The 456,851-nt window shown below is 67.9% G+C and carries 422 protein-coding genes, 2 tRNA genes and 1 pseudogene (2 of these 425 cut by a window edge); 216 read left to right on the plus strand and 209 right to left on the minus strand.

The window, feature by feature from the left end:
• Positions 1–1,105: the 5' portion of a TonB-dependent receptor gene (locus HRV97_RS05355; protein ID WP_174192828.1), read on the minus strand. It extends 1,055 nt beyond the left edge of the window; only the first 1,105 of its 2,160 coding nucleotides appear in the window; its start codon is at positions 1,103–1,105; its stop codon lies off the left edge, out of view.
• A 183-nt stretch (positions 1,106–1,288) separates the two neighbouring features.
• On the opposite strand from HRV97_RS05355, the gene HRV97_RS05360 reads away from it, so the two are divergent.
• Complete coding sequence (locus HRV97_RS05360) at positions 1,289–1,762, plus strand: Fur family transcriptional regulator (protein ID WP_174192830.1); 474 nt, start codon at positions 1,289–1,291, stop codon at positions 1,760–1,762.
• Positions 1,763–2,012: 250 nt separating this feature from the next.
• On the opposite strand, the gene HRV97_RS05365 is transcribed toward HRV97_RS05360, so the two are convergent.
• Complete coding sequence (locus HRV97_RS05365; RefSeq protein ID WP_246248572.1) at positions 2,013–2,279, minus strand: response regulator transcription factor; 267 nt, start codon at positions 2,277–2,279, stop codon at positions 2,013–2,015.
• A gap of 271 nt (positions 2,280–2,550) precedes the next feature.
• On the opposite strand from HRV97_RS05365, the gene HRV97_RS05370 reads away from it, so the two are divergent.
• A complete protein-coding gene (locus HRV97_RS05370) occupies positions 2,551–3,891 on the plus strand; it encodes a GntT/GntP/DsdX family permease (protein WP_174192832.1) in 1,341 nt (446 codons plus the stop codon).
• 21 nt (positions 3,892–3,912) lie between these two features.
• Positions 3,913–4,590: a FadR/GntR family transcriptional regulator gene (locus HRV97_RS05375; protein ID WP_174192834.1), complete on the plus strand. Its 678-nt coding sequence runs from the start codon at positions 3,913–3,915 to the stop codon at positions 4,588–4,590.
• Between the two features lie 24 nt (positions 4,591–4,614).
• Here the strand turns inward: HRV97_RS05375 and HRV97_RS05380 are convergent, their stop codons facing one another.
• Positions 4,615–5,100, minus strand: a complete 486-nt coding sequence (locus HRV97_RS05380; protein WP_174193757.1) for a gluconokinase — start codon at positions 5,098–5,100, stop codon at positions 4,615–4,617.
• Positions 5,101–5,322: 222 nt separating this feature from the next.
• Between HRV97_RS05380 and HRV97_RS05385 the strand changes: the two genes are divergently transcribed.
• The 10 genes from HRV97_RS05385 to HRV97_RS05430 all read left to right on the plus strand — a co-directional run bounded on the left by HRV97_RS05385 (position 5,323) and on the right by HRV97_RS05430 (position 24,002).
• Positions 5,323–8,361 (plus strand): glycosyl hydrolase family 28-related protein, encoded by a 3,039-nt coding sequence (locus HRV97_RS05385; protein WP_174192837.1) that lies wholly within the window; start codon positions 5,323–5,325, stop codon positions 8,359–8,361.
• A gap of 35 nt (positions 8,362–8,396) precedes the next feature.
• Positions 8,397–11,414 (plus strand): TonB-dependent receptor plug domain-containing protein, encoded by a 3,018-nt coding sequence (locus HRV97_RS05390; RefSeq protein WP_174192839.1) that lies wholly within the window; start codon positions 8,397–8,399, stop codon positions 11,412–11,414.
• 102 nt (positions 11,415–11,516) lie between these two features.
• Entirely contained in the window at positions 11,517–14,573 is a 3,057-nt protein-coding gene (locus tag HRV97_RS05395) for a glycosyl hydrolase family 28-related protein (protein ID WP_174192841.1), read from the plus strand.
• Between the two features lie 353 nt (positions 14,574–14,926).
• A complete protein-coding gene (locus HRV97_RS05400) occupies positions 14,927–15,181 on the plus strand; it encodes a hypothetical protein (RefSeq protein ID WP_174192843.1) in 255 nt (84 codons plus the stop codon).
• Positions 15,182–15,385: 204 nt separating this feature from the next.
• Entirely contained in the window at positions 15,386–17,848 is a 2,463-nt protein-coding gene (locus tag HRV97_RS05405; protein WP_425505733.1) for a glycoside hydrolase family 3 protein, read from the plus strand.
• 690 nt (positions 17,849–18,538) lie between these two features.
• Positions 18,539–19,414, plus strand: coding sequence for a cytochrome c oxidase subunit II (gene coxB, locus HRV97_RS05410; RefSeq protein ID WP_246248573.1), 876 nt, complete (start codon positions 18,539–18,541; stop codon positions 19,412–19,414).
• Between the two features lie 22 nt (positions 19,415–19,436).
• Positions 19,437–21,959, plus strand: a complete 2,523-nt coding sequence (gene ctaD / locus HRV97_RS05415) for a cytochrome c oxidase subunit I (protein ID WP_174192848.1) — start codon at positions 19,437–19,439, stop codon at positions 21,957–21,959.
• On the plus strand, positions 21,956–22,348 hold the full coding sequence (locus HRV97_RS05420; RefSeq protein ID WP_174192849.1) for a hypothetical protein: 393 nt from the start codon (positions 21,956–21,958) through the stop codon (positions 22,346–22,348). Before ctaD ends, HRV97_RS05420 begins: the two co-directional genes overlap by 4 nt.
• Complete coding sequence (locus tag HRV97_RS05425; RefSeq protein WP_174192850.1) at positions 22,345–22,932, plus strand: cytochrome c oxidase assembly protein; 588 nt, start codon at positions 22,345–22,347, stop codon at positions 22,930–22,932. The genes HRV97_RS05420 and HRV97_RS05425 overlap by 4 nt, the downstream gene beginning before the upstream one ends.
• The gene (locus HRV97_RS05430) at positions 22,929–24,002 is read left to right on the plus strand and encodes a c-type cytochrome (protein ID WP_174192851.1); all 1,074 of its coding nucleotides are present in this window, start codon (positions 22,929–22,931) and stop codon (positions 24,000–24,002) included. Before HRV97_RS05425 ends, HRV97_RS05430 begins: the two co-directional genes overlap by 4 nt.
• Before the next feature lie 40 nt (positions 24,003–24,042).
• Here the strand turns inward: HRV97_RS05430 and HRV97_RS05435 are convergent, their stop codons facing one another.
• Genes HRV97_RS05435 through HRV97_RS05455 form a run of 5 tightly spaced genes read right to left on the minus strand, consistent with a single transcriptional unit; the run spans position 24,043 to position 32,604 of the window.
• The gene (locus HRV97_RS05435) at positions 24,043–25,572 is read right to left on the minus strand and encodes an MFS transporter (RefSeq protein WP_174192852.1); all 1,530 of its coding nucleotides are present in this window, start codon (positions 25,570–25,572) and stop codon (positions 24,043–24,045) included.
• 12 nt (positions 25,573–25,584) lie between these two features.
• Positions 25,585–27,087, minus strand: coding sequence for a tryptophan halogenase family protein (locus HRV97_RS05440; RefSeq protein WP_174192853.1), 1,503 nt, complete (start codon positions 27,085–27,087; stop codon positions 25,585–25,587).
• Positions 27,087–29,174 carry a glycoside hydrolase family 97 protein gene (locus tag HRV97_RS05445; RefSeq protein WP_174192854.1) on the minus strand — a complete coding sequence of 696 codons (2,088 nt, stop codon included), beginning with the start codon at positions 29,172–29,174 and terminating at the stop codon, positions 27,087–27,089. The genes HRV97_RS05440 and HRV97_RS05445 overlap by 1 nt, the downstream gene beginning before the upstream one ends.
• 5 nt (positions 29,175–29,179) lie before the next feature.
• Positions 29,180–30,781 (minus strand): alpha-glucosidase, encoded by a 1,602-nt coding sequence (locus HRV97_RS05450; RefSeq protein ID WP_425505735.1) that lies wholly within the window; start codon positions 30,779–30,781, stop codon positions 29,180–29,182.
• On the minus strand, positions 30,778–32,604 hold the full coding sequence (locus HRV97_RS05455; protein ID WP_174192855.1) for an alpha-amylase family glycosyl hydrolase: 1,827 nt from the start codon (positions 32,602–32,604) through the stop codon (positions 30,778–30,780). The genes HRV97_RS05450 and HRV97_RS05455 overlap by 4 nt, the downstream gene beginning before the upstream one ends.
• 150 nt (positions 32,605–32,754) lie before the next feature.
• Between HRV97_RS05455 and HRV97_RS05460 the strand changes: the two genes are divergently transcribed.
• Complete coding sequence (locus HRV97_RS05460; RefSeq protein WP_174192856.1) at positions 32,755–33,804, plus strand: LacI family DNA-binding transcriptional regulator; 1,050 nt, start codon at positions 32,755–32,757, stop codon at positions 33,802–33,804.
• On the opposite strand, the gene HRV97_RS05465 is transcribed toward HRV97_RS05460, so the two are convergent.
• The 6 genes from HRV97_RS05465 to HRV97_RS05490 all read right to left on the minus strand — a co-directional run bounded on the left by HRV97_RS05465 (position 33,801) and on the right by HRV97_RS05490 (position 41,091).
• Complete coding sequence (locus HRV97_RS05465; protein ID WP_174192857.1) at positions 33,801–35,303, minus strand: tryptophan halogenase family protein; 1,503 nt, start codon at positions 35,301–35,303, stop codon at positions 33,801–33,803. The genes HRV97_RS05460 and HRV97_RS05465 overlap by 4 nt on opposite strands.
• 92 nt (positions 35,304–35,395) lie before the next feature.
• Positions 35,396–38,257, minus strand: coding sequence for a TonB-dependent receptor (locus tag HRV97_RS05470; RefSeq protein ID WP_174193759.1), 2,862 nt, complete (start codon positions 38,255–38,257; stop codon positions 35,396–35,398).
• 273 nt (positions 38,258–38,530) lie between these two features.
• A complete protein-coding gene (locus HRV97_RS05475) occupies positions 38,531–39,217 on the minus strand; it encodes a DUF6445 family protein (RefSeq protein WP_174192858.1) in 687 nt (228 codons plus the stop codon).
• Between the two features lie 177 nt (positions 39,218–39,394).
• On the minus strand, positions 39,395–40,000 hold the full coding sequence (locus tag HRV97_RS05480; protein WP_174192859.1) for a DUF1190 domain-containing protein: 606 nt from the start codon (positions 39,998–40,000) through the stop codon (positions 39,395–39,397).
• Between the two features lie 11 nt (positions 40,001–40,011).
• Positions 40,012–40,443, minus strand: coding sequence for a DUF350 domain-containing protein (locus HRV97_RS05485; RefSeq protein WP_174192860.1), 432 nt, complete (start codon positions 40,441–40,443; stop codon positions 40,012–40,014).
• A 9-nt stretch (positions 40,444–40,452) separates the two neighbouring features.
• Positions 40,453–41,091 carry a DUF2491 family protein gene (locus HRV97_RS05490; protein ID WP_174192861.1) on the minus strand — a complete coding sequence of 213 codons (639 nt, stop codon included), beginning with the start codon at positions 41,089–41,091 and terminating at the stop codon, positions 40,453–40,455.
• A 72-nt stretch (positions 41,092–41,163) separates the two neighbouring features.
• Here HRV97_RS05490 and HRV97_RS05495 point away from each other — a divergent pair, with 72 nt between their 5' ends.
• The 3 genes from HRV97_RS05495 to HRV97_RS05505 are packed head-to-tail and all read left to right on the plus strand — an operon-like array spanning position 41,164 to position 43,556.
• Positions 41,164–41,610 (plus strand): YjfI family protein, encoded by a 447-nt coding sequence (locus HRV97_RS05495; RefSeq protein WP_343044446.1) that lies wholly within the window; start codon positions 41,164–41,166, stop codon positions 41,608–41,610.
• Positions 41,611–41,630: 20 nt separating this feature from the next.
• Positions 41,631–42,383 (plus strand): PspA/IM30 family protein, encoded by a 753-nt coding sequence (locus tag HRV97_RS05500; RefSeq protein WP_246248601.1) that lies wholly within the window; start codon positions 41,631–41,633, stop codon positions 42,381–42,383.
• Positions 42,384–42,392: 9 nt separating this feature from the next.
• Complete coding sequence (locus HRV97_RS05505; RefSeq protein WP_174192863.1) at positions 42,393–43,556, plus strand: glutathionylspermidine synthase family protein; 1,164 nt, start codon at positions 42,393–42,395, stop codon at positions 43,554–43,556.
• A gap of 243 nt (positions 43,557–43,799) precedes the next feature.
• Here the strand turns inward: HRV97_RS05505 and HRV97_RS05510 are convergent, their stop codons facing one another.
• The 11 genes from HRV97_RS05510 to nusB form a co-directional block, all read right to left on the minus strand.
• A complete protein-coding gene (locus HRV97_RS05510) occupies positions 43,800–44,021 on the minus strand; it encodes a type VI secretion system-associated FHA domain protein (RefSeq protein ID WP_174192865.1) in 222 nt (73 codons plus the stop codon).
• Between the two features lie 382 nt (positions 44,022–44,403).
• A tRNA-Phe gene (locus HRV97_RS05515) sits at positions 44,404–44,479 on the minus strand.
• 30 nt (positions 44,480–44,509) lie between these two features.
• Positions 44,510–44,683: a DNA gyrase inhibitor YacG gene (locus HRV97_RS05520; RefSeq protein ID WP_174192867.1), complete on the minus strand. Its 174-nt coding sequence runs from the start codon at positions 44,681–44,683 to the stop codon at positions 44,510–44,512.
• Positions 44,680–45,612: a ribonuclease E/G gene (locus HRV97_RS05525; RefSeq protein WP_174192869.1), complete on the minus strand. Its 933-nt coding sequence runs from the start codon at positions 45,610–45,612 to the stop codon at positions 44,680–44,682. Before HRV97_RS05525 ends, HRV97_RS05520 begins: the two co-directional genes overlap by 4 nt.
• Positions 45,605–46,171 carry a Maf family protein gene (locus HRV97_RS05530; protein ID WP_174192871.1) on the minus strand — a complete coding sequence of 189 codons (567 nt, stop codon included), beginning with the start codon at positions 46,169–46,171 and terminating at the stop codon, positions 45,605–45,607. The genes HRV97_RS05525 and HRV97_RS05530 overlap by 8 nt, the downstream gene beginning before the upstream one ends.
• Before the next feature lie 32 nt (positions 46,172–46,203).
• Positions 46,204–46,449 carry a translation initiation factor IF-1 gene (infA, locus tag HRV97_RS05535; protein ID WP_026325702.1) on the minus strand — a complete coding sequence of 82 codons (246 nt, stop codon included), beginning with the start codon at positions 46,447–46,449 and terminating at the stop codon, positions 46,204–46,206.
• A 682-nt stretch (positions 46,450–47,131) separates the two neighbouring features.
• Positions 47,132–49,300: a sodium-translocating pyrophosphatase gene (locus HRV97_RS05540; RefSeq protein ID WP_174192873.1), complete on the minus strand. Its 2,169-nt coding sequence runs from the start codon at positions 49,298–49,300 to the stop codon at positions 47,132–47,134.
• Positions 49,301–49,388: 88 nt separating this feature from the next.
• A complete protein-coding gene (gene thiL / locus HRV97_RS05545; RefSeq protein WP_174192875.1) occupies positions 49,389–50,276 on the minus strand; it encodes a thiamine-phosphate kinase in 888 nt (295 codons plus the stop codon).
• Between the two features lie 4 nt (positions 50,277–50,280).
• Positions 50,281–51,819 (minus strand): cation:proton antiporter domain-containing protein, encoded by a 1,539-nt coding sequence (locus HRV97_RS05550; protein WP_174192877.1) that lies wholly within the window; start codon positions 51,817–51,819, stop codon positions 50,281–50,283.
• A gap of 227 nt (positions 51,820–52,046) precedes the next feature.
• Positions 52,047–52,223, minus strand: a complete 177-nt coding sequence (locus HRV97_RS05555; RefSeq protein ID WP_174192879.1) for a DUF4169 family protein — start codon at positions 52,221–52,223, stop codon at positions 52,047–52,049.
• Positions 52,224–52,226: 3 nt separating this feature from the next.
• On the minus strand, positions 52,227–52,742 hold the full coding sequence (gene nusB / locus HRV97_RS05560; protein WP_246248574.1) for a transcription antitermination factor NusB: 516 nt from the start codon (positions 52,740–52,742) through the stop codon (positions 52,227–52,229).
• A gap of 108 nt (positions 52,743–52,850) precedes the next feature.
• Between nusB and HRV97_RS05565 the strand changes: the two genes are divergently transcribed.
• Positions 52,851–53,369 carry a YciE/YciF ferroxidase family protein gene (locus HRV97_RS05565; RefSeq protein WP_174192882.1) on the plus strand — a complete coding sequence of 173 codons (519 nt, stop codon included), beginning with the start codon at positions 52,851–52,853 and terminating at the stop codon, positions 53,367–53,369.
• 117 nt (positions 53,370–53,486) lie between these two features.
• On the opposite strand, the gene hisD is transcribed toward HRV97_RS05565, so the two are convergent.
• Positions 53,487–54,782 carry a histidinol dehydrogenase gene (gene hisD, locus HRV97_RS05570; protein ID WP_174192884.1) on the minus strand — a complete coding sequence of 432 codons (1,296 nt, stop codon included), beginning with the start codon at positions 54,780–54,782 and terminating at the stop codon, positions 53,487–53,489.
• Positions 54,779–55,456, minus strand: coding sequence for an ATP phosphoribosyltransferase (gene hisG, locus HRV97_RS05575; RefSeq protein WP_174192886.1), 678 nt, complete (start codon positions 55,454–55,456; stop codon positions 54,779–54,781). The genes hisD and hisG overlap by 4 nt, the downstream gene beginning before the upstream one ends.
• A gap of 66 nt (positions 55,457–55,522) precedes the next feature.
• Between hisG and HRV97_RS05580 the strand changes: the two genes are divergently transcribed.
• Positions 55,523–56,623 (plus strand): DUF2332 domain-containing protein, encoded by a 1,101-nt coding sequence (locus HRV97_RS05580; protein ID WP_174192888.1) that lies wholly within the window; start codon positions 55,523–55,525, stop codon positions 56,621–56,623.
• Here the strand turns inward: HRV97_RS05580 and HRV97_RS05585 are convergent.
• From HRV97_RS05585 to HRV97_RS05605, 5 genes are all read right to left on the minus strand, one after another.
• Positions 56,620–57,546: a helix-turn-helix domain-containing protein gene (locus HRV97_RS05585; protein WP_174192890.1), complete on the minus strand. Its 927-nt coding sequence runs from the start codon at positions 57,544–57,546 to the stop codon at positions 56,620–56,622. The two genes, HRV97_RS05580 and HRV97_RS05585, sit on opposite strands and share 4 nt — an antisense overlap.
• Before the next feature lie 93 nt (positions 57,547–57,639).
• Positions 57,640–58,575, minus strand: a complete 936-nt coding sequence (locus HRV97_RS05590) for a pirin family protein (protein WP_174192892.1) — start codon at positions 58,573–58,575, stop codon at positions 57,640–57,642.
• Entirely contained in the window at positions 58,553–59,020 is a 468-nt protein-coding gene (locus HRV97_RS05595; protein WP_343044447.1) for an NUDIX hydrolase, read from the minus strand. The genes HRV97_RS05590 and HRV97_RS05595 overlap by 23 nt, the downstream gene beginning before the upstream one ends.
• Complete coding sequence (locus tag HRV97_RS05600; RefSeq protein WP_174192894.1) at positions 59,017–59,727, minus strand: glutathione S-transferase family protein; 711 nt, start codon at positions 59,725–59,727, stop codon at positions 59,017–59,019. The genes HRV97_RS05595 and HRV97_RS05600 overlap by 4 nt, the downstream gene beginning before the upstream one ends.
• A complete protein-coding gene (locus HRV97_RS05605; protein ID WP_174192896.1) occupies positions 59,724–60,038 on the minus strand; it encodes a BolA family protein in 315 nt (104 codons plus the stop codon). Before HRV97_RS05605 ends, HRV97_RS05600 begins: the two co-directional genes overlap by 4 nt.
• Before the next feature lie 94 nt (positions 60,039–60,132).
• Here HRV97_RS05605 and HRV97_RS05610 point away from each other — a divergent pair, with 94 nt between their 5' ends.
• The gene (locus tag HRV97_RS05610; RefSeq protein WP_174193763.1) at positions 60,133–60,687 is read left to right on the plus strand and encodes a J domain-containing protein; all 555 of its coding nucleotides are present in this window, start codon (positions 60,133–60,135) and stop codon (positions 60,685–60,687) included.
• Positions 60,688–60,693: 6 nt separating this feature from the next.
• Here HRV97_RS05610 and HRV97_RS05615 read toward each other — a convergent pair whose 3' ends face one another.
• Positions 60,694–61,065 carry a DUF1428 domain-containing protein gene (locus tag HRV97_RS05615; protein WP_174192898.1) on the minus strand — a complete coding sequence of 124 codons (372 nt, stop codon included), beginning with the start codon at positions 61,063–61,065 and terminating at the stop codon, positions 60,694–60,696.
• 295 nt (positions 61,066–61,360) lie between these two features.
• On the opposite strand from HRV97_RS05615, the gene cobS reads away from it, so the two are divergent.
• The 13 genes from cobS to HRV97_RS05680 all read left to right on the plus strand — a co-directional run bounded on the left by cobS (position 61,361) and on the right by HRV97_RS05680 (position 73,399).
• The gene (gene cobS, locus HRV97_RS05620) at positions 61,361–62,365 is read left to right on the plus strand and encodes a cobaltochelatase subunit CobS (protein WP_174192900.1); all 1,005 of its coding nucleotides are present in this window, start codon (positions 61,361–61,363) and stop codon (positions 62,363–62,365) included.
• Positions 62,366–62,426: 61 nt separating this feature from the next.
• Positions 62,427–62,663, plus strand: a complete 237-nt coding sequence (locus HRV97_RS05625) for a nucleotidyltransferase family protein (RefSeq protein ID WP_174192902.1) — start codon at positions 62,427–62,429, stop codon at positions 62,661–62,663.
• Entirely contained in the window at positions 62,653–63,012 is a 360-nt protein-coding gene (locus HRV97_RS05630) for a HepT-like ribonuclease domain-containing protein (RefSeq protein WP_246248602.1), read from the plus strand. Before HRV97_RS05625 ends, HRV97_RS05630 begins: the two co-directional genes overlap by 11 nt.
• The gene (gene cobT, locus HRV97_RS05635) at positions 63,002–64,828 is read left to right on the plus strand and encodes a cobaltochelatase subunit CobT (RefSeq protein ID WP_174192906.1); all 1,827 of its coding nucleotides are present in this window, start codon (positions 63,002–63,004) and stop codon (positions 64,826–64,828) included. Before HRV97_RS05630 ends, cobT begins: the two co-directional genes overlap by 11 nt.
• Positions 64,825–65,109, plus strand: coding sequence for a ribbon-helix-helix domain-containing protein (locus tag HRV97_RS05640; protein WP_343044449.1), 285 nt, complete (start codon positions 64,825–64,827; stop codon positions 65,107–65,109). Before cobT ends, HRV97_RS05640 begins: the two co-directional genes overlap by 4 nt.
• A gap of 54 nt (positions 65,110–65,163) precedes the next feature.
• Positions 65,164–67,626 (plus strand): TonB-dependent receptor, encoded by a 2,463-nt coding sequence (locus HRV97_RS05645; protein WP_174192908.1) that lies wholly within the window; start codon positions 65,164–65,166, stop codon positions 67,624–67,626.
• 35 nt (positions 67,627–67,661) lie between these two features.
• Positions 67,662–68,360, plus strand: coding sequence for a Fe2+-dependent dioxygenase (locus tag HRV97_RS05650; RefSeq protein ID WP_174192910.1), 699 nt, complete (start codon positions 67,662–67,664; stop codon positions 68,358–68,360).
• Positions 68,361–68,424: 64 nt separating this feature from the next.
• Complete coding sequence (locus HRV97_RS05655; RefSeq protein WP_174192912.1) at positions 68,425–69,570, plus strand: PepSY domain-containing protein; 1,146 nt, start codon at positions 68,425–68,427, stop codon at positions 69,568–69,570.
• Between the two features lie 84 nt (positions 69,571–69,654).
• Positions 69,655–70,560: an acetylglutamate kinase gene (gene argB, locus HRV97_RS05660; RefSeq protein WP_174192914.1), complete on the plus strand. Its 906-nt coding sequence runs from the start codon at positions 69,655–69,657 to the stop codon at positions 70,558–70,560.
• Between the two features lie 157 nt (positions 70,561–70,717).
• A complete protein-coding gene (locus HRV97_RS05665) occupies positions 70,718–71,377 on the plus strand; it encodes an outer membrane protein (RefSeq protein ID WP_174192916.1) in 660 nt (219 codons plus the stop codon).
• A gap of 111 nt (positions 71,378–71,488) precedes the next feature.
• Complete coding sequence (locus HRV97_RS05670; RefSeq protein ID WP_174192918.1) at positions 71,489–71,800, plus strand: YggT family protein; 312 nt, start codon at positions 71,489–71,491, stop codon at positions 71,798–71,800.
• Between the two features lie 77 nt (positions 71,801–71,877).
• Positions 71,878–72,747 (plus strand): bifunctional methylenetetrahydrofolate dehydrogenase/methenyltetrahydrofolate cyclohydrolase FolD, encoded by an 870-nt coding sequence (gene folD, locus HRV97_RS05675; protein ID WP_174192920.1) that lies wholly within the window; start codon positions 71,878–71,880, stop codon positions 72,745–72,747.
• A 31-nt stretch (positions 72,748–72,778) separates the two neighbouring features.
• Complete coding sequence (locus HRV97_RS05680) at positions 72,779–73,399, plus strand: MarC family protein (RefSeq protein WP_174192922.1); 621 nt, start codon at positions 72,779–72,781, stop codon at positions 73,397–73,399.
• Here HRV97_RS05680 and HRV97_RS05685 read toward each other — a convergent pair.
• A complete protein-coding gene (locus HRV97_RS05685; RefSeq protein ID WP_174193765.1) occupies positions 73,396–74,034 on the minus strand; it encodes an extensin family protein in 639 nt (212 codons plus the stop codon). The genes HRV97_RS05680 and HRV97_RS05685 overlap by 4 nt on opposite strands.
• Positions 74,034–75,104: a sterol desaturase family protein gene (locus tag HRV97_RS17625; RefSeq protein WP_174192924.1), complete on the minus strand. Its 1,071-nt coding sequence runs from the start codon at positions 75,102–75,104 to the stop codon at positions 74,034–74,036. The genes HRV97_RS05685 and HRV97_RS17625 overlap by 1 nt, the downstream gene beginning before the upstream one ends.
• A gap of 242 nt (positions 75,105–75,346) precedes the next feature.
• Between HRV97_RS17625 and HRV97_RS05695 the strand changes: the two genes are divergently transcribed.
• The 8 genes from HRV97_RS05695 to HRV97_RS05730 all read left to right on the plus strand — a co-directional run bounded on the left by HRV97_RS05695 (position 75,347) and on the right by HRV97_RS05730 (position 82,742).
• Positions 75,347–76,510: a phosphoserine transaminase gene (locus HRV97_RS05695; RefSeq protein WP_174192926.1), complete on the plus strand. Its 1,164-nt coding sequence runs from the start codon at positions 75,347–75,349 to the stop codon at positions 76,508–76,510.
• Positions 76,511–76,656: 146 nt separating this feature from the next.
• Complete coding sequence (gene serA / locus HRV97_RS05700; RefSeq protein ID WP_174192927.1) at positions 76,657–78,234, plus strand: phosphoglycerate dehydrogenase; 1,578 nt, start codon at positions 76,657–76,659, stop codon at positions 78,232–78,234.
• Positions 78,235–78,371: 137 nt separating this feature from the next.
• On the plus strand, positions 78,372–78,713 hold the full coding sequence (locus HRV97_RS05705) for an endonuclease domain-containing protein (protein WP_174192928.1): 342 nt from the start codon (positions 78,372–78,374) through the stop codon (positions 78,711–78,713).
• Positions 78,710–79,807: an ATP phosphoribosyltransferase regulatory subunit gene (locus HRV97_RS05710; protein WP_174192929.1), complete on the plus strand. Its 1,098-nt coding sequence runs from the start codon at positions 78,710–78,712 to the stop codon at positions 79,805–79,807. The genes HRV97_RS05705 and HRV97_RS05710 overlap by 4 nt, the downstream gene beginning before the upstream one ends.
• 85 nt (positions 79,808–79,892) lie before the next feature.
• The gene (locus HRV97_RS05715) at positions 79,893–80,864 is read left to right on the plus strand and encodes a glutathione S-transferase family protein (RefSeq protein WP_174192930.1); all 972 of its coding nucleotides are present in this window, start codon (positions 79,893–79,895) and stop codon (positions 80,862–80,864) included.
• A gap of 110 nt (positions 80,865–80,974) precedes the next feature.
• Positions 80,975–82,264 carry an adenylosuccinate synthase gene (locus HRV97_RS05720; RefSeq protein ID WP_174192931.1) on the plus strand — a complete coding sequence of 430 codons (1,290 nt, stop codon included), beginning with the start codon at positions 80,975–80,977 and terminating at the stop codon, positions 82,262–82,264.
• Between the two features lie 94 nt (positions 82,265–82,358).
• Positions 82,359–82,550, plus strand: a complete 192-nt coding sequence (locus HRV97_RS05725; RefSeq protein WP_174192932.1) for a hypothetical protein — start codon at positions 82,359–82,361, stop codon at positions 82,548–82,550.
• 33 nt (positions 82,551–82,583) lie between these two features.
• The gene (locus HRV97_RS05730; protein WP_174192934.1) at positions 82,584–82,742 is read left to right on the plus strand and encodes a hypothetical protein; all 159 of its coding nucleotides are present in this window, start codon (positions 82,584–82,586) and stop codon (positions 82,740–82,742) included.
• Between the two features lie 206 nt (positions 82,743–82,948).
• On the opposite strand, the gene aroC is transcribed toward HRV97_RS05730, so the two are convergent.
• The 8 genes from aroC to HRV97_RS05770 all read right to left on the minus strand — a co-directional run bounded on the left by aroC (position 82,949) and on the right by HRV97_RS05770 (position 91,087).
• Positions 82,949–84,016 (minus strand): chorismate synthase, encoded by a 1,068-nt coding sequence (gene aroC, locus HRV97_RS05735; protein ID WP_174192936.1) that lies wholly within the window; start codon positions 84,014–84,016, stop codon positions 82,949–82,951.
• The gene (locus HRV97_RS05740; protein WP_174192938.1) at positions 84,013–84,534 is read right to left on the minus strand and encodes a GNAT family N-acetyltransferase; all 522 of its coding nucleotides are present in this window, start codon (positions 84,532–84,534) and stop codon (positions 84,013–84,015) included. Before HRV97_RS05740 ends, aroC begins: the two co-directional genes overlap by 4 nt.
• Entirely contained in the window at positions 84,531–84,926 is a 396-nt protein-coding gene (locus HRV97_RS05745; RefSeq protein WP_174192940.1) for a hypothetical protein, read from the minus strand. Before HRV97_RS05745 ends, HRV97_RS05740 begins: the two co-directional genes overlap by 4 nt.
• Complete coding sequence (gene fabI, locus HRV97_RS05750) at positions 84,923–85,726, minus strand: enoyl-ACP reductase FabI (RefSeq protein WP_343044450.1); 804 nt, start codon at positions 85,724–85,726, stop codon at positions 84,923–84,925. Before fabI ends, HRV97_RS05745 begins: the two co-directional genes overlap by 4 nt.
• The gene (locus HRV97_RS05755; protein WP_425505744.1) at positions 85,723–86,697 is read right to left on the minus strand and encodes a YihY/virulence factor BrkB family protein; all 975 of its coding nucleotides are present in this window, start codon (positions 86,695–86,697) and stop codon (positions 85,723–85,725) included. Before HRV97_RS05755 ends, fabI begins: the two co-directional genes overlap by 4 nt.
• Positions 86,698–86,712: 15 nt before the next feature.
• The gene (locus tag HRV97_RS05760; RefSeq protein ID WP_174192944.1) at positions 86,713–87,651 is read right to left on the minus strand and encodes a DnaJ C-terminal domain-containing protein; all 939 of its coding nucleotides are present in this window, start codon (positions 87,649–87,651) and stop codon (positions 86,713–86,715) included.
• Between the two features lie 66 nt (positions 87,652–87,717).
• Entirely contained in the window at positions 87,718–88,605 is an 888-nt protein-coding gene (locus tag HRV97_RS05765; RefSeq protein ID WP_174192946.1) for a transglutaminase family protein, read from the minus strand.
• A 10-nt stretch (positions 88,606–88,615) separates the two neighbouring features.
• Positions 88,616–91,087, minus strand: a complete 2,472-nt coding sequence (locus HRV97_RS05770) for a circularly permuted type 2 ATP-grasp protein (RefSeq protein ID WP_174192948.1) — start codon at positions 91,085–91,087, stop codon at positions 88,616–88,618.
• 182 nt (positions 91,088–91,269) lie between these two features.
• On the opposite strand from HRV97_RS05770, the gene HRV97_RS05775 reads away from it, so the two are divergent.
• Positions 91,270–91,971 carry an SEC-C domain-containing protein gene (locus HRV97_RS05775; protein WP_174192950.1) on the plus strand — a complete coding sequence of 234 codons (702 nt, stop codon included), beginning with the start codon at positions 91,270–91,272 and terminating at the stop codon, positions 91,969–91,971.
• Here the strand turns inward: HRV97_RS05775 and HRV97_RS05780 are convergent, their stop codons facing one another.
• The 5 genes from HRV97_RS05780 to HRV97_RS05800 form a co-directional block, all read right to left on the minus strand.
• Positions 91,972–93,003 (minus strand): glycosyltransferase family 2 protein, encoded by a 1,032-nt coding sequence (locus HRV97_RS05780; protein WP_174192952.1) that lies wholly within the window; start codon positions 93,001–93,003, stop codon positions 91,972–91,974.
• Positions 93,004–93,199: 196 nt separating this feature from the next.
• Entirely contained in the window at positions 93,200–94,633 is a 1,434-nt protein-coding gene (locus HRV97_RS05785) for a M48 family metalloprotease (RefSeq protein ID WP_174192953.1), read from the minus strand.
• Between the two features lie 109 nt (positions 94,634–94,742).
• Positions 94,743–96,563, minus strand: coding sequence for a DUF885 domain-containing protein (locus tag HRV97_RS05790; RefSeq protein ID WP_174192954.1), 1,821 nt, complete (start codon positions 96,561–96,563; stop codon positions 94,743–94,745).
• Between the two features lie 244 nt (positions 96,564–96,807).
• On the minus strand, positions 96,808–98,922 hold the full coding sequence (locus HRV97_RS05795; RefSeq protein WP_174192955.1) for a RelA/SpoT family protein: 2,115 nt from the start codon (positions 98,920–98,922) through the stop codon (positions 96,808–96,810).
• Positions 98,923–99,074: 152 nt separating this feature from the next.
• A complete protein-coding gene (locus HRV97_RS05800; RefSeq protein ID WP_174192956.1) occupies positions 99,075–99,413 on the minus strand; it encodes a CC_3452 family protein in 339 nt (112 codons plus the stop codon).
• Positions 99,414–99,585: 172 nt separating this feature from the next.
• Between HRV97_RS05800 and HRV97_RS05805 the strand changes: the two genes are divergently transcribed.
• Positions 99,586–100,056 carry a winged helix-turn-helix transcriptional regulator gene (locus HRV97_RS05805; RefSeq protein WP_174192957.1) on the plus strand — a complete coding sequence of 157 codons (471 nt, stop codon included), beginning with the start codon at positions 99,586–99,588 and terminating at the stop codon, positions 100,054–100,056.
• Here HRV97_RS05805 and HRV97_RS05810 read toward each other — a convergent pair.
• From HRV97_RS05810 to HRV97_RS05825, 4 genes are read right to left on the minus strand one after another with little or no spacing between them, the layout of a single operon-like run.
• Complete coding sequence (locus HRV97_RS05810; RefSeq protein WP_174192959.1) at positions 100,053–100,481, minus strand: acyl-CoA thioesterase; 429 nt, start codon at positions 100,479–100,481, stop codon at positions 100,053–100,055. The two genes, HRV97_RS05805 and HRV97_RS05810, sit on opposite strands and share 4 nt — an antisense overlap.
• Before the next feature lie 9 nt (positions 100,482–100,490).
• Entirely contained in the window at positions 100,491–101,264 is a 774-nt protein-coding gene (locus tag HRV97_RS05815; protein WP_174192961.1) for a sulfite exporter TauE/SafE family protein, read from the minus strand.
• An 11-nt stretch (positions 101,265–101,275) separates the two neighbouring features.
• Entirely contained in the window at positions 101,276–101,473 is a 198-nt protein-coding gene (locus HRV97_RS05820; RefSeq protein ID WP_223176644.1) for a hypothetical protein, read from the minus strand.
• 8 nt (positions 101,474–101,481) lie between these two features.
• Positions 101,482–102,690: an LL-diaminopimelate aminotransferase gene (locus tag HRV97_RS05825; protein WP_174193767.1), complete on the minus strand. Its 1,209-nt coding sequence runs from the start codon at positions 102,688–102,690 to the stop codon at positions 101,482–101,484.
• A 111-nt stretch (positions 102,691–102,801) separates the two neighbouring features.
• On the opposite strand from HRV97_RS05825, the gene HRV97_RS05830 reads away from it, so the two are divergent.
• The 5 genes from HRV97_RS05830 (at position 102,802) to HRV97_RS05850 (ending at position 107,397) form a co-directional block, all read left to right on the plus strand.
• Entirely contained in the window at positions 102,802–104,529 is a 1,728-nt protein-coding gene (locus HRV97_RS05830; RefSeq protein ID WP_174192965.1) for a PHA/PHB synthase family protein, read from the plus strand.
• An 89-nt stretch (positions 104,530–104,618) separates the two neighbouring features.
• Entirely contained in the window at positions 104,619–105,311 is a 693-nt protein-coding gene (locus tag HRV97_RS17760) for a TIGR01841 family phasin (protein WP_174192967.1), read from the plus strand.
• A gap of 149 nt (positions 105,312–105,460) precedes the next feature.
• Entirely contained in the window at positions 105,461–105,793 is a 333-nt protein-coding gene (gene clpS / locus HRV97_RS05840) for an ATP-dependent Clp protease adapter ClpS (RefSeq protein ID WP_174193768.1), read from the plus strand.
• Positions 105,794–105,864: 71 nt separating this feature from the next.
• Positions 105,865–106,746: a dienelactone hydrolase family protein gene (locus HRV97_RS05845; protein WP_174192969.1), complete on the plus strand. Its 882-nt coding sequence runs from the start codon at positions 105,865–105,867 to the stop codon at positions 106,744–106,746.
• Positions 106,747–106,785: 39 nt separating this feature from the next.
• Positions 106,786–107,397, plus strand: coding sequence for a glutathione S-transferase family protein (locus tag HRV97_RS05850; protein ID WP_174192970.1), 612 nt, complete (start codon positions 106,786–106,788; stop codon positions 107,395–107,397).
• Here the strand turns inward: HRV97_RS05850 and HRV97_RS05855 are convergent.
• The 4 genes from HRV97_RS05855 to HRV97_RS05870 all read right to left on the minus strand — a co-directional run bounded on the left by HRV97_RS05855 (position 107,375) and on the right by HRV97_RS05870 (position 111,708).
• Positions 107,375–107,566: a DUF1289 domain-containing protein gene (locus HRV97_RS05855; RefSeq protein WP_174192971.1), complete on the minus strand. Its 192-nt coding sequence runs from the start codon at positions 107,564–107,566 to the stop codon at positions 107,375–107,377. The genes HRV97_RS05850 and HRV97_RS05855 overlap by 23 nt on opposite strands.
• A gap of 19 nt (positions 107,567–107,585) precedes the next feature.
• Positions 107,586–108,707 carry an AI-2E family transporter gene (locus tag HRV97_RS05860; RefSeq protein ID WP_174192972.1) on the minus strand — a complete coding sequence of 374 codons (1,122 nt, stop codon included), beginning with the start codon at positions 108,705–108,707 and terminating at the stop codon, positions 107,586–107,588.
• Between the two features lie 324 nt (positions 108,708–109,031).
• Positions 109,032–110,477, minus strand: coding sequence for a DEAD/DEAH box helicase (locus tag HRV97_RS05865; RefSeq protein ID WP_174192973.1), 1,446 nt, complete (start codon positions 110,475–110,477; stop codon positions 109,032–109,034).
• A gap of 496 nt (positions 110,478–110,973) precedes the next feature.
• Entirely contained in the window at positions 110,974–111,708 is a 735-nt protein-coding gene (locus tag HRV97_RS05870; protein ID WP_174192974.1) for an SDR family NAD(P)-dependent oxidoreductase, read from the minus strand.
• An 84-nt stretch (positions 111,709–111,792) separates the two neighbouring features.
• On the opposite strand from HRV97_RS05870, the gene HRV97_RS05875 reads away from it, so the two are divergent.
• Entirely contained in the window at positions 111,793–112,170 is a 378-nt protein-coding gene (locus tag HRV97_RS05875) for a winged helix-turn-helix transcriptional regulator (RefSeq protein WP_246248575.1), read from the plus strand.
• Positions 112,171–112,240: 70 nt separating this feature from the next.
• Here the strand turns inward: HRV97_RS05875 and HRV97_RS05880 are convergent.
• Together HRV97_RS05880 and cpdR are read right to left on the minus strand one after the other, a co-directional pair.
• Positions 112,241–112,315: transfer RNA gene (locus HRV97_RS05880), tRNA-Val, on the minus strand.
• Positions 112,316–112,358: 43 nt separating this feature from the next.
• The gene (gene cpdR, locus HRV97_RS05885) at positions 112,359–112,736 is read right to left on the minus strand and encodes a cell cycle two-component system response regulator CpdR (protein ID WP_174193770.1); all 378 of its coding nucleotides are present in this window, start codon (positions 112,734–112,736) and stop codon (positions 112,359–112,361) included.
• Between the two features lie 133 nt (positions 112,737–112,869).
• Between cpdR and HRV97_RS05890 the strand changes: the two genes are divergently transcribed.
• Complete coding sequence (locus HRV97_RS05890; RefSeq protein ID WP_174192975.1) at positions 112,870–113,709, plus strand: N-formylglutamate amidohydrolase; 840 nt, start codon at positions 112,870–112,872, stop codon at positions 113,707–113,709.
• A gap of 151 nt (positions 113,710–113,860) precedes the next feature.
• Here HRV97_RS05890 and HRV97_RS05895 read toward each other — a convergent pair whose 3' ends face one another.
• The 3 genes from HRV97_RS05895 to HRV97_RS05905 form a co-directional block, all read right to left on the minus strand.
• Positions 113,861–114,439 (minus strand): cytochrome b, encoded by a 579-nt coding sequence (locus tag HRV97_RS05895; RefSeq protein WP_174192977.1) that lies wholly within the window; start codon positions 114,437–114,439, stop codon positions 113,861–113,863.
• Between the two features lie 13 nt (positions 114,440–114,452).
• Positions 114,453–115,220, minus strand: a complete 768-nt coding sequence (locus tag HRV97_RS05900; protein ID WP_174192979.1) for a SapC family protein — start codon at positions 115,218–115,220, stop codon at positions 114,453–114,455.
• A 117-nt stretch (positions 115,221–115,337) separates the two neighbouring features.
• Positions 115,338–116,780, minus strand: coding sequence for an FAD-binding oxidoreductase (locus HRV97_RS05905; RefSeq protein WP_174192981.1), 1,443 nt, complete (start codon positions 116,778–116,780; stop codon positions 115,338–115,340).
• 62 nt (positions 116,781–116,842) lie between these two features.
• On the opposite strand from HRV97_RS05905, the gene HRV97_RS05910 reads away from it, so the two are divergent.
• Positions 116,843–117,322: a hypothetical protein gene (locus tag HRV97_RS05910; RefSeq protein ID WP_174192983.1), complete on the plus strand. Its 480-nt coding sequence runs from the start codon at positions 116,843–116,845 to the stop codon at positions 117,320–117,322.
• Between the two features lie 33 nt (positions 117,323–117,355).
• Here HRV97_RS05910 and HRV97_RS05915 read toward each other — a convergent pair whose 3' ends face one another.
• A complete protein-coding gene (locus tag HRV97_RS05915) occupies positions 117,356–117,580 on the minus strand; it encodes a hypothetical protein (protein ID WP_174192985.1) in 225 nt (74 codons plus the stop codon).
• A gap of 351 nt (positions 117,581–117,931) precedes the next feature.
• Between HRV97_RS05915 and HRV97_RS05920 the strand changes: the two genes are divergently transcribed.
• Entirely contained in the window at positions 117,932–119,155 is a 1,224-nt protein-coding gene (locus HRV97_RS05920; RefSeq protein ID WP_174192987.1) for an NAD(P)/FAD-dependent oxidoreductase, read from the plus strand.
• A 29-nt stretch (positions 119,156–119,184) separates the two neighbouring features.
• Here the strand turns inward: HRV97_RS05920 and HRV97_RS05925 are convergent, their stop codons facing one another.
• From HRV97_RS05925 to HRV97_RS05945, 5 genes are all read right to left on the minus strand, one after another.
• Positions 119,185–119,604: a hypothetical protein gene (locus HRV97_RS05925; protein WP_174192989.1), complete on the minus strand. Its 420-nt coding sequence runs from the start codon at positions 119,602–119,604 to the stop codon at positions 119,185–119,187.
• A 245-nt stretch (positions 119,605–119,849) separates the two neighbouring features.
• Positions 119,850–120,503, minus strand: a complete 654-nt coding sequence (locus tag HRV97_RS05930; protein WP_174192991.1) for a TetR/AcrR family transcriptional regulator — start codon at positions 120,501–120,503, stop codon at positions 119,850–119,852.
• Between the two features lie 453 nt (positions 120,504–120,956).
• On the minus strand, positions 120,957–123,425 hold the full coding sequence (locus HRV97_RS05935; RefSeq protein WP_174192994.1) for a PAS domain S-box protein: 2,469 nt from the start codon (positions 123,423–123,425) through the stop codon (positions 120,957–120,959).
• Between the two features lie 419 nt (positions 123,426–123,844).
• Positions 123,845–125,683 carry a ribonucleoside-diphosphate reductase subunit alpha gene (locus HRV97_RS05940; protein WP_246248608.1) on the minus strand — a complete coding sequence of 613 codons (1,839 nt, stop codon included), beginning with the start codon at positions 125,681–125,683 and terminating at the stop codon, positions 123,845–123,847.
• 542 nt (positions 125,684–126,225) lie between these two features.
• Positions 126,226–128,877, minus strand: a complete 2,652-nt coding sequence (locus HRV97_RS05945; protein WP_174192996.1) for an EAL domain-containing protein — start codon at positions 128,875–128,877, stop codon at positions 126,226–126,228.
• Between the two features lie 136 nt (positions 128,878–129,013).
• Between HRV97_RS05945 and HRV97_RS05950 the strand changes: the two genes are divergently transcribed.
• On the plus strand, positions 129,014–130,537 hold the full coding sequence (locus HRV97_RS05950; protein WP_174192998.1) for a fumarate hydratase: 1,524 nt from the start codon (positions 129,014–129,016) through the stop codon (positions 130,535–130,537).
• A gap of 74 nt (positions 130,538–130,611) precedes the next feature.
• Entirely contained in the window at positions 130,612–131,169 is a 558-nt protein-coding gene (locus HRV97_RS05955) for a DUF1993 domain-containing protein (protein ID WP_174193000.1), read from the plus strand.
• 645 nt (positions 131,170–131,814) lie between these two features.
• Here the strand turns inward: HRV97_RS05955 and HRV97_RS05960 are convergent.
• Positions 131,815–132,345, minus strand: coding sequence for a hypothetical protein (locus HRV97_RS05960; protein ID WP_174193002.1), 531 nt, complete (start codon positions 132,343–132,345; stop codon positions 131,815–131,817).
• A 99-nt stretch (positions 132,346–132,444) separates the two neighbouring features.
• Here HRV97_RS05960 and HRV97_RS05965 point away from each other — a divergent pair, with 99 nt between their 5' ends.
• Genes HRV97_RS05965 through HRV97_RS05975 form a run of 3 tightly spaced genes read left to right on the plus strand, consistent with a single transcriptional unit; the run spans position 132,445 to position 133,453 of the window.
• Positions 132,445–132,834 (plus strand): PRC-barrel domain-containing protein, encoded by a 390-nt coding sequence (locus tag HRV97_RS05965; protein ID WP_174193004.1) that lies wholly within the window; start codon positions 132,445–132,447, stop codon positions 132,832–132,834.
• A gap of 18 nt (positions 132,835–132,852) precedes the next feature.
• Positions 132,853–133,311 carry a DUF3597 domain-containing protein gene (locus HRV97_RS05970; RefSeq protein ID WP_174193006.1) on the plus strand — a complete coding sequence of 153 codons (459 nt, stop codon included), beginning with the start codon at positions 132,853–132,855 and terminating at the stop codon, positions 133,309–133,311.
• Between the two features lie 4 nt (positions 133,312–133,315).
• Positions 133,316–133,453: a hypothetical protein gene (locus HRV97_RS05975; RefSeq protein WP_174193008.1), complete on the plus strand. Its 138-nt coding sequence runs from the start codon at positions 133,316–133,318 to the stop codon at positions 133,451–133,453.
• A 233-nt stretch (positions 133,454–133,686) separates the two neighbouring features.
• Here the strand turns inward: HRV97_RS05975 and HRV97_RS05980 are convergent, their stop codons facing one another.
• Both HRV97_RS05980 and uvrB read right to left on the minus strand, forming a co-directional pair.
• Complete coding sequence (locus HRV97_RS05980; protein WP_246248576.1) at positions 133,687–134,439, minus strand: energy transducer TonB; 753 nt, start codon at positions 134,437–134,439, stop codon at positions 133,687–133,689.
• A 510-nt stretch (positions 134,440–134,949) separates the two neighbouring features.
• Positions 134,950–137,139, minus strand: coding sequence for an excinuclease ABC subunit UvrB (gene uvrB / locus HRV97_RS05985; RefSeq protein WP_174193010.1), 2,190 nt, complete (start codon positions 137,137–137,139; stop codon positions 134,950–134,952).
• Between the two features lie 165 nt (positions 137,140–137,304).
• Between uvrB and HRV97_RS05990 the strand changes: the two genes are divergently transcribed.
• Positions 137,305–138,138, plus strand: a complete 834-nt coding sequence (locus tag HRV97_RS05990; RefSeq protein WP_174193012.1) for a ferredoxin--NADP reductase — start codon at positions 137,305–137,307, stop codon at positions 138,136–138,138.
• An 18-nt stretch (positions 138,139–138,156) separates the two neighbouring features.
• Here the strand turns inward: HRV97_RS05990 and HRV97_RS05995 are convergent, their stop codons facing one another.
• The gene (locus HRV97_RS05995) at positions 138,157–138,975 is read right to left on the minus strand and encodes an arylamine N-acetyltransferase family protein (protein ID WP_174193014.1); all 819 of its coding nucleotides are present in this window, start codon (positions 138,973–138,975) and stop codon (positions 138,157–138,159) included.
• A gap of 101 nt (positions 138,976–139,076) precedes the next feature.
• Here HRV97_RS05995 and HRV97_RS06000 point away from each other — a divergent pair, with 101 nt between their 5' ends.
• Both HRV97_RS06000 and HRV97_RS06005 read left to right on the plus strand, forming a co-directional pair.
• Complete coding sequence (locus HRV97_RS06000) at positions 139,077–140,423, plus strand: amidohydrolase (protein WP_174193016.1); 1,347 nt, start codon at positions 139,077–139,079, stop codon at positions 140,421–140,423.
• Positions 140,420–140,947, plus strand: coding sequence for a DUF3617 family protein (locus tag HRV97_RS06005; protein ID WP_174193018.1), 528 nt, complete (start codon positions 140,420–140,422; stop codon positions 140,945–140,947). The genes HRV97_RS06000 and HRV97_RS06005 overlap by 4 nt, the downstream gene beginning before the upstream one ends.
• Before the next feature lie 376 nt (positions 140,948–141,323).
• Here the strand turns inward: HRV97_RS06005 and HRV97_RS06010 are convergent, their stop codons facing one another.
• Positions 141,324–141,848, minus strand: coding sequence for a hypothetical protein (locus tag HRV97_RS06010; RefSeq protein WP_174193020.1), 525 nt, complete (start codon positions 141,846–141,848; stop codon positions 141,324–141,326).
• Positions 141,849–141,934: 86 nt separating this feature from the next.
• Between HRV97_RS06010 and HRV97_RS06015 the strand changes: the two genes are divergently transcribed.
• Complete coding sequence (locus HRV97_RS06015; protein ID WP_174192780.1) at positions 141,935–142,147, plus strand: hypothetical protein; 213 nt, start codon at positions 141,935–141,937, stop codon at positions 142,145–142,147.
• Positions 142,148–142,376: 229 nt separating this feature from the next.
• On the opposite strand, the gene HRV97_RS06020 is transcribed toward HRV97_RS06015, so the two are convergent.
• Positions 142,377–142,727: a DNA primase gene (locus HRV97_RS06020; protein ID WP_174193023.1), complete on the minus strand. Its 351-nt coding sequence runs from the start codon at positions 142,725–142,727 to the stop codon at positions 142,377–142,379.
• 118 nt (positions 142,728–142,845) lie between these two features.
• Between HRV97_RS06020 and HRV97_RS06025 the strand changes: the two genes are divergently transcribed.
• From HRV97_RS06025 to HRV97_RS06035, 3 genes are all read left to right on the plus strand, one after another.
• Positions 142,846–143,316 carry a hypothetical protein gene (locus HRV97_RS06025; RefSeq protein ID WP_174193025.1) on the plus strand — a complete coding sequence of 157 codons (471 nt, stop codon included), beginning with the start codon at positions 142,846–142,848 and terminating at the stop codon, positions 143,314–143,316.
• 85 nt (positions 143,317–143,401) lie between these two features.
• Positions 143,402–144,358, plus strand: coding sequence for an isopenicillin N synthase family dioxygenase (locus HRV97_RS06030; protein ID WP_174193027.1), 957 nt, complete (start codon positions 143,402–143,404; stop codon positions 144,356–144,358).
• Positions 144,355–144,591: a hypothetical protein gene (locus HRV97_RS06035; RefSeq protein ID WP_174193029.1), complete on the plus strand. Its 237-nt coding sequence runs from the start codon at positions 144,355–144,357 to the stop codon at positions 144,589–144,591. The genes HRV97_RS06030 and HRV97_RS06035 overlap by 4 nt, the downstream gene beginning before the upstream one ends.
• Positions 144,592–144,727: 136 nt before the next feature.
• Here the strand turns inward: HRV97_RS06035 and HRV97_RS06040 are convergent, their stop codons facing one another.
• From HRV97_RS06040 to hflK, 5 genes are all read right to left on the minus strand, one after another.
• Positions 144,728–145,246, minus strand: a complete 519-nt coding sequence (locus tag HRV97_RS06040) for a phosphoribosyltransferase (protein ID WP_174193031.1) — start codon at positions 145,244–145,246, stop codon at positions 144,728–144,730.
• Complete coding sequence (locus tag HRV97_RS06045; RefSeq protein WP_174193033.1) at positions 145,243–146,901, minus strand: helicase HerA-like domain-containing protein; 1,659 nt, start codon at positions 146,899–146,901, stop codon at positions 145,243–145,245. The genes HRV97_RS06040 and HRV97_RS06045 overlap by 4 nt, the downstream gene beginning before the upstream one ends.
• 532 nt (positions 146,902–147,433) lie before the next feature.
• Positions 147,434–148,972 carry a Do family serine endopeptidase gene (locus HRV97_RS06050; protein WP_174193773.1) on the minus strand — a complete coding sequence of 513 codons (1,539 nt, stop codon included), beginning with the start codon at positions 148,970–148,972 and terminating at the stop codon, positions 147,434–147,436.
• 150 nt (positions 148,973–149,122) lie between these two features.
• Positions 149,123–150,013: a protease modulator HflC gene (gene hflC / locus HRV97_RS06055; RefSeq protein WP_174193035.1), complete on the minus strand. Its 891-nt coding sequence runs from the start codon at positions 150,011–150,013 to the stop codon at positions 149,123–149,125.
• Entirely contained in the window at positions 150,013–151,164 is a 1,152-nt protein-coding gene (gene hflK / locus HRV97_RS06060) for a protease modulator HflK (protein ID WP_174193037.1), read from the minus strand. The genes hflC and hflK overlap by 1 nt, the downstream gene beginning before the upstream one ends.
• Before the next feature lie 72 nt (positions 151,165–151,236).
• Here hflK and HRV97_RS06065 point away from each other — a divergent pair, with 72 nt between their 5' ends.
• The 4 genes from HRV97_RS06065 (at position 151,237) to HRV97_RS06080 (ending at position 154,773) form a co-directional block, all read left to right on the plus strand.
• A complete protein-coding gene (locus HRV97_RS06065; protein ID WP_174193039.1) occupies positions 151,237–152,181 on the plus strand; it encodes an Mrp/NBP35 family ATP-binding protein in 945 nt (314 codons plus the stop codon).
• Positions 152,182–152,221: 40 nt separating this feature from the next.
• Entirely contained in the window at positions 152,222–152,653 is a 432-nt protein-coding gene (locus HRV97_RS06070; protein ID WP_174193041.1) for a CoA-binding protein, read from the plus strand.
• Positions 152,654–152,770: 117 nt separating this feature from the next.
• Positions 152,771–153,106, plus strand: coding sequence for a hypothetical protein (locus HRV97_RS06075; protein WP_174193043.1), 336 nt, complete (start codon positions 152,771–152,773; stop codon positions 153,104–153,106).
• 263 nt (positions 153,107–153,369) lie between these two features.
• Positions 153,370–154,773, plus strand: coding sequence for an amino acid permease (locus tag HRV97_RS06080; RefSeq protein ID WP_174193046.1), 1,404 nt, complete (start codon positions 153,370–153,372; stop codon positions 154,771–154,773).
• On the opposite strand, the gene HRV97_RS06085 is transcribed toward HRV97_RS06080, so the two are convergent.
• From HRV97_RS06085 to acnA, 3 genes are all read right to left on the minus strand, one after another.
• On the minus strand, positions 154,770–155,168 hold the full coding sequence (locus HRV97_RS06085) for a type II toxin-antitoxin system VapC family toxin (RefSeq protein ID WP_174193048.1): 399 nt from the start codon (positions 155,166–155,168) through the stop codon (positions 154,770–154,772). The genes HRV97_RS06080 and HRV97_RS06085 overlap by 4 nt on opposite strands.
• Positions 155,165–155,428, minus strand: a complete 264-nt coding sequence (locus tag HRV97_RS06090) for an AbrB/MazE/SpoVT family DNA-binding domain-containing protein (RefSeq protein ID WP_174193050.1) — start codon at positions 155,426–155,428, stop codon at positions 155,165–155,167. Before HRV97_RS06090 ends, HRV97_RS06085 begins: the two co-directional genes overlap by 4 nt.
• A gap of 156 nt (positions 155,429–155,584) precedes the next feature.
• Positions 155,585–158,272 carry an aconitate hydratase AcnA gene (gene acnA / locus HRV97_RS06095; RefSeq protein ID WP_174193052.1) on the minus strand — a complete coding sequence of 896 codons (2,688 nt, stop codon included), beginning with the start codon at positions 158,270–158,272 and terminating at the stop codon, positions 155,585–155,587.
• Positions 158,273–158,473: 201 nt separating this feature from the next.
• On the opposite strand from acnA, the gene HRV97_RS06100 reads away from it, so the two are divergent.
• The gene (locus HRV97_RS06100; protein ID WP_174193054.1) at positions 158,474–159,010 is read left to right on the plus strand and encodes a hypothetical protein; all 537 of its coding nucleotides are present in this window, start codon (positions 158,474–158,476) and stop codon (positions 159,008–159,010) included.
• A gap of 99 nt (positions 159,011–159,109) precedes the next feature.
• Here the strand turns inward: HRV97_RS06100 and HRV97_RS06105 are convergent, their stop codons facing one another.
• Positions 159,110–159,943, minus strand: a complete 834-nt coding sequence (locus tag HRV97_RS06105; RefSeq protein WP_174193055.1) for a TIGR00266 family protein — start codon at positions 159,941–159,943, stop codon at positions 159,110–159,112.
• Positions 159,944–160,122: 179 nt separating this feature from the next.
• On the opposite strand from HRV97_RS06105, the gene HRV97_RS06110 reads away from it, so the two are divergent.
• From HRV97_RS06110 to queE, 5 genes are all read left to right on the plus strand, one after another.
• On the plus strand, positions 160,123–161,304 hold the full coding sequence (locus HRV97_RS06110; protein ID WP_174193774.1) for an aspartate aminotransferase family protein: 1,182 nt from the start codon (positions 160,123–160,125) through the stop codon (positions 161,302–161,304).
• Positions 161,305–161,441: 137 nt separating this feature from the next.
• Positions 161,442–162,359, plus strand: coding sequence for an ornithine carbamoyltransferase (gene argF, locus HRV97_RS06115; protein WP_174193056.1), 918 nt, complete (start codon positions 161,442–161,444; stop codon positions 162,357–162,359).
• A 125-nt stretch (positions 162,360–162,484) separates the two neighbouring features.
• A complete protein-coding gene (hslO, locus tag HRV97_RS06120) occupies positions 162,485–163,396 on the plus strand; it encodes an Hsp33 family molecular chaperone HslO (protein ID WP_174193057.1) in 912 nt (303 codons plus the stop codon).
• A gap of 216 nt (positions 163,397–163,612) precedes the next feature.
• A complete protein-coding gene (gene queC, locus HRV97_RS06125) occupies positions 163,613–164,314 on the plus strand; it encodes a 7-cyano-7-deazaguanine synthase QueC (RefSeq protein WP_174193058.1) in 702 nt (233 codons plus the stop codon).
• Entirely contained in the window at positions 164,314–164,946 is a 633-nt protein-coding gene (gene queE / locus HRV97_RS06130) for a 7-carboxy-7-deazaguanine synthase (protein WP_174193059.1), read from the plus strand. The genes queC and queE overlap by 1 nt, the downstream gene beginning before the upstream one ends.
• 261 nt (positions 164,947–165,207) lie before the next feature.
• Here queE and pyk read toward each other — a convergent pair whose 3' ends face one another.
• Positions 165,208–166,680 carry a pyruvate kinase gene (pyk, locus tag HRV97_RS06135; protein ID WP_174193060.1) on the minus strand — a complete coding sequence of 491 codons (1,473 nt, stop codon included), beginning with the start codon at positions 166,678–166,680 and terminating at the stop codon, positions 165,208–165,210.
• A 92-nt stretch (positions 166,681–166,772) separates the two neighbouring features.
• On the opposite strand from pyk, the gene HRV97_RS06140 reads away from it, so the two are divergent.
• From HRV97_RS06140 to HRV97_RS06150, 3 genes are all read left to right on the plus strand, one after another.
• Complete coding sequence (locus HRV97_RS06140; RefSeq protein WP_174193062.1) at positions 166,773–167,063, plus strand: DUF1244 domain-containing protein; 291 nt, start codon at positions 166,773–166,775, stop codon at positions 167,061–167,063.
• A gap of 99 nt (positions 167,064–167,162) precedes the next feature.
• Complete coding sequence (locus HRV97_RS06145) at positions 167,163–168,503, plus strand: metal-dependent hydrolase family protein (RefSeq protein ID WP_281356785.1); 1,341 nt, start codon at positions 167,163–167,165, stop codon at positions 168,501–168,503.
• A 147-nt stretch (positions 168,504–168,650) separates the two neighbouring features.
• Positions 168,651–168,893, plus strand: coding sequence for a DUF2312 domain-containing protein (locus tag HRV97_RS06150; protein ID WP_223176677.1), 243 nt, complete (start codon positions 168,651–168,653; stop codon positions 168,891–168,893).
• Between the two features lie 17 nt (positions 168,894–168,910).
• Here HRV97_RS06150 and HRV97_RS06155 read toward each other — a convergent pair whose 3' ends face one another.
• Both HRV97_RS06155 and HRV97_RS06160 read right to left on the minus strand, forming a co-directional pair.
• Positions 168,911–169,582: a hypothetical protein gene (locus HRV97_RS06155; protein ID WP_174193068.1), complete on the minus strand. Its 672-nt coding sequence runs from the start codon at positions 169,580–169,582 to the stop codon at positions 168,911–168,913.
• Complete coding sequence (locus HRV97_RS06160) at positions 169,552–171,015, minus strand: ATP-binding protein (protein WP_174193070.1); 1,464 nt, start codon at positions 171,013–171,015, stop codon at positions 169,552–169,554. Before HRV97_RS06160 ends, HRV97_RS06155 begins: the two co-directional genes overlap by 31 nt.
• A gap of 118 nt (positions 171,016–171,133) precedes the next feature.
• On the opposite strand from HRV97_RS06160, the gene HRV97_RS06165 reads away from it, so the two are divergent.
• From HRV97_RS06165 to ftsH, 13 genes are all read left to right on the plus strand, one after another.
• Complete coding sequence (locus HRV97_RS06165) at positions 171,134–171,877, plus strand: YebC/PmpR family DNA-binding transcriptional regulator (protein WP_174193072.1); 744 nt, start codon at positions 171,134–171,136, stop codon at positions 171,875–171,877.
• A complete protein-coding gene (gene ruvC / locus HRV97_RS06170) occupies positions 171,877–172,407 on the plus strand; it encodes a crossover junction endodeoxyribonuclease RuvC (RefSeq protein WP_174193073.1) in 531 nt (176 codons plus the stop codon). Before HRV97_RS06165 ends, ruvC begins: the two co-directional genes overlap by 1 nt.
• A 222-nt stretch (positions 172,408–172,629) precedes the next feature.
• Complete coding sequence (gene ruvA, locus HRV97_RS06175; protein WP_174193075.1) at positions 172,630–173,226, plus strand: Holliday junction branch migration protein RuvA; 597 nt, start codon at positions 172,630–172,632, stop codon at positions 173,224–173,226.
• Positions 173,223–173,945 carry a haloacid dehalogenase type II gene (locus HRV97_RS06180; RefSeq protein ID WP_174193076.1) on the plus strand — a complete coding sequence of 241 codons (723 nt, stop codon included), beginning with the start codon at positions 173,223–173,225 and terminating at the stop codon, positions 173,943–173,945. The genes ruvA and HRV97_RS06180 overlap by 4 nt, the downstream gene beginning before the upstream one ends.
• Positions 173,942–174,970: a Holliday junction branch migration DNA helicase RuvB gene (gene ruvB / locus HRV97_RS06185; protein WP_174193077.1), complete on the plus strand. Its 1,029-nt coding sequence runs from the start codon at positions 173,942–173,944 to the stop codon at positions 174,968–174,970. The genes HRV97_RS06180 and ruvB overlap by 4 nt, the downstream gene beginning before the upstream one ends.
• A gap of 107 nt (positions 174,971–175,077) precedes the next feature.
• A complete protein-coding gene (locus tag HRV97_RS06190) occupies positions 175,078–175,461 on the plus strand; it encodes a VOC family protein (RefSeq protein WP_223176679.1) in 384 nt (127 codons plus the stop codon).
• A 369-nt stretch (positions 175,462–175,830) separates the two neighbouring features.
• Complete coding sequence (locus HRV97_RS17630) at positions 175,831–175,965, plus strand: hypothetical protein (RefSeq protein WP_281356786.1); 135 nt, start codon at positions 175,831–175,833, stop codon at positions 175,963–175,965.
• Between the two features lie 27 nt (positions 175,966–175,992).
• Complete coding sequence (locus tag HRV97_RS06195) at positions 175,993–176,319, plus strand: hypothetical protein (RefSeq protein ID WP_174193079.1); 327 nt, start codon at positions 175,993–175,995, stop codon at positions 176,317–176,319.
• Positions 176,320–176,384: 65 nt separating this feature from the next.
• On the plus strand, positions 176,385–178,655 hold the full coding sequence (gene ptsP / locus HRV97_RS06200) for a phosphoenolpyruvate--protein phosphotransferase (RefSeq protein ID WP_174193080.1): 2,271 nt from the start codon (positions 176,385–176,387) through the stop codon (positions 178,653–178,655).
• Between the two features lie 105 nt (positions 178,656–178,760).
• The gene (locus HRV97_RS06205; RefSeq protein WP_174193081.1) at positions 178,761–179,744 is read left to right on the plus strand and encodes a helix-turn-helix domain-containing protein; all 984 of its coding nucleotides are present in this window, start codon (positions 178,761–178,763) and stop codon (positions 179,742–179,744) included.
• A gap of 71 nt (positions 179,745–179,815) precedes the next feature.
• Positions 179,816–180,751, plus strand: a complete 936-nt coding sequence (locus HRV97_RS06210; protein ID WP_174193083.1) for a tetratricopeptide repeat protein — start codon at positions 179,816–179,818, stop codon at positions 180,749–180,751.
• The gene (tilS, locus tag HRV97_RS06215; protein ID WP_174193085.1) at positions 180,729–181,742 is read left to right on the plus strand and encodes a tRNA lysidine(34) synthetase TilS; all 1,014 of its coding nucleotides are present in this window, start codon (positions 180,729–180,731) and stop codon (positions 181,740–181,742) included. The genes HRV97_RS06210 and tilS overlap by 23 nt, the downstream gene beginning before the upstream one ends.
• A 64-nt stretch (positions 181,743–181,806) precedes the next feature.
• Positions 181,807–183,795 carry an ATP-dependent zinc metalloprotease FtsH gene (gene ftsH / locus HRV97_RS06220; protein WP_425505736.1) on the plus strand — a complete coding sequence of 663 codons (1,989 nt, stop codon included), beginning with the start codon at positions 181,807–181,809 and terminating at the stop codon, positions 183,793–183,795.
• A 105-nt stretch (positions 183,796–183,900) separates the two neighbouring features.
• On the opposite strand, the gene HRV97_RS06225 is transcribed toward ftsH, so the two are convergent.
• From HRV97_RS06225 to HRV97_RS06255, 7 genes are all read right to left on the minus strand, one after another.
• Positions 183,901–184,209, minus strand: coding sequence for a hypothetical protein (locus tag HRV97_RS06225; protein ID WP_174193086.1), 309 nt, complete (start codon positions 184,207–184,209; stop codon positions 183,901–183,903).
• Positions 184,210–184,275: 66 nt separating this feature from the next.
• Entirely contained in the window at positions 184,276–185,370 is a 1,095-nt protein-coding gene (locus HRV97_RS06230; RefSeq protein WP_174193087.1) for a DUF3667 domain-containing protein, read from the minus strand.
• A 58-nt stretch (positions 185,371–185,428) separates the two neighbouring features.
• Complete coding sequence (locus HRV97_RS06235) at positions 185,429–186,667, minus strand: cytochrome P450 (protein ID WP_174193088.1); 1,239 nt, start codon at positions 186,665–186,667, stop codon at positions 185,429–185,431.
• A 62-nt stretch (positions 186,668–186,729) separates the two neighbouring features.
• Entirely contained in the window at positions 186,730–187,944 is a 1,215-nt protein-coding gene (locus HRV97_RS06240) for an ABC transporter permease (RefSeq protein ID WP_174193089.1), read from the minus strand.
• Positions 187,941–188,852 (minus strand): ATP-binding cassette domain-containing protein, encoded by a 912-nt coding sequence (locus tag HRV97_RS06245; protein ID WP_174193090.1) that lies wholly within the window; start codon positions 188,850–188,852, stop codon positions 187,941–187,943. Before HRV97_RS06245 ends, HRV97_RS06240 begins: the two co-directional genes overlap by 4 nt.
• 58 nt (positions 188,853–188,910) lie before the next feature.
• Positions 188,911–189,264 (minus strand): hypothetical protein, encoded by a 354-nt coding sequence (locus tag HRV97_RS06250; protein WP_174193091.1) that lies wholly within the window; start codon positions 189,262–189,264, stop codon positions 188,911–188,913.
• Positions 189,261–189,929, minus strand: coding sequence for an EI24 domain-containing protein (locus tag HRV97_RS06255; protein WP_174193092.1), 669 nt, complete (start codon positions 189,927–189,929; stop codon positions 189,261–189,263). Before HRV97_RS06255 ends, HRV97_RS06250 begins: the two co-directional genes overlap by 4 nt.
• Before the next feature lie 282 nt (positions 189,930–190,211).
• Here HRV97_RS06255 and HRV97_RS06260 point away from each other — a divergent pair, with 282 nt between their 5' ends.
• From HRV97_RS06260 to HRV97_RS06275, 4 genes are read left to right on the plus strand one after another with little or no spacing between them, the layout of a single operon-like run.
• On the plus strand, positions 190,212–191,207 hold the full coding sequence (locus tag HRV97_RS06260) for an adenosine kinase (protein WP_174193094.1): 996 nt from the start codon (positions 190,212–190,214) through the stop codon (positions 191,205–191,207).
• A gap of 13 nt (positions 191,208–191,220) precedes the next feature.
• Positions 191,221–193,647 carry an ATP-dependent helicase HrpB gene (gene hrpB / locus HRV97_RS06265; RefSeq protein ID WP_174193097.1) on the plus strand — a complete coding sequence of 809 codons (2,427 nt, stop codon included), beginning with the start codon at positions 191,221–191,223 and terminating at the stop codon, positions 193,645–193,647.
• A gap of 39 nt (positions 193,648–193,686) precedes the next feature.
• The gene (locus HRV97_RS06270) at positions 193,687–193,968 is read left to right on the plus strand and encodes an ETC complex I subunit (RefSeq protein WP_174193099.1); all 282 of its coding nucleotides are present in this window, start codon (positions 193,687–193,689) and stop codon (positions 193,966–193,968) included.
• A complete protein-coding gene (locus tag HRV97_RS06275; RefSeq protein WP_174193101.1) occupies positions 193,968–194,507 on the plus strand; it encodes a PH domain-containing protein in 540 nt (179 codons plus the stop codon). Before HRV97_RS06270 ends, HRV97_RS06275 begins: the two co-directional genes overlap by 1 nt.
• Before the next feature lie 23 nt (positions 194,508–194,530).
• On the opposite strand, the gene HRV97_RS06280 is transcribed toward HRV97_RS06275, so the two are convergent.
• The 4 genes from HRV97_RS06280 to HRV97_RS06295 are packed head-to-tail and all read right to left on the minus strand — an operon-like array spanning position 194,531 to position 197,184.
• Positions 194,531–195,076 carry an NUDIX hydrolase gene (locus HRV97_RS06280; RefSeq protein ID WP_174193103.1) on the minus strand — a complete coding sequence of 182 codons (546 nt, stop codon included), beginning with the start codon at positions 195,074–195,076 and terminating at the stop codon, positions 194,531–194,533.
• Entirely contained in the window at positions 195,073–195,741 is a 669-nt protein-coding gene (locus HRV97_RS06285) for a TPM domain-containing protein (protein ID WP_174193105.1), read from the minus strand. Before HRV97_RS06285 ends, HRV97_RS06280 begins: the two co-directional genes overlap by 4 nt.
• The gene (locus HRV97_RS06290) at positions 195,741–196,589 is read right to left on the minus strand and encodes a TPM domain-containing protein (RefSeq protein ID WP_174193107.1); all 849 of its coding nucleotides are present in this window, start codon (positions 196,587–196,589) and stop codon (positions 195,741–195,743) included. The genes HRV97_RS06285 and HRV97_RS06290 overlap by 1 nt, the downstream gene beginning before the upstream one ends.
• A gap of 7 nt (positions 196,590–196,596) precedes the next feature.
• Positions 196,597–197,184, minus strand: a complete 588-nt coding sequence (locus HRV97_RS06295) for a LemA family protein (RefSeq protein WP_174193109.1) — start codon at positions 197,182–197,184, stop codon at positions 196,597–196,599.
• 107 nt (positions 197,185–197,291) lie between these two features.
• Between HRV97_RS06295 and mscL the strand changes: the two genes are divergently transcribed.
• Positions 197,292–197,759: a large conductance mechanosensitive channel protein MscL gene (gene mscL, locus HRV97_RS06300; RefSeq protein ID WP_174193111.1), complete on the plus strand. Its 468-nt coding sequence runs from the start codon at positions 197,292–197,294 to the stop codon at positions 197,757–197,759.
• 58 nt (positions 197,760–197,817) lie between these two features.
• On the opposite strand, the gene HRV97_RS06305 is transcribed toward mscL, so the two are convergent.
• The 9 genes from HRV97_RS06305 to hisB all read right to left on the minus strand — a co-directional run bounded on the left by HRV97_RS06305 (position 197,818) and on the right by hisB (position 203,474).
• Entirely contained in the window at positions 197,818–199,362 is a 1,545-nt protein-coding gene (locus HRV97_RS06305) for an amino acid permease (RefSeq protein WP_174193113.1), read from the minus strand.
• A gap of 78 nt (positions 199,363–199,440) precedes the next feature.
• Positions 199,441–199,833: an HIT domain-containing protein gene (locus HRV97_RS06310; protein WP_174193115.1), complete on the minus strand. Its 393-nt coding sequence runs from the start codon at positions 199,831–199,833 to the stop codon at positions 199,441–199,443.
• A 21-nt stretch (positions 199,834–199,854) separates the two neighbouring features.
• Complete coding sequence (locus HRV97_RS06315) at positions 199,855–200,202, minus strand: phosphoribosyl-ATP diphosphatase (RefSeq protein ID WP_174193117.1); 348 nt, start codon at positions 200,200–200,202, stop codon at positions 199,855–199,857.
• Positions 200,203–200,234: 32 nt separating this feature from the next.
• Positions 200,235–200,426: a hypothetical protein gene (locus HRV97_RS06320; protein ID WP_174193119.1), complete on the minus strand. Its 192-nt coding sequence runs from the start codon at positions 200,424–200,426 to the stop codon at positions 200,235–200,237.
• A 68-nt stretch (positions 200,427–200,494) separates the two neighbouring features.
• The gene (gene hisF / locus HRV97_RS06325) at positions 200,495–201,256 is read right to left on the minus strand and encodes an imidazole glycerol phosphate synthase subunit HisF (RefSeq protein WP_174193121.1); all 762 of its coding nucleotides are present in this window, start codon (positions 201,254–201,256) and stop codon (positions 200,495–200,497) included.
• Positions 201,253–201,987 carry a 1-(5-phosphoribosyl)-5-[(5-phosphoribosylamino)methylideneamino]imidazole-4-carboxamide isomerase gene (gene hisA, locus HRV97_RS06330; protein ID WP_174193123.1) on the minus strand — a complete coding sequence of 245 codons (735 nt, stop codon included), beginning with the start codon at positions 201,985–201,987 and terminating at the stop codon, positions 201,253–201,255. Before hisA ends, hisF begins: the two co-directional genes overlap by 4 nt.
• Positions 201,984–202,595 (minus strand): imidazole glycerol phosphate synthase subunit HisH, encoded by a 612-nt coding sequence (hisH, locus tag HRV97_RS06335; protein WP_174193125.1) that lies wholly within the window; start codon positions 202,593–202,595, stop codon positions 201,984–201,986. Before hisH ends, hisA begins: the two co-directional genes overlap by 4 nt.
• 10 nt (positions 202,596–202,605) lie before the next feature.
• Entirely contained in the window at positions 202,606–202,890 is a 285-nt protein-coding gene (locus HRV97_RS06340; protein ID WP_174193127.1) for a YciI family protein, read from the minus strand.
• The gene (gene hisB / locus HRV97_RS06345) at positions 202,887–203,474 is read right to left on the minus strand and encodes an imidazoleglycerol-phosphate dehydratase HisB (RefSeq protein ID WP_174193129.1); all 588 of its coding nucleotides are present in this window, start codon (positions 203,472–203,474) and stop codon (positions 202,887–202,889) included. The genes HRV97_RS06340 and hisB overlap by 4 nt, the downstream gene beginning before the upstream one ends.
• A 91-nt stretch (positions 203,475–203,565) precedes the next feature.
• Here hisB and HRV97_RS06350 point away from each other — a divergent pair, with 91 nt between their 5' ends.
• The 6 genes from HRV97_RS06350 to HRV97_RS06375 all read left to right on the plus strand — a co-directional run bounded on the left by HRV97_RS06350 (position 203,566) and on the right by HRV97_RS06375 (position 208,904).
• Complete coding sequence (locus tag HRV97_RS06350) at positions 203,566–204,048, plus strand: SspB family protein (protein WP_174193131.1); 483 nt, start codon at positions 203,566–203,568, stop codon at positions 204,046–204,048.
• A gap of 365 nt (positions 204,049–204,413) precedes the next feature.
• Positions 204,414–205,802, plus strand: coding sequence for a class II fumarate hydratase (gene fumC, locus HRV97_RS06355; RefSeq protein WP_174193133.1), 1,389 nt, complete (start codon positions 204,414–204,416; stop codon positions 205,800–205,802).
• Positions 205,803–205,886: 84 nt separating this feature from the next.
• A complete protein-coding gene (locus tag HRV97_RS06360) occupies positions 205,887–206,093 on the plus strand; it encodes a hypothetical protein (protein ID WP_174193136.1) in 207 nt (68 codons plus the stop codon).
• Positions 206,093–206,305: a hypothetical protein gene (locus HRV97_RS06365; RefSeq protein WP_174193137.1), complete on the plus strand. Its 213-nt coding sequence runs from the start codon at positions 206,093–206,095 to the stop codon at positions 206,303–206,305. The genes HRV97_RS06360 and HRV97_RS06365 overlap by 1 nt, the downstream gene beginning before the upstream one ends.
• Positions 206,306–206,364: 59 nt before the next feature.
• Complete coding sequence (locus HRV97_RS06370) at positions 206,365–207,213, plus strand: DUF5694 domain-containing protein (protein WP_174193138.1); 849 nt, start codon at positions 206,365–206,367, stop codon at positions 207,211–207,213.
• Positions 207,214–207,581: 368 nt separating this feature from the next.
• Positions 207,582–208,904, plus strand: coding sequence for an ABC1 kinase family protein (locus tag HRV97_RS06375; RefSeq protein ID WP_174193776.1), 1,323 nt, complete (start codon positions 207,582–207,584; stop codon positions 208,902–208,904).
• Positions 208,905–209,022: 118 nt separating this feature from the next.
• On the opposite strand, the gene HRV97_RS06380 is transcribed toward HRV97_RS06375, so the two are convergent.
• Positions 209,023–209,880, minus strand: coding sequence for a manganese catalase family protein (locus HRV97_RS06380; RefSeq protein WP_174193139.1), 858 nt, complete (start codon positions 209,878–209,880; stop codon positions 209,023–209,025).
• Between the two features lie 213 nt (positions 209,881–210,093).
• On the opposite strand from HRV97_RS06380, the gene HRV97_RS06385 reads away from it, so the two are divergent.
• Positions 210,094–210,951, plus strand: coding sequence for a glucose 1-dehydrogenase (locus HRV97_RS06385; RefSeq protein ID WP_174193140.1), 858 nt, complete (start codon positions 210,094–210,096; stop codon positions 210,949–210,951).
• Positions 210,952–210,971: 20 nt separating this feature from the next.
• Positions 210,972–212,276 (plus strand): nicotinate phosphoribosyltransferase, encoded by a 1,305-nt coding sequence (pncB, locus tag HRV97_RS06390; RefSeq protein ID WP_174193141.1) that lies wholly within the window; start codon positions 210,972–210,974, stop codon positions 212,274–212,276.
• A gap of 174 nt (positions 212,277–212,450) precedes the next feature.
• Here the strand turns inward: pncB and HRV97_RS06395 are convergent, their stop codons facing one another.
• From HRV97_RS06395 to HRV97_RS06405, 3 genes are read right to left on the minus strand one after another with little or no spacing between them, the layout of a single operon-like run.
• Complete coding sequence (locus tag HRV97_RS06395) at positions 212,451–212,852, minus strand: hypothetical protein (RefSeq protein ID WP_174193142.1); 402 nt, start codon at positions 212,850–212,852, stop codon at positions 212,451–212,453.
• Positions 212,806–213,786, minus strand: coding sequence for an SDR family oxidoreductase (locus tag HRV97_RS06400; protein WP_174193143.1), 981 nt, complete (start codon positions 213,784–213,786; stop codon positions 212,806–212,808). Before HRV97_RS06400 ends, HRV97_RS06395 begins: the two co-directional genes overlap by 47 nt.
• On the minus strand, positions 213,783–214,199 hold the full coding sequence (locus HRV97_RS06405) for a cupin domain-containing protein (RefSeq protein ID WP_174193145.1): 417 nt from the start codon (positions 214,197–214,199) through the stop codon (positions 213,783–213,785). The genes HRV97_RS06400 and HRV97_RS06405 overlap by 4 nt, the downstream gene beginning before the upstream one ends.
• Before the next feature lie 86 nt (positions 214,200–214,285).
• Here HRV97_RS06405 and HRV97_RS06410 point away from each other — a divergent pair, with 86 nt between their 5' ends.
• Positions 214,286–215,143, plus strand: a complete 858-nt coding sequence (locus HRV97_RS06410) for a type 1 glutamine amidotransferase (RefSeq protein ID WP_343044451.1) — start codon at positions 214,286–214,288, stop codon at positions 215,141–215,143.
• A gap of 140 nt (positions 215,144–215,283) precedes the next feature.
• Here HRV97_RS06410 and HRV97_RS06415 read toward each other — a convergent pair whose 3' ends face one another.
• Positions 215,284–215,769: a metallophosphoesterase family protein gene (locus tag HRV97_RS06415; RefSeq protein ID WP_174193147.1), complete on the minus strand. Its 486-nt coding sequence runs from the start codon at positions 215,767–215,769 to the stop codon at positions 215,284–215,286.
• Between the two features lie 121 nt (positions 215,770–215,890).
• On the opposite strand from HRV97_RS06415, the gene HRV97_RS06420 reads away from it, so the two are divergent.
• Positions 215,891–216,085, plus strand: a complete 195-nt coding sequence (locus tag HRV97_RS06420) for a hypothetical protein (protein WP_174193149.1) — start codon at positions 215,891–215,893, stop codon at positions 216,083–216,085.
• A gap of 37 nt (positions 216,086–216,122) precedes the next feature.
• Here the strand turns inward: HRV97_RS06420 and HRV97_RS06425 are convergent, their stop codons facing one another.
• The 7 genes from HRV97_RS06425 to HRV97_RS06455 form a co-directional block, all read right to left on the minus strand.
• On the minus strand, positions 216,123–216,869 hold the full coding sequence (locus tag HRV97_RS06425; RefSeq protein ID WP_174193151.1) for a glycosyltransferase family 2 protein: 747 nt from the start codon (positions 216,867–216,869) through the stop codon (positions 216,123–216,125).
• Positions 216,870–217,261: 392 nt separating this feature from the next.
• Positions 217,262–217,816: a uracil-DNA glycosylase gene (locus tag HRV97_RS06430; protein WP_174193153.1), complete on the minus strand. Its 555-nt coding sequence runs from the start codon at positions 217,814–217,816 to the stop codon at positions 217,262–217,264.
• A 65-nt stretch (positions 217,817–217,881) separates the two neighbouring features.
• On the minus strand, positions 217,882–218,478 hold the full coding sequence (locus HRV97_RS06435; RefSeq protein WP_246248577.1) for a DUF4142 domain-containing protein: 597 nt from the start codon (positions 218,476–218,478) through the stop codon (positions 217,882–217,884).
• A gap of 167 nt (positions 218,479–218,645) precedes the next feature.
• Positions 218,646–220,745, minus strand: a complete 2,100-nt coding sequence (locus HRV97_RS06440; protein ID WP_174193154.1) for a TonB-dependent receptor — start codon at positions 220,743–220,745, stop codon at positions 218,646–218,648.
• 209 nt (positions 220,746–220,954) lie between these two features.
• A complete protein-coding gene (locus HRV97_RS06445; protein ID WP_174193156.1) occupies positions 220,955–222,127 on the minus strand; it encodes a CaiB/BaiF CoA transferase family protein in 1,173 nt (390 codons plus the stop codon).
• Between the two features lie 176 nt (positions 222,128–222,303).
• The gene (locus HRV97_RS06450) at positions 222,304–222,564 is read right to left on the minus strand and encodes a hypothetical protein (protein WP_174193157.1); all 261 of its coding nucleotides are present in this window, start codon (positions 222,562–222,564) and stop codon (positions 222,304–222,306) included.
• 99 nt (positions 222,565–222,663) lie between these two features.
• Positions 222,664–224,145 carry a DEAD/DEAH box helicase gene (locus tag HRV97_RS06455; RefSeq protein ID WP_174193159.1) on the minus strand — a complete coding sequence of 494 codons (1,482 nt, stop codon included), beginning with the start codon at positions 224,143–224,145 and terminating at the stop codon, positions 222,664–222,666.
• A 281-nt stretch (positions 224,146–224,426) separates the two neighbouring features.
• Here HRV97_RS06455 and HRV97_RS06460 point away from each other — a divergent pair, with 281 nt between their 5' ends.
• Complete coding sequence (locus HRV97_RS06460) at positions 224,427–226,529, plus strand: ATP-binding protein (RefSeq protein ID WP_174193160.1); 2,103 nt, start codon at positions 224,427–224,429, stop codon at positions 226,527–226,529.
• Positions 226,530–226,532: 3 nt separating this feature from the next.
• Here the strand turns inward: HRV97_RS06460 and HRV97_RS06465 are convergent, their stop codons facing one another.
• Positions 226,533–227,003: a DUF3429 domain-containing protein gene (locus HRV97_RS06465; protein ID WP_174193162.1), complete on the minus strand. Its 471-nt coding sequence runs from the start codon at positions 227,001–227,003 to the stop codon at positions 226,533–226,535.
• 149 nt (positions 227,004–227,152) lie between these two features.
• Between HRV97_RS06465 and HRV97_RS06470 the strand changes: the two genes are divergently transcribed.
• The gene (locus HRV97_RS06470) at positions 227,153–227,449 is read left to right on the plus strand and encodes a hypothetical protein (protein ID WP_174193163.1); all 297 of its coding nucleotides are present in this window, start codon (positions 227,153–227,155) and stop codon (positions 227,447–227,449) included.
• Positions 227,446–229,029 (plus strand): methyl-accepting chemotaxis protein, encoded by a 1,584-nt coding sequence (locus tag HRV97_RS06475; protein WP_174193165.1) that lies wholly within the window; start codon positions 227,446–227,448, stop codon positions 229,027–229,029. The genes HRV97_RS06470 and HRV97_RS06475 overlap by 4 nt, the downstream gene beginning before the upstream one ends.
• Before the next feature lie 261 nt (positions 229,030–229,290).
• Here the strand turns inward: HRV97_RS06475 and HRV97_RS06480 are convergent, their stop codons facing one another.
• Positions 229,291–230,445, minus strand: a complete 1,155-nt coding sequence (locus HRV97_RS06480) for an acyl-CoA dehydrogenase family protein (protein WP_174193167.1) — start codon at positions 230,443–230,445, stop codon at positions 229,291–229,293.
• A 152-nt stretch (positions 230,446–230,597) separates the two neighbouring features.
• Here HRV97_RS06480 and HRV97_RS06485 point away from each other — a divergent pair, with 152 nt between their 5' ends.
• Complete coding sequence (locus HRV97_RS06485) at positions 230,598–231,599, plus strand: fumarylacetoacetate hydrolase family protein (protein WP_174193169.1); 1,002 nt, start codon at positions 230,598–230,600, stop codon at positions 231,597–231,599.
• Positions 231,600–231,729: 130 nt separating this feature from the next.
• Here the strand turns inward: HRV97_RS06485 and HRV97_RS06490 are convergent, their stop codons facing one another.
• Positions 231,730–233,535 carry a DUF885 domain-containing protein gene (locus HRV97_RS06490; protein ID WP_174193171.1) on the minus strand — a complete coding sequence of 602 codons (1,806 nt, stop codon included), beginning with the start codon at positions 233,533–233,535 and terminating at the stop codon, positions 231,730–231,732.
• A 101-nt stretch (positions 233,536–233,636) separates the two neighbouring features.
• Here HRV97_RS06490 and treF point away from each other — a divergent pair, with 101 nt between their 5' ends.
• Entirely contained in the window at positions 233,637–235,232 is a 1,596-nt protein-coding gene (gene treF / locus HRV97_RS06495) for an alpha,alpha-trehalase TreF (RefSeq protein ID WP_174193173.1), read from the plus strand.
• On the opposite strand, the gene HRV97_RS06500 is transcribed toward treF, so the two are convergent.
• Positions 235,233–236,129, minus strand: a complete 897-nt coding sequence (locus HRV97_RS06500) for a LysR family transcriptional regulator (RefSeq protein WP_425505745.1) — start codon at positions 236,127–236,129, stop codon at positions 235,233–235,235. It abuts the gene before it with no gap.
• Between the two features lie 85 nt (positions 236,130–236,214).
• Between HRV97_RS06500 and HRV97_RS06505 the strand changes: the two genes are divergently transcribed.
• From HRV97_RS06505 to HRV97_RS06540, 8 genes are all read left to right on the plus strand, one after another.
• Positions 236,215–237,786 (plus strand): CoA-acylating methylmalonate-semialdehyde dehydrogenase, encoded by a 1,572-nt coding sequence (locus HRV97_RS06505; protein ID WP_174193177.1) that lies wholly within the window; start codon positions 236,215–236,217, stop codon positions 237,784–237,786.
• 8 nt (positions 237,787–237,794) lie between these two features.
• Entirely contained in the window at positions 237,795–238,313 is a 519-nt protein-coding gene (locus HRV97_RS06510; protein ID WP_174193178.1) for a hypothetical protein, read from the plus strand.
• Entirely contained in the window at positions 238,313–238,753 is a 441-nt protein-coding gene (locus tag HRV97_RS06515; protein WP_174193179.1) for a hypothetical protein, read from the plus strand. Before HRV97_RS06510 ends, HRV97_RS06515 begins: the two co-directional genes overlap by 1 nt.
• Positions 238,754–238,763: 10 nt before the next feature.
• Complete coding sequence (locus tag HRV97_RS06520; RefSeq protein ID WP_174193180.1) at positions 238,764–239,915, plus strand: acyl-CoA dehydrogenase family protein; 1,152 nt, start codon at positions 238,764–238,766, stop codon at positions 239,913–239,915.
• Positions 239,915–240,961, plus strand: a complete 1,047-nt coding sequence (locus HRV97_RS06525) for an enoyl-CoA hydratase/isomerase family protein (protein WP_174193181.1) — start codon at positions 239,915–239,917, stop codon at positions 240,959–240,961. The genes HRV97_RS06520 and HRV97_RS06525 overlap by 1 nt, the downstream gene beginning before the upstream one ends.
• Positions 240,962–240,978: 17 nt before the next feature.
• The gene (locus HRV97_RS06530; protein WP_174193182.1) at positions 240,979–241,755 is read left to right on the plus strand and encodes an enoyl-CoA hydratase; all 777 of its coding nucleotides are present in this window, start codon (positions 240,979–240,981) and stop codon (positions 241,753–241,755) included.
• A gap of 270 nt (positions 241,756–242,025) precedes the next feature.
• Positions 242,026–242,922, plus strand: a complete 897-nt coding sequence (mmsB, locus tag HRV97_RS06535) for a 3-hydroxyisobutyrate dehydrogenase (RefSeq protein WP_174193183.1) — start codon at positions 242,026–242,028, stop codon at positions 242,920–242,922.
• Positions 242,923–243,010: 88 nt separating this feature from the next.
• Positions 243,011–243,703, plus strand: a complete 693-nt coding sequence (locus HRV97_RS06540) for a TetR family transcriptional regulator (RefSeq protein ID WP_174193184.1) — start codon at positions 243,011–243,013, stop codon at positions 243,701–243,703.
• Between the two features lie 4 nt (positions 243,704–243,707).
• Here the strand turns inward: HRV97_RS06540 and HRV97_RS06545 are convergent, their stop codons facing one another.
• Complete coding sequence (locus tag HRV97_RS06545) at positions 243,708–244,919, minus strand: hypothetical protein (RefSeq protein WP_174193185.1); 1,212 nt, start codon at positions 244,917–244,919, stop codon at positions 243,708–243,710.
• Positions 244,920–244,989: 70 nt separating this feature from the next.
• The gene (locus HRV97_RS06550) at positions 244,990–246,414 is read right to left on the minus strand and encodes an aldehyde dehydrogenase family protein (RefSeq protein ID WP_174193187.1); all 1,425 of its coding nucleotides are present in this window, start codon (positions 246,412–246,414) and stop codon (positions 244,990–244,992) included.
• A gap of 228 nt (positions 246,415–246,642) precedes the next feature.
• On the opposite strand from HRV97_RS06550, the gene HRV97_RS06555 reads away from it, so the two are divergent.
• Genes HRV97_RS06555 through HRV97_RS06570 form a run of 4 tightly spaced genes read left to right on the plus strand, consistent with a single transcriptional unit; the run spans position 246,643 to position 251,771 of the window.
• Entirely contained in the window at positions 246,643–247,572 is a 930-nt protein-coding gene (locus HRV97_RS06555) for a right-handed parallel beta-helix repeat-containing protein (RefSeq protein WP_174193189.1), read from the plus strand.
• Between the two features lie 54 nt (positions 247,573–247,626).
• Positions 247,627–249,159 carry a proline--tRNA ligase gene (gene proS, locus HRV97_RS06560; protein WP_174193191.1) on the plus strand — a complete coding sequence of 511 codons (1,533 nt, stop codon included), beginning with the start codon at positions 247,627–247,629 and terminating at the stop codon, positions 249,157–249,159.
• Positions 249,160–249,219: 60 nt separating this feature from the next.
• Positions 249,220–251,460, plus strand: a complete 2,241-nt coding sequence (locus tag HRV97_RS06565) for a VacB/RNase II family 3'-5' exoribonuclease (protein WP_174193779.1) — start codon at positions 249,220–249,222, stop codon at positions 251,458–251,460.
• An 8-nt stretch (positions 251,461–251,468) separates the two neighbouring features.
• Entirely contained in the window at positions 251,469–251,771 is a 303-nt protein-coding gene (locus HRV97_RS06570; protein WP_174193194.1) for a hypothetical protein, read from the plus strand.
• Positions 251,772–251,822: 51 nt separating this feature from the next.
• Here HRV97_RS06570 and HRV97_RS06575 read toward each other — a convergent pair whose 3' ends face one another.
• The 4 genes from HRV97_RS06575 to HRV97_RS06590 all read right to left on the minus strand — a co-directional run bounded on the left by HRV97_RS06575 (position 251,823) and on the right by HRV97_RS06590 (position 255,483).
• Positions 251,823–252,992, minus strand: coding sequence for a saccharopine dehydrogenase family protein (locus HRV97_RS06575; protein WP_174193196.1), 1,170 nt, complete (start codon positions 252,990–252,992; stop codon positions 251,823–251,825).
• A gap of 84 nt (positions 252,993–253,076) precedes the next feature.
• Positions 253,077–253,388, minus strand: a complete 312-nt coding sequence (locus HRV97_RS06580) for a hypothetical protein (protein ID WP_174193198.1) — start codon at positions 253,386–253,388, stop codon at positions 253,077–253,079.
• A complete protein-coding gene (locus HRV97_RS06585; RefSeq protein ID WP_174193200.1) occupies positions 253,385–253,561 on the minus strand; it encodes a hypothetical protein in 177 nt (58 codons plus the stop codon). Before HRV97_RS06585 ends, HRV97_RS06580 begins: the two co-directional genes overlap by 4 nt.
• A gap of 131 nt (positions 253,562–253,692) precedes the next feature.
• Positions 253,693–255,483: an ABC transporter transmembrane domain-containing protein gene (locus HRV97_RS06590; protein WP_174193203.1), complete on the minus strand. Its 1,791-nt coding sequence runs from the start codon at positions 255,481–255,483 to the stop codon at positions 253,693–253,695.
• A gap of 144 nt (positions 255,484–255,627) precedes the next feature.
• Between HRV97_RS06590 and HRV97_RS06595 the strand changes: the two genes are divergently transcribed.
• The gene (locus HRV97_RS06595; protein ID WP_174193205.1) at positions 255,628–256,860 is read left to right on the plus strand and encodes a polyhydroxyalkanoate depolymerase; all 1,233 of its coding nucleotides are present in this window, start codon (positions 255,628–255,630) and stop codon (positions 256,858–256,860) included.
• 58 nt (positions 256,861–256,918) lie between these two features.
• Here the strand turns inward: HRV97_RS06595 and HRV97_RS06600 are convergent, their stop codons facing one another.
• The 3 genes from HRV97_RS06600 to HRV97_RS06610 form a co-directional block, all read right to left on the minus strand.
• Positions 256,919–257,422: a pyridoxamine 5'-phosphate oxidase family protein gene (locus tag HRV97_RS06600; protein WP_174193207.1), complete on the minus strand. Its 504-nt coding sequence runs from the start codon at positions 257,420–257,422 to the stop codon at positions 256,919–256,921.
• A gap of 352 nt (positions 257,423–257,774) precedes the next feature.
• Complete coding sequence (locus HRV97_RS06605; protein ID WP_174193209.1) at positions 257,775–258,953, minus strand: acetyl-CoA C-acyltransferase; 1,179 nt, start codon at positions 258,951–258,953, stop codon at positions 257,775–257,777.
• A 52-nt stretch (positions 258,954–259,005) separates the two neighbouring features.
• Positions 259,006–259,440 carry a MaoC family dehydratase gene (locus tag HRV97_RS06610; RefSeq protein WP_174193780.1) on the minus strand — a complete coding sequence of 145 codons (435 nt, stop codon included), beginning with the start codon at positions 259,438–259,440 and terminating at the stop codon, positions 259,006–259,008.
• Positions 259,441–259,612: 172 nt separating this feature from the next.
• On the opposite strand from HRV97_RS06610, the gene HRV97_RS06615 reads away from it, so the two are divergent.
• Complete coding sequence (locus HRV97_RS06615) at positions 259,613–262,555, plus strand: L-glutamate gamma-semialdehyde dehydrogenase (RefSeq protein WP_223176647.1); 2,943 nt, start codon at positions 259,613–259,615, stop codon at positions 262,553–262,555.
• Positions 262,556–262,622: 67 nt separating this feature from the next.
• On the opposite strand, the gene HRV97_RS06620 is transcribed toward HRV97_RS06615, so the two are convergent.
• On the minus strand, positions 262,623–263,009 hold the full coding sequence (locus HRV97_RS06620; protein ID WP_174193214.1) for a glycine zipper 2TM domain-containing protein: 387 nt from the start codon (positions 263,007–263,009) through the stop codon (positions 262,623–262,625).
• 114 nt (positions 263,010–263,123) lie between these two features.
• Between HRV97_RS06620 and HRV97_RS06625 the strand changes: the two genes are divergently transcribed.
• Positions 263,124–263,645 carry a GAF domain-containing protein gene (locus tag HRV97_RS06625; protein ID WP_174193217.1) on the plus strand — a complete coding sequence of 174 codons (522 nt, stop codon included), beginning with the start codon at positions 263,124–263,126 and terminating at the stop codon, positions 263,643–263,645.
• Here the strand turns inward: HRV97_RS06625 and HRV97_RS06630 are convergent.
• The 3 genes from HRV97_RS06630 to HRV97_RS06640 all read right to left on the minus strand — a co-directional run bounded on the left by HRV97_RS06630 (position 263,629) and on the right by HRV97_RS06640 (position 266,258).
• Positions 263,629–263,922: a hypothetical protein gene (locus HRV97_RS06630; RefSeq protein ID WP_246248578.1), complete on the minus strand. Its 294-nt coding sequence runs from the start codon at positions 263,920–263,922 to the stop codon at positions 263,629–263,631. The two genes, HRV97_RS06625 and HRV97_RS06630, sit on opposite strands and share 17 nt — an antisense overlap.
• A gap of 100 nt (positions 263,923–264,022) precedes the next feature.
• Complete coding sequence (locus HRV97_RS06635) at positions 264,023–265,207, minus strand: mechanosensitive ion channel family protein (protein WP_174193219.1); 1,185 nt, start codon at positions 265,205–265,207, stop codon at positions 264,023–264,025.
• Positions 265,208–265,235: 28 nt separating this feature from the next.
• Positions 265,236–266,258, minus strand: a complete 1,023-nt coding sequence (locus HRV97_RS06640; RefSeq protein WP_343044452.1) for a DNA topoisomerase IB — start codon at positions 266,256–266,258, stop codon at positions 265,236–265,238.
• 100 nt (positions 266,259–266,358) lie between these two features.
• Here HRV97_RS06640 and HRV97_RS06645 point away from each other — a divergent pair, with 100 nt between their 5' ends.
• A complete protein-coding gene (locus HRV97_RS06645) occupies positions 266,359–266,919 on the plus strand; it encodes a type 1 glutamine amidotransferase domain-containing protein (protein WP_174193221.1) in 561 nt (186 codons plus the stop codon).
• A 41-nt stretch (positions 266,920–266,960) separates the two neighbouring features.
• Here the strand turns inward: HRV97_RS06645 and HRV97_RS06650 are convergent, their stop codons facing one another.
• Positions 266,961–268,367: a DUF5935 domain-containing protein gene (locus HRV97_RS06650; protein WP_174193224.1), complete on the minus strand. Its 1,407-nt coding sequence runs from the start codon at positions 268,365–268,367 to the stop codon at positions 266,961–266,963.
• Positions 268,360–268,494 carry a hypothetical protein gene (locus HRV97_RS17635; protein WP_281356787.1) on the minus strand — a complete coding sequence of 45 codons (135 nt, stop codon included), beginning with the start codon at positions 268,492–268,494 and terminating at the stop codon, positions 268,360–268,362. Before HRV97_RS17635 ends, HRV97_RS06650 begins: the two co-directional genes overlap by 8 nt.
• Before the next feature lie 80 nt (positions 268,495–268,574).
• On the opposite strand from HRV97_RS17635, the gene HRV97_RS06655 reads away from it, so the two are divergent.
• Positions 268,575–269,810, plus strand: a complete 1,236-nt coding sequence (locus tag HRV97_RS06655) for a TIGR04063 family PEP-CTERM/XrtA system glycosyltransferase (protein WP_174193783.1) — start codon at positions 268,575–268,577, stop codon at positions 269,808–269,810.
• On the plus strand, positions 269,780–271,045 hold the full coding sequence (locus HRV97_RS06660; protein WP_174193226.1) for a hypothetical protein: 1,266 nt from the start codon (positions 269,780–269,782) through the stop codon (positions 271,043–271,045). Before HRV97_RS06655 ends, HRV97_RS06660 begins: the two co-directional genes overlap by 31 nt.
• Here the strand turns inward: HRV97_RS06660 and HRV97_RS06665 are convergent, their stop codons facing one another.
• On the minus strand, positions 271,046–271,348 hold the full coding sequence (locus tag HRV97_RS06665) for a hypothetical protein (protein ID WP_174193228.1): 303 nt from the start codon (positions 271,346–271,348) through the stop codon (positions 271,046–271,048).
• Complete coding sequence (locus HRV97_RS06670) at positions 271,348–271,518, minus strand: hypothetical protein (RefSeq protein ID WP_174193230.1); 171 nt, start codon at positions 271,516–271,518, stop codon at positions 271,348–271,350. The genes HRV97_RS06665 and HRV97_RS06670 overlap by 1 nt, the downstream gene beginning before the upstream one ends.
• Before the next feature lie 99 nt (positions 271,519–271,617).
• On the opposite strand from HRV97_RS06670, the gene HRV97_RS06675 reads away from it, so the two are divergent.
• The gene (locus HRV97_RS06675; protein ID WP_174193232.1) at positions 271,618–272,241 is read left to right on the plus strand and encodes a S24 family peptidase; all 624 of its coding nucleotides are present in this window, start codon (positions 271,618–271,620) and stop codon (positions 272,239–272,241) included.
• 39 nt (positions 272,242–272,280) lie between these two features.
• Here HRV97_RS06675 and HRV97_RS06680 read toward each other — a convergent pair whose 3' ends face one another.
• Positions 272,281–272,532: a hypothetical protein gene (locus HRV97_RS06680; RefSeq protein ID WP_343044453.1), complete on the minus strand. Its 252-nt coding sequence runs from the start codon at positions 272,530–272,532 to the stop codon at positions 272,281–272,283.
• Between the two features lie 309 nt (positions 272,533–272,841).
• On the opposite strand from HRV97_RS06680, the gene HRV97_RS06685 reads away from it, so the two are divergent.
• Positions 272,842–274,902, plus strand: a complete 2,061-nt coding sequence (locus HRV97_RS06685) for an autotransporter assembly complex protein TamA (RefSeq protein ID WP_174193234.1) — start codon at positions 272,842–272,844, stop codon at positions 274,900–274,902.
• 65 nt (positions 274,903–274,967) lie between these two features.
• Positions 274,968–279,017: a translocation/assembly module TamB domain-containing protein gene (locus tag HRV97_RS06690; RefSeq protein ID WP_174193785.1), complete on the plus strand. Its 4,050-nt coding sequence runs from the start codon at positions 274,968–274,970 to the stop codon at positions 279,015–279,017.
• A 659-nt stretch (positions 279,018–279,676) separates the two neighbouring features.
• Here HRV97_RS06690 and HRV97_RS06695 read toward each other — a convergent pair.
• A complete protein-coding gene (locus HRV97_RS06695) occupies positions 279,677–280,783 on the minus strand; it encodes a M14 family metallopeptidase (protein WP_174193236.1) in 1,107 nt (368 codons plus the stop codon).
• A gap of 14 nt (positions 280,784–280,797) precedes the next feature.
• On the minus strand, positions 280,798–281,403 hold the full coding sequence (locus HRV97_RS06700) for a hypothetical protein (protein WP_174193238.1): 606 nt from the start codon (positions 281,401–281,403) through the stop codon (positions 280,798–280,800).
• A gap of 181 nt (positions 281,404–281,584) precedes the next feature.
• On the opposite strand from HRV97_RS06700, the gene ykgO reads away from it, so the two are divergent.
• Genes ykgO through HRV97_RS06715 form a run of 3 tightly spaced genes read left to right on the plus strand, consistent with a single transcriptional unit; the run spans position 281,585 to position 283,273 of the window.
• The gene (gene ykgO / locus HRV97_RS06705) at positions 281,585–281,710 is read left to right on the plus strand and encodes a type B 50S ribosomal protein L36 (protein ID WP_003046794.1); all 126 of its coding nucleotides are present in this window, start codon (positions 281,585–281,587) and stop codon (positions 281,708–281,710) included.
• Between the two features lie 28 nt (positions 281,711–281,738).
• A complete protein-coding gene (locus HRV97_RS06710; protein ID WP_174193240.1) occupies positions 281,739–282,350 on the plus strand; it encodes an HAD family hydrolase in 612 nt (203 codons plus the stop codon).
• Between the two features lie 32 nt (positions 282,351–282,382).
• Positions 282,383–283,273: an EamA family transporter gene (locus HRV97_RS06715; protein ID WP_174193242.1), complete on the plus strand. Its 891-nt coding sequence runs from the start codon at positions 282,383–282,385 to the stop codon at positions 283,271–283,273.
• Positions 283,274–283,356: 83 nt separating this feature from the next.
• Here the strand turns inward: HRV97_RS06715 and HRV97_RS06720 are convergent, their stop codons facing one another.
• The 3 genes from HRV97_RS06720 to purD form a co-directional block, all read right to left on the minus strand.
• A complete protein-coding gene (locus HRV97_RS06720) occupies positions 283,357–283,812 on the minus strand; it encodes a GreA/GreB family elongation factor (protein WP_174193244.1) in 456 nt (151 codons plus the stop codon).
• Positions 283,809–284,534 carry a hypothetical protein gene (locus HRV97_RS06725; RefSeq protein ID WP_174193246.1) on the minus strand — a complete coding sequence of 242 codons (726 nt, stop codon included), beginning with the start codon at positions 284,532–284,534 and terminating at the stop codon, positions 283,809–283,811. Before HRV97_RS06725 ends, HRV97_RS06720 begins: the two co-directional genes overlap by 4 nt.
• Before the next feature lie 65 nt (positions 284,535–284,599).
• Positions 284,600–285,874, minus strand: a complete 1,275-nt coding sequence (gene purD, locus HRV97_RS06730) for a phosphoribosylamine--glycine ligase (RefSeq protein WP_174193248.1) — start codon at positions 285,872–285,874, stop codon at positions 284,600–284,602.
• Here purD and xseA point away from each other — a divergent pair.
• Positions 285,873–287,327 carry an exodeoxyribonuclease VII large subunit gene (xseA, locus tag HRV97_RS06735; protein WP_174193249.1) on the plus strand — a complete coding sequence of 485 codons (1,455 nt, stop codon included), beginning with the start codon at positions 285,873–285,875 and terminating at the stop codon, positions 287,325–287,327. The genes purD and xseA overlap by 2 nt on opposite strands.
• A 14-nt stretch (positions 287,328–287,341) precedes the next feature.
• On the plus strand, positions 287,342–287,542 hold the full coding sequence (locus HRV97_RS06740; RefSeq protein ID WP_174193250.1) for a DUF2093 domain-containing protein: 201 nt from the start codon (positions 287,342–287,344) through the stop codon (positions 287,540–287,542).
• Between the two features lie 58 nt (positions 287,543–287,600).
• Here the strand turns inward: HRV97_RS06740 and HRV97_RS06745 are convergent, their stop codons facing one another.
• Positions 287,601–288,083, minus strand: a complete 483-nt coding sequence (locus tag HRV97_RS06745; protein WP_174193251.1) for a hypothetical protein — start codon at positions 288,081–288,083, stop codon at positions 287,601–287,603.
• A 268-nt stretch (positions 288,084–288,351) separates the two neighbouring features.
• Here HRV97_RS06745 and HRV97_RS06750 point away from each other — a divergent pair, with 268 nt between their 5' ends.
• Both HRV97_RS06750 and HRV97_RS06755 read left to right on the plus strand, forming a co-directional pair.
• Entirely contained in the window at positions 288,352–291,486 is a 3,135-nt protein-coding gene (locus tag HRV97_RS06750) for a TonB-dependent receptor domain-containing protein (RefSeq protein WP_174193252.1), read from the plus strand.
• A gap of 253 nt (positions 291,487–291,739) precedes the next feature.
• On the plus strand, positions 291,740–292,861 hold the full coding sequence (locus HRV97_RS06755) for an aspartyl/asparaginyl beta-hydroxylase domain-containing protein (protein ID WP_246248579.1): 1,122 nt from the start codon (positions 291,740–291,742) through the stop codon (positions 292,859–292,861).
• Here the strand turns inward: HRV97_RS06755 and HRV97_RS06760 are convergent.
• The 4 genes from HRV97_RS06760 to HRV97_RS06775 form a co-directional block, all read right to left on the minus strand.
• Positions 292,858–294,303 carry a tetratricopeptide repeat-containing sulfotransferase family protein gene (locus HRV97_RS06760; RefSeq protein WP_174193254.1) on the minus strand — a complete coding sequence of 482 codons (1,446 nt, stop codon included), beginning with the start codon at positions 294,301–294,303 and terminating at the stop codon, positions 292,858–292,860. The two genes, HRV97_RS06755 and HRV97_RS06760, sit on opposite strands and share 4 nt — an antisense overlap.
• Positions 294,304–294,352: 49 nt before the next feature.
• Positions 294,353–296,932, minus strand: a complete 2,580-nt coding sequence (gene clpB / locus HRV97_RS06765; protein WP_174193256.1) for an ATP-dependent chaperone ClpB — start codon at positions 296,930–296,932, stop codon at positions 294,353–294,355.
• A 62-nt stretch (positions 296,933–296,994) separates the two neighbouring features.
• Positions 296,995–297,786, minus strand: coding sequence for a glycosyltransferase family 2 protein (locus HRV97_RS06770; protein WP_174193258.1), 792 nt, complete (start codon positions 297,784–297,786; stop codon positions 296,995–296,997).
• Positions 297,786–298,850, minus strand: a complete 1,065-nt coding sequence (locus HRV97_RS06775; protein ID WP_174193260.1) for a glycosyltransferase — start codon at positions 298,848–298,850, stop codon at positions 297,786–297,788. The genes HRV97_RS06770 and HRV97_RS06775 overlap by 1 nt, the downstream gene beginning before the upstream one ends.
• A 51-nt stretch (positions 298,851–298,901) precedes the next feature.
• Between HRV97_RS06775 and HRV97_RS06780 the strand changes: the two genes are divergently transcribed.
• Both HRV97_RS06780 and HRV97_RS06785 read left to right on the plus strand, forming a co-directional pair.
• Positions 298,902–299,690 (plus strand): glycosyltransferase family A protein, encoded by a 789-nt coding sequence (locus HRV97_RS06780; RefSeq protein ID WP_174193262.1) that lies wholly within the window; start codon positions 298,902–298,904, stop codon positions 299,688–299,690.
• Complete coding sequence (locus HRV97_RS06785) at positions 299,690–300,673, plus strand: hypothetical protein (protein ID WP_174193264.1); 984 nt, start codon at positions 299,690–299,692, stop codon at positions 300,671–300,673. The genes HRV97_RS06780 and HRV97_RS06785 overlap by 1 nt, the downstream gene beginning before the upstream one ends.
• A gap of 133 nt (positions 300,674–300,806) precedes the next feature.
• Here HRV97_RS06785 and HRV97_RS06790 read toward each other — a convergent pair whose 3' ends face one another.
• The 3 genes from HRV97_RS06790 to HRV97_RS06800 are packed head-to-tail and all read right to left on the minus strand — an operon-like array spanning position 300,807 to position 305,034.
• Entirely contained in the window at positions 300,807–302,198 is a 1,392-nt protein-coding gene (locus tag HRV97_RS06790; RefSeq protein WP_174193266.1) for an efflux transporter outer membrane subunit, read from the minus strand.
• Positions 302,195–303,385 carry an HlyD family secretion protein gene (locus HRV97_RS06795; RefSeq protein ID WP_174193268.1) on the minus strand — a complete coding sequence of 397 codons (1,191 nt, stop codon included), beginning with the start codon at positions 303,383–303,385 and terminating at the stop codon, positions 302,195–302,197. Before HRV97_RS06795 ends, HRV97_RS06790 begins: the two co-directional genes overlap by 4 nt.
• Positions 303,382–305,034: an MFS transporter gene (locus tag HRV97_RS06800; RefSeq protein ID WP_174193270.1), complete on the minus strand. Its 1,653-nt coding sequence runs from the start codon at positions 305,032–305,034 to the stop codon at positions 303,382–303,384. Before HRV97_RS06800 ends, HRV97_RS06795 begins: the two co-directional genes overlap by 4 nt.
• 187 nt (positions 305,035–305,221) lie before the next feature.
• On the opposite strand from HRV97_RS06800, the gene HRV97_RS06805 reads away from it, so the two are divergent.
• Positions 305,222–305,998 carry a class II aldolase/adducin family protein gene (locus HRV97_RS06805; RefSeq protein ID WP_174193272.1) on the plus strand — a complete coding sequence of 259 codons (777 nt, stop codon included), beginning with the start codon at positions 305,222–305,224 and terminating at the stop codon, positions 305,996–305,998.
• A gap of 223 nt (positions 305,999–306,221) precedes the next feature.
• On the opposite strand, the gene pnp is transcribed toward HRV97_RS06805, so the two are convergent.
• From pnp to HRV97_RS06825, 4 genes are all read right to left on the minus strand, one after another.
• Complete coding sequence (gene pnp, locus HRV97_RS06810; RefSeq protein ID WP_174193273.1) at positions 306,222–308,570, minus strand: polyribonucleotide nucleotidyltransferase; 2,349 nt, start codon at positions 308,568–308,570, stop codon at positions 306,222–306,224.
• Between the two features lie 156 nt (positions 308,571–308,726).
• Positions 308,727–308,996 (minus strand): 30S ribosomal protein S15, encoded by a 270-nt coding sequence (rpsO, locus tag HRV97_RS06815; protein WP_174193274.1) that lies wholly within the window; start codon positions 308,994–308,996, stop codon positions 308,727–308,729.
• A 24-nt stretch (positions 308,997–309,020) separates the two neighbouring features.
• Positions 309,021–309,917: a tRNA pseudouridine(55) synthase TruB gene (gene truB / locus HRV97_RS06820; protein WP_174193275.1), complete on the minus strand. Its 897-nt coding sequence runs from the start codon at positions 309,915–309,917 to the stop codon at positions 309,021–309,023.
• A gap of 1 nt (position 309,918) precedes the next feature.
• Entirely contained in the window at positions 309,919–310,614 is a 696-nt protein-coding gene (locus HRV97_RS06825; protein ID WP_174193276.1) for a site-2 protease family protein, read from the minus strand.
• Between the two features lie 209 nt (positions 310,615–310,823).
• On the opposite strand from HRV97_RS06825, the gene HRV97_RS06830 reads away from it, so the two are divergent.
• From HRV97_RS06830 to queA, 9 genes are all read left to right on the plus strand, one after another.
• Positions 310,824–311,582, plus strand: a complete 759-nt coding sequence (locus HRV97_RS06830; RefSeq protein WP_174193277.1) for a hypothetical protein — start codon at positions 310,824–310,826, stop codon at positions 311,580–311,582.
• A 57-nt stretch (positions 311,583–311,639) separates the two neighbouring features.
• Complete coding sequence (locus tag HRV97_RS06835; protein ID WP_174193279.1) at positions 311,640–313,241, plus strand: amidase; 1,602 nt, start codon at positions 311,640–311,642, stop codon at positions 313,239–313,241.
• A 58-nt stretch (positions 313,242–313,299) separates the two neighbouring features.
• Entirely contained in the window at positions 313,300–313,503 is a 204-nt protein-coding gene (locus HRV97_RS06840) for a hypothetical protein (RefSeq protein ID WP_174193281.1), read from the plus strand.
• 88 nt (positions 313,504–313,591) lie between these two features.
• Complete coding sequence (locus HRV97_RS06845) at positions 313,592–315,277, plus strand: long-chain-fatty-acid--CoA ligase (protein ID WP_174193283.1); 1,686 nt, start codon at positions 313,592–313,594, stop codon at positions 315,275–315,277.
• Between the two features lie 52 nt (positions 315,278–315,329).
• Positions 315,330–315,569: an exodeoxyribonuclease VII small subunit gene (locus HRV97_RS06850; protein WP_174193285.1), complete on the plus strand. Its 240-nt coding sequence runs from the start codon at positions 315,330–315,332 to the stop codon at positions 315,567–315,569.
• Positions 315,566–316,480, plus strand: a complete 915-nt coding sequence (locus HRV97_RS06855) for a polyprenyl synthetase family protein (protein WP_174193288.1) — start codon at positions 315,566–315,568, stop codon at positions 316,478–316,480. The genes HRV97_RS06850 and HRV97_RS06855 overlap by 4 nt, the downstream gene beginning before the upstream one ends.
• Positions 316,481–316,482: 2 nt before the next feature.
• Positions 316,483–317,025: a pantetheine-phosphate adenylyltransferase gene (gene coaD, locus HRV97_RS06860; RefSeq protein WP_174193289.1), complete on the plus strand. Its 543-nt coding sequence runs from the start codon at positions 316,483–316,485 to the stop codon at positions 317,023–317,025.
• An 82-nt stretch (positions 317,026–317,107) separates the two neighbouring features.
• Positions 317,108–317,806, plus strand: coding sequence for a peptidylprolyl isomerase (locus tag HRV97_RS06865; RefSeq protein WP_174193290.1), 699 nt, complete (start codon positions 317,108–317,110; stop codon positions 317,804–317,806).
• A gap of 12 nt (positions 317,807–317,818) precedes the next feature.
• Positions 317,819–318,844: a tRNA preQ1(34) S-adenosylmethionine ribosyltransferase-isomerase QueA gene (gene queA, locus HRV97_RS06870; RefSeq protein ID WP_174193291.1), complete on the plus strand. Its 1,026-nt coding sequence runs from the start codon at positions 317,819–317,821 to the stop codon at positions 318,842–318,844.
• A 337-nt stretch (positions 318,845–319,181) separates the two neighbouring features.
• Here the strand turns inward: queA and HRV97_RS06875 are convergent, their stop codons facing one another.
• Positions 319,182–319,517, minus strand: coding sequence for a VOC family protein (locus tag HRV97_RS06875; protein ID WP_174193292.1), 336 nt, complete (start codon positions 319,515–319,517; stop codon positions 319,182–319,184).
• 555 nt (positions 319,518–320,072) lie between these two features.
• Between HRV97_RS06875 and HRV97_RS06880 the strand changes: the two genes are divergently transcribed.
• From HRV97_RS06880 to HRV97_RS06895, 4 genes are all read left to right on the plus strand, one after another.
• On the plus strand, positions 320,073–320,603 hold the full coding sequence (locus tag HRV97_RS06880; protein WP_174193293.1) for an EF-hand domain-containing protein: 531 nt from the start codon (positions 320,073–320,075) through the stop codon (positions 320,601–320,603).
• Positions 320,600–321,748, plus strand: coding sequence for a tRNA guanosine(34) transglycosylase Tgt (gene tgt, locus HRV97_RS06885; protein WP_174193294.1), 1,149 nt, complete (start codon positions 320,600–320,602; stop codon positions 321,746–321,748). The genes HRV97_RS06880 and tgt overlap by 4 nt, the downstream gene beginning before the upstream one ends.
• 2 nt (positions 321,749–321,750) lie before the next feature.
• On the plus strand, positions 321,751–321,939 hold the full coding sequence (locus HRV97_RS06890) for a hypothetical protein (protein WP_174193295.1): 189 nt from the start codon (positions 321,751–321,753) through the stop codon (positions 321,937–321,939).
• Positions 321,940–322,076: 137 nt separating this feature from the next.
• A complete protein-coding gene (locus HRV97_RS06895; protein ID WP_246248580.1) occupies positions 322,077–323,177 on the plus strand; it encodes a cell wall hydrolase in 1,101 nt (366 codons plus the stop codon).
• 6 nt (positions 323,178–323,183) lie between these two features.
• Here the strand turns inward: HRV97_RS06895 and HRV97_RS06900 are convergent, their stop codons facing one another.
• The 3 genes from HRV97_RS06900 to HRV97_RS06910 form a co-directional block, all read right to left on the minus strand.
• A complete protein-coding gene (locus HRV97_RS06900) occupies positions 323,184–323,597 on the minus strand; it encodes a hypothetical protein (RefSeq protein ID WP_174193296.1) in 414 nt (137 codons plus the stop codon).
• A gap of 101 nt (positions 323,598–323,698) precedes the next feature.
• Positions 323,699–325,981 carry an NADP-dependent malic enzyme gene (locus HRV97_RS06905; RefSeq protein ID WP_174193299.1) on the minus strand — a complete coding sequence of 761 codons (2,283 nt, stop codon included), beginning with the start codon at positions 325,979–325,981 and terminating at the stop codon, positions 323,699–323,701.
• A 39-nt stretch (positions 325,982–326,020) separates the two neighbouring features.
• The gene (locus HRV97_RS06910) at positions 326,021–326,512 is read right to left on the minus strand and encodes a methylated-DNA--[protein]-cysteine S-methyltransferase (protein ID WP_174193301.1); all 492 of its coding nucleotides are present in this window, start codon (positions 326,510–326,512) and stop codon (positions 326,021–326,023) included.
• Between the two features lie 124 nt (positions 326,513–326,636).
• On the opposite strand from HRV97_RS06910, the gene mutS reads away from it, so the two are divergent.
• A complete protein-coding gene (mutS, locus tag HRV97_RS06915) occupies positions 326,637–329,210 on the plus strand; it encodes a DNA mismatch repair protein MutS (protein ID WP_174193787.1) in 2,574 nt (857 codons plus the stop codon).
• A gap of 44 nt (positions 329,211–329,254) precedes the next feature.
• Complete coding sequence (locus HRV97_RS06920) at positions 329,255–332,002, plus strand: [protein-PII] uridylyltransferase (RefSeq protein WP_174193303.1); 2,748 nt, start codon at positions 329,255–329,257, stop codon at positions 332,000–332,002.
• 66 nt (positions 332,003–332,068) lie between these two features.
• On the opposite strand, the gene HRV97_RS06925 is transcribed toward HRV97_RS06920, so the two are convergent.
• The 4 genes from HRV97_RS06925 to thrS all read right to left on the minus strand — a co-directional run bounded on the left by HRV97_RS06925 (position 332,069) and on the right by thrS (position 340,637).
• The gene (locus HRV97_RS06925) at positions 332,069–334,855 is read right to left on the minus strand and encodes a TonB-dependent receptor (protein ID WP_174193306.1); all 2,787 of its coding nucleotides are present in this window, start codon (positions 334,853–334,855) and stop codon (positions 332,069–332,071) included.
• Positions 334,856–335,088: 233 nt separating this feature from the next.
• Complete coding sequence (infC, locus tag HRV97_RS06930; protein ID WP_174193308.1) at positions 335,089–335,622, minus strand: translation initiation factor IF-3; 534 nt, start codon at positions 335,620–335,622, stop codon at positions 335,089–335,091.
• A 136-nt stretch (positions 335,623–335,758) separates the two neighbouring features.
• Complete coding sequence (locus HRV97_RS06935; RefSeq protein WP_174193310.1) at positions 335,759–338,506, minus strand: TonB-dependent receptor; 2,748 nt, start codon at positions 338,504–338,506, stop codon at positions 335,759–335,761.
• 142 nt (positions 338,507–338,648) lie between these two features.
• Positions 338,649–340,637, minus strand: coding sequence for a threonine--tRNA ligase (thrS, locus tag HRV97_RS06940; RefSeq protein ID WP_174193788.1), 1,989 nt, complete (start codon positions 340,635–340,637; stop codon positions 338,649–338,651).
• 259 nt (positions 340,638–340,896) lie between these two features.
• Here thrS and HRV97_RS06945 point away from each other — a divergent pair, with 259 nt between their 5' ends.
• Entirely contained in the window at positions 340,897–341,520 is a 624-nt protein-coding gene (locus tag HRV97_RS06945) for a retropepsin-like aspartic protease family protein (RefSeq protein ID WP_174193312.1), read from the plus strand.
• A 3-nt stretch (positions 341,521–341,523) separates the two neighbouring features.
• Here HRV97_RS06945 and HRV97_RS06950 read toward each other — a convergent pair whose 3' ends face one another.
• The 4 genes from HRV97_RS06950 to HRV97_RS06965 all read right to left on the minus strand — a co-directional run bounded on the left by HRV97_RS06950 (position 341,524) and on the right by HRV97_RS06965 (position 344,841).
• A complete protein-coding gene (locus tag HRV97_RS06950) occupies positions 341,524–343,011 on the minus strand; it encodes a PepSY-associated TM helix domain-containing protein (RefSeq protein WP_343044454.1) in 1,488 nt (495 codons plus the stop codon).
• Positions 343,008–343,550 carry a hypothetical protein gene (locus tag HRV97_RS06955; RefSeq protein WP_174193316.1) on the minus strand — a complete coding sequence of 181 codons (543 nt, stop codon included), beginning with the start codon at positions 343,548–343,550 and terminating at the stop codon, positions 343,008–343,010. Before HRV97_RS06955 ends, HRV97_RS06950 begins: the two co-directional genes overlap by 4 nt.
• Before the next feature lie 136 nt (positions 343,551–343,686).
• A complete protein-coding gene (locus HRV97_RS06960; RefSeq protein WP_174193318.1) occupies positions 343,687–344,058 on the minus strand; it encodes a GIY-YIG nuclease family protein in 372 nt (123 codons plus the stop codon).
• A gap of 6 nt (positions 344,059–344,064) precedes the next feature.
• Entirely contained in the window at positions 344,065–344,841 is a 777-nt protein-coding gene (locus tag HRV97_RS06965; protein ID WP_174193320.1) for an exodeoxyribonuclease III, read from the minus strand.
• Positions 344,842–344,964: 123 nt separating this feature from the next.
• On the opposite strand from HRV97_RS06965, the gene HRV97_RS06970 reads away from it, so the two are divergent.
• Positions 344,965–345,774: a SirB1 family protein gene (locus HRV97_RS06970; RefSeq protein WP_174193323.1), complete on the plus strand. Its 810-nt coding sequence runs from the start codon at positions 344,965–344,967 to the stop codon at positions 345,772–345,774.
• 6 nt (positions 345,775–345,780) lie between these two features.
• On the opposite strand, the gene HRV97_RS06975 is transcribed toward HRV97_RS06970, so the two are convergent.
• The 3 genes from HRV97_RS06975 to HRV97_RS06985 are packed head-to-tail and all read right to left on the minus strand — an operon-like array spanning position 345,781 to position 349,412.
• Positions 345,781–346,224, minus strand: coding sequence for a hypothetical protein (locus HRV97_RS06975; RefSeq protein WP_246248581.1), 444 nt, complete (start codon positions 346,222–346,224; stop codon positions 345,781–345,783).
• Positions 346,225–346,236: 12 nt separating this feature from the next.
• A complete protein-coding gene (locus tag HRV97_RS06980) occupies positions 346,237–348,747 on the minus strand; it encodes an ABC transporter permease (protein WP_174193325.1) in 2,511 nt (836 codons plus the stop codon).
• A complete protein-coding gene (locus HRV97_RS06985; RefSeq protein WP_246248582.1) occupies positions 348,744–349,412 on the minus strand; it encodes an ABC transporter ATP-binding protein in 669 nt (222 codons plus the stop codon). The genes HRV97_RS06980 and HRV97_RS06985 overlap by 4 nt, the downstream gene beginning before the upstream one ends.
• A 25-nt stretch (positions 349,413–349,437) precedes the next feature.
• Here HRV97_RS06985 and HRV97_RS06990 point away from each other — a divergent pair, with 25 nt between their 5' ends.
• Both HRV97_RS06990 and HRV97_RS06995 read left to right on the plus strand, forming a co-directional pair.
• Complete coding sequence (locus tag HRV97_RS06990; protein WP_174193327.1) at positions 349,438–350,169, plus strand: arylesterase; 732 nt, start codon at positions 349,438–349,440, stop codon at positions 350,167–350,169.
• Between the two features lie 91 nt (positions 350,170–350,260).
• Positions 350,261–351,250, plus strand: coding sequence for a substrate-binding domain-containing protein (locus HRV97_RS06995; RefSeq protein ID WP_174193329.1), 990 nt, complete (start codon positions 350,261–350,263; stop codon positions 351,248–351,250).
• Between the two features lie 21 nt (positions 351,251–351,271).
• Here HRV97_RS06995 and HRV97_RS07000 read toward each other — a convergent pair whose 3' ends face one another.
• A complete protein-coding gene (locus HRV97_RS07000; RefSeq protein WP_174193791.1) occupies positions 351,272–352,288 on the minus strand; it encodes a YeiH family protein in 1,017 nt (338 codons plus the stop codon).
• Between the two features lie 129 nt (positions 352,289–352,417).
• Here HRV97_RS07000 and HRV97_RS07005 point away from each other — a divergent pair, with 129 nt between their 5' ends.
• A complete protein-coding gene (locus tag HRV97_RS07005) occupies positions 352,418–353,686 on the plus strand; it encodes an MFS transporter (RefSeq protein WP_174193331.1) in 1,269 nt (422 codons plus the stop codon).
• Positions 353,687–353,755: 69 nt separating this feature from the next.
• Here HRV97_RS07005 and HRV97_RS07010 read toward each other — a convergent pair whose 3' ends face one another.
• On the minus strand, positions 353,756–356,113 hold the full coding sequence (locus HRV97_RS07010; protein WP_174193333.1) for a TonB-dependent receptor: 2,358 nt from the start codon (positions 356,111–356,113) through the stop codon (positions 353,756–353,758).
• Between the two features lie 76 nt (positions 356,114–356,189).
• A complete protein-coding gene (locus HRV97_RS07015) occupies positions 356,190–357,266 on the minus strand; it encodes a Gfo/Idh/MocA family oxidoreductase (RefSeq protein WP_174193335.1) in 1,077 nt (358 codons plus the stop codon).
• A gap of 54 nt (positions 357,267–357,320) precedes the next feature.
• Here HRV97_RS07015 and HRV97_RS07020 point away from each other — a divergent pair, with 54 nt between their 5' ends.
• The 5 genes from HRV97_RS07020 to HRV97_RS07040 are packed head-to-tail and all read left to right on the plus strand — an operon-like array spanning position 357,321 to position 361,474.
• Positions 357,321–358,229: an aldo/keto reductase gene (locus HRV97_RS07020; protein WP_174193337.1), complete on the plus strand. Its 909-nt coding sequence runs from the start codon at positions 357,321–357,323 to the stop codon at positions 358,227–358,229.
• Positions 358,230–358,264: 35 nt separating this feature from the next.
• On the plus strand, positions 358,265–359,335 hold the full coding sequence (locus HRV97_RS07025) for an LLM class flavin-dependent oxidoreductase (protein ID WP_174193339.1): 1,071 nt from the start codon (positions 358,265–358,267) through the stop codon (positions 359,333–359,335).
• 24 nt (positions 359,336–359,359) lie between these two features.
• Positions 359,360–359,947: an NAD(P)H-dependent oxidoreductase gene (locus HRV97_RS07030; RefSeq protein WP_174193342.1), complete on the plus strand. Its 588-nt coding sequence runs from the start codon at positions 359,360–359,362 to the stop codon at positions 359,945–359,947.
• The gene (locus HRV97_RS07035) at positions 359,928–361,133 is read left to right on the plus strand and encodes a molybdopterin-dependent oxidoreductase (protein WP_174193344.1); all 1,206 of its coding nucleotides are present in this window, start codon (positions 359,928–359,930) and stop codon (positions 361,131–361,133) included. Before HRV97_RS07030 ends, HRV97_RS07035 begins: the two co-directional genes overlap by 20 nt.
• A complete protein-coding gene (locus HRV97_RS07040) occupies positions 361,130–361,474 on the plus strand; it encodes a cytochrome C nitrite reductase (protein WP_174193346.1) in 345 nt (114 codons plus the stop codon). The genes HRV97_RS07035 and HRV97_RS07040 overlap by 4 nt, the downstream gene beginning before the upstream one ends.
• 3 nt (positions 361,475–361,477) lie before the next feature.
• On the opposite strand, the gene HRV97_RS07045 is transcribed toward HRV97_RS07040, so the two are convergent.
• Positions 361,478–362,830, minus strand: coding sequence for a cation:proton antiporter (locus HRV97_RS07045; protein ID WP_174193348.1), 1,353 nt, complete (start codon positions 362,828–362,830; stop codon positions 361,478–361,480).
• A gap of 294 nt (positions 362,831–363,124) precedes the next feature.
• Between HRV97_RS07045 and HRV97_RS17900 the strand changes: the two are divergent.
• The 6 genes and pseudogenes from HRV97_RS17900 to phaR all read left to right on the plus strand — a co-directional run.
• A pseudogene (locus HRV97_RS17900) lies at positions 363,125–363,208 on the plus strand (hypothetical protein); the annotation flags it as partial.
• Positions 363,209–363,558: 350 nt separating this feature from the next.
• A complete protein-coding gene (locus HRV97_RS07055; protein ID WP_223176652.1) occupies positions 363,559–364,671 on the plus strand; it encodes a DUF47 family protein in 1,113 nt (370 codons plus the stop codon).
• A gap of 18 nt (positions 364,672–364,689) precedes the next feature.
• The gene (locus HRV97_RS07060; RefSeq protein WP_174193357.1) at positions 364,690–365,703 is read left to right on the plus strand and encodes an inorganic phosphate transporter; all 1,014 of its coding nucleotides are present in this window, start codon (positions 364,690–364,692) and stop codon (positions 365,701–365,703) included.
• A 69-nt stretch (positions 365,704–365,772) separates the two neighbouring features.
• Complete coding sequence (locus tag HRV97_RS07065; protein ID WP_174193360.1) at positions 365,773–367,386, plus strand: MFS transporter; 1,614 nt, start codon at positions 365,773–365,775, stop codon at positions 367,384–367,386.
• Between the two features lie 57 nt (positions 367,387–367,443).
• Positions 367,444–368,484 carry an alanine racemase gene (locus tag HRV97_RS07070; protein ID WP_174193362.1) on the plus strand — a complete coding sequence of 347 codons (1,041 nt, stop codon included), beginning with the start codon at positions 367,444–367,446 and terminating at the stop codon, positions 368,482–368,484.
• Between the two features lie 118 nt (positions 368,485–368,602).
• Complete coding sequence (phaR, locus tag HRV97_RS07075; protein WP_174193364.1) at positions 368,603–369,151, plus strand: polyhydroxyalkanoate synthesis repressor PhaR; 549 nt, start codon at positions 368,603–368,605, stop codon at positions 369,149–369,151.
• Between the two features lie 56 nt (positions 369,152–369,207).
• Here the strand turns inward: phaR and HRV97_RS07080 are convergent, their stop codons facing one another.
• A complete protein-coding gene (locus HRV97_RS07080) occupies positions 369,208–369,999 on the minus strand; it encodes a class I SAM-dependent methyltransferase (RefSeq protein ID WP_174193366.1) in 792 nt (263 codons plus the stop codon).
• A gap of 45 nt (positions 370,000–370,044) precedes the next feature.
• Between HRV97_RS07080 and HRV97_RS07085 the strand changes: the two genes are divergently transcribed.
• Positions 370,045–370,263: a hypothetical protein gene (locus tag HRV97_RS07085; RefSeq protein WP_246248583.1), complete on the plus strand. Its 219-nt coding sequence runs from the start codon at positions 370,045–370,047 to the stop codon at positions 370,261–370,263.
• Here the strand turns inward: HRV97_RS07085 and HRV97_RS07090 are convergent.
• Together HRV97_RS07090 and HRV97_RS07095 are read right to left on the minus strand one after the other, a co-directional pair.
• Complete coding sequence (locus HRV97_RS07090; protein WP_343044455.1) at positions 370,257–371,471, minus strand: aspartyl protease family protein; 1,215 nt, start codon at positions 371,469–371,471, stop codon at positions 370,257–370,259. The genes HRV97_RS07085 and HRV97_RS07090 overlap by 7 nt on opposite strands.
• Positions 371,472–371,531: 60 nt before the next feature.
• A complete protein-coding gene (locus HRV97_RS07095) occupies positions 371,532–373,043 on the minus strand; it encodes a TadA family conjugal transfer-associated ATPase (RefSeq protein ID WP_174193368.1) in 1,512 nt (503 codons plus the stop codon).
• 318 nt (positions 373,044–373,361) lie between these two features.
• Between HRV97_RS07095 and HRV97_RS07100 the strand changes: the two genes are divergently transcribed.
• From HRV97_RS07100 to HRV97_RS07120, 5 genes are all read left to right on the plus strand, one after another.
• Complete coding sequence (locus tag HRV97_RS07100) at positions 373,362–373,931, plus strand: F0F1 ATP synthase subunit delta (RefSeq protein ID WP_343044456.1); 570 nt, start codon at positions 373,362–373,364, stop codon at positions 373,929–373,931.
• Between the two features lie 3 nt (positions 373,932–373,934).
• A complete protein-coding gene (gene atpA / locus HRV97_RS07105; protein WP_174193370.1) occupies positions 373,935–375,464 on the plus strand; it encodes a F0F1 ATP synthase subunit alpha in 1,530 nt (509 codons plus the stop codon).
• Between the two features lie 116 nt (positions 375,465–375,580).
• Positions 375,581–376,471, plus strand: a complete 891-nt coding sequence (locus tag HRV97_RS07110) for a F0F1 ATP synthase subunit gamma (RefSeq protein WP_174193372.1) — start codon at positions 375,581–375,583, stop codon at positions 376,469–376,471.
• Positions 376,472–376,495: 24 nt separating this feature from the next.
• Positions 376,496–377,983 carry a F0F1 ATP synthase subunit beta gene (atpD, locus tag HRV97_RS07115; RefSeq protein WP_174193374.1) on the plus strand — a complete coding sequence of 496 codons (1,488 nt, stop codon included), beginning with the start codon at positions 376,496–376,498 and terminating at the stop codon, positions 377,981–377,983.
• Positions 377,983–378,237, plus strand: a complete 255-nt coding sequence (locus HRV97_RS07120; RefSeq protein ID WP_174193376.1) for an ATP synthase F1 subunit epsilon — start codon at positions 377,983–377,985, stop codon at positions 378,235–378,237. The genes atpD and HRV97_RS07120 overlap by 1 nt, the downstream gene beginning before the upstream one ends.
• Positions 378,238–378,428: 191 nt before the next feature.
• Here the strand turns inward: HRV97_RS07120 and HRV97_RS07125 are convergent, their stop codons facing one another.
• Positions 378,429–379,331: a tyrosine recombinase XerC gene (locus HRV97_RS07125; protein WP_174193378.1), complete on the minus strand. Its 903-nt coding sequence runs from the start codon at positions 379,329–379,331 to the stop codon at positions 378,429–378,431.
• Between the two features lie 19 nt (positions 379,332–379,350).
• Positions 379,351–380,067 (minus strand): DUF4197 domain-containing protein, encoded by a 717-nt coding sequence (locus HRV97_RS07130; protein WP_174193380.1) that lies wholly within the window; start codon positions 380,065–380,067, stop codon positions 379,351–379,353.
• A gap of 108 nt (positions 380,068–380,175) precedes the next feature.
• Here HRV97_RS07130 and HRV97_RS07135 point away from each other — a divergent pair, with 108 nt between their 5' ends.
• Complete coding sequence (locus HRV97_RS07135) at positions 380,176–382,341, plus strand: primosomal protein N' (protein ID WP_174193382.1); 2,166 nt, start codon at positions 380,176–380,178, stop codon at positions 382,339–382,341.
• Between the two features lie 236 nt (positions 382,342–382,577).
• Positions 382,578–383,144, plus strand: coding sequence for a Cas5 family CRISPR-associated protein (locus HRV97_RS07140; protein WP_174193384.1), 567 nt, complete (start codon positions 382,578–382,580; stop codon positions 383,142–383,144).
• Between the two features lie 16 nt (positions 383,145–383,160).
• Here the strand turns inward: HRV97_RS07140 and HRV97_RS07145 are convergent.
• The 4 genes from HRV97_RS07145 to HRV97_RS07160 form a co-directional block, all read right to left on the minus strand.
• Positions 383,161–383,918 (minus strand): IS5 family transposase gene (locus tag HRV97_RS07145; protein WP_174193386.1). Its coding sequence is split into 2 segments (ribosomal slippage): positions 383,161–383,585 and positions 383,585–383,918, totalling 759 coding nucleotides; the frame shifts between segments, so codons are not numbered across the junction.
• 87 nt (positions 383,919–384,005) lie between these two features.
• A complete protein-coding gene (locus HRV97_RS07150; protein WP_174193388.1) occupies positions 384,006–384,611 on the minus strand; it encodes a DedA family protein in 606 nt (201 codons plus the stop codon).
• Positions 384,612–384,656: 45 nt separating this feature from the next.
• Positions 384,657–385,622 (minus strand): glutathione synthase, encoded by a 966-nt coding sequence (gene gshB / locus HRV97_RS07155; RefSeq protein ID WP_174193390.1) that lies wholly within the window; start codon positions 385,620–385,622, stop codon positions 384,657–384,659.
• A gap of 503 nt (positions 385,623–386,125) precedes the next feature.
• Positions 386,126–386,506, minus strand: coding sequence for a YraN family protein (locus HRV97_RS07160; protein ID WP_174193392.1), 381 nt, complete (start codon positions 386,504–386,506; stop codon positions 386,126–386,128).
• A 129-nt stretch (positions 386,507–386,635) separates the two neighbouring features.
• Here HRV97_RS07160 and HRV97_RS07165 point away from each other — a divergent pair, with 129 nt between their 5' ends.
• On the plus strand, positions 386,636–388,399 hold the full coding sequence (locus HRV97_RS07165; RefSeq protein WP_174193394.1) for a methyl-accepting chemotaxis protein: 1,764 nt from the start codon (positions 386,636–386,638) through the stop codon (positions 388,397–388,399).
• Positions 388,400–388,430: 31 nt separating this feature from the next.
• Here HRV97_RS07165 and rsmI read toward each other — a convergent pair whose 3' ends face one another.
• A complete protein-coding gene (gene rsmI, locus HRV97_RS07170) occupies positions 388,431–389,279 on the minus strand; it encodes a 16S rRNA (cytidine(1402)-2'-O)-methyltransferase (RefSeq protein WP_174193397.1) in 849 nt (282 codons plus the stop codon).
• On the opposite strand from rsmI, the gene HRV97_RS07175 reads away from it, so the two are divergent.
• Positions 389,278–390,483 (plus strand): penicillin-binding protein activator, encoded by a 1,206-nt coding sequence (locus tag HRV97_RS07175; RefSeq protein WP_174193399.1) that lies wholly within the window; start codon positions 389,278–389,280, stop codon positions 390,481–390,483. The genes rsmI and HRV97_RS07175 overlap by 2 nt on opposite strands.
• 19 nt (positions 390,484–390,502) lie before the next feature.
• Here HRV97_RS07175 and hemW read toward each other — a convergent pair whose 3' ends face one another.
• Positions 390,503–391,711 carry a radical SAM family heme chaperone HemW gene (hemW, locus tag HRV97_RS07180; protein WP_174193401.1) on the minus strand — a complete coding sequence of 403 codons (1,209 nt, stop codon included), beginning with the start codon at positions 391,709–391,711 and terminating at the stop codon, positions 390,503–390,505.
• Between the two features lie 11 nt (positions 391,712–391,722).
• Between hemW and HRV97_RS07185 the strand changes: the two genes are divergently transcribed.
• Positions 391,723–392,292 (plus strand): CAP family protein, encoded by a 570-nt coding sequence (locus HRV97_RS07185; RefSeq protein ID WP_174193410.1) that lies wholly within the window; start codon positions 391,723–391,725, stop codon positions 392,290–392,292.
• 62 nt (positions 392,293–392,354) lie between these two features.
• On the plus strand, positions 392,355–393,845 hold the full coding sequence (locus HRV97_RS07190) for an aminotransferase class I/II-fold pyridoxal phosphate-dependent enzyme (RefSeq protein WP_174193412.1): 1,491 nt from the start codon (positions 392,355–392,357) through the stop codon (positions 393,843–393,845).
• A 165-nt stretch (positions 393,846–394,010) separates the two neighbouring features.
• Here HRV97_RS07190 and HRV97_RS07195 read toward each other — a convergent pair whose 3' ends face one another.
• Positions 394,011–394,481 (minus strand): DUF3833 family protein, encoded by a 471-nt coding sequence (locus HRV97_RS07195; RefSeq protein ID WP_174193415.1) that lies wholly within the window; start codon positions 394,479–394,481, stop codon positions 394,011–394,013.
• A gap of 200 nt (positions 394,482–394,681) precedes the next feature.
• On the opposite strand from HRV97_RS07195, the gene HRV97_RS07200 reads away from it, so the two are divergent.
• Positions 394,682–395,551: an alpha/beta hydrolase gene (locus HRV97_RS07200; RefSeq protein ID WP_174193417.1), complete on the plus strand. Its 870-nt coding sequence runs from the start codon at positions 394,682–394,684 to the stop codon at positions 395,549–395,551.
• A gap of 167 nt (positions 395,552–395,718) precedes the next feature.
• On the opposite strand, the gene rdgB is transcribed toward HRV97_RS07200, so the two are convergent.
• Both rdgB and rph read right to left on the minus strand, forming a co-directional pair.
• Entirely contained in the window at positions 395,719–396,345 is a 627-nt protein-coding gene (rdgB, locus tag HRV97_RS07205; RefSeq protein ID WP_174193419.1) for an RdgB/HAM1 family non-canonical purine NTP pyrophosphatase, read from the minus strand.
• The gene (gene rph / locus HRV97_RS07210) at positions 396,342–397,055 is read right to left on the minus strand and encodes a ribonuclease PH (RefSeq protein ID WP_174193421.1); all 714 of its coding nucleotides are present in this window, start codon (positions 397,053–397,055) and stop codon (positions 396,342–396,344) included. Before rph ends, rdgB begins: the two co-directional genes overlap by 4 nt.
• Positions 397,056–397,219: 164 nt before the next feature.
• On the opposite strand from rph, the gene hrcA reads away from it, so the two are divergent.
• The 4 genes from hrcA (at position 397,220) to HRV97_RS07230 (ending at position 402,138) form a co-directional block, all read left to right on the plus strand.
• On the plus strand, positions 397,220–398,263 hold the full coding sequence (gene hrcA, locus HRV97_RS07215) for a heat-inducible transcriptional repressor HrcA (protein WP_174193423.1): 1,044 nt from the start codon (positions 397,220–397,222) through the stop codon (positions 398,261–398,263).
• Between the two features lie 44 nt (positions 398,264–398,307).
• Positions 398,308–398,853 carry a nucleotide exchange factor GrpE gene (grpE, locus tag HRV97_RS07220; protein ID WP_174193425.1) on the plus strand — a complete coding sequence of 182 codons (546 nt, stop codon included), beginning with the start codon at positions 398,308–398,310 and terminating at the stop codon, positions 398,851–398,853.
• A 213-nt stretch (positions 398,854–399,066) separates the two neighbouring features.
• Positions 399,067–400,290 carry a threonine synthase gene (locus HRV97_RS07225; protein ID WP_174193427.1) on the plus strand — a complete coding sequence of 408 codons (1,224 nt, stop codon included), beginning with the start codon at positions 399,067–399,069 and terminating at the stop codon, positions 400,288–400,290.
• A gap of 111 nt (positions 400,291–400,401) precedes the next feature.
• Positions 400,402–402,138: an aspartyl protease family protein gene (locus HRV97_RS07230; RefSeq protein ID WP_246248585.1), complete on the plus strand. Its 1,737-nt coding sequence runs from the start codon at positions 400,402–400,404 to the stop codon at positions 402,136–402,138.
• A 48-nt stretch (positions 402,139–402,186) separates the two neighbouring features.
• Here the strand turns inward: HRV97_RS07230 and HRV97_RS07235 are convergent, their stop codons facing one another.
• Positions 402,187–403,185, minus strand: coding sequence for a Gfo/Idh/MocA family protein (locus tag HRV97_RS07235; protein ID WP_174193431.1), 999 nt, complete (start codon positions 403,183–403,185; stop codon positions 402,187–402,189).
• Entirely contained in the window at positions 403,178–404,143 is a 966-nt protein-coding gene (locus HRV97_RS07240) for an MDR/zinc-dependent alcohol dehydrogenase-like family protein (RefSeq protein WP_223176654.1), read from the minus strand. The genes HRV97_RS07235 and HRV97_RS07240 overlap by 8 nt, the downstream gene beginning before the upstream one ends.
• 324 nt (positions 404,144–404,467) lie before the next feature.
• Between HRV97_RS07240 and HRV97_RS07245 the strand changes: the two genes are divergently transcribed.
• The 3 genes from HRV97_RS07245 (at position 404,468) to HRV97_RS07255 (ending at position 406,437) form a co-directional block, all read left to right on the plus strand.
• A complete protein-coding gene (locus HRV97_RS07245) occupies positions 404,468–405,574 on the plus strand; it encodes a PAS domain-containing protein (RefSeq protein ID WP_174193433.1) in 1,107 nt (368 codons plus the stop codon).
• A complete protein-coding gene (locus HRV97_RS07250) occupies positions 405,571–406,023 on the plus strand; it encodes a response regulator (RefSeq protein WP_174193435.1) in 453 nt (150 codons plus the stop codon). The genes HRV97_RS07245 and HRV97_RS07250 overlap by 4 nt, the downstream gene beginning before the upstream one ends.
• Before the next feature lie 123 nt (positions 406,024–406,146).
• Positions 406,147–406,437, plus strand: a complete 291-nt coding sequence (locus HRV97_RS07255) for a CsbD family protein (protein ID WP_174193437.1) — start codon at positions 406,147–406,149, stop codon at positions 406,435–406,437.
• 37 nt (positions 406,438–406,474) lie between these two features.
• Here HRV97_RS07255 and HRV97_RS07260 read toward each other — a convergent pair whose 3' ends face one another.
• Positions 406,475–407,026 (minus strand): PRC-barrel domain containing protein, encoded by a 552-nt coding sequence (locus HRV97_RS07260; protein WP_174193439.1) that lies wholly within the window; start codon positions 407,024–407,026, stop codon positions 406,475–406,477.
• A 12-nt stretch (positions 407,027–407,038) separates the two neighbouring features.
• On the minus strand, positions 407,039–408,928 hold the full coding sequence (locus tag HRV97_RS07265; RefSeq protein ID WP_343044457.1) for a YhjD/YihY/BrkB family envelope integrity protein: 1,890 nt from the start codon (positions 408,926–408,928) through the stop codon (positions 407,039–407,041).
• A 190-nt stretch (positions 408,929–409,118) separates the two neighbouring features.
• Between HRV97_RS07265 and HRV97_RS07270 the strand changes: the two genes are divergently transcribed.
• The 3 genes from HRV97_RS07270 to HRV97_RS07280 all read left to right on the plus strand — a co-directional run bounded on the left by HRV97_RS07270 (position 409,119) and on the right by HRV97_RS07280 (position 409,980).
• Positions 409,119–409,409, plus strand: a complete 291-nt coding sequence (locus HRV97_RS07270) for a hypothetical protein (RefSeq protein WP_174193441.1) — start codon at positions 409,119–409,121, stop codon at positions 409,407–409,409.
• 78 nt (positions 409,410–409,487) lie between these two features.
• Positions 409,488–409,760, plus strand: a complete 273-nt coding sequence (locus HRV97_RS07275; RefSeq protein WP_174193443.1) for a DUF1488 family protein — start codon at positions 409,488–409,490, stop codon at positions 409,758–409,760.
• Between the two features lie 58 nt (positions 409,761–409,818).
• Complete coding sequence (locus HRV97_RS07280; protein ID WP_174193444.1) at positions 409,819–409,980, plus strand: hypothetical protein; 162 nt, start codon at positions 409,819–409,821, stop codon at positions 409,978–409,980.
• A 136-nt stretch (positions 409,981–410,116) separates the two neighbouring features.
• Here the strand turns inward: HRV97_RS07280 and HRV97_RS07285 are convergent, their stop codons facing one another.
• Entirely contained in the window at positions 410,117–410,293 is a 177-nt protein-coding gene (locus tag HRV97_RS07285; protein ID WP_174193445.1) for a hypothetical protein, read from the minus strand.
• A 116-nt stretch (positions 410,294–410,409) separates the two neighbouring features.
• Here HRV97_RS07285 and HRV97_RS07290 point away from each other — a divergent pair, with 116 nt between their 5' ends.
• From HRV97_RS07290 to trhO, 4 genes are all read left to right on the plus strand, one after another.
• On the plus strand, positions 410,410–411,039 hold the full coding sequence (locus tag HRV97_RS07290) for a GDSL-type esterase/lipase family protein (RefSeq protein WP_174193446.1): 630 nt from the start codon (positions 410,410–410,412) through the stop codon (positions 411,037–411,039).
• Positions 411,040–411,121: 82 nt separating this feature from the next.
• Positions 411,122–413,533: a DUF3772 domain-containing protein gene (locus HRV97_RS07295; RefSeq protein ID WP_174193447.1), complete on the plus strand. Its 2,412-nt coding sequence runs from the start codon at positions 411,122–411,124 to the stop codon at positions 413,531–413,533.
• 35 nt (positions 413,534–413,568) lie between these two features.
• Entirely contained in the window at positions 413,569–416,994 is a 3,426-nt protein-coding gene (locus tag HRV97_RS07300; protein WP_174193448.1) for an amidohydrolase family protein, read from the plus strand.
• 66 nt (positions 416,995–417,060) lie between these two features.
• The gene (gene trhO / locus HRV97_RS07305; protein WP_174193449.1) at positions 417,061–417,882 is read left to right on the plus strand and encodes an oxygen-dependent tRNA uridine(34) hydroxylase TrhO; all 822 of its coding nucleotides are present in this window, start codon (positions 417,061–417,063) and stop codon (positions 417,880–417,882) included.
• Positions 417,883–418,183: 301 nt separating this feature from the next.
• On the opposite strand, the gene HRV97_RS07310 is transcribed toward trhO, so the two are convergent.
• From HRV97_RS07310 to HRV97_RS07325, 4 genes are all read right to left on the minus strand, one after another.
• Positions 418,184–418,804 (minus strand): glutathione S-transferase family protein, encoded by a 621-nt coding sequence (locus tag HRV97_RS07310; RefSeq protein WP_246248586.1) that lies wholly within the window; start codon positions 418,802–418,804, stop codon positions 418,184–418,186.
• Positions 418,801–419,685, minus strand: a complete 885-nt coding sequence (yghU, locus tag HRV97_RS07315; protein ID WP_174193450.1) for a glutathione-dependent disulfide-bond oxidoreductase — start codon at positions 419,683–419,685, stop codon at positions 418,801–418,803. Before yghU ends, HRV97_RS07310 begins: the two co-directional genes overlap by 4 nt.
• A gap of 242 nt (positions 419,686–419,927) precedes the next feature.
• Positions 419,928–421,043, minus strand: coding sequence for an L-dopachrome tautomerase-related protein (locus HRV97_RS07320; RefSeq protein ID WP_174193452.1), 1,116 nt, complete (start codon positions 421,041–421,043; stop codon positions 419,928–419,930).
• Positions 421,044–421,297: 254 nt separating this feature from the next.
• The gene (locus HRV97_RS07325; protein WP_174193454.1) at positions 421,298–423,160 is read right to left on the minus strand and encodes an ABC-F family ATP-binding cassette domain-containing protein; all 1,863 of its coding nucleotides are present in this window, start codon (positions 423,158–423,160) and stop codon (positions 421,298–421,300) included.
• A 98-nt stretch (positions 423,161–423,258) separates the two neighbouring features.
• Here HRV97_RS07325 and uvrC point away from each other — a divergent pair, with 98 nt between their 5' ends.
• The 6 genes from uvrC (at position 423,259) to leuB (ending at position 431,921) form a co-directional block, all read left to right on the plus strand.
• Positions 423,259–425,175, plus strand: a complete 1,917-nt coding sequence (gene uvrC, locus HRV97_RS07330; RefSeq protein ID WP_174193456.1) for an excinuclease ABC subunit UvrC — start codon at positions 423,259–423,261, stop codon at positions 425,173–425,175.
• 98 nt (positions 425,176–425,273) lie between these two features.
• On the plus strand, positions 425,274–428,069 hold the full coding sequence (locus HRV97_RS07335) for a DUF3857 domain-containing protein (RefSeq protein ID WP_174193458.1): 2,796 nt from the start codon (positions 425,274–425,276) through the stop codon (positions 428,067–428,069).
• Between the two features lie 66 nt (positions 428,070–428,135).
• Positions 428,136–429,089, plus strand: a complete 954-nt coding sequence (locus HRV97_RS07340; protein ID WP_174193459.1) for a polysaccharide deacetylase family protein — start codon at positions 428,136–428,138, stop codon at positions 429,087–429,089.
• Positions 429,086–429,967 carry a GNAT family N-acetyltransferase gene (locus tag HRV97_RS07345; protein ID WP_343044458.1) on the plus strand — a complete coding sequence of 294 codons (882 nt, stop codon included), beginning with the start codon at positions 429,086–429,088 and terminating at the stop codon, positions 429,965–429,967. Before HRV97_RS07340 ends, HRV97_RS07345 begins: the two co-directional genes overlap by 4 nt.
• Positions 429,968–430,111: 144 nt before the next feature.
• Entirely contained in the window at positions 430,112–430,843 is a 732-nt protein-coding gene (gene recO, locus HRV97_RS07350) for a DNA repair protein RecO (RefSeq protein ID WP_174193460.1), read from the plus strand.
• Positions 430,844–430,871: 28 nt separating this feature from the next.
• Positions 430,872–431,921: a 3-isopropylmalate dehydrogenase gene (gene leuB, locus HRV97_RS07355; protein WP_246248587.1), complete on the plus strand. Its 1,050-nt coding sequence runs from the start codon at positions 430,872–430,874 to the stop codon at positions 431,919–431,921.
• Between the two features lie 376 nt (positions 431,922–432,297).
• Here the strand turns inward: leuB and HRV97_RS07360 are convergent, their stop codons facing one another.
• Positions 432,298–433,542: a glycosyltransferase family 39 protein gene (locus HRV97_RS07360; RefSeq protein ID WP_174193462.1), complete on the minus strand. Its 1,245-nt coding sequence runs from the start codon at positions 433,540–433,542 to the stop codon at positions 432,298–432,300.
• Between the two features lie 199 nt (positions 433,543–433,741).
• Here HRV97_RS07360 and HRV97_RS07365 point away from each other — a divergent pair, with 199 nt between their 5' ends.
• From HRV97_RS07365 to HRV97_RS07375, 3 genes are read left to right on the plus strand one after another with little or no spacing between them, the layout of a single operon-like run.
• Positions 433,742–434,947 carry a trans-sulfuration enzyme family protein gene (locus tag HRV97_RS07365; protein WP_174193463.1) on the plus strand — a complete coding sequence of 402 codons (1,206 nt, stop codon included), beginning with the start codon at positions 433,742–433,744 and terminating at the stop codon, positions 434,945–434,947.
• Positions 434,948–434,958: 11 nt separating this feature from the next.
• Positions 434,959–435,357: a Co2+/Mg2+ efflux protein ApaG gene (gene apaG / locus HRV97_RS07370; protein WP_174193801.1), complete on the plus strand. Its 399-nt coding sequence runs from the start codon at positions 434,959–434,961 to the stop codon at positions 435,355–435,357.
• Positions 435,354–436,145: a LysR substrate-binding domain-containing protein gene (locus tag HRV97_RS07375; protein ID WP_174193464.1), complete on the plus strand. Its 792-nt coding sequence runs from the start codon at positions 435,354–435,356 to the stop codon at positions 436,143–436,145. Before apaG ends, HRV97_RS07375 begins: the two co-directional genes overlap by 4 nt.
• Before the next feature lie 161 nt (positions 436,146–436,306).
• Here the strand turns inward: HRV97_RS07375 and HRV97_RS07380 are convergent, their stop codons facing one another.
• Together HRV97_RS07380 and HRV97_RS07385 are read right to left on the minus strand one after the other, a co-directional pair.
• A complete protein-coding gene (locus HRV97_RS07380) occupies positions 436,307–436,684 on the minus strand; it encodes a hypothetical protein (RefSeq protein ID WP_174193465.1) in 378 nt (125 codons plus the stop codon).
• A gap of 65 nt (positions 436,685–436,749) precedes the next feature.
• Positions 436,750–437,601, minus strand: a complete 852-nt coding sequence (locus HRV97_RS07385; RefSeq protein WP_174193467.1) for an ABC transporter permease — start codon at positions 437,599–437,601, stop codon at positions 436,750–436,752.
• 63 nt (positions 437,602–437,664) lie between these two features.
• Here HRV97_RS07385 and HRV97_RS07390 point away from each other — a divergent pair, with 63 nt between their 5' ends.
• From HRV97_RS07390 to HRV97_RS07400, 3 genes are all read left to right on the plus strand, one after another.
• On the plus strand, positions 437,665–438,462 hold the full coding sequence (locus tag HRV97_RS07390; RefSeq protein ID WP_174193468.1) for a GcrA family cell cycle regulator: 798 nt from the start codon (positions 437,665–437,667) through the stop codon (positions 438,460–438,462).
• Positions 438,463–438,632: 170 nt separating this feature from the next.
• Positions 438,633–439,079 (plus strand): TadE/TadG family type IV pilus assembly protein, encoded by a 447-nt coding sequence (locus HRV97_RS07395; protein WP_174193470.1) that lies wholly within the window; start codon positions 438,633–438,635, stop codon positions 439,077–439,079.
• A gap of 53 nt (positions 439,080–439,132) precedes the next feature.
• Positions 439,133–440,797 carry a pilus assembly protein TadG-related protein gene (locus tag HRV97_RS07400; RefSeq protein ID WP_174193472.1) on the plus strand — a complete coding sequence of 555 codons (1,665 nt, stop codon included), beginning with the start codon at positions 439,133–439,135 and terminating at the stop codon, positions 440,795–440,797.
• Positions 440,798–440,823: 26 nt separating this feature from the next.
• On the opposite strand, the gene HRV97_RS07405 is transcribed toward HRV97_RS07400, so the two are convergent.
• Positions 440,824–441,696, minus strand: coding sequence for an outer membrane protein (locus HRV97_RS07405; protein WP_174193474.1), 873 nt, complete (start codon positions 441,694–441,696; stop codon positions 440,824–440,826).
• Between the two features lie 117 nt (positions 441,697–441,813).
• Here HRV97_RS07405 and parE point away from each other — a divergent pair, with 117 nt between their 5' ends.
• Together parE and HRV97_RS07415 are read left to right on the plus strand one after the other, a co-directional pair.
• On the plus strand, positions 441,814–443,808 hold the full coding sequence (parE, locus tag HRV97_RS07410) for a DNA topoisomerase IV subunit B (RefSeq protein ID WP_174193476.1): 1,995 nt from the start codon (positions 441,814–441,816) through the stop codon (positions 443,806–443,808).
• Positions 443,809–443,940: 132 nt separating this feature from the next.
• Positions 443,941–445,116, plus strand: a complete 1,176-nt coding sequence (locus HRV97_RS07415) for an MlaA family lipoprotein (protein ID WP_174193478.1) — start codon at positions 443,941–443,943, stop codon at positions 445,114–445,116.
• A 151-nt stretch (positions 445,117–445,267) separates the two neighbouring features.
• Here the strand turns inward: HRV97_RS07415 and HRV97_RS07420 are convergent, their stop codons facing one another.
• Positions 445,268–447,250: an OPT family oligopeptide transporter gene (locus HRV97_RS07420; protein ID WP_174193802.1), complete on the minus strand. Its 1,983-nt coding sequence runs from the start codon at positions 447,248–447,250 to the stop codon at positions 445,268–445,270.
• Positions 447,251–447,826: 576 nt separating this feature from the next.
• Here HRV97_RS07420 and HRV97_RS07425 point away from each other — a divergent pair.
• Positions 447,827–449,113, plus strand: a complete 1,287-nt coding sequence (locus tag HRV97_RS07425; protein ID WP_174193480.1) for a homoserine dehydrogenase — start codon at positions 447,827–447,829, stop codon at positions 449,111–449,113.
• 271 nt (positions 449,114–449,384) lie between these two features.
• On the opposite strand, the gene ctrA is transcribed toward HRV97_RS07425, so the two are convergent.
• The 6 genes from ctrA to HRV97_RS07455 all read right to left on the minus strand — a co-directional run bounded on the left by ctrA (position 449,385) and on the right by HRV97_RS07455 (position 454,944).
• Positions 449,385–450,086 carry a response regulator transcription factor CtrA gene (gene ctrA / locus HRV97_RS07430; protein ID WP_174193482.1) on the minus strand — a complete coding sequence of 234 codons (702 nt, stop codon included), beginning with the start codon at positions 450,084–450,086 and terminating at the stop codon, positions 449,385–449,387.
• Between the two features lie 118 nt (positions 450,087–450,204).
• A complete protein-coding gene (locus HRV97_RS07435; RefSeq protein ID WP_174193484.1) occupies positions 450,205–451,305 on the minus strand; it encodes an AI-2E family transporter in 1,101 nt (366 codons plus the stop codon).
• Between the two features lie 165 nt (positions 451,306–451,470).
• Positions 451,471–452,865, minus strand: a complete 1,395-nt coding sequence (gene lpdA, locus HRV97_RS07440) for a dihydrolipoyl dehydrogenase (RefSeq protein ID WP_174193486.1) — start codon at positions 452,863–452,865, stop codon at positions 451,471–451,473.
• A 93-nt stretch (positions 452,866–452,958) separates the two neighbouring features.
• The gene (locus HRV97_RS07445) at positions 452,959–453,306 is read right to left on the minus strand and encodes an acyl-CoA thioesterase (RefSeq protein WP_174193803.1); all 348 of its coding nucleotides are present in this window, start codon (positions 453,304–453,306) and stop codon (positions 452,959–452,961) included.
• 40 nt (positions 453,307–453,346) lie between these two features.
• Positions 453,347–453,562: a hypothetical protein gene (locus HRV97_RS07450; protein WP_174193488.1), complete on the minus strand. Its 216-nt coding sequence runs from the start codon at positions 453,560–453,562 to the stop codon at positions 453,347–453,349.
• Between the two features lie 8 nt (positions 453,563–453,570).
• Positions 453,571–454,944, minus strand: a complete 1,374-nt coding sequence (locus HRV97_RS07455) for a pyruvate dehydrogenase complex dihydrolipoamide acetyltransferase (RefSeq protein ID WP_174193490.1) — start codon at positions 454,942–454,944, stop codon at positions 453,571–453,573.
• A gap of 145 nt (positions 454,945–455,089) precedes the next feature.
• On the opposite strand from HRV97_RS07455, the gene HRV97_RS07460 reads away from it, so the two are divergent.
• Positions 455,090–455,542 carry a universal stress protein gene (locus HRV97_RS07460; protein ID WP_174193493.1) on the plus strand — a complete coding sequence of 151 codons (453 nt, stop codon included), beginning with the start codon at positions 455,090–455,092 and terminating at the stop codon, positions 455,540–455,542.
• Between the two features lie 45 nt (positions 455,543–455,587).
• Positions 455,588–456,851, plus strand: the 5' portion of a protein-coding gene (locus HRV97_RS07465; RefSeq protein WP_174193495.1) for a M20/M25/M40 family metallo-hydrolase. It continues 71 nt past the right edge of the window; only the first 1,264 of its 1,335 coding nucleotides appear in the window; it begins with the start codon at positions 455,588–455,590; the stop codon falls past the right edge of the window.

Raw genomic sequence — 456,851 nt, forward strand, 5'->3', positions numbered from 1 at the left:
CCAGCCCGTTGTTGCGGAACGTGGTGGCGATCTCGCCCGATTCCTCCACCTCGTAATGGCGATAAGTGGCCTGGCCCGCCCGCACGCGGATGCGGTCAAGGAGACCACCGCCGGTTTCCACTTCGCCGCGCAGGTCGACGCGGTTCTGGACGATGTCCAGGCGCGGCGCCTCCTGCTCCTGGCCGACTTCCGTCGCGTAGCGGACGGGGATACCGTAGAAACTGTCGTAATGGCTGTACGATACGCCCAGGTGGCCGGTGTCGGTCACGATCGACGCGCCCGCGCCCGCGGTCCAGGTCTCGGACGCGCTGTTCGGCAGGCGATTGCGGAGCGCGGCGTTGCCGGCGAAGTCGATCGGCTCGCCGGGCTGACCATCCTCCCCGATCCCGACGTCCTGCGGCAGCCCGACCTGCGACAGGGCCGCAGCGCGCGCGCTTCGCGACAGCACGTAACCGCCGACCTCGAGATCGTCGGTCTTGCTGTACGAACCATCGGCATGAAGCACGAGCTTGCCGAGCGCGAGATCGGCAGCGGCAGCGCCCGACCGCTCGTTGGCGGCCGAGCCGTAATTGCCGATCGCGTTCACGCGGTAACCCGCTTCCGGGATCGTGCGCGGGATGCGCAGGTCGACGACGTTGACGACGCCACCCACCGCCGAGGACCCGAACAGCAGCGCCGACGGACCACGCAGCACCTCCACCCGCTCGGCAAGCAGCGGGTTGATCGCAACCGCGTGATCGACGGAGGTGTTCGACACGTCGATCGAACCGATGCCGTCGGTCAGGACGCGCACGCGCTCGCCCTGCAGACCGCGCAGCACCGGACGCGACGCATTGGGGCCGAAGGAGGTGGCCGACACGCCAGGCTGACGCGCCAGCGTTTCGCCGATCGTCGGCCGCAATTCTCTGGTCAACTCTTCGCCGGTGACGATGGAGGTGCCCTGGAGCACGTCCGCCTCGCTCTGTTGGAACGGCGCGGTGACGATGATGTCGCCGCGTCGCGCGGGCGCGGTCGGCTCGGACTGGCCCGGCCCCGTGGTCTGCGCCAGGGCAGGGGCGGCCATGCCGATGGCCAACAGGCTGACGCCGAACCGCAATCCGTTCATGTAATCACTTCCTCGTACCGATTTTCTCGCGGCTAACCAGAATGATATCACGTATCAAGAGGGAATGTTACTTTATGTATCCGTCGGGCGAGCGGCGGCCAGGGTCCCGGTTTGGCGCTCAACAATCGCGTGCGCGGTGGCTCGTCATTGCTCCGATCGCGCCGACGCCCTAGATACCGTCTCATGATCCACGCCGCCCATCAGCATCAGGAACCCGAGGGTGGCGCATTGGCGGATGCCGCGCGTGTGGCGTTGCAGGACGCGGGCGAACAATGGACCCCGATGCGGGCGCAGGTATTCGACGTGCTCGCTTCCTTCGCGAAGCCGGCATCGGCTTATGATCTGGCCGAGCATCTGTCGCGCGCGCAGGGACGGCGCATCGCGGCGAACAGCATCTACCGCATCCTTGATCTGTTCGTCGCGGCAAACGTGGCGCAACGCGTCGAGAGCCAGAATGCGTATGTCGCCAACGTGCATCCCGGATGCCGGCACGATTGTATCTTCCTGGTCTGTGACCAGTGCGGCGCCGCCGACCACGTCGACGACGACAAGATTGCCAGCAGCATCCGCCACGCCGCGGAAGGCAGCGGCTTCGCGCCGACCCGCCCGGTGATCGAAGTGCGGGGAACCTGCCAACGCTGCCGCGAGCGCACCTGACCCGCGGGGCAGTGCTTCTTCAAGCCGTAACGGCGAACCTATCAATACGCATTAAGCGGTCAACCATACCACCCGCCCCACGAGGCTGAGCGCCGACCGGCCGATCGCTTTAGTCGCTGTCTGCTCGTCAGACTTGGCCGATTCAATCATTCGTCGCACCGCTACGCACTATGGTCGCTGGCGAGCAACTTCTGTCACGGAAGTGCTGTGGATCGGACTGGTCCAACCCGCGGGGCAATAGTGGCCGCACTCAACCGGCGAGGCGCTGTCCGTAGCCCATCGCCTGCGCCGCCACCGCCACTTGCGTCCGATTGTGCACGTTCAACTTCCGCATCAACGCAGTCATATGCGCCTTCACCGTCGCTTCCGCGATGCCGAGATCGTAGGCGATCTGCTTGTTGAGCAGGCCCGACCGCACGCCCTGCATGACTTTGAGCTGTGTGGGGGTCAGCCGCGCTGCGGCCGGCACGAACTCCACCACCGTGCCGAAGGTGTTGTGACGCTGATGCTGGTCCATGCGCTGCCTCCCTATGAACGTTGCCGTGTCACGCCGTGTCGCTGGCGTGCCCGAAAACTTGTTATGTCACCGTGATAGATGAAGTGGTCCAACAGGTTCAAGCATTATTCGTCGCAAAAGACGATATCCGCTTGCTTCGGCCCATTTCTGTCATACAGGTTGTGACAGCGAAAATGGGTGCGCGGTTTGACGCACTCGACGTGGGGAGGTGGGCGATGGTGACCGGGCGCAGCGACGTACGTGAGTTAAATCCGTCCGATCGGCGCGTCGCGTGACCGGTGCCGACCTCCAATTGGTGCTCGCCGCGTTGGCTGGAATTGCATTGTCCATCGCGCTGATCGTCAAGGCCCGTCTTCACCCGTTCATTGGCCTGTTGTGCGGCGCGTTCGCGGTTGGCTTGCTCGCCGGCCTGCCGATCGCCGACACTGCCAAGGCGGTACAGAAAGGCGCGGGCGACATCCTGGGTGGCACCGGGCTGGTGGTGGCGCTCGGCCTGGCGCTTGGTGCGATGCTGCAATTGTCGGACGGTGCGGCGGGTATAGCGCGCGCTGCGCTGCGCTGGTCGGGGCCGAAGGGCGCGCCTTGGGCCGCGCTCATCACCGCGTTGGTGATCGGCCTGCCGTTGTTCTTCGAGACGGGTCTGGTGCTGCTGCTGCCGATCGTCGCGTCGGCGGCCGCGGTGCTGCCGGGGGCGAACGACGCGGCCAAGCTGCGGCTGATGCTGTCGGCGGTGACCGGATTGTCGGTGGTCCACGCGTTGGTTCCGCCGCATCCGGGCCCCCTGCTGGCGGTCGAGGCGCTAGGCGCCGATCTCGGCCGCACGATGCTGTACGGTCTCGTTGTCGCGGTGCCGACTGCGGTGCTGGCGGGGCCGATGCTGGCACAGATCACGGCGCGCGGCGTGTCATTGGGAGCGCCGACGCTGGCGCCCGCGCGGGTCGAGGTGCCCGCGCCGCCGATCTGGCGCGCGCTGCTGGTGGTGCTGCTGCCGGTGGTGTTGATCGCGGCGGGACAGGTGCCAGCGCTGATGCCCGCGAGCATGGCTACGTCGGCTGAGTGGCTGCGTGCCGCCAGCAATCCGGTCCTCGCGCTGCTGGTCGCGTGTCTCGCGGCGCTGCCGCTGCTGTTCGGGCGTGCTGCGCTGCGCGCGCCGGTGCAGTCGGCAATCTGGGGCGAGACCATGGCGCCGGCGGGCGCGATCCTGCTCGCGATCGGTGCCGGCGGGGCCTTGAAGCAGGTGCTGGTCAGCGCCGGATTGTCCGATCTGCTGGTGCGCGCTTCGACGGGCGCCTCGCTGTCGCCGCTGCTGTTCGCCTGGGGCATCGCGGTGTGCATCCGGCTCGCCACCGGTTCCGCCACGGTGGCCACAATCACCACCGCGGGGGTGATGCCCGGCGTGGTGGCGGCTACAGGCGCGTCGCCCGAGTGGACGGTGCTCGCGATCGGTGCGGGCTCGGTGTTCTTCAGCCACGTCAACGATCCGGGCTTCTGGCTGGTGAAGAGTTACCTCGGCACCGACACACCGGGCACGTTCCGCACTTGGTCCGCGCTGGAGACCGCAATCTCGGTGATCGGATTGCTCTTGGTCCTGGGCGCCAGCACGCTATTCTGAGCGGGGAAGAGGAGCGCCGGGATGAGCGGGGAGCGGCTGACGGACCGAGCCTATTCGGGTATCGTCGAGATCATCAACGGCGACGATCTGTGCGTCGGCGATCGGCTGCCATCCGAGTCTCGGCTGGCGGAGATGTTCGGCATGTCGCGCACCATCGTGCGCGAGGCGCTGGCACGGCTAGCGTCGGACGGGATTACCGAGCCGCGGCGCGGTGCTGGGTCGTTCGTCAAGAGCCGGCCGTCCGACCGCATGCTCGCCTACGTGCCGATGGCCGAACTGCCGACCACGCTCGGCACCTACGAAGTGCGGTTTGTGCTGGAAGCGGAAACCGCGCGGCTGGCGGCGGTGCGCCGCTCGCCCGAGGAACTGGTCGCGATCGAGGAAGCGCTGGCCGCGCTGCGCGACGCGCTGTTGTCGAGCGCCCCGGCACACGACGAGGATATGGAACTTCACCGCCGCATCGTGTTGGCGACCGCCAATCCGGCGTTCCTGTCGGCGTTCGACGCCTTGTTCGCCGACATCGACAAGATCATGCGTGCGGGCGTCGATATCTCACGCTCGCGACCGCCCGAGGTAATCGGCGCGATGATGCGCGAGCACGACATGGTCGTGGACGCGATCCGCGCGCAGGATGCGGACGGCGCGGCGCTGGCGATGCGCTGGCATCTGTCGGAAGGGCGCAAGCGGTTGATGCCGTAGCGCGTTGTCCTTGATCGCGCGCAGTCAGGCGCGTTGTAACCACGTCACCGCCGCTTCGCACAAGTCATGCGGCGTGGCGCTGGAGGAGAGCGCCAGGATCGGTTCGTCACTACTCGGGCGTTCCAGCGTGTCGAGCTGACTGTCGAGCAGGCTGGGCGGCATGTAATGCCCCGGCCGGTCGGACAAGCGGCGCAGCAATTCGTCACGGTCGTTGTCGAGCAGAACGAAGCGCGTGCCGTTCCCGGCTGCGGCGATCAACCGTTCGCGGTAGCTGCGGCGCAGCGCCGAACAGGTCGCCACCGCGCAGCCGTTTTCCGCGGCCGTTTGTTCCAGCGCGCGTCCCAGGCGGTCGAGCCAAGGCCAGCGATCGTCGTCCACCAATGCATGACCCGCACGCATCTTCGCCACGGCCGCTTCGTCGTGAAAGTCGTCGCCCTCCAGGAACGGACAGTGCAGTGCGCGCGCGAGCAGCGCGCCCAGCGTCGATTTGCCGGAGCCGCTGACCCCCATGACGACGATCGCCAGCGGCACGCCGGCATTCGCAACAGGTCGCTTCACGCGAGAAACTCCATGCCTGCGCCGACGCGAAAGACGGCGGCTTGGTTCCCGGCATCGCTACGCCCGACCGCGGAGGCGCGAAACTACGACCATCGTCGTGGATGTTCCAACGGGAGGCGGGGCTTAGTGACGGTAAACAGGCACGGACAGCAGGCCATGCACATGGGAGAGACAATGCGCTTCGGTCTTCTACTGGCGTCGTTGCTGGCGGTCACAACATCGCCGATCGCGCTCGCCGCGCCGACGGCTGCCGGTATGTCGGCGCTGCCGACCCGCCCCGACGACCCCGCCGCGAAGATCGTGAAGGGCAAGGGTGACGGACGCGCCGACGACACCGCCGCGATCCAGCAGGCGCTCGACACCGCGCGCGACAAGACCGGCCACGGCCTCGTGTTCCTGCCCTCGGGCCGTTACCGCATTACCCGCACGCTGATCGTGCCGATTGGGGTGCGCGTGTTCGGCACCGGTCCGACGCGCCCGGTGATCGTGCTCGCCCCCAACACGCCTGGGTTCCAGCAGGGCGTGTCGACCATGATCGTCTTCTCGGGCGGGGACCAATATAACGTCGGCGACGTGCCGGTGCCGGTGCCCGGCGTGGTGCCGGCGGGCAAGGTGGTGCGCGACGCCAACTCCGCCACCTTCTATTCCTCGATGAGCAACGTCGACGTCGAGATCGGCGACGGCAACCCGGCCGCCGCGGGCGTCCGCTTCCGCGTGGCGCAGCACGGCTTCCTCAGCCATATGGACTTTCGCCTGGGGTCGGCGTTCGCCGGCGTCTACCAGGCGGGCAACGTCATGGAGGACGTCCACTTCCACGGCGGCCGCTACGGCATCGTCACCGAGAAGACCTCGCCCGCGTGGCAGTTCACGCTGCTCGACTCGACCTTCGACGGGCAGCGCGACGCCGCGATCCGCGAGCATGAGGCGGGGCTGACGCTGGTCAACGTGTCGATCCGCGACACGCCGGTGGGCGTGCAGATCGACGAAGGGTACGGCGACAGCTTCTGGGCCAAGAACCTGCGGCTGGAGAACGTCTCGCGCGCCGGGCTGGTGATCGGCGCGGAGAAGAGCGTGTTCACGCAGATGGGGCTCGACAATGCGGTCGCGTCCAACGTGCCGACATTGGTGCGCTTCGCGGGTAGCGATCGGACGATCCCTGGCCGAGCGGGCGCGTACCGCGTCACCTCGTTCAGCCACGGGGTCAAGGTGAACGGCCTGGAGACGGTCGGCAAGACCGCCACGGACGTGCAGATCGCGCCGCTGCGCGCGCTGCCGGCGGCAGGCGGACCGGCAATCCGTGCGCTGCCCGCGATAGCGCAGTGGACCAACGTCAAGACGCTGGGCGTGCGCGGCGACGGGCGGACCGACGACACCGCCGCGATCCAGCGCGCGATCGACACGCAGCGCGTGCTGTATTTCCCGACCGGCTTCTACATCGTCACCGACACGCTGCGGCTGAAGCCCGACACGGTGCTGATCGGCATGCACCCGGCGATGACGCAGTTCGTCATTCCGGACGAGAACCCGCGCCATGCCGGCGTCGGCAGCGTGGTGCCGATCATCGAGACGCCGCTGGGCGGGCGCAACATCGTGCAAGGCCTTGGCCTGTTCACCGGTCGGATCAATCCGCGCGCGGCCAACATCGTGTGGCGTTCGGGCGCGGACAGCTTGCTCAACGACGTCAAGATCATGGGCGGCGGCGGCACGCCGACCGTCGACGGCAAGGGGCTGGGCGAGCGGCGTGGCGGTGGCGGCGATCCGATCGCGGACAATCGCTGGGATGCGCAATATCCCAGCATCTGGGTCGACGGCGGCGGCGGCACCTTTGCCGATATCTGGAGCCCCAACACCTTCGCGCAGGCGGGCTTCTACGTCTCCAACACGCGCGTGCCCGGCCACGTCTACGAGATGTCGGTCGAGCATCACGTGCGCAACGAATTCGTGTTCGACAATGTCGAGAATTGGGAGCTGCTCGCGCCGCAGACCGAGCAGGAAGTGGGCGAGGGCATGGATGCCGTCTCGCTGGAGGTGCGCAACTCGCGCAACCTGCTGTTCGCCAATTACCATGCGTACCGCGTGACGCGAAACTTCCACCCCGCGCCGATGGCGGTGAAACTGTTCAACTCGTCCGACATTCGGTTCCGCAACGTTCACGTCAACGCCGAGAGCGGGTTCGCGACCTGCGACACGAACGGGTGCGGCACGTTCCTGCGCGCGAGCAAGTTCCCGTTCGAGAACACGATTCGCGACATGACCAACAAGCTCGACGTGCGCGAGCGCGAGTTCGCGCGGCTCGACGTGCCGGCCAAGCCGGTCGCGCCTGCCGTGTCGCGGCTCGGCGGTGAGGTAAAGAAGCTGGAAGACGGCTTCTTCTCGATCTCGGGCGGTGCAAGCGACGCATCGGGCGCGCTGTACTTCGTCGAGCGGCGGTTCCAGCGCATCTACCGCTACACGCCGAACAAGGGACTGGAGATCGTGCGCGACCATGCGCTCGACCCGGTCAATCTGGCGGTCGACGCGTCGGGCAAGCTGCTGGTGCTGTCGAGCTACGGTCCGGAAGGCACCGTGTATCAGGTCGATCCGCGCCGTCACGATCCTCAAGTGAGCGTGCTGGCGGCGACCGCGGCGACGCCGCAGGGCGGGGCGGGTGACGGAGCGCGCGTGCTGCTGCCGGTTAATTGGTGGAACAACGGCGAATTCCGCGACCAGTACGATCCCGCGCGCGACCATTTCACCACGCTGGGCGAGATGTTCGCACGCGACGTCGCGGCACCCAAGCCGCGCCAATACGCGTCCGCCGACGGCAGCCTGGTGCTGCCGGCCTTCCGCACCTTTCAGCAGGGCTCGCCCGATCACATCGGCTGGCGCTGGTCGGACGCGCTCAATGCGCACGGTTTCGTGTCGGGCAAGCCCGGCGAGCGCGTGTTCGTGACCAATTCGTCGGAGAACATGACCTACAGCGGGCTGGTCGGCGCGGGCGGGACGCTGACCGATCTGAAGCCGTTCGCGAACCGCGGCGGCGAGAGCGTCGTCAAGGGGCCGGACGGGCGCGTGTTCGTCGCTAACGGACAGGTGTTCGCTTACGCCGCCGATGGGCGCGAACTGGGCCGGATCGACGTGCCCGACCGCCCGCTCCAGCTGCTGTTCGGCGGCGCGGACGGCCGCACCTTGTACATCCTGACGCACCACGCGCTCTACGCCGCGCGCCCGTGACCGGCATGAAAAACATTATATTGGGGGAAGATAAGATGAAGAGCATGTTCGCCGAACCGTTAATGGCCCGTCGCCGCACCGCGGTGCTGCGCGCCAGCCTGGCGCCGATCCTTGCCTGTGCGCTGGCACTGCCGGCGGCGGCGCAGGAGGCGGTCGGGCCGCCCGCCGATCAGGCTACGCAGGCACCCGCCGCGCCCGGTACCTCGATCGACACCAACGCCGAACAGGCACCGGGCGCATCGTCGGACATCGTGGTCACGGGTTCGCGCATCCAGTCGAGCGGCTTCACCGCGCCGACCCCCACGACCGTGATCGGCGCCGAGCAGATCCAGGCGAATGCGCAGCCCAACATCTTCAACACGATCGCGCAGCTGCCGTCGCTGCAAGGCTCAACCGGTGTCACGACCGGCACGAACAGCACGTCGAGCGGCACGCAGGGGCTCAGCTCCTTCTCGCTGCGCGGCCTGGGTACGATCCGCACGCTGACGCTGCTCGACGGGCAGCGCGTGGTCGGCGCGAACGTGACGGGCGTGCCCGACATCAGCCAGTTCCCGCAGCTGCTGATCGACCGCGTCGACGTGGTGACGGGCGGCGCCTCTGCCTCCTACGGGTCGGACGCGGTCGGCGGCGTCGTCAACTTCATCACCAACAAGCGGTTCACCGGGCTGAAGGGCAATGTCCAGGGTGGCATCAGCACCTACGGCGACGATGAATCGGTGCTGGTGCAATTGGCGGCGGGCAAGTCGTTCGCCAACGACCGCCTGCACCTGATCGTCAGCGGCGAATACGCGCACGAGGAGGGCATCGGGCCGGGTGGCTTTGGTGAGGATGCGCCGGCGGGTCGCGACTGGTACACCACCGCCACCATCGTCAACCGCGGCATCACGAACGACGGCCGTCCGCAGTTCAACTACCGCGAGCACGCGCAGGCGTATCAGTACACGCTGTACGGCCTCATCAACAACGGACCGTTGCAGGGCACCGCGTTCAACCGCGACGGACAGCCGTTCGCGTTCCAATACGGCTCCAACGGCGTGCCGACGCGCAACAACACGGGCAATGTCGCGGGCTGCTACGTCGGTTTCTGTATCGGTGGCGACCTGTCGGGCAACGTCGGGATCGGTACCACGCTGAAATCCGGGCTCGACCGCTACAACGGTTACGGCCGGGTCGGCTTCGACATCGACGCCGACAACGAGATCTACGCGACCGTCAACATCTCGCAGGTCGACAGCAACAACCAGCCCAATCCCGGCGCGGCGCAGTCGAGCCTGACGATGCGCTGCGACAATCCGTTTTTGCCCGCATCGGTATCGGCGCTCTGCCCGGCGTCGGGCACGTTCGGCTACGGCGTCAGCAACGCGATCCTGCCGAACATCAAGGTGGAGCCGTCGCGCAAGCAATATCGCTTCGTCGCGGGCGCCAACGGCAAGGTCGAGGCGCTGGGGCAGGATTGGCGCTACGACGCTTATTACGAGCACGGCGAGAACATCACCGACATCACCGTCAGCAACATGCTGATCCCGCGCCGCTACCTGCGCGCGATCGATGCCACGCGCGACGCGAGCGGTGCGATCGTCTGCCGCGATCCCGTGGCGCGCGCCGGCGGGTGCCGACCGATCAACATCTTCGGCGGCACGCCACTGTCACCCGAAGCGCTGGCCTATCTGCAACCCGCCAACGGCCCGTTCCAGCACACGCGCCAGACGCAGGACGTGGCGAGCGCCAACATTTCGGGCAACGCTTTCTCGACGTGGGCTGGACCGATCTCGGTGGCGCTGGGTGCGGAATGGCGGCATGAGTTCTACCGTGTGACCGCCGATCCGTACGGCAATGGCATCCTGACCGGGGCGACCGCGTACAACGCCGATTATCCGGCCGACCCGATCTTCGACAATGGCGGCGGCAATTGGTACGCGGGCAATTACCGCGCGGGCCGCGGCGCTTACTCGGTGCTGGAAAGCTATCTCGAACTGAACGTGCCGGTGTTGAACGACCCTGACGGCGCGGGCACCGCGAACGTCAATCTTGCCGGGCGCGCCACCAATTACAGCACGTCAGGCACCGTTTACACGTGGAAGGTCGGCGGCACCTGGGATACGCCGCTCGACGGCTTCCGCCTGCGCGCAGTCACGTCGCGTGACGTGCGTGCACCCAATTTGTCCGAACTGTTCGCCGCGCCGATCTCGGTCAACGTGCCGAATTTCACCAACCCGTTCAACAACAGCGCGGTGGCAATCTCGCAGAACACCATCGGCAACGCCAATCTGGTGCCCGAGACCGCACGCAACACCGAACTGGGCGCAGTGCTGTCGCGTCCCGAGTGGCTGCCCGGGCTCAGCCTGTCGTTCGATTACTACCATATCAAGATCAAGGACGTGATCTCCGCGCTCGGCGCGCAGCAGCTGGTGAATTACTGCCAGCAGGGTGTGACGCAATTGTGCGGCGCGTTCTTCCTCGATGGACCCGGCGGCACGGGCAATTTCGTCAACGTGCAGCCGTTCAACCTGGCGTCGATCAAGACCGAAGGCTTCGACATCGAGGCGAGCTACCAGATGAAGCAGCCGCTCGGCTTGCCGGGCTCATTCACGGTGCGCGGACTCGCCACTCACGTCATCAACTTCGTCACAGACCTGGGCCTGCCCAACACGGTGCCGATCGACTCCGCGGGCGTGAACACGGGCGCTACGCCGTCGTGGAAGTGGCTGGCGACGCAGACCTACGCGCAGGACGAGTTCTCCTTGTTCCTGCAACAGCGCTGGTTCTCCGACGGCGTGTTCGGCAGCCAGTACGTGGTGTGCGACACCAATTGCCCCGTATCGACCGCGAACGCGCCGACGATCGACTTCAACAAGATGGACGGCGCCTTTTACTTCGACATCGGCGGCACGTACAATTTCTCGACCGGGCTGAGCGCCTATTTCAAGGTCGACAATCTGTTCAACCGCGATCCGACGCCGTCGCCGCAGACCAACACCGGCGTCGACATCAATCCGCAGCTCTATGACATCATCGGCCGCGTCTTCCGCGCCGGCGTGCGGTTCAAGTTCTGACACGGCATCATCGTCGATAGCGGCCCGCCGCCGTCCCCTTCGTTCCCCCCGACTGCCCCGGCCTTTGCGCCGGGGCTTTTTTCTCCACGCGAGGTTTCCAGCATGGTTCGCCTTCACGCAGCGGCAATCATCCTCTCCGCGACCATCGGCGGCGCGCTACCCGCTACGGCTGAGCGATCAGCCTTCGTCACCGCGCCGGTGGACGCGCGTGCGACGGTGGTGCGCGGCATCGGCGACGGGCGCGCCGACGACAGCGCCGCGATCCAGCGCGCGATCGACGCTGCGGCCGATCAGGGCGGCGGCGGCATCGTGTTCCTGCCCTCGGGCGATTATCGCATCACGCGCACCATCTACCTGTGGCCGGGCGTGCGCCTGTTCGGCGTGGGCGCGACGCGGCCGCGGATCGTGCTGGGCGACCACACGCCGGGGTTCAGCCGCGGGGTCGCCAACATGATCATGTTCGCGGGCGCACGACGTGCGGGAGCAGACGGGCGCCGCGTGCCATTCCCGCCGCCCGGCAGCGTGCCGTTCGACCCCGCCATCGCTGACGCGAACCCCGGCACCTTCTATTCCGCGATCAGCAACGTCGACATCCGCGTCGGGCGCGGCAACCCGGCGACCGCGGCGATCCGCTTTCACGCGGCGCAGCACGCTTACGTCAGCCACATGCGCTTCGATCTCGGATCGGCGCTGGCCGGTCTCTACCAGGTCGGCAACATCGGGCAGGACCTGCATTTCAGCGGCGGGCGCTACGGCATTCTAACCGAGAAGCCGTCACCGGCCTGGCCGTTCGCGCTGATCGACGCGACGTTCGAGGGGCAGCGCGATGCCGCGATCCGCGAGCATGAGGCGGGGCTGACGATGGTCAACGTCGCGATCCGCGACACGCCGGTCGGCATCGACATCGACGAAGGCTATGGCGACTGGCTGTGGGGCAAGGACGTGCGGTTCGAGAATGTCTCGCGCGCCGCGATCGTCATCTCGAACGAGAACAATCCTTATACCCAGATCGGGTTCGACCATGCGCTGGCCGCGCGCACGCCTACCTTTGCGCGCTTTCGCGACAGCGGCCGGACGGTAGCGGGGAAGGGCGCGGCGTATCGCATGCGCGCGTTCGGCTACGGCCTGTCGGTTCCGGCGCTGGACGAGATGGGCAGGTTCGAGACGCGCGCGGACGCGGAGGCGCTGGGCGCGCTGCCAGCACGGCGGGCGGACGCGATCCGCGCGCTACCTGCGACGGGCGACTGGTTCAACGTGCGCGACGCGGGCGCGAAGGGTGATGATCGCAGCGACGACACCGCCGCGATCCAGCGCGCGATCAACGAACACCGCACCGTCTACTTCCCCGCCGGCCGCTACGTCGTGCGCGACACGCTGCGGCTGCGCCCCGACAGCGTGCTGGTGGCGCTGCACCCCAATCTGACGCAGATCATCTTGCCCGACGGCACCCCCGCCTTCCAGGGGGTAGGCGCGCCCAAGGCGCTGGTCCAGAGCGCCGATGGCGGGGACGCGATCGTGTCGGGCCTGGGGCTGTTCACCGGCGGGATCAACCCGCGCGCCACCGCCTTGCTGTGGACCGCGGGCGCGGAGTCGCTGGTCGACGACGTCAAGTTCCAGGGCGGGCACGGGACCGACCTGGCCGGGGGCAAAAGGTTCGTGCCCTATAATGCCAATGCGAGCGGCGATGCCGATCCGGCCAAGCGCTGGGACGCGCAATATCCCAGCCTGTGGGTGACGCGCGGCGGCGGCGGCACGTTCAACAACATCTGGACGCCCAACACCTACGCGCAGGCGGGCTTTTACGTGTCAGACACCGACACGCCGGGGCATGTGTATCAGCTGTCGGCCGAGCACCACGGCCGGGTCGAGATCGGGCTCAATCGGGTCGCCAACTGGGAGCTTCTCGCCCCGCAAACGGAGGAGGAGGGCGGCGAGAGCCGCGACGCGGTGGCGCTGGAGATCCGGGACTCACGCGACCTGCTGATCGCCAACCTGCACGCTTATCGCGTCACCCGCACGCAAAAGCCCAAGCCTGCCGCGGTGACGCTGTACAACAGCCGCAATATCCGCTTCCGCAACGTCCACGTAAATGCGGAGAGCGGGCTCGGCACGTGCGACGAGAACGGTTGCGCGACCTTTCTGCGTGCCAACAAATTCCCGTACGAGAATGCGATCGTCGACGTGGCACGCGGGCTGGAGGTGCGCGAGCGCGAGTTCGCGATGCTGGACGTGCCGTCGACGCCTAATACCGTCACACCCTCTGCCGCGACGCCTGCTGCCGCGCCGATCGCCAGCGACGCGCGCGTGGAGCGGATCGGCGACGGGTTCGACGCGATCGGCGGCGCGACCGCCGCGCCCGACGGTACGCTCTATTTCGTCGATCGGATCCAGCAACGCATCTATCGCTGGGACGAGCGACGCGGCTTGGGAATCGAGCGCGATGCGACGAGCGATGCCGTCAACCTAGCCGCCGATCGCTCGGGCAATCTGATGGTGTTGTCGTCGGCGGGCCGCGACGGCACGGTGTACAGCTTCCGCCCTGGCAGTTCCGACGGCGACGTGACGGTGATCGCGCCGACGCCGATGAAACGAGATGGCAATGTCGCGCTCGCGCTGCCAGGCAATTGGTGGAACAACGGCGAGTTCAAGGATCAATTGGATAGCGCCACGCTGCGCTTCACCACGCTGGCCGATCTGTTCGCGCGCGATGTCGCGACGCCGCCCGAACGTGGGTATATTTCACCCGATGGTAGTTTGACGCTGCCCGCTTACCGCGTGTTTCAGCAGGGACCGGCCGACCATCGCGGACGCCGTTTCTCGCACGCGCTCGACAGCTACGGCTTCGTGACCGCGCGGCCGGGCTCGCGCGTTTACGTCAGCAATGCCTCGGAAGCACGGACCTACATCGCGCTGGTCGGATCGTCGGGCGCGTTGACCGACCTCAAGCCCTTCGCCGCGCGGGGCGGAGAAAGCGTCGCGGTCGGCCCTGACGGGCGGGTGTTCGTCGCCAACGGGCAGATCTGGGTGTTCGCTTCCGACGGCACGCCCGCCGGCAGGATCGACGTGCCCGAACGCCCGATCCAGATCGTCTTTGGTGGGCAGGACGGGCGGACCTTGTTCGTGCTCGGACACCGCACGCTGTACCGCGTCCGTCCTTGAGCAGTCAGGCGCGAACGATCGCGCTCGGCAGTAACCGCCGTCGGCTCAGTTTGCACCGGGCCGGCAGGCGCATTGCTGACACGGTGCGGCGAGCGGCTCTACTTTCGCTCGATGCTCATCGCTGCGGCAAGTTGAACCAGTGCAACAGAACTGGTGACGCGCACATCGATAGATGTTTGAGCGCTCGCTCTTGGTCGCCTCGGTGTCGTCCATGAGGCTGACAACCTGTGGCACTGGCGTCGTCCGCGAAACGCTCGCCAGTTGGTCGGTGCTCGGCGCAGAAACGCTCGGAAGCAGGCAAGTGCTCGACTTAGGCGCTGGGGTGAAGCGCGGGCGAGCGCTATGTCGGTGCGATGGCGAGAAAGAAGCGCATACTGGTCGCGACCCTGCCCGATGGCTACGTCAAGACGATCGGTCCGACCGCACTGCCGTTCACGCATTACTGGCGGATCGTCGCCACGCTGGCCGACGGCCGAACCGAGGTGTTCTGGGGTCACACCAAGTCGCTGGCAGAAGCGCTGAGCAAGAAAGCCGCGATCCCCGATGCCGCCCGGCAACGCGGCTGGACCGATTTCGCCTTCGACGTGGTGGAACTGACCGAGACGTAAGCAAGCCCGGCAACCGTGCTGCACCCTCGCATCGCTGGTCAGGGGACATTGCGCGTGAAGAGCAGGGTTGTTCACGATCAATCTCGACATCCATGGTCCTCTCTGCGACCAAGATGCCGGCTTCATGGCAGCAGATAGCGCGAGCTACAGAAATCAAGCGATCAACAGCATGGTAGCGCTCACGCGCTCATGCGGGGAGATGTAATGGTAAAGGTTGGAACACTATTGGCCGCGACCCTGTTGGCCAGCGCTGCGACCTCGTCGGCGCAGACCGAGGGCACGACGGCGGCAGCCTCGGCGGTGGCGAACCCGGCCGCATGGCCCGCGCTCGCGATGAAGCGTCAGCGCGATCCCAAGGTCGAGGCGCGCGTCGACGCGATGCTCCGTCGCATGAGCGTGGAGGACAAGGTCGGTCAGCTAATCCAGGTCGATATCGCGTCGATCACGCCGAAGGATCTGGAGACGTACAAGCTCGGCTCGATCCTGAACGGCGGTAACTCGGCGCCCAACAACGACGAATTCGCGCCCGCGGCCGAGTGGTTGAAGCTGTTCGACGCCTTCTACGACGCATCGGTCAAGCGCAGCGACGGCCGGCCGGTCGTGCCCGTCATCTGGGGCACCGACGCGGTGCACGGCGCCAACAACATCGTCGGCGCGACGCTGTTTCCGCACAACATCGGTCTGGGCGCCGCGCGCGATCCTGAGCTCGTCCGCCGCATCGGCGCCGCGACCGCAGCCGAAACCGCGGCGACTGGCATCGACTGGAGCTTCGCGCCAACCGTCGCCGTCGTGCAGGACGACCGCTGGGGCCGCACCTACGAGAGCTATTCGGAGGAGCCGAGCGTCGTCGCCTCCTATGCCGGCGCGATGGTGGAGGGCATCCAGGGCCGCGTCGGTGGCGACTTCATGAAGCCGGGCCACGTCATCTCCTCGGTGAAGCATTTCCTCGGCGACGGCGGCACCGGCGGGCGCGACCAGGGCGACACGCGCGTGAGCGAGGCGACACTGCGCGACGTCCACGCCGCAGGCTACATGACCGCGCTGCCCGCCGGCGCGCTGACCGTGATGCCGAGCTTCTCGAGCTGGAACGGTGCAAAGCTGACCGGCAACAAGTCGCTGCTGACCGGTGTGCTCAAGGAGCGCTGGGGCTTCGACGGTTTCACGATCGGCGACTGGAACGCGCACGGCCAGGTGCCGGGCTGCACGAACGAGGATTGCGCGGCGGCGATCAACGCCGGGCTCGACATGTTCATGTATTCGGGCCCTAAGTGGAAGGAGCTTTACGCCAACACGCTGCGCGAGGCGAAGGCGGGCACGATTTCCCCGGTGCGGCTCGACGATGCGGTGCGCCGCATCCTGCGCGTCAAGGTGCTGGCGGGCACGTTCGAGGCCGGACGCCCGTCGTCGCGGCCGACCGCGGGCAAGTTCGACCTGCTCGGCGCCCCCGAGCACCGCGCGCTGGCTAGGGCGGCGGTGCGCGAATCGCTGGTGCTGCTCAAGAACAACGGCGTGCTACCGATCAAGGCGGGTGCCAACGTGCTGGTGGCAGGAGCGGGTGCCGACGACATCGGTCAACAGGCGGGCGGCTGGTCGCTCACCTGGCAGGGCACGGGCGTGACCAACGCCAACTTCCCCAATGGTCAGTCGATCTGGGGCGGGCTGTCGGAGGCCGTGCGCGCGAGCGGCGGCACGGCGACGCTTTCCGCCAATGGTCAGTTCACCGCCAAGCCCGATGTCGCGATCGTCGTGTTCGGCGAGACCCCCTATGCGGAGTTCTCCGGCGACCGCCCGACCTTGGAGTACAGCCCTGACGACAAGACGAACCTGGAGCTGCTGCGTGGGTTGAAGAAGGCGGGGGTGCCGACGGTATCGGTGTTCCTGTCGGGCCGGCCATTGTGGGTGAACCCGGAGCTGAACGCGTCCGACGCGTTCGTCGCCGCGTGGTTGCCGGGCACCGAGGGCGGCGGCGTCGCCGACGTGTTGGTGGCCGGTCGGGACGGCAAGCCGAAGGCGGATTTCCGCGGCACGCTGTCGTTTTCCTGGCCCAAGCGGCTCGATCAATACGTGCTCAACCGCCGCGACGCCGGGTACGACCCGCTGTTCCCGTTCGGTTACGGCCTGTCTTATGCCAAGCGCGGCCAGGTGCCGCAGCTCGACGAGACGCGGCCGGCAAATGCGGGCGGTGATCAGAATGCGCTGTTCGTGCGCGGTCGTCTGGCAAGCGGCGTGTTGCTCACGACCACCGGCGCGGTGACGCAATCGCGTGTCGACCGTTTGGCGCAGGAAGATAGCGTACGGCTCGTCTTCAGCGGGGCGGGCGAACTCACGCTGCAAAAGGCGCAGCCGATCGATCTGTCGCGCGAAGCGAACGGGCAGTTGAGTTTGATCCTCGACTACCGCGTCACCCAGGCGCCTACCGGCACGGTGACGCTCGGCATGGCAGGTGGGCGTTCCGCGACCGTGCCGATCACTGGGGCGCTGCGTGCGGCCGGTGGTGATTGGGCGCAACTGGCGGTGCCGCTGCGCTGCTTCGCCGACGGGAGCGTCGACATGACAAAGGTGACCCGCCCCGCGACGATCGCCGTCACCGGCAAGCTCGGGATCGACGTGTCCGGCATCCGCGTTGCCAGCGCACCGCCCGGACCGGTCAGCTGCGGCTCGCGCTGACCAAGGCTTGAACAGCCGTAGCAGACCCCGCCCGAACCGCGACGTTCGGGCGGGGTCGCCGTTGTTTCTGCTTCACCGGTGGGCATGCAGAGCGTTGGAGCGCTGTTATCGGGATCGTGCTTCGCAACACTGCGAGGTAGCGCATCAAGTTTGGAGTACGGGCAGGGCCGACTGGAACATGCGCGGCATCGTGGCACCGCGATGACATCCCGTACGATCGTGCTGCGGGCACTTAGTCGCTTTGCCGTCTGGCAGTGCGCGTAGCGGTAAGCTTCGTTCGCCGGCCAAGAGTCGCGGCGCTCGCGGTAAGCTGACTACTCCGTCTTCAAGGTGTCTTGCATCGGATCGCGCGGGAAGGGACGTATGCCGCGCAGGTCGGCAATCGCCGGAACCGCATCGGTGACGAGATCGCATCGGCTTGTTCGCTCTTCGCTCAACGCCACGAAATGGTCGGCTAACCCATTACCAGCACTCGAAGAACAAGGCCGCCGCCGGCCTGTCGTAGCATCGCTGATTCAGCCAATGACGTCGTACTATCCTCAATAGTACAAATCTCCCATCTACTATTCCCGCCGTGTAACATTGTATTTCCGCGCCGAACGACGCTTGCGCCGCGGTACGTTTGCGGGTCCGAACGTGTTCATGTCGCGTCAATCCGCCCTGTCCACCTTCGGCGTCGAAGCGGCGAACATGCGCGATCTGACAATGCTGATGACCGTGTGCGGCGTCTTGATCTTCGTCATCGTCGCGGCACTGTTCACGGTTGCGATCCGGTCCAAGGGCGGTGCAATCGACCATCGCGGCGGCATGCGGCTGGTGTTGTGGGCAGGTGCGGTCTTACCGACGATCGTCCTCGCCGCGCTGCTGATCGGCACGCTGCCCGCGATGCGCCCGATCCGTGCCAACCAGGACGCGCTGCTGGTCGACGTGGCGGGCGAGCAATTCTGGTGGCGTGTCGGCTACCGCGTGCCGGGCGGAGAGGCGATCAGTGCCGCGAACGAGGTGCGCATCCCCGTCGGGCGCACCGTCGATTTCCGGTTGAGCGCAAGCGACGTGATTCACAGCTTCTGGATTCCAGGGCTCGCGGGCAAGGTCGACATGATCCCGGGGCGCACCAATCGCCTGGTTGCGCGCGCGACCAAGGCCGGACGGTATCGCGGGCAATGTGCCGAATTCTGCGGGTTGAGCCACGCGCTGATGGCGTTCGACGTCATTGCGATGGACCCCGCCGCCTTCGACCGCTGGCTCGCCGATCAGCGTCGCGCCGCGCCCGCCCCGACCGATGCGGTCGCACGACGCGGCGCCGAGTTGTTCGCGGACGCCGGTTGTGGCGGGTGTCACGCGATCGCGGGCACCGCCGCGGCTGGCAGGATCGGGCCCGATTTCTCGCACATCGCCGCGCGTACGTCGCTCGGCGCCGGGATCATGCCGATGACGACCCCCAACCTCGTGCGCTTCATCCGCAACGCGCCCGCGGTGAAGCCGGGCGCGCGGATGCCGCGCTACACGCATCTCGCGCCCGCCGACACGCTGGCGATCGCGCGCTATCTGGAAACGCTGAAATGATCGACTGCGTGGAAATGCTGTCATGAGCCTTCACGCGCAGGACGACCCCGCACTCCGTGCCGCGCAAGAGGAGCGTTTGCGCGCGGTGTGGAAGCCACCCTCGGGCTGGTTCTTCCGCTGGACCGACGTCAACAACAACCGTGTCGGCGTCTGGTACACGCTGACCGCGTTCGGCTTCATGCTGTTCGCGGGCGTTCTCGCGCTGATCATGCGCGCGCAGCTTGCCGTGCCATCGAACAATCTCGTCACCGCATCGACCTTCAACCAGCTGTTCACGCTGCACGGGTCGATGATGATGTTCCTGTTCGCGGTGCCGATGTTCGAGGCGGTGTCGATCATCCTGCTGCCGCAATTGCTCGGCGCGCGCGACCTGCCGTTTCCGCGACTGTCGGCGTTCGGTTACTGGAGTTTCCTGATCGGCGGCGTGTTCGTCTCCGGCTCGATCTTCTTCAACGTCGCACCCGATGGCGGCTGGTTCATGTACCCGCCGTTCACCACGCGTACCGACCTGTCGGGACTGGGTGCCGACATCTGGATGCTGGGCTTAAGCTTCATCGAGGTGTCGTCGGTCGCCGCTGCGGTCGAGCTGATCGTCGGCGTGCTGAAATGCCGGCCGCCGGGCATGCGCTTGAACCTGATGCCGCTCTACGCCTGGTACATCCTTGTGGTCGCGGTGATGATCTTGTTCGCCTTCCCGCCGCTGATCGCGGGTGACGTGCTGTTCGAGATGGAGCGGCTGCTCGGCTGGCCGTTCTTCGATCCCGCGAAGGGCGGCGATCCGCTCCTGTGGCAGCACCTGTTCTGGATTTTCGGCCACCCCGAAGTCTATATCGTCTTCCTGCCGTCGATCGCCTTGTTCGCGATGATGATTCCGACCTTCTCGCAGCGCCATATCCTGGGCTATCCGTGGATCGTGCTCGCCGCAGTCGGCACCGCGTTTCTCAGCTTCGGCCTGTGGGTCCACCACATGTTCGCGACCGGGCTGCCGAAGATCAGCCTGGCGTTCTTCTCCGCCGCCTCCGAAGCGGTGGCGATCCCGACGGGGGTGCAGATCTTCGTCTTCATCGCGACATTGTGGGCCGGACGCGTCGTCTTCTCGACCCCGCTGCTCTACGCGCTTGGCGCGATCGCAATCTTCGTGATCGGTGGGCTGACCGGCGTGATGGTCGCGGTCGCGCCGTTCGACTGGCAGGCGCACGACACGTACTTCATTGTGGCGCATCTCCACTACGTACTGATCGGCGGCACGCTGCTGCCGTTGTTCGGCGGGCTCTATTATTATTGGCCGCTGATCACGGGAAAGAAGCTGTCCGACCGGCTGGGGCGTACCGCCTTCTGGATCCTGTTCGTCGGCGCGAACCTGACCTTCTTTCCGATGCACGTCACTGGCCTGCTCGGCATGCCGCGGCGCGTATTCACCTATCCGGCGGAGCTGGGCGTCGACGGCTTGAACCTGGCCTCGACGATCGGCAGCTACCTGTTTGCGAGCGGCGTTTTGGTGATCGTGATCGACCTGGCGCTCAGCCCCAGGCGCGCGAAGGCGCCGCGCAACCCGTGGAATGCGGGCACGCTGGAATGGCTGGCGCACCCCGACGACGAGGCTTGGGGAATTCGATCGGTGCCGTTGATCGAGAGCCGCTACCCAATCTGGGACCAGAAGGATTTCGTCGCCAAGGTCGACGAGGGCCGCTTCTTCCTGCCCGACGCGGAGGAAGGCCGGCGCGAGACGATCATCACCACCGCGATCGATGCGCGCCCGGTGCAGGTGATCCGGCTCGGCACGCCCAGCGTGATCCCGATGATCACCGCGGTAGCGCTCGGCAGCGTGTTCATCCTGACAACCTATCACCTCTACTGGCTGGCGCTCGCGGGCGGGATCGTGACGCTGGCGGCGGTGCTATGGTGGCTGTGGTCGACCGCGGAAATCCCGGAAAAGCCGCAAAAGTCGATTGGGCACGGCATCGTGCTGCCGCTCTATCGCTCCGGCCCCGCGGCGCCGGGCTGGTGGGCGATGTTCATCACCATGATGGCGGACGCGACCGCCTTCTCCGGCCTGGTGTTCGGTTATTATTTTTTCTGGACGGTGCATCCCGAATTCCCACCCTCTGGTCCCGGCATGGATGGACCGGGTGCGTTCTGGCCGATGCTAGCGATGGGGCTGACGCTTGCGTCATGGGCGATGACGGTTGCGGCGCGCGAACTGCACGCGCGCGAGCAGGTGACGGTTGCGCGCGGGCTGCTCGTGGTCGGGATCGGCGTGACGCTCGCCAGCCTGTTCGCGGGACTTGCCGGGCCGTGGTTGAGCGGGCTCGCGCCCAAGCTCCATTCATACCCCGCGATCGTGTGGACGCTCGCGATCTGGACCGCGACCCACGCCGGGGTCGGCGTGATCTGCCAATCGTACACGCTCGCCAGGAGCATCGCCGGCCGCATGACGCCCGAACATGACGCGGATATCCGCAACATCACCGTCTACTTCCACTTCCTCGTGCTGACCGCGATCGTCACTTACGCGACGATCGGGCTGTTCCCGCTCGCGTCATGAGCGAGGACGAGAACCAGGGCCTGGCGGGCCGGCTGCGCGAGCGGCGGGTCACCTTGTGGACGCTGATCGTGCCGCCGACCGTCTGGGCGGTGCACTTCATGTTCTGCTACCTGTGGGTCGCCGTGTCGTGCGCGAAGCTGGCGGCGTTTCCGCGGTTTCCGGTCGCGTTCGCGGCGGGCACGATCGTCGCGCTCGCGATCATCGTCGGCTCGGGCGCACTCGCGTTTATCCAGAGCCGTACGCCCGGCGACCCGCCGCCGCACGACGAGAGCACCGGCATCGACCGCACGCGCTTCTTGGCCACCGCGACGCTGTTGCTTGCGGGGCTTAGCTTCGTTGCGGTGCTGTTCACCGCCGCACCCGCGCTGATGCTGACCGATTGCCGGTGACGCGCGTTGCCGGCCTCCTCGTCGCAGGCGTCGCCGTGGCGCTGTCGCTCGTCCACTTCGGCATGACCGGGCACATGTTCGGTCACATGCTCGCGGTCGCCGTGGCAGCACCGCTGCTCGCGTGGCGCAGCGCCGGCAAGGCAAACACCGCCGCCGGTCACGGCATGCCGCTGCTGATCGCCGCGGTCGAGCTCGTCGTGGTCTGGACCTGGCATCTGCCGGCCGCGCGCGATGCGGCGGATATGTCGATGACGATGGCCCTGGTCGAGCAGGCGATGTTCCTGGGCGTCGGCTATGCGCTGTGGCGCGCAGCGCTTGCCCTGCCGGCGAGCGGCGTCGCCGCGCTGCTGCTCACCTCGATGCACATGACGTTGCTCGGCGTGCTGATCGGGCTCGCGCCGCGGCCGCTCTACGCCGCCATGGCGATGCACCCCGCACCTGGGCTCGACGCGCTCGCCGACCAGCAGCTCGGCGGCGTCGTCATGCTGGTGGTCGGCGGCGCTAGCTACTGCCTGGGTGGGCTGTGGATGCTCGCCGGGCTGCTGCGGCACACAGCGTCGCGAGAAAGAGAGGTACGCGCGTGACGATCCGATTGACGTGGAAGCGGGTGATCGTCTCGCTGCTCGGCATCTTTGCCTTTGGCATGGCGTTCGCCTGGTCGGGCATCTTCAACGTCGCGGCGTCGAGCGGGCATTGGGCGGTCACCAACTGGTTCCTCCACTGGGTAATGCGCAACTCGGTCAAGACCCACGCCGCGGTGTCGACGCCGGAGACGATCATCGACCGCAGCGGCATGGTGAGCGCGGCGGGGCATTTCGCGCAGTCCTGCGCCTCGTGCCACGGCGCGCCGGGCGTGCGGCCGCTGCCCGTCATGCAACGCGCGACGCCGCACGCGCCCGACCTGTCGGTCAACGCGCGCGAGTGGACCGACCGGCAGCTGTTCTGGATTCTGCGCCACGGCGTGAAGTTCTCCGGCATGCCGGCCTGGGGCACCGACGGGCGCGACGACGAGATCAAGCGCATGGTCGCGTTCGTCCGCGCGCTGCCGGTGATGACGCCGGCGCAGTATCGCGCGCTGGTGGCGACGCAGGTGCCACCGGCGACCTTGCCGGCCGCGAACGCCGTGGTGATTGCACGCTGCACCGGCTGTCACGGTGCGAACGGGCAGGGGCGGGGCCAGCCCGACATCCCGATCCTAGGAGGCCAGCGCGTCGCGGTGCTGGAGTCGGCACTGCGCAGCTACCGCGCGGGCGTGCGGCACAGCGCGGTCATGCAGCAGGCCGCCGCCACGCTCGACGACGCGCAAATCGCGATGCTCGCGCGGCATTTCGCCGCCATGCCCGGGCTCGCCGATCGGCTGGCGACTAGCACGACCGCCTCAATCGCACACGCCCGTGCGCGGCAGATCGTCGAGCGTGGCGTACCGCGGATAGAACTGCCCGCCTGTGCGAGCTGCCACGGTCCAGGCAAGCCGCAGCCGATCCTCACCGGCCAGCGCGCGAGCTACATTGCGGCGCGGCTGCGCCACTGGAAAGGTGACGGCAAGGAGATCGATGCGCGCCAATCGCAGGCGATCATGCCGGTGATCGCCCGGCGCATCCCGGAAGAGATGATCGACCCGTTGGCGCTGTATCTGGCAGGCGAGGGGCGCTGATCGCCGTCTCGGCGCAGCGCCGCCGCTCCGGCACCGAAGCTCAGCGCGTTGGCACCCGCGTCATCGCGGCGGCGGCGACCAGCATCGTCGCGGCGGCGAATGCCATGGTGTAGATCGGCTCGCCCGGAAAGAAATGCTTGGTGATCGACCCCATCACGGTCGCGACCAGCAATTGCGGCACCACCACGAACACGTTGAACAACCCCATGTAGATGCCGAGCTTGCGCTGCGGCAGCGCGGAGGCGAGGATCGCGTAGGGCATGGCGAGGATCGTCGACCAGGCGATGCCGATCCCCACCTCGCTCAGCAGCAGCCAGCGGTGATCGGGCACGACGAAGATGCTCGCGAACCCCGCCGCCCCGCACAGCAATCCGACGATATGCGTGCGTGCCTGCCCGATCCGCTTTGCCAGGAACGGGATCAGCACCAGCGCCGACACCGCCGCGACGCCGTTATAAGTCGCGAACAGCACGTCGACCCAGCTCGCACCCTCCTGATATGCCGCGCTGCCCGCATCGACTGCGCCGAAGAACCGGCCGGTCACCACCGGTGTCGTGTTGATCCACATGATGAACAGCGCCGACCAGCTGAAGAACTGCACCAGCGCCAGCCGCTTCATCAGCGGCGGCATGCCGGCGAAATCGCCGACGATATGCCCGAGCATGCCCGCGCCCTGACCACCGCGCGCGCGCCGGACCGCGATCAGGCTGGCCAGACCATAAGCGGCGAGCAGCCCGCCGAGCAGGTAGACCTCTTTCTCCAGCCCGGTCGCGGCGACCAGCGCGATGACCGCGGCGCCTGCACCGATCCAGGCGAGACAGGCCGCGTCGCTCCTGGCGGCGAGCACGCGCATGACGTGCGCCTCCTCGCCCGCCTCGGCTGCGCCATCGAAGCGCGCGAGCTCGTCAGGCGAATATTCGCGCGTCGAGACCACCGTCCAGATCACGCTGGCGAGCAACGCCGCGCCGCCGAACCAGAAGGCGTAGCGGACCGAGTCCGGGATCGCGCCCACGCCTGCGACGTTCGACACGCCCAATTGCTCGAGCGCCCAGGGGAAGATCGATCCCACCACCGCACCCGCGCCGATGAACGCGGTCTGCACCCCGTAGCCCGCGGCGTGCTGATCCTTGTCGAGCATGTCGCCCACAAAGGCGCGGAACGGCTCCATCGACACGTTGAGCGATGCGTCGAGCACCCATAGCATCACCGCGGCAACCAGCAGCACCGGGCTTTCCGGCATGATCAGCAGCGCCAGCGCGGCGAGGATTGCACCGGCGAGGAAATACGGCCGCCGCCGCCCCAGCCGACCAAGCCAGGTGCGGTCGCTCAGATGCCCGATCACTGGCTGGACCAGCAACCCGGTCAACGGTGCCGCCACCCAAAGCGCGGGAAGATCGTCGAGGCTGGTGCCGAGCGATTGGAAGATCCGGCTCATGTTCGCATTCTGCAACGCGAATCCGATCTGGATACCGAAGAAACCGAACGAGATGTTGAGCAGCCCCGCGAGGCTCTGCCGCTTGCGCTGCGTGAGCGCGCCCTCCGCTTCGATCGCTGCCGCTACGCTGGCCATCCATTCTCTCCGTTACGTGCGCGCGAGCGCCGCGGCGTGGTCGCCGAAATTGAGCAAACAGCCGCCCAGCAGCCGGTCGATGCCGGCCATGTCGACCGGCGACGGCGCCGGCGTGAGCCGCGCGTCGTCGGGAAAGGTGCCGTAGCCTGCGAACAAGATTTCCCACGATAGCGGCGAGTAATAATCCGCCAGGTCGCGGCGCATCACCTCGGCGGCGACGTCGCGACCGGTGAACCACGCGGTCATGATCGCCTTCAGGTCGTCCGACAGGTGATCGTTGGCGGCGTTGGCACGCCAGAAGTCGGTGTCGCCGCGCTGGTTCAACCGATAATGCGCAACGATGTAATCGCGCACGCCCTCGAAGCGCCGCGCGATCTCGGCGTTGAAGGCGTCGCGATGCTGGGGCCCACCCGCGTCGTCGGCATAGGCCTGGATGAAACGCTGGATCGTCGTCTGCGTCAGGTGGAGCGCGGTCGCCTCCAGCGGCTCGATGAAGCCCTGCGCCAGCCCGATCGCGAGACAGTTGGCGCGCCACGCGTGCTCGACCCGCCCGACCTTCATCGTCAGGTGCCGCGCTACCACGTCGGTGTCGAGCAGTCCCAGGTAGCTGCGCAGTTCGGTCTCTGCCGCGTCCGGCGACAAATGGTCGGACGCATAGACGTAGCCGTTGCCGGTGCGTGAGGTAAGCGGGATCGCCCAAGCCCAGCCGTTCGACAGCGCGGTCGCGATGGTGTGCGCGTCGAGCGGGGCGTCCGCACTCCGCGGCGTCGGAAGCGTCACTGCGCGGTCGCAGAACAGGTTGCTCGCGAACGGCACGAAGCGCACGCCGAGCGCGCCCTGCGCGATTACCGAACGGAATCCGCTCGCATCGACGAAGATGTCGCCCGTCAGCCGCTCGCCCCCGGCCAGCACCAGCGCCGCGACCGCACCGTCGCAGTCCACGTCGACCGTATCGACCCGCCGTGCCACATGCACGACCCCGCGCGTCAGCGCGTGCGCACGCAACACCCCACCAACCTTGTGCGCGTCGAAATGGTAACCGTAACCGACCTCGAACGGAAAGCTCGCGGGCGCGGGCGGCGCGCGATGCGCCTCGGCCAGTCGGGTGTTCAGAAAGAAGCGATCGGGATGCGCATCGACCGCGTGGCCCGTCCGCCGCGCCAGCGCGCTGGCATGGAACGCACCCGCGGTGTGCAGGTCGATCGCGCTCGCGAACGGGTGGAAATAACCGGTGTAACCCCCGCGCGTCGACCAGCCGTCGAAGCGGATGCCGGTCTTGTAGGTGGCGTCCGCCGCGGGCATCCACGCGTCCTCGGCGATGCCGAGCCGCGCGAACAGTGCGCGGAGCTGCGGGGTCGATCCCTCGCCGACCCCGACGATGCCGATCTCGGGCGCCTCGACCACGGTCACGCGCGCCCGCGGCCACGCTTGTGCAAACAGGCACGCCGCCATCCAACCCGCGGTGCCGCCGCCGAGCACGACGACGGCGGGGGACAGAGGCGGCGCGGCGTCCATCAGCGACGAATACGCCCGCCCGGCGCCACGAAGCGGATCGCCTGCCCGCCGCCGGGCGCCAGCTTGATCGTCAGCGTGTCGCCGCCGCGCACCTTGATCGTCTCGATCTTGATCGAGTGGCGCGCCTCGGTCTTGTAGTCGGCATCGTCACCGTCGCGGTACACCTGCGCGGTATAGGTCTTGCCGCGGTCGAGGAAGTCGGTCCCAACCGTCAGCGTGCGCGCATTCTCATCGGTGATGCTGCCCAGATACCAGTCGTTCGAGGCGCGATCCTTGCGCGCGACCGTCACGTAATCGCCGACCTCGCCGTTCAGCACGCGCGTGTCGGACCAGTCGACCGGCACGTCGCGGATGAACTGGAACGCGTCCATGTGCTTGGCGTAATTTTCCGGCGTGTCCGCCGCCATCGTGACCGGCGAGTAGATCACGACATAGAGCGCGAGCTGCTTCGCCTCGGTCGATTGCAGCGGGCTGCCGTTCGATCCGGTCAGGCTCAGCACGCCGGGCGTGAAGTCCATCGGACCGCTCAGCCACTGGGTGAAGAACATGTTGGCCTCGTGCTCGGGCGGGTTCTTGCCAGGCCAGGCGTTATATTCCATGCCCCGGCCACCCTCGCGGCTGAGCCAGTTGGGGTAGGTGCGGCGCAGCCCGGTGTCCTTGACGGGTTCGTGGCTGTCGATCCCAACGCGGTATTTGGCGGCGGTGGTCACGACGCGGCTGTAATGGTTCACCATCCACTGCCCTTCGTGCCACTCGCGGTGCTTCGAGCCGTCGGCATCGACGCGCTCGATCTCGCCCGCGTCGGTGACGTAGCCGGTCTTGATCGCAGGAATGCCGTGGTCCTGCGCATATTTGAACGCGCGGTCGAGCTGCGCGTCATAATGGCTGACCGAGCCGCCGGTCTCGTTGTGACCGATGATGTAGACGCCTTTCGACTTGGCATAACGCGCCAATTCGGCGGCGTCGAAGTCGGGGGTCGGCTGATCGAACTGCATCCCCGTGCCGTCGCCGAACCAGTCGCCGTTCCAGCCGACGTTCCACCCCTCGACCAGCACGCCGGGAATCTTGTTGGCCGCGGCGAAGTCGATGTAGCTTTTCACGTTCGCGGTGGTCGCGCCGTGCTTGGGCCCCGTCGCCCAGGTCCAGTCGCCCTTGATCATGTTCCACCACACGCCGACGAACTTGCCCGGCTTGATCCATGACACGTCGCCCAGCTTGTTGGGCTCGTTCAGGTTCAATTCGATGTGGCTCATGTAGAGGCCGGGCGCGTCGTCGGCGATGATGATCGTGCGCCACGGCGTCGCGAACGGCGCGTCGCGGCTGACCTTGGGCGCGCCCGATCCCGGCGTCAGCACCGCGCGCAGCGTGGTTGAGCCGGCGACCTTGGCGAGGTTCATCGCCGAATAATCGACCAGCGCTGCCTCGTGGATCGCGACGTGCGTGCCATCGGTCAGCTTGGCGGTGAAGACGGTCTGCGCAGTCCCAACCGCGCTAATCGGGGTCTTGTTGTAGAGATATTCCTCGCGGTTCCACTCGAACGCTGGCTTCCACCATGCGGTGCCGTCTTCGGCGAGCGCGAACTGCGTCAGCTCCTCGGCGATATTGGCGTGGTGGAGATTGGGCTGGTCGGGGAAGGAGTAACGGAAGCCCACGCCGTCGTCGAAGATGCGGAAGGTGACCACCATCTCACGGTTGAGGTTCTTCGTCTCGCGCAGGCGGACGACCAGCTCGTTGTGATGGTCGCGGATCGTCTTCCACTCGCCGAACGGCTGCGTCCACGAGGTGTCGCTCTTGCTCTGCGAAGTCGAGGCGAGCGCCAGGTTGCGGTCGATCTTGCGCGCGTCGGTGAACAGGAAGCCGAGCGCACTGGGCGCGATCACCGGCTTGCCGCGGCGCGCCACCGCATAGGTTGCGCGTCCGTCGCCATCAATCGCGACCGACACGGTGATCGAGCCGTCGGGCGAGCTGCCGCGCGCGACGACATTGTCGCCGGGCGAGGGCACGCCCGCGCGCGTGTCCTGCGCGAGCGCGACCGCGGGGGTCAGCGCGGAGGTGGCGGCGGCGAGCGCCAGCAACATGGTCTTCATCGAATTCAGTCCTTTCGCGCGATCAGCGCGCCATAGGGGGCAAGATCGGCACCGTTCACGCCGATCGAGAGCAAGGAGGTGAGATCGGCGGCGCCGGCCCAAACCTGCGGCTCGGCCGACAGGTTGAAGGCGCAGACGATCCGATCGTTGCGGTGATTGCGCGCGAACACGAGCAGCGCGTCGTCGGCGTGGAGCACCTCGAAATCGCCGAGTCTGAGTGCTGCCTCGTCGCGGCGCAGCGCCAGCACGCGCCGTGTCCAGTGCAGCAGCGAGCCCGTATCCGCCTCCTGCACGTCGACCGCGAGTGCACCATGATCCCCGCCCAGCGGCAGCCACGGTTGAGCGTTGGAGAAACCGAGCTGCGGCGCGGTTTGGCTCCACGGCATCGGCGTGCGCGCGCCGTCGCGGCTCAGCGTCAGCGGCCAGTTCGCGATCGCCTCCGGGTCCTGCAGCAGCTCGAACGGCACGTCGACCTGCGTCAGCCCCAGTTCCTCACCGTAATAGAGGATCGGATTGCCGCGTAAGGCTCCTAGCAGCAGCATCTTCATCCGCGCGAAGGCGTGCCGGTATTCGGGCGCACACCAGCGCGAGATCGCGCGCGGCGCGTCGTGGTTCTCGAACGCCCAGCTCGGCCAGCCGACACCGGCCTCGTCGGGCCATTTCGTCACGGCGTCGACCACGGCCGCCGGGGTCAACGCGGGCGCGTAGAGGAAGTCGAAGCCGTAGGAGCTGTTTAAACGCCGGTCGTCGGCGGTGAACAGCTTGCGCTCGCGGTCGCTGTCGGGGCCGCCGACCTCGGCCACGGTGAAGCGGTCGTCATATTCGTCGAACACCGCGCGGATGCGCTCGATGAAGGCCGGGATGTCGGCGTGGCTCTGATTGTAGCGATGCTCCTGGAAATCGAACGGACGCGTGCGCGCTCCCTTGTCGGTGGCGGGCGGATTGTCCGGGAAGGCGGGATCGTACATCAGGAAGTTGAGCGCATCGAGGCGATAGCCATCAGCGCCGCGATCCAGCCAGAAGCGCGCCACGTCGAGTAGGGCGGCCTGCACATCAGGGTTGTGGCCGTTGATCTGCGGCTGTTCCTTCAGGAAATTGTGCAGGTAATATTGCCCGCGCCGCGCGTCCCACGTCCATGCCGGGCCGCCGAACACCGACTGCCAGTTGGTCGGCGGGCTGCCGTCGGGTTTGGCATCGCGCCACACGTACCAGTCGGCGTGCGCGCTCGTCCGGCTGCTGCGGCTGTCCTTGAACCACGGGTGCTGGTCGGAGGTATGCGCCCAGACCTGATCGAGCAGCACCTTCAGCCCTAGCGCGTGCGCGCGCGCCACCAGCGCGTCGAAGTCTGCGAGTGTGCCGAACACGGGATCGACGTCGCAGTAATCCGACACGTCATAGCCGAAATCGGCCATCGGCGAGGTGAAGAAGGGCGAGATCCACACCGCGTCGACGCCGAGCGCGGCGACGTAATCGAGGTGCGCGGTGATCCCGGCCAGGTCGCCGATGCCGTCGCCGTTCGCATCGGCGAAGCTGCGCGGATAGATCTGGTAGATTACCGCGCCCTTCCACCAGGGGTCGCTCGTCTTGTTCGTCATCGTATCGGTCACCGCGTTCCCTCAAGCGCGCACACCGCGTAGCCGAACGCGGGCAAGGTGACACGCAGCGATCCGGGTGCGGCGACGCGCGCGGTGCACCCGTTACCCGCCAGCACGCGCGCGGTGGCGGCACCGGGCTCGACCTCGATCAGCCGATCGAGCGGCGCTCCGCTGGTGTTGAAGGCGAGCAGCACCTCGGCGTTCGTCGTCGGATCGAAGCGCGAGATCGCGAGCAGTCCTGGCTGTTCCTCGCGCGCGCGCAGCACCTGCCGCCCGCGCGTCAGCGCCGGCGTCGCGACGCGCAGTCGCGCGAGTGCGGCGATCTGCTTGAACAGCGGATTGTCCTGGCCGAAGTGCGCGGTCGCGGTGGTCGTCGTCGTGCCGAGCAGGCGATTGTCGTTGTAGCTCGCCACGCGGCTGGCGAACATGTCCTCGCGCGAGTCCTGGTCGTTGCCGTCGCCGATGAACCCCTGCTCGTCACCCGAATAGACCGTCGGGACGCCGCGAAGCGAGAGCAGCATGGCGTTGCCGAGCATCACGCGGCGTATCACCTCGTCGTCGCTCGCCTGCGGGAACGCCTGGCGGACGTAATAAGCGAAACGGCCGTTGTCGTGGTTGCTGACGAAGGTGGGCAATTGCTGCGCAGCATCCGCGCCGCCCTCGTACAGCGGATCGCCCTTGAACAGCACTTCAAACGCGTCGGTGCCGCGCTTTCCAGCCACCGTCTCGATCGCCGCCTGACGGAAGGCGAAGTCGAGCACCGCGGGCAGCTTGTCGACGCGGGTGTGCTCGGCGAGTGCGCCAGCGTCGACCGAGCCGTGCGACACTTCACCGAAAATGTGAAAATTTGGAATGCCCTTGGCCTTGGCGCGGGCGAGCATCGCGGGGACAAAGGCCTGCCAGAACTCGGGATTGACGTGGCGCGCGGTGTCGATGCGGTAGCCGTCGACGCCGAACCGGTCGATCCAGCCGCCGAAGATGTCGATCATGCCCGAGACCACGCGCGGGTTCTCGGTCATCAGATCATCGAGCCCGACGAAGTCGCCCAGCGTCGAACTCTCGTTCTCGAACGTCGTGTTGCCGCGGTTGTGGTACAAGCGGATGTCGTTCAGCCAATCGGGCGACTTGGCGTGCTCGTCGCCCTTCGCGAGGTAGGGTGTGTAGGCGTAGGTCGGGTCGGTCAGATGCGCGAAATTGCCCGCGGTCTGCACGGCGTCGCCCGCGAAGCCGGCGTTGATCGCCGCGCCGTTCACCCCGCCGCGGCGCTGATAGGGGTAATCGGCGCGGCTGCGATAGGCACACCCGCCGCATTCGCGATACTGGATCACGTCGGCGGTGTGGTTGACGATGATGTCCATGTACACCTTGATCCCGCGCGCGTGCGCGGCATCGACCAGTGCCTTAAACTCGGCGTCCGTCCCCAGATGCGGGTCGACGTGGTTGAAGTCGGTGATCCAGTAACCGTGATAGCCGGCGCTCTCCTGTCCCGGTGCGCCCTGAACAGGCTTGTTCTTGAAGATGGGGCCAACCCAGATCGCGGTCGCGCCGAGCGACTGGATGTACGGCAGGCGGCGCATCAACCCCTTCAGGTCGCCGCCGTGATAGAAGCCTTTAGACGTGGGATCATAGCCGGTGCGCAGACGGTCGCCGGTCAACCCGCCGCGATCGTTCTTCGGATCGGCATTGTCGAACCGGTCGGGCAGCGCGAAGTAGATCACCTCGTCCTGCGGCAGCCGCGCGCGTAGTGCCTGGAGCGTCGCTTGTGCCAGTGCGACTTGCGCCAGCGCGGGCGTACCGACCGCAAGCGTCGTCGCCGCGAGCACCGCCCGTATCATCCTGCCCCGCATCGTCTTGTCCCCTCCCGGCTTGGGCGGCGGTTTGCGGTGCGCGCGGGCGAATGCCAAGCGCGCAGCATACGTATTCACACAGGCACCCGTCGCGCCTACACTGCCGGCAACAAATTGAGAGGATTGATCTCCGCCGTCATGGCGCGCCCCGCTTCCCCTTCCGGCTCCCGCTCTCCCGCCAGCGAACGCCCGACCTCGTTCGACATCGCCGAACTGGCGGGCGTGTCGCAGCCGACCGTGTCGCGCGCCTTGCGCGGGGACAAGACCGTCAGCGAGCGGACGCGGATGCGGATCGAGGCGATCGCGCAGCAATTGAACTACAAGGTCGACCGCGCTGCCTCGTCGCTACGCCGCGGCGGGGTGAAGACGCTGGCGCTCCTGTTCTTCGAGGACCCGCTGCCCGACGGGTCGAACATCAATCCGTTCTTTCTCGCAATGCTGGGCTCGATCCTGAAGACATGCAGCCAGCGCGGCTACGACCTCTTGACCTCGTTTCAGCGCTGGTCGGCGGACTGGCACGTCGATTACGAGGACACGCGCCGCGCCGACGGGCTGATCCTGCTCGGCTACGGCGATTGGGAGGATTACCGCGCGCGCGTCGAGCAACTGGTCGCGCAGGGCACGCGCTTCGTGCGTTGGGGTGCGCCGAGCGGGGTCGGCACCACGATTGGGTGCGACAATGTCGCCGGCGGGCGCGCCGCGGGCGAGCATCTGATCGCGCGCGGGTGCCGCCGGGTCGCCTATATCGGCGAGGCGAGCCACCATTACCCCGAGTTCCGCGACCGCTATGCCGGTCTCGCCGACGCGTTGCGCACGGCCGGCCTTCCGGTCGATCCGGGCCTGCACGTCGACGCACTGTCGGTCGAGCAGAAGGGTTACGAGGCGGTGCAACGGCTGATCGCGCGCGACATCGCGTTCGACGCGGTGTTCTGCGCCTCCGATTTAATCGCGCTCGGCGCCTTGCGTGCGCTCAGTGAAGCCGGGCGGTCGGTGCCCGGCGACGTGGCGCTGATAGGATTCGATGACATCCCCGCCGCCACCCACACGCACCCGCCGCTGACGACGGTGGCGCAGGATTACGGCCGCGGCGGTGCAGAACTGGTCGACACGCTGATCCGGCAGATCGCGGGTGAGGTCACGCACGATCTGCTGCTGCCCTCGCGGCTGGTGGTGCGCGCCTCCGCCTAGACCGACGCGCGTGCTGCGCAATGCTGCGCAACAAAGTCTGAGTGCGAGGGCATCTGTGCCGCCTCGCGCGCGATCAGCTGCCGCAGCAGGTCGAGATATTCGTCATTGTCGGCGTGCGTTTCGGCGTCGGCGATCGGGTGGTAGCCGCGCGGGATCACGCCTTGTCCGATCAGCACCTGAATCCACGCGACCTCGGTGAACAACTCCTCGTGCTCGCGGGTGACGTGCGCCTGCTCGCGCCACACGTCCAGCTTGTGGCGAAGCGTGTCAGGCAGGTCGGCGGCGCGGCGTTCCTGCCAGAACGGCTCGTCGCGCGCGTTGGCCCAGTAATGCAGGATCAGGAAGTCGCGGATGCGCTCATATTCGAAATCGGCCTGGGCGTTATATTCGTCGCGCTGCGCCTGTGCGGAGCCGCGGCCCGGCAGCATCTTGAGCAACCGCGCAATCGCGGTCTGGACGAGGTGGAGGCTGGTCGATTCGAGCGGCTCCATGAACCCCGATGCGAGCCCGATCGCGACGACGTTGCCGCGCCACATCTCTCGTCGCTTGCCGGTGGTGAAGCGGATGGCACGCGGATCGGCCTCCGCCGCGCCATCTAGGTTGCCGAGCAGGTGCGCCGCTGCCGCGTCGTCGGACAGATGCGCGGAGGAATAGACGATGCCGTTGCCGGTGCGGTGCTGCAGCGGGATGCGCCATTGCCACCCGGCCCCGTGCGCGGTCGCGCGCGTGTACGGCGTGAAGGCGGCCGCACGCGCGGACGGCACGGCCAGCGCGCGGTCGCACGGCAGCCAGCGCGTCCAATCGTCGTAGCCGACCTCCATCGCCTCACCGATCAGCAGTGCGGCGAAGCCGGTGCAATCGATGAATAGGTCGCCCGCGACCTGCGCGCCCCCTTCGAGCTTCAGCGCCGACACGTTACCGGTATCGCCGTTGCGCTCGACCGAGACGATCCGTCCCTCGACACGCTCGACCCCACGCGTCTCAGCGAAGCGGCGCAGCAGGCGTGCGTAGAGTGCTGCGTCAAAGTGGAAGGCGTAGGGCATCCCCGGCAGCATCTGCGCGGTGCGCGCCGGGCCACGCTGCATCTTCAAGCCGCGCGCCGCAACCTCGTTGAGCGAGAAGCTGCCGAGCGGCGCGACGGATCCCTCTGCGCGCGCGCGTAGCCAGCGGTGATGAAAGCCGAGCAGCCCGGATTCGCGCCCGACATCGCCGAACGCGTGCATGTAACGCTCGCCCGGGCGCGTCCAGCCGGCGAACTCGATCCCCAGCTTGAACGTGCCGCCGGTCGCACGCAGGAACGCGTCCTCGTTCAATCCAAGTGCCTGATTGAACAACTGGATTTGTGGGATCGTCGCCTCCCCGACGCCGATCGTGCCGATTGCCTCCGATTCGATCAGGCGGATGCGATAGGCGTGACCGGGCAGAAAATGCGCGAATGCGGCGGCGACCATCCAGCCCGCGCTGCCGCCGCCGGCGATGATGATGTTGGTTTGAGACATGGCGCTCCGTATCGCGCGCGCGCGTGCGCTTCAAAGAAAAGGCCGCCGGCGTCGGGGGTGACGCGGGCGGCCAGTGATCCGATCGGGGAGGATCAGAACTTGTAGGTCAGGCCGATGTAGTAATCGCGGCCGTAGCGCTGATAATCGATCACCTGCTGGCGATCGCCGGTGTTGTAGGTGATGAACGGCCGGTCGGTCAGGTTCTTGCCCTGCGCCATGATCGAGAAACCGCGCAGCGGGCCATCCTGGAACTCGTAGCCGATCTGCGCATCGAGGATCGCCTCGGCGCGCGCGGTGCGGAACGTCGGGTTGGCCGACAGACCTGCGACCTCGGCGAGGAAGGACGAGCGGTAGCGATAGTTGGCGCGCGCCTGGAAGCCCCATTTTTCAAAGAACACCGTACCGCTGCCGGTCCACTTCGACAGGCCGGGCAGGGTGATGGAATCGGGATTGTTGGCGTAGCGGATCGTCGACTGGGTGTAGTTGCCGGTCACGAAGGCGCCGAACCCGTCGAGCGCGCTGGTCACCATGCGGAACGGCAGCGACAGGGTCGCCTCCGCGCCGAGGATGTCGCCGCGACCCGAATTGTCCGGCCGGCTGATGGTGCCGATCTGCTGACCGTTGGCGATCGCCTGCGCCTGCTGCGCCGGGGTGAGGGCCGAGAGCAGGGGCGAGAAGTCGAACGGGATCGTGGTCGCCGGGTTCACGAAATCGTCGAGCTTCTTGAAGTAACCCGACAGCGCGACGTAGCCGCCGCCGCTGCCGAAATACTTTTCCAGCGACACGTCGACGTTGGTCGACTGATACGGACGCAGCGAGGTGTTGCCGCCGTTCGAGCTGAACACCGGGTTCACCGCGATCGGCTGCACGCCGATATTGCCCGGGCTGATGCTCACGTCCTGCGTCACGCGCTCCTGGTCGAGCCGCGGGCGCACCATCGTGCGCGACGCGCCCAGCTTCACGTAACCGCCGTCGATCAGTTCGACCGAGAAGGTTGCGGACGGCAGCACGCGCCAGAACTTCGCACCCTCGTTCGCGGGGGCGATCGTCACCACGCCGCCGGTCAGGCCTGCAATCTGCCCGTCCGAGCTCTGGTCGGTGTAGATCGCCTGAACGCCCAGCGCGCCCTTCAGCGCCTTGCCGCTCACCTCGCCGTCGACGGTCAGCTTGGCGTAACCGGTATAGACGTTCTCGGTCACCGTGTTGTCGCGCACCAGCGAGCCCGGACGCCCGTCGAACGCTGCGTTCAGCGAGTTATTGTACAGGTACAACGGATCGAGCGTCAGCATCGCGGGGATGCCGAGATAGGTCAGCGGAATGTTGCTGTTCAGCTGCGCTTCGGCGGGCACGTTGGCGCTGGTCGGCGTGCCGCTCGCGAAGGTGCAGTTGGTGCCGCCACCGCGCGGGCACAGGAAGAACGAGGTGTACTCGCTGGTCTTCTTGCGGCGGCTGTAATTGGCACCGACTTCCCAGCCCTTCACCACGCTGCCCTCGAACTCGCCGTTCAGGCTGGCGCGCAGCGACTTCAGATCGTCCTTGAACTTCGGCTGATTGAGGAAGCCCGACTGAACCACCTGCTGCGTGCCGTTGTTGCCCCAGCCTTGCGGATCGGTCAGCTTGAAGATGCTGGTGTTGGTGTAATCGAGCGTCGGCGCGAAGGAGAAGGTGCCATCGCCGTTCTGCGTCACGCGCACGGTGTCGGACAGCCCGCTCTTGGCGAAGCCGGTGCCGGTGTTGGTTTCGAGCAGGAAATCGGTGCGCGTCGCACGGCTCCAGCTCGCGTCGACGTTGAAGTGCGTCGTCTCGCCCAGCGTGAAATCGTTGTTCCAGCCGAGCGACAGGTTCTCCGCGTCGCGGCGGTTGTAATCGTTACGCTGCACCGCGAACACGTTGGAGAAGGTGCCTGCGGTGAGGAAGCCGTTCTCGACCGTCGTGTTGCTCAGCACGGTGCCGGTCGGGTTGTCCGCATTGCGCGCCTGCCCGTCGAGCGGAAACTCGATCCCGCGCAGGACCTGCGTTTCCTTGAACTTCGAGTAGAGCGCGTCGAAGGTCGAGTGGAAATTGTCGCTCGGCTGCCATTCCAACGTCGCGACCGCACCGTAGCGCTTCAATTCGTTCGACTGGACGTAAGGTTTGGCGCCGCTCAGCCGGTACGGATCGGCCGCGGTGCCGCTGCCGTTATAGCCCCAGGCGTTGTAGCGCTCGTTCTGCGACGGCGTCTGTGTCGCCGATACACCGACCGCGATGCCGAACGTGTCGTCGGCGAACTTGTCGACGTAGGTGGCCGAGGCGCGATAACCGTAGCGCGAACTGTCGGGGTTGAGGTTGTCGATCCCGTTCATCTGCCCGCGCGCGTTGATTGCGAACACGCGCTGCGACTGGTCGAGCGGGCGCAGCATCCGCAGGTCGACGGTGCCCGAGATGCCGGCGGCGATCAGCGACGCATCGGCCGACTTGTAGACGTTGACGTTACGGAAGAACTCCGACGGGTACTGGTCGTACTCGACACCGCGGTTGTCGCCGACGGTCACCTGCTCGCGGCCGTTCAGCAGCGTGGTCGAGAAATCGGGGCCGAGGCCGCGGATCGACAGGCGCTGGTCGCGACCCTCGAGGCGCTGCGCGGTGACGCCGGGAATGCGGGCGAGCGAGTCGGCGATCGACACGTCGGGCAGCTTGCCCACGTCCTCGGCCGAGACCGAGTCGACGATCAGCGTCGAGCGGCGCTTGATGTCGGCCGATTTGGCGAGACCGGCGCGGATGCCGGTGACGACGATGTCGGTGCCTTCACCCACACCGGTGTCGGTGGTCGTCGGATCGGGGTTGGCGTTCGCGTCGGGCGTCGGATCGGCGGGCGGCCTTGCCTGCGTCGCGGTGACCGCACCCGTCGGGTTGGCGGTCGGTGCGTTGGGGTTGGGCGTTTCCTGCGCGGCAGCAGCGCTACTGGCGAGCAGCATGACGCCGGCAATGGCGATCGTGCTGCTACGCAGGCTGAAGTGCGCGCGAGCGGACAATGATGGCGTGAATGACGTGAACAAGGAAGCCTCCCCCGAAAGCCGCACCTGCCGCGCGCGACGCGCTAGGTGTCTATGTGGCGTGATGGAGGCGACCTACGGCCGATGCGGGCCGTGTCACAAGAAAGCTACATACGTATTCACCGATGCATGAACGCGCTCTGTGCCGCTGCTGTGGCAGCGATGTCACATCCGCGCCGACGCGCGGGAGCGCCTTCAGCCGCGCGCGTCGAGGAAGGTGTTGACGGTCAATCGGCCGTCATACGGGTCAGGGCTGAACGACATGTCGGAAGGCATGTCGGCACAATGGAGCGTGTTGGAACGGTAGAGAATGGCGCGGTTGAAGCGCGCTTGGTGACGCGCGACGCGCTCGAACACCGGTGAGTCCGTGCCGATATAGCCGGCATCGGGCAGGCCGTGGCGTGCGAGATCGTCGGCGAGCGCCGCGCGGTAATCGGCCAGCCGTGCGGCATCGACCGACTCGTAACCGGTCGAGCGCTGGCGAAAGAAGGCAGTGCCGCTCCGCTCGTCAGGCGACAGATAGTGGAGCAAGGCGAGCCGGGTCGGCGAGACCTCGTCGAAATGCGGCAGGCGCTGGATCGGCGCGAGGTCGGACGGCGGTGTCGTGACGACGGAGTAGAAGCTGTCGACAATCGACAGGTCGCCGAAACCGAACACCTCGCGCACGATCGGCGTCAGCGCGGCGATGAACGGGTGCAGCATCGTCTCGGGCACGAGTGCGCGGACGCCGGGGTAATGTGCGCCGATCCGCGAGAAGGAGAGAAACGTCGCATCCTCGCGAAGCGCGTGCGGGTCGGGCGCGAAATCGTCGATGACGACGACCGGCTGCGCTTCGTCGCCGTGCGCGTGGACGCGGAACTGCCAGGTATCGCCGATCGCCATGTCGCGCTCGCGATGCCACAAGATGCGGGTGGAGGTAAGCCGGGGCGGATGCAGCCGTGGGCGACGACGCGGCGCGATGGCGCTGACCTGAGTGGCGGCGCTGACCGCTACGCCGGAAGTGCGGTGCGCCTGTCCCCGGTCACGTGCGCGACGATCGGCATTACCGGACCGGTGTGCTCAGCCGCCCCAGCCGCCACGCGCGCTGACGCGGCCGCCGAAGCCGCCGCGCGAGACGACCGAGCTTCGCGTCTGGATACGGGAGGTCGTCACCGGCTGCGTGATCGCGCGCGATCCGACCTGATAACGATACGCCCGCCCGCCATAGCCGCCATTGTAGAGCCATGCCCCCGAACCGGTGTAAAAGCGGTCGTTGCGCGCGTCGCGGTACAGCCCGCCATAGCGATAGCCGCCGTTGGCGAGTTGCCCGATCAGGAAACCGGTGAGCAGCGGCGTGAAGAAGCTCTGCCCGCCGTCGCGGCTCGGTCGGCACGCGCCGGCGCCGAACTGATCTTCGCACACGTCCTTGTCGGCGAAGCGCGGCGCCGTGCGATTGTCGTCGTTGGTGGCAGCGCGTTGCGCGTCGATACATTGTTGCTGGCTGTAGTCGCCGGCTGCGACGCACTCGGCAACCGAGTTGAAGGCCGCCACCTCGGTCGGGGGGCCGAATTGCTTGCGCGACAGTTCCTCGGGGCTCGGATCGCAGCCCGACAGCATGGCCGCGGAGCCGATCGCGGTGAGCCCGGCAGCGGCGGAGCGCATGCGGCGGCGAGGGGGAGCGTGCATGACGATGCCTCTCAATAGGTCATGCTGGCGGCGTTGAGCAAGCCGACGCCGATCGAGGTGGCGCCGAGGTACACGCCGGTGGCGACGTTGCCGCGCTCGATCCGCGCCGCCAAGTCGCGCACCACGAAGCGGCGGACGACCAGCGAGGCAAGGATCTGCACCACACCCGCGAGCACCGCCCAGACGGTGAACTCGAGCGGGTCGGCGGTCTGCGTCAACGCGGAGGCGAGCGGCAGCGCGAAGCCGATGATCGCGCCGCCCAGCGCCACCGCCGCCGCGACGTTGCCGTCCGCGATCAGCTGCGCCTCATCATAGGGCGTCGACATCTGGTACAATCGCTTGAACACCGCGAGGAACAGGCAGGCGAGCCCGAAGGCAACGATGAAATGCCCCGCACCATATAGGAATACGCCGAGCAGGTAATTGGGGCTGAGATAATCCATGCCGACTCCTCAGGCGGAAAATTCGGTCGGCGCGAGCGGCAGCCCGACCATGATCTCATGCGTGTAGTCGCCGCCTTCCGGCTCCATCGCGAGCGCGAGCAGCAGCTCCGAGCCTTGTGAGGGCAGATTGCGCGCGTACAGCATGCAGGTCTGGCGAATATGGCGGACGGGGGCCGCGTTGCGCTCGTAATAGACCGCTTCCCACAGTTGCACCGGCGGCTGCTCACGCTCGTCGCCTTCGTACCAGAAGCGGTTGAACAGCGGCAGGCCGTCCTGCTGCCACGTCGGTTTCGACAAGCGGCGCAGAAACGCCTCGCGATCGGTGCGGCCGGCGGGATAGTCGCTCGCCCACGGCTGGAACAAGGTGAAGTCGTCGGCGTCCGATCCGTCGGCGGCCTGGCTGACCGCCTGGAGCATCAGTTCGTCGTCGGTGTAGAATCGGTGCACGAAGCTGCCGTCGTCGAGGCGAATGACGCCTTGAGCCGTGATCTCCAGCGTGTCGCGATCGAGCCGAAAGCCGTTGTTGGTCAGCATCCGCCACGCCAGCGGATCAACCGTGACCGTGCGGCCGATGGTGATGTTGCGCACCTCCGCCAGCCGCGACACCGGCGCGCGATCACTCGAGCCGAACAGCGCCTTCCAGATCATGTCAGTAATCGACCCTTGCTTATCCGGTGTCGCGCGTCACCATGTTGCAAGTGCTGCGGGCTCGTGCATGGTGTGTCAAGCGACAAGGACGAGGACGAGGCATTGGCGGAAGGTTGGACCACCGGGCGGCTGGCGGAGGCGCTCGGCCACTACGACGGTGAATTCGCGGTCGAAGCGCTCGGCGGCGAGGAACCGGTGCTGCGCGTTTCGATGCGCGAGCAGGGCGACCTGTCGGTATTCCTGAGCGTGGCGGGCGATCAGATCGTCGCGTCCACCCTGCTGTGGCCGGTTGACGAGCAGCCGGACGCCGACGCGTTCAATCGCTTCATCCTCAAGGCGCAGAAGCTGGTGCCCTTGTCCAATTTCGCCATCACCGAAGTGGACGGGCGCGATTATTACGAGTTGATCGGCGAACTCGCCGCGGCGTCGCCGATCGAGATGATCGTGCTGGAGTTGCGCGTGCTGGCCGACAACGCCATCTCGGCGGCCGGTGACTTGCGTAGCGCGTTCGCCGCCTAGACAGAACGGGACCTATGTCGATGTGGAAGCAGTTGGTGACCCTCCTTCGCGGCAGCGCGCACGAGGCCGGGCAGTCGGTGGTCGACAAGCGCGCGCTGGTGATCCTGGATCAACAGATCCGCGACGCGCACGCGGCGCAGGGGAAGGCGCGCGACGACCTCGCCACGCTGACCGCCAAGCGGCGCTTGATCGAGAAGGACACGGAGGCGCTGACCGCGCAGCGCAGCAAATATGAGGCGTCGGCGCGCGCGGCGATGCAGCGCGGCGACATGGATCTGGCGCGTGAGGTGGCCGAGCGGCTGGCGACGATCGAGAGCGAGCAGGCGACCAAAGCGCCGCAGATCGCCGACATGCGCAGTGCCGAGGATCGCATTCGCGGCATCATCAAGCAGTCGGATTCGAAGATTCAAGCGCTGGCCCGCGAGGTCGAGGTCGTGCGCGCCAACGAGAGCGTGCAAAAGGCGCAGGCGAGCGTCGCGGCGAGCTACGGCGGCACGATCTCCTCGATGGGATCGGCGGCGGACAGTTTGAAGCGAATCAAGGAACAGCAGGCGATCCGCGACGAGAAGTTCCGCGCCTCCGCCGAGCTGGAGGACATGCGCACCGGCGCCGACCTCGATGCCAAGCTGCGCAACGCCGGACTGCTGGAAGGGTCGAGCAGCGCCGACGACATTCTCGCCAGGCTCGCCGGGCCGGTTGACGGCGGCGAGGCGACGCGCCTGCCGCGCGAGGGCGAGACGCGGACGCCGCCACCCGCCCTGCCGCGCGACTGACGACCGGACGTGGAACGCGTTGCCGCCACCGAGCGGGCCGACTGGCTGCAGACGGCCAATCGGATGGGCTTCACCTTCCATCACCTCGGCGGCGATCGCTACTGGGACGAGCGCGCTTTTTACCGTTTCTCGCTCGACGAGGTAGAGGAGCGGATCGAGGGGCCGAGCGGCGAGCTGCACGCGATGTGCCTCGATCTGGTCGGCGAGGCGGTGGCGAGCGACGCGCTGATGACGCGGCTCGCGATCCCGGAGGAACGGCGCGACACGATCGCCAACAGTTGGGCGGCGCGCGCGCCCTCGCTCTACGGCCGGTTCGATTTCAGCTATGATGGGCACGGTCCGGCCAAGCTGCTTGAATATAACGCCGACACGCCGACCAGCATCTTCGAGACCGCACTGTTTCAGTGGCAATGGCTGGAGGACATGATCGCGAGTGGTGCGCTCCCTGCGGACAGCGATCAGTATAATCGGCTCCACGATGCGTTGGTCGAGCGGATGCGTGCGATCCTGACGCCGGGCAGCCTGCTGCATTTCGCCAGCGACGCCGAGCATCAGGAGGACCGCCAGACCGTCCGCTACCTGGAGGATGTCGCGCGGCAGGCCGGGCTCGATCCGCAGTTCGTCGCGATCGACGCGATCGGGCTCGACGGGGACGGACGTTTCGTCGACGCGGACGGCACGATTATCGGTGCGATCTTCAAGCTGTACCCGTGGGAGGACATGCTGCGCGAGCCTTACGCCGCCAACCTGTCGGGTGCGCGCGCGTTATTCCTGGAGCCGGCGTGGAAAGCGGTGCTGTCGAACAAGGCGATGCTGCCGCTGTTGTGGGAGCGGCACCGGGGACACCCCAATCTGCTGCCCGCCGCGTTCGCCGACGACGCTACGGGGGTGGCCGAGATCGGGCCACGGTTCGCGCGCAAGCCGTTCTTCTCGCGCGAGGGATGGGACATCGAGCTGGTCGACGGCAACGCGGTGGAGCGCGGGCCGGAGGGCGGATACGGTGCAGAGGGCGCGATCGTCCAGGCGCTGGCGCCATTGCCAGATTTTGACGGGGCGCGGCCCGTAGTGGGATCGTGGATCGTCGGCGACGAGCCGGTGGCGATGTCGATCCGCGAGGACGACGCGGCGATCACCCGCGATCTCGCGCGCTTCGTGCCGCACGTCATCGGGTAAGGGGAGCGTTCTCGGCTTCGCGCCGAAGCGTTACCGGTTTGAATGTGCACCGGAACGGAGAGCGCTTTTTTGACCAGATCGGGCGTGATCAGTCATTGGTCGCGCAAGGTGTTGAGCATGCTGAACACTGCGTCGGCGCGAACGGTTTCCATCTCACGCCGTCATCCCGGACTTGATCCGGGATCCCGCTTCTTGCCGCACCAGCCCCGATAAGGTTTCGCCGCTCGGCTCAGGCGCCGCCGTTCAGCGCGACGTCGCCTGTTCGTCGTAGGCGCGGCGAAACTCCTTGGCGAACATGTCGAGGAACGCCTCGTCCGAACCGAGCGCCACGCCGCCGAACTCGCGCTCGTACGCTTGCCACAGCGCCGCGTCGCGCGCGCCCGGCACGATGCGTTCCAGCAGGCCGCCCGCATCGGCACGCGCGCGGATCGCGCTCGGCGAGAAGCGCTCCAGCGTCGCGCGCAACGCACCTTGGCGCGTGCGCGTGCTTCGACCATCACCACCAGCCCGGTCACCAGCCGGCGGAAAAGGACATCCGCCTTCCCGCCATGTTTTGTCGTGGCTTATTTCACGTCATCCGCAAACGGGCGTTTTGCGCGCTCCTTCAGACAGCACGCCTCTCCGGTCATCGCCGTGCAGGCGCCAACAGAATGTCCCAACTCCGGATTGCCTCGGCGTCGCTCGGAGAGGTGCGACCGCAGCAGCTCTGGGCAGCTACAGCGGTATCGGAGGCGACCAGTTCTCGGCTCTTCGCGTACCTAATGGCGCGACGTTCTTATGAAACTCGTTATCAGCCTGACGCGAGAACTTGCGGCCTCTCGGACATCGCAGCCGCTTAGGCAGCGTGTGGTGCCCAGGGACGGGATCGAACCGCCGACACTGCGATTTTCAGTCGCATGCTCTACCAACTGAGCTACCTGGGCACATCCGCCGAGCGGCGGTGAGCGGCGTCCTTAGTCGCGGTTGGGGGAGCTGTCCAGCGCTTCTTCGTCAACCGAGGGGCCGGGGATGCGATATCCTTCGCCGAGCCATTGCAGCAGGTCGCGGTCCTTGCATCCGCGACTGCAGAAAGGGGCATGTTCGGGGATCGCGGGAGCGGTGCAGATCGGGCAGCGGGCGATAGTCATGCGTTCAATATAGGTGTGCGGCCGGTGCGGCGCACGAGTTCGGCCAGCCAATCAGGCTGCGCGGCGAGGCAGGCGTCGACGGCTGGGGATAGGCGGTGGCGGTTGGGCGCGGTTGGCGGCGCGCGCTCGAGCAGGCGCAGCGCAGCGCGCGTGGCGGTCGCGGCCGGGTCGTCGCGCAGCAACTCGGGCAGCGAGGCCCGGGGGCGTGGGCGGACGATCTGGAGAAAGCCGAAGCCGTTCACCGCGGTACGCTCGAACGGGAGCGCCAGATGCGCGTCGATCGCGGCGGCGACGGCCTGCCGCGGCGCTTTGCCGGTGATCGTCGGGAAGTCGATGCCGATCGAGCCGCCGATGTCGTGGCGGCGGATCGCCTGCGCGACGGCCACCGCGGCACGCTCGGCGAGCTGGTCGAGCGCGCCGTCGCCGTCAACGTCGAACAGCGTCATGGCGGGTGTCGGCGACATGCGCAGCGCACCGCCGGGGAAGGCGATATCTCCGGTGAGCGCTTCGTCGAGCGTTTCCGACCAGCCGGCTTGTTCAAGCGCGTCGGCTTCGTGTGCGCGTAGGTGGCGAACGGGGTGGCCGGCCGCGGTGATGCGGGCGAGCAGGTCGGGGCCGGCGGCGGGCGCGGCGTCGGTCGGGCGGGCACGGGCGCGTTTGGCGCGGCCGGGTTCGGGAATTGCTTCGCGCACCACCTCTACCGTCAAGGCAGCGCCAAGCGTCAGGCCGGGGGGACGGCGGTCGAGCATCACCTGTTCGCCGCTGTCTAGCGTGGCGAGCTGGAACTCGGTCAGGCGGGCGCGGGCGATCGTGCCGACGCGCAGGCGGCCGGGCAGTTCGATGCGCGCGGCGAGGATGCCGTCGTCGTGGACCAGCGCGGCGCGGGCCTCGCCGATGCCGTCCTCGTAGAGCCAGTAGGCTTCAGGCAAGGATGCCGGCGGTGACGAGCAATGCGCGCGTCTCGAACAAGGGCAGGCCGATCACGCCCGAATGGCTGCCCGAGAGAAAGCGGACCCAGCCCTCGGCACGGCCCTGGATCGCGTAGCCGCCGGCCTTGCCGAGGCCCTCGCCGCAGGCGACGTAGGCGTCAATCTCGCGGGCGGTGAGCGGCTTGAACGCGACGATCGTGTCGGCGATGCGGGTACGCTCGACCCCTTGGGCGTCGATCACGCAGATGGCGGAGAGCGCGTGATGGCGGCGGCCGGAGAGTGCGGAGAGCAGCTCGCGCTGGACCTGCTCGGTGGTAGCGGGCGGCAGGATGCGGCGGCCGAGCGCGATCGTGGTGTCGCCGGCGAGCACGACCTCATCCTCGGCGCGGGTGACGGCGCGTGCCTTTTCCATCGCGAGGCGCAGCGCGTAGTCACGTGGCAGCTCGCCCTTCGTCGGCGTCTCGTCGATGTCGGGCGCGGCGACGCGATCGGGTGCGGCGCCGAGACGCGCGAGCAGGTCACGCCGGCGCGGCGAGGATGAGGCGAGGACGAGCGGCATGGATCAGGCGGGCGGGCGGGCCGCCCGAGCGCTTATTGCGGGCCGGGGCCGCCGCGGCCGGGCATGAAGCGGTAGGTGATCCGCCCCTTGGTGAGGTCGTAGGGGGTCAATTCGACCAGCACCTCGTCGCCGACCAGCACGCGGATGCGGTTCTTGCGCATCTTGCCCGCGGTGTGGCCGAGGATCTCGTGATCGTTCTCGAGCCGGACGCGGAACATCGCGTTGGGCAGCAGCTCGACCACTTGGCCGCGCATTTCGAGGAGTTCTTCTTTCGCCAAACGGTGTCTCTTTCGGGATTGGACGTGCGCGCCCTTAGCCGAGGTGCGGCAAAAAGGAAAGCTGCGCGCGGAAGGTCAGTCAAAGGAGAGGCCAACGCGATGGTGGCGTTGTGCCTATCTCGAGAGATGGGATGGAGCGTCCCGGCCGGCAAGGTGGCGAAAGGTCACGCGAAGGTCACGCCAAGACGTGATGCGGCACGCCCGCAGGACCTGATGGGGCAGGCGGTGGCGGAAGGTCACGCTGGAGCGACTTTCGGTCGGTTTTACTCACTGTGGTCCCGGACTTGATCCGGGATCACGCTGCCTTCTCCCGTCGAATCTAAGAAGCGGGATTCCGGATCAAGTTCGGGGTGACGAAGGAATCAAGCAGATCGGGCGCGCGAGCGCGGAAGGTCACACTAAGGTCGCACCAAGGCGTGGCGCGGCAGGACCGCGGAACCGGGTGATCGTATGCGGGGCGTGGCACGGTCGCGCGGCGGCGAGCGGGTGGTGCGCGGGGTTGAGAAAGAGCGGGCGGGTCGGTCGTGGCGTGACGGTAGCGCCTGAGCGAGTTGTAGGACAGCGATGCGGAGGGTGCTGTCGTCTCTTGTCGTTGGCCGATCTGGCAACCGAGGAAGCAAGCACGAAGTCCGCGCCGCGGATGCGGTGCGGGGGGCAGGCGGTTGCCCCCGCAGCGCGATAGTCAGCCGCCGCCAGCCAGCGCGGCGAGTAGCAGTAGCGCGACGATGTTGGTGATCTTAATCATCGGATTGACCGCGGGGCCGGCAGTGTCCTTGTAGGGATCGCCGACGGTATCGCCGGTGACCGCGGCCTTGTGCGCCTCCGATCCCTTGCCGCCGTGGTTGCCGTCCTCGATGTATTTCTTGGCATTGTCCCACGCGCCGCCGCCCGAGGTCATCGACAATGCGACGAACAGGCCGGAGACGATGACGCCCAAGAGCATCGCGCCGACCGCGGCGAAGGCGCTCGCCTGTCCGTCGACGCTGCGGATGATGAAGTAGAGCGCGATCGGCGACAGGACGGGGAGCAGCGAGGGAACGATCATCTCGCGGATCGCGGCGCGGGTGACGAGGTCGACGGTGCGGCCGTAGTTCGGGCGGCTGGTGCCCTGCATGATGCCCGGATTGTCCCGGAACTGTTCGCGCACCTCCTCGACCACCGCACCCGCCGCGCGGCCGACCGCGGTCATGCCGAACGCGCCGAACAGGTATGGCAGGAGCGCGCCGAGCAGCAGGCCGACGATGACGTACGGGTTGGACAGGCTGAAATCGACGGTCAGGTCGGGAAAATAGGTCGAAAGATCGGTCGTGTAGGCGCCGAACAGCACGAGCGCGGCGAGGCCCGCGGAACCGATCGCATAACCTTTCGTGACCGCCTTGGTCGTGTTGCCGACCGCGTCGAGCGCGTCGGTGCGCGCGCGTACCTCGTCGTCGAGCCCCGCCATCTCGGCGATGCCGCCGGCATTGTCGGTGACAGGACCATAGGCATCGAGCGCCACGACCATGCCGGCGAGCGCGAGCATCGCGGTCGCACCGAAGGCGATGCCGATGATGCCGGCGAGCTTGTAGGCGGCGATGACGGCGACGACGATGACGATCGTCGGCAGCGCGGTCGCCTCCAGGCTGATCGCGAGGCCCTGGATCACGTTGGTGCCGTGGCCGGTCTCGCTGGCCTTGGCGATCGACTTGACCGGACGGTAGTTGGTGCCGGTGTAATATTCGGTGATCCAGACGATCAGCCCAGTGACCGCGAGGCCGATCAGCATGCACCAGAACAAATCGATGCCGGTGAACGAGGCGAGCGCACCGCCCGCCTGTACCGCGCCCTCCGCGCCGGTGGTCAAATCGTCGCCCGCGGGATCGAGAAAGCCCGCGCCGCCGATCACCGCGTTCATGTCGCCGAGCGTCCAGCGCGTCACCGCGTAGATCGCGGGGATCGACAGCAGCGCGGAAGTCCAGAAGCCCTTGTAGAGCGCGCCCATGATCGAGCCGTTCCGCCCCAGCCGCACCATGTAGGTGCCGATGATGCTGGTCACGATGCAGACGCCGCCGACGATCAGCGGCAGGCTCATCAGCCGCAGCAGCTCGGCCGCGTCGGCGCGGATCAGCAGCGCGATCGAGATCATCGTGACGCCGAGCGTCACCACGTAGGTCTCGAACAGGTCGGCGGCCATGCCCGCGCAATCGCCGACATTGTCGCCGACGTTATCGGCGATCACTGCGGGGTTGCGCGGATCGTCCTCCGGGATGCCGGCCTCCACCTTGCCGACGAGGTCCGCGCCGACGTCGGCCGCCTTGGTGAAGATGCCACCGCCCAGCCGCGCGAAGATCGAGATCAGCGACGCGCCGAACGCGAGCGCGGTCAAGGCTTCGACGATCGCGCGGTCGTTGGGCGCGCGTCCACCGGGGCCGACGAGGTACCAGAAGAAGCCCGCGATCGCGAGCAGGCCGAGCCCCGCGACGAGCATCCCCGTGACGGCGCCCGAGCGGAACGCCGTGGTCAGCCCGCCCTGCAAGCTGCCGCGTGCGGCCTCCGCGGTGCGGACGTTGGCGCGGACCGAGATGTTCATGCCGACATAACCCGCGACCCCCGACAGGATCGCGCCGATCAGGAAGCCGACCGTCGACAATGTGCCGAGCGTCGCGAACAGGATGACCGCGACGATCACGCCGACGATCGCGATGGTGGTATATTGCCGGCCGAGATACGCCTTGGCGCCTTCCTGGATCGCGGCGGCGATGTCCTGCATGCGCGCGTTGCCGGCGGGTTGTCGCAGCACCCGGCCGCTGGTGAGGATGCCATAGGCCACGGCCGCGAGGCCGCAGAGGATGGCGACATAGACGCTCGTCATGCCCGTTCTTCCCTCCTATTTTCGTGAGCGGCGCGTTTGTTCGCTCGCGCTCGCCCGACGCGAAATGGGCGCGCATCGGCGGGGGAAGTCAAGCGCCGTGCTGGTAACCCAGACTAGTGGGTAGCGGGACGGACGCGCCGCCCTGCGTAAGCGACAGGCCGCTGCCGGGCGCGAAGCGGCCGACGCGGGTGGCGGCGACCGGCGGCGTCCAGCCAGCGGGAGCCGCGAACAGCAATTCGTAATCGTCGCCCGCGGTCGCGGCGGCGAGCGCGGTCAGCCCGGTCGCGCGGGCGGGCGTGGAGAGCGGCACCGCGTCGAGCGCGAGCGTGAGCGACAGGCCGCTCGCCGCCGCCATCCGCGCAGCATCGATCAGCAAGCCGTCGGACACGTCCATCATCGCGTGGACGTGGGAGGCGAGCGCGCGCCCCTCGGCGAGACGGGGGGTGGGGCGGCGATAGCGCCCGAGCAGATAGGCGTCGCCGTGACCCGCCCGCGCGACCGCGAGACCCGCGCCGCCGTCGCCGATCGTGCCGGTGACCCACAATGCGTCGCCGGCCTGCGCGCCCGAGCGCGGCGGCGCGGCGGCATCGCGGCCGAATGCGGTGACGGTGAGGATTCGTGGTGCGCCAAGCGGCAGTGTCACGGTGTCGCCGCCGAGCAGCGGCGCATCGTAGGCGTGCGTCACCGCCGCCAGTCCGCGCAGAAAGGCGTCGTCCCAGGCGGCGTTCGACAAGGGATAGTTGAGCGTGATCGCCTCGACCAGCGCACCCTTGGCGGCGAGGTCGGACAGGTTGGTGGCGACGAGCTTCCACGCGACATCAGCGGGAGGATCGTCGGGCAGGAAGTGCACGCCCTGGACCATCGTGTCGCTGGTGACCACCAGCCCGGCAAGCGTTCCGGTGTCGTCGCGCAAGCCGTATGCGCCAGGATGGAGCGGAAGTGCGCGCAGGCGGGTGAGGAAGGCGGCTTCGTCCACGTCCTCAATTCTCCTCGATCTGGCGATCCTCGTCGCTCCACACGCTCAATTCGCGCCAGTCGAGCGCTTCCTGGAGCAGCAGGTAGCTGTCGCTGCCGATCGCCTGTTCGCCGTGCAGTTGCTCCAGTCGCTCGCGCTGCGCGACGACAACGGCGAGCGCGAGTGCGTGGCGGCGGTCGAGCGTCTGGCGGTCCTTGCCCGATACGCCGGCGCAAATGTCCTGATACTCGCGGCGCAGCGCGTCGGCGGCGTCGCCGGTCTCGCGCTCCAGCCGGGTGAGCGCGGCGTCGGCGAGCTGGACCCGCGCGTGGCCGATCTCGTCCTGTGCCTCCTGCTCGCGACCGATGCGCAAGGCACGGATCAGCGGGGTCAGCGTCGCGCCCTGGATCACCAGCGTCGCCAGCACCACTGCGAAGGCGGCGAGCACCACCGTGTCGCGCTGCGGAAAGCCGGCGGGCAGCGCGAAGGCGGTGGCGAGCGTCACCAGCCCGCGCATCCCGGCCCAGCCCACCAGGAACGTTTCCGCCACGCTGACCGGCGCGCTGTGCCGCCCGGTGCTGGCGCGCGCGATCGCGATGCCGCGGTACACGAAGGCGATCACCAGCCGCATTCCGATCACCGCCAGCACCACCCAGAGCGCGAACCAGCCGGCATTGACCAGTTCCGGCCCGGTCATCGCCGACAGGATGTGGCGCGCCTGCTCGCCCATCAGCAGGAACGCAAAGACGTTCAACAGGAACACTACGGTGGTCCACACCGCGTAGGAATGGACGCGCATCCGTGGCGAGGCGTGCAGGTCGACCTTCGCCGCGATCGTCATCGCGCTGGCGACCACCGCCAGCACCGCCGACAGGTGCAGATGCTCGGCGATGACCCAGGTGATGAAGGCGTGGAGGAATTGCAGCAGCGTGCCCCCAACCGTGTTCTCTACCGCTGGCTGAAACCGTCGGGCGAGGAGGCCGTAGGCGATGCCGAACAGAATGCCGCCGGGTGCCGCCAGCCCGAACTGGATGCCGGTGGCGAGGTCAAACGTGCCGCGCATCTGGATGGTGAGCGCGGCGTTGAACAGCAGCAGCGCGGTGGCGTCGTTGAACAGGCTCTCGCCCTTCAGCACCGCGTCGATGCGGCGCGCGACCGGCAGGTTGGCGAGTACCGCGGTGGCGGCGGCGGCATCGGGCGGCGCGACGATCGCACCCAGCGTCACCGCGGCGGCGATCGGCAGCCCGATCGCGTACCAGCCGAGCCACGCGACCAGCGCCGCGGTCGCGAGCACCGCCACCACCGCGTAGACGATCAACGGCAGCATCAGCCGCTTGGCCGCGCCGATCGGGAAATCGAATGCCGCGTCGACCAGCACGGGGGCGATGAACAGCGCGAGCGCGGTCCCGGGGTCGATCGACAGCACCGGCGCGCCGGGGATCGACGCCACCGCCACGCCCACCGCCGCCATCACGGTCGGGTAGGGCAGCGAGAAGCGACGCGCGACCTGCAGCATCACCACCGCGGTGAGCATCAGCGCCAGAAGGCTCTCGAAATAGGTCACTGGCGGCTAGGGTAGCGGATGGGGGCGCGTTGTCACTGGCCTGGATCAAGTGAGGCGGGCCGAGGGCGGTGCTCGGCGGACTAAGTCGTGTTTGCGTGGCTCCGGACGCGAACCGGATGTCCGCTTCGGCTCACCGGTCGCGAAGAAGCGGGATTTCGGATCAACTCGGGCATGATGGATGGGGGTGAGCAGCGGGCGCCTAGACGGGTAGTGCTAGGCGGGCCGGCTCAATCCTCGCGGCGGGCGCCGTCCAAGGTGCGGGTCAGCCGGTCCTGCGCGGCGGCATCGGCCTGCTTCTGCGCCTTGGTTCGGCCGAAGGTGGCGCGGTTGGTGGCGGCCTGCGCCTTGTCCGCCGCGCGAGCCTTTGCCTTGCGTGCGCGGTTGAGGTTGACGACCTCGCCCATCGATCAGTCGGCTTTCGCCTCGCTCGCGCTGGGCGCGGTGGTGCCGCGCACGTCCCCGGCGGCGGAGCCGCGCACGTCTTTCGCGACGGCGTCGAGGATGCCGTTGACGAAGCCTTTCTCGCGGCGTTCGTAGAAGGCGTCAGCGACGTCGACATATTCGCTGATCGCCGCACCCATCGGCACGTCGCTGCGCGCCAGCAGTTCGTAGGTGCCGACGCGCAGGATCGCCTTCATCGGCTTGTCGAGCCGGTCGAAGCTCCACCCCTTCGACAGTCGCGCGGCGATCAGCCGGTCGATCTCCTCCAGCCGCGCGTGCGTGCCCGACACCAGATCGTCGAAGAAGGCGATGTCGGCGTCGGCATATTCGACGTCCTCGATCGTGGCACCCAGCCGGTGGTGGTGGAATTCAGTCAGCAATTGGGGGATCTTCGTTCCCTCCATCTCGTGCTGGTACAGCGCCTGAACGGCGGCGAGGCGAGCGGCGGCGCGGGCGCGCGAGCGGGCAGCGGTGCGGGACATAAGCGGCGGCGTGTAGCCGCGCGGGCGCGTTTCGTCACCCCTTCGTCGCAACGCAACGTGCGTGCGCCCGGGTCGTTGATGACCCATCGATCACGAGGAGCGACGACCATGGGCCTGTTCAGCAAGGACATCAACACGTTCGACGACCTGTTCCTGCACCAGTTGCAGGACGTTTATTATGCCGAGAACCAGATCACCAAGGCGCTGCCCAAGATGATCGGCAAGGCGACAGACGCGGGGCTGAAGGCGGGCTTCGAGCAGCATCTGAGCGAGACCAACGGGCAGATCGCGCGGCTCGACCGCATTTTCGGGCTGATGGGCGAGAAGGCGACGGGCGTCACCTGCCCGGCGATCGACGGCATCATCAAGGAAGCGAACGAAGTTGCGGGCGAGGTCGCCGACAAGGCGGTGCTCGACGCCGCGCTGATCGCGGCGGCGCAGGCGGTCGAGCATTACGAGATCGCGCGCTACGGCACGCTGATCGCCTGGGCCGAGCAGATGGGCCGCACCGAGATCGCGTCGATCCTGAAGGAAACGCTGGCGGAGGAATATGCCACCGACGACAAGCTGACCGCGATGGCGACCGGTAGCGCGAACCGGAAGGCGGAGATGGCGTCGGCGGGGTGAGCCGGAGTATATGCCCGTCATCCCGGCCTTGAGCCGGGATCCCGCTTCCTCTCTGCGGCCGAAGAAGAAGCGGGACCCCGGATCAAGTCCGGGGTGACGAGGTTCGTTTCCTCACTGCTAGCGGTTGGTCCTGATCCTGAGCGCGACCGACCTGGCGTGCGCGGGCAGGCCTTCCGCATTCGCCAGCGCGACCGTCGCGGGGCCGAGTTCGTTCAGCGCGCTCTCGTCGAGTTGCAGAAAACTGGTGCGCTTCATGAAGTCGGTGACGCCGAGCCCGCTGGCGAAACGCGCACGGCGGCCTGTCGGCAGGACGTGGTTCGGCCCGGCGACATAATCGCCGATCGCCTCCGGCGTGTGGCGGCCCAGGAAGGCGCTGCCGGCATGGCGCAATCGATCGAACAGCGCGCGCGGATCGTCGCAGGCGAACTCGACGTGTTCGGGTGCGAGCCGGTCAACCAGCGGGATTGCCTCGTCCAGCGTGCGCGTGACGATCACTGCGCCATTGTCGTCCCAGGCGACGCGCGCAGTGGCGGCAGTGGGCAGGTCGGCGAGCTGGCGCTCGACCGCTGCCTCGACGGCGGCAGCGAAGCCGGCATTGTCGGTGAATAGGATCGATTGCGTCGTCACGTCGTGCTCGGCCTGGCTGAGCAGGTCGGCGGCGATCCACTCGGGGTCGTTCTGCGCGTCGGCGACGACGACGATCTCGCTCGGCCCCGCGACCATGTCGATGCCGACGACGCCGTAGACCTGGCGCTTCGCCTCCGCGACCCAGGCGTTGCCGGGGCCGGTGACGACGTCGACGCGCGCGATCCGCTGCGTGCCGTAGGCGAGTGCTGCCACCGCCTGCGCGCCGCCGACGCGCCATACTTCGTCGGCGCCGACCAGATGCGCGGCGGCGAGGACGAGCGGGTTGACCTCGCCGTCGGGCGTCGGGGTGACGACCACCAGCCGCTCCACCCCAGCGACGCGCGCGGGGATCGCGTTCATCAGCAGCGTCGACGGGTAAGCCGCGCGTCCGCCCGGCACGTAGATGCCGGCCGCGTCGACTGCGCGCCACCGCGCGCCGAGCCGCACGCCGGCGGCATCGGTGAAGTCGGTGTCGGTTGGGCGTTGCTTCTCATGGTAGGCGCGGATGCGGGTGGCGGCGAGCTCGAGCGCGATGCGCAGCTCGGGCTCCAGCCCCTCGAACGCCGCGGCGCAGGTCGCCGCATCGACGCGCCAACCGGTGTCGTTCAGGTCGTGGCGGTCGAGCTTCTGCGTGAAGGCGTGCAGCGCGGCGTCGCCGTCGTCGCGTACCGCGCGAATGATCGTCGACACGTCGCGCGCGACATCGGTCGAGGTTTCGCGGCGATCGTCGACCAGCGCGGCGAAGGCGGCCTCGAACCCGGCGTCGCTGGCGTCGAGACGGATCATGCCGCCAACCCCTGTGCCGCAGCGGCGCGGCGGAACGCCTCCACCAGCGGGAATACGTGCGCGCGCGTCTTCATCGCGGCGCGGTTGACGACGAGCCGCGCGGAGACATCGAGGATCGGTTCGACCTCGATCAAGCCGTTCTCCTTGAGCGTGCGGCCCGACGACACGAGGTCGACGATACGCGGCGCGAGCCCGAGCAGCGGGGCGAGCTCCATCGCGCCGTTCAGCTTGATGCACTCGGCCTGGACGCCGCGGCGCGCGAAATGCTGCGCGGTCAAATGCGGGTATTTGGTTGCGACGCGAACGTGGCTCCATCCGCGCGGGTCGTCGTGCTCGGCGAGCGCGGCGGGTTCCGCGACCGACAGGCGGCAATGGCCGATCCGCAAGTCGACGGGAGCGTAGAGTTCGGGATAGTCGAATTCGGCGAGCACGTCCGACCCGACGATGCCGAGCTGTGCCGCGCCGTGCGCGACGAAGGTCGCGACGTCGAAAGCGCGCACCCGGATCAAGGCGATGCGCGGGTCCTGCGTCGCGAAGCGGAGCGCACGGCTGTTCTCGTCGGAGAAGGCCGCCTCGGGCACGACGCCCGCGCGCGCGAGCAGCGGCAGCGCCTCGGCGAGGATGCGGCCCTTGGGCACCGCGATGACGGTCACGTCTTGCTGGTCGGCTGGCATGATGCGCGGGCTTTACGAGCGCCGGGGAGGGGGCGCAATGTCGCGCAACGGGACAGGAGAGGCGCGATGGCGAGCGAGGCAGAGAACCGGGCGGCGTTCGAGGTGCAGGCGGGTTACTGCGACGCGATGGCGGCACCGATCACCGCGCGGGTATCACGTGCGCTCGGCCGCGCGCTGACGCGGGCGACGCAGGTCGGGCGACGCGTGCTCGACTGGCCGGGCGAGCCGGTGGCGGACGCGCTGGTGCTACGGCTGATCGGCGGGTTTCACGCACTTCATCGACGCAGCGCGGACGCGGCGTTGACCCAGGTGTTTACCGGCACGATCACGGACGAACAGGCGGTCGACGCGGCGTTGGCGGGCGGCGTTGCGCGCCACGATGCGGCATTGCTGCCGTGGCTCGACGGGCCGCCGCAGACCAACGAGGCAGCGCGCTCGGCAGGGTTGATGACGGGGCTGCTGCACGTTGCGGAGCGCTTTGATCCGCAGGTCGAGGTGCTGGAGATCGGGTCGAGTGCCGGGCTGAACCTGCTGATCGGACGGATGCGCTTCGATCTCGGCGGCGTGCAGGTCGGACCTCCCGGCTCACCGGTCTCGATCAAGCCCGAGTGGCGCGGACCACCGCCGCCCGCGACGACCGTCGACGTTACGCACGCGCGCGGCGTCGACATCGCGCCCGTCGACGTTTCCGACCCGCGCGCGGCGGAGCGCTTGCAGGGCTATGTCTGGGTCGACGCCGGCGAGCGGCTGGCGCGGCTCGACGCGGCGATCGCGATGGTTCGCGCGCACGGCGTCGATCTGGTAAAAGGCGACGCCGCCGACTGGGTCGAGGCGCGGCTCGCCGAGCCGCAGGCGGCGGGGGTCACGCGGGTGCTGATGCATTCGGTGGTGTGGCAATACCTATCGGCGGAGGGACAGGCGCGCATCCGCGAGGCGATGACGGCGGCGGGCGCACGGACGAGCGTGGAGCGGCCGCTCGCCTGGGTGATGATGGAGCCCAACCGCGATCTGCACCGCCACGAGGTGCGCGTGCGGTGCTGGCCGGGCGAGACGCCGATGGAGCTGGTCGCGCTCACCCACGCGCACGGTGCCTGGGTCGAGGGGCTCGCGCCGCCGTACGAAACGCGCGATTACGTCATGCGGCGTGAGACGAGCGAGGCGCGCTAGCGCGGCTGGGCGTGGAGCGCCTGCGTCGCGGGGCCGATCGCGGCGCCGCGCGCGACGATGCTCGCGGCCATAAAGGTCGTGCCCAGCGCCATGAAGCGGCGCGGCGTGGTGCCCAGGAACGTGTTGGCATCGCGCAGGAAATGCGACGCGTCATAGTAACTGCTGTCGATCAGGTGATAGGCCATCGGCTCACCCGAGCGCAGCAGCGTGACGAACGAGCGCAGGAAGCGCGCGCGCCGGAGCAGCAATTTGGGCGGCATGCCGAAGGCGTGAATGGCGATACGGCGCAGCGTCGTCGCGGGCAGCGACAGTCGCTCGGCCGCATCCGCGATCTCGATCACACCGTCCACCAGCATCAATTCGGTGAAGCCGCGGATCGCGTCCTCGTGCGGGTGGCGCTGCGTGAACAAGGGCGCGAGGATCGCGTCGAGCGTTGGCGCGATCAGCGTTTCGTCCTCAAGCGCGCTCAATTCCTCCACCATCTGCTGCGCGATGCCGGGGTTGAGCAATTGATCGAGCGGCACGACGCGATTGTGGAACGTGCCCGCGGGCCGCGCGAACATCCGAGCCCAGCCGAGCGCGGTCAGTCCGATGCCGGCCTGGATACCGCCCGTGGTGGAGGCGCGAAGTGCATTGCTGGTTGCGCCGTACAGGCTGACGGGCGCGGGCGCGAAGCGGTGATTGCGGATCTGGATCTCGACCGGCCCGGCATCCAGCAGCACGCAGATCATCGGCGGCGCGGGCAGGAACCAGTTGATCATCTCGGCCCGCTCGCTCGCCGCATAGGTGGCATAGCCGCTGACGAGTTCGCGCAGGTCGGCCGCGGGCAGGTCGTAGCGGATCGCGCAGCCGGGCGGCATCGCGAACGCCGTCGCCGCGACGCCCGGACGGTTGCTGCCGCCGCGCATGTCTTCCGCTCTCATCTAACCCCTACCGCGTGCGCGTACGTTAAATCAGCCCCTTCCATCCGCTCTGGCGACGATGGCAACCTGGATCAAGCCAGTCACCGTTCACCGTCAGGGATAGCTGACCGTTTTCGGGACCTCGGGGATCGGGATCCATTCCTTGTCGTCGCCGGGTACCGCGGCGAATTCGCCCGCCTTCCACGCGCGGCGGGCCTCGCGGATGCGGTCGCGCGACGAGGAAACGAAATTCCACCACACGTGACGCGGGGTCGAGAAGGCCGCACCTCCAGCCAGCATCACGCGCCCGCCGGTGTCCGACCTGAGCGTCGCCGCGGTGCCGGGGCGCAGCACGTAGAGCCGCTGCGGCTCGAGCGTCATGCCGTCGAGCGTCGCCTGCCCGTGCGCCAGATACACCGCGCGCTCGTCGGTCGAATGGTCGATCGGCACGCTGCCGCCCGCGTCCAGCGTGATGTCGGCGTAGATCGTGTCGGCCCAGGTCGTGGTCGGCGCGCGCTCGCCCCATAGCGACCCCATGATGACGCGCGCGCGGGCACCCGCGTAGGCAATCTCGGGTAGCGCATCGGCCGACACATGCTCGAACGCGGGGTCGTGCTCCTCCAGATGGTCGGGAAGCGCCAGCCAGGTCTGGATGCCGGCGAGCGCGGGCCCGCCGGCGCGCACGTCGTGGGGCGAACGCTCTGAATGGACGATGCCCGAGCCGGCGGTCATCAGATTGACCGCGCCCGGCGTGATGCGAACGTCGCTGCCGAGCGAGTCGCGGTGCTGGAACGCGCCGTCGAACAGATAGGTGACCGTCGACAAGCCAATATGCGGGTGCGGACGCACGTCGACGCCGTCGCCAGGCGGCAGATGCGCGGGGCCCATCTGGTCGAAGAACAGGAACGGGCCGACCATTGTCCGGTCCTTGTGCGGCAGCGTGCGATAAACCTTGAACCCGCCCAGATCGTGCGTCGCGGGCGCGAGCGTCTGCAGGATCAGCGCGTCGCCGTCATGCGTTCGGCTGTCAGAGATCGGGGGCGTGGACATCGGTTTCCTCCAGCATGGCGAGCAGGTCGGCGGGATAAATCACTTCGGGCCAGTCGGCGAGTTCGTCGCGCGCGAACCAACGTGCTTCCGCCATCAACTCGCGCTCCTGATCGGTCAGCGCGGCGCCCGCGACGTCGTGACGGTCGACCTCGACGCGGAACCAGCGCTCGTCGGCGGTAACCTCGACGCGGTCGAAGGTGAGGAAGTCGACCACGCGGCGCGCGACCTGAGGGCCGCAATCGCGGTCCAACCCGGTTTCCTCCCACAATTCGCGCCTGGCCGCCGCTTCATAGCTCTCGCCCGGATCAACCGCGCCGCCCGGCGTGCACCACAAGGGCGCGCGGTCCGCGGGCGTGAAGCGGAACAACAGCACGCGCCGCTCGGCATCGACCAGCAGGATGCGCGCGGCGGGGCGCGGGGTGCGCAGCGCGGTATCGGCGGTCACGCGCCGTCCAGCTCGGAATAGTGGCGAAAGATGCCTTGTTCGTTGAACGCGACCCGGCGATCGCTGGCAAGATAGGCGCGCACGCCGGGCAGTCTCGCGACCATGTCGTGGATCCGCACCAGCGCCGGGTAGCGGGGCTCCAGCGTCGCCATCCGCTGCGGGAACATGTAGCGCAAGCCCTCGATCAGTTGAAAGATCGAGGTGTCGGCGTAGGTCCAGCGATGGTCGATCATCCAGGGGCCGTCGTTGCACGCTGCCGCCTGTTCGAGATAGTCGAGGAACTTGGGCAAGCGTTCGGCGCGGAACTGTTCGGCGGCGCGCAGCGCTTCGGCTTTCTGGTCGTCGTAATAGTCCATCACCGCGATCGGGTGGTGGACGTTGTGCGCCTCTGCCACCGCGTCGGCGATCGTCAATTGCACCTGATGAACCCAGTAACGGTCAAGAATCGCGGACGGCGCCAGATCGCGGCGATCACCGAGGTAGAGCAAGATGTTGGCGACCTGCGCGATGACCAGCCCGTCGATCTCCAGATACGGCGGCGCGAACGGCGCGCGTCCGCTGCGGCGGTCGAGGTCGGCGATCAGCGCGTCGGTGCCGCGCGTGCGCGCGCTGTCCTCGTAATCGATCCCCGCGGCTTCGAGTGCCAGGCGGACGAACTCGCCGCGCCCCTGGATATCGGGCCAGTACCAGAGTTGCGGCTTGGTCACGACCGCGCCGGTTCGCGCGCTTCGATCGCGAGCGCGTGGACGTGATCGCGCAACAGGTCGGCGAGCGCGTGGTTGACCAGCCGCTGCCGCCCGACGCGCGACTGGCCCACAAAGGCGGGGCTTTCCACCACGACGCGAAAATGGCTCTCGCCCGAGCCGTCGTCGCCCATGTGGCCGCGGTGCTGCGCGCTCTCATTGATCACCTGGAGGAGCGTCGGGGCGAGCGCAATGCGGAGGCGCTCGGCGATGGCGCGTTCGACGGGGCCGATGGTGCGGGCTGTGGTGGCAGCGGTGGTGGCAGGATCGGTCATTCGTCCCATATAGAATGTTTTCGCGGAAAAGGCGTCAGGTTCGAACATCGTGACCGTCAAGAAGGAACGACCCAATGCGCGGTTTCACGGCCGCATCGAAGGCAGCGGTCGCGTATGCGACCATCCCGACTGCGGCGAGCCCGGCGAGTTCCGCGCGCCGCCGCCGGAGGGGGCCGGCAGCCATGACGGGCCGCCGCGTTTCCGCTGGTTCTGCCTCGACCACGTGCGCGCGTTCAACGCTGGCTACAATTTCTTCGAAGGCATGAGCGCCGACGAGATCCACCGTGCGCAGAGCCCGACCGCGGGGTGGGAGCGCGAGACGCGCGCCTTTGCGCGCGGCGGCAACGGCGATCAACCGCCGCGCTGGGCCGATTTCAGCGATCCGCTGGACGCAATCGGCGCGCGTTTCCGGCGCACGGTCGCGCCCGAGCGGTCGGACGGCAAGCCGCTGTCGGGCGAGGATCGTCGTAGCCTCGACGTGCTGGGGCTGGCGGCGGACGCCGATCGCCCCGCCTTGCGCAAACGCTATTCCGAGCTAGTGCGCAAATACCACCCCGATCGCAACGGCGGCGACCGCAGCCACGAGGATCGGTTGACCAAAGTGATCGCGGCCTATCAGCAGTTGCGACAGGCACCCGCTTTCGCCTGACCCGCGTCAGCGCGGCGGCGTGTCGTCAGCGCGCGCGGTGAAGAGGTTGGTGAACCCGCCGTAGATCATCCGCGTGCCGTCGAACGGCATCGGCAGGGCGCCGAAACGATGATCGTTCTGCATCGCCGCCTCGCACCGCTCGGCGGTGTCGCGGTCGGGCCAACGCACCCAGCTGAACACAATTGTCTCGTCGTCGCGCAGGTCGACCGCGCGAAGGAAGTCGGTGTGTTGCCCGCTCGGCACCTTGTCGCCCCAATTCTCGCTGATCTCCAGCGCGCCATATTCGGCGAGCAGCGCCCATGCCTGCTTGGCCGACGCGACATAAGCGTCGCGTGCGTCGCTGGGCACCGGAGTGACGGAATCGTTGACGTAGCTCATGCGGCTGCTCCTCGCTGGGCGGTTGCGCGCAACGTGTCGGCGACCGGTAGGTTCACGACAGTCGTTCGCGTCACGGCAGGCGTCCGTCACGCGAGTCGGGTCGGGCGCAGGATGCGCGCGTGGCACGCGAATGCAATACGGCATCGTCGCAGATCGGCGGCAACCGAGCGGCGGCCGGGGCGTTTACCGACCCGTTCCTTCTGCCGGCGTTGAGCCGGGCCGATGCCCACGGGTTGACGCGAACGCGATCCCTTCGCACTGATTGCGGCAACTCGAAACAAGCGGCTCAAGCTCGATGAACGATCTTTCCAACACCCAGCCCGACAGCCGGGACAGCACGATCATGGACGCGCCCGACAAGATGGTCGGCGTGCGCGAGCTGTTCGGGATCGACAGCGACATGGAGGTGCCCGCCTTCTCCGACGCGGACGAGCGCGTGCCCGATCTCGATCCCGCCTACGTGTTCGATCCCGACACGACGCTGGCGATCCTGGCGGGCTTCGCGCACAACCGTCGCGTGATGGTGCAGGGCTATCACGGCACCGGCAAGTCGAGCCACATCGAGCAGGTGGCGGCACGGCTGAAGTGGCCGTGCATCCGCATCAACCTGGACGCGCACATCAGCCGCATCGACCTGATCGGGCGCGACGCGATCGTGCTGCGCGAAGGCCAGCAGGTGACCGAGTTCCGCGAAGGACTGCTGCCCTGGGCGCTGCAGACGCCGACCGCACTCGTGTTCGACGAATATGACGCGGGGCGTCCCGACGTGATGTTCGTGATCCAACGCGTGCTGGAGACTGAGGGCAAGCTGACGCTGCTCGACCAGAACCGCGTGCTGCGACCCAACCCGTATTTCCGCCTGTTCGCGACCGCCAACACGGTCGGCCTGGGTGACACCAGCGGCCTCTATCACGGTACGCAGCAGATCAACCAGGGTCAGATGGACCGCTGGAACATCGTGGTCACGCTCAACTACCTGCCGGCCGCGACCGAGGCGAACATCGTGCTCGCGAAGTCGGGCGAATATGACAAGCCCGAGGGCAAGAAGACGGTCGAGAACATGGTCCGCGTCGCCGACCTGACGCGCAAAGGCTTCATCAACGGCGATATTTCTACCGTGATGAGCCCGCGTACCGTCATCACCTGGGCGCAGAACACGCTGATTTTCAAGGACGTGGGCTTCGCCTTCCGCCTGTCGTTTCTCAACAAGTGCGACGACGCTGAGCGGCCGCTGGTGGCGGAATATTACCAGCGCGTGTTCGGGCGCGACCTGCCCGAGAGCGTGGCGGCGAAGGCCTAGTCGCGTGACTCGGGCCGAGGCATTGGACAGGTTGCGATCCCATCGTGCATCGTTGCACGCGATGGGGATCGAGCATGTCGCGATCTTCGGCTCGACCGCGCGGGACGAGGCGACTGCAACCTCCGACCTGGATCTGTTCGTGACCTTTCGGCACGATGTTCGACTAGGTTGGGACTATGTCGATCTGGACGAGCGGATCGGGCAATTGTTGGGCGTGCCGGTGGACGTGATCTCCGATCCCGATCGCCGACCTCGGCTGAAGGCCGCTATCGAGCGTGACCGCGTTGATGCTTTCTGAGCGCACCACAGATCGGCTGCGTGACATCATCGAGGACGCACGGCGTATCAAGGCGTTCATTGATGGCATGACGCTCGATGACTTTCTGGCGAGCGAGAAGACGTTGTTCGCGGTTGAGCGATTGCTGCAGCGGATCACTGAGGCGGCGATCCAGATCGATCCATCAGATGCGGCGTTGCTGGGCCGCGACCTGCCGATCGACAAGATGCGCGGGCTGGGTAATCGGCTCCGCCACGAATATCGCGATCTGAATCGCGCCGTCGTGTTCGAGATTGCGCGCCTCGACGTGCCTGCGCTGGCCGTGGCGGCGGAAACGGCGATTGAGAGTGGAATGACCGATGGCAACTGACACCCCCCTCGATCGGTTCAAGGCGGTGCTCGGCGGCACAGCGCGTGCGTTGTCGGACGAGGCGGAGGTGGAGCTCGCCTTCACCGCCGACGCGCCGTCTGCGTCGGGCAAGCACATTCGCGTGCCGATGCCGGCGCGGTCTCTGCCCGCCGATCAGGTCGCGGAGGCGCGCGGGTTCGCCGACGCGTTCGCGCTGCGGTTGAAGCACCACGACACCGCGCTCCATGCGCGCGGTGCGCCGGTCGAGGCAGTGGCGCGAGCGGTATACGACGCGGCGGAGACCGCGCGGGTCGAGGCGCTGGGCAGCCGCGGCTATGCGGGGATTTCGGACAATCTCGCTACCGCGCTCGACGTGCGGTTGCGCGCCGACCCGATCACGCGCGCGCGGTCGAAGGACGAGGTGCCGCTGTCGACCGCGCTAGGCCTCATGGTGCGCGAGGCACTGACCGGACTGCCGTCGCCGGTCGCGAGCGAGCCCGGTCTCGCGCTGGTGCGCGAGTGGGTCGGCGAGCGCGTCGATCTGGAGGCATTGTCGCTCGTGCTCGACGACCAGCGCGCGTTCCAGGGGTTGACGCGCAAGCTGCTCGAGGACCTCGAACTGGTCGAGGGCGAGCAGGTACCCGAAGAGAGCGACGAGGAAGGCGGCGAGGACGAGGCCGGCGGCGAGGGCGAGGATAGCGACGAGGCCGATGAGGGCGAGGCCGAGGGCAGCGAAGGCGAGGCGCAGACCGAGGCGCGCGGTGAGGAGCGCCAGTCGGACGAGCAGGAGGGCGAGGGGCAGGAGACCGACGGCGACGACATGGACGACGTCGACGGCGAGCCCGGCGACGAGGGCGAGGAGGGGATGCAGCCCGTTCGCCCCAACCGTCCGCCCGCCGACCACATGCCGCAATTCGACTACAAGGTCTGGTCGACCCAGTTCGACGAGGTCGTCGCGGCGACCGACCTGTGCGACGCCGACGAGCTGGTGCGGCTGCGCGGTTACCTCGACCAGCAGCTCGTTCATCTGCAATCGACCGTGTCGAAACTCGCCAACCGGTTGCAGCGGCGATTGATGGCGCAGCAGTCGCGGTCGTGGGATTTCGACCAGGAGGAAGGGCTGCTCGACGCCGCGCGGCTGGCGCGCGTGGTCACCGCACCGGGCCAGTCGCTCAGCTACAAGATCGAGCGCGAGACCGATTTTCGCGACACGGTGGTCACGCTGCTGATCGACAATTCGGGCTCGATGCGCGGGCGGCCGATCTCGATCGCGGCGATTTCCGCCGACATCCTCGCGCGCACGCTCGAGCGGTGCGGGGTCAAGACCGAAATCCTGGGCTTCACCACGCGCGCGTGGAAGGGCGGGCAGTCCAGAGAGACGTGGCTGTCGGCGGGTCGCCCGCCGCAGCCCGGCCGGCTCAACGACGTGCGCCACATTGTCTACAAGAAGGCGGACGAGCCGTGGCGGCGCGCGCGCACCTCGCTCGGGCTGATGATGCGCGAAGGGTTGCTGAAGGAGAACATCGACGGCGAGGCGCTGTTGTGGGCGCATGCGCGCATGATGGCGCGGCCCGAGGAGCGGCGCATCCTGATGGTCATCTCCGACGGGGCGCCGGTCGACGATTCGACGCTCAGCGTGAACAGTGGCAGTTACCTCGAACGCCATCTGCGCCAGGTGATCGACTGGATCGAGAAGCGTTCACCGGTCGAGCTGGTCGCGATCGGCATCGGCCACGACGTGACGCGTTATTACAGTCGTGCGGTGACGATCATGGATGCCGAGCAACTGGGCGGCACGATCATCGAACAGCTCGCGGCCTTGTTCGACGCGGCGTGACGCGGGCGGACCGGACGATCGTCGCACCCGACGGTGGGTTCGTCGGCCCGGTCAAGCGGTCGATCACGATTGCGGGACATCAGACGTCGATCAGCCTGGAGCCGCTATTCTGGCAGGCGCTGGAGCAGGAGGCGGTGCGGCGTGCGCTGCCGCTGTCGGCGCTGGTCGCGCAGATCGACGCGCTGCGGATCGTCGAGCGTGATCCGCCCAACCTCGCCAGCGCGCTCAGGACATGGTTGCTGGTACAATGGTGCGACAAGGATGCGAGTGGATCGCATTAGCATTGACAGTGCGAACGACTCTCAATAGCTGAACCTCGTACAGGGGGTTCTGCTATGTCGTCTTATCCTTTTCTGGCGCTGTCCTGCGTCGGGTTCATCGCCAGCGCACCTGCCGCCGCCGAGTTGCCGGTGTTGGAACCGGTCGCCGGTAGCACCGCTGCGCCCTTGCAGGACGGACGGGCGCGGATCGAGCGCGACGACATTGTCGTCACCGGCAAGTCGGAGGTGCGCCCGCCGGCGGTCGAGAGCCCCAAGGCGACGTCCGCGCTGATCGACACGCCGCAGACGATCACGGTGATCTCAGACCAGACGCTGAGGAAGCAGAACCTGCTGACGCTGCGCGATGCGTTGCAGACGATCCCCGGCATCACCTTTGGCGCGGGCGAGGGTGGCGGCGGCTACGGTGACAGCATCAACCTGCGCGGGTTCTCCGCCAATAACGACATCACCGTCGATGGCGTGCGCGACAGCGCGCAGTACAGCCGGACCGACCCGTTCAACCTGCAACAGATCGAAGTCTACAACGGCGCCAATTCGGTGTTCAACGGCGCGGGCAGCGTCGGCGGCACGATCAACCTCGTCACGAAGGAGCCGCGCGCGGAGGACCTGACGATCGCGCAGGGTGCGGTCGGGACCGACGATTACTATCGCGCCTCGATCGACGCCAACCAGCGGCTGAGCGACATGGTCGCGGTGCGGCTGAACGGCATGTTTCACCGCAACGACGTGCCCGGACGCGATGTCGAGACGTTCAAGCGCTGGGGCGTGGCACCCGCGGTGACGATCGGGGTCGGCGGGCCGACCAGCCTGACGCTCGCTTACGTTCACCAAGAGGATCGCAACACGCCGATCTTCGGGGTGCCGTTCTTCGCCACGCCGGTGAACGACGGCCCGCTGCCGGGCACCAGCCGGTCCGATTATTACGGGATCGTCAATCTCGACCGGCAAGACATCACGGTCGACCGGCTCACCGCGACCTTTCGCCACGCAGTCAACGACCAGATCTCGGTACGCAACCTGACGCGGTGGCAGCGGGTGGGGCAGAACAGCGTGACCAGCGCACCGCAAGGTACCTTCTGCCTGGCGGAGACGAGACGGCAGCCGGTGACGGCGGCGATCGGCGACGCGCTGGGCGCGCCGTGCCCGGCGGGGCTCGCGCCCGGTTTCTGGCAGCCGTCGGGTCCGCGCGGGTTGCTGCGCGAGCAGGAGAACCAACTGCTGTACAACCAGACTGACCTGCGGCTGGAAACGGGCGCGAAGGGCGGGGTGCGCAACGTCGCTAACATCGGCGTCGCGGGAACGATCGAGGATTACGACCTGGTGCAAGGGTCGCTGACGCGCACCGCGGCAGGCGCGGCGGTGCCGCTGCCGGGGCTGCCGATCGTCGCGCCTGACACGACCTACACTGGGCCGGTCAATCGCACGGTGACGGCGATCTCCTCGGCAGAGTCGCACAATCTCGCGGTTTACGCGTTCGACACACTGGAACTCGGCTCGCTGTTCGAGCTGAACGGCGGCGTGCGGTGGGAGACCAACCGCAACACGTTCCGCGCGCACCCGCTGGCGTTCGTGCCACCGGGCACGACGCAGGTGACGCCGCTGGCGCAATTGCCGCAGGTGAGCCGCGAGCGGTTGTTCTCCTATCGCGTCGGAGCAGTGTTTCACCCGGCGAAGAACGTCAGCCTGTACGGCGGCTACGGCAATTCGCGCACACCATCGTCGGCGACCGTGCGTGCCGGGTGCGGCACGCTGGCGACGGCGACCGCGGCCGATCCGTGCGCGGTGGCGCCGGAGACCGCCAAGAATTACGAGCTCGGTGCTAAGGCTGGACTGTTCAACCGCCGGCTGGAGCTGACCGCGGCGCTGTTCCGCAACGAGCGCACCAATTACCGCGTGCCGTCGAACGACCCCGCGCTGCCCGCGTCGCTCCAGGTGCTCGACGGGCGCAGCCGCGTCGACGGCATCGCGGTGGGCGCGAGCGGCAACGTGACGCGCAACTGGACGATCTTCGCCAATTACACCTATCTCGACAGCGAAGTGCTGCAATCGGTCTCCGACTTCTGTCGCGACAATCCGCGCGGTTCGGCGAGCAACCCGGCCGGCAACGGATGCACCAATTCGGTTGCGATCCCCGACCCGCAAGCTGGCAGCCGGCTGGTGCAGACGCCCAAACATTCGGGCAGCCTGTTCACCACCTATCGCCTGCCGTTCGGGTTAGAGGTCGGCTATGGCCTGACCTATCAGGGCGCGTTCTTCGGCAATTCGCCGGTGGTCGCGACCGGCGGGGCCGTGGCACCGCAGTTCCGCGTCGACGATTACCTGATCCATCGCGCCTACATGGCCTATAGCTTCCGCGAAGGCTTGACGCTGCAGGCGAACGTGCAGAACTTCAGCGACGAGCGGTACTTCACCAGCGTGCGCAACAACATCAACGCCACGACCGGCGTGGTGACCGGCGGATGGGCGGCACCGGGCGATCGGCGACAGGCGGTGCTGAGCCTGTTCTACAGCTTTTGACGCGCCAACAGTTTCTGCCACGAGGGATTTGAGCCATGCTGATCGCGATCCCCGACGTGTTCGACGCAGCGGGAGTCGCGCGCGTCCGCGCGGTCATCGACGCGGGCGAGTGGCAGGACGGCAACGCGACGTCGGGACCGCAGTCCGCGCTCGCCAAGCGCAACGAGCAATTGCCCGAGGACAGCCCCGCGGCGCGCGAGGCGGGCGGGCTGGTGCTCGACGCGCTTGGGCGATCGGCGCTGTTCGTCGCCGCCGCGCTGCCGCTCAAGGTCTATCCGCCCTTGTTCAACCGTTATGCCGGTGGGCAGGCGTTCGGAATGCATGTCGACAATGCGGTGCGCATCCGCCGTGGCAGCGATTTCCGCATCCGCTCCGATCTGTCGGCGACCTTGTTCTTGTCCGATCCCGATGCTTACGACGGCGGCGAGTTGGTGATCGAGGATCAGTTCGGCGAGCAGCGCGTCAAACTGCCCGCGGGGCACATGGTGCTCTATCCCGCCTCCAGCCTGCACCGCGTCGAGCCGGTGACGCGAGGTGTGCGCGTCGCGTCGTTCTTCTGGATACAGTCGATGGTGCGCGACGACGGCGCGCGGCGCATCCTGTTCGACCTCGACCGGAGCGTACAGGCGGTGGCGCGGTCGCCGGAGCAGGGCGGGCTGGGGCAGGCGGATGCGGCGACGATCCGCTTGACGGGGGTGTACCATAATCTGCTGCGTCGCTGGGCCGACGCGTGACGGCAACGGCGATCGAGCGCATCGGTGCGGGGGCATCGGCACAACAACAGCGGGGAAGCGGCAAGTGAACAAGCTCAAATGGCGGCGCACCTGGTTCCAGGTGCACAAATGGGTCGGGCTGCTGCTGGTCGCGCTGATCATCCCGATTTCGCTGACCGGCGCGGCGCTGGTTTGGCATGACGCGCTCGACCGGGTAGTAAACCCGGTACGCTACGCGGTGTCGGGGCAGACGCTGCTGCCGCTCGACCGCTACGTCGCCGCGGCGCGCGCGCGGATGGCACCGGGGGACCGCGTCGCCAATCTGGTGCTGCCCGAGGAAGGACACGGCCCGGTCACCGTGACGGTCGCGGGCGCGCCGAAACCCGGTGCCAGGCCGCAGCCCGGGCCGCCGCCGCGCACGATGATTTTCCTCGACCCGCCGAGCGCGCGCGTGCTGGACGTCGCCAGCAACCGTGGCGGGTTGGTGCGCACGCTGCACGTGCTGCACGGCAGCCTGATGGTGCCGGGCGTCGGGCGCAGCATCGTCGGTTGGATCGGTGTCGCGATGATGCTGTCGAGCTTTACCGGATTGTGGCTGTGGTGGCCGACCGTCGGGCGCTGGGCGCGGGGGTTGCGGTGGAAGCGGCATCGCAACACCGACACCAACCTGCATTACCTGACCGGTTTCTGGGTCGCGCTGCCGTTGTTCGTGCTGTCGCTGACGGGGGCGTGGATCAGCTTTCCGGCGTTCTTCGGCGCGCTGGTGGGTGAGGGCGGGCGCGGTCCCGGCGGTCCGGGTGGCGGTCGCGCCGCCATGATGCGCGCACGGCCGCTCGACCGCCCGGCGCTGCCGCTGGCGCAGGTTGTCGCGCGCGCCAAGCCGCTCGGCCTGGAGGCGCGGCTGCGCACGATCGTGTGGCCGACCGATCTCAAGTCCGACTGGACCGTGTCGTACGACACGCAGCCGATGCGCACGGTGACGGTGGCGGACGACAGCGGCGTCGCCGCGCCCGAGCGCGCGCGGGGTGGGTCGGGTGTCGCGCGCTGGATGCGGCGCATCCACGACGGCACCGACATGGGCTGGCTGTGGCAGGCGATCATCTTTGCCGGCGGCGTGATCCCCGCGCTGCTGGGTGTCACCGGCGTCATCATGTGGTGGCGCGCGCGCGGGTGGAAGGCGGACCTGGCGCGGCGGCAGGGCGCGCGGCGGAGCACGGTTGCGGCGGAGTAGGCGCGGCGGAGAAGGCAGGGCCTCGTCCGCGATGCGCGCGCAATCGCTTTCGCAATCGCTTCGCCGCCGCTATCGCGCGCAGCCATGACCGAACCCACCTTCACGCCGTCGCTCAAGGCCGAGACGCTGGTCGAGGCGCTGCCGTACCTGCAACGCTACGCCGGCAAGACGTTCGTGGTGAAATACGGCGGGCACGCAATGGGCGACGAACAGGCGCAGCGCGACTTCGCCGAGGACGTGGTGTTGCTGAAGGCGGTCGGCATCAACCCGGTGGTGGTCCACGGCGGCGGTCCGCAGATCGGATCGATGCTGAAGCGGTTGGGGGTCGAATCGCGCTTCGTCGACGGGCTGCGCGTCACCGACGCGGAAACCGCGCGGATCGCGGAAATGGTGCTGGCGGGATCGATCAACAAGGAGATCGTCAGCTGGATCGGGCGCGCGGGCGGGCGCGCGGTCGGCATCTCGGGCAAGGACGCGGGGCTGGTTCAAGCGGAAAAGGTCGGCAGCAGCCGCGACGCCGATCGCTTGCAGGGGATCGAGCGCCACGTCGATCTGGGCTTCGTCGGTGAGCCGGTGGCGGTCGATCGGCGCATCATCGACACGCTGTCGGCCGACGGGATCATTCCGGTGATCGCGCCGATCGGCATCGGGGCGGACGGTCACACCTACAATATCAACGCCGACACCATGGCGGGCGCGATCGCGGCGGCGCTGGGTGCGGCGCGCTTCTTCCTGCTGACCGATGTGGCGGGGGTGCTCGACAAGCAGGGCGACCTGCTGACCGATCTGAACCCCGCGCAGGTTCGCGCGCTGCGCGATGACGGCACGATCAGCGGCGGCATGATCCCGAAGCTGGAGACGTGCGTGGCCGCGGTGGAGGCGGGGGTCGACGCGGCGGTGGTGCTCGACGGGCGCATCCGCCACGCGATGCTGCTGGAGATATTCACCAAGCGCGGTGCGGGCACGCTGATCCGGCGGGGGGAGGGCTGAGCGGGCGTCTCCGGGTGGGAAGCCGCTTCTCGGACAGGGCATAAGGCCGCGGGATCCCGGATCGGGTTCGGAATGATGATGGAGGCGTGTTCACCCGATCCTAAGCACTTGATGCCAACCCCTGCGCAGGAAGCCGTCGTGGCGTGGGGGATGAGTGATGAAGCGTTTGTTGGTGATCGTGGCAGCGACCGCGGGTCTGTCGGCGACGCCGGCCGCCGCGCAATATGCGGTGCCGGAAGCGCCGACGAACAGCGGTCCGCGTATCGAGGTCAAGATCGGTTGGGACCGCCCGACGTTCGACAGTCTGCTGTCGGACGACGGCGTGACCTTTCGCGACAGCGGCAGCCAGGACGGTTTGGCCTACGGCGGCGAGCTCGGTTACGACCATCAGGTCAACGGCCTGGTATTTGGCCTTTACGCCGGCGTGGACGGATCCACGGTGAAGGAGTGCAGCGAGCTCTTCGGTGCCGATCGCTATTGCGAGAAGGTCGGCCGCAATTTTACGCTAGGCGCACGTGCGGGCGCGATGCTCGACGAGACCTTCATGCTCTACGGCAAAGTGGGATACTCGAACGGGCGCGTTCAGTACGACTACACCGATTATGAGAACATCCTGCTCGACAATGAAGGTGGCACCAATCGGGACGGTTACCACGTCGGTGGCGGTCTGCAGTTCAATCTGGGTCGGCGCATCTACAATCGCATCGACTACACCTATACCAACTACAAGAACTACGAAGTGCGCGAGCTGGGCAGCACGGAGCGTCTGGATACCGCGCGGCACCAGGTGACGTACGGGCTGGGTTACCGCTTCTGATCCGACCGGCGCGGCGGCCGCGGAACCACCCGGCCGCGCGCCGCGTAGGGCGTTTCGTTTCACGCCCGCATCGTCTAGAGCCGGCGTGACCCGTTCGGAGACGATTGCCCCGTGCTGACGCTGACCATCATCCAGATCCTGCAGGTTCTGCTCAACGTATTGTGGTGGGTGATCATCATCCAGTTCGTGCTGTCGATGCTGATCGTGTTCAACGTCATCAATACGTCGAGCCCGTTCATCCGCTCGCTCCACGACGGGCTCGACCGGCTGACCGAGCCGCTCTACCGCCCGATCCGCCGCATGTTGCCCAGCACTGGCGGCATCGACTTCGCGCCGATGATCGTACTGGTGGCGATGGCGATCCTTAACATCATCCTCAACAACGTGGGCGCGAGCTTGTTGTCGGGCGGTACCGCGATCTGAGGACTGGGGCGGGCTGTTGATCTCGTCGGGCGTCGCGGCCCTGGCGAAGGCGGCCGGCGCAGACTAAGGAAGCGCGCATGAGCGCACGGATCATCGACGGCAAGGAATTCGCGGGCAGGCTGCGCGCGCGCGTGGCGAAACAGGTCGATCGCGTGGTCGCGGCGTCGGGGCGCAAGCCCGGGCTCGCGGTGGTGTTGGTCGGTGAGGACCCCGCATCGTCGGTCTACGTCCGCAGCAAGGGCAAGGCGACGCTCGCCGCGGGGATGGAGAGCTTCGAGCACCGGCTGTCGGCGGACGTGGGCGAGGACGAGCTGATCGCGCTGGTCGACCGGTTGAACGCCGATCCAGCGGTCGACGGCATCTTGGTGCAGCTGCCGCTGCCGCGCCACATCGACGAGCGCCGCGTCATCACGCGGATCGACCCCGACAAGGACGTCGACGGTTTCCACCCGGTCAACGCCGGGCGGCTCGCGACCGGGCTGGAGGGGTTCGTGCCGTGCACGCCGCTCGGCTGCCTCATGCTGCTCAGGGATATACACCCGCACCTTGCCGGGTTGGAGGCGGTGGTGATCGGGCGGTCGAACATCGTCGGCAAGCCGATGGGGCAGTTGCTGCTCCAGGAAAGCTGCACCGTGACGATGACGCACAGCCGCACGCGTGACCTCGCCGCGCACGTGCGGCAGGCCGATATCGTCGTGGCGGCGGTCGGCATCCCCGGCTTCGTGAAGGCGGAGTGGATCAAGCCGGGCGCAAGCGTGATCGACGTCGGCATCAACCGCACCGATGCGGGCCTGGTCGGCGACGTCGACTCGGCGGCGGCCGAGGTCGCGGGCGCGATCACGCCGGTGCCGGGCGGGGTCGGGCCGATGACGATCGCGGTGCTGATGCGCAACACGTTGGTGTCCGCGGCGCGGCGCGAGGGCGTGACGCTGGACGACGATCTGTGAGCGGCCATCCCCGCGCGGGTGAGCGCGGCTGATGCTCGAGCTGTTCGTTTCCTCGTTCGTCACCTTCTTCGTGGTGATCGATCCGCCCGGCTGCGCGCCGATCTTCGCCGGGCTGACCGCGGGCGCGACTGCGGCGCACCGGCGCGCGATGGCGGTGCGCGCGGTGATCGTGTCGGCGATCATCCTGCTCGTCTTCGCGCTGGTCGGCGAGCCATTGCTCCACGGTCTCGGGATTGAGCTGGCGTCGTTCCGCATCGCGGGCGGGATCATGCTGTTCCTGATCGCGCTGGAGATGGTGTTCGAGAAGCGCACGCAGCGGCGCGAGGACCGCGCGGCGAAGGTTCAGGCGACATCGGAAGTGGAGGATGTGTCGATCTTCCCGATGGCGATGCCGATGATCGCCGGGCCGGGATCGATCGCGACCGTGATGCTGCTGATGGCGCGCAACAATGGGATCGAGCGCTCTCTGGTGGTGTTCGGCGCGCTGATGGCGAACTTGGCGCTGATGCTGGTCGCGCTGCTCGCGGCGGGGCCGTTGATGCGCGTCGTGGGGGCGAAGATCGAGGCGGTGGTGACGCGCATCCTCGGCGTGCTGCTCGCCGCGCTGGCGGTGCAGTTCGTGATCGACGGGGTGATGGAGCAGTTGCGCTAGCGGCAGAAGCTGGTGCGATCGTCCTCCAGGTGGAGGTGGTCGTGGTGCGCGGCGTTATAGTCGGGTGACAGCACGGTGCCGAAGCGGCGGCACGCCGAGGTGTGGATCGTCTGCAGGAATCGGCGCACGTCGGCGTCGGGCGAGTTCCAATCGCGCTGGATGCTGATGCGACGGCCGTCGTTCAACTCGAACGTGGCGACGTCGATCGCGTTGGCGACCGCGTGGCCCGAGCGGCGCGCGGGGCCACGCGTGCCGACGGTGTTGCGGCATGCGTAGCTGCCCATGCTGACGATGCGCGACAGTTCGGAGCCGAGAATCTGGTACGCGGCGGGCGCGACTCCGTTTCTAGCCCAAGCAGTGAAGGCACGCGCCTCGCCGCAGCGGATCGCGCCGAGGTTCGCGGTCGGCACGCCGATGTCGAGCAGCTTGACGGTGCCGGTCAGCGCGCAGCCCGGTCCCATATCACGGTCGGGTAGCGGCTGGAACGCGACACCCATCGCGCGCAGGTCGGCGAAGCAGCGCTGTGTCTCGCGTGCGCTGGGCGCATCGGTGATGCGCGGCGCGGTGGGGGGGCGCTCGATCCGGCCGCAGGCGGCGAGCGCGAGGAGCAACGCGACGGCGAGGGTGCGCGGGATCACGCGGCAGTCACCCGGTCAGGCGCGCGCTTGGTCGCGAGTGCCGGGCCCGGTTCGCGTGTCGGTACGAGCGCGCGGGCGCTAGCGACAAAGGGATCGAGCAGCGCGGCGCGCAGCCCGTGTGGATCGGGCGAGCCGTCATCGACGCCGAAGCGTCGCACCTCGCGCGCGGGTGCGGGCATCCAGAAGGTGCCGAACAGGTGATCGAACACCGCGAGCACGTCGCCCATGTTGCGGTTGTGGTGCCGCGCGTCGTCCGAATGATGGATCTGGTGGTGCGCGGGGGCGAGCAGCCAGCGGCCCCAGCGCGGACCGAAGGTGATCCACAAATGGCTGTGCTGAAGATGGGTCAGCAGCGTCACGGACACTATGACGATCAGGTTGGTGCCGCCGATCGCGAGCGGTGTCGCTGTGTGACCGAGCACGACCAGCAGCACCGCCTGTGTGGTCCCGAGGAACAACGCCAACAGGTTGACGAAGATGATCGTGTCGACGGGATGGACGCGGTAGTTGGTGAGCAGCGACAGGCTCTCGGCCTGATGGTGGACCTTGTGGAAGTGCCAGAGCCACGACACGCGGTGCTTCATCCAGTGGTCGAAGAAGTAGGTGAACTCGTAAACAACGAACAGCACCAGCGTGGCGACGATGATTGCGACCCAGCCGGGTAGCCACGGCTGGAGCGGCGTGCCGAGCCACGGCTGTACACTGGCGCGGACAACCTGGGCGCTGATCAGCGTCCAGCCGAGCGCGATACCGGTGATCGTGACGCCGGTCAGCGCGAACCAGGCGTCGGTGCGGCCCGACGCGGTCCCGAACAGCCGTCGCGGCAGCAGCACGCGTCGCAGCACCCGCCACGACACGCCGCGCCCGCGCCGCCGGTGCGCCACTGCGACTGCGAAGGCGGCGAGCGACAAAGCGAGCACGGGCACCGACATGGTGGAGCCGGGTGCGAGAAGCGTGGACGCGAGGCGCATCGCCGCCGCGCCCAAGAAGCTGGCGACGGCGTGCGCCAGCGCGCCGACGGCGTCGCCCGCGCGTGCGGTCCAATCGGCCAGCCATTGTGCGTCCACGTTCGCGCTGCTCCGTGTCGGGTTGAGGCTGCGGCCTAGCGCGCGCTTCCCTGCCGCCGCGTTAACGATCCGCGCGGCTGCGGCGGGATGGTGTCCAGGGTCGACCAATCGCGGACGCGCTGTGCAGATCGCGGATCGTTGATCCACGTCAATGGTTGACGCGCACCGCCATTTGCTTCAGCGCGGTCGACGGGCCACGCGGTCCCAACGCCGCGCGTGCTCTCTGTGAGGAGAGTTATACAGTGACTGATACGACTGCCGCTCCCGCCACGGGTGCGTCCCTCTCTGCTGCTGGCAAACCCGCCACCAAGCCGGCGCGTCCGCATTTCTCGTCCGGACCCTGCGCCAAGCCGCCGGGCTACGATCCCGCCAAACTCGCCACCGACGTGCTCGGGCGCTCGCACCGTTCCAAGCTCGGCAAGCAGCGGCTGCAATATTGCATCGACCTGATGCGCGAGCTGCTCCGCCTGCCCGACACGCATCGGATCGGCATCGTTCCCGGTTCTGACACTGGCGCGTACGAGATGGCGATGTGGACGATGCTGGGCGCGCGCCCGGTGACCGCACTCGCGTGGGAGAGTTTTGGCGAGGGCTGGGTGACCGACGCGGTCAAGCAGCTCAAGATCGATCCGACCGTAATCCGCGCCGATTACGGGCAATTGCCCGATCTCGCGCAGGTCGATTGGTCGAACGACGTATTGTTCACCTGGAACGGCACCACCAGCGGCGTGCGCGTGCCGAACGGCGACTGGATCGCCGACGACCGTGAAGGGCTGTCGTTCGCCGACGCCACCTCGGGCGTGTTCGCCTACGATCTGCCGTGGGACAAGATCGATGTGGCGACCTTCTCGTGGCAGAAGGTGCTGGGCGGCGAAGGCGCGCACGGCGTGCTGATCCTGGGGCCCCGCGCGGTCGAGCGGCTGGAAAGCTACACGCCGACGTGGCCGTTGCCCAAGGTGTTCCGCCTGGTGAGCAAGGGCAAGCTGTCTGAGGGCATCTTCAAGGGCGAGACGATCAACACGCCCTCGATGCTCGCTGTCGAGGACGCGATCTGGTCGCTCGAATGGGCGAAGTCGCTCGGCGAAGATGGGCTGATCGCGCGCTCCGATGCCAATGCCACCGCGCTCGACCGGATCGTGGCCGAGCGTGACTGGCTGGGGCACCTGGCCGAGGACGAGGCGTCGCGGTCGAAGACCAGCGTCTGCCTGACGGTCGCGGGCGCGGACGAGGCGCTGATCAAGAAAATGGCGTCGCTGCTCGAGGCGGAAGGCGCGGCGTACGACGTGGCGGGTTACCGCGATGCGCCGCCGGGACTGCGCATCTGGTGCGGTGCCACGGTGGATACCGCCGATATCGAGGCGCTCGGGCCGTGGCTCGACTGGGCTTACGCGCAGGCGCGCGCCTGATTTCTTCGTAAGCCCTCTCCCCTGTGGGGAGAGGGTTGGGTGAGGGGCTGTCCGAGGCGCTGTTCTCGGTGAGACACAAACCCCTCACCCCGACCCTCTCTCCGAAGGGGAGAGGGAGCCATTCACTCCCACACCGGAGCTTTCCCATGCCGAAGGTACTGATTTCCGACAAGATGGACCCGCGCGCGGCGCAGATCTTCCGTGAGCGCGGCGTCGAGGTGGACGAGATCACCGGCAAGACGCCCGATGAGCTGAAGGCGATCATCGGCGATTACGACGGGCTCGCGATCCGTTCCTCGACCAAGGTGACTGCCGACATCCTCGAGCACGCGACCAATCTGAAGGTCGTCGGTCGCGCCGGCATCGGCGTCGACAACGTCGACATTCCGGCGGCGTCCGCGAAGGGCGTGGTGGTGATGAACACGCCGTTCGGCAATTCGATCACCACCGCCGAGCACGCCATCGCGCTGATGTTCGCGCTGGCGCGGCAATTGCCCGAGGCGGACGCGTCGACGCAGGCGGGCAAGTGGGAGAAGAACCGCTTCATGGGGGTCGAGCTGACCTCCAAGACGCTGGGGCTGATCGGCGCAGGCAATATCGGCTCGATCGTTGCGGACCGCGCACGCGGGTTGAAGATGCGCGTGATTGCGTTCGATCCGTTCCTCACCCCCGAGCGCGCGGTCGAGATCGGCGTCGAGAAGGTGACGCTCGATGAGCTGCTTAGCAGAGCCGACTTCATCACGCTGCACACGCCGCTGACCGACCAGACGCGCAACATCCTGTCCGCCGAGAACATCGCCAAGACCAAGAAGGGCGTGCGGATCATCAACTGCGCGCGCGGCGGGCTGATCGACGAGGCGGCATTGAAGGATGCGCTCGATTCAGGCCAGGTCGCGGGCGCGGCGCTCGACGTGTTCGTCGAGGAGCCGGCAAAGGCGTCGCCGCTGTTCGGCACGCCCAATTTCGTCTCCACTCCGCACCTGGGCGCGTCGACGACCGAGGCGCAGGTCAACGTCGCGATCCAGGTGGCGGAGCAGATGGCCGACTACCTCGTCTCGGGCGGCGTCACCAACGCGCTCAACATGCCGAGCCTGTCGGCGGAGGAAGCACCCAAGTTGAAGCCGTATATGGCGCTGGCGGAGAAGCTCGGCAGCCTGGTCGGGCAGCTGTCGACCGGCGCGATCGACCGTATTTCGGTCCATACCGAGGGTGCGGCGGCCGAGCTCAACCAGAAGCCGATCACGAGCGCGGTGCTCGCCGGCTTCCTGCGCACGCAGACTGCGACCGTGAACATGGTCAATGCGCCGCTGCTCGCGCGCGACCGCGGCGTCGAGGTGCGCGAGATCAGGAGCGAGCGCGAGGGCGACTATCACACGCTGGTGCGCGTTTCGGTCCGCACCGCGGACGGCGAGCGCTCGGTCGTCGGAACGCTGTTCGGCGATGCTGCGCCGCGGCTGGTCGAGCTGTTCGGGATCAAGGTCGAGGCCGATCTGGCCGGGCCGATGCTCTACGTCGTCAACGAGGACGCACCGGGGTTCATCGGGCGGTTGGGTACCTTGCTGGGCGAGGCGGGGGTCAACATCGGGACCTTCCACTTGGGGCGGCGTCAGGCCGGCGGTGAGGCGGTGCTGCTGCTGTCGGTTGACGAGGCGGTCGAAGGGGACCTGCTCGGGCGCGTCAAGGCGCTGCCCGGGGTGAAAACCGCGATGGGGCTGACGTTCTGAGCTGATGTTTGTGAAGCCCTCTCCCCTGTGGGGAGAGGGTTGGGTGAGGGGTTGCGCCAGACGCTGCCCTCCGAAATGATCCTGTTGTGAAAACTGATCCCGTCCCTCGCGACCGCGCCCGTCGTCCGCGGCGCGAGATGACTGAGCCGGAACGGCGATTGTGGTCGGTTCTCCGTAACCGCCACCTGCACGGGGTCAAATTCTCTCGCCAAGTCGTCATTGGCAGCTACATCGCCGACTTCTGTGCGCGCGAACACGTCCTGATCGTGGAGGTTGACGGCGACACCCACGCAGGCGACGGAGCGCGTGACGAGCGACGGACGGCGTGGCTCGCTGCACAAGGCTATCGTGTGATCCGGTTCACCAACGCGGACGTGATGAGTAATCTGGAGGGCGTTCTTTACGCCATCGACGTGGCGCTTGGGGCGGCCCCTCACCCCAGCCCTCTCCCCGCAGGGGAGAGGGGGCAGATAGCATGACCGCGCTTCTTCCCGAGGGTTTGCGCGACCGGCTGCCGCCGCATGCCGATGCTGCCGCGGCGATCGAGGCGCGCGTGCTCGCCGCGGTCGGCCTGCACGGTTACGAGCGCGTCGATCCGCCGCTCGCCGAATATGCCGAGAGCCTCGCGACGCGGCTCAAGGACGGCGGATTGAACGACGCGGTGCGCTTCGTCGATCCGGTGTCGCAGCGCACGCTGGCGGTGCGGCCCGACCTGACTGCGCAGGTCGCGCGGATCGCAGCCACGCGGATGGCGCACCATCCGCGCCCGGTGCGCCTCAGCTACGCCGGCTCGATCCTGAAACTGCGCGGCGGGCAGTTGTCGCCCGCGCGCGAGCTGCGCCAGATCGGGGCCGAGCTGATCGGGCTCGACTCGGTCGCCGCCGCGCGCGAGGTCGTGACCGTTGCGGTCGAGGCGCTTGAAGCAGCGGGCGTGTCGGGCGTGTCGATCGACTTCACATTGCCCGACCTGGTTGACGCGCTCGCCGCCGGGGCGATGCCGGTTGCGGCCGAGCAGCTCGCATCCTTACGCGAGCGACTGGACGCAAAGGACGCGGGCAGCGTCGCGCAGATCGCACCCGCCTATCTGCCGCTGGTCGAGGCCGCTGGGCCGTTCGACCAGGCGCTGGCGCGGCTGCGCGCGTTCGACACCGCCGGCGTGCTGGCGTCGCGGCTCGACGGCCTGGCCGAGATCGCGCGTGCGGTCGACGGGCGCGTCGCGCTGACGCTCGACCCGACCGAGCGGCACGGTTTCGAATATCAGACCTGGCTCGGCTTCTCGCTGTTCGCGCGTGGCGCGGGTGCGGAGGTCGGACGCGGCGGCACTTATACGATCGTCCATGAGGGCGGCGCGGAAGAAGCCGCGACCGGCTTCTCGCTCTACGGTGACCGGCTGGCGAGCGAACCCGCGCCCGAGCGGCGGCGCCTGTTCCTGCCGCTCGGCACGCCGGCGACCGACGCGGCGCGGATGCGCGCGCACGGGTGGGTGACGGTCGCCGCGCTGGACGCGGGGGACACGTGCGCGGCGCAATTGTGCACGCATCGCTACGCGGACGGGGACGCGCAACCGGTATAGGCGTCCCTGCCGGACTCGTGCTCGTCGGCACGACCGTTCGGCTCGTGCGTTCCCGCAGCCATCGTCAGCAGACAGGGTGCGAGAGATGGGCAGGATGATCGACGGCGTGTGGCACGCCGGCAAGGTGACGGAGGACAGCGCGAAAGGCGCGTTCAAGCGGCAGGAATCAGGATTTCGCGACTGGGTGACCGCCGATGGTAGGCCGGGACCTGACGGGCAGGCCGCGCGACCGGCGGCGGCGGATCGTTACCATTTGTACGTCAGCCATGCCTGTCCATGGGCGCACCGGACGTTGATCGTCCGCGCGCTCAAGGGATTGGAGGCGATGATCCCGGTGTCCGTGGTGGACCCGGTGATGCTCGATGACGGCTGGACGTTCGAGACGACGCGTGGCGGCATGGGCGATCCGCTGCACGGCGCGGACTTCCTTTGGCAAACCTACGCCCGCGCGCGCGACGGTTATTCCGGCAAGGTCACCGTGCCGGTGCTGTGGGACCGCGAGACGGAGACGATCGTCAGCAACGAATCGGCGGAGATCATCCGCATGTTCAACACCGCCTTCGATCGGCTGGGCGCGGCGGACGGAGACTTCTACCCCGCCCAGTTGCGCACCGAGATCGATGCGATCAACGACGACGTGTACGACCGCGTCAACAATGGCGTGTACAAGGCCGGCTTCGCGACGACGCAGCAGGCTTACGAGGAGGCAGTGCGCGGCGTGTTCGCCGCGCTGGACATGCTGGAGGAGCGGCTGCGCGGGCGCGAGTGGCTGGTCGGCGACCGAATGACCGAGGCCGACATTCGCCTGTTCACGACCTTGGTCCGTTTCGACGCCGTGTACCACGGCCATTTCAAGTGCAACGTCCGACGGGTCCAGGATTACCCGGCGATCGAGGCATTGCTTGAGCGCATGCTGGCGATCCCCGCGGTGGCCGGCACCGTCCACCTGGATCACATCAAGACGCATTATTATGCCAGTCACCGCGACCTGAACCCGTGCGGGATCGTCCCGCTCGGCCCCGATCTGCCATGGGCGGGGCTTGTCGCCGGCGGTTGACCTGACCTCTCGGCGCGGCTACCGCGCGCCCGACAATTCGGAACCGTTCGCGCGCCGAGCCCTGTCGAAGGGTGCGCGGATTGTACGCGGCAGGCGGAGTTCTGTATCTCATGGCGAACGTAGCGGTGGTCGGCGCCCAATGGGGCGACGAGGGCAAGGGCAAGGTCGTCGACTGGCTGGCCGAGCGCGCCGACGTGGTCGTGCGCTTCCAGGGCGGGCACAATGCCGGTCACACGCTGGTGGTGGGCGAGAACGTCTACAAATTGTCGCTGCTGCCCTCGGGCATCGTGCGCGGCACGCCGTCGGTGATCGGCAATGGCGTGGTGCTCGATCCCTGGGCGCTGCGCGACGAGGTCGAGCGGCTGAGCGAGCAGGGGGTGCGCGCGACGCCCGATACGCTGCGTATCGCGGATACCTGCGCGCTGATCCTGCCGTTCCACCGCGATCTCGACGGTCTGCGCGAGGATGCGAGCGGCGCGGGCAAGATCGGCACCACGCGGCGCGGGATCGGGCCGGCGTATGAGGACAAGGTCGGCAGGCGGGCGCTGCGCGTCTGCGATCTGGCGCACCTCGATGATCTCGGGCCGCAGCTCGACCGATTGTGTGCGCACCACGACGCGCTGCGTGCCGGCTTCGGCGAAGCGCCGATCGACCGCGCGCGCCTGCTCGCCGACCTGCGCGAGATCGCCGATTTCGTGCTGTCGTTCGCCAAGCCGGTGTGGCGCGACCTGAACGAGGCGCGCAGTGCCGGTCGCCGCATCCTGTTCGAGGGTGCGCAGGGCGTACTGCTCGACGTCGATCACGGCACCTACCCCTACGTCACTTCGTCGAACACGATCGCGGGCACCGCGGCGGGTGGGTCAGGGCTGGGGCCAGCGGCGGTCGGCTTCGTGCTGGGGATCGCCAAGGCGTACACCACCCGCGTCGGATCGGGGCCGTTCCCGACCGAGCTCGACGATGAGACGGGCGAGCGGCTCGGCACGCGCGGGCGCGAGTTCGGTACGGTGACGGGGCGCAAGCGTCGCTGCGGCTGGTTCGACGCGGTGCTGGTGCGCCAGTCGGCGGCGGTCAGCGGGATCACCGGAATCGCACTGACCAAGCTCGACGTGCTCGACGGGTTCGAGACGATCAGCATCTGTACCGGCTATCGCCTGCGCGGGGCTGAACTCGATTATTACCCCGCCCACGCCAAGGATCAGGCCGAGGTAGAGCCGATCTACGAGGTTATGGAGGGCTGGGAAGGGTCGACCGCGGGAGCGCGGAGCTGGGCCGATCTGCCGGCGCAAGCGATCAAGTACATCCGCCGTGTCGAGGAGCTTATCCGTTGTCCGGTGGCGCTGGTATCGACCAGCCCGGAACGCGAAGACACGATCCTGGTGCGCGATCCGTTCGCCGACTGAGCACTGCGCAACGGCTGAATAGGCAAAGGCCCGGGTGTGAACCCGGGCCTTCGTCGTTTCGGCGCTGATCGAGGATCAGAAACGCGGCGGCGTGGTGCCGGTCGTCGACCCCATCGTCCCGTTCGGCGTCATCGTGCTCGAGTTCGGCGTCATGGTGCTCGGCGTGGTCGAACGGGTGCGTGAGCGCGTACGCGACTGCGACCGGGACGAACGCGTGGTGCTGGTCGACGGCGTGCTCATCGTCGAGTCGGTCGTGGTGGTCGTCGACGTGCTGGGCGTCGTCTGATCCATCGTCCCCATCGTGCCGGTGGTGGAGCCCATGGTGCCCGTGGTCGAACCCATCGTACCGGTCGTGCTGCCCATGGTGCCGGTGGTCGAACCCATCCCGGTGCCGGTCGAGCCGCCGGTGGTCTGTGCCGAGGCAATGGCGGGAAGCGCGAGTGCTGCGGCGGCAATCGAAATCATGATACGCATGTGAGTCTCTCCTGTGAATTACCGCCACTAACGGCGTGCTCACCAAGACGTTCCCAGCGGATGTACGATTGCGAGCGGCAGGAGTTAGCGCATCATCACCGCATTTGTACCAGTTATACTAGATAATCTACTTGGATGGTGCGCTGTCAGCCTTGCCGATATTAAGTCGATCATGCACCGCGCTCGTCGAGCATTACCCTGCCGAAACGATTATCCACATTGCGCGCGGTGCAGCAGTGCCTGATCGGCGAGGACGAGCGCGACCATCGCCTCGACCACCGGCACGCCGCGGATGCCGACGCAGGGATCGTGGCGACCGCGCGTCGCGATCTCGGCCGCGGCGCCGTCGCGCGTGATCGTCTCGACCGGGGTTAGGATCGAGCTGGTCGGCTTGAACGCGACGCGCAACCGGATCGGCTGCCCGGTCGCGATCCCGCCCGCGATACCGCCGGCATGGTTGGCGAGGAACGCGGGGCCATTCGCGCCCGGTCGCATTCGGTCGGCATTCTCCTCGCCCGACAATGCGGCAGCGGCGAAGCCGTCACCGATCTCGACACCCTTGACCGCGTTGATCGACATGGCGGCGGCGGCTAGTTCGCTGTCGAGTTTGGCATAGAGCGGCGCGCCCCAGCCGGCGGGGACGCCAGTCGCCTCGCACGCCACCACCGCGCCGAGCGACGAGCCTGCCTTGCGCGCGGCATCGACCTTTTCCTCCCAGCGTGCCGCGGCGGCGGCGTCGGGGCAGAAGAACGGGTTGGCGTCGATTTGCGCGTCGTCGAAATTGGCCGGATCGATCGTGTCGTCGCCTATCGCCTCGACCCAGGCGCGGATGCGAACCTGCGGCACGACCAGTCGCGCGACCGCGCCGGCGGCGACGCGCGACGCGGTCTCGCGCGCCGACGAGCGCCCGCCGCCGCGATAGTCGCGAAATCCATATTTGGCGTCATAGGCGTAATCGGCGTGGCCGGGGCGGTACGCCTGCGCGACCTCCGAATAATCCTTCGAACGTTGGTCGACGTTCTCGATCATCAGGCTGATCGGCGTACCAGTGGTGCGGCCGTCGAACACGCCCGACAGGATGCGTACCTGGTCGGGCTCACGCCGCTGCGTCGTGAAGCGCGAGGTGCCGGGTCGGCGGCGGTCGAGCCACGGCTGGATCGCGGCCTCATCGAGCGCGATGCCCGGCGGACAACCGTCGACCACCGCGCCGATCGCGGGTCCGTGGCTCTCGCCCCAGGTGGTGAAGCGGAACACGCGGCCGAAGGTATTGTAGCTCATGTGTCGGACAGTTTCGCGAAGGCGGGCGCGTGATGCGCGTGCTCGCGCACCCCGCACGGCATCAATCCGCCCTGGAGCGGCAGCGCCAGCAGGTAGTCGCCCGCGTAGGGAGAGTCGAAGTTGCGTGCGAAATCGGCGTCGAACCCGAAGCGGGCGTAGAAGGCGGGCTCACCCAGCGCGAAGCAGAGCACCACGCCTTCCTGCTCCAGCCGGTCGATGCCGGCCTGGACCAAGGCCTCGGCCACGCCCTGGTCGCGGTAGGCGGGTGCAACCGCGATGGGAGCGAGTGCCACGGCCGAGATCGGCTTGCCCGCGACGCTCACGTCCATGCGGCTGAATGCGATGGTGCCGACCAGCGCGTCCGTTTCCTCGTCGCGTGCGGCGAACATCAGCACCATGTCGCCGGTGATGCACAGGTCACGGACGAGATTGGCTTCTCCCGGGCGTGCGAAGCTGGTGCGCAGCAGCGCGTCGATCGCGGCGACGTCGTGGCCGGTCGCGGGCCGGATCGCAATCACGCGCGCTCGCTCGCGCGTGTCAGCCGCTTGATCTCACCGCGGGGGCGGAAGCGCAGCGCCGACCAGTCGTCGTCGAGCGCCACTTGCGTGACAGCGAGGAAGTCGGCCGCGGCTAGCGGCTCCCATCCCGTATCGCGCGAGATGTCGCTGGCGTGCGCGCCCGAACGTTTAGGGTAGGCGAACCAAAGCCGGTGGCCCGGTGTGAAACGGGTGAGCGTTGCCGGGATCGCGGCTGCGGCGCCAGCACGGTCGCGTACGAACACCAGCGTCGCGTCAGCATCCGGCGTGTCGCCCGCAGGGAGCACGCTCTCGAGTGCGGGCGGCGCGTCCACGCACACGAGCGTGTCGCCCGGCTTCACGCCGAGCTTGTCGAGAATGCCGCGTGCGCTCACGCCAGCGCGATGTCGGGCGCGTCCTCGGCCTTCATGCCGATGACGTTGTAGCCGGCATCGACGTGGTGGATCTCGCCGGTCACGCCCGACGCGAGATCGGACAGCAGGTACAGTCCTGCGCCGCCGACGTCGTCGATCGTCACGTTGCGACGTAAGGGCGAGTTCAACTCATTCCATTTCAGGATGTAGCGGAAATCGCCGATCCCGCTCGCTGCCAGTGTCTTGATCGGCCCTGCGGATATCGCGTTGACGCGGATGTTCTCCGGCCCCAGGTCCATCGCAAGATATTTGACACTAGTTTCCAGCGCGGCCTTCGCGACGCCCATCACGTTATAGTGCGGCACGACCTTTTCCGCGCCGTAATAGCTGAGCGTCAGCAGGCTGCCGCCCTCCGGCATCATCGCGCGCGCGCGCTTCGCCACCGCGACGAAGCTGTAGGCCGACACGTTCATCGTCAGCAGAAAATTGTCGAGGCTGGTATCGACATACTTGCCGCGCAGCTCGTTCTTGTCGGAGAAACTGATCGCGTGGACGACGAAGTCGATCGTCGGCCAGTCGGCGGCGAGCGTGTCGAACGCCGCGTCGAGCCGCGCCATGTCGGACACGTCGCAGTCGATCAGCTTGGTCGAGCCGAGCTGCTCGGCGAGCGGGCGCACGCGCTTTTCCAGCGACTCACCCTGATAGGAGAAAGCGAGTTCGGCACCCGCTTCGCTCAACTGCTTGGCGATACCCCATGCGAGCGACCGATCGTTGGCGAGCCCCATGATCAGCCCGCGCTTGCCCGCCATCAATCCATTCACGCCGTCGCCGTCCCTGCTACATTCTGTGTCTTCACCCCCTCTACTACCGCTTCGGGTGGCTCCGCCAGTGCCGCGTTCAGATGCGCGCCGAACACGAGGCCGAGCCCGATGAGGTAGAAGAACAACAGCATGACGACGACGCCCGCCAGGCTGCCGTAGGTCAGGTCGTAGCCGCCGAGGTTCGACAAGGCCCAAGGGAGGCCCGCGGTCATGCTGACCCACCAGATCGCGGTGAACAGCGCGCCCGGCCATTTGCGATCGCTGGTGTGGCGATATTTGCCCGGTGTGACCGAGTAGAACAGCATGTAGAGCGCGCCGAACATGATCGCGGCGGGAACGAACCGCGCGAGGCCGAGCCAGCCCGCCACGTTCTGCGCGAACGGTAGCAGTCGGTAGATGAACTGCTCCGCTGCGGTCAGCAGGCCTTGTACGAAGAACGACACGAGTGCCACGAACACCGAGGCGACGATCGCGAGGCTCAAGCCCAGCCGCGCGCGCCACAGCGATTGCGTCGCGCGCGTGCCATAGGCGCGGCGGAAGATGTCGCGGATCGTTTCCACGAAGCTGCCGACGGTCCACAAGCCGACCAGCGCGCCCAGCCACAGGAGCGAACCAGTGCGCGCCTGAAGAACGTCGGCGATCGGCTTGCGCAGCAACTCCGCCGATTCGCCCGGCAGCACCGACAGGAAGCTCGCCACCGCGCGCTGCGTTTCCGCGCTCTGCCCGACGAGCGAGAGCACGGCGGCTGCGACGATAAAGAACGGGAACAGCGTCATCAGCGCGAGATAGGCAAGGTTGCCCGCGTGGATGAACCCGTCGTTATAGACGCCGATCGAGGCGCGCTTCAGCACCTCGAAGAAGACGCTGCCGGGCTTTACCCGCGCATATTCCTTCGACACGACGGCGCGGGCGCGACCGTGCGCGTGGTGCCGCGCGCGATCCTCGGGCGTCAGCGCCGGTGGGGCTTCGATCTCGCTCACGCTCGCTCAGACGCCCATCGCGTCGCGCGGGTTCCGCTCGTCACCCGGCCAATCGGCGACGAACGCCTTCAACGCGGCATCGTCCGCCGGCACGTCGACCATCAGCGTGACCAACTGATCGCCGCGTCCGCCGCCCTTCTTGTGGAAGCCCTTGCCCTTCAGGCGCAGCACCTTGCCGCTCGACGCGCCGGGCGCGATCGTCAGCATGACCGGCTTCTCAACCGTCGGCGCCTTGACCGAACCGCCCAGCACCGCTTCCTTGAGCGAGATCGGCAGGTCGACCCGCACGTCATCGCCGTCGCGGGTGAAGAAACGATGCGGCACCACTTCGATCGTGACGAGCGCGTCGCCGGCGCCGCCCGGACCCGGCTCGCCCTTGCCCGACAGCCGCATCTGCGTGCCGTCCTCGACCCCCGCAGGCAGTTTCAGGTCGATCGTCTTGCCATCACCCAGCGTGATCCGCTGCGGTGCGAGTGCGGCCGCGTCGATGAAGGGCACGCGCAGGCGATAGGTGACGTTGGCACCCTTCGCGCGCGGCTGCTGGCGTCGGCCGAAGCCGCTGGCGAACCCGCCGCCGCCCGCCTGGCGTCCGCCGAACAGTCCTTCGAAGATGTCGGACATGTCCGCGCCTTCGCCGCCGAAGTCGAACTGCTGCCCCTGGAAGCCACCTCGCCCACCGGGGCGCGGACCACCGCCGCCGCCGAAGCCGAATGGGGCGGCCGGGTTGCCGTCGCCGTCGATCTCGCCGCGGTCGAAACGCGCGCGCTTGTCCTTGTCGGTCAGCAGGTCGTAGGCACCGGTCACCTGGCTGAACCGCTCGGACGCCTTGGGATTGTCCTTGTTGCGGTCGGGATGCAGCTCTTTCGCGAGCTTGCGATATGCTTTCTTGATGTCGGCCTCGGACGCGCCCCGCGCGACGCCCAAGGTCTGGTACGGATCGGCCATTGATTCCCCGTTGAGTGTGTTACCCGACTATGTGGGGCAGGTTGTGGGTGAGTGCAATCGGCGCGCTCATGCGGGCACCTCCTGCGGCGCGACGTCGACGCTGACCTCCATCGATTGCGCGCCCGAGCCGAGCACCACGCCGTCGACTGGCGCAATCTCGGCATAGTCGCGCCCGATTGCGACGATCACGTGGTCGCCCGCCATCCAGATGCCGTTGGTGGGATCGACGCCGACCCAGCCGTGATAGGGGCCGCACCACAGCAGGACCCAGGCGTGCGTCGCGTCGGCGCCGACCAGCCGTTCCTGACCGGGCGGCGGGATGGTGCGGATATAGCCCGAGGCGTAGGCGGCGGGCAGCCCGGCGGCGCGCAGGCCGGTGATCATGATCTGCGCGAAATCCTGGCACACGCCGCGGCGTTTGGCGAATGCCTCGTGCGGGGGCGTGTCGACCATCGTCGCGGTGCCGTCGAACACGAAATCGCGCTGGATTCGCTGCGCCAGCGCGATCGCTGCCTCCAGGCAGTTGCGGGACGGATCGAGGTCGGGCGCGCAATAATCGGCGATGTCGCGGTCGAGCGGGATGAGCGGCGAGGGGAAGAGGTAATTGGCGGGACTCGCCGCCGACAGGTCGTTCGACGCGCGCGCCCAGGCGGCAATCTCGGCGAGTGTTGGATCGGCCTCGCTCGGCACCGGGATCAGCCGGTCGACGCGGATGCGCGCCATCGACTCGATCGTCAGCCGGCGCACCGGCTGGTCGACCACCAGCCGCGTGACGTTGGCGAGCCCGGCTTCGGCAACCGCGGGCGCGGTACGGCCAAGCGGGCTGACGCGTAGTTCGTAATCCTCGACGCTCTGCCCCGGCCAGTCGATTGGTTTGAGGCGGAGGTTGCAGCGCGCGAACTTGACCGCGTTGCCGTAGTCGAAGCGCGTGACGTGGACGATGTCGTAGATCATGCCGCCTCACTCACGCGAGCGTCAGCCCGCTGGCGCGCAGTGGCTCTGCGCCTTGCAGGAAATAGCGGCGCGCGACCGCGTCGGAGATGCGCCACAGCCGCCGCTCGACCTCGTTCAGCGTGTCGGTGTCGAGCGTCGCGGCGCGCGCGGTGGAGACCAGCGCCTTCAGCTCGATGGCCTCGACCTGCTGCGGCTCGGCCATGCCGTCGTCGCCGAGCACCGGCAGCGCCGCCAGATGCTCGCCGATCGCCTCGACCTGGAAGGCGAGGCTTCGCGGGTTGCCGGGGTCGAGCAGGGTCAGGTCGATCGCGGGCACGCGCGCGATGCCGGTCAAATAGCGTTGGCGATAGCTGATCTGGCTGTTGCCAAGGTCGAGCAGCGTCGACACGTCGTCCTGCCCGGCGCCCGCCATGCCGAACGCGCGGCTTGCGCGCACGATCGCGCCCGCGCGCTCGACGCGGCGGCCGAGGTCGTGGAAGCGCCACGAGGCGGTGCGCCCCATATGCTCGGCTGACAGCCCCGCGATCGCGGCGTAACGACGCTGGAGCGAGCCCGCGCGGTCGAGCATGCCGCGGTGCGACGGGAACGGCGCGTCGAGCAACCGCACCATGTCGGCGGATAGCCGGTCGCGGCACCCGCCGGCGATGCGGTTGGTGTGGCCGTTGATTGCGTACACCGACTGCCACTCGCGCGCCTCCATCGCGGTGCGCGCGAATTGCGTCAGGTCGGCGCGGCGCAGCGAGGGCGGGGCAGGGGCGGCCCCGCTGGCGACGATCTCGCTGACCAATCGCGCCACCGTCCCGGCGCTCAATGCCGCGCCCGCGTCGGCGTCGATCGAATTGCCCAGCATCACGCGGATCGCGGTCAGCAATGCCTCGCCGCGTTCCAGATAGCGGCCGAGCCAGAAGAAATTGTCGGCGACGCGGCTGGGCAAGGTGCCGGGGTTACGGCGGATCTGGTGCGTGTCGGCGGCGGGCAGCAGCGACACGGGCGCGACCGGTTCGGGGCCGTGGACGCAGACGTCGGCCGACCACATGCCCTCGCCCATCACCGCGGCGCGGTCGTCGGCATGTTCGCCGATGCGCGCGAAGCCGCCTGGCATCACCTGCCAGCGACCCGCGCCGTCGCGCGCGGCGAACACGCGCAGGGTGAAGGGCCGCGCGACGAGCTGGTCGCCGACGACGACCGGCATGGTGGACAGGCGCACCACCTCTTGCCCGACATAATCCTGCGGGCGGCGGTCAAGGTCGGCGAGGAAGCGCGCGCGTTGCGCCGGATCGAGGTCCGCGCCCGCGATCGTGCGCTCGCCAGGCAGGCCGAGCGTCGCCGCGCCGAAGGCGGACGCCAGCAGCATCGAGTTCAGCTCGCCCTCGACGTGCGTGCGTTCGGCGGGCTGCCCGCACCACCAGGTCGCGATCTGCGGCAGGCGAAGCTCGTCGCCGGTCAGCCGCGTGCAGAGTTGCGGCAGGAACGCGCCGAGCGCCGCGCTTTCCAGCACGCCCGCGCCCGGCGCATTGGCGAGCACGACGTTGTTCGCGGCATAAGCGTCGATCAGCCCCGGCACACCGATGCGCGAATGGCTGTCGAACGCGAGCGGATCGAGCAGCCGCGGGTCGACCCGGCGCCACAAGGCGTCGATGCGTTTCAGCCCGCCGATGGTGCGGACATAGACCTTGTCCTCCAGCGCGGCGAGGTCGTCGCCTTCGACCAGCAAGAGCCCGAGATAGCGCGCGAGATGCGCCTGTTCGGGGTAGCTGACGTTGTAGCGTCCGGGCGTCAGCAGCCCGATGCGGGGATCGCTGCGCTCGCACGCGGCGGCGAGCCCTTCGCGAAAGGCGGCGAAGAAGGGGGCATGGCGGCGCACGTTCAACCGGGCCTGCAATCCGCCGAGCGTACGGCTGACCGCTAGCCGGTTCTCCAGCGCGTAACCCGCGCCGGTCGGCATGCGCAGGTGATCGCCCAGCACGCGCCACTCGCCCGACGGGCCGCGACCCAGCTCGACGGCGACGAAGTGCAGGTGGTGCCCGCCAGGTGGTGTCAGCCCGACCAGCGGGCGCATGAAGTGTGGGCTGCCGGTGACCACGGCGGCGGGCAGGTGACCGCGCGCAACGAGCGTGCCTGGCCCGTACAGGTCGCCCAGGATCAACTCCAGCAGCTCGGCGCGCTGTGTTACCCCGCGCTCGATGTGCCGCCACTCGTCGGTATCGATCAGCATCGGAACCGGCGACAGCGGCCACGCGCGCTCGTTCGCCTCGCCGATGACGCGGAAGCCGGTGCCGATGTCGATCGAGTGGCGCTGCACCCGCTCGCGCGCGTGGCCGAGATCGTCGCCGGCGATCCCGGCGAGTTCCTCCAGCATCGCGGTCCACGACAGGTCGCCCGACGCGCACAGCACGTCCGCGCCGCGCACGGTGGCGCAGTAATCCTCCACCCAGCGGCGCGCGTGGGTGCCGGCGTCGAACAAGGCGGGTTGTGTCGCCAACGCTTTCCCCAACGCAGGCCCGGATGCCCGCGCGCCCGGGTCTAGGTCATGCGCGCGGCCAACACAAAGGGAAAGCGGGTGCCGGGGTTGGCGGCCGAGACAATGGTTGCGGCTCCGCGTGTTCGGCGCGAAAGACGGGCGATGGTGGCGAGAGCGAGCGGTCGAGCACGTTGGGCAGGCGCATGAGGCAGGGCCACGTCGACCTCGCGCCCCTGGCTCCGCTAGCGAATGAGGTACGCGACGCGGTCTCGCCGAACGTGGACGTGATCGCCGCGCCGCGGGTGCGCGCGATGCCGCAGACCACTGCCTGCATGAACGTCGCGGCAATCGTCGCGGACGAGGGCGGGGCGGCGCGCTATGGCTGGATGGCGCTGTTGTGGCCCGATCGTTTCGTTGAACTGGTGTTTCACGCTTTCTGGGAGCGCGATGGGGAGTACCGCGACGTGACGGCGGCACCGCATCCCGGCTGCGGTGCGTCGACCACGCTGATCCCCGAACCGCGCTTCACGCCGCCCGCCGATATCCGCCTGACCGCGGTCGCGCCCAGTTTCATGCCGCTGTCGCCCGCCGCGATCGACGAGCAATATTTCGCGGTGTCGATGCGCTTCGCCGGCGTGCAGGAACGCTTGTTCGCGCTGGTGGAAGAAGGGCGTGCGGCGCTGGTCGGCGACGGGTTCGACGGCCGCGTCGGCGTTCACGCGCACGACGATGATGCACGCACCAGCATCGCGCGGCTCGCCGCCGAGCAGGCGACGATCCAGGAGGCGAAGGCGCGGCTGCTGCGCGCGATGCGGCGCGGGCGGACCGACCGCGTCGTGCCCGCGCCCGCCGACGCGTGCTGGTGCGGGTCGGGCGCGGCGTTCGCGGGGTGCTGCGGCGCCTGATCAGGCGGCGCGCTCGCCCGCGACCTGTGCCTGGGGGATGATCGTCGTCTCGGCCTGGAAGCCCAGCGTCGCGCGGCCGTGGACCGGACCGGCGATATCGGCGACGAGGTACAAGGGCCGCCGCTTCGCCTCAATGTAGAGCCGGCCGAGATACTCGCCGATCATGCCTAGCACGAACATCTGGATCGAACTCAGCACCACGACGACGAGCATGGTCGAGGTCCAACCCTGCACGCGGTCGCCGGCGAAATAGCCCCAGGCGATGTAGAACAGCAGCAAGAGCGACACGCCTGCGAGCACGACGGACAGATGGCTCGCCCAGCGCAAGGGAGCGGTGGAGAAGCCGGTCACCGCGTCGAGTGCCAGGCGCACCATCTTGCCGAGCGGGTAGTTGGTCTCGCCCGCGTGACGCTCGGCGCGGTCGTAGGGGAAGGGCACCTGGCGGAAGCCGACCCAGGCGACCATGCCGCGGATGAAGCGCGCCTGTTCGGGGAGCGACAGGAGCGCGTCGAGCGCCCGCCTGGTCATCAGGCGGAAGTCGCCGGTGTCGAGCGGGATCGGCGTGTCGGTGACGCGGTCGAGCACGCGGTAGAAGGCGGCGGCGGTCGCGCGCTTGAACATCGTCTCGCCCTGTCGCTTGCGCCGCACCGCGTAGACGACGTCGGCACCCTCACGCGCCATCATCTCGCACATGTCGCCGAGTAGTTCGGGCGGATCCTGCAGGTCGGCGTCGATGATCAGGATATACTGGCCCGCACACAGGTCGAGCCCGGCGGTCAGTGCCAGCTGGTGGCCGTGGTTGCGCGACAGGTTGATCGCGACGACGTGCGCGTCCTCGCTCGCCAACCGCTGCATCGCCGCCCAACTGCCGTCGCGCGAGCCGTCGTTGACCAGCACGATCTCATGGTCGTCGCCCACCACGCCGCGCACCGCCGCCGACACGCGCGCGTGGAGCAGCGGCAAAGTCGCCTCCTCGTTGAAACAAGGAATGACGACGGAGATCGCGGGGCGTTGGACGGGCGTGGCAGGCATGGCTGCGGGGTAAAGCACTGATGCGGTGAAGGCAAAGGGCGAGCGGATGCGATCCGCCGCGTCGCACACCCGCCCAGTCGCTACACGCTTCCGGCCAATGTTTTCCAATAGTGGATCGCAACCCCGCTATCGCCGTATCGGCGAAATGAAGCAGGTCCCAGGTCCAGAATAACGACCAAGTATCCGACGCTATCCGTCAGCCGGCGACGACCAGCTTGACCAGCATCCCCGGCGTCAGCCGCGCGTCGTCGTCCAACCCGTTCAAGGTCAGGAACCGCTCACGCTGGTAGTTGGAATAGGCCATCTGCCGCGCCAGCGTGTCGACCGTGTCGCCCGCCTTGACCGTCGCGATGCGGATGCGCTTGCCCTTGATCGCCGCCGCCTCGCTGGCGGACAGGGGCGCGACGCTCTCGACCAACGGTGCAAAGCCGCCCACGCCGGCGCCGCGCTGCGTGATCAAAGTGAAACTGTAGGTAGCGGACGGGAACCGATAGGCAACAATCGTCGCGTCAACCGCGCGGCCGTTCGCCGAGGCGCCGACCGTTGAATAAGCGAACGGGACGCCACCCGCGCTGCCGGTGCGGACCTCGCCCGCCGATGATGCACCCAGACTGCTGAAACGCTGCGTGATGAAGCCCGACAGGTCGCTGGTCGCGGGCGCGGCGCGGAACTGCGCCTGGCCGGCCGTGCCGGTGACGGTGACCGCGTCGGTGCCGTTGGCGATCTGGTAGCCAGCAGGCGCGGTGAAGCGGACGCGCATCGCAGGATGGCGGAACGTCTGTCCGTCGATCACGCCCTGCGCGGGATCGTCGTCGTAGCGCAGGCCGTCGAGCCGGCGGAGGAACGCGGTGTCCTGCGTCGGTGCGGCGTCGGGCTTGCCCGTCGCCTGCGCCAGTGCGCGCGCGCGGCGGATGCGGTCGGCACCATTGGGGTGGGTCGACGCCCAGCTCGGCACCGCATTGGCGTCGCGCCCGGCGATCTGCGCCTGGAGGCCGGTCGAATCGTTCAACTGCGCCAGCATGTCGGCGGCGGCATAGGGCGTGTAACCCGCAGCGGTGATGTAGCGGACGCCCAACCCGTCGGCGGCATATTCCTGATCGCGGCCGTACTTCAGCGTGTAGAGCCCTGCCGCCTGTCGCGCGCCCGCGCCGAGCAACTGCCCGATCGCGCCATTGCCCGCGACCGCGCCGACGACGCCCGACAACAGCCCGCCGATCGACGAGGTGCGGTTGCGCGCCGCCGAGTGGCGCGCGGCGACGTGGCCGACCTCATGCCCCATCACTGAGGCGAGTTCGGCTTCCGAGTTCATCAGTGCCATCAATTGCCGCGTCACGTAGACGTAGCCGCCGGGGATCGCGAAAGCGTTCTCGATCGGCGAGTTGAGCAGCGCCACGGTGAAATCGTTCTGCGCGTTCGACAGGCCGGACTGCACCGCGACGCGCTTGCCGACCTGCTCGACATAGGTGGCCTGCGGGCCGTCATATTTGCCGCCGAACTCGGCGAGCAATTGCGGGTTGGCCTGCGCGCCCTGCGAACGCTCGCTCGCGGAGATTGCGCGGACGCTGCCCGACTGGGCAGCGGCTGGGGCCGCGCAGGTGACGAGCGCGGTGGCGGCAAGCAGATAACGCATAACATTCCTCCCGATCCGGTCAGAATGCAGGAGGGCGGCGAAGGGTTGCAAGCAGGCGCGGGTATGCTCGCGCCTGCCCGGAGTTGGTCGAGCGTCGGTCGGGCGTCGGTCAAGCGACCGAGCGCGCGCGCTCCTCGACGATCCGCTCCAACATCGATAGCGGCATCGCGCCCGACTCGAGCACGTCGTGGAAATGCTTGATGTCGAACTTCGCGCCCGAGATCTTCTTGGCATTGTCGCGCGCGCGCAGCCACGCGGCGTGGCCGATCTTGTAGGAACATGCTTGTCCCGGCGAGACGCAGTAACGCTCGACCTCGCGCTGCGAGCGCCCGCGAGCGAACCCGACCGTGTTGACGAAATAGTCAGTCGCCTGCGCGTGGGTCCAACGCTTCGTATGGATGCCGGTGTCGGCCACCAGCCGCGCGGCGCGGAACAGGAAGCTTTGCAGATAACCGGCGCGCTCGACCGGCGTCGCGTAGCCGCCGATCTCGTCGGCGAGCTGCTCGGCGTAGAGCGCCCAGCCTTCGAGATAGGCGTTGAAGAAGGCGATCTTGCGCAACGGGTGCGTCGGCGCGCGCTGCGCGGTCGAGATCTGCAGGTGATGCCCCGGCACGCCCTCGTGATAGGTCAGGCTCGGCAGCGTGTACTTGGGCCAGTCGCCGACGCCTTTCAGGTTGATCCAGTAGATCGCAGGCCGCGATCCGTCGAGCGGGGCGCGAAAGTAGTAGCCGTTGGGTGCACCGTCCTGGATCGACGGATCGACGCGCTTGATCTCGAGCGGCGCGGTGGGCGGATTGCTGAACACGCGCGGCAGCCTTGCCTGCATCGCGGCATTGCTCTGGTTCAGGCTGGCGAGCAGCGCGGCGCGCCCGGCGTCGCTGTCGGGGTAGAGCTGCGCCGGCGACTTGTTGAGCTGGTCGAGCCGCGCACCGACGCTGCCTTTGGTCAGTCCCTGACCCTTCAGGATCGCGTCGAGCTGCGCGGTCAGATCGGCGACCTGCTCCAGCCCCATGCGATGCACCTCGTCCGGGCTGAGCGTCGTGGTGGTCGATTGTGCGAGCGCGGCGGCGTAGAGCGCGTCGCCGCCGGGGATCGCCCACACGCCCGCGTCCGAGCGCGCGGTGCGGCGCAGCTCCTTCACCAGCGCGATCTGCCGGTCGAGTGCCGGGTAGACCTGCGCCTCGACGATCTTGGTCGCGCGCGCCTGCCAGTCGCCGGGCAGGTTCGCCGCCTTGGCGCGGATGACCAGCGACTGGACCAGCCCGCTCTGTGCCGCCGGCGCCCCGCGCAGCTTGGCCATCTGTCCCAAGGTCAGATCGAGCGAGAAGTCGGGCGCGACGCGGCCCTTCGCTGCCTCCTGCCGCTGTACCGCACTCTCGTTGTCGAGCTGGCGTTCCATCAACCCGAGGCGGTCGAGATACGCCTCAGCATCGTCGGCGGTCTTGACCGGGTGGGTCGAGGCGAGGAAGTCGGGCAGCGAGAAATACACGCCGTCCTGCTGCGAGATCGGATACGGCCCCTGCGGCGACCCGAGCCCGAACCGCTCCGGCCCGACCATCTGCGAATCGATGTTGTAGAGCACGACCTCGCGATCGATCTTCGCCTGCGGCGACAGCGTGTCGGGCGACACCGCGGCTACCTCGGCGCGCATTTGCTTGGCGCGGGCGAGGTCCTTGGCGAGTGCGTCGGGCGAGTTGTCGCCCAGTTCGTGGCGCAGGTGCGCGTTCGCGCCCTTGTCGAAGCCGAGCGAGGTGGCGAATTCGGGTGCGTTCGCGACCGTTTCCGCCAGCACGCGGTCGAACGCGGCGGTCAGTTTTCCGTCGCCGGGCGCGGCAGGGGCGCCGGCTGTCTGCGCCAAGGCACGCGACAACGGCATGGCGGCGAGCGCGGCGGTCGCGGTTCCGGCGGCGAGGAAGTGGCGGCGATCCATGCGGGCATCCTGTGCAGGAGAGAAAATCAGGGATGCGAGCCTAACCGTCCCCACAGGTGTTGCAAGGGGGTAAGACACGTGCTCATCGTATTGAGTAAGCGGCGCTGTTGGGTTTCAATCGATATCAGCTGCCGTTGCCCCGGACTTGATCCGAGACTCCGCTTCTATCGATCCGCTGGACAGTAGCGGGACTCCGGATCAAGTCCGGGGTGACGAAGCAAAGCGGGGCGATCGGATAACCCGCTCACACCCGTTCGGCGGCGTTCACCATGTCGGCGGCGCGCAACGCGGCGAGCAGGCGCATCAACTGATGCGCATCGTGCACCTCGACGTCGATCGTGTTGGTGTGGAATTGCGTGTCGCGGTTGTCGAGCCGGATGTTGATGATGTTCGCCTTGTGCTGACCGATCACGGTTGCGAGCGCGCCCAGCGCACCGGGTTCGTTGCGCACTTCCACCGAGATGCGCGCGGTCGCGCCCTCGGTCTTGTTGCCCCATTTGACGTCGATCCAGTCGGTTTCCTCGTTGCTGCGATCGGCCAGCTCGGCGAGCGTCGGGCAGTCGATCGCGTGCACCTCGATCGACGCGTCCGGGCGCCTCAGGCCGACGATGCGGTCGCCCGGCACCGGGTGACAACAAGTGCCGAGTTCATAGGCGACGCCGGGCGCCAGTCCCTCGATCGAGATCGCGCCCGATTGCGGCGCGTGCGCGATGTCGAACCCGGCGGAACCGGGCATTAGCGCTTCCATCACCTGCGCGTCGGTCAGCGTTTTGCGCGCGATCGCCTGCATCAGCGCGGCCTCGTCCGGCATCTTGAGCCGCGGCAGCGCGTGGGTCAGCGCGTCGGCGGCGAGGACGGCAGGCAGGCGGAAGACGATGTCGTCGTACAGCTTGCGCCCGAGCGCGATCGACTGCTCGCGCTCGGCGGAACGCAGGTGGCGGCGGATCGCGGCCAGCGCCTTGCCGGTGATTGCGAACGACAGCCAGTTCGCCTGCGGCTCCTGCGCCTTGCTGCGCAGGACCTGCACCTGATCGCCGTTCTCGATCGCGGTGCGCAAGGGAACGACGCGGCCGTTGATCTTCGCGCCAACCGCCTGGTCGCCCAAATCGGTGTGGACCGCATAAGCGAAGTCGATCGGGGTCGCGCCCTTGGGTAGCTGGATCAGCTCACCCTTGGGCGTGAAGGCGAAAATGCGATCCTGGTACATCGCCATGCGCGTGTGCTCGAGCAATTCCTCGGGCGTTTCGGCATTGTCGAGGATCTCGACCAGATCGGCGATCCAGCTCGGGCGATTGTCCGGGCCGGCCGGAGCGGCGTGATCACCCTCCTGCTTGTACGCCCAATGCGCGGCGAGGCCATATTCGGCCTCGGCGTGCATCTCCTCCGTGCGGATCTGGATCTCGATGCGGCGGTTCTCGGCGTGGATCACGCTGGTGTGGAGCGAGCGATAGCCGTTGCGCTTGGGCGTTGAGATGAAGTCCTTGAAGCGCCCCGGCACCATCGGCCAGCGCCCGTGAATGATGCCGAGCGCGCGGTAACAATCCTCGATCGTCGGCACGATAACGCGGAACGCCATGATGTCGGACAGCTGCTCGAAGCTGATGTGGCGCTCCTGCATCTTGCGCCAGATGCTGTACGGGTGCTTCTCGCGCCCGGTCACCTCACCCTCGATCCCCTTGCGCGCGAGCAGCAGCTTCAGTCCCGAGCCGATCTTGGCGATCCGGTCGCCGCCGCCTTCATTCAACAGCGCGAGCCGTTTGGTGATCGATTCGTACGCCTCGGGTTCGAGCTGCTGGAAGGCGAGCGTCTGCATCTCCTTCATGAACTCGTACATGCCGATCCGCTCGGCGAGCGGGGCGTAGATGTCCATCGTCTCCTTGGCGATGCGGCGGCGCTTCTCGGGCTTGGCGATGAAGTGCAGCGTGCGCATGTTGTGGAGCCGGTCGGCGAGCTTCACCAGCAGCACGCGAATGTCGCCCGACATCGCGAGCAGGAACTTGCGCAAATTTTCCGCCGCGCGCTCGCTCTCGGTCTGCGCCTCGATCTTCGACAGCTTGGTCACCCCGTCGACCAGCCGCGCGACGTTGCCGCCGAAGATGCGCTCGATCTCCTCGGGCGTCGCGACCGTATCCTCGACCGTGTCGTGCAGGATCGCGGTGGCGATCGTCTCGTCGTCGAGGTGGAGCTCGGTCAGGATGCCGGCCACCTCGATCGGATGGCTGAAATACGGGTCGCCGTTGGCGCGTTTCTGCGTCCCGTGCGCGTTGACCGAGAAGACATAGGCGCGGTTGAGCATCGCCTCGTCGGCGTCGGGGTCGTAGTCGAGCACCCGGTCGACCAATTCGTACTGTCTGAGCACGTCGCTAGGATGGGGTGATTGGCTGCTGCTTTGCAACACAATTGCTTCGACCGGTCTGATCGAGCGAACAAAAAAGAGCCCCGGTCGCGGGAGTTGCGACCGGGGCTCACGAACTCGCGGCTAATCTGGCCGCGATCTGGGGAAGGGAAGGATCAGTTGGCGGCGACGCTCTGCGTCGGCACGCCGGCCTTGCCGTTGCACTTGTCGAGCTGGGCGGCGTCATACGCCTTGCCGCCGGCGCTGAATGAGGCGAGCCCGCCGACGTTGCGCGCGACGAGTTGGCACAGCACCGTGTCACGCTCGGGCGCGCGCGCGGCGACGAAGGCGCCGTTCTGCTGCGACCACAAGGTCGAGCGCGTGATCAGCCGCGTCTTCTCGACCTTCGCCAGCGGGGTAGCGACATAGTAGCCGCCCGGCGCCTGGGCCTGCACGCCCGTGGCTGCGATGATGGCAGCGGTAGCGATCAGCGAGGAAGCGAGACGACGGATCATGGGGAGGCTCCGTGGAGAATGGTTGCGAAAAGCTACCTAGATCGGTGGCTGTTCAGTTGCAAGAGGAAACTCGCATGTGCGAGTAGCGAATCGCAACTTACTTTGCGCTGATACGAAAGCGTTTCGGCGCGTCTGTGCGTTGCGCTAGGTTCGCGCGCGAAGAGGATGTGTGATGGGTCAAGTGCGTGAAAATCTTGCCGAATGCTCGCTGCCCGCGGCGCTGGAGCTGATGGGTGACCGTTGGGCGTTCCTGATCCTGCGCGCGGCGTTCAACGGCTTGCACCATTTCGAGGAGCTGCAAGGGGAGCTCGGCATCGCGCGCAACATCCTCGCCAGTCGATTGGCACGCTTCGTCGAGCATGGGTTAATGGAACGCGCCAGCGTGCCGGAGGACCGGCGCAAGGTCGTCTACAATCTGACCGACAAGGGGTTCGCGCTGCTGCCGGCGATGGTGGCACTCCGGCAATGGGGCGAGCGGTGGGAGACGGGTAGCCCGGCGTTCCCGATTCTGGTCGACGTGCGCGATGGCCGTCCGATCCAGCAGGTCGCAGTGCTTAGCCACGACGGTCGCACGCTCGGCAAGGGCGACCTGCATTGGGCGCTGCCGGGCGATGTCGAGCATGCCGCGACGTGCGGCGACTAGGCGCTCGGCAGTTGCTCCAGATGCGCGCGGATCGCAGGCGATAGCGGCACCGGGCGTCCACTCGCCAGGTCGACGTTGACGCTCACCATCGTGATCGCGCAGCACAAGGTGCCGGTGGCGGGGTTCACCAGCTCGAATCGTTTGGTGATGCTGGTGGTGCCGAGCCGCTCGATCCGTACGAACGCCTGCACCTCGTCGCCCAAACGGAACGAGGATAGGTAATCGAGCTCGGCGCGGCGGACGTTGAACTCGGTGTGGCGCCATTCGTCGCCCAGCGCCTCGGCGATCCCAGTCCACGCCCAGAACTCGGTCACCGCCACGTCGGCATATTCGAGGTAGCGCGAGTTGAAGACGATCTTCTGCCCGTCGATCTCGGCGTAACGCACCTTGAAGCGGGTGGAGAAGGCGAAGCCGGGGCGGGACATGGGATTCCTTTAGAACAGCAGCCGCACGCCGACGATCGCGAGCGTGGCGGCGAGGACCGGAGTCAGCACGCGGTCGGACACGCGTGTCGCGACCAGGCTGCCGACGATGATGCCGGGGATCGAGCCGAGCAGCAGCGAGACGAGCAGGCTCACGTCAACCGAGCCGATCCACCAATGGCCGATGCCGGCGATCAGCGTCAGCGGCACCGCGTGCGCGATGTCTGACCCGACCAGCCGGTTAACCGGCAGGTGGGGGTAGAGGATCAGCAGCGCGGTCATGCCGAGCGCGCCCGCGCCGACCGAGGTGAGCGAGACCATCACGCCCAGGACGATGCCGAGCAGGATCGTCAGCCCCCGCAATCGCCGCGGCGACATCGCGGAAAAGCGCGGCGCGAGCCTGGCGACGATCCGCGCGCGGAAGAACAGCGCCACCGCGGTCGCGACCAGCGCGGCGCCGAGCACCCACGCGATCACGTCGCTCAGATCGCTGGTGCGCGCGGTACGGCTGAGCACCAGCAAGGTCAGGATCGTCGCCGGCACGCTGCCGATCGCCAGCCGTCGCACCACCGACCATTCCACCGTCCCGCGCGCGCCGTGCACCGTGGTGCCGACCGCCTTGGTCGCGGAGGCGTAGAGCAGGTCGGTGCCGACCGCGGTGGTCGGGTGGAAGCCGAACAGCAGCACCAGAAGCGGCGTCATCAGCGACCCGCCACCGACGCCGGTCAGCCCGACGAGCATCCCAACGAACACGCCCGCGAGCGAGTAGAGCGGTGTGATCGTCATCGCGTTCGTCCCTACCGATCGCCGATGGCGCGTGTCGCAGCCGCGAGCGGCGGCGAGCCGATGTAGCGGCGCCGCTGCCATGTCGGCGCTTCCCGTCTAGCGACGAACCAACACTGTGCGAGCGGCAGGCGGGCGAGCGTCAGCGTGCCAGCGACCGCGTCAGCGATCTCGGCGGTGGCGACGCGGCCGCGCTCGGCACCGTCGTGCAACGAGCGCGTCAAACGCTGGCGCGGCCGGGCGTGTTGACGCCCATCGACTGCAGGTAGCGCTTCACGTTGCGCGCGGCCTGGCGCAGCCGCTGCTCGTTCTCGACCATCGCGATCCGCACGAAACCCTCGCCATTCTCGCCGTAGCCGACGCCGGGGGCGACCGCGACATGCGCGTGGGTGAGGAGCTGCTTCGAGAATTCGAGGCTGCCGAGATGCGCGAGCGCGGGCGGCAGCGGCGCCCAGGCGAACATGCTGGCGGGCGGTGCCGGAATGTCCCAGCCGGCACGCGCGAAGCTTTCCACCATCACGTCGCGGCGCTTGTGGTAGAGTTGCCGGTTCTTCTCCACGATGTCCTGCGGGCCGTTCAACGCCGCGCACGCCGCCGCCTGGATCGGCGTGAACGCGCCGTAATCGAGATAGGATTTCACCCGCGTCATCGCCGCGATCAGCGTCTTGTTACCGACCGCGAACCCGATCCGCCAACCCGCCATCGAATAGGTCTTGCTGAGCGAGGTGAACTCGATCGCGATGTCCTTCGCGCCCTTGACCTGAAGGATCGATGGCGTCGGCTTGCCGTCGAAATACAGCTCGGAATAGGCGAGGTCGGAGATGATCCACACGCCGTTGTCGCGCGCCCAGGCGACCAGCCGCTCGTAGAAGGCGAGGTCGACCGCCTCAGCGGTCGGGTTCGACGGGTAGTTCACCACCAGCACGCTCGGGCGCGGCACGGTGAAGTTCATCGCGCGCTCGAGGCTCTCGAAATAGGCGTCGTCGGGCGTCGTCGGCACCGCGCGGATCGTCGCGCCCGCGATGATGAAGCCGAAGGTGTGGATCGGGTAGGACGGATTGGGCGCCAGCACCACGTCGCCCGGCGCGGTGATCGCGGTGGCGAGGCTGGCGAGCCCTTCCTTCGAGCCCATCGTCACGACGACCTCGGTCTCGGGATCGACCTCGACCCCGAAGCGACGACCATAGTAATTCGCCTGCGCGCGGCGCAGGCCGGGAATGCCCTTTGATGCGGAATAGCCGTGCGCGTCGGGCTTCTTCGCCACCTCGACCAATTTGTCGATGACGTGGTCGGGCGGGGGCAGGTCGGGGTTGCCCATGCCGAGGTCGATGATGTCCTCGCCGCCCGCGCGCGCCGCGGCCCGCATCGCGTTCACTTCCGCGATCACGTACGGTGGCAGACGCTTCATGCGGTAGAATTCGTCGGACATCATGCTCCCTCTCGTGCGTTTCCTATAAAGGTGATCGCCGCTAGATACTAATGGCGGTTCTGCTTCACCGCGGCAAAGATAAAGCCGTGGGGCAGCGCGAATACAGGAGAGATGCCGGTGGCCGATCGAACCAGCAGCACGAACGGTGGTGACGCGCCCAAGTCGCCCGCCGCCGCCGCGGTCGAGCAGTGGACCGCGCTGATGACGCAGGCGCAATCGGCGATGGTGGAGGCGGGGAACGCGCTGCCCGGTGTCGCGCAAAGGCAGGCGGCGCGCCAGGTGGCCGATTTCTGGCGCGACCAGCTCGGGCTGTGGGAACGCTTCATGACGCCCGCTCCCGCAACCGAGCGCCCCCCGGAGAAGGACAAGCGCTTCGCCGACGAGGCGTGGCGCAGCAATCCCGCATTCGACTGGATTCGGCAGAGCTATGCGCTGCTGTCCGACCACCTGCTGCGCGGTGTCGACGCGCTCGACGGGGTGGACGAGGCACAGCGCGCGCAGCTGCGCTTCGCCGCCCGCGGCTTCGTCGACGCGATGAGCCCGTCGAACTTTCCTTTCACCAACCCACAGGTGATGCAGGAGGTGCTGGAAACCAACGGCCAGAATCTGGTCAAAGGCATGCAGAACCTCGTCGTCGATCTGGGCAAGGGGCAGTTGACGCACACCGACGCGACCGCGTTCGAGCTCGGCCGCAACTTGGCCGTCACGCCCGGCCAAGTGGTGAAGCGCACGCCGCTCTACGAACTGATCCACTATGCGCCGACGACCGAGCGGGTGCTGGCAACGCCGCTGGTGATCTTTCCGCCGTGGATCAACCGCTTCTACATCCTCGACCTGACGCCGGAGAAGAGCTTCATCCGCTGGGCGGTCGCGCAGGGCGTCAGCGTGTTCATGGTGTCGTGGAAATCCGCCGACGCGAGTATGGCCGACGTGACCTGGGACGATTACGTGTCCGCGCAGATCGACGCGATCGACACGGTTCGCGATCTGCTGGGCGTGCCGGACGTCCACGCGATCGGTTACTGCGTCGCGGGCACCACCCTCGCTGCGACGCTCGCCTATTTGTCAGCGCATGGCGAGGCGGCCAAGGTCAGGAGCGCGACCTTCTTCACCGCCCAAGTCGATTTCTCCGACGCGGGCGAGCTCAAGCATTTCGTCACCGACGAGCAGCTCGGGCTGATCCGCTCGCTGTCGCCTGACGGTTTCCTTGACGGGCGCTACATGGCGGCGACGTTCAACCTGCTGCGCGGGCGCGACCTGATCTGGAACTACGTCACCAACAATTATCTGCTGGGGAAAGACTATCCCGCCTTCGACCTGCTGCACTGGAACGGCGACGTCACCAACCTGCCTAGCGGTTGGCACCAGAGCTACCTGACCGATCTGTACCGCGACAATTTGTTGGTCGAACCGGGTCGCATGTCGGTGAACGGCACGCCGCTCGACCTCACCCGCGTCGAGACGCCTGCTTATGTCCAGGCAGGGCGCGAGGACCATATCGCCCCGGCGGAGAGCGTGTGGGCGTTGACGCGGCACTTCCGCGGCCCGGTTCGCTTCGTGCTCGCGGGCTCGGGGCATATCGCGGGCGTAGTCAATCCGCCGGCAGCGAAGAAGTACCAATATTGGACCGCGGACACCGAGGGCGGCGCACCGTGCGAGACGCTCGTCGACTTCGTGGCGGCGGCAAAGGAGACCAAGGGAAGCTGGTGGCCCGACTGGAGCGAGTGGCTGCGTGGACACGGCGACGGCACCGTGGAAGCGACCGGTGCGAGGGTGCCGGGCGAGGGTGCCTTGCCCGCGATCGAGCCCGCGCCGGGACGCTACGTTCGCCAGCGCTGATCGATCTTGCTGCACTGCACAAAAATGCTTGTAGCGACGCACAAGAACTATTATTGTGCAATGCAGCAAGAATGGATGAGGAAGCGTTTGTGGCCGATGTGACCGCCAAACCGCGGGCTGCCCGCACGTCGAAGCGCGCACCTGTCGCCGTCCCGTTCATGCCCGATGCGCAGGCCACTGCCGACAAGCCGCTGACCGAGATCATCGAGGACGTCGCGCATTTGCCGATCAATGCGGCTCCTAGCGCTGACACGGTGCAGGTCGAGACGGCAGCAGCCGAGCCGGCATCCGACGCTGCGCCGCACTCTGATCCCGAACCTACGACCGCCGCAACGACGGCACCCGACAGCCAAGAGGACCATATCATGACCGACACGATGCAGAACACCGCTGAGACGATGCAGGCAAACGCGCAGGACGCGATGTCGAAGGGCAAGCAGACGTTCGAGGAAATCACCGCTTTTGGTCAAGGCAACGTCGAGGCGATGGTTGAGTCGACCCGCGTCGCGGTGAAGGGCGTCGAGGCGATGGCGCAGGCGCGCGCCGCCTTTGCCAAGCAGTCGTTCGAGGCGACCATCGCCACGTTCAAGTCGATGGCCGAGGTCCGCACCCCGACCGACTTCTTCAAGCTGCAGGGCGATTACCTGCGCGATTCGATGGACGCGCTGGTTGCCGAGACCTCGCGCTCGACCGAAGCGACGCTGAAGCTGGTCGGCGAGATCGCGCAGCCGATCCAGAACCGCGTCGCGCTCGCCGCCGAGAAGGTGCGCGCCGTCGCCTGATCTGACGATCAAGTCTCTTGGAGGGCGGCCGGGCGACATGCACGGCCGCCCTTTTCGTGTCGGCGGCCCTTGCCCTCGGACGGTCTGTTGCCATATTTTGCGGCGTGCGCGTGATGTCCAACCAGCAATTTCCTGATCTGCCGCTTCAGATGGCGGAGCGTCGCGGCGATGACAGCGACGGTGACGGTACCGGCGTTGGCATCGCGACGCGTACGCGCGCCAAGACCAAGAAGCCGACGCCGTACCGCGTGCTGATGCTCAACGACGATTACACGCCGATGGAATTTGTCGTGCTGTGCCTGCAACGATTCTTCCGCATGAATGCCGAGGAAGCGACGCGCGTGATGCTCCACGTTCATCAGAAGGGCGTCGGGGTCTGCGGCGTCTTCTCCTACGAAGTCGCGGAAACCAAGGTCAGTCAGGTGATGGATTTTGCGCGTCAGCACCAGCACCCTCTGCAATGCACGCTGGAGAAGGCGTGATCCTCGCTCGGCGTGGCTTGGCAATCGGCTGAGCGCGGTTAGTCTCCCGATCCAAGGCGAGGGAGACGAAGATGACCGAGGATATCCGCGACCGTGCCGTCGCGATCTACGACCGTTTCACGCACGAGCATCACGACCGCCGCACGCTGCTGCGCGAGATGACGCTGCTGACCGGCAGCGCGCTGGCCGCGGAGATGCTGATCGGCGGCCTCGCGGCGTCACCCGCCGCCGCCGCGGTCGTCGCGGTCGACGATAAACGGTTGAAGACCTTTCCCGACGCGCGCGTGCCGGTCGCGGGTGGCAAGCCGATCAAGGGCTATGTCGCGACGCCGCGCGGCCAGCGCCCGCGCGCGACCGTGCTGGTGTTCCACGAGAATCGCGGGCTGACGCCGCACATCCAGGATGTCGCGCGCCGCGTCGCGCTCGCCGGCTTCTTCGCGGTTGCGCCCGACTTCCTGTCCGATGCGGGCGGCACGCCGGCCGACGAGGACCAGGCACGCGCCATGATCGGTGCGGCCAATCTCGACACGATCGTCGCCGAGGCGGCGGGCGCGGTGCGTCATTTCGCCGGCGCGGGCACGCCGCCGACGCGCGTCGGGGTGATCGGCTTCTGCTGGGGCGGGGCGCTGGTCAACCGCGTCGCGATTGCGGCCGGCGACCGGCTGAGCGCGGGGGTCGCTTATTACGGGCCGGCGCCTGATCCGGCAGAGGCGGCTAAGGTCGCCACGCCGCTGTTGCTCCATTATGCCGGCAAGGACACGCGTGTCGCGCAGACCGGTGAGCCGTGGGTGGCGGCGCTCAAGGCCGCGGGCAAGCCAGTCGAAGCCTACACCTATCCGGGCGTCGACCACGCGTTCAACAACGACACCTCGGCGCAGCGATACGACAAGGCGGCGGCGGACCTTGCCTGGTCGCGCACGATCGCGTTCCTGCACCGCTATCTTGACGCGTGAGTGTATCCATGTTCTCCTGATGTTCCGAACGGGGAGTCGATGATGCTGACCTTCTTCACCAATCCGATGTCGCGCGGGCGGATCGTTCGCTGGATGCTGGAGGAGGTCGGCGTGCCGTACGAGGCGGTGGTGACGCAATGGGGTGCGCCGCTGCCTGAATTCCTCGCCGCCAATCCGCTCGGCAAGGTGCCGACGATCGTTCACGACGGCGCGGTGGTCAGCGAGACGGCGGCGATCTGTGCCTATCTCGCCGATACTTTCCCCGACGCGGGTCTCGCACCGCGTCCCGAGGAGCGCGCGTCTTATTACCGCTGGATGTTCTTCACTGCCGGCCCGGTCGAGGCGGCGATGATGGACACCCATCTGGGCGTCGCCGTGCCGCCGGAGAAGGAGGCGATGATTGGCTATGGCAGTCTCGCGCGCGCCATCGATGTGCTTGAGGGCGCGGTATCGGCGAATGACTACATCGCCGGGCCGCGCTTCACCGCCGCCGACGTCTATGTCGGAAGCTCGATCGACTTCTTCACGCAGTTTGGAATGCTCGACAAGCGCGAGGCGTTCGCGCGTTATCTCGACCGGCTGCGCGATCGTCCCGCCTGGGTACGCGCGCGGGAGATCGACGACGCGCTTATCGCGGCGGCGCAGAAGTGAGCGTGGCGCGACGGCTCGCGACGCGCGCGAGGATGGCGTGTTTCTCGTCAACACTCGCCTGGGACCAGCCCGCGATCTCGTCGAGCGTGCGCTGACAACCCAGGCACAGGCCGCTCGGGCGGTCGATCGTGCACACCAGGGTGCAGGGGGAGGGCGGGTCGTCGGTCATCGCGCTCGCCGATAGCAGCTCAGCTGCGCCTCGCCACCTCGCCAGATGCTCCATCTGCCTGATCCTCAACCCGCGCATCGGCCGACCCGGTCGCCGCGCGCTGCTCGGTCAGGATCTGCCATGCGGTGATGAACAGCGCGGCCACCACGGGTCCGACGACGATCCCGCTCAGGCCGACCAGCTCGATCCCGCCCAGGGTGGTGACCAGCACGACCCAGTCGGGGATACCGGTGTCGCGACCGACCAGGATCGGGCGCAGCACGTTGTCGGCGCTGCCGATCACCAGCACGCCCGACACGATCACCACGGCGGCCTGCCAGATCGCGCTGGTGGCGAGCAGGTAGATCGCGACGGGCGCCCAGATGATCGCCGGGCCGATCGCGGGCAGCAGCGACGCCACCGCCATCAGCAATCCCCACAGCAGCGCGGCGGGCAGGCCAACGATCGCGAAGGTGATCGCACCCAATGCGCCCTGCACCAAGCCGACGATCACCGATCCCTTGATCGTCGCGCGCGTCACCGCGATGAAGCGGTCGACCAGCCGCGTCGTCGCGTCATGCTCGAGCGGGATGGCGTTGCACACCGCGCGCCCGAGCCGCGTGCCGTCGCGCAGCAGGAAGAACGTCACGTACAGCGCGACGCCGAAGCCCAGCAGCGCGGCAAAGGCATCGGTGCCGATCGACAAGGCCCGGCTCGCGATGCCGCTGACGCGGCTGCCGACCGCGTTGGAGAAGCGCGCCTGCGTGCGCTCGAAGCTGTCGAGCCCGGCCTTGTCGGCGAGTTGCTGCAAGCGATCAGGCAGCGCGTCGTGGACCTGCTGGAAATAAGCGGCGAAGTTGATCTGCCCGCTGCGCACCTTGGAATAAACGCCGCTCGCCTGGTCGACCACCAGCGTGCCGATGATCAGCGCGGGCAGCACCACCGCTACCGTGACGACCAAAAGCGTGAGCAGCGCGGCGGTGTTGGAGCGCTCCGGAAAACGCGCGTGAATGCGCTGGTAGAGGGGCTGGAACAGGATCGCGGCCAGCACGCTCCACAGCAGCGCCACCGCGAACGTCGACACCACCGCGCCGAGCAGCAGCGTAATCAGGAACACGAACAGCACCAACCCGCCGTTCTCGATACGCCGCCCGTTCATCATCGCCCCGTGTTCCTGCCCGTCGCTGAGCCGATCGACGCAGCGGCGTGATCGACCTTCATTAAGGGCACCCAACCGTCACGCTGTCGCAACGGTTCCAGCGAACGCGCGGCGTGCGGGTTGGGGCGCACTTGGCGAGTAGGGGAGGGGCTGGATCGGCTTGAGGCAGGGGATGGCCGATCAGCACGCCCGCGAACGACCGAACAGTTGATCAGACTGCGTGACGGCGGAGCACCACGCCGTTGCGCCGCTGGATCACAGCGCCACGACCTGCGCAGTTTCGGTTGATTGCCGCGTACCGGCCCCGTGTTGCCGGGGCTGGGCGGATCAGGTCGTCAGCGTGACCTTGAGGAAGTCGGGGATCGGGCCGTTCCAGCCCTCATCGGGACCGTCGTCGCGATCGTGTCGCGCAGACCCGCGCCGCTGATCGTCCCAACCTCCGCGCGTATCGCGGCGTCGCTCCTGCCGCTCGTCGCGCGGCGCGGCACGGTTTGCGGCCGGCGTCGGCGCAGCGGTGACCGGTGTTGCCGCTTGCGGCTCGGCCGGTGCCTCGACCTCGCGCTCCGCCGACTGCTCGGTACGCGGGCGGCGGTCGCCGCGACCACGCTCGCGGCGCGGCTCGCGTGCGGGACGATCCTCTTCGGGCTCGCCGGGCAGCGTGTCGAGCGTCTTGATCTTCTCGCCCGTCAGCTTCTCGATGTTCTGAATGTTCTCGGCATCGTCCGGCCCGACGAAGGTGAACGCGATCCCCGTCGCGCCCGCGCGGCCCGTGCGGCCGATACGGTGAACGTAATCGTCCGGGTGCCACGGCGCATCGAAGTTGATGACGTGGCTCACACCCTTCACGTCTAGCCCGCGCGCCGCGACATCAGAGGCGACCAGGATGTTGACATCGCCGCTCTTGAACCGCTCCAGCTCGGCGATGCGCGCCGATTGATCCATGTCGCCGTGGATCTCGCCGCTGGCGAAGCCGTGCTCCTTCAGGCTCTTGTTGAGCTCGCGCACGGTCGTCTTGCGGTTGCAGAAGATGATCGCGGTGCGCACGTCCTCGCCGCGAAGCAACTGCCGCACGACCTTGCGCTTCTCGAACCCCTGGCCCTTCACTGGTACGACATATTGCGTGATGTTGGTGTTGGTCGTGGCGGGGCGCGCGACCTGGATCGTCTTGGGGTTGGTCAGGAAGCGGTCGGCCAGCTTCTTGATCGGCGCGGGCATCGTGGCCGAGAACAGCAACGTCTGGCGCTGTGCCGGCAGCTTGGTGCAGATTTCCTCGATGTCGGGGATGAATCCCATGTCGAGCATCCGGTCGGCCTCGTCGATCACCAGCATCGAGCAGCCGGTCAGCAGAATCTTGCCGCGCCCGAACAGGTCCATCAACCGCCCCGGCGTCGCGATCAGCACGTCGACGCCCTTTTCCAGCGCCTTGACCTGGTCGCCCATCTGCACGCCGCCGATCAACAGCGCCATCGAGAGCTTGTGGTACTTGCCATATTGCTCGAAATTCTCGGCGACCTGCGCGGCCAGTTCGCGCGTCGGCTCGAGGATCAAACTGCGCGGCATCCGCGCGCGGCTGCGGCCGTGCGCCAGGATGTCGATCATCGGCAGCACGAACGACGCGGTCTTGCCCGTGCCCGTCTGCGCGATCGCGACCATGTCGCGCATCATCAGGACGGAGGGAATGGCGGACGCCTGGATCGGCGTCGGCTCGGTATAGCCGGTGTCGCCCACCGCGCGGAGTAGTTCGTCGGAGAGGCCGAGGTCGGCGAAGCTCATGCAATTGTCCGATTGGTGTCCGGCGCGGTGCTCGCGACCGTTCTGCCTGAGCCTGCGCGCTTCATGATCGGGGATGCAAAGTCAAGAAAAAGCCGCCGAGGACCCAAGCGACGCGATCGTTTTGGCACGATCGCGGTATGTAGGGCACCTGTCGTCGGGGCGACCGAGAATTGGGTCTGCATCGATCGGCGCCGCAGTCGTTTCCGATCTGCCGTCGCCATGCGCGTCGGGCTCCGGCCTAGTCAGCTATTCCGTCGTGGTCGGCACTATGGGAAAGCACTTCGCCCACCTTACGGCGATACACGTCGCCGAACGCACCGATCCACCAACGCAGCTTACGGGCCAAGACACGTCAGTGCGGACGGCGGGGATCAGGCACGAACCCGTCCGCTGCGGCGGCGAATGGTACCGTGTCCACCGCACCATTCCCCGCCCTCCGGCACGACGAGCGCCAGGCGGGGTCGGCGAGCACCGCCGACCCTTTACCGCGCTCTGATCAGATCTGCGCCATGCCGCCGTCGACGAACATCTCGCTGCCGGTCATGAAGCTGCTGTCGGCGGAGGCCAGGAACGCGGCAGCCGCGGCGGTTTCCGCCGGTTCGCCCAGCCGCCCGGCAGGGGTCGTCGCGCCCATCTCCTCGAACGCCGCCTCGCCGACCACGCTCAGCGCCAGATCGGTGCGCGTCGGCCCGGGCGACAGCACGTTGACGCGGATGCCGGTGCCGCGCAGGTCCTGCGCCCAACTGCGCGCGAGGTTGCGAACCGCTGCCTTGCTCGCGCTGTAGATGCTGAATTGCGGCGTACCCATGACGCCGGTGGTCGATCCCGTCAGGATGATCGATCCGCCCGCCTGCATCAGCGGCAGCGCCTGTTGCACGGTGAACAGCAATCCCTTCACGTTCACGTCGAACGTCTGGTCATATTGTTCGGACGTGATCTGCCCCAGCGGCGCGAACGACCCCGTACCCGCATTCGCCATCACGATGTCGAGCGTGCCGCGCTCGGCCTGGACGGTCGCGTACAGCCGGTCGAGGTCACCAAGGTCGTCGACCGATCCGCGCACCGCACGCGCCTGATCGCCCAGCGTGGCGAGCGCGCCGTCGAGCACGTCCTGCCGCCGCCCGAAGATGTAAACGAATGCGCCTTCCGCGATGAAGCGTTTCGCGGAGGCGAGCCCGATGCCGCTGCCGCCACCCGTGATGATCGCCGTCTTGCCTGCCAACCGGTCCATGTCGTGTCTCCTGTACGTGGAGCCGCGTAAGCTGGCGCGGTGCAAACCTGCGGACAAGTATGCACCTTTTGGTAAGTATCGCTGATGGCCATGAACATCGCACCGCCGCCCACCTTTACCTGCGGGCTCGACGCCACGCTGCGGGTCATCTCGGGCAAGTGGAAACCGCTGATCGTCTATTTTCTGGCGCAAGGGCCCAATCGCTACGGCGAATTGCGCCGCGCGGTGCGCGGGGTCAGCGACAAGATGCTGATCCAGCACCTAAAGGAACTGGAGGCGGACGGCATCGTCAGCCGGACCGATTACAAGGAGGTGCCGCCGCGCGTCGATTATACGCTGACGCCGCTCGGCCGCAGCCTGTCGGACGCGCTCGCGCCGTTATGCGCCTGGGGTTCGGAGAACATGACCGAAGTTGCCCGCGTCTTCGCCGAGCGTGAGCAATGGGGGCGCGCGCAGAACTGACGCGCCCTCGATCGACCGCCCGACCCTAAGCGCAAAAAACCCGCCAGGTCATGCGACTTGGCGGGTTTTATGGTGGGCGTGGCAAGGATTGAACTTGCGACCCCTGCGATGTCAACACAGTGCTCTACCACTGAGCTACACGCCCGAGGTGAGCGCCTCTAGCGGGGGTCGCCGGGCATGGCAAGCACTCAATTCAACTCGTTCAATGCCTCGACGTTGAACAGGCGGTCGACCTCCAGCACCAGGTCGCGCAGGTGGAATGGCTTGGACAGGACGCGCGCCTGCGGCATCGCGCTGCCCGCCTTGAGCGTCACTGCGGCGAAACCGGTGATGAACATGACGCGCAGGTTCGGCACCAGCTCCGACGCCTTTTGCGCCAGCTCGATCCCGTCCATCTCCGGCATCACGATGTCGGTCAGCAGCAGGTCGAACGCTTCCTGCTCCAGCAGCGGCAGCGCGGCGGTACCGCGATCCACCGCGCTGACCGAATAGCCCGACTTCTCCAGCGCGCGCGTCAGATATTCGCGCATCACCGCGTCGTCCTCGGCCAGCAAAATCTTGATCATCATCACCCTCGATCGAACGAGCGGGGTTATGCCCGCAAGAGGGCAAACATTCCACCGCCGGAAATGGTGAACGCCGTCGCAATGCGGCACGCGGTGTTGCCCCTGCGGCGAAGCTCCCATAGGTTGATCGGGCATGACCGCATCGTTCCGCATCATCGGCAGCGCCGTGCCCGAGAGCCCGGTGGTGTTGTCGGTGCCGCATGCGGGACGCGATTATTCCGCCGCCTTGTGCGCGGCGCTGCGCGCGCCCGCGGTCCGCTTGTCCGCCTTGGAGGATCGTTACGTCGACCGTGTCGCACTGGGCGCGCGGCGGTGCGAGACGGTGTTGGTGCAGGACGCGCCGCGTGCCTGGATCGACCTCAACCGTGCCGAGCACGAGCGCGATCCGTTGCTGGACGACGGCGCCAAGCGGACCAATCTGTCGGCCAAGGTGCGCGCGGGGCTGGGCATCGTGCCGCGGCGCACGGGCGCGACCGGCGACATCTGGCGGCGCCGGCTCGGCGGCGACGAGGTGGAGGCGCGGATCGCGTCCGACCACCGCCCGTACCATGAGGCATTGTGTCGGACGCTCGCCCAGGCGCGCAACCGGTTCGGCATCGCGGTACTGCTCGACCTCCACTCGATGCCGCCGCTGCCGGGCGGACGCACGCGCGTCGTGGTGGGGGACCGCTTCGGCCGTGCGGCGGCGACGCGCTTCGTTCAGCGGATCGAGAGCGAGGTCGAGGGTGCCGGCCTGGTCCACGCGCTCAACAGCCCTTACGCGGGCGGCTATATCCTGGAGCGTCACGGGCAACCGCACGAGCGGATACATGCGATACAGTTGGAGATCGACCGCGCGCTTTATCTCGACCAGCGTCTCGACGCGGTGGGGCCGGGCCTGGCGCGTACCATCGCGCTGGTGCGCGCGATCATCGACGCGCTCTCCGACGAGGCGCTCGGCAGCGGGAGCGGGATCGCACAAGCGGCGGAATGAAAAAAGCCACCGTGCTAAAAGCACGGTGGCCGAGGTTCAGGGAGGAGGCACATCAGAGATGTGCCGTACGGCCTTGCGAAAGGGGGGACACAAGAACCGTACGCATCAAACATAGGAGGGCGGTCAAAGGTTTCAAGCGATGGCGCGGAAATTACCGCACGATTGCGTCACCTCGTCGCGCGCCCCGGTGCAGGCCCGGCATCATGCGCGCGAGCACGTGATCGCGCAGGATCAGGTGATGGCGCAGCGCCGCCGCGACATGCAGCACGACGAGTGCGAGCATCAGCCAGCCGAGCAGCCCGTGGACCTTGTCCGCCGCGTCGGCGGTCGCGCCTGCCACCGGCAGCAACGGCACGTCGAACAGGCCGAACCACGACAAGGGCCGCGTCGACTCCGGCCCCGATACCAGCGCCCAGCCGGTCAGCGGCATGGCCAGCATCAGTGCGTAGAGCGACCAGTGCGTCGCGTGCGCGGCGACGCGCTCCCACGCGGGCGTACCCAAGGGCAGCGGCGGCGGGCGGTGCGTCAACCGCCACGCGACCCGCGCCAGCGTCAAGGCGAGCACGGTGATGCCGATCGCCTTGTGCGCGCCCATCCAGGCGCGCAGCGCCGGGATCGATTCGTGCCCGATCCCGATCACCAGATTGACGATCACGAGCAGCGCAATCGTCCAATGGAACGCGATCGCGACCGACGAGTAGCGAGCCGTGTCGGTGCGCGATCGCATCATGGTCGTCCGTCGATCAGAACGAGAGCTGCGGCTGCGGCATCTTGCCCAGATTAACCTGCCGCGCGAAGATCTCGCGCATCAGCGCCAGCGAGAACAGGTGCGCGTAGATCAGCGGCAGCATGCCCGACTGCGAGATCTTGCGCAGCTGGTCGCCGCGCAGGTCGGACAGCTTCTCTTCGTTGATCATCTGGAAGCCGCGATACACGAACGGCTGCTCAACGCCCTCCTGCTGAATCGACACTTCGCCGTCCATCAGCAGCTCCATCTCGCGCAGCTCCTTCATGAACTGGCTGGTGCGTGCGCCCGCCTGCTCGAACTGTTCGGTGAACTGGAGCACGTTCTGGACGAGCTGCGTCGGCTTGCCGTCCTCGAACATCGGCTCACCGTCCTCGAACGGCCCGATCGTGTCGGAGGTGGGGTCGAAGCACAGCGACAGTTCCTGCGCGTCGGGGCTGAGGCGCGCGAGCATGTACGGGTAACGGCGGATGTAGGCCGGCACGTAGAAATTCTGGTCGAGCAGCTTGCCGTCTTCGTCGACGAAGACGTTGACGCCCTCGTTCAGGCCCATCAGCCCGATCGGGATCGCGTCGTCCCCGACCGAGAAGACGATCGGCATGAAACGCTGCACCAGCGGAAACTCTTCCACGGTCAGCGGTACCGCGTGCTGCTGCGTCAGGAACGGCGCGGCGTCGGCCGGACGGATGCGATAGTTCGCGTGGGCCTCGCTCGAGAGCGGCTCCAGACCGTTGTAGAAGAGCGGAAGCTGCGGCGCGCTGGCCATGAACATATACTCCGGATCAAGTCGTTTCGAGTGCGCGCGAAAGGTTCCCGCGTGCGCTTCTTTTTCGCAGGTATTCGGTGCGCGGGTCGGGCGCAAGCGATACGGGGTTGCGGAGGGTCAGCCGGCCACGGGCGGGTCGAAGGATACGAGCTTGCCCGGATTGAACAACAATTGCGGGTCGAGCGCGCGCTTGATTGCGCGCAACGCACCCATGCGGGCGGGCGAAGACAAACGCTCGAGTTCGGCGCGCTTCATCTGCCCGATGCCATGTTCGGCCGAGATCGACCCTCCGGCCGCGACCACCAGATCGTGGACGAACGCGGAGACGCGCGGCACCTGGTGGGCGTACCAGTCCGCGGGATCGCTGCCGCGCGGGGCGCGGACGTGGAAGTGGACGTTGCCGTCGCCGAGATGGCCGAAGCCGGAAGCGCGCGTGCCGGGAAAGCGCGCGTCGCACGCGGCCGCAGCCTCCACCATGAACCGAGGCATCGCGTCGACCGGTACCGAGATGTCGTGCTGTGCAGCGGGGCCGGTCGCGCGCTCCGCGTCCGAGATCGATTCGCGCATACGCCAGAAGGCGTCGGCCTGCGTCTCGCTGGCGGCGATGGTCGCGTCGGCGATCAGCGCATCGTCTAACGCCGTGGCGAGGATGCGTTCCACCAGTCCGGCGGGATCATCGGCTGGATGGTCAGCGGTGACCTCGACCAGCACGTGCCAGGCCGCGTCCGTGGCGATGGGCGCTCGCGCGTCGGGCAGATAGGCGAGCACCGCCGCCAGCGACTCGCGCGGCAGCAGCTCGAAACTCTCCACCGCCTCGCTTGCCGCCTGGAACCGCCGCAGCAGCGCCAGCGCTTCGTCGGGCGAGGCGAGCGCCACCCATGCCACCGCGCGCACCGCCACCGCGGGCACCAGCCGCAGCACCGCCGCGGTGACGATGCCCAACGTCCCTTCCGCGCCGATCAGCAGCTGGTTGAGGTCGTAACCGCGATTGTCCTTCTTGAGCGGCGACAAACCGTCGTGAAGCGAGCCGTCGGGCAGCACCGCTTCCACCCCCGCGACCAGCCCGCGCATCGTGCCGAAACGCAGCACTTGCGTGCCGCCGGCGTTGGTCGACACCAGCCCGCCGACCGTCGCCGATCCGCGCGCGCCGAGCGTCAGCGGGAAACGTCGCCCGGCGGCCAGCGCGGCCGCGTGCAGGTCGGCCAGGATGACGCCGGCTTCCGCAACCGCGAGCCCGGCGTCCGCGTCGAGTGCGCGCATCCGGTTCAGCCGCCTGAGCGACAGGATCGCGGCGCTCGCGTCGGCGGGTGGGGTGGCGCCACCGACCATTGAACTGTTTCCACCTTGCGGCACCAGTGGCACGCCGGCTTGCGCGGCGGCACGCACCACCATCTGCACCTGCGCGGTGCTCTCCGGCTCGATCAACAGATCGGCGCGACCATGATAGCGGCGACGCCAATCGACCAGCCACGGCGCGATCAGTTCGGGATCGGTCACCAGCGCGCGGGGCGGCAGAACGGCCGACAAGGCGTCGGCGAGGTGGGCGAGGGCAGGTGTCATGCGGTTGTCTCGCGATCAATTCATCGGGCGTTCAAACATTTCAACGCACTTTTACCCGGTCGATGTCCACGCGCGTTTTTTCTCTTGCTCCGCTCGCCCCTGCCTTGTTGCTCGCTGTCGCACCGCTGCTGGTGTCGGCGCAAGCACCCGACTGGGCGGGTGGCGAGGTGGCGCAGCTGACGATCCACGAACGGCTGATCATCCGCATCCCGCACGTCGCGCCGCGACGCGGGCCGGCAACGCTGCGCGCGACGCCGACCGCGCCGCTATGGCAGGAGAAGAAGGGACCGCGCTGCGTCGAGATGAAGTCGCTGACGGGGGCGGCGGTGGGTGGCAACGGTGAGGTCGACCTGATCGTCGAGGGCACGCGCCGTGTTCGCGCCAATCTGGAGGAGGGGTGTCCGGCGACGAACTTCTTCTCGGGATTCTATCTTAAGCCGACCAAGGATGGAAAGATCTGCGCCCGTCGCGACGTGATCCGCTCGCGCTCGGGCGCGCGCTGCGGGATCGAGCGCTTTCGCAAGCTCGTTCCCGCTCAGTGAGCACGGCGGGTGACGCCCGCCGCGCCGGTGGGTTCAGCCGATCACCGGCTTGTCATTGGCGCGACGCTGATCGGATTGCAGATGGGTCGACGCATTGGCCATCGCCGCCGCCGTACCGGTTGCCGGGCGGACGTGGAACCATTCGGGTCGGTCGATCGCGATCAGGAAAGCGAGGACGCTCAGGCCGAAGCCGAGCATCAGCAACGACGCGCGGATCGACTCCATCAGACTGCGATGCGGGATGTTGCTGTCTTGCATGCGCGAAAAGATCCTCGATGATGGTCCCGTAGCCTTAGTGACAACGCGTGCATGAGCGTGTGAGCGGGACGTGACGTTTTCTTGCTGCAACGCAGCGTTACAGTTCAGCAGTGCCAACGCCGGTTCGCTGACGGTTCAGACATGCTTCTGGCCGAGCGGACATGTCGCGTTCGCCCGCCGCCAGGAAGGCGGAGGTGCAGGCGGCCATGCTGATCCTGATCGACGTGGACGGAGTTGGCGGATCACCCCGGATCGCCGCGGCGTGCCGATGCGGATACGTTGCGCGACCCGCACCGATGACGCATCTGATCGGAAACAGGTTCATACCAGATCGGGGCAGGAGGGGCGGAGATGCAGCGGTACGATGTGGTGGTCGTAGGGGCCGGGCACGGCGGCGCGCAGGTGGCGATCGCGCTTCGACAAGCGAAGTTCGAGGGCTCGATCCTGCTGATCGGCGACGAACCCGAACTGCCTTACGAGCGCCCGCCGCTGTCAAAGGACTATCTCGCGGGCGACAAGCCGTTCGAGCGCATCCTGATCCGTCCCGAGCGTTTCTGGCAGGACCGCGACGTCGTGATGACGCTCGGCACCCGCGTGACGGCGGTGGATCCGGTCGCGCGACAGGTTACCGCTGACGATGGTCGCGTGTTCGGTTACGGACATCTGGTCTGGGCGACCGGGGGCAGCCCGCGGCGCCTGACCTGCGCGGGGCACGACCTGTCCGGCGTCCACACCGTTCGCACGCGTGCCGACGCCGACCGGATGATAAGTGAGTTGCCGAGTGTCACGCAGGCGGTGGTGGTCGGCGGCGGCTACATCGGACTGGAGGCGGCGGCGGTGCTCGCCCAATTCGGCAAGCGCGTGGTCGTACTGGAAGCGCAGGATCGCGTGCTGGCACGCGTCGCCGGCGAGCCATTGTCGGGCTTCTACGAGGCGGAACATCGCGTGCACGGCGTCGACGTGCGACTGGGGGCGCAGGTCGACTGCATCCTGGGCGACAGCGGCCGTGCCAAGGCGGTGCGGCTGGCGGATGGTGAGGAGATCGCAGCCGACATGGTGATCGTCGGCATCGGCATCACCCCCGCGGTAGCACCGTTGCTCGAAGCAGGGGCAGCGGGCGGCAACGGCGTGCGCGTCGATGCCGAGTGCCGCACCAACCTGCCGGACGTGTTCGCAATCGGCGATTGCGCGCTTCACGCCAACGACTTCGCCGACGGCGCGATGATCCGGCTCGAATCGGTACAGAATGCCAACGATCAGGCGAGCGTCGTCGCAAAGGTGATTGCGGGCCAGCCGGCGCGGTACCACGCGGTGCCGTGGTTCTGGTCGAACCAATATGATCTGAAACTGCAGACCATTGGGCTGTCGACCGGCTTCGACGAAGCCGTGCTGCGCGGCGATCCTGCCGCGCGCAGTTTCTCGATCGTCTATCTGAGGGCGGGCCGCGTCGTTGCGCTCGATTGCGTCAACGCGGTCAAAGATTACGTGCAGGGCCGCAAGCTGGTTGAGACAGGCGCAAAGATCGCGTCTGCCGCGCTGGCGGACGTGGCGGTGCCGCTCAAGGAGCTCGCCTGAGCGACTCTTCTAAGCGGCTCGTCCAGGCGTCAGGCCTGCTTGCGCGCGACGCGGGCGGCGGCGATGCTGGCGAGCATCGTTTCATACTGCGCCATCGTGTAGCCCGCGTCGGTGAAGGCAGTCAGCGCGCTGGTCGGAACGGTGTAGCCATGGTGCCAGCTGAGCACCGCCATGCGGCGCAGCGCTTCCAGCTGCGGATCGGCAAGGCGTGGGTTGTGGCGCGACCCGAACAAGCCACCCATTGCGACCGACAAGCGCGAAGGCGCGCGCAGGCTGGACAGACGGTCGTCCCGCGCGATCGCGACCACCGACCATTCGAGTGCGCTGAGTTGCGACGCGGGCTCGGACGCGCTCGAAGCTGAGGCAGGAGCACCGGCCGGCACCGGATCGTGACGCGGGGCCGGGGCGAGCAGCTGATCGTGCGCGGACGTGAAATCGATATAGGCCATGACGGTAACTCCCTGACACGTGCGGGCGCACGGGGCCGCGATCATGGTGGGCGCCATGTCCGGGCTCGTTGGTGAACGCGGCACGTCGTTACGCACCGCGGATCGGCGTGGCTGGCGGGCGGCGAACCGACCGGGGTTGATGAGATCGCCTCCGTTGCAGGAGGTGAGTTCCTGTTTCTATACTTAGCGGTATAGAAAGCCGGGGCAGTCAGGTCAACAGCTTTGTATACCGCGCGGTAAAATAGTCAGCGCGTCGGCCACATCGCCAGGCTGGTGTCGACCACGCGCTCCAGATCGGCGCGCGTCGCGCCCGATCCCGCCTGCACCGCCATGCCTTGCAAGATGGCATACAGATAGGCCGTCAACGCCTCGGGCTCGAGATGCGCGGGCAGGTCGCCATCGGCCTGCGCTTGGTGGAAGCGCGCCACCAGTGCGGCCTGCGACGAGGCGCGGCGTTTCATCACATCGGCCTTGATCGACTCGCCTTCGGCGCCGCACGCGCTAGAGGTGATGACGCGCAGGCAGCCGCTGGGGCCGCAATCGTTGGTCTGGGCCGCGATAGCGCCGCGCATCAGATGTTCGACGACGCCGCGCGCGGTCGGCCGGTCGAGCGCCTCGCGCGTGTAGGCGAGCTTCTCCGCCTCGTAGAGGTCGAGCGCCTTGTGGAACAAGGATTCCTTGTTGCCGAACGCGGCGTAGATGCTGGGTTTGGTGATCCCCATCGCCTGCGTCAGGTCGGCCATGGTCGCGCCTTCATAGCCCTTGGACCAGAATACGCCGAGCGCGGCGGTCAGCGCCGCGTCGACGCAGAATTCCCGCGGCCGCCCCTTGGGCGCGGCGCACGGCGCCGCGGGTGCTGCAACGGTGTCAACAAGGGAAGCGCTGTCCAGGGTTTCCATAACGGTTGGTATATAATTGATCGGGCACGAAAGTCCACCCGTTGGGGCGGGGATCACCGGCATGGAGATGGCGTGGCGCTCAGCCTCGCACACCGGCGTGCACGTAACGTCAAGGTGGAAGGGCAGCAGTAGGACGGAGTCGGGTAGAGGTGGAAGCGGGACCGCGGATCAACTCCGGAGTGACGAGGTAAGTGCGTCAGGCCTGTACTCCCGCGCTGGCGGCGTGAGGGAGCGATGTTCTTGCCTCCTACGTGACCGGCCTCACACGAGCGTGGGTCGAAGCGGCGTGCAGTTGAGCTGTGAGCGCCGGCTGTACGGCCGCAGTTGCAGTGCTTGTCTCCGAGTGAAAGTCGGATTTAGGATCACGTCCGTCGTGGCGGGCGACGATTACTTGGTTGCTACACCTGAAGCGCACCCGCTCCGGTGGTGACGCGATCGCGGGACGGGCGCTCGCTAGCCTTCGCCCGCCAGCATCTCGCCGACGCGGCGTTCCAGTTCGAGCACGTTGAATGGCTTGGTCAGCACGGTCATGCCCGTCTCCAATTGCCCGGCGCCGACCGCGGCATTGGCGGCGTAGCCGGTGACGAACAACACGCGCAGATCGGGACGTACCGCGCGGCCGGCATCGGCGACCTGACGGCCGTTCAAGCCGCCGGGCAGGCCGACGTCGGTGATCAGCAAGTCTATCCGCTCGTCCGACTGGAGCGCGGCGACGCCCTGCGGCCCGTTGCCCGCGCTCAGCACGCGGTAGCCGGCGTCGCCCAACAGTTCGCTCACCAGATCGCGGATCGCGCCCTCGTCCTCCACCAGCAGGATCGTGCGCCCGTCGCCGGCGGGTTGCTGCGCGAACTCCGACGCGCGCGGCGCGGCGCGGTCGTACACGCCCGCCAGCCGCGGCAGGTAGAGCGACATGGTCGTGCCCTGACCCACGACCGAGCGTACCTGCACCTGCCCGCCCGACTGGCGCACGAAGCCGTAGATCATCGACAGCCCCAAACCGGTACCCTCGCCGATCGGCTTGGTGGTGAAAAAGGGGTCGAACACGCGCGCAATCACCTCGGGCGTCATGCCGGTGCCGCTGTCGGCGACGTGCAACGCGACGTAATCGCCCGCGGGCAGTTCGTGTGCGGCGGCGTCCGACCCGTGCAGCATCACGTTCTCGGTCGCGATCGACAGCCGCCCGCCGTCGGGCATCGCGTCGCGCGCGTTGATGCACAGGTTGAGCAGCGCGTTTTCTAGTTGCGGCGCGTCGACCAGCACCGGCCACAGCTCCCGCCCGGTCTCGACGCTCAGCTCGATTGCGGGGCCGAGCGTGCGGTCGACGATGTCGATCATCCCCGCGACCAGCACGCCCGCGTCGGTCGCGGTTGGGGCGAGCGTCTGCCGGCGCGAGAAGGCGAGCAGACGCTGCGTCAGCGCCGCCGCGCGCTGCGCGCCCGTCCGCGCCATCGTCACGTAGCGGTCGACCTTGTCATACTGGCCAGCGGCGAGCCGGTGTTCGAGCAGTTCGAGCCCGCCGGTCACCGCGGTCAGCAGATTGTTGAAATCGTGCGCGAGGCCACCGGTCAGTTGCCCGACCGCCTCCATCTTGTGCGCCTGGCGCAACTGGCTCTCGGTCGCAGCGAGGATGCTCGCCTGCGCACGCTCCTCGGTCGCGTCGCGGCCGACCGCGATGATGCGCCCGTCGCCCGGACCCGCCGCCCACACCACGTCGCGGTAGCTGCCGTCCTGGTGGCGGTACCGGTTCTCGAACCGGGTATAGGCCTCGCCTGCCGCGATGCCGGCTGCCGCGGCGATCGTGCGGTCCAGATCGTCGGGATGCGTCAGCGGCAGGAACGATTGCCCGACCAGATCGGCTTCGGCCCAGCCGAGCATGCGCGTCCACGCCGGGTTGACCGCCTCGATCACGCCGTCGAAGCTCGCCACCAGCATCAGGTCGGTCGATAATTGCCACAAGCGGTTGCGGTCGGCGGTACGCTCGGCCACCTGCCGCTCCAGCGTCGCGGCGAGTTCCTCCAACTGGCGTTGCGCGGCACGGCGCAGCGTTTCGTCGCGTGCGATCTTGATGAACCCGCGTTCGTTGCCTTGCGCGTCGTGCGGCAGTGGGTGGATCGAGCCGTTGAGGAACACGTGCGAGCCGTCCTGGCGGACGTGCCAGCGCTCGTCGTTGGCGCAGCCGTCGCGCGTCGCGGTGATTAGTTCGCGCACGTCGGCTCCCGCGGCGCGATCCTCGGGCGTGAAGATCATCGACGCCGAGCGGCCGATCGCCTCCTCGGGGGTCCAGCCGAGGACCGCCTGCGCGCCCGCCGACCAACTGGTGACGATCCCGCCGGGGTCGGTGGTGAAGATGACGTGATCGCGCGCCCCTTCGATCACCAGCCGCAGCCGTTCCTCGCTCTCGCGCAGCGACGCGTCGGCGAGCACGCGCTTCGTGGTCTCGTTGGTGAAGATGAATAGGCCGGCGATCGCGCCCGCCTCGTCGAGGATGCGCGAGTAGGAGAAGGTCCACCACGTGTCGGCGGCACCGCGATCGGTGTCGAGTTTCCACGGCAGGTCGGTGAAACGCTGACTACGGCCGGCAAAGGCGTCGCGGACGATCGGCATCGCCTGATCGAGCGCGTCGGCCCACACCCGGTCGAAGCGCGCGCCCATCGCCCAGTCGAGCCGCGGCCCGAGCAGCGGGAAATAGGTTTCGTTGAAGAAGAAGATCAGGTCATGCTCGCCCCAGCACAGGATCATCGATTCGGGCGAGTTGAGGACGAGGCTGAGCGCGGTCTTGAGTGCGGTTGGCCAGCCGGCGGGCGGGCCGAGCGGATGCTCGCTCCAGTCGCGCGCGAGGATCAGCGCGGTGGCGGCACCGCCGCCGTCGAGGAAGCGCAGATCGGGCGGCAGGGTAGGAAGCGGTGAGGCGTCGAGGAGCATGATTTCGGAAGCGGCATGGGCGGGGCTGACTGCTCGATAGCCGGGTCGTGGTGCGCGTGTCATCCTCTGGCCGGCGATTTCCGCGTGGATTGCGTGCGGGAGGTGTCGGCGCCGGATCGTAGCGTGGTGTGACGGCACGCACGTGGACGCGGCATGGGTGCCCCAATGTGGCGGTACTCGGTTTGCCTCAACCGCCGTCATCCCGAACTTGATCCGGGATCCCGCTTCTTCGGCCGCGCTGCACCGTAAGCGTGACGCCGGATCAAGTTCGGAGGTGAGCGACGGTGGTAAACGGTGCTCGGTGGGGTGCGTGGCGATCTTCCCGCATCCGCCACGGCGTCAGACAGTGCCGGCTGTGCCGGCGCTGCTGCCCGCCGCGGCGAGTCCCGGGATTGCTTGAGCAATCCCGGGCCGCCCGCTTACTGACAGGCCAGGCACTCGTCATAGTCGGTCGTCTCGCCGAACTCGTACTTCGGCTTCTCGATCGTGTTATCGTTCTCGACCCCACCTGCGAAGCCCGCGCGCTGCACCGACTTGGAGCGGAGATAGTAGAGCGACTTGATGCCCAGCTCCCACGCGCGGAAGTGGAGCATCAAGAGGTCCCACTTCTCGACGTCGGCCGGAATGAACAGGTTCAGCGACTGCGCCTGGTCGATGTAGGGCGTGCGGTCGCCTGCGAGTTCGAGCAGCCAGCGCTGGTCGATTTCGAAGCTGGTCTTGTAGCAGTCCTTCTCGTCCTGGCTGAGGAAGTCCAGGTGCTGGACCGACCCGCCGTGTTCAAGAATCGAGCTCCATACGGCCTCCGAATCCTTCGACTTCTCGGCCAGGATCTTCTTCAGATACGGGTTCTTGACCGCGAAGCTGCCCGACAGCGTCTTGTGCGTGTAGATGTTCGCCGGGATCGGCTCGATGCACGCGCTGGTGCCGCCGCAGATGATCGAGATCGACGCGGTCGGCGCGATCGCCATCTTGCAGGAAAACCGCTCCATGACGCCGACGTCGGCCGCGTCGGGGCATGGGCCGCGCTCGGCCGCCAGCTGCATCGACGCCTGGCTGACCTGGGTGTGGATGTGGCGGAAAATTTTAAGATTCCACGACTTCGCCATCGCGCCCTCGAACGGTAGCCCGCGCGCCTGGAGGAAGGAGTGGAAGCCCATCACGCCCAGACCGACCGACCGCTCACGCGCGGCCGAATAAGCGGCGCGCTCCATGCCGGGCTCGTGGCGGTCGATATAATCCTGCAGCACGTTGTCGAGGAAGCGCATTACGTCCTCGACGAAGGTCTTGTCGTCCTTCCATTGGTCCCACGTTTCAAGGTTGAGCGAGGACAGGCAGCAGACCGCGGTGCGATCGTTGCCGAGATGGTCGCGCCCCGTCGGCAGCGTGATCTCGCTGCACAGGTTCGAGGTCGACACCTTGAGCCCGAGCTCGCGGTGGTGCTTGGGCATGTTCGAGTTCACGTGGTCGGCGAACACGATGTACGGCTCACCGGTCGCGAGCCGGGTCTCAACCAGCTTCTGGAACAGCGCGCGCGAATCCACCTTGCCGCGGACCGCACCGTCCTTGGGGCTCTTCAACTCCCACTCGGCACCATCGCGCACCGCCTCCATGAAGGCATCGGGGATCAGCACGCCGTGATGGAGGTTGAGCGCCTTGCGGTTGAAGTCGCCCGAGGGTTTGCGGATTTCGAGGAATTCCTCGATCTCCGGGTGGCTGACGTCGAGGTAGCAGGCGGCCGAGCCGCGGCGCAGCGAACCCTGCGAAATCGCGAGCGTCAGCGAATCCATCACACGCACGAACGGAATGATGCCGCTGGTCTTGCCGTTCAACCCGACCGGCTCGCCGATGCCGCGCACGTTGCCCCAATAGGTGCCGATGCCGCCGCCGCGCGAGGCGAGCCAGACGTTCTCGTTCCACGTGTCGACGATGCCGTTCAGGCTGTCGGGCACCGAGTTCAGGTAGCAGGAGATCGGCAGACCACGCCCGGTGCCGCCGTTCGACAGCACGGGGGTCGCAGGCATGAACCAGAGCTGCGAGATGTAATCGTAAATGCGCTGCGCGTGCGCCTCGTCGTCGGCATAGGCCGAAGCGACGCGGACGAACAGGTCCTGGTAGCTCTCACCCGGCAGCAGGTAGCGGTCGTTGAGCGTTTCCTTGCCGAAATCGGTCAACAGCGCGTCGCGCGCGGAATCAGTCTTCACCGCGAAGTCGCGCGATGCGGCTTTCTTGGTCGGCGCGCGCTCGGACGCCGCCGACATGCCGGGCGCACCCCGTTCGGCCTTGGGTTCAGCATCAGGCTTGGGGATCGTCACCCGTTCCATCAGATCCATCATCATCGTCTCGCTGCCGGCGTCCCCGAGGTTCATGCTGCGGCTCCTTTGTTCTTGTTGCGTTCTAGGAAGGATCGCTCCTTCTGGCTACGGGCAGAACACCATTGCATCGACAACAAGCGGCAAATGCCCGGCGTGCCGATCACGCGAGCCTCACCATGCCCCGCATCGGCGGAGCAGCCTTGTCATACCAGCAGTAGCGCTCGCCCCCGAAGCCGACCCCTACAAATTGTGCCAAACCGTCGCGGCGGGCAAGAGGGTAATGCGCGGGCGAGGCAGTGGTTCACTCGGATCCGCGCTCCGACATCGGCGCAAAATCGATGCGACGCGTGGATTTCTGCGGGGTTCGGCAAGCACAAGCGAAAAGGAGCGGGAAAAAAATTATTCGGGGGATTATTTGAGCTGACCCGCACCCGGCGTTGCTGCTCCCGACCCAGTAGACCGGCTCGAAATCGCGGGCACCTTGGGCCTCACGCCGCGCGGCGCTGGGTCGATTGGATCAGTTGATCGACGTCGATCGGATAGGCGAATTGGAGACCGGCGCGGCCGTCGTCGACCCAGCGGATCGTGGCGGGCATCATCTGGCCTTCGAACAGCTCGATCTTCATCTCGAACCCGACCGCCTCGGCGGGCAGGTCGACGCCGTCGATCAGCACGCCGCCGGTCGAGATGTCGCGGATGCGGACCTCCGCGCTCTCGCCGTGGAGCGACACGCGCGCGGCGCGCAGCATCTTGTGCCGTTGCGCGCGGCTGGTCTTGAAGCCGACCGCGATCGCCTTGCCGCCGGGCTGGGCCAGCTGCTCGTGCACCACCTCGGCACCCGCGGGCTTGCCGTAGACGTAGCCTTGGATGTGGCTGCACCCCAGTTCGCCGATCAGTGCGATCTCGTCCTGCTGCTCGACGCCTTCCGCGGTCGTCTCCATCCCCAAAGTGTCGGCGAGCGTCACGATCGCTTTGATGATCGCGGCGTTGCGGTTGCTCTCGTTGATCGCGCCGCGCACGAAGCTCTGGTCGATCTTGATCTTGTCGAACGGCGCCTTCTTCAGATAGCCGAGCGAGGAGTAACCGGTGCCGAAATCGTCGAGCGCGAGGCGCACGCCGATCCGCTTCAAGGCCGCGAACATCCGCTCCGAGGAGGCGTCCTCGTTCAGGAACACGCCCTCGGTGATCTCCAACTCCAGCCGGCGCGGCGGCAGGCCCGAGGTCGCGAGCGCGCTGGTGACGAGGCTGGGGAGCGCGGGGTTGGCGAACTGGATCGGCGACACGTTGACCGCGACGCGGACGTGCTCGGGCCAAGTCGCGGCCTCGGCGCAGGCGGTGCGCATCACCCACTCGCCGATCGCCTCGATCATCCCGCATTCCTCGGCCACCGGAATGAACTCCGCCGGGCTGACGAACCCGCGCGTCGGGTGGCTCCAGCGCAGCAGCGCCTCGTAGCCGACGATCCGCTCGTCCGCGGTCGATACCACCGCCTGATAGGCGAGGTGGAGTTGGTTCTGCTTCAACGCTTGACGCAGATCGTCCTCGAGCTGGCGGCGGTACTGCGCGCCCTCCAGCAATTCGTCGCGGTAGAAGCGGTGAACACCGCGGCCGTCGCCCTTGGCCGCGTAGAGTGCGAGGTCGGCGTTGCGCACCAGCGCTTCGGGATTGTCGCCGTGTTCGGGCGCGATCGCGACGCCGATTGAGCAGCCGATCGAGATCGTCGCGCCGTCGATGTAATAAGGACGCGACAGCGCGGTGATGATCGCCTCGGCGAGTTCGCCCAGCCGCTCGCGATTGCCCTCGCGCGGGATAATGACCTTGAATTCGTCGCCGCCCAGCCGGCCGACCATGCCGATTTCGCCGACGGTTTTCTGCAACCGGCCGGCGACCTGCTTGAGCAATTCGTCACCGACCTGGTGGCCGAGCGTGTCGTTCACCGCCTTGAACCGATCGAGGTCGAGCAGGACCAGGCTGTTGAAGCCGTGACCGCGCTGATTGGGGGCGAGCATCTGTTCGAGCTGCAGGCGCATGCGCTGACGGTTGGCGAGCCCGGTCAGGCTGTCGAACAAGGCTAGGCGCGTGATCTCGGCCTCGGCACGACGCTTCTCGGTCAGGTCGGAGCCCGAGCCGATGAACCCCTGGAATCGCCCGAGATGGTCGAGCAGCGGCCGGCCCGAGATCGACCACCAGCGCTCGGGCGCATCCTCGGGCGCGGGGCGGACCGAGTAATCGGAGAAGGAAGTACGGCTCGACAGATGAAACGTCAGCGTGCGTTCGGTTTCCGCCAATTCGGCATCGACCCGAAACACGCGCGTCAGCGCCTCGCCCTTGGCCTTGATCCCGAACCCGGCGACCTCGCGCGCCACTTTGTCGCTGAGATACGTCAGCCGCCCGCTACGGTCGGTCTGCCAGAACCAGCCCGAGCCGTGGCGCTCGAATTCGTTGACCAGCCGGCTGGCGAGCGCCTCGGCGTCCGCGGCTTCCTCCTGTTCGGCGAGGTCGCGCAGGCGCGCGCGGGCAGTGCGGATCAGGCCGTGCCCGAGCAGGACGGTGAGCACGATGGCGGCGGCGCTCGACCAGGACAGGCCGTGGCGCACGACGGTGGCGGCGGCGAGCGCGGCGGCGAAACCGAGCGTCGCGGCGGGTAGCGCGTGGATCACCGCCACGGTGACGATCATGGTGCCGAACAGCGCAACTACCGCGGCCATCTGCACCGAATGGTCAGTCAGATTGCCGGCGAGCTGCGACAGGGTGAACAGCGACGCGGCGGCGGCGGCGGCCACGCCCGCGACGAGTGCGACACGGTGATGCGTCGCGAGCTGCTGCGCGACGACGAGGCGGAGCAGCGCGAAAATACCCGGTCCGGCGAGCAGCGCGGGCAGCCCGACGAGCGCGATCTTGGCGGCCAACCCGCCGGCACCCGACACGAGTGCGGCGATCACCAGCGCGAGCGGCACCGCGACCAGCGCGATCGCCGCGGCGGGCCACAGGTCGGCAACCCCGGCGAGTGCTGCCTCGCGGTCGTCGCCGACGCGCTCTTCGTCGCTCGCTGACAGGCCCAGGCTCGCCAGCACGTCCGGCGCGGGATCGTCCGCGTCGCCGACGACCGTGTCCGCAGCTTCGCTCGGTGAAGGACGCATGTTACCCATAAGGGTCAGATAAGATGACCGGTGTTTGCCGAAGCTTAGCGCGGATGCCTAATGCGCCGTTAACCAGCGGCATAAGCCAACGCCGCATGGTTGCGAGCGTCGAACGTGCGTCCTACAGGATGCGGCCATGACGACCGTGATCCGCGAAGCCGATCTGATCGAGAGCGTGGCCGACGCACTCCAGTTCATCAGTTACTACCACCCGATGGATTACATCCGCGCGCTGGGTGAGGCGTATGAGGCGGAAGCGAGCCCGGCCGCGAAGGACGCGATCGCGCAGATCCTGACCAACAGCCGGATGTGCGCGGAGGGGCATCGCCCGATCTGCCAGGACACGGGGATCGTCAACGTGTTCGTCAAATGGGGCATGGACTGCCGGTTGGACGATACCTCACGCTCGTTGCAGGACGTCGTCGACGAGGGCGTGCGCCGCGCCTACCTGCACCCGGAAAACAAGCTGCGCGCCTCCGTGCTCGCCGACCCGGCGTTCACCCGTCGCAACACGCGCGACAACACGCCGTGCGTGCTCCACGTCGACATGGTTCCGGGCAATACCGTCTCGGTCGACGTCGCGGCCAAGGGCGGTGGCAGCGAGAACAAGTCCAAGTTCAAGATGATGAACCCGTCCGACTCGATCGTCGACTGGGTAATCGAAATGCTGCCGCAGATGGGCGCGGGCTGGTGCCCGCCCGGCATGCTCGGGATCGGCATCGGCGGCACCGCGGAGCATTGCGTGCTGCTCGCCAAGCAGGCGCTGATGGAGCCGATCGACATGGGGCCGTTGAAGGCACGCGGGCCGCGCAACGATATCGAAGCGCTCCGGATCGAGATCTTCGACCGCGTCAACGCGCTCGGCATCGGGGCGCAGGGGCTGGGTGGGCTCTCCACCATCCTCGACGTCAAGATCAAGGACGCGCCGTGTCACGCCGCGGGCAAGCCGGTCGCGATGATCCCGAATTGCGCCGCGACGCGCCACGCGCATTTCACACTCGACGGCAGCGGCCCGGCCTATCTCGAAGCACCCAAGCTCGACGAGTGGCCGAAGGTCGACTGGAAGCCTGACAGCGCGGCTATCCGCGTCGATCTCGACACGCTGACACCCGAGGTGGTGGCGCAGTGGAAACACGGCGACCGCCTGCTGCTGAACGGCAAGATGCTCACCGGGCGCGACGCCGCGCACAAGCGGATCGCGGACATGTTGGCGCGCGGTGAGGAACTGCCGGTCAGCTTCCGCGGGCGGGTGATCTATTATGTTGGGCCGGTCGATCCGGTCGGCGAGGAAGTGGTGGGGCCGGCGGGTCCGACGACCGCAACGCGGATGGACAAGTTCACGCGCATGATGCTCGACCAAGGCCTGCTCGCGATGGTCGGCAAGGCCGAGCGCGGGCCAGCGGCGACCGAGGCGATCCGCGAGGCGAAGTCGGCCTATCTGATGGCAGTCGGCGGTGCAGCGTACCTCGTCGCGCGCGCGATCAAGGGATCGAAGGTCGTCGGGTTCGAGGACTTGGGCATGGAAGCGATTTACGAGTTCGAGGTCAGCGACTTCCCCGTCACGGTCGCGGTCGATGCGGAGGGGCAGAACGTTCACCAGCTCGCCCCGCTCGTCTGGCGCGAGAAGATTGCGCGCGAGGGGCTGCTCCAGCCGGCGTGACGCGCGTGCTTGACGCTCGAACGCGCGCGGCGGAAGGAAGGCCTTGTGATCCACCGTACTGAGCGAGGCACCGCATGACGCTGTCCGACCTGCTGCTGCCGACCTACACCCAGATGCTAGGCACGATGGCGACCTGGCTCGACAAGGCGGAGGCAGCACGCGGCGACGAGGCGGAGGCGCTGCTGTCGGCGCGGCTCGCCCCCGACATGTTCCCGCTCGCCACGCAGGTCCGGTTCGCGTGCCGGCAGGCGCAGGAGGCCGTGTTCCGATTGCAGGCGCGCGACTTCTCGCCTGCAATTCAGCAACTGCTGGAGGAAGCGCGCAACGCGGGCGAGCGGCCCGGCACGCTCGCCGACGCGCGGGCGCGGATCAACGAGACGCTGGCGGTGGTGGAGGCCGCGGCTACCGACGGGCTGACGCTAGAAGGCGACGCGCCAGTCGCGCACGCGCTGCCAAACGGCATGGTGATGAACGTGACCGCGACCGTTTACGCGCGCGATTGGGCGCTGCCGCAATTCTACTTCCACGTGGTCACCGCCTACGCGATCCTGCGCGCGCAGAGCGTCGAGCTGGGCAAGGCCGATTACTGCGCGCACATGCTGCCGTATTTCAGCATGCCGCAGAGCGGATGAGAGTTGCGCGCCGCTGAAGATTAGCGCGAGTTTTTAGAACGTCGATGGGGGCATGCCGGTATCGGGTGTGAGCCACGGTGCGCGTGAATGAGTTGCGTCAGGGCGGTTCTCAATCAGCGTGACGCACATCCCTTTGTCTGGCGGACCTGATCCGGGGTCTCGCGTCTCGAACATGTTAGCAGAAGGCAGCGGGATCCCGGATTAAGTCCGGGGATGACGGTGCACTGCGAGGATCCGGAATTGCGCCAGCGCCGGCGAACGATCGCGCACTTGGCACGCCCGGAAATGAGAAGGGGCTGCCAGACCGTCTCACGACGAACCTGACAGCCCCTAGACATGGTCAGCGGCCGGAGAGCTCCAGCCCGGGAGACCATGAAGGCTTCCGTGAACCTCTAACGGACCGTTGCATGAGGGACGATACCCTCCGGCCCATCACCGATTCTTAAAAGCGGATCCCCCGAACGAACTGAACCGAACCCACTGCTGAACCATGAGACATCGGATCACCTCCTTTCGCTGTTGAAGACACGTGCGGTCTGCGTTGACCGCATCCACAATGTGTCCCCGTGCGCCGGGTTATACAAGGCTTGTTTTCTCGTTTTGTTTGCCTGATCCTCCGCCGCCGCGTGCCCTCTGGCTTGAGCGTCAGCCGCGGCAATCCTCGATTACGCGGCCGACCTCGGCATAGGGCGGCAGCACCAGCGCAGGCGTGCCCGCTTGCTCGATCACGAACCGCCCGCGGCTGAACGCCATCGCGTCGAGCAGCGGGTCGTTCGGCGCGAACGCGGTCGCGACATAGGGCGGGGTGCCGCCGGTCGGCTGCGCCGCGATGCTGCGCGTGGTGGCGGTGGTGCGGATCGTGAACGGGGTCGTCTCACCGCCGCTGCGCGACAGGAACAAGCGACGCTCCGCCCGGTCGCAGCGCAGCACCGCCCGTGCGTCCTGCCCCGCAGTGCCGAACAGCGCCCGACTGCCGCGCGCGTCGCGCTGGTAGGTCCAGGTGCCCGGCGTGCGCGGCCAATCCTGCCAATCGACCGGGGCGGGCGCGGGCAATGCGAGCGTCGGCGTCGGGCGCGGCAGGTCGACGGGCGCCGGTGCGCGCGGCGGGGCCACGCACGCGCCGACCCCCAGCAGCAACAGGGTCGATAGGCGAAGCGGGAGGCGGGAAGCGATCATCGCGCCCGATTATGCCGGATGCGTCGATGTGGCTCAACCGCGGCCGGAACCCGCTGCCGCGGCGAGCGGTTACTCCGGCGCAAATCACAGGGAACCACCATGTCAGACCACGACGCCGCATCGACCAATGCCGAGCCGACCCAGTTGCTGGTGCGATCGACCCTCGCCGATGCGATGCGCGTCGACAGCCGTGACGGCGATCATCTGGGCAGCGTGCATGCCTTCATGGTGCACAAGGGCTCGGGCCGGGTGACGCACGCGGTGCTGAGCCTGGGCGGCTTTCTGGGCATGGGCAAGAGCTTCTACCCGCTGCCGTTCTCGCTGCTGTCGCTCGACGTGGTGCGTGACCTGTACGTCGTGACGATCGACCGCCGGATGCTGGAGGGCGGACCGAGCTGGGCGAACAACCCGCCCGTGTTCAACCAATCCTACGCCGACAGCGTGGCGCGTTACTATGAAGTTCCCAACGAAAACCTGGCCAACGGCTGAGTAGAGGAGTTTGAAGCCATGAGCATTTTCGGCAAGATCAAGGACGCGATCTTCGGTCACAACGGTCCGCTCGGCGGGCAGTTCGGCGGCAAGAAGGATGCGGCACCCGCACCGGCACCGGCCCCGACAGGCGGTGCCCCGCGCCCGGCGCCGCAGCAGCAGCCGCAGGCCGCGCCCGCTCAGGCCCCGGCGACCCCCGCCCCGGCACACGCGCAGCACGTCGACGTCGAGCAGGTGCTGACCAACATCTCGTCGCAGAAGGGCAATCCCGACCTTAACTGGCGCACCTCGATCGTCGACCTGATGAAGCTGCTCGATCTTGATTCGAGCCTCGCCAACCGCAAGGAGCTGGCGACCGAGCTCGGTTACAGCGGCGCCAAGGACGGGTCGGCCGACATGAACATCTGGCTGCACAAGGCGGTGATGCGCGAGCTCGAGAAGAACGGCGGCTCGGTGCCTGCGAGCATGAAGGACTGATGCGATGACCGACAAGCCCAACGACGTGCAGAAGGCGACTAAGGAGTTGCTGGAAGACCCCGACGCGCCCGAGAAGGGCAACACGCATCCGCCGCAGACGATCGATGCCGAGCCGGCGCGGGTGGACAAGGACGCGCGCTGAACCGACAGTGTGACGGTGACGAGGAGGCGGTGCCCGCGGGTGCCGCCTTCTGTTTTATGGTGCTGCTGCGGGTGGGGCGTTGATCTCGGACTCTCTTGCCTAACTTCACGTCACCCCCGACCTGTTCCGGGAGTCCGCTTCCTAGGAGGGCAGAAGAAGGCAGCGGGATCCCGAATCAAGTCCGGGATGACGGTAAGTGGGCGGCGGTTTACTTCCAGCCGGGTCCGAGAGTTTCAGCGCTGATCGCCCTCTACCGCCCAGGTGTGGTTCTCCAGTATCCACGCCGGGACCGGGCGTCCGGCGGCGTCGCGCGAGGGTTCGTACCGGAAGCGTTGCTGGATCAGGCGGCAGGTGGCGGCGTCGAGCGAGCGATAGCCGCTCGACCGGGTCACGCGGCACTCGCCGACCCGGCCGTCGGTCTGGACCAGGAAGCGTACCGAGACCGTGCCCTCGAAGCCGGTTTCGGCCAATTCGCGAATGTCCGAAGGAAAGTCGCTGTCGCTGATACGCCCGCGGCGCTGGATCGGCGGCGTTTCGTCGCCGCCGTCGCCGTCTCCGTCGCCCCAACCGCCCGAGCCGGTACCGTCGCCGATGCCACCCGCGCCGGTGCCCGGGCCGAGGCGCGGTGCGGCACCCTGTGTCGCCTGATTGCCGGCGAACGGCTTGATCGCGACGACGATCGGGGGCGGGGGGACGGGGATGACAACGACCGGCTTGGGCGCGACGACCTGCGTCGCCTTGGAGCGGATGTTGGGCGGGGCGGCGCGGCCCTCGGCGCGCTTGCTGACCTTGGGGCGCGGCACCGTCTTGGCGGGTGGCGGCGGGGGAGGGGGCGGCGCGAGGTCAAACAGTCGCAGCCCCTCGTCAACGCGCTGTCGGATCGCGTCGCCGGCGAGCCCCGTCAGCAGCGCCCAGCCGAGCGCGCCCGTCACCGCGAGCGCGGCAGCGGCGGCTCCGAAGCGTTCCTGTCTGGGCTGCGCGTACATGTGCCTTGATGTAGGTGCGCGCGGCTGAACCGCGAGTGGCTGGTGGTGCGTGATGGTGCCGGAAGGTCACAAAGGTCGCACTCATTGCGCGCATGCGCGCGCCCGGATGATGAAGTGTCAAAGAGCGGACGGCGGTGTGTCACGGGTCCGGCGTGTAGGAAAGAGGGCGTCACCGGCGGGATGTTGATTCCGACCCATTGATCAGTCCGTCACCCCGGGCTTGATCCGCGGTCCCGCTTGTTTTCGACCGTTGGCGGTGAAGATAGCGGGATTCCGGCTCAAGGCCGGGATGACGAAATGATCGGGTCCGAGGTGTGCGAACGATGATCCAACCGACGACCCTCGCCTCCAAGGAAGGGGCGGAGATGGGTAAGGGGCGATCGGTTACGACGCGCTCTGCGTCGGCCCTACCCACCCCCGGTCCCTCCCTTTCAGGGAGGGGAGGCTGTTGCGCGATGGGTCGCCGATGTTTCTCTCGGCGCACCAAGAAAGGTCACTTCACGCGCGACTTCACCGCCGCTTGCCCATCCGCACCTGCTGCTGCTTGCCAAACCGGGTTTTGCGCGTACCGGGCTTGCCCTCGTTCGAGCGGCCCATGATGGGTGCTTTCTGCTGCTCGACCGGCAGGCCGAGTTCCTCCTGCTCCAATTGGCGGATTTCGTCGCGCAGGCGGCCGGCTTCCTCGAACTCGAGGTCGGACGCGGCCTTGCGCATCTTCTTTTCCAATTCCTCGATATAGCCGCGTAGGTTGTGGCCGACCATGTGCGGGCGGTCGTCTCCAATATCGACCGTGACCTGATCGCCCTGGCTGACGTGCGCGATAATGTCACCGATGTTGCGGCGGATCGTCGTCGGCGTGATGCCGTGTTTGAGGTTGTATTGCTGCTGCTTCTCGCGCCGACGCGCCGTTTCGTTCATCGCGCGCTCCATCGAGCCTGTGATGCGGTCGGCGTAGAGGATCACGCGCCCGTCGACGTTGCGCGCGGCGCGACCGATCGTCTGGATCAAGGAGGTTTCGGAGCGCAGGAAGCCTTCCTTGTCGGCGTCGAGGATCGCGACCAGCCCGCATTCGGGAATATCAAGCCCCTCGCGCAGCAGGTTGATGCCGATCAGCACGTCGTACACGCCCAGCCGCAGATCGCGGATCAGCTCGATACGCTCCAGCGTCTCGACGTCGGAGTGCATGTAGCGGACCTTGATCCCCGCCTCGTGCATATATTCGGTCAGATCCTCCGCCATCCGCTTGGTCAGCGTGGTGACAAGCGTGCGATAGCCGAGCTCGGCGGTCTTCTTCGCCTCGACGATCAGGTCCTGCACCTGCTCCTCGACCGGCTTGATCTCGATCGGCGGGTCGATGAGCCCGGTCGGGCGGATCACCTGCTCGGCGAAGACGCCGGCCGACTGCTCCATCTCCCACGTGCCCGGCGTCGCCGAGACGCAGACCGTCTGCGGGCGCATCGCGTCCCATTCGTTGAAGCGCAGCGGGCGGTTGTCGATCGCCGAGGGCAAGCGGAAGCCGTATTCGGCCAGCGTGATCTTGCGCCGGTGATCGCCGCGCGACATGCCGTTGATCTGGCCGATCGTCTGGTGACTCTCGTCGACGAACAGCATCGCGTTTTCGGGCAGGTATTCGAACAAGGTGGGCGGCGGCTCGCCGGGCAGGCGGCCGGTCAGGAAGCGGCTGTAATTCTCGATGCCGTTGCAACTGCCAGTGGCGGCAATCATCTCGAGGTCAAAATTGGTGCGCTGCTCCAGCCGCTGACGCTCGAGCAGCTTGCCCTCGATCTCCAGCTCCTTCAGCCGCTCGGTCAGCTCGTGGCGGATCGCGTCGGCGGCCTGCTTCATCGTCGGACCGGGCGTGACATAGTGCGAATTGGCGTAGATGCGGATCGAGTTGAGGCTCGCCGACTTTTGCCCGGTCAGCGGATCGAACTCGACGATCGCCTCGATCTCGTCACCGAAGAACGACACGCGCCACGCGCTGTCCTCGTAGTGCGACGGGAAGATTTCTAGATTGTCGCCTTTCACGCGGAAGTTGCCGCGCTGGAAGGCGGCGTCGTTGCGCTTGTACTGCAATGCCACCAGCTTGCGGACGATCTCGCGCTGATCGGCGCTCTGGCCTTTCTTCAGGTCGAAGATCATCGCCGAATAGGTTTCGACCGAGCCGATACCGTAGAGGCACGAAACCGAGGCGACGATCAGCACGTCGTCGCGCTCCAAGAGTGACCGGGTGGCGGAGTGGCGCATTCGGTCGATCGCCTCGTTCACCGAGCTTTCCTTCTCGATGTAGGTGTCCGACCGCGGCACGTACGCCTCGGGCTGGTAGTAATCGTAGTAGCTGACGAAATACTCGACCGCGTTGTCGGGGAAGAACGACTTGAATTCGCCGTAGAGTTGCGCGGCCAGTATCTTGTTGGGGGCGAGGATCAGCGCCGGGCGCTGCATCGCCTCGATCACCTTCGCCATGGTGAAGGTCTTGCCCGAGCCGGTGACACCCAGCAGCACCTGGTCCTTGTCGCCCGCCTGCACGCCGCTGACGAGGTCGCGGATCGCGGTCGGCTGGTCGCCCGACGGCTGGTAGTCGCTGACGAGCTTGAACGCCTTCCCGCCCTCGACCTTGGGCGGACGTTGCGGGCGATGGGGGACGAAATCCTCGCCGGTTTCGGGTTCGGCCAGGTTGGTACGGATCTGGATCGCCATGCGGTGCGATATGGGCGTGCGGACAGGCGACTTGAAGGTGCCTTGGGCGGCCCCAAGCTCGGCTTGGTTGACCGCGTGCGTGCCGACCCATATTGCGCGGCGTTCGCAATCAGATCGATTTCATGGATGCCGTGCCGGTCGGGCGCGGTTCGAGGAACAACAGGCATGACCGACGTCCGCGCACCCATCAGCATTCCCGAGAGCAAGGCGTTCGCCAGCGTCAAGGTGAATTGGGTCCGCCACTGGAACGAGCATCTGTTCAGCTTCGCGGTGGAGCGGCCGTCGAGCTTCCGCTTCCGCTCGGGCGAGTTCGTGATGATCGGGCTGCCGGGCGAGGAGGGCGCGGACGGTGCCGCGGGCAAGCCAATCATGCGTGCGTACTCGGTCGCGAGCCAGCATTACGCCGAGGAGCTGGAGTTCCTGTCGATCAAGGTCGAGAACGGCCCGCTGACCGGGCGGCTGCAACAGATCGTGGCAGGCGACGAAATCTATCTGGGGCGCAAACCGACCGGTACGCTCGTCACCGACGCATTGCTGCCGGGCAAAAGGCTGTTCATGCTGTCGACCGGCACGGGGCTCGCGCCGTTCCTGAGCTTGGCGCGCGATCCCGACGTGTACACGATGTTCGACCAGGTGATCGTGGTCCATTCGGTGCGCCGCGTCAGCGATCTGGCGTATCACGACGAGCTCGCCGCGCGTCTGGCCGACGATCCGCTGGTGGCGGACGAGGCGGCGCAGCAGTTCCACTACATCCCGACGGTCACGCGTGAGCCGTTCCACACCACCGGTCGCATCGACGCGCTGATGGAGAACGGCACGATGTTCGGTGATTCGATCACCGGCGACAAATGCTTCAACCCGGATACGGACCGGATCATGATGTGCGGGTCGATGGACATGATCCGCGACACCGCCGCGACGCTGGAGACGCTCGGCTTCGTTGAAGGTTCGAACGCCGCGCCGGGCACCTACGTGATCGAGCGCGCCTTCGTCGGCTGAAGCGCCGGGCGGCGCGGGTCAGAACAGGCCGAGCGCCGCGACTTCCTCTGCCGACAGCGTGATGCCGAACATCATCGACAGGCGCATCCGGTACACGCGCGGGTCGGTGATCTCGCCCGCGCTGTCGGTGCTCGCGGCCCGGCGGCGATAGTCGCGGTCGGTCAGCGTCGCGAAGCCGTGCGGCAGGACGACCGACACGATCGCGTGATTGGTGAAGCGGCTGACGGGCGCGGTGGAGGCCCAATGGTTGCCCATCGCGAGATCGCTGTCGTGTACCTCGTCGAGCGTGAAGCTGTATTGCCGCTGCCACCCGCTGCCCGCGCCGCGCCCGTCGGTGGTGGCAGGATCGCCGTCGCGCAGCAGCATCCAGCCGTGCTCGTCGTCGCGGGCGAGCCGGAAGCGCGCGCCGTCGGGTGCCTCGGCCTCGGCGCCGTCGACCAGCGGCATGACCGGGGCATAGCTGCCGCCGAAGCCGGGATCGGCAATCCACGGCGCATCGCCGATCGTCACCAGCGACAGCGTGTGGGTGAGCGGCGGCACGTCCGCGGCCCCCAGCCACACGCGCGCGAGCAGCGGGCGCGCGTCGAACCCGGTCGCCGCCAGCGCGTCGAGGAACAACCGGTTGTGCTCGAAACAGAAGCCGCCGCGCCGCGCCGTCACCAGCTTTGCCGCGACGGAGCCTGAGTCGATCGCGATCGCGCGGCCGAGCCGCACGTCGAGATTCTCGAACGGGATCGCCAGCCGGTGCGCGCGTTGCAGTCGTTGCAGCCCCTCGCCGTCGTTGGTCGGCAGCGCGGGCAGGTCGATGCGGGTGAGATAGGCGTCAAGGTCGAACATGCGCGTCCACGTGCCGGAACGTGTCCGCTGGGGCAAGCTGCGCGATCCCTCTAGGCATCCGGCACGGCGCGGCTATGGTTGGAGCAAAAGAGGGGGAATATATGCGCCTGATCAACCTGCTGGCGGCTGCCGGCACGCTCGCCGCGACGCCCGCATTGGCCGAACCCGATTATGCCGCCGCGGTGCGTGCCGATTACAAGCGCGACCTGGGCGCGATGTGGGACGATTTCCACCGCAACCCCGAACTGTCGTTTCGTGAAACGCGCACTGCGGCGAAGATGGCGGCGGCGCTGCGCGCGGTGCCGGGCATGGTCGTGACCGAGAAGGTCGGGCAGACCGGCGTCGTGGGCGTGCTGAAGAACGGCGCGGGCCCGGTTGTGCTGGTGCGCGCCGACATGGACGGCCTGCCGGTCGAGGAGAAGTCGGGGCTCGCCAACGCCAGCCGCGCGCGGCAGGTCGGCGTCGATGGGGTGGAGGCGCCCGTCATGCACGCCTGCGGCCACGACACGCACATCACCGCGATGGTCGGCACCGCGCGCCGGCTCGCCGCGCTGCGTGACCGCTGGGCCGGCACGATCGTGTTCGTCGTCCAGCCTGCCGAGGAGCGCGTCGGTGGTGCAAAGGCGATGATCGCCGATGGCCTGTTCACGCGCTTCCCCAAGCCCGATTATGCGCTGGCCTTCCATGTCGCTGCGGGGATGGAGGCAGGCACCGTGTCCGCATCCGCGGGCATCCAATATTCCTCGTCCGACTCGGTCAACATCGACGTGCCCGGCATCGGCGCGCACGGCGCCAGCCCGCACGAGGGCAAGGACCCGGTGTACATGGCGTCGCAGATGGTGATCGCGCTCCAGGGCCTGATCAGCCGCGAGCGCCCGCCGCTCGACCCCGGCGTCATCACCGTCGGGTCGTTCCACGCGGGGCTGAAGCACAATATCATCTCCGACATGGCGAAATTGCAGGTGACGGTACGCGCCAACGACGAGGGGACACGCAAGCGGCTGCTCGACGGGATCCGCCGGGTGGCGAACGGCGTCGGCGTGATGAACGGGATGCCCAAGGACAAGATGCCCGTGGTGACGGTCAGCGAGGGCACGCCGACGACGATCAACGACGCCGCGCTCGCGCGCCGATTGAACGCGGTGATGGTGCAGACGCTGGGCGCGAAGAACGTGCCCGCCTTTACGCAGGACGGCATGGGGGCGGAGGATTTCGCTTATTATGTCCAGCCCGATACGCGCGTGAAAGGCTATTATTTCGCGGTCGGCGGATCGACGCGCGCAGAGATTGACGCGGCGGCGCGCGGTGGTCCCAAGATCGGGTCGCACCACTCGCCCGAGTTCCGCATCGCGCCCGAGCCCGTGATCACCACCGGCACGATCGCGATGACCGCGGCGGTGCTCGACCTGATGACGCCGGGCACGGCGCGGGCGGGGACGGGATCGTGAACGCGCGCTGCCTGCTGCTCGCCGCCGCGCTGCCGCTGGCGGCGTGCAGCGGTGACATCGACCTGACCAATGCCTCGATCGAGGACGTGGCAACCGCGACCGCCAGCGTCGAGAAGCCGCAGGCGGGGCAGTGGCGAACCGACACGCGGCTCGTCAGCTTCGACGCGGGCGCCGACGAGACACCGGCCGCCGCGGCGATCCGCGAGCAGGTCGGCGACACCGCGACAACCGAGGCGTGCCTGTCGGACGAAGAAGCCGGCAAGCCGCTGTTCGGCGACCTGTCGACCGCGGCAGGGGCGAACTGCCGGTTCCGCCGCTTCACGTTGAAGGACGGGCAGCTCGACGCCGAGATGGCGTGCCGCAACGCGGGCGGCGAGACGCTGAGCGTGGCGCAGAAGGGCCGTTACTCGCCGACAGCGGTGGATCTGACCGCAACGGTGCGCCGCGGCGGCGTGGCGGCGCAGGCGGGTGGCATGGTGACGCGGATCGTCGCCAAGCGGACGGGGGATTGCGCGGAGGAGTAGGGGGAGCGGCGATGCGTCCTCACTCGCTTCGCTGCGCCTAAAGGGTGAAGTTGGCGTGCTGATCTCCGCCCTTGAGCGCTCTCTTCTTCAGGACCGGTCCGACACGAGGCGGTCCACCATCCACCTACGCGCCTTCAACCCCTCCACTGTCGGTAGGAGAAAGGTTCGGCGGTGCTTCCAAACGAGCTCGATGGCGCCGAACACGCATCGGCACAGCTTCGACATTAAGCCTTGGTGCTATCGTTCCGCCGATGGTGCAGCGAGCGACGGGATTAGATGCGCAGTGACGCGGATGAGCGGGTCACGCCGACGCTTATTGCGCGCTCTATATCATGGTGAATGTGAGGCCGATCAGCGAGCCGTACTTACCCAGAGATCAGGGAAGGACGCGACTGGTCGCCGGCGGCGTGTCGTCGAGGCGGATTGCGACGCGCCCGCTCTTGTCCGGCTTGCCGCGGAACAGCCGGCCGACGCCGCCGACCGCGTCGCGCGCTAGCTGCAACGCGTCGGTTCCCTCGCTCGGATCCTCGCAGCAACTACCGGGTGCCAGCAGCTTCTGCACGCCGCGGATCAGCGCGGTGCCGCCGGCCAGCATGTTGACGCCGGTCTGGCATCCGCCGGTTCGCGCCGCGCACGGCGTCGCCTCGGCATTCAACGCGCCGCGGCCGGTCAGGTAGCGATTGACCGGGACCGGCTTGGAGGAGACCGCCTCGTCGGGCAGCGGCAAGCTCTGCGACGGCAGCGCGCCCGCGCAGACGATGATGTCGTCGCCCTGTGGCCGTACGCAGCGCTCGTCCGCGACGGGCACGAGGATCGAGATGCGCGCTGGCTGCTCGATCGATACGGCGGGCGGCGGTACGACCGGCGTGGCCGACTGCAGGGCGATGGCGAACATCAGCATCGGCGCGCAGCGTGGACCTGCGCACGGCCCGCGTCAACGAACGGCCGTCAACGATCTTGCAATCGACGCCATGTCATCCTTGGCGCGTGAATTGGTCGCGCCTCTTTCGCAGCCGCTGGGCTGCCCTATGGTGGGCGGGCGGCGTGTTGTTGTTCGCCTATGACGTGGCGAGTGCTGCGCCGGATGCCGGTCCACCGACCGCGGGTGCTGTGTCGAACTCTGGCATGGTCACCGACGTGACTGGCGCGCCGGTCAACGAGGCCGATGTTGCGGGTCTTCTGAACGCTGCCGCTTCTTGAGTGCGGAAAGGGTGGTGGGTTCGAGGCGGTGATCTGGCAGCGCCTCTCGTTTAATTGAAGGGTCGACTCTCTCGCGAGTGCAACCGGGTTGCTATCTGCCCGCCGGCGCGTCAATCGCGGCGAAGCCGCATCTTGTGCGCCGGCTTCGTCGCGCTGGCCGGTCGACGGCGCCACGATTGTGGCGCATCTCGTGCGAAGCTTTCGCTTCGCACGTCGATCTTGCGTCGACTTACGGTCTTAAGGCCACGTCGTCCCTGTCTTCCAGGTCGCCATCCTCGGCCAGCGTGTCGGCGTCGAAATCGTCTTGCGCCTCGTCCTCGGCGATGTCGTCATCGTCCTGATCGTCGTCGTCATCCGTTACGCCGACCTGCGCGTCGGTCATCTGCAGCTCGTCCTCGCGCTCGGCATCCTCGTCATCGTCGTCGGCGTCGATGTCCGGGTTGATGTCGGTCATGATCGTCCCGTCGCTCGGCCCGTCGCGCGTCGCTTCCAGGATTTCGGCGCGCTGCGACTCGTCGTAGCCGTCCTCGTCGTAGCCGTCGTCGCCCGATCCGTGGCTGGTAACCTGATGGCCGCCCATGTTCATCTCCTTGTGATGAAAGCGCGAACGGCGCAGCGCCGCGCCGGGTTCCCGCGGCGCTTGACAGGTGGTGGCATACCCCTAGTGTGTTGCTATCATAATACGGAAGGGTTCGACCATGCGCTCCTTGCTGATCCTTGCGACGTTCGCACTGCCACTCGCCGCATGCGACCGCAGCCAGGAGGGGACGCAGGTCGCCGTGACCGCGAACGGCAGCGGCGGCTCGATCGACAAGGCCGGCGAGGTCAAGATCGACACGCCTGCGTTCAAGGGTGCGTTTAAGCTGCCGCAGATCAACCTGACCGCCGAGAATTTCGACATCAACGGCGTGCACCTCTATCCCGACAGCAAGATCGCCTCGGTCAACGTCGACGGTACGGCCAAGGACAAGGTGACGGTGCGCTTCACCAGCCCGGCCGATGTTGCAACCGTGCGCGGCTGGTTCGCCGACCAGTTCGCGAAAAACGGCACGCCGGTGAAGGTCGAAGGCAACACGCTGACCGGTCGCGACGACGACCACAGTTTCACGATCGACTTCTCCGATCGTGCCGGGCAGAGCGACGGCGTGGTGAAGATCCGCGGCGCCTGATCGCAACTGGGTAAGCGCGTGAGGGTGGCGGTGCGGCGCGGCGGCGCCTATGTCGGTTCGTAACGATTTAGCCGGACGATTTCACATGCTCGACACGCCTTCCGCCCAGGTTCCGACGCTCAGCCTCGCCGATCAGGCGCGCGACCCGCAAGGGTTCGCCGCCGCGCTCGGAGGGTCGTTCGAGCGGTTCGGGTTCGCGATCGTCGCTGACCACGGCGTGCCGCAAGACCTGATCGACCGCGCCTGGAACGAGACGCAGCAACTATTCGCGCTGCCCGAGGAGGAGAAGCGCGGTTATCACGTGCCCGGCGCGGGCGGCGCGCGCGGCTACACGCCATTCAAGACCGAGATCGCCAAGGACGCCAAGCACGTCGACCTGAAGGAATTCTGGCACGTCGGGCGCGAGCTGCCTGTGGGGCACCGCTTCGCCGGTGAGATGGCCGCCAACATCTGGCCTGAGCGGCCCGCGGGGTTCAAGGATACGTTCGTCGAGCTGTTCAGCGCGTTTGACACCGCGGGCGACAAACTGCTGTCGGCGATCGCGCTGCACCTGGGGCTCGACGCTAAATGGTTCGACCCCGCCGTGCGCGACGGTAATTCGGTGCTCCGCCTGCTCCATTACCCGCCGATCCCGGTCGATGCCGAAGGCGTGCGGGCTGGCGCACACGAGGACATCAACCTCATCACGCTGCTGCTTGGCGCGGAGGAAGCCGGGCTCGAACTGCTCGACCGCCAGTCGGGCCGCTGGCTCGCGATCAAGCCGCCTGAGGGTGCGATGGTGGTCAACGTCGGCGACATGCTGCAGCGGCTGACCAACCACGTGCTGCCCTCGACCACGCACCGCGTCATCAACCCGCCGCCCGAGCGCCGCGGCCATTCGCGCTACTCGATGCCGTTCTTCCTGCATCCCGCGCCCGATTTCCTGATCCAGACGCTCCCGCAGACGATTACGCCTGAGAACCCGGACCGCTACCCCGAGCCGATCAGCGCGCAGGACTATTTGATGCAGCGGCTGGTCGAGATCGGTTTGATCAAGAAGTGAAGCGCCGCGGCGGCATTACCGATGGCGACCTGCGCGTCGACCACGACGGTGATGTCGACGGGATCGTCGGCGGTACCGTCACGATCGCCGCCGGGTGCCGTGCCGACGTGAGCGGGATCGTCAGCGGCGACCTGATCGTCGAGGAAGGCGCGGTGGTCGAGATGAGCGGCATCCTGTCGGGCCGGGTGATCAACCGCGGCGGCGCCGTGCGGGTGACGGGGATGGTGGGCTGACGCTTCTCGGAAGCGTAGCCATTATCTCGTCACCCCGGACTTGATCCGGGGTCCCGCTTCTCTGGCATGGGCGTAGTAGGCAACGGGATCCCGGATCAAGTCTGGGATGACGTTTGCCTTCAAAAGCACGGTAGCGCTAACCGACCCGCTCCGGCACTTCCTCCGCATCGGCCTGGATCGCGCTGTCGGGTGCCATCGCCTCCCACGGGAAGACGAACCATCTCTTCAAGACCGCGCGGTCGATCGTGCGGGCGTGGTAGTCAACCAACTGCGCCGAGCCGACATTGTCGATCAGCGTCGCGAAGCGGACGCTGCCGGGCTTCGCGCGCGCGCGCGCGAGCATGTCGCGCAGGTGGCCGATCGTGCGACCCGAGTCGTTAATGTCATCGATGAACAACAGCCGCTCGCCCGCGCGCGTTCGCTCGGCGAGGCGCTGGATCGCGTCGATGGCGAGGTCTTCGGCCTGCGAGCTGTAATCGACCGCGAGCATGGGCAGGCCGCTGGCGTGGCTCAGGTACACCGCCGGGATCAGTCCGCCGCGACCGATCCCGATCAGATGTTCGGGCGACCAGTCGGTATCAGCGGCGAGTGCGTCGGCGAGGGTGCGGACCTGCGCGACCAGGTCGGCGTGCGTAATGGCCGTGAAGATCGTCATCGCCGCATCAATCCCCCGAGCACGTTGCGCACCACGCTGGCGAGCAGCCCACCGCCGCTGCTCGATCGCCGGCGTGACGATCCGCCGAACACCGCGCGTCCGATCTCGTTGCCAACTTGCCGCCCGACCGACGACGAGGCGGAGCGCATCGCCGAGGTCGCCATCTTCTCCCACGTCGAATCGGGTGCCGCGCGCCGGGTGGTGCGCTGCGCGCGCTCGTCGGCGGCGCGGGTGCGCGCGGCGTCGCGCTCGGCGCGTGCCTGTTCCTTGGCGCGCAGCGCGGCGTCGCGTTCTGCCTCGTCCTCGGCACGTGCGGCGGCGACGCCAGCGGCGGCGGCCTGCGTCTTAGCCGAGAGGATTTCCTCCGCCGACTCGCGGTCGATCGGCTCGTCGTACTTGTCGCCGATCGCGTCGGTCTGGATCAGCACACGGCGCTCATCGGTCGTGAGCGGGCCGAGGCGGCTGCCCGGCGGCTTGATCAGCGTGCGGGTGACGGGCGCGGGTGCGCCATCGGGCTGGAGCAGCGAGACGAGCGCCTCGCCGACCTTCAACTCGGTAATCGCGGTCGCAACGTCGACACCGGGATTGGCACGGAAGGTGTCGGCGGCAGCGTTCACCGCCTTGCGATCGCGCGGGGTGAAGGCGTTCAATTTGTGCTGGACGCGGTTGTTGAGCTGTCCCGCCACGTCCTCGGGGATGTCGACCGGGTTCTGCGTGATGAAATACACCCCGACGCCTTTGGAGCGTATCAGGCGGACGACCTGCTCGATCTTGTCGAGCAGCGCCTTAGGCGTGTCGTCGAACAAGAGGTGCGCCTCGTCGAAGAAGAAGCACAGCCGCGGTTTGTCGGGGTCGCCGACCTCGGGCAACGTCTCGAACAGTTCGGACAGCAGCCACAGCAGGAAGGTTGAGTAGAGCTTGGGGCTCTGCATCAATTTGTCGGCGGCGAGGATGTTGACCACGCCACGACCCTCGTGATCGGTTGCGATCAGGTCGCGCATCTCGAGCGCGGGCTCGCCGAAGAAATGCTCCGCGCCTTGCGTGCGCAGTTGCAGCAGCGCGCGCTGGATCGCCCCGATCGACTGCTTCGACACGTTGCCGTATTGCGTCGTCAACTCGGCGGCGCGCTCGGCACAATGCGCGAGCATCGCCTGGAGGTCGTCGATGTCGAGGAGCAGCAGCCCTTCCTTGTCGGCGACGTGGAAGGCGATGGTCAGCACGCCTTCCTGCACCTCGTTCAGGTCCATCAGCCGCGCGAGCAGCAATGGGCCGAGTTCGGACACGGTGGCGCGTATGGGGTGGCCCTGCTCGCCGAACAGGTCCCAGAATTGCACCGGCACCGCGGCGTAGCGCCAGTCGGAATCGCCGATCTCCGCGGCGCGGGCGCGCAACGTGTCGTGCATCTTCGCGGTCGGCGACCCCGGCATTGCGAGGCCGGCCAGGTCGCCCTTCACGTCGGACACGAAGCACGGAACGCCGGCATCGGAGAAGCCCTCGATAATGCCTTGCAGCGTGACCGTCTTGCCGGTGCCGGTCGCGCCCGCGATCAACCCGTGACGGTTGGCGCGGCGCAGGTCGAGCCGCTGCGGATGCGCGCCACCAGCATTGGCACCGATGAAGATGCCGGGCGCGGGGGTGCTGGAGGTGTCGGTCATGCGCGGGGTTCCGGGCTGAGGCTGTGGAGGGGCGTCATAGGGCGATACGCGCGAGGCCCCAAGCGGGATGCGGTTGCAAAAAGGCGAAGTGGAGGAAGTGGAGGTTCACGGCGGTGTTTTCGCGCGGGCAGGATGGGGCGGTGTGGACGAAGATGGGCGGGGCGCATGGCTAAGAGTTGGCAGGTCGGTCGAGGGTAGGACAGTCGTAGGTAGGATATGGCGACGTCGAAGTGACGAGCAAATGTGAAGCGATGCGGCGACCTGCTCCCCTCCCTGGCAAGGGAGGGGCTGGGGGTGGGTGGCGCGGCGAGGTGATGCTTCGCGTCGAGACTACCCACCCCCGACCCCTCCCTTGCCAGGGAGGGGAGCAGGAAGAAGCGGGGTCCCGGGTCAAGGCCGAATTGACGGGACACAGAATCGTGACGGCCCAGAAGATCCGCAAGCCCACTTGTCGTTCGTCGACATCGTGAACGAACAAGGCCGCCGCGGATCGCTCCGCGACGGCCCTCATGTTCCGGCCAGAAAGCGCGCCTTACTTGATCTTCACCGGGATGAAGACGCCGCTGGTGCGCTGGCGGGTGATCTGGAGCAGCACCTGCGGGCGGTTGGCGGCCTTTGCCGCAGCGACCGCGCGCGCTACATCGGCGGCGGTGCGGACCGGGGTCGAGTTGACCGCCGAGATCACGTCGCCGCGCTTGAGCTTCTGCGCCGCATCCGACGACGGATCGGTCGCGGCGACCACCACACCCTGCACGGTCGAGTCGACGCCGATTGACCGCGCGATCTGCGGGGTGAGCGGCTGCACCGTCACGCCGAGCGAGCTTGCCGCGGGCGCGGCGGGCGTGTCGTCGTCGGGGATGCCGTCATTGTCGTCGCCGCCGTTGCCGGTCAGCGCGGCGAGCTGATCGTCCGCCGGGCGTACGGTCACCGTCGCATTGAGCGTCGTCGGGCGCCCGTCGCGGATTACGTCGAGGCGGGTGGAGGTGCCCGGCGTCGTGTTGGCGACGAGGTAGGACAAGGTCTTGTCCGGGGTAACGGGCGTGCCGCCGACCGCGGTCACGACGTCACCCGCGCGCAGGCCGGCCTTGGCGCCCGGACCGCCCGGCTCGACCCGGCCGATGATCTCACCGACGTTCTTCTGCAGGCCGAGTGCGGCGGCAATGTCGTCGGTCACCGGCTGGATGCTGACGCCCAGGTAACCGCGCTTGACCGACTGACCCTTCATCAGCGTGTCGATGATCGGACGCGCCTCGGATGCGGGGATCGCGAAGCCGATGCCGATATTGCCGCCCGACTGCGAGTAGATCTGGCTGTTGATGCCGATCACGTTACCGTTCAGATCGAACATCGGGCCGCCAGAGTTACCCTGGTTGATCGCAGCGTCGGTCTGGATGAAGCTGTCGAACGGACCGTTGCCGGTCGAACGGTGCACCGCCGAGATGATGCCCGCGGTCACGGTGCCCCCTAACCCGAACGGCTGGCCGATCGCGACCACCCAGTCGCCGACGCGCGACCGCGCCGAGTCGCCGAACCTCACGAACGGCAGCGCAGTCGGTGACGTGATCTTGAGCAGCGCCAAGTCGGAAGTCGGATCGCGCCCGATCAGCTTGGCGGTATATTCCTTGCGATCCTGCAAGGTGACGGTGATCGACTCAACGGTCGCGCCGCGCCCGGCGGGAGCGATGACGTGGTTGTTGGTGACAACGTAACCGTCGGATGAGATCAGGAAGCCGGAGCCGAGCGACTGGCCCTCGCGCGTGACCGGTGCGCCGCCCTGACCACCCTGACCGCCGCCGAACTGGTTGAACAATTCGCCGAACGGCGTGCCCGAGAACGGGTTCGCCTGCCGCTGCACCGTCACCTTCTGCGTGGTGGAGATGTTGACCACCGCGGGTTGCAGCTTCGCCACCATGTCGGCGAAGCTCATCGGTGCGCCGGCGCGCGGTGCCTGCGCGCTGATCGCGCCGGGTTCGTTCTGCGCGGTTTGCGCGATGGCGGGGTTCTGCAGGGTCAGCGACGCCGCGGTTCCGCCGAGGAGAAGCGCGCCGGTGAGGGCGTAGGCGTAACGCACTTTCTTCATGTCCTCTCGATCATCCATCTACAAAGGGAGGAAATACCGCTCAGTCATGCCGGGCATGCGATGAACGGCGTTTGAATATGAACGCTCCACAACATCGATCGGCCCCGTTCGCTCAAGGCCGATCACCCCTTTATTCTTGCCTCAACGCCCCGCTGCGCGACCACGACCTTCGAACTCGCGCAGATAGGAATTGCCCGGGCTCATGATGATGTTGGTCGAACCCTTGGGATCAGGCCCGCCGTCGGCGCCGAAGGTGTGACGGTACGACTGCATCGCGCGGTAGAAGTCGTAGAAATCGGCATCCTTGCTGAACGCGTCGGCGTAGATGCGCGCGGCCTGCGCATCGCTCTCGGCCCGGACGATCTGCGCCTGCTTCTGACCCTGCGCGCGGATCGTGTTCGCCTCCTGCTGCCGCGCGGTGCGCATCCGCTGGAGCGCGCTTTCGAGCGGGCTGCCGTCGGGCAGGTCGGCATGCTTGATCCGCACATCGACGATTTCGGCACCATATTGCCGCGCGTCACGCTGGAGCGATGCCTGGATCGCATCCATCACCCGGCCACGCTCGGGGCTGAGCAGGCTGGAGAAGGGCACCTTGCCCAGTTCGTTGCGAAGCGCAGTGCCGAGCAGCGGGCGCAACTGGTCCGCCACGCGCTCTTCGGTGTTCGACGTGCTGCCGGTCGAGGTCACCGCGCGAAGCGGGTCGACGATGCGAAAGCGCGCGAAGGCATCAACGTTCAACCGCAACTGATCGGTCGACAGCACCAGCGTGTTGTCGAGATCGGCATCGAGCACGCGCTTGTCGATCCACACGATCTTGTCGATGAACGGTACGCGCGCGATCACGCCTGCGCCGGTATTACCGATCACCTGGCCGGGCACGTATTTGTTGATGACGCCGCCGACCGGATTGTTGAGCCTGAGCACCACCGCCTGTTGCGTTTCGGGCACGATCGCGAAGGTGGCGGCGGCGACAATGACCGCGATCAGCGCGGCGAAACCGGCGGCGACGGGATTTTGGAGGATGCGGGGCATCAGCGGGCACCCTCCTGCGGCGCGGGTGCCAGGGTGGGCGTCGCCGCGGCCGCTTCCTCGCCCGGCTCACGCAGGCGGCGCGTGCGGTCGAGCGGCAGGTACGGGGTCACGCCGTTCGGCTCCACGATCGTCTTGTCGGTATTGGCCAGCACGGCCTCCATGGTCTCGTAGTACATGCGGCGGCGCGTCACTTCGGGCGCCAAGCGATATTGCTCGTACACCTTGTCGAACGACGCGGCCTCGCCCTGCGCGCGCGCGATCACCTGTTGCGCGTAGGAGCGCGCGTTGTTGAGGTTGCCGACCGCTTCCTGCTGCGCGGCGGTGACCGCGTTAAAATCGTCGATCAGGCTCGCCGGTGCGGACGCCTGCTTGATCGAGACGCCCTGGATGCGGACGCCAGCCTGGTAGCTGTCGAGGATTTCCTGCATCGCTTGGGTCACGCGCGCCTCGATGTTGGTGCGGCCGGCACCGATCGCCTGTTCGAGCGTCGTGGTGGCCAGCACCGCGCGCATCGCGCTCTCGGCGGTGGCGCGCACGGTTTCCTGCGGGTCCTTGATCTCGAACACGTAGTTGCGCGGATCGGACACGCGCCAGCGCACCGTGTAAGCCAGGTCGATGATGTTCTGGTCGCCCGTCAGCACGTTCTCGCCGCCCTCGCCGGGAAATTCGTCGGTGCGGACCTGCTCGACGTCGACCTTGGTGACGCGCGTCAGCGGGGTCGGCAGCGTCAGGCGGATGCCCGGTTCGAGCATGCCGGAATAACGGCCAAAGAAGGTCACCACGCCGCGCTGCTGCGGGCCGATCTGGTGGATCGAGGTGAACAGGACCCACAGCAGCACCAGCAACCCGACGCCGAGCAACCACAGATTGCGGGCGTTGGCGCCGATCGGCAGTTGCGGACCACGCCCGCCGCCGCCACCGCCGCCGGTCGAGCCGCGCGCGCGTTTCAGGAATTCGTCGAGCGCGGTCGGCTTGTTGCCACCGCTCGTGTTGCCGCCGCCGGGGGGAACCGACCACGGGTTGCGCGGGCCGCTCTTGTCGCCTTTGCCATCGCCATTGTCGCCGCCTCCGCTGCCCCACGGGCTATTGTTGTCGGCGGACAGGATGTGGGGGCGGCGAGGGCGCCAGAACGGGCGCGGCAAGGTCGTCATGCTATCTTTATAGGAGCCGCGCGCGCGAAAAACAGTGGCAAGCGGCCGTCACGGGCGTAACGCTGCGCGTCCATGGACGAAGAACAGGTGAAGGGCGCGGTTGCTGCGGTTGCGGGAACGCGCGCGACGGTCCGCATAGACGGTCAGCGGATCGGCGTGGTGGTGGACGCGAGCGGGCTCGACAACCGGGCGCGCGATGCGCTGGAGGCGAGTGTGCGGATGGCGGCGAGCGTGCCCGGCGCGGAGCTGCGCGTCGTCGTCACCGCCGAGCGCCCGACCCGCCGGCTGATCGCGGTAGCGAGCGGCAAGGGCGGGGTGGGCAAGTCGACGCTATCGGCGAACCTCGCGATTGCGCTGGCGCGTGGAGGCCGGCGCGTCGGGCTGGTCGACGCTGACATCTACGGCCCCTCGCAGCCGCGGCTGATGGCCGTGGAGGGCACGCGCCCGGAAGCGCGCGACAAGGTGCTGATCCCCGTGCAGACACCGTACGGTGTGCCGCTGTTGTCGATGGGGCAGTTGGTCGAGCCCGGCCGGGCGCTCGCGTGGCGAGGGCCGATGACGGCGGGCGCGCTGGGGCAGATGGTCGACGCCGAATGGGGGATCGCCGACACGTTGGTGGTCGATCTGCCGCCGGGCACTGGCGACGTGCAGTTGACGATGGTGCAGAAGCACCGCCCGGCGGGCGCGGTGATCGTCTCGACACCGCAGGACCTGGCGCTGATCGACGCGCGCCGCGCGATCGACCTGTTCGACAAGGCGGGCGTGCCGATCATCGGGCTGGTCGAGAACATGGCGGGCTACGTCTGCCCGCATTGCGGCGAGGTGTCCGATCCGTTCGGCAACGGCGGCGCGGAGGCGACCGCGCGCGCAGGCGGCATCCCATTCCTCGGGCGCGTGCCGCTCGACATCGCGATCCGCACCGCCTCGGACGCCGGGCAGCCGCCCGCGGCGGGTGAGGACGACCGCGTATTCGCGGGTATCGCGGCGCAGGTGGCGGACTGGTTGCAGCGCAACTGAGGCGGGGGCGGGGCGTTCGTTCGCGCAAAGGAGTTCGCCCATGCCGCTGACGAGTGACGCCGACATCAAGGCCCTGCTGGAGGAAACGCGCACGATCGCGGTGGTCGGCGCGTCCGACCGGCCGGACCGCCCGTCGTTCCGCGTGATGAAGACGCTGCAGGACCACGGTTATCGTACCATCCCGGTCAATCCGCAGATCACCGGCGAGCACGTCCACGGCGAATATGTGTTTCGCGAACTCGGGCAGCTCGGTGACCCGATCGACATGGTCGACATCTTCCGCCGCTCCGACGCGGTCGGCGAGGTGGTGGATCAGGCGATCGCGATCGGTGCCAAGTCGATCTGGATGCAATTGGGCGTGATCGACCAGCGCGCGGCGGCGCGTGCCGAGGCCGCCGGGCTCAAGGTGGTGATGGACCGCTGCCCCGCGATCGACCTGCCTCGGCTGGGCGTGGCGCGGATCGAGAAATAGCCGCGGCGGGCGGCGCGCGGCTTCACTGCCGCTCGCGCCCGGCCAGCGACGCGGTCGGCTGTTGTTTCTTACACCCCCACTTGCCGCATCCTTGAGGCCGGCGCACGCTGCCGGACCATGATCATTCTCATGCTGATGCTCGCCGGTGCCGATGACGCGATGGCGACCTACCGGGCCCGCACCGCGGCGGAGCATCGCTGCGTGATCGATCCCGATGCGACCGACGTCACCGTGTGCGGGCGGCGTCACGCCGATCGCTTCCGCGTACCGTTCGTCGGCGGCGCGAACGGCAACCGCACCGATGACGTGCCGTTCGAGCGCGAGGCGATGCTTCATCGCACCACGCCGATCGACGATCTGAGCCCCTTTCTGGTCGGCGGCGGACACGTGGGCGTGAGTGTAAGCACGCGGAACGGCGTCGGCGGCTACAAGTCGCGCGAACTGGCTAAGTAACGGGTCGGTGATCGCTGCGGCCGCGGCTTCCGGTGGGTCGCTGCGGGGCATTTGCGACCCGCGCTGATCCGGGAGCTATGACGCCGCGATCCTGCTGGTGGCATCCGTGAGAGCAAGCGGGACCCCGGATCAAGTCCGGGGTGACGATAGGGATGGGTGTTGCAGCGCTTGTCTCGACTTGCCGGTGGCATCCGTTCGGCCGGCCCTTTCGCGAGCGGTCGCATCTGTTACGATCCTCCGCAAACACGAACGGGGGTTGCCGCATGTCCAGTCTTTTCCGCCGCAAGCCGATGGCGCCGCCCGCGCCGAACGCGCACGGCCACGTGCTCGCGCGGACCTTGTCGTGGCCGCATCTGGTCGCGCTCGGCGTCGGGGCGATCGTGGGCACCGGCATCCTGACGCTGATCGGCGTCGGCGTGGATCGTGCGGGGCCGTCGGTGATCCTGAGCTTCGTCATTGCGGGCGCGATCTGTGCCTGCGCCGCGCTCGCTTATGCCGAGATGGCGACGATGATCCCCACCTCGGGCAGTGCGTACACCTACAGCTACGTCGTGCTGGGCGAGGTGATCGCCAGGGTGATCGGCTGGTCGCTGATCCTCGAATATTCGCTGGTGGTCTCGACGGTCGCGGTCGGCTGGTCGGGCTATGCCGCGCCGCTGCTCACACCGCTCGGTTTCCCGGTCGCGTTGACGCAGGGGCCGGAATTGGGCGGATTGGTCAACGTGCCCGCGATCTTCATCATCGCGGTGGTCGCGGGTTTGCTCAGCCTGGGCACGAAGGAGAGCGCGACGCTCAACGCGGTGCTGGTGGTGATCAAGCTGATCGCGCTGGCCGTCTTCGTCGCGGTCGCGCTGCCGCATTTCGACGGCGCGAACCTGCAACCGTTCATGCCGTTCGGCTTCGCCAAGTCGGTGTCGCCGGACGGGGTGGAGCGCGGCGTGATGGCGGCGGCGGCGATCATCTTCTTCGCCTTCTACGGTTTCGACGCGATCTCGACCGCGGCGGAGGAGACGAAGAATCCGGGGCGCGATCTGGCGATCGGGATCGTCGGATCGATGGTGGCGTGCGTGGTGATCTACATGTTGGTCGCGGTCGCCGCCGTTGGCGCATTGTCGTTCACGCGCTTCGCCGACAGCCCCGAGCCGCTCGCGCTAATCCTGCGGGGTATCGGGCGGCCAGGCTTCGCGACATTCCTCGCGGTCAGCGCGGTGATCGCGCTGCCGACGGTGCTGCTCGGGTTCCTGTTCGGGCAGAGCCGTATCTTCTTCGTGATGGCGCGCGACGGGTTGCTGCCGCAGGCGCTCGCCAAGGTGTCGGCGCGTGGCACGCCCGTGCGGATCACCGTGATGACAGCGGTGTTGGTCGCGATCATCGCGGGCGTGATGCCGATCGACGCGATCGCGGCGCTGGCGAATGCGGGCACGCTGGCGGCGTTCATCGCGGTCTGCGTGGCGATGCTGGTGATGCGCCGGCGCGCGCCTGATGCGCCGCGGACGTTCCGCACCCCCGCGGCGTGGCCGGTCGGGATCATCGGGGTGCTCGGCTGCCTGTACCTGTTCTCCAGCCTGCCGAGCCGGACGCAGCTATACTTCGTGCTGTGGAACGCCGCCGGGCTGGTGCTCTATTTCGCCTGGGGCCGCCGCCGCGCGAGTGCGATGCTCGGCTAGGCCGGGCGGATGACGGAGGCGCCCGCCTCAGTGAGTAGCCGCGCCGCCTGTTCGTCGAAGGTGACGAGCGTCTCCGCGCCGAGGCGGCGCCCGTCTGCCTCGATCACCGCATCGGCGAAGTCGCCGCCGCGCTCCAGCAGCGCGAGCCCCGCCTCGACTAGCGGCCACTCGGCCTGCACGCGCGGATCATCCAGTAAGAGGCGCAGCGCGGCAGCTACCTCTGTGCCGCTCCACTTGAAACGGCTGCGTAATACCCACACCGTTTCAGCGAGGGCCACGATCGGCAGCGCAATCAACTCTGCCGCTGTTAAGAGGCGCAAAGCAGCGGCCAATTGGACCGCATCATCGGCGGCCAGAATCCTTACGAGAATGTTGGTGTCGACTGCGACTTTCAAAGGTCGAGTTCGCCAGCCCACCCACGTGCAATTACCTCGTTCATCTCTTCGATCGACAGCGGCTTCTGTCCGGGACGATGCAGAACACCAATGGCGTCCTCTATGCGTCCGGTGCGGGCGCGCCGCTGCGGTGCGAGCGTCAGGCGACCGCCTGGTGCAGGGGTCACCTCCACCTTGTCGCCGGGGTGGAGCGCGAGATGCTGGAGCAACTCCTTCTTGAGCGTGATCTGGCCCTTGGCGGTAATCGTCAGCGTGGTCATGGCGGGAAGGTAAGGCAGGATTGCCTTACCTGCAACGTTGCTTGCGAGAGAGAAGAAGCGGGATCCCGGCTCACGGCCAGGATGACGGGTAGATACGAAATGCCCGCGTCGCTCGTCACGACGCGGGCTCCCTTGTCACTCAGTCCTCAGCGCCGATTAGGCGGCGAGCTTGCGCAGCACGTACTGGAGAATGCCGCCGTTTAGGAAATACTCCAGCTCGTTTACCGTATCGATCCGGCAGCGTGCCTGGAACGTCTCCTGCGAGCCGTCGGCGCGGGTCAGCTTGACGGTCACGTCCTGACGCGGGCGCAGACCCGCGACATTCTCGATCGTGAAGGTCTCGTCGCCGGTCAGGTTCAGCGTCGAGCGGTCGGTGCCGGCAGCGAACTGGAGCGGCAGCACGCCCATGCCGACCAGGTTCGAGCGGTGGATACGCTCGAAGCTTTCGGCGATCACCGCGCGGACGCCGAGCAGATTGGTGCCCTTCGCCGCCCAGTCGCGCGACGAGCCGGTGCCATATTCCTTGCCCGCGACCACCACCAGCGGCGTGCCATCGGCCTTGTGGCGCATCGCTGCGTCGTAGATCGGCATGATCTCGCCGTCGTAGCGGCTCATGCCGCCCTCGACGCCGGGTACCATCTCGTTCTTGATGCGGATGTTCGCGAAGGTGCCGCGCACCATCACGTTGTCGTTGCCACGACGCGCACCGTAGCTGTTGAAGTCGCCGCGGCTGACCTGGCGCTCCTGCAACCACTTGCCCGCCGGGCTGTCGGCCTTGATCGAGCCTGCCGGCGAAATGTGGTCGGTGGTGATCGAATCGCCCAGGATCGCGAGCGGCTTCGCCTCGATGATGTCGGTGATCGGCTTCGGCGTCATCTCCATGCCCTCGAAATAAGGCGGGTTGGCGATGTAGGTCGATGCCGGCGGCCAGGCGTAGGTGTCGGTCCCCTCGACCGAGATGCCCTGCCACTTGGTGTCGCCGGCATAGACGTTGCCGTAGCGCGAGCGGAACATGTTGTCGTCGATGTTGGCGGCCATGAGGTCGGCGACCTCCTGGTTGGTCGGCCAGATGTCCTTCAAATACACCGGGCCGTCGGTGCCTTCACCGATCGGCGTCTCGTTCATGTCGGTGGTGACGGTGCCCTTCAGCGCATAGGCGACGACGAGCGGCGGGCTGGCCAGGAAGTTCGCGCGCACGTCCGGGCTCACGCGACCCTCGAAGTTGCGGTTGCCCGACAGCACCGACGCCGCGACAAGATCGTTCTCGTTGATCGCCTTGCTGATGGGTGCCGCGAGCGGACCCGAGTTGCCGATGCAGGTGGTGCAGCCGTAGCCGACGAGGTTGAACCCCATCGCGTCGAGGTCGGCCGAGAGGCCGGCCTTGTCGAGATAGTCGGTGACGACCTGGCTGCCGGGGGCGAGCGAGGTCTTGACCCACGGCTTCGGCGTCAGGCCCTTCTCGCGTGCCTTGCGCGCGACGAGGCCGGCGGCGACCAGCACCGAGGGGTTGGAGGTGTTGGTGCAGCTGGTGATCGCCGCGATCACCACGTCGCCGTCGCCGATGTCGTGGTCGCGATCGTCGACCGCCACGCGCGCCGGGCGCTCCTTGTGGTAGATTTTGTGCAGGTCGCCGTTGAACACCTCGTCGACGCTGTCGAGGCTGACCTTGTCCTGCGGGCGCTTCGGACCCGCGAGGCTGGGGACGACCGAGCCCATGTCGAGCTCGAGGGTGTCGGTGAAGATCGGATCGGGCGCATCGGCGGCGCGCCAGAAGCCGTTCGCCTTGGCGTACGCCTCGGTCAGCGCGACCGTCTCTTCCGAGCGCGCGGTCAGGCGCATATAGTCGAGCGTCTTGTCGTCGACGGGGAAGAAGCCGCAGGTCGCGCCGTACTCAGGCGCCATGTTGGCGATCGTCGCGCGGTCGGCGAGCGTCATCTGGTCGAGACCGGGGCCGTAAAATTCGACGAAGCGGCCGACGACGCCCTTCTTGCGCAGCATCTGCGTGACGGTCAGCACGAGGTCGGTCGCGGTGATGCCCTCGCGAAGCTGGCCGGTCAGCTTGAAGCCGACGACCTCGGGGATCAGCATCGACACCGGCTGGCCGAGCATCGCGGCCTCCGCCTCGATCCCGCCGACGCCCCAGCCGAGTACGCCCAGACCATTGACCATCGTGGTGTGGCTGTCGGTGCCGACGAGCGTGTCGGGATAGGCAATCGCGGTTTCGCCCTGCGCATGGTCGCCGCTCTCGGTCGACGACCAGATCGCCTGGCTGACGTATTCGAGGTTCACCTGGTGGCAGATGCCGGTGCCCGGCGGCACGACCTTGAAATTGTCGAGCGCCTTCGATCCCCACTTCAGGAACTCGTAACGCTCGCCGTTGCGCTGATATTCCAGCTCGACGTTGTCGTCGAACGCCTTGGGCGTGCCGAACTCGTCGACCATCACCGAGTGGTCGATGACGAGGTGGACGGGGACCTGCGGGTTGATCTTCGCCGGGTTGCCGCCGAGCTTGGTGATCGCGTCGCGCATGGCCGCCAGATCAACAACGCAGGGCACGCCGGTGAAATCCTGCATCAGCACGCGCGCGGGGCGATACTGGATCTCGCGGTCGGGCGAGTTCGGGTTCTTCTGCCAATCGACCAGCGCCTGGATATCGGCCTCGGTCACGGTCACGCCGTCCTCGAAGCGCAGCATGTTCTCGAGCAGCACCTTCAGCGAGAAGGGCAGGCGGCTGACGTCGCCGTACTTGGCGGCGGCCACGTCGAGCGAGAAGTAATCGTAGCTCTTGCCGCCGGCGGTGAGCGTCTTGCGGGCCTTCAGCGTGTCGTGGCCGATCGCGGTCATGGGGCGTCCTTTGCTGTTGCACCGGCGGGCTCGGGGAGGCGGGGAAGACCCGCGCGGGCGCCGACGATAGCCTGATGGTTGGCCTGAATATAAGGTCGCCGCGGGCGATAGCAGCGCTTCGCGGGTGCGAAAAGGGGTAGGGTGTGCGCCTTTTTGTTTCTGCGGGCGTTGTGGCGCGCGAACGGGGAAGGGGCGGGCACGATGGCGCGCAAGTTGAAGGTATTCCGCACGGCGGCAGGGTTCCACGACGCCTATGTCGCCGCGCCGAGCCGCAAAGCCGCGCTCGCCGCCTGGGGCGCGGAACGGGACCTGTTCGCGCACGGCGCGGCGGAGGAGGTGACCGACCCTGCGCTGATGAAGGAACCGCTCGCGCACCCGGGCGAGGTGATCAAGCGGTCGCGCGGCAGCGCGGCGGAGCAATTTGCGGCGCTGCCGGCCGACGCGCCCAAGCCGAAGCGCGCGGCGAAGGCGCGAGCGGCCGAGGCTGATCCGGCGGCGAAGCCTGCGCCGAAACCATCGCGTGACGCGCTCGACGCCGCGCAGGATGCGGTCGATGCCGCCGAGCGCGACTGGCGCAAGGTGCAGCGCGGTCTGGCCGCGCGGCAGGCCGCGCTCGATCGTGAGCGGCGTGAAGCGACCGAGCGGCACGAGCAGGCGCTCGCCGACCTCGAACGCACCCGCCGCCGCGCGCAGGAAGCGTATAACGCGGGGCTCGCCGCTTGGCGCGAGGCGCGGTGAGGTTGGCGTGTCTGTGTCGGATCGGCCGTGAGTAGAAGCGGGGCCCCGGATCAAGTCCGGGGTGACGGGTGAGTTGGGGAGGGTAGGCTCAATCCCGCGTCAGTCGTTGCCGCCGACCCAGTCGCCCAGCCCGCCGAGCACCGATCCCTCGCCGCGATTGCCGCCGCGTCCGCCCGCGGCCTGGAGCATCCGCCCGGCGAGCCGCGCGAACGGCAGCGACTGGATCCAAACAGTGCCGGGCCCACGCAGCCGCGCGAAGAACGCGCCCTCGCCGCCGGTGAACATCGTGCGGACGCCGCCGACCGTCACCAGGTCGAAGTCGACCGACGGCGTATAGGCGGCGAGGCAGCCGGTATCGACGTGGAGTTCCTCGCCCGCGCGCAGCTCGCGTTTCACCACCGTGCCGCCCATCTGGACGAACACCCAACCGTCGCCGTCCAATCGCTGCATCACGAAGCCCTCGCCGCCGAACAGCCCGGTCATCACGCGGCGCTGAAATGCGACGCCGATCTGCACGCCCTTGGCGGCGGCGAGGAAGCTGTCCTTCTGGCAGATCAATGTGCCGCCCAGGTCGGCCAGGCGCAGCGGCAGGATCGAGCCCGGCGTCGGCGAGGCAAAGGCGACGCGCGCCTTGCCCGATCCCTGATGCGTGAACACGGTGGTGAACAGGCTCTCGCCCGTCACCAGCCGTTTGCCCGCGCCGAGCAGCGCGCCCATGAAGCCGGCGCCAGAGCCCGACGAACTACCGTCGCCGAACACGGTGGTCATTGCGATGCTCGCGTCCTTCCACACCATCGCGCCGGCCTCCGCGACCGCGCTTTCACCGGGGTCGAGCTCGATCTCGACGAATTGCAGCTCCTGACCCTTGATCTCGAAATCGACGTCGTCGGCGATGCCGTCACGACGCATGTGCGACCAGGGACTGTTGGGCATGGAACGGCTCCTTCTTCACTGACGGTGTGTTATAGACGTGCCACAGCGGTGGCGCAACGTGGAGCCGGGTTGATTCGCCGGTAACTCACCCAGTATTAGACGCATTCGGGCGACCGCGTTGGTCGCCCTTGCTGTTTGAACGAGGAGAAGCTCCTGTGTCCGCTTCCATACCCGCATTGATGCCCGTCTACCCGCGGTGCGACGTGCGACCGGTGCGAGGCGAGGGGGTGTACCTCTACGGCGAGCGCGGCGAGCAGTATCTCGACTTCGCGAGCGGGATCGCGGTCAACGCGCTCGGCCACGCGCATCCGGCGCTGACCAAGGCGATCGCGGATCAGGCCGCGACGCTGATGCACGTGTCGAACCTGTACGGCAGCCCGCAGGGCGAGGCGTTCGCGCAGAAACTGGTCGACGCGTCGTTCGCCGACACGTTGTTCTTCACCAACTCGGGCACCGAGGCGGTCGAGTGCGCGATCAAGACCGCGCGCCGCTACCATTTCGCGAACGGCAACCCCGAGCGCCACACGCTGATCACGTTCAACAACGCGTTCCACGGCCGCACGATGGGCGCGATCAGCGCGACCAACCAGGCGAAGATGCGCGATGGGTTCGAGCCGCTGCTGCCGGGCTTCGCTTATGCGCCGTTCAACGATCTGGACGCGGCGCTCGCGCTGGTCGACGACCACACCGCCGGGTTCATGGTGGAGACGATCCAGGGCGAGGGCGGGGTGTCGGCGGCGACACCTGAGTTCATCCAGGGCTTGCGCCGCGCGGCCGACGAGCACGGACTCCTGCTGGTGCTCGACGAGGTGCAGTGCGGTTATGGGCGCACGGGCAAGATGTGGGCGTACGAGCATTACGGTATCACCCCCGACATCATGTCGGTTGCGAAGGGGATCGGCGGCGGCTTTCCGCTCGGCGCGTGCCTCGCGACCGCGGAAGCCGCGAAGGGGATGGTGTTCGGGACCCACGGCTCGACCTATGGCGGCAACCCGCTAGCGATGGCGGCGGGCGAGGCGGTGCTGGGCGTGATCCAGGGCGAGGGGTTCCTCGATCACGTGACCGAAATGGGCGAGCGGTTGCGCGCGGCCTTGGAGCAGATGATCCCCAACCACGATCATTTGTTCGAGCCGGGCCTGCGCGGGATCGGGCTGATGACGGGCGTCAAGCTCAAGCCCGAGGCTGACGCGCGGCAGTTCGTGGCGCATCTGCGCGACCGTCACGGGCTGCTGCTGGTGTCGGCGGGCGAGAATGTCGTGCGCATCCTGCCGCCGCTGATCATTGAGGAGCCGCATATCGACGAGTTCGTCAGCAAGCTGAGCGACGGCGCGCGCGTGTTCGTGCCGGCCGCCGACGATTGACCCAAGTATCCTCCCCACTCGTGGGGAGGGGGACCATGCGCAGCATGGTGGAGGGGGGTTGAGCGGAGCGTGTTGGGGCGATGCCCCTCCACCAGCTTCGCTGGTCCCCCTCCCCGCGCAGCGGGGAGGATAAAGTGATGCGCCATTTCCTGAACCTGTCCAATGCCGGCGCCGACGCGATCGCGGCGATGCTCGACGACGCATTGACCCGCAAGCAAGCCCGCGCCGGCTGGCCCAAGGGCAAGGTCGACGCCGACGCGCCGCTCTCGGGGCGCGTGCTCGCGATGATCTTCGAGAAGAATTCCACCCGCACGCGCGTGTCGTTTGACATGGCGATCCGCCAGCTCGGCGGGAAGTCGATCGTGATGGAGGCGGGGCAGATGCAGCTCGGTCGCGGCGAGACGGTCGCCGACACCGCGCGCGTGCTCTCGGGATATGTCGACGCGATCATGATCCGCACCGACGACCATGCCAAGGTCGAGGAGATGGCGCATTACGCGAGCGTCCCCGTCATCAACGGGCTGACCGACGCGTCGCACCCGTGCCAGATCATGGCGGACCTGCTCACGATCATCGAGAGCGGCAAGTCGCTGCCCGGCCTCAAGGTCGCGTGGCTGGGTGACGGCAATAACGTGCTCGCCTCGATCGTGGAAGCCGCGGGGCTGATGCACTTCGACGTCGTCGCTGCCTGCCCGCAGGGGTTCCAGCCGGAGGAGGAGGCGATTACCCGCGCATCGGGACGTGCACGCGTCGTCGCCGACCCACGCGAGGCAGTCGAGGGCGCGGACATCGTCGTCACCGATACCTGGATCTCGATGGGGCAGGCGCAGGCCGATGCGAAGCTCGCCGCGATGATGCCCTATCAGGTCGATGCCGCGCTGATGGCGCACGCCAAACCCGACGCGAAGTTCCTCCACTGCCTGCCCGCTCACCGCGGCGAAGAGGTGACACCGGACGTGATCGACGGCGCGCAGTCGCTGATCTGGGCGGAGGCGGAGAACCGGCTGCACGCGCAGAAGGCGGTCCTGCGCTGGTGCTTCGGCCAGATCGGCTGATCGGTTGATCGGTTGATCGTCGGCGGATCGCCTCCCAAATAGGAGGCATTCCACGACATGCTGGCTCGTTGCGCCGCCCTCGCGCTGTGCCGGTTGCTGTCGATCCGCTGACGGAGCCGCCGATCTTGACCGACCAGATAAACGCCGACCTCGACCGCGCGCTCGGTTTCGCGATTCCCGACCGGCACGCGCGCGGGCGCGTGATGCGGCTCGGGCCGACGCTCGACACGATCCTCGCCGCGCACGCCTATCCCCCGGTGATCGAGCGCCTGCTCGCCGAAGCGCTGACGCTGACCGCGCTGATCGGCTCGACGCTCAAGGACCCGAGCGGGCAATTGACGATGCAGACGCAGACGCAGAATGGCGTCGTGACGCTGATGGTGTGCGACTATCGCGGCGGCGAGCTGCGCGGCTACGTCCAGTTCGATGCCGAGAAACTAGCGGATGTGGGCGAGGAGCCGAGCCTGTTCGCGTTGTTCGGGCAGGGTTATCTGGCGATCACGTTCGACCTCGCCAGCACCGGCGAACGTTACCAGGGGATCGTGCCGCTCGACGGCGAGACGATCGCGGACGCGGCGCAGAGCTATTTCTTTCAGTCGGAGCAGATCCCGACCTTGCTGCGCGTCGGCGTGCGGAAGGGCGCGGACGGGCGCACGGTGGCGGGCGGGTTGTTACTCCAGCATCTGCCCGAGGGCGAGCTGGGGCGCGAGCGGTTGCACGTGCGGCTCGACCATCCCGAATGGGAGCATGTCGCGGCACTCGGCAGCACGATGGGCGCGGACGAGCTCGCCGACGCGACTGTGCCGCTCGAGACGTTGGTGTGGCGCTTGTTCAACGAGGAGAGCGAGGTGCGCGTGCTCGACCACGCCACGATCTCGCGCGGGTGCCGCTGCACGCCCGAGCATATCCGATCGGTGCTGGGCAAGTTCCCGCTCGCCGATCGGCTTGAGATGGCGGACGAGCACGGCGTGATCGCGGTCGATTGCGCGTTCTGCGCCACCGTCTTTCCGCTGCGCGCCGACGAGGTAGCGGCGTGAGTGCTCCACGTTAAGGTTGTGGTAAGGAAATCGGGGTAGGTCCGCTTCCGTACTCGTCTAAGGCGAGTATGTTTTCTCCCAAGAAAGCGGCTCTCCCGAGCCAACCCTGGGCCGCTCGACGGGGCGGCCCTTTTGGTGTCTGGCGCGCCAAGCCCTGCCGTCAATCATGTCAAAGGGTTGCGCATCGCGACCGATTCTCCTAGCGGCGCGCGGATCATGACACAGCAAACCCCTGCGGTCGTCCTCGTCTCCGGCGGGCTCGACTCGATGGTCTCCGCCGCGTTGGCGCGCGAGGCGGGCTATCCGGTGCTCGCGCTCTCGGTCGACTATAGCCAGCGCCACCGGGTCGAACTCGCCGCCGCCGCGCGCGTCGCGAAAGCGGTCGGGGCGGCGCGCCACGTCGTGCTGCCGCTCGACCTGTCGGCGTTCGGCGGCTCGGCGCTGACCGACGCGAGCATCGCGGTGCCCAAGGACGGCGTCGACGAGAGCGCGATCCCCGTCACCTACGTGCCGGCGCGCAATACGATCTTCCTGAGCCTCGCGCTCGGCTGGGCCGAGGCCGCTGGCGGGCGCGACCTGTTCGTCGGCGTCAACGCGCTCGATTACTCGGGCTATCCCGACTGCCGGCCCGAGTTCATCGCCGGGTTCGAGCGGCTGGCTGAGCTCGCCACCAAGGCGGGCGTCGAGGGCGAGCCGTTCCGCATCCACGCGCCGCTGCAACACATGACCAAGGCCGACATCGTGCGCGAGGGTGCGCGGCTCGGGCTCGACATGGGGCTGAGCTGGTCGTGCTACGACCCGACCCCAGCGGAGCAGCATTGCGGGCTGTGCGATTCGTGCCGGCTGCGCCACAAGGGGTTCGAGGATGCGGGCGTCGCCGATCCGACCGATTACGCGGTGACCCCGCCGGCGCCCTGATGAGCTACGCCGTTAAAGAGATGTTCCTGACGCTCCAGGGCGAGGGCGTACAGGCCGGGCGGCGCGCGGTGTTCGTGCGCTTCGCCGGGTGCAATTTGTGGACCGGACGCGAGCAGGACCGCGCGCGCGCGATCTGCCGTTTCTGCGACACCGATTTCGTCGGCACCGACGGCGCTGGCGGGGGCAAGTTCGCCGACGCCGAGGCGCTGGTCGCCGCGGTGGCAGGCTTCTGGGGGCCGACGCCCGAGCGCCGCTTTGTCGTGCTGACCGGGGGCGAGCCGATGTTGCAGGTCGACGACGCGCTGGTCGACGCGCTGCACGCTGCGGGGTTCGAGATCGCGATCGAGAGCAACGGAACGCTCCCCGTTCACCCCGGCATCGACTGGGTGTGCATCAGCCCCAAGGCGGGCAGCGAGACGGTGCAGCGCTCGGGCGACGAGTTGAAGCTCGTCTGGCCGCAGCCGGGCAGCGATGTCGAAGCGATGGAAAGCTGGGATTTCTGCCACCTGCTGCTGCAACCGATGGACGACGCGCGGGGGCAGGCGAACGTCGACGCGGCGATCGCGCTGGTGATGGAGCGCCCGCGCTGGCGGCTGTCGCTCCAGACGCACAAGGCGCTGGGGCTGCGCTAGCCTTCGTCGTCGCGGCACTGCGCCGGGCACGTGCTGCTTCAAACGTCGGAAAAGAAGCGGGACCCCGGATCAGGTCCGGGGTGAAGGCGTCGCGTGGTGAGCGCGGCGTGATTTGGCTGCCGAACTAAGCTCCCCTCCCTGAAAGGGAGGGGCTGGGGATGGGTAGCCTCTCGAGCTGCCGCCGTGTGCCGTAACCATCCTACCCACCCCCGACCCCTCCCTTCTAGGGAGGGGAGAAGAATGGGGAGGGAGGTAAGGCGGTTACCGCGCGGCCTTCTCCGCCTCGTAATTCTTCAACTCGTCGCCGGTGATCCGCACCACGTGGAGCACGTTGGTCGACCCCGGCGTGCGGAACGGCACGCCCGCCATCACGATCACGCTGTCGCCCGCCTTGGCGACACCCTGGCGCAGCGCGATGCGCTTGGCCTTGGCGACCATCTCCTCGAACGAGGCGACGTCGCGTGTGTGAACGTTGTGCGTGCCCCATAGGAGCCCCAGGCGCCGCGCGGTTTCCAGCTGCGGGGTCAGCACCAGAATCGGCACGCCCGGCCGCTCGCGCGCGATCCGCCGGGCGGTCGAGCCCGAGGTGGTGAAGCAGATGATCGCGGACACCGACACCGTCTCGGCGATGTTCTTTGCCGCTTCCGCCAGCGCGTCGGCGGTGGTGGGGTCCGGCCTCGTCACCGTGAAGTGGATACGGTCGCCGTGCATCGGATCGCGCTCCACCGCGTCGCCGATCGCATTCATCATCGACACCGATTCGACCGGCCACTGGCCCGCCGCGCTCTCCGCCGACAGCATGATCGCGTCGGCGCCGTCGTAGATCGCGGTGGCGACGTCCGACACCTCGGCGCGGGTCGGTGACGGGCTGACGATCATCGATTCGAGCATCTGCGTCGCGACAACGACGGGGCGACCCAAGCGGCGCGAGGTCTCGACGATGCGCTTCTGCAGCGGCGGCACCGACTGCGGCGGCAGCTCGACGCCCAGGTCACCGCGCGCGACCATCACGCCGTCGCACGCCTCGACGATCTCCTCCAACCGCTCGATCGCGGCGGGCTTCTCGATCTTGGCGAGCAGCGCTGCCTTGCCCTCGATCAGCTTGCGCGCTTCCCACAGATCTTCGGGGCGCTGCACGAACGACAGCGCGATCCAGTCGACACCCTGGTCGATCGCGAAGGCGAGGTCGCTGCGGTCCTTGGCGGTCAGCGCCGCCATCGGCACCACCACGTCGGGCACGTTCAGCCCCTTGTTGTTGCTCAAGGGGCCGCCGACCTCGACCTGCGTCACCAGCCGATCGGCGTCGCATTCCACCACGCGCAGCACCAGCTTGCCGTCGTCGAGCAGCAGCCGCGCGCCCGTCTCCATCGCAGCGAAGATCTCGGGGTGCGGCAATTGCACGCGGGTGGCGTCGCCCGGCGTCGCGTCGTGGTCGAGCACGAAGGTGCTGCCCGTTTCCAGCACGACGCGCCCTTCCGCGAAGCGCCCGACGCGCAGCTTCGGCCCCTGCAAATCGGCGAGGATGGTGGAAGGGCGATCGAATTCCTGTTCCAGCAGGCGGATCGCCTTGATCACGTCGATCTTCGACGCCTGATCGCCGTGGCTCATGTTGATGCGGAACGCGTCGGCGCCGGCCTGGAACAGCTTCGCGATCATCTCGGGCGTGTTGCTCGCCGGGCCGAGGGTCGCGAGGACGCGGACCTTCCGCGAGCGGGGGGCGAAGGAGTGGGTCATGGGGAGGCTTCCTGCTTTGCGCGTGCGTGCCTTAACCGCTAACCGCGGCTGATCAACCTACTAGACGCGCAACCGCGTCAACGGAGTGACACATGGACCGGCTCGACACGCTAGACGACGCGGCCGCCGCCGCCGCTTTCCGCCGGCTGGTGCGCCACCTGCGGCACCGTACGGACACGCAGAACGTCGACCTGATGGGGCTCGCCGGCTTCTGCCGCAATTGCCTATCCGACTGGACGCAGGAAGCGTCGGGGATGAGCAAGGAGGACGCGCGCGAGACGATCTACGGCATGCCCTACGCCGAATGGAAAGCGAACCATCAGTCGGACGCGACGCCTGAGCAGCTCGACCGCATGGCGGAAAGCATGAAGAAGAACGCCTGACACCGAGCCGCTAACCTCTTGTCGCCGCCGGCATCATCGGTCACGTTGCCGGCAACAGCGCGCGCCGGGGCAGGCGCGCGACAGGGGAGAAGGCCATTGTTGAAGTTCGTCGGTAGCGCGCTCGCGCTGGTTCTCGCCGCGCCCGTGTTGGCGCAAGCGCCCGCGACGCCCCCCGCGTCGCCGCCCGCGGCCACTTCGGCAACCGCTGTCACCTACATCCACGCCGGGCAGTTGCTCGACCGCCCCGGTCGGCCGCCGCGCGGGAACAGCACGATCATCGTCCGCGACGGTCGCGTGGTCGAGGTGCGCGACGGCTTCGTCGCCCCGCCCGCGGGTGCGAAGCTGGTCGATTTGTCGCGCCGTTTCGTGCTGCCAGGCCTCACCGACATGCACGTCCACCTGTGGGGAATCGGCGGCGATCCGATGCGCGCGCGCCTTGCCGAGGCGACGCAGGACGAGGCGGACGACATGATGGTCGCGCTCGCCAATGCGAAGCGGACGTTGGCGGCGGGCTTCACCACCGTGCGCGATCTCGGCGGCAGCCCGCGTGGGCTTCGCGCACTGCGCGAGGCGGTGGAGCGCGGCGACGTCGAAGGACCGACGATCGTCAACGCGGGCACGATGATCTCGGTGACCGGCGGGCACGGCGACGGCACCAATGGCTTGGCCGAAAGCTTCGCCGATGCGGTCCACGCGCATCAGATCAACGTGTGCGACGGCCCCGACGATTGCCGCCGCGCGGTGCGCAAGCAGGTCGGATTGGGCGCACAGGTGATCAAGTTCGCCGCGACTGGCGGCGTGCTGTCGAACGTCTCAGGCGGCCTCGGCCGCGCGATGACGCCCGAGGAGATGCGCGCGATCGTCGAGACCGCGCACGCGCTGGGGCGCAAGGCGACCGCGCACAGCCACGCCGCCGAAGGAACCAAGGCCGCGCTTGAGGCGGGCTGCGATTCGATCGAGCACGCGAGCTATCTGGACGACGAGACGATCCGGCTGTTCAAGACGAAGGGCGCCTATCTGGTTCCGACCGAGATCGCGCCGGTCGCCGCCCTCGCGCAGGCACGCTCGGGCGCGCTGCCGCCCGCGACGATCCCCAAGGCCGAGGCCGCGGCGGCGGCGATGCACGCCAACCACAAGAAGGCGTGGGCGGCGGGCGTCAAGTTCGCGTTCGGCACCGATTCGGGCGTCTCCAAGCACGGCGACAACGCAACCGAGTTCGCTTATCTGATCGACCTCGGCATGACGCCCGCGCAGGCGATCGCGAGCGCGACGGTGGCGGCCGCCGACCTGCTCGGCCGCGACGACATTGGCACGCTGGAGCCGGGCAAGCGCGCCGACGTAATCGCGGTCACCGGCTCGCCGATCGAGGACGTCCGCCGGTTGGAGCGGGTCGACTTCGTGATGCATCGCGGACAGATCGCGAAACCGGTCATCGACTAACGCTTGAGTGGGCGCGCCCGGTCGCTTAGACGCCGCGCCCACACCCATCAGGGTTAACCGGCCGAACCCCGCTGCGCACTCGCGCGGCAGGGCGCGCGGCCTATTCTTTCAAGGAACGAACACATGGCTGAAGAGCGGGGCGAGGGCATGGGCGGCGGTCAGGTGGCGGCGGACGAGCTGCGGCTGCTGATCGAGCGCGCCGAGCGGCTGGAAGAAGAGAAGAAGGGCATCACCGACGACATCAAGGACGTCTTCTCGGAGGCGAAGAGTCGCGGATATGATGGCAAGGCGATGAAGAAGATCATGGCCATTCGTAAGAAGAAGCGGGAGGAATATCAGGAAGAGGAAGCGATCCTTGAGGTGTACATGCAGGCGCTGGGCATGATCTGATTGCGCTGCGGCGTCTGTCAGTCAGGCTGAGACGCCGCCCTTTGGTACTCATCAGTCGTCATCTGGTCGCCGCCCTTTAAAGCGTTGATTACGGCACGGGTTTCTTCGACATGCCCTCGGAAGCTGGCGATAGAGCTGGCAATCACGTGCTCCATGCTTGCCGCTGTCCAAGTGAATCCGGCCTCGACATCGGCGAGCATACGTTCATTGACGATAAGCTCCGACGCGTTTTTAGGATGTGTGATGCAATTCCGGATGGCAGTGGCTTCTTGAAGCTTCTGCCAGCCGGGGTGGGTATACATGAGCGTGAAACCAGGAGCGATCAGCGCAGTTTGTTTGGCGATCAGCCTTATCATGGCGCGCAAAGTAACGAATCGGATTTGCTCCACCAGTTCGCCGTTGTCTGCGACGAAGTAACTTTTCTCTCGTAACGCCATTGACGCTGTAGGCGTGAGTACGTGCATCTTCTCGGCTACTTCGTGCACGTGTTCACGGGCAAGCCAGACCAATCCCTCAATGGCGGCGAACGTCGTCCGGACAAGATTGCGTCGCACAGCTTGCGAAGCACCAGTCGCGACCTCTCGGCGAGCCTCAATCACATCCTCAATCAGCAGCCTCGCAAGGTGCGTGGCACCGTCATCAATGTTAGTCGATCCACTCACGCCGCTTCCGCCGCAGCGGTCGTCCATCCAAGGTGCGGGATGGTGATCGAGCGCTTGCCCGACAGGTCAACGCGGCTGACGAACAGCTCGCGGTTCTCGATATAGCCGATCAGCCGGCGCACGCGCCCGAGCGAGCTGGTGCCATAGGTGTGCGCCAGTTCCTCGTCCGACGGGCACGGCCGTCCCTCACGCGCGGCGCGCGCGACGAGCAGGAAGGCGCCCATCATGTCCTCGGGCAGCGTGTCCGCTAGGCGCAGCGCGTCGGCCCATTCCTCCGCCGCGACATCGAAGATGCCCGCGCGCGCGCAGCTCAGCCGGCGGGTGAAGGCGGTCAGGTCCATTGCAGGCCGCGCGAGCCCGGCCATGCGGCAGCGGACCTGAAAATCTTGGAACAGCACCGACGCGGGTCGCCCGAACGCTTCCGGGTCTGACACAACGCCGCGCAGCGCCTCGGCGTATATCGCCTCCACCTCGTCCTCGCTGCGCTCCGGACCTGCGGTCGCGGCCACGCTGGCGGCGGGGCTGCGCGACAGGTCGGACGCCACCTCGTTGGCGGGCACGCGGCGCGGGCGCGGCACGTGCGCCATCGGCAGCTCGGGCGCGTCCACCACCGGCTCGATGATCAAGTCGGCGAGTTCGAGCGGCTTGGCGCTCGGCAGCGGCACCAGCTTGGGGCTGGAGGACCGCGCCGAGGTTTCGACCTCGCCGATCCGCACGCTCACCGGACGGCGCGAGACGGCAGGGCCGAGCGCCATGAAGGTGCCGCGCGGCAGGTCGCGGATCGCCTCCGCCTGCCGCCGCTCCATACCGAGCAGATCGGCCGCGCGCGCCATGTCGATGTCGAGGAAAGTGCGTCCCATCAGGAAGTTGGACGCCTCAGCGGCGACGTTCTTCGCGAGCTTGGCGAGGCGCTGCGTGGCAATGACCCCGGCGAGCCCGCGCTTGCGCCCGCGGCACATCAGGTTGGTCATCGCCGACAGGCTTGCGCGGCGCACGTCCTCGGCCACCTCGCCGCCGGTGGTCGGCGCGAACAATTGCGCCTCGTCGACGACGACGAGCGCCGGGTACCAATGCTCGCGCGGCGCGTCGAACAGCGCCGACAGGAAAGCGGCGGCGCAGCGCATCTGCCCTTCCGCCTCCAGCCCCTCCAGGCTCAGCACCACCGAGGTGCGGTGCGCGCGCAGCCTGCCCGCAAAGCGCTCGATCTCGGGCACCGAATAATCCGCCGCCTCGATCGCGACATGGCCGTAAGCACCCGAAAGCGTGACGAAATCGCCCTCGGGATCGATCACCACCTGCTGCACCTGACCCGCCGAGCGTTCGAGCAGGCGGCGCAGCAGGTGCGATTTCCCCGACCCCGAATTGCCCTGCACGAGCAAGCGCGTCGCCAGCAATTCCTCAAGGTCCATCGCGACCGGCGAGCCACGCTCGTCGAGCCCCATGTCCACGCGTACCGTCATGGCGGTGCCTGTGCCCGGCGCGTGTGGCGGGAGCAAGGCCGCGACTCGGTCCGCCACGGTTGAGCGCAGCGCCCGCCCGCTCTAAGAGCCGAGCAACGTTTCAGTTTGCAGGGTTACGATGGCCGGCCATTCCAAGTTCAAGAACATCATGCACCGCAAGGGCGCGCAGGATAAGAAGCGCTCCAGCATGTTCTCCAAGCTCAGCCGCGAAATCACGGTGGCGGCGAAGATGGGCCTGCCCGATCCCGACATGAACCCGCGCCTGCGCGCCGCGATCAACGCCGCCAAGGCGCAGTCGGTGCCCAAGGACAATATCCAGCGCTCGATCGACAAGGCATCGAAGGGCGACACCGAGAATTACGAGGAAATCCGCTACGAGGGCTTCGGTCCGGGCGGCGTGTCGCTGATCATCGAGGCACTGACCGACAACCGCAACCGTACCGCGACCAACGTGCGCACCGCGGTGTCGAAAAATGGCGGGAACCTCGGCACCGCGGGCTCGGTCAGCCACGGCTTCGACCGTGTTGGCCTCATCACCTATCCGGCGAAGGCAGGCGACGCCGACAAGGTGTTCGAGGCAGCACTTGAGGCGGGGGCCGAGGACGTGACCTCGACCGAGGAAGGCCATGAGGTTTGGACCGCGCAGGGCGATCTGCACGAAGTCGCGAAGGCGCTGGAGCCGGTGCTGGGAGAATTTGAGGGTGCGAAGCTTGCATGGCGGCCGCAGACGATGGTCGAGGTCAGCGAGGGTGACGCGGCGACGCTGTTCAAGCTGATTGACACGCTCGACGACGACGATGACGTGCAGACGGTCTGGGGCAATTACGAAGTGTCCGACGCGGTCATGGAGAAGCTCGGCTGATGGAGCGAGTGGGGGTCAAGCCGCTCATCATCCTCGGCATGGACCCCGGGCTCGGCACCACCGGCTGGGGGGTGATCCGTGCCGAGGGCAACCGCTTGACCCACGTCGCCAACGGTCAGATCAAGACCGACACGACGATGCCGCTGGCGCGCCGGCTGTGGAATCTCCACTCCGCGCTGATCGACGTGATCCGCGCGGAGAAGCCCGACAGTTCGGCGGTCGAGGAGGTGCTAGGCAACAGCAACGCGCAATCGACGCTCAAGCTGGGGCAAGCGCGCGGCGCGGTGCTGCTCGCGGCGGCCGCGTCCGGGTTGATCGTGGGCGAATACCACCCCAGCGCGGTGAAGAAGGCGGTGGTCGGCACCGGCGGCGCGGAGAAGCGCCAGATCCAGGCGATGCTCGGTCACCTGCTGCCCGGCGCGAAGCTCGCCGGACCGGACGCCGCCGACGCGCTCGCAGTCGCGATCACCCACGCGCACCACCTCGCAAGTCAAGAAGGCATGATGCGGCGGGCGAGGGTGATGGCCTGACCTTCTTGTCTCCGTCACCCTGAACTCGTTTCAGGGTCCATCTTCGCGGGGGCACGATGTCGCTCGGTCGGACTTGCAGTCGCCGCAGCGCCCGCAGCGTCATTGTCGGTGACAGTCTGTCCGACCTGACGTCATGGGTCCGAATCATCCGCATTCCCACTCCCGCTCCGCTCGCGTTCCTGTTAGGTTCCGCCGCATGACCTTGCCCCGGCCCCGCACCCGATGATCGCGCACCTGAAAGGTCGGCTCGAATCGACTGGCATCGACCATGCAGTGATCGACGTCGGCGGTGTGGGTTACCTCGTCGGTGCCTCCGCGCGCACGCTCGCGGCGCTCGGCCCCGCGGGCGAGGCGTGCGTGCTCCACACCGACCTGCTCGTCGGCGAGGATTTCCTGCGGCTGGTCGGCTTCGCGACCGCGGCCGAGCGCGACTGGTTCCGGTTGCTGACCGGCGTGCAGGGGGTGGGGGCACGTGTCGCGCTCGCGATCCTGTCGGCGCTCGAGCCCAACGACATCAGCCGCGCGGTGATGGCGCAGGACAAGGCAACGGTCGCGCGCGCCAACGGCGTCGGGCCGAAGCTCGCCGAGCGGATCGTGCGCGAGTTGAAGGACAAGGTCGGCGGCATCGCGATCGGCCCCGCCGCGGCGGCGCAGGTGGTGCCGGCGGGTGCGGGCGCGGACGCGGTGTCGGCGCTGCTCAACCTCGGTTTCCGCCCCGCCGAGGCGAGCGCCGCGGTGGCGGCCGCCGAGGAGGAACTGGGCGACACCGCGACGCTCGACGCGCTGGTGCGGCTGGCACTCCGAAAGGCGGCGAAATGAGGCGACCAAAGGCATTCGGCTTCGACGTGTTCGGCACTGTCGTCGACTGGCGGACGAGCATCGCGCGCGAGAGCGCCGGCTTCCTCGCGCGGATCGGGCGCGGCGACCTCGACGCCGAGCACTTCGCCGACGCGTGGCGCGCGCGCTATCAGCCCGCGATGGCGAAGGTGCGCGAGGGTGGGCGCGACTTCGTGATCCTCGACACGCTCCACTGCGAGATGCTGGTCGACCTGCTGCGGCACCATGGTGTCGACGTGGACGCGCTCGACCCCGCGCTCGTGACCGACTGGTCGCACGCGTGGCACCGGCTCGCCCCTTGGCCCGACTCGGTCGCAGGGCTGGCGCGGCTGCGCGCGCTCGCCCCCGTCGTCACGCTGTCGAACGGCAATGTCGCGCTCATGATCGAGCTGTCGCGCCGCGCCGGGCTGGAGTGGGACGCGATCCTCGGCGCCGAACACGCGCGCGCGTTCAAGCCGTCGCGCGAGGTGTACCTGTCCACCGCCGCCGCATGCGGGGTCGAGCCGAACGACTTCTGCCTCGTCGCCGCGCACCACAGCGATCTGGCCGCGGCGCGGAAGGCGGGGTTGATGACCGCCTATATCGACCGGCCGATGGAATATGGCGGCGCATCCGCGCCCGACCGCGATCAGCGGCAGGACTGGGATTACGAGGCCGACAGCCTCACTGCGCTCGCCGCGCAACTGGAAGTGCCTAAGTGACCGATACCGAACGCCTGCTCACCCCCGCCAGGCGCCCCGAGGACGTCGACGCGGCGCTGCGCCCGCGCAGTCTCGACGATTTCGTCGGGCAGAAGGCCGCGCGTGAGAATCTGCGCGTCTTCATCGACGCCGCACGTAGCCGCGGCGACGCGCTCGACCACGTGCTGTTCTTCGGGCCGCCGGGGCTGGGCAAGACGACGCTGGCGCAGATCGTCGCGCGCGAGATGGGGGTGGGCTTCCGCGCCACCTCCGGTCCGGTGATCGCCAAATCGGGCGATCTCGCCGCGCTGCTGACCAATCTCGAGGACGGCGACGTGCTGTTCATCGACGAGATCCACCGGCTCCAGCCCGCGGTCGAGGAAGTGCTCTACCCCGCAATGGAGGATCGCGCGCTCGACCTGATGATCGGCGAAGGGCCGTCGGCGCGCAGCGTGCGGATCGATCTGCCGCGCTTTACGCTGGTGGGTGCGACGACGCGGCAGGGATTGTTGACGACCCCGTTGCGCGACCGCTTCGGCATTCCGCTTCGCTTGCAATTCTACTCGGTCGACGAACTGACCCGCGTCGTGACCCGCGCCGCCGGGTTGCTCGACATGGGTATCGCACCCGATGGCGCGGCCGAGGTCGCGCGCCGCTCGCGTGGCACGCCGCGCATCGCCGGGCGGCTGCTGCGCCGCGTGCGCGATTTCGCCAGCGTCGCGGGTGCGGCGGTGGTCGACGCCGACGCCGCCGACCGCGCGCTCAACCGGCTGGAGGTCGACCAGCTCGGGCTCGACGCGATGGACCGCCGCTACCTTCACATGATCGCCGACGTGTACCGCGGCGGCCCGGTGGGCGTCGAAACGCTCGCCGCCGGCCTGTCCGAGCCGCGCGACACGATCGAGGAGGTGATCGAGCCGTATCTGATCCAGCTCGGCCTGATCGCCCGCACCGCGCGCGGGCGGTTCCTGAACGCGGGCGGGTGGAAGCACCTCGGCCTCAACCCGCCGACCGGCAGCCAGGATGGGCTGTTCGACGCGGGGTAGCGGCAGGGCGCGCGTGCTGGCATGTGCCGATTGCGCCTGTTGTCCCCATTCATCGAGCGCACTTCAACGACGGCCTGAGCAGGAGAACAAGCGTGCTGTTTCACACCATGGTCGGATCGAACGACATCGAACGATCGAAGCGCTTCTACGACAAGGTGCTCGGGACGCTCGGCGCTGGCGAAGGGGCGCGGAACATCGCCGATAGTGGTCATACGCGGCTGATCTACAATGATGGCAGCGGAACCAACTTCATCGTCAGCCAGCCGATCAACGACGAACCGGCAACGATCGCGAACGGCAGCACCGTCGCTTTTTCGTGCAACTCACCCGAGCAGGTGAAGCAGCTTCATGACACGGCGATCGCCAATGGCGGCACCACGATCGAAGCACCACCCGGTCCGCGCCACACCGCATCCATGGGCACGATCGAGCTCGCCTATTTTCGGGACCCCGACGGCAACAAGCTCTGTGGGATCCATTTCCCTCAGTAAGCACGAAGGTCGCATGCCGGCCTGAACGCTGCCCGTCTCCGGCGGGGATGGGCGGCAAGCGTGTTGCCAGAAGAAAGCCAAACAACCGGCCGGCATGTCTGCGTCCGTCAAAAGCGGACCTTTGCACCATTGTCTCAGACCAAGCCGAGAAAGCGGGCGCAACGCGACCGGGGCTTCCGCCGCACCGGGCTCGGCAACGCGCGTGAACGATCGGTCGGCATGCGGCGGCGGCGCAGGCACGTTAATAGTCGGTCGGATTTGATCGTACGGACGTAGCGTGCGCTCATCGTCGCATTCACGGCTCGTGCCTGCACCCGACCGAGCAAAACGCCGCTGTCCTACACGCGCCCGACCGGGCAGGGCGACGCGATGACCACCAGTGTTCACACATTCTCCGCCCCCGCGCAGGCGGGCGCGCGCGGGCGGGGGAGCCTCCACTTCCTCCACTTCGCGGCTCCACTTCGTGCCAGACCTGACGGAGCCGACCTGACGCCGCTGCGTTGAGCGCTTCTACCATTCGAGGAACCCCGCATGTCGCACTCGCACACGCCGCCCGTGCCCAAGGACAATCAGTCGCCTTATCCGATCCACGAGCCGCCGCATCCGCACGCCGCATCCGCGCCGACCGATCGCCCGGTCGCCAAGACCCCCGACAAGCACGACCATAACCGCTCGCTCGCGATCGGGGCCGCGATCGGGATCGGTGCCGCCGCGCTCGCGCTGGCTGCGGGCGTGTTCATGCTGGAAGAGCGCGACAAGCCTAGGCCCAAGAAGCCCAAACCCGGCCACAAGGCCAAGCACAAGGGCGAGGGCAAGCCCAAGCCGAAGCCCGACCACGACGCCAAGCACGCCGCGTGACCGCTTGGGTGCCGCCAACGATATGTTGCGTGGCACCCGCCACCCGCGTCTGTTAGCCTCTGGCCATGCCTGTCTCCGCCGCCGCCTCTGCCCGTGAAATCCTGACCCGCCTGCACGACGTGATGGCCGCGCGCAGCCCGGCGCAGTCGAAGCTCAACCAGGTGGTGGAGATCATCGGCGAGGCGCTCGATAGCGAGGTCTGCTCGATCTACCTGCTGCGCGAAGGCGTGCTGGAACTGTTCGCAACCCGCGGGCTGGCACCGGAGGCGGTGCACGTCACCAAGCTGGCGATGGGCGAGGGGCTGGTCGGCACGATCGCCGAGCAGAACGAAATCTTGAACCTCGACGAAGCGGCGAGCCACCCCGATTTCGCCTACAAGCCCGAGACGGGCGAAGATCGCTATCACAGCTTCGCGGGGGTCCCGATCGTCCGGCGCGAACGCTCGGTGGGCGTGCTGGCGGTGCAGCACGCCGATCCGCGTCGCTACGCCGACATCGAGATCGAGGCGTTGCAGACGGTGGCGATGGTCTTGTCCGAGCTGATCGCCAATGCCGGGCTGATCGACCAGGGCGGGCCCAAGGACCGCGTGCAGTCGACCGCGACCGTCCGCATTTCGGGCCAGAAACTGGTCGACGGCATGGCGGCGGGGTGCGCGGTGTTCCACCAGCCGCGCGTGACGATCGAGCACACCGTCGCCGAGGACACTGAGGCCGAGCGCCACCGCGTCTATGCCGCGTTCGACAAGATGCGCGAACAGATCGACCGCATCGCGCGCGAGGCCGAGTTCGGCGTCGGCGACGAACATCAGGAGGTGATCGCCACCTACAAGATGTTCGCCTACGACGAGGGTTGGGCGCGGCGGATCAACGAGGCGATCGACAGCGGCCTGACCGCCGAGGCCGCAATCGAGCGGGTGCAGCAGCGCACGCGCCAGCGCATGCGCCAGATCGACGATCCGTTGTTGCAGGACCGGATGCACGACCTGGAGGATCTGTCCAACCGGCTGCTGCGAACCGTGTCGGGCCAGATGGGCACCGCGGCGCAACTGGGGCTCAGGCAGGATACGATCCTGATCGCGCGCAACCTGGGGCCGGCCGAACTGCTCGAATACGATCGCCGACGGTTGAAGGGCGTGATCCTGGAGGAAGGATCGCTGACCGCGCACGTCATCATCGTCGCGCGCGCCATGGGCGTGCCGGTGCTGGGGCGCGTGCGCGACGTGCGCCGCACGATCGCGGAGGGCGATCTGCTGCTGCTCGACGTGACCGAAGGCTCGGTGCTGGTGCGTCCGACGCTGCCGATGGAGGAAGCGTTCGACGCCAAGCTGCTGCTCCGGCAGAAACGCAAGGCCGCCTACGCCGCGCTGCGCGACCTCGCACCCGAGACGCGCGACGGGCACCGCGTAACCGTGATGGTCAACGCTGGGCTGCGCGACGACGTCGCCGCGCTCGACGTGACGGGTGCGGACGGGATCGGGCTGTTCCGCACCGAATTCCAGTTCCTGGTGTCCGCCACGCTGCCGCAGCGCGAGCGTCAGCAGCGGCTCTACCGCGAGGTGCTGGATGCCGCAGGCGACCGCCCGGTCGTGTTCCGGACGGTCGACATCGGCGGCGACAAGGCGTTGCCGTACCTCGTTGCCGATTCGGCCGAGGAGGAGAACCCTGCGATGGGCTGGCGCGCGCTCAGGCTCGCGCTCGAGCGCGACGGGTTGATGAAGGCACAGGCACGCGCGCTGCTGGAGGCAGCGGCGGGGCGCACGCTCAACGTCATGTTCCCGATGGTGAGCGAGGCATGGGAGTTCGACGAGGCCAAGGCACTGTTCGAGGCGCAGCGCGACTGGATCGCCTCGCGCGGGCGACGCTTGCCCGTCGAGATCCGCTACGGCGCGATGCTGGAGGTGCCGAGCCTGGCGTACCAACTCGACCTGCTACTGCCCAAGGTGCAATTCCTCTCAATCGGCACCAACGACCTGACGCAATTTCTATTCGCCGCCGACCGCGCCAATCCCAAGCTGGCCGAGCGCTACGATTGGTTGTCGACCTCGATCCTGCGCTTCGTCCGGCTCGTGTCGGATCAGGCGCGTGCCGCGGGCGTGCCGGTGGCGGTGTGCGGCGAGATGGGCGGGCGCCCGCTGGAGGCAATGGCGCTGATCGGGCTCGGCATCGACCGATTGTCGATCACCCCGGCGGCGGTCGGCCCGATCAAGGCGATGATCCGCTCGCTCGATCACGGCGCCCTTCAGGCACGCATGGTCGATTTGCTCGATCACCCCACGCGTGACATGCGCGCGGTGCTGGCCGATTGGGCCGCGTCGCAAGGCGTCGAAATGGCGTGATCGCGCGCCGGGCCGGGTGACGGCTCGGTTGACACTAACCGGCGTGTTTGAAAGACGCGTAACAGTGGCGGCGATACCGAGCATCGCGGCACGCTGGAGAACAAGATGGGCGACGGCGACTTGGGCGAGAAGGCGAGCGCGAAACCGGCATCGGTCGGCCAGCGGCTCCTTGCCGCGCGCGAGGCACAAGGGCTGTCGCTGCCCGAGGTGGCGGTGCGCACCCGCGTGACGCAGCGTTTCCTTGAGGCGATCGAGACCGGTCGGCTGCAGGAGCTGCCGTCGTCGACCTACGCGGTGGGCTTCGCCAAGGCGTATGCGCGTGCGGTCGGGCTCGATCAGGTGGCAATCGGCCGCGACATCCGCGAGGAGATGAACGCGCCCGGCGCTGTGCAGCGCCCGCAGCACCACGTGCAGGAGATTGCCGACCCGGCGCGCGGGCCATCGCGCGGGCTGGTGATCGTCGCACTCGGGCTCGCGCTCGCGGTGCTGATCCTGGCGCTGCTGTGGTTCACCACCGACGTGTTCCGCGGCACGAGCGAGCAGCCGAGCACGCCCGCGGGCGATGCGCAGGTGTCGACCGCAGTGCCCGCCCCCACGTCTGCGCCGACGCCCGTCGCGACAACGGGACCGGTCGTGCTGACCGCGGCCGACGAGGTGTGGCTGCGCGTCTACGATGCGGCGAACGCCACGTTGTTCCTGGGCACGATGAAGCCGGGTCAGCGGTTCGAGGTGCCGGCCAACGCCAACGAACCGATGATCAACGTCGGCCGTCCAGACAAGCTGCAGATCACTGTTGGCGGGCGCGCGGTTCCGCCGCTCGGCGACGGCAGCCGTCCACTCAAGGACATCCGCATTAGTGCGGCGGCACTGGCGGGTCGCGCAACGGGTACGGCGCCGCTCGCGACGCCGACCGATGCCGTATCGGCATCGCGCACGCAGGCGCGCTCGACCGTCAATAGGCGCAGCGGCACGCTACCGCCCGCCTTCGCCTCGCCCGCCGGTGGCGACGATGAGGCAGCCCGCGCCAACCGCGCCGCGGCCGGCGATGCGGCGGCGCCCAGCGCGGCAAGCACGCCGTCGGTGCAGTAAGCCGCTTCAGCCTATGGACAGGTGAACGCAACTAGTTACCACGCATGATGATCGATGGTCGGGGGCGACGCATGAACGGATTACGCTTGAGTGCGGGGCTCGCCGCGGTCGGGGCGCTGGCGGTGACGACGGTTCCTGCGACCGCGCAGTCGAACGTCGAGGGCCGCGTCGGCAAGCTGGAAAGCGAGATGCGCGCGGTGCAGCGCAAGGTGTTCCCCGGCGGCAACGTCGCGCTGGTCGAACCGCAGATTTCGCCCGAGGCGACGCGGACGGTGCCGAACGGCGTGCCCGCGACCAGCCCGGTTACCGACCTGTCGAACCGCGTCACCGCGCTGGAACAACAGATGGCGACGATGACCGGTCAGATCGAGCAGACGCAATATCGTCTGCGTCAGATCGAGGATCAGTTCACCGCGTACAAGAAGGCGACGGACGCGCGGCTCGCCGCGCCTGCTGCAGCGTCGGCCGGCACGGCGGATCCGGCCGAGACCGCGCCGCCGACGCGCAGTGCCGCTAGGGCTGCGGGCGACACCGCGCCGGGGCGCGCCGCCGATGCCAAGCCTGCCGAGCCGACCCGCAGTGCGCGCGCGGCGAGCGTCGAGAAACCGGACACCGGCGACGCGGCCGAGGACGCCTATACCTATGGCTTCCGCCTCTACACCGCTAAGATGTATTCGGAGGCCGAGACGCAGTTGAAGCAGGTGGTCGCGACCTATCCCAAGCATCGTCGTGCCAGCTATGCGCAGAATCTGCTCGGGCGCAGCTACCTCGACGAAGGCAAGCCGAGCCTCGCGTCGATCGCCTTCTACGACAATTACAAGAAGTTCCCCGAAGGTGAGCGTGCGCCCGACAGCCTCTACTATCTCGGGCAATCGCTGACCAAGCTCAACAAGCCGGCCGATGCGTGCAAGGTCTATGGCGAGCTGACCGATGTTTACGGCGACAAGATTTCCGCCAGCATGAAGGCCGACGTCGCCAAGGCGCGTGTCGCCGCCAAGTGCAAGTAACGCGCCGCTGACGCCATCGTGCGCGCCTGACGCTGCGGCGGTCGCGCGCTTCGCCGACGATCTCGCGCGCGTGCTGCCCGCCACGTCGGCGCCGCTGCTGGTCGCGGTGTCGGGTGGACCCGACAGCATCGCATTGCTGCTGTTGGCGCATCGGCTGCTCGGATCGCGCTGCATGGCCGCGACGGTCGACCACGGATTACGGCCCGATGCAGCGGGGGAGGCGGCGTGGGTCGCTGAATTGTGCGCGGCGCTGGGCGTGCGACACGCGGTGCTGACCGGTGCGTTGCCCGAACGCGACGGGCGCACGCGCAACGTGTCGGCGCGGGCGCGTGCGCTGCGCTACAACCTGCTGCGCGCGCATGCTGACGCTATCCAGGCGGCGGCGATCGCGACCGCGCACCATGCCGACGATCAGGTGGAGACGCTGGTGATGCGGTTGAACCGCGGCGCAGGGCTCGCTGGGTTGGCCGGGGTGCGCGCGCGCGGCGACCGCGTGATCCGACCGTTGCTCGGCTGGCGGCGCGCCGAACTCGCCGCGATCGTCGCCACGAGCGGGATCGCGCCGGTCGACGACCCCAGCAACCACGACCCGCGCTTCGATCGAGCCCGGCTGCGGACTGCGATCGGCGCGGCGCCGTGGATCGAGGCGGCGGCATGGACGCGGAGCGCGCGGGCGCTGGCCGATGCGGAGACAGCACTCGAGTGGACGGCCGATCGGCTGTGGCAGGAACGCTGCGAGGTGACGTGTGGCGCGGTTGCGTTGTCGCCCGCCGGATTGCCGTTCGAGCTGCAACGCCGCTTGGTCGCGCACTGCGTCACGGCGATCGACCCCGACAGCGAACCGCGGGGAAGCGCGGTCGCCGACGCGGTCACCGCGCTCTCCCGCGGCGGCTCGGTGATGCTCGGCAATGTACTGTGTCGCGGGCTGCGTGACGCGCGCGACGAACCGGTGTGGCGCTTCGCCGAAGCGCCACCGCGTCGATCAACGTGAACGGCCTTGTTCCATTGCCATTAACCCCGCCACGCCTACATATTCGTGGACGAAAGGCTCCCGAATGAACGACAACGACAAGCAGCCAGGCAACAACGGTGAGAACGGCGGCGCGAATGGTGGCGGCGGTCCCAATCCATGGATGAAAAGCCTGCTGATCTGGGTAGGCATCCTGCTGACGCTCGCCGTGGTCGTCACGATGTTCGACGGTCGTACCAGCGGTGCGCAGGGCAACACGGTTGCTTATTCGACCTTCCTCGACAAGGTCGATGAGGGCACGGTCAAGACGGTCAACGTCAGCCGCGACATGATCACTGGCACCTTTTCCTCGGGCGATCGCTTCCGCACCTATCCGGTGCAGGATTCCGGGCTGATCGAGCGGCTGCGCAAGGCGGGCGTCGAGGTCGCGGGCAAGCCTGAGGAAGGTCCGTCGATCTGGCAGTACATCCTCGTTCAGGCACTCCCGTTCCTGCTGTTCCTCGGGATCGCCTTCTTCGTGCTGCGCCAGATGCAGAAGGGCGGCGGTGCTGGCGGCGCGATGGGCTTCGGCAAGAGCCGCGCCAAGATGCTGACCGAGAAGCACGGCAAGGTGACGTTCGACGACGTCGCCGGCATCGACGAGGCGCGTGCCGAGCTGACCGAGATCGTCGAGTTCCTGAAGGACCCGACCAAGTTCGCACGACTGGGCGGGAAGATTCCCAAGGGCGCGTTGCTGGTCGGCTCGCCCGGCACCGGCAAGACGCTGCTCGCACGCGCAATCGCGGGTGAGGCAGGCGTGCCGTTCTTCACCATCTCGGGCTCCGACTTCGTCGAGATGTTCGTCGGCGTCGGCGCCAGCCGCGTACGCGACATGTTCGAGCAGGCGAAGAAGTCCGCACCCTGCATCGTCTTCATCGACGAGATCGACGCGGTGGGTCGTCATCGCGGGGCGGGCCTGGGCAACGGCAACGACGAGCGCGAGCAGACGCTCAACCAGTTGCTGGTCGAGATGGACGGATTCGAGGCGAACGAAGGCATCATCATCGTCGCGGCGACCAACCGCCCCGACGTGCTCGATCCCGCGCTGCTGCGTCCGGGCCGCTTCGATCGTCAGGTGGTCGTGCCGCGCCCCGACATCGACGGTCGCGTAAAGATCCTCGAAGTGCACATGAAGAAGGTGCCGCTGGCTGCTGACGTTGATGCGCGCGTGATCGCGCGTGGTACGCCGGGCTTCTCGGGTGCGGACCTCGCCAACCTCGTCAACGAGGCGGCGTTGATGGCGGCGCGCAAGGGCAAGCGACTGGTCGCCTCGGCCGAGTTCGAGGAGGCCAAGGACAAGGTCATGATGGGCGCCGAGCGCCGCAGCATGGTGATGACCGACGACGAGAAGCGCATGACCGCCTATCACGAGGCCGGCCACGCCGTCGTCGCGATGCACGAGCCTGCGTCCGATCCGATCCACAAGGCGACGATCATTCCGCGCGGTCGTGCCCTGGGCATGGTGATGCGCCTGCCCGAGCGCGACAGCTACAGCTACCATCGCGACAAGATGTACGCGAACCTGGCGGTAGCGATGGGCGGCCGTGTCGCCGAGGAGATCATCTTCGGTTACGACAAGGTGTCGTCGGGTGCCTCCGGCGACATCCAGTACGCCACGGGTCTGGCGCGCGACATGGTCACCAAGTGGGGCATGTCGGACAAGGTCGGTCCGGTCGAATACGCCCAACCCGAGGGCGAGAGTTTCCTGGGTTACTCGTCGTCGCAGCCAGTGCGGATGTCGAACGCGACTGCGCAGCTTATTGACGACGAAATCAAGGGCATCGTCGAGGGCGGCCTGTCGCGCGCGAAGCAGGTGCTGAGCGATCACATCGACCAGCTACACGCACTCGCGGGTGCGCTGCTCGAATATGAGACGCTGAACGGCGAAGAGATCAAGCGGCTGATCGCGGGCGACGACATCGGTCGGGTCGACCAGGGTCCGAAGACGGCGGCGGTGCCGAGCGTCGGCACCTCGATCCCCAAGACCAAGCGGCCGACTGGTCCGTTCGGAAATCCGTCCCCCGCGGGTGCCTGACACTCGCCGAGCGGATGACACGAGAAAGGCCGCGGGAGGGTTCCTCCCGCGGCCTTTTGTTTGCTCACCAACGATCAGCTGGCATGTACCGGCTGATCGGATACGTCAGCGGCAGCGCTTCTTGGCAGTGATGGTGCGGTCGATCGCGCGCCCGCCCAGCGCACCCGCCGCGCCGCCCGCAACCGTGCCGAGCAGACCGCCGCCGACCGCGTTGCCGAGCACTGCGCCACCGACACCGCCCGCGACCAGCCCGGTCGTGCCGCTCGAATAGCGGCAACGACGCACGCGGTTACGACGATAGCGCGAGTCCTTGCCGCGATACTCGCGCGCTTCGGCCTTGCCCGTCGGAGCGACCACGGCCGCCGTCGGAACGGCCAGACCAGCGGCCGCAAGGGTGAGCAGGAACTTGCGCATGGTAGAAAACTCCCTGAGGTGATGGTGCGTCCGGTAACGCGGCCGACCGCCACAGGTTGCGCGCGATTAGTCGGCAAGCCCGAGGTAGAGCAGGCCGGTGAGGAACAGCGGCACGATCGCCCAGCAGATGAACGCGGTGAGCAGCATGGTACGCACCAGCGCGCCGCCGCGGGTGAGCGAATAGGCGCCCTTCAATTGCTTGTAGATGTGCACAATTGCGGCGATCAGCGTCGCGATGATGATCCAGCCTGAGCCTGCACCCAGCGTGATCAGTAGCGCGGCGGTGATCGTCAGCAGCGACATGAAAGTCAGCGAATAGGTCGCGAACACCGAATGATCGTAGAAGCCGAAGCGTCGGCTCAACGGAAACAACAGCCACAGGAACGGCAGCGACAGCGGGATCAGCGCCCAGCTATATTTGTACCCGCTGCTCTTGAGCTTGTAGAGTAGCAGTTGCGGGTTCTCTTTGGCGTGAGCCCACTTCTGCTCCATCCAACCCTCGAAGCCCGATCCTAAGTTGCTGTGAAGTTTGACACCGGGCAATGCCCGTTGCGCGACGCCCATGTCGTGCACCGCGCTTTGCGCATCGGCGATCCGGCGCTCCAGCTTGGCGATCCGCGAAGCGTCAGGGTTGCTAGCGGCGCGCTCCTCAACCAGCTCTCCGCGCAGATGGGTTAGTTCGGTGATGACCTTGGTACGTTCTTGCCCGAGCCGCGATTGCAGTTCGGCGACGCCACCACCGTTCTTCAGGAATGCGCTGTCGCCGAAGTGGAACATCGGCAGTTGCGCGAGGATCGCGAACATGAGGAAGACCGAGAACAGGAACAGCGCAATCGGCGACACGAAGCGCGCGCGCTCGCCGGCCACGTAGCGCCGCGTCAGCGCGCCGGGGTGCAGCACCAGCATCGGCAGCGTGCGCCATGCCTTGCCCTCGAAATGGAACACGCCGTGGAGGACGTCGTGGAAGAACGCGCCCGCAGTACGGTGAACGTGCCCAGCCTGTCCGCAGCGGTGGCAATGCGCGTCGATCAGCGCGGTGCCGCAGTTGAGGCACAGGCCGTGCTCGAAATGATGAGCCGCCGCCTGCGCTCCGCTGCGTGGTTCGACCGCGTGCGCGATCAAGCCGCCGGTCACCACGTGCGCCACCAACTCACCCGCCATGTGCAAAGCCCCCGCTTTCGACGGCGATGGTAGCCGTAAGCGGCGTCGGCTCAAGCCCTCAATAGCGCGAGAGTTCGACCGGCAGCGAGCGATAGCCGTGGACGAAGCAGGCGGCGACGCGCGCGGGCTCGCCGACGACGTTCACGCGCATCCGCCTGGCCGCCATCTCCTCGAGCAGGATCGACACTTGCAACTCGGCGAGCCGTGCGCCGACGCAGCGATGGATGCCGTGCCCGAAGGCGAGGTGCCGTCGCGCGTTCGGGCGATCGACCTGGAACGCGTCGGCATTGTCGCCGAAAACGCTCTCGTCGCGGTTGGCGGAGATGTACCACATCACCACCTTGTCCCCCACGGCGATCCGCTGACCGTGGAGTTCGGTGTCGTCAGTCGCGGTGCGGCCCATGTGCGCGAGCGGGGTCTGCCAGCGGATGATCTCGCTGGTCGCGTTGCCGATCAGGCCCGTGTCGGCCTCCAGCTTGGCGCGTTCCTCGGGGAATTTGTCGAGCGCGTAGACGAGCCCGCTCATCGTGTTGCGCGTGGTGTCGTTGCCGCCGACGATCAGCAGGATGAGATTGCCCATGAACTCATTGGCATCCATCTGCCCCATCGCGTCGGAATGGATCATCATGCTGATCAGGTCGGGAGTCGGCTCGGCATTGATCTTGGCGTTCCACAGTCCCTGGAAATAGGCGCCCATCTCGTAGATCTTGCCCAACCGCTGCTCGCGCAGGGCCTCGTTCTTGATGATTTCGATGTCGCCGGCCCAGTCGGACCATTCGGTCAGCTTGCGCCGGTCGGCCCAGGGAAAGTCGAACAGGATCGCGAGCATCTGCGTCGTCAGCTCAATCGAGACGCGGTCGACCCAGTCGAATTGCTCGCCGTAGGGCAGCGCATCGAGGATCTCGGCGGTGCGGCGGCGGATGTCGCCGGTCATCCGCACCATCTCGCTCGGCGTGAAGGCGGGGGCGACCGTGCGCCGCTGCCCGGTGTGGATCGGGCGGTCGCGGCCGATGAACATTGGCATGCGCACTTCGCTGCCCTCGGGTGCGAACGGCGCGATGGTGAAGCCGCCGACCTCGGACGAGTAGAGGTCCGGCAGCGACTCGACCTCGACGATCGGCTTGTAGGTCGACACCGACCAATAGGGGCCGAACTCGGAATGCTCGACCTTGTGCACCGGTGCCTCGGCGCGGAGCCGACGGAACGGCTCGCCCCAGGTGTCGTCGCGGTACAGCTCGGGCCGGCTCACGTCGAACGGGTCGATCGCGGGTGCAGCCTCTCTCAACAGCGTGGCCATCGGGTCTCTCCTATTTCGTTGCGAGAGAAAACCTAACTGACACGCATGTCAACAGCGTTTCGTCACCTGCCGAACAGCCGCCGCCACGCAGGCTTGCTGCTGGCCGATTGCAGCACGCCGCGCCGGAACAGCCGCGCGCCGATGGTGATGAAGATCGTGACCCACAACAACTGCCACGCGAGCGCCGCGGCGTGCGGCCACAGCTCGGACCGGTTCGCGGCGTGCCCCGCCATCGCGAATGGCGAGGAGAGCGGGAACAGCTCGGCCACGGTCGCAATCCACGTGCCCGGGCGCGATGCGGCGGCGGAGGCGAGCCCGAACATACCGACCTGGATGACCGTGATCGGCAGCGACAGCATCTGGATCTCGCGCATCGTCGACGCTTGCGCACCTACCCCTAAGAACACCGCGCCGAGCAGCAGATAGGAGGTGGTGAAATAGGCCGCGAACAGGACGGCGAACCAGCCGAGCCCAACCGCGGGGACCAGCTGCGCGGCCTGTGCGCCCAGGTCGGCTGGCAGGAACTGCCCGATCTGGCTGACGACCGTGCCCCAGAAGGCGACGAACAACACGGCGACGCCGAACATGCCGAGCAGCTTGCCCAAAAACACCGACTCGAGCGGCACCGCGGCGGCGAGCACCTCGATCACCTTGTTGTTGCGCTCCTCCGCCATCGTGCCGACGACCTGGCCCGAGAGGAACAGCGTGAGGAAGAAGATACCGAATACCGCGAAGAAGGCGCTGGTCTTGCGCCCGCCGAGCGAGGGCGAGGAGACGCGCACCTGCTCGATCGTCGGCGTGGAGATGCGCGCGTCGCCGGTCGCGTGGCGGCGCAGCGCGACATCGGCGAGCGCGGACAGATAGCGCGCGTCGCGGCGGTTGTTCGCGGCGTAGAGGATCGTGGGGCGGTCGAGCGGTCCCTGCATCACCGCCGACACGTCGAAGTCGCGGCGCTCCAACTGGCCGCGGGGTTCGACCGGGTCGGTTACCACGACGATCGTCGGCGGGGCGGCATCGCGCGGGAAGGTCGCGCGCAGTTGCTCGTCGGCGGTGCGCACCAGCCGTGCCTCGGCGACCGGCATCACCAGCACCATGCGCTGCTTGTCGGACGACCCGTCCGCCGCATTCGCCGCGCCCAATCCGCCGATCGCGCCGAACGAGCTCATGATCAGCGGCGCGAACAGGAACAGCAGAAAGATCGGTGTGAACACGGTGGCAATGAAGTCGCGCCGCGCGATCGTCAGCGTCTGGCGCAGCTGGCGTCGAAATCTGCTCATCGTGCCGCCTCCGCCGCGTCGGCACCGACGATGCGGACGAACGCTTCGTGGAGCCCAGGACGCTCGATCGACAGGCCCGAGATGCCGTGCCCGGCGTCGATCAGATGCTTGAGCGTCTGCTCGATCCCATCCGCCGGCAGCGTAAAGCGCCAGCCTTCGCCATCGGCGCGCGCGTCGGCGGGCAGGGCGCGGGCGATGTCGGGGCCGGGATGATGCGGCACGTAATGGACCTGCTGCGGCAGCAGTGCGCGCGCTTCCTCGACGGTGCCTTCAAACCGCCGCTTGCCGCCCGCGATCACCGCGAGCCGGTCACACAGCCGCTGCGCATGCGCCATGATGTGAGTAGAGAACAGGATCGTCGCGCCGCGATCACGTTCGGCCAGGATCAATCGTTCGAGCCGTTCCTGGTTGACGGGATCGAGCCCGGAGAAGGGTTCGTCGAGCACGATCAGATCGGGCTGGTGGACGACCGAGCCGAGCAGCTGGACGAGTTGCGCCATGCCCTTCGACAATTTGCGGATCTTCTCGTCGGCGGCGTGGCCGAGCCCGGCGACCTCGAGCATCTCGCCCGCACGCGCGCGACCGGTGCGCCAGTCGAGCCCGCGTAGCGCCCCCATGAACGCGATCGCCTCGCGCGCCTTCATCGCTGGGTAGAGCCCGCGTTCCTCGGGCAGGTAGCCGATCTGGTCGCTCGCGTCCTGCGGCTGCGCATGGCCGAGCAGCGTGCGGTGCCCCTCATCGGGTTCGATGATGCCGAGCAGCATGCGCAGCGTCGTCGTCTTGCCCGCGCCGTTCGGCCCGAGCACGCCGTAGATGCTACCCGCGGGCACGGTCAGGTCGACGCCGTCGACCACGCGGCGATCGCCGAAGCGCTTGACCAATCCTTCGGCGGTGATCGCCCAATCCACGCTTCTGCCCCCGCCGTTCGGGCTTCGTGGTAGCGCGCCGTCGCGCCGGCCGGAAGCGCTACTTGCCGCCGTCGCGGCGGGAGAGGGCGGCGATGCAGCTCGCACGGTCGATCGGGCTGCCGTCGCGCTGGCGCGCGTCGACCCAGGTCACGCGCTGGTCGCCGCTGCCTTTCGGGTAGAGATAGGCGTCGAGCACGCAGATCGCGCTCTCGAACTGGAGCTTGCGCGCGGTGCCTTCGCGCACGTCGGCGTCGGGGTTGCCGAACAATCGTACCAGTCCCGCGGCATCCTGCCCGATGACGGGCAGGTTCGCCTGTGACGGCGCGCTGCTGAGCGCGGGCGGCGGGGGCAATCCTTGCGGACCGCAGGCGGCGAGGGCGGCGGGCAGGAGCGGGAAGAAGCGGCGGATCATGGTCGCGTCCTGTGGAACAGATGGGTCGCCATCGCCGCGCCGAGCACGGGGGCGAGCAGGTTAACCACCGGAACCACGAACAGCCCCGTTCCCGCAAGCCCCAGCACGAAGCGCCCGCCGGCATTCGCCGTGCGCCAGTCGCGCATCGCCGCACCCGGCAGATGCCGGCTCGCCACCATGTCGGTCAGGTCACGCCCGAGCAGCCACGCGTTGACCACGAAGAACGCCGCGGCGGTACCGATGCCGGTCACCAGGAGCGCGAGATAGACCGGCGTCATGACGAGGTTGACCAGCAGGAACCGCGCCGCCGACCAAAGCCCCATCCGCATCGACCGGTGCACCGGGACCGCACGCGCGCTCGCCAGCGCCGCCGGATAATGCCGCCGCTCGACCGCGGCGACCACGTCATCCGCCAACATCCCCACCACCAGCACCGCCACCGCGCGGAACAGCAGCCACAATGCGAGCAATGTCGCGACGCTCGCCGCCACGCCCGCCAGCGCGCCCTGGTAGCGCCATCCCGCTAGCGCCGCATCGAGCCCCCACCAGATCGCCGCGCCTAACGCGGCAAAGATCGCGAGCGTCACGCCCAGCGACTTGGCGAGCACGCGCCGGATCGCGGGATCGCCGAGTTGGGCGAGCGAGAGCAGCAGCGCGCGGACCATGACGCAAGGATCGCGGGCCGGGGTGCGCGCGTCAACGGTACATGGACGGCGGCGAGGGAGGATAGCTTTCAAGCGTTCAAGGAACCCGTCGCCCCAGATTTGATCCGGGGTCCTGCTAATGGTCGGGCGTCGAGGAGAAGCGGGACCCCGACTCAAGGCCGGGCTGACGGGAGGTTGCGTCCTGCCGGCGGCATCGACGGTTGCGACGGGCGGGCGCGTTGGCTACCGCGAACGCCATCTGCGCGAGCGATCCTTCCTGCCGCGCCCTGTTGGAGCATCCACTTGACCGAACCCCGTTACGACGTGGTCGCGATCGGCAACGCCATCGTCGACGTCCTCTCGCCCGCGACCGACGGCTTCGTCGCCGAGAACGGCATGACCAAGGGCGCGATGGCGCTGATGTTCTCGCCCGAGGAAGCCGACGCGCTCTACGCCAAGATGGGCCCGGGACAGGAAGTATCGGGTGGCTCGGCCGCCAACACGATCGCGGGAATGGCGGCACTCGGCAGCGAGTGCGCCTTCATCGGGCAGGTCGCCGACGATCAATTGGGTGAGGTGTTCGCGCACGACATCCACGCCGCGGGCATCCGCTTCGATGTGTCGGCGCGCGCGGGCCAGCCGACCACGGGGCGCTGCCTGATCTTCGTGACGCCCGACGGGCAGCGCACGATGAACACCTTCCTCGGCGCGTCGCACTATCTGCCCGCCGAGTCGATCGACGCCAGGCTGATCGAGGATGCGCGCTACCTGTACCTCGAAGGTTACCTGTGGGACCCGGAGGAGCCGCGCGCGGCGATGCGCGCCGCGATCGACATCGCGCGCAAGGCGGGTCGCAAGGTCGCCTTCACGCTGTCGGCGGAGTTCGTGATCGATCGCCACCGCGCCGCGTTCCAGGAGCTGATCGATCAGGGCCTGATCGATGTGCTGTTCGCCAACGAGGCGGAGATCGTGTTCCTGACGCAGGCCGCGGACGTCGACTCGGCGATCGCTGCCGTGTCGGGCAAGGTGCCGCTCGTCGTCGTGACGCTGAGCGAGCGCGGCGCGCTGGCGCAGGCGGGGACCGAGCGCGTGACGGTGCCCGCGCAGCCGATCGAGGCGGTGGTCGACACCACGGGTGCGGGCGATCTGTTCGCCGCCGGGTTCCTCCACGGTCAGGCGCGCGGGCAGACGCTCGAGCAGTCGCTGACGCTCGGCGCGGTGTGCGCGGCGGAGGTCATCAGCCACTTCGGCGCGCGGCCGATCGCCGACCTGAAGGAGCTCGCGCGGCAGGCGCTTTGACCGGACTACGCCGGTGACGGCGCTGCCGATCCACGCTGTTTTGCCCGATCTGCTCGCCGGGCTGCGTCGCGGCTCGTCGGCGGTGCTGGTGGCACCACCGGGGGCGGGCAAGACAACGGCGGTCGCGCCCGCGCTGTTGGCGGAGCCATGGCGCACCGGCGAGGTGCTGGTCACTTCCCCCCGTCGCCTGGCGGCGCGCGCCGCGGCCGAGCGGATGGCGGTGCTGGCGGACGAAGTGGTGGGGCGCACGTTCGGTTACGCGACGCGGCTCGACAGCAAGCGGTCGGCGGCGACGCGGGTGACGGTCGTGACCGAGGGCATCCTGACCGCGCGGTTGCAGGCCGACCCCGAACTGTCGGGCGTCTCGGCCATACTGTTCGACGAGGTGCACGAGCGCAGCCTGGAGGGCGATTTCGGCCTCGCGCTCGCGCTCGACGCGCAAGCCGGGTTGCGTCCCGACCTGCGGGTGGTCGCTATGTCAGCGACGCTCGACGGCGCGCGCTTTGCCGCGTTGATGGATGACGCGCCCGTCATCGAGAGCGAAGGCCGCAGCTATCCGCTGACGCTGCGCCACGTCGGTCGCGCGGGCGAGGTGCGGATCGAGCAGGCGATGGCCGGGGCAATCCGACAAGCGTTGGCGGAGGAGGAGGGCGGTGTGCTCGCCTTTCTGCCCGGCGTCGCCGAGATCGAGCGCACTGCAACGGCGCTCGGGGACGTGCCGGGCGTCAGGCTCCACCGCCTGCACGGCAGTCTCGACCCTGCGGCACAGCGCGCTGCGATCCGTGCCGAGCCGGATGGCGCACGCAAGCTGGTGCTCGCGACCTCGATCGCGGAGACGAGCCTGACGCTCGACGGCATCCGCGTCGTGGTTGATTCCGGGCTCGCGCGCCGCCCGCGTTACGACCGTGCGGCGGGGATGACGCGGCTGGTGACCGAGCGCGAGAGCCAGGCAGCGGCGACACAGCGCGCGGGGCGTGCGGCGCGGCAGGAGCGGGGGGTCGCCTACCGCTTGTGGGAGGAAGCGGCGACCGCGGGGATGCCGCGCTTCGATCCGCCCGAGATCCTCGAGGCCGATCTGTCGGCACTGCTGCTCGCCACCGCGATCTGGGGCGTCGCCGACCCGCGCGACCTGCGCTGGATCGATCCGCCGCCCGAGGCTGCGATCCAAGAGGCACGGGCTCGGCTGACGACGCTGGGCGCGCTGGGTGAGGACGGGCGTCCGACGCCGCACGGCCGGCAGATCGCGGCGATGCCAATGGCGCCGCGGCTCGCGCACATGCTGCTCGCCGCGCCCGACAGGCGGCTCGCCGCCGAGATCGCGGTGCTGTTGCAGGAGCGTGGGCTCGGCGGTCCCGACGCTGATCTGGAGGTGCGGCTGCGGCGCTGGCGCAGCGAGCGCGGGCAGAAGGCGGAAGGAGCGCGCAAGCTCGCGACGCGCTGGGCGACCTCGGCGGGAAAGGGGGAAGGTGAGGCGAGCATCGGCGCGACGCTGGCGCTGGGTTTCCCCGACCGCGTCTCGCGCCGCCGCGACGCGAGCGGCGAGCGCTGGGCGTCGGTCGGCGGGCGCGGTTTCCGGCTCGACGCGACCGCGTCGCTCGCGCGCGCCGAATGGCTCGCGGTGGCGGAAACGCAAGGGTCGGCAGCGGGCGCGCGCATCCTGTCCGCCGCGCCGCTGACGTTCGCCGAGGTCGAGACGCTGTTCGCCGACCGGATCGAGACGGTGCGAACCGCCACATTCGACCCTGCGACTGGCGGCGTGCAGCCGATCCGCGAGCGGCGGCTCGGCGCGATCCGGCTGTCGTCGGGCCCCGATACGCGCGCCGACAGCCAGGTGATTGCCGACGCGCTGGTGGAGGGCGTGCGCACCCACGGTGTCGCGCTGCTGCCGTGGGGCGAGGGCGCGACCGCGCTGCGCCAGCGCGCGGCCTTTGCCGGTGTGGCGCTCGACGACGCAACGCTGATCGAACGCCTCGACGACTGGCTGCCCGTGCTGCTCACTGGACGCCGCCGGCTCGACGCGATCCCGCCGGGGGCGCTCACCGACGCGCTCAGGAACCTGATCGGCTGGGATGCGCAGCGCCAGATCGACCGGCTCGCCCCCGCCGACTTCACCACGCCCGCGGGCAGCACCCACGCGATCGACTATGCCGCCGAAGCAGGCCCGACCGTAACCCTGCGCGTCCAGTCGCTGTTCGGGCTCGCCGAGCACCCGGTTGTCGGCGAGCGCCGCGTACCGCTCGTCCTGTCGCTCACCTCGCCCGCCGGCCGCCCGATCCAGACGACGCGCGATCTGCCCGGCTTCTGGCGCGGATCGTGGGTGGCCGTCGCGAAGGAGATGCGCGGGCGTTATCCCAAGCACCCCTGGCCCGACGATCCTGCTGCTGCCGCCGCGACCCTGCGGACCAAAAAGGCGGATGCGCGGAACGCCGGCGCGCGCTAGAGCATCTGTAAAGCATCAGACCGGTTCGAGAGTTTTCCAATGGCCAACGCCCGCATCTACCAGCGCCCTAAGAACGCCATGCAGTCCGGGCGCTTCGCCACGTCGCATTGGGTGCTCGAGTATGAGCCTGCCGAGCCGAAGCGTGCCGACCCGCTGACCGGCTGGGCGGGCAGCGGCGACGTGCGTGACCAGATCAAGCTCAACTTTCCCACCTGCGACGCTGCGGTCGCCTATGCCGAGGAACAGGGTATCGCCTATACGGTGATCCCGACGCCGACCAAGAAGCTCAAGCTCCAGAGTTACGCCGACAACTTCCGCTGATGCACGCGGCCGCCCCGGCGCTCAGGCCGGGCGAGCGCGTGCTGTGGCACGGTGTGCCGGAGCGGGGGCTGAGACTGGCGCGGCGCGATCTGCTGCTCATCCCATCCAGCCTGGTTTGGGTCGGGTTCGCCATCTTCTGGAACATCGGCGTCGCGCGCGGCCATGCGCCGCTGCCGTTTCGCCTGTTCGGTCTGGGTTTTCTGCTCGTCGACGTCTTCTTCCTGATCGGCCGGTTCGTGGTCGACGCCCTGCTGCGCGCACGCACGACCTACACGTTGACGGACCGACGCGCGTTGATCGTCCGGACGGGCGCCATGTCGCGGCATTCTTCGGTCGATCTACGCGCCGTCGCCGACCTGCACCTGTCGAGCGAACCAGGCGGGCTCGGCACATTGCGCTTCGGACCCGCCGCCCCGCTGCTCGGCTTCGGTACCAGCGGGATGAGCTTCTGGGTGCCTGCGCTCGATCCGACACCCCAGTTCGCGATGCTGCGCGACGCTGCCCGCGTGTTTGAGCTCGCGCTCGCCGCCCGCGACTAGGTTGGGGTGCTTGGGTCGGCGCGCTACAGCAGCGCGTCGGCGAGCAGCAGCAGCAACTTGACGTCGATCGCGACACCGGCGGCGCGCTTGGCAGCGACGAAGGCAGGAAGCTCGGCGCGGGGCACGAGGATAACCTCGATGTCTTCTCCCACGACACCGCCGCCGTCGCCCACCTTCTCGACGTCATGCGCGCGGACCAGCGTGAAGCCTTCGCTGGTCATGCCGGGCGAGGCGTAGAAGAAGCCGAGCTCTTCGATTGCACCGGCGCGGTAGCCGGTTTCCTCCTCCAATTCGCGCGCGGCGGCGCTGGCGACGCCTTCGCCCTCGGCGCCCGCGTGCTCTGGTTCGTCGCCAACCAGTCCGGCGGGCAGTTCGAGGCTGCGGCGGCCGAGCGGCACGCGGAACTGCTCCACCAGGATGACCTCGTTCGCGGGCGTGATGGCGAGGATCACCGCCGCCTCGATCCCGCCGCGGCGACCGACATATTCCCACCGCCCGCGGCGTACCGCGCGGATGAAGCGGCCTTCCCACATCACCTCGACGGCTTGGTTCATCTCGTCAGCGCTCATAATTCGATCACCCGATCCGGCAGTTCGTTGCGGTTGTCAGCAGTCTTTGGCAGCACCTGCGCCAGGATCGCGCCGATCGCCGCGACGGCGCCGACCAGCCCGTCTGCGATGCGGTTCGCGCGGATCGCGGCTACCAGCGTCGCCATCGTCGCGCCCCAGCGCTCGGGCGCGACCTGCGCGTGGACCGCCGCGTCGGCGACGATCTCCGCGCGGCGTTCGTCGAGCGAGAGGTAGAGCAACACGCCCTCGTGCCCCGCGGTGCGCCGCTCGGTGCCGACGCGGAAGGCGTCGAGCGCGCGACGGCGCACACGGCGCGCCTTGGTCGCGGCGGGCGTCAACGCGAGCCGCAGCGGTCGCCACGCGAGCAGCAGGCGCACGGCGAGGAAGGCGATGGTCTGCGCGATCAGCAGCGTGAACAGCGTCGCGGCGACGCCCGCCTCATGTTCCCAGCCGTTGTCGAACGGCGTCAGCCAGTCGGGCCGGATCGCACCCGCCGCCGTCACCGCCAGCACCGCGGCCAGCGCAAAGTGGAGCGCGACATCGTGATAGGCGTCCGACCGGCGCGCGACGATCGTCACGATCTCGCCGTTGGTGGTCGCCTCCGCCGCGATGACGGCTGCCGCGATGGCCTCGTGTTCGGCCTTGGTCAGCGTGGGGTGCGCCATCACCAGCTCCCGCTCGCGCCGCCGCCGCCGAACGACCCGCCGCCACCCGAGAAGCCGCCACTGCCACCGCCGAAGCCACCGCTACCGCCACCCCAGCCGCCGCCACCGCCGAGCCCAGGACCCCAGATCACGACCGGGGGCACGAAGCCGCCTCGGCGCGAACGGCGCCTGCCGCCGCCTCCGCTGCCACTGTCGTCATCGTCGTCGCCGCGAAAGCGCCGGCCTCCCGCACGCCGGAAGATCGACGGTACGACGAAGAACAGCACCACCATGATCCAGAAGCCCGCGATCAGCAGGCTGCGATCGTCACCGCCCGCGCCGGTACGCTTGGCGGCCGCAGCCTTGGCGCGTTGCTCGGCAGCCTCCAACGGCAGCTTCAACTGCTCGGCGATCGCACTCGCGCCCGCGACGATGCCACCCGCCATGTCGCCGTCGCGGAAGCGCGGCAGGATCGTCTGGTTGATGATCACGCTCGATAGCGCGTCGGTGACAATCGGCTCCAGCCCGTAACCGACCTCGATCCTGACCTTGCGCTCCTTGGGCGCGACCAGCAGGATCACGCCGTTGTTGGCGTCCTTCTGCCCCAGCCCCCAGGCGCGGCCGAGGCGATAGCCGTAATCCTCGATTGCATAGCCTTGCAGGTCGGGGGTCGTCGCGACGACGAGCTGCCGCGTCGACGCCTGCTCCACCCCGGCGCTCAATTGCGTCAGTTGCTGCACCTGCTCGGGCGAGAGCAGGTGCGCCGCATCGACGACACGGCCGGTCAGCTTGGGAAAGGTCTGCGCTGCCGCCGGCCACGCGAGCGCGACCAGCAGCAGCGTGAGGAGCGAGCGGAACAGGCGCGTCATCGCCGCGTCAGGCGCCGAAGTTCACCGTTGGCGCGGTCTGCGCGTTGGGCGTGGTCGCCTGGAACGGCACCATCGGCTTCGCGCCGTAGAACACCTTTGCGCCGACCGCGTCGGGGAAGGTGCGGATGCGCGTGTTATAATCCTGCACCGCGCCGTTATAGTCGCGCCGCGCGATCGTGATGCGGTTCTCCGTCCCCTCCAGTTGCGATTGCAATGCCATGAAATTGGCGTTGCTCTTGAGGTCGGGATAGGCCTCCTGCAACGGGCGCAGCTGGTTGAGCGCGACGCTCAGCCCGTTCTGCGCATTGGCGAATTGTTGTACCTTGGCCGGGTCGGTCAAATCGTCGCCCGACAGTTGGACGCGGCCGGCATTGGCGCGCGCCTCGGTCACGCGGGTCAGCACGTCCGATTCCTGCTTGGCATAACCTTTCACGGTCGCGACCAGGTTGGGGATCAGGTCGGCGCGGCGCTGATATTCGTTCTGCACGTCGGCCCAGCGCGCCTTGGCGGTTTCCTCCGCGGTCGGCACGCTGTTGAGCCCGCACGCGGCGAGCGGAAGCGCGATCAGCGCGGCGGCAACGGCACGGTTGGTCATCGTCGAACGGTCTCCACCAAGTCTGTGTCAGCGGCATAGAACACTTGATCCGCCACGCGAAGAGGGGAACGGTGGCGGCTGGGCGTATAGGCAGGGAGTGACAAGCGATGCTCAAGGATTTTCGTACGTTCATCGCGCGCGGCAACGTGCTCGACCTCGCGGTCGGGGTCATCATCGGTGGCGCGTTCGCGACCATCACCAAGTCGTTGACCGACGACATCATCATGCCGGTGGTCGGCGCAATTTTTGGCGGGTTCGACTTTTCGAGCTATTTCGTGCGGCTCGGACCAGTTCCGGCGACCTACAAAGGCTCACCCGACAGCTACGCGCAGTTGAAGGCGGCGGGGGTGCCGCTGTTCGGTTACGGCGAGTTCGTGACGGTCGTGATCAACTTCGTCATTCTCGCCTTCATCGTGTTCCTGATGATGCGCAGCGTGAACAAGCTGATCGCGCGGCTGGAGCATGAAAAGGCGAGCGGGCAGGCGGAGCCCGCGGCCGATCCGGCCGAGGTCGTGCTGTTGCGCGAGATCCGCGACGAGTTGAAGGCGCGCGGCACCATTCCGCCGGTCGCCTGATAGACGAAGGGCCGGAGGATCGCTCCCCCGGCCCCGTCGTCGAAGCTTCGGCGGCGTATCAGTGGCCGCCCGCAGTCGCCTCGTGCGTGACGACGACCCCGCGACCCAGGTGGCTCGTCTTGCGGCTGTAGGCGTAATAAACGACCAGCCCGATCGCGCCCCAGACGAAGAACACTAGCATCGCCTGCCACGGCAGGTTGACGAACAGAAAGATGCAGCCCGCGATCGTCAGCGGCCCGACCAGCCACAAGGCGGGGGTGCGGAACGAGCGCTTGGCATTCGGCTGCTGCCGACGAAGCAGCATCACGTTGATCGCGACCATCATGAAGGCGTAGAGCGTGCCCGCATTGGCCCAATCCGCGAGCTGTCCGACGGGCAGGAACGCCGCCGCGATCGCGACCGCGATGCCGGTCAGCGCCGTCACGATATGCGGCGTCTTCCACTTGGGGTGAACGCGGCTCAGTACCTCGGGCAGGAGGCCGTCGCGGCTCATCACGAAGAAGATGCGCGTTTGCCCGAACAGTAGAATCAGGATCACCGAGGGCAGCGCGATATTGGCCGCGATGCCGAGCAGATTGCCGATCGAGCCGAAGCCGATCACGCGCAGCACGTGCGCCAGCGCCTCGTTCGAGCAGACCAAAGCGTCGCGATATTGCGGCAGCGCGCACTGACGTGCGAGTTCGGGCGAGCCGGCCTCGAGCGGCATGTTGGTTAGCGCGTTCATCACCGGCTGGCCGCCGATCGCGCCGATCGCGCCCGCCGACACGACGATATAGAAGACGGTGCAGATCAGCAGCGATCCGATCAGCCCGATCGGCACGTTGCGCTGCGGGTTCTTGGTCTCCTCCGCCGCGGTCGAGACCGCGTCGAAACCGACATAAGCGAAGAAGATCGTCGCCGCCGCGCCGACGGCACCCACCCCGGTGCCGAGCCCGCCGAACACGCCCGCGGGCAGGAATGGACTGTAATTGGCGGTGTCGATCTTCGGCAGCGTCAGCGTGCAGAAGATGACCAGCGCAACGACCTTGATCGCGACCAGGATCGCGTTGACCTTCGCGCTCTCCGAGGTGCCCACCATCAGCAGCCACGTCATCAGCAGCGAGATGAACACCGCGGGCAGGTTGACCAGGCCACCCGGCGCACCGCCGAGTGCGAGCGGTCCCGCGCTCGCCCAGGCAGGCAAATGGATGCCGAGGAATTGCTGCAGGATCGTGCCGTTGAAATAACCCGACCAACTGACCGCCACCGCGCTCGCCGCGACCGCATATTCGAGGATCAGCGCCCAGCCGACCGTCCAGGCGACCGTTTCACCGATCGTCGTGTAGCTGTAGGTATAGGCGCTGCCCGCGACCGGGATCATCGCCGCGATCTCGGCGTAGCAGAGCGCCGCCACAATGCAGATCGCGCCCGCGATTGCGAAGGCGAGCATCAGCCCCGGTCCCGCCTTCTGCGCGCCAACCGCCGTCAGCACGAAGATGCCGCCGCCGATCACGCAGCCGATGCCGAACAGCATGAGCTGGAACCAACCCAGCGTACGGCTGAGCGACTTCTCCTCCGCCGTCGCCAGAATGGCGTCCAATGGTTTGATGCGTTCGAAAATCATGAAATGCTAATCCCCTCCCGGCGGGACCTCGAAAGCGGGGAGCCTAGCGACCTCTCCCGCGGTGGCAATAGCGCGGCGTTAACGCTGGCTGTCGTTCTCGACCAGCATCGGGCCGAGCGCGCGACCGGCGAGGATGTGGACGTGAAGGTGCGGCACCTCCGCATGGGCATCCCGCCCGATGTTGGCGATCAGGCGATAGCCGCCCGCGACCAGCCCCGCCTCGCGCGCGACATGGCCGATTGCGCGGGTGAAGCCGGCGATCTCCGCGTCCGACGCACGTTCGCTGAAATCGTCCCAACTGACGTAAGCCCCGCGCGGCACCGCGAGCAGGTGCGTCGGTGCCCAAGGCGCGATGTCGCGGAACACGACCGCGTAATCGTCCTCGTACACGCGCGACGACGGGATCTCGCCTCGCAGCAGCCGCGCAAAGATGTTGGTGTCGTCGTAAGGTTGGGTCGCGTCGACGGTCATGATGCAACTCCTCTCGTCAGGTCAGGGGCGGAACGACAGCGGGAGCCCGGCGGGCGTGCGCGCGGCCTTCTCGTCCAGCCCGCCTAGCCCTTCGCGCTTGGCGAGTTCCATCCGCACGTCGCCCAGGCTGAGGCCAGCGTCGGCGAGCAGCACGAGCAGGTGGTAGAGGAGGTCGGCTGCCTCCGGCACGATCGCGTGCGGATTGTCGCCCATCGCGGCGATGATCGTCTCGGTAGCTTCCTCGCCTAGCTTCTGCGCGATGCGGGCGCGGCCTTTCTGGAACAAGGATGCGGTATAGGAGGCGCCTGCGTCGGCGCTTTTTCGCTCAGCGATCGTCGCCTGGAGGCGATCGAGGATGTCGTCGGCCATGCGGCGCGCGGTGCCCCGCGCAGGCGCTCCGGTCAATCCTTCCGCGACGCGGCACGTTTCCTCAACGCGCGGCGGGTGAGCCACACCGCAACGACCGCGAACACGAACAACGCCACGTCTGACAGCTCGGGTGCGGTGCGCTGGTGCGGTTGCCCATCGTGTCCGTTCGCCGCGAGCAGCAGCGGTAGGGCGAGCAGCAGGCAGGCGAGGGGATGTTTGATCATCGCTGGCGCTCCTAGCACGCCTTCGTCACCAGAAGGTTGGCACCGGGTATGCGCAAGCGGGACCCGTGTCAGTGCGATCGCACCACGACGCCTGCGGCAGCGAGTGCTGCGTGCGCGTCGGCGATCGTCGCCTCGCCGAAGTGGAAGATCGAGGCGGCGAGCACCGCCGAGGCATGGCCCTGGGTAACCCCCGCGACGAGATCGTCGAGCGTGCCGACCCCGCCCGAGGCGACCACCGGCACGCTCGTTCGGTCGGCGATCGCGCGCACGAGGTCGAGGTCGTAGCCACCGCGGGTGCCGTCGCGGTCCATCGAGGTGACGAGCAACTCGCCCGCGCCCAGCTCGGCGAGGCGCAGCGCGTGTGCGACCGCGTCGATGCCGGTCGCGCGGCGCCCGCCGTGGGTGAATACCTCCCAGCCGCCGTCGACGCGGCGCGCGTCGATGCTGGCGACGCAGCATTGCGCGCCGAACCGCTCGGCGATGTCGGCGACGACCTCGGGTCGTGACACGGCGGCGGAGTTGACCGCCACCTTGTCGGCTCCGGCAAGCAGCAGCGCGCGCGCGTCGTCCGCGGTGCGCACGCCTCCGCCGACCGTCAGCGGCATGAAGCAGACCGCGGCGGTGCGGCTGACCACGTCGAGGATCGTGCCGCGCGCCTCGTGGCTGGCGGTGATGTCGAGGAAGCACAGCTCGTCCGCGCCGGCCGCGTCATAGGCGCGCGCCTGTTCCACCGGATCGCCAGCGTCGATCAGATCGACGAAGTTGACGCCCTTGACCACGCGGCCGTTCGCGACGTCGAGGCAGGGGATGACGCGGGCGCGGACGGTCATGCGGCGGCGGCGACGCTTAGGGCGGCGGCGAGTTCGAGCCGCCCGTCGTAGAGCGCGCGGCCGGTGATGACGCCTTCGACGCCGTCGCGCACGTGGAGTGCGAGGACGTGGATGTCGCCGATGCCTTTCACGCCGCCCGATGCGATAACGGGAATGTCGACCGCGCGGGCGAGGTCGACGGTCGCCTCGACGTTGCAGCCCTTGAGCATGCCGTCGCGCCCGACGTCGGTGAACAGGACCGCGGCGACGCCCGCATCCTCGAACCGGCGCGCGAGGTCGGTCGCCGAGACGGTCGACACGTCGGCCCAGCCTTTCGTCGCTACCATGCCGTCCTTCGCATCGACCGCGACGACGATGCCGCCGGGATAGTCGCGCGCCATGTCGCGAACGAACTCGGGATTCTCGAGCGCGGCGGTGCCGATCACGACGCGCGACACGCCAAGGTCGAACCACGCCGCGACCGCCTCGGGGGTGCGGATGCCGCCGCCGAGTTGGACGTGGCCGGGGAAGGTCGAGACGATGCTGCGCACCGCGTCGCCGTTGACGCTTTCACCGGCAAAGGCGCCGTCGAGGTCGACAACGTGGAGGTGCTGCGCGCCCGCGTCGGCGAACTTGGCGGCCTGCGCCGCGGGGTCGTCGCCGTAGACGGTGGCGCGCGCCATGTCGCCTTCGGCCAAGCGGACGACCTGACCGGCTTTCAGGTCAATGGCGGGGAAAACGATAAGGCTCATGGACGCCACTTCAGAAAACGGTCGAGCAGCGCCAGCCCGTAATGCTGGCTCTTCTCGGGGTGGAATTGCACGCCGACCATGTTGTCGCGCGCGACCGCGGCGGTGACCGGGCCGGCATGGTCGGTGGTGGCGACGACGTCGGCGTCTTCGCCCTGGAAGGCGAAGCTGTGCAGGAAGTACGCTTCGCCCGGTACAATCAGCGGGTGGGGGCGCGTCGGCACGACGTCGTTCCACCCCATGTGCGGCACCTTGGCATCGGTGCCGGCGGCGTCGATCAGCCGCACGCGACCGCGGACCCAGCCCAGGCCGGCGTGGGTGCCGAGCTCCTCGCCCGCTTCCGCCATCAACTGCATCCCGACGCAGATGCCGAGAAACGGTGTGCCTTCATGACGCACGCGCTGTTCCAGCGCCTCGACCATCCCGGGCACGCTGCGCAGCGCGTGCGCGCACGACCCGAATGCGCCGACGCCGGGCAACACGATGCGGTCGGCGCGCGCGACCACGTCGGCGTCGGCGGTGACCGTCAGGTCCACGCAGCCTGCCGCGCGCAGCGCATTCTCGACCGAGTGGAGGTTGCCCGCGCCGTAATCGATCAGCGCGAGCGTCATGCCGGCGCCTTCATTGCGCCAGCGCCTCAAGGCCCGGCGCGAGCACCGAGGGCGCAACTTCGATAAAGCGATATTCGGCGAGGCCATGAAGCGCGAACGGGTCGGTCGCCGCCCAGGCTTCCACCTCGGCGCGGGTACCGCGCGCGGCGATCATCCCGCCGGTCAGCGGCACTTGTCGCCCGGCGAACAGCAGCCGTCCGCTCGCCACCGCCTCGCGCAGCCAGTCGAGGTGCGGTCCGCGGTGCGCGTCGATCTGCTCGGTCGGCACGACGTAGCTGAGTTCGATCACGATCACAGCACGCCCTTCGTGGAGGGGATCGCGTCCGCCTTGCGCGGGTCGACCTCGGTCGCGGTGCGCAGTGCGCGCGCCAGGCCCTTGAACGCGCTCTCTGCAATATGGTGATTGTTGTGGCCGTGGAGCAGCTCGACGTGGAGCGTGATGCCCGCGGTCTGCGCGAACGAGTGGAAGAAATGCTCGAACAGCTCGGTGTCCATCGTGCCGAGGCTCGGCTGGCTGAACGGCGCGCGCCACACCAGCCACGGACGGCCCGAGATGTCGAGCGCGACGCGGGTCAGCACCTCGTCCATCGGCGACAGCGCATCGCCGTAGCGACGGATGCCGCGCTTGTCGCCGAGCGCCTGCGCCACCGCCGCCCCGAGCGCGAGCGCGGTGTCCTCCACCGTGTGGTGCGCGTCGATGTGGAGGTCGCCCTGCGTCCTCACGGTCAGGTCGATCAGCGAGTGGCGCGAGAGCTGTTCGAGCATGTGGTCGAAGAAGCCGACGCCGGTCGCCACATCGTACACGCCGGTGCCGTCGAGGTTGACGGAAACCTCGATGCTGGTCTCGCTGGTCGAGCGCTTGATGGTCGCGGTCCGCATGGCGGCACTCCTTAACGCGCGCGCCGCGCCAAGCAACCTTGACCAGCCGCGCTCTTGACCGGGCCCGCGACGGCGCTACCCATGGCCCGCGATGAGCGACATGCCCGATAGCCTGATACCGTACGACGAGATCGTGCAGGAAGCCCTGCGCGCGGTGGTGGGCCGCGTGCTCAACACCGTGGCCGAGTCGGGCGGGCTGCCCGGCGAGCACCATTTCTACATCACCTTCAAAACGCACGCGCCGGGCGTCGACATCCCGCAGCGGCTGATCGAGCGCTTTCCCGACGAGATGACGATCGTGCTCCAGAACCGGTTCTGGGATCTGGTGGTGGACCAGCAGAAGTTTTCGGTCGGTTTGTCGTTCAACCAGGTGCCGTCGAAGCTGGTCATTCCTTATTCGGCGATCACCGGCTTCCATGATCCGGCGGTCAATTTCGAGCTGCGCTTCCAGGCGCAGGAGGGGCCGGGCGACGGCCCCGGCGGCCACGATCCGGCCGAGAACGACGGCACGCCGAGCGCGGAGCAGCAGGACGGCTCCAACGTCGTCGCGGTGGATTTCAAGCGCAAGAAGTGACGTGTGCCGCGGGTCGCGGGGCGGAAGGTCACGCGAAGGTCACGCCAATGCGCGGCGTGGTGCCGTTGCGTGGTGGTGCGTGCGCGGTTGGAAGGTCACACTAAGGTCACACCAACGCGCAGCTTCGCGCGGGTGTAAATTCCTACTTTTGTCACCCCGGACTTGATCCGGGGTCCCGCTTCTTATCGGTTGGCGCGAAGGCAGCGGGATCCCGGGTCAAGCCCGGGATGACGGTGGGGGGCTTGATCGCGATGTGAAAGAGCGGGTGCCTCCCGTGGGTAGCCGTTCGCGCATCTGTAGGACAGCGCAGTCCGCCAGTGTCGGCGAGCGTGCAACGACTTGCGCGCCCGCGCGCTTGATCGGGCATGACCGACACGCGCACCGAAACCGACTCGATCGGACCGATCGAGGTTCCCGCCGACGCTTACTGGGGCGCGCAGACCGAGCGTAGCCTGGAGAATTTCCCGTTCGGCGCGCGCGAGCGGATGCCGATCGAGATCGTCCGCGCGCTTGCCTACGTCAAGCTCGCCGCGGCGCGCGTCAACAAGCGTCATGGGCTCGCGGGCGAGAAGGCCGACGCGATCGAGGCGGCGGCGCGCGAGGTGATCGACGGCCGGCTCGACGATCAATTCCCGCTCGTCATCTGGCAGACGGGGTCGGGCACGCAGTCGAACATGAACGTCAATGAGGTGATCGCGGGTCGCGCCAACGAGGCGCTATCGGGCACCCGCGGCGGCAAGACGCCGGTCCACCCCAATGACGACGTCAACCGCGGGCAATCGTCGAACGACAGCTTCCCGACCGCGCTGCACGTCGCGGCTTCGATCAAGGCGGGCGGCGATCTGATCCCTGCGCTGACCAGCCTGCACGACGCGATCGACGCCAAGGCGCGCGACTGGGCCGATCTGGTCAAGATCGGGCGGACGCATCTGCAGGACGCGACACCGCTGACGTTGGGGCAGGAATTCTCGGGCTATGCCGCGCAACTCTCGGCTTGCCGCGCGCGGATCGACGCCGCGCTGATCGACGTCAACAAGCTGGCGCAGGGTGGCACCGCGGTCGGGACCGGGCTGAACGCGCCGGCCAAGTTCGACCGCGACATCGCAACCGAGATTGCGGCGCTGACGGGCATTCGCTTCGTCCCCGCGGACAACAAGTTCGAGGCGCTGGCCTGCAACGATGCGCTGGTGCATCTGTCGGGTGCGCTCAACACGCTGGCGGTGGCGCTGACCAAGATCGCCAACGACATCCGCCTGCTCGCCTCTGGTCCGCGCTCGGGCCTGGCGGAGATCGACCTGCCCGCGAACGAGCCCGGCAGCTCGATCATGCCGGGCAAGGTCAATCCAACGCAGTGCGAGATGCTGACGATGGTCGCCGCGCAGGTGATGGGCAATCACATCGCGGCGACGATCGGCGGCCTGCAGGGGCATCTGGAATTGAACGTGTTCAAGCCGCTGATCGGCAGCAACGTGCTGCGCTCGATGGATCTGCTCGCGATCGGCATGCGCGCGTTCGAGCAGCGCTGCGTCACCGGCATCGTCCCGAACGAGCGCCGGATCGCCGAACTGCTCGACCGCTCGCTGATGCTGGTCACCGCGCTAGCGCCCGAGATCGGCTACGACAATGCGGCCAAGATCGCCAAGCACGCGCATGCCGAGGGGCTGACCCTGCGCGAGGCGGGGCTGGCGCTGGGGCTGGTCGATGCCGCGACGTTCGACCGCGTGGTACGGCCCGAGACGATGATCGGGCGCTGAGGCACTTGAACAACCAGCCGGCGAAGGTCCGTTTCGGAACCGCGGGGCGTTCCGCTCATTAACGTAGCTCAGGAGGATCATTCCATGGGTGCAACAAGTGTGGGTGCGCTGGTCGGCGGCGCGATCGACGCGATGTCGGGCGACGACAGCGCCGCCGACGGCGCGCTGATCGGTGCGGTGACCGCCAACGTGTTGAAAGTGGTTCTGCCGATCGTGGTCACTCACGCGAGCGGTTGGGGCGTGTTGAAGGGTGTCGCGGTGCTGGGCGACCGGATCAAGGAGAGCGTGTGATGTTGAGGACGATTTTGGGCGCGTTGGTCGGCCGCGAAGTGAGCCAGAACAATCGTGGCGGCGGCGTAAAAGGTGCGATCGTCGGCGGGCTGCTGACGCGTGGGCTCTCGCGCATGGGGCCGCTCGGCATGGCGGCGAGCGCGGCCTATCTGGGCAAGAAGGCTTATGATCGCCGCAAGGCCTCCCGCGCGGGCGTGCCGCCGCGCGTGTGACGGGTTGATGCCACCTCCCCGCTGTGTTTGAAGAACGAGCGCAGCGGGGAGTTCGCACGATGAGAAAGTGGCTGATCGGCGGAGTACTGACCGCGCTGTGCGCGGGCGGCGTGTTCGCGCAGGGCGTGTCGTTCTCGGGTAACCGCCCGGTGCTGCTGGTGGTCGGATCGGGCCATTTCGACAATCCGTCGCGCGATATCGCCAACGTGCGCGTCGAGAACGTGCTGACGCCTGAACGACAGCGCGAGATCGAGGCGGTGGTCGACCGCCTGGCGCGGTTCCGCCCCAATCACGTCGCGGTGGAATGGAACGCGGCCGATCAGGCCAAGCTCGACAAGCGCTACGCCGATTACCGCGCCGGGCGCTATACGCTGACCGCCGACGAGCGTGATCAACTAGGTCTGCGATTGGCGGCGAAGCTCGGCCTGCCGCGCGTCGACGCGGGCGATTTCGTGGGCGACGCGCCGGGCAAGGATGCGGACTACGACTTTCCTGGATGGATGAAGGCGCACGGACGCGGCACCGAATGGGCGGCGTTCCAGCGCGAGGCGCAGGCCGAGGCCGACGCGGTCGGCGCGCGGCAGCGCTGCACCTCGGTCGGCGACTGGCTGCGCCATTACGCCGAGCCCGAGACGATGCGGCGCAACGAGGCAGCCTATTACACGATCGCGCGCTTCGGCGACGTGCGCGACAACCCCGGCGCGAACTGGGTCGGCAATTGGCATGCGCGCAACCTGCGCATCTACGCCAATCTGGCGCGCGTCGCGGGGCGGCCGGGCGATCGGACAGTGGTGATCTTCGGCGCGGGCCATGCGCCGCTGCTGCGTACGTACGCGAGCGAGTCGGGGACGTTCAACGTTGCGGACGCGCGCGACTTCCTGCCTGCGGGGCCGAAGCGGCGGTGTTGAGCGCCGGGTGAGCGGCCGGATGTTCACCCTGCGTCACCTCGAACTTGATCCGGGTAAGGCTTCTCTCAACGCTTGGAAAAGTAGCGGGATCCCGGCTCAAGGCTGGGATGACATGTGGGTAGATGGGGTGACATCACTGCCGGCCACCGATGATCGGCACAGGCGAAGCACGCCGGTGCGTGACCGCTAGCCGTTTATCATGGTGACCCGTCACCCCGGACTTGATCCGGGGTCCCGCTCCGTTCGACACTTGGAGTGTCGAGGTGGGCTCAGGACCGTGATGACGGACGAGACGCGCCGCCGAACCTTTCGCGCCGTGCCGGACGTTGGGCGCGCGAAGGAGTGCGTGCGTGGACGATGAGGAACGGATGACCGGCGGCGGACGTCGCGTGCCGAGCGGACGTGTCGCGCGGTTGGGCGCGTTCGGGCGGCTGGCGGGCGGGGTTGCGGGCGGCGTGGTGGCGGAGGGCGCGCGGCGGCTGGCGAGCGGCGAGCGGCCGCGAATGGGCGACCTGCTGCTCACCCCGGCGAACGCGACGCGCGTCGCCGATCAGCTCGCCAATTTGCGCGGCGCGGCGATGAAGCTGGGGCAAATGGTGTCGATGGACGCGGGCGATGTGCTGCCGCCTGAACTGACGCAGATCCTGGCGCGGTTGCGCGACAATGCGCACCACATGCCGCCCAAGCAGCTCGACATGGTGCTGGCGCAGGAATGGGGTCCGGGCTGGCGGCGCCGCTTCGCGCATTTTCAGGCGCACCCGATCGCCGCCGCCTCGATCGGGCAGGTCCACCGTGCGAGGCTGCCCGACGGGCGCGAGCTGGCGATCAAGGTGCAATATCCCGGCGTGAAGGAGAGCATCGACGCCGACGTCGATAATGTCGCGACCTTGCTGCGCGTGTCGGGGCTGCTGCCGCGCGAGCTGGACATCCGCCCGTTGCTCGACGAGGCCAAGCGGCAGTTGCACGAGGAGGCGGACTATCGCCGAGAGGGCGCGATGCTGACGCGCTACCGTGAGCTGCTCGCGGAGGAGGGCGGCTTCGTCGTGCCCGCGCTCGAGCCGACGCTCACGACCGAACGCGTGCTGGCGATGGATTTCGTCGCGGGAGTGCCGATCGAGACGTTGGAGGATGGGGCGCAGGAGACGCGCGACGCGGCAATGACGCGGCTGATCGCGCTGGTGCTGCGCGAGTTGTTCGACTGGGGGTTGATGCAGACCGACCCCAATTTCGCGAATTATCGCTGGCAACCGGATACGGGTCGGCTGGTGCTGCTCGATTTCGGCGCGGCGCGGGCTGTGCCGGCGGAAACGAGCGCGGGCTATCGCCGGCTGCTGGCGGCCGGGCTGTCGGGAAACCGCGACGCGGTGCGCGAGGCGGCGGTCGCGGCGGGGTTCATGGGCGAGGCGGCGGCGGTGGCGCACCGCGCGCTGGTCGACCGGATGATCGACGTGATCCTGGGCGAGCTCAACCAGCCCGGTCTGTTCGACTTCGGCGACCGCGCGTTCGTCGGCGTGTTGCGCGAGCAGGCGATCGACATCGCGCGCGATCGATCGACCTGGCACGTGCCGCCGATCGACACCCTGTTCGTCCAGCGCAAGATCAGCGGCACCGCGCTGCTCGCCGCACGGTTGAAGGCGCGGGTGGACATTCGCGCGATGGTGGAAGCGCGGATCGGGGAGATGGGTGCGTGACGCCGGTCGCAGCCCGCGACCTGTGAGACACGCAAGCAAGTAAGCGGGATTCTGAGTCAAGCCCGGGATGACGAAAGGAGGAGGCACCGCGGTTTGCCAACCGCGGTGCTCCATCACCTCACGCCTTGCCGATCTGCTCGGCCTGCGCACCGCTGTCAGGGCGCGCCGCGCCCAGCACCGGCTCGTCGCCGAGCGGCTCGTTGCGGAACACGGTGAACTCGCCGCGGCCGTCGAGGCTCGGCCCGCTGGTCCAGCGACCCTCGGGATAGCTGCCGTCGAGCGAGGTGACGTAGAAGTTGTAATTGTTCTGATTGTCTTCCTTCTCCTGCGGGAAGGAATTGGGGATCGGCATTGACGCTTCCTTGCCTAGTTCCTCGATCACCGCGAGCCACTGCTCCTGGTGCATCGTGTCGCGCGCGATCATGTAATGGAGCATCTTCTTCATGCCCTCGTCATGCGCGGCGTTGAACAAGCGCACCGCCAGCACGCGTCCGGTGCTCTCGGCGGCGACGTTGCAGTACATGTCGGCGGCGACGTTGCCGCTGGCGTAGATGTGGCTCATGTTGAACGGTACGCCGTCCGAATCCATCGGCATCGCGGCGAGCCCGCTGGACAGCAAGTTCTTGTGGATCATGCCCTCGATCGCGCCCTTGGCGCTGCCGCCGCCCATCACCGCGCCGACGATGCCGTCCGCCGCACCTTCTTCCTGCAAGGAGGTTGGTGCCTTGTCGAGGTTGAGCGCCACTGCGGTCGCCAGCATCTCGATATGGCCGATCTCTTCGGTCGCGGTGTGGAGCAGCATGTCGCGGTACTTGGTGGTCGGCGCGCGATTGCCCCACGCCTGGAAGAAATATTGCATGCAGACGCGGATCTCGCCTTCCACGCCGCCGATCGCCTGCTGCAACATCCGCGCGAACTGGGGATCGGGCTTCTCGACCGTGACGGGATACTGCAGTCGCTTGTCATGATAGTACATGGTCGGCCTTTCGGTTGGGCGCTGACGCGCTTTCCACGGCCATGAACGATGACGGTCGGGGCTGGTTTATTGCGCAACCACAACAAAAGCGTGGTTTCTCAGTGATCTGGATCAAGTTTCCTCAGGCGAGTTGATCTGTGTCAACACATTAGCACGGCGGCGGAACGCATCGGACGCCCGGTTCTTCTGTGTCGGACAACGAGGAACCGAGCCATGACCTACCGCCCCGAACCGCCCTTCGCCGAGCAGCAGCAGGAAGTGCCCGGCACCACCGATCAGATGAACCCGCGCCCCGATCACGGCGAGGACAGCTACGTCGGTTACGGCCGGCTGAACGACCGCAAGGCGATCGTGACCGGTGGCGACAGCGGGATCGGCCGCGCGGTGGCACTCGCCTTCGCGCGCGAGGGCGCGGACGTGCTGATCAGCTACCTGAACGAGGACGAGGACGCGGCCGAGACCAAGCGGCTGGTCGAGGATGCGGGGCGCCGTGCCGTGCTGGTGCCGGGCGACATCAGCGATCCCGCGCACGCGCGCGACGTGGTCGCGAAGGCGGTGGAGGCGTTCGGACGCGTCGACGTGCTGGTGAACAATGCGGCATACCAGCACACGTTCGCGGAGATCGAGGACATCGCCGACGAGGAGTGGGAGAAGACGTTCGCGATCAACATGCACTCGATGTTCTACCTGTGCAAAGCCGCGGTGCCGCACATGCGTGAGGGATCGTCGATCATCAACACGACCTCGGTCAACGCGGACAAGCCGTTGCCGACACTGCTCGCCTACGCCACCACCAAGGGGGCGATCCACAATTTCACCGCCGGGCTGGCGCAGATGCTGGCTGCCCGCAAGATCCGCGTCAATGCGGTCGCACCCGGCCCGGTGTGGACGCCGCTGATCCCCTCGACCATGCCCGTCGATCAGGTGAAGTCGTTCGGACAGGAAACGCCGATCGGCCGCGCGGCGCAGCCGGCCGAACTCGCGCCGCCCTATGTCATGCTGGCGAGCGACGAGGCGAGCTACATCTCGGGCGCGACAATCCCGGTGACGGGTGGTACGCCGTTCCTCTGAGCTAACGAACGGAGGACCGCGTGGCGGTGACCGACATCGCCACGCGCGTGTACGACCATAGCTGGCGCGTCGATCCGATCGTGCGTAGTTTGCTCGACACCGATTTCTACAAGCTGCTGATGCTGCAGATGATCTGGCGCGAGCACCGCGACGTGCGCGCGACCTTTGCGCTGATCAACCGGACGAAGTCGGTGCGGCTGGCCGAGGTGGTCGACGAGCGTGAGTTGCGCGAACAGCTCGATCACGCACGCGGGGTGCGGCTGGCGAAGAAGGAGTTGATCTGGCTCGCGGGCAACACCTTCTACGGCGAGCGGCGGATGTTCGCGGCCGACTTCCTCGCCTGGCTCGCCGACTTCCGCCTGCCCGACTATGACCTGCGCGTCGCGGACGGGCAGTATGAGCTGCACTTCGAGGGCGCGTGGACCGACACGACGATGTGGGAGATCCCCGCGCTCGCGATCGTCAACGAACTGCGCAGCCGTGCCGCGCTTCGCGCACGCGGGCGGTTCGAGCTCGACGTGCTTTACGCGCGCGCGAAAGCCAAATTGTGGGAGAAGGTCGAGCGGCTGCGGCAATTGCCCGACCTCGTCATCTCCGATTTTGGCACGCGGCGGCGGCACGGTTTCCTGTGGCAGCGCTGGTGCGTCGAGGCGTTGAAGGAAGGGCTGGGCGGGCGCTTCATCGGATCGTCCAACGTCCTGCTGGCGATGGACAACGATTTGGAGGCGATCGGGACGAACGCGCACGAGCTGCCGATGGTGTTCGCCGCGCTGGCTGACAATGACGCGGGCGTGGCGGCGGCGCCGTACCGCGTGCTGGAGGAATGGCAGGCGCATTACGGCGGCAATTTGCGCGTCGTCCTGCCCGACGCGTTCGGGACGGCGGCGTTTCTCCGCGGAGCGCCCGACTGGGTGGCGGATTGGACCGGGTTCCGACCCGACAGCCTGCCGCCGATCACCGCGGGCGAGCAGGTCATCGACTGGTGGCGCGCGCGCGGGCGCGACCCGCGCGGCAAATTGCTGATCTTCTCCGACGGGATGGACGTCGATTCGATCGAGGCGACCTATCGCCATTTCGCCGGGCGGGTGCGGATGAGCTTCGGCTGGGGCACCAACCTGACCAACGATTTTCGCGGCTGCGATCCGGAAGGGGGCCGCGCGCTGGAGCCGATCTCGCTCGTCGCCAAGGTGATCGCGGCGAACGGGCGACCGGCGGTCAAGCTGTCGGACAATCCGTCGAAGGCGACCGGTGATCCGGCGGAGATCGCGCGTTACTTGCGGATTTTCGGTGAGGGTGGGCGGACGCAGGCGGCGGTTTCGGTTTGATCCGTCACCCCGGGCTTGATCCGGGGTCCCGCTTCTTCTCGGATTGCGGGGCAAGGCAGCGGGATTTCCGGTCGAGCCCGGGATGACGAAGCAGGTTAGGGGTTACCTGCTCCCCTCCCTGGAAGGGAGGGACGGGGGGTGGGTTGGTCGGGTACGCGGCGCTCCGTGTCTCACCTACCCACCCCCGACCCCTCCCTTCCAGGGAGGGGAGTGCTCGTCAGCTAGGCCGGCAAACCATGCCGCATAGGGCGTGTTGCGTGCGAGGTGACGGTTGAGGTCGGGCGCGCCGTCGTGCCACCACACCGGGCCGCGTTCGCCCAGCGCCACCTTCGCCGCGTGGACGCGGGCACGCGCGGCGGCGACGGCATCGCGGTCGTCGGCACGGCCCGCGCTGCCGACGATGCGGCGCGCGTCCATCAGCTCGGACACCAACTCGGCACGACGCTCGGCGGACAGAGCGGGATTGCTCCGCCGCCACAGCCGGCCGCGCACCACCAGGTAGCGGCCGTCCGGGGTGACGGGGGCGGGATCAGTCGTGACGGCGGCGCCATAGGAAGGCGGCGAGCCCCGCCGCACCGGCGGCCGCGACGCCGCCCGCCACCACCGCGGCCTTGCGACGACGTTCGGGATGGCGACGCCCGCCCTCGACCCCGCTCGCGCCCGCGGGCGGCTCGTGGAGTGCGCCTTGGCTGTCCTCGCCCGGCTCGGCGCGATCCGACCACACGTCCATGAAGCCGTTCATCATCGCGGCACCTAGGTTGGGGGTGGCGAACTGCCCGAGCTTGAGCACGCACGCAGGCGCGCCAACCACAGTGGTATTGCGCGGACGCTTGGCGAGTTTCACCACCGCCTTCGCCACCGTTTCGGGTGCGAGCGCGCCGGGCGGCAGCGACAGTTTCGCGCCGGTGTAATTGCCCGCATGGTCGATGCCCGGCGTGTCGACGAAGGTGGGGTAGATGTCGCAGACGTGGATGTGTGGGCGCTTCGACACCTCCGCGCGCAGTGCCTCGCTGAACCCGCGCAGACCGAACTTGCTGGCGGCGTAGGCGGCGGCATAGGGCGTCGCGAAGAAACCGCCGACCGAGATCATGTTGACCCAGGTGCCGCGGTCCTGGCTTAAGAAGATCGGCCACACCGCATGCGCGTCGTTCATGTGGCCGATCAGGTTCGCGTCGATGACCTGTCGGTGATCCGCCATCGGCACGTCGTGATATTTGCCGACCACGCCGATCCCGACGTTGCTGAACCACAGGTCGATCTCACCCAGCACACGCTGCGCGTCGGCGGCGAAAGCGGTGACCGCGGCAGCGTCGGTCACGTCGAGCGTGCGCACCTCCGCGGTGCCGCCGGCGGCGCGCACCTTGGTGGCGATGTCCTCCAGCCCGGCCTCACCCCGCGCAGCGAGCACGAGATGCGCGCCCTTCTTGGCAAAGGCGAGCGCGGTCGCCGCGCCGATGCCGCTCGACGCGCCGGTGATGACGACGCGTGAGGCGGAGGACCGGCGGCTCATCGGCCGATCGCGTCCTTGACCGCGTCGGTCGCCTTGGCGAGCAGGCCCTTCTCGGCTTCCTCGGCCTCTTCCTTCGTCTTGAACGCCGCACCCTCGGGCTCGGCGGGGGGCGCGTAGACCGAGAACAGCTTCAGCGCCGACGAGCCCTTGTTGACGATATTGTGCTGCGATCCCTTGGGCACGACCACCATGTGGTTGGGGCCGGCCTTGGTATTGTGGCCGTCGATCGTGACATGCGCGTCGCCGGTGACGATGAACGTGGTCTGGTCGGCGGGATGCGTTTCCATGCCGATCTCCTCGCCCGCGGGGATGCTCATCAGCACCACCTGTACCTTGTTGTCGCGATACACTTCCTTCTGCCACAGCTCGTTCTTGTTCGCGAGCTCGACCATGTCCTTGTTGAAGATCGCCATTTTGTTTCTCCTGCGTATTTGGGGTGGTAACGACGCAGGGCCCGGAGCGTTCACGCGTCATCCAACAATCATTCGATCGGACGCGCGTGAAATTCCTGGTGGCGGAAAGTGAGACGGCCGAGCACCGCGCCGAGCGGCGCGAACGAGCAGGCAAGAGTCCGGGCGAGACGTTCCAGGCGACGCTGGAGCAAATGGTGCCGGGCGCCGATGTGACGCGGATCGAACCCGCCGATGCGGACGGCGACCGGATGGACGCGAACGAGATCGCCGCGTTCGATGCGGTGTTCCTGACCGGATCGCCGCTCCACGTTTATGAGGATGCGCCGGAGGTGCGCCGGCAGATCGCATTCATGCGGGAGGTGTTCGCCAGCGGCGTGCCGTCGTTCGGGTCGTGCGCGGGGTTGCAGGTCGCGGTCGCCGCGGCGGGCGGGCGCGTGCGCGAAATGCCGGAGCGAATGGAGGCCGCGATCGGGCGTCGGATCGTCGCCACGGAGGAGGGCCGCGACCACCCGCTGCTCGCCGGGCGCACGCCCGCGTGGGACACTGCGTCGATCCACACCGACGAGGTCGAGGAACTGCCCGCGGATGCGACGCTGCTCGCCTCCAACGGCGCGACGCGGGTGCAGGCGGCGGAGATCCGCTGCGGGGCGGGCGTGTTCTGGGGCGTGCAATATCATCCCGAGCTCGCACCCGGTGAGATCGCTTCCGCGATCCGCGCGCAGGCGGCGTCGCTGGTCGAGGCGGGGCTGGCGAGCGACGAGGCGGCGGTCGAGCGCCGCGCCGAGTTGCTTGACCGTATTCACCGCGATCCTGACGACCACGCCGCGCGCTGGGAGCTGGGCGTCGATGCGGAGTTCGCGCAGGAGGACCGGCGTCGGCTGGAGATCGCCAACTTTATCGCGGCGATCCCGACGTTACGGGGCGAGCGCAAGTCGGCGGGTTAGGGTGTGCTTGGGCAAATACAATCTGCTGGCGTCACCCCGGACTTGATCCGAGGTCCTGCTTCTCGGACGGGGCAGGAGAAAGTAGTGGGATCCCGGATCAAGTCAGGGATGACGGTGGGTTGGATCGCTCCGGAGCCGCTCTAGCGCGCGATCAGCTGCTGGAGGGTGACGGGTGTTAAGTCGCGCGCGTCGACGCCGACGTCATATTGGCGCGGCATCGGCTTCAACCGACCGTGGCTGTGTCCGTGGAGGTTGATCGCGCCGCGTCCTTGCGCGTTCCATGAGCGGAACGGGTAATGGCACAGCACCAGTTTGCGCCCGTCTTCCTCTAGTTCGACGTAATCCTGCACGCTCGCCCAGCCGTGGGCGGCGAGCGTCGCGTCGGGATCATTGTTGCCACGGACCAGATGCTTGGTGCCATTGAGCTCCGCCAGCAACGGCGCAACATCGGCGGGGCGGCGCGCGACGTCGCCCAGGTGCCAGACCTCGTCATCGACACTGACCGCCGCGTTCCAGCGCTCGATCAGCGCTTGATCCATCGCGGCGACGTTCTCGAACGCGCGGCGTTGGATGTTGATCGTGCGATGATCGCCGAAATGCGTGTCGGCGGTGAAGAAGCGACCCATAAGTAGACATACCTCAGCACGAAAGTGCGTCGGCAGACACACTTTGTAAGATTCGCTCGATGCGGGTGCGACAGCCTCCAGCGTATAGGACCGCTTTGTAACGGAGCTGTGCGAGGCGGCTATGCGACGGTTCGATTATTTCACGGGAGCGCGCGAGACCTGGCGCGCGAGTGCGGCGCGCCGTGCCAAGCAGGTCAAGGTCGATCACGGTACCGACGCCATGAGCTACGTGCGCGGGCGGATTGCGCGCAGTTACTGGGCCAGCTTCCAGCGTCGCCGGTGGAGCTACATCCGCCGCTTGCTGGAGCGCGGCTGAGCGCAGGCGCGCGCGGCGGTGAGTGGACGCGCAGGGCTCAGGCGGCAGTGCGCAGCGCGGCGAGATAAGGATGCGCCAGCACGCGCTTGGCGTTGATCGCGTTCACCGCGACGTCGTCGACCAGCCGATCGCCCGCCACCGTGCGGTACAAGGCGACGCAGCGGCCGATCCGCCCGAAGCGCGCGCCGGCGGCCGCGGCACGGGTGTAGAAATCCCAATCGTTGCAATTGTGGAAGCTCGGATCGAAGCCCGCGACGCCGGTGACGGTGGCGCGCCGCACGATCGACCAGCTCGGCCCGATCACGCCGCCCGTTGACAGCGCTTCGCGAATGTCGCCGCCGTTCCATCCGCATTCGGCGCTGCCGATCGCGGCGCCGTCCGCCGCGCGCGCGAAAAAGCCGACCACCACGTCGAGCGCCTCCGCCGGCTCCAGCAGCGCGGCCGCCGCGCCCGCAAGCCAGACGTCGTCGCTGTCGAGAAAGGCGATCCAGGGCGAGCGGCACAAGGACATGCCGACGTTGCGCGCGTTCGATGCGCCGCCGTTGCGCGGCAGCACCGCCGCCTCGACGCGCACATCCGCGTCGGCGAGCCGCCGGATCACCGCGGCGCTGTTGTCGCGCGATCCGTCGTCGACCAGCACGACGCGCGTCGGCGCATGGTCCTGCGCCAACACGCTGTGCAGCGCGTCCGCCACGACGTGCGCGCGATTGTAGCACGGGATCACGACATCGTAGGCGGGAAGCGGAAGATCGATCCGGGTGACAGCGAGTGGCGGCAGGTACATGGGTCCTTCGATGCTTGAACGCGGCACCGGAACGCCGCGCGTTGGTGCGACGCGTGCCGGGCCGATAACCCGCTGATGAGTCTGCGAGATCGGGAGAGGTATAGCGCGCGACTGCGTGCATCGAAAGCGGCTCGCGCATCATGGCAACGGTGCTGCGATGCGCGGTTACGATCGCTGGATCGGTTATAAAGGTGTGCGTCGGCGCGCGCGCGTTGGAACAGCCCTCATTAGACTTCCGCATACATCTGGGGTGACGCACAGCTCCTTGCCTGAGGAGCGGCGGCCTTCTACAGTCGGTTCATCATGGAGATGCCGCACTGATCATCATGCGCTGGGCGACATCGCGTTATAACTCCTGTCCGTGGTCGCAGTGGCGCCGCTCCATGACGGTTTCACTCCTTGGTCGCGTCCAGCAGCGATTTGGCCTGCGCCAGCGTGTCGCGGATTGCCGCCGAGATCGCCGGGCTGGTGCAGACGATCGTCGGGGAGGGGTGCGGCATGGTGAGCACCGGCAGGCCGGGGCGCTGCGCCGCGACGATGGGCGCCGCCTCGCGCGCGACGCGCCCGGACAGGACGACGACGCGCAATCGCGGCAGCAGCGCCAAGAAGCCGGGCAGCGTCGCCAGTCCCTCGCCGATCTCACCGCGTCGCAGCGCGCGGTTGCGCGCGCCGGGTTCGTGAACGATCCACGGCACCGTGTTCCACAAGATCGTGTCGTGCCGCGCGATTGCGGCAACAGCCAAAAAGCGCGTCAGGTTGCGCGCAGTGCCGGTGAGGTTGTCGCGCGAAACCGCGCGCTCCTCCGCGCCACCCGGACCGGGCGTTTCGAGCAGGATCAGCAACCGGGCCGCCACACCGCCATCGCGGGGGTCGAACAACGGCATACGGCGCCCGCTGTCGACCAGCGAGCGCCGCCATTGCTCCAGCCGCTGCCCGTCATCCATCATGCTTTGCATCGGATAGCGGGCAGGGAGTGCTCGCACCGGCACGAGTTGTGCCGGTGCGATGCGGCTCACATCGAGTGGTTGCCGCCCTTCATGTCGCCGGCCTGCATCTTGGTCACCATGTCGACGTGACGCTTAACGATCGGTGCCGCCGCCTTGGCGTTGGCACGCAGCGCCGCCTGGTCGCCGCCCGAAGCGTAGCTCTGCTGCAGGTCGAGCGCCGCCTGGTGCGCCGGCAGCTGCTGCGCGAGATAGATGCGGTCGAAGTCGCCCGGCGCTGCCGTCTGCAACTCGTTGATCGAGGCGGTGGCGCCCGCGTCGAGCATCGGCGGCGTCGGGTTCAGCCCGGCCTTCTTCGCCGCCGCCATCGTCTTGGCGGTGGTCTTCTGATGCTCCTTGATCATCATGTTGGCGAAGCGCTTCACTGCCGGGCTCTGCGCCTTCTGCAACGCGATCTGGCTCGAGTTGATCTCGTACAGGTCGCTCATGCCCGATGCCATGACGTAGGGCATCGCCTGCGTCTTCGCCTCGGGCGGGGGCGGCGGCGGCGGGGTCTGCGCGGCGGCGGGCAGCGCGGCAGCGGTTGCGAGCATCATGGCCAGACCGGTCAGCATCTTCATTGTCGTCTCTCCGTCAAGATCGGGCAGGTAAATGGATCGCGGCATCAAACCACGCTACGCCCGCTCAACCCTGAAGGTGGTCGGCAAGTTTCACTGCTGGGTCAGAAACAATATTGATCTCGATCAGGTCGGCTCGTCGCGTTGCTAGCGTCGACTTGGCGAAGATGTTGTTCGTGCGACGGTGAACTTGCCGATTTGCTTGGTCGTTCGCGTCACGATCCGCGCAGCCGCACGCCGATCCACAAGGTGCGCGGCGTCGCGCGCTCGACGAGATCGGCGCCGCTCACCCCCGCCTGGACGCGCTCATTGAAGAGGTTTTCCGCGCGGGCCTCCAGCGCCAGTGCGGCGGTCAGCGGGAGCGACAGATATCCGTCGAGCGTGGTAGCGGGCGCTAGCGTGCGCGTGTTGCCGTCGTCCTCGAACTGGCGCGCGGCGTGGCGCAGCGTCGCCGACAGCGCCAGCGCATCGCGCCGCCAGCCGAGCGTCGCCGACACGAGGTCACGCGGCGTCTGCGCGGGGCGCAGTCCGTTGAGCGCGGCGGCGCTGCCCGACGCCTCGACTCGCGGAGACACGTGGCTCCACGACGCGCGCGCGAACACCGGGCCGGCCATGTCCCAATCAGCGTCGATCTCGAACCCGGTCGAGCGGATCGCGTCGAGGTTCTGCCGCACGCGGTACACGCCCGCCGCCGACACGAAGCCGACGCCCGCGAAGTTGCCCGGCCCGCGCGCCACCGTCACGTTGGCGATCGCGTCCTCCAGCCGGTTCCAGAATAAGGTCGCGGCCAGACTGACGCGGGCTGCGGGCACGATCGTGACGCCGCCGTCGACGCCGCTCAGCCGCTCGGGCGCGAGTGACGCGTTGGCGGCGGTGGCGTCCGCGCCGACACGGAAGGGGCGGTATAGTTCGTTGAGGGTGGGCAAGCGCCAGCCGCGATAGGCCGAGGCGCGTAAGGTCACGCTCTCGATCACGCGGTAGGCCGCACCCGCGCGGCCGGTCGTCTCCGTGCCGTTCCGGTCGGCGAAGCGCTCGTCGGTGAACGCCGCGCCGGTGGCGAGCGCGCGCTCGACGAGCGACCCGTCCTCGATCCACCAGCGATCGACGCGCCCGCCGAGCGTCAGCGTTAGCGGACCACGCTCCAAGCTGGCGTCGGCGAAGGCACCCAGCGTGGTGCTGCTGCCGCCGGCGACGCGCCGTCTGGTCGGCAGCGCGTTGGTGTAGCTGTACAGCTCCTGCGTGCGCCCGCTGACGTCGCGCCAATCGATGCCGAGCCGCAGGTCGGCGCCCGCGCCCAGCGGCGGCACCAGCTCTAACCGCGCGCCGAGGCCGGTCGCGGGCGTGTTATACTGGTCGAGCGTCTGCGTCGCGGTCGTGCGCGCGGCGTCGATGCTGGCGAATTGCGACGCGAAGCTGCGCGCCTGGAGATAGGCGAGCGCCGAATAGCCCCAGCGCCCCCGCCCGACGAGCCGCAGGCTGGCGTCCGCGCCTTCGCTCTTGTTGGCGGTAAACGCGGTGCCGCGCGTGCGGCGGTCGGTGAATGCACTGACGTTGGCTTGCAACTCGCTGTCGGCGCCGGTGCGGATCACCGCGCGCGCGGCGCCCGATGCCTGCTCGTACGGCGCGGGGCCGTCGACGGGTCCGCGATCCTCCGCGACGATCGGCGCGAAGCCGTCGCCGCGCGCGTAGGCGCCCGACAGCGTCGCGAACCCGCCGGCGTTGCTGAGCGTCGCGGACGCTTGTGCGTCAACCGAGTCGCGGCTGCCGTAGGCGAGGCTGCCGAGATAGCCTGGCACCTGTGCGGGCGTCGCACTCTCCAACTCCACCGTCCCGGCGAGTGCCCCCGGACCGAAGTAGCCGCTGCCGCCGCCACGCGTCACGCGGATGCGCCCGATCCGATCGGTGGCATAGGCGGGGAAGGGCACCCAGCCGCCGAACGGGTCCGCCTGTGGTACGCCGTCGAGGATCAGCAGCGCGCGGCTCGACGCATTGCCGCCGATCCCGCGCAAGCTGATCCCCTGGCTGGTCGGGTTGGCCGAGCGCGAGTCCGAGCGGCGGAACTGCTGCAATCCCGCGACGTTGGCGAGCACGCTTTCGAGCCGGTCGGCGGCGTTGGTGGCGATGCGATCGGCGTTTATCGTCACCAACGCTGCGGCGGCGTCGCCGGGGCGATCGCTGAGGCCGCGGCCAGTGACCACGATGTCGGCGGCGGGTGCGGCGGTCTGCGCCGCCGCGGGCGATGCGATGCCGAGCAGGACGATACCGGGCAGGACGGGGCCGAGCAGGAGCGCGGGCAGGGCGATGCGGCGGATCATGGGATTACTCGTGCGGGGGGACGCCTGCGTCGTAGCGGCATCGGCGCGTGGACGCGACCGCGGAGAGGCTGTCGTGTGTTGCGACGCACCCCTCCTCCTCGTCGCCCCGACCTTGATCTGGGGTCCCGCTTCTTCTCTCACGCGGCGAGAAAGCGAAATCCCGGATCAAGTTGGGGATGACGGATGGCGAGGTTCAATCGCGCGCGACATTACGCCCAATCGGCGTCGGCGTGCTCGCCCAGCCGCGGGCTCGCGCGGTCGGCGACGACGCGCGCGCCGTCGATCGTGATCGGTGCGGCAAGTCCGGCAAGCCCCGCGACGCTGATCTGCATCCCGCGCGCGATCACTTGCGGGTCGGCGAACACCTGGTCGACGCGGTTGACCGGGCCGACTGGGACGCCCGCCGCCTCCAGCGCGGCGAGCAGGCCGGCGCTGTCCCATTTCACTGTTTCGGCGACGATCAGCGGCAGCAGCGCAGGCCGGTTGCGCACGCGGTCCGGGTTGGTCGCGAAGCGCACGTCCTCGGCGAGCGCAGGAGTGCCGAGCACCGCGCACAATTTCGCGAACTGCCGGTCGTTGCCGACCGCGACGATCAGATCGCCGTCGCTGGTTGGAAAGCTCTGATACGGGGCGAGGTTGGCGTGGCCGTTGCCCATGCGCTGCGGCACCGCGCCGCTCGCCATCCAGTTGAGCGCCTGATTGCCGAGCACGCCGACCTGCGTGTCGAGAAGTGCCATGTCGAGGTGCGCGCCTTGGCCGGTCTGCGCGCGCTGCTGCAACGCCGCCAGGATCGCGACCGCCGAATAGACGCCGGTAAACAGGTCGGCGATCGCCACTCCGCTCTTCTGCGGCGCACCGTCGGGCTCGCCGGTCAGCGACATGATGCCGCCCATGCCCTGAACGATGAAGTCGTAGCCGGCACGGTGCGCGTACGGCCCGGTCTGCCCGAAGCCGGTGATCGAGCAGACGATCAGCCGTGGGTTTCGCGCGCGCAGCGCGGCGGCGTCGAGGCCGTATTTGGCGAGGCCGCCGACCTTGTAATTCTCGATCACCACGTCGGCCTTTGCCGCGAGCGCGCGGACGCGCGCCTGGCCCTCGGGGGTGGCGATATCGATCGCGACCGAGCGCTTGCCGCGGTTGCAGGCGTGATAATAGGCCGCGGACAAATCGCTGCCATCCGCCGCGGTGACGAACGGCGGGCCCCAGTGGCGGGTATCGTCGCCCTCGCCGGGCCGCTCGACCTTGATCACGTCGGCGCCCAGATCGGCGAGCAACTGCCCGCACCACGGTCCGGCGAGAATACGCGCGAGTTCGAGCACGCGCAGGCCGGCGAGCGGGCGCGGTGGGGTGGCAGGGATGGGGGCGTCGGTGGCGGAGGTCATGACGTCTTTCTACGTCGGCCCGTTACGCCACGACCACCTCTTTCCGTCACCCCGGACCTGATCCGGGGTCCCGCTTCTCGCGGCTGGGCGAAAAGGCAGCGGGATCCCGGATCAGGTCCGGGATGACGAGAGAGGAAGCGTCATCGCCAACTGATCAGCGTACGTGGCGTCCACCGTCACGCCACTTCCGGCTTCGCCTCGTCGAGCGCCACCAGTACCATGCGCTCCCACACGGCGACGTCGCCTGCTGCGGCCATTGCCTCCGACGGTTCGCGCAGCGTGCGCAGCACCGCTAGTGCGTCGTCGCGGTAGTCGGGCCATTTCAGGTCGATCAGCTTGGCCGCGGACTCTTCCTGACCAGTGGCGTTGGCGCTGATGCGCTGTCCGGCGAGCACGCGCGCGATGCGTTCAACCAGTGGGGTGACGGATACGTCCATGATCCAGGCTCCTTTCCCCACCCGAACGCAGCGAGGCCCGCGCGGCTCCCGCGGATGCGGGAACGACGCGGGCCTCGTGCACCCGATCGGGCAAGCGGATCAGGCGAAGCTGCGACCGCCGCCGCCGCCGCCGCGCCGACCGGCCCCGCCGCCGCCGCCGTTGCCGCCGCGACGGCTGGCGTTGGCGTAGTTGCGACCACCGGTTCCGGCACCCGCGCCGCCGTTGCCGCCGCTCGCGCCACCCTGGCCCTGACCACCATGGCCGCCGCCGCGCGCCGACGATCCGCCGCGGCTACCGAGCGGCTGCGGCTCGTGCTGGCGCGAACCGTGCGCGGGACGCGGGTTGTGCGACGCCTTGGGACGCGCGGGACCACGCTGCCGGTCGACGCGCGGGGCGGGGTCGGCACCGATCGCCTTGACGCGCTCTGCCTTCAACTGATCGGCACGGCGCATGAAATCGTCGGGGAGCGCGACGACCGGAATCTTCTGCCGCGTGACCTTCTCGATGTCCTTCAGGTAGGGCTTCTCGTCGTCGGCGCAGAAGGCGATCGCCTCGCCGCTCGCACCCGCGCGCGCGGTGCGGCCGATGCGATGGACGTACTGCTCGGGCACGTTGGGCAGCTCGAAGTTGAACACGTGGCTGACCCCTGACACGTCGATGCCGCGGGCGGCGATGTCGGTGGCGACCAGGATCGGCACCTCGCCCGACTTGAACAGCGCCAGCGCGCGCTCGCGCTGCGGCTGGCTCTTGTTGCCGTGGATCGCGCTCGACGCGATGCCGTTGCCGGCGAGCAGCTTCACGACGCGGTCGGCGCCGTGCTTGGTGCGGGTGAACACGAGCGCGCGGTCGATCTTCGTCTCGCGCAGCATGATGGTGAGGAGCGCCTGCTTCTCGGCCTGGTTACAGAACACGACCGACTGATCGACGCGTTCGGCGGTGGTCGAGGCGGGCTTGATCGAGACGGTGGCCGGATCGGTCAGGAATTGGGCCGCCAGATCGCGGATCGCGACCGGCATGGTGGCGGAGAAGAACAAGGTCTGGCGCTTGCGCGGCACCATGCGCACGATCTTCTTGAGCGCGTGGATGAAGCCCAGGTCGAGCATCTGGTCGGCCTCGTCGAGCACCAGGATCTCGATCATCGACAGGTTGATGTAACCCTGCTCGACGCAGTCGATCAGGCGGCCCGGCGTCGCGACCAGGATGTCGACGCCGCGGCTGACGTCCTGACGGTTCTTGTTGATGCTGGTGCCGCCGAACACGGTCGCGACCGACATCTTGGAGAAGGCACCGTAACCGCGCGCGCTTTCCGCGATCTGGCTGGCGAGCTCGCGGGTGGGAGCGAGGACGAGCATGCGGACGTGCGTCGGCAGCACGCGCTTGTCGGCGGCGACGAGACGCTGGATCGAGGGCAGGACGAACGCGGCGGTCTTGCCGGTGCCGGTCTGCGCGATGCCGAGCAGGTCGCGGCCTTCGAGCAAGGTGGGGATGCTGTCGCGCTGGATCGGCGTCGGCTCGGAATAGCCCTTGGCCTCGATCGCGCGGACGAGCGGCTCGGCCAGGCCGAGATGTGCGAATGACATGGAAATATGGTCCCAAATGAACACGCCCCCGCCGCGCCGACAACGCGGAAAGGGTCAGGGGTAGGAAAAGACACCCCGCGTGACTTGGGAGGTCGGTCGTTGATCGACCGAGGCGGAGCCGGATCCCTCGCGGGATCGATCACGCTGCAAACGCCTCGATGAGCGGCCATGTGCTCGCCGCAGCGCAAAAAGTCAAGGTCCGGCGATGAACAACCGCGGTCAGCGCGTGTTCAGCCACCTCCATCCATATCGCTTACCTGCTTGAGTAGTCGTTTCCGACCATGACCGACCCGTCCCCTTCGCTCACGTCGCGCGACGATGCGCTCAGCATCGGCCGCTGGGATTGGGACGTGCGCGCCGATCGCATCACTTCCGACGCGGCGTTCGCCACGATGTACGGGGTTGCGCCCGATGTGGCGGCGACGGGCGCACCGATCGCGACCTTTTTTGGCGGCATCTATCCCGCCGATCTGCCGCGCGTGCAGGCCGCGATCGCGCGCGCGCTGGACGGTGCCGACGCGTTCGAGGAGGAATATCGTGTCGTCGACGCGGACCAACAGGTCCGCTGGCTCACGGCGCAGGGCCGGGTGGAGCGTGACACGGACGGCGAGGTCGTCGCCTTTCCCGGCGTCAGTTTCGACATCGACGCGCGCAAGCGCCACGAACTGCGGCTCGCCGCCACGGTCGAGATCAACGACCGGCTGCGCGCCGAGGGCGACGCGGGCGACCTGGCGCTCGCCGCCGCCGAAGTCGTCGGACGCACGCTCGACGTCAGCCGCGCGGGCTACGGCACCGTTGATCCCGCCGCGGAGACGATCACCACCGAGCGCGCTTATTGTGCGGAGGGTATCAAGCCCTTGCCGTCGGTGCTGCATTTCCGCGATTACGGCAGCTACATCGACGACCTGAAGGCCGGCGTAACGGTCGCGATCACCGACGTGCGGGTCGATCCGCGCACGCGCGATACCGCCGACGGCTTGCGTGAATTGTCGGCCATGTCGTTCATCAACATGCCGGTGACCGAGCAGGGCGGGTTCGTCGCGCTGTTGTACCTCAACAACGCGACGCCGCGCGCGTGGAGCGACGAGGATGTCGCCTTCGTTCGCGACGCCGCCGAACGCGTGCGCGACGCGGTGGAGCGGCGCCGCGCTGAGCACGAACTCGCCGCGTTGAACGCGCGGCTGGAGGAAGAAGTCGACGTGCGCACCGCCGAGCTGATGCGCGCGGAGGAGCAATTGCGTCAGGCGCACAAGATGGAAGCGGTCGGCCAGCTGACCGGCGGGCTCGCGCATGATTTCAATAACCTGCTGACCGGCATCTCGGGCGCGCTGGAGATGATCAATCTGCGCGTCGGCCAAGGCCGGGTGAGCGAGATCGACCGCTACGTCACCACCGCGCAGGGCGCGACACGCCGCGCCGCCGCGCTGACCCACCGATTGCTCGCCTTCTCGCGGCGGCAGACGCTCGATCCCAAGCCGACCGACGTCAACCGCCTGATCGCGGGCATGGAGGAACTGGTACGCCGCACCGTCGGGCCGGCGATCACACTGGAGGTGGTGGGCGCGGCCGGGCTGTGGCCCGCGCTGGTCGATCCCAACCAGCTCGAGAACGCGCTGCTCAACCTGTGTATAAACGCGCGCGACGCCATGCCCGACGGCGGGCGGATCACGATCGAGACGGCCAACAAGTGGATCGACGAGCGCACCGGGCGCGAGCGCGACCTGGCGCCGGGCCAGTATCTGTCGCTGTGCGTGACCGACACCGGCGAGGGCATGACCCCCGAGGTGCAGGCGCGCGCCTTTGATCCCTTCTTCACCACCAAGCCGCTGGGTGAGGGCACAGGGCTCGGCCTATCGATGATCTACGGCTTCGCGCGGCAATCGGGCGGGCAGGTACGGATCTACAGCGAGGTCGGGGACGGCACCACCGTGTGCATCTACCTGCCGCGCCATTACGGGGGCGAGGAAGCCGGCGGCACGGCGAGCATCGACGATACCGCCGCGATTCCCGTCGCCGGGCAACGCACCGTCATGGTCGTCGACGACGAACCGACGATCCGGATGCTGGTGACCGAGGTCCTCGCCGAGCAGGGCTATACCGTGATCGAAGCCGGCGACGGTGCGAGCGCGCTTCGGCTGTTCGGGTCGGGGGTGAAGCCCGATCTGCTCGTCACGGACGTTGGATTGCCGGGGCAGATGAACGGGCGGCAGGTCGCCGACGCGGCGATCGCGCTGATCCCCGAATTGAAGGTGCTGTTTATCACCGGTTACGCGGAGAATGCGGTGATCGGCAACGGTCAGCTCGCGCCGCACATGGCACTGGTCACCAAGCCGTTCTCGATGGATACGCTGGCGGCCAAGGTGGGCATGCTGCTGGCCGACTGACGGCTACCCCGCCGGCGCGCCCGCGACGATCACCCCCGTTGCGATGGTCAGCGCGCCGAGCCCGAGCGACAAGGGCACACGCAGCCGCATCCAATTGGCCGGCGCCGCGCCTTGCGCGACCAGCCAGCGGTCGACCGGCAGCGTCAGCATGATCGCGCTGCCCATCGCGGCCAGTCCGATTGGCAGATGTACCGCGGCGAGCGCCAGGATCGCACCCGCCACCAGGCTCGGCACCACCGCGAGCGTCACCAACAGCGACTGACCCAGCCGGCGGAACATCGCCAGTCCCCACCACATGCCACCCAGGAAGCTGAGGATCAGCGCGCCGTATGCGATGGCGACCAGCCCGCCGTCGTAAATGTCGAGCCACGCCAGCGCTGCCGCGCCGATCTGCGGCAACAAGCCCGCAAGGCCAAGCGCGAAGGCGACGCGCCCGACGGCGAACGGGACGGGGCCGGGTTGCGCGACGTGCATGCGAAGGCTCCTGATGTTGTGCGGCCGGGCGCGGTGCGACCTGCCGATCCACGGTCATGTACGCGATCTGCGCGCGATCGATCCGCGGCGCGTTAATAAGTATCGTATGTTAAACGCTCCGGTAACCGGACCGTCGCTAGCGCAGCCGCATGTCTCGCACGTGCCGCTATCTCGCCCCGTTTGTTCAACTGGCGGGAGGGGTCGTCGCGCTGGTCGCCTTTGCCGTCGCACCTCCCGAGCGCGGCGATCTGCTGTACGTGCCGCTGACCGCCGCCGCCGCGCCGGCGCAGGCGGCGCGCGCGGACGGATCGGCGCTGCTCGGACGTGGGCCGTTCGGGTCGGTGGTGGTACGCGCGAGCGCCCCGCACGATCTTCTCGCCTTGTTGCGCGCCGGCATTCTGGTGACTGCCGCACCCGCCGCCTTGTGTGGCACGGTGCGCGCATGAGCGCGACCCTGACGACATATCCGCGTTCGGTCGCGCTCGATGATCTGCGGCGGCGCGGCGTGCGCAACCTGGTGATCGCGGGCTGGGTGTGTTTGCCGCTCATCGCGATCGGCGATCGCCTGCTCGGCCGCGGCGGCGCGTGGATGGAATTGCTGGTTGCGGCGCTGACGCTGATCCTGCCGACGATCATGGCGGTGCAGCGTCGCTTCGACCGCGCGGCGCGGCTGACGGTCGCGATCGAGGTGGCGATCATGCCCGCGGTGTTCGTCTACATGCTGCGCGGCCACGGGTGGCAGATGGACGCGCACATGTACTTCTTCGTGGCGCTCGCCGCGCTCAGCCTGTTGTGCGACTGGCGCCCGCTCGCGCTCGCCTCCGCGCTGATCGCGGTTCACCATTTGTTGTTCGAGGCACTGGTGCCCGAATGGGTGTTCGCCGGGTCGGGTAATCTCGGCCGCGTCGTGTTCCACGCGGTCGCGGTGATCCTGCAATTCGCCGCGCTGGCCTATGTCTCGCAACAATTGCGCAATTTGGTTCTGGCGACGGACCAGGCGCGCCACGAACAGGAAGCGGCACGTAGGCGTAGCGAGGAACTGTCCGCCAGCGCCGCCGCCGCGGCCGAGCGCGCGGTCACCGCACTCGCCACCGCCACCGCCGCTGAGGAACGCTCCGCGCGCGAGCGTGCGCGTCGCGAGGAGGTGGAGCAGCGGCTGGCGGACGAGCGTCGCACCGCGCTGCTGACGCTGGCGGGCGCGTTCGAGCATACGGTGGCGGGCGTCGCGGTCGCGCTCGACGAGGCGTCGGTGCAACTGGTCGGCTCGGCGGTGTCGCTCAACGAACTCGCCACCGACGCCGGGCATCAGGCGACCGAGGTCGTGGCGGGCGCGGTGCAGGCGTCGTCGGCGGCGCAGGGTGTCGCAGCGGCGATCCGCGACCTGTCGGGCTCGATGGAAACGGTCGCGCGTCACGCCGAGGAGCAACGCAACCTGACCCGCGCCGCGCGCGACAGCGCGGCGTCGAGCGACAAGGCGGTGCGCGAACTGGCCGAGCGGACCGGCGATATCGGCGGCTTCGTGGAACAGATCGGCGGGATCGCGGCGCAAACCAACCTGCTGGCACTTAACGCCACGATCGAGGCGGTGCGCGCGGGCGAGGCCGGACGCGGCTTCGCGGTGGTGGCGGGCGAGGTAAAGCAGCTCGCCGCCGGTACCGCGCACGCGACGCAGAAGATCGCCGACCTGATCGCGGGGATCGAGCACGGCGTCGCGGTGGCGAAGGACGATCTCGACGTGGCGTCGACCATGGTGCGGCAGGTAACGGTCGCGGCGAACGACATCCGCGACGCGGTCGACACGCAGCGCGCCGTCGCGGCCGAGATCGAGCGCACCGCCTATGACGCCGCGCGCGGCGCCGATTACGTCGAGCAGCAGATCGCGGTGGTGGCAAGTGCGGCAACCGCGGCCGAGACGCTGTCCGTCAACGTCCGCGCCGCCGCCGCCAGCCTGTCCGCGCACGCCAGCCGCCTGCGCCAGTCGACCGACCGGTTCGTGGAGGAACTGCGCGCCGACGCCGCGGCGTGAGGAGCGGGCGGGGAGGGAGGGACCTTCCTTGCGTCATCCCGGACTTAATCCGGAATCCCGCTTCTTCTCTTGGGTCGGTCGAAGCGGCGAACAAGCTCCGCCTTGAAGTTTCCGCCCCTGCATAGTGCAAGAGCGCCCGCAACGTGACCACCTCACGTCCCCGCCACCCCCGACCTGATCCCGGGTCCCGTTCTTCGCCCCGATCGGGCGCAGGAAGAAGCGGGATCCCGGATCAAGTCCGGGATGACGGAAGGTCTCCCATCACAGCTTCCGGGCGATCACTTCCTTCATGATCTCGTTGGTCCCGCCGTAGATGCGGCTGACGCGCGCGGCGCGCCACGCGCGGGCGATCGGATATTCGTTCATGTACCCCGCGCCGCCGTGGAGCTGGAGGCATTTGTCCATCACCTCCCATTCGAGCTCGGTGTGGAACAGCTTGGCCGCAGCACCTTCCTCGTTGGTCAGCTCGCCCGCCAGATGGCGCTTGATGCACCAATCGAGGTGCGCCCAGCCGACCTGCAACTTGGTCTTCAGGTCCGCGAGTACGAATTTGGTGTTCTGGAAATCGAACACCGTGCCCTTGAACGCCTTGCGATCCTTGGTGAAGGCGACCGTCTCGTCGAATGCCTTCTGCGCGGTCGCCTGTACCGAGACCGCGATCGACAAGCGCTCCTGCGGCAATTGGCTCATCAGGTAGATGAAGCCCTTGCCCTCTTCGCCCAGGCAATTGGTGATCGGCACGCGCACGTCGTCGAAGAACAATTCGGACGTATCGGCGGCGTCCTGCCCGATCTTGTCGAGCTTGCGGCCCTTCCTGAACCCCTCGCGGTCGCTCTCGACCAGGATGATCGACATGCCCTTGTATGCTGGCTGCGCATCGGGATCGGTCTTCGCGACGACCAAAGTCAGGTCGGTGTTCTGCCCGTTGGTGATGTACGTCTTCGACCCGTTGATGACGTAGTGATTGCCGTCCTTCTTCGCCGAGGTGCGGATCGATTGCAGGTCGCTGCCCGTGCCCGGCTCGGTCATCGCGATTGCCGTCACGACCTCGCCCGATACCATCTTGGGCAGCCACTGCGCCTTCTGCTCCTCGCTGCCGTAATGCTCGATATAGCCGGCGACAATGTCCGACTGGAGCGAGAAGCCCGCGGGCACGCCCGCATAGGCCATCTCCTCGTCCACGATCGCATTGTAGCCGAAATCGAGCCCCAGTCCGCCGTACGCTTCCGGTACGGTCGGGCACAGCATCCCAACCTCGCCCGCCTGCCGCCAGAACGACTTTGGCACCAGCCGATCCTTGTTCCACTGGTCGGCGAAGGGTTGGCCTTCTTTGGCGAGGAAGCTGCGTACCGTCTGGCGGAACGCCTCGTGATCCTCGGTATAGGCCTGTCGGCCGGCGACGGTGTCGAGTGTCATGGCAGCGCCTCTCGTAAAACGGTGATCAGAACTGTTGCGATCACGCTGCGGTAGGTCAAGTAACTTTTGTTATGGAGGTGCTTCGGTGTGCGGCATCGCTCGACTTTGCCCGCGGTCCGTCCCTATGATCGTCGGTAAAGGAGAGCACCACCATGAAACTCGCCAGCCTCAAGCACGGCCGGGACGGCAAGCTCGTCGTCGTGTCGAACGACCTCGCCTGGTACGCCGACGCCGCGCATATCTGCCCGACGCTGCAGGCCGCGCTCGACGATTGGGAGCGGGTCGCGCCGCAGCTCGAACTGCTCGCCACCGACCTCGAACACGAGACGATCCCGCGTGAGCGGTTCCACGAGCACGATGCCGCTTCGCCGCTGCCGCGCGCGTACCAGTGGGCGGACGGTTCGGCCTACGTCAACCACGTGGCACTGGTGCGCCAGGCGCGCGGCGCGGAGATGCCCGAGACGTTCTGGCACGATCCGCTGATGTACCAGGGCGGGTCGGACGGCTTCCTGGGACCGCGTGACGCGATCCCGCTCGCCGACGAGAGTTGGGGGTGCGATCTGGAGGCCGAGGTGGTGGTGGTGACGGGCGACGTGCCGCTCGGCGCCAGCCGTGACGACGCGCTCGCCGCGATCCGGCTCGTCGGGCTGACCAACGACGTGTCGTTGCGCAACCTTATCCCCGGCGAACTCGCCAAGGGGTTCGGCTTCTTCCAGTCGAAGCCTGCCAGCGCCTTCTCGCCGGTGTTCGTGACGCCGGAGGCGCTCGGGGACTGGTGGCGGGACGGCAAGCTCCACCGGCGGTTGTGCGTCGACCTGAACGGCGAGCCGTTCGGGCGCGCGCAAGCGGGCGAGGACATGACGTTCGATTTTGGTACGCTCGTCGCGCACGCGGCAAAGACGCGGAAGCTGGGCGCGGGGACGATCGTCGGGTCGGGCACGGTGTCGAACCGTGATGCCGATGGCGGTCCGGGTAAGGCGATCGCGCAAGGGGGGGTGGGCTATTCTTGCCTTGCCGAGGTTCGGACAGTCGAGACGATCGCGACGGGCAAGGCGACGACGCCGTTTCTCAAGCGCGGCGATACGGTGCGCATCTGGGCGGAGGACGATCGGCACCACCCGATCTTTGGAGTAATCGAGCAGACGGTGGAGTGATCTTAGCGCGAATAGCCCTCTCCTCGCCGGGGAGAGGGTTGGGAGAGGGGAGTGTGTCTCGCAGAGCGCAGCGCCTGGATCAGCCCCTCTCCCAAACCCTCTCCCCGCCGGGGAGAGGGCTTTTAGGGCGTCACGTCCCCGTTTTCGCCCACGCCTCGATCTTGCGCTCCAGCACCGGCATCGGCAGCGCGCCCGTGTCCAGCACCTGCGCGTGGAATGCGCGCGGGTCGAAGCGCGCGCCCAGCGTCGCCTTGCTCGACGCCTTCAACCGCGAGATCGTGAGCTGCCCCAGCTTGTAGGCGAGCGCCTGTCCGGGGATCGCGATGTAGCGCTCGACCTCGGCGGTCGCATCGGTGCGTGCCATCGGCGAGTTGGCGAGCATGTACTCGATCGACTGGTCGCGGGTCCAACCCTTGGCGTGGATGCCGGTGTCGACCACCAGCCGCATCGCGCGCAGCATCTCGTCGTTCAGCCCGCCCATGCGCTGATACGGGTCGGTTTCCATGCCCAGCTCGTTCCACAACGTCTCGGCGTAGAGCGCCCAGCCCTCGGCGTAAGCGGTGTTGCCGCCGAAGCGCATGAAGGCGGGGAGTGCCGTATTCTCCTGCGCGACGCTGATCTGGAAGTGATGCCCCGGCACCGCTTCGTGCAGGTAGAGCGTCTCCATCTCCCACATGTAGCGCGAGGGGAGGTCGTACGTGTTGTAGTAGAACACGCCCGGCCGCGACCCGTCGGGCGTGCCGCCATTGTACGAGCCGCCGGCGTCGGTCTTCTCGCGGAAGGCGGGAACGGCGCGGATTTCGAGCTTGGTCTTGGGGATCAGCGAGAACTGCTCGCGCACGCGCGCGTCGACGCGGCGACCGATTGCCTCGTAACCGAGGCGTAGCTGCTCGGCCGAGGTCGGCTGAAAACGCTTGTCGGTGCGCAGGTACGTGAAGAACTCAGGCAGGCTGCCCTTGAAGCCAACCTTCTGCTTCTGCGCCTCCATCTCGCGCAGGATGCGTGCGACCTCCGAGAGCCCGAGCTGGTGCACCGCCTCCGCCTTCAACGGCAGCGTGGTGTTGGACTCGATCAGGTAATCGTACAGCTTCGCGCCGCCCGGCATCGCCGACAGCCCGACGCTGTCGCGCGCGACGGGCAGATATTCGCGCTCCAGGAAGTCGCGCATCCGCTTGTGCGCCGGGTTGATGACGTCGCGGATCTGTGCAGCGTAGGCGGCGCGCAGCCGGGTCTGATCGGCGGCGGAAATGCCGGCGGGAAAGGTCTTGACCGGACCATAGAAGGTCGACCCTTCGATGCCCTGTTTAAGCAGATTGTCGAATTGCTCGACCATGTTGCGCACGACGAGCTTGGGCTGGACGATCCCGGCCTTCATGCCCTGGCGAAAGCGCCCGATCGCTTCGTCCATGATCCGCGCGTACTGCGCGTTGCGCTTAAGGTTGTTCTCGTAATCCGCCAGCGTCTTGAACGGTGCGGCACCCTGGCCCGATGCGAAGTCGGGGTAGAAGGCCTGGAAACCGTAGAAATGATCGAGCGGGCGCACGATCGTCAGCGCGACGATGTCGGGCTGAAGCCCGCGCAAGGCCACTTCGGTCTGGTACTTGAACACGTCGTACGCGATCTGGTCGACGTGGGTCAGCTTGGCACGATCGATCCGCTTGAGCGCGGCGAGGTCCTGCTCGTTCGCGGCGCGCTCGGCGGCGATCGACGCGTCGGACAGCGGGTCACCCAGCCGGTCGGCGTAGCGCAGGTCGCCGCGGTAGATCGCGCCGATCGGGTTGCGCTTCAGGCTCGCCTCGTCGCTGTCGTAGAACAGCCGCTTGAGCCTGGTGTCCTCCACGCTGTCGCCCGCCACGGGCTGCGGCGGCGGTAGCGCCTGGCTGAAGGCGGCGCCCGAGCAGGCGAGCAGCAGGGCGGCGGTGATGGCGAAGCGCATGGTGTGAGGTAACCCCTGAAACGATCGTCCGCGTGTCTATGACCCGGCCGGAGCGGCGACAAGCGGTTGTCGCGAGGGCGTGTGATGTGGTGAGAAGCGGCATGACCTTCGCCCGCCCCGCCCGCATCGGCCACCTGCGCGTGACCGCCGCTGCCGTTCTCCTCGCGCTGGGCGGATGCGCCACCGCGCCCGCGCTGCCGCCGGTCGCCGCGGTCGACCCCGCGGGCGTGCAGACGCCCGCCGACCTGTACGGTGACCTGTTCGCGGCGGTACAGACGCGGCGCATCTTTCCCGACGGCAAGACCTTCGTCGACGCGGTGCCGAAGCGTGCCCCGGCCGAGATCATGCGCGACTGGCGCGCGGCGGGCGCGATGGACGATGCCGGCCTGCGCGCCTTCGTGCTCGCCAACTTCGACGTGCCCGGCCTCAACCCCGCGCCCGTGCCCGAAACCGGTGGCAAGAGCGTGGTCATGGCCGAGCATATCCGCCGCCTGTGGCCGGTGCTGACCCGTCCGCCGCTCGTGCCCCCCGCGGGATCGTCCGCGCTCGCGCTGCCGCGACCGTACGTCGTGCCGGGCGGGCGCTTCCGCGAGATGTATTACTGGGACGGCTATTTCACGATGCTGGGGCTCAAGGCGGACGGGCAGGGCGCGCTGGTCGACAGCATGATCGACGATTTCGTCTCACTGGTGGAGCGTTACGGCCATGTCCCGAACGGTACGCGCAGCTATTATCTGAGCCGCTCGCAGCCGCCGTTCCTGTACGCGATGATGGCGCTGTCGCCCGTCAGCGATGCGGGCGTGAAGGCGCGACGACTGGCGGCGCTCAAGCGCGAGTGGGCCTATTGGACGACGCCGGAGCGCACCACGACGATGCCGGACGGCACGACGCTCCAGCATTACTGGGACGCGCGCACGACGCCGCGGGACGAATCCTATCGTGAGGATGTCGAGACAGCGCGCGCGAGCGGGCGACCGGTCAGCGAGGTGTACCGCGACTTGCGCGCGGGCGCGGAGAGCGGGTGGGACTTCTCCTCGCGCTGGTTGTCTGACTGGCAGACGCTCGCCTCGATCGACACGACTCGGATCGTACCGGTCGACCTCAACAGCCTGCTGTTCGGCCTCGAGCAGGCGATCGCGACCGGCTGCGCCGACGCAGGTGAGACGGATTGCGCGAGCACCTTCACCGACCGCGCTGCCACCCGCCGCAACGCGGTCGAGCGCTGGCTGTGGGATGAGGCGGGCGGGCGATACGGCGACTATGACACGGTGCGCAAGGCGGTGCGCGGCGGAGTGACCGCGGCGACGCTCTACCCCTTGTTCACCGGCTTGGCGTCGAAGGACCACGGCAAGCGCACGGCCGAGGCGACCGAGCGGTTGCTGCTCGCCGCCAACGGGCTGCGCACCACGACGGTCGCGACGGGGCAGCAATGGGACAAGCCAAACGGCTGGGCGCCGCTGCAGTGGATCGCGGTCGAGGGGCTGACCCGCTACGAGCGCGGCGACCTGGCGGCGGCGGTCGCGCTGCGCTTCGTGTCGACCGTCGAGCGCGAATACCGCTCCTCGGGCAAGCTGTTGGAGAAATACGACGTCGAGCAGAGCCGCGCGGGCGGCGGCGGCGAATATCCGACGCAGGACGGCTTCGGCTGGACCAACGGCGTCGTCCGCGCGCTGCAAGGGCGTTATCCAGGAATGTGATCAGTCGCCCACCAACTGTGTGCGGTGGCGAGTGACGAGCTCGACCAGCCATGCCCGGAACGCACGCACGCGGCGCAACTGCCGCGTGTCGCGGTGGGTGACGAGCCAGAAGGCGCGCGCGATCTCGACCTCGGGCATAACGCGGATCAGCGCAGGGTCATGGCCGCCAATGAAGTGCGGCAGCACGCCGATGCCGGCCCCGCTCGCGATCAGGCGGGCCTGCGCGTTGATGCTCGAACTGCGCAAGACGGGCGACAGTCCCGCATCGATCTCGCGCAGGTAGCGCAGCTCGGGCGAGTAGAGCAGGTCGGGGATATAGCCGATCAGCCGGTGGTCGGCCGCGATCGTCGAGCGCGTCGGCTGGCCGTGGCGGTCGAGATAGCCGCGGCTGGCGTAGAGGCGTAGCGTGTAGTCGGCGAGCTTGCTCGCGACCACCGGCCCGGCGCTGGGTCGTTCGAGCAGCACCGCGACATCGGCCTCGCGCTTCGACGGCGACAGGAAACCCGAACTCGCCACCAGATCGATCGTCAGCGCCGGATGGCGGTGCGCGAAGTCGTGCAGATGCTCGGCGACCAGCCAGGTGCCGAAGCCTTCGGACACGCTGACGCGCAGTAGCCCCGACAGCGTCTCGCGGTCGCCGTCGCCCGCGTCGCCGATCCGTTCCGCCGCGCGCTGCATCGTCTCGACCTGTGCCAGCAGCCGCTCGCCCGCTTCGGTCAGCACCTGTCCTTCGCGCGTCTGCTCGAACAGCGTCGCACCCAGGCGCGCCTCCAGACGGCGGAGCCGCCGCCCGATCGTGGTCGCGTCGACCCCCACCTGCGCCGCGGCGCGCGCGATCTGTCCGGCGCGCGCGATGGCGAGGAAGTCCTGCAGGTCGCCCCAGGGTATCGGCTGCATCATTGCAGGCGAACGTTGCAGACTTGCCGGTTGCCTGCAACGCGCATGAGGCGCAGACGTCGGCTCAAGAATTAGGAGAGCGCCAATGCGGTTCATCGACCACCATATCGTCGGCCACTCGGGCGGCGCCGGCAGCGGTCGCGACGCTTCAGCGGGCAATGCCCGGTTAGGCGACGTGTACGACCCCAACACGGGCAAGGTGCAGGCCAGCGTCACGCTCGGCACCCAGGCCGACCTCGACCGCGCAATCGCCGCCGCGCAAGCCGCACAGCCCGCCTGGGCCGCGACCAACCCGCAACGCCGCGCGCGCGTCATGTTCCGCTTCAAGGAACTGGTCGAGGCGAACATGGACGAGCTGGCGCACACGCTCTCGTCCGAGCACGGCAAGGTGATCGCGGACTCGAAGGGCGACATCCAGCGCGGGCTGGAGGTGATCGAATTCTGCTGCGGCATCCCGCACGTGCTGAAGGGCGAATATACGCAGGGTGCCGGCCCCGGCATCGACGTTTATTCGATGCGCCAGCCGCTCGGCATCGGGGCGGGCATCACGCCGTTCAACTTCCCGGCGATGATTCCGCTGTGGATGTCGGGCGTCGCGATCGCGACCGGCAATGCCTTCATCCTGAAACCCAGCGAGCGCGATCCGTCGGTGCCGGTGCGGCTGGCCGAACTGTTCCGCGAGGCGGGGCTTCCCGAGGGCATCCTGCAGGTCGTCCACGGCGACAAGGAGATGGTCGACGCGATCCTCGACCATCCGGCGATTTCGGCGGTCAGCTTCGTCGGCTCGTCCGACATCGCGCATTACGTCTATCGCCGCGGCGTCGAGGCGGGGAAGCGCGTTCAGGCGATGGGTGGCGCGAAGAACCACGGCATCGTCATGCCAGACGCCGATCTCGATCAGGTCGTCGCCGATTTGTCGGGTGCGGCGTTCGGCTCCGCGGGTGAGCGGTGCATGGCGCTGCCCGTCGTGGTGCCGGTCGGCGAGCAGACCGCAGACCGCCTGCGTGAGAAGCTGATCCCCGCGATCCAGGCGCTCCGCGTCGGCGTGTCGACCGATGCGGAGGCGCATTACGGCCCCGTCGTCAACGCCGCGCACAAGCAACGCGTCGAGAACTGGATTCAGACCGGCGTCGACGAGGGCGCGGAGCTGGTCGTCGACGGCCGCGGCTTCACGTTGCAGGGGCATGAGGACGGCTTCTTCGTCGGCCCGACTTTGTTCGACCGCGTGACGACCGACATGAGCGCGTACAAGGAGGAGATCTTCGGCCCCGTCCTCCAGATCGTGCGCGCGGCGACGTTCGAGGAAGCGGTGCGGTTGCCGAGCGAGCATCAGTACGGCAACGGCGTCGCGATCTTCACCCGCAATGGCCACGCCGCGCGCGAGTTCGCCGCGCGCGTCAACGTCGGCATGGTCGGCATCAACGTGCCGATTCCGGTACCCGTCGCCTATCACACCTTCGGCGGGTGGAAGCGCTCGGCGTTCGGCGACACCAACCAGCACGGCATGGAAGGCGTCAAGTTCTGGACCAAGGTCAAGACGGTGACGCAGCGCTGGCCCGACGGGTTCGGCATGTCGGGCGGCGAGCTGCCGCGCGGCTCCGAGGACGGTGGACCCAGCCGCATCCAGGACGCGTTCGTCATTCCGACGATGGGATGAGGTGGGTGATGGCGCGCGGGTGCTGGATGGCGATCGGAATGGCGGCAGGGCTCGCCGCCTGCTCGCCCGGGTCGAACGAGGCGGACTACAACAATGTCCGCGTCGATCCCGCCCAGGCGCAGATCGACCGTGCCGCGGCCGCCCAGGGCACGCGCACCGTGGCGAAGGTCGGCCTGCCGGTCAGCTCGCCGACGCACACCGCTGCGCAAGGGCGGGCGTTGCCGACCGCGTTCCAGGGCTATTGGGGTGCGACGCCGGACGACTGCGCACTCGCCAACGTCGACGCGCGCGGGCGCGTGGCGATCGACAGCGATCAGCTGCGCTTCTTCGAGCGGCGTGCCGCAGTCGATACCCTGCGCGAACGCTCGCCCACCACGCTCGCCGCCACGCTCGCCTACAAGGGTGACGGCGAGCGCTGGAAGCACGATGCGACGCTGACGCTGGAGCAGGGCGGCACACGGCTATTGCTGGTCGAGCAAGGCGATGCGGTGCGACCGGGGCAGACGATGCGGTATCAGCGGTGCTAATGACCGCCAATGCCGCGTCCCTCCCCCTTGCCTTGTCGTCGACCGCGATGAGCGATGATGCGTCGTACAGCTTCGACTATGAAGCGGGCGCGCGCATCCTGCACATGCGGCTGTCGGGTTTCTGGTCGTTGGCGACGCTGGCGACCTATACCGCGCGGCTGCTCGCCGAGGTGACGCGGCTGCGCCTGCGCGGCGAGCAGTTCGACATCTTGAGCGACTCGCGCGCGTTCGACATCCAGTCGCGCGAGGTCGCCGCGGGGTTCGAGCGCATTTCGCGGCGCGGTGCGCAGATGCACCGCGGGTGCACGGCAGTGGTCGTCGCGACACAGCTCAGCAAGATGCAGGCGGAGCGCGCGATGGCCGCGCCGCGCCTGCGCGTTTTCCTCGATCCCGCGGCGGCGCGCACGTGGCTGCTCGATGCCCGCGACACTCAAGCATGATAGACCAGCGATGACCGACACCAACCAGTTCGACCTCACTCCCGACCAGCGCGAGATTCAGGAGCTCGCGCAGCGTTTCACCGCCGACCGGATCACGCCGTTCGCCGCAGAGTGGGACGAGAAGTCGCTTTACCCGGTCGACGTATGGAAGGCCGCGGGCGAGCTCGGCTTCGGCGCGATCTACGTCAGCGAGGCGCGGGGCGGCATTGCGCTCGGGCGGCTGGAGGCGGCGCTGGTGATGGAGGCGATGGCGTACGGCTGTCCGACCACCTCGGCGTTCATCTCGATCCACAACATGGCGACGTGGATGATCGACCGCTTCGCCAACGACGAGGTCAAGGACCGCTACCTGCCGAGCCTCGTCACGATGGAGAAGATCGCCAGCTACTGCCTGACCGAGCCGGGCTCGGGCTCGGACGCGGCGGCGCTGAAAACAACCGCGCGACGCGACGGCGACCATTATGTGCTGAACGGCACCAAGCAGTTCATCTCGGGTGCGGGCTACAACGACATCTACGTCTGCCTGGTGCGCACCGGCGAGGAGAAGTCGCGCGGGATCAGCGCGATCGTGGTCGAAAAGGACACGCCCGGCCTGTCGTTCGGCGCACCCGAGAAGAAGCTGGGGTGGAATGCGAGCCCGACCGCGCAGGTGATCTTCGAGGATTGCCGCGTGCCGGCCGCCAACCTGGTGGGCGGCGAGGGCGAGGGGTTCAAGATCGCGATGGCCGGGCTCGACGGCGGGCGGCTCAACATCGGCGCGTGTTCGCTGGGCGGCGCGCAGCGCTGTCTCGACGAGTCGATCCGCTACACCAAGGAGCGCCAGCAGTTCGGGCAGCCGGTCGCGGATTTTCAGAACACCCAATTCACCCTCGCCGACATGGCGACCGACCTGGAGGCGTCGCGCGCTTTGCTGTATCTCGCCGCGGCCAAGGTGACCGCGAACGCACCCGACAAGTCGCGCTTCTCCGCAATGGCGAAGCGGCTGGCGACCGACAACGGGTCCTCGATCGTCGACCGCGCGCTGCAATTGCACGGCGGTTACGGTTACCTGCGCGATTATCCGATCGAACGCTTCTGGCGCGATCTCCGGGTTCACTCGATCCTGGAGGGCACCAATCAGGTGATGCGGATGATCGTCGGGCGCGATCTGGTGCGCCAGTGATGAACCACGTCACCCACGACCTGATCGTCGACACCGCGGGCGCGGTTGGGCGCATCCGGCTGAACCGGCCCAAGGCGATCCACGCGCTCAACACCGCGATGTGCGACGGTGTGCTTGCCGCGTTGGAGCAGTGGCGCACCGATCCTGACGTACGCGTCGTCACGCTCGATCATGCGGAAGGTAGGGGTTTCTGTGCGGGCGGCGACATCCGCATGCTTGCCGACAGCGGGGCGAAGGACGGCGCGGAGGCGCGACAGTTCTTCTTCACCGAATATCGCATGAACCATCGTCTGTTCACCTACGCCAAGGACGTGGTCGCGTTCATGGACGGGATCACGATGGGCGGCGGCGTCGGCATCTCGCAGCCGTGCCGGTACCGGGTCGCAACCGAGAACACGCGGCTGGCAATGCCCGAGACGGGGATCGGCTTGTTCCCCGACGTTGGCGGCGGCTGGTATCTGTCGCGGCTGCCGGGTCGGATCGGTCAGTATCTCGCGCTGACCGGACATCGGCTCGACGGTGCGGAATGCCACGCGCTCGGCTTGGCGACGCATTACCTGCCCGCTGGCGCGCTGGACGAGGCGAAGGCACGGATCGCCGAGGGGCCGCAAGCGGTGCTCGATGAGCTCGCGGTCCCGGCACCCGAGGCGCGCATCCTCGCGCAGCGTGACGCGATCGACCGGCTGTTCGCCTCCGACCGGCTGGAGGAGGTGTTCGCCGCGCTGGAAGCGGACACGTCCGACTTCGCGCGCGAGACGCTTGGCATACTGCGCACCAAGTCGCCGCAGACGATGAAGGTGTCGCTGCGCCTGCTGAAGGACGGCGCGACCATGGCGACCTTCGCCGACGAGATGCGGCAGGAATATGCGGTCGGCAGCCGCGTGGTGCAGCGGCACGATTTCCTGGAGGGCGTGCGCGCGGTGATCGTCGACAAGGACAATGCGCCGAAGTGGGATCCCGCAACGCCCGAAGGTGTCAGCGATCACGTGATCGATCAGATCTTCGCGCCGTTGCCCGACGACGAGGCGTGGACGACGCACGACTGACTTTGAGGAGTTCCGACATGGCCGAGTACGAAACCATTCTGGTCGAGCAGCGCGAGCGCGTGACGCTCGTCACGCTCAACCGTCCGCAGGCGCTGAACGCGCTCAACAGCCAGGTGCTCGCCGACCTGCTCGCCGCCTTCGCCGCGTTCGACGCCGACGCGTCGCAGGGCTGCGCGGTGCTGACCGGCAGCGAGAAGGCGTTCGCCGCCGGCGCCGACATCAAGGAGATGCAGGCACAGGGCTTCGCCGACATGTACGGCGGCAACTTCTTCGGCGGGTACGAGCGGCTGACGCAGACGCGTAAACCCGTCATCGCCGCGGTCGCAGGCTATGCGCTGGGCGGCGGGTGCGAGCTCGCGATGATGTGCGACTTCATCCTCGCGGCGGACTCAGCGAAGTTTGGCCAGCCCGAGATCAAGCTGGCGGTATCGCCCGGCATGGGTGGGTCGCAGCGCCTGACCCGCGCGGTCGGCAAGGCAAAGGCGATGGAGATGTGCCTGACCGGGCGCATGATGGACGCGGCCGAGGCCGAGCGCGCCGGTCTCGTCAGCCGCGTCGTCCCGGCCGCCGAGCTGGTCGAGGAAGCGGTGAAGACCGCGGCAACGATCGCGGGCATGGCGCCGCTCGCCGTTATCGCCAACAAGGAAATGGTCAACGCCGCGTTCGAGACGGGGCTGGCGCAGGGCGTTCAGTTCGAGCGGCGGCTGTTCCACGGCCTGTTCGGCACCGCCGATCAGAAGGAAGGCATGAGCGCCTTCGTCGACAAGCGTCAGGGAAATTGGTCGGGCAAGTGACCCGCCTCGTCGTCCTGCGCGGGAGAGAAGCGGACCGTGCTGGCTGCTGAGTACGGTGCGAAGCGGCGGCTGCCGCCCGCTTCATCCAACACCGTTACCCCGGACTTGATCCGGGGTCCCGCTTCTTGCGCGGGTCAAGGTAGCGGGATCCCGGGTCAAGCCCGGGATGACGGTGGGTGAGAGCAATCGATCACCCGCACGGGTCGCTTCGTCGGGACGCAGTGATTTTACCTCTCCCTCCTGGGGCGAGGATATGGAGAGGATAAGGTAATGGCACGCGTCGGTTTCATCGGGCTGGGCAACATGGGCGGCGGGATGGCCGCGAACCTCGCCAAGGCGGGGCATGACGTCCGCGCGTTCGACCTGTCGGCAGACGCGCTCGACAAGGCGAGGGCGGCCGGGTGCCTGCCGGTCGCCTCAGCGCGCGAAGCGGCGGAGGGCGCGGAAGCGATCGTCACCATGCTACCCGCAGGCACCCATGTCGAGCAGGTCTACCGCGAGAGCGTGTTCGACGCCGCACCCCCCTCGGCGGTGCTGATCGATTCGTCCACGATCGACGTCGCGACCGCGCGGCGGGTGGCGGAGGCGGCGACCGCACGCGGGCTGCTCGCGGTTGATGCGCCGGTGTCGGGCGGCATCGCGGCGGCGAATGCGGGAACGCTCACCTTCATGGTCGGCGGCAGCGACGCGGCGGTCGCCGAGGCGAAGCCGTTCCTCGACGCCATGGCGAAATCGGTGTTCCACGTCGGCGCGAGCGGCGCGGGGCAGGCGGTGAAGATGTGCAACAACCTCGTCCTCGCCTCCACGATGATCGCGACGTGCGAGGCGTTCGCGCTCGCCGAGAAGCTCGGGCTCGACCCGCAGGCGTTCTACGACGTCGGCAGCGTGTCGACTGCGCAGAGCTGGTCGATGACGTCCTATTGCCCGGTGCCGGGCGTCGGACCGGAGAGCCCGGCGGATCGCGGCTATCAGGGCGGCTTCGCGACCGCGTTGATGCTCAAGGACTTGCGGCTCGCGATGGCGGCGGCGGCGGACGCGGGGGCCGACGTGCCGATGGGGACGCGGGCGAGGGAATTGTACGAGGTGTTCGCGGATGCGGGCGAGGGTGCGACCGACTTTTCCGGCATCATCAAGACATTCTCGCAGGCAAGCCCGGATCGGGCATAACAAGCGTTGCGTCGGCGCTGAATCACGTTATCGTACGGCACAGGAGAGGATGCCGTAACGGCACCGACGACGAGGGCGAGAACAGGGGATGCCCATCCAGCGGGGGGCGGCGGGTGAACCGTCGCGCGATCGGTCGCGTGTGCCAGTGGGTGGTCGAGCGGCGCGGCGGCGCAACTCGGCCGACCTGCTGCTCGACGCCGCCAGCGCGTTGATGATCGAGCGCAACTCGGTTCACATCACCTTTGCCGACATCGCCGAACGATCGGGGCTCAATTCCGCGCTGATCCATTATCGTTTCGGCGGGAAGCCGGGGCTGTTCCGCGCCCTGCTCGAACGCGACGCCGGCGGCGTGTTCCCGCACCTCGACGAGCTGATCAGTTCGAACCGCAGTGCGGCGGAGAAGCTGCGGCTGCATGTGCGCGAGATCATCCGCGTCTACTGGCGTTACCCCTACATGAGCCGGCTGGTTGCCACGATGACGGCCGACACCGCGACGGAGAGCGCGCGCTTCATCGCCGAGCGCTTCACCCGCCCGATCGCCGACGCGCACGCCGCAATCCTGGCGCAGGGCGAGGCGGAGGGGCATTTCCGCCGTGTCGATCCGATGCTGTTCTATTTCTCGTTGTTCGGCGCATGCGAGCATCTGTTCAGCGCGCGTCACTCATTGTGCTGGGCGTTCGGCGTCGGCGAGATCGACGAAGCGCTGAGCCGCCGCTACGCCGATCATGTCGCGACGACGCTGCTCGACGGCATCGTCGTGCGCGCGTGCGGCAGCGCCTGACACGCTACAGCGCCCACTCGGCCGTCAGCCAGACCTTGCGCGTGTCCGCGCCGAACCGGTCGGCCATATAGTCGGCGTAGCGTGCCGACCACGTCACCCCGCCGAGCGTCGCGCTGGCGAGCAGGTTGAGTTCGTCGCCGTAGCTGCGCACGCGCCGGTCGCTGTCGTAATGATGGACGAACGCTGATAGCTCGACGCCGCGCGCACGACCCAACTCCGGCCAGCGCGCGCCTACCCCGGCGTAGACGTCGCGTACGCCGTCCGCCGGCGTGGTGGTGAATTTGTCCGCCCAACCCTGAAACCCGAACACCGCGCCGAAGGGCGTCTGCACGCTGGTCAGCGCGCGGCCGTCGTCGGCGCCCAGCACTTCGTAGCCGATCGTCGCCGACACCGCCCGGCGCGACAGCTTGGCCTCGCCGAGCCAGTAATCGGCGGCGTAATCGTTGGGGTTGTGTGCGTAATCGCTCTGCCGCGCGTAGCTGGCCACGTAATCCACCGAATAGCCGCCACCGAGCGCGCGTTTGCCTGCCAGCCGCACGCCGTAAGTCTGGCTAGACAGGCGGTAGCCCTGGTAGGCGGCCTCGTCGGCGTCGACCAGATAGGCGAAGCCGGTCAGCGTACCGATCGGCGAGGCGTAACCGAGCAGCGCGAACACATTGTCGCCGCTGACCGCCTGCGGGCGCGCGCCGCGCCCGTCGATGCCGTTGATCGTCCGCACGCTCCACGCGTAGCTGACGTCGAGCGTCAGCTTCGGCGCGAGCGTTGCTTGCGCGCGCACCGCGTCGAACGTCTGCGCATTCTGCCGGAACTTGGCCGCGCCGACGAATCGCTGGTCGGCGAGGATCAGATACTGCCGCCCAACCGTCAGCGTGGCGCGGTCGGGGATCGTGTAGGCGATCTGCGCGCGGTTGAACTCGACGTTCTGCGGATCGGCGACGATCGGCCGGCCAGTATCGCCCTCCAGCCCGTCGAAGTATTCGGTGCCGATCGCGAGCGTACCTTCGCCCTCGATCAGCGCGAATAGCCGGCTGCGCTTGGCGACGACGCCGGCGCGCACGCGCATCGTCACCGCATTCGAGTCACGCGGAAGGTCCTGCTCGACGTGTTCGTAGCGCAACCGCGTCTCGGCGAGCGGTGCGAGCTCGATCGTCTGCGCGGCGGCGCTGCCCGCCATCACCACCGAGACGGCGAGTGCGGGAAGAAAATAACGCTGCATGATCACCCCTTTACGGGGGCGGCTCATGCGACAGGCGCGGGCTCGCGTGCAAGCCCGCGCCAGTTGGCGATCAGACCGGTGCGCCGACGACCGTCTTCACTTCCATGAAGTCGGTCAGACCGTATTTCCCGTTCTCGCGCCCGTTGCCCGACTGTTTGTAGCCGCCGAAGGGCGCGGCGATGTCGGGGGACCAGCTGTTGATCGTGACCAGCCCGGCGCGCAGGCGGCCAGCAACCTTGGCCGCCTCCGCCGGATCGCCCGAGATTGTCGCCGACAGACCGTATTCGGTGTCGTTGGCGATGCGCACGCCCTCGTCGATCCCGTCATAGGTCGTGATCGTCGCGACCGGCCCGAACGTTTCCTCGCGCGCGATGCGCATGTCGGGCGTCACGTCGGTGAACAACGTCGGTTGGATGTAGAAGCCAGAGTTGCGCCCGTCGGGCCGCCCGGGGCCGCCGGTGACGAGCGTCGCGCCCTCGTCAATCGCCGACTGGATCAGCGCTTGAATCTTCTCATATTGCGCCTTGTTGACGACCGGGCCGATGTGCTGCCCTTCCTCCAGCGGGTTGCCGACCTGCGTCTGCTCCATCATCGACTTCACGATCGCGGTCGCCTCGGCGGCCTGGCTCTGGTGGACGAGGAGGCGCGTCGGCGCGATGCAGCTCTGTCCCGAGTTGGCGAGCACGCCCGCCACGGTCGGGGGCAAGACCTTGCCCAAATCCGCGCCCTCCAGCACCAGATTGGCGGCCTTGCCGCCCAGTTCTTGATGCACGCGCTTGACCGTCGCCGCGGCTGCCTGCGCGACTGCGATTCCGGCGCGGGTCGATCCGGTGAAGCTGACCATGTCGACCCCGCGGTGCGCCGACAGTGCCGCGCCGACGCCCGGACCATCGCCGTTGACGAGGTTGAACACGCCCGCGGGCACGCCCGCCGCGTCCATGATCTCGGCCAGGATCACCGCGCAGCTCGGCGCCTCTTCGCTCGGTTTCAGGATCATCGTGTCACCGGCGGCGAGCGCGGGCGCGACCTTGGCGCAGATCTGGTTGAGCGGCCAATTCCACGGCGTGATCATCGCTACGACGCCGAGCGGTTCGTGGACGACCTTGGCCTTACCGATCACCTCCTCGAACGCGAACGCGTCCAGCGCCTTCAGCGTCGCGGCGAAATGCGCCAGGCCGGTCGGTGCCTGTGCCGCCATCGCGAGCCCGATCGGCGCGCCCATCTCCTGCGCCATCGATTTCGCGAGATCGGAAATACGCTTCTTATACTCGCCAAGAATTCGCGTCAGCACCGCCTTGCGCTCGTCGACGCTGGTCTGCGACCAAGTCTCGAACGCTGTGCGCGCCGCCTCAACCGCGCGGTCGACGTCGGCGGGGGTGCCGATCGTAATCTCGGTGCAGGGCTGCTCGGTCGCGGGGTCGATCACCTGATAGGTGCGGCCGCCGTCGCTCTCGACCCACTCACCGTTGATGTAATGTTTGAGGTAGCTTTGCATCGCTCTCCACCGCCCTTGTTGATGGCATAACAAAAATCATGGGCCGGGGACGGACCGGTTGCAAGGCGAAACGTGACGCGGAACCCCGGCGTTCGGTCGTGCCACGCTGGCACGCTCCGCGTCGGGCTTAACGCCGTGTGGCAGGTGAGCGGCTGCGTTAACCCTCTTTGCGGATGGGCGCTTAAGGCTCGCGCGTGCAGGGCTGGCGGGATCAAGGAGTCCTCATCGATGCGCAAGATCCTGCCTCTCGTCGCGCTCGCGCTGACCGCACCCGTCGCGGCGCAGCAGGGCGGACCGTTCACGGTGCAGAAGAGCGGTGAATCGTTCACTACGCTCGACGACGCGCTGATGGCGGTGCGCGGGCAGGATGCCACGGTGGTGATCGCGCCGGGCACGTACCGGCAATGCGCGGTGCAGCAGGCGGGGCGCATCACCTTCAAGGCGGCGCGGCCGGGTTCGGTGATCTTCGACGGCACCACCTGCGAGGACAAGGCGGCGCTGGTGCTGCGCGGCGGCGGATCGGTCGTCGACGGCATTGTGTTTCGCAACATGCGCGTCAACGACGGCAACGGGGCGGGCATCCGGATCGAATTGGGCGACCTGACCGTCACCAATTCGATGTTTCTCGACAGCCAGGAGGGGATCCTGGGGTCGACCGACCAGCCGACGCGGATCCGCATCGACCATTCGACCTTTGCCGGGCTCGGCCAGTGCGACGAAACGCCCGATTGCGCGCACTCGATCTATCTCGGCACCGCCGGCAGCGTGACAGTCACCAACTCGCGCTTCGAGCGCGGCCGTGGCGGGCATTACGTCAAGATCCGCAGCCCGCGCGTCGTTATCACCAACAACAGCTTCGACGACACGCAGGGGCGCAAGACCAATTACATGATCGACCTGCCCAATGGCGCGACCGGACGGATCGCCGACAACGTCTTCGTGCAAGGAACGCACAAGGAAAATTGGTCGGGCATGATCGTGGTCGCGGCGGAAGGTCAGGAGAATTCGTCCGCCGGGTTGCAGGTGGAGGGCAACACCGCCTCGCTCGCGCCGGGTCAGGACAAGCATCCCGCCTTTCTCGCCAACGGCAGCGGGCAGCGGCTGGCGCAAGGGCAGAACCGGCTGGGCGCGGGGATCAAGCCGTACGAGACGCGCTAGCCGCAACGTTTCGCTTCCATCGCGGACGCGGTCGCGGCTAGTGCAAGTCGCATCATGATCAAGCACGCGCTTTCCGTCACTCGCGAGGGTGATTTCGCCCAATGGTATCAAACCGTCATCAGCGAGGCCGATCTCGCCGAGGAGAGCGGCGTGCGCGGGTGCATGGTGATCCGCCCGTGGGGTTACGGCATCTGGGAGCGGATGCAGCGGCTGCTCGACGACGCGATCAAGGCGACGGGGCACGAGAATTGTTACTTCCCGCTGTTCATCCCCTTGAGCTACTTCGAGAAGGAAGCCGAGCACGTCGAGGGTTTCGCCAAGGAGATGGCGGTCGTCACGCACCACCGGCTGGTCGCGGACGGCAAGGGCGGGCTGGTGCCCGACCCGGCCGCCAAGCTCGAGGAGCCGTTGGTCGTCCGCCCTACCAGCGAGACGGTGATCGGCGCGGCCTTCTCGCGCTGGGTACAATCGTGGCGCGACCTGCCGGTGCTGATCAATCAGTGGGCCAATGTGGTACGCTGGGAGATGCGCACGCGCATGTTCCTGCGCACCGCCGAATTCCTCTGGCAGGAGGGGCATACCGCGCATGCCTCGGCCGAGGAAGCGCGCGACGAGACGCTCAAGATGCTCGAAGTCTACCGCGACTTCGCCGAGAACGCGGTCGCGCTGCCGGTGATCGCGGGCGAGAAGCCGGAGAACGAGCGCTTCCCCGGCGCGGTCGCGACCTACTCGATCGAGGCGATGATGCAGGACGGCAAGGCGCTGCAAGCCGGCACGTCGCACTTCCTTGGCACCAATTTCGCCAGCGCGCAGAACATCCGCTTCCAGAATGCCGAAGGGCAGCTCGAACTCGCCAACACGACGAGCTGGGGCGTGTCGACGCGGATGATCGGCGGGCTGATCATGGTGCACGGCGACGACGACGGCCTGCGCGTGCCGCCGCGCGTCGCGCCGTGGCAGGTGGTGATCGTGCCGATGCTGCGCGACAACCCGGACGACGCCGCGCTGGTCGATTATTGCAAGGCGCTCCAGCAAGCGTTGGCCGCGCAGAGCGCGCTCGGCGAACCGGTGCGTGCGCTGCTTGATCTGAAAGCAGTCAAGTCGACCAACAAGCGCTGGTCCTGGGTCAAGAAGGGCGCGCCGATCGTGATCGAGGTCGGCGGGCGCGACATGGCCGCGGCCAACGTCTCGGTGATCCGCCGCGACCGATTGTACCGCGCCGACGGCAAGCTCGACAGCGTCGGGACGGTGAAGGACGATTTCGTGGCAGGCGTGGGCGACATGCTCCGCGACATTCAAGAGTCGCTGTTCGAGGAAGCTTCGGCACGGCTCAAGGCGAACATCTCGACCGCCGACGACTGGTCGGAGGTCGAGGCGCATTTCGCGGAAGGCAACAAGACGCCCGGCTGGCTCGACGTGCGCTGGTCGCGCCCGACCGGCGCGGCGCTTGATCAGGTGGTCGAGCGGTTGAAGGCGTTGAAGCTCACGCTGCGCAACGCGCCGATGGGGCAGACCCATCCTGAGGGTCAGTGCATCTTCACCGGCGAGCCGTGCGTCGAGCGCGTGCTGGTCGGCCGCGCTTATTGATTATCCTATGTGCTCGCCCGCACAGGTGACGCGGGCGGATGCACGTCCTATCTCTTGGGCGTGCCAAGAAAACCACAGAAGGTCGGCCTGCCGACCCGCGAACAGATCCTCGACTTCATCGCGACATCGGCGCAGCCCGCGGGCAAGCGCGAGATTGCGCGCGCTTTCGCGCTCTCCGCGCAGGAGAAGATCGGGCTGAAGGCGCTGTTGAAGGACATGGCGGACGAGGGGCTGATCGACTCCGCGCCCGGCCGCGCGTTCCACAAGATGGGCGGGGTGCCCAAGGTGACGGTGTTGCGCGTCACCGACGTCGACGACGGCGGCAACGTCTGGGCCGCACCGGAGAAGTGGGACAGCGACGCGCCATTGCCGCGCATCCGCGTGCGCGAGCAGAAGCGCGGCGCGCTGGGCGTCGGCGAGCGTATCCTGGCGCGAACCGAGGAGACAGGCGGCGGGATCACTGCGCACCCGATGAAGGTGCTGAAACCCACCTCGGAACAGGTGATCGGCGTGCTGCGCGGCGAGGGTGATCGCCTGTGGCTGCAAGGCACCGATAAGAAGGAGCGTCGCGAATATGCGGTGTCGGACGCGGGCGGCGCGCAGGCGGGCGAACTCGTGTCGGCCGAACTCGCCGGCCGCCCGCCGCGGATCACCGCGCGGGTGGTGCAGCGGCTGGGCGATCCGTTCGCGCCGCGCAGTTTCTCGCTGATCGCGATTCACAAGCACGGCATCCCCGACGTGTTTGCGCGCGAGGCGCTGGATGAGGCCGAGCGCGTCGCGCGCCAGCCGCTGGGAGACGATCGCGAGGATCTGACGCACCTGCCGATCGTCGCGATCGATCCCGCCGACGCGCGCGACCACGACGACGCAGTCTGGGCAACGCCTGACGACGATCCCGAGAACGCGGGCGGGTGGCGCGCGATCGTCGCGATCGCGGATGTGAGCTTCTATGTCCGCCCTGGCAGCGCGATCGACCGCGAGGCACGCGCCCGCGGCAATTCGGTCTATTTTCCCGACCGCGTCGTGCCGATGCTGCCCGAGATATTGTCGGCCGACGTGTGCTCGCTCAAGGAAGGCGAGGACCGCGCCGCGCTCGCCTGCCATTTGCAGGTGACCAAGGCAGGCGCACTAAAATCGTGGCGCTTCACCCGCGCGACCGTCCGGCTCGCCGCCAACATCGCCTACGAGGACGCGCAGGCGACGATCGACGCCGGCGACGGCGCGCAGATCGACGCCCTGCGCCCGCTGTGGGATTGCTGGCACGCGCTAGCCGCAGCGCGCGACAAGCGCGAGCCGCTCGACCTAGACCTGCCCGAGCGGCGCGTCGTGCTCGACGAGAAGGGTCGCATCATGTCGGTCGCTGCGCGCGAGCGATTGGACGCGCACCGCTTGATCGAGGATTACATGATCGCGGCCAACGTCGCGGCGGCGAAGGCGCTGGAGGCCAAGAAGGCACCGGTCATGTACCGCGTCCACGAACCCCCCGCGCGCGAGAAGCTGGTGGCGCTAAAAGACTATCTCGACACGTTCGGCGTGCCGTTCGCGATGGGGCAGGTGATCAAGCCTGCGACGTTCAACCGTATCCTGGAGCGCATCGGCGATGCCGATTTCCGTCCGCAGGTGATGGAGCAGGTGCTGCGCACGCAGACGCAAGCCTATTACGCGCCGCTCAACCACGGGCATTTCGGGCTGTCGTTGGGAAGCTACGGCCATTTCACCTCGCCGATCCGGCGCTACGCCGATCTGCTCGTCCACCGCGCGCTCGTCTCGGCCTACGCGCTCGGCCCTGGTGGACTGAACGGCGACGAGAATTTCGAGCATCTCGGCGAGCAGATCAGCAAGCTGGAGCGCCGCGCGATGGAAGCGGAGCGCGACACGATCGACCGCTACGTCGCCGCCTTCCTCGCTGAGCGCGAGGGCGAGGTGGTCGAGGTGCGGATTACGGGCGTGACCAACTTCGGCTTCTTCGCGACGGTCGACGGGATCGGCGGCGACGGGCTGATGCCGGTGCGCGATCTCGGCGGCGAGTATTTTCGCTTCGACGAGGGCGCGCGCACGCTGACCGGTGAGCAGAGCGGCGAGCAATATGCGCTCGGCCAGCGGCTCGAACTCCGCTTGGCAGAGGCGAAGCCGGTGTCGGGGGCGCTGCGCTTCGAGCTTCCCGAGGGTCGGTTCGCACCCCCCGGTTCGTCCTCGCGCGACCGCGGCAAAGCGGGTAGGGAACGCGCGCCGAACAAGGCCGGCCGCGTGCTCAAACGACGCGGACGTCCGGCGAACATCCGCCACGACGGCAAGCGATAGGATCGAACATGGCAGGCGAGATGGTTTCGGCTCTGGTGGTGGGCACGCGCCGCCGCATCGTCGACTATTTCACGAACGCGGGCGCGACCAAGCCCGATGCCGCATTGCCCTACGCGCCCAAGGCGCGGCTGGAGAAGCGGCTGTTCCGCCGCATGGTCGATTTCGGCTTGCTGGTCGAGGTGAAGCAGGGCCGCTTCTGGCTCGACCAGGATCGTTTGTCGGACTTCAAGAAGGAGTCGCTCGCGCGCGTGCTCGGCACGATCGCGCTGGCAGGCTTCGCCGCCGCGGGTGCGATGGCGGTCGGCGGGTAATCGTCGAACATCCCGGGCAATGCTCGGGATGACCGGGAACGCGCGCGCTGCCTACACCGCGGCGAAGGTCATCCCTGCGCGCGCCGCCAACCGGTCGCGCAGCGTCGTGCCCATCAGCGCGCCGGGCGTCCAGACGCCACCCGCGCCATCCACGTCCTGCACCAGACACAAGGCGCTTTCCGCCAACATCTTGCACGTGCAGCCGTAACCGGGATCGCGGTCGCCGGTCACGACCGCGTCGACGCGGTCGCCCGCGTCGGTCAGCCCGACGAACAGGATGTCGAAACTGCCCGCCTCGCGCTCGGCCTTGGTCGGCCCCTCGCCGGGTTTCGGTCCCTTGTCGCCGCCGAATGGGTTGAGCTTGCCCAGCGCTTCGGCCGCGGCGCGACCCATGTCGCCCAGGCCCGTCACCACCATCTCGTCATACACCATGTCGCCCCACGGCTGCCCCAGCAGGAAGTTGGTGCGGTGCACGTTCTTGGTGTTGATCGGCGCCATGACGAACGGCGCGACCCATGATTCGATTGTCGGATCGTACTCGGGCAGCAAGCCCGACGGCTGGTTCGGCCCCTTGTGCCCCGGCGTCAGCGCGAACGGATCGGCGAGCAGCGGGATCAGCGACGGCTTCTTCGCCGCCGCCGCCATTGTCGCCTTGAGGCTCGCCGCGGTGCCGCCCGAGAAGCCGCCCTTCATCGAGCGGACACGCCCCTTGATCCGCGACACCGGCCGGCCCAGCCGCGCCATTGCGGCTTCCTGCACCGTCATCACGCCCAGGTCGAAGGGGATCGAGTCGAACCCGCACGAGAAGACGATCCGCGCGCCGCTCGCCCGCGCAGCGGCGTGGTGCCGGTCGATCATCTCGCGCATCCACCCCGGCTCGCCGCACAGGTCGACGTAGGCCGTGCCGGTCTCAACGCAGGCGGCGACCAGATCGCTGCCGTAAAGCTGGTACGGTCCGACCGTGGTGATGACCACCGCGGTGCGGGCGCACATGGCGCGCAGCGACGCGGGTGCCTCGGCATCGGCGGTAACGAGCGGCACATTGTCCGGCACGCCCATCTCGTCGCGGACCTGCTCGAGCTTGGCCTGCGAGCGACCGGCCATCGCCCAGCGCACCCCGCTCGGATAGGTCAGCGCGAGATATTCGGCGACGAGGCGGCCGGTATAGCCGGTCGCGCCATAGACGATGACGTCGAACTCGCGCCCATGATCCTGTGCCATGCCGTTCCCCTACCTAATGTCGTGCGCCTCGTGGCGTCGCTTTAGTCAGTAGACCGGAACCGGCGGCCGGGCACAAGCCGGCGATCAGCTCGCCGCGGGAGGCACGGTCTCGACCACCGGTGCGGGGCGGGTCCACGACGTCAGCGCCTGCTCGGCGCGGGCGAGGCCGTCGTCGCTCTCGATCGCGGCATCGATCGGGCGGCTGCCGAGCGCGTCGTCGTGGGTGTTGAGAAAGGTCATCGCCGCGTCGCGGTCGCCCAGCGTCACGAAGGCGAGCTGCGCGATCCGGCCCTGGCGCGCGGCGGCGCCGCGGTCCATCGCGACACGCGCGGGGCGGAAGCGGCGCGTCGCGGGTACCGACTTCGCCGGCGGTTGTGTTGTGTCCTCGTCGCTCAACTCACGCGCCCCGCGATCAACGTCTCGGCGCCCATCGTGTGACGCAACGACGCGATACGCTCGCCGTACCCGCGCGCCAGCCCATAATGCGCGACGCGCGCCTCGCTGCTCGCACCGGCGCGCGCGCGCAGGAGAGAAATCTGGTGTCGTTGCAAAAGGTAGTTGAGATCCATGCCACGCTCCTTGTTGTAAGCGGGAGCCCGGATCGTCTCTCAGCCGCTGGCGCCTACGATCGGGTTGCCAGCGATGACGTTCATATAGGGCAAGGCGCGGTGAATTGATACCCGCCGCGGCCGGGCCGCGTTCACGCCGCCTCGTTAAACTGCAAGCTGGCGAGCCGCGCGTAGAGCCCGCCACGCGCGAACAGCGACGCGTGGGTGCCCTCCTCGACAATGCGCCCGCCGTCCATCACGACGATGCGGTCGGCGGCGCGCACGGTCGCCAGCCGGTGCGCGATGACGATCGTGGTGCGGTCCGCCATCAACCGCTCGAGCGCGTCCTGCACCAGCCGCTCGCTCTCCGCGTCGAGTGCGCTGGTCGCCTCGTCGAGCAAGAGGATCGGCGCGTCACGCAGCAGCGCGCGCGCGATCGCGACCCGCTGTCGCTGCCCGCCCGACAGGCGTGCGCCGCCTTCGCCCAGGAAGGTGTCGAGGCCGTCGGGCAACGCACGCAGGAAGTCTGCGGCGTTGGCGGCCTCCGCCGCGCGCCAGATCGCGGCATCGTCGGCGTCCCAGCGGCCGTAGCGCAGGTTGTCGCGCGCGCTGGTGCCGAAGATCACCGTCTCCTGCGGCACCATCGCGATCCGTGCGCGGACCTCGGCCGGGTCGGCGTCGCGCAACGCCACGCCGTCGACGCTGATCGTGCCCGATGCGGGATCGTAGAAGCGTTGCAGCAATTGGAACAAGGTCGACTTGCCCGCGCCCGACGGTCCGACCACCGCGACCGTTTCGCCCGGCGCGACCGACAGCGTGAAATCGTGCAGCGCGGTCACATCGGGGCGGGTGGGATAGCGGAACTCGACATCGGCGAAGGCGACGCGGCCCTGCGCCGGCTGCGGCAAGGCAACGGTTGTGGCAGGCGGTGCGATCTCCGGCCGCTCATCGAGCAATTCGGCCAGCCGTCCGGCGGCACCCGCACCGCGCAGCAGATCGCCGTACACTTCGGTCAGCGCGCCGAACGCGCCCGCGACGATGCCGCCGGTCAGCACGAAGGCCGCGATCGCGCCGCCCGACAGCCGCCCGGCCGCGACGTCGATCGCGCCCTCCCACATGACAAGCGTGATTGCGCCAAAGACGAGCCCGATGACGATCGCGGTCATCACAGACCGCAGCAGGATGCGCTGCTTCGCCGCCGCCATCGTCGCCTCGACCGCGTCGCCGAAGCGCTGCGCCTCGCGGCGTTCCTGCCCGAACGCCTGGACGATCTTCATCGCGCCCAGCGTCTCGGTCACGATCGCGCCGACGTCGGCGATCCGATCCTGCGAGGTGCGCGAGTAGCTACGCACGCGTTTGCCGAGCAGCGCGATCGGCGCGATGATCAGCGGGATCGCGATCACCAGCAACCCGGTCAGCTTGGGCGAGATGGTGAACAGGTAGACGAGCCCGCCGACACTGGTGAAGGCGTTGCGCAGTGCGATCGACACCGTGCTGCCGACCACCGTCTCGATCTGTCCGGTGTCCGCGGTCAGCCGGCTGGCGATCTCCGACGGGCGGTTCTCCTCGTAGAAGCGGGGGGTGAGCGTCAGCAAGTGGCGCTGCACCTGCGCGCGGATGTCGGCGACGACGCGCTCGCCCAGCCACGACACGAAGTAGAAGCGGAACGCGGTGCCGATCGCCAGCACGACCACGATCATCAGCATGTAATGGAACGCGCCCGACACCGCCTCGCTGCTGCCACCCGCCGCGAAGCCGCGGTCGATCACGCGCTTGAAGCTGTAGGGGATGGCGATGGTCGCGGCCGACGTGACCGCGAGCGCGAGGCAGGCGGCGGCGATCTGCGCCGGGTAACGCCGCGCGGCGCGCCACACCATCGACAGGTTGCCGATACGGCGCGAAGGGGCGACCTCGGGCGTGCTGGCGGGAGGGGTGCTGGCCATCGTCGCGCCCTAGCAGCGCGGCAGGTGTGGCTCAATCGCCACCCGCGGCACGAAGCCGCACGCCGGATCATGCAACATCATTGTGCAGTGCAGCGTTTCGGCTAGGATGATGAGCCCCTATCTGGGGGCGGAGAGGCATACCCGATGTTCTATGACGCCTATGAACTGCAACGCTCCTGGCTATCGTCCGCGAGTGCAATGGCGACCGCGACCGCCGGCTGGCTGAACAATGCGGCAAACCCGTTCGCCTATCTCGGCGGCGGGCCGGTGATGGCGAGCGCGTTGGAAGTGTTCGCGCACGCAGCGGCATCGCGCGGCAAGCCTGCCTTCGGCCTGCACAGCACGACGATCGACGGGCGCGAGGTTTCGATCACCGAGGAGGTGGTGCTTGCGCGACCGTTCGGCGACCTCAAGCGGTTCCGGCGCGAGGGCGTCGAGGGTGGACCCAAGCTGCTGATCGTCGCGCCGATGTCGGGGCATTTCGCGACGCTGCTGCGCGGCACCGTGGAGCGGATGCTGCCGTTCGCCGACGTCCACATCACCGACTGGCACGATGCCAAGAACGTGCCCGTCGATGAAGGTCGCTTCGACCTCGACGATTACGTCGACTATCTCGTCGCTTTCCTTGAGGCGATGGGCAGCAACGAGGGGCAGGGCGGCACGCACATGCTCGCGGTCTGCCAGCCTTCGGTGCCGAGCCTCGCCGCGGTCGCGGTGATGAGCGCGGACGGCAATTCGGCACGGCCGAAGTCGCTGACGATGATGGGTGGTCCGATCGACACGCGCGAGGCACCGACCGCGGTCAATACGCTCGCGACCGAGCGGCCGTTCGCCTGGTTCGAGCAGAACGTGATCGCGACCGTGCCGGCGTGCCATCCCGGTGCCGGCCGGCGCGTCTATCCCGGCTTCCTGCAACTCACCGGCTTCATGTCGATGAATCTGGGCAATCACATGCTGAGCCACTGGGAGATGTTCAAGCATCTGGTGCAGGGCGACGGCGCCAGCGCGCAGGCGACCAAGGACTTCTACGACGAGTACCGCTCGGTCGCGGACATGACGGCGGAATTCTACCTCCAGACGATCGACGTCGTGTTCCAGGAGCACAAGCTGCCAAGGGGCATGATGACGCACCGCAGCCGCGCGGTCGATCTCGGCGCAATCACCGACGTGGCGCTGCTCGCGATCGAGGGCGAGCGCGACGACATCTCGGGGCTGGGGCAGACCAAGGCGGCGCTGACGCTCGCCACCAACCTGCCCGAGGAAAAAAAGCGTTACCTGATGGCAGAGGGTGTAGGCCATTACGGCATCTTCAACGGCTCCAAGTGGCGCGACCGTATTGCGCCGGTGGTGGAGCAGTTCATCACCGCCAACGCCTGATACAACAAGAGCCGGCCGCGGGGTACGCGGCCGGCTCCTGCATCACGCCGAGCGGGGCTCAGGCGTTCGAGTTCTCGGCCGTGGTCTCGACCTTGGCGTGGCTGCCTTCCTCGCCGGCCTTGATCGTGCCGCCGAACAGCTGCTTCACCTTGCCGGTGATGCTCATGTCGGTTTCCCACAACTCCGCGCTGTCGACGTCGACCTGCAGCAGCGCGAGGTTCGGGTCTTCCTTGCCGCCCGGGAACCATGCCTCGACCTGGTTATTCCACAGCTTGTCGATCAGTGCGCGGTCGTTGTTGATGTGGCCGCGGCCGGCCAGGCAGGCGAAGAAATCGTGTCCCTTCGACACGAATTGCACCATCAATTTGTCCTTGCCGGCGACGCGGTTATCCTTGCCGATGAAGAAGAACAGGGTGTCGACCTGATCCTGATCGAGCTGCACCGCCAGCGGCTCGCTGTGCGTGCTGCCGTCCGCCGGGCCGACCATCAGGTACGGGCTCTCGGCCATCTTCTTCCACATGTCGGTCTTGAGCTTCTTGGGATCGGTGTTGGCGTCGGCCATCGTCGTCTCTCCTGATTGAAGGCGTCGGCGGGAGAACGAGGCGGGGCAGGGTTGGTTGCGCGGGCGTATCGGACCTGCTTGGATGACCGGCGGCGGCATTGTCGCCGTCGAACCGAGAAGGTGAACTATGTCACTCACCGACTTGTCGCAGGTACTTGCGGCGCTCTTCGGCTTCGGGATGCTTGTCCTGAAGATCGTCGAGGTCGCTCGCAAGAACTAGGCACGGGCGGGCTCGACCTGGCAGTCGAGCCCCAAACGCCAAGAACCCCGATCGCTGGCACGATCGGGGTTCCCGAAAAGGCGCTATGTCATCGCCTGATCAATACATAGCGTATCGGTCCTGACGGTTCAATTACAAGACCTCGAACAATCCGGCCGCGCCCATGCCGCCGCCGACGCACATCGTGACGACGACGTACTTCGCGCCGCGACGTTTGCCCTCGATCAGCGCGTGGCCGGTCATGCGCGCGCCCGACATGCCGTAAGGGTGGCCGATCGAGATCGCGCCGCCGTTGACGTTGAGCAGTTCGTCAGGAATGCCGAGCTTGTCGCGGCAGTAGAGCACCTGCACCGCGAACGCCTCATTCAGCTCCCACAGCCCGATGTCGTCCATCTTGAGGCCGTTGCGCTCGAGCAGCTTGGGGATCGCGAAGACGGGGCCGATGCCCATCTCGTCGGGTTCGGTGCCGGCAACCGCCATGCCGACGTAGCGACCGAGCGGAGTCAGCCCCTTCTTCGCCGCGACGCTCTCCTCCATCAGCACGCTGGCCGACGCGCCGTCCGACAGCTGCGACGCATTGCCCGCGGTGATGTTGAGGTCGGGGCCGAGCACCGGCTTCAGCGACTTCAGACCCTCCAGCGTCGTGTCGGCGCGGTTGCCCTCGTCCTTCGACAGCGTGACTTCCTTGTGGGAGACTTCCTTGGTCTCCTTGTTCGTCACCGCCATCGTCGCGGTGACGGGCACGATCTCGTCGTCGAACTTGCCCGCGGCCTGCGCGGCTGCGGTGCGCATCTGCGACTGGTAGCCGTACTCATCCTGCGCGTCGCGGCTGATGCCGTAGCGCTTGGCGACGATCTCCGCGGTCTGGAGCATCGGCATGTAGATGTTCTTGTGCATCGCCAGCAGCTCGGGGTCGGGCGCGACGCGCATCTGCGGCGTCTGGACCAGGCTGATCGAGTCGACGCCGCCGCCGATCGTCACGTCCATGCCGTCGACCACGACCTGCTTCGCCGCAGTCGCGATCGCCATCAGCCCGCTCGCGCACTGACGGTCGAGCGACATGCCCGACACGGTGGTCGGCAGCCCGGCGCGCAGCAACGAGGTGCGCGCGATGTTGCCGGCCTGATGCCCCTGTTGCAGCGCGGAGCCGAACACGACGTCGTCGACCTCGCCACCGTCGATCTTCGCGCGCTCAACCGCGGCCTTGATCGCGTGGCTGGCGAGCGTGGGGGAGGGCAGGTTGTTGAACGCGCCGCGGTAGGCGCGGCCGATCGGGGTGCGGGCGGTGGAGACGATAACGGCGGAACGCATGGGCGGGCCTTTCAGGAGACGAAGTTACGGTAAGTGGAGGTTCAAACGCAGGTCAGTTGAAGACCTGCGTGATCCATTCGGCGATCATCGCGGGCTTGTCCGAGCCTTCGATCTCGATCGTGGTCTCGGTGGTGTATTGATACTGACCGGGGCGCTTCTCGTCGAACTGGACAATCTTGGAGCGGCCGCGCACGCGTGAACCCGAGGGAACGGGGGCAAGGAAGCGGACTTTGTTGCCGCCGTAATTGACGCCCATCTTCACCCCGTCGAGCCGCGGTGCGTCAGGCGTCTTGGCGGCGAGTTGCGGCAGCAGCGACAGCGTCAGGAAACCGTGCGCGATCGTGGTGCCGAACGGCGTCAGCTTCGCCATTTCCGGGTTCACGTGGATGAACTGGTGGTCACCGGTTGCGTCGGCGAACTTGTTGATCATGTCCTGCGTCACCTCGACCCAGTCGGAAACGCTTTCCTGGCCGATGCTGGCTTTCATCTCGTCTGCGGTCACGACGATTTCCCCTCGGGCTACGACACGCTAAAGCACGGCGGAAGCGCCGCGCTGCACTGCGGCACTGCATAAGCGCGGGGTGTGCCATCCCGCAAGTGGTCCACGAACCGGAAACATGAACATGTCCTCTGCCGTAGCGTCAGCAACCCGCGAATCCATGCGTCGCCTGCACCGCGCGAGCGAACCGGATGTTCTAAAACCGCTGCTCGCGCGCGCGGCGCTCACGCCTGATTCGCGGGAGCGGGTGATGGACACTGCCTCGGGACTGCTCGCCGACCTGCGCGCGGCGCAATCGCGCGGCTGGGTGAACCAGTTCCTGCAGGAATATCGGCTCAATTCGTCTGAAGGCGTTGCGCTGCTGAGTCTCGCCGAAGCGTTCCTGCGCGTGCCTGATCCCGAGACCGCCGACCTGCTGATCTCCGACAAATTGGGCGAGGCGAACTGGCGCAGCCACGCGGGACAGTCGAACAGCCGCCTCGTCAATACCGCCACCTGGGGGCTGGTGGTCGGCCGCGCGCTGGTCGGCGAGGGTGAGGCGGGGCCGCTCAAGCGCCTGCTCAGCCGCGCGGGCGAGCCGTTCGTGCGCCAGGCGGTCGGCGCCGCGATGAAGATGATGGGCGAGATCTTCGTGATGGGGCGCACCATCGACGAGGCGATGCGCCGGATGAAGAAGCCCGACAATCGCGGCTTCACCGCCAGCTTCGACATGCTAGGCGAGGCGGCGCGCACCACCGCGGACGGCGAGCGTTACTTCAAGGCATACGTCGACGCGATCGACGCGGTCGGGCGTGACCCGTCCGCGGGCCACTCGATCTCGGTCAAGCTCTCCGCGCTCCACCCGCGCTACGAGGTCGCCAAATGGGACGAATGCGTGCCCGCGCTGACCGAGATGCTGGAGGCATTGGCGGTGCAGGCGGCGGGCAAGGGCATCGCGCTGACCGTCGACGCGGAGGAGAGCGAGCGGCTCGACATGAGCCTCGACATTATCGGCAATGTCGCAGCGCTGCCGTCGCTGAACGGCTGGGACGGGTTCGGCATGGCGGTGCAGGCATACGGCAAGCGCGCGCGCCCCGTCGTCGCCTGGGCCAACGAGCTCGGCCGCGTGATGAACGTGCGGCTGGTCAAGGGCGCCTATTGGGACAGCGAAATCAAGCGCACCCAGGTCGAGGGGCTCGAGGATTATCCGCTGTTCACGCGCAAGGCGTCGACCGACGTCAGCTATCTGGCGGTCGCGCGCGACATGCTCGACGCGCCCAACATCCGCCCGGCGTTCGCCAGCCACAATGCGCTGACCGTCGCGACGATCGTCGAATGGGCGGGCAATACCCGCGACTTCGAGTTCCAACGGCTCCACGGCATGGGTGATGGGCTGTACGAGCGGCTGGTCCGCGACAACGGCTATCACTGCCGCATCTACGCGCCGGTCGGCGGGCACCGCGACCTGCTCGCCTATCTCGTCCGCCGCCTGCTGGAGAATGGCGCGAACTCGAGCTTCGTCCACCAGCTCGCCGACGCGCGGCTAACCGAGGACGAGATCCTCGCAGATCCGGTGACCAAGATCGCCGCGCTGGGTGGCGCGCGCCACGGATCGATCCCGCTGCCGGTCGACCTGTTCCGCGCCGCCGACGGGCACCGCAACTCGATGGGCATCGACCTCGCCGAGCGTGACGTGCTGGAGGCGACGACAAAGGCGGTGCGCGCGCCGGTGAACCTGTCGGTGACGCCGGTGAGCACGCAGGAGGTGCGCGACGCGGTGTCGCGCGCGCACGCCGCATTTCCTACGTGGCGCGCGACCCCGGTCGAGGCGCGCGCCGATTGCCTCGATCGCCTCGCCGACCTGCTCGAACGCCACCGCGACGAGTTGATGGCGATCTGCGTTCAGGAAGCGAAGAAATCGATCGCCGACTCGATCGGCGAAGTGCGCGAGGCGGCCGATTTCTGCCGCTATTACGCGATGCAGGCGCGCGCGAAGATGCAGCCGATCGAGCTGCCCGGGCCGACGGGTGAGCGTAACATGCTCCACATGGACGGCCGCGGCGTGTGGGCGACGATCGCGCCGTGGAACTTCCCGCTCGCGATCTTCCTCGGCCAAACCGTCGCCGCGCTGGTGACGGGCAACACCGTGGTCGCGAAACCCGCGCCGCAGACGCCCGCGATCGCCCGCCGCGCGGTGGAACTGGCGCGTGAGGCGGGCGTGCCCGCCGACGCGCTGATCCTGGTGCCGGGCGGACCCGAGGTCGGTGCCGCGCTGACCGCGGACGCGCGCGTGCAGGGCGTCGCCTTCACCGGATCGACCGCGACCGCGAAGAAGATCGCCCGCAGCCTGCTCGACGACGATGCCCGCCCGATCGTGCCGCTGATCGCGGAAACGGGCGGGATCAACGCGATGATCGTCGATTCGACCGCGCTGCCCGAACAGGTCGTCGCCGACGTCGTCACCAGCGCGTTCCGCTCGGCGGGGCAGCGCTGCTCGGCGCTGCGCCTGCTGTTGGTGCAGGAGGATATCGCCGACGGGCTGATCGAGATGCTGTCGGGCGCGATGGACCTGCTGACGCTCGGCGATCCGGCCGACCCGGCGACCGACGTCGGTCCGGTGATCGACCAGGACGCCTACGACCGTCTGATGGGGTACCGCGACAGCGTGCGCGAGCGCTGGGTCAAGACGATCGACGCGCCCGCCGACGGCCTGTTCGTGCCGCCGACGCTGATCCGGCTCGGTGGAATCGAAGACCTCAACCGCGAGTGGTTCGGCCCCATCCTGCACGTCGCGACGTGGAAGGCGGGCGAGCTGGAACAGACGATCGCGCGCGTCAACGCCAAGGGTTACGGGCTGACGATGGGGCTGCACAGCCGCATCGCGCGCGCGGCCGAGATGACCGAGGGGCTGGCGGCGGTCGGCAACCTCTACATCAATCGTTCGATGATCGGCGCGGTGGTCGGATCGCAGCCGTTCGGCGGCGAGGGGCTATCGGGCACCGGGCCCAAGGCGGGCGGGCCGCATTATCTCTACCGTTTCTGCGCCGAGCGTGCGGTATCGGTCGACACGACGAGCGCGGGTGGCAATGCGACGCTGCTCAGCCTCGACGAAGGCGGTATCTGAGGCGGACACGACAACGGCCGGGCGTCGCGAGACACCCGGCCGACGTATGGTCGTCTAGGTCAGGCGATCAGCGGCACTTAACGTTGCCGCGGTCGATCGAGCGGCCGAGCAGCGCACCCGCGCCACCGCCCGCGAGCGTGCCGAGCAACCCGCCGCCGACGAGGTTGCCGAGCGCCGCGCCGCCGACTCCGCCCACCACCAGGCCCGTCGTACCGTCGTTGCGGCGGCAATAAGCGCGCCCGTCATTGCCCCGGTAGATGCGGTCGTTGCGGCCGAGCCGGCGCTCGCCGCCGCGACGTGCGCGATAATCGTCGCGCGGGTTCCAGTTACGGTCGTCGCCGTGCCAGCGATAGTCGCGGTCACGATCGCGGCGCTGCGCGTCCGCCGAGGTGGCGACCATCGGCGCGGTCAGCGTCGCCATCGCGGCGAGCGAGAACAGGGCGTTGCGGATCATCGTGTTTTCTCCTTCGACCCATGCAACGCGGGACGATCGGGGAGGGTCCATCGGCGAACGGCTTGTCCTCGGATGCCCCGCGGCTATCTAGGGCGACTTTCATCGGAGTCTGTCATGGATCACAGCAACGAGCGCGAGCGCGCGCGGATCGCCAACCTGCTGCGGCTCGACGCGATCAATCAGCCGCCCAACGCGATGCTCAACGAACTCGCCGAGGTCGCGGCACTGGCGCTCGATTGCCCGATCGCGATCATCAGCCTGGTTGCGAAAGACCGCATCTGGCTCAAGGCATCGCCGGGGATCGACGGCCTCGACCAGCTCGCCCGCGACGAGGGGCTGTGCGGGTCGGCGGTGATGCAGGACGACCCCTGGGTGATCGAGAATGCCGCGGTCGACGTGCGCGCGCTCGCCAATCCGCTGGTCGCCGGCGACTTCGGCCTACGCTTCTACGCCGGTGTGCCGCTCAAGGGGTCGGACGGGCATAATCTGGGCATGCTCGCCGCGATCGACGCCAAGCCGCGGACGGTGAGCGAGCGTGAACTGCAGATCCTGAAAAAGCTGGCCGAGGTCGTGGTCCACCTGATCGAGGGGCGGCTGGAGGAACGATTGCTGGTTCCGATCACATCGGACGCGTGACTTGTTCGAGCATCAACGCGCCCTTGTGCGTCAGCAACGCACCGCGCGCAACCGGCTCGTCGCCCACCCCGATCAGCAGCGCCTCGATCGCGATCAGTCCTTCGTCGATCAGCGCGCGGATCGCCTGCACGAACAGGCGATGCTCGCCGGGCGTGGTCGGGTCGAGCGTCGACGGCGCGAGGTCGATCGCCCGCGGCCACTCGTTGTGCAGGACCTGCAACACCGCGCCCGTGATCGCAGTCTGGCGCAGCGTGTCGAGGAGCGGGATGCCGGTCATGCCGCATCCCTAGTGATAGGAACGCGTGTAAAAAAGTGTGAACATCGGCCGCATTTTGTCGCGTTGCCGTAACGTCACCACCGCTGGTCACGCGCTTAATCTAGGCGTCGTCACGTGGCCCGCGATCGTCGGATATCCGGCGCGGATCGATCAACCGCCCGTCGGGTGCGGCGGTGTAATTGACCTGCATCGGATAGGCGATCGTCAGCCCTTCCTCGTTGCAGCGCTTGAGGATGGCGATGCCGGTGCGGTGACGGCCGTTAAAACTCTCGGTGAAATCGGCCGAAGGGCTGTCGAACTGCACGTCGAAGTCGAGGCTCGACGTACCGAATTGAAAGAAGCCGCAGCGGACATAGGTCATGCCGCACGCCTCGATCACTTCCTTCATCGTGTCGGGGAAGCGTTCGAGCTGGTCGGTCGGCGTTTCATAGGCGAGGCCGATGATGAACTTGCTGCGGCGGCGTTCGCGCACCGTGTTGTTCTGGATTTCCTTGTCCAGCAGGTTCTTGTTGGAGATGACGCGCAACTCGCCGTCGATCCCGCGGATGCGCGTCGACTTGAGCCCGATCTCCTCCACGGTGCCCGAGGTGCTGTCATAGGTGACGGCGTCGCCACGGCGGAACGGCCGGTCGAAGATGATCGCGAGCGCGGCGAACAGATCGGCGAAGATGCCCTGCGCCGCCAGACCGATCGCGATGCCGCCGACGCCCAGACCCGCGACCAGCCCGGTTACGTTGACGCCCAGGTTATCGAGCACGACGACGAAGGCGATGGCGAACACCGCGAAGCTGACCAGCAGACGGATCAGCCCCAACGCACTGCCCAGCGCCTCGCCGCCCAGCCGTTCGTTGCGCGTGCGGTGCTCGATTGCGCCCAGGATCAGCTCGCGCGCCCAGATCGCGGCCTGGAACACCGCAGCGACCGTGAACAGGAAGGTAACGGTCGAAGACACGTCGACCGGCGCGCCCGCGTAACCAACGACCAGCTTCGCCGACAGCAGCACGATGAAGAAGCCGTGCGTCCGCTCCACCGCGCGGCCGAGCACCGCCGACCAGCCCTTGCCGGTGCGGCTGCGCGCGACCAGTCGGGGGCCGAGCCCGCGCAGCCAGAACAAGGCGGCGGCGATCGCCACGCCCGCGCCGATGCCGATCAGGATCTGCAACCAATGCGTGCGCAGCCATAGGGCGCTGGAGGCGAGCAGACCCTCGACCTGATCCTGCACCTGCGCGGTGTCGATATGCGGTTTGCGCGCGGCGGCCGCGGCCGCAGTGTTGTTGGTGGTCATCTATTCTCTATCGTTCGCGCCGAACAGGTCAGGCGGCCGCCGCCGCCTCGACCTCCGCGCTCAGGAATGCGATCAGCCCGCGCTCGGCGCGCGTCAGGTAAGGCGTCGCGCGCGGCAGCTTGAGCTGTTCGCGAAAGGCGAGTTGCGCGGCCTTGCTCTTGCCCAGCTCGATCAGATCGGGGTGGACGTAGGATTTGCGCGCGATCGACGGCGTGTTGCCGAGCCGCTCGACCACCGGCTCCAGCATCGTCTTGAGCGTGATCGGCTCCTCAGCCTCGGCCAGCGTCTCGAACGCGACGACGCTCGCACCCCAGGTGCGGAAATGCTTGGCGCTGAAATCCTCGCCCATCGCTTCCTTGATGTAAGCATTCACGTCGGACGAGCTGATCGGGCGCGGCTCGCCGTCGGCGTCGACGTACTGGAACAACTTCTGCCCCGGCAGATCCTGGCACCGCTTGACGAACTGCGCGAGGCTGCGATCGGTGATCGTCAGCATTCGCTCCTTGCCCGATTTCGCGCGATATTTGAGCTTCAGCGTCTTGCCCGCGATCTTCGCGTGACGATCGCGCAGCGTGGTCAGCCCGAAACTCTTGTTGGTCTTGGCGTAGGTTTCGTTGCCGATGCGCAGATTGTGCGTGTCGAGCAGCTTCACCACCGCGGCGAGCGTACGGTCCTTGTCGTGGCGGCGGTGCGCTAAGTCCTCTTCGACCTGCCGGCGCAGCTTAGGTAGTGCGAGGCCGAAGCTGACGCACTTGGAGTATTTCGCCGCTTCCTGCGCGGCGCGGAACTCGGTGTGATAGCGATATTGCTTGCGGCCCTTCTCATCCCAGCCGACCGCCTGAACGTGGCCGAATGGGTCGAGGCAGAACCAGGCGTTGACGTAGGCGGGCGGCAGGCCGATCGCGTTCAGCCGGTCGATCTCGTCGCGGTCGGTGACGCGCTCGCCATCGGGCGTCCAGTAGCTCCACTTGCCGCCGCGCGTCTTCTTCCGCGTGATGCCGGGCTCGCTGTCGTCGCAATAGTTGATCGTCGCCGTCACGCTCGCCGTCACCTCCTCATCGCCTTTGCAAATGCGTGCGTGCCGGCTTCGTTCCCGGAACGAGCATGCGGGGGCGGGGGTTCAGGCAGACCCCTTTTACGGAGTTTCCGACATGGCCGACCTATCCAACCTGCGCGTGCTGATGCTTGCCACCGACGGTTTCGAGGAAGCCGAATTGTTCGAACCGCGCCAGGCGCTGCTCGACGCCGGCGTCCAGGTGACGCTCGCCTCGATCAAGACCGACGAGATCCAGGGCGTCGTCAACGACAGCGAGAAGGGCAAGACGATCACCCCCGACACGACGCTTGACGCGGTCGACACGGAGGAGTTCGACGCGCTGGTGCTGCCGGGCGGCGTCGGCAACCCTGACAAAATGCGCCTGCAGGAACGCGCAGTCGAGATCGTCGAGGAGTTCATGGACGACGACAAGATCGTCGCCGCGATCTGCCATGCGCCGTGGCTGCTGGTCGAGGCCGACGTGGTCGATGGGCGCACCGTGACGAGCTGGCCGTCGGTACGCACCGACCTGGAGAATGCGGGCGCCGACGTGGTCGACGAGGAAGTGGTGGTCGACGACAACCTCATCACCAGCCGCAAGCCCGACGACATCCCCGCGTTTAACAAGGCGATCATCGCGGCGCTGACGCAGGTCGCGGCGGGCGACAACGCCTGATCCACCAACCGTCACCCCGGACTTGATCCGGGGTGACGAAGCTAGGCGACCGCCGCTCGGGCCTCGCGTGCCGGGCGGCGGCGCTGCAACAGCACGAACGCCGCCTCCTTGCGCAGCCGCGCCAAATAGGTGTCGAGGCCGATCTGAGCGCCGAGCACGAAGTATAGGTAGCTCTGGAACGCGATGCCGACGAATGCGCCGCCGAGCAGGTAGATGAGTTGCGCGTGCTGCAATGCCTCCGCTAGTCGCCCGGCCCACGCCTGTCCGGTGCCGTCACCGTCACCGCCACCGCCACCGCCACCAACGTCCTCGTCCTTGATATAGCGTCGCCGCACCACCTCCATGCGGACGAGTCCGATCAGGTTGATCAGCATCCACAACGCGAACCCGGGATAGCCCTGCTCGCCCAGCATCTCGAAATAGCTCGAATGATAGGCGCGACTCTTGTCGACCGTCAGGCCGCGTTTCACCGTGGTGCCCGCGCCCGACCCTTCGACGCTGACGGTGTCGTAGCGGATCTGGTTCTGGCGATACGCGTCGAACCCGCCGCCAAACGGGTGCGTCTTGGCGTAATCCCACGTCCACTGCCACACCGCGATTCGCGTCGAGGCCGATTCGTCGGCCTGATAGGTCTTGATCGTCCCCATTCGCTCGCTGAACGCGGAAGGGAGGAACGGCACCGCGACCAGCCCGGCGAGCGCCAGCGCGCCCAGGTACAGCATCCGCCGCTTGACCGTCCGCAGCATCAGCACCGCGAGCAGGCCGATGCACAGCAACCCCGTGCGCGCCGAGGTGCCGACCGGGATCAGCAGGCAGGAGAAGGTCAGCGCATAGGCGAACAACCGCACGCGGGCGTCGGGCACGAACAAGGTGCCGTCGCGCGCCAGCCACAGAATGATCGGGATCAGCGAGATCGACACCGCCGAGATGATCGACCCTTCGTACAGCCCCGAATTGTTCGCGACCATCAGGTTGAGCTCGCCATATCCGCCGCCCGAGGCGAGCGTCTTGATCCCGCCGACGATGATGATCGAGGCCGCGGACAGCACCACGAACAGCAGCAGCGACTCAATCCTGAGCCGCGTGCGCAAGGTGAGCGGCAGAAAGGCGGCGAACGCCAGGTTCTTCCACACCCATTCCCATTTATCGAGCGCTTCCACCGGGAAATCGGCCGCTCTGGTGGTGGCGTAGCAATAGGCGAGCAGGATCACGAACATGGCCTGGCGCGGCGCGAAGCGGCTGTCCGTCTTGTCGTCGGCGATGGCCCAGCCGAGCACCGCCAGCACCACCGCGATAAGGCTGATCGGCACGCTGTTGAGCATGTAATAGGTCAGCCGCTGCGGCGAGATGATGTCGATGTAGATATACGCCAGCACGAACAGGAACGGGCGGCGAAACCCCGTGCCCCATAATGCCAGCAGGAAGCCGATGAACGCGAGGTCACGCACGACGGCGGCGGCGCTCCATCGCATCCGGCGCCTTCGCCTCGCGGTCGAGATCGGGACGACGCAGCAGCATGAACGCGGCGAGCATCATCAGCCCGTGCGCCAGCCCGAGCGCGAAATTGTCGATCATCGCCGCACCGTCCTCATGCGCTCGGCGATACGCGCACGCGGTTGACGCGGCGTTAAACCTGTCGGGTGCAGATGGTCGTCATGCGCATCCTCCACGTCCTCGATCACGGTTTGCCGCTGCAGAGCGGCTACACCTTTCGCACGCGCGCGATCCTCCACGCGCAGATGGCGCGCGGGTGGCAGGTCGCGGCGGTGACCGGCGCGCGGCAGGGCGCGACTGCGTTGGCCGAAGAGACTGTGGACGGGATCGACTTCTTTCGCACCACGCCGCCGCGCAAGCTACCGGCCCCCCTGGGGGAGCTGCGCGAGATCGCCGCACTAGGGAGCCAAATCGACACGGTGGCGACACGCTTTCGCCCCGACGTGATCCACGCGCACTCGCCGGTGCTGGGCGGGCTCGCCGCGCTGGGCGTGGCACGCCGCCGACGCCTGCCGTTGTTGTACGAGATCCGCGCTTTCTGGGAGGATGCCGCGGTCGGCAACGGGACGGGCACCGAGGGCAGTGCCCGCTACCGCGCCACCGCCGCACTGGAGACGTGGCTGTGCCGCCGCGCCGATGCAGTGGCGGTAATCTGCGAAGGCTTGCGCGGCGACCTGATCGCGCGCGGCATTGCACCGGCCAAGATCATTGTCTCGCCCAACGGCGTCGACCTGGGCTTGTTCGGCACGCCGCCCGAGCGCGACTCGGGTCTGGCCACCGAACTGGGGCTGGGAGACGAGGTGATCGGCTTCATCGGCAGCTTCTACGATTACGAAGGGCTGGACGACCTGATCGCGGCGATGCCCGCGCTGGTCGCGGCGCGGCCGCGTGCGCAATTGCTGCTGGTCGGCGGCGGGCCGATGGAAGCGGCCTTGCGCGCGCAGGCGGCGGCATCGCCGGTGTCGACCGCGATCCGCTTCATCGGTCGCGTGCCGCATGCCGAGGTGGAGCGTTACTACGGGCTGGTCGACGTGCTCGCTTACCCGCGCAAGCACATGCGGCTGACCGATCTCGTCACGCCCTTGAAGCCGCTGGAGGCGATGGCGCAGGAACGGATCGTCGCCGCCTCCGACGTCGGCGGCCACCGCGAGCTGATCCGCGACGGCGACACCGGGACCTTGTTCCGCGCCGACGATCCGGCGGCGATCGCCGCGGCGCTGGCCGGGTTGCTCGCCGATCGTAGCGAATGGCCCGCTAGGCGCCGGCGCGCGCGCGCCTTCGTCGAGGCCGAGCGTAACTGGTCGTCAAATATTGCGCGCTACGAACCCGTTTACCAAACACTCGCGCACGCGCGGCAGGACGGAACATGGCAGCCACATTCTCCCTTGAACGCGTGAGGCATCACATCATCCCGGCGGTCGCGAGCCTGGTCGGGCTGGGCGTCGCGATCGGCATCGTGACGGTGCCGAGCGACGTGCTCAACGCCGCGGTCGACCGCGGGGGTTTCGCGACGGTCCTGCCCGCCGCCGCGTCGCCGATCGGCGCGACCGGGCGGACGCTGATCGCGCTGCTCGCGGGGCTGTTGATCGCTGCGTGCGGGTTCGCGCCGCAGTTGAAGGCGATGCTGGTCGAGCGGGTGGACGCCTTCGCGCGTCGCCCGCGCGCCGCCGCGCCGGGCGAGGAGGACGCGCCCATCGTTCGCCGCGCCGACGCGCACCCCGACGCGCCGCCGCGCCGTCCGATCCGCGCGGCGAGCGACCTGGGCGATCCGCTGCCGATCTTCGGTGAGGAGGATCGCCGCTCCGCACCGCTGCCGCCGCCGCTGGAACGATCGCTGCCCGACGACCTCGACCGTCCGCTCGCCGACTTCGATCCCGCCGCGGTGCCGCTGCGCCCGATGGCGCCGCCTGAGCCGGTCGCGCCGCTGGCCTGGAGCGCCGAGCCGTCGCCCGCGGTGGCCGCTGTCGTACCGCCTGTTGCTGAATCGGTGGTTTCGCCCGCTGCGCCACGCTTTGCCTGGCTCGCGCCGGAAGAGGTCGACGAACCGATGATCGTCCAAGCGACTTCGGTCGAGGATCGACCGCGCCCGATCATCGTCCCAACCGCCGAAGCCGAACCGACCGAGGCCGCACGCGTCCCGACGTTCGCGCAACCGGAGTCACGCCCGGCCGAGCCGCCGATGCCGCACCAGGTCGCAGCCGACGAGGTTGCAACGGCGCATGAGCCTCTGCCGACCCGAGCCGAAGCGGATGCGATCGAACCGCCGGTTCCGCCATTCAAATCCGCCGCGGCCGAGCCTCTGCTACCTCCCCAGCCACTAACCCGGCACGCCGAGTCGTTCCCCGCCGAGGCGCGCCCCGCCGTGCCGCTCCAAAATGCGGCCACCACCACGCCCCGCGCGGTAAAGCCGCCTGCACCCGAGCCTATCGAGGACGAGTCGATCGCCGGTCTGCTCGCCCGGCTGGAGCGCGGCGCGGCGCAGCGCCGCATCGTCGCCACGCCCCCGGCCTCACCGGCTTCCGCACCACCGCCCGTCGCCAGCGCGCCGGCCACCCCGCCGCCGGCGCCCGACGCCGGGCCGGTGTCGCTCGACGAGACGTTGCAGCGGCTGCGCCGACTCGCCGCGAACTGATCACGCCAGCGCGACCGTCACGCCCTCCAGCCGGAAACGCGCGTTCGCTCCCGCATGGTCGCGCGCGCCGATGCGCAGCTCCGCCGCCATGTGGCCGGGCACCGACAATTCCGCCTCCGCCAGCGCGGAAAGCCACGCGTCGAGCGCGTCGCCGCGCGCGCCGCTCGCTTCCACCACGTGGCGCTGCCCGTTGAAGGTCGCCGAGCGCCACTCGCGCGCGGCGTGGCTCGCGATCGTGATCGGCGCACCTGCGCGCCTGGCCGAGGCGCACAGCGCGCGCTCGAAGCGTTCCACCGCGCGCATCAGCGTTGCTCCAGCATCGCGGACACGCGCGCGCAGATGCTCGGCCCCGGCACGCGCCCACGACGCAGGTCGTGGACCAGCCGGGGGTCGCGCACCGCCAGCCGCCCGAACTTGGTCTCAGGCATGCCGGTGTGGCGTAGATATCGGTCGATGTCGGTCAGCAAGGTCATTCGGCGCACTCCCACAAATCCATGTTCCCGCGAACATGTTCACGGTCTGTTCCGCATTTTCCAACTTGTCTAGGAAATTTCCTGCGCTACCCCGCTGGAATGATCGAGACACCCCGCGACGCGCTCGCTCGCCTGGCGCAGGCGCGCGGCACCAGCCTGTCGGCCTTGTCGCGGATGCTGGGGCGCAACGTCGCCTATCTTCACCAATATGTCCGCCGTGGCACCCCGCGCGACCTGCCCGAGCGCGAGCGGCGCGTGCTGGCGGCGTTCTTCGACGTGGCGGAATACGTGCTCGGCGGGCCGCCCGCCGACGCGCCGGCGCTGCTGCGCGTGCCCTATCTCGCGCTCGCGGCCTCGGCCGGGCCGGGCGCGGAGGCGGCGGGGGAGCGCGTTTTGCGCTTCGAAGCGTTCGCGCCCGAGATGCTGCGTGCGGCGGGCATAGCGGCGGCGCAGGCGTCGATCATCGACGTGCGCGGCGACTCGATGGCGCCGGGCATCCGTGATGGTGACCGCGTGTTGGTCGACGGCAGCGCGCGCGTCGTGCCGCCGGGCGGCGACCTGTTCGTGCTCCGCGTCGACGACCTCCTGTCGCTCAAGCGCGTACACCGTCGCGGCACGACCCTGGTGATCGAGAGCGACAATCCGGCCTATCCGATCGCCGAGCGCCCGGCGCGCGACGTGGCGGTGATCGGTCGCGCGCGGCTGTTGCTACGCGACCTCTGAGCCGCCCGTTAGACGGCTCTTAAAACATCGTCCGCGCGATCACTCCCCGCGACGTCGCCGGTCGATCAGCCACACCGCCAGCGCGATGCCTGCGCCGATCGCCAGCCCACCCAGGAAACCGAGTGACGGCTGACGCAGCACGAGCCCGATCACCGTCCCACCCAGCGCACCCGCGGCGATAAAGAAACCGCCCGCGGCGGAGGATCTGGTCGGCTGGCTCATGCCCGCGCTGTGCCACGTCGCCCCGGCCGACGCCAGCGTGACCAGTTCCGCTAGGGGTGAGGCCGGCACTACCGAGTCCAACACCGAGCATGGGCAGCCGCAGCACAATCACCTCTAACGCGACTTAACCCAGCCCGATCAGCTCTCAGCACGACCGAGCGCAGCACTCCGCCTCCCCCACATGCAGCGCGATCAAATCCGGCGCGACCAAGCCCAGATCGAGCATGCCTAGAGCGCTTAAGCCTTCGCGCGATCAGGCCTTCGCACAATCAGGCTCCTGCACGACGGTGCCTCAGCGCGACCAGTCGTGGTCGGTCCACGCCGGTGCACGCGCATTGCCCCTGTTGCCGCGCAGTTCCGCGAGCTAAGCCGCGACACATGGGTCCGCGTGTGGGGCGCCGCCGCACGCTGCTGTGCGCCGCCGGGGGAATTTTGGGACTGACCGCCGCCGCGAACGCGCAGCGAGCGCCCACGCCGGTCGCGTCCACGCCGGTCGCGTCCACGCCGGTTGCATCCACGCCGGTCCCGTCCGCGCCCCAGGCGATCCCCGCCGCCATGCCGCAATCGGGCGATCCAATCGACCTCGATCCGGCCGCGCCGCTCGCTGCCATGCCCGACATCGGCGTCGATTGGCCCGACCTCTCGGCCGCGCCCGCCACGCCCGCGACGCAGCGCGCCGACGTCGACGCGTTGACCCGCTACGATTACCGCGTCGAGGGGATCGACGGCGTCGCCTCCGCGCTGCTGCGCCAGCGCTTCGAGGAATTGTCGACGCTCGCCGCCAACCACGGCAAGGATGCCAATGCCGCGCAGCTCGACCGCCGCGCGCGCGAGGACGCCGACCTGCTCGTCACGCTGCTGAAGGGCGAGGGTTATTACGACGCTGCCGTCACCACCGCAGTGACCCGCGCTGACGGTGCCGGGGGCGGGGCCGGGGGCCGGCGCCCGGTGATCGTCCTCCAGGCAACGCCCGGCCCCTTGTACCGTTTCGCCGGCGTGACGCTCAACGGCGTCGCCGCCGCCGGCGACAAGGCCGTCGCGCTGGAACGAGCTTTCCCGGTCGCCAACGACGATCCCGTCAACGCCGATCAGGTCGCCGCCGCCGAGGCTGGCCTGCGTACCGCGGTCGGCGAACAAGGCTTCCCCTTCGCCAAGGTGGGCGAGCCGGAGATCGTGGTCGACCACGCGACGCGCACCGCGACGCTCGCGCTCGACCTGTCGACCGGCAGCGCGCGCCGATTCGGCCGGATTACCGCCAACCCGAACAATCGCGTGTTCGATGCCGCGCACGTGCAGGAGATCGCACGCTTTTCGCCCGGCGACCCGTACACCACCTCGGGCGTCGACGACCTGCGCCGCGCGCTGATCCAGACCGGGCTCGTGTCCACCGCGCAGGTCACGCCGGTGTCTGGTGCCACGCCCGACACGGTCGACCTCGCGGTGCGGCTGGAGCGCGCGCCCCCGCGCACCGTCGCGGCCGAGCTCGGCTACGGCACCGGCGAGGGCGCGCGATCCGAGGTGAGCTGGACCCACCGCAACCTGTTCCCGCCCGAGGGCGCACTCACCTTGCGCGGCGTGCTCGGCACGCGCGAGCAGCTCGGCGCGGTCGTGTTCCGCCGCAACAACTTCCGCGAGCGCGATCAGGTGCTGACCGGCCAATTCTCGATCGCGCACCTGCGCCGCGACGCGTTCGAGGCCAACACCCTGTCGCTCAGCGGCTCGCTCGAGCGGCAGACCAACATCTTTTTTCAAAAGACCTGGACCTGGTCGCTCGGCGCCGAACTGGTGGCGACCGACGAGCGCGACGTGATCGCCGCGACGGGTGAGCCGCGCCGCCGCACCTTTTTCATCGGCGCGCTGCCGACGAGCTTGGGGTACGACGGGTCGGACGACCTGCTCAACCCGTCGCGCGGCTTCCGCCTCGCCGGCCGGTTCAGCCCGGAGGCGAGCCTGCAAGGCAGCGTGTTCGGATATGCCCGCGCGCAAATCGACACCAGCGGCTACCTGCCGACGGCGCGCGGCGTGACGCTGGCGGGGCGGGTGCGCGTCGGCACGATCCTGGGTGCGCCGCGCGATCAGATCGCGCCGTCCCGCCGCTTCTACGCCGGCGGCGGCGCGTCGGTGCGCGGCTACGGTTTCCAGGCGATCGGCCCGCGCGACGTCAACAACGACCCGATCGGCGGGCGCAGCCTCGCCGAATTCTCGATCGAGGCGCGGATCAAGGCGTTCGGCAATTTCGGCGTGGTGCCGTTCTTCGACGGCGGCAACATCTACACCAACGGCACGCCCGATTTCAGCGAGTTGCAATACGGTGCCGGCGTCGGCGTGCGTTATTACTCCAACTTCGGCCCGATCCGACTGGACGTCGGCACACCGCTCAACCCGCAACCGGGCGACAGCCGCATCGCGGTCTATGTCTCGCTGGGGCAGGCATTTTGAAGCGCGGTTTACGCTGGTTCGCGGTCGCGCTGACCGGACTTGCCGCATTGGTTGCGATCGTCGCGATGGTGCTCGACAGCGACGTCGGACACCGCTTCGTCGCCGACCGCATCAACGCGCTGGAGCCCGCGAATGGTTTGCGCTTCCACGTCGGCGGCATCGATGGCTCGCTCTACCGGCAGGCCGAGCTGATCGACGTCCGCTTGAGCGACCCCGACGGCCTCGTCCTCGCCGTGCCGCGCGCGCGGCTCGACTGGAACCCGTTTGCCTGGGTCTCGAACCGGCTCGACATCACCGCGCTCGACATTCCGCAAGCGACGCTCGCCAAGCTGCCGCGTACGATCGACACGGGCAAGCAGGCGCCGATCCTACCCAACTTCGACATCGCAATCGGGCGCTTGCGCGTGTCGCGCCTCATCGTCGGCCCGCGCGTCACCGGCCGGCCGCGCGAAGGGCGATTGCAGGGCAAAGCGGACATCCGCTCGGGCCATGCCGCGGTCGACCTGTCGGCGCTGATCGAGGGCAGCGATGCGGTGTCCGCGCGGATCGACGCAGTGCCCGATGCCGGGCGCTTCGACCTCGATGTGCGCGCGCGCGGCGCCGCGACCGGCGTGCTGGCGCAACTGACCGGGCTCAAGCGCGCGCTCTCGCTCGACGTCGACGGCGTGGGCGACTGGCGGCACTGGCGCGGCACCGCGCGCGGGCAGGCGGGCGGCGCGCGCGTGCTCGACCTGTCGCTCGGCAACGACGCCGGGCGCTACACCCTGACCGGCAGCGTGACACCCGGCAGCATCACGCGCGGCAAGCTTCAGGCGCTCACCAGTCCGCGCGTCGCGGTCAACGGCACCGCGACGTTCGCCAACCGCCGTCTCGACGGCACGCTGTCGCTCCGCTCAGCGGCGCTCGCCGCCGAGGCGACCGGCGTGGTCGACCTCGCGCGCGCCGGCCTCGACAACGTACGCCTGCGCGCGCGCCTGCTCCGGCCCGAGGCGCTGTTCCGCAACATGCGCGCCACCGACATGGAGCTGCGCGCGATCCTCGACGGGCCGTTCCGCGCCTTCGCGTTCGATTACCGCATCACCGCGCGGCGCTTCGCGTTCAACCAGACCGGGTTCGAGCAGGCGCGCGCCGCCGGGCGCGACCGCTGGTCGAAGGCGCCGATCGCGCTGCCGGTGCGCTTCACCGCGGCGCAGGTGACCGGCGTCGGCCAGGTCGCGGGCGGTATCCTGCGCAACCTCGTCGTCGACGGCATTCTGCGCGTCACCTCCAGGCTGGTGACCGGCGACGACCTGCGCGTCCGCTCGGACAAGCTGACCGGGCGGATCAACCTGCAACTCGATCTGCGCGACGGTCAGTTCGACGTCGGCGTCAACGGCGCGCTCGGCCGCCTGCTGATCCCGGGGCTGGGCGTGGTGGACGTCGAGTCGCGATTGAGCGTGGTGCCCGGACCCGGTGGCCGCGGCACCCGCGTCGTTGGGCGCGGCAGCGCGCAGATGGTCAGGCTCGACAACGCGTTCTTCCGCAACCTGGCCGGCGGACTGCCGCACGTCGAGACGCAGCTAGAACGCACCCCCGACGGCGTGCTCCACTTTACCAACCTCGTCCTCACCGCGCCGTCGATCCGGCTTGCGGGCAGCGGGTACCGGCGCCGCGACGGCAGTTTCCATTTCGAGGGCGCGGGGCGGCAGGCGAGCTACGGCGCGCTGACGCTGGTGCTCGACGACCAGATCGAGCGGCCCACGATAGACTTGGTGTTCCAGCGCCCGAACGCCGCGCTCGGGCTCACGGGCGTCCGGGCGCACCTCGATCCCACGCCGACCGGCTTCGCCTTCACCGCCGCGGGCGGCTCGCGGCTGGGGCCGTTCACGACCGAAGGACAGATATTACTTCCCAAAGGCGGCACCGCGCGGATCGCGGTGGCGCGGATCGACGTCAGCGGCACGCGCGCGAGCGGCGCGCTCGACATCGTGCCCGGCGGCTTCGTCGGGCGGATGACGGTCGCGGGCGGCGGTATATCGGGCACGCTCGACTTCGCACCGCAGGGAACGGTCCAGCGGATCGCGGGCGCGCTCGACGCGCGCAGCGCGAGACTCGGCACCGTGTCGGTCAGGCAGGGGCATCTCGACTTCACCACGCTGCTCGATCCCGCGGCCACGCGGATCGAGGCGACCGCCACCGGCACCGGGCTCCGCCGCGGCTCGCTCGGTATCGCGCGCTTCGCCGGCAGCGCGCGGCTGAACGGCAACACGGGTGAGATCCGCGCCTCGGTCGCGGGCTCGCGCGGCGCGGGGTTCCAGATACAGACGGTGACGCAGATCACCCCCGACGGTTACGCGATCCAGGCGCAGGGCAAGGTCGGCAACCAGCCGATCCGACTCGATACGCCGGCACGGTTGCAACAAGAGGGCGACGCCTGGCTGCTCGCGCCCACCGCGCTGTCGTTCGCGGGCGGCCGCGCGCAGGTCTCGGGCCGCTTCGGCAGCCGCGACACCGCGCTCGACCTGAACGTCGAGACGATGCCGCTATCGGTGCTCGACATCGGCTACGCCGGGCTCGGGCTCGGCGGCAATGCCTCGGGCACGCTCCATTACGCCGCGGGGGGGGACGAGGCGCCGACCGGCCGCGTCAACATGACCGTGCGCGGGCTGACGCGCTCGGGGCTGCTGCAATCCTCGACTCCGATCGACCTCGGGATCGCGGGCGTGCTGACCGCCGACAAGGCAGGGGTGCGCGCGGTGATGGCGTCGGGCGGGCGCACGATCGGGCGCGCGCAGGCACTGCTCCGCCCGCTGGGGCAAGGCGACGCGGTCGAACGGCTGATCGGTGCCGGGCTGTTCGCGCAAGTGCGCTACGCCGGGCCGGCCGACACCTTGTGGCGGCTGACGCGGGTCGAGCTGTTCGATCTCGCCGGCCCCGTGTCGATCGCCGCCGACGTGTCGGGCAGCGTGCGCGCACCCCAGATCAGGGGACAGGTCCGCGCGACCGGTGCGCGCATCAGCAGCGCGACCACCGGCACCGCGCTCACCAACGTGCAGGCGGCGGGACGGTTCGCCGGATCACAGCTCGCGATCCAGAGCTTCACCGCCGACGCGGGCCGCGGCGGCACGGTGACGGGCACTGGCCGCTTCGATTTCGCGGGCGCGCAGGGCGTCGCGCTCGATCTTCGGATGCAGGCGAACCGCGCGGTGCTGATCGACCGCGACGATATCGGCGCGACGGTGACCGGGCCGCTCGTCTTCACCTCGAACGGCGCAGGGGGTCGAATTGCGGGCGACGTGCGGCTCGACGCCAGCCGCTACCGGCTGGGACAGGCGACCGTGGCGAGTGCGCTGCCACGCTTGAACGTGCGCGAGATCAACCTGCCTGGCGGCACCGGCGACGACGATGTCGCAGCGCCGTCGCCCTGGACGCTGGCGGTGCACGCGCGTGCGAAGGGCGGGTTGATGGTCAGCGGGCTCGGCCTGTCGTCCGAATGGTCGACCGACGTGAACATCGCCGGCACGCCCGACAATCCCGCGATTACCGGCCGCGCCGACCTGATCCGCGGCGATTATGAGTTCGCCGGTCGCGAGTTCGAGCTGGAGCGCGGCGTGCTGCGCTTCGGCGGCGAGGTGCCCGCCAACCCCGCGCTTGATATCGAGGCCGATGCCGATACGACCGGGCTCAACGCCTCGATCCGCGTGACCGGCGTCGCGCAGAAGCCGGAGATCACGTTCAGCAGCACGCCCGCGCTGCCGCAGGACGAACTACTCTCGCGGTTGCTGTTCGGCACCTCGATCACCAACCTGTCCGCGCCCGAAGCATTGCAGCTCGCCGCCGCAGTCGCCGCGCTCCAGGACGGCGGCAACGGCATCAACCCGATCAACGCGGTGCGCCGCGCCGCCGGGCTCGACCGGCTCCGCATCCTCCCCGCTGACCCGCAGACCGGGCAGGGCACCTCGATCGCGGCGGGCAAGTACGTGACGCGCCGCGTCTATGCTGAGATCATCACCGACGGTCAGGGCTATTCCGCGACCCGCGTCGAGTTTCAGGTGACGCGCTGGCTGTCGCTGCTGTCCTCGATCTCGACGCTCGCCCGGCAGAGCGGCAACGTGCGCGTGTCGAAGGATTATTGAGGGAGGGGCGCAGGAGAGAGGCCCTGCTCCCAATCCCGTCACCCCGAACTTGATCCGGGGCCCCGCTTCTAGACGTCGCACCAATCAGCCGAACTGCCGACACTGCGACCCTCCAGCCGCTGTCCTACAAACGACGCATCCGTTACGCGCGCGCTCGGCTACGCGCCGCGCTCTTTCACATCGCCATCGATCGCCACGCCGACGCCCGCCGCAACGCGCGTCGGTCCCACCCGAGTGCGTGTGCCGACCAGATCGACGCACATTCTCCCGCTAACCCATGACCTGGTTCGGGGTCCCGCTGCTGGGACAGGGTAGGAGAAGGGAGCGGGATCCCGGATCAAGTCCGGGATGACGAACCACTTTGGCTCTTTCGCTAACTATTCGACGCCATCGAAGAAGCGGCCCGCCGGATCAAATCGGGGCAACCGCTGAGAGGGAGCACCACCAAGCAACCCGCCGCGTTGGTGTGACCTTAGCGTGACCTTCCGGCACGATCTGAAGGAGCCCAGGCCAAAACTCACCTCGTCATCCCGGCCTTGAGCCGGGATCCCGCTGCCTTCTCCCACCTCGAAAGCCTGACAAGCGCCGTTGCGAGCAGAGAACAGTCAATCACGCACACCCACGCCTTGGCGTGACCTTCGCGTGACCTTTCGCCCCGCTCACAGCTCGTCGATCATCTCCGACAGCACCTCTAGGCACGACACGCCCAGCCGCTTCGACCGCTCCGCGCTCCAGCCGTATTCGGCGTCGGCGTTCGGATCATGGTCCTTGAACGGCATTTCCAGCGTCACCGACACCGCACCGAACCGCTCGGCGAGCTGGTTGGTCGACATCGACAAATTCGCCTTGCCCGGCGCCGACTTGGCGTAGCCCAGCTCGGTCTGGAAATCGGGGGTATGCGCCGCCAACCGCCGACCGAAGTCGTAGAACTTCTCGCCATGCGCATCGGTCCACGACGGGATGCCCTCGAACCCGGCGATAAAATTGGCCGCGATCGCCTCGTCGCCGTGGACGTCCATCGCGAAGGTCACGCCGGTGCGGTCCATCTCGGCGAGCACGCACAGCACCTCGGGGCTGCGCTCCGCGCTCGGCGCATGCCACTCGCGATTGAGGTTCACCCCCGCCGCGTTGGTGCGCAAATGCCCGCGGCGCGTGCCGTCCGGGTTCATGTTGGGCACGACATGGACGGTCGCCTTGGCCAGCAGCGGCTGCGCGGCGTCGCTGGTCAGCCAGTCGAGCGCACCCTCCATCCACCATTCGGTCATCGATTCGCCCGGATGCTGGCGACCGTAGAGCCACACCTGCTTCTCGCCCGACCCGACGCGGAAATAGTCGATCGCCTGGCCGTCGAGCGTTTGTCCCAGCTCGCGATGCGTGACCCCCGCCCGCGCCGCGATCCGGGCGATCAGATGCGCGTGCATCTCCATCGTATAGGGCGCGAAATAGCCGAACCACGCCAGTTCGCTCTCGCCGCTCCAGTCGAACTCCAGCACGCCGTCGGTGTAGCGCGTGTCGATCATGCGCCAGTGTTCGAGATCGGTCGAGGCACGCGTCTTGTACCCCGGCCAGCCGAACGGATACGCCGATTGCCCCGCGTTCAGGATGCGAAAGGTCGTGCGACCCGTCAGCCCGGCGGCGCGGAAGTAGAACCATTGAAAGAAGTCGGACTGGTGATCGCGCACGATCTCCAGGTCGACATGGGTGTCATGGACGGCGACGACGCGGATGTTGCCGCCATCGAAAGCGGCGTTGATCGATAGGGTCATGCGACGTGGCCTAGTTACTTCACCTCGATCGTGCGACCCGATTCGCCGGGAAAGCCGGTGAACAGCGCGGTTGCGAGCCGCTGCGCGATCGAGGCGGTGTCGGCGCTCGGCGCGCTGGTGTCGGTTAGCGACTGCGCCTGACCCTCCCAGATCGCGTCGGGTCCCTTGCGGATGCGTACCGACAGTTCGGTCACCACACCGTCGCCGCCACCACCGCCGCCGAGCGGAAAGCCCACACCCGCGCCGACCCCGCCACCGCTGCGATAACCGCCGCCGCCCACGCCACCGCCCAGCCCGATCGAGATCGGCGAGCGGCGCTGCGGCAGCGATTGCGGCGCGCGGGTGAAGCCCACCGTTGCGATATATTCGGCACGTGCGCCGGGCGCAGGATTGGTGAAGCCCTGACGCAGCAACTCGGCCTGCACCGCGGCGGCGTAGGTCTTGTACTCGAGGCTGGGCGTCGTCGGCCCGGCGAGCGGTTCAACCGCTACGCTGCCGCGCGCGGTCACCGGATCGTAGTGAAAGCGGGTGGCGGACACGGGAAAGCTGCGCGGCCCGGTCGCGCAGGCGCAAACCAGCAAGGACGTCGTGAGGGCGGCGAGGGGTAGGGCGGCGCGCATGTAACCTTCTCTCCAGGTAGATCGTTTCGCGGTGGTAACGCCTGAACTCCTCGCAGGCTCCCCGACGATCTGTGGCATCGGTGCGACGGTGGGCAAGGCGCGCGCGGTTGACTTGGTGCCCCGCTTTCACTAGGCGGCGCGCTTTCCTGTTTCCACTCGAACACGAGCCCAAAGGCGCACCATGAAGATCCGCAACAGCTTGAAGTCGCTCAAGGACCGCCACCGCGACAACCGCGTGATCCGTCGCCGCGGCCGTACCTACGTCATCAACAAGACCAACCGCCGCTTCAAGGCGCGCCAGGGCTGATTCGCCACTAGCGGTTGATTGCAAGGGCATGCCCGTCACGTCGGTGATCTTCGATGTCGGGCACGTCCTCTACGACTGGGACCCGCGTGTCCTGTACGAGCGCCTGTTCGACGACGAACAGGCGCTCGACGCGTTCCTGCGCGACGTCGCCACGCGCGAGTGGCATTTCCAGCACGACGCCGGGCGTCCTTTCGCGGAAACCTCGGCCGAACTGATCGCGCTCCACCCGCAGCACGAGGATAAGATCCTCGCCTGGGGACCCCGTTTCTCCGAGCAGATCCCCGGACCGATCGCGGACATGCCCGCGATCGTCGAGGAGCTCGACGCGAACGGCGTGCCCTTGTTCGCGATCACCAACTTCTCCGGCGAGTTCTTTGCCCCATTCCGCGCGCGCGAGGCGGCGCTGTTCGACCGCTTCCGCGACATCGTCGTCTCGGGCGACGAGAAGCTGATCAAGCCCGACGCCGCGATCTATCACCTCGCGCTGCGCCGCTTCGGGGTGGCGGCGGACGAGACGATCTTCGTCGACGACAATGAAGCCAACATCGCCGGCGCGCGCGCGGTCGGTATCCGTGCGCATCATTTCCGCGACGCCGCGACGCTGCGTGCCGAGTTGACCGAGCTGGGGCTGCTGCGCTGAGCCAGCCCGCGGGCGCGCCGGGTGCGGGCCACGTGCCACTGCGCCACCTGCTGCTCGGGCTGGCCGTGGTGGTGGTTTGGGGCACCAATTTCGTCGTCATCCGCGTGGCGCTCGACAGTTTGCCGCCGCTTGCGTTCGCCGCACTGCGCTTCACGCTCGCGTTCCTGCCCGCCGCGCTGTTCATCCGCCGCCCGCGCGTGCGTTGGCGCGATCTCGCCGCTTATGGCGTGCTGATCGGCGCGGGGCAGTTCGGGCTGCTGTTCATCGCGATGGACGGGTTGATCTCGCCCGGCCTCGCCAGCCTGGTGGTGCAGAGCCAAGTGTTCTTCACCATCGCACTGGCGATGGCGTTCCACGGTGAACGCGTAAAGTCGGTGCAGGTGATCGCGCTCGTCATGGCGACCGCGGGGATCGGGGTGATTGTCGCGCATGGTGGTGGTGCTGCAACGCCATTCGGGCTCGCGCTCGTCGTCGCGGCGGCGCTCAGTTGGGCGGGCGGTAACCACGTCGCCAAGGCGAGCGGGGTCAGCGACATGCTCGCCTTCGTCGTGTGGTCGAGCATGTTCGCGGTGCCGCCGCTGGTGCTCGCGGCGGTGGCGCTTGAGGGTTGGCAGCCGATCGTGTCGGCGATCGCGCGCGCGACGCCTGCGACCTGGGGTGCGGTGGTGTGGCAGTCGGTCGGCAATTCGCTGTTCGGCTATGCCGCTTGGGGCTGGCTGCTCGCGCGGCATCCGGCGGCGACGATCACGCCGCTCGCCATGCTGGTGCCGGTGTTCGGCATGGGCGCGAGCGCGCTGCTGCTCGGCGAGCCGCTGCCGGCGTGGAAGCTGGGGGCCGGGGCGCTGGTGCTCGGTGGGTTAGCGCTCAACATCCTGTGGCCGCTTCGTGGGCGCATCGCGTGGCGGCGCGGCGCAGGGGCGTGAGCGAGTAAACGCTGCTCGGTCGCGGGCAAAGCGGTACGTGTGAGGTTCGCTATCCCTCCCGTCGGGGAAGGAAACGCTTCGACCTACTCGACTGCCAGTATCTCGATCGCGTCCTCGCGCCCGTTGAACGCGACCAGTTCGCCCGCCTCCGCCCCCAGCAGCGCGCGGGCGAGCGGGGCGGAGAAGGCGATCGTCCCGCCCGCCGGATCGGCCTCGTCGTCGCCGACCAGCGTCACCTCGCGTCGCTTACCCGACAGCGTGAACCTCACCCGATTACCGAACCCGATCGCGCCATCGTCGCGCGCAGGCGTCTTCACTGCGGTCGCGCGGCGCGTGAGCCAGTAACGCAGATCACGGCGCAGTTTCTTGACGGCGTCCGCCTCGGCGGTCGCGGTGATCTCCTGCTCCAATGCGGCGATCCGTTCCTCGATCAGCGCATGCCCTCGCGCCGTGACGAGGTTGGGGCCGGGCGGCAGCGGCAGCTCGAAGGCCGGTTCGAGATGCTCGTCGTCGCTCTCGCGGCGAAATGCGACGCTCATCCGAGCTTGCCGAACTGCGCCTCGTACCCTGCGCGGTCGCCCTGCGCGAGGAAGCGCGCTTGTTCGCGCCAGCGGTCGCGCTCCATCCGGCCTTGGAACGCGCCGAGCTGTGCGTCGAGCTCGGCTGCTTCGGCGTCGTCGAGCCAGGCGAGCTGGTCAACGCTGGTGATGCCGAGCTCGCCCAAGCGGGTCGCAATCTTGGGTCCGAGACCCTTCAACTGGGTGATCGAGCCGCCGGTCGGCTCGGCGCGATCGGAAACAGGCGCGGCAGGTTCCAGTGCCGGTTCGTCAGACGTCGGCACGTCGGCAGCGGCGCTCGCGGGCGAGGCATCGAGCGGCGCGGCGGCGGCGATCGGCTCATCGGCGATCGGCGGCTCGCCCGGTCGGTCGTCGTCGGTGGCGCCACGATCGGACGCGCTCGTGGACGGCCTGGCGGTAGCGGCACCGGCATTGCGGGTCTGCTGGCCTTCGGGCGCGAGCGTCGACGCTGGGCTGGCCGGTGGCGCGTCGGCGAACGATGCATCCGCGATGTCGGCCTCGCGTTCCTCGACGCCGTCATCGCGCAGTTCCTCAATCCGTGCCTGCTCCTCCTTCTCGGCGGCACGGCGCGCGGACTTCAACCGCGCGCCCTTGATCATGCCCAGGATCGTCAGCAGCGCGAGCAGCGCCACCAGCCCGAGCGCGATCAGCACGAGCAGATTGTCCTGCGAGAACGGTATCATTGCGTAATTTCCCATGGGGCGAGAACGTAGAGCGCGCGGGCAGGGTCCTCAAGCCAATCCGCGGATCAGCCCTCGCGCGCGATCTCGCGCCAGCCGATGTCGCGACGGCAGAAACCGGTCGGGAAGTCGATGCGATCAACCGCGGCGTAGGCGGCGGTCTGCGCCGCGCGGACGCTGTCGCCGGTCGCGGTGACCGCGAGCACGCGACCGCCGCTGGCGACGAGATGGCCGTCCTGCATCCGCGTGCCCGCCTGGAACACGCGCGCGCCGTCCGCCTCGGCATCCACGATGCCGTTGATCGCGCCGCCGGTCTCGGGCGTACCGGGGTAACCACGCGCGGCCATGACGACGGTCAGCGCCACCTCGTCGCGGAACTTCGGCGCGGGCAGGTCGGCGAGACGGCCCTCGGCCACCGCGAGCAGCACCTCGACCAGATCGCTATCGAACCGCGCCATCAGCACCTGGCATTCGGGATCGCCGAACCGGACATTATATTCGATCAGCTTGGGGCCGTCGGCGGTCAGCATCAGCCCGGCGTAGAGCACGCCGACGTACGGGCTTCCGGCGGCTGCCAACGCATCGATCGTCGGGCGGACGATCTCGCCCAGCGCGCGCTCCTCGTCCGCGGCCGACAGGCACGCGGCGGGGGAATAGGCACCCATGCCGCCGGTGTTCGCACCCGTATCGCCGTCGCCGACGCGCTTGTGATCCTGTGCCGAGCCGAACGAGGCGCTGCTGGTGCCGTCGCTCAGCACGAACAGGCTGGCTTCCTCGCCCTCCAGGAACTCCTCAATCACCGCCTCGGCAGGACCAGAGGCGAACAGGTCGGCGATCGCCGCCTCGGCCTCGTCGCGCGACATCGCGACGGTCACGCCCTTGCCCGCGGCGAGGCCGTCGGCCTTGATGACGCAGCGGCAGGTGCCATCCGCGTCAAAATCGTCGAGACAGGCGAGCGCGCCATCGCGCGAGGTGACGCGGAAATAGCGTGCGGTGGGGATGCCCACGCGCGCGCACAGATCCTTGGTGAAGCCCTTCGACCCTTCCAGCCGCGCCGCCTCGCGCCCGGGGCCGAACACCGGCACGCCGACCGCGCGGACATTGTCGGCCAGTCCCTCGACCAGCGGTGCCTCCGGGCCGACGACAACGAGGCCAATCTGGTGGCGGCGCACGAAATCGATCACCGCCCGGTGATCGGCCGGGTCGAGCTCGGCGATGGTCGCGTGCTCGGCGATCCCGGGGTTGCCCGGCGCGGCGAAGAGCGTATCGAAGCGGGGCGACTGCGCCAGCCGCCACGCCAGCGCGTGTTCGCGGCCGCCCGACCCGATCAACAGGATATTCATGGCCGATCCCCTTTTCGATACTCCGGCGGCGCGGCTGGTAGCCGAGCCGGTGGCGGGCGACAATGCGATGGCGCTGTCGGTCGGCGAACTGTCGGGCCGGCTGAAGCGGATGGTCGAGAGCGAGTTCGGCCACGTCCGGCTGCGCGGCGAGATCTCGGGCTACAAGCGCGTCGCCTCGGGCCACTCGTATCTGGCGCTGAAGGACGACAGCGCGGTGATCGACGGCGTGATGTGGAAGGGCAACAGCGCGTCGCTCGCCTTCCGCCCGGAGGACGGCGTCGAGGTGATCGCGACCGGTCGGCTGACGACCTATCCGGGGCGCTCGAAATACCAAATCATCATCGAGCGGATGGAGCTGGCCGGCGCGGGCGCGCTGATGGCGTTGCTCGAGCGCAACAAGGCGCGCTTCGACGCCGAGGGGCTGTTCGCCAAGTCGCGCGCGCGCAGGGCGCTGCCGTTCATGCCGCGCGTGATCGGCGTCGTCACCTCGGGCACTGGGGCGGTGATCCGCGACATCCTCCACCGGCTGGAGGACCGCTGCCCGACGCACGTCGTTGTCTGGCCGGTTAAGGTTCAGGGGCAGGGCGCGGCGGAGGAGATCGCCGCGGCGATCCGCGGGTTCGACGCGCTGCCCGCGAGCGATGTTGTGACGTCGGACGTGCGCGGCACGCCTGCCGGGTCGCGGGATGGTGCGCCCACCATCCCGCGACCCGACCTCGTCATCGTCGCGCGCGGCGGCGGGTCGATCGAGGATCTGTGGGCATTCAACGAGGAGCCCGTCGTCCGCGCGGTCGCCGCCTGCGCGATCCCGATCATCTCCGCGGTCGGGCACGAGACCGACACGACCTTGTGCGACCACGCCGCCGATCTGCGCGCGCCGACCCCGACCGCGGCGGCCGAGATCGCGGTGCCGGTGCTCGCCGACCTGCGCTACACGCTCGACGCCATGAGCGCGCGTACCGCGCGCTGCGCCAACCGCCACGTCGAGCGCGGGCGCGAGCGGCTCACCGCGCTGGCGCGGCTGCTGCCCTCGCGCGACCGGCTGCTCGGCCCGCAGCGACAGCGGATGGACGAGGCCGCAACCCGCGCCGACCGCGCGCTCGAACGCCGCGTCGCAGGCGCGCGCGGCACGCTCGACCGCGTGGCAGGCGCAATCCGCCCTGCGACGCTCGACCGCCGGCTGGAGTCCGCACGCCGCAGCCTCAGCGACGTCGGCCGGCTGGTGGAAAGCCTCAACCCCGATCGCATCCTGGAGCGCGGCTATGCCCGCGTAACGACGCGCGACGGCGCGACGATCACCAATGCCGATGCGGCGCGCGACGCCGGCGCGCTGACGCTCCACTTCCGTCACCAGGAGCTCGTCGACGTGACCGTCGCCGGCGCCGTTGAGGAAGCCACGACGCGCCCCCACGTTCGGCGCACGCGCAAACCCGACCAGCCGACATTGCTCTAACGGACCATCAAGCCATGCTCATGTCCAACACCAAGCGTCCCGCCAAGCTCCACTACATGGCCAACGGCTTTCGCGTGCTCAGCACCGGCGACCATGTCCTGTGCGCCGTATCAGGTGCCGCGATTGCACTCGACGACCTGCGTTACTGGGATGTCGCCGAACAACACCCCTTCGCGACCGCCGAACTCGCCAGCGAGGCGATGGCACCACGCTGATGGAGCGTAGCGGGCTCGGCTACGCGCCGATCTTCCACGTCCTTGTTGACCCATTGAGTCAATTGACCCGGTGAACGCGCAGCGCCCGGCCGTGCTGTGGCGTGGCGGTGTAGCTCCCCAGCACGCCGGCCTTGATCGTCACCGTGTCATCTGTCTTCGGCGGAAACAACGGCGTGTCGATTGATTCCCACGTCGACCCGTCCGCCAGCGTCAGCCGCACCAGTCCGCTACGCTGCCCACGTACCGTGGCGATGGTGGAGCTTATCTCGCGCAGCGGCTCGTCTTTTTCCCCGAACACCTTGGCCGACGGTTGCGAAAAGCCGAACAGCGAGCGTTTCGCTTTCTCCACCTGTGCGCGGTCAAGCACTACCACTTCGTTGCGGGTCTGCGCGCCGGCAAGTCTGGCCGCGGCATCATCGTAGCATTTTAAGCGCGCATCATCGCTCTTTACGCTGCGGCAACCATCCAGTGCGGCAAGCAACTGTTTGCTATCCTGCGCGGAAACGATCTGCGGGGCAAACAATGCCGCGATCAGCAACATGGACTTGCGCATATGGACGTCGTCTCCCCAGCACTCGCATCGTCGAGCTCAGCCACCTCTACAATCCATTACACGCGAGAACACAAGGTCAGCTATTATTACGTATCACGTTATCGTGGCCAGAATGTCACAAAGATGCTTCAATCGCCCACATAACGATCAGTATATGTTGCGAGGTGTGACAACTTAGGTACGGTGCCAGCATCGCCGCGATTACAGGTCGGGCGTGATGCGGCCGCCGGGAGGTGGTCATAAAGGGGATCAATTGATGAAGCTTGAGTTTCGCTCACGGCTGTTGACGTCGACGCTGATGGTTGGTGCAGCCGCGTTGTCCACATCGGTGCAGGCGCAAACCGCACCTGCGACGCAGGAAACGCAGCAGGTCTCGCAAGACCCGAACACGCCGCCCCCCGCTGCTGACCCCGGTGGCGACATCATCGTCACGGGTACGTTGATCAGCAACCCGAACATCGTCTCGTCGAGCCCGGTTAACGTGGTTTCCGAGAACGAATTGGCGCTGCGCAACGTCAACAACGTCGAGCAGATGGTCCGCGAACTGCCAGGCGTCGTGCCGGGCATCGGTTCGGCGGTGAACAACGGTACCGGCGGCTTCGCGACGATCAACCTGCGCAACCTGGGTGCGCAGCGCAACCTCGTGCTTCTCGACGGTGATCGCCTGGTTCCCGCATCCAGCGGCGGCACGGTCGACCTGAACAACATTCCGACCGCGCTGATCCAGCGCATCGACCTGCTGACCGGCGGCGCGTCCACCACCTACGGCGCCGATGCGGTATCGGGTGTCGCGAACTTCATCACCAAACGTAACTTCGCCGGTGTGGACGCAAGTGTTACCGAGCAGATCAGCGAGCGCGGTGATGCGAATTACCTGCGTGCCGACGTAACCGTCGGTGCCAATCTCGACGACGGTCGCGGCAACGTGGTGCTGAGCGTCGGCTACCAGGAGGCCGATCCGGTCTACCAGGGGGTGCGTGACGTTTCGGTGTTCGCTATTCCAGGCCTGAGCGGCGTTGCTGCCGGTGCCTCGCCGACCTCGACGCCGACCAGCGTCGACTTCGGCACGGGTCTGTTGCAGTCGAACGTCGCCGGCACTGCGCTGGTGCCGCAGTACGCGAACTTCAACTTCAACCCGTTCAACGTCTTCGCGACGCCGTTCAAGCGCTACAACATCTATGCGCAGGGCAATTACGAGCTGTCGGACTCGGTCGAGGTCTATACCCGCGGCCTGTTTTCCAAGAACACCGTGCAGCAGATCATCGCGCCGTCGGGCATCTTCGGCGAAGCGCTGACGATCCCGGGCAACAACCCGTACCTGCCTGCCGGCATTCGCGATCAAATCTGCGCGGCGAATTTCGCCTCGCAGTCGGCGGCAGCGGCCGGTGCGACCAACGCGACCGTCCGTGCCGCGTTGCTGGCAGACGCGAACAGGTATTCGGGCGCGAACTGCGCCGCACAGACCGGCGCGGTCGGCTTTGCCGCGCCGACGGTGAATGCCGCAGGCGTGGTGACGTCGCCGGGAACGGTCGGCACTGGGCTCGCTCTGCCGGCCGTGTACCGTCGTTCGGTGGAACTCGGGCCGCGTATCTCGACCTATACCACGCAGGTTTTCGACTATAAGGCAGGGCTTCGACTGACGCTCAGCAATCACCTGAAGCTCGACGTATCGGGCGCTTATGGTGAGAACAACATCGACCAGGTGCAGTCGGGCTACGTGCTGCGCAGCCGCGTGCAGCAGGCGCTCAACGCCAACAACACGACCACTTGCGCTGTTACGACCAACAATTGCGTGCCGCTTAACCTGTTCGGTCCTCCGGGCAGCATCTCGGCCGATCAGGCGGCGTTCCTGAACGGATCGAGCTCGATCGTCACCGACACTGCGCTGTCGCAGGCGAAGGCGATCCTGAACGGCGACTTTGGCAGCACGCTGCCGTGGGCCAACGAGCCGATCAGCTTCGCGGCGGGTGCGGAATATCGCAAGTACACCTATCGTCGCCGTCCCGACAATTTCGCGCTCTCGCCGGGTGAGCTCGGTGGCGCCGGCGGTGCGATTCTGCCGTTCGCGGGCAGCTACGACGTGAAGGAAGGCTTCGGCGAAGTCATCGCGCCGCTGGTCGCGGACAAGCCGTTCTTCCGCGCGCTGACGATCGAAGGCGGTGTTCGTTACTCCAAGTACAGCGTCGAGGCTGCCAACAACCCGTCTTTCGACGCTTGGACGTACAAGGGTGGCGCAAGCTGGGAGCCGTTCGAGGAGCTGAAGTTCCGCGGCAATTACCAGCGTGCGGTTCGTGCGCCCAACATCGGCGAATTGTTCGCACCGGTGGTCACCGCGCTCGACAACCAGCAAACCGATCCGTGCGCGGGCACGGCGCCGGTGGGCAACGCCAACCTGACGCTCGCGTGCCGTAACCAGGGTGCGCCGGCGACCGCGATCGGGATCATTCAGAACCCGGCGGCGGGTCAGGTCAACGTGACGGGTGGTGGCAACCCCAACATCCGGCCCGAGAAGGCGGACACGATCACTGCCGGCGTGGTCATTCAGCCGCGCGGCATCCTGCCAGGTCTGAGCATCGCGGTTGATTACTTCAACATCAAGGTGAACGACGCGATCACGGCCGCCACGCCGGGCGACATCCTGACCGCGTGCTTCGGTGCAAACCCGGCCGGCATCACCGCTGCGCAAGCCGCTTCGGCTGCCTGCACCAGCATCCGTCGCAGCCCGAGCAACGGTCGCCTGAGCGGTTCGAGCGTCAGCGTGCCCGGCCTGCCGCAGCCGCTGACCAACCTTGGTCGTCTGGCCACCGACGGTATCGACCTCAGCGCCAACTACGCGCGTGAGTTCGGTGAAGTCGGCGTGAACCTCAGCTTCCAGGGTACCTGGACCAACAAGCGTGAGTTCCGCGCCTCGCCGACCGGCTACAATCGCGATTGCGTCGGTTACTTCAGCGTCAATTGTGAATCGATCCAGCCGGCGTTCCAGTGGAATCAGCGCACCAGCCTCAGCCTCGGCGAGGCAACGGTGTCGGTGCTGTGGCGCCACATCGGTCGGGTCGAGTACGAAGGTCAGGCAGATGATTTCGCGGCTCGCGGCTTCACCGCCGCCAACCGCAACCTGTTCAACGGCGTGGTCACTGGCCCGACGCCGCTGGCGGGTGGTCGCTACAACTTCAATCGCATCAACGCCTACAACTACATCGACCTGTCGGCGCAGTTCAACGCGTCGGACATGCTGACGTTCACCCTTGGCGTTCGCAACCTGTTCGACAAGGATGCGCCGCTGGTCGGCAACTCGGTTGGTTCAACCGCCTTCAACAGCGGCAACACCTATCCGTCGACCTACGACGTCATTGGGCGCCTCTACACTTTCGCGGCGCGGGTTCGCTTCTGATCCACGCGTAGCGCGGAAACAACGAAGGGCGGCCTGTAACGGCCGCCCTTTTTTTCTTGCGCCGATTGCCACTGACCAGAGGCCAAACTAGCCCTTGGTGATGGCCAACCTCTCTTCCTCGCCTGACTCCGCTACTCTTCTCGCAGGAGCACGCCGTGCGCGTGAGGCAGGTGATCTTTCCGCTGAACAACGCTTGCTGGAACGTGCGCTCGCTGCTGCCCCGACGGACGCGCGCGTCCTGAACGCGGTTGGTATGCAGGCTCTGGCCGCGCACGATGGCGAGCGCGCGCGCGACTTGTTCGTGCAAGCGTCCACAGCGGATCCAGGCCAGCCGGTGCTGTTGCTCAACGTTGCCACGGCACAGCGCATGATCGGCGACACTGCGGCCGAGCGGGCTGCGCTGGACGAGGTGCTGTCGATCGATCGCACCAACTTCACCGCGCACTTACGCCTGGCAGAATTATACCAGCGCACTGGCGACGCGATCGCCGCGGCGCAGGAATGGTCCGCCGTGGTGCAGATGGCGAGTGCCACCGATCCTCGTCCGCCGCTGATGGTCGATGCGCTTGAGCGGGGCCTCGCCCTCCTGCGCGAGCAGAACGACGGCTTGTCGCGCCGGATCGACGACGAACTGGGTACCGAACTCGGGAGCATGGGAGCCGACGCGCGACGCTTCTCCGCCTGTGTCGACCACATGCTCGGCCGCCGTCCCATCTACCACAACCAATGCGCCGGTATTCATTACCCCTTTCTGCCCGCGGATGAGTTCTTTGACCGGCGTTTGTTTCCTTGGTTCACCGACCTGGAGGCACAGGCCGATGTCATCCGAAACGAGGCGCTGGCGTTGCTCGTCGATAATGACGTGCAGCGACCGTACGTGCGGCAGGATGCCGGAACCCCCACCAACAAATGGTCGCCGCTCGACAACAACAAAGATTGGAGCGCGGCTTTCCTATGGGAATATGGCGTGCGCGACGAAGCATTGTGCGCGCGCTGCCCGGCGACGGTGGCTGCGCTTGAGGCGGTGCCGCAGACCGATATCCCGGGCAAGGCGCCAACCGCCTTTTTCTCGATCCTGCGCGCGGGCGCGCACATACCGGCACATACCGGGGTCACGAACACGCGCACGATCATCCACCTGCCATTGGTGGTACCGCCTGCTTGCGCGTTCCGCGTGGGCGGCGAGACGCGACCGTGGATCGAGGGCGAGGCGTTCGCATTCGACGACACGATCGAGCACGAGGCTTGGAACCGATCAACCGAGCCGCGGATCGTGTTGATCTTCGACGTATGGAACCCGCATCTGACCACAGATGAACAGCGACTGCTGAAAACGATGTTCCGGATTACCGATCAGGGCGCCGTCAAGCCTTAGACTGGTAGCAAATCCTCAAGCGGTGCTAGGTGGCGGGCATAGTTCTGCCACCGCTTCGACGAGCGCGTGTGAAGCGATGCGCGTACCTGCCATACGCTAGCGGTGCGGACGAGATTGTTCGCCCGTTCTGGCGCGAGACATTGTTCGTCCCACGGCAGACCAAGGGAAGTCAGTACGGCATCGATCTCCGCACGCGGGTCGTGCACCAGCCGGTCATAATCGACTTGGTGGATCGGTATGGAGAGCCGTTCCTGCCAGAACCGCATTAGAGACTGATAGTTGCGGAACCAATGCGCAATTTGTGTCAAGTCGTTACTGTAGCTGACACTGTTGTCGAAATACTGGAAGAAGACGGACAGGATGGTGTCGCGCGGATCGCGAACGGTATGGATTACCTGCGCGTCGGGCATGATCGCCGTGATCAGTCCAAGATGAAGAAAGTTGTCGGGCCGCTTGTCAGTCACCAGGCGCGCACGCGGATGCAGTTGATCGCGGGCATCAAGGTAAGCGTTGCGCACCGCGGTGAGTGCCCGGCGATCGGCACGCGCCAATGTCGTCGGATAAGGGTGCAGCGCGCCAGCGACGAGCGCGGGAATGAAGTCGAGTTCGCCACCCGGCGTGATGGCCGCGTGTCGTCCGAGCATCTGTTCGGCAAGCGTCGAGCCGGAACGGAACATGCCGCACACGAACAGCGATGCGCCGCGCTCACTTGGTTCAGCCCGAACTGGTAGCGGAAACTGGCGCTTCAGTGCCGCGATATAGCGTTCGTGCGCTGCCGGATCGTAGCGAGTTGCCGCTGGCATTGCTGCAGCAGCCGAGCGGTTCGCGTCGGTGAACGCTATCCATGCAGCGTCATAATCCTGCGCCGCGTCGAGTGCCTGCCCGAGCGCGAAATTGATCTCGGCATGATCAACCGGATCGAGCGATACTCGTGCGCTTAGTGGTCGCAGTTGATCAATCGCTCTCGACACGTCACCGGTATGGACGAGGATCGCCGCGCGGCGGGCGAGCGCGCGGCCGTTGACCGGATCGACGGCCAGTGCACGCTCGTACGCCGCGCGTGCTGCTTCACTGTCGCCATGATCCTCTAGCAGATTGCCGAGGTTGAGCAGAGCGGGCAGGAACGTGGGCTCCACGGCGAGCGCCGCCTGCAACGCCTCGATCGCCTCACCCGGCCGGTCAAGGTGTTCGGAAAGAATAACGGCGCGGTTGACATATGCTTCCTCAGGGCGAGCTACCCCGTAACGTAATGCCTCGCCGTAAGCGGCCGATGCTTCCGGAAAACGGCGAGACACGCGCAGGAAATAGGCAAGATTGAACCAATCATCGGCGCGGCGCGGATCGATCGACACCGCCCGGTGCCAAGCGGCAATCGCTTCATCGACGCGACCGCTTTGTGAGGCTCGGGCAGCGTGTTGCGACCATTCGGCAGCTGTCGTCATGCACGACCTTTGCTGCGTTCGATGAATCAAGGCAATTGCCTCTGCCCATTTACTCCGTTTGTAACACCAATCGCCCGTCGCCTTCGTCGACGTGGACCGCCGTGCCGTCCTTGACCTCGCCGCGCAGGATCAGGTCGGCGAGCGGGTCCTGCAGGTAGCGCTGCACCGCACGCTTCAAGGGTCGTGCACCGTAGACCGGATCGTAGCCGACCCGGCCCAGCCACGCGCGCGCGGCATCAGTCAGGTCTAGGGTCACCTTGCGATCCGCCAGCAGGCGGCCGACGCGCGCCACCTGGATGTCGACGATCGGCCCCATGTGCGCCTGGCCCAGCCGGTGGAACAGGATGATCTCGTCTAGCCGGTTGAGGAATTCAGGGCGGAAGTGCGCGCGCACGACGTCCATCACCTGCGGCTCGACGCTCTCGACCGCGGCGTCCTCGGGCATGTTGGCGAGGAACTGCGAGCCCAAGTTCGAGGTCAGGATGATCAGCGTGTTGCTGAAATCCACCGTCCGACCCTGGCCATCGGTCAGGCGGCCGTCATCGAGCACTTGCAGCAGCACGTTGAACACGTCGCCGTGCGCCTTTTCCACCTCGTCGAACAGCACGACCTGATACGGCCGGCGCCGGACCGCCTCGGTCAGCACGCCGCCTTCCTCGTAACCGACATAGCCCGGCGGCGCACCAATCAGCCGCGACACCGCGTGCTTCTCCATGAACTCGCTCATGTCGATCCGCACCATCGCGTTCGGATCATCGAACAGGAATTCGGCGAGGCTCTTGGTCAGCTCGGTCTTGCCGACGCCGGTCGGCCCAAGAAACAGGAAGGAGCCGAGCGGACGGTTGGGGTCCTGCAGGCCCGCACGCGCGCGGCGCACCGCGGTCGAGACGGCGCGCACCGCATCGGCCTGACCGATCACGCGCTTACCCAGCACCTCCTCCATCCGCAGCAGCTTCTCGCGCTCGCCCGCCAGCATCCGCTCGACCGGGACCCCGGTCCAGCGGCTGACGACGCCCGCGATATCGTCGGCGGTCACTTCCTCGCGCAGCATCGCGCCCTGGGTCGTGGCCTGCGCCTCCGCAAGCTGCCGCTCCAGCGCGGGGATGCGGCCGTAAGACAGCTCGCCCGCCTTCGCGAGGTCGCCCTGGCGCTGCGCCTGCTCCAGCTCCAGCCGCGCGGCGTCGAGCTGTTCCTTCAGCTTCGCCTCGCCCGCGATCTTGTCCTTCTCCGCCTGCCAGCGCGTGGTCAGCTCGGCCGATTGCTGTTCGAGGTTGGCGAGCTCCTCCTCCAGATTGGCGAAGCGGTCGCGCGACGCCTCGTCCGACTCGCGGCGCAATCCCTCGCGCTCGATCTTCAAGCGCAGGATGCGGCGGTCGAGCGTCTCAATCTCCTCGGGCTTCGATTCCACCTCCATGCGGATGCGGCTCGCGGCCTCGTCCATCAGGTCGATCGCCTTGTCGGGCAGGAATCGATCGGTGATGTAACGGTTGGACAGCGTCGCCGCAGAGACGAGCGCACCGTCGGTGATGCGCACGCCGTGGTGCATCTCATACTTGTCCTTCAACCCGCGCAGGATCGAGATCGTGTCCTCAACCGTCGGCTCGCCGACGAACACGGGCTGGAAGCGCCGCTGGAGCGCGGGGTCCTTCTCGACGTGCTTGCGGTACTCATCGAGCGTGGTCGCGCCGACGCAGTGCAACTCGCCGCGCGCGAGTGCGGGTTTGAGCAGGTTGCCCGCGTCCATCGCGCCCTCCGATTTCCCTGCGCCGATCAGCGTGTGCATCTCGTCGATGAACAGGATGATGTCGCCCTCGGCCTGGCGCACCTCGTCGAGCACGCCCTTTAACCGTTCCTCGAATTCGCCGCGGTATTTCGCGCCCGCGATCAGCGCGCCCATGTCGAGCGCCATCAGACGGCGGTCCTTGAGCGTGTCGGGCACGTCGCCGTTGGCGATGCGTAGCGCGAGACCTTCCGCGATCGCGGTCTTGCCGACGCCCGGTTCGCCGATCAGCGCGGGATTGTTCTTGGTTCGGCGCGCGAGGATCTGAATCGTGCGGCGGATTTCCTCGTCGCGGCCGATCACGGGGTCGAGCTTGCCGTCACGTGCCGCCTGCGTCAGGTCGCGCGCGAACTTCTTGAGCGCGTCGTAGCGATCCTCTGCGCTCTGCGTGTCGGCGGTGCGGCCGCCGCGCAGCTCGTTGATCGCGCTGTTGAGCGCGTCGGCACGGACGCCTGCCGCCTGAAGCGCCTTGCCCGCTGCGGTGCCCAGCGACAGCGCGAGTGCGACGAGCATCCGCTCGACCGTGACGTAGCTGTCGCCGGCCTTTTTCGCGATCTCCTCGGCCTGGTCGAGCACGCGCACGGTGTCGGTGCCGAGCCCCGGCGGAGTCTGCGCGCCCGAGCCGCTGACCGCGGGGATGCGCGCGAGCGCGGCCTCCGTCTCGGCGGTCGCGCGGCGCGCGTCGCCACCGGCGCGCGCGATCAGCCCGGCGGCCATGCCCTGCTCATCCTCGAGCAGTGCCTTGAGCAGATGTTCGGGCGCGATCTGCTGATGGTTCATGCGGATCGCGACGGTGCGCGCGGATTGGAGAAAGCCCTGCGCGCGGTCGGTAAACTTGTCGAGGTTCATGGAAGTCCCCTGCTGTGTTGCCGACTAGATGGTGTGATATTCGGGCAACACAAGTGTGCCCGTCAGGCTTCAATCCACGTCTTCTCGCGCAGGTTCAGGTGCGTTAACCGCCGCCGCGCCAGCCGGGGACCGAGGAAGCGGTAGAAATACCAGTTCTTCGCCGTGTGCGGCGTGAAATGGTAGAGCAGCCGCTCCGCGAGCGTCCAGCGCACGCGGCTACGGTCGGCGCGCCGCGGGGAGGGGACGCACCACAGATCATACGGATAGACCGCATCGCCGTGCGCCAGCACGCGCTCCATGATCTCGTGGTCCATCAACACGTAGGGCCAGTGACCGTGCGTGTAGCCGCCGGCGGCGACATAGGCCGAGGTGCGGAATGTCTGGCCGTAGCCGCCGGTGTGCGTCTGTTTGGGCCACAGCCGGCTGACGCGCTGGTTGTGGCGACGCTTGGCGAGCGCGGCGGGACCATCGGCGGGGTCGGTAACGTCGGTCGCCATCACCGCCACGACGCGCGCGCCGCCATCAGCGAAAGCTTTCGCGGCGGTGGCGAGGTAATGCGGCGGGTAGATGGTGTCGGCGTCGGTGAAGGCGACGAACGGCGTCGCGATGTGCGGGTTGGCGACCGCCAGCGCGTGGATCTTGCCCGGCTGTTCCGCGAACAGGTGGATCACCTCGACGCCGCGCATTGCCGCCGCCTCGGCCCGCGCGAGCTCGGCCGAGCCGTCGGTCGAGGCGTTGTCGACCAGGATCAGGCGGAAGGGCTTGAGTGTCTGTGCGTCCAAGCTGCGCAGCGTCGCGGCGAGATAGTCGGCCTCGTTGTAGTAAGCCAGCACGACTGTCCAGTCGGGCGTCATCACGCGTCCCCGCGGGCGAGGCGCAGCAACGTTTGGCAAGCGGGCTCGCTCGACCGCAGCCCATGCGTCGCCAGCGCGTGCGCGCGCGCCATCAGCCCCATCGCTGCCAGCCGCGTCGGATCGGCGAGCAGGGCGGCGACCTCGTGCCGGTAATTACCGTTGGTCACGCGCAGTCCGCAGTTCGCGGGCAGCACGTCGGCGCTGATCCGGTCGGCGAAGGCGACCACCGGGCGTCCGCACGCCATCGCCTCGACGATCGCACGCGGGAAGTAATCGCGGCGCCCGGCGTGAAAGTAGAGCGCGGCGGAGCCGAGCAGCGCGGGGACAGCGGCGTTGGGAACGTGGCCGAGCCAATCGATCTCCGGATAGCGTCGTGCCAGCGCCTCCGCGTCGGGTCCGCCGCCCGCGACCGCGACGCGGTGCTCGACCGAGAGCGCGCCGACCTCGGAAAAGCTCTTCCACCGCGTCAGCCGGCTGACCGCGATCACGTCGCGGCGGCGCTCGCCCATGACCGGGCGGAAGCGTTCGGTGTCGATCGACTTGGGCAATCGCTCCATGCGCGCATAGGGGATGCCCGGGCGCCACGGCACGCGCGGCCGCGCGAGCGCGCGCTCCTGCAATTCCGATTCGGTGAACACCATCGCGGCGTGCGGGACCAGCCGGCTCCAGTAATCGCCACCGATGATAACCGCGAACGGCCTCGCAGCGGGCTTCAACGCGCGGTCGAACAGGCGATAGCCCGCACCACCGTTGGTGCCGACGACGACGAACAGGTCGGCGGTGTCGGCGCGCGCGGCGGCGACCAGCGCGTCGCTGTAATGGTCGCGCGACTTGGTGCCCCCACCATCGCGGGCGAACAGCCGCAGCGTGTAGGCCGCACCGACGTCGGGGTCGCAGCGCAGCACGCTGTTCTCGTGTCCCACGCCCCACAACTCGACATCCGCGCCGAGCGCCGATAGGAGCGCCGGCATCCGGCGGTCGCGATTGTCCCAGCGCAGCCACTCGGCCGGATCGGCGACGCTGTGATACGTCGGGTAGGAAAGAACGAAGACGATGCGTGTCATGGCAAGGCGCGGCGGATACCAGCATGCTTCTATGCTGCCTAGAACGACCGCATGACGCCCGCGCCCCAGCCGTTCGCTGACGACGGCCCCCGCATCTCGTGCCTGATGGTCACCGCGAACCGCATGAATCTGGCCGAGCGCTCGGTCGACTGCTTCCTCGCGCAGAGCTATCCCAATCGCGAGCTGATCGTGGTCGACGACGGGACGCAGGATTATGCGCCGGTCCTGTCGCGCGTGCCCGCCGACCGGCTGATCCATCATCGGTTGGTCAAGGAGCCGGCGACGACGCTGGGCGCGTTGCGCAACCTGTCGCTCGATCTCGCGCGCGGTGACGTGATCGCGCAATGGGATGACGACGACTGGTTCGATCCCGAGCGGCTGGCGCGGCAGATCGTCGTGCTGGGCAATCATGCGGCGTGCTGGTGCCCGGTCGCGCTGATGCACCTGGCCGAACCCGAATGGCTCACGCGCCCGTATATCGGCTGGTTCCAGGGCGGGGTACCTAGCACGATCCTGCACCGCCGCCGCGACGACATCCGCTATCCGCTCGAACGCCGCGGCGAGGACAGCACCTACCGCGACGCGTGGCGGCGGCTCGGCTTCACGCTGCTGGACGAGGGCGAGGCGGCGCTGCTGATCCGCTGCTTCCACGGCGGCAACACGTGGGAGCGCGCGCATTTCGAGAAGCGCATCGCACTCACCCCGCGCGACCGGGTGGAATGGAGCGTTCGCCGCCTGCTCGGGCGGACCGAGGACTATTCGCGCTTTCGCCTGACACTCAGGCAGCGGGCGTCGTTCGACGCATTCTTCGCGCACTCGCGCGCGCTCGGGCTGTTCTGATGACGCTCGTCGAGCGCGCGCGCGCCTGGGCGGGGACCGAGGATGCGAAACGCGTCGCGGTTGCGCTGCGCGTGCTGTTCTTTGCGGCGATGTTCACCTGGCTGGTGCTCAAGGTGCGCGCGATCGGGTGGCGACAGGTGGCGGGATCGCTGCCGACCAACCCGCTGTTCTACATCCTGTTCTTCGTCAATTTCCTGATCCTGCCCGCGTCGGAGACGGCCATCTTCCGCATCGTGTTTCGGCAAAGGCTGCCGCGCGCCTTCCCGGTGCTGATCCGCAAGCGCGTCTACAACAGCGCGCTGGTCGGCTATTCGGGCGAGCTGATGTTCGCAATCTGGCTGAAGCGCAGCTTCGGGTTGAAGACCAAGCGCATTCTGGTCGCGCTGAAGGACAATGCGATCCTCTCGGCAGTGTCGTCGGGGCTCGTCACCGCTGGCTTGCTGGTGCTGTTCGCCGCCACCGGCAACGCGCGGCGGATCATGGACTGGCTCCATCCCGGCCCGGCGCTGGTGGTGGCGGGCGTGCTCGCCGCCGTATTCGTGGTGCCGGTGTTGTACCGGCTGCGGCGTCACCTCATCGCGCTGACGGGCGGGCAGGCGGCGAGCGTGCTGGGCATCCATATTTCCCGCACTACGCTGGTCGTGCTGCTCCAGGCGACGCAATGGGCGGTCGTGTTGCCGGCCGAGCGCTGGTCGACCTGGCTCGTGTTCCTGACCGCGCAGATGGTGATCTCGCGGCTGCCGATCATTCCCAATCGCGACCTGCTGTTCCTGAGCGCGGGGCTGGAAATGAGCAACACGATCGCGGGGCCGCGCGCGGCGATGGCGGGGCTGCTGCTCGCGGGCGGCGCGCTGACGCAGGCAATGAACCTCGGCTTCTTCATCATCACCTCGTTCATTGCGCAGCCGCCCAAGCTCGACGCGCGCGAGATGGAGGAGGTGGACGAGGCCGACGATGACGCGCGGATCGCCGGCACCGTTTAGCCAACCACACTCGTCACTCCGCACTTGATCCGAGGTCCCGCTGTTACACTGGCGCGACGAAGGGAGCGGGACCCCGGGTCGAGCCCGGAATGACGAACAAGGGTTTGGATGGTGTCCGATCAGCGCTGCGCACTTACCGAGCGGTTGCGTCGATCTCCGCGCGCGACCAGCCGCCACCCATTGCCTGATAAAGCGCGACGAAATTGGTCAGCCGGTCGGCCTGCGTCTGCGTCAGCGCGAATTGCGCGGTCAGCAGACTGCGCTGCGCGTCGAGTTGCTCGATGTACGCCGAATAGCCCGCACGGTAGCGGTTGGTCGCATTCTCCAGCGCACCACGCGCCGCCGCCGCCTGATCGGCCAGTGCCTGTGCTTGCTGTGCGATGCGCGCGTAACCCGCCAGCGCGTCGTCGACCTCGCGGAACGCGATCAGCGCGGTGCGGCGATAGGCGAATGCGGCCTGATCGCGCCGCGCCACCGCACCGCGCTCCTGCGCGCGCAGCCGCCCGCCGTCGAAGATCGGGGACAGGATGCTCGCGCCCAGAGAGAAGACACCGACCGGATTCGACAGCGCGGTTGACAAAACCACGCCGGCCGAGCCGGTGAGCGCAAGGTTGGGCAGCATCGCCGCGCGCTGGCTGTCGAGCGAGCGGTCCGCCGCGACCAGCGTCTGCTCGGCCTGGAACACGTCCGGCCGCCGACGCAGCAGGTCGGCGGGCAGTCCGTCGGGGATCGGCGGCAGCAGCAGCCGGTCGAGCGGCAGTCCGCGCGCGATCGCCCTCGGCGCGTCGCCGGTCAGCAGCGACAGCGCATTCTCCTGCCGGCTGATCGCGAGTTGCGCTTGTGGGACGAGCTGCGCGGTGGCGGCGTACTCGGCCTGCGCCTGCCGAAGTTCGAGCCGCGAGGAATAGCCCGTCTCGAAGCGCCGCCTGGCGATCCGTAGCGCATCGCTACGCGCGGCCAGCGTACCGCGAGCGATCTCGAGCCGTTGATCGAGCGCGCGCAAGGTTACGTAACCCGAGGCGGTGCTCGCCGCGACCGCGAGGCGGACGGTGTCGCGCGCGCCCTCGCTCGCGAGCAATTGCGCGCGTGCGGCTCGGCTGGCCTGACGCAACCGCCCAAACAGGTCGAGGTCGAAGCTGGCGGTGATCGCGGGCTGGACGCCGAGCGCGCGGCTCGGCGTGCCGAACGGGCTGAGCGTCTGCCCCTGCGTTTCGGGTACCTGGCCGCCGATCGTCGGAGAAAGCTGCGCGCGCGCGAGGTCCTGCGCCGCGCGTACCTCCTCGACGCGTCCCGCAGCGACCGCGATGTCGAGATTGTTGGCGAGCGCGCGCTTGACCAGCGTGGTCAGCTGCGCGTCGCCGAAGCTGGTCCACCACGCGTCAGGGATCGGCACCCCCGGTGGCGTCTGCGTCCGCCATGCGGGTGGGGGTACGATGGCGGCAGCAGCGGGCGCCTCGGCGCGCTTGCCCGGCAGCGTGCAGCCGGTGAGCGCGACCGTGAGCGCGAGGGGCAGGGCGCGCGTCATTGCACCGCCGGTGCGCCGTCGACGTCGACGCGCGCCTGCACCGACATGCCCGGACGCAGGCGTGCTGCCAGCCGCTGATCCGGATCGATGCGGATGCGCACCGCGATCCGCTGCGGCACTTTGGTGAAATTGCCGGTCGCATTGTCGGACTTCAGCACCGCGAACTCGCTGCCCGCCGCCGGCGCGATCCGCTCGACGTGGCCGCGGATACGCGCATTGTTCAACGCGTCCACGGTGAAGCTCGCGGGCTGGCCCACCGCGATGCGCGCGGTCTGCGCTTCCTTGAAGTTCGCGATCACCCACACCTCGGGCGGAACCAGGAACATCAGCTGCGATCCCGCGGTCACATATTGCCCGACGCGCACGCCGACCTCCGACAAACGCCCGCGCTCGGGCGCGCGGATCAGGGTATTGGCGAGGTCGATACGCGCGAGGCGGAGCTGCGCCTCCGCGCCCGACACGCCTGCCTGCTGCCCGCCGCGCCCGACCTCGACCGTGCGAATGTCCTGGCTCGCAATCTCACGCGCCGCCTGCGCCTGCCGCACACCCGCCTGCGCTTGCCGCAGCGCGGCGAGCGTCTGGTCGCGTTCGCGCAAAGACACCGAGCCGTCCTTCACCAGATCGTTGACGCGCGCCATGTCGGCCTGCGCGCGCATCAACTGCGCCTGCGCATTCTCGACCGCGGCCTCCTGCGCACCGAAGCTTGCCTGGCGGCTGGCGGCCTGCTGGCGCGAGTTGGCGAGCGTCGCCTGCGTCGCCTCAACCTGCGACGCTGCCGCCTCGACGCGCTGCGCGTAGATGCGGTGGTCGATCTCGACCAGCGGTTGTCCCTGCTCGACAGTGGCGAAGTCGCGCACCAGCACGCGCGTGACATAACCCGACACCTGCGGGCTGATCACGGTCACGCGTCCGCGCACATAGGCGTTGTCAGTCGACTGATCGTCGGGGTTGAACGGCCAGATACGCCATGCCGCCAGCACCGCCGCGACGCCCGCGAGCGCCAGCACTGCGATCAGCACGATCGAGCCGGTAGTGAGCTGCGGCGGTCGCCAGCCCGAACCCTGCGGCGTCGATGCCACAGCAGCGGGCGAGCGTGCCGGGTCGGGCGTCGGCGCGCCGCCCTGCTCGGCGACCTTCTCCTCGGTCATTGGCGTGGGAGAAACGTTGGGGGATCGCGGATCGGTCATGCAGGAACTCCGCGACGCGCGCGGATCGATCGCCGCACCAGGAGGAAGAAGAGGTAAAGGAAGGTCAAGGCGGACAAGACAGCGACCAGCCGAAAGACGTCGTTGTACGCTAGCACATTGGCCTCGCGCGTCGTCGCCTGCGACAGCAGCGCCGCACCCTCCGCGGTGCGCAAGCTCGGGTCGCCGATGACGCGCCCGACCCCTGCCGCGCCCGCCTGGATGCGCTGCGTGACGATCGGGTCAGTCGGGTCGATCGTCTGGACCAGCGCCGCGCTGTTCGCTTTCTCGCGCACCACTTGATACGTGCTGAGCAGCGCCGCACCGCCCAGACCGCCGATCGAGTTGATAATCCCGAACAGCGCGATGAAGCTGATGATGTGCCCGCTCCCCGCCGCCAGTGCGCGCGTCATCCCGAACAGCAGCGCGGGGCCGAGGAAGAACGCGCCGGCGAACGCGATCAATCCTTGCGTTGCGTAGAGCTGCGGCGCGCGCGTCAGGCTGGTCGAGTGCGAGTCGATGAACGCGGCGATCGCGACCAGCCCGACCGCCAGCATGATCGGGTGCGCCAGCTTCTCGATGTTGAGCGTCATCGCGCTTGCCGCGACACCCGCCGCGGTCGCGATCGTCAGGATGAGGAAGAACGGCATCAACTGGTCGTTGTTCTGCCCCAGCACGGTCAGCAGCCCGACCGCGCCGGTATTCTGTTCCGACAGCACGATCCGCGCCATGATCGTGACGATGGTGAAGCGCAGGATGTCCGCGCTTGCCAGCCAGCGCGTGTTGAGCAGCGGGTTGGCGCGGCCATGCTCGATCACCAGCGCGGCGGCGAGCATCGGGATGGCGGCGATCAGCGCCCAGCCGATCCAGCTCGCCTGCGTCCACCAGTCGATCCGCCCAAGCCCCAGCACCGCGGCGAACAGCGCCATCGATCCCGCGAACAGCACGAAGGTGACGAAGTCGAGCGGCTCGAACGCCTTGACCCGGTTGGTCGGTGGCAGGCGCAAGGCGATCACGGCAGCGAGGCTCATCGCGGCGAGTCCGAGCTCGAACAGGTAGAGCGTGCGCCACTGACTCATCGCCAGCAGTTCGGGCGAGAACAGCCGCGCCATCGGTGTCGCGCACTGCGGCACGCCGATACCGACCACCACCGCGCGCAATCGCCATTTCGCGGGAAACGACTGCATCAGGTAATAGAGCGCGAGGCTGCTGATCGGCGCGCCCGCCATCCCGCTCGCCGCGCGGACCAGGATCGCCGAGGAGAAATCACGCACGAACAGGTGCGCGAAGGTGAGCGCGACGTAGAGCGCGAGAAAGATGATCGCGAATGGTCTGAGCCCAAACTCCTGCCGGAACTTGATCATCAGCAGGTTGATGCTGACGTTGGTCATCACGTAGACCGTTGGCAACCACGCGATCTCGGCCGGATCGAGCCCCAGCGCACCCTGAAGCGCGTAGGTGTTGGCAGTAATCAATGAATTGCCGAACCCGGCGGTCAGCCCCAGCAGCACGCCGATCAGTCCGTAGGCGATACGGCGCTGCGTCGGGTGATCGGGCGATCCGGGCGAGCCGGGAAGTGCCGGCAGTTCGTGCGCGGCGAACGTCCATTGTTCTTCGCGGAGGAATTCGCGCACGCGCGCCATCACGGCCATGTTGCCGCTCTATGGCCGATTGCCGACGTTGTGCAACGCCGCAGGTTAGTGGCGCAAACTGCGGCATTCGCAATCATGAACGGTTCCAGTTGCAGGTACGGACGTGGCAGCTGCGATCAACGCCAGGGGTGACGCGTGTTCAACGATGCGGTATCCCGTGGCACAACGAAACCGAGAGGATCACGCCATGGCAACGCTCGCGACCGTCGACCAGCAGGAGGCGCACTATGCACCGGGCGAGTGGGAGGCGCGGGTCGATCTCGCCGCCGCCTACCGGCTCGTTGCGCTCTACGGCTGGGACGATCTGATCTTTACGCATCTGTCGGCGCGCGTGCCCGGGCCCGAGCACCATTTCCTCATCAATCCGTACGACATGATGTTCGAGGAGATCACCGCGTCGAGCCTCGTCAAGATCGATGTCGAGGGCAATCCGGTCGGCCCTGCGACGCACCCAGTCAATCCGGCGGGCTTCACCATCCACTCGGCGATCCACATGGCGCGCGAGGACGCAGCGGCGGTCATGCACCTGCATACGCCGCATGGGCAGGCGGTGTCGGCGATGGAGTTCGGTCTGCTGCCGCACACGCAGACCGCGATGATCGCGCAGCACGACGTCGCCTACCACGATTATGAGGGGATCGCGACCGACCTCGACGAGCGCGAGCGGCTGGTCGCCGACATCGGCCGAAAGAACGCGATGATCCTGCGCAACCACGGCACGCTCGCGGTAGGCGACACGGTCGCGTCGTGTTTCCTGCGGCTCTACTTTCTGGAGCGCGCGTGCGAGGCGCAGGTGATGATGCTGTCGGCGGGCAAGAAGCATCTCAACAACCCGCCGCAGGGCGTCGAGCACAAGGTCGCAGGACAGTCGAACCCCAAGGGGATGGGCGGGCTGGCACAGAAGCTCGCTTGGCCCGCGCTACTACGCAAGCTCGACCGGATCGACCCTAGCTTTAGAAACTGAGCACGGACGGCGGCGGGCCATGGACGCGCAGCGTCGGAGCAATCGGCGGGAAAAACACTTTCACTCGTTACCCCGGCCTAGAGCCGGGGTCCCGCTACTTTCCCGTCACGTCGTGAGAAGAAGCGGGATCCCGGGTCAGCCCCGGAATAACGAGCGGGAATGAGAAGGGCCCCCGGCATCGCTGCCGAGGGCCCTTCTGTTTCACAACTGACGCGGCTGCCGCTTAGTCGCGGTCGCCGGTCAAGAAGGCGGGGGCGAACTCGGGGTCGGGACCACGATCGCCACCTTCGCTGCGCTCACGGCGCGGGCCGCGGTCACCACCGCGGTCGCCACCACGATCACCGCGGCCTTCACGACGAGGGCCGCGATCACCGCCACGATCACCACCGCCGCGGCCGTCACGGCGCGGACCACGATCACCGCGCTCGCCACCTTCGCGCGGCTCGCGCTTCGGACGCGTATCCTCCAGCTCTTCGCCGGTTTCCTGGTCAACGACGCGCATTGACAGGCGCACCTTGCCGCGCGGGTCGATCTCGAGCACCTTGACCTTCACGGCCTGGCCCTCGGAAACGACGTCGGTCGGCTTCTCGACGCGCTCGTTCTTCATTTCGCTGACGTGGACGAGGCCGTCCTTGCCACCCATGAAGTTCACGAACGCGCCGAAGTCGACGATGTTGACGACCTTGCCGTCGTAGATCTTGCCGACCTCGGCCTCTTCGACCAAGCCCTTGATCCACTTGATCGCGGCCTCGATCTGCGCGCCGTCCGACGACGACACCTTGATTACGCCCTCGTCGTCGATGTCGACCTTGGCGCCGGTGGTCGCGACGATCTCGCGGATCACCTTGCCGCCGGTGCCGATCACTTCGCGGATCTTCGACTTGTCGATCGTGAAGGTCTCGATCCGCGGCGCGTGCGCCGACAGCTCGGTCCGCGTCGAATCGAGCGCCTTGGCCATCTCGCCCAGGATGTGCGCGCGGCCGTCATGCGCCTGCTTCAAGGCGACGCGCATGATCTCCTCGGTGATGCCGGCGATCTTGATGTCCATCTGCAAGGACGTGATGCCCTCGCTGGTGCCCGCGACCTTGAAGTCCATGTCGCCCAGGTGATCCTCGTCACCCAGGATGTCCGACAGGACCGCATAGTCCTTGCCTTCCAGGATCAGACCCATCGCAATGCCCGAGACGGGGCGCTTGAGCGGCACGCCCGCGTCCATCATCGACAGCGAACCGCCGCACACCGTTGCCATCGACGACGAGCCGTTCGACTCGGTGATGTCTGAGGTGACGCGGATGGTGTACGGGAACTCCTCCTTCGACGGCAGCACCGGGTGCAGCGCGCGCCAGGCGAGCTTACCGTGACCGACTTCGCGGCGGCCCGGCGCACCGAAGCGGCCGACTTCACCGACCGAATAGGGCGGGAAGTTATAGTGGAGCATGAAATTTTGATACGACAGGCCGTTCAGCCCGTCGATCATCTGTTCCGCGTCGCGCGTACCGAGCGTGGTGGTCGCGATCGTCTGCGTCTCGCCGCGGGTGAACAGCGCCGAGCCGTGCGCGCGCGGCAGGAAGTGGACCTCGGCCTCGATCGGGCGCACCGTCTTGGTGTCGCGGCCGTCGATGCGGCGACCGGTCTTGAGGATCGCACCGCGCACGATGTCGGCCTCAAGCTTCTTCACCAGCTTCAGCGTGCCGAGATACTCGGCCGGATCGGCTTCCTTCAGGTCCGCGAACGCCTCGCGCGCCTTGGTGCGTGCGGCGTTGACGGCGGTCTGGCGCGCCTGCTTGTCGGTCAGCTTGTAGGCCGCCTCCATGTCCTTGCCGATGGCCTTCTTCAGCTTGGCCATCTTTGCCGACTTGTCCTCGACCGGCGCCAGCTCCCACGGATCCTTCGCCGACTGCTCGGCCAAGTCGATGATCGCGTTGATGATGTCCTGGCTCGCCTTGTGCGCGAACATCACCGCGCCCAGCATCAAGTCCTCGGACAGCTCCTTGGCTTCCGACTCGACCATCATCACCGCGTCGTGCGTGGCCGCAACAACGAGGTCGAGCTCGCCCTCGAGCACTTCGGCGTCGGTCGGGTTGAGCTGATACTCACCGTCCTTATAGCCCACGCGCGCGGCGCCGATCGGGCCCATGAACGGCACGCCCGAGATCGTCAGCGCGGCAGAGGCGGCAACCATCGCCACGATGTCCGGCTCGTTCTCGCCATCGTACGACAGCACCTGCGCGATGCAGTTGATCTCGTTATAGAAACCCCCGGGGAACAGCGGGCGGATCGGACGGTCGATCAGGCGGCTGACCAGCGTCTCACGCTCGGTCGCGCCGCGCTCGCGCTTGAAGAAGCCGCCGGGAATGCGGCCCGAGGCCGAGAACTTTTCCTGGTAATGGACGGTGAGCGGGAAGAAGTCCTGCCCTTCCTTGACGGTCTTCGCGGCGGTGACCGCGCACAGCACGACCGTCTCGCCCAGCGTCGCGATCACGGCACCATCGGCCTGGCGCGCGACCTTGCCGGTTTCCAGCGTTAGGGTCTTGCCACCCCATTCGATGCTGACCTTCTTGGTATCGAACATATGATTTCCTTTGGACCGGATGCCCGATGCATCCGGGGCCTCGTGGTGCAGGCTGTCCGGCCTGCGCGGTGCGGAGCGTTTGGTCGCCCCATGCGCCATCGCCGGATTGCGAGGGCGCGGATAAGCGAAGGGCGACCCGAGGGCCGCCCTTGCGAGTTACTTGCGAAGGCCGAGCTTCGCGATGAGCGCGAGATAACGCTCGCCCTCGGTCTTGCGGAGATAGTCGAGCAGCGAGCGACGCTTGTTGACCATCATGAGCAGGCCGCGGCGCGAGTGGTTGTCCTTCGCGTGGCCCTTGAAGTGCTCGGTCAGGTTGCGGATACGCTCGGTGAGGATCGCGACCTGGACCTCGGTGGAACCGGTGTCGCCTTCGCTGCGGGCGTGTTCCTTGATGACTTCCTGGCGGCGTTCTGCGGTGATCGTCATGTGAATTCGTTCCCCGACATCAATTCAAAGGTTGAAGCCGCGAACGACGCGAAGCTGGCTGGCTTCGACCTCGGCCAGCGCGACGGGCGTGTCGCCCGTGCACGCGAAGACGAGACCATCGTCGGCGGCGATCCCGTCCAGCACCCGCCCCTGTCGAAGCGCGCCTGCCTGGTCGGGCGTGAGAGAAAAGGCCGGGATGTCGTCCAGCCCCGCCCTCAATGGCAGGAGTAATGGTTCCAGCGCCGACGCCTTAGCGGCCGCGTCCAATTTGTCCAGCGTTATTGCCCCTTCGAGCGCGAACGGTCCTGCCTTGACCCGGTGAAGCCAGGTAACGTGGCCGACCGTCCCGAGCGCCAGTGCAATATCGCGCGCGAGGCTGCGGATGTAGGTGCCCTTGGACACGTGCGCGACGAGCGTGACCTCGTCCAGCGGCGTGTCGGGTGCGGCGTCGCCGGCGCGCGTCAGGCAGTGGATCATGACATCGCGTGAGGCGAGCACCACCTCCTCGCCCGCGCGGGCGAGGTCATAGGCGCGCTGCCCGTCGACCTTGAGCGCGGAATAGGCCGGCGGCACCTGCGCGATGGGTCCGGTGAAGCGCGGCAGCACCGCGTCTACCGCGGCGGCGGTCGGGCGCACGTCGCTGGTCGCGACCGCTTCACCTTCCGTGTCGAGCGTCGATGTCTGCGAGCCGAACGCGAGCGTGAAGGCGTAGACCTTGTCGCTGTCGAGCATCCGCCCAGCGAGCTTGGTCGCCTCGCCGAGCGCGATCGGCAGCACCCCGCTCGCAAGCGGATCGAGCGTGCCGCCGTGGCCGACCTTGACCTTGGGGACGCCTGCGGTGCGCAGCGCGCGCTTCACCGCCGAGACTACCTGCGTCGAGCCGATGCCGACCGGCTTGTCGATCACCAACCAGCCGTGCATCTCAGGCGATCGCCGCGGCGATGGCGAGATACGCCTGCGTCAACGCCTGCGCAGGCGGCGCGACGAGCCGCTGGACGATGTTCGCGCCCGGCACCAGCGCGGGCAGCACCAGCAGCAGGACGATGAGCAGCGGAAAGCCGAAGCGCGCGAGCTTGTCCCATTGCAGTGCCGCGCGCTCGGGCAGCAGCCCGGCAACGACGTGACCGCCGTCGAACGGTGGCAGCGGGATCAGGTTGAACATTGCAAGAAAGACGTTGATCAGCAGGAAGTTGACGAGATTGGCGCCAAGGAAAGCGGCCGCGCTACCGTCCGCCGGCTCGCCGACCCAATGCGCGAAGATACCGAGCAGCAATGCGCCCACAAACGCGAGCGCGAGGTTCATTCCCGGTCCGGCGAGCGCGACAAGCATCATGCCGGTGCGCGGGTTGGTCTTCGTGATCCGCCGCGCGTCGACGGGTACGGGCTTGGCCCAGCCGAACACCGGCGCCTTGGCGATCGCGAGCATCAGCGGCAGCAGCACCGTGCCGACAGGATCGACGTGGCGCAGCGGGTTGAACGACAGCCGCCGCAGCTGCGCCGCGGTCGGATCGCCCAGCGCACGCGCGGCGAGGCCGTGGCTGACTTCATGAAAGACGATCGCGATCACCAGCGGGATGATCCACACCGCCGCCGACCAGATAACACCATTGGGGTTCATGGCTCGCGAGATAGGGTGACGGCGCGACTTAGGCCAGCGCCATGCCCGTGCCGCCCGTTCGGCGCTCGGCATTGAACCCGCTTGACGCCGCGCGCGACCGGGCGCCACACTCGCCTCCACACAGCCGGAGGAGTTCGGCCACGTCGTATCGACCGCGCGCCAGTGACCGGGATCCGAAGCGCTCGCGCTGGGCGGCGGCATCGATCGCGTTGCACCTGGGCGTCGTCGCGCTGCTGCTGTGGTGGCCCAGATCGTCGCTGCCACCCGTCGTGCCGGTGCCCGCGTTGCTGACGTTCGACGTCGCTCCACCCCCCGAGCCGCCGCCGCTCGTCACCCCGCCGGAGCCGGTCTCGCCGCCGCCCGACCCAGCGACGACGCGCAACGACGATCCGGGCGGCTCGTCCGCCGGACGTACTTCGCCACGCGACACCCGCGTCGCTGCGATACCCGCACCTCGGCCTCAACTCCCGCTGCCGCCCGCCCGTATTGACGAGACGCCGGTCCGCGCCGCGCCGATCAGCGATGAAGGGCTCGACCTCGCGCTGCACCCCGCCGCCGACGCGCTGGCCGGTCTCGGCAGTGCGGCGATGGGGGCCGGGCTCGGTGCAGCCCCGGGCCAAGGGCAGGGTGCCGGACAGGGCAACGGCAATGGATCGGGACGCGGGCGCGGCCGGCTGGCGCGGGCGCGCTGGGTGCGTATGCCGACCAACAACGAGATGAAGCCTTATTGGCCGCCCGCAGCGGTCGCGGCCAAGCTGTCCGGCAAGGCGATCCTCGAGTGTGTCGTGCCGCGCATCGGACCGCCGACGCGTTGCCGCGCACTTGCCGAGACGCCGGTCGGCTCGGGCTTCGGGCAGGCAGCGGTGACGATGTCGCCGATCTTCCGCATCGTGCCCGTGACCCGCGCGCGCCAGGTCGAGGATATGCCGATCATCGTGCCGGTGACGTTCACCTATACTGGCCGCTAAGTACGCTGCGGGAGGGCGGCTTGCGCGCCTTCGCGTCGCGTCGCATCATCGCGCCCGATGATCCCGAACCGTCTGCTCGCCGCCGCGCTGCCCGCTGCCCTCGCCGCTACGCTCGCCATCGCGCCGCCACCCGTCGCCGCGCGCACCGCGGTGGTGGAGGAGCAGTCGATCGACCAATTGCAGGCGGCGATGACCGCGCGCCGCGCGACCAGCGTCGACCTGACGCGCGCATACCTCGCACGGATCGCGGCGATGGATCGCCGCGGACCGACGCTGCGCAGCGTGATCGCGCTCAACCCCGACGCGCTCGCGCAGGCAAAGGTGCTCGATGCCGAGCGGCGCGCCGGGCGCGTGCGTGGGCCGCTGCACGGCGTGCCCGTGCTCATCAAGGACAATGTCGAGACCGCCGATCCAGTCGCGACCACCGCGGGCAGCCTCGCGCTCGCCGCCAACGTCACGCGCCGTGACGCGCCGCTGGTTGCGCGGTTGCGCGCGGCGGGTGCGGTGATCCTGGGGAAGACCAATTTGTCCGAATGGGCCAACATTCGCTCCGACCGGTCGCTGAGCGGGTGGAGCGCGGTCGGCGGGCTGGTGCGCAACCCGTACGCGCTCGATCGTACCGCCTGCGGCTCGTCGTCGGGTTCGGGGGCGGCGGTGGCGGCGAGCTTCGCGGCGGCGGCGGTGGGCACGGAGACCGATGGTTCGGTTACCTGTCCGTCGTCGGTTAACGGGTTGGTCGGCTTCAAGCCGACGCTGGGTCTCGTCAGCCGCACGCACGTCGTGCCGATCAGCCACAGCCAGGACACGGCCGGACCGATGACGCGCAGCGTGCGCGACGCGGCGCTGCTGCTGTCGGCGATGTCGGCGCCTGACCCGGCCGATCCCGCGACCGCGGGCACGCAGGTGCGCGACTACACCGCCGGGCTGTCGGCTGCGGCGCTGTCGGGCATGCGCGTCGCTGTCGTCCGTCCCAACGATCTGTCGCCCGAACTCACGCAGCGTTTCGATGCCGCGCTCGCGGTGCTTCGCGCATCCGGTGCCACGCTGGTCGAGGTGACGTCACCCAAGCTCGACGGGTTAGGCGAGGCCGAGTTCCAGGTGCTGCTGAGCGAGCTGAAGGCCGATCTGGACGCCTATCTGGCGACCACGCCCGCGGCGGTGACGACGCGCACGCTCGATCAGGTCATCACGTTCAACCGCGCACACGCGGCGCAGGAGATGCCGTTCTTCGCGCAGGAAACGTTCGAGAAGGCGGCGGCGACCAAGGGCCTAGCTGACCCTACCTACAAGGCGGCGCGCGCGAAATCGCTGCGGCTGGCGGGGGCGGAGGGGATCGATGCGATGCTGGCGAAGGCGGGCGCGCAGATCCTGGTTCAGCCGAGCTACGGCGCGGCGTGGCTGAGCGACACGGTGTATGGCGACCAATATAACGGTCCCTCCGCCTCCAGCCTGCCGGCGATTGCCGGCTACCCGCACCTGACGGTGCCGATGGGGCTGGTGCGCGGGCTGCCGGTCGGGCTGTCGTTCATCGGCACGCGCGGCGCGGATCAGCGCGTGCTTGGTGCCGGCTACGCCTATGAACAGGCGTCGCACGCGCGCGTCTCGCCGCGCTACCTGCCGGTCGCCGATGCAGGGTCTGGGGTGGAGGGCACGCGCTGACGCGCCGCTTCCCGCGCCCGCGTTAATCATGTATCTGCTGGGCCAAGGGGGAAGTCCGATGAAGCATCGCAAACGCATCGTCATCGCCGCGACTGGCGCCATGCTCGCACTGGTCGCGCTGCGTCACCCAACCGCCGACCTGCGGATCATGACGCACGAGGCGCGCGACACCGCACCGCACCGCGTGCAGGCCGCGATCGACCTGGGGCTGGTCGGCTTCTCAATTCTCTACACCTGGACCGCGCCGCGCATCACCGGCTGACGCTGCGAACTGCCGGACAAGTTGACGGACACGTAAAGTCACGCTTCGTCGATTGAAGCGCGGCCGGCTCTTGCTTACACGCGTGTCAATGACTGACGAGCGCGCCTGGCAAACCCGATATCGCCACCCGACACCCTGGGCGGTCGACCTGCCGCCAATGTCGATGCCCGAGATGTTCGAGGCCTCGGTCGCGCGTCACGGTGCCAAACCAGCGATCGATTTTCTCGGCCGACGCTACCGCTACGACCAGGTGGCGGACGGCGCGCGTCGCGTCGCGGCAGGGCTCGCTGCGTTGGGCTATGGCAAGGGCGACCGGATCGGTTTGTTCCTGCCCAACGTGCCACACTACGTCGCTGCCTATTACGGCGCGCTGCTGCTCGGCGCGACCGTGGTCAACTTCTCGCCGCTCTACACGGTCGACGAACTGGTCCATCAAGTCGAGGACTCGGGCACGCGCGTGCTGTTCACCGTGTCCGCCACAGCCTTGCTGCCGACCGCGCTCAAGGTGCTCGACAAGAGCCAACTGGAACGATTGATCGTTGGATCGATCGCGGGCGTGCTGCCGCCGGCCAAGTCGCTGATGTACCGCTTGTTCAAAGGCAAGGAGGTGGCGCAGCGCCCGGATGATCCGCGGGTCACTGCCTTCTCCGCGCTGATCGACAATGACGGGCAGTTTACCGCCCCGGCGATCGACGCCGCGGAGGTCGCCCTGTTGCAATATACCGGCGGCACGACCGGCGCGCCAAAAGGCGCGATGCTGACCCACGCCAATCTGACCGCCAATGCGGGGCAGGTGGTGTCGCTCGACCCGCATCGCGGCGAGGTCGACCGCATCGTCGGCGCGCTGCCGCTGTTCCACGTTTTTGCCAACACCTGCGTGCTTAACCGCACCGTGCTGAACGGTGGCGAGATGGTACTGCTGCCACGGTTCGAGGCGGGGCAGGTGCTGGACGCGATATCGCGCACGAAGGCGACCGCGTTGCCGGGCGTGCCGACGATGTACCAGGCGCTGTTCGATCATGCGAAGTTCGCCGCTACCGACTTCTCGTCGCTGCGCGTCTGCATCTCGGGCGGCGCGCCGCTGCCCGCCGAGCTGCGTGACAAATGGGGCGCGGCGACCGGCGCGCGGCTGGTCGAGGGCTACGGTCTGTCGGAGAGTTCGGGCGTGCTGACCTGCAACCCGTACGAGGGCGAGCAGCATCCCGGCACGATCGGGCAACCGCTGCCAGGCACGCGGCTGCGGCTTGTCGACAAGGAAGACCCGACGAAGTGGGTCGCACCGGGTGAGCCGGGCGAGATCGTCGCGCAGGGCGCGCAGATCATGGCGGGCTACTGGAACCGGCCGGAGGCGGCGGCGGATGCGTTCGTGACGTTGGATGGTGAGCGCTGGCTGCGCACCGGCGACGTCGGCGTGATCGACGAACACGGCTTCGTCGCGGTGGTCGACCGGTTGAAGGACATGATCTCGGTCGGCGGCTTCAAGGTATTTCCAAGCCAGATCGAAGAAATCCTCTACCACAACCCGGCGATCAAGGAGGCTTTGGTGGTCGGCGTGCCCGACGCTTATCGCGGTGAGGCACCGCGCGCGTACGTGACGCTCAACGACGACGCAGAGGCGACTGACGGCGCCGCGCTGCTCACGTGGCTCAACCCCAAGCTCGGCAAGCACGAGCGCGTCGATGCGGTGGTGGTGCGTAGCAGCTTGCCCAAGACGATGATCGGCAAGCTCAGCCGCAAGGACCTGCTCGCCGAAATCCGCGCCGAGGCTGGTTGAACGCGCGTGGCGCTGCTTGACCAGTCGCGCCGCACTGCCGCATAGCCCGCGCATGGATCAGGCGATCGAGAACCTGTCGTTCGAGGAAGCGATGCGCGAGCTGGAAAGCATCGTCGGCAAGCTCGAATCCGGCGACACCCCGCTGGAGGACGCGATCCGGCTGTACGAGCGCGGCAGCGCGTTGCGTACGCGCTGTGCCGAGCGGCTCGACGCCGCGCAGGCGCGGATCGAGGCGATCCGCGTCGGTGCCGACGGCAAGCCCGCGGGCGTGCAGCCGTTCAACGCCGGATGAGCTCCGCTCCGCTTTCGCCGGCCTCGCCCAGCCTCGCCGACGCGCTGACGCAGGTACAGGAGGAGATCGACCGCCGCTTCGACCTGCTTCTCGCGGTGCCGGACGACGCGCGCGCGCGCCTCTACCAGGCGATGCGTCACGCCGCGATCGGCGGCGGCAAGCGGCTGCGTCCGCTGCTGGTGTTCGCCACCGCGCGATTGTTCGATGTAAACCCCGAGCATGCGGGCCGTGCGGCGACCGCACTTGAGGCGATCCACGGTTACTCGCTGGTGCACGACGATCTGCCCGCGATGGACAACGACGACCTGCGCCACGGCAAGCCGACTGTCCACAAGGCCTATGACGAGGCGACCGCTATCCTGGCGGGCGACTGCCTACACGCGCTCGCATTTGAGGTACTAGCCGATCCTGCGACGCACCCCGATCCTGCGATCCGCGCCGAGCTGATCGCCGACCTGGCGCGCGCGTCCGGCCCCGCGGGTATGGCGGGGGGGCAGATGATGGACCTGGTGGCGGAGAACGAGGCGTTCGACCTCGGCACCGTGACGCGCTTGCAGCAGCTCAAGACCGGCGCGCTGATCTGCGCCGCCGTCGAGGCGGGCGCGATCCTCGGCCGCGTGCCGGCGGACGCGCGAACGCCGCTTCGCGGCTACGCCCACGACCTCGGGCTCGCGTTCCAGATCGTCGACGACCTGATGGACGTCGAGGGTGACGAGGAACTGGCGGGCAAGAAGCTGCGCAAGGACGAGGCCGCGGGCAAGGAGACGTTCGTCTCGCTGCTCGGTATCGAGCGCGCGCGCGAGCAATCACGGCTGCTGGTCGACCAGGCGATCGAGCATCTGCGCCATTATGGCGAGGAAGCCGACCTGCTGCGCGCCATCGCCCGCTTCGTTGTCGAGAGGGATCGTTGACCATGACCGCCGTTCCCGACCAATCGAACGGCACCGGGCACGCGGTCCGCATCGGCGTTTATCCCGGCACCTTTGATCCCGTAACGCTCGGCCACATGGACATCATTCGCCGCGGCGCGAAGCTGGTCGATCGGCTCGTCATCGGCGTCACCACCAACCCGTCCAAATCGCCGATGTTCACGGTTGAGGAACGCATGGCGATGGTCGAGCGCGAGGTCGCGGCGCTGCCCGGCGACATTCGCGTCGTGCAGTTCGACTCGCTGTTGATGGACTTCGCCGAGCGTGAGCGCGCCAGCGTGATCGTCCGCGGATTGCGCGCCGTCGCCGACTTCGAATACGAATATCAGATGGCCGGCATGAACCAGAAGCTGAACGACCGGATCGAGACGGTCTTCCTGATGGCCGACGTCGGCTTGCAACCGATCGCCTCCAAGCTGGTCAAGGAGATCGCGATTTTTGGCGGCGACATCCGCAAGTTCGTGACGCCGACGATTTGCGAGGAGGTGGTCGCGCGCGTCGCCGTGGTTGGTCGACGCGGGAGCTGACATTCCGCTGCGCCATTCACGTTGGCGTAAGCCGTGAATTGCTTTAGGCGGGCACATCTTCGTTCATCACCGTGAAGGCCCGATGCGCTTCCTTGCCGCTTTCCTGTCGCTGATCCTGTCGTTCGTCGCACTTCCCGCGCTCGCCCAGGCACCGCAGCCGGCCGCTGCCACGCCGGCGCAGCCGCTGCCGACGACCGATCTCCAGAACGTCTGGCTGCTTGACCTGTCGACCGGCGGGCGCGTCGCGATCCTGCTCCGCCCCGATGTCGCGCCCAAGATGGTGGAGCGGATCAAAACGCTGACGCGGCAGCATTTCTACGATGGTCTGGTGTTCCACCGCGTGATCGACGGCTTCATGGCGCAGGGCGGCGACCCCAAGGGCGACGGCACCGGCGGGTCGCAGCTGCCCGACGTCGCGGCGGAGTTCAACTATCTGCCGCACGTCCGCGGCGCGGTCGCGGCGGCGCGCGCCGAGGCGGAGAACAGCGCCAACAGCCAATTCTACATCGTGTTTCAGCCCCGCTTGCAGCTCGACAAAAAGTACACGGTGTTCGGCCGCGTGATGACCGGCATGAACTACGTCGACGCGATTGAGCGCGGCGAGCCGCCGGCGACCCCCTCGCGCGTCGTCCACGCTTATATCGCGAGCGACAATCCGCCGGCTTACCAGCCCGGCGCCACCACCGTGATCCCTGCCGCGCTCGGCGATGTCACGTTGCCGGGTGCGCAGAAGGCGACGCCCGCCGCTGCTCCGGCCAAGAAGCGCTCCACACGCCGCTGAGAGTATCCGGGCGTGAACGTCGACCTGTTCCATTTCGAGCTGCCGAACGATCGCATTGCCTTGCGTCCGGCGGCGCCGCGCGACGCCGCGCGGATGCTGGTGGTCGACGGCGACGGCCTGCACGACCGTGTCGTGTCAGACCTGCCGGGGGCGCTGCGCGCCGGTGACCTGTTGGTGTTCAACGACACGCGCGTGATCCCGGCGCAGTTGGAAGGTTTGCGCGGGCAGGCGCGGATCGGCGCGACGCTCCACAAGCGTGAAGGACCGCGGCGATGGCGCGCGTTCGTGCGCAACGCCAAGCGATTGCGCGACGGCGACGTCATCGACTTCGGTGGCGGTGTGCAGGCAACGGCCGGCGCGCGCGAGGAGGACGGCAGCCTCGCCTTCGACTTTCACGGTGACGAACCGGTCGAGCTGCTGCTGGAGCGCGCTGGCCGCATGCCGCTGCCGCCGTATATCGCGGGCAAGCGCCCGACCGATGCGCGCGACGCGGACGATTACCAGACGATGTTCGCGCGCGAGGCGGGCGCGGTCGCCGCGCCCACCGCAGCGCTGCATTTTACCCCCGATCTGCTGGCGCGATTGGCTGCGGCCGGTATCGATCACGCGACGCTGACGCTTCACGTCGGCGCGGGCACGTTCTTGCCCGTGAAAGCGGAGGACACCGCCGACCACCGCATGCACGCCGAATGGGGTCGCATCGATGCCGAAACCGCGGAGCGCCTCAACGCGGTGCGCGCGCGTGGTGGCCGCGTAATTGCGGTGGGCACCACCTCGCTGCGCCTGATCGAGAGCGCGGCAGGTGAGGACGGCGTGATCCGCCCGTTCGAGGGCGACACGGCAATCTTCATCACGCCGGGTTATACGTTCCGGGGCATCGACGGGCTGATGACCAATTTTCACCTGCCGCGATCGACCTTGTTTATGCTGGTATCGGCGCTGATGGGGCTGGAGCGGATGCAGTCGGTTTACGCCCACGCGATCGACGATGGCTATCGCTTCTACTCCTACGGAGACGCCTCGCTGCTCCTTCCGTGACTTGATGCGCGCGCGCCGCGTTGATTAGTTCGCGGTGCTCGTCGTGCAGCGAGCCGTGATCTGATGATCGCCAGCATTCGCATTCAATCGCCTGCTCAATGCTCAACGAAGCTGCCGGGTGGGAGGGTTCGCGAGCCGCAACCGGCAACCAGCGCCGACGCGATCGATGCTCCGGCGGCTGCAAGGCCTTTGCTGCACTTCGGCAGGCTGCTCATCGCGCTCTGCTCCCACAATGCGTACTGTTGGCCCGTAAACTAGGGCTGAGTTTAGTCACGCCCGTTGGATGATCAGCCTCGACCGGCGTTGGCAGCGGCAGTCACCGAATCTGGTTGGCGGATCAGGCCGATTGCATGATCGCCAGTTCGAGCCCGTTGGGATCGAGGAAGTGAAAACGTCTGCCACCCGGAAACGAGAAGATCGGCTTGCTGATGCGGCCACCGGCTGCTTCGACGGCGGTCACGGCCGCTTCGATGTCGTCCACCAGCACGACCGGCAAAGGCGCGCCCGGCGCTTCGGTCGCGTCTCCCTGTAGGCCCAGGTCGACGTCGCCGTTCGTGGTGCAGGAGTAGCTGGGACCGAAGTCGGTCAGCTTCCACCCGAATACGGTCGAGTAGAAGGTTCGTGCCGCACCCAAGTCACGTGCGGGAAGCTCGATGAAGTTGATGCGGGTCATCGGTAAGCTCCTGTGTATGTTAGCGGACGCGTTTGGCGGTAAGTTTCGAAATACTGCGGATCACCCGCGATCTGTATTTGGTCGGCTGCGATCTGCCCCCCCGTGGAGATGCAACAGCACTGATCGGCGTACTAAGCTAGCCGATGCCGATCGTGGAGCAAAGGTGCTTCGCTGATGTCGCCACACGCGGTGGCGTTGTTGCGGAACGTGTACGTGGACGCGCCCGCCATGGCCGCAGCCCCGAACCTTGCTCGTGTTCGGGAGCAGGCCTAGTGGCCCTGGATGCGACGGCGTAGCGGAAGATCGGTCAATGGACGTGCGTCGATATGCTCCTTAGCCGGGAGCGATGGCGGTGGACAGTGTTGCCAAGGTCACTGCCAGCGCCGGGCTTACCCGGGTGGGGCGTGAGCCGCACGGACGACCGTGCCGAAGGAGGTTTGTTGGAAGGCTTACCTCCCCTATGTCGCCGAAAGGATCGTTGATGCCGACGAATGCCTTGGGTTCCGAACGGACCCTTACGTTTGATGTCGGCCGAATTGGATCATGTAGATGGTAATGTTGCCAATGATCGTCGCCTGGGCGCTGCAGGCGGCCGCGTCCGGGGATGGCGGCGAGGTCGTGGTGCGGGCGCCGCTGCCTGCCACGCCGCAGACGCCCGCGACGATGGTGGTGGAGCCGGTCGCGATGATGATCGCGGCATTCGATGCCGATGGCGACGGGCTGGTCGACCGCGCCGAACTGTCCGACGGCGTGCGGCGATCGTTCGAGGCGGTGGACACCGCAAAGGCGGGCCGGCTGCGCTACATCGTGTTCGCCGACTGGTCGGAGCGCTGGCTGGGCGATCGCAACGCCTTGCCGAGCCCATTTGAGGTCGACCGCAACCAAGACGACCAAGTGTCGCTCGACGAGTTGCAGGATCATTTCTCGCGATTGTTCGCGCGCTACGACCGGGATGGCGACCGCCGGATCAGCCGCACCGAGTTGCTGACCTATCGCACCGCGCCGATCGACGCCAAGGGGCCGACCGCGGGTCGCCCACCCATGAAACCCGCACCGAAGTCAGAAAAGAAGCGCCGACCCGAATGACCCGTTTTGCCTTCACCATTGCCGCCACTGACGGCGCCGCGCGCACCGGCGCAATCGCGATGGAGCGCGGGGTGATCCGCACGCCCGCGTTCATGCCGGTCGGCACCGCCGCGACGGTCAAGGCGATGAAGCCCGCCGACGTGCGCGCGGCGGGCGCTGACATCATCCTGGGAAATACCTATCACCTGATGCTGCGCCCTGGCGCCGAGCGCGTGGCGCGGCTGGGCGGATTGCACGCGTTCATGGGATGGGACCGCCCGATCCTGACCGATTCGGGCGGCTATCAGGTGATGAGCCTGTCGGCGCTCACCAAACGGTCGGAGGAGGGCGTCGCGTTCCGCTCGCACTTGGACGGCACGCGCCACATGCTGAGCCCGGAGCGCTCGATCGAGATCCAGCGGCTGCTCGGCAGCAACATCACCATGGCGTTCGACGAACTGGTGCCGACCACCTCGACGCGCGAGGTGCAGGCCGCCGCGATGGAGCGATCGATGCGCTGGGCGAAGCGCAGCCGCGATGCGTTCGACGGACTGGACGGCCGCGGCGGCGAGCAGCACGCGCAGCGCAATGCGATCTTCGGCATCCAGCAGGGCGCGCTCGACGAAGGGCTCAGGCGTTCGTCGGCCGACGCGTTGGTGGACATCGGCTTCGATGGCTACGCGATCGGCGGGCTGGCGGTGGGTGAGGGGCAGGAGGCGATGTTCGCCTGCCTCGATTATGCGCCGAACCAATTGCCCGCCGATCGTCCGCGCTACCTGATGGGGGTGGGCAAGCCTGACGACATCGTCGGCGCGGTGGAGCGCGGGGTCGACATGTTCGACTGCGTGCTGCCGACGCGATCGGGGCGGACGGGGCAGGCGTTCACGCGCACCGGCCCGATCAACATTCGCAACGCGCGCTTCGCGGAGGATCAGGCGCCGCTCGATCCGGCGTGCGCGTGCCCGGTGTGCGGCACGTGGAGCCGCGCCTACCTGCATCACCTGGTGCGCGCGGGCGAGATGCTGGGCGCGATGTTGATGACCGAGCACAACATCTTCTTCTATCAAGCGTTGATGGCCGACCTGCGCGCTGCAATTGCCGGCGGTACGCTGAGCGTATTTGCCGACGATTTCCGGTCGCGATACGGCGGGGGCAAGGGAGAGTGACGATGAGCGACGAGCCGAACGAGATCCTCGAAGCAGCCAAAGCGGCCAAGGCGCACGAGAGCGCGGGCGCCGACAAGGCCAAAGCGAGCGACAAGGCGCGACGCTGGCAATTGGGCAAATATGTCGGGGTCGGCATCGGATCGGCCGCGGTCGCCGCGGCGCTGCTGTTCGCCAATGGCAAGAAGCGCTGACGCCCTGTCGCCGGTCCGGACCGTGCCAGCGTGGCACGGCGCGCAGATGCTAGCGGTTCAACAAGGTTTGATCGGCTAAGGCTGCGAGACGCCCGCCACATCGGCGCGCGGATAACGGAGCAGCGACGATCCCCCGCATGGCCGATCCCGGACAGCCACGAACAGCGATCGTGCGGTTGCGCGAGGTACGCGTGCTGCCGGTCGTGCTGCTGGGACTCGCAATCTTGGCGGGGTCGGCGCTGCTGGCGCAGGCGATGCTGCGCGTGATCGGCGTCGACCACGTGGTGGTGCGCTCGGTGGCGAGTGCGGCGGCGAGCGTCAGCGTGCCACCGCCGCGGCGCGCGCGCGCGGTGCCGCCGGCACCGGTCTATGCGTCGCCCGCGGCCGGGACGACGGGCACGATCGCGCTGCCGCCAGTGCCGATCGCGTTCGATCGCGCGCCGATCGGCGACGGCTCGATCGTGGCGGCCAGGCCGTTCTCGACCGCGCGGGCAAGCGCCGTCGACCGCGCGCGCGCGCTCGAGTGCCTGACCGCAGCGATCTATTACGAGGCGGCGTCCGAGCCCGACGACGGTCAGCGCGCGGTGGCGCAGGTCGTGCTCAACCGCGCGCGTCACCCGGCCTTTCCCGCGACCGTGTGCGGCGTGGTATATCAGGGGTCGGAGCGCAGCGTGTGCCAGTTCAGCTTCGCGTGCGACGGTGCGATGGCGCGCGTGCCGTCACCCGGCGGTTGGGCGCGCGCGGCGCGCAACGCGGCGGCGGCGCTCGGCGGTTACGTGTTCGCAGCCGTGGGTCTGGCGACCCATTATCACACCTATGCCGTCACCCCGACGTGGAACCGCACCCTGGTGATGACCGACGCGATCGGCGCGCATTTCTTTCATCGTTGGAAGGGCTTTTGGGGAACGGCGAGTGCGTTCATCCAGGGCTATCGCGGAGGCGAGCCGGTGCCGGGACCACACCGCCGACTGGGTCCACTGCTCGACATGCCAGTAGTTGCGGCCAATCAGGCCGTGGTGTCGTCTGCGTTCAGCGTCGAGGCGATGCCGCCGATGCCGAGCGCCGCACCCACGCCGGCGCCGACGCGCGCGGTTACGCCCGAGACGCAGGTTCAACCGCGTCACGCGCAGAGCGGCGAGGCGATCGCGCCAGCGGCGACCACGGCACCACCGCGCGAGGGGCCGCCCGAATCGCAGGTCCTGGACCGCTGGAAGGACTCGGGCAAGCCGCTCAAATAGGTCGGGTCAGCGGCAGCGCACGTTGTTGCGATCGACCGATTGGCCGAGCGCCGCACCCCCCGCGCCGCCCAGCAGCGCGCCGAGCAGACCCGACCCTCCCGGAGCGACTGCCGATCCCAGCGCGCCGCCGGCGAGCCCGCCGACGATCAGCCCGGTCGTGCCATCGCTGCGGCGGCAATAGTAACGCCCATCGCGTCCGGCATAAACGCGGTCACGTCGGCTCAGTCGGCGCTCGCGATAACTGGGATCGTCGCGATAGTAGCGATCGGCGTAATAGCCGTTGTACGCCGGGTCGGGGCGATTGTAATCGTACGCACCATAGCCGTTATAGCCCGCGTAACGCGGACCCGCCCCGTAATTGCTCGCGCACCCCGCCACCAACACCGCCGCGCCCAGCGCCGCCATCGTCAACTTCATCATTCGCCTCCTTGATCCAGGTCAAGGCGCAATGATCTTAGGGCCGATTGGGTTGCATATCGGCCGTAGTTACCGAGACGGCGCGAGCGCGGCTGCCTCCTTCCTCAGCGTGCGATGCCGCCCGCCGCCAAGACCGCGAGCGTCATCAGCTCGCTGGCGGTCGCGGTCATCGGTGCGATCTGCACGGGCTTCTCCATGCCGATCAACATCGGGCCGATCATGTCGTCGCCGCCCAGTTCGCGCAGCAGCTTGGCCGAGATGTTGGCCGATTGCAGCCCCGGCATGACCAGAATGTTCGCCGGTCCGGAAAGCCGCGCGAACGGGTAGTTCGCCTGCTGCTTGGGATTGAGCGCGACGTCGGGCGACATCTCGCCCTCATATTCGAAGCTCACCTGACGCCCGTCGAGCACGGTGACGGCCTGACGGATGTTGTCGAGGAACACGCCCTCTGGCGTGCCGAAGGTCGAGTAGCTCAAGAAAGCGACGCGCGGTTCGTGGCCCATGCGGCGCGCGACCGCGGCGGTCTGCTCGGCGATGTCCGCCAGTTCCTCGGCGGTGGGCCGCTCGTTGACCGTCGTGTCGGCGATGAAGATCGTGTGGCTCTGTCCGACCAGCACGTGGATGCCGAACGGCGTGCGATCGGGCTTGGGGTCGATCACGCGGCGCACCTCACGGTAGCTCTGCGCGAAGGTGCGGGTGATGCCGGTGATCATCGCGTCGGCCTCGCCCAACTGGAGCAGCACCGAGCCGAAGGTGTTGCGGTCCTGGTTGATCATCCGCTCGCAATCGCGGCGCAGGAATCCGCGGCGCTGGAGCCGGCCGTAGAGGAAGTCGACCATGCGCGGGACCAGCGGCGAGACGCGACTGTTGTGGACCTCATATTCGGCCGGGTTGGCGATGCCGAGCGCGGCGAGGCGGTCGTGCACGTCGTCGCGCCCGACCAGCACCGGGGTGCCGTAGCCGCCCTCCTTGAACGCGATCGCAGCGCGCAGCACGACTTCCTCCTCACCTTCGGCGAAGATCACGCGCTTGGGATGCGCGCGCGCACCCTCATAGGCGAGGCTCAGCACCGAGGTGGTCGGGTTCAATCGCGCGCGCAGCGTCTGGCGGTAAGCGTCGATGTCGAGGATCGGCTTGGTCGCGACGCCTGAGTCCATCGCCGCCTTGGCGACCGCGACCGAGACAAGCTCCATCAACCGCGGGTCGAACGGGGCGGGGATGATATACTCGGGGCCGAAGCTGTGCTGAACGCCGTACGCGGCGGCGACTTCCTCGGGCACGCGCTGCCGCGCGAGTTCCGCGATCGCGTTGGCGGCGGCGATCTTCATCTCGTCGTTGATCGCCGAGGCGCGCACGTCGAGCGCGCCGCGGAAGATGAACGGGAAGCCGAGCACGTTGTTGACCTGGTTCGGGTAATCCGACCGGCCAGTGGCAATGATCGCGTCGGGGCGTGCGGCCTTGGCGAGTTCGGGGCGGATCTCGGGCTCGGGATTCGCCATCGCGAAGATGATCGGCGCCTTTGCCATATCCTTGACCATCTCGGGCTTGAGCGCGCCCGCCGCCGACAGGCCCAGGAACACGTCGGCACCGGCCAGCGCCTCGGTCAGGGTGCGGCGGTCGGTCGCGACCGCGTGCGCCGACTGCCACTGGTTCACGTCGTCGCGGCCCTGGTAGATGACGCCGGTGCGGTCGCAGATGATGACGTTCTGCTGGCGCACGCCCATCGCCTTGATCAGGTCGGTGCAGGCGAGCGCCGCCGCGCCTGCGCCGTTCACCACCACCTTGACGTCAGCGAGTTTGCGGCCGGTCAGCAGGCAGGCGTTGATCAGCCCGGCGGCGCAGATGATCGCGGTGCCGTGCTGGTCGTCGTGGAAGACCGGAATGTTCATCCGCTCGCGCAAGGATTGCTCGATGATGAAGCACTCGGGCGCCTTGATGTCCTCTAGGTTGATGCCGCCGAAGCTGGGTTCGAGCAGCGCCACCGCGTTGACGAAGGCGTCGACATCTTCAGTCGCTAGTTCGAGGTCGATCGAGTCGACGTCGGCGAAGCGCTTGAACAGCACCGCCTTGCCTTCCATCACCGGCTTGGACGCGAGCGCGCCGAGATTGCCGAGCCCCAGGATCGCGGTGCCGTTGGAGATGACCGCGACCAGATTACCCTTGGCGGTGTAATCATAGGCGAGCGCAGGGTCGTCGGCGATCGCGCGCACCGGCACCGCGACGCCGGGCGAATAGGCGAGCGCCAGGTCGCGCTGCGTCGCCATCGGCTTGGACGCGATGATCTCGATCTTGCCCGGCCGCCCTTCCGAATGGAACAACAGCGCCTCGCGCTCGGAGAACTGAACGTTGGTCACTTCTTCGGCGGCGCCGTTGCGGGTATCGGTCATGCGCGTGCCCTTACGGAAAGGTGGCGGTGATGTGAACCGTTACCATGCACCGGATGTGTGACGTTCGTGGTCCAGCAGGAAACGCTTCGCCGCCAGCCCGCCTGCGAAGCCGGTCAGCGCGCCGTTGCTGCCGACGACGCGGTGGCACGGGGCGACGATCGACAACGGATTGCGGCCGTTCGCGGCGCCCACCGCACGGGTGGCGGTCGGGCGGCCGATCGCGTGCGCGATCTGGGCGTAGCTGCGCGTCTCGGCGAAGGGGATGTCGGCGAGCGCCAGCCACACGTCGCGCTGGAACGGCGTGCCCCGTGGGGCGAGCGGCAGGTCGAAGCCGGTGCGCGTGCCGGCGAAATACTCGGTAAGCTGTTCGGCCGCCGCAGCGAGCACCGGATGGTCGTCGCGGGGCGTCACATCTGCTAGCCGCACGCGACCCGGCGCGTCGTCGGGCCACAGGATCGCGACCAGCCCGTTGTCCGACGCGACCAATGTCAGCGGACCGATGGGTGAAGGCAGGAGCGAGCGAAAGAGCATGGCGAGCATCTCGTGAAAGCAGGCGACGTGTGTAGCGCGAGCGCGGGCAATCGGACACGCCTTTCGCGCGTGCCCGCGCTTCTGTATCGCGCCCGCGATGGCGAGCGTTTCCACCCCGACCCCGATGATGGCGCAGTATATGGCGCTGAAGGCGGAGGCGGCGGACTGCCTGCTGTTCTACCGGATGGGCGATTTCTTCGAACTGTTCTTCGACGACGCGCGGGTTGCCGCGCAGGTGCTCGACATCGCGCTGACCGCGCGCGGCGAGCACGAGGGGGAGAAGATCCCGATGTGCGGCGTGCCGGTCCATGCCGCGACCGCTTATCTGCAACGCCTGATCAAGGCCGGGCACCGCGTCGCCATCGCCGAGCAGACCGAAACGCCCGAGGCGGCGCGCAAGGCACGCGGCTCGAAGGCGCTGGTCGGGCGCGCGATCGTCCGCTTCGTCACCGCGGGCACGCTGACCGAGGAAGCGCTGCTCGACGCACGCGTGGCGAATTGGTGTGCGTGCGTAGGCGAGGTGAACGGCGCCGTCGCGATCGCTGCCGCCGACGTGTCGACCGGACGCTTCGTGGTGATTGAAACCGAAGCGGGTGGCATGGGAGCGGAACTCGCGCGGCTGGGCGCGGCCGAGGTGGTGGCGTGCGAGGGCGCGGACCATCCCGCCAGCGTGTGGCGTCCGCGTGCCGACTTCGACAGCGCGCAGGGTGAGGCGCGGTTGAAGCAGCTCTACGGCGTCGCGACGCTCGACGGCTTCGGCCAGTTCTCGCGCGCCGCGCTGTCGGCGGCGGGCGCGCTGGTCGCGTATCTGGAGCACAACGCGAAGGGCGCGCTGCCTTTCCTGCGCCCACCGACGCTTGAGGCGGCGGCCGAGACGATGGCGATCGACGCGGCCACGCGCGAGAGCCTGGAGCTGACCTGTACGGTCGCGGGACAGCGCAAGGGCAGTCTGCTCGACGCGGTCGACCGCACCGTGACCGGCGCGGGCGCGCGTCTGCTGGGCGAGGACATCGCTGCGCCCTTGATGGACTTGGGCGCGATCGAGGCGCGGCAGGCGCTGGTTGCGCTGTTCCATGACGACGATGCCTTGCGTGAACGGTTGCGCGCGAGCTTGCGTGCGCTGCCCGATGTGGGCCGTGCGCTCGGGCGGCTGGCGGCGGGGCGGGGCGGTCCGCGCGATCTCGGGCAGTTGCGCGACGGGCTCGACGGTGCGGCTCACCTCGCCGAGCTGCTTGGCAAGATCGAGCCGGCGCCTTCACTGCTCACCGAAACCCTGCCGCGGCTGCGTGGACACGGTGCGCTGATCGACCTGCTCAAGCGCGCTCTGGTGCCTGCACCGCCGATCGAGGCGAGCGACGGCGGCTATATCGCGGCGGGGTACGACGCGGCGCTCGACGAATTGCGCGACGCGGGCGCGGGCGGGCGGCGCGCGATCGCCGCGCTGGAGGCGAAATACCGCGCCGACACGGGCGTCACCGCGCTCAAGATCAAGCACAACGGCGTGCTCGGCTACCATATCGAAGTGCCCGCGCGCGCCGCCGACCCGCTGATGCGCGCGGACTCAGGGTTCACGCACCGACAGACGATGGCGGGTGCAATCCGCTTCAACGCGCCCGAACTGCACGAGGTCGCTTCTCGTGTGACGCAGGCAGGCGCGCACGCGCTGACCGCCGAGGCTGCGCACCTGGAGGAACTGACGCAGACCGCGCTCGCCGCGCGCGAGAGCATCGCCGCGACCGCCGACGCGCTCGCTCGCCTCGACGTCGCAGCGGGGCTCGCCGAGCGCGCGGCCGAAGGTCACTGGACCAGGCCCAAACTGGTCGAACAGGCATGTTTCGAGGTCGGGGGCGGGCGCCATCCGGTGGTCGAGAGCGCGCTGGCGAAATCGGGCGACCGCTTCGTCGCCAACGACTGTCGTTTGTCGGAGAGCAATCGCCTGTGGCTGGTCACCGGCCCCAACATGGGCGGCAAGTCGACGTTCCTGCGCCAGAACGCGCTGATTGCGGTGCTCGCGCAGGCCGGCAGCTACGTGCCCGCGTCGGCCGCGACGATCGGGCTGGTCGACCGGCTGTTCAGCCGCGTCGGCGCCTCGGACAATCTCGCGCGCGGACGCTCGACCTTCATGGTCGAGATGGTCGAGACCGCCGCGATCCTGGCGCAGGCGACCCCGCGCAGCTTCGTGATCCTAGACGAGGTGGGGCGCGGCACCTCGACCTATGACGGGCTCGCGATCGCCTGGGCAGTGGTGGAGGCGATCCACGAGGAGAACCGCTGCCGCTGCCTGTTCGCGACGCATTATCACGAACTGACGAGGATCGCCGAACGCTGCGACGCGCTGTCGCTCCACAACGTTCGTGCGCGTGAGTGGAAGGGCGATCTGGTGCTGCTGCACGAGGTGGTGGAAGGGCCGGCGGATCGCAGCTACGGCCTGGCGGTCGCGCGGCTCGCGGGCATGTCGCCGGGCACGGTCGCGCGTGCCAAGTCGGTGCTCGCGAAACTGGAGGCGGGGCGCGCCAAGACCGGCGGGCTCGCCGCGGGCCTCGATGATCTGCCGCTGTTCGCCGCCGCGGCGCAGGCCGAGGAAGCGCAGTGCGACGCGATCCGCGCCGAGGTCGAGGCGATCGACGTCGACGCGCTGACTCCGCGCGAGGCGCTCGACACGCTCTACCGGTTGAAGGCGCTAGCGCGGGAAGGCTGACGCGGGGCTCCCCATCGGCGCGGCGCGCGCTTATGTCGGGCACCATGCGCCGAACCTTTGAGCAATTGCCCAACCGCCGTGCGATCGTCGATCGCCGCGCGCTCGTCGATGCGCTCGCCGCTCTGGATGAAGGCAGCCACGCCCAGCTTCGCCGCGGCGCGACGGCGATCCTCAAGGCCGCGCTCGACGCCGGACGTGCGGAGATCGCGCGGCGGCTGTCGGAGCACCCCTCGCGCGGGCTGGAGGCGGCAAACGCGCAGGCGTATCTGGTCGACCAGATCATCGTCACGCTGGCCGATTTCACCACCACGCGGCTCTATCCCTTGAGCAACCCGACCGCGTCGGAGCGGCTGCTGCTGATCGCGGTCGGCGGCTACGGTCGCGGTGAGATGGCGCCGTTCAGCGACGTCGACCTTGGCTTCGTGACGCCGTGGAAACAGACGCCCTGGGCCGAGCAGGCGATCGAATCGATGCTCTACGCGCTCTGGGACTTGGGATTGAAGGTCGGTCATTCGAGCCGCTCGCTCGACGACATGGTGCGCCAGGCGAAAGCCGACGTGACGGTGCGCACCGCGCTGCTGGAGGCGCGCTACCTGTGGGGCGACGAGGCGCTGTACGAGGAAGCGGCCGAGCGGTTCGACAAGGAGGTGAGGAGCGGCACCGAGCGGCAGTTCGTCGCCGACAAGCTCGCCGAGCGCAACGCGCGCCACGTGCGAATGGGTGACACGCGCTATGTGGTCGAGCCCAACGTGAAGGAAGGGAAGGGCGGCCTGCGCGATCTCCACGCGCTCTTCTGGATCGGCAAATACGCCTACAAGGTGCGAAGCTCGCGCGAGCTGAAGGACGCCGGACTGTTCACGCCGGAGGAATATCGGCTGTTCCACCGCGCCGACAATTTCCTCTGGGCGGTGCGCTGTCACCTCCACCTGATCGCGGGGCGGGCCGAGGACCGGCTGACCTTCGACTATCAGCGCGAGATCGCCGCGCGGATGCACTACGCCGATCGCCCGGGCAAATCCGCGGTCGAGCGGTTCATGCAATTTTACTTCCTGCAGGCGAAGACGGTAGGCTCGCTCACCGGCCTGTTCCTCGCGCACCTGGAGGAGCGCTACAATCGACGGCACAGCGGCGAGCGGATCAAGCGGTTGTTGCGTTCTCCGCGCAAGCTGAACGGCTTCACCGTCGACCGCGGGCGGCTGGCGATCCCGAGCGATGATTTCTTTGCCACCGACCCCGTGCGGCTGGTCGAGGCATTCGCGCTCGCCGCGCAGACGCAGATGGAGATTCATCCGCTCGCGCTGCGCTGCGCGACGCGCGACGCGAAACTCGCCGCGTCGGTCCGACGCGATCCGCGCGCGAACGCGCTGTTCCTCGACGTGCTGACCAGCCGCAACGACCCCGAGCTGGTGCTGCGCTGGATGAACGAGACCGGCGTGCTGGGGCGCTTCCTGCCCGATTTCGCGCGCGTGGTCGCGCAGATGCAGTTCGACATGTACCACCATTACACGGTCGACGAGCATACGATCCGGGCGGTCGGGCTGCTCGCGCGGATCGAGAAGGGCGAGCTGAAGGACGATCATCCGCTCGCCAGCGCGGTGATGGAGCAGATCGTGTCGCGGCGCGTGCTCTACGTCGCCGTGCTGCTCCACGACATCGCCAAGGGGCGCGGTGGCGACCATTCGGTGCTGGGCGCCGAGGTCGCGTTGCGCGTCTGCCCGCGGCTGGGGCTGACGCGCGCGGAGACCGAGACGGTATCGTGGCTGGTGCGCCACCACCTGCTGATGTCGGCGACAGCGTTCAAGCGCGACCTGTCGGACTTCAAAACGATCCTCGATTTCACCGCCATTGTGCAGAGCGTCGAGCGGTTGCGCCTGCTGCTGGTGCTGACCACCGTCGATATTCGCGCGGTCGGACCCGGCACGTGGAACGGCTGGAAGGGGCAGTTGCTCGCCGACCTGTACGACGGCGCGGAAGAAGTGCTGCGGTTGGGGCACAAGCAGAAGGGCCGCACCGAGCGGATCGCCGCCAAGCAGCAGGCACTACGCGAGGCGACCGGCTGGGACGAGGCGACGATGGCCGCCTACGTCCGCCGCCTGCCCGAACCGTATTGGATCGCCGAGCCCGCCGACGTGCTCGCCGCCAACGCCGAGGTGGTGCGCGCCGCGGGTGACGCTCCTTTGTCGATCGCAGCGCAGGTCTATCCTGAACGCGGTGCGACGCTCGTCACCGTTTACGCGACCGACCATCCGGGGCTGTTCTTCCGCATCGCGGGCGCGATCAACGTCGCGGGCGGCAACATCATCGACGCGCGCATCCACACAACGCGCGACGGTATGGCGCTCGACAATTTCCTGGTGCAGGACCCGCTCGGCCGCCCGTTCGACGAGGCCGAGCAGTTGCAGCGCATCCGCGTGACGATCGAGGACGCGCTCGCCGGGCGGGTGCGACTGACCGACCGGTTGAAGGCGAAGCCGCTGCCGCGTCTGCGCGCTGACGCGTTCGCGATCGCGCCCGACGTGCTGGTCGACAACAAGGCATCGAACCGCTTCACCGTGGTGGAGGTGGCCGCGCGCGATCGCCCGGCGCTGCTCAACCAGCTCGCACACGCACTGTTCCAGTCGAAGGTGACGATCCATTCCGCGCACGTGTCGACCTACGGCGAGCGCGCGGTGGACACCTTTTATCTGACCGACCTGACCGGCGACAAGATCGCGCTCGCCTCCAAGCTGCGCAGCATCGAGCGGCGGCTGCTCGCGGCGGCGGCGGGGAAGGCGCTGGAGGAAGCGGCGTGAGCCGCTGACGAAAAAGGCCGGCGCGCGGGGGGCGCACCGGCCTTTATACCATCGTGGATCAGCCGATCAGAAGCGCGTGCGCAGCGTCAGACCGTAGGTGCGCGGCTCGCCCAGGTAGGAGGTGAAGATCTGGTTGCCGACCGCGAAACCGCCGGTGCTGCCGAACGCCTGCACCTGCGCCTGGCTGCCCGCACCCTGGAACGGCGCGTTGAAGGCGACCTGCTGGAAGTTCTTGTTGAGCAGGTTCTGCGCGAACACCTCGATCGCCCAAAGATCGTCGCGCCCACGCAGGCCGATGCGCGCGTTCACCGTGGTGAAGCCGTCCTGCTCCTTCTCGATGAAATTGTCGGAGCCGGTGTTATAGTCCGACGAGGTGCGCTGATCGACGTAGAACAGCGCCGACATGCCGTTCGAACCGATATCGGGCGTCCACGATGCCGAGGTCGTGATGACGTTGCGCGGCGCGAGCGGCATCTGAGCACCCGGTAACAGGAACAATGCCGGATCGAGCGGCTCGCCCGAGGCCGAGCCGACGATGTTGCGGCGCACCTTGGTGTCGGCGAAGGTATAGCCCATCGTGATCGCGACCTGGCGCGCGGGATAGAAGCCCGCCTCGACTTCGACGCCCTGGCTGCGCACGCCGGTGCCGACGTCGCCGGCGCAGCGGCCAGTCGTGGCGCTGTTGTCGGTGTCGCCGCCGTTCAGCCCAGCCTTGCAGCTACCCAGGTTCTGTACGATGAAATTCGTGCCGTTGAACGTGTTGAGCTGGAAGTTGGTGAAGTCCGACCGGAAGCCCGCCAGATTGAAGGTGAACTGACGCGACGAATATTTCAGGCCGACTTCATAAGCGTTGACCGTTTCGGGGTCGAAGCGCAGCGCCGACGCATTGGGGGCGAGCGTGGTCGCCGGCAGGAACGCCGGGCCCAGATCGGAGCGATCGAGGTTGTAGCCACCCGCCTTGAAGCCGCGCGAATAGCTGGCGTAGGTCATGACGCGGTCGACCGGCTTCCACGACAAGACCGCGGTGCCGGTGAACTCGTCGTTGTTCAGCTTGTCGCTGATCGACTTGCCGTTGAGCGTCGAGCTCGAATTGCCGGTGCAGCTGAGCGTCAGGATGCCGGCGACGGTCGAGGCGAGCGCAGGATTGGCGAGCAGCGGCGCCAGGTTGCCGAGCTGCTGCGCGCAGACGGTGTTGTCGTTGGTGAAGCTGGCGTTCAGGTCCTTCATCTCCTTCGTCCAGCGCAGGCCACCGGTCAGCGACAGCGTGTCGGTGATCTTCAGGACGTTGTGGGTGAAGAAGGCGTAGCTCTCGCTCTTCTGGTCGTAGATGTCGCGGCGTGAGCCGAGATCGCTGATCGTCGACAGGCGGTCGAGTGCACCCAGAATCGTACCTGCCGCTGTGCCAAACGACGAGCCCACTGCTGCTCGTGCGGTCACGCCTGGCGCGACGAAGCCGGTCGACAGGCAGCCCGGCGCCGCCGGATTGCGTAAGGCCGCGTTAGGATTGGCGCTGGCAACGACCCGACACGCAGCGAAGCGGCCGTAATCGGTGCCGAAACGCAGATTGTCGGACACGCGCAGCTTCTCGTTGCTGTAGAAGCCGCCGACCAGCCAGTTGAGCCGATCGCCGAACGCTTCGCCGTTCAGGCGCAGTTCCTGCGTGAAGGTGCGGAAGCGGCGAAACGCATTGCCGTCGTTGGGACGATAAACGAGGTCGAGGTTGCCGTAATCGAAGTCGCCCGCACCCGCCGACTTATACTCGCGATACGCGGTGATCGAGGTCAGCGCGGCGCCGCCGAAGTTCCAGTCGATCTGCGCCGAGCCGCCGTAATCCTTCGTGATGTTCGAGTAAGCGCGGCCACGCGTCTGCGCGATGCGGCGGTTGTACTGGTCGCCCGCGCTCGGGAACACGGCGCCGAGCGACGTCATCACGTCGACGATGCGGTTGGCGGGCGCGATCGCGAAATCGCCGGCGACGCCCGGCGTCGGATCGGTCTTCTCGCGCAGGTCGATGTAGACCGCGCCGCAGCACTTCTCGTCGCGGCGGGTATAGTCGCCGATCAGCCGGATTGAGAAGTCGCTCGACGGCTCGAGCAGCAACTGGCCGCGGACGAAATAGCGGTTGCGGTCGTTGAAGTCGGTGTTGTTGATGACGTCGCGGTAGAAGCCGTCGCGCTTGGCGTAGACGCCGTCGACGCGGAAGGCGAGCAGGTCCTTGATGATCGGGCCGGTCAGCGCGCCGGCGACGCGGATGTTGTCGTAATTGCCGTAGGTCGCCTCGCCGTAGCCGCCGAAGTCGAACGACGGCGCCTTGGTGTAGATGTTGATCGCGCCCGCCGACGAGTTACGGCCCGACAGCGTGCCCTGCGGCCCACGCAGCACCTCGACACGCTCGATCTCGCCGATGTCGTTCAGGCCCGATCCCGTACGGCTGCGATAGACGCCGTCGATGAAGGTGACGACCGAGCTTTCGAGGCCGGGGTTGTCGCCGACGGTGCCGATGCCGCGGATGCGTGCCGAGGCGTTCGCTTCCGAACCGGTCGACGACACGCTGAGCGAGGGGGCGAGCTGCGCCACGCCGCGGATGTCGGTCGCACCTGAATTTTGCAGGCTTTCCTGGTTCACCGCGTTGATCGAAATCGGCACGTCGGCGAGCCGCTCGGCGCGGCGCGTGGCGGTGACGACGATGTCGCCCGCGCCCAATTCGCCGGTCGAGCTCGACTGCGCGGCGGCGGTGTTGGTCTGGCCGTCAACCGCGGCGTTGGTGGTGACGGGGCTGGTCTGCTCCTGCGCCAGTGCGGGGTAAGCCGCCAGACAGGCAACGGTGGACAGCAGGGTCGCGGTGATGCGCATAATGAAGGCCTCTCCCAAATTTGAATATCGGGTTTGGTGCGCTTCTATGCGGACTATCTTACGCGTCTAGTAAAAGTTACGCGTCACGTAACGGAAAGCCGCGGGTATGTGGCGCAACGGCAACAGTTGCGCATCAAAATGCATGTGCACAAGCGAAGGTGACGCTACGGAATGCGGCGCGTCGAGCCGCAGGTATGGCGCGTCGGCGGTCGATCCGCCGACGCACAAGCCATTTATTTGGGCGAGAGCACCATCAGCATCTGCCGGCCTTCCATGCGCGGATAGGCCTCGACCTTGGCGATCTCGTTGGTCGCCTCGGCGACGCGCTGGAGCACCGCCATGCCGAGCGAGCCGTGGCTCAGCTCGCGACCGCGGAAGCGCATGGTGACCTTCACCTTATCGCCTTCCTCGATGAACTCGACCACCTTCTTCATCTTGGTGTCGTAATCGTGGTCGTCGATGTTCGGACGCATCTTGATCTCCTTGATCTCCTGCGTCTTCTGGCTCTTACGCGCGGCGTTGGCCTTCTTCTGCGCCTCGTACTTGAACTTGCCGACGTCGAGGAACTTGGCGACGGGCGGGTCCGCGTTTGGGGACACCTCGACCAGGTCGAGCCCGACTTCCTTGGCCTGCGCCATCGCTTCGCGCGTGTACATGACGCCGAGATTCTCGCCCTCGTGATCGATCACGCGGACCTTCTGGCTCTGGATCCACTCGTTGAAGCGAGGGCCGTTCATCGGCGGCGCCTGCATGGGGCGGCGCATCATGGGCGGACGGATAGATACTTCTCCTGTTGATTCACTATGCCCGATATATGCTTTCACTGCACGAATCGGAAGATGTCCGACGCACTCGGCCGTCATCTAGTCGGGTGCGCCGGTCACTTTCTTCGCGACCTGTGTTCTAGAAGCTGCCGCGCAGCGTCACGCCGTAGGTGCGCGGCTCGCCCGGGAAGCCGATGAATAACTGGTTGGCGCTGCCCGCGAATCCACCGGAAGCAGCCTGCTGGACGCTGCGAAACGTCCCCGATCCTTGAGCGGGTATGTCGGAGGCGAGCTGGAAGTATCGCTGATCCAGCACGTTCTGCGCCCATAATTCGACGCCCCAGCGCTTGTTCGCGCCGTACACGCCGAGCCGCCCGTTCACCACCGCGAACGCGTCCTGCACCTTTTCCAGGTCAAGGTCGGAGCCGGTGTTGGTGTCGCTCTGCATCCGGGCGTCGACATAGACGAGCCCGGTCAGCCCGCGCGTGCCGATCGCGGGCGTCCAACCGATACCCGCCGTGGTGACGATCTCGGGCGCGTTGGACAGGTTCTGGTCGGGCAATTGGAACAGCACCGGCGACAACGGCCGTCCGCCCGTGCCGACGAGATCGCGGCGATAGCGCGTGTGCGCGTAGGTGAACCCCAGGTTGACCGTCACATCGCGCGCGGGGCGGATCGTGCTTTCCAGCTCGACGCCGGTCGATAGCACGCCTGGGCGCAGCCGGTCGGGCGCGCACGCACCGGTCGCCGCGGACGCGTCGGTGTCGGCGCGGTTCAGGGGATCGCGGCACGACTGGATGTTCGCGACCTCGAAGCTGGTCCCGTTGTAGGTGTTGAGCTGATACCCGCTGAACACCTGATGGAAGGCGGCGACGTTCACGTCGATGCTGCGCCCGTTCCACTTAGCGCCAAGTTCATAAGCGGTGACCTTCTCGCTGGCATAAGCCAGATCGGCGACCTCGGCGCGGCCGTTGCCGGGTGTGTTCGCTGCGCGCGCGAGCAGCGCGGTGCACGCCGCCTGTTGCGCGGCGGTGCCCGCCCCGGCGAAGCACGGCCGGTCGAGCCCGGAGAAGTCGAGGTTGAACCCGCCCGCCTTGTACCCGCGCGAGGCCGAGGCGTAGAGTAGCACGCGCTCGACCGGCTTAAACCCCAGCACCGCGGTCCCGGTCCACCGACCGTCATCGAAGGTCGTGCCCGGCGTGCCCTGCGGAATGTCGATGCCTGCGCCGTTCACCACGCAGGCGAGCCCGGCGAGCGACTGGAGCGACGAATTCAGCAGCGCGGGGCATAGCGTGTTGGTCGCGCGGTAATCGGCGCGGACGCGCTTGTGCTCGTCGGTGTAGCGGACGCCGAATGTCGCGAACAGGCGGTCGGGGACGATCGCCAGCGTGTTGTGCGTGAACAGCGCCCAGTTGCGGCTGACCTGCGTGAAGTTACCGTCGTTCGCGCCGGTGCCGACGAGCGGGGCGGCGTTCAGCTGTCGCGCAACCGCGTCATAGCCCGCGAACACGCTCGTCGGCGCGGTCGAGCAGGTGGGGGAGGCGAGGTTCACCTGTCCCGCGCCCGACGCGGCGAACGAGGTCGCGATGATGCAATTGGCGAAGCGGGTGTAATCCTGCCCGTAGCGCTGGTCGTCGTCGACGTTCAGCTTCTCGTTGCCGTAATAGCCGCCGACCAGCCAGTCGAGCCGACCGTCGAACGCCCGGCCCGCCAGGCGGACCTCCTGCGAGAAGTTGCGGAAACGGCGGTCGAGGTCCTGCCGGTCGAGCAGGTCGAGCCGGTTGAAGTCGTTGTCCTGCCCCATCCGGTTCTTGTAATCGCGCCACGCAGTGATCGACGTCAGCGTCGCGCCCCCCAATCGCCAGTTCACCTCGCCCGACACGCCCCAGTCGCGCACGTCCGACCGATACGGCACGCCCGCGCTGGTCGAGGTGGTGAAGCCGAAGCGCTCGCCCGCGGGTGGTAGCTGGTAGTTGGCGCCGAGTGCCTGGAGCAGCGGCAGCAGCGTGTTGGGGCCGACTGCGACCGATCCGCCCGCGGGGTCGGTGCGCGTCAGGTTGCGCACCGGACCGAGCAGCGTACCGTTGCAGCAATTCTCGTGGCGCTCGGCATAGTCGCCGATGATCCGGACCGACAATACGTCACTCGGGCTCCAGCCGAGTTGGGCGCGCGTCAGCCAGCGGTCGCGGTCCTGGATGTCGGGCTCGCCGGGGGTGAGCTGGCGGATGAAGCCGTCGCGCTGCTGCCATACGCCATCGACGCGCAGCGCCGCGCTCTGTCCTAGGGCCAAGTTCACCGCGCCGTCGACGCGCATGTAATCGTAATTGCCGTAACTGATCAAGCCATGCGCGTCTGTGCGACCGAGTTCGGGCGCGCGCGTGACGATGCTGATCGTGCCCGCGGTCGAGTTGCGCCCGAACAGCGTCCCCTGCGGCCCGCGCAGCACCTCGACGCGGTCGACCTCGCCCAATTCGGTCAGCCCGACGCCGCTTCGCGCACGATAGACGCCGTCGACGAACAGCCCGACCGAGCTTTCCAGACCCGGGTTCTCGCCGACCGTGCCGATGCCGCGAATACGCGCGGTGAAGTTCGCCTCGCTGGTCGCGCCCGAGACGAGCAGCGAGGGCGCGACCTGGTCGATCCCGCGCAGGTCGACCGCGCCCGTGGCAGCAAGCGTCTCGCCCGAGATCGCGGTGATCGCGATCGGCACGTCAGACAGCCGCTCGGCGCGCCGCGTCGCGGTGACGACGACCTCGCCCGGTTCGGCGGCGGAGGGCTGATCCCCATCCTGTCCAACCGGCGACTGCTGCGCGGCGGCGGGAAGGGCGAGCAGCAGCGCGGACGATAGCAGGCTGGCCGCGAAGGCGGTTTGGTACGAACGGTTCATTGGGTGCGATCCCTGGTGACCACGGCATCCGTGTGCCGCGTGGCGAGGGCGCGGCGGTTAGCGGCCACGCAGGGAAAGTCACGCGCTTTGTTAATGTAGGTGAGGTGGACCGGCGGATGCGCCCCGCCGATCCACCTGTTCGTCAGCGCGCCAGATCAGGCGCGCGCGCCTCCTCGGTCAGCCGCTGGGTGATGTCGGCGAGCGCGACGACCTCCTGCCCCTGGCTGCCCAGGCGGCGGACCGCGACGGTGCCTTCGTCCGCCTCGCGCTTGCCGACGACCAGCAGCACGGGAACCTTCGCGACCGAATGTTCGCGCACCTTGTAGTTGATCTTCTCGTTGCGCAGATCGATTTCCACGCGCAGCCCGGCAGCGCGCAGCTCGGCTGCGACCTCCAGCGCGTAATCGTCGGCGTCGCTGACGATCGTCGCCACCACCACCTGCACGGGGGCGAGCCACAGCGGGAAGCGTCCGGCATGATGCTCGATCAGGATGCCGATGAAGCGCTCGAACGTGCCTAGGATGGCGCGGTGGAGCATGACGGGACGGTGACGGTTGCCATCCTCGCCGACGTACGCCGCATCCAGCCGCTCGGGCAGCACGCGGTCTGATTGGATCGTGCCGACCTGCCACGTCCGCCCGATCGCGTCGGTCAGGTGGAACTCGAGCTTGGGCGCGTAGAAGGCACCTTCGCCCGGCAGTTCCTCGAACTTCGCCTTGATCGTGTCGGACAGGCTCGACACCTGCACCGCCTCGCGCAGCTCGGCCTCCGCCTTGTCCCACATCTCGTCCGAGCCGAAGCGCTTTTCGGGGCGGAGCGCGAGCTTCACCGCGTAATCCTCGAAGCCCAAGTCGCGGTAGACGCTATCGAGCAGCTCGCAGAATTTGCGCACTTCCTCGACCAGCTGGTCCTCGCGAACGAAGATGTGCGCGTCGTCCTGCGTGAACTGGCGCACGCGCATGATGCCGTGCAGCGCGCCGTGCGGCTCGTTGCGGTGGCAGCAACCGAATTCCGCCATCCGGATCGGCAGGTCGCGGTACGATTTGATCCCCTGCTTGAAGATCAGCACGTGCGCGGGGCAGTTCATCGGCTTCAACGCCATCAGATCGGCGTCGCCGGTCAGGACCGCACCTTCGTCCTCGGTGTTCGGGATCTCGTCGGGCACCACGAACATGTTCTCGCGGTACTTGCCCCAATGGCCCGACTGCTCCCATTGCCGCGCGTCCATCAGCTGCGGCGTCTTGACCTCGGCATAATCGGCGGCGTCCAACCGGCGGCGCATGTACGCCTCCATCTGCCGCCACAGCACGAACCCCTTGGGGTGCCAGAATACTGAGCCCTGCGCCTCCGACTGGAGGTGGAACAGGTCCATCTCCTGCCCGATCTTGCGATGATCGCGCTTGGCGGCCTCCTCCAGCATGAACAGATGCTGGTCGAGCTGCTTCTTGTTCAACCAGCCGGTGCCGTAGATGCGGGAAAGCATCGCGTTCTTCTGGTCGCCGCGCCAATAGGCGCCCGACACCCGCGTCAGCTTGAACGCTTGCGGATCGAGCTTGCCGGTCGAGGCCATGTGCGGCCCGCGGCACATGTCGAGCCACGCACCCTGACGGTAGATCGTCAGTTCCTCATGGTCGGGCAGCTCGGCCGCCCACTCGGCCTTGAACGTCTCACCTTGCTTGTTCCACGTCTCGATCAACTGCTCGCGCGTCCAGACCTCGCGCGTGAACGGCTCGTTCTTCGCGATGATGCGGCGCATCTCCGCCTCGATCGCGGGCAGGTCGTCGTCGGTGAAGGGGCGATCCTTTGGTGCAAAATCATAGTAGAAGCCGTCGTCGGTCGCCGGGCCGAAGGTGATCTGCGTGCCCGGGAACAGGTGCTGCACCGCCTCCGCCATGACATGCGCGAGATCGTGGCGCGCGAGTTCGAGCGCGTCGGCCTCGTCCTTCTGCGTGACGAGCGCGAGCTGCGCGTCGTGCGTCAGCGGACGCGTGATGTCGCGCAGCTCGCCGTCAACGCGCGCGGCGATCGCCGCCTTGGCGAGGCCGGGGCCGATCGCGGCGGCGATCTCGGCCGGCGTGGTGCCGGGTGCGACCTCGCGAACCGAACCGTCGGGCAGCGTGATCGAGAGCATGTTCATGGAGTGATCCTGAAGAATATTCATGTGCCGCTTATGGCGGAAGCGCACCCGCGGGAAGGGGGCGCACGAACGTATCGGAGGCGCCGCCGGTCAGGCGCGCGCGTTGATCGACCCCGGGGCGACCGGGGTGGTGCTAGTTCGCGCGAGGAAACGGCTCGGCATCATCGTGGGGCAACATAGCGGCCGGGCGCGGGCGACGCCAGCCGGTCGGGTCATTGGGGCGGGGGCGGCGGCTTCCTATATCTAGTGCACGATGACGACCGATTTCGCGGGCAACACCCATTTCTATATTCTGATCGGCGTGCTGCTGGTCGCCTCGGTGATCGCGCGCCGGGTGCCGGTGCTGCGCACGCTCGTCTCGCTCGCGGTCTGGGCGGGGCTCGCCGGGCTGCTCTACATGGTGGTCGCGCAGCGCGAACGGTTCGATCCGTGGATGGGGCGTCTCGCCGCCGCGCTCAACATCGAGAGCCAGCAAGTCGCGGGCGAGGAAACGCGCATCCGCATGTCGCCTGACGGCCATTTCTACGTCCGTGCGAGGATCGGCGGGGTGGAGAAGCGCTTGCTGGTCGACAGCGGTGCCACGATCACCGCGCTGTCGCCCGATACCGCTGCCGCCGCTGACGTCGAGGTCAAGCCGGCGCTATTCCCGGTGGTGCTGCAGACCGCGAATGGCGCGATCCGGGCGGAGACGGGCGAGGTCAAGGAGCTGCGGTTCGGCAACGTCGTCGCGCGCGATCTCGCCGTCGTCGTGTCGCCTGCGTTCGGCAACATCGACGTACTCGGCATGAATTTCCTGTCGCGGCTCAAGAGCTGGCGGGTCGAGGGACGCACGCTGATCCTGACGCCGCATCATCCGCAGGATGCGCCTGCAGCGTGACCCTCAGGTGGGCGTCGGATTGGCCTTGAGCGCCGCAGCGCCGGGGTCATGCCGCAGCCGCAGGTCATAGGCGAGCAGCGGCACCGACAGCGCAATCGCGACCAGATCGATCACGATTGGTCCCGCGATCGCCGGGCGCAGCAACACCAGATGGCCGATCGCGGTGACCAGCACCGAACTCGCGCACACTCGGCGCAACGTCGCCGCGCCCGCGATGCGCGGGAAGGTGGCCGCGACCACGATCGCGGCGGCGAACGCACCCCAGAAGGCGAGGCCGAGCGGCGCGTCCTGACCGGCCGCGGCGCGCAGCCAGATCATCCACACCATGAGCGTCGCCGATCCCCATACGGTCATGTTCCAGCACGCGCGCAGCCGTTCGCCACCCAACCCACGACGACGACGCTTTTCCAGCCACAGGCTGTTGCCGGTCGCGGTGATCGCGCACAACGCCAGCCCCATCACCATGTACGCGATCTCGACCGGCAGGCCGGCGAAATTACCGAAGTGCAAATTGTATGACGAGGCGGCGACCTGCTGACCGATCTCGCCGTCCGACAGCCCGGCCTTGGAATGGAAGGCGCCCGCGCCGTCGAAGAAATAGCTCTCGCCGTAGATCAGCCGGCGCGGGTGTTCGACCAGGATCTGGACGTGCTGCCCCGCGGTCAGCGGCTCGTGGATGATGACGTAGGTCGGCGTTGCGCCGGGCGCCTGCGTGGCGAGCGTCCGCATCGCCGCGGCGGCGTCGGCAATTGGCGCGCGCGCGGGGTTCGACGGCGGTTCGTGGCCGAAGATATTGGCATAGACCTTGAGCATGTCGCCGCCGGTGTACGCCTTTGCCAGCATCGTCGTGCCGACACTGCCCAGCCCGATGAACGCGCCGGTCAGCGCGACCGCGAGCACGAACGGCAGCGTCCATACGCCCAGTCGATTATGCCAGTCGGCGCGCGCGAGTTGCGGGTCGTGGCGCGTACGCAGGCAGAAGGCATCGCGGATGATCTTGGGATGCGCCAGCACGCCCGTCGTCACCAGCGCGCACAGCATCACGCCAAGCGCACCGACCAGGATCATGCCCCAGGTCATCGGCAGGTGGAGATATTCGTGCAGCCCGACCATGAAGTCGGTCCAGCCGTGCGCCTCGCGCGCGACGATCCGCCCGGTCGCGTCGACGTACCAGCCGCCGCTGTCGGTGGTGACGGTGGCGCGCGGCATGTCCGCGCTCGGCATTCGGACGTAGAGGTGGGTGGTCGCGGGTTGCCCCACCTCGCGCGCGACCGCGGCGTTGATCGCCGACTGCACTGCCGCCGGCGACAGCGTCGCAATCTCGGGCACGTTCGGCTGTTCCCAGCGCTGCCAGCCGTCGTGGATCACGATCACCGTGCCGGTCAGCGCGATGATGTAGAGCAATGCGCTGGCGAGCAGCCCGATTGCGGCGTGACCGCCGAGCGCGCGCTTGACCAGCGTCTGCCGCGGCGACACCGCTTCCGCCTTCACGCGACACCCCACAGCATCGTGCCCGCCACCGCAGCAACGAGCGGCGCGGCAATCATCTGCGTCGCGCGTGCCCGCGTCAATTGGATGGTCAGCAGCGCGGTCCAGATCACGGGTTGCAGGAACAGCGTCAGCACCACCGCGTCGCCGTCGAGCGCGGCGCCGCCACGAAACGCCGCCTGGATGCCGAAGGCGAGCCATTGCGCGGCCGCGAAGGCGAGCGGCACCGCGAGCGCGAACACCGCGAGGCGGCGCGCGATATCGCGACGGTGATGCGGGATCGAGATCGCGGGCACTTCGCGCGGCGCGCGGACGTTACGCGCCGGCGAGGTCCAGCCGGCGTGCAGCACGAATGCCAGCGCCACTGGCATCCCCACGACCATCCCGACCGACAGCCCCCAGGCGCCGTCCTGCATCAGGAGCACGACCAGCGCCGTCGCGCCCAGCGCCCAACCTAGCGCAGCGACGCCGCGCGGACCCTGCCATCCGATCCGGACCAGCAGCATCGCGGCGGCAACGGCGAGGACCGCGGCAGCGGTCATTGCGCTGTTCCGGTGATCGGCATGGATGTCCGGGTCATCAACTCGCTCCGCCACGCGCCATCGGCGCCTCGTCATGAGCGGCCATAGCGAGTGCGCTATTGCAAATCAATCGCATGATTTCGCGTGGTCGGCGCGCCTAATGTCCGCCTTCGACCCAGCCGATCCCGGCCTCGCGAAACGCCGTGGCCAGCGCTTCCTCCAGCTCGAGCGACTCCCAGCGCTCCATCGGGTTAAGATGGTCAGCCACGTCGGGCAGCAGTTGCACGCCGAAGCGCTTCACCGCGCCGCTCGCCTTGTATCCGGCCTTGTGCTGATCGAAGCGCCAGTCGGGATCGCGCGAGGTCTGCCCGACATAGACGCCCCAGGGGAGACGTCGTGCCGGGTTGTGCAGCAGAATGACGTACACCGAGTAGCCTGCGCGCGGGCTGCCTTGCGACACGGCGTGGAACGTGGCGGCGGTGCGGGTGGCGATCGCCACCACTTCGCGATCGGTCAGCGGTACCGGCATCGGCGCTTAGGCGTCGTCCAGCACGATCCACGTCGGCGCGTGGTCGCTCGCCTTGTCCCACCCGCGTACGTGGCGATCGACGCCGGCCGCCGACAGCCGCGCGACCAACGCCGGGCTGAGCAGCAGATGGTCGATCCGTAGACCAGCATCGCGCGCATAGGCGTCGCGCAGGTAATCCCAGAACGTGTAGAGCGTCGCGTCGGGATGAACGTGACGCAGCGCGTCGGTCCATCCTTGCGCGATCAACCGTGCGAAGGCGGCCCGAACCTCGGGCGCGAACAGTGCGTCCTCGATCCAGCGCTCGGGTTTGTAGACGTCGCGATCGGTCGGCATAACATTGAAGTCACCCGCCAGCACGACCGGCGCATCGCTGTTCATCAGGAATTGGGCACGCGCGATCAGCGCCTCGAACCAGGTGAGCTTATAGTCGAACCGTGGGCCGGGCCGCGGATTGCCGTTGGGCAGGTAGAGCGCGGCGATGATCACGCCGCCGATCGCCGCTTCCAGGTAACGGCTCTGCGTCGGATCGGGGTCGTGGGGGAGCCCGCGCTGCGTCTCGTGGATCGTGCCCGCCCGGCTCAGAATCGCGACGCCGTTCCAGCGGGGCTGACCCAGACAAACCGCCTGGTAGCCCGCGTCGGCCAGCGCGGCGGCGGGGAACTTGGCCGCGGGTGTCTTCAACTCCTGCAGGCAGACGATGTCGGGTGCGGCCTCCGCCAGCCAGCGCAGCAGCACGGGCAGCCGGCCGTTGATGCCGTTGACGTTGAAGGTCGCGATCTTCACTCGAGCGGAAATCCGTTGTCGCGCGGCCACTTGGCTCGCGAGAGGACGATGAAGACGCATTGAGTTGCCACTTTGTTCCGCCGTTTGGAGGGAACCATCGCGTGTGATGGCCGTCATCGACGCATGGATGCTGCCATCGTACAATTGGGATTGGTCGAGGACGACGCGATCCAACTCGACGCCGCCGCGCTGGAACTCGCCGCGCTCGATCACCCCGACGTCGACCTCGCTCCTTACGTCGAGCTACTAACCACGATCACCCGGCACATTGCCGCGCTGGCCGACGAAGCGCCGACCGCCAGCGCGCAGGCGGCATTGCTGGCGACGGTGATCGCGGGCGAGTTCGGCTTCTCGGGCGACCGCGACCATTACGACGACCCCGACAATGCCGATCTGATCCGCGTGATCGATCGGCGGCGTGGGATGCCGATCAGCCTCGCGATCCTCTACGTCGCGGCGGCACGGCGGGTTGGGTGGAGCGCGGACGTGCTCAACACGCCCGGCCACGTGCTGGCGCAGATCGGCCCGCCGACCGCGCCGGTGCTGATCGACCCGTTCAACGACGGACGCGAGATGAGCCAGGAGGGGTTGTCGGCGCTGCTTGCGCGGATGCTGGGTGCGGGCACCGTGGCGCACGCCGAGCATGTCGCGGCGATGGAGAACCGCGACGTGCTGGTGCGATTGTTGATCAACCAGGCCACGCGGGCGGAGCGCGCCGGCGATGCCGCACGTGCGCTGACGCTGTTCGCGCGCATGACCACGATCGCGCCCACCAACGCGCACGTCTGGTGGGAGCATGCGCGATTGTCGCTGATGAACGGCGACATCGCGGGCGCGCGGGCGAGTCTGGGCTCGATGCTGGAGACGACGCGCGACACCGCGACGCGCGTGCGGATCGCCGCCGCGCTCGACTCGCTGGCGGGGGCAGGCTGAGCGGGCTTATTCCGCCAGCGCGGCGGCGACCTCGTCCTCGCTGATCTTGAACGCGTGCGCGATCGCGGCGGGTGAGGCGCCGCGGCGGTGCAGCAACCGCAGCCGGTCAAGGTCGACTTCGGTCGCGTAATGGCGCGTGTCGCGTTCTTCACTCGCGTGACCGGTGCGCGCGAGCGAGCCGGTGCTGCTCCGCCGCTTCGGCCGTGCATCACGCGCGTCGGCAGCGGCGGCGCGGCGCTGTTCCTCCTCGGCGCGGCGTTGATCGCGCATCTGCTCGCGTGCCTGCGACTGGGTGTCGCGCGCGGCGGCGCGTGCCTCGGTCCGCGCCTCGGCCGCGGCGATCCGCTCGGCGGCGCGGCGGTTGCGTGCTTCGCTGCGCTGCTGCTCGCGCTCGTCGCGCGTGCCGGTCGGCGTTGCGCGCGGGCCGGCACCCCAGGAACTATCCATCATTTCTCGTCCACATCAGATCGTGCGTAGTGCCTGCGCGGGGCGCACGCGCATGATCGGCCACGCGCCCGCAATGCCGATCGCGACCGTGCCGCCGAGCCCGGTGACCAACGTCAGCGCAACGGCGAGCGGGTCGGGTGCCCAAGGAAAGTCGAACATTTGCGTCACCACGTACCACGCGCCCGACAGACCCAGCAGCAGCGCCAATCCCGCCACCACGGCGCCCAGCAGCATGTATTCGATCAACTGTGCCGCGAGCAACTGCGCGCGCGTTGCGCCGAGCGTCCGCAGCACCACCGCGTCATAGGTGCGTGCCTCGCGCGCGGCGGCGATCGCGCCGACCAGCACCGCGATGCCCGCGGCGACCGCGACCCCGGCGGCAGCGGCGATCGCGACCGCGACCTGTTCCACCAGTGTGCGGACCTGCGACAAGACGCCGCGCACCTCCACCGCCGAGGACGAAGGGAAGGGCGCCAGCAGCGCGGCGGTGATCGCTGCCTCGCGACCCGGCGGTGCTTCGATCGTCGCGGCCAGATTGTGCGGCGCGTCGCTTAGCGTGCCCGGAGAGAACACCAGCACGAAGTTGAAGCCGAGCGTGTCCCACTGGATGCGGCGAAACGAGGCAACGCGCGCGGTGCGTTCGATGCCGAGCAGGCTGACGGTCAGCGGGTTACCCAGGCGCAGCTTCAGCGCCTTGCCCAGCCGCTCGTCGACCGACACCAGCGGCGGACCGGCATAGCCGCGCGGCCACCAGCGACCGGCCACCAGCGTGCTCCCCTCCGGCAGCGCGTCGGCATAGGTCAGGCCGCGCTCACCGCGCAGCGCCCAGGCGCCTTCGGGCAACTCCTTCAGATCGGCGACGCGGGTGGTGCCGTAGGCGGTGATCGTGCCGCGCAGCAGCGGCACAGTGCGGACCGCGGCGCCCGGTGCCGCGCGCGCCACGGTGCGGCGGAACTCGTCCGCGCGGTCGCGCGGTACGTCGAGCACGAACAATGCGGGCGCGCGCGCCGGGATCGTCGTCGCGATCGCCGCGTCGATGCTCGTGCGGATCGCGGTCAGCAGCACGAACAAGGTGAGCCCCAGGCCGAGCGCCACCACTAGCGCCTCGGTCCGCGCGCCCGGTCGATGCAGCGCGGCGAGTGCGAGACGCGGCAGCGGGCGGCGTGGTGCGGGTAGGCGGCGTGCGGCGACACGCACGAGGCGACCGAGCGCGGCGAGCAGCAGTAGCGCAGCGGCGAGTGCGCCGAGAAACGCGGCGGCGAGTTCCGGCTGCGCCGAGGTGAGGACTGCGAGCGTGACTGCTGCTCCCCCCGCGGCGAGCGCAATGAGCCGCGCACGCCACGATGCCGCGCGAAGCGGCGCCAGCGCGCCGCGCAGCAGCCCGGCGGCGGGCGTGGCGCTCGCCGCCGCGATCGGCGGCGCGGCGAAGGCGATTGCGATCAGTGCGCCATAGGCCGCGGCGCGAAGGAACGGCCACGGTGACGGCGCCAGTCCGATCTCGATCGGCAACACCTGGCGGAGCAACGTGGCCAGCAGCGGAATGGCGACCGCCCCGACCGCGAGCCCGGCGACTACGCCGATCGCCGTCGCGACGCCGATCTCGACCGCGTAGATGCGTGCGATGTCGCCGCCGGTCGCGCCTAACGCCTTGAGCGTCGCGATACTGCCGCGCCGGCCGGCGAGGAACGACGATACACCGTTGCCGACGCCGATCCCGGCGATGGCGAGCGCGGCGAGCCCGACCAGCGTCAGGAACTCGCCCATTCGGTCGACGAAGCGCGACGCGCCGGGCGAGGCGCGATCGCGCGTCTTGGTTTCCCATCCACCGGCGGGAAAGGCGCGCTGGAATCGTGCAGCGACCGCGTCGGGACTGGTGCCGGAGGGCAGGCGGACGCGGTAACGCGTGTCGTAGAGGCTGCCGGGCTGCACCAGGCCGGTCTTCGCCAGCGTGGTCGTCGAGACGAGCACCACCGGGCCGAGCGTGAAGCCTTCACCGAGCCGATCGGGTTCGTCGGCGATCACGCCGTCGACGCGTACCTGCGCCTGCCCCAGCCGGAGCACCGACCCGCGTGCGAGCCCGAGGCGCGATGCGAGCGCCGGCGCGATCCATGCACGATTTTCCGCCGGTCGCGCCGCGTCCCGCCCGTCAGACAGGCGGACACGGCCGTAGAGCGGGTAGGCGGCGTCGACCGCCTTCAACTGGATCGGCGCGCCGTCGCGCCCGGCAACCGCATTGGCCTGCATGCGGATCGTCTCCGACACCCGGCCGGCGGCGTCGAGCAGCGCGCGCTCGGCGGCGGTCGCGCGTCGCTGCGACACCGACAGCTCGACGTCGCCGCCGAGGATCGTCGCGCCGCGCGCGGCGAGCTCGTCACCGACCGCCGACGCCAGCCCGCCGATCGCGGCGAGCGCGGCGACACCCAGGAACAGGCAGGCGACGAGGATGCGGAGCCCGCGAAAGCGCCAGTCGATCTCGCGCCGCGCGACGCGCCAGGCGAAGCGCCAGTCGCTGCGCGCCACCTTCATCGCACCCGCCCGTCGGCCAACGTAACGACCCGGTCGCAACGCGCGGCGAGTGCGTGATCGTGCGTGATCACTACCAACGTCGCCGCCGGCGCCGCCTGTCGCGCGAACAGCAGGTCCATGATCGCGGCACCTGTGGCTGTGTCGAGATTGCCGGTGGGTTCGTCGGCGAACACCAGCGGCGGACGGGCGGCAAGCGCGCGCGCGATCGCCACGCGCTGCTGCTCGCCGCCCGATAATTGCGACGGATAATGGTCGAGCCGGTGCGCCAAGCCTACGGCAGCGAGTTCGTCCGCCGCGCGCGTCCAGGCGTCGTTCTGCCCGGCAAGTTCGAGCGGCACCGCCACATTCTCGCGCGCGGTCATGGTCGGGAGCAGGTGGAATGCCTGCAACACGATGCCGATCCGGCCGCGCCGCGCGCGCGCCAGCGCGTCCTCGCCCAACGTCGTGAAATCTAGCCCGTCGACGACCACGCTGCCGCCGCTCGCGCGTTCCAGCCCGGTCAGCACCGCCATCAGCGACGATTTGCCCGAACCCGAACTGCCCAGCAGCGCGACGCTCTCGCCGCGCGCGACGCGCAACGAGATGCCGCGCAGCACGGGCGTGTGGCCCAGCGTCAAGGTGACATCGCGCGCGTCGATCACCATAGGGGTCGTGTCGGTCACCATGAGGAAAACGCCTTTGCCTACCCGGATGACGCGCAGCGTCGCGAGCTTGTTGCTGTTCGCCATGCTGGTCGCCGGCTGCAACCGTCAAGACGCCGCGACCGCGCCGGTGCCCGACAATGCGGCGAATGCCTCACCCGTCGCCGAGGTCGTGCGACCGCGCGGGGCGGAGCGCGTGGTGCTGGCGTTCGGTGACAGCCTGTACGCAGGATACGGGTTGGATCGCGGACAAAGCCTGCCCGACGCGGTGCAGGCGCGGTTGCGGCGCGCAGGCATCAACGCTACGGTGGTCAACGCGGGCGTGTCCGGCGACACGACCGCGGCTGGGCGACAGCGGCTCGCCTTCGTGCTCAATCAGATGAAGCAGAAACCCGAGCTCGTCATGTTGGGGCTGGGCGGCAACGACGTGCTGCGGCAGATCTCCCCGGCCGAGACGCGCGCGAACCTGACCGCGATGGTGGAGGAGCTGCACCGCCGCGAGCTGCCGGTGCTGCTGACCGGGATGCGCGCGCCGCCGAACCTCGGCCCCGCATATGTGGGGGCGTTCGACACGATCTGGCCGGACCTCGCCGAGCGCTACGACGAGAAACTTTATCCCTTCATCCTCGACGGCGTGATCGGCAACCCGGCGTTGATGCAGGGCGACCGCGTCCATCCCAATGCGCAAGGTGTTGCACGGATCGCGGACCGGGTGACGCCGCTGGTCGCACAGGCACTGGCAGCGGCTCCGGCGCCAGCCCCGGTCTCGGCATCGCGCTGACCCTCGCCCGATCCGCCGACGCACGCCCGTCTGCGGCATTGTCGAGCCTTTGGTCGCCGTGCCATGGCAGGCCCGAGTGGAGTTGAACCAGGTGCGAGCGACGATCAAGCATGTGTCCGAACGCGCGGGCGTGTCGATCAAGACGGTCAGCCGCGTGCTCAACAAGGAGCGTTACGTCGGCGCCGCCACGCGCGAGAAGGTGGAGGAGGCGGTGCGCGCGCTCAACTTCCGCCCAAGCCTCGCCGCGCGCTCGCTCGCTGGTCGGCGCAGTTTCCAGATCGGGTTGATCTGCGACAATCCCAGCCCCGCCTATGTCTATGCGATGCAGACCGGCATCCGCGACCGGTGCGAGGAAGACGGCGTGCGGATGATCGCGCAACCGTATGACCGCCATTCGGGCCGCTTGCTGGAGGAGGTCGAGGCGCTGGTCGCGACCAGCCATCTCGACGGGCTGATCCTCACGCCGCCGGTCAGCGATCATGACGACGTGCTCGACTTCCTCAAGGCGCGCGGCATCCGCGTGGTGCGGGTGTCGCCGGGGTCGCGGCCTGAGGCGAGCGCAGCGGTGTTCATCGATAATCGCGCCGCCGCCGCCGAGGTGACGCGGCATCTGCTGTCGCTCGGTCACCGCCGCATCGGGCACATCGTCGGCCAGCGCGATTTCGCCACCAGCGCGCAGCGGCGTGAGGGCTATCTGGCGGCGCTGGCGGAGGCGGGGATCATACCCGAGCCCGAACTGATCGTGCAGGGCGATTACGATTTCGCCAGCGGCGCGCGCGCGGCCGACGCGATGCTGTCGCTAGCGCAGCCGCCCAGCGCGATCTTCGCCGCGTCGGACGACATGGCGGCGGGCGCGCTGGCGGCGGCGCATCGGCGTGGGGTAAAGGTGCCGGACGCGCTGGCGATCGCCGGTTTCGGCGACGATCCGCTGGCGAGCTACGTCTGGCCGCCCCTCACCACGATGCGCCAGCCGGTGCGCGATCTCGCCTGGAACGCGGCGGACCTGCTGCTCGCGCCCGAGGAGACGTTCGAGCAGCGCGCGTTGCCACATGCGCTGATGGTGCGCGACTCGACCGGCTAGCCGATAAAGTCTCTCGGTTGGCTAGCCGATCAGGAACATCGCCGCGCCGAGCGACAGCAGGAATGCGCACAGTGTCGCAGCCGCAATCACCAGCATCGGCCGCGGCCCTGCCTCCAGCAGCTGCGACAAGGGCGAGCGGATCGCGGTGGCGGTTACCGCGGCGGCGAGCAGCCCGGCCGCGACGCGTTCGGCCGCGCCGGTGACGATCGCGGGAATGAACCCGGTCGAGTTGATGCCGGCGAGCACGAAGAAGCCGACCACGAACCACGGCAGACCCTGTCGCTTGCCGCCCTGCTCGCCACGCGGCAGGAACAAGGCGACGATCGCGAGCACGGGGGCGAGTAATGCGACGCGCGTCAGCTTGACGATCGCGGCGATCTGCCCGGCGGCGTCGGAATAAGAGTAGCCCGCACCCAGTGCCTGCGCGACGTCGTGGATCGACGCGCCGAGCAGGAACCCCGCCTTCAGGTCGCTCATGTGCAGCCAGTGCGCGACGAACGGATAGGTGACCATCGCGAGCGCGCTAAGCGCGGAGATGCCGACCAGCACCAACGTCAGTTGCGCCTGACTCGCGCGGCGCTCGCCCAAGGTGGTCGCCAACGCCATCGCCGCACTCGCGCCGCAGATCGCGACCGCGCCACCTGCCAGCGTCCCGAACGCCGCGTCGAAGCCGAGCCTGCGCCCCACCAGCACGCCGCAGCCGATCGTCATCGCGACGATCACGAGCACCGCCAGTAGCGCGACCGGCCCCAGCGCTACGATCTGCCCGAAGGTCACGCGCAATCCCACCAGCACGATGCCCCAGCGCAGCAGCGAGCGCGACGCGAACCCTAGACCCGGCGTCAGCCGCCCGTCGGCCGACAGGAAGTTAAGCGCCAGCCCGATCAGCAGCGCCATCAGCGTCAGCGGCGCGCCATAATGGTCGGAGATGAACCCCGCCGCCAGCGTGCCCGCCGCGACGACGACGAGGCCGGGTACGTGATCGCGCCACGTCGCCTTGGGGCTGGGTTCGAGATCGCCGTACAGGTCGGCGGCCATCGGCAGCGGGCGCGCGGAAATGCTCGAACGTGAAGCGGCCATCGTCGATCCAAACTGCTAGGGTGCAACAGGACTAGCCTAAGCGGGCGCACTCTGACAACGTTGTCGTCAAGCAATCGGGAGAGGGACATGGCGGTGGACGGCGTTGCCGGCGGGACGGCAAGCGGGGAGGGCAACAAGGCACGGTGGGTGATCGTGGCGATGGTGTTCGTCGCAATCATGCTCAATTACGTCGATCGGCAGATCCTGGCGCTGCTCAAACCCACGCTGGAGGCGGAGTTCCGCTGGTCGGATCAGGATTACGCCAACATGGGCACCGCGTTCCAGGTCGCGACCGCGTTCGCGTTTCTAGGCACCGGCTGGTTCATCGACCGCGTGGGTCTGCGCCGCGGGTTCGGTATCGGCGTGGGCGTGTGGAGCCTCGCCGGCATGGCGCACGCCTTCGCGACCACCGTCACGGGCTTTCTGGGTGCGCGCGTCGTGCTGGGCGTCGCCGAATCGATCGGCACACCCGCGGCGGTGAAATCGGCCGCGACCTATTTCAACCACCGCGACCGGCAGATCGCGCTGGGGATCGGCAACACCGCGCCCAACGTCGGGGCGGTCATCACCCCGGCGCTGATCCCGCCGCTCGCGGTCGCGTTCGGGTGGCAGTCGGCGTTCCTCGTCGCCGGTGGGCTGGGGCTCGTCTGGGTCGCGGTGTGGTTCGCATTGCGCGTCCGTCCCGTGGCGCTCGACGCGGTCGCGGCGGCGCCGATCCGCTGGGGCGACATCCTGCGCAGCCGCCGCACGCTCGCGATCGCGGTCGCCAAGGTGCTGTCGGATCAGGTGTGGTTCTTCATGCTGCTGTGGCTGCCCGACCTGTTCCACCGGCTGTTCGGGTTGCAGCAGGGTACGCTCGGCTGGCCGATCGCGCTGACCTACGGCCTCGCCGCGATGGGCGCGATCAGCGGCGGCGTGCTGCCCGCGCGGTTGATGGCGCGCGGGTGGAGCGTGAATGCCGCGCGCAAGTCGGCGCTGCTCGTCTACGCCTTGCTCGTCACGCCGGTGCCACTCGTCATGTCGGTCGACAGCCCGTGGTCGGCGGCGCTGCTGCTCGGGCTCGGGCTGTTCGCGCACCAGGGTTTCTCGACCAACATCTTCGGGCTCGCGACCGACGTGACGCCGGCGCGCGCGGTCGGCTCGACGATCGGGATCGCGGCCTTCTGCGGCAATCTGGGATCAATCGGGATGATCCAGTTTCAGGCCTGGGCGCTCGCGAACGGCCTGGGCTACACGCCCGCGCTGGTGATCTGCGCGACGTCGTACCTGCTGGCGCTCGGCTTCATCCAGCTGCTGATCCCGCGCATCGTGCCCGTGGAGCAGGACGGCGACGCGCCCGCGATCGTCGTGCACTGACCGGCCGTACGACGCGCACGAAAAAGCCGGCGAGGGCGCCCCTCGCCGGCTTTTCTTTGTGGGCGGTGATTAAAAGTTCACGCGCGCATTGACGCCGTAATAGCGGTCGGCCTCGCGCGGGATGATGTAGCGGTAGCTGCCGCCCGGTCCGCCCGAGGTGATCGCCGCGGCGAAGCTCTGGTCGAACAGGTTCTTGACCTGGAAGTTCAGGCGGAAGCGATCGTTCGCCTCGACGATCCCCGCCTGCAGGTCGACGAGCCCGTAGCCCTTGATCGTGGTGGCGTCGCGCACGGCCTGGCTCGCGTCGAGCTGTGAGAGCTGCTTCGACTGGTACGACCCTTGCGCACCCAGTGCGAAATCAACCGCGCCGCCGGTGCGCAGGCGATAGTCGGCGCCGAGCGATCCCTTCCACTTCGGCGCGTAACCGAGCGTGGTGCCGTTCGGGACGACCCCGGTCGTTACGCCGTTGGTCGGCACGCGGAACTGGTCGATATGCGCATCGGTGTAGGCCAGGCCGCCCGAGAACGACAGGTCGCGCACCGGCTGGAACAACAGGTCGAGCTCACCGCCGCGCGTCGAGATCGTGCCGGCGTTGGTGAAGCGCGTGACGAGCACGCCCGCGACCTCGTCGGGGTTGTTGGCTTGGAAGTTGTCGTACTTGGCATAATAAGCCGCCAAGTTGACGACGAGCTTGCCGCCGAACAGCGTGTTCTTCAGTCCGACCTCGTAGCTGTCGGCCGTCTCCGGCTCGATCGCGTTGGTGCCGGTGCCGGTCAGGTTGAAGAAGACGTTGAACGCCGGTCCCTTATACCCGCGCGAGTAGGTCGCGTAGGCGGTCGATTGCCGCACGATGTCGAATTGCAGGCCGGCCTTGCCCGACCAATTGTCGTTGGTGGTCTTGCCGTTGAACGGTCCGAAGCTGGCGTTGATGCCAGGTCCGGCGAGCTGGGTCACGCGGCGATGGAACACGTCGAGCTGGTCGGTTGTGTAGCGCAAACCCGCGATGCCGCGGAAGCGATCGGTGAAGTTGAGCGTGCTCTGCCCGAAGAAGGCGAGGTTCTTGAACACCGATCCGAACACCGCGGTGCCGGTTGGGCGGCTCACGGTCAGGCCCGGCGTCGAGCACGGCACCGGCACGGCCGGGGCAGGGGTGCACACCACGTCGTTGCGCGTGAAGGTCCGCGTCGTCTCCGCGCGCGAGTAGAATGCGCCGACCACGTAGGAGAAGAACTGGTCCGACGGGCTCGTCAGCCGCACTTCCTGCGTGATCGTGTTCGACGTCTGCGGGCCGAAATCGTGCAGCTGGTTGAACGTCGTGTACGCGCGAGGCAGCCAGTCGCCGTCGCGGATCTCGGTGTTGTCGTATTCGCGGTAGGAGCCGATGTACGTGATCGTCTGGTTGCCCAGCGTCCAGTCGGCCTGGCCCGACACGCCCCAGCTCTTCTCGTCGGTGTGGGTGATCAGGTCCTGGTTGATCCGCCGCGTGCGATCACCCCGCGGGGTGGGCAGTACGCCCGAGTTGATGAAGCTATTGACCTGCGCGACCGTGGTGGCGTTGGTCGAGGTCGGACCGGTCCCGATCACCTCGGCGCAGCAATCGTCGTTCGACTCGCGGTAATCGCCGATAATCGTGATCGTCAGGTCGGGCGTCGGATCGGCGACGATCATGCCGCGAACGCCCCAGTGATCGTAACCGTTGACGCGGCGACCGCCGTACGCGTTATTGCGGATGTTGCCGTCGTAATTGCCGTAGAAACCGGTCACGCGCGCGGCGATGCCTTCGCTCAGCGGCAGGTCTAGCGCGCCGCGCACCCGGTATTCGTTGCCGTTGCCGAAGTAATAGCCGCCGTCGATGAAGCCGCCGAAGTCCTTGCCCGGCCGCTTGGTAACGATGTTGATGACGCCCGCCGAGGTGTTCTTGCCGAACAGCGTGCCCTGCGGCCCGCGGAGCACCTCCAGCCGATCGATGTCGATCAGGTCGCTGAACGCCTCGCCCGCGCGGCTGTAGACGACGCCATCGACAACGGTCGAGATCGATGGCTCACCCGCGATGGAGAAGGTCGAGGTGCCGACGCCGCGAAGGAACAGCGACTGGTTGATCGCAGTGCCTGATTTGCGGAAGTTCAGCGTGGGGACGAGATATTGCGCGCCCTCCAGATTGACCGCGCCCTTTGCCGCGATCGCGTCGCCCGACAGGACCGACACCGCGATCGGCACGTCCTGCAACCGCTCGGAGCGTTTCTGCGCGGTGACGATGATGTCGCCCGGCTCATTCGCCGCATCCTGCGTGCCCGTGTCGGTGCCGACATCGCCGGCCGCGGTCGCACTGCCGGTACCCGTCGTCGTCTCGGGCGTGGTCGTCTGCGCGGCGGCAGGCACCGCCATCAGCGCCAGCCACGCACTGCCCATGGTCAACATCGTCTTCATCTCTATCCCTCCCTAAAAACCTACTCTCTCGCTGGAGAATTAGGTCAGCGTTGTCACTCAACTTTGCCTTGTGCGTCTAGAACCCCAATTCGCTCATCTCCACGACGCGGTGCTCGCGCGCGCTGATCTCGGCAGCGGTGCCGATCGCGACCGCCATCAATCCGTCGCGCGCGGTCACCTCGACCGTGCCTTCACCGCGAACCGCGGCGTTGAAGCGCTGATGCTCGTAGAAGGTCGAGCCGTGGTGACTGCCGGCGTTCAACGCAGCCTCGTCGACGTGGACGGTCGTCCGCTCGACCTGCTTGGGGTTCATGAACCCGACGCGCGGCGAATAGACGATCTCGCCGTCGGGGATCAGCACGTCGAGCCGCGCCTTGTCGCCGACCGCGGTGATCTCCTCCTGATTGGTCGCGCCATCGGCGAACATCGACAGGTCGAGCATCGCGCGCACGCCGTTGGCGAAATCGACCGTCGTGTAGCTGTTGTCGATGATGTCCGGGGTGCGGCCGTCATAGGCCTCGTCCAGATGGTTCACGTCCATCGACCCCGAGCAATAGACGCGCACCGCCTCCGACTGCGTGATCAGCCGCATCAGGTCGAAGAAGTGGCAGCACTTCTCAACCATCGTCCCGCCGGTATTGGCGTTGAAGCGGTTCCAGTCGGCGACCTTTTCCAGGAACGGAAAGCGATGCTCGCGGATCGACAGCATCTTGAGCGCACCCACACGCCCGGCGTGGACCTGCGCGATGAACTCGGCCGCGGGCGGCATGTAGCGATATTCCATCGCGGTCCAGAACGGGCGGCCACTCGCCTCCGCCTGCTCGACGATCCAGCGCGCGTCAGGGATCGTGGTGGCGAGCGGCTTCTCGCACAGGATCGCCAGACCCTCGCCGAACAAGGGCGTCAGCACGTCGCGGTGGGTGTAGTTCGGGCTGGCGACGATCACCGCGTCGACGAGGCCGCTTTTCGCGAGCGCGGCGGAGGAGGCGAAGGACTGCACGCCCTCGCCACGGCCGCCTAGTGCTTTCTTCGCCCAGCCGAGCGAGCGTTGGGTTGGATCGGCGATCGCGGTTACCACCGCACCCGGCGTGATCGCCAGATTGTTGAGATGCTCGACCCCCATCATGCCGGTGCCGACCAAGCCGTAACGCACTTGCCCTTCCAAAGCCCTTGCTCCTCTCAACTCGTGGTTCTACGTATGACAACGATGTCTGAAATCACTCTATCGCCCGAACCACGTCCTCTCGGCAAGAGCGGATTGTCTGTCAGCCCGATCGCATGGGGGATGTGGCGCTTCGCCGGCGTCTCTCCGGCGGAGGGACGCGCACTGATCGAAGCGGCGTTCGACGCCGGGGTCACGCTGTTCGACACCGCCGACATCTACGGTTTCGACGGCAACGGCGGCTTCGGCGACGCCGAGTCGCTGCTGGGTGAGGTGTTCGCCGAGACGCCGTCCTTGCGCGACCGCATGGTGCTCGCGACCAAGGGCGGGATCACGCCGCCGGTGCCGTACAATTCCAGTGCCGCCTATCTGGCGAAGGCGCTCGACGATTCGCTGCGCCGCATGAAGGTCGACTCGGTCGATCTCTACCAGATTCACCGCCCCGACATCCTCGCGCACCCGCAGGAGGTTGCCCGCGCGCTCGACGACATGGTGTCGTCGGGCAAGGTCAAGGCGGTCGGCGTGTCGAACTACACGCCCGACCAGACGCGCGTGCTCGCCTCGTTCCTGTCGGTGCCGCTCGCCTCGCAGCAGCCCGAATTCTCGCCGCTATTCCTGGAGCCGCTCACCAACGGGCTGATCGACCAGGCGATGGAGATGGATCTCGCGGTGCTCGCCTGGTCGCCGCTCGGCGGCGGGCGGATCGGCACGCCGGGTAGCCCACGCGAGCAGGCGGTGGCCGACGCGCTCGAGACGGTGGCGGCGCGCTTCGGTGTCAGCCGCGCGGCGGCGACCTACAGCTGGATCATGGCGCACCCGGCGCGGATCATCCCGATCGTCGGCACGCAGAACACGGCGCGCATCGCCGAACTCGCCGATGCCTTCAAGGTCAGCTGGTCGCGCCAGGATTGGTACGACGTGTTGGTCGCCGCGCGCGGCGAGCGGCTGCCGTAACCGACATACAACAACGAATGAGAGGGGAGAGGGCGATGAGCGATTCCACGCGTGGGCCGTGCGAGATTTCGTGGTTCTCGGCGCTGTGCGACGACGATTACGAGTTCCTGGGCGTGCCCGATCTGAAGCTGAAATCGTCCTGGGAGCATTGCCGCGACATCGTGCAGCAGGCGGAAACCGGCGGCTTCGACAACATCCTGCTTCCCTCGGGCTACGCGCTCGGCATCGACACCACCGCCTTCGCCGCCGCGATCGCCACGCTGACCAGGCAGATCCACCTGTTGATGGCGGTGCGCGTCGGGGAGAGCTGGCCACCGCAGCTCGCGCGTCAGATCGCCACGATCGACCAGATTGCGCGCGGGCGGTTGAAGATCAACATCATCTCCTCCGACCTGCCGGGCGAGAAGCTCGCCTCCGCCCCGCGCTACCAGCGCACGGTTGAGGCGATGCAGATCCTGAAGACGCTGCTCAACGGCGAGCATCTGAGCCACCAGGGCGAGTTCTGGAAGCTCGACGTCGATCCCGCCGGCGTGAAGACCTTCTCAGGCAAGGCGCCGCCGCTCTACTTCGGTGGCCTGTCGCCCGACGCGCGCGACGCCGCTGCGCGTGCCTGCGACGTCTACCTGATGTGGCCCGACACCAAGGAAAAGGTGGCGGAGATCATCGCCGACATGACGAAGCGCGCCGCCGACTACGGCCGCACGCTCAAGTTCGGCTACCGCGCGCACGTCATCGTTCGTGACACCGAAACCGAGGCGCGCGCCTACGCCGACCGCCTGCTCTCGAAACTCGACGCGGAGGAAGGCGCGCAGATTCGCGCCAAGTCGCTCGACGCCACCTCAATGGGCGTCGCCGCGCAGGCCGCTTTGCGCGAAAGCGCGTCGGACGACGGCTATGCCGAGGAGAATCTGTGGACCGGCGTCGGCCGCGCGCGTTCGGGCTGCGGTGCCGCGATCGTCGGCGATCCCGATCAGGTGCTCGCCAAGCTGCAGATGTACCGCGACATGGGAATCGACGCCTTCATCCTGTCGGGCTATCCCCACGCGGCGGAAGCGGACCTGTTCGCGCGTCACGTGCTGCCGCGGATCGACCACGCACCGCTGTGAGGCGGGCAGACAAGGAACGTCGCGGTGAATAAGCCATTGGTGGTGGGGATCGGCGGCACGATCGGCGGGCTGTCCTCGACCGAGCGCGCGCTCAGGATCGCGCTGGAGGCAGCGGGCGAGCAGGGGTTCTGCACGCGCCTGTTTGGCGGCGACGCGCTCGCGCGACTGCCGCTCTACGATCCCAAGGCGACCAGCCGGACGGACGAGGAATATTCGTTCGTCGCCGCGGTGCGTCAGGCGTCGGCGGTGATCATCGCCAGCCCTGGCTATCACGGCAGCATCTCGGGCGTGGTCAAGAACGCGCTCGACCTGCTGGAGGAAACCGCACGCGATGCGGAGCGGCCGTACCTCGCCGACGTGCCCGTCGGCCTGATCGCGACCGCCTACGGCTGGCAGGCGACGGGCTCGACGATCGCGGCGCTGCGCTCGATCGTCCACGCGCTGCGCGGCTGGCCCACACCGTTTGCCGCCGCGATCAACAGCCAGGTGACCAAGTTCGACGACGAGGGCGGCGCGAGCGACGCCGCAGTGGTCGAGCAGCTCCGCTTGGTTGGGCGGCAGGTCGCGCGCTTCGCGCCATTGGTGGTGCACGATGCCGCCGCGCTTGCCTGACCGTCGCGAGGCACTCGCGCTGTTGGGGCTCGGCGGTGCCGGCCTCGCGACGGGCGCGTCGGCGCAGCAGGTCGACCTCGGCTTCGCGGGCGGGACGCGCCAGCTTTCGGGCGACTGGCCGCAGAAAGGCAGCATGATTGTGCTGCGCGAGCGCGCGCCGCTGCTCGAGACGCCGCTCTCCGCGATGGATGGCGCGGTGTTCACGCCCAACGACCGCTTCTTCGTCCGCTGGCATTATCAGGACATCCCGACCGCGGTTGATCCCGCCACCTTCCGCCTGCGCGTCGGCGGCGCGGTCCGCCGTCCGCTCGCGCTCTCGCTCGCCGACCTTCGCAAGCTGCCGCGCGTCGAGATTGCGGCAGTGAACCAATGTTCGGGTAACTCGCGCGCCTTGTTCAGCCCCCGCGTGCCCGGCGCGCAATGGGGTGACGGCGCGATCGGCAACGCGCTGTGGAGCGGGGTGCGCCTGCGCGACGTGCTCGACCTCGCCGGCGTCGCGCCCGGTGCGGCGAACGTGCGCGTCTCCGGGCTCGACCGCCCGCCGCCCGGCGCGCCGTGGTTCGCGAAATCGCTCGCTCTCGATCACGCGCGTGACGGCGAGGTGATGATCGCGCTGGCGATGAACGGCGCGCCGCTGCCGATGCTCAACGGCTACCCGATCCGTCTGATCGTGCCGGGCTGGTATTCGACCTATTGGGTCAAGGCGCTCGACCGGATCGAGGTGCTGACCGGTGAGGACGACAATTACTGGATGGCGAAGGCGTACAAGATCCCCGCGACGCCGAACGCGGGCGTGCAGCCGGGCGTGAAGGATTTCCCGACCGTTCCGATCAACCGCATGACGCCGCGCGCCTTCTTCACCAGCGTCGACCGCGCAACCAAGGTGGTGGCGGACGATCCCTTCTACGTCCGCGGGCTCGCAATGGGCGGCGCGAGCGCGGTCGCGCGCGTCGACCTGTCGATGGATGCGGGCAAAACCTGGCACGCAGCAAGGCTCGGCCCCGATCAGGGCAAATACGGCTTTCGGCTATGGGAGGCGACGATCGGCGGACTTCGCCCCGGCGGCTACCGCTTGTGGGCGCGGTGCACCAATGCTGACGGACAGGCGCAGTCGATGGACGCGATCTGGAACCCCGGCGGCTATATGCGCAGCCAGATCGCCTCGGTCGCGGTGACCGCGGCATGAGGGCGCTCGCCATCGCAGGCGTCGCGCTGCTCGCTGCCTGCTCGGCCGAGCCCGACGCTACATCCACCCAGCCGAACGGCGCGCTCCAACCCGTCAGCATCACGCTGCCGGCAGAAATCGCCGCGTTGCCCGCAACCCCGGCGGGCGAGCTCGTCACGCAGCGCTGCACCGCGTGCCATTCCGCCGACATGATCGCGCGCCAGCCGCCGCTGACGGCCGAGAAGTGGCAGGCGACCGTCACCAAGATGCGCGAAGCCTATCACGCGCCGATTTCGCCAGCTGACGAACCCGCGATCGTCGCCGCGCTCGTCACCTTGCAGGGCGCGCCGGCCCGGCGCTGACGCCTAGCGCGCCGGCACGCCGCCCAATTCGCCGCTCGCGCGACCGTGGCGACCATAGACCCACTCGAACAGCGGGCTCGCCATCATCGTCGTGACGATCGCCATCAGCACCAGCATCGCGAACAGCGTCGGTCCGATGATGCCTTTCTGCAGCCCGATATTGATGATGATCAGTTCCATCAGCCCGCGCGAGTTCATCAATGCGCCGATGCCGAGCGCCGTGCGATTGTCCTCGCCTGCCAGCCGCGCCGCCAGATAACACGCGCCGCCCTTCGCCAGGACCGACGCCGCCAGGATCACCAGCGCCACGGCCAGAAGCGCGGGCGAGCTGACCGTGTCCATCCGCGTGTTGAGCCCCGAATAGGTGAAGAACATCGGCAGCAGCAGCACGACGGTCAGCGGCTCGATCTTGCGGCGGATTTCCTCGGTCAGCGTGCCCCGCGGCATCACCACGCCCATGATGAACCCGCCGAAGATCGCGTGAATACCAACCGCGTCCATCAGGAAGGCGGAGGCGCAGAACGCGATCAGCACCACCGCCAGCAACGGCGGCGTCAGCTCTCCGCGGCGCTCCACCGCGCGCGCCAGGGGTGCCAGCAGCCGCGGGCCGGCGAGCAGCACCAGCGCCGCCCAGGCGACCCCGCCACCGATCGCCAGGATCGCGACGCCTGCACCGCCGCCGAACGTCGCCAACACGATCGCGAGCACGCACCACGAACACGCATCGTCGAACGCACCAGCCGTCAGCGACAAGGTGCCGAGCGCCGAGTCCGCCAGCCCGCGCTCGTTGATGATCCGCGCCAGCATCGGAAACGCGGTCAGCGCGATGCACGCGCCCAGGAAGAGCGTCGCGTTGAACTGGCTGATCCCGGCCGCGAACAGCCCCGGCACGCTTAGCAGCCACGGCGTCAGCAGAATCGCGACGCCGAAAGGCGCGGCGATCCCGGCGAGCGACACCACCGAGGCGCTGCGTGCCTTAGACCGGAAATGATCGAGCCTCAGCGTCGTGCCGACCAGGAACATGTAGAGCCCGACGCCGAGCTGCGCGCCGGCGTAGAGGACGTTCTTCGTTTCCTTGGGAAAGATCGCGCCCTGCAATCCCGGCGCGACCAGCCCGAGCAAGGAGGGGCCGAGCACCACACCCGCGATCATCTCGCCCACCACCTGCGGCTGGCCGAGCGCGACGCGCCCGATCCAACCTACCACGCGACAAGCGATCAGGATAACGGCGAGTTGCAGAAAGAAGTGGATTGAGAAATCGCCCGGTGCGTAGCTCGTGCTGCCCGCGACGAGCGGACCGTGCGCGTTCAACACGCCCCCCAGCGTGCGCGTCAAACTATCGAACCAATCCTGCATCGTCACTTTCCCCACCCGATGCGCAACCAACGCCAAACGGCGTCGATTTGCAAGCCATCGTGCGTCGCAAGGCGCGCGCGTGCCGCTCGCGTGAGCTGATAGGTAGCGTGGCTAACCTCCCTCGAACACGTGACTTAATCGGGAACGCTGGGGTTGAACCGTGCTCGCTCGCGGCATGTCCAATCGCGGCGACCGTTAGCGCCTTCACGCAGCGAGACCGAGCAGCAGATTGATCGGTTCTAAGAGATCTCCGCGACGTTCGGCGAAACGCAGTCGAGCCTCAAGGACATCGGCCTGTCACTCTCGGGCAATCTCGCTGCGATCGCGCACGTCTTGGCTCTCGACGAGATCCTGAAGAACACCTTCGCCAAATTCGCGTTCAAGAATTGCGAGGCGGCGAGCTACAGATCGCTCATCACGCTCGCCGACGCGGCAGCTTCGGCAAGGCGACGCCATTGCTCACCACCTTGCTCAACGAGGAACTCTCCATGGCGAGCTGGGTCGACGAACATAATGCGGAACTGACGCTCGCCTACGTTCAGCGCCGCGCCGCGGGCGCTACTGCCAGCCACTGAACCGCCGTCGTTCCCAGCGGTAAGCCACCAATGAAGCCCGGGCTGTACGGCTCCGGGGCGTCGCTATAAGTAGGGCGCGGCGTCGGCGCGCACCACGCTGGTGGCGTCACGCATCCGAACCGGGGGGTCGTTCCAATCCGACAGATCGCTGCCTTGCCGTACCGCATCGATGCCGCGGCAGGTGGTGAGGGCGTGTGCGTGCTGCTCGTCACCTCGCGCGGCACCGGGCGCTGGGTCATCCCCAAGGGCAACATCGGCCCCGGCAGTACCTTGCCCGCCGCCGCTGCGCAGGAGGCGGAGGAGGAAGCCGGCGTGTGCGGCGCACTTTGCCCGGTGCCGCTCGGCGCCTATCGCTATCGCAAGCGGCGCGGCAGTGGCGCATCGCTGATGATTGACGTCGACGTCTTTCCGCTCGCGGTGACGCAGGAACTGCCGACGTGGAAGGAGCAGGGGGAGCGCGAGCGCCGCTGGTTCTCGCTCGCCGAGGCGGCCGAGCGCGTCGACGAACCCGACTTACGCGAACTGATCCGATCGTTCGCGCCGTCGCAGTTCCGCGTTGCAGTGCAACAATCCGGTGCTAGGGCGGCCGCGAATCGGACTTCAAACCAAAAGTGGGGTACAATGTTCGCGTGGTTTCAGCGGCTGCTGCCGAAAACCGGTAATTTCTTCGAGATGTTCGAGGCCCATGCCGCGACCATTCTCGCCGGCGCAGAGGCAACCGCGCGTCTGTTGGAGGGCGGCCCTGCTGCCAAGGAGCACATTCGCAAGATCGTAGAGCGCGAGCACGACGCTGATGCGATCACGCGCGACGTGCTGAAAACGGTGCGTGCGACTTTCCTGACGCCGTTCGATCGCGGCGCGATCACCGCGCTGATCGGCGCGCTCGACGACACGATCGACGAGATGCAGGTCTTCGCCGCCGCCTGCGACCTCTACGAAGTGACCGAGTTCGAGCCCGAGATGCGCGACATGGCCGCGATCATCGTCGACGCCGCGCGCGTCACCGCGGAGGCCATCCCGCTGCTGCGCGACGTCGCGCGCAACGGCGACCGCCTCCACGAACTGACCGAGCGCGTGGTGCGCATCGAGGGTCATGCCGACGAGATCCACGCCGCCGGCCTCAAGCGCTCGTTGCAGAAGCATGGCGCCAGCGACACGCTGCGCTTCGTCGTCGAGCGTGAGCTCTACAAGCATTTGGAGCGCATCGTCGACGCGTTCGAGGATGTCGCCGACGAGGTCGACGGCATCGTCATCGATCACGCCTGACCGACCGGCTGCGCTCAGATGCACGAACTCGCCTTTCCGCTGCTCGTCGGCCTGATCGCCGTCGCGCTCGCCTTCGATTACCTGAACGGGCTGCACGACGCGGCCAATTCGATCGCCACCGTGGTCGCGACGCGGCTATTGTCGCCGGTGAAAGCCGTGCTGTTCGCCGCGGTGTTCAACTTCGCCGCCTATTTCCTGACCATCGCCTTCCCCAGCTTGCACGCGGTGGCAGAAACGATCGGCAAGGGCCTGATCGACAAGGATATCGTCACCCCCGCCGTCATCTTCGGCGCGCTCGGCGGGGCGATGACGTGGAACGTCGTCACCTGGCTGCGCGGCATCCCCTCGTCGAGCAGCCACGCGCTCGTCGGCGGGCTGATCGGCGCGGGTGTCGCCCATGCCGGAATAGGCGGCATTCAATGGGGCGGACTCAACAAGACCGTGCTCGCGATCGTGCTGTCGCCGTTGCTCGGCATGATGCTCGCGATGCTCGTCATGCTGCTGTCGAGCTGGGCGTTCCGCCGCTCGACCTCGGTCCAGGCCGAGCGGAGCTTTCGCGCGCTCCACCTTTTGTCGTCGGCCGCTTACTCGCTCAGCCACGGATTGAACGACGCGCAGAAGACGATGGGGATCATCACCGTGCTGCTCTACTCGACCGGGCGCCTGTCGGGACCGTTCGAGGTGCCGCATTGGGTCGCGATCAGCTGCTACGTCGCGATCGCGCTCGGCACGATGACGGGCGGATGGAAGATCATCGAGACGATGGGTTCGCGCATCACCAAGCTGTCGCAGCACCAAGGGTTCTCCTCCTCGCTCGCGGGATCGATCGTGCTGTTCACCGCCAGTGCGCTCGGCATCCCCGTGTCGACCACGCACACGATCACCGGCGCGATCATCGGTGCGGGCACCGCGCGCCGCGCCTCCGCGGTCCGCTGGGGCGTCGCGCAGAGCGTGGTGATCGCCTGGATCATCACCATCCCTGCCTCGGCGGCAGTGGGCGCGTTGTTCTACGGGCTCACGCGCCTGTTCTGATCGGGCTGTTCTGATCCTTGCCCTGCGCGCCGTCACGCGACATGACGGCGCGCAGGGGAGGACGGGCAGATGGCCGCAGCAACGATCGACGGTGAACAAGCGCCGAGCCACGGTGACATCCGGCTCGTCATCTCCGCCTCCGCGCTCGGCACCGTGTTCGAGTGGTACGATTTCTTCATCTACGGCACGCTCGCCGCCTCGGGGATCATCGGCCGCGCCTTCTTCCCCGCCGGCAATGAGACGGTGCAGACGCTACTCGCCTGGGCGGGCTTCGCGGTCGGCTTCGGCTTCCGTCCCTTGGGCGCCGCGCTGTTCGGCTATCTGGGTGACCGGCTCGGGCGCAAATACACCTTTCTCGTCACCATCACGCTGATGGGCATCGCCACTGCCGGGGTCGGGCTGACCCCGTCCGCCGCCTCGATCGGCTACGCCGCGCCCGAGATTGTGCTGCTCCTGCGGATCGCGCAGGGGCTGGCACTCGGCGGCGAATATGGTGGCGCGGCGATCTACGTCGCCGAACATTCGCCGCCGGGACGCTCGGGCTTCTACACCAGCTTCATCCAGGCAGGCGTCGTCGGCGGGTTCATCCTCAGCCTCGCGGTCATCCTCCTGTTCAAGGCGCTGGTGCCCGGCGCGGCGTGGGAGGCGTGGGGCTGGCGATTGCCGTTCCTGTTCTCGCTCCTGCTGCTCGCGATCTCCTTGTGGATGCGGCTGAAACTATCGGAAAGCCCCGTCTTCCAGCGGATGCGCGCTGCGGGCGAACGCGCGGTCAATCCGTTGAAGGAAAGCTTCACCTATCCCGGCAACATCCGCCGCATGATCGTCGCGCTGTTCGGGATCGCCGCCGGGCTGACCGTGATCTGGTACACCGCGATGTTCACCGTATTGTCGTTCCTGCAGACGACGATGCGCGTCGAGGAAACCACCGCGCAGCTCATCACCGGCTTCGGGGTGCTGATGGGGACGGGCTGGTTCCTGCTGTTCGGCCACGTCAGCGACCGGGTCGGGCGCAAGAAGCCGATCGTCCTCGGCTACGTCCTGACTCTCGCGCTGCTGTTTCCGATCTTTTGGACGATCGGTGCCGCGGCCAATCCCGGCCTCGCCCGCGCGGCGCAAGCGAACCCGGTCGTCGTCGCCGGTGCCGACTGCCGCTACAGTCCGTTCGACAAGCAACAGGCGACCGCGTGCGGCAAGCTGCTCGACGCGCTGTCGAAAAAGGGCGTGCCCTATACCACGCAAGCCGCCGCGCAGACCCGCGTCACGATCGGCGACGCGGTGGTCACCGACACGTCGCCGGCCGGGCTCGACGCGGCACTCGCGCGCGGCGGCTACGATCTCGCCAAGGTGAAGCCGTCGGCGGCCAACATCGCGCTGATCCTGCTCGCGATCCTCGCCATGTCGATGCTGTCGGGGATCACCTACGGCCCTGTCGCGGCCTTGCTGGCCGAGATGTTCCCGCCCGCGATCCGCTACTCGTCGCTTTCGATCCCCTACCATCTCGGCACCGGCTATTTCGGCGGCTTCCTGCCCTTCATCAGCCAGTACATCGTTGCGAAGACCGGCGATCCCTATGCCGGACTCTGGTACACCTGGGGCGTCACGTTGCTGGCGCTGATCGTCACGGTGATCGGGCTCAAGGAAACCCGCCCCACCGACGTGGACGCGCCCGACGCGGTGGCGTGATCGCGCGCGAGGCGGTAGGGGCGCGCGGATGATCAATCCGTGCCGCCCCGACCAGAGATGAACGCGCCACACCGCCTCGCGCTCGACGGCACCGCTTTGAGGGCGAACTGGCAGGCACTCGCGCGTGTGAGCGGCGCCGCGTGCGGTGCGGCGGTGAAGGCCGATGGCTACGGCCTCGGCGCGCACGCGGTCGTCGTGCGATTGCTCGCCGCGGGCTGCCGCGACTTCTTCGTGTCGTCGTGGAACGAGGCGCGGGCGCTCGCCGACATCGACTTGGCGAGTGCAGGCGCGACGCTGTCGGTCCTTCACGGTGTGCGCGACGAGGACATGGCAGCAGCGCGCGAGTTGACGGCGCGACCGGTGCTCAACACGCCCGCGCAGGTGAAGCGCTGGCGTGACGCGGGCGGGCGGCCATGCGACGTGATGGTCGATACGGGCATGAACCGCCTGGGTATCGCCGCCGCCGACATCGCCGCCGGCCTGCTCGACGGGCTCGCGATCGACACGCTGATGAGCCATCTCGCCTGCGCCGACGAGGCGAGCGCGATGAACGAGCGCCAGCGTGACCACTTCGCGGCGCTCTCCGGTCGGACCTGCGCGAAGCGGATGAGCCTCGCCAACTCCGCCGGCATCACGCTCGGCGCCGACTATCATTTCGACCTGACCCGGCCCGGCCTCGCGCTCTACGGCGGCCTGCCGGTCGCTGCGCTCGGCGAGGCGATCCGTCCGGTGGTGCGGATCGAGGCGGAGGTGCTGCAACGCCGCACCGTCGCTATGGGCGAGAGCGTCGGCTACAACGCCACCTGGATCGCGCCCGCCGAAACCGAGGTCGCGATCGTCAACCTGGGCTATGCCGACGGATATTGGCGCGGCTTCTCCGACACCGGCACCGCCTTTGCCGCGGACGTCGCACTGCCGGTGATCGGGCGCGTGTCGATGGACCTGGTCGCGCTCGACGTGAGCCGCGCCGATGTTGCGGAAGGCGATTGGATCGCCTTCGACCCCGATCTGCCGCGCGCCGCCGTTGCCTCGGGCATGAGCCAGTATGAGCTAATCACGGGGCTCGGCCACCGCTTCGATCGCATCTGGCGCGATTAAGCGCGCACGCGCATGCTGCGCAGCATCAACTGTCCCACGCTGCAACGCCGCGGACGTGTTGCAGCGCGGCAGCGGGTACGATAGCCTCGCTCAACAAGCTGAAAAGGCGAGGGCGAGGATGAAGAAACAACGTACCGACGGCACCGTCATCATCAAGAAATACGCCAATCGCCGGCTCTACAATACCGAGAGTTCGTCCTACATCACGCTCGATCACCTCGCCGCGATGACGCGTGCGGGACGCGACTTCAAGGTACTCGACGCGAAGACCGACGAAGACATCACGCACAACGTCCTGACGCAGATCATCATGGAAGAAGAGAGCCGCGGGCAGACGATGCTGCCGGTGCCGTTCCTGCGCCAGTTGATCGCGCTGTACGGCGATTCGATGCAGGCGATGGTGCCGGGTTACCTCGAAGCGTCGATGGACAGCTTCCACCGCAACCAGACCGAGTTCAAGACCGCGGTCGAGGGCGCCTTCGCCGGCTCGCCGTTCGCCGAGATCGCGAAGCGCAACATGGAGATGTTCGAGGCGGCGGCAAACGCGTTCACGCCGCCGGTCGCTCCGGCGGCGGCCGCATCGGGGACGAGCAAGGACAATGAGATTGCCGCGCTGAAGGCCGAACTCGCCAAGTTGCAGGACAAGGTCGACAAATTGGTGCGCTGAACCGTCGCAGAGCAAACCCGGTGGGCGGCGGTGACGCCGCCCACCGGGACCCAGGATTAGCGCGGCTTGACGAAGCGCAGCGTCATGCGGTCGCTCTCCCCGATTGCGGCATAGATCGCGCGATCGGTGTCGCCCAGCGCAAAGGTCGGTGGCAGCGACCACACGCCCTTGGGATGATCGGCCTTGTCCTTCGGGTTCGCGTTGATCTCCGACGTGGCTGCCAGCTTGAACCCCGCGTCCTCCGCCAGGCGGCGCACGGTGGCGACCTTCAGATAGCCGCTATCGCGCTCGCGGGCGGTGTCCGCACTCTCGGGCAAGCGGTGGTCGACGATGCCGAGCGTGCCGCCAGGCTTGAGCATGGTGTACCATGCCTTGAACACGTTGGCCGCCGACGCGCCGCCCGCCATGGTCAGATTGTGCACGTTGCGGAACGTCAGCACGACGTCCTGGCTGTTCGCCGCCACACCCGACGTGCCGGTCGCGGGGTCGAGCGCCGCGACCGTGCCGGTCAGCCCCTTGGTTGCCAGCATCGCGCGCGCGCCGTCCGCAGCCTTCGCCGAGGCGACGAGCGCGGTGTAGCTGCCGCCGCGCGCCGGGATGCGCGCCAGGATCTGGCTGTACCAGCCGCCACCGGGATTATACTCGACCACCTTCTTCGCAGGCGTCACGCCGAAGAAGGCGAGCGTCTCGACCGGGTGGCGATAACGGTCGCGCGCGCGATCGGCCTCGCTGCGCGCCGGATCGGCGACCGCGCGGGTAATCGCGGGATCGGCTTTGGGCGCAGCGGCATGGACGCCGACGGCGAGCGCGAGCGTGACGGGCAGGGCGGCTAGGGTGAAACGGCGCATCGGAACTCCTTTGGTCATGATGTGCAGGCTGGACGAGCGATGGACGTGATACAAGTGGTGAGCACGGCGAGCGACGCGCAGGTGGCGGAAGGCGCCGTCGCCGCATCGTGCGCAGGCGTCGCGATCCTTGCCTCGTTCCGCGAGCGGCGACGCGTCACGCGGCACGACCCCGACGCGGTCGGCTGGGTCGACTGGAACACGGTGCAGATGCTCGCGCTGATCGGGGCGGCGGTGGCGCTGCTGGTGCTCGCCAAGGGTCAGTAAAAATGGGCGAGCGTCAGCCGGCGCTCGGTGCCGTTGCACAAGCGCAGCGTCACGCTGCGGCCCGGCGTGCCCGCACTCCACCGGGCGAGCGGGCTGGTCGGGTATGCGGGCGTGATCGCCGCGCCGTCGACCCGGCAGATCAGATCGCCGTCACGCCACCCCGCCGCGGCCGCTGGCCCGCCGCGCATGACGTGCAGCACCTTCAGCCGATCGTCGGCAACGCCCAGCAACAGCCCGCTGGTCGATCGCAGCGGCGGCTGGTCCGCGCCCGCATTCGCGCTGAGCAGCATCTGCCCTGCGGTGGGATCGAGCAGCACGCGGTAATTCTGCAGGAACCCCGAGCCGATCCGTCCCGCGACGCCGATCGCGTCGGAGAAGCCGCCGCTCGCCTCGACGCGCACCTCGACGTTGCGCGCGATCGTGCGGCCGACGACCAGTTGCGGCACGATCGCGACTTCGCTGACGACTGGGCCGGCGAGCCCGAACGACACGGTGGTGGTAGTCGCGCGGCTCGGCATCCGTGCGGTGGCCCAGCCCGCGGTGCTGAGCGTGATCGCCGATCCATCGCCGGTGTCGACCACCATCGGCCTGAGCTCCGCACCGCCCAACACCACCGAGCTGACGTACACCAACCGGTCGGGCGCGATCGTCAGTGGCGACGATGTGCCCGTGAATGGCACGCGGCCCGACCGCAGAAAGCGGAAGCGGCGCTGCACGTAATCGATGTCGAGCGCGTAATCGGCGGTCAGGTCACGCCCGACCAGCAGGTCAACCGCGGTCGCGCTGCCGGTCGCGGTAGCAGGCAGGTCGGCAACCGCGAGCCCGCCACCCTCACGGCGCAAGCCGCCGATCGCGAGCGCGCGCGTTTTGACCCAGCCGACCGGCACCGATCCGCCGATCACGTCGGCCTTGGCCTGCCCACGGACGTGCAGGCGGTTCGCCTCGGTGTAACGCCGCGCGAGCACCGAATAGCTGACACCGGTATCGAGGATCGCGGACACCGGGCGACCCTCCAGCGACATCACGAAGCGGATTTGGTTGCCCGGCGTGAACTCGAAGGGAATCCAGCGCTCCTCGTGATCCGCCGACAAAGCCTGCGTGCCCGCGGGCAGCGTCGAGGCCGGTGTGGTTGGGGGGGCGGCAGCGACGAGCAGGGCGAGGAACAGCGACACACCGTTGCTGTAGCGCGACGAAGCGACGTGCGACACGGCTCTTTCGCACCATGCCCCTACCGCTGTCGCTACGAAGCGTTGCTCATCGTCGCTGCTTTACAGGCAGGCTTCCAGATACGCCTGGTCGAACCCGAACTGCTTGGCCTTGTCGATCGTGTACGGGCGCAAACCCATCGCGCGATACTCGCCGATGATCTTGCCGTCGGCGCTCTCGTCGAGATACTCGAACTTGAACAGTTCCTGCGTCACGATCACCGGGCCTTCCATCCCGATCACCTCGGTGATGTTGGTGACGCGGCGGCTGCCATCGCGCAGGCGCTTGACCTGGATAATCATGTCGACCGAGTCCGCGATTTGTCGGCTGATCGCTTCCTTCGGCACCTTGATGTCGGACATCATCACCATGTTCTCCATACGCGCCAGCGCCTCGCGCGGGGAGTTGGAGTGGAGCGTACACATCGATCCGTCGTGGCCGGTGTTCATCGCCGCGAGCATGTCGAAACACTCGGACCCACGAATTTCGCCCAGGATGATGCGATCGGGACGCATACGCAGCGCGTTTTTCACGAGATCGCGGATGCTGATCTCGCCCTGACCCTCAAGGTTCGCCGGCCGCGTCTCCAGCGGCAGCCAGTGCGGCTGCTGCAGGCGAAGCTCCGCCGCGTCCTCGATCGTCAGCACGCGCTCGCCTGGATCGATCATCTTGGATAGCGCATTCAGCATCGTCGTCTTGCCCGAGCCGGTACCGCCCGAGATGACGACGTTGAACCGGCACGCGCCCGCGATCTTCAATGCCGTCGCCATCTTCGGCGACATGCTGCCGAACCCGGCCATCATGTCGAGCGTGATCGGTTTCGCCGAGAACTTGCGGATCGAGATCGCAGTGCCCTTGAGGCTCAGCGGCGGCACGATCACGTTGACGCGGCTACCGTCCTTCAGGCGTGCGTCGGCGAGCGGCGTCGTCTGGTCGACGCGGCGGCCGACCGAGTTGCAGATGCGCTGCGCGATCTGGAACAGGTGCTCCTCGTCGCGGAACTGGATCTGCGCGAGCTCCAGCTTGCCCTTGCGCTCGACGAAGGTCTGGTCGGGGCCGTTGACCATGATGTCGCTGATGTCGGCGTCGGCGAGCAGCTCCTCGAGCGGCCCCAGGCCCAGCAACTCGTCGACCAGCACCTTTTCCAGCGCGAACTGCTCGCGCCGGTTGAGCGTTAGGCGCAGCTCGGCCAGCACCTCGCCGATGATTGGCCGGAATTCCTCGGCCAGCTCGTCCTTGCCCAGCGTCGCCGCGGCCTCGGGATCGACGCGTTCGAGCAGGCGGGGCAGCACCTGTTCCTTGATGCGGTGGATCGACGCCTCGAACCCTTCGACGCGGCTCGATCCCGATTCCGCCGACGCGGCCTGACGATCGGCGAGCCGCTGCATCGCGTCGAGCTGCGACGCCGGCGTCAGCGAATCCTCGGCTGGCAGCGCCAGCGTGTCGAGCGCGGGGAACTGCTCGCCGGCGGGCTCCGGCTTCTGGAAACCACCGCCCTGCATCGGCCGCGCGACGCCGAAGCCGGGCCGCGCACCTGCGCCACCGATACCATTACGACGCCCGAACGCGTTCATTCACCACGATCCTTACGGTTCTTCGGACATTGGCCTAGCGCGGCAAGGCTTGCGATTTGCCTAATAGGATGTTCGGCCTAGCGGCGACGCGATTGGGAAAATGCCGAGGCCGGATGGAATAGCGTCGCGGGATCATCTCCCGTTCATCATCGTTTCACCCGGTCACGCGTGCCCGGTTGTCAACGCGGGGGTGTGATGCTACGCGCCCGGCAACCCTTGCGAGGTGCCCTTGCGTGCGCCATCCGTTCGCTCGGGGAAAAATCCTCGGCGACCAGCACCTTTGGTTGCGGACACTATTAGGCAAGGAATTCGGATCGCGTGGATAGTTCCAGCGGCACACATGGTAGCAGCATCCAGGCGAGCCTGGGCGGACGCTACGCCACCGCTTTGTTCGATCTCGCGGTCGATGCGCGCCAGGTGAACGAGGTCGAGCAGAGCCTGTCGCGCGTGCGCGACGCGCTCGACCAGTCGGCGGACTTCCGCACGCTGACTTCCTCGCCGCTGGTGGCGCGCGGAGAGGCGGCCAAGGCCGTGCTCGCGACCGCCGACCAGCTCGGCGTCGACCAGACCACCAAGAACTTCCTCGGCGTGCTTGCCGAGAACCGCCGTCTGGGCGAGCTGCCCGCGATCATCCGCGCCTTCCGGCAGCTCGCCGCGCGCCACCGCGGCGAGACGACCGCCGAGGTGACCAGCGCGCACCCGCTGTCCGATGATCAGGTGTCCGAATTGAAGCAGCAGCTGCGCACCCGCGTCGGCCGTGAGGTGTCGGTCGACCTGTCGGTCGATCCCGATCTGCTCGGCGGCCTCGTGGTCCGCATCGGCTCCCAGATGATCGATTCGTCGATCCGCACCCGTTTGAATGCGCTCGCCAGCGCGATGAAAGGCTGAGTAATGGACATCCGCGCCGCTGAAATCTCCCGCGTCATCAAGGACCAGATCGCCAATTTCGGCACCGAGGCCCAGGTCAGCGAGACCGGCCAGGTGCTGTCGGTCGGCGACGGCATTGCGCGTATCTACGGCCTCGACAACGTCCAGGCGGGCGAGATGGTCGAGTTCGCCAATGGCGTGCAGGGCATGGCGCTGAACCTCGAGGCCGACAACGTCGGCGTCGTGCTGTTCGGCTCGGACGCGCAGATCAAGGAAGGCGACACCGTTCGCCGCACCGGCACCATCGTCGACGTCCCCGTCGGCAAGGGTCTGCTCGGCCGCGTGGTCGACGGCCTCGGCAACCCGATCGACGGCAAGGGCCCGATCCAGGCCGAGCAGCGCAGCCGCGTCGAGGTGAAGGCCCCCGGCATCATCCCGCGCAAGTCGGTGCACGAGCCGGTGCAGACCGGTCTGAAGGCGATCGATGCGCTGGTGCCAGTCGGCCGCGGACAGCGCGAGCTGATCATCGGTGACCGCCAGACCGGCAAGTCGGCGATCGCGATCGACACCTTCATCAACCAGAAGCAGGCGAACGCCGGCACCGACGAGTCGAAGAAGCTCTACTGCGTCTACGTCGCGATCGGGCAGAAGCGCTCGACGGTCGCGCAGCTCGTCCGCACGCTGGAGGAAAATGGCGCGATGGAATATTCCATCGTCGTCGCCGCGACCGCGTCGGACCCTGCGCCGCTCCAGTTCCTCGCGCCCTACACCGGTACCGCGATGGGCGAGTATTTCCGCGACAACGGCATGCACGCGGTCATCGTGTTCGACGATCTGTCGAAGCAGGCAGTCGCCTATCGTCAGATGTCGCTGCTGCTGCGCCGTCCGCCGGGTCGTGAAGCTTACCCGGGCGACGTCTTCTATCTCCACTCGCGCCTGCTCGAGCGCGCAGCGAAGATGAACGAGGACAATGGCGCCGGTTCGCTCACCGCGCTGCCGATCATCGAGACCCAGGCGGGCGACGTGTCGGCCTATATTCCGACCAACGTGATCTCGATCACCGACGGCCAGATCTTCCTCGAAACCGACCTGTTCTTCGCCGGCGTCCGCCCCGCGATCAACGTCGGCCTGTCGGTCAGCCGCGTCGGTGGCGCCGCGCAGACCAAGGCGATGAAGAAGGTGTCGGGCTCGATCAAGCTCGAGCTCGCGCAGTACCGCGAGATGGCGGCGTTCGCGCAGTTCGGCTCGGACCTCGACGCCTCGACGCAGAAGCTGCTCAACCGCGGCGCGCGCCTGACCGAGCTGCTCAAGCAGCCGCAGTTCAACCCGATGCCCTTCGAGGAGCAGACCGTGTCGATCTACGCCGGCACCAACGGCTATCTCGATCAGGTCGCGGTGCAGGACGTCGTGCGCTACGAGTCGGCGATGCTCAGCTACATGCGCGAGCAGCACGCCGACGTGCTGACCGCGATCCGCGACAGCCGCGAGCTGAGCAAGGACAGCGAGAGCAAGCTCAAGACCGCGCTCGACTCCTACGCGAAGACCTTCGCTTAAAAATATCAAGGCCCTCTCCCCGCCGGGGAGAGGGTTGGGAGGGGGGCCACCCCAAGCGACATGGCCCCGGCGAACGCTGATCCCGATCCGCTCGCGGTGACGGCAAGAGGAAATGAATGGCGTCTCTCAAGGCCCTCAAGATCAGGATCAACTCGGTCAAGTCGACCCAGAAGATCACCAAGGCGATGAAGATGGTCGCCGCCGCCAAACTGCGCCGCGCGCAGGAAGCGGCGATGGCCGGTCGCCCGTACGCCGAGCGGATCGAGAGCGTGGTCGCGAGCCTCGCCGCCCGCGCTGGTGGCGAAGGCGCGTCGCCGCTGCTCGCCGGCACCGGCAAGGATCAGGTACACATGCTGGTGGTCGTCACCTCCGAGCGTGGCCTGGCGGGTGCGTTCAACACCAACATCGTCCGCGCCGCGCGCCGCAAGGCCGAGGAGCTCGAAGCAGCGGGCAAGACCGTCCGCTTCTACACCGTCGGTCGCAAGGGTCGCGTGATCAAGCGCTTCTACCCGACCGGCGTCGTCGCCGACCACGACCTGTCGACGATGAAGGTCGCGCGCTTCGACGAGGCAAAGGCGATCGCCGACGATCTGCTCGCGCGCTACGCCGCCGGTGAGTTCGACGTCGCGCATCTGTTCTACGCGAAATTCCAGTCGGCGCTGGTGCAGATCCCGACCACGCAGCAGATCATCCCCGTGTCGGTGCCGACGCGTGATCCGAAGCTCGCGCCCACGCTCTCAAATGACGGCGACGCGGCGGTCGAATATGAGCCGAGCGAGGAGCAGATCCTCGCCGATCTCTTGCCACGCAACGTCGCGGTGCAGGTGTTCCGCGCGCTCTTGGAAAACGCCGCGTCGGAGCAGGGCAGCCGCATGAACGCGATGGACAATGCGACCCGCAACGCCGGCGACATGATCAATCGCCTCTCGATCCAGTACAACCGCACGCGTCAGGCCGCGATCACGACCGAGCTGGTCGAGATCATCTCCGGCGCCGAAGCGCTCTAAGCATTCAGAAGCAGGAACCAGAACATGGCCACCGTCCCCGATGCCAACATTTTTGATGATCGCCCCCATGTGTCGGGCAGCAACAATGTGGGCCGCATCAGCCAGGTGATCGGCGCGGTTGTTGACGTGTCGTTCGAAAACCACCTGCCCGCGATCCTCTCGGCGCTCGAGACCGATAATAACGGCAACCGCCTCGTGCTCGAGGTTGCGCAGCACCTGGGCGAGAACACCGTCCGCACGATTGCGATGGACTCGACCGAAGGCCTGACCCGCGGTCAGAACGTGACCGACACCGGCAACCAGATCACTGTGCCGGTTGGCCCGATGACGCTCGGCCGCATCCTGAACGTCGTCGGCGAGCCGATCGACGAGCGCGGCCCGGTGCAGACTGACCTGCGCGCGCCGATTCACGCGTCGGCCCCGCTGTTCGTCGACCAGTCGACCGAGAGCGCGATCCTCGTTACCGGCATCAAGGTCATCGACCTGCTCGCACCTTACGCGAAGGGCGGCAAGATCGGCCTGTTCGGCGGCGCCGGCGTCGGCAAGACCGTGCTGATCCAGGAGCTGATCAACAACATCGCCAAGGGCCACGGCGGCACCTCGGTGTTCGCGGGCGTGGGTGAGCGTACCCGCGAGGGCAACGACCTCTACCACGAGTTCCTCGACGCGGGCGTCATCGCCAAGGACGAGGCGGGCAACGCGATCAGCGAGGGCTCGAAGGTCGCGCTGGTGTACGGCCAAATGAACGAGCCGCCCGGCGCCCGCGCGCGCGTCGCGCTCTCGGGCCTCGCGATCGCCGAATATTTCCGCGACCAGGAGGGCCAGGACGTGCTCTTCTTCGTCGACAACATCTTCCGCTTCACGCAGGCGGGCGCAGAGGTGTCGGCGCTGCTCGGCCGTATCCCGTCGGCGGTGGGCTATCAGCCGACGCTGTCGACCGACATGGGTGCGCTGCAGGAGCGGATCACCTCGACCAACAAGGGGTCGATCACCTCGGTCCAGGCCGTCTACGTGCCCGCGGACGATTTGACCGATCCGGCGCCCGCGACCTCGTTCGCGCACTTGGACGCGACCACCGTGCTCAACCGCGCGATCTCGGAGCTGGGCATCTACCCGGCGGTCGATCCGCTCGATTCGACCAGCCGCGTGCTCGAGCCGCGCACGGTCGGCCAGGATCACTATGAGACCGCGCGTGCGGTGCAGGCGACGCTGCAGAAGTACAAGTCGCTGCAGGACATCATTGCCATCCTTGGCATGGACGAATTGTCCGAAGAGGATAAGCTGACCGTCAGCCGCGCACGCAAGATCCAGCGCTTCCTCAGCCAGCCGTTCCACGTCGCCGAGGTGTTCACCAACATTCCGGGCAAGTTCGTCCAGCTCGACGACACGATCCGCTCGTTCAAGGCAGTCGTGAACGGCGAGTATGATCACCTGCCCGAGGCAGCCTTCTACATGGTCGGCGGCATCGACGAGGTCGTCGCCAAGGCCGAGAAGCTGGCGCAGGAAGCGTAATGGCGCTGCACTTCGAACTGGTCACGCCCGAGCGCCTCGTGCGCTCGGACGAGGTCTATATGGTGACGGTACCGGGCACCGAGGGCGACTTCGCGGTGCTCGAAGGCCACGCGCCGTTGATGGCGACGATCCGCGACGGCAACGTGCTGGTGCAGATGACGCCGAACGCCGCGCCCGAGACGATCGCGGTGCGTGGCGGCCTCGCCGAGGTCAACGCGCGCGGCCTGACCCTGCTGGCCGAACACGCCGATTGATCTCTATAGCAGCGGAGCCGTCGCGACGTGCTCCGCTGCGACGTGTTGGTACGGCGTACCCGAAGTGCCACCTGTCCTATTTAGAACGCGGTGGCTAGCGAAGAGGGATGCTCGGTCAGCCCCCTCGTGCACGCATGTGGAAAACATGCGTGTGAACCTCCACTTCCTCCACTTCGCGCTGTTTTGATCGACTAAGCGCGCGGATGTGCGTTGCGGTACACGTCCAGCAGGTGTGCAGCATCGACTTGCGTGTATACCTGCGTCGAGCTCAAACTCGCATGGCCGAGCAACTCCTGCAACGCGCGCAAGTCCGCCCCGCGCCCGAGCAGGTGGGTCGCGAAACTGTGCCTGAGCGCATGCGGCGTGGTGCGGTCGGAAAGGCCGAGCCGACCGCGCGCGCGCTGCACTTTCACTCTGACGACGCCGGGCGACAACGCGCCACCCCGCACGCCCCGGAACAAGGGCGCATCGCGCGTCATCGGCCATGGTGCGCGGGCGACATAATCTTCGATCGCGGCACGAACTTCGGGCAGCAGCGGCACGATCCGCGTCTTTGCCCGCTTGCCCAGTACCGCCACCGTCTCGCCGAGCGGCAGCACCGCGCCGGTCAGCGACAGCGCCTCGCCGATCCGCAACCCCGCGCCGTACAGCAGCAGCAGCACCGCCCAATCGCGCGCGGCGACCCACGGCTCGTCGCTCTCCTCCGCCACGTCGGCAACCAGCGCGACGGCCTCCGCGGGTGCGATCGGACGCGGTAGCCCCTTCTTCACCCGCGGCCCTTTCAACACCGGCGCCGAGCCGCTGCCGTTCGCCCAGTCAAGGAAGGCGCGCACCGCCGACAGTTCGCGAGCCGCCGACGCGTTGGTGAGGCCGCCCGCCGGCGCGGCCTCGACTCCGCGACGCCGCGCCAGATACGCGCGCAGGTCGCCCGCGCTGACCCGCGCCAGCGCAGCCCGGTCGACCGGCTGGCCCCAATGCTCGGTCAGGAACGCCAGCAACCGCTCGGCCGCGGTGCGATAGGCGCGCACCGTGTGGACTGAGCGGCGGCGCTGCTGCGCGAGGTATATGCTGAATGCGAAGGCGGGACCATCCATGGCGCATTCCTACGCCGGATCAGCGCAGCAGGCGACCGGCAGCAAATACCGACTCGACCAGCGGGTCACGCGCCGAGCGCGGATCGGCGCGGATGGCTGCCTCCTCGCGCCCGATCGCGCGCCATAAACCGCGCGCCGCCTGTGTCGTGACGACGCGCTGCAAGCCGACCACGTTGACGCCCGTGGCCGCGCCGATCACCGGGCCGAGCACGCCGTCGCCGCCAAAGCTGCGCAGCGCGTCGCCGATTTCAGGCAGCATCGCGTCGATGATGCGCGGACCGATCGCGCGTTCGAGATAGTCGGTGCCCGCACTCGGCCCGCCGCGCGTAATCGCCACCGCATCGGAGAAGCTCAGGTCACGGATCGAGTCGAGGATAACAGGCGCGGCCCGGTCTGCCGCCTCACCCGCGGCGTCGTTCACCAGCCGCAGCAACTGATCCTGCACGGGACGTGATCGCAGCAACGCTCCGAGCACCGCGCCCGAACGGTCGCCCGGCGTCTCCGGAATGGTGACGCGTGCCAATGCATCGTTCAGATAGCCATTGTCCTGCACCAGTCGGGTGACCGCGCGTTGGGTCGAGATTGTCAGCAGGCGGCGTAGTGCCTCGTCCAGTCCACCGCTCGTCCCGATCGTCGCACATCCGGGCAGCAGCGCCGCCGATCCGAGCACCGCACCGAGCAGGAACCCACGCCGGCTGGTCGCCTGACCAACGAACCCTTGTGCGGACGGCATCATTGAACATCTCCTCTGGTGTCGCGTCCCCATCGTCGCGCATGGGGTAACGACGGCTGAACGACTTCTCGGTTTCGCGGTCCGCCGCCACTTCCTACATGAACGCCAATCATGTCGCGTGCTCGTGTCCTCGTCCTCAACTCCGCGCTCGGTCCGCTCGATTACCGCGTGCCTTATGGCATGAGCGTCGAGCCGGGCTCGATTGTCGTGGCGCCACTTGGGCCGCGCCAGTTGATGGGCGTGGTGTGGGAGGCGGAACGATTGCCGTCCGACTCGGAGGTCGGCGACAACCGGCTGCGCAACCTGGTCGGCGTCGCCGACGTGCCGCCGCTCAAGGCACCGCTGCGGCGATTGGTCGAGTGGACCGCGGACTATTATCTGGCGCCGCCGGCCGCGGTGGTGCGGATGGCGCTGTCCTCGACCGCGCTCGAGGGCTCGCGCACCGCGATCGAGTATCGCGCGACCGGGCACGTTCCAGATCGCCTGACTGCGCAGCGTGCGCAGGCGCTGGAGCGGATCGGCGAGCGGCAAGGGCTGATCCGCGAACTCGCCGGCATCGCCGAGGTGAGTGACGCGGTGATCCGCGGGCTGGTCAAGGCAGGCGCGATCGAGGGCGTAGAGGTCGACATCGACAGCCCGTATCCCGAACCCGACCCGGCGCACGCGCCGCCCGGCTTGTCGGATGAGCAGGCGGCGGCGGCGGCGCGACTCGTTGGCGACGTCGCCGCGCGTGCGTTTGCCCCAACCTTGCTCGACGGCGTCACTGGTTCGGGCAAGACCGAGGTTTATTTCGAGGCTGTGGCAGAGGCGATCCGGCAGGGGCGACAGGCGCTCGTACTGCTGCCCGAAATCGCGTTGACCGAGCCGTTTCTGAAGCGCTTCGGCGACCGTTTCGGTTGCGAGCCGGTGGCGTGGCATTCCGGCCTGCGCGCAACGCAGCGTCGCCGCGCGTGGCGCGCGATCGCGAGCGGAGAGGCGCGCGTCACGGTGGGTGCGCGCTCGGCATTGTTTCTGCCCTACGCCGATCTCGCGCTGATCGTCGTCGACGAAGCGCACGAGACCAGCTTCAAGCAGGAGGACGGCGTTCACTACCACGCGCGCGACGTGGCGGTGATGCGCGGCAAGTTCGAGGGCTGCCCGGTGATCCTCGCCTCCGCCACCCCCGCGATCGAGACCCGCCAGCAAGTCGAGCAGGGCAATTACGCCGAGGTGAAGCTGCCGCAACGCTTCGGCCCGGCGCAGATGCCGGCGATTGAGGCGATCGATCTGATCGCCGAACAACCGCCGCGCGGACGCTGGCTCGCGCCAAAGCTGGTCGCCGCCATCGATGAGACGCTGGCGAAGCGGGAGCAGTCGTTGCTGTTCCTCAACCGCCGCGGTTACGCGCCGCTTACCTTGTGCCGGACATGCGGGCACCGCTTCCAATGTCCGAATTGCACCGCCTGGATGGTGGAGCATCGGCTGACGCGGCGCCTCGCCTGCCACCATTGCGGCCACGTCGAGCCGGTGCCGCGCCTGTGTCCCGAATGCCACGAGGAAGATACGCTGGTTGCGTGCGGCCCCGGCGTGGAGCGGATCGCCGACGAGGTTGCGGCATTGTGGCCCGAAGCACGCGTGGCGCTGGTCACCTCAGACACGATCTGGTCACCGGCGAAAGCGGCGGAGTTCGTCGGGCGGATGGAGGCGGGCGCGATCGACATCGTCGTCGGCACACAGCTCGTGACGAAGGGCTACCATTTCCCCAATTTGACGTTGGTCGGTGTGGTCGACGCAGACTTGGGATTGGAGGGCGGCGACCTGCGCGCGTCGGAGCGGACGTTTCAGCAGATCCGTCAGGTATCGGGGCGTGCGGGCCGGGGTGAGAAGCCGGGTCGCGTGTTCATCCAAACGCACCGCCCCGGCGCGCAGGTGATGCAGGCGCTCGTCACCGGTGACGCCGATACTTTCTACGCCGCCGAGGTCGAGGCGCGACGCGACGCGGGTGCACCGCCGTTCGGCCGCTACGCCGCGATCATCGTATCGAGCGAAGACAAGGCTGCCGCACACGACACCGCGCTGTCGATTGGGCGCGCCGCACCCGAGGTCGAGGGCATGCACGTCTATGGTCCCGCGCCAGCACCTCTGGCCATGCTACGCGGACGCCACCGGTTCCGCCTGCTGGTGCATGCGCGCCGCACACTCGACGTGCAGGATGCTATTCGCGGTTGGTTAGCGGCGCTCGTCTGGTCGGCGAAGGTGCGAGTGGCCGTGGACGTGGACCCGTACAGTTTCGTTTAGATCAGCGTCACTTGCGACGCTTGCGGTCTCTGGTCCTCAACCAGCGCACGTTCAGGCTGATCTCGAAGGTCAAACGCAGGACAATAAGCGTGATGATGGCCTGTAGCGTCACGGGGAAACTCCCTCGAAAGCGGACCAGTTGGTTATAGCCGTGGACGGCAAGGCATCGCCGACAAGCTGCTCCGGTGTGGAGCCAAGCTCGATCCTCCAGCAATGACATCTGCTAGGAACAGGAGGTGAACAGTAGCACAGCCCTCCGTATCTGCCTTTCGGTTAAAGGCTCGACCGCTTGTTTCCGCCGGCCGGAACTTAGCGAGGATTTCGTCTCCTACGACGTGATGCTGCCGTTCGTGGCAGTGCGGATGCTCAGGAACCTCTATCTGCCGCAAGGCAGCGACTGGGTGCTCCGCAGCATCGATGTCTTGAATCCGATTACATTCGAAACGGAGCAGATTGTTGCCGGGCGGGGCCCTCGACGAGCGCTCGTGCTCAAGGACGTGAGCTATTTAATCACAGCGGATTTGGTGGGTTGGACCGGCGACGAGGCCAGCCACCTGCATGATCTGTATGAGGCGGTCGGCATCTCACCTCTGGTGCACCTCGGGTTGGAAAACTATCCTGCGACGATCGAACTAGCTGACGAAGGTGCGGCGACGAACGGCGCGTTCAGGCCGATGACGACCGATCTCGGCTGGATGTTGTATGAACTGCGCGCACTGGGCGAGAAATCGCCTTCATTCTTTCGTGCGCAATTATGTGGTGGGCGACTGGATTTCGACAGGCCGTTGATAGTTGTTCGCTAGGGTCAGGACTCGTTGATCAGAGCCAGAAGATGACTGTGGCGGCAAGAGCGATGGCGGAGAAGAAGGCCGTGGGGCAGCGATCGTAGCGCGTGGCAACGCGCCGCCAGTCCTTGAGGCGACCGAACATGATCTCGATGCGGCTGCGGCGCCGGTAACGGCGCTTGTCGTATCTGACGGGCTCGTTGCGCGACCTGCGGCCCGGGATACAAGGCTGAATGCCCTTCGCGTGGAGAGCGTCCCTGAACCAGTCGGCGTCATAGCCGCGGTCGCCGAGCAGCCACTGCGCCTTCGGCATGTCATCGAGCAGCGCTGCCGCACCGGTGTAGTCGCTGACCTGCCCAGCCGTCATGAAGAAGCTCAACGGGCGGCCGTTCGCATCGGCAACGGCATGGAGCTTGGTGTTCATACCGCCTTTGGTGCGCCCGATCAGGCGGCCGAGATCCCCCTTTTTACCCGCAGGCTCGATGCCGTGCGATGCGCCTTCAGGTAGGTCGCATCTATCATCACCGTCTTCGGCTCGGCGCCAACCGCAGCCAGCCCTTCCATCATCCGCGTGAACACGCCCGCCTCACCCCAGCGCTTCCACCGGTTGTACAGCGTCTTGTGAGGACCATAGGCGCTGGGCGCATCTCGCCAGCGCAGCCCATTGCGGTTGACGAAGACAATGCCGCTCAACACCCGCCGGTCATCCACCCGAGGCTTGCCGTGGCTCTTGGGAAAGAACGGCCGCAGCCGCTCCATCTGATCGTCCGCCAGCCAAAAAAGGTCGCTCATCTCGGTCTCCTTGCGGAGCCTGAATCAGATCGCGACGCTCACATCAATGGGTCCTGACCCTAGGGCAAGATCACCGATCGGATCATGCTAGTGCCCCCGTCTGTAGTGCCAAGTCACTACGCGGTAGACGTAGACGATCACCGCCGCGGCCATCAGCACGATGCCAACCGGCGCGACATATCTGTCCAGTGCGGCGAAACGCGTGCCTAGATAGTAGCCCGCGCCGCCAAGAATGACGTTCCAGATCGCCGAGCCCAAGAACGTCCAGAGCAGGAACCGCCACAGTGGCATCGCGGTCATGCCGGCAGGCAGCGAAATCATGGTGCGGAACGTCGGCATGAAGCGGAACACGAACACGACCCAGCCGCCCTGGCGCTGGAAGTAGGTATGGATGCGCTCGACGTCTTCCCAATCGAGCGTCAGCCAGCGACCGTGGCGCTCGACGAACGGGCGGAAGCGGGCGTAGCCCATGCGGCGGCCGATCTCGTACCAGAACAGGTTGCCGGCGGTCGTGCCCGCGGTACCCCAGACAACGAGCGGCACCATGTCCATCTGGCCGCGTGCGACCGCGATACCGCCCAGGCCCATGATGACCTCCGACGGGATCGGTGGAAAGATGTTCTCCAGCGCCATCAGCAGGAAGATGCCGAGATAGCCGCCCCAGGCGATCCATTGGACGACCAGGTCGGTCATACGCGCATCGTATCGGTCATGCGGCAGGCAACGGCGGCGAGCGCGTCAGCGTTCCGCCACGCGGCGCTCGATCGCGTCCCAGATCAGGCCGGCGACGTCGGTGCCGTCGAAGCGCTCGATCGCGACAATGCCGGTCGGCGAGGTGACGTTGACCTCGGTCAGCCACTCGCCGCCGATCACGTCGATGCCGACGAAGATCAGACCGCGGCGCTTGAGTTCCGGCCCGAGTGCTTCACAGATCTCGCGCTCGCGCGGGGTGAGCTCCGTCTTCTCCGCCGAGCCGCCGACCGCGAGGTTGGAGCGGATTTCGCCTTCGCCGGGCAAACGGTTGATCGCGCCCGCGACCATGCCGTCGACCAGTACGATGCGCTTGTCGCCCTCCACAACGTCGGGAAGGAAGGCCTGCACCATGTGCGGCTCGCGCCAGGTCTGGTTGAACACCTCGAACAAGGCCGACAGGTTGAGCCCGCCTTCCTCGACCTTGAAGATCGCCTTACCCCCGTTGCCGTGGAGTGGTTTCACCACGATCGCGCCATGTTCGGCGAGGAAGGCGCGCGCCTCGTCGGTGCTGCGAGTGATGAGCGTCGGCGGCATGAAGCGCGCGTAATCGAGCACGAACACTTTTTCGGGCGCGTTGCGGACCTGTGCCGGTTCGTTCACCACCAGCGTCTTGTCGGTGATCCGTTCGAGCAGGTGAGTGGCGGTGATGTAGCCGAGGTCGAACGGCGGGTCCTGCCGCATCAGCACGACGTCTGCCGTGTCACCGAGGTCGAGGCTGACGGGCGCGTCGAAGCGGTAGTGGTCGCCGGCACCCGCGCTGGTCGGCTGCTGCACGGTGACCGGGTGTGCCTTCACCCACAGGCGGCCGTCGGACCAGTTCAGGTCCTCGGCCCCGTAGTGGAACAAGCGGTGGCCGCGTGCCTGAGCAGAGAGCATCAGCGCGAAGGTCGAATCGCCCGCGACGTTGATCTGGTCGAGCGGGTCCATCTGGACGGCGACGGTGAGCGACATGGTTCCTCCGGGCAGGCTTGGTTCGCTGACCTAGGCGTGGGCGGCGTGATTGTCACCCGCGGGGACGTGAGGCGGAAGGTCACCCGAAGGTCACACCAAAACGGCTCGTGGGGCCGGAAGGTCATGCGAAGGTCACGCCAAGACGCGGCGGTGCGCCCAGGGGGAGGGGCGGCGCGGCGGTGTCGCGGAGGGCGGGTCTGGCAATGAGAAAGAGCGCGCAACTCATTAGCTTGAACGTATTCTTATCAGCTTGACGCTCGATCTTTCGTCACCCCGGATCTGATCCGGGGGCCCGCCTTGAAATGGGTTGAGGAAAAGGCAGCGGGATTTCGGATCAAGTCCAGGATGACAGTGGATCGAGTCGGTCAAAAGTGTTCTGGCTGAGGTGTAAGCGCGTAGGACAGAGGCCTTTTGGCGTGGCGGCGCAGGTCGTGGCTTTGGGAACGTGGACGGCAGCGCTGCCCCGTGTCAGGCTCAGGCGTCGGCGTGTTCGAGCGAGGCGTTCAGCCGATCCAGGCGTTCTCGATGTGGCGCGGGCGGGTGCCGGGGGCGAGCAGGAGCACGTCGACGCGGATGTCCTCACCGGCGAGCGCATAGCGCGGCATCAGCAGTTCGGCCGCGGCGGCGACGCGCGCGAGACGGCGCTGGTCGATCGCGTGGTCAAGCTCGGCGGCGGTGCGGCGCATTTTGACCTCAACGAAGGCGACTAGGTCGCCGCGGCGTGCAACGAGATCGACCTCACCGGCGGGCGTGCGGACGCGGCGATCGAGGATGCGCCAGCCCTTTAGTCGCAACCACCAGGCAGCGAGCCGCTCTCCACGGCGCCCGCTCGCCTCCGCCGCGCGGCGCTGATCGGGATCGCAGGCGGGGGCGGGGCGAGCCATCAGGCGAGGATGGGGCAAGCCGATGGGGAGGGCAAGCCGCCTGGTGCCAGGCACACAGCGTTCACGATCGCGCGGCCGGGTGGTTTTGCTGTCACACGCAGTTAAGAACGTACGCCTAGGGCGCGCGGCATGATCAAGAGCGACCATCTCCCGTGGCACCGCACGCTGACCGCGAGGCTGCTCGCGCCGATCGCGATCATGCTCGGTCTGGTGCTGCTGCTCGGGATCATGGGTTCAACGGCCCGCCACCGGATCGTCGCTGCGCATCACGAGGTCGAGGCACGCCAGAAAGTTCGGGTCGCATTGATCGAAATACGATCGCTCAGCCGGTCACTGCAGCGCGACACGTTGAACCTGATCATTGAACCCGAACCGGCCGAGCGGGCGACGATCAGTGCCAAGGTAGCGAGCCGGCTGCCCGAGATGAGTAGCGCCCTTGATCGTCTGGGCGAGGATCGAACCTTTGCTGGTCGCGACTGCGCGACCTTTGTCGCCGAACAGCGCGACGTATCGGCGTTGCTGCGTCGATCCGCCGACCTGGCACAACGTGGCGAGCGTTCGTCCGCACTGGCGCGCTTTCGTGCTCAGGTCCGGCCGGCGGAGCGACGCGCCTCGGCGCTGGCCGATCGATTGATCGCTGAGCAAGAACGCGCGGTGGCGGTTCAGCTTACTCTGGCGCGCGATGTCGAGCGGCGTGAAACCATGTTGTGGCTGGTAGTGAGCATGGTGCTGTTCCTCGCTGCCGCGGGAGCGACGCTGCTGCTGGTGCGATGGATGGTCGCACGGCCCTTGCGCGACATCGAGCGTGCAATGACCAGCCTGGCCAACGGCGACGCCGACGGTTCGACGCCCCACGTCGACCGACAGGACGAGATCGGCCGCATGGCGCGCGCGATCGAAGTATTTCGGGCGGCGGCGCGCCACCAGGACGGGTTGCGCCTCGCCCAGGCCGCGCAATTGGAACGCACGCTCGCGGCCGAACGGCGACAGCGCGCGCTTGATGCAACACAGGCCGAGCGCAGCGGCAAGCTGGCCGACGCGGCTCAAGCGTTGGAACGTGAAACCGCAGTGACGTTGGCGGACAGCAGCGCCGCGGCGGGCTCCTTGCACGACGCGGCGGCGGCGCTGGCCGACCTGTCGGCGTCGACGCGAACCGAGCTGGATCAGGTGCAGGAGGCGACCAGCCGCGTCACCGCCGGCGCTGCCGATATCGCCGCCGCGACCGATCAATTCATGACCGAGCTCGACCGTTCACGTGCCGCAACATGGGACGCAGCGCGAGACGGACGCGAGGCCGCGCAACAGGTCGACTCCCTACTCGAGCAGATGCGGCGGGTGACGGAGGACGCCGATCGGGTGGCGACCGCGATCGACCTGGTCGGCGCCATTGCGCGGCAGACCGACCTGCTGGCATTGAACGCATCGATCGAGGCAGCCCGCGCCGGAACCGCCGGGCGTGGCTTCGCGGTGGTCGCGAACGAGGTCAAGGCTTTGGCCGTCGAGGCCGCACGCGCGACCGCCGAAATCGGGCAACGTGTCGACGGCATGCGCGCGACGACCGGCGAAGCCGGAACGAGCCTGCGGATCGTCGGGGCGACCGTGATCCGTCTGGCCGAGCAATCGGCGGCACTCGCCGAGGATATCGGTACGCAAGCCGAGCAGGGAGCGATCATCAGCCACAATGTCGCCGGCACTGCGGCGGATCTGGACCTGATTGCCTCCCGCGTGTCGAACGCGGTCGCGGGTGCGGAGAAGGTTGATCTCCTCTCGGCTCAGCTTCGTGGTGATGCCGGTGGCATTGCGGGTCGTACCCGGCGATTGAGCAGCGCATTCGAGCGCTTCTTCGCTGACTTGCACGCCGCGGAGGGAACTCCGCGCGTCAAAACGGTATGAAATGGAGTTCGCCGCCCGCGTGCGGTGCGGATCAGCGCTCGCCCTTGAGTTCCAGCGCGCGGGCGTAGAGCGTGCGGCGGTCGAGGCCGAGCGCGCGGGCGACTTCTCCCGCGGCCTTGGCGGCGGGGAGGCGGGTGAGTGCTTCGGCGAGCGCGGTGTCGGCGTCGGCTTCGCTCGGCGGCGCGGCGGGTTCGGGTGGGGCGACGACCACGACGATCTCGCCCTTGGGCGGGGCCTCTGCGTAGCGCTGGGCGAGGGTGGAGAGGCGGCCGGTGACGGCTTCCTCGAACTTCTTGGTGATCTCGCGCGCGACCGCTGCCTCGCGGTCGCCGAGCCCTTCGGCTAGCGCGGACAGGCAGGCGGACAGGCGCGGGCCGCTCTCATAGAGGATCAGCGTGGCGCGGACGGCGGCGACCTCGGCGATCGCCTCGGCGCGGGCGTGCTGTTTCGGGGGCAGGAAGCCGAGAAAGAAGAAGCGGTCGGTCGGCAGCGCGGCGAGCGTCAGCGCGGCGATCGCGGCACACGGGCCGGGGATTGTCACCACGCTGTGGCCGGCGGCGCGGGCGTCGCGCACGAGCTTGTAGCCCGGATCCGAGATGAGCGGGGTGCCGGCGTCGGAGACGAGCGCGATCGCCTCGGTGGCCATTCGCGCGATCAGTTGTGGGCGCATCCCCTCTGCATTGTGGTCGTGATAGGGAAGCATCGGGCGCTTGACGCCGATGTGGCGGAGGAGGCCGGCGGTGACGCGCGTGTCCTCCACCGCGACCGCGTCGGCGCGGGCGAGGATGTCGGCGGCGCGGGGCGACAGGTCGCCGAGATTGCCGATCGGCGTCGCGACGATGTACAGGCCAGGGGATAGAGGTTCCACGAGGGGTGTCATGGCAGAATCGAAGCGGGGGCCGCAACTCGCACGCGCGGTGTCGAAGGGTTTAGCGCTCGCGGGCGCGATACTTCTGTCCGCCTGCGCCACGGTGGTGCCGCGCGGGCCGGCACCTGCGCCCGATCGCCCGGCGGTGCAGAAGCCGCGGCCATCGCGCGGCGACGCGGGCGGGGTGATCGCGGGCGTGCCGCAGGATGCCGAGCGCAACCGCGTCGCGCTGCTGGTGCCGCTGTCCGGCAGCAACGCCGGCGTTGGACGCAGCATCGCCAATGCGACGCAATTGGCCCTGCTCGACGCGCGCAGCCAGCAGGTGCGGATCACCAATTACGACACTGCCGGTGGTGCGGCGGCGGCGGCGAACCGCGCGATCGCGGAGGGGGCGCAGGTGATCCTCGGGCCGTTGCTGGCCGACGACGTGCGCGCGGTGGCACCGATTGCCAGGCGTGCGGGCGTGCCGGTGATCTCCTTCTCCAACGACGTCAGCCTGGGAGGCAACGGCACCTACGTGCTCGGCTACGCGCCGAGCCAGTCGATCGCGCGCGTGGTGACCTTTGCGCGCAGCCAGGGGGTGACGAATTTCGGCGGGCTGGTGCCGAACGCGCTCTACGGATCGCGCGCGTCGAGCGTGTTCCTGCGCGCGGTCGAGCAGGCGGGCGGGCGCGTGGTGTCGCTTCAGACCTATGATCGCGCACCGGCCGCGGTCACGCAGGCGGTAATGCGGATGAACAAGGACGCGCCGTTCGACGCGGTGCTGATCGCCGATGGCAGCGCGACGGCGGCGGCGGCGGCACCGTTGCTGCGTCGCGCGAGCCCGTCGACGCGGGTGCTGGGCACCGAATTGTGGAACTCGGACCGTGCGGTCGCGACCCAGGCGGCGCTGAACGGCGCGTGGTTCGCGAGCGTGCCGGACAATCTGTACCGACAGTATGCGCAGAACTACCGTGCGCGCTTCAACGCGGCGCCGTATCGGCTGTCGAGCCTGGGGTATGATGCGGTGTTGCTGGTGGTGCGGATCTCGCGCGACTGGCGGGTCGGCAGCGCGTTCCCGCAGAGCCGGTTGCGCGACGCGGACGGCTTTGCCGGGATCGACGGCGCGTTCCGGTTCGGGCGCGACGGGGTCGCCGAGCGCGCGCTGGAGGTGCAGGAGGTGCGCGGCGGCACCACGGTGACTGTGTCGCCGGCACCGACGCGCTTCGACGATTGAGCGACTAGCGGCGGCTGGATCAGGCCGCCGCCGCCTCGTCGGCGCGGACGATGCGCGGCAGGATCGCGTCGAGCAGCAGCATGCCGGCGTCGGTGACGGTCAGGTGCTGATCCTCTAGCCGGATCAGCTCGGGTAGCTGCGTGACGGCACGGCGGTCGATCAGCGCGTCGAGCGGGAGGCCGGTGCGGCGGGTGATGCGCGCGAGGTCGACGCCCTCTGCCAGGCGCAGCCCCATCAGCAGCGCCTCCGACGCGCGAAGGGCAGGGGCGAGCGGGTCCTCGACCTCGATGCCGTGGCGATTGCGGTCGACCGCGGCGAGCCAATTCTCGGGCTTGCGGCGGCGCTGCGTCGCATGGCCGTGGCGGCGGCCGTGCGCGCCGGGGCCGACGCCGGCATAATCTCGGTAGCGCCAGTAAGCGAGGTTGTGGCGGCTCTCTGCACCAGCGCGCGCGTGGTTCGACACCTCGTAGGCGGGGATGCCGGCGGCGGCGGTGATCGCGCGGGTCAGCTCGAATAGGTCGGCGGCGGTGTCCGCGTCGGGGATGACGAGGCGGCCGGCGGCGGCTTCGGTGGCGAAGCGGGTGCCGGGCTCGACCGTCAATTGGTAGAGCGAGAGGTGCTCGGTGCCGAACGACAGCGCGCGGCGCAGTTCTGCCTCCCAATCCTCGATCGGCTGTCCGGGGCGGGCGTAGATCAGGTCGAAGCTGACGCGCGCGAAGGCTGCTTGCGCGGTGTCGAGCGCGCCCAGTCCTTCGTTCACGTCGTGGGCGCGACCGAGGAAGTGGAGCGCCTGATCGTCGAGCGCCTGTAGGCCGAGCGAGACGCGGTTGACGCCAGCGGCGGCGAGATCGGCGAAGCGCGCCGCCTCGACCGAGGAGGGGTTTGCCTCCAGCGTGATTTCCAAGTCGGCGGTTGGCGCCCAAGCGCTGGTGGCGGCCTGGATGATCGCGGCGACGGTCGCGGGCGGCATCAGCGAGGGTGTGCCACCGCCGAAGAAGATCGAGCCCAAGCGGCGGCCGGGCAGTGCGGCGACCTCGTGCGCGAGGTCGAGCAGCAGTGCGTCGCGCCAGCGCGCTTGGTCGACGGTGTCGCGCACGTGGCTGTTGAAGTCGCAATACGGGCATTTGGAGACGCAGAACGGCCAGTGGACGTAGAGCGCCAGCGGCTCGTCCTCGGTATGCGATGGCGTAGGAACGTGCAGCGAGGTGGCGGGATTGTCGGGCGTCATGCTGCGCCCATATGGCGGCGATGATGCCGAAACTCCACGCCGCGCTGTTGCTCGCCCTGACGCTGGGTGCGTGTTCGGTCGGGACGAGCGCGCCTGCGCCCGAGCGGGTGGTGGAGCCGCGGGTTAGCGCGGGGCCTGCCGCGCGGGGCGACGCGTTGCTCAAGCGTGTGATGCTGGCGCGGCACAATGCTGCGCGCGCGGCGGTGGGCGTGCCGCCGCTGGTGTGGGACGCGGCGCTGGCGCGAGACGCGCGCGGTTATGCCGAACAGATGGCGCGCAGCGGGCGGTTCGCGCACGCCGATCAGCATGAGCAGGGCGAGAATCTGTTCACCGGCACGCGTGGTGCCTATTCCTTCGCCGAAATGATCGATCTGTGGCTCGCCGAACGCCGCGATTTCGTCAACGCGCCGACGCCGGGGTTCAGCCGTACCGGACGCGCGGGCGATGTGGCGCATTACACGCAGATCGTCTGGCGCGGCTCGCGCGCGGTCGGATGCGCGTGGGCGATGGGCGCGCGTGACGATTATCTCGTCTGCCGCTACGCGCCGGCCGGTAATGTGGTAGGCCAGCGCGCCTACTGATTTATTTTCATGACATAGGTGGAACGGTCGGACACGCCGCGACAGGGCAGCGTTCCTGCCGCATGGATCAGACCCAGACCCCCATTCTCGACGCGCTTCAGCAGATCGAGCGCAACAAGGTACACGGCTTCGGTGCGCCGGGGCATCATCAAGGTGCGGCGGTACCGCGCGACCTGCAACGGGCGCTGGGCAAGCGCGTGTTCGAGGCCGACGTCATCACGCCCAAGGGGCTGGATGACCGCACCGAGGGCGCACACGTCGTGCAGCGTGCGCACGAGATTGCGGCCGAGGCGTGGAACGCCGATTTCTGCCGCTTCGTGACCGGTGGATCGACGCAGAGCCTGCACACTGCGCTCGCCGCGGTGGCGGCGCCGGGTGACACCGTGCTGCTCGCCGCCAACGTCCACAAGGCGGAGCGCGCGCACGCGCTGGCGGTCGGGCTGAACGCGCAGATCGTGCCGGTCATGATCGACGACGCGTTCGACATCGAGCATGGCGTCGCTCCCGAGGCGTTGACCGCGGCGCTCGACGCGCATCCGCAGGCAAAGGCGTTCGTGGTCGTCTCGCCGACCTATTTCGGGGTGACCAGCGACATCGCGGCCTTGTCGGACATCTGTCACGCGCGCGGGGTGCCGTTGATCTGCGACGCGGCATGGGGCGGGGCGTTCGCATTCTGCGAGAGCCTGCCCGACGACGCGCTGACCAAGGGCGCGGACGTGGCGGTGTACAGCGTCCACAAGACGATGGGCGCGTTGACGCAAGGCTCCGCGCTGCTCGCGCGCGGCGAGCTGGTGGACCGGCAGCGGTTGTGGATGGCATTCGAATTGTTCGAAACCACGAGCCCGTCGGTGCCGATCCTCGCCAGCCTGGACGTGGCGCGGCGCGAGCACGTGCTGCACGGCGAGGAAATGTGGACGGCGGCGATCGCGCAGGCCGACGACCTGCGCCGGCGGCTGGCAAAGGTCGAGGGGCTGCGGCTGCTGGGCGCGGACGACCTGCCGGCGGGCAGCGACCTTGACCCGACCAAGGTGTTGATCGACGTTTCGGGGCTGGGTGTATCGGGTTATGCGGTCGACGATTGGTTGAACGAGCATCACCGCGTCAGCGTCGGTCTGTCGGACGCGCGCCACCTGCTCGCGATCATCGCGCCGGGTACGCGCGGTGCCGATATCCGCGCGCTCGCCAAGGGATTGCGCGCCTGCGCCAAGGCGTTGCGCAAGGGCACGCTGTCGCTGGCAAAGGTGGGCGAGGTGCCGCCGCTGCGCGCGCTGAACGTCGAGATGGCGATGGATGCGGGCGCGGCGATGTTCGGCGCGGTCGAGCAGGTTGTGCTGGAAGCCGCCGAAGGGCGGATCGCGGCGGAGATGATCGCGCCCGCGCCACCGGGCGTGCCGCGGCTGGTGCCGGGGCAGCGGATCAGCGCGGCGCATGTCGCTTGGCTGCGCGCCAACCGCGATGCGGGGTCGTTCTTCCTCGATCCGATCGATCCGAGCGAGCGGACGATGCGGGTCGTGGCGGAGACGGCGGCAGAGCAGGCGATCGCGGCGGAATAGCTCGCGTCGTCTTGGTCGGTTGCTGGTGTGCACGGGGTTCCAGCCGAAGGGCCGTTGTGTAGCACAGGGGTAGATAGCGTTGGATCAACTCGGGTTTGTGGACGAACGTCGCGTTTCCGGTGGCCGACACGTCGCCACCCGGCGATGGCTAGGTCGTCGGAGAGGTCAGTTCAGCTTGGTGATCTTCTCGGTCAATGTCGCGACAGTGATCCCGAAGCGGCGCGCTTTGAGCGTGTTCGCGGCCGAACGCCCGTCATCCGCGATCGTCAGCCATTGCTCGACGTCGAACCCGTCCTTGGTCGAGAAGCGCAGGTGCAGTCGAGGTCCATCGACATCGCCGTTGACCATCCCGCGCGCGTCGCTGAGCGATCCCTGATATCTGCCTGGGCCCACGCGACGCAGACGCCATTGCCGCGTACGCAGCGGGCGTGTGCCTTGCGCGATCTCCTGATCGAGGATCAGCGTTCCGTCGGGATCGATCCGGCCGGTCCCTTTGACACGCACGGGCTCGCGCGACCGGAGCACGACCTTCAATTCGCCCATCCCGGCCGTTTCGCCGGTAAAGAAGCGATAAACGTCGAAGTTCGCGACGGCAGCGGTGAGCAGGAGAGCGGCAAGCATCGTGTCACAACGCATGTCTCGGGGGTTCGAAGCGCAGCGATGCGAAAGGTCGTCGGCGTGGGTGGAGTGGAGCTTTGTACATTCCAACCGAATCGGTTGCATTTAGGTCCGGCGTGGCTGACCCCGGCGCTGATAGCGGTTCGGCGTCCGACACCCGCTCACGTCGCTTCCTCGCGGATCGGTGCGACGGGGCGTGCCGACCATCAGGAGAGTGAATGCCTTTTCGCCTACGATCACGCCTGCCGGGTGCGGCAGCCCTTTGCCGAATATTGGTGACCTCGACGCTGGTAGGTGCCGCGATCAACCTGGGTGGATGCGTGAACCCAGTCAGCTCGAAACTGTACCAGCCCAAGCCGCTCGCAGCGGCATCGCCGACCTGGGCAGGGCGCGCGCCGACGGGCGTGTCGGCCAAGACCGCCGACGGAGGCGAGCTTACGGGCTGGTTCTGGGCGCCCGAGCAGCCGCATGGCGACATCCTGCTGTTCTTGCGGGGCCGCGCCGGCAATCGGAACATCGCTGCCAAACAGGCCGAGCCCTTCGCCGCGGGCGGCCGCGGCGTGCTGGTGGCGTCGTACCGCGGGTACGGCGACAATCCGGGCAAGCCCGACGAGAACGGATTGTACCGCGACGGCGCGGCGTTCGCTGACCTCGCCCGTGCCTTGCGACCGACGGGGCGGTTGTATCTGTTCGGCGACGGCCTGGGTGCCGCAGTCGCGCTTCGTCTCGCGAGCAGGGCCGACGTGAGCGGTACCGCCACCTTGGGCGCGTTTGATCGGTTCTCGTCGTTCGCGCCCGCGATCACGCGCGGGGTCTATACCGATGCCTTCGACAACGTCGCCGCTATCGCGCGCGTGAAGAGCCCTGTGCTGATCATGCATGGCCGCAAGGATCAGGTCGTTCCCTTCGCTGCGGCCGAAACGCTCAAGCGGGCGGCGGGCGGCACGGCGGTCGTGGCGCCGATCGCGGGCGAGGCCTATCATTCGGTCGACCTGCGATACATCGCTTCGACAGTGTGGCAGGCGTTCGATCAGATGGGTACGATGGCCGCGAGCCCTGGCGCGGATAACGGTTCCGCACCTGAATAACGTGGCGCGGACCGGGGAGGCGGGCCGTCGTTCGCGGAGCGGAGAGTGGTGCGATACTCTGTCGGCGTCCGTAGATCTGCCAGCATGTTGCAAACGTCAGCGCTCGTGCGAGCGCCAACGTTGGCGTAGCGCCGGAGCGGCTGCGCGGAGCAGCGCGCTGCGGGGCGTTAGAATACCGCTGCGACCATCTGGCGGAAGGCATCACCGCGGTGGCTGATCTCGTTCTTGGCGGGCTCGTCCATCTCGCCGAAGGTGATGTCGTAGCCGATCGGCAGGAATACGGGGTCGTAGCCGTGACCTTTGGTCCCGCGCGGCGGCCAGACGAGCGTGCCGTCGACGCGGCCTTCGAACCATTCGACATGGCCGTCGGGCCAGGCGAGCGCGAGCGCGCAAACGAAGTGCGCGTCGCGCGGAGCGTCGGGCTGCGCGGCGAGCTTGTCCTCGACCAAGCCCATCGCGTGGTTGAAGTCCTTGTTCTCGCCGCCCCAGCGTGCGGAGAAGATGCCGGGGTCGCCGCCCAATGCATCGACGCACAACCCGCTGTCGTCGGCGAGCGCAGGCAGGCCCGACAAGTCGGCGGCGGCGCGCGCCTTCAGCTCCGCGTTCATCACGAAGGTGGTGCCGGTCTCCTCCGGCTCGGGCAGGTCGAGGTCGCCTGCGGAGATGACGTCGAGCCCACGGCCTTCCAGCAGCGCGGCGATCTCGCGCACCTTCCCCGCATTGTGGCTGGCGATGACGAGTTTGCCGGGTTGGAGCTTGCGGATCGCCTGCGGCTCGTTGCCCTCGCCGCTCATTGCGTCGCGCGGTCCTGCGCGGCGAAGATCTCGGTGCAGCCGATGCGGGCGAGACGCAGCAGGCGCAGCAGCGCTTCCTCGTCGTAGGTGGCGTGCTCGGCGGTCGCCTGCGCTTCGGCGATGTGGCCGTTGCCGAGCAGGACGAAATTGCCGTCGGCGTCGGCGTTCGAATCCTCGAGGTAGTCGAGGTCGAGCACCGGCTGGCCCTGGTAGATGCCGCACGAGACGGCGGCGACCTTTTGCGTGATCGGATCGGCGGTGAGTTTGCCTTGCGCCATCAGCGTGTTGATCGCGAGGCGGAGCGCGACCCACGCGCCCGAGATCGCGGCGGTGCGCGTGCCGCCGTCGGCCTGGATCACGTCGCAGTCGAGCGTGATCTGCCGCTCGCCGAGCAGCTTCATGTCGGTAACCGCGCGAAGCGAGCGCCCGATCAGCCGTTGAATCTCCTGCGTGCGGCCCGACTGCTTGCCCTTCGCCGCCTCGCGGCTGCCACGGGTGTGGGTGGCGCGCGGCAGCATGCCGTACTCGGCGGTGACCCAGCCCTGGCCCTTGCCGCGCAGGAACGGCGGCACGCGCTCCTCGACGCTGGCAGTGACGAGCACGCGCGTGTCGCCGAAGCCGATCAGCACCGAGCCCTCCGCATGGCGGGTGAAATGGGGCTCGATCGTGATGGCGCGCATCTGGTCGGGCGCACGGCCGCTGGGACGCATGGGAACTCCTTGAGCGAAATAGTCGGGGAGGCCGTAGCCGGTGCACGCAACCGGCGCCAGCGGTGGTTGGCGAGTATGAATGGTATCAGTCTGGCCGGTCGGGTGCCACGGGTTAGGAGCGCACCCCGTTGAGCCGAAGGCCGCGCGCGCATACATTCGCGGTCATGAGCGCGACCCCGCCGATCGCCGAATTGTCCGACCGCGCGCGCGACATCTTTCGTCGCGTGGTCGACGGGTACCTGCACGACGGGCAGCCGGTGGGGTCGAAGACGCTGGCACAGGCGGGGCTGAACCTGTCGCCGGCGTCGATCCGTGGGGTTTTAGCGCAATTGGAAGCGATGGGACTGCTCGCGGCGCCGCATACCAGCGCGGGGCGGATGCCGACCGAGCGCGGGCTGCGCCTGTTCGTCGATGGGATGATGCAGTCGCTGGAGCCGAGTGCCGAGGAGCGCGCGCAGATCGAGGCGCGCGCGGCCAATCGCGGGCCGGTGGAGGAAGCGCTGGCGGCGACCACCGCGGCGCTATCGGGGCTGTCGGCGTGCGCGGGGCTGGTGATGGTGCCCAAGCGCGAGGCGGTGCTGCGCTCGATCGGGTTCGTGCCGTTGGGGCAGGCGCAGGCGCTCGCGGTGCTGGTGGCGGAGGATGGCGGGGTCGAGAACCGCGTGGTCGACCTACCGGCTGATCTGGGGGCGTCTGCGTTGGTCGAGGCGGGGAATTACATGACCGCGACGCTGGGCGGGCTGACGCTCGCCGAGGCGCGGGCGCGGATCGAGCGCGAGCTGGGCGAGGGACAGAGTGCGCTCGACGCTGCGGCGCGGACGTTGGTCGAGCGTGGGCTGGCGGTGTGGAGCGAGGATGGCGCGCGGCGGTCTGTGCTGATCGTCCGCGGGCAGGGGCGGTTGCTCGACGATGCAGCGGCGGCGGACCTGGAGCGGGTGCGCGAGCTGCTCGACGATTTGGAGGGCAAGCAGGAGGTGGCGGCGCTGCTGGGCGCGGCGAGTGCGGGCGATGCGACGCGCATCTTCATCGGCGCGGAGAACAAGCTGTTCGCGCTGTCGGGCTCGTCGGTGATCGCCAAGCCTTTCCGCGGGCATGACGGGCGCGTCGTCGGCGTCGTCGGGGTGATCGGGCCAACACGGTTGAACTACGCGCGGATCGTGCCGATAGTGGATTTCACCGCGGCGACGCTTGCCCGATTGATGGGCTGAGCGGCGTCGATCTGCATCTATCTTGTAAGAGTACAGGGGCAACGATGGCCGACGAGACGACCGAAGACCTGCGCGAGCAGACCGCCGAAGCAGCACCCGAGCTGGCCGAGCACGACGGCCAGGCCGCGCGGATCGCCGAGCTGGAGCAGCAGCTCGCCACCGCGCAGCAGGAAACGCTGTACGCGCGCGCCGACATCCAGAACGTGCGCCGCCGCGCGGAGAAGGACGCCGCCGACGCGCGCGCCTATGCCGCGACCAACTTCGCGCGCGATGTTTTGTCGGTGAGCGACAATCTGGAGCGTGCGCTGGCGTCGATCCCGGCGGAGCTGCGCGGCGACGACAAGTTCAAGGGGCTGGTGACCGGGTTGGATGCCACGGGGCGCGAGCTGGAGAAGGTGTTCGAGCGTCATGGGATCACGCGCATCGCCGCGATGGGCGAGCCGCTTGACCCCAACAAGCATCAGGCGATGATGGAGATGCCGAGCGACCAGGCGGCAGGCACGATCGTGCAGGAGATGCAGTCGGGCTGGATGATCAAGGATCGCCTGCTGCGCCCGGCGCTGGTTGCGGTGGCGAAGAAGCCGGATTGAACCGCGGCTGGTGCAACACTGGTAAGTCAACTCATCGCTCGGCATCCCAGCCTTGAGCCGGGATCCCGCTTCTTGTGCGGCGGGGTGAAGAGAGCGGGACCTCGGATCAAGTCCGGGTGACGGGATGGCAAGGGGCGGGGACGGTGTTCTCGCCCTTCGTCGTTTCGGTAGCGGGCATTGTGTCGACGCACGGGGGCTCTAGAACCTGCGTCCATGAACGAGAATCTCTCCGCCGATCGCCCGACCTTCGTCACGCACCTGGAATGTTCGATGACGGGGGAGCGGTATGAGGCCGACCAGCTCCATAACCTGTCGCGCGTCGGGCGGCCGCTGTTGGTGCGCTACGATCTGGACGGCGTGGGTGCAGCGGTGTCGCGCGACCAGCTTGCCGCGCGCGAAACCGACCTGTGGCGCTGGCGCGAGCTGCTGCCGGTGCGGCACACGCGCGACATCGTCAGCTTGGGCGAGATCGAGACGCCGCTGATCCCGATTGCGAAAAGCGGCGGCGCCAACGTGCTGGTCAAGGACGAGGGGCGGCTGCCGACCGGCAGCTTCAAGGCGCGCGGGCTCGTCATGGCGGTGGCGATGGCGAAGGAGTTGGGCGTGACGCGGATCGCGATGCCGACCAACGGCAATGCGGGTGCGGCGCTGGCAGCGTATGCGACGCGCTGCGGCATCGAGACGATCGTGTTCTGTCCCGAGGACACGCCCGAGATCAACGTGCGCGAGATCCAGGCGCAGGGTGCGCGGGTGTGGCGCGTCAATGGATTGATCGACGATTGCGGCGCGATCGTCGGCAAGGGCGCGGCGGAAGGGCGCTGGTTCGACTTCTCGACGCTGAAGGAGCCGTACCGGATTGAGGGCAAGAAGACGATGGGGCTGGAGCTCGCCGCGCAGCTCGGCTGGCGGCTGCCCAAGGCGATCTTCTATCCCACCGGCGGTGGCACCGGCCTGATCGGGATGTGGAAGGCGTTCGACGAGCTCGAGCGGCTCGGCTGGATCGGCAGCGAGCGCCCGCGGATGTACGCAGTGCAGGCGTCGGGCTGCGCGCCGATCGTCCGCGCGTTCGAGGCGGGCGAGGAACATGCCGAGCGCTGGGAGGACGCACATACGGTCGCGGCGGGCATCCGGGTGCCGCGCGCGGTGGGCGACTTCCTGATCCTGCGCGCGGTGCGCGAGAGCGGAGGCAAGGCGCTGGGCGTGGGTGATCCGGCCATCCTGGCGGCGGTGGACGATTGCGCGCGGCGCGACGGGTTGCTGCTGTGCCCCGAAGGCGGCGCGACGCTGGCGGCGTACAAGCAGGCGCTGCGCGACGGCGAGGTCGACGAGGACGAGGAAGTGGTGCTGTTCAACTGCGCCACCGGCCTCAAATATCCGATGCCGGAGGCACCCAACTGGCTGGATCGCCACGGCGCGATCGACTTCGACCAACTGTAAGAACGCGCAGCCGCTGGCGCTTGCGCCGGAGCATCGCCGCGCTACGCTAAGCGTCAGTTGGGTGATGAGGGCGGTGGGATGCTGAGAATGGTGGCCAGGATCGCTTGCGCGATGGTTGGCGCATTGGCGTGCGCGCCTGGCATGGCGGCGGCGGAGTGCACGGTTGCAGTGGCGGCCGAACTGCCGGTCACGATGGCGGGCAACCGACCGATGATCGACGCCAAGTTCGGTGACAAGACTGCCCGTTTCATCCTCGATAGCGGTGCGTTCTATAGTACGCTGTCGATCGCCTCGGCGCAGGAATTCGGGTTGAAGGTGACGCAATTGCCATTCCTGCGCGTCCAAGGTGTCGGTGGTGAGGCAAGCGCAGGCGGTGCGATCGCAACTAACTTCTCGCTGGCGGGCATCCCGTTGCGGAAGGTCGACTTCGTTGTGGCGGGCAGCGACACCGGGCATGCGGGACTGCTGGGTCAGAATATTCTCGGCGTGCTCGACGTCGAATACGATCTGCCGCACGGCATCGTTCGCCTGATCCAGACCAAGGGCTGCGCGAACAACAATCTGGCGTATTGGGCGAAGGACCGCCCGGTCAGCGCGCTCAAGTTGATCGGCAAAAGCGAGGGCATCTTTAAGCCGCATACGATTGCCAAGATCCAGATCAATGGCGGCGACGTCCCCGCTGTGTTCGACACCGGCGCGGAACGCTCGCTGCTGTCGCGCACGACCGCCAAGCGGCTGGGCGTGACCGCGCAGAGCGCAGGCGTCACCAGCATTGGTTACGGGAGCGGGTTGGGGCAGCGCCGCGTTGAGACGTGGCGTGCCACCTTCTCCACCATCGACATTGGCGGCGAAAAGCTGACCCGCCCTCAGATCAACATTGCCGATTTGGGAATGGGCGACACCGAGATGCTGGTCGGGGTCGACTTTTTCCTCACGCATCGCGTGTTCGTCTCGAACGCAACAAAGATGATGTTCTTTACCTATGAAGGAGGGCCATTGTTCGGGCTGAACCCGCGGCGCGCGGTGACCGCCACCGGATCGGTGATCGATCTGGCTGATCGCTCGCCCGCGCCGACCGATGCCGCCAGCTTCAGCCGCCGTGGTGCGGCGCTCGCGTCGAACGGTAAGCGTGCGGCCGCGCTGGCGGATTTTGACGAAGCGATCACGATGGCGCCGGGTGACGCACATTATCACTATCAGCGCGCCATGTTGCTCCTGTCCGGCGACAAAGCGGAGTTCGATCGTGGCAGACTCGATCTCGATCGTGCCATCACGCTGGCGCCGGACAATGCCGAGGCCCGGCTGACGCGTGCGGGTGTGCGGCTCGGCGCGGGCGAGCGGGACAAGGCGCTGGAGGACGTGCGGGTGGCCGATCGTTCACTCGCGCCCTCAGCGGACATGCGGTTGCGCGTGGCGGCGATGTTCACCGAATTGGGGCAACCAGGCGCCGCGGTGACGAACCTCGACCAATGGATCAAAAGTCATCCCGAGGACAGCAGCCGCGCCTCCGCGTTCAACAGCCGGTGCTGGGCGCGGGCGACCGCCGGGCAGGCGCTGAACGAGGCACTCGCCGACTGCAACCGCGCGTTGAAGCTCAACCCCGGATCATCCGCGGTGCTCGACAGCCGCGCGTTGGTCTATCTACGCCAGGGTGCGTGGGCGCAGGCGATCGCCGACTATGATGCCGCGCTCAAACGCAACCCCGACAACGCCTGGTCGCGGTACGCCCGCGGCGTCGCATTAACCCGCAGCGGGGACGCGAAGCGCGGCGCCGAGGATCGTGCGGCGGCGATCAAGCTCGACGAGAAGATCGAGGAGCGTGCGAAGCGGTACAATCTGACCTATTGAGCCTCTCGCCCGCCGCGCGCCAATGGGCGACGGCGGGCGAGTAAAGGCTCACGCGCCCGCGTAGATGCGGTCGAGCGCGCGCGCGGTGGTGACGAACTCCTCCGCTTGCGCGTCGAAGCGCGGGTCGGCGGCGAGGCGGCGGGCCCAGTCGACTGCGGCGCGGCCGCCCCATTCCTCCGGTGGCTGCGCGATCGTCGTCGCCTGCGTGCCGGTGTTGTGCGTGGTGGTGAAATCGTAGAACGAGCCGCCGACGTTGCGCATCGTCGCGCCGCCGTTCGTGCCGTAGAAGCTTGCCTCGATTACCGCATCCTGTCCGGCGTGGAGCCGCCACGAACAGGCGAGGCGAACCGCGACGTCGTTGTCGAGCGTGAGCGTGGCGACGGCGTAATCCTCGACGGTGTCACGCGCTGCCAACGGCTCACCGCCGGCGAACAGCGACGACGATACCGATTTGATGTCCTGTCCGGTCAGCCACATCGCGAGGTCGACCAAGTGAATCCCTAAGTCCATCACGCAGCCGCCGCCCGATTGCGCGCGGTCGTAGAACCACGGTTTGTCGGGACCGTAGGCGTTGTGAAAGACGAGATCGACCGCGAACAGACGGCCGAGGCTCCCTGCGCGAACCAGTTCGGCGATCTTCTCCATGCCCGCGGTGAAGCGGTAGGACAGGTCGACGCCGAGCAGGCGGTCGGCGGCGCGCGCGGCGGCGACGACGGCCTCGGTCTCGGCGGCGTCGCGGCCGAGCGGTTTCTGGCAGAATACCGCCTTGCCCGCCTCCAACGCTTGGATCGACTGAGCGGCGTGGAGCGCGCTGGGGCTGGCGATCACCACGCCGTCCAGATCGAGTGCGAGCATCTGCTCGAGCGTGTCGACTACCTCTGCGGCGGGCGCGAGCTGGGCGGCGTCGCGGATCATGTCGGGCGAGGGGTCGCTGATCGCGGCGGCCTCGACCAGCCCGGTGGCGAGCATCGCTTCCATGCGGTGACGGCCGATCCAGCCGACGCCCAGGAAGCCGAGGCGCGGTTTGCGCGAGCGCGGCTCACTCATAGGTCACCAATGCCTTGACGAAGCCCTGCGGCTTGTCGCGGGTGGCGAGGATCGCGTCGGACACCTGCGACAATGGGTAACGATGGGTGAGCAGCGCGGCGAGGTCGATCCGGCCCGATGCGACCGCGTCGATCGCTTCCTCGACGCCGCGGCGCTGGACCGCGGGGTCACGCTCGTGCGCGTTGACGACGTCGATCCCCTTCCAGTTCCAATCCTGCATGTTGACCTGGCGCGGTCCGTCCTGGTGGTAGCCGGCGACGACGAGCCGGCCGCCGAAGCCGATCAGCGCAGTGGCGAGATCGAGCGGCCATTGCTTGCCGACCGCTTCGATCACGCGTTCGCACATCGCCTCGTTCGTCAGGCGCTTGACCTCGTCGATGATCGCCCAGTGATCGTGCATCGGGATTGTCTCGGCGGCGCCGAAGCGGCGCGCGAGGTCGAGCGATTCCTCGCGGCGCGAGATCGCGATCACGCGCGCGCCGGCGTCGGTGGCGAGCTTCGTCAGCACCGCGCCGAGAAAGCCGATGCCGATAATCGCAACGGTCTGGCCCGCGCGGATGTCGGCGCGGCGGAAGATGTTCATCGCGCAACCCAGCGGCTCGCCGGGGAAGGGCTGACCCCTAAGCGACGCGGGCAGCTTTACCACCATGTCGGCGGGCGCGACGTCGTAATGCGCGAAGCTGTGGCCGGCGAGGAAGGCGACGCGGTCGCCGGGCGCGAGGTCGGTCACACCGTCGCCTAGCGCGTCGACAATACCCCAGCCCTCGTGCCCCATGCCACCGGGTGCGCCGGGGAAGGTCGACCAGGGTTGCCCCTCGAACGGTTCGACGTTGGAGGCGCAGACGCCGCAACCCTCCAGCCGGATGCGCACCTCGCTCGCGGCCGGAGTGGGCAGGTCCACCTCGGCGATCGTCATCTGTCCGGGCGCGCTCAATATCGCCGCCTGCATCGTCGTCATTCGGGTCTCCCTCGGCGCGGTGCGCCATCTGGCAGGCCGATGCCCGCTCCCGCGCGCGGCGTCCAGTCGATGGGATCGTGGAAGATGAGCGCGCTCGCTTTCACGCGTAGCTTTGAGCGTCGTGTCATCGGTAAAGCGCGTTCCCGGCGCGAACCTTGTGTGGCGGCGGCGGATCGCGGCGAAGTTGCGGGCTCAGTGGAGCAATCGGTGATGCTGAAGCATTGTGGAGCCGCTACTTGGCGGGTGGCGATCGCTGGCGCATAGCACAACCTAAGTTGGTCGTTCTGACCGGCGTGTGCATCCACGCAGGGGGCGGGGGAAAGAATGGATCAACGCGACGATTGGCACCTGACCGATCTGGTCGAGCACGAGACGGGACGGGGCGACCCGTTCGCCGCCGCGGTGCGCGCGACGCAGATGCCGATGATCGTCACCGATCCGCGCCAGGACGACAACCCCATCATCTTCTGCAACGAAGCATTCCAGAAATTGTCGGGTTACGACCGCGCCGAGATCATCGGCACCAACTGCCGCTTCCTGCAAGGTCCGGACACTGACCGGGCAAAGGTGGCCGAAGTCCGCAATGCGATCGAGGCCGGGACCGACGTCGCGGTCGACCTGCTCAATTACCGCAAGGACGGTTCGACCTTCTGGAACGCGCTGTACGTCAGCCCAGTGCGCAACAAGGAAGGCGACATCGAGTTCTTCTTCGCCTCGCAGCTCGACGTCAGCGACCGCGTCGAGGCGCAGGAGGCGATCGCGCGGCAGAAGGCAGAGGTCGAGCGCGAGGTCGAGGCGCGTACCGCCGACCTGAAGGCGGCGCTCGACGACAAGACGCTGTTGCTTCACGAGGTCGATCACCGCGTGAAGAACAACTTGACGATGATTGGATCGCTGCTGCGGTTGCAGGCGCGCGGTATCTCCGACGAAAGCATCCTGGCGCGGCTCGACGCGATGCTGGAGCGGGTCGATGCGCTGGCGAGCGTGCACCGGCGTTTGTACCAGTCGGACGACGTGACGCGGTTCGACGCCGGCGGATTCGCGGTCAACCTGGCCAATGACGTGGTGGCGTCGAGCGGGCGGAGCGAGATCGACGTCAAAGCCGATGTGGTGGCGCTCGACATTTCTTCGACCAACGCGTCGGCGTTGGGGCTGGTGTTGAACGAGATCGTGACCAATGCGGTCAAGCACGGCTTCGCCGACGGGCGCGCGGGCACGTTGCGCGTGGTCGCGGCGCGCGAGGGGGATAGGGGCGTGATCAGCATCGCCGACGACGGTCCCGGCTTCGACCCCGCGGCGACATCGGACGAGGGGCTCGGCCGCGTGCTGATCACGCGATTGTCGCGGCAGATCGGCGCAACCGTCGACTGGTCCTCGGCGGAGCCTGGCGCGCGCGTGACGATCAGCTTCGCGATGGAGCCGGGCGCTTGATACGGCTGGTGCGGCCGTTTCGCGTGCTGATCGTCGAGGACGAAGCACTGCTGGCGATGGATATCGAGGCACTGGTCGAAGACGCCGGGCACCAGGTGGTCGGCGAGGCGGCGTCGGTGCACGAACTGGAGGCGCTGCCAGCGTCCGCCGCGCCCGACCTCGCCTTCGTCGACCTGCAACTGGCGCTGGGCACCAACGGGCTCGATGCCGCGCGGTTGATCCACGAGCGTTGGGCGGGCGCGGCGGTGATCTTCGTGACCGCCAACCCGAAGAAGATCCCGGAGGATTTCGCGGGCGCGCACGGCGTGATCCCAAAGCCATTCTCGCGCGCCGGGCTGACCTCGGCGCTGCGCTACATCGAGGAAGGGCTGACGACACCGCCGCCGACCAGCCCGATGCCGGCGAGCTTCATCGCATCACCCGCTTTCGCGGCGGCCTGGGAAGACTGACAGGCGATCATCTGCGCCGTTTCGTCGCGGCGGGGATGAACCGAACAGCGGGTTCGTCGTTACCAGCAATCCACGGCGCATCAGCGCCGCTATGGTTTCACCACCTGGATTAGGAGCGTAACGATGAACACCGATCAGCTGAAGGGCACCGGCAACGACGTCAAGGGTCAGGTCAAGGAAGCGATCGGCAACGCGACCGGCGACACGCAGACGCAAGGGTCGGGCATTGCCGATCAGGTGACGGGTTCGGTGCAGAAAACCGTCGGTGCGGCGAAGGAAGCGGTGAGCGACAATGTCGCGCCGCTCGCCGGGCAGGCGAAGGGGTTCGCCAAGCAGCGCCCGTTCGCGACCGCGGCACTGGTCGGCGTGGTCGGCCTCGCGCTGATCAACACGCTGCGCGGCAAGAAGGCCTGAATGATACGGACGCGCGGGTGACTGCCCGCGCGTCCCGTTACTCTATCTCGACCAGCGGCAGACGCGACAGCGCAGCTGGATCGAGCGACGTTTCCAATGCCGCGTCACGCACGCGCACCATGTTACGCGGCAGGCGGCGCAGCGTTTCGCCGACGCCGGCCACGCCACCCTCACGCACGATGAAGAAGTCGATCGTGCCCCCCGCACAGGTGGCGAGCGCGTCGACGCTGTGTGCGATCACCTGACCATCGCCTCCGGTCACCGGTAGGCCGTCGATCCGCGAGATTGAGAACAATCGCTCGCGCGCGGGCGCGGTGCTGCGTTCCTGCTCGGCCTGTGCTGCATCACTGAACTTCGCGCGGCGACCGAGCCAGCGCCAGATGCCGAACACGTCGACGACGCCCAGGAAGATGTTGGACCACAGAAGCTGTGTCTGGCCGCTCTCCAAGCCCACGACGATCCAGGCGACCGCGCCGACCGTGAACACGACGAACCCCCAGCCGGTGACACGCGCGCCGAGGTTGGACGCGGTCATCAAGGCGGCAACACAGGTCGCCGCGAGCGCGACCCAGCCGGCAATGTCCTGCATGATCGCTTTCCCTTAGCGCGCGAGCGGTGAGCGGCGGTAGTCGGCAAGGATCGCGGCCACGTCGTCGTAGATCGCGCGCGCGCCGGCACCATGCAGGCTCCGGTCGGAGAAGCCGCCCGAGCGGACCGCGATCGTCGAGCTGCCCGCGCGCGCCGCGGCTGTCACGTCATAGGGCGTATCGCCGACGATCCGTGCCGCGGCCGGTGCGACGCCGAGTCGTTTCATCGCCGCGGCGAAGATGTCGGGGGCGGGCTTGGTCGTTTCCGCATCGTCCTTGCTGGTGGCGGCCGACACGATGTCGGCGACGTCGAGCAGTTTGACGTAATGGTCGAGTTCGTCCTTGCTCGCCGAGGAAGCCAGCGCGACCTTCTGGCCCTGTGCCGCGACGTGGCGCAGCAGATCGGCGGCGTGCGGGAAGGCGCGCACGCGGTCGAGGTAGCGCGTCTTGAAGATCTCGCCGTGGCGCGTCGACAATGTCTCCGTCTCCGCCTCGCTCGCGTCGGGGATGAGCGCGGGCACCAGCAGATCGCCGCCCTTGCCGATCTGATCGTGGATGCGCTTGGGTGCGATGTCGTAGCCGCGTTCGGTGAAGGCATGCTGCCAGGCCCAGACATGATAATCGTTGCTGTCGACCAACGTGCCGTCGATGTCGAAGATCACGGCCTCTACGGCCGCGCCGCGTGCGTGGCGGCGCGAGGACCAGGCGAGCAGGCCGGAGGCGGCGAGCAGCGCGGCGCCGGGCAGCGCGCGGCCTTGGCGGCGCAGCAGCGCGAGGCCGAGCGTCGCGCCGAGCGTTTCGGTCATCCGCAGCTTCTCCATGCCGGCAAGGCGTGAGGCGTGCGTCGCGACGCGCGCGGTGGCATAATCCTTTATACCGCTCGGCGAGGTCGGGGCGGGTTCGCGCGGCTCGATGGGACGCTTCGTCGGCTCGTCGGTCGCGTGGTCGGCCCCATGACCGGCCGCGTGACCGGCAACGTGATCGGCGACCCAGGCGCCGCGCTCGCCCAGCGGACGTTCGCCGCGGGTGCTGTCCTCGGCGGTCTGATGTTCGAGTTCGGAGTTGAGCTCGGCGCCGAACAACAGGATGTAGCTCGACAGGTACATCCACGTCAGCAGCACGATCACGGTGCCGAGCGAGCCGTAGGTCGCATCGTAATTGCCAAAATTGGCGACGTAGATGCCGAAGCCGATCGTCAGCAGCAGCCACAGCAAAGCGGCGAGCAGCGATCCGGGGGTCAGCCAAGTCCAGCGTGCATGGCGGCGGTCAGGGCCGAAGCGGTAGAGCGTCGCGGCTCCCCCAGCGCCCGCGATCGCCAGCAGCAGATAGGCGACGATCTTGCCGAGTACGGCAACCGGGCCGGGTAGGTGGGGCAGCAGGGTCTGCAAGAAGCCGAGCACGGTCACCGCAACCATCGCCACGATCGCGACCAGCACCGCGCAGGCCGTGATGGTGAGCGCCAGTAGCGTCACGCGGATGAAGCCGCGCGTTTCCTGCTCCTCATAAGCGACGTTGAGTGCGGTGATGATCGCGCCCGCCGCATTGCGCGCGCCGAACAATGCGATGCCGAGTGCGACCAGCAGGCCGAAGCCTTTCTTGCCGTCCGACGTCTGCACGACGTTAAGCAATTGTTCGCCGATCAGCCGCGCGACCTGCTGCGGCAGCACCGAGGTGAGCGCGTCCATGTTGCTGGTGACGGTCGCGGCATCGGCGACGAGGCCGTAGGTCAGCACGATCGCGCCGAGCAGCGGAACCAGCGCCAGAAAACCATAGAATGCGACGCCGGCGGCGATCAGGCCGATGTTGTCGTTGCTCGTCTCCGCCCAGGTGCGTTTCGCCACCTGTTTCCAGGCGGCGAGTGGCATCTGCCACGGCGATCGCGCGTCGGTTCCGTTCTGCTGCACGTCGATGTCGCCCCCGTTGTCACGTTTGCGGGCACAACCCGTCGTTCGGCACGGTCGTTCCGGCGTTGACCTGGGTTAAGCGGTTCGAAACGGCGCGATCTTCTGCCGGACGAGCACCGAGGAACCGAGCGCGGAGGAACCGAGGGGCAGGCGCGAACGCTTGATGGCCGAACAAGGGAAAGGCAGGCGGATGACCGAGGCAAGCTGGAGCGGCGGTGACGCGGGAGCGATCGCGTGGACGATGAGCGCGTCGCTGGAGGACGTACCGCGCGGCAGCGAGCAGGTGCCCGAGGTTACCAGCCTGGAAAAGGCGGTGCGCGCGTGGCAGGCGCTCGCGCCCGAGCAGCGCGACGCGGCGGTGCTGACCAGCGAGCGGCCGGTCACCTTGCCCGGTGAAACACCTGTCGACCGTTTCGTCGGCGAGGCGATCGGTCGGCTGGCCGAGCAACTGCCGGGTGGTGGAGCAAGCGCGCGGCAGTAGCGCGATACGTGGCGCGCGGAACACCGGCCCGCGCCGAGGCTTGTAGCATCCGCCGAGCAGAAAGAAGAGGTTTGAACCATGGCAGCAAGCCAGATGGAGATCGATCACGCGACCATCCTCGACAATATCGAGGCCGAGCAGGTCGAGTTCACCGCAGAGGTCGACGCGGAAGAATATGAATTCGCGGTGCAATATGACGTGTTGGAAGCATTGAGCGGCGACCGCCCCGACGGCGACGCGGCCGACATGTTCCAGCGCTTCATCGACCCGATCACCGATGCGGCCTTGTCGGCTTTGTCGCGCAATTCCGACCAGTCGATCATCACCGTTAGCGAGAACGATCTCGAGTGACGGTTCGTGATCGCCAGGCGATCTAAGATCAAACGAACCAGCAGCAGAGGATGACCCGATGACCGAGCAGGACAAGAAGGACGACGTGGAGCAGTTCAGCGACGCGGCGAAGCGCAGCCAGGACGCCAGCATCGCCGACGAGAGCGCTGCCTATGACAATGCGATGACCCCGACCGAGGGTGGAAAGCCGGCGGAAGATAGTGAAGCGCACCCGAGCTGAGGCAAGCGCGCGGCGTGGCGGTCAAGGTGGCCGTCACGTCCTCAATCAACGGTGCCGAAGTAAGGCGAGGACTACCTACGCGTTAGCCGACGTCGCCTCGGAATGATCTGATGGTAGTCGGCAACAGATTAGTCGCTCAGTGCCGTTGCGTCCGATCATTCCTGGTCGGCACCGCATCCACCCGGTCGAGACGGTCGAGCAGGTCGGCGAACATGTCGTCGCGCGGGACGGGAAAGTGGCGCGTGAAGCTGGTTCCCAGCACGTCGAGATCGCGCTGCGTCAGCAATCCAATCGAGACGATCTTGTCAGCCACTGCATACCTCCTGTCGGTTGAACGGCCGCGAACGCGATTGGTGCCGTTTGTTCGCGCAACAAGGCAAAAGTTGTAGAGAAGCATGACCTTACGGTCGTAGCGTCGCAGGCGGCATCGTGCGTCCGCGCCGTGTATCCGGTCACCGCGCTGCCTATATTCCGGTGATGACGGGCGAATATCCTACAATACTGGCGCTCGGCGACAGTCTGGTCGCGGGTTATGGGCTGGCGACCGAAAACGGGTTGCCGGAACAGTTGCAACGACGTCTGCGCGCGCGGCATCCGGGCGCGCAGGTGATCAACGCGGGAGTGTCGGGCGACACGACCGCCGACGTGCTGCACCGCCTGCCGCGGTTGTTGAGCCGATTGACGCGGCGCCCTGATCTGGCGCTGGTGCAGGTGGGACCGAACGACGTGCTGCGCGGCGTGTCGCCGGCCAAGGTGCGCGCGAACCTGTCCGCAATCGTGCGCGAGCTGGCCGCGTGCGGCATTCCCGTGCTGCTGACGCGGGTCGAGCCGCCACCGATCCTGCGCGCACGCGCCGCGCCGTATCGGGCGATCCACGAGGAGGTCGCGCGCGAGCACGCTGCGCCATTATGCAGCTTCTTCCCCAAGGGCGTGCTAGGCCATCCCGACATGGTGCTGGTCGACCGCGTGCATCCCAACGCCCGCGCGATCGCGGCGGTGGTCGAGCATCTGCTGCCTTTCGTCGAGCAGGCGCTGGCGCCGCGCGCCGATGCGGCGTGAGAACGGGCGGGCGACGCTGACTGGGGACGGGTCGCGGCCCCCGTCTTCACAACCGAGGTTCGATCTGGGTAGGGTTTGTCGGATGCCGGCTTTTCCGATCGCCCGATTGCTGCGCGCGACGTTGCTCGTGCTGCTGCTGATATCCGCGCCTGCTGCGGCGCAGACCGCTTCGGTGTCGGCACTGGCGGCGCAACTGGGGCAGGCGGAACGCGACGTGACGGCGGTCGACCGCGCGCTCGACGGGCCGGTCGATGAGGACGAGCGGCCCGTGTTGCGCGCCAAGGCGCTGGCGGCACAGGAATCGGCAACCGACGCGGCCGGGCGGTTGCAGGACCAGCTCGCGCTGGTCGACGCCAAGGTCGCGCAACTGGGGGCGCCCGCCAAGGGGGCGAGCGAGGCACCCGACATCCGCGCGCAACGCGCCGATTTGGCCCGCCAGCACGCGGCGCTCGACTCGGCGGTGAAGCGCGGAAAGCTGCTCGGCGTCAGCGCGCAGCAATTGGTGGACGAGATCGCGCAAAGCCAGGCGGCGCAGTTCGGCGAACGATTGTCGGCGCACAGCCCGTCGCCGCTCAGCCCGGCGTTCTGGCGCGCGGTGCTGTTGTCGGCGCCGCGCGACCTGCGCCGCGTGTCCGCGTTCCTGGGAGACGGCGTGGCGCAGATGCGCGTGCAGTGGCGCGGTCGCGTGCCGTGGCAGGCGTTGCTGGGCGCGGCGATCTTCGTACTGGTGCTGGGGCCGGGGCGGATCGCGCTGTGGCGTGTCGGGCAGCGCTTCCTGATCGAAGGCGCGCCGGGCCACCGCGTCAGGCGATCGGGCTACGCGATCTGGCGGATTGCGGTGGGTACGCTGATGCCGCTGCTCGCCGGCTTCTCGCTGGTGCAGGGGGTGCGCTGGTCGCGGTTGGAGGCGCCGAGTTGGAGTTCGCTGCTCGATGGGTTGATCGCGGCGATGACCTTTGCCGGGCTGACCGCCGCGGCGAGCGGCGCGTTGTTGATGCGCAGCCAGCCGTCGTGGCGCGTCGCGTCGATCGGCGATGCGGCGGCAACGCGCTTGCGCCCGTTCTCGCTAATCCTCGCCGCATTGTCGTTCGCGACGATCACCGTCGACGTGTTCAATCGCGCGGTGAATGCGAGCGTCGCGGCACGCGTCGCGTCGCAGGCGGCGGAGGCGTCGTTGCATCTGTTGCTGCTCGCCGCGACGTTGCTGGCGCTGGGCAAGTTGCGCGCGGAACAGGCGAGCGACGAGCAGGGCGAGACGACGCGCGCTGGACTGGGTGCGGTGACGTTGCTCGCGTGGCTGGTCGTGCTGGTCGCGGGGCTGGCGCTGCTGGTCGGCTACATTGGGTTCAGCCTGTTCCTGGTGCAATTGGTTGCCTGGGGCACGGTGCTGGGATCGGCGACCTACCTGTTGATGGCGGCGATCGACGATGTGTCGACCAGCCTGTTCAAGCGCAGCAGCGCGACCGGGCGGACGCTGGTGCGCGCACTTGGCCTGCGCGGCAGCAGCGTCGACCAGTTCGGCGTGCTGCTGTCGGGCGTGCTGCGCGTCGTGGTTGGCGTGACCGCGCTGGGGTTGCTGTTGTCGCCGTTTGGGGCGGGCAACGGCGTGTCGTCGCTGTTCGGGCGCTTGGGCACGCTGGCGCAGGGGGTCGAGGTCGGTGGCGTGTCGGTGTCGCCGGGTACGATCGTGCGCGGGCTGGTGGTGCTGTTCGTCGGGCTCGCGCTGGTGCGCGCGTTCATGGGATGGCTGGAGGGGCGGTACCTGCCCGCGACCGACCTGGACGGGTCGGGTCGTAATTCGGTCAGCCTGGTCGCGCGCTACGTCGGCGTCGCGCTCGCCGTGATCTGGGCGCTCGCCTCGCTTGGCATTGGGGTGGAGCGGATCGCGCTGCTACTGTCGGCGCTGTCGGTCGGCATCGGTTTCGGGTTGCAGGCGATCACGTCCAACTTCGTGTCGGGGCTGATCCTGCTCGCCGAGCGGCCGATCAAGATCGGCGACCTGGTGCGCGTCGGCACCGACGAGGGCGATGTGAAACGGATCAGCGTGCGCTCGACCGAGATCGAGCTCGCCGACCATTCGACGCTGATCGTGCCCAATTCGGAGCTGATCACCAAGTCGGTGCTCAACAAGACGCTGGCGAGCCCGCTGGGGCGGATCCAGATCCAGTTCTCGGTCCCGCTCGGCACCGACGCGGCGCGCGTGCGCGCGATCGTGCTGGCGATCTTCACTGCGGAAACAGCGGTGCTCGACGACCCTGCACCTTCGGCGTTCATCGATTCGATCGCGGACGGGCGCATCCTGTTCAACTGTTTCGCGCACGTGGAGACGCCGCGCGCGGCTTACCCGACGCGGTCGAGCGTGTTCATGGCGCTGCTGGGGCGGTTCGCCGACGAGGGGATCGACATCGGCACGGTCCCGCAGCGGCTGGAGATGATCGCCGCATCGCCGCGCGACGGGGGACGCGAGCGGGAAAGGGGTGACGCGCGCGATTGATCGGGTAACCAGGCGGCAAAAGAGGGGAAACCAGCATGACCTACCGTGCCGCCACCGCCATCGCCTTGTGCCTGATGGCGGGCCAGCTTTCGGCTCAAGTTGCGCCGGCTCAGAAGCCGATCGAGCAGACGCAGGCGCCCGAGAACCAGATCACGCAGCCCAATCCCGAGGTCGTCACCGAACGCCCGCCGGTCGCGCCGCCCGCGACCCCCGCGCCCAACGCGAACGCCCGCACGGTCGCGGCGACAACGCCCGCCAAGCCGCCTAAGTGGGACGTCAACGCGCCGGCGGGAATGCGGACGCGCGAGGTGGCGATCAACACCGATAACGGCAGCTGGATGAACGTCGACGTGTCGCCCGACGGTCGCTTGATCGCGTTCGACATGCTGGGCGACATCTACACCATGGGAATCGCCGGGGGCACGCCGACGCGGATCGCGCAAGGATTGGCGTACGAGCATCAGCCGCGCTTCTCGCCCGACGGGCGGCGGATCGCGTTCACCTCCGATCGCGGCGGCGGCGACAACATCTGGGTGATGAACGTCGACGGCAGCGACAAAAGGCAGGTGACCAAGGAGGATTTCCGCCTGCTCAACCAGCCGTCGTGGAGCCCCGACGGGCGTTTCATCGCGGCAAAGAAGCATTTCACGACCGGTCGCTCGCTCGGCACCGGCGAGGTGTGGCTGTACCATGTCTCGGGCGGCGGCGGCGTGCAGTTGGTCAAGCGCAAGAGCGAGCAGCTGCAGAAGGAGTTGGGCGAGCCGATCTACGCGCCCGACGGCAAGAGCATCTTCTACACGCGCAATGTCACGCCGGGTCCGATCTTCGAATATGCGCAGAATTCGCGCACCGACCTGTTCAACATCGAGCGCTACGACATCGACAGCGGCGAGGTGACCACCGCGGTGTCGGGGGTCGGCGGATCGGTGCGGCCGACGCCGTCGCGCGACGGCAAGCGGATAGCGTTCGTGCGGCGCGAGAACAACAAGACCAAGCTGTGGGTCAAGGACCTGTCCACCGGGGTCGAGCGCGTCATCTACGGCGACCTCGACCGCGACGTGCAGGAAACCTGGGCGGTGACTGGCGTGTACCCCAATATGGCGTGGACGCCCGACAATGCGGCGATCCTGATCTGGGCGGGCGGGCACATCCAGCGCGTCGCGGTCGACGGATCGGGTGCGCGCGTGGTGCCGTTCCGCGTCAACGACACGCGCGTGGTGATCGACGCGACGCACCCGCAGGTCGAGGTGTCGCCCGACCGTATCCAGACAAAGATGCCGCGCTGGGCGAGCGTGTCGCCCGACGGGCGTCAGGTCGTGTTCGAGACGCTGGGCAAATTGTACGTCAAGCCGATGGCGGGTGGTGCCGCGCGGCGGCTGACGCGCGCCACCGACGAGCTGGAGCTGTGGCCGAGCTGGTCGCGCGATGGGCGACAGATCGTGTTCGTCGGCTGGACCGATGCGGGGCTGGGGCAGATCAAGACGGTCGCGGCGGGCGGCGGCTCGGCCAAGGTCGTGACGAGTGCGGCGGGGCTGTATCGCCGGCCGCATTTCTCGCCCGACGCCAAGGTCATCGTGTTCGAGCAGGGCGAGGGTGGCGGGCTGACCGCGGCGCGTGGGGCCGGCGGATCGGGTGCGTACCGCGTCGCGGCGACGGGCGGCGCGCCGGTCAGGATCGCGGAAGGCGCGGCCGTGCCGCAGTTCGGCGACCGGAACGACCGCGTGTTCCTGCTGACGAGCGAAAAGGACAAGCGCCAGCTCGTCAGCACCGATCTGAACGGTGAGGCCAAGCGGGTCCACGCGCAGGGCGAGCTGGTCAGCGATTATCAGGTGTCGCCGACGGGCGAGTTCGTCGCGTTCAAGCAGAATTACCAGGCGTTCGTGATGCCGCTGATGCCCGGCACGCAGGGGGTGGAGACCGACAAGAAGGCCGGGCCGCTGCCCGTCACGCAGGTGAGCGCGGACGGCGCGGACTTCATCAACTGGTCGAACGACGGACAGGCGCTGCACTGGAGCACCGGGCCGACGCTCTACACCGCACAGGTCAATGCGCTGTTCCAGCAGGCACCAGTGGGCGAGAACGCGCCGAAGTTCGCGGCGCCGCGCACCGGCGTGTCGCTGTCGATGGACGTGCCCGCGGCGAAGCCAACGGGCACGGTCGCACTGACCGGCGCGCGCGTGGTGACGATGGCGCGCGCCGATGGCGGCATCATCGACGATGCGACGATCCTGATCCGCGGCGACCGCATCGTCGCGGTCGGCCCGCGTGCCTCGGTCACGATTCCCGCCGGCACGAAGACGATCGACGTCGCGGGCAAGACGATCATCCCCGGGCTGGTCGACGCGCACGCGCACGGCCCGCAGGGCGACGACGAACTGGTGCCGCAGCAGAACTGGAACGCGATGGCGAACCTCGCGCTCGGCACCACGACGATCCACGATCCATCGTCGCGCTCGGCCGAGATCTTCCCCGCGGCCGAAATGCAGCGCGCGGGGCTGATCCTGGCGCCCCGCATCTTCTCGACCGGCGAGATCATCTACGGTGCGAAGTCGCCCGACGTTTACGCGGAGATCAACAGCTACGACGACGCGCTCGCCGACGTACGCCGGTTGAAGGCGCAGGGCGCGCACAGCGTCAAGAACTACAACCAACCGCGGCGCGAGCAGCGTCAGATGGTCGTCGCCGCCGCGCAGGCCGAGGGGATGGAGGTCGTGCCCGAGGGCGGGTCGCTGTTCACGCAGGACGTGACGCTGATCCAGGACGGCAATTCGACCGTCGAGCACAACATCCCGCTGGAGCATTTCTATGACGATCTGATCCAGTTGTGGACGCAGACCAAGACCAACTACACCCCGACGCTGGTCGTCACCTATGGCGGGCCGGCGGGCGATCCGTATTGGCGCGCGCACACCGACGTGTGGCGTCACCCGATCCTGTCGCGCCACGCGCCGCAGGGACTGCTCGCGGCGCAGAACGCGCGGCGCGAACTGGCGCCCGAGGAGGATTACGTCGACGGCGAGAGCGCGCGCGAGGCGAAGAAGCTAGCGGACAAGGGCGTGCAGGTGTCGATCGGCGCGCACGGGCAGCAGGCGGGGCTGGGCGCGCATTGGGAGATGTGGAGCTTTGCCAAGGGCGGCTGGTCGCCGATCGAAGCATTGCGCGCGGGCACGATCATGCCGGCGACGTCGCTGGGATATCAGAAGGACGTCGGCTCGCTCGAGCCCGGCAAGCTCGCCGATCTGGTGGTGCTCGACGCTGATCCGACGGTGAACATCCGCAACACCGATAAGGTGAGCCGCGTGATGCTGGGCGGGCATCTTTATGATGCCGCGACGCTCAACGAGGTTGAGACGGGCAACCGCCAGCGGATGCCGTACTGGTTCGAGGGCGCGAACGGCGGCGGGGGTACGGGCACGCGGATGACCACCGGGCACGGTTACGGCGACGCGGATCAGGATTGATCTGACGCGCCGGCGTCCGATCTGCTAGGGGCACGCGCTACCTCGTGTGCCCCCAAGTGGATGAGAATGACCGAGACTTCGCCCCCGCCGCCGATCCTCGTCGCGGCGCTGTACCAGTTCACGACGCTAGACGACGTGGCGGCGGTGAAGGCCGCGCTGCTGCCGGTGTGCGAAGCGGCCGAGGTGCGCGGATCGCTGCTGTTGGCACACGAAGGCGTTAACGGGACGATCGCGGGTAGCGACAACGGGATTGCGGCGGTGCTGGCGCATCTGCGCACGCTTCCGGGATGTGCGGCGCTGGAGGTCAAATATTCGCGCACCGACGCGATGCCGTTCGGGCGGATGAAGGTGCGGTTGAAGCGCGAGATCGTGACGATGGGGCAGCCCGACCTCGATCCGGTGGAGGGCGTGGGCGCCTACGTCGCGCCCGAGGACTGGAACGCGCTGGTCGACGATCCCGACACGATCCTGATCGACACGCGCAACGACTACGAGGTGGCGCTGGGCACTTTCGCGGGTGCGATCGACCCGGGAACGCGAAGCTTTCGCGACTTTCCGGCGTGGTTTCGCGAACGGCGCGGCGCGTTGCTGGGGGAAGGGCGGCGCCCGAAGATCGCCATGTTCTGTACCGGCGGCATCCGGTGCGAGAAGGCAACGGCGTTTGTGCGCGCCGAGGGGATCGACGAGGTGTTCCACCTGAAGGGCGGCATCCTCAATTACCTGGAGCAGGTGCCCGAGGCCGACACGCGCTGGCAGGGCGAGTGTTTCGTGTTCGACGAGCGGGTGAGCGTGACGCACGACCTGACGCCGACGCACCGGGCGATGTGCAAGTGGTGCCAGCGGCCGGTGGATGATGACCGCGGGTGTGGGTGTGGGGTCGAGGCGTAAGCGGGGCGGGTGGGCCTGAGGGCGTCGTCCCGGCCTTGAGCCGGGATCCCGCTTCTTCTTCGGCCGCTCACTGGAAGCGGGACCCCGGATCAAGTCCGGGGTGACGGGGGGTGAGGTGGAGGATGCCTGCTCCACCTACCCACCCCCGACCCCTCCCTTTCAGGGAGGGGAGAAGGTTGGGCTTCCGCTTGGCTGTCGGGCGCTACGACTCCCCTCCCTGACAAGGGAGGGGTTGGGGGTGGGTAGGCCTGACACGAAGCGCAGCGTGCCTAGTCTGCCCCTCACGGGGCAGGACCGAAGCTCAGACGCCTGCGCTGGCGGCCGGGCGGTCGCGCATCGCCTCGATCCAGCGCGCTAAATGGATGTGTTCGGGCGCGGGGCTGAATTTTACCATGCGTGCGAAGTCGAGACCGGTGAAGGCGACCACGTCGGCGATGGTGACGCGGTCGGCGGCGATGAACGGGCTTTCGGCCAAGCGACGGTCGAACACCTTCAACGCGCGCGTCGCAGCGGCGGTGTTGGTTTCGGCGATCGCGGGCACCTGCGTCTCGATCGCGGCGAGCGCGGGGTGGCCGTGGCGGACCGACATCATGAGCGGGGTCGCGAGCAGCATCTCGGCGCGGCGCATCCACATCTCGATTACCGCGATCTCCAGCGGATCGCGGCCGAACAGGTTGGGCTCGGGATAGACGCTCTCGAGATAGCGGCAGATCGCGATCGATTCGGTGATCGTCGTATTCGCATCGATCTCCAATGCGGGGACATTGGAGAGGCCGGCGCGCGCGAGGTAATCGGGGGTGCGGTGCTCACCCTTGAAGATGTCGGTTTGGACGATCTCGATATCCTCGATGCCCTTTTCCGCCATGACCCAGCGAACGCGGCGCGGATTGGGGGCGCGGCGACTGTCGTAGAGGCGCATCATGCCTGCGCTTCCTTGTTCTCGGGCGCGATCTTGTCCTGCGTCTTGGTGTCGAAATCGCTCGCGTCGTGGCGTTCGTGAAGCTGGCTGGCGGGGTCGCCCATCACGCGGTTGACCATGCGCCCGCGCTTGACCGCCGGACGTTCGGCAATCCGGTCGGTCCAGCGCAGGACGTTCTTGTAGTCCTGAACCTGGAGGAAGGTGCCGGCGTCGTAGACGAGCCCTTTCACCAGCGCGCCGTACCACGGCCAGATCGCCATGTCGGCGATCGTGTAATCGGCGCCGGCGACATATTCGCTTTCGGCCAGGCGGCGGTCGAGCACGTCGAGCTGGCGCTTTACCTCCATTGCGTAACGGTCGATCGCATATTCGATCTTGGTCGGCGCATAGGCGTAGAAATGGCCGAAGCCGCCGCCGAGCAGCGGCCCTGCTCCCATCTGCCAGAACAGCCACGACAGGCATTCCGCGCGCGCGGCGGGTTCGGTGGGGAGGAAGGCGCCGAACTTCTCGGCGAGGTAGACGAGGATCGAGCCCGATTCGAACACGCGGACGGGCGTGTCGCCGCTGCGGTCGACCAGCGCGGGGATCTTGGAATTGGGATTGGCGGCGACGAACCCGCTGGAGAATTGGTCGCCCTCGTTGATGCGGATCAGCCAGGCGTCATATTCGGCGCCGCTGTGCCCGGCGGCGAGCAGTTCCTCCAGCATCACCGTGACCTTCACCCCGTTGGGCGTGGCGAGCGAGTAGAGTTGCAGCGGATGACGCCCGACCGGCAGCTCCTTGTCGTGCGTCGCACCGGCCATGGGCCGGTTGATGTTGGCGAAGCGGCCGCCATTGTCCTTGTTCCAGGTCCATACCTCGGGCGGGGTGTAGGTGTCGGTCACGGTGTGATCCTCTGGTTAGGCGATGGCGCAGGATATCGGACGCGGGCACGCGGGTCCAACGGTCCGCTTCGCCGGCCACGGCGGTGGAGCGAAGTGGAGGCCGCGAAGTGGAGGAAGTGGAGGTTCACACGCATGTTTTCATGTCGCGCACCTGTGTCCGTCGGGAGGGTGGAGGCAGGTGTCGTAATCGAGGCGAACGGCGGTAGGACAGGTCGTGTGACGCCTACCGCCGGGCGCGTCATCTACCGCGTTGGCGCGAAGGAGAAGAGTTCGGTACGGATCGACGGCGGGGCACCGGGCTTGAACCAGTTGGTGTCCTGAATGTGGCTGGCGGTGACGTAGATGCGGCCGTCGCGCCCTTCGGAGAAGGTGTCGGGCCAGCGCAGGCGGCGGTCGGTGAGGACGTTCTGCACGGCGGTGCCGTTCAACCGCTTGATCGAGTAATCGGTCGGCGAGGTGATGTAGAGCGTGCCTGCCTTGCTCATCCACAGGCCGTCGGCGACCTGCGTCTGCGCGACGGTGCGGACGCCCGCGCCGCGCTGCGCCTCGTTCACCCCGTCGCGCAGCAGCGCGGTGTCGATCGCGTAGAGCGTCTTGCCGGTCAGCGCCTGATAATAGAGCGTGCGGCCGTCGTTCGAGATCGCGATGCCGTCGGCGGCGAAGGCGGGTTGGCGACCGTCGGGGCGGAGCAGCGGGCGGCCGTCGAGTGTCACCTTGACGGTCTTGTCGATCTGCGTCGAGGGATGGCCGTCGAGGGTGCGGAACGAGCGGCCGCTGTCGAGGTCGACGACGATGATCGCGCCGCGCGTGCCGCTGTCGGTGATATAGCCAGTCTTGCCGTCGGGCGAGAAGCGGATGTCGTTGAGGTAGGTGCCCTGGAGCGCGACGTCGCCGGGAACGGAGATCACCTTGGTCACGCGGTTGGTGCGTAGGTCGATCTTGACCAGCTTGGGCGCGCCTTCGAGGATCTTCTCGTTGCCAGGTGCGCCGGGATCGAGCACCCAGAGGTTGCCCTGGCCGTCGGGTACGATCGACTGGACGCAGACGAAATAGTCGCCGACGGGCAGCTCGCTGCTGCGCGCGTTACGCCAGCTGTTCCACCGGGCGTCGGGATAGGGGCGGAGCGAGCCGTCCTTCATCACCTCGGCGACCGAGATCGGCGCGTCGTCGGTCCAGCGCGGGAAGTTGACGAAGCGGCGGCCGTCGGCGGTGACCGCGACGCCGGTCGCCTGATGGTCGAACTGCGCTTCCTGTTTCAGGCCGTTGCCGGTGCCGCCTTGCGCGACTGCCATGGTGCCAACGCCGAGCAGCGCGGTGGCGAGGCCGAGGGAGGCGAGGAAACGGTGCCGTGCGCGCATGGGTGATCTCTCCTGAGCCGAGCGTCGCGAGAGGTGCGCGCGGGCCGAGGGTAGAACACAATGGGCGGCGTTGTGTTCAGTGTGGCTGAATCTGGTTCTTGAGGCGCCCGGCCTACTGCGGTGCTGCGTGGTGGTGTGAGAAGAAGCAGGATCCCGGATCAAGTCCGGGATGACGGGGTGGTGCGATCTGGGGGCTGTTGCGTGCCGATCTACCCACCCCTGACCCCTCCCTTATAGGAAGGAGAGAGATCGATTCAGGCCGCTATCGCTTCCAATTGTTCGTTCAGTTCGAGCCAGCTCTGTTCCGACGCGTCGATCTGTTCCTGCACGCTGGCGCGACGCTTCATCAGCTCGGTCATGCTGAGCTTGGCGAGCGGGCCCTGCGCGGTCGAGGGATCGAACATCGCGCGGTCGAGCGCGCTGCGCTGCTCGGTAAGCTTGACGAGCGCGGCCTCGGCGTCGCGGGCCTGCTTGCGCAGCAGCTTGTCCTGCTCGCGCTGCTCGGCCTGCTTACGCGCGTCGGCCTTTGCCTTGGCCTTCGACTGTTTGCCCGAGCCGTCGCCCGACAGGATCAGCTTGATGTAATCCTCGATCGCGCCGTCGAAATCGACCGCGGTGCCACCGTCGACCAAGACGAGCCGGTCGGCGGTCATCTCCAGCATGTGGCGGTCGTGGCTGACGATGACGACCGCGCCGGTGTAGCCGTTCAACGCCTGGATCAGCGCCTCGCGCGCGTCGACGTCCAAGTGGTTGGTCGGCTCGTCGAGGATCAGCAAGTGCGGCGCGTCGCGGGTGATGAGCGCGAGCGCGAGCCGCGCGCGCTCGCCGCCGGACAATTTGCCGACCTTGGTGATCGCCTTGTCGCCCTGGAACCCGAAGCGCCCGAGCTGCCCGCGCACCGCCGAGGGCGACGAACCCTCCATCAGCGACGACATGTGCTGGAGCGGCGTCTCGTCGCGGTCGAGCTCCTCGACCTGGTATTGCGTGAAATAGCCGACGCGCATCTTGCCGCTCGCCTGCATCGCCCCCTCCATCGGGGTGAGCTGCGCGGCGAGCAGGCGCGCGAGCGTCGTCTTGCCGTTGCCGTTGCGCCCGAGCAGCGCGACGCGCTCGTCGGGGTCGATGCGCAGGTTCAAGCGCTTGAGAATCGGCGTCTCGTTATAGCCGACCGTGGCGAGGTCGAGCGTGATGAGCGGCGGGCGCAGCGCGGTTGGATCGGGGAAGTCGAACGACAAGGACGGATCGTCCATCACCTCGGCGATCGGCTGCATCCGCGCGAGCGCCTTCACGCGCGACTGCGCCTGTTTGGCGGTCGAAGCGCGGGCGGAATTGCGCGCGACGAACTCCTTCAACTTCTCGCGCTCGGCCATCTGCTTCTCGCGCGCGGCGGCCTGCTGCGCCTGGCGCTCGGCGCGCTGGCGCTCGAACGCGTCATAGCCGCCGGGGTAGAGCGTCAGCTTGCCGCGATCGAGGTGGAGGATGTGGTCGACGACGTTGTTGAGGAAGTCACGCTCGTGGCTGACGACGACGATCGTCGCCTGGTAGGATTTGAGGAAATCCTCCAGCCACAAGACCGCTTCGAGATCGAGGTGGTTCGACGGCTCGTCGAGCAGCAGCAGATCGGGGGCGGAGAACAGCAGAGAGGCGAGCGCGACGCGCATCCGCCAGCCACCCGAGAAGCTCTCCAGCGGTCGGTTCTGCATCTCCTCGTCAAAGCCGAGCCCGACGAGGATGCGAGAGGCACGCGACGGCGCGGACCAGGCGTCAATCGCCATCAACCGCTCGTGGATGTCACCGAGCCGGTCCATGTCCTCCATGTTCTCGCTCTCGGCGAGGAGCGCGGTACGCTCGACATCGGCGGCGAGCACCGTCTCGATCGGGGTGGAGTCGCCGCCGGGGGCCTCCTGCGCGATGTAACCCAGGCGCGCGCCGCGCGGCATGTCGGCGGAACCGGTATCGGGCTCCAGCATCCCCGCGATCACGCGCACCAGCGTCGACTTGCCAGCACCGTTGCGGCCGATCAGCCCGATGCGCCCGCGCGGCGGCAGCGCGGCAGTGGCGCGATCGAGGATCGTCCGCCCGCCGAGGCGAACGGTGATGTCGGAAAGATTGAGCATGCGGGCGCGCTTAGCAGATGCGGCACGAGATTTCGAGCGGTTGCCGCCGGGTAGCCGACCGGTTGCCGGAGACTCCGCGTTTACCTAGATGGGTTGGCATGTCAGGCTACGGCCCTCCCGAACGTTTCAACGAAGAAGCCGCCACCTTCACGATCCGCGGCAGCGACGCGCCCGATCTGCAGGCGGGCGTGGCGGCGATCCGCAACGTGCTGAAAACGCTGCCGCTCAAACCCGGCGTGTACCGGATGCAGGACGCGAAAGGTGAGGTGCTGTACGTCGGCAAGGCGCGCGCGCTGAAGAACCGTGTCGGCAATTACGTCCAGATTGAGCGGCTGAGCAAACGCATCCAGCGGATGGTGTCGCAGACCCGGTCGATGACGATCGTGACGACCAACAACGAGGCCGAGGCGCTGCTGCTCGAGGCGCAGCTGATCAAGCGTTACCGCCCGCCGTACAACGTGCTGCTGCGCGACGATAAGAGTTTCCCGTTCATCCTGCTGCGCGCCGACCACGACTTTCCGCGGGTGCAGAAGCATCGCGGCGCGCGTAAGGCGAAGGGCAATTACTACGGCCCGTTCGCGAGCGCGGGGAGCGTCAACAACACGCTCAACGCGTTGCAGAAATTGTTCCTGCTGCGCAGCTGCACCGACGGGTTCTTCAAGACGCGCGACCGGCCGTGTCTGCTGTACCAGATCAAGCGCTGCTCCGCGCCGTGCGTCGGGCGCATCTCGCAACCCGATTACGATGAGCTGGTCGGCGACGCGAAGAAGTTCCTGGCGGGCAAGACCACCGACGTGCAGGCGAAGCTCGGCGCGCAGATGCAGGCGGCGGCGGAAAACATGGACTTCGAGCTCGCCGCGGTGCTGCGCGACCGGTTGAAGGCGCTGACCTTCATCCAGGGGACGCAATTCATCAACGCGGAAGGGGTGGGCGACGCCGACATCTTCGCGCTCGCGTGCCTGGAGGGCGTGATCGGCATCCAGGCGTTCTTCATCCGCGGCGGGCAGAATTGGGGGCACCGCAGCTTCTTTCCATCGCACACCGCCGAGGTGAGCGAGGAAGAGGTGCTGCAACTGTTTCTGATGCAATTCTACGAGGAGGTGCCGCCCGCGCGGACGATCTTCGTCGACCGCGAACTGCCCGAGGCGGCGCTGCTGATGGAGGCCTTGTCCGAGCAGGCGAAGCGCAAGGTCGAGATCACCGTCCCGCAGCGCGGCACGCGGCGGCGGCTGCTCGATCAGGCATCGCGCAACGCCAAGGAAGCGCTGGAGCGGCGGCTGGCGGAGAGCACGACGCAGACGCGGCTCAACCGCGAGGTCGCCGAGCTGTTCGAACTCGCCGAGTCGCCCGAGCGGATCGAGGTGTACGACAACAGCCACATTCAGGGCACGAACGCGGTCGGCGCGATGGTGGTCGCGGGGCCGGAAGGGTTTCGCAAGGGCCAGTATCGCAAGTTCAACATCAAGCAGGCGGCGACCGACGACGATTTCGCGATGATGCGCGAGGTGCTGACCCGGCGGTTCTCGCGCGCGCTGGAGGAGGATCCGGATCGCGACTCCGGCGAATGGCCCGATCTGGTGCTGCTCGACGGCGGGCGCGGGCAGTTGAACGCGGCGAAGGCGGTGCTGGAGGATCTGGGCATCGAGGACGTGTGCCTGGTCGGTGTCGCCAAGGGGCCGCACCACGGGCGCGAGGGGCGCGAGGTGTTTCACCTCATGGACGGGCGCGAGCTGACGCTGCCGGTCAACGCGCCGGTGCTGTTCTACCTGCAACGGCTGCGCGACGAGGTGCACCGCTACGTCATCGGCGCGCACCGCGCGAAGCGGGCGAAGGCGATCGGCGCCAGCCCGCTCGACGAGGTGCCGGGCATTGGTCCTGCACGCAAGAAGGCGCTGTTGATGCATTTCGGCACCGGCCGCGCGGTCAGGAACGCGAGCCTGGAGGATTTGCAAAAGGCGCCGGGCGTGTCGGCCAGCGTCGCGCAAACGGTGTACGACTTCTACCACGCGCGTTGAGGGGCGCACCGAGGCGAGCCAGAACTGTAAATTCCCGTCGCTTGTCCGCGGACGTCGGCACGCTAAGCTGTTTGCCGGGGCTTTCGGGGGAATGAGTCATGCGGCGTGCGCCGTTGTTTTTCGCGTTGCTGGCGAGTGCGGAAGCCGCGCAGGCGGGTGACAAGCCGGTGTATCAGGCGGCACCCGCTTGGTTGAAGCCGGCGCCCGCGATCGACGTCGCCAAGCTGACGGACGAGACGCCGATGATCGTGCGCCTCGACAACCAGCAGCGGATCGAGAACGGGCAGGTGTGGTCGTTCTTCGACACCGCGACGCGCGCCGCCTCGGCACAGGCGCTGAGCACCATTGGCGACATCAAGCTGCAATGGCAGCCCGCGCAGGGTGATCTGGTGATCCACCAAGCCGAGATCATTCGCGGCATGCAGCATATCGACCTGATCAAGAACGGGCAGCCGTTCACGGTGCTGCGCCGCGAGGAGCAGCTGGATCAGCGCCAGATCGATGGCGTGCTGACCGCGACGATGAATGCGGAAGGCCTGTCGGTCGGCGACGTGCTGCACGTCAGCTTCTCGATCACGCGGCGTGATCCGACCTTGCAGGGTGCGGCGCAGAGCTTTGCCGGATTGCTGACCGAACCCGCGCGGATCGGCTTCGGCCGGGTCCGCCTGGTCTGGCCCGAAGCGACCGCGGTCAAGTGGCGCAGCTACGCTGAGGGCGCGAAGCCGGTCGAGACGGTGGCGAACGGATGGCGCGAGATCAACCTGACGCTGCCGCTCGCCAAGCAGCCCGAGATGCCCGACGATGCGCCCGCGCGCTTCCGTCCCCTGCCGATCCTGGAAGCCACGACGTTCGCGGACTGGGGCGCGGTGTCGAAGGTGATGGCGCCGCTCTACCGCACCGAAGGGCTGATCGCACCCAACAGTCCGCTGGCCGCGGAGGTGGCGCGGATCAAGGCAGCGACGACCGATCCGCGCGCGCGTGCCGCGATGGCGCTGCAGAGCACGCAGGACAAGATCCGCTACCTGATGCTTGGCATGGACACGGGCAATTACGTGCCGCAGACACCCGCGCAGACGTGGGAGCGGCGCTACGGCGACTGCAAGGCGAAGACGCTGCTGCTGCTCGCGATGCTACACGCGATGGAGATCGAGGCCGAGCCGGTGCTCGCCAGCGCGCAGCTGGGTGGTCTGGTGCCGAACCGGCTGGCGAGCGCGGGCGCGTTCGACCATGTCTTCGTCCGCGCGACGATCGCGGGTGAAACGCTGTGGCTCGACGGCACGCAATCGGGCACGCGATTGGCGGACATCGGCGACACGCCCGCGCTCGGCACGGTGCTGCCGATCCGCGCAGAGGGCGCGACGCTGATGCCGATCGTGCTTCACGCCGACGGTCGCCCGACCGCGGTGGTGACCACCGAGCTCGACGACCGCGGCGGGGTCGACACGCCCTCGGTCGCGACGGTCGAAATGACGCTGCGCGGTGCGGCGGCGGAGGCGATCGGCACCGCGGCGGCGCAAGCCACGCCCGACCAGCGCCGGCAGCTGGCGCAGCGCCTGTTCGCCGAGCAGGTGGGCAGCGGCAATTACATCGACCCGAAGATTTCGTACGATGCCGCGACCGGCATCACCACGATCAGCGCCGTGGGCATTGCGTCGACGCGCTGGTCGAAGGTCGACCGGCGCTATCGGCTCCAGCTCGACAAGGCGGTTGGCGGGTTGAACTTCGACCCGGACCGCGCGCGCACGGCCTGGTCGGCGATACCGGTGGTGCTGCCCGGCCCCGGCAGCGTGATCTATCGCACCATTGTCCGCCTGCCCGACGCGGGCGAGGGCTATACGCTCGACGGCGACCGCGACCTGTCGGCGACACTGGGCGGCGCGCGCATCAAGCGCGCCGTGTCGCTGAGCGGCGACACCGTCACGATCGAGGACCGCATCGACCAGATCGGGGGCGAGATGGCGGCGGCCGACCTGCCGGCGGCGCGCGCGGCCTTGTCGCAGGCGAAGAACCGGTTGGTCACGGTCGTCGCTCCGGCCAGTGTCGCTGGCATGCCATATTACGAGGCGAAGCGCCGCGCCGGGCTGCAGAAGCCGGCCGACGCGATGTTCACGCGGGTAATGGCGGCCGACCCCAAGGTCACCGATCCGTATGAATGGCGCGCGCGCTTCCGTGCCGCCGCCGCCGACCGGGCGGGCGCGGTCGCCGATTACACCAGCGCGATCGCGATCGAACCGAGCATCGACCTGTACCTGGCGCGCGCGCGATTGAACGCGACGCTGGGCCAGGACGCCAAGCAGCTCGCCGACATCGAGGCGGCGCGCAAGCTGGACCCGGATTCGGACGACGCCATCGGGGCGTTGGCGGATTACAAGGCCAACCACAACCAGGCCGAGGCGGCGATCGCGCTGCTCGACGCACGCATCGCGCGCGCGGGGAGCAAGGACCGGGTCGACTGGCTGGCGAACAAGGCCAACGCGCAAGCGGAAGCCGGGCAAAAGGACGCCGCGCTGGCGACGATCGACGCGGCACTGGCGGAGAAGCCGGGCAGCCCCAATCTGCTGAACACCCGCTGCTGGTTGCGTGGGGTGGGCAATCAGGTGCTCGACGGTGCGTTGAAGGATTGCACCAAATCGATCGAGCTGTCCGATTCGACCACGGCCGCGCTCGATAGCCGCGCGATGGTCTATTACCGGCTTGGCCGCTTCGACGATGCACTGGCGGACCTGAACGCGGCGCTGGACGCCTCGCCCGATCTGGCGGCGAGCCGCTACATGCGCGGCGTCGTGCTCTACCGCGCCGGCAAGAAGGCCGACGGCGATCGCGAGCTGGCGCGCGCGCGGTTGCTCAATCCGCAGATCGACAAGGAATATGCACGCTGGGGCATCAATCCCTGAGCGACGGTGCCGAGCGGTCGGCCCGCGTAAGCGTGGCGTTTACGTCTGGGGGGTAAGGCGGGCGGCATGCCGGCCGTCTTTCTGACCATCGATACCGAATTCGCGTGGCGGCACCATGCCGCCGGGCTGGATGCGGCGACGATCCACACGCGATCGGTCGAGCCTGCGGGCGTGGGGCTGGCGTGGCAGCTCGCGGTGCTGGCGCGGGCGGGATTGAAGGCGACGTTCTTCGTCGATCCGCTGCCGGCGCTGATCTATGGCGCGGAATGGGCGCGGCGGATGGTCGAGCCGGTGCTGGCGGCGGGGCAGGAGGTGCAGCTCCACTGCCATCCCAACTGGATCGGCGCGGTGGCGGGCGACCGGGGCGCGGCGCATGGCGCGTTCGAGCTGATCGACCTGTCTGCCGATCGCCAGCGTGTGGTGCTGGCTCGCGCGATCGACCTGCTGATGGCGGCGGGTGCGCCGCGGCCGGTGGCGTTTCGCGCGGGCAGCTATTCGGCCAACGACGAGACCTTGTGTGCGCTTGCCGCACTGGGACTGGCGTATGACAGCAGCCACAATGGCGCGCATCATCCGTGGCCGAGCGCGATCGCGCTCGATCCGGCGCAGATCGCGCCGGTCGTGCGGCGCGGGGTGGTCGAGGTGCCGGTGACGGTGATCGAGGATCGGCCGGGCTGCTGGCGCAATTTCCAGATCTGCGCGCTGTCGACGCGCGAGATGCGCGCGGCGATCGACCATGCGGCGGCGCAGGATCACGCCGCGGTGACGATCGTCGGGCACAGTTTCGAGCTGGCGAACCGCGCCGGCACCGCACCCAACCGCGTCCACGTCCACCGGTTCGAGGCGCTGTGCGCGATGCTGGCGGAGCGGCGAGACGTGGCGCCGACGTGTCACTTCGCCGACCGCCCCGCGCTGCCGCTGGGGCAAGGCGACCGCCCGCTCGCGCCCGACGCGTTTCGGCTGCGCTGGCGGCAGGCGGAACAGCTCTGGTCGACGCTGGTGGCGGAGCGTGCGGCGTGAGCGCGAGCGCGCTGAAGCTGCAGGTCGGCGCGCGCACGCTGGCCAGCTTTCCGCGTCGGCTGGTGCGCGTGGCGTGGTCGCTGGAGCAGGTGCTGGCGGCGAGTGGGCCGGTGCTGCCCGCCTTGGCGGACGCCGATGACGGCTATCTCGTCACCTCGCTGCCCGAAGGGGTCGCGCTCGACGCGGGCGGGTTGCGCTTCGTGCGGCAGCGCTACGTGCGTTACTACGTCGATCTGGCAGGCGGGCGCGCGGCGTGGGCGGCGGGGCTGTCGGGGCAGGCGCGGTCGGGGTTGAAGCGCAAGGCGAAGAAGCTGGCGGCGGCGAACGGTGGCGTGCTCGACGTGCGGCGTTATCGATCGGCCGAGGAGATGGCGGTGTTCCATCCGCTTGCGCGGCGCGTGTCGGCGACGACGTATCAGGAGCGGTTGCTCGGGTCCGGGCTGCCCGAGGATGCGGCGGGGCTGGTCGCGGCGGCGGCGCAGGACTGGGCGCGTGCGTGGTTGCTGTTCCTGGGCGACGCGCCGATTGCCTATCTGTGGTGCGGGGCGGACGGCGACACGCTGCGCTACGATTATGTCGGGCACGATCCGGCGTATCACGCACTGTCGCCGGGTAGCGTGTTGATGGGCGAGGCGCTGGGTGACCTGTTCGCCGATTGCTTCCGCTGGTTCGACTTCACCGAAGGCGAGGGGCAGCACAAGCGTGGGCTGGCGAGCGGCGGGGTGGTGTGCCACGATTTGCTGCTGCTGCGCCCGACGATCGCCAACCGGGCGGCGGTGGCGGCGGTCGGCGGGTTCGATGCGGCGATGGCTGTGGCGAAGCGGTGGGGCGAGACGCCGGCGTTGAAGGGGATTGCGCAGCGGGTGCGGCGGGCGTGAGCTGCCGTTTCTCTACTCCCTGACAAGGAGGGATGGGGGTAAGTCGCAGCGTTCCGCGTCGGTCGACCTATCCCCAGCCCCTCCCTTCCAGGGAGGGAGTGATGGTGCCGTGACCCGCCGCGCCTCGCATCCTATCTAGCGAACATGCACCTCGTCGCCGATGCCATTGTCCTGTCCGTGCGTGCGCATGGCGAGCATGGGGCGGTAGTGCGCGGCTTCACGCGGGAGGCGGGGGTGTGGCCGGGCTACGTGCGCGGTGGGCATTCGCGGCGGCTGCGGCCGATCCTGCAACCGACCAATCTGGTGCGGGCCGAGTGGCGCGCGCGGACCGACGAGCAATTGCCCGCGCTGACGGTTGAATTGATCCACAGCCGCGCAGCGATGTACGCCGCGGCGCTGCCGGCGGCGGCGCTGGAGTGGCTGGCGGCGCTGACCGCGGCGGCGCTGCCCGAGGCGCAATCCTATCCTCGCTTGCACGATGCGCTGTCGGGCGTGCTCGACGCGGTGGAGGCGGCGCCGACCGCGAAAGGGTGGGCGGGGGCGCTGGCGCGGTACGAGCTGCTGCTGCTCGCCGAGCTGGGCTTCGGGCTCGACCTGTCGGCGTGTGTCGCGACCGGGGCAGTCGATGATCTCGCCTTCGTCAGTCCCAAGAGCGGTGGGGCGGTGAGCCGGGCGGCGGCAGTCGGGTATGAGGCGCGGCTGCTGCGATTGCCGGCGTTCCTGCACGAAGGCGGCGAGGCGAGGTGGGACGAGGTGATCGACGCGCTGGCGATCACCGGCCATTTCATCGAGCGCGACGTGCTGGTCGATCGGCGGCGCGAATTGTTGTCGGCGCGCGATCGGCTGCTCGATCGGTTGAAAAGGGCGGTTGCCTGAGCCGGCACCGCTTGCCATGCGGAGGTGCATGAGCACGCCCCTGATCGCGATCCTCGCCGGCGACGGCATCGGCCCCGAAGTCACCGCGGAGGCGCGGCGCGTGCTCGACGCGCTCGGGCTCGATCTGACGTTCGAGGAAGCGCTGGTCGGCGGTGCGGCGTACCGGGCGAGCGGGCATCCGCTGCCGGCGGCGACGCTCGATTTGGCGCGGCGGGCTGACGCGATCCTGTTCGGCGCGGTGGGTGATCCGGCGTGCGACACGCTGGAGCGTGCGCTGCGTCCGGAGCAGGCGATCCTGGGGTTGCGCAAGGAGTTGCGCACCTTTGCCAACCTGCGCCCGGCGCGGATCTTCGAAGGGCTGGAGGACGCCTCGACGCTCAAGCCCGAGGTGGCGCGCGCGATCGACCTGGTGATCGTGCGCGAGTTGAACGGCGACGTTTATTTCGGCGAGAAGGGCCGGCGGACGAATGCGGCGGGCCTGCGCGAGGGCCACGACCTGATGCGCTACGACGAGGACGAGGTGCGGCGGATCGCGAGGGTCGGGTTCGAGACCGCGGCCAAGCGGCGTGGCAAGCTCTGCTCGGTCGACAAGGCGAACGTGCTGGAAACCTCGCAATTGTGGCGCGACGTGGTGATCGAGGTGGCGGCGGATTATCCGACGGTCGAGTTGACCCACATGTACGTCGATAATGCGGCGATGCAGTTGGTGCGGAACCCGGGCGCGTTCGACACGATCGTGACGGGCAATCTGTTCGGCGACATATTGTCGGATCAGGCGAGCATGTGCGTCGGATCGATCGGGATGCTGCCGTCCGCGTCGATGGATGCGGGCGGCAAGGGATTGTACGAGCCGATCCACGGTTCCGCGCCCGATATCGCGGGGCAGGGCAAGGCGAACCCGTGCGCGGCGATCCTGTCGGCGGCGATGATGCTGCGCCACTCGTTGGGGCAGGCGGCGGCGGCGGACCGGGTTGAGGCGGCGGTTGCGGCGGCGCTCAGGGCAGGGGTGCGCACGCCCGATCTTGGCGGCGACGCATCGACGCGCGCGATGGGCGACGCGGTGCTCGCCGCGCTGTAAACGCGCGAAAGGTCACGCGAAGGTCACGCCAATGCGCGTCGTTGCGCGGGTTGGTCGGCGTGGAAGGTCACGCGAAGGTCACACCAAGGCGGGTGCTTTGACGGTCGCGAACTTGACCCCATTGCGTCGGTGACCGGCCAAGACTGCCGTCATCCCGGACTTGATCCGGGGTCCTGCTTTCTTGGAGTGAGACGTAGAAGCGCGGCCCCGGATCAAGTCCGGGGCGACGAGGGGATAAGTGTAAGCGCTGGAGTTCGGGGCGGGTCGCGGCGCTTCTGTCCGGTGGGTGTTGTGCGGCCGGGTCAAAGAGCAGTGGGCGGCTCGGCCGCGCGACGCGGGACCTAGCGTTGTACCGGTCTGTAGGACAGCCCGCGCGTCACACCCAGCTGGCGAACCAGGTCCAGCGGCGAAAGGCGCCGGCGTCGGTCAGTGGCTCGGCGCAGAGCACCGGGAGAAAATAGACCAGCAGCGCGAAGCAGACGAGCAGGTAGAGCTCGTCCCAGCCGCGCAAGGCCGCGCGCCAGTGGTCGAGCGCGACTGCGAGCGCGACCGTGAGGAAGATGCCGCTGGGATAGTAATAATAATAGAAGCCGAGCGATTTCGGGATCAGTGCCCAGATCAGCAGGCTACCCACCCACAGCATTGCGGGGGCGAGCAGGCGGGCCGAGTCGGTCTTGACCCAGGCCCAGAACAGCGCGGCGACCGCGACCAGCCCGCCCCACATGATCGCGGGGTTGCCGATCATCCAGATCCCGCGCTGTACCCCGTCGACGGGTTCGTAGAGGTACCAGATCGGGCGCTTCATCAGCGGCCAGGTCCACCAGTTCGACTGATAGGTGTGCGGCGGCAGCACCTGCGTCTGGCGCGCGTACATCTCCCATTGAAACGGGATCAGCCGCGAAAGCGTGAGCGGATCGGTGGTGTAGAAGAAGGCCGGCGCAAAGGTGAGGAAGTAGGTGCCGACCGAGACGAGCCCGAGCAGCGCGATCGCGATCGCGGGGTTCATGCCGGGCCAGCGGTCGAGGTGACGGTGGCGCAGGCGAAGGTAGCTGACGGCGGCGAAGGCGACGTAGGGGGCAGCAGTCCACTTGCACGCGGTGGCGAGGCCGAGCAGCGCGGCGCCCAGGCACCAGCGCCCATAGCCCGGGTGGCGCATCGACCAGGTCAGCACGACGATCCCCCATAGCAGGAACGCCGCCAGAAAGGTGTCGAGCATCGCGATGCGCGCCTGGACGTAGACGGTGAACGACAGCAGCGCGAGCGCGGCGCCGATCAGGCTGGCGCGCAGGCGGCCGGTCAGCAGGTGGACGAGCGCGAACACGCCCGCGATCGTCGCCGCGCCCGCCAGCGTCGAGGCGAAGCGCCAGCCGAACGGCTCGTCGCCGAGCCAGCGAAGCGACAGCGCGATCAGCTCCTTGGCGAGCAGCGGATGCTCGATGTTGGTCGGGCCGGATAGGTCGCGCAGCGCGCGTGCGGCGGGGAGATAGTGGACCTCGTCGAACACGGGCTTGTTCGGGACGGAGAGGCGGAGGAGGAAGACCAGCTCGCTCGCCAGCGCGACGAGCGCGCCGATGAGTAACGGTTGGGTGAGCGGTCGTGTGCGGGAGTTAGGGTCGGCCACCTGGCTTCTCTCACCCGCGGGGCGGTGGCGGGCAAGCGGGAAGTGGATCGATGGCGGGAGCGAGCGGCCGGCTGTTCCTCATCGCTCAGGAGAAGCCGTGTGGAGGCGTGATGGATCCCCGCCTTCGCGGGGATGACGGAGGGAAGGTCTAAGGGGGGAGGGGTTGAGAAAGCCGGCCCGCGCGGGCATGGCGTGCGCCATGAAGCGTCGCACTGGCCAGGACCGTTCGATCACGCAGACTTGGCGTCCCGCTACCCAGGCGATCCGCGGCGGCACCGCGCGATCGGAATGGGGCGAGACGAGCGAGGCGTTGTTCCTTACCTCGGGCTATAGCTACGACCGGGCGGAGGATGCTGCGGCGCGCTTCGCGGGCGAGCAGGCGGGCATGACCTACTCGCGGCTGCAGAACCCCACGGTCGAGATGCTGGAAGAACGCATTGCGCTGCTCGAAGGTGCGGAAGCGTGCCGGACGATGGCGACCGGCATGGCGGCGATGACCGCGGTGCTGTTGTGCCAGCTCGAACAGGGCGATCACGTGGTGGCGGGGCGCGCGGCGTTCGGGTCGTGCCGCTGGTTGACCGACACGCTGCTGCCAAAATTCGGCATCCAGACGACGATCGTCGACGCGCGCGACCCGCAACAATTCGTCGACGCAGTCCGGCCCGAGACGAAGGTGTTCTTCTTCGAGACGCCCGCCAATCCGACGATGGACGTGGTCGACCTGCGCGCCGTCTGCGGTATCGCGCGCGAGCGGGGCATCCGCAGCGTGGTCGACAATGCATTCGCGACGCCGGCGCTGCAGCGGCCGATGGAGTTCGGCGCCGACATCACGGCCTATTCCGCGACCAAGATGATGGACGGACAGGGGCGCGTCTTGGCGGGCGCGGTGTGCGGGACCGCCGATTTCGTCAACAACACTTTGCTGCCGTTCACGCGCAATACCGGCCCGACCTTGTCCGCGTTCAACGCCTGGGTGGTGTTGAAGGGGCTGGAAACGCTCGACCTGCGTATCCGGCGGCAGTCGGCGTCGTCGGTGCAGGTGGGCAGCTTCATGGAAGGACGCGTGCCGCGCATCCTGCATCCTGGCCTCGCCAGCCACCCGCAGCACGAACTGGCGATGAGTCAGATGGAGGCGGCTGGGCCGATCTTCGCGTTCGAGGTCGAGGATCGCGCGCAGGCGCATGCTTTGCTCAACGCGCTGACGCTGATCGACATCTCGAACAACATCGGCGACTCGCGCTCGTTGATGACGCATCCCGCCTCGACCACGCATTTCGGTGTGGCGGAAGACAAACGCATCGAGATGGGCGTGACCGAGGGGCTGATCCGGTTGAACGTCGGGTTGGAAGACCCGCTCGACCTGATCGACGATCTCGACCAGGCGCTGCGGCAGGTCGGCCTGTGACCTCACCCTTGGTGAAGTCGCTGTTCGACGTCGCGGAGACGACGCGCGGGGTGACGGTGCGCGTGTCGGTCAGTTACCTGGCCGAACAGTCGGAGCCGGCGCGCGGGCGGTGGTTCTGGGCCTATCACATCCGGATCGAGAACGAGGGACCGGGCGCGGTGCAGCTCCTTACGCGCCATTGGGTCATCACCGATGGGCGCGGCGCGCGGCACAGCGTGGAGGGTGAGGGCGTGGTCGGCGAACAGCCGGTTGTCGCCGCGGGCGCCAGCTACGATTACGTGTCGGGCTGTCCGCTAGCAACGCCGACGGGCGCGATGCAGGGCAGCTACCGCATGGTCGACGAGGCGGGCGCGGTGTTTGACGTCGCGATCCCGAAGTTCGCGCTCCACGCGCCCGCGGTGGCGGGATGAAGCGGACGCATCTGCCGCTGAACGGTCTGCGCGTGCTCGATGCTGCCGCGCGGCACCTGTCGTTCACGCGCGCGGCGGACGAGCTGGCGGTGACGCCGGCGGCGGTCGGTCAGCAGGTCCGCGCGCTGGAGGATACATTGGGCGTGGTGCTGTTCCGGCGCACGACCAAGGGGCTGGAGCTGACCGACGAGGCGGCGGCGGCGCTGGGACCCTTGCGCGCCGGCTTCCTCCACTTCGAGGAAGCGGTGCGCGCGATGCAGGCGGGGCAATCGTCCAAGTCGCTGACGATCGCGGCGCCGCGCGACCTGACCGAGAAGTGGCTGCTGCCGCGGCTCGCCGAGATCGCGGGCGGTGATCCCGATCTGCGTTTCTCGCTGGTGGTGGCGGACGAGGCGGTGGATTTTACCGAGGCTAACCTCGACCTTGCGATCCGCTGGGGCGAGGGGCCGGGCGCGCTGGAGGGCGAGGCGATCGAGAGCGACGGGCTGGTGACGCTCGAGCGGCCGGGCGGCGGGGCGGACACGGTGATCGCGTGGCCGGGCTCGCCCGAGGGTGCGGCGACGCCAGTGGTGCGCGTCGGCGACGCGGGGCTCGCGATTGACGCGGCAGCGGCGGGGCTGGGGCGCGCGATTGTGCCCGAACTGCTCGCGGCGCGCGATGTGGCGGAGGCGCGGGTCGCGGTGGTGGGCGCGGCGCAGCCGTCGCGGTTGGGTTACTGGCTGGTCGCGCCGACGCCGCAGTGGCGGCAGCGCAAGGTGCAGGCGCTGGTCGAGGCGCTGGCGGGGTAGGCTGGGGTGCGGCGGGCGGCCAGCGGTAGCCTATCTCTCCACTCGTCACCCCGGACTTGATCCGGGGACCCGCTTCTTAACCAGCGTGGAGAAGACAGCGGGATCCCGGGTCGAGCCCGGGATGACGGGAGTGGGGGCGGGGTTAGCCGCCCCCGTGCAGCTTACTTCTTGCGCGCGCGCTTCGGGGCGGCGGCGGCTTCCTTGTCTTCTTCCTCGTCGTGCTCTTCTTCACCGGCCTCGGTCAGCGCCTCGCCGAGCGCCTTGAGCTTGTCCTGCGACTTGTCGGCCTTGTCGGCGATCTTGGTGGTGGCGGCGCCCAGGCGGTGGAGCAGCGCGTGGACGCGGTCGGCATCGGGCTCGTCCTTCTCCAACTGCTTGCGCAGCGAGGTGAGGTCGCGAAGGATGCCCTTTGCGCCGGCCACGTCGGTGTCGGCGAGTGCTGCTTCCCAATCCTCGATCATGTCGGCGCCCTTGGCGGGCTTGGTCGCGTCGAGACCGCGATTGATCGCGTTCATCGTTCCAGCAAATTTGACGGCCATGTGGACGAATGCTCCTGCGGGCGGATGCCCGAGCGAGTAAACGGCGTTCGTAACCTAAGTGTCCGTCAGTTCTTGAGTTTCCATCCGCGCTTGAGCAGCGTGTAGCACAGCACGCCCATGACGATGTCGATGCCGAGGATCACCGCGCTGCCGAGCGTCACCGACGAATCGGCGGTGCCGAGAAAGCCGTAGCGAAAGCCCGAAATGACGTAGAAGAACGGGTTGACGTGGCTGAACGCACGGAACGCGGGGGCGAGGTGATCGACCGAGTAGAAGGTGCCCGACAGCAATGTCAGCGGTGCGATAACGAAGTTGGTGACCGCGGCGGCATGGTCGAACTTCTCCGCCCAGATCGAGGTGAGTACGCCCGCAAGACTCAGGAACAGCGCGCCGAGCAGGCCAAACCACAGCACGGCCACCGGGTGCTGCGGCGTGACGTGGACGTCGGGCCACAGCGACATCGCCAGCCACACCGCCGCGCCGACGCAGAAGGCGCGCGTGACCGCGCCACCGGTCAGTGCGGCGAGCAGCTCGGCGGTCGACAACGGCGGTTGCAGGTAATCGACGATCGTGCCCTGGATCTTGCCGACGAGCAGCGAGAAGCTCGCGTTGGCGAAGGCATTCTGCATCATGCCCATGATGATCAGGCCGGGTGCGACGAAATCGGCGAAGGGCACCACCGTGCCGCCCACGCGCACCGGCGCGCGCGCGCCGTTCGCGACCGTGAAGATCACGAGGAACAGCAGGGTCGTGATCGCGGGCGCCCACACGGTCTGGAGCTGCACCTTGAAGAAACGGCGCACCTCCTTCACATAGAGGGTTCTGAGGCCGCCCCAATTGACGTTCCGGATGACCGGGACGCCCGGTGCGTTCCTGACTGCCGATTGGACTTGGCCGATTGGGGGCTGGCTGCTCATCCCGCGTGCGGGTAAACGTTGCCGGTGCCGCCCGCAACCGGCACCGCTTGAGGAAACACACGAATGTCCTGGACCGACGAGCGCATCGACACGCTCAAGACCATGTGGGAAGCCGGCCAGACCGCCAGCCAGATCGCCGAAGCGCTGGGCGGGGTCAGCCGCAATGCCGTGATCGGCAAGGCGCACCGCCTGGGCCTGCAATCGCGCCCGTCACCGGTGGTCAGCAAGGAAGAAGCGCGCGCGCAGGCAGCCGCCGCCGCGGCACAGGGCGCGGCGTCGCTGGACGTGTCGGCCGAGCCCGCAGCGGCCGAGCCGGTCGAGGCGGCCGCGCTCGCGCCCAGCCCCGAGCCGGTGTCCGCCGCGGCCGAGCCGATGGCGGTCGAGCGCCAGCCCGATCCCGAGCCCGAACCGGTGGTCGAGATTGCAGCGGACGCTGCCGACGAGGTGGAGGAGCACGCCGACGCAGACGAGGAGAGCGACGACACGCCGCCCCCCGCACCGGTGCGCGAGCGCCCGGTCGAGCAGCAGCCGATCCTGCGTTCGGTTGGGCCCGGCGGCTTCGTGCGCCAGGCACCCGGCGAGCAGCAGGCGCCGAGCACGCCCGCACCGCCGCGCCGGCTGGTGCCCGCACGCACCGCGCCCGAATATGCCAACAAGACCTCGCTGCTCGATCTGAGCGACAAGATCTGCAAATGGCCGCTGGGGCATCCCGGTGAGCCCGATTTCCACTTCTGCGGCGAGAAGGTGAACCCCGGTTTTCCTTATTGCGTCACGCATTGCGGCCACGCTTATCAGGCGCAATTGCCGCGCCGCGACCGCCGCGCCGCGCCGCTGCCGTTCGGTGGGCCACGAATGCGCTAAGTCGCTGATCCGCATCGTTGATGTGGAATAATCGAAGGGTCGGTCCGATTTGGAGGATTGGGCCGGCCCTTCGCGCGTAGATCCTCATGTAAATTCAACAAATCTGCGCCATTGGCTGGTTTCCGAAGCGCAAGCCCGCGCGTGCGACAAGGCTGCCGAAAGGATCAGCCATGGTTCGCGCGTTGCCTGCATTTCACATCATCGTGTCACCGCTACAACGGTTGCGGCAGGATCGCCGTGCTGCAGCGCTGATCGAATTCGCGCTGCTGCTGCCGATGCTGTTGAGCCTGGTGATGGGCGTGATCTGCTACGGCCAATATATCTGGCTGGCGCACAGCGTGCAGACGGCCGCCAACGATGCCGCCCGCGCGATCGTCGCGGGCATGACCGCGAGCGAACGGCTGACGCTGGCGCGGGCGGCGGTTGCGACCGACATGGCGAGCGTTCCCGAGTTACGGGCCAACCAGATCGCGCTCGCGGTCGAGGAGGGCGGGGCGCGCGCCACGGTGAAGCTGCGCGTCGATGCGCGCGCGCTGACGCTGCTGTCGACCGGCATGGTCCCGCTGCCCGAGCCGATCATCGAGCGCCGCGCGGTGGTGGCGCTAAGCGCGCTGTGATGATGGCCGGCGTGGCGACTTCTGAGGCGATCGGTCGGGCGATGCGTAACAGAATGCGCGAGGTCACGTTGTCGGCAGTGCGCCGATTTTCGCGCGAGCGGCGCGGCGGAGTGGGGGTGTTCGTCGCCTGCGCGATGCCGCTGCTGGTGAGCTTCGCGGCGTTCGCGGTCGATTACGGCACGGTGCAACTCGACGCGCGGCGGTTACAGGGGGTGGCCGATGCCGCGGCACTGGCGGGCGCGACCGCGCCCGACGCGGCACAGGCGGACGCCGCGGTGCGCGCGCTGGTGGCGGCGAGTTGGACCAAGGCGACGGTGGTGCGCACCGTGTCTGGTCGCTACCGCGCCGATCCGCAGATCGCGATGGCGCAGCGTTTCGCCCCCGGCGCCAACGGAGATGCCGCGCAGGTGCAGGTGGCAACCGAGTCGCCGACCTATTTCGCCAGCTTCTTCGGCATCCCATCGGTGCGGATCGTGCGCCAGGCAACGGCGCAGCGGCGCGCGGCGGCGAGCTTCTCGGTCGGATCGCGGTTGATCGGACTGGAAGGCGGGGTGCTCAACGCGTTGCTGTCGGCGCTGACCGGGCGGGCGATCACGCTGGGCGTGTTCGACCACCGCGCGCTGATCGAGTCGAACGTGGACGTGTTCACGTTGCTCGACCGGGTGAAGCTGCGCGCGAACCTGTCGGTCAACGACTACGGCGAGCTGCTGGCGGCGGATGTGCGCGTGTCGGACGTGTTCGGCGCATTGTCCGACACGCTGAGTGCGAGCGGGCAGGCGGGTGCGGCGGGCGCGGTCGCGCGCGTGAACGGCGCGGTTGGCGGACAGACGATCCGTTTGGGCACCTTGATCGATGCCGGCCCGTTTGCCAGGCAGGCGAGCGGAGGAACGGGCGCGGCGCGAATACCGGTGCTGCCGTTCATGACGACGGTTTTGGAGACGAACGGCCCGCGCCGGCTCGCGCTCGATCTGGGAACAACAGTGCCGGGCGTCGCGTCGCTGAAGATGCAGGTCGCGGTCGGCGAGCGCGCGCAATCGTCACCGTGGCTGGCGGTGACCGACAAGAGCGAGACAATCGTCAGAACGGCGCAAGCCCGCCTCTACGCGCACGCGCGGCTGGCGCCGACCTTGCTGCCGGGCTTGTCGAGCCTCGCCTCGATCGACCTGCCGTTGTTCGTCCAGGTCGCGGGCGCAGAGGCGCGGTTGAAGACGATCGATTGCAGCGGCTCGCCGCGCAGCGTGACGATCGAGGGGCGCGTCAGCGCGCTCGACGCCGCGATCGGCACGGTGGACGAGAGCAAGCTCGACGATTTCTCGCGCACGATCCAGCCGGCTGCCGCCCGCATCCTGAACACGCTGGTGATCGACGTCGACGCGAGTGCGCGCGTGTCGCTCGGCGCGGCGGAGCCGTGGCAGGAACGCCGCTTCACGCAGGCGATGATCGACGGCGCCAGCGTGCAGACGATCCGGTCGTCGGCCATGATCCAAGGTCTGGTGGTATCGTTGACGCGCAACGTGACCCTGACGCCACGGTTGTTGGGTTTCCTGCCGCTGCCGGTATCGTCGCTGCTCAGCGCCGTGACGCAGTTGCTGGCGGGGGTCGCGGCCCCGCTGGATGACGTGTTGAACGCGGTTGCCGGAGGCTTGGGGCTCGGGATCGGTGAGGCCGACCTGCGGGTGAACGGGCTCCGGTGCGGAAACGCGGTGTTGGTGGGCTGACGCGAACGCCAGCCCACCGGGATCGGTCAGAAGCGGAACGCGGCAGTGGCTCGGATCGAGTGCCAGCGGAAGTTCTGGTCGCTGCGCGCAAAATCGGTGCCACCGGTGCCGGGCGCGAGGATGAAGGGATTGTTCGCAGGCGTGGTGCCGTTCGAACCGGCACGCACGCGGTAATCCTCATCATCATACTGGTGGAACAGATATTCGAGGCCGATCGAGAAGTGATCGCCGATGCGCTGCTCGACGCCGCCGCCGCCCTGGATACCGAACTGGTTGCGCTTGCCGCGCTGCGCGAAGCCGTTCGCTGTGTTGGTGGTCAGGAATTCACGGTCGATCCGGGCATAGCCGGGGCCGAACGTGCCGTAGAACAGCGTCGAATTGTTCGGCGTGTAGCCGGCGCGTGCGCGGATGCCAGCTTCCCATTGCAGGTCGCGGTACATCACGTAATTGGCCGGGGTGGTCGAGAAAGCCGACACGCTGTCGTTGATCTCGCTTTTGCCGAACTCGCCGACGACGCCGACGACGAACTGCCCCATTTGCTGGTCCAGGCCGATGCGACCGTAATAGGCCCAGCCGTCCTTGTCGTTGCGGCAACCGGCACCGGCCGGCTGTGCAGGAGCGGCGGCCGCGGTGCGACCCGGCGCGTTGACGCTGGTCGCGCGACCGTTGCAGAAGCCGGGCGAGAAGGCGTTGGCACCTGCTGCCGTCGTCACCGCATCACCGAACCGACCGTCGAGGTTACGATCGAACAAGATGGTGGAACCACGGTCATTGCCCTGGACATCGTAGCCGCCGGCGGCGCCGACGTAGATGCCGCTGAAGGTCGTCGTCGTTTCCTGTGCGGCGGCAGGTGCGGCCACGAGCAGCGCTGCTGCACCGGCGAGCAGATTGATCTTCATTATAGTCTCCCTGTCAGTCGCGGCGCAAACTTACGAAAGCATCACTTCGTTGCATGACAAATCGTTGCCGCGTTGTGCCCCTTCTGTTCGCACGCGCGCGCGCCTATAGTCGGAAGTATGGCCGACGATCTTTTTGCCTCATCCACCGCGAGTGCGGGTGGTTACGACGCGTCCTCGATCGAGGTGCTCGAAGGGCTGGAGCCCGTGCGTCGCCGGCCTGGCATGTACGTCGGCGGCACCGACGAGCGCGCGTTGCATCATCTGGCGGCCGAGGTGCTCGACAATGCGATGGATGAGGCGGTCGCAGGGCATGCGACGCGGATCGAGGTGACGCTGGAGCCGGGCAACCGGTTGACGATCACCGACAACGGCCGCGGCATTCCGGTCGACCCCCACCCGAAGTTTCCCGACAAGTCGGCGCTGGAGGTGATCCTGTCGACGCTACACTCGGGCGGCAAGTTCGCGGGGAAAGCCTATGCGACCAGCGGCGGTCTGCACGGCGTCGGCGTGTCGGTGGTCAACGCTTTGTCGGCGGAGACAATGGTCGAGGTCGCGCGCGAGCGGCAATTGTATCGCCAGCGGTTCAGCCGCGGGCAGACGGTGGGCGCGTTGGAGCATGTCGGTGCGGCGCCCAACCGGCGTGGCACGAGCGTGTCGTTCGTGCCCGACCATGAGATCTTTGGCCCCGAGCTAAGCTTCAAGCCGGCGCGGCTGTACAAGCTCGCGCGGTCGAAGGCGTATCTGTTCGCGGGCGTCGAGATCCGGTGGAAGTGTGCGGCTGCGCTAATTTCTGACGACACGCCGGCCGAGGCGGTGTTCCAGTTTCCGGGCGGGTTGGCCGATCACCTGCGCGAGCAATTGGGCGGGCGCGAGTGCGCGACCGCGGACGCGTTCTCGGGCACGCAGGACTTCGCCGATGGTCCGGGTGGCGTGAAGATGGGCAAGGTGGAGTGGGCGGTCGCCTGGCCGTTGTGGAGCGAGGGCAGCTATAGCTGGTATTGCAACACGATCCCGACCCCCGATGGCGGCACGCACGAGCAGGGCTTGCGTCAGGCGCTGGTGCGCGGGCTGCGGCAGTTCGGCGAGCTGGTGAACAACAAGCGGGCGAAGGAGCTGACCGCCGACGACGTGATGGTCGGCAGCGAGTTGATGTTGTCGGTGTTCATCCGAGATCCGCAGTTCCAGAGCCAAACCAAGGACCGGCTGACCAGCCCGGAAGCCGCGGGGCTGGTCGAGAAGGCGGTGCGCGATCATTTCGACCATTGGCTCAGCCACAACATGGAGCGCGGACGCGCGCTGCTCGGCTACGTGCTCGAGCGGATGGACGAGCGGCTCAGGCGCAAGCAGGAGCGCGAGGTCAAGCGCAAGACCGCGACGAGTGCGAGGAAGCTCCGCTTGCCGGGCAAGCTGACCGACTGTTCGGCCGATGCACCCGCGGGGACGGAATTGTTCATCGTCGAGGGCGACTCGGCGGGCGGCAGCGCCAAACAGGCGCGCGACCGCAAGACGCAGGCGATCCTGCCGATCCGCGGCAAGATCTTGAACGTCGCCAGCGCCACCAGCGCGAAGATTGGCGCAAACCAGGAGATTGCCGACCTGGGACTGGCGCTCGGCTGCGGGACGCGCAAGGACTGCGTTGCGGACAATCTGCGGTATGAGAAGGTCATCATCATGACCGACGCCGACGTCGACGGTGCGCATATCGCGACCTTGCTGATGACGTTCTTCTTTCAGGAGATGCCCGACATCGTGCGGCGGGGGCATTTGTATCTGGCGCAGCCGCCGCTCTACCGGCTGACGCATGGCGCCAAGAGCCTGTACGCGCGCGACGATGCGCACCGCGCCGAGCTGGAACGCACCGTCTTTCGCGGCAAGAAGGTTGAGGTCGGCCGGTTCAAGGGACTGGGCGAGATGAACCCGGGGCAGTTGCGCGAGACGACGATGGACCCCGCGTCACGCTCGCTGATCCGCATCACGCTGCCGCAGGAATATGAGGAGCGCGCGGGCGTGAAGGATTTGGTCGACCGGTTGATGGGGACCAACCCGGCGCACCGCTTCGCGTTCATCCAGGAAAATGCGGCACGGTTGGACGAGGAAGCGATCGACGCCTGACGCGCCGGTGTCGCGGGAGCGCATCGCGCGCCGGTTGTGCAGTGCAACCGGCCTTTGTACTAGCTACCCGATACGGTCGTCCCGCGACCGGTGTTCTCGGCCGCGTACAGGCCGGCTGCTAGGAGCCGACGATTGAGCCTGTTGCTTTGGACCAGCGTGTCGGTCGCCGCGATGACGCCGGGCGCGTTCGAGAACGCGCTGTTCGCCGATCAGCCCGCCGCCGCGACGATCGACGCCACCGCAGCGCTCCCCATTGTCATGCAGCAGGCCGCGCCCGTCTCTACGGCGCAGTCGGAAACAATTGTCGCTCAGCCTGCCGAGCCCGAGATCGTGCCGCCGCCGGTTTTCCGCACGCTGCCGCCCACGGCTGCGCAAGGCGGCGCAGCCGCGGGGAGCGACATCGTCGTCACCGGCGAGCGCCGCGGGATCGCGCCCGACCCGTTCCGTTCGGTCAACGAAACCGCGTTCAAGGCGACGCAGGCGGTCGACAGCGCCATCACCGGCCCCGCCGCGCGCGTGTACAAGAAGACGCTGCCACGCGAGGTGCGCAACGGCATCCACAACTTCCTGTACAATTTCCGCGAACCGGTGGTGTTCCTGAACTTCCTGCTGCAGCACAAGATCGGCAAGGCGGCGGAGACGTTCGCGCGGTTCGCGATCAACACCACCGCGGGCGTGGCGGGCGTGTTCGACGTCGCCAAGAAGAAGCCGTTCAAGCTGCCGCGGCGCAGCAACGGTTTCGCCAACACCTTGGGCTTCTACGGCGTGCCGAACGGGGCGTTTCTGTTCCTGCCGATCACCGGGCCGACGACGGTGCGCGACCTGTTCGGCGGCGCGATCGACCGGCTGATCCTGCCGTTCACCTTCGGCCGCCGCGTGACCAAACCCGAGTTCGTGATCCCGTTTGCGACGCTGAGCGTGCTCGATCACCGGTCGGAGTTCGACGATACGTTGAAGAAGCTGCACGAGAACGTCGACGATCCGTACGCCAATTCGCGGACCTTCTATCTGCAGCGCCGCCAGGCCGAGATCGACGCGTTGAAGCGCGGTCAGCCGCTGGTCGGCGGCATGACCGAGCCGCCCGCCGACGTCGACGAGCGCGGGCGACCGGTTCGCGCGGAGGAGCCGGCGGGGAGTGCGCCTGCGCCGGCCAGTACGCCTGCGCCGGCGAATGCGCCTGCCGCGGTTGATGCGCCGCGCGCCGAGCCGGTGCCGGCTGCTGCTAACGACAATGGCGATGGGGCAGCTGCGATGAGCGACGTGGTTGCGCCGGTGGCGGTCGATACGGAGCGGGTGCCGGCGGCTTGATTGGCGACCTAACACGCCCTTCTCGTGACCCTGGACTCGATCCGGGGGTAACGCTTCTTACGCGTGACATAGAAGGCAGCGGGATCCCGGATCAAGTCCGGGATGACGGTGCGTGGTATCGGTCAGACCCCCTGCTAACAATCGAGTGCGGTCAGGCGATCGCCTCACGCCTGGTGCCGCGGTAGAGCCACCACACCAGCGCCAGGAACAGGATGGTCCCGCCGATCAGCGCGAGGTGGGTGAAGGTTGGGCCGACCACCGCGAGCGGCGCGTCGCTGCCCGTCGCGGCGACGATGCCGGCGAACACGACCTGCCACAGCGACTCGCCGACGATCATGCCGGTCGCGACGAGCACGCCCAGCCGTCGCGCGAACTCGGCGTCGCGGGTGCGGTCGGCCCAGCGGTCGTAGAGGTGGCCGACGACCGCGCCGATCGTGACCGGCAGGATCACCGCCATCGGCAGGTAGATGCCGATCCCGATCGCGAGCGGGGGTAGGCGCAGCCGCCCCGCGCGCCCAAGCGCTGCGTCCATCGCGATGAAGATCACGCCCGCCACTGCACCCCAGCCGAGCATCGACCAATTGAGATTGCCGCCAAGCACCCCTTGCGCGAGTGCGGAGATCAGCCCGGCCTGCGGCGCGGCGAGCGCGTTGGGGCCGGCACCGGGCGCGCCCGCGAAGCCGAAGGCGGTCTGGAGCAGGTCGAGCACCGGCGCGATCACGATTGAGCCGAACACGACACCGATGATGAGCGCGACCTGCTGCTTCCACGGCGTCGCGCCGACGAGCTGGCCGGTCTTCAGGTCCTGAAGGTTGTCGTTGGCAATCGTAGCGATGCCGAACACGATGCCGGTGACGATCAGCGCGTAGGCGACCAGCGCCTGCGTCTGTTCAGGTGCCACGTCGCGTCCGACCAGCCCGACGAGCAGCAGCGAGGCGGCGAGCACCGCGAGGATGCCGATCCCCGACACCGGCGAGTTGGACGCGCCGATCAACCCGGCCATATAGCCGGTCACCGCGGCGATCATCAGCCCGACGACGACCACGAACACCAGCGCGCCCGTGATCAGCAGCGCGGCGGAACCGGCGAGCGGCCCGCCCGACAGCACGCTCCACAGCAGCCACGCGATCGGCAGCAGGATCGCGAGCGCGCCGCCTGCGACGAGGCCGATCGGCAGGTCGCGTTCCTCCAGCGCGAGCGTCTCGCCGCTGCCGCGCGCCGCGCTGGCGGCGAGTGCGCTGCGAATGCCGCCGACGACCGGCCCGGCGATCTTGAGCAGGGTCCAGATCGCGGCGACGCCGATCACGCCCGCGCCGAAGAAGCGCACGTCTTGGCGGAAGATCGTGCTCGCCCACTCCTCGACCCCGAGCGTCGAAGGCGCCTGCGCGGTCAGGAACGGCAGCAGGATGAACCAGCCGGTGACGAGCCCGACCGCCTGCGCCAAGCCCACCGACAGCCCGACGAGGTGCCCGACGCCGAACAGAGCGAACGACAGCCCGCCCGCGATGCCGGTCGCGCCCGAGCCGACGCGGAACCAGGTCGCAGCCTCGGCGGCGGCGAGCTTCATCTGCGTCAGGATCGCGAACAGCGCGGAGACGACCGAGCCGCGCACGAGCACGCGCAGCCCCGCCTCGCTCTCCTTGGCACCCGCTTGCGTGTTCGATCCCGCCTGCAACACCTCGGCGGCGGCGCGGCCCTCGGGGTAGGGCAGGTCGCCCCCGACCACGAGCGCGCGGCGCAAGGGAACCGAGAACATCACGCCCAGGACACCGCCGGTCGCGGTGATCGCGCTGGTCGTCCAGAATGGAAAGCCGCTCCACCAGCCGATCATGACGAGCCCGGGCAACACGAACACGATCGCGGCGAGCGTGCCCGCAGCGGAGGCGATCGTCTGCACGATGTTATTCTCGAGCATGTTGCTGCCCGGCAGCAGTCGGAGCACCGCCATCGAGATCACTGCGGCGGGGATCGAGGTGGCGAAGGTCAGCCCGACCTTTAATCCCAGATATGCGTTGGCGGCGGTGAACAGGAGCGTGATGACGCCGCCGAGCACGATGCCGCGCAGCGTCAGTTCGGGGACGTCGATCGGGCTTGTGGTAGGACCGGTGGTCGAGGCTGTGCTTGGGCGGGTCATGCGCCCGTCATCGCGGCCGATGCGCTGCAATGCAACCGCGTGGGGTAAGCGCTCTGCAATCATCCGCGATGGTGATCGGCCGCGCTGAAGGGTTCGAGCGACGTTACCACGCCACCGTTCCTGAACCACGATGTGCGACAGCGCGCGGTTGGCGCTGGCCCCGTGCCAGTGGCGTTCGTCAGGGGGTGAAGCGGAGGACGCCGCCGGCGTCGACTTCCTCGACCGGCGCACCCTCGCGCTGGCCCAGCCGCGGCCGAATGTGACGATCAGCGCTTGGCCGAGCAAATGCGTGTGCGAGTTGGTGCGCGTGCCGGGCTCGAAGGTGACGTGTGTGTCGGCGACCTGCGACAGCGGCTCGGCGGCGAACAGCGCATCGATGCGGGCGGTGCCGGTGAACCAGTCAGCCGGACTCTTCGCGGAGGGATGAGTAGCGCCGCGGGTGATCTGCATGAACGCCCATCCGCAATGACCGGCAACGAACGCTTGTGCCGCGTGAAGGTGCACGCGCTCGACACCCGCGCGGCGCTCGCTTAGTCGGCGCGGTTGAGCGAAAGGCCGGGCGAAGGGGCGAAGGACATGGCGGATACGCTGAAGGTGGCGCTGGCGGGGCTGGGCACGGTGGGTGGCGGCGTGATCCGCCTGCTCGACGAGAACCGCGAGCTGATCGCGCGACGTGCGGGGCGGCCGATCGAGGTCGTCGCGGTGTCGGCACGCGACCGTAGCAAGGATCGTGGGCTGGACCTGTCGCGCTTAGCCTGGGTGGACGATACGACGCAATTGGCTAACACTGAGGCCGACGTGGTGGTTGAGCTGGTCGGCGGGGCGGATGGCCCTGCGTTGGCACTCGCGCGCGCGACGCTGGCGGCGGGGAAGGGCTTCGTCACCGCGAACAAGGCGATGCTGGCGCACCACGGGCTGGAGCTCGGCGCGGCGGCGGAGAAGGGCGGCGTCGCGCTCAAGTTCGAGGCGGCGGTTGCGGGCGGTATTCCGGTCATCAAGGGTCTGCGCGAGGGTGCGGCAGCGAACGCGATCGGGCGCGTGACCGGGATATTGAACGGCACGTGCAACTTCATCCTCAGCCGGATGGAAGCGGAAGGGCGCGACTTCGCCGACGTGCTCGCCGAGGCGCAGGCGCTAGGGTTCGCCGAGGCCGATCCGTCGTTCGACATCGACGGGGTGGACGCGGCGCACAAATTGTCGATCCTGGCGAGTATCGCGTTTGGCACGCGCCCGGCGTTCCCGGCCGTGGCGGTCAGCGGCATCCGCCACGTGCTCGCTGCCGACATCGCGGAGGCCGCCGCGCTCGGCTATCGCGTGCGGTTGGTTGGCGTGGCAGAAGCGGGGGAGCACGGGCTGTTCCAGCGTGTCCATGCGCATCTGGTGCCGGCCGATCACCCGCTGGCGCACGTGACGGGCGCGACCAACGCAGTGGTCGCGGAGGGCAATTACGTCGGCCGCCTGCTGTTCCAGGGCGCGGGTGCGGGCGAAGGACCGACCGCGAGCGCGGTGGTCGCCGACCTGATCGACATCGCGCGCGGCGAGTTCGGGCCCGCCTTCGCGATGCCGGTCGAGGCGCTGGTCGCGGCAGAGGCGGCGGACAGCGGTGAGCGGCGCGGGCGCGCTTATCTGCGCTTCACGGTCGCGGACCGCGTCGGCGTGCTGGCGGAGATCGCGGCGGCGATGCGCGATGCGGGCGTGTCGATCGAGAGTTTGATCCAGCGTGGCGCCAATCCGGGCGGCAGCGTGCTGGTCGCGATCGTGACGCATGAGGGGCCGGAGCGTTGCGTTGCGGCGGCGTTGGAGCGGTTGCGCGGATCGCAGAGTTTGGTCGGCGAGCCGTTGTGGATGCATATTCTGGGGTGAGGTGAGCGCTGGCGTCACATCGCCTAGTCTCTTTACGTCACCCCGGACTTGATCCGGGGTCCGGCTTGTTCAAGCGGCATAAGTAAGAAGCGGGATCCCGGATCAAGTCCGGGATGACGGGGCGGAGTTTCGTGTCGCACCGACCCACCCCCGACCCCTCCCTTTCAGGGAGGGGAGTAGAAAAGGTTACGTGTCGGACGCGAAAAGACCGCGGCGCGCCCCGGAGCCGCGGCCTTCCTGTCCTGATATGCTGTAACAGATTAGTAGAGCGTCAGGCGACCTCGGCCGTCAGCACCTCGTCGGGCTCGCGCAGCACGTAGCCGCGGCCCCAGACAGTCTCAATGTAATTTTCGCCGTCGCATGCCATGCTGAGCTTCTTGCGCAGCTTGCAGATAAACACGTCGATGATCTTGAGTTCGGGCTCGTCCATTCCGCCGTAGAGATGGTTGAGGAACATTTCCTTGGTCAGCGTCGTGCCCTTGCGAAGCGAGAGCAGCTCGAGCATCGCATATTCCTTGCCGGTCAGGTGGACGCGCGCGCCGTCGACCTCGACCGTCTTCGCGTCGAGATTGACCGCGAGCTTGCCGGTCTTGATCACCGATTGCGAATGGCCCTTGGAGCGGCGGACGACGGCGTGGATGCGCGCGATCAATTCCTCGCGGTGGAACGGCTTGGTAACGTAATCGTCGGCGCCGAAGCCGAACGAGCGGACCTTCGAGTCCATCTCGTTGACGCCCGACAGGATCAGCACCGGGGTCGACACGCGCGCGACGCGGAGCTTCTTGAGCACGTCATAGCCGTGCATGTCGGGCAGGTTGAGGTCGAGGAGGATGATGTCGTAATCGTACAGCTTGCCGAGGTCCAAGCCCTCCTCGCCCAGATCGGTCGAGTAAACGTTGAACCCCTCGGTCGAGAGCATCAGGTCGATCGCCTTGGCAGTGGTCGGCTCGTCTTCGATCAAGAGTACGCGCATCTGCTGTTCCCCGTGTTCCGAACCCGCGCCCTGTCCCTGTGGTCCCGCGAGTCTGGCCGATAAATTAACTATCCGCCTTCTGAACGCAAAAGGTTAATTCGGACTTAAGCGCGCTCGTTCATTCCTCTTTCCGGCCGTTAACGGGAAAGCGCGGCGTCCCCTTGGCGGTGAACAACCGTCGTTCGCGCGTCGTGGGGATGTTCTCGCCCAGCATTTCGCGCAGGTAGAGGCTGCGTGTCAGCGTAAAGGCGACGACCAGGATGCCACCGGAGAAGAACAGCCCGAACAGCCCGAACACCGCGCCCGTCCCGATGATCGCGAACAAGCTGAGCGCGGGCGGGATCGAGATCACGCGGCTGGTGACGAAGGGCGTGACGAAATTGGTCTGGATGACACGCACGATCGCGAACACCGCCAGCGCGCCGATCAACTGATCGGTCCCAGCGGTTGCAGCGAGGCCGAGCGCGGGGAGCATCGCAGCCAGCGGGCCGACATAGGGGATGAACTCGCTGATCCCGGTCAGCAAGCCGAGCAGTGCGGCGGAGGGCACGCCGACGAACCACAGGCCGATCCCAACCATCGCACCCATCGCGGTCATCTGAATCAATTGCGCGCGCAGCCACAGCAACAAGGTCGAGCCGACGTCGCCGAGCGCATCCTCGACCGCGGCGCGTTTGGTGGGGGGCACGAGCAGCAGCGCGCCGCGCTCGTACACCTTGGGGTCGACTGCGAAGAAGATCGCGCCGAACAGCACCAGCACCGCGTTCAGCAGCAACTCGCCCGCGCCGCGCGCGAGGCTGCCGATGTCCTGCGCGACGCGGCTGCCCGCGAAGGCGGCGCGGGCGGCATCGGCCACCTTCGCGCCGACCGGCGACTGCGACATATAGTTCTGCAGGTTCTGGAGCAGGCCGGGCAGCGACACGACGAGCGTATTGACTTGTTGCCGGAACTCGACCCCGAACAGCCAGCCGAGTGACCCCAGGAAGCCGAGCACCGAGGCGACGCCGAGCCCGAGCGCCAGTTTGTGGTGCACGCGCAGATTGCTCTCGTAGAGCTCGGCGATCGCGTGGATGACGATCGCGATCAGGATCGACCCGAAGGCGAGGATCAGCAGGTTGCGCGCGAGGTAGAGCGCGGCCAGCACCGCGACGATCGCGATCAGCCACAATACGCGCCGGATGAAGCGCGCGTCGTCGGCATCGGGGCTGAGCCGGTTCATGCGGCGCGGGCGAATCGTTGCATGCGCGACACAACGTATGTTCGCGCAAAAGGTGACGCGGGTTTGTTGTGGGGCGGTCGCGCGTGGGTGTGGAACCCGGCCTCGACCGTCACTCCGGACTTGATCCGGGATGACGGTGAGGGAGCTTGGCTAGGCTGATCCGGCCTAGATGTGAATCGGGCGGTCGTAGGCGGCGAGGACGCTCTCGTGCATCATCTCGCTGAGTGTCGGGTGCGCGAACACGGTTTCCTGTAACTCGGCCTCGGTCGTCTCGAGCTGGCGCGCGATGACGTAGCCCTGGATCAGCTCGGTAACTTCCGCGCCGACCATGTGCGCGCCGAGCAGCTCGCCGGTCTTGGCATCGAATACCGTCTTCACGAAACCGTCCGCCTCGCCGAGCGCAATCGCCTTGCCGTTGCCGATGAAGGGGAATTTGCCGACCTTCACCGCGCGGCCGCTTTCCTTGGCCTTCGCTTCGGTCAGGCCTACGCTCGCCACCTGCGGGCGCGAGTAGGTGCAGCCAGGGATGTTCCACGTCTCAAACGGGTGCGGCTTCTCGCCCGCGATCGCCTCGACGCAGACGATGCCCTCGTGGCTCGCCTTGTGCGCTAACCACGGCGCGCCGGTCACGTCGCCGATCGCGTACACGCCCTCGACGTTGGTGCGGCCGAAGCCGTCAACCTTGATCTGGCCGCGCTCAGTCGAGACGTCGAGCTCCTCGAGCCCGATGTTCTCGGTGTTGGGGACGATGCCGATCGCGACGATGACGTGGCTGTAATCCTCGGTCTTGGACTGACCGTCCTTGCCTTTGATCGTCGCCTTCACGCCTGCGGCCGAGGTGTCGATCTTTTCGACGCCCGCGCCCGTCACGATGCGGATGCCTTCCTTGGTCAGGCGCTTTTCCATGAAGGCGCTGACTTCCTCGTCCTCGACCGGAAGGATGCGCGGCAGCATCTCGACCACGGTCACCTCGGCGCCCATGTCGTTATAGAAGCTGGCGAACTCGATCCCGATCGCGCCCGAGCCGATGACGAGCAGCTTGGTCGGCATCACCTCGGGCACCATCGCGTGGCGGTAGGTCCAGATGCGCTTGCCGTCGGCCTTGGCGAACGGCAGGTCGCGCGCGCGCGCGCCGGTGGCGATCATGATGTGCCTCGCGGTCAACTCGGTCGTCTTGTCGCCCTGCGTGACCGTCAGCTTGCCCTTACCGGTCAGCTTGCCGACGCCTTCGTGGACGGCGATCTTGTGCTTCTTCATCAGGCCCTTGACGCCGGCGTTGAGCTGGCCCGCAACCTTGCGGCTGCGATCGACGATCTTGCCGAGATCGAAGCCGATGTTGTCGGCCTTCAACCCGTAATCGGCGGCGTGGGTCATGTAGTGATAGACTTCGGAGGTGCGCAGCAGCGCCTTGGTCGGGATGCAGCCCCAGTTGAGGCAGATGCCGCCCAGCCGCTCGCGCTCGACGATCGCGACCTTCATGCCCAACTGGCTCGCGCGGATCGCGGACACGTAGCCGCCCGGACCCGAGCCGAGCACGATGAGGTCGTATTGGTCAGCCATTTACGTCAACTCCCGGGCTTGCCGCCCTGTTCGCTCGCACCGCTCGTGCGAGCGATGCCGTTTGATCCGGTATAGGGTTTGCGCGGCCTGAGATCAGGCGTCGACCGGGCGCGGGCGGCGGTCGCGGTCGATCGCGACGAAGGTGAAATGCGCCTCGGTTACCTTGCGCGTCGTCTCGCGGTGGCGGTCGCGCGCGTGCGCCTCGACCGCGATCGTCATCGACGTGCGGCCGACCTTGACGATCTCGGCATAGACGCTGACCTCGTCGCCGACGCGAACGGGGGCGTGAAACTTCATCCCCTCCATCGCGATCGTGACCGCGCGGCCCTTGGCACGGCGTGCGGCGACGAGCCCGGCGGCTGAGTCCATCAGGCTCATCAGCCAGCCGCCGAAGATGTCGCCGTAAGCGTTGGTGTCCGCGGGCATGGCGGTGACGCGCATCGCGGGGTCGCGGAAGCTCGGCTCCGCCACGTTGATCTCGTCACTCACCGCGCACTCTCCACACTTCGCGCGCGCTCAGCACGCCCATCGCCAGCATCGTGGCCGCACCGACCAGCCAGATCGTCTCATACCCCTGCGGATAGCTCCACGCCGCGCCCCAGAAGACGAGCGCGGTGAAGCCCAGCCCGAGCAGCCCCCAGGCGACCTCGCGGATCACCGGATTGAGCTCGAGCGGGGTGACGTGTCGCCGCGTCATTCGCCCGCTCAGGCGAGCATGCCCAGCGGGTTCTCGACCAGGTTCTTGAACGCCTGCATCAGCTCGGCACCGTCCGCGCCGTCGATCGCGCGATGGTCGAAGCTGCCGGTCGCCGACATGATCGTGGCGACGCCGAGCGTGCCGTCCTCCATCACCCACGGCCGCTTCTCACCCGCGCCGACCGCGAGGATCATGCCCTGCGGCGGGTTGATGACCGCCTCGAACTGCTTGATGCCGAACATGCCCATGTTGCTGATCGACGCGGTGCCGCCGGTGAACTCTTCCGGCTTCAGCTTCTTGTCGCGCGCGCGGGCGGCGAGGTCCTTCATCCGGGTCGAGATTCTCGACAGGCTGGCGGTGTCCGCCTCGGTGATGACGGGGGTGATCAGCCCCTCGGGCGTCGACACCGCGACCGAGATGTCAGCGCGCTTGAAGGTGACGAGCTCGTTCGGCATGAACATCACGTTGCACTTGGGCACCTGGATCAGCGCGGCGGCGAGCGCCTTGATCATCAGGTCGTTGACCGACAGCTTGACGCCGCGTGCCGACAGGCTGGCGTTGAGGTCGCCGCGAAGTGCGAGCAGCTTGTCGAGGCGCACGTCGACCGTCAGGTAGATGTGCGGCACGGTCTGCTTCGACTCGGTCAGTCGGCGCGCGATCGTCTTGCGCATGTTGCTGAGCTTGGTCGTCTCGTGCGGGACGTCGGGGATCTGCGGCGCGGCGGCGGCCGCAGGTGCGGTGGGGGCGGGAGCGGCTGCGCTCGGCGCGGGGTGCGATGCCTCGGCCTTGGGCGCGATGGCGCCGCCGGGCTTCGGCTGCTCGACGTCGGCCTTGACGATGCGGCCGTTCGGGCCGCTGCCCTGGAGCTGCGACAGGTCGAGGCCCTTGTCGGCGGCGATGCGGCGCGCGAGCGGGCTCGCCTTCACGCGGTCGCCGTCGTGCTGCGCGGGAGCGGTGGCGGGCGATGCAGCCGCCTTGATCTCGTCACGCGCGACCTGATCGTCGGCCGGCTTGCCGTGGTCTTCGACGTCTTCGCCCGCAGGCTTGGCTTCGCTACCGGTCTTGTTCGGGTCTTCGGGCGAGGGGCGCGGTTCGCTCTCCTTCGCGGCAGGCTCGGGCGTGGTCTCGCCCGCTTCCTCGCCGTCGCCGTTCAGCAGCGCGATCACCGCGCCGACCTTCACGCCGTCGGTCCCCTCGGGCACGGTGATCTTGGCGATCGTGCCTTCGTCGACCGCCTCGAACTCCATCGTCGCCTTGTCGGTTTCGATCTCGGCCATGATGTCGCCGGACTTCACCGTGTCGCCTTCCTTCACCAGCCATTTGGCGAGCGTGCCTTCCTCCATCGTCGGGGAAAGGGCAGGCATCTTGATCTCGATCGGCATGGCAAACCTTTGCGCGAATGCTTTCCTGGGGATGCGCGCGTCTCTCGCCCCCAGACACCGTAGCGTCAAGCCCGCGGCTTGATGCAGGTCGCTTGGCCCGGCCGGCAAAGCCTAGTAGCTTGGTAGGTGAGAAAGGCTTCCTTCCATGCGCATCTACCTGACCGTGATCGACGATACGCCCGAGGCGGAGATCGCGCTGCGCTTCGCTGCCAGGCGCGCGGTGAAGACCGGCGGCGGCGTGGAGATACTCGCGCTGATCCCGCCGCAGGAGTTCATCGCGTTCGGCGGCGTGCAGGCGACGATCGAGGACGACCAGCGCCGCCACGCCGAGGGGCTGGTGCAGCGCGCGGCGGGCACGCTGCTGGAGGAATCGGGATTGCGCCCGTCGCTCACCGTGCGCAGCGGCGACGGCCCCAAGGTGATCCGCGAGCTGATCGCCGCCAACCCGCAGATCGCGGCGCTGGTGCTGGGCGCGGCGGCGAGCGGCGTGCCGGGCGAGCTGGTGGCGCATTTCGCGGCCGATGCGGGCAGCCTGACGGTGCCGCTGATGATCGTGCCCGGCGGGCTCGACCGCGAGGCGATCGACCGGCTGAGTTGAGCGCGGGGTTGAGCGGCGGATCGTTCGCGGCCACAGTCCTGCGCCATGAACCGATCGCTCCTGCTCGCGGCGTTGCCGCTCGTCCTCGCCCACCCTGCCAACGCGGCGCGGCGCACGCCAGCACCGGCAACCTCCACGCCGCGCGAGGCGCCGTCGCAGGAGCGGATGCGCGCAACCGTGGAGAAGCTCGTCTCGTTCGGCACGCGCCATTCGCTCTCGTCGGCGACCGACCCGGTGCGCGGGATCGGCGCGGCGCGGAGCTGGACCGCGGCGCAGTTCGCTGCGCTGTCGCAAGCGTGCGGCGGCTGCATCACGACCGAGCGACTGTCGCGCCGCTTCGTCGGGCCGCGCGCGCCCGACGGCGTGGTGATCGAGGACGTGCTGGGGATGCAGCCGGGTAGCGAGCCCGGCCGCTACGTGATCGTCGGCGCGCATATCGACAGCCGGGTCACCGACGTGATGAACGCGACCAGCGACGCGCCGGGGGCGAACGACGATGCGTCAGGCGTGGCGCTGGTGCTGGAAGCGGCGCGCATCCTGTCCAAGAGCAGGTTCAAGGCGACGATCGTCTACGCCGTCTTCTCGGGCGAGGAACAGGGATTGTGGGGCGCGACGCTGCTCGCCGATACCGCCCGGGCGCGCGGGTGGCAGGTCGACGCGATGCTCAACAACGACATCGTCGGCAATTCGATCGGGCAGGGCGGGGTGGTCGACGCCAATGGCGTACGCGTCTTCTCCGAAGGAATCCGGTCGAGCGAGTCGCTGGCGGAAGGGATCGAGCGGCGCGGGATCGGTGGTGAGGACGACGGGCCGAGCCGCGCGCTGGCAAAGGCGATCGACGGCGTGGCCGACGCGTTGCCGGGCAGGTTCGACGTGGTGCTCGATCGCCGGCCTGACCGGTTCGGCCGCGGGGGCGACCACGAGCCGTTCCTGAAATTGGGTTTTCCGGCGGTGCGCTTCTCGGTCGGGGCGGAAAATTGGGATCGCCAGCACCAGGACGTGCGCACCGAGAACGGGCGCGTCTTCGCCGACACGATCGAGGGCATGGACTTCGCCTATCTGGCCAAGGTGACCGCGATCAACGTCGCCACGATCGCGCGGATCGCAGGTGCACCGGCGGCGCCGGCGAGCGTGTCGGTCGCGGGTGCGCTGACGCGCGATACCATTGTCAAGTGGCCGGCGGTGCCGGGTGCGGCAGCGTACAAGGTGCGCTGGCGGTTGAACGACCGACAAGACTGGAGCGATGCGCAGGTGGTGACGGGGGCGACCACGACGCTGCTCAAGAACGTGCCGGTCGACGATCACTTCA

Origin of the sequence: Sphingomonas hominis (assembly GCF_013328205.1) — a bacterium.
GTDB classification, from domain to species: Bacteria; Pseudomonadota; Alphaproteobacteria; order Sphingomonadales; family Sphingomonadaceae; genus Sphingomonas; species Sphingomonas hominis.

Coding starts and splice junctions, on each gene's coding strand:
- HRV97_RS07325 (WP_174193454.1), bottom strand. CDS start 423,160: ATGCTCAATCTTTCCGACATCACCGTTCGCCTCGGCGGGCGGACGATC.
- hflC (WP_174193035.1), bottom strand. CDS start 150,013: ATGCCCCGCATCCTCCAAAATCCCGTCGCCGCCGGTTTCGCCGCGCTG.
- acnA (WP_174193052.1), bottom strand. CDS start 158,272: ATGACCGCGATCGGCCACGACACGCTGAAGGCCCGCAAGACGCTCACC.
- HRV97_RS07160 (WP_174193392.1), bottom strand. CDS start 386,506: ATGGCTCGCCCCGCCCCCGCCTGCGATCCCGATCAGCGCCGCGCGGCG.
- HRV97_RS06790 (WP_174193266.1), bottom strand. CDS start 302,198: ATGACGCGCGCCCTGCCCCTCGCGCTCACGGTCGCGCTCACCGGCTGC.
- hemW (WP_174193401.1), bottom strand. CDS start 391,711: ATGACGCCCGACAATCCCGCCACCTCGCTGCACGTTCCTACGCCATCG.
- hisA (WP_174193123.1), bottom strand. CDS start 201,987: ATGAGCCTTATCGTTTTCCCCGCCATTGACCTGAAAGCCGGTCAGGTC.
- HRV97_RS07165 (WP_174193394.1), top strand. CDS start 386,636: ATGATCAAGAGCGACCATCTCCCGTGGCACCGCACGCTGACCGCGAGG.
- HRV97_RS07020 (WP_174193337.1), top strand. CDS start 357,321: ATGTCTGAAATCACTCTATCGCCCGAACCACGTCCTCTCGGCAAGAGC.
- HRV97_RS07110 (WP_174193372.1), top strand. CDS start 375,581: ATGGCGTCTCTCAAGGCCCTCAAGATCAGGATCAACTCGGTCAAGTCG.
- HRV97_RS06010 (WP_174193020.1), bottom strand. CDS start 141,848: ATGCTGATGTTCGCCATCGCCCTGCAGTCGGCCACGCCGGTCGTACCG.
- HRV97_RS06635 (WP_174193219.1), bottom strand. CDS start 265,207: ATGACCACCAACAACACTGCGGCCGCGGCCGCCGCGCGCAAACCGCAT.
- queC (WP_174193058.1), top strand. CDS start 163,613: ATGACACAGCAAACCCCTGCGGTCGTCCTCGTCTCCGGCGGGCTCGAC.
- HRV97_RS05385 (WP_174192837.1), top strand. CDS start 5,323: ATGCGCTTCGGTCTTCTACTGGCGTCGTTGCTGGCGGTCACAACATCG.
- ruvA (WP_174193075.1), top strand. CDS start 172,630: ATGATCGCGCACCTGAAAGGTCGGCTCGAATCGACTGGCATCGACCAT.
- HRV97_RS06975 (WP_246248581.1), bottom strand. CDS start 346,224: ATGATGGATAGTTCCTGGGGTGCCGGCCCGCGCGCAACGCCGACCGGC.
- hflK (WP_174193037.1), bottom strand. CDS start 151,164: ATGACGACCTTGCCGCGCCCGTTCTGGCGCCCTCGCCGCCCCCACATC.
- HRV97_RS07295 (WP_174193447.1), top strand. CDS start 411,122: ATGCCGGCTTTTCCGATCGCCCGATTGCTGCGCGCGACGTTGCTCGTG.
- HRV97_RS05845 (WP_174192969.1), top strand. CDS start 105,865: ATGACCGAGGATATCCGCGACCGTGCCGTCGCGATCTACGACCGTTTC.
- HRV97_RS06020 (WP_174193023.1), bottom strand. CDS start 142,727: ATGGGCGGCCATCAGGTTACCAGCCACGGATCGGGCGACGACGGCTAC.
- HRV97_RS05765 (WP_174192946.1), bottom strand. CDS start 88,605: ATGATCTACGACATCGTCCACGTCACGCGCTTCGACTACGGCAACGCG.
- HRV97_RS05420 (WP_174192849.1), top strand. CDS start 21,956: ATGAGCGAGGACGAGAACCAGGGCCTGGCGGGCCGGCTGCGCGAGCGG.
- HRV97_RS06745 (WP_174193251.1), bottom strand. CDS start 288,083: ATGTTGCTGATCGCGGCATTGTTTGCCCCGCAGATCGTTTCCGCGCAG.
- HRV97_RS05935 (WP_174192994.1), bottom strand. CDS start 123,425: ATGCTCCTCGACGCCTCACCGCTTCCTACCCTGCCGCCCGATCTGCGC.
- HRV97_RS06970 (WP_174193323.1), top strand. CDS start 344,965: ATGGATGCTGCCATCGTACAATTGGGATTGGTCGAGGACGACGCGATC.
- HRV97_RS05375 (WP_174192834.1), top strand. CDS start 3,913: ATGAGCGGGGAGCGGCTGACGGACCGAGCCTATTCGGGTATCGTCGAG.
- HRV97_RS05520 (WP_174192867.1), bottom strand. CDS start 44,683: ATGACTATCGCCCGCTGCCCGATCTGCACCGCTCCCGCGATCCCCGAA.
- HRV97_RS07445 (WP_174193803.1), bottom strand. CDS start 453,306: ATGCGCGTCACCGCCATGCCCGCGGACACCAACGCTTACGGCGACATC.
- HRV97_RS06855 (WP_174193288.1), top strand. CDS start 315,566: ATGAGCTCCGCTCCGCTTTCGCCGGCCTCGCCCAGCCTCGCCGACGCG.
- leuB (WP_246248587.1), top strand. CDS start 430,872: ATGAGCACGCCCCTGATCGCGATCCTCGCCGGCGACGGCATCGGCCCC.
- HRV97_RS06895 (WP_246248580.1), top strand. CDS start 322,077: ATGGCCGATCCCGGACAGCCACGAACAGCGATCGTGCGGTTGCGCGAG.
- HRV97_RS05930 (WP_174192991.1), bottom strand. CDS start 120,503: ATGGAAACCCTGGACAGCGCTTCCCTTGTTGACACCGTTGCAGCACCC.
- HRV97_RS06665 (WP_174193228.1), bottom strand. CDS start 271,348: ATGCGCGCGGTGGAACGCTTCGAGCGCGCGCTGTGCGCCTCGGCCAGG.
- cpdR (WP_174193770.1), bottom strand. CDS start 112,736: ATGATCAAGATTTTGCTGGCCGAGGACGACGCGGTGATGCGCGAATAT.
- aroC (WP_174192936.1), bottom strand. CDS start 84,016: ATGAGCTACAATACCTTCGGCCGCGTGTTCCGCTTCACCACCTGGGGC.
- HRV97_RS05810 (WP_174192959.1), bottom strand. CDS start 100,481: ATGTCCCGCCCCGGCTTCGCCTTCTCCACCCGCTTCAAGGTGCGTTAC.
- HRV97_RS06645 (WP_174193221.1), top strand. CDS start 266,359: ATGGCCGACCTATCCAACCTGCGCGTGCTGATGCTTGCCACCGACGGT.
- HRV97_RS05625 (WP_174192902.1), top strand. CDS start 62,427: ATGGGGATCGAGCATGTCGCGATCTTCGGCTCGACCGCGCGGGACGAG.
- coxB (WP_246248573.1), top strand. CDS start 18,539: ATGCGCGATCTGACAATGCTGATGACCGTGTGCGGCGTCTTGATCTTC.
- HRV97_RS07065 (WP_174193360.1), top strand. CDS start 365,773: ATGGCCGCAGCAACGATCGACGGTGAACAAGCGCCGAGCCACGGTGAC.
- HRV97_RS05475 (WP_174192858.1), bottom strand. CDS start 39,217: ATGGCGATCGGCGATACCTGGCAGTTCCGCGTCCACGCGCACGGCGAC.
- HRV97_RS06985 (WP_246248582.1), bottom strand. CDS start 349,412: ATGGTGACCGACACGACCCCTATGGTGATCGACGCGCGCGATGTCACC.
- xseA (WP_174193249.1), top strand. CDS start 285,873: ATGGCCGATCCCCTTTTCGATACTCCGGCGGCGCGGCTGGTAGCCGAG.
- HRV97_RS07275 (WP_174193443.1), top strand. CDS start 409,488: ATGGCAGCAAGCCAGATGGAGATCGATCACGCGACCATCCTCGACAAT.
- HRV97_RS06210 (WP_174193083.1), top strand. CDS start 179,816: ATGAACGGATTACGCTTGAGTGCGGGGCTCGCCGCGGTCGGGGCGCTG.
- HRV97_RS17635 (WP_281356787.1), bottom strand. CDS start 268,494: ATGATCGACAATTTCGCGCTCGGGCTGGCGCACGGGCTGATGATGCTC.
- HRV97_RS06460 (WP_174193160.1), top strand. CDS start 224,427: ATGACCGACCCGTCCCCTTCGCTCACGTCGCGCGACGATGCGCTCAGC.
- hisF (WP_174193121.1), bottom strand. CDS start 201,256: ATGACCGTCCGCGCCCGCGTCATCCCCTGCCTCGACGTCGCGAACGGC.
- HRV97_RS05650 (WP_174192910.1), top strand. CDS start 67,662: ATGCTGATCGCGATCCCCGACGTGTTCGACGCAGCGGGAGTCGCGCGC.
- HRV97_RS05890 (WP_174192975.1), top strand. CDS start 112,870: ATGACCGCATCGTTCCGCATCATCGGCAGCGCCGTGCCCGAGAGCCCG.
- HRV97_RS05895 (WP_174192977.1), bottom strand. CDS start 114,439: ATGATGCGATCGCGCACCGACACGGCTCGCTACTCGTCGGTCGCGATC.
- trhO (WP_174193449.1), top strand. CDS start 417,061: ATGACCGAGACTTCGCCCCCGCCGCCGATCCTCGTCGCGGCGCTGTAC.
- HRV97_RS06710 (WP_174193240.1), top strand. CDS start 281,739: ATGCCCGTCACGTCGGTGATCTTCGATGTCGGGCACGTCCTCTACGAC.
- HRV97_RS05580 (WP_174192888.1), top strand. CDS start 55,523: ATGGCGAGCGAGGCAGAGAACCGGGCGGCGTTCGAGGTGCAGGCGGGT.
- HRV97_RS05905 (WP_174192981.1), bottom strand. CDS start 116,780: ATGACACCTGCCCTCGCCCACCTCGCCGACGCCTTGTCGGCCGTTCTG.
- rdgB (WP_174193419.1), bottom strand. CDS start 396,345: ATGAGCGGCGAGGGCAACGAGCCGCAGGCGATCCGCAAGCTCCAACCC.
- HRV97_RS05920 (WP_174192987.1), top strand. CDS start 117,932: ATGCAGCGGTACGATGTGGTGGTCGTAGGGGCCGGGCACGGCGGCGCG.
- HRV97_RS06320 (WP_174193119.1), bottom strand. CDS start 200,426: ATGATCAAACATCCCCTCGCCTGCCTGCTGCTCGCCCTACCGCTGCTG.
- HRV97_RS07335 (WP_174193458.1), top strand. CDS start 425,274: ATGCGGCGTGCGCCGTTGTTTTTCGCGTTGCTGGCGAGTGCGGAAGCC.
- HRV97_RS06415 (WP_174193147.1), bottom strand. CDS start 215,769: ATGGGTCGCTTCTTCACCGCCGACACGCATTTCGGCGATCATCGCACG.
- HRV97_RS06225 (WP_174193086.1), bottom strand. CDS start 184,209: ATGCGCAAGTTCCTGCTCACCCTTGCGGCCGCTGGTCTGGCCGTTCCG.
- HRV97_RS05680 (WP_174192922.1), top strand. CDS start 72,779: ATGCTCGAGCTGTTCGTTTCCTCGTTCGTCACCTTCTTCGTGGTGATC.
- HRV97_RS06465 (WP_174193162.1), bottom strand. CDS start 227,003: ATGCACGTCGCGCAACCCGGCCCCGTCCCGTTCGCCGTCGGGCGCGTC.
- HRV97_RS07450 (WP_174193488.1), bottom strand. CDS start 453,562: ATGACGCGGCGACACGTCACCCCGCTCGAGCTCAATCCGGTGATCCGC.
- HRV97_RS06285 (WP_174193105.1), bottom strand. CDS start 195,741: ATGGCGCACCCCACGCTGACCAAGGCCGAACACGAGGCCATCGCGGCA.
- HRV97_RS07070 (WP_174193362.1), top strand. CDS start 367,444: ATGAACGCGCCACACCGCCTCGCGCTCGACGGCACCGCTTTGAGGGCG.
- rph (WP_174193421.1), bottom strand. CDS start 397,055: ATGCGTCCCAGCGGCCGTGCGCCCGACCAGATGCGCGCCATCACGATC.
- fumC (WP_174193133.1), top strand. CDS start 204,414: ATGACCGACACGCGCACCGAAACCGACTCGATCGGACCGATCGAGGTT.
- HRV97_RS06375 (WP_174193776.1), top strand. CDS start 207,582: ATGACCGGCGGCGGACGTCGCGTGCCGAGCGGACGTGTCGCGCGGTTG.
- HRV97_RS06840 (WP_174193281.1), top strand. CDS start 313,300: ATGAAGCATCGCAAACGCATCGTCATCGCCGCGACTGGCGCCATGCTC.
- HRV97_RS07460 (WP_174193493.1), top strand. CDS start 455,090: ATGCGCATCTACCTGACCGTGATCGACGATACGCCCGAGGCGGAGATC.
- cobS (WP_174192900.1), top strand. CDS start 61,361: ATGAACGATCTTTCCAACACCCAGCCCGACAGCCGGGACAGCACGATC.
- serA (WP_174192927.1), top strand. CDS start 76,657: ATGCCGAAGGTACTGATTTCCGACAAGATGGACCCGCGCGCGGCGCAG.
- HRV97_RS06595 (WP_174193205.1), top strand. CDS start 255,628: ATGTTCTATGACGCCTATGAACTGCAACGCTCCTGGCTATCGTCCGCG.
- HRV97_RS06155 (WP_174193068.1), bottom strand. CDS start 169,582: ATGGACGACCGCTGCGGCGGAAGCGGCGTGAGTGGATCGACTAACATT.
- ykgO (WP_003046794.1), top strand. CDS start 281,585: ATGAAGATCCGCAACAGCTTGAAGTCGCTCAAGGACCGCCACCGCGAC.
- HRV97_RS05785 (WP_174192953.1), bottom strand. CDS start 94,633: ATGCGTTATCTGCTTGCCGCCACCGCGCTCGTCACCTGCGCGGCCCCA.
- thrS (WP_174193788.1), bottom strand. CDS start 340,637: ATGCTCTCGATCACGCTGCCCGACGGTTCGGTTCGCGAGGTCGCACCC.
- HRV97_RS07385 (WP_174193467.1), bottom strand. CDS start 437,601: ATGAGCAGCCAGCCCCCAATCGGCCAAGTCCAATCGGCAGTCAGGAAC.
- HRV97_RS07045 (WP_174193348.1), bottom strand. CDS start 362,830: ATGCAGGATTGGTTCGATAGTTTGACGCGCACGCTGGGGGGCGTGTTG.
- HRV97_RS07120 (WP_174193376.1), top strand. CDS start 377,983: ATGGCGCTGCACTTCGAACTGGTCACGCCCGAGCGCCTCGTGCGCTCG.
- HRV97_RS06805 (WP_174193272.1), top strand. CDS start 305,222: ATGGCAACGCTCGCGACCGTCGACCAGCAGGAGGCGCACTATGCACCG.
- HRV97_RS05850 (WP_174192970.1), top strand. CDS start 106,786: ATGATGCTGACCTTCTTCACCAATCCGATGTCGCGCGGGCGGATCGTT.
- HRV97_RS05665 (WP_174192916.1), top strand. CDS start 70,718: ATGAAGCGTTTGTTGGTGATCGTGGCAGCGACCGCGGGTCTGTCGGCG.
- HRV97_RS06585 (WP_174193200.1), bottom strand. CDS start 253,561: ATGGATCTCAACTACCTTTTGCAACGACACCAGATTTCTCTCCTGCGC.
- atpD (WP_174193374.1), top strand. CDS start 376,496: ATGGCCACCGTCCCCGATGCCAACATTTTTGATGATCGCCCCCATGTG.
- HRV97_RS06510 (WP_174193178.1), top strand. CDS start 237,795: ATGGCGCGCGGGTGCTGGATGGCGATCGGAATGGCGGCAGGGCTCGCC.
- HRV97_RS07080 (WP_174193366.1), bottom strand. CDS start 369,999: ATGCGCCGTTTCACCCTAGCCGCCCTGCCCGTCACGCTCGCGCTCGCC.
- HRV97_RS06310 (WP_174193115.1), bottom strand. CDS start 199,833: ATGACCGTCGACGCGACCCAACCTTACGACGACACCAACATCTTTGCG.
- HRV97_RS06935 (WP_174193310.1), bottom strand. CDS start 338,506: ATGAACCGTTCGTACCAAACCGCCTTCGCGGCCAGCCTGCTATCGTCC.
- pyk (WP_174193060.1), bottom strand. CDS start 166,680: ATGACCCACTCCTTCGCCCCCCGCTCGCGGAAGGTCCGCGTCCTCGCG.
- HRV97_RS06825 (WP_174193276.1), bottom strand. CDS start 310,614: ATGAACCCCAATGGTGTTATCTGGTCGGCGGCGGTGTGGATCATCCCG.
- recO (WP_174193460.1), top strand. CDS start 430,112: ATGCACCTCGTCGCCGATGCCATTGTCCTGTCCGTGCGTGCGCATGGC.
- HRV97_RS07245 (WP_174193433.1), top strand. CDS start 404,468: ATGGATCAACGCGACGATTGGCACCTGACCGATCTGGTCGAGCACGAG.
- HRV97_RS06275 (WP_174193101.1), top strand. CDS start 193,968: ATGCACGCGGCCGCCCCGGCGCTCAGGCCGGGCGAGCGCGTGCTGTGG.
- HRV97_RS06865 (WP_174193290.1), top strand. CDS start 317,108: ATGCGCTTCCTTGCCGCTTTCCTGTCGCTGATCCTGTCGTTCGTCGCA.
- HRV97_RS06990 (WP_174193327.1), top strand. CDS start 349,438: ATGACGCGCAGCGTCGCGAGCTTGTTGCTGTTCGCCATGCTGGTCGCC.
- HRV97_RS06610 (WP_174193780.1), bottom strand. CDS start 259,440: ATGAAAGCCAGCATCGGCCAGGAAAGCGTTTCCGACTGGGTCGAGGTG.
- HRV97_RS05870 (WP_174192974.1), bottom strand. CDS start 111,708: ATGGACCGGTTGGCAGGCAAGACGGCGATCATCACGGGTGGCGGCAGC.
- HRV97_RS06365 (WP_174193137.1), top strand. CDS start 206,093: ATGTTGAGGACGATTTTGGGCGCGTTGGTCGGCCGCGAAGTGAGCCAG.
- HRV97_RS06980 (WP_174193325.1), bottom strand. CDS start 348,747: ATGAAGGTGGCGCGCAGCGACTGGCGCTTCGCCTGGCGCGTCGCGCGG.
- HRV97_RS05865 (WP_174192973.1), bottom strand. CDS start 110,477: ATGAGCTTCGCCGACCTCGGCCTCTCCGACGAACTACTCCGCGCGGTG.
- uvrB (WP_174193010.1), bottom strand. CDS start 137,139: ATGGCGATCCAGATCCGTACCAACCTGGCCGAACCCGAAACCGGCGAG.
- ruvC (WP_174193073.1), top strand. CDS start 171,877: ATGGAGCGAGTGGGGGTCAAGCCGCTCATCATCCTCGGCATGGACCCC.
- HRV97_RS06270 (WP_174193099.1), top strand. CDS start 193,687: ATGGCCAACGCCCGCATCTACCAGCGCCCTAAGAACGCCATGCAGTCC.
- HRV97_RS07300 (WP_174193448.1), top strand. CDS start 413,569: ATGACCTACCGTGCCGCCACCGCCATCGCCTTGTGCCTGATGGCGGGC.
- HRV97_RS07270 (WP_174193441.1), top strand. CDS start 409,119: ATGACCGAGGCAAGCTGGAGCGGCGGTGACGCGGGAGCGATCGCGTGG.
- HRV97_RS05405 (WP_425505733.1), top strand. CDS start 15,386: ATGGTAAAGGTTGGAACACTATTGGCCGCGACCCTGTTGGCCAGCGCT.
- HRV97_RS05710 (WP_174192929.1), top strand. CDS start 78,710: ATGACCGCGCTTCTTCCCGAGGGTTTGCGCGACCGGCTGCCGCCGCAT.
- HRV97_RS06160 (WP_174193070.1), bottom strand. CDS start 171,015: ATGACGGTACGCGTGGACATGGGGCTCGACGAGCGTGGCTCGCCGGTC.
- HRV97_RS06405 (WP_174193145.1), bottom strand. CDS start 214,199: ATGGCGATCTTCAACAAGGACATGGTCGAGCTCGCGAACAAGAACGAG.
- HRV97_RS07310 (WP_246248586.1), bottom strand. CDS start 418,804: ATGATGCGCCTCTACGACAGTCGCCGCGCCCCCAATCCGCGCCGCGTT.
- HRV97_RS06590 (WP_174193203.1), bottom strand. CDS start 255,483: ATGGCCAGCACCCCTCCCGCCAGCACGCCCGAGGTCGCCCCTTCGCGC.
- HRV97_RS06755 (WP_246248579.1), top strand. CDS start 291,740: ATGCAGGCTCTGGCCGCGCACGATGGCGAGCGCGCGCGCGACTTGTTC.
- HRV97_RS17630 (WP_281356786.1), top strand. CDS start 175,831: ATGACCACCAGTGTTCACACATTCTCCGCCCCCGCGCAGGCGGGCGCG.
- HRV97_RS06540 (WP_174193184.1), top strand. CDS start 243,011: ATGCCCATCCAGCGGGGGGCGGCGGGTGAACCGTCGCGCGATCGGTCG.
- HRV97_RS06785 (WP_174193264.1), top strand. CDS start 299,690: ATGACGCTCGTCGAGCGCGCGCGCGCCTGGGCGGGGACCGAGGATGCG.
- rsmI (WP_174193397.1), bottom strand. CDS start 389,279: ATGACACCCCTCGTGGAACCTCTATCCCCTGGCCTGTACATCGTCGCG.
- grpE (WP_174193425.1), top strand. CDS start 398,308: ATGGCCGACGAGACGACCGAAGACCTGCGCGAGCAGACCGCCGAAGCA.
- argF (WP_174193056.1), top strand. CDS start 161,442: ATGCGCCATTTCCTGAACCTGTCCAATGCCGGCGCCGACGCGATCGCG.
- HRV97_RS06905 (WP_174193299.1), bottom strand. CDS start 325,981: ATGACCGATACCCGCAACGGCGCCGCCGAAGAAGTGACCAACGTTCAG.
- HRV97_RS07135 (WP_174193382.1), top strand. CDS start 380,176: ATGTCGCGTGCTCGTGTCCTCGTCCTCAACTCCGCGCTCGGTCCGCTC.
- HRV97_RS05390 (WP_174192839.1), top strand. CDS start 8,397: ATGAAGAGCATGTTCGCCGAACCGTTAATGGCCCGTCGCCGCACCGCG.
- HRV97_RS06000 (WP_174193016.1), top strand. CDS start 139,077: ATGCGCCTGATCAACCTGCTGGCGGCTGCCGGCACGCTCGCCGCGACG.
- lpdA (WP_174193486.1), bottom strand. CDS start 452,865: ATGGCTGACCAATACGACCTCATCGTGCTCGGCTCGGGTCCGGGCGGC.
- HRV97_RS05910 (WP_174192983.1), top strand. CDS start 116,843: ATGTCCACGCGCGTTTTTTCTCTTGCTCCGCTCGCCCCTGCCTTGTTG.
- HRV97_RS05480 (WP_174192859.1), bottom strand. CDS start 40,000: ATGCACGCTCCCCCTCGCCGCCGCATGCGCTCCGCCGCTGCCGGGCTC.
- HRV97_RS06400 (WP_174193143.1), bottom strand. CDS start 213,786: ATGAGCCGCCGGTCCTCCGCCTCACGCGTCGTCATCACCGGCGCGTCG.
- purD (WP_174193248.1), bottom strand. CDS start 285,874: ATGAATATCCTGTTGATCGGGTCGGGCGGCCGCGAACACGCGCTGGCG.
- ftsH (WP_425505736.1), top strand. CDS start 181,807: ATGAACGACAACGACAAGCAGCCAGGCAACAACGGTGAGAACGGCGGC.
- HRV97_RS07150 (WP_174193388.1), bottom strand. CDS start 384,611: ATGACCGACCTGGTCGTCCAATGGATCGCCTGGGGCGGCTATCTCGGC.
- HRV97_RS06760 (WP_174193254.1), bottom strand. CDS start 294,303: ATGACGACAGCTGCCGAATGGTCGCAACACGCTGCCCGAGCCTCACAA.
- HRV97_RS05925 (WP_174192989.1), bottom strand. CDS start 119,604: ATGGCCTATATCGATTTCACGTCCGCGCACGATCAGCTGCTCGCCCCG.
- HRV97_RS05460 (WP_174192856.1), top strand. CDS start 32,755: ATGGCGCGCCCCGCTTCCCCTTCCGGCTCCCGCTCTCCCGCCAGCGAA.
- HRV97_RS06890 (WP_174193295.1), top strand. CDS start 321,751: ATGAGCGACGAGCCGAACGAGATCCTCGAAGCAGCCAAAGCGGCCAAG.
- HRV97_RS07395 (WP_174193470.1), top strand. CDS start 438,633: ATGGTTCGCGCGTTGCCTGCATTTCACATCATCGTGTCACCGCTACAA.
- HRV97_RS06550 (WP_174193187.1), bottom strand. CDS start 246,414: ATGCAAAGCTACCTCAAACATTACATCAACGGTGAGTGGGTCGAGAGC.
- HRV97_RS06475 (WP_174193165.1), top strand. CDS start 227,446: ATGAGCGCGACCCTGACGACATATCCGCGTTCGGTCGCGCTCGATGAT.
- HRV97_RS06945 (WP_174193312.1), top strand. CDS start 340,897: ATGACGACCGATTTCGCGGGCAACACCCATTTCTATATTCTGATCGGC.
- HRV97_RS07320 (WP_174193452.1), bottom strand. CDS start 421,043: ATGCGCGCACGGCACCGTTTCCTCGCCTCCCTCGGCCTCGCCACCGCG.
- HRV97_RS06305 (WP_174193113.1), bottom strand. CDS start 199,362: ATGATTTTCGAACGCATCAAACCATTGGACGCCATTCTGGCGACGGCG.
- HRV97_RS06675 (WP_174193232.1), top strand. CDS start 271,618: ATGATCGAGACACCCCGCGACGCGCTCGCTCGCCTGGCGCAGGCGCGC.
- HRV97_RS06780 (WP_174193262.1), top strand. CDS start 298,902: ATGACGCCCGCGCCCCAGCCGTTCGCTGACGACGGCCCCCGCATCTCG.
- HRV97_RS05945 (WP_174192996.1), bottom strand. CDS start 128,877: ATGCGTCCTTCACCGAGCGAAGCTGCGGACACGGTCGTCGGCGACGCG.
- HRV97_RS06440 (WP_174193154.1), bottom strand. CDS start 220,745: ATGATCCGCCGCATCGCCCTGCCCGCGCTCCTGCTCGGCCCCGTCCTG.
- HRV97_RS06295 (WP_174193109.1), bottom strand. CDS start 197,184: ATGACCAACCGTGCCGTTGCCGCCGCGCTGATCGCGCTTCCGCTCGCC.
- HRV97_RS05775 (WP_174192950.1), top strand. CDS start 91,270: ATGAGGCAGGGCCACGTCGACCTCGCGCCCCTGGCTCCGCTAGCGAAT.
- proS (WP_174193191.1), top strand. CDS start 247,627: ATGATCAAGCACGCGCTTTCCGTCACTCGCGAGGGTGATTTCGCCCAA.
- HRV97_RS06150 (WP_223176677.1), top strand. CDS start 168,651: ATGGGCGGCGGTCAGGTGGCGGCGGACGAGCTGCGGCTGCTGATCGAG.
- HRV97_RS06140 (WP_174193062.1), top strand. CDS start 166,773: ATGGACCGGCTCGACACGCTAGACGACGCGGCCGCCGCCGCCGCTTTC.
- HRV97_RS07025 (WP_174193339.1), top strand. CDS start 358,265: ATGAGCGATTCCACGCGTGGGCCGTGCGAGATTTCGTGGTTCTCGGCG.
- HRV97_RS06380 (WP_174193139.1), bottom strand. CDS start 209,880: ATGTACTATCATGACAAGCGACTGCAGTATCCCGTCACGGTCGAGAAG.
- mscL (WP_174193111.1), top strand. CDS start 197,292: ATGCTCAAGGATTTTCGTACGTTCATCGCGCGCGGCAACGTGCTCGAC.
- HRV97_RS06280 (WP_174193103.1), bottom strand. CDS start 195,076: ATGAGCGCTGACGAGATGAACCAAGCCGTCGAGGTGATGTGGGAAGGC.
- hrcA (WP_174193423.1), top strand. CDS start 397,220: ATGAGCGCGACCCCGCCGATCGCCGAATTGTCCGACCGCGCGCGCGAC.
- HRV97_RS06525 (WP_174193181.1), top strand. CDS start 239,915: ATGAACCACGTCACCCACGACCTGATCGTCGACACCGCGGGCGCGGTT.
- infC (WP_174193308.1), bottom strand. CDS start 335,622: ATGATGCGCCGCCCCATGCAGGCGCCGCCGATGAACGGCCCTCGCTTC.
- HRV97_RS06700 (WP_174193238.1), bottom strand. CDS start 281,403: ATGCGCGCCGCCCTACCCCTCGCCGCCCTCACGACGTCCTTGCTGGTT.
- HRV97_RS06505 (WP_174193177.1), top strand. CDS start 236,215: ATGCGGTTCATCGACCACCATATCGTCGGCCACTCGGGCGGCGCCGGC.
- HRV97_RS06740 (WP_174193250.1), top strand. CDS start 287,342: ATGCTCATGTCCAACACCAAGCGTCCCGCCAAGCTCCACTACATGGCC.
- truB (WP_174193275.1), bottom strand. CDS start 309,917: ATGCACGGCTGGTTGGTGATCGACAAGCCGGTCGGCATCGGCTCGACG.
- HRV97_RS06105 (WP_174193055.1), bottom strand. CDS start 159,943: ATGCCCAACAGTCCCTGGTCGCACATGCGTCGTGACGGCATCGCCGAC.
- HRV97_RS07190 (WP_174193412.1), top strand. CDS start 392,355: ATGGATCAGACCCAGACCCCCATTCTCGACGCGCTTCAGCAGATCGAG.
- HRV97_RS06490 (WP_174193171.1), bottom strand. CDS start 233,535: ATGCGCTTCGCCATCACCGCCGCCCTGCTGCTCGCCTGCTCGGGCGCC.
- HRV97_RS06625 (WP_174193217.1), top strand. CDS start 263,124: ATGGATCACAGCAACGAGCGCGAGCGCGCGCGGATCGCCAACCTGCTG.
- HRV97_RS06235 (WP_174193088.1), bottom strand. CDS start 186,667: ATGGCCACGCTGTTGAGAGAGGCTGCACCCGCGATCGACCCGTTCGAC.
- argB (WP_174192914.1), top strand. CDS start 69,655: ATGACCGAACCCACCTTCACGCCGTCGCTCAAGGCCGAGACGCTGGTC.
- HRV97_RS05730 (WP_174192934.1), top strand. CDS start 82,584: ATGGTGCCCGTGGTCGAACCCATCGTACCGGTCGTGCTGCCCATGGTG.
- HRV97_RS05470 (WP_174193759.1), bottom strand. CDS start 38,257: ATGCTGCTCGCCAGTAGCGCTGCTGCCGCGCAGGAAACGCCCAACCCC.
- HRV97_RS06770 (WP_174193258.1), bottom strand. CDS start 297,786: ATGACGCCCGACTGGACAGTCGTGCTGGCTTACTACAACGAGGCCGAC.
- HRV97_RS05485 (WP_174192860.1), bottom strand. CDS start 40,443: ATGGATTATCTCAGCCCCAATTACCTGCTCGGCGTATTCCTATATGGT.
- HRV97_RS06240 (WP_174193089.1), bottom strand. CDS start 187,944: ATGAGCAGATTTCGACGCCAGCTGCGCCAGACGCTGACGATCGCGCGG.
- HRV97_RS07400 (WP_174193472.1), top strand. CDS start 439,133: ATGCGCGAGGTCACGTTGTCGGCAGTGCGCCGATTTTCGCGCGAGCGG.
- HRV97_RS06070 (WP_174193041.1), top strand. CDS start 152,222: ATGCCGCTGACGAGTGACGCCGACATCAAGGCCCTGCTGGAGGAAACG.
- HRV97_RS06165 (WP_174193072.1), top strand. CDS start 171,134: ATGGCCGGCCATTCCAAGTTCAAGAACATCATGCACCGCAAGGGCGCG.
- HRV97_RS06530 (WP_174193182.1), top strand. CDS start 240,979: ATGGCCGAGTACGAAACCATTCTGGTCGAGCAGCGCGAGCGCGTGACG.
- HRV97_RS05815 (WP_174192961.1), bottom strand. CDS start 101,264: ATGACGATCACACCGCTCTACTCGCTCGCGGGCGTGTTCGTTGGGATG.
- HRV97_RS06450 (WP_174193157.1), bottom strand. CDS start 222,564: ATGGACGTATCCGTCACCCCACTGGTTGAACGCATCGCGCGCGTGCTC.
- HRV97_RS06600 (WP_174193207.1), bottom strand. CDS start 257,422: ATGGCCGACGCCAACACCGATCCCAAGAAGCTCAAGACCGACATGTGG.
- HRV97_RS06430 (WP_174193153.1), bottom strand. CDS start 217,816: ATGATGGATGACGGGCAGCGGCTGGAGCAATGGCGGCGCTCGCTGGTC.
- HRV97_RS06455 (WP_174193159.1), bottom strand. CDS start 224,145: ATGTCATTCGCACATCTCGGCCTGGCCGAGCCGCTCGTCCGCGCGATC.
- HRV97_RS06110 (WP_174193774.1), top strand. CDS start 160,123: ATGCCCGTCTACCCGCGGTGCGACGTGCGACCGGTGCGAGGCGAGGGG.
- HRV97_RS06960 (WP_174193318.1), bottom strand. CDS start 344,058: ATGCCGGTACCGCTGACCGATCGCGAAGTGGTGGCGATCGCCACCCGC.
- HRV97_RS06545 (WP_174193185.1), bottom strand. CDS start 244,919: ATGCAGCGTTATTTTCTTCCCGCACTCGCCGTCTCGGTGGTGATGGCG.
- HRV97_RS07060 (WP_174193357.1), top strand. CDS start 364,690: ATGCACGAACTCGCCTTTCCGCTGCTCGTCGGCCTGATCGCCGTCGCG.
- HRV97_RS05940 (WP_246248608.1), bottom strand. CDS start 125,683: ATGTCGGCGGCGTCCGAGCGCGCGCCGACCAAGAAAGCCGCATCGCGC.
- HRV97_RS07185 (WP_174193410.1), top strand. CDS start 391,723: ATGGCGGCGATGATGCCGAAACTCCACGCCGCGCTGTTGCTCGCCCTG.
- HRV97_RS06615 (WP_223176647.1), top strand. CDS start 259,613: ATGCGTCGCCTGCACCGCGCGAGCGAACCGGATGTTCTAAAACCGCTG.
- HRV97_RS06315 (WP_174193117.1), bottom strand. CDS start 200,202: ATGGCCGACGACATCCTCGATCGCCTCCAGGCGACGATCGCTGAGCGA.
- ctrA (WP_174193482.1), bottom strand. CDS start 450,086: ATGCGCGTACTCTTGATCGAAGACGAGCCGACCACTGCCAAGGCGATC.
- nusB (WP_246248574.1), bottom strand. CDS start 52,742: ATGTCCCGCACCGCTGCCCGCTCGCGCGCCCGCGCCGCCGCTCGCCTC.
- HRV97_RS06025 (WP_174193025.1), top strand. CDS start 142,846: ATGCGCTCCTTGCTGATCCTTGCGACGTTCGCACTGCCACTCGCCGCA.
- HRV97_RS06750 (WP_174193252.1), top strand. CDS start 288,352: ATGAAGCTTGAGTTTCGCTCACGGCTGTTGACGTCGACGCTGATGGTT.
- HRV97_RS06090 (WP_174193050.1), bottom strand. CDS start 155,428: ATGACCACGCTGACGATTACCGCCAAGGGCCAGATCACGCTCAAGAAG.
- uvrC (WP_174193456.1), top strand. CDS start 423,259: ATGTCAGGCTACGGCCCTCCCGAACGTTTCAACGAAGAAGCCGCCACC.
- HRV97_RS05900 (WP_174192979.1), bottom strand. CDS start 115,220: ATGGCCAGCGCGCCGCAGCTTCCGCTCTTCTACAACGGTCTGGAGCCG.
- HRV97_RS05500 (WP_246248601.1), top strand. CDS start 41,631: ATGTGGAAGCAGTTGGTGACCCTCCTTCGCGGCAGCGCGCACGAGGCC.
- HRV97_RS06695 (WP_174193236.1), bottom strand. CDS start 280,783: ATGACCCTATCGATCAACGCCGCTTTCGATGGCGGCAACATCCGCGTC.
- HRV97_RS07225 (WP_174193427.1), top strand. CDS start 399,067: ATGAACGAGAATCTCTCCGCCGATCGCCCGACCTTCGTCACGCACCTG.
- HRV97_RS07195 (WP_174193415.1), bottom strand. CDS start 394,481: ATGCGTTGTGACACGATGCTTGCCGCTCTCCTGCTCACCGCTGCCGTC.
- HRV97_RS05855 (WP_174192971.1), bottom strand. CDS start 107,566: ATGACCGACGACCCGCCCTCCCCCTGCACCCTGGTGTGCACGATCGAC.
- coaD (WP_174193289.1), top strand. CDS start 316,483: ATGACCGCCGTTCCCGACCAATCGAACGGCACCGGGCACGCGGTCCGC.
- HRV97_RS06555 (WP_174193189.1), top strand. CDS start 246,643: ATGCGCAAGATCCTGCCTCTCGTCGCGCTCGCGCTGACCGCACCCGTC.
- HRV97_RS05960 (WP_174193002.1), bottom strand. CDS start 132,345: ATGATCGCTTCCCGCCTCCCGCTTCGCCTATCGACCCTGTTGCTGCTG.
- HRV97_RS07340 (WP_174193459.1), top strand. CDS start 428,136: ATGCCGGCCGTCTTTCTGACCATCGATACCGAATTCGCGTGGCGGCAC.
- HRV97_RS06100 (WP_174193054.1), top strand. CDS start 158,474: ATGGCGCGCAAGTTGAAGGTATTCCGCACGGCGGCAGGGTTCCACGAC.
- HRV97_RS06725 (WP_174193246.1), bottom strand. CDS start 284,534: ATGATACCGTTCTCGCAGGACAATCTGCTCGTGCTGATCGCGCTCGGG.
- HRV97_RS05800 (WP_174192956.1), bottom strand. CDS start 99,413: ATGATCCGTCGTCTCGCTTCCTCGCTGATCGCTACCGCTGCCATCATC.
- HRV97_RS07435 (WP_174193484.1), bottom strand. CDS start 451,305: ATGAACCGGCTCAGCCCCGATGCCGACGACGCGCGCTTCATCCGGCGC.
- HRV97_RS05435 (WP_174192852.1), bottom strand. CDS start 25,572: ATGGCCAGCGTAGCGGCAGCGATCGAAGCGGAGGGCGCGCTCACGCAG.
- HRV97_RS05715 (WP_174192930.1), top strand. CDS start 79,893: ATGGGCAGGATGATCGACGGCGTGTGGCACGCCGGCAAGGTGACGGAG.
- HRV97_RS05440 (WP_174192853.1), bottom strand. CDS start 27,087: ATGGACGCCGCGCCGCCTCTGTCCCCCGCCGTCGTCGTGCTCGGCGGC.
- HRV97_RS07420 (WP_174193802.1), bottom strand. CDS start 447,250: ATGACCCGCCCAAGCACAGCCTCGACCACCGGTCCTACCACAAGCCCG.
- HRV97_RS05630 (WP_246248602.1), top strand. CDS start 62,653: ATGCTTTCTGAGCGCACCACAGATCGGCTGCGTGACATCATCGAGGAC.
- HRV97_RS07425 (WP_174193480.1), top strand. CDS start 447,827: ATGGCGGATACGCTGAAGGTGGCGCTGGCGGGGCTGGGCACGGTGGGT.
- HRV97_RS06575 (WP_174193196.1), bottom strand. CDS start 252,992: ATGGCACAGGATCATGGGCGCGAGTTCGACGTCATCGTCTATGGCGCG.
- HRV97_RS06470 (WP_174193163.1), top strand. CDS start 227,153: ATGTCTCGCACGTGCCGCTATCTCGCCCCGTTTGTTCAACTGGCGGGA.
- HRV97_RS05645 (WP_174192908.1), top strand. CDS start 65,164: ATGTCGTCTTATCCTTTTCTGGCGCTGTCCTGCGTCGGGTTCATCGCC.
- HRV97_RS06180 (WP_174193076.1), top strand. CDS start 173,223: ATGAGGCGACCAAAGGCATTCGGCTTCGACGTGTTCGGCACTGTCGTC.
- HRV97_RS06425 (WP_174193151.1), bottom strand. CDS start 216,869: ATGTACCTGCCGCCACTCGCTGTCACCCGGATCGATCTTCCGCTTCCC.
- HRV97_RS05445 (WP_174192854.1), bottom strand. CDS start 29,174: ATGAAGACCATGTTGCTGGCGCTCGCCGCCGCCACCTCCGCGCTGACC.
- HRV97_RS05830 (WP_174192965.1), top strand. CDS start 102,802: ATGCCGGTGGCCGATCGAACCAGCAGCACGAACGGTGGTGACGCGCCC.
- HRV97_RS05975 (WP_174193008.1), top strand. CDS start 133,316: ATGACCGACAAGCCCAACGACGTGCAGAAGGCGACTAAGGAGTTGCTG.
- atpA (WP_174193370.1), top strand. CDS start 373,935: ATGGACATCCGCGCCGCTGAAATCTCCCGCGTCATCAAGGACCAGATC.
- HRV97_RS05720 (WP_174192931.1), top strand. CDS start 80,975: ATGGCGAACGTAGCGGTGGTCGGCGCCCAATGGGGCGACGAGGGCAAG.
- HRV97_RS06075 (WP_174193043.1), top strand. CDS start 152,771: ATGATCATTCTCATGCTGATGCTCGCCGGTGCCGATGACGCGATGGCG.
- hisB (WP_174193129.1), bottom strand. CDS start 203,474: ATGCGGACCGCGACCATCAAGCGCTCGACCAGCGAGACCAGCATCGAG.
- HRV97_RS06500 (WP_425505745.1), bottom strand. CDS start 236,129: ATGCAGCCGATACCCTGGGGCGACCTGCAGGACTTCCTCGCCATCGCG.
- HRV97_RS06925 (WP_174193306.1), bottom strand. CDS start 334,855: ATGCGCATCACCGCGACCCTGCTGTCCACCGTTGCCTGTCTGGCGGCT.
- HRV97_RS06520 (WP_174193180.1), top strand. CDS start 238,764: ATGACCGACACCAACCAGTTCGACCTCACTCCCGACCAGCGCGAGATT.
- mutS (WP_174193787.1), top strand. CDS start 326,637: ATGATGGCGCAGTATATGGCGCTGAAGGCGGAGGCGGCGGACTGCCTG.
- HRV97_RS06205 (WP_174193081.1), top strand. CDS start 178,761: ATGGGCGACGGCGACTTGGGCGAGAAGGCGAGCGCGAAACCGGCATCG.
- HRV97_RS05805 (WP_174192957.1), top strand. CDS start 99,586: ATGGGTCAAGTGCGTGAAAATCTTGCCGAATGCTCGCTGCCCGCGGCG.
- HRV97_RS06045 (WP_174193033.1), bottom strand. CDS start 146,901: ATGACCGACACCTCCAGCACCCCCGCGCCCGGCATCTTCATCGGTGCC.
- HRV97_RS07010 (WP_174193333.1), bottom strand. CDS start 356,113: ATGAAGACGATGTTGACCATGGGCAGTGCGTGGCTGGCGCTGATGGCG.
- HRV97_RS06845 (WP_174193283.1), top strand. CDS start 313,592: ATGACTGACGAGCGCGCCTGGCAAACCCGATATCGCCACCCGACACCC.
- HRV97_RS05825 (WP_174193767.1), bottom strand. CDS start 102,690: ATGTCCGACGAATTCTACCGCATGAAGCGTCTGCCACCGTACGTGATC.
- HRV97_RS07255 (WP_174193437.1), top strand. CDS start 406,147: ATGAACACCGATCAGCTGAAGGGCACCGGCAACGACGTCAAGGGTCAG.
- HRV97_RS06660 (WP_174193226.1), top strand. CDS start 269,780: ATGGCAGCCACATTCTCCCTTGAACGCGTGAGGCATCACATCATCCCG.
- HRV97_RS06685 (WP_174193234.1), top strand. CDS start 272,842: ATGGGTCCGCGTGTGGGGCGCCGCCGCACGCTGCTGTGCGCCGCCGGG.
- HRV97_RS05980 (WP_246248576.1), bottom strand. CDS start 134,439: ATGTACGCGCAGCCCAGACAGGAACGCTTCGGAGCCGCCGCTGCCGCG.
- HRV97_RS05465 (WP_174192857.1), bottom strand. CDS start 35,303: ATGTCTCAAACCAACATCATCATCGCCGGCGGCGGCAGCGCGGGCTGG.
- HRV97_RS05950 (WP_174192998.1), top strand. CDS start 129,014: ATGACGACCGTGATCCGCGAAGCCGATCTGATCGAGAGCGTGGCCGAC.
- HRV97_RS06515 (WP_174193179.1), top strand. CDS start 238,313: ATGACCGCCAATGCCGCGTCCCTCCCCCTTGCCTTGTCGTCGACCGCG.
- HRV97_RS05615 (WP_174192898.1), bottom strand. CDS start 61,065: ATGAGCTACGTCAACGATTCCGTCACTCCGGTGCCCAGCGACGCACGC.
- HRV97_RS07235 (WP_174193431.1), bottom strand. CDS start 403,185: ATGAGTGAGCCGCGCTCGCGCAAACCGCGCCTCGGCTTCCTGGGCGTC.
- phaR (WP_174193364.1), top strand. CDS start 368,603: ATGAAGAAACAACGTACCGACGGCACCGTCATCATCAAGAAATACGCC.
- ctaD (WP_174192848.1), top strand. CDS start 19,437: ATGAGCCTTCACGCGCAGGACGACCCCGCACTCCGTGCCGCGCAAGAG.
- HRV97_RS07200 (WP_174193417.1), top strand. CDS start 394,682: ATGCCTTTTCGCCTACGATCACGCCTGCCGGGTGCGGCAGCCCTTTGC.
- HRV97_RS05365 (WP_246248572.1), bottom strand. CDS start 2,279: ATGGACCAGCATCAGCGTCACAACACCTTCGGCACGGTGGTGGAGTTC.
- HRV97_RS05995 (WP_174193014.1), bottom strand. CDS start 138,975: ATGTTCGACCTTGACGCCTATCTCACCCGCATCGACCTGCCCGCGCTG.
- HRV97_RS05965 (WP_174193004.1), top strand. CDS start 132,445: ATGTCAGACCACGACGCCGCATCGACCAATGCCGAGCCGACCCAGTTG.
- HRV97_RS07125 (WP_174193378.1), bottom strand. CDS start 379,331: ATGGATGGTCCCGCCTTCGCATTCAGCATATACCTCGCGCAGCAGCGC.
- HRV97_RS06360 (WP_174193136.1), top strand. CDS start 205,887: ATGGGTGCAACAAGTGTGGGTGCGCTGGTCGGCGGCGCGATCGACGCG.
- HRV97_RS06445 (WP_174193156.1), bottom strand. CDS start 222,127: ATGACCTCCGCCACCGACGCCCCCATCCCTGCCACCCCACCGCGCCCG.
- HRV97_RS06480 (WP_174193167.1), bottom strand. CDS start 230,445: ATGACACTCGACACCGTCGCCGGCCGACAGGCCTATACCGAGGATCAC.
- rpsO (WP_174193274.1), bottom strand. CDS start 308,996: ATGACGATCACCGCAGAACGCCGCCAGGAAGTCATCAAGGAACACGCC.
- pnp (WP_174193273.1), bottom strand. CDS start 308,570: ATGTTCGATACCAAGAAGGTCAGCATCGAATGGGGTGGCAAGACCCTA.
- HRV97_RS05540 (WP_174192873.1), bottom strand. CDS start 49,300: ATGACGAGCGTCTATGTCGCCATCCTCTGCGGCCTCGCGGCCGTGGCC.
- HRV97_RS06435 (WP_246248577.1), bottom strand. CDS start 218,478: ATGCCGCGATCCATTTACCTGCCCGATCTTGACGGAGAGACGACAATG.
- tgt (WP_174193294.1), top strand. CDS start 320,600: ATGACCCGTTTTGCCTTCACCATTGCCGCCACTGACGGCGCCGCGCGC.
- HRV97_RS06720 (WP_174193244.1), bottom strand. CDS start 283,812: ATGAGCGTCGCATTTCGCCGCGAGAGCGACGACGAGCATCTCGAACCG.
- HRV97_RS05585 (WP_174192890.1), bottom strand. CDS start 57,546: ATGAGAGCGGAAGACATGCGCGGCGGCAGCAACCGTCCGGGCGTCGCG.
- mmsB (WP_174193183.1), top strand. CDS start 242,026: ATGGCACGCGTCGGTTTCATCGGGCTGGGCAACATGGGCGGCGGGATG.
- HRV97_RS06570 (WP_174193194.1), top strand. CDS start 251,469: ATGGCAGGCGAGATGGTTTCGGCTCTGGTGGTGGGCACGCGCCGCCGC.
- parE (WP_174193476.1), top strand. CDS start 441,814: ATGGCCGACGATCTTTTTGCCTCATCCACCGCGAGTGCGGGTGGTTAC.
- ptsP (WP_174193080.1), top strand. CDS start 176,385: ATGCCTGTCTCCGCCGCCGCCTCTGCCCGTGAAATCCTGACCCGCCTG.
- folD (WP_174192920.1), top strand. CDS start 71,878: ATGAGCGCACGGATCATCGACGGCAAGGAATTCGCGGGCAGGCTGCGC.
- HRV97_RS07000 (WP_174193791.1), bottom strand. CDS start 352,288: ATGGCCGCCGACCTGTACGGCGATCTCGAACCCAGCCCCAAGGCGACG.
- HRV97_RS05990 (WP_174193012.1), top strand. CDS start 137,305: ATGACCGACGTCCGCGCACCCATCAGCATTCCCGAGAGCAAGGCGTTC.
- HRV97_RS05565 (WP_174192882.1), top strand. CDS start 52,851: ATGGGCCTGTTCAGCAAGGACATCAACACGTTCGACGACCTGTTCCTG.
- HRV97_RS05360 (WP_174192830.1), top strand. CDS start 1,289: ATGATCCACGCCGCCCATCAGCATCAGGAACCCGAGGGTGGCGCATTG.
- HRV97_RS06875 (WP_174193292.1), bottom strand. CDS start 319,517: ATGACCCGCATCAACTTCATCGAGCTTCCCGCACGTGACTTGGGTGCG.
- hisG (WP_174192886.1), bottom strand. CDS start 55,456: ATGCCAGCCGACCAGCAAGACGTGACCGTCATCGCGGTGCCCAAGGGC.
- HRV97_RS05555 (WP_174192879.1), bottom strand. CDS start 52,223: ATGGGCGAGGTCGTCAACCTCAACCGCGCACGCAAGGCAAAGGCTCGC.
- HRV97_RS07375 (WP_174193464.1), top strand. CDS start 435,354: ATGAAGCGGACGCATCTGCCGCTGAACGGTCTGCGCGTGCTCGATGCT.
- HRV97_RS06250 (WP_174193091.1), bottom strand. CDS start 189,264: ATGATCCGCCGCTTCTTCCCGCTCCTGCCCGCCGCCCTCGCCGCCTGC.
- clpB (WP_174193256.1), bottom strand. CDS start 296,932: ATGAACCTCGACAAGTTTACCGACCGCGCGCAGGGCTTTCTCCAATCC.
- HRV97_RS06620 (WP_174193214.1), bottom strand. CDS start 263,009: ATGATCCGCAACGCCCTGTTCTCGCTCGCCGCGATGGCGACGCTGACC.
- HRV97_RS06420 (WP_174193149.1), top strand. CDS start 215,891: ATGCGACGGTTCGATTATTTCACGGGAGCGCGCGAGACCTGGCGCGCG.
- HRV97_RS05380 (WP_174193757.1), bottom strand. CDS start 5,100: ATGGGGGTCAGCGGCTCCGGCAAATCGACGCTGGGCGCGCTGCTCGCG.
- HRV97_RS06955 (WP_174193316.1), bottom strand. CDS start 343,550: ATGACCGCTGCCGCGGTCCTCGCCGTTGCCGCCGCGATGCTGCTGGTC.
- HRV97_RS06030 (WP_174193027.1), top strand. CDS start 143,402: ATGCTCGACACGCCTTCCGCCCAGGTTCCGACGCTCAGCCTCGCCGAT.
- HRV97_RS06920 (WP_174193303.1), top strand. CDS start 329,255: ATGCGCCGAACCTTTGAGCAATTGCCCAACCGCCGTGCGATCGTCGAT.
- HRV97_RS07230 (WP_246248585.1), top strand. CDS start 400,402: ATGGTTGGCGCATTGGCGTGCGCGCCTGGCATGGCGGCGGCGGAGTGC.
- HRV97_RS06385 (WP_174193140.1), top strand. CDS start 210,094: ATGACCTACCGCCCCGAACCGCCCTTCGCCGAGCAGCAGCAGGAAGTG.
- HRV97_RS06605 (WP_174193209.1), bottom strand. CDS start 258,953: ATGCGTTCCGCCGTTATCGTCTCCACCGCCCGCACCCCGATCGGCCGC.
- HRV97_RS06835 (WP_174193279.1), top strand. CDS start 311,640: ATGATCCCGAACCGTCTGCTCGCCGCCGCGCTGCCCGCTGCCCTCGCC.
- HRV97_RS05705 (WP_174192928.1), top strand. CDS start 78,372: ATGACTGAGCCGGAACGGCGATTGTGGTCGGTTCTCCGTAACCGCCAC.
- HRV97_RS05395 (WP_174192841.1), top strand. CDS start 11,517: ATGGTTCGCCTTCACGCAGCGGCAATCATCCTCTCCGCGACCATCGGC.
- HRV97_RS06910 (WP_174193301.1), bottom strand. CDS start 326,512: ATGCTCTTTCGCTCGCTCCTGCCTTCACCCATCGGTCCGCTGACATTG.
- HRV97_RS06670 (WP_174193230.1), bottom strand. CDS start 271,518: ATGACCTTGCTGACCGACATCGACCGATATCTACGCCACACCGGCATG.
- HRV97_RS05530 (WP_174192871.1), bottom strand. CDS start 46,171: ATGCCGCTCGTCCTCGCCTCATCCTCGCCGCGCCGGCGTGACCTGCTC.
- treF (WP_174193173.1), top strand. CDS start 233,637: ATGACCTTCGCCCGCCCCGCCCGCATCGGCCACCTGCGCGTGACCGCC.
- HRV97_RS06065 (WP_174193039.1), top strand. CDS start 151,237: ATGGACGAAGAACAGGTGAAGGGCGCGGTTGCTGCGGTTGCGGGAACG.
- HRV97_RS06230 (WP_174193087.1), bottom strand. CDS start 185,370: ATGGCGGGTGAGTTGGTGGCGCACGTGGTGACCGGCGGCTTGATCGCG.
- HRV97_RS06350 (WP_174193131.1), top strand. CDS start 203,566: ATGAGCGACATGCCCGATAGCCTGATACCGTACGACGAGATCGTGCAG.
- HRV97_RS05590 (WP_174192892.1), bottom strand. CDS start 58,575: ATGTCCACGCCCCCGATCTCTGACAGCCGAACGCATGACGGCGACGCG.
- HRV97_RS05915 (WP_174192985.1), bottom strand. CDS start 117,580: ATGCAAGACAGCAACATCCCGCATCGCAGTCTGATGGAGTCGATCCGC.
- queE (WP_174193059.1), top strand. CDS start 164,314: ATGAGCTACGCCGTTAAAGAGATGTTCCTGACGCTCCAGGGCGAGGGC.
- HRV97_RS06195 (WP_174193079.1), top strand. CDS start 175,993: ATGTCGCACTCGCACACGCCGCCCGTGCCCAAGGACAATCAGTCGCCT.
- hisD (WP_174192884.1), bottom strand. CDS start 54,782: ATGATCCGTCTCGACGCCAGCGACGCCGGGTTCGAGGCCGCCTTCGCC.
- hisH (WP_174193125.1), bottom strand. CDS start 202,595: ATGACGCTCGCGCTGATCGATTACGGCGCGGGCAACCTCCACTCGGTC.
- HRV97_RS05790 (WP_174192954.1), bottom strand. CDS start 96,563: ATGGATCGCCGCCACTTCCTCGCCGCCGGAACCGCGACCGCCGCGCTC.
- HRV97_RS05605 (WP_174192896.1), bottom strand. CDS start 60,038: ATGACCGATCCTGCCACCACCGCTGCCACCACAGCCCGCACCATCGGC.
- HRV97_RS06850 (WP_174193285.1), top strand. CDS start 315,330: ATGGATCAGGCGATCGAGAACCTGTCGTTCGAGGAAGCGATGCGCGAG.
- HRV97_RS06775 (WP_174193260.1), bottom strand. CDS start 298,850: ATGACACGCATCGTCTTCGTTCTTTCCTACCCGACGTATCACAGCGTC.
- HRV97_RS06370 (WP_174193138.1), top strand. CDS start 206,365: ATGAGAAAGTGGCTGATCGGCGGAGTACTGACCGCGCTGTGCGCGGGC.
- HRV97_RS05860 (WP_174192972.1), bottom strand. CDS start 108,707: ATGATGAACGGGCGGCGTATCGAGAACGGCGGGTTGGTGCTGTTCGTG.
- HRV97_RS07260 (WP_174193439.1), bottom strand. CDS start 407,026: ATGCAGGACATTGCCGGCTGGGTCGCGCTCGCGGCGACCTGTGTTGCC.
- HRV97_RS06900 (WP_174193296.1), bottom strand. CDS start 323,597: ATGATGAAGTTGACGATGGCGGCGCTGGGCGCGGCGGTGTTGGTGGCG.
- HRV97_RS07405 (WP_174193474.1), bottom strand. CDS start 441,696: ATGAAGATCAATCTGCTCGCCGGTGCAGCAGCGCTGCTCGTGGCCGCA.
- HRV97_RS06190 (WP_223176679.1), top strand. CDS start 175,078: ATGGTCGGATCGAACGACATCGAACGATCGAAGCGCTTCTACGACAAG.
- HRV97_RS06040 (WP_174193031.1), bottom strand. CDS start 145,246: ATGACGATCTTCACGGCCATTACGCACGCCGACCTGGTCGCGCAGGTC.
- HRV97_RS05970 (WP_174193006.1), top strand. CDS start 132,853: ATGAGCATTTTCGGCAAGATCAAGGACGCGATCTTCGGTCACAACGGT.
- HRV97_RS07005 (WP_174193331.1), top strand. CDS start 352,418: ATGGCGGTGGACGGCGTTGCCGGCGGGACGGCAAGCGGGGAGGGCAAC.
- HRV97_RS06795 (WP_174193268.1), bottom strand. CDS start 303,385: ATGACCGATCCGCGATCCCCCAACGTTTCTCCCACGCCAATGACCGAG.
- HRV97_RS06290 (WP_174193107.1), bottom strand. CDS start 196,589: ATGACGCGCCTGTTCCGCTCGCTCCTCACGCTGCTGCTGGTCGCGCTC.
- HRV97_RS05400 (WP_174192843.1), top strand. CDS start 14,927: ATGGCGAGAAAGAAGCGCATACTGGTCGCGACCCTGCCCGATGGCTAC.
- gshB (WP_174193390.1), bottom strand. CDS start 385,622: ATGTCGCTCACCGTCGCCGTCCAGATGGACCCGCTCGACCAGATCAAC.
- HRV97_RS06690 (WP_174193785.1), top strand. CDS start 274,968: ATGGTGCTCGACAGCGACGTCGGACACCGCTTCGTCGCCGACCGCATC.
- HRV97_RS06630 (WP_246248578.1), bottom strand. CDS start 263,922: ATGACCGGCATCCCGCTCCTCGACACGCTGCGCCAGACTGCGATCACG.
- HRV97_RS07455 (WP_174193490.1), bottom strand. CDS start 454,944: ATGCCGATCGAGATCAAGATGCCTGCCCTTTCCCCGACGATGGAGGAA.
- HRV97_RS07040 (WP_174193346.1), top strand. CDS start 361,130: ATGAGGGCGCTCGCCATCGCAGGCGTCGCGCTGCTCGCTGCCTGCTCG.
- HRV97_RS06080 (WP_174193046.1), top strand. CDS start 153,370: ATGTCCAGTCTTTTCCGCCGCAAGCCGATGGCGCCGCCCGCGCCGAAC.
- cobT (WP_174192906.1), top strand. CDS start 63,002: ATGGCAACTGACACCCCCCTCGATCGGTTCAAGGCGGTGCTCGGCGGC.
- HRV97_RS07035 (WP_174193344.1), top strand. CDS start 359,928: ATGCCGCCGCGCTTGCCTGACCGTCGCGAGGCACTCGCGCTGTTGGGG.
- HRV97_RS06880 (WP_174193293.1), top strand. CDS start 320,073: ATGTTGCCAATGATCGTCGCCTGGGCGCTGCAGGCGGCCGCGTCCGGG.
- HRV97_RS05780 (WP_174192952.1), bottom strand. CDS start 93,003: ATGCCTGCCACGCCCGTCCAACGCCCCGCGATCTCCGTCGTCATTCCT.
- HRV97_RS07130 (WP_174193380.1), bottom strand. CDS start 380,067: ATGATGCCGTCCGCACAAGGGTTCGTTGGTCAGGCGACCAGCCGGCGT.
- HRV97_RS07095 (WP_174193368.1), bottom strand. CDS start 373,043: ATGAACGCGTTCGGGCGTCGTAATGGTATCGGTGGCGCAGGTGCGCGG.
- HRV97_RS05955 (WP_174193000.1), top strand. CDS start 130,612: ATGACGCTGTCCGACCTGCTGCTGCCGACCTACACCCAGATGCTAGGC.
- HRV97_RS07280 (WP_174193444.1), top strand. CDS start 409,819: ATGACCGAGCAGGACAAGAAGGACGACGTGGAGCAGTTCAGCGACGCG.
- HRV97_RS05760 (WP_174192944.1), bottom strand. CDS start 87,651: ATGGCCGATCCGTACCAGACCTTGGGCGTCGCGCGGGGCGCGTCCGAG.
- clpS (WP_174193768.1), top strand. CDS start 105,461: ATGGCGGAGCGTCGCGGCGATGACAGCGACGGTGACGGTACCGGCGTT.
- HRV97_RS05875 (WP_246248575.1), top strand. CDS start 111,793: ATGGCCATGAACATCGCACCGCCGCCCACCTTTACCTGCGGGCTCGAC.
- HRV97_RS07240 (WP_223176654.1), bottom strand. CDS start 404,143: ATGACGACGATGCAGGCGGCGATATTGAGCGCGCCCGGACAGATGACG.
- HRV97_RS06255 (WP_174193092.1), bottom strand. CDS start 189,929: ATGGTCCGCGCGCTGCTGCTCTCGCTCGCCCAACTCGGCGATCCCGCG.
- HRV97_RS05455 (WP_174192855.1), bottom strand. CDS start 32,604: ATGATACGGGCGGTGCTCGCGGCGACGACGCTTGCGGTCGGTACGCCC.
- HRV97_RS07390 (WP_174193468.1), top strand. CDS start 437,665: ATGTCCTGGACCGACGAGCGCATCGACACGCTCAAGACCATGTGGGAA.
- HRV97_RS06655 (WP_174193783.1), top strand. CDS start 268,575: ATGCGCATCCTCCACGTCCTCGATCACGGTTTGCCGCTGCAGAGCGGC.
- HRV97_RS06800 (WP_174193270.1), bottom strand. CDS start 305,034: ATGGCCGTGATGGCGCGCGTGCGCGAATTCCTCCGCGAAGAACAATGG.
- HRV97_RS07365 (WP_174193463.1), top strand. CDS start 433,742: ATGAAGCGTCGCACTGGCCAGGACCGTTCGATCACGCAGACTTGGCGT.
- HRV97_RS05490 (WP_174192861.1), bottom strand. CDS start 41,091: ATGATCTGGAAGGCGCTGTTCGGCTCGAGTGATCGCGCGCCGGTGTCG.
- HRV97_RS06485 (WP_174193169.1), top strand. CDS start 230,598: ATGAAACTCGCCAGCCTCAAGCACGGCCGGGACGGCAAGCTCGTCGTC.
- HRV97_RS07380 (WP_174193465.1), bottom strand. CDS start 436,684: ATGGCCGTCAAATTTGCTGGAACGATGAACGCGATCAATCGCGGTCTC.
- HRV97_RS07175 (WP_174193399.1), top strand. CDS start 389,278: ATGGCAGAATCGAAGCGGGGGCCGCAACTCGCACGCGCGGTGTCGAAG.